This is a genomic window from Gracilibacillus phocaeensis, assembly GCF_900626275.1.
Lineage (GTDB): Bacteria > Bacillota > Bacilli > Bacillales > Amphibacillaceae > Gracilibacillus > Gracilibacillus timonensis.
In genome coordinates this window covers 56,879-495,337 of the sequence record NZ_LR131142.1, presented here as the reverse complement: position 1 = coordinate 495,337, position 438,459 = coordinate 56,879, and the positions used below count along the sequence as shown (strand labels likewise).

The window sequence follows — 438,459 nt, the reverse complement described above, 5'->3', positions numbered from 1 at the left end:
CGTTCGTCCTGAGCCAAGATCAAACTCTCAATATAGTTTGTACTTGTGCTCGCTTTTGACAAGCTAGCTTTTTGCTTTTCTTCTTACACATACTGGTTGTTTTGTTCAGTTTTCAATGATCAATGTTACGTTGTCGTTTTTACAACGAAATATAATATATCATGTTGAAATTAAGAAGTCAATACCTTATTTTCAGCTTTTTAATATGTTTGTAATATTTCGCCGCTCAAATGACGACAAGAAATAATATACCATAATCACAACAACTGAGCAATAGTTTTTTTAAAGTTTTTTCAAAAAGTAACATTACTTTTTGAAATGTGGATTCTCTTCGTTTCTATATCAAGCATCTTAAAAAAATAGCAAAATTATCTGCCACACAATACGCAACAGGTTCAAACTCATTGGATTTTTCATGAAACCATATACAAACAGGTGGATCGAATAATCTGTTATAAAATCTAAGCAAACAAAGTCACCAGTAAATACACTAGCTACCTGCAATACCTCCACCCCTAGCAGATCTTCATTATCAGTTGACCTTTCATCTATATAAGTTGAATGAAATAATGCTGCTTGTCACACGTTTTTGTTACATTTATAAGTTCAATAGTAAAAAAATAACGGTAATAATCGTCCAAATAACAATAGCTGCTAATAAAAAACCAATCCCATTCTTCGCTTTGATGGATGTTTCCTTCCTTACTTCATTCAGTTTCAATAAGAACGCCCCTACTTCTTTGTATGTACACAAAGACAAACAAAGCATTTTTCTATTTTCTCTTCATCGAAACAAAATAAAAACTATATCCCATCAGATATAGTGTCAAAATGGCGTTTATTCAATTTTCATTTTTTGAGGAATATATTTCTGAATTTCCTCTTTATTTGCTACACGTGTATACAGCTGAAAAATCGCCTTATATCGTTCCCGCATCGATTGCTTCACGATGTTATCAATACGCGAATCACCTAAATCCAACAGCAACTCTTCCAGCTCGCGCTTAATAATATATTGCAACTCTTGTTGTTCCTTTTCATTAATCAATAAACCTAACATAGGCTTCACTCCTACTATTTACTTTATGTAATAAACTACCCAACGTTTTATCTCTTATTCCTTTTTTTCAACCATTTCAAACATAATTAGACAACATATCAGCGTGTCTCCATGCATAGGATAGGACAAGCCAGCACGTCAAAGGAGGAAAAGTGAATTGAGACGTTTATATATTATTAGTATAAGGAAGACATTATTATTAATCCTGCCTATTTCCTTTTTCATTGCATTGTTTTTATTTCTGGAATCTAATTATACATCCATGGTCTTCTCAAGCAAAGAAGAGCCTAGGGCATTACAAACTGGTAGTGAAGAAAATAACGCCATCGCTTTGACATTTAACATCAGTCATGGGGATGAACAAGCACTCCCTATTTTAGAAAGATTGAAAAAAGAGGACGTGACGGCTACTTTTTTTCTTAGTGGTGAATGGGCAGAGCGACATCCTGACATCGTAGAGAAAATCACAGAAGGCCAACATGAAATCGGCATGTTAGGCTACGAATATGCGTCTTATACCGAAATGGAGACAGCAGACGTGCAAAAAGATATCCTCAAGGCAAAAGATGTTTTTCAAAAATTGGGGTTGGACGATACTTATCTACTTCGTGCACCTAACGGACACCTCAATGAAGAAATCATTTCCTTAGCAGAGCAGCAAGGCCTCAAAGTCGTGCATTGGAGCTTGAACCCTAATGATTGGACCAATCCCGGCACGAAAAAAATTGCCGAAGATATTCTGGAGAATGTTGCGAATGGCGATATTATTCTGTTACACGCCTCTGATAGCGTCAAACAAACCGAACAAGCACTGGAACTTGTTCTGCCTGAAATCAAGAGCAATCAATCGCTTGTCACTATTTCTGAATTAATCAGTCAGGCAGAAACCAAACAGGAAATATTAGAGTAAAAAGTTGCTTCGCTTCAAGAAATTGCTTTCGTTTAACTTTTATTTCATTGTATAGAAAAGGAATAGACGCGATGGTCTATTCCTTTTCCGTTAAACGATGTAATATTAATAATTGATAGGTATTGCACAACACCAAAGGTACAATCATGAGCCACGCGTAATCGCCATTACTGGTTCTTAACCCTGGTACCCACTCAATCGAAGTAATCACAATCATAAAAAACAGAGCTGGTATAAATGCCCGGCGCTGTGTTTCTTTCGCCTTGATCCAGGCGATTATCAAACCGTAGATAAGCAGTGCAATGGCCGTCAGTACAAACATCCACAAGCTGCCATTTTCAACACTTCGATAACGGAAGTAAACCAGATCAAACAAAGCAAAAGCAATCAATCCTATTTGAACAATCGGCCAATAGCTGCGGAACAGACCTAATGCAAACTGGTTTACTGTCAAATAAGCAAAAAAACCCATCTGACTGATCAGACTAAATACAAAACCAAGCGCCGCAAAAAAGATAAACAAACCCAATACCTCAAACCAATCAAATGGACTTATGTATTCTGCATATACTGCAGATTTCACGAAAAAACTAACAATTAGTGTGGAAACGCCACCTAATAACAAGGTAGTAAAAAATAATCTCACCACATTACGACTTTTCAAAACAATATCCCCCTACATTGATCACTCTATGCATAGTTTAACACGTCTTTTAGTTTTTTTCTCTTGCCATACATAATTCATTATAAATGACTCCATATTATAAATACAGATTATTTTTAAGAAAGGTAGCGGTAATCCATGTACCGATTCATTTATATATTACTCATTCTTACCATATTAGCAGGCTGCGGGGGCTCCGATACAGAAGCGCAGGAGAGAAATGATTATGAAGGCGTCAAGCGAATGGTGACAGATATCCTAAAAACAGAGGAAGGCAAGCAGGCCATCAATGAGGTATTGGCCGCCGATGATATGCAGCAATCCTATGTTATTGAAACAAAAGTCGTCAAAGAAGCCGTCACCGAAGCCTTATCCTCTGAAGAAGGAAAACAGTTTTGGACCAAACTGTTTCAAGATCCGACGTTTATTGAATCATTTGCCACAACCTTACAAGAAAAACAAACGGAAGTAACCCAAAATTTAATGAGTGACTCAAATTACCAGAAGAAAATGATGGAAATTTTGAGTGATCCTGAAATGGAAAAGCAAACACTCACCTTATTAACCAGTCAGCAATTTCGGGAACACCTTGAAAAAGTAGTAGACGAAACCCTGCAGTCACCCGCCTTCCAAGCACGAATGGCAGAACTCATAGCTCAATCTTCTCAAAACTCGCAATCGGGCGGGGGCGGTGGAGGAGAAAATGATGAGGGAGTAGCTGGAAAATCGGAGGAAGAAGAAGGACACAACGAACAGGATAAAGAAGAAATCGAGAACAGCGCCGGAGGATAAAGTACACAACCTAAGGCAAACACCTTAGGTTGCGTATAACAACTCGCTATTCAAAACTGTTTTATTATCTGTTTGGCTACTTCAATATATTCTTTCCCATTTGGATGATCTTCCTGATAAATCGAAGGGGCAAAGACATCCTTTTCCTGATAAGGCTGCTGCAAGGACAGACGGCCGATCACTTTAGTTTCTAGTGTTTCCGCCAGCTTATCGCCTCCTCCTTTACCAAAGACATACTCCTTCTCTCCGGTGACCTGGCTTTGGAAATAGGCCATATTTTCCAAAATACCGAGAATCTCGTGATCGGTATTAATCGCCATTTGCCCAGCACGTGCCGCTACAAATGCCGCGGTTGGATGAGGAGTGGTCACGATCAGTTCCTTAGAAGATGGAATCATATTGTGCACGTCAAGCGCCACATCTCCTGTACCCGGGGGCAAGTCTAATAAAAGAAAATCAAGTTCTCCCCACTCCACTTCTTTAAAAAAGCTTGTCAGCATTTTCCCTAAACGTGGACCACGCCATATAACTGGAGAATTATCCTCAACAAAAAAGCCCATCGACATTACCTTGACACCAAAGCGCTCTACCGGGATAATTTTATTTCCATTCAATTTCGGGCGTTCCTCGACACCCATCATATCCGGAACACTAAAACCATAAATATCCGCATCAATAATACCTACCTTCTTGCCTAAGCGTGCCAATGCTACTGCGATATTGACCGTAACGGTGGATTTACCCACACCACCTTTACCACTGGCAATGGCCAGGAAGTTTGTCTTTGAATTTTTGCCAAGAATAGATGTATCTTTTTCCTCTGCTGGCTGATACTTTTCAATTACTTCATCCGGGAGCTGAGTGAACCTAAGTCCTACTGTCGCCGCCCCTAATTGCTTAATCTTCCCTACCAATTCCTGCTGAAGCTGCATTTGCTCCGCTGTGTTGGTCTTAGCGATTGCCAATTTCACACTGACATGATTTTTGTCGGTTTTAACGGAAACGTCTTCAATTCCTTCCGTTTCTTTGAATGTCTTATGTAAAAATGGATCCTTCATTGTTTCCAGAAGTTCCATGACACTTTGTTCTGTTATCACTATCCGTCACCTCATTTATAAGCTGTAACATTCTATTTGATAGTATAACATAAAGCAGCGCTTCCTTCAGCAAAGAGGCTTGTTATTTAGCGGCGGCAAATTGCAGAATACCTTGGTAAATACTTGCTGCCATTTTTTGTTGATAGTCAGGAGAAGTAAGCAATGCCCGTTCCTCTTCATTGGATAAGAAGCCAATCTCTACTAGTGCTCCGATTGCCTCGGCATGTTGTAGCAAATAGATATGCTCAATCGCTAATGCCTCCCGTGTTGTATTTTCTAAATGGTGACGAATCGTTGATTGAATTGACTTCGCCAGTACTTCATTCTGTTCCTTTCCGGGATAAAAGAAGACCTGTGCCCCTCGCCATTGTTTAGCTGGTAATGCATTCAAATGGATACTAAGAAAGAGATCCGCTTCCTTCTCCTTAATAAAAGCCACCCGTTGATGAATATCCTCTGTTTTCCGGCGAGATAAGCCCGTCGTACCTTCTTCCGCCAAATCATAATCCCCTTCCCTTGTTAAATAGACGATCGCCCCTGCTTGTTGTAGATAATCTTGCAATTGATGACTGACAGCTAAAGCAATCTCTTTCTCTTGTGTTCCATCCGATCCTTCTGCCCCGCCATCTGCTCCACCGTGACCAGGATCTAACACAATCGTTTGACCAGCAAGCGGAAGTGACCACGTCTGCCATGAGTCCGTCGCCTGCTGTATCGGATATTGGACAAGAATAATTAACAGAAAGAGACCCATCAGCCAAAACATTACCTTCAAGGTTTTTGACATTCGCTTTTCCCCTTTCGCAGCGCTTCATGGTTTGCTATATACTATATGGGACAAGCGAGAGATTTATGCTTGGCGATTATGTCCTCCCCTGTCCGTAGAGCAAAATCGAAACATTTCGATAGCATTCAGCATTTTTTCGAGACGTAATTTCCCTTTTTAAAACCACACAACACCTTGATATTACAACTTAATCACCAAAAATACTTTGACAAGACGAAACGCATCGTTTATACTAAAAGCGAAACGTTTCGATATACTACTATCAAATGTAAGCGATTAAAAAGGGAGGGCTTTTCATGTTAAAACACAGAATTATTTGGTTTGCACTAACCATCATCACCGTTCTATTTGTAAGCGCTTGCGGTTCAGATGATGGAGACACCTCAACAAGCGGAGAAGATGGACCTTTAAAAGTATGGGGTATGGGGGAAGAAGGTAAGAAGTTAGCAGTTATCGCCGAAGACTTTGAAGAAGAAACCGGTATCCAGGTAGATGTACAAGCCTTGCCATGGGATAATGCTAAAGATAAGCTACTCACTGCTGTCGCTTCAAAAAAAGGCCCGGATATCTTGCAAGAGCCGTCCACCTGGGTACCGCAGTTTGCAGAGTCTAATACCTATCTGGATTTATCTGACTACTTTGGAAACGAGGACTACCCTAACCTCAAAAAAGAAAATTTTAACGAATCAGCAATGAAATCGGTAGAGCTTGACGGAAAAATACAAGCAATGCCCTGGTTCGTCGCCGTAAATGCCTTATTTTATCGTACGGACATCTTAGAAGAAGAGGGATCTCCAAATGGTCCGGAAACACAGGAAGAAATGTTAACACTGGCCCAATCATTAAGTGAAAGAGGCGATGATCAATTCGGTCTTGGCATCCCGCCTGAAGATTTTAATTTAATGTTTACGTTTGCCATCCGCCAAGGTTGGACTTACGAAAATGATAAAGGAGCAGAAAACTTCAAAAAACCAGAATTCAGAAAGATGATAGAACTTTATCAAGAAATCTTTCAAAACGGCTTAAGCTCGGTGCAAGATCAAGGAAAAGAACCAATGCAGGCATTAGCAGATGGCTCCAATCCTATGTTTTTTTCTGGCCCATATATGGTCAGTCTGCTTCAAGAACAAGCACCCGACATTGATGGTCAATGGAATGTACGGGTAGTACCTACAGCGGAAAATGGAGATAATTTTATCGGCGGAACCCAATTAGCGATTTTTCATAATACGAATAAAGCAGATAAAGCCGCACAGTTCCTGAATTATATGGCCGATCCAGAAACGCAAGTCAAATGGTACGAAGCGTCTAATTCGCTTCCCGCAGTTAATGAAGCATGGGAAGATCCAATTCTTGCCGAAGACGAGATGTTAACGGTTTTTCAAGAACAAATGGAGCATACCCAATTACCCCCAAACATTCCGGAATACGAACAACTCGGTGAGCAACTGGTCAACTCGATGGAGAAACTTATTCGTGGTACAGCAGACGTAGATACGGTAATGGAGGAATATTACCAATCAGCGTCCGATATCTTATCTGATTAAGGCAAAGGCTCATCAACAAGAAACCCCTGAACTCTCGGAGAATTCGGGGGTTTTTCATTATTGCTCATCAAACCAAGGTGAATTGCTGGATGTGCCGTATTGGCTTACATCCTCCCAGCTATTTTCTCCATCATCACCAACTGTTTTGGTGATTCGTGTGGGTGTATCTGTGGCAGGCGGCCTTTCTTTGGCATGCTCCACACAACAATCGGCTGTCGGAAGGGCCTCTAACCTTTCACTAGCAATAGGTTCCCCACAGACCTTACAAATGCCATAAGTACCTTCTTCCATTGCGTGAAGAGCCTCATTAATATCGGATAGTTCTTGCTCAATATGTCGTTGCAGCGCACTATCCTTTTCCTTGTCAAACAGTTCACTTCCTGTATCAGCTGGATGGTTGTCGTAATCGGATAGTTCCTGGCTGAATTCGTACGTACTTTCCATGCCACGTCTTTTCCTTTCAATTAATTGTTCTTGCCGGTCTATAAGCTGTTGTTGTAGTTTCGCTATATCCAACTCGCTCTCTCCTTATTTCCATTAATACTTATATTGTATACAGCTTCGACCGAATCATTCTCTGTTATTATAAGGAAAACTGATTTGTTGAACCAGCCAGCCAAAACTAGATCTTCTTTCAACGTGTCATATTATGACGGCCATCTCCCGTTAATTTTACTCTTTTTTGGCCGTCATTTCGACAAATAGGATGACCACTCCCCTCGAATCCCACTCCATTCCGCCCGTCATCACGACTCTACTCATCCCTCAAAAAAAGAGACACCGCCCAGCCAGACGAATGTCCCTTTTAATCATTATAATTTTGCTAGTTCAGCTGCATATTTCTCCTCCAGCTTTCTTGCACCTTCTTCTCTTCCTGTTTTTCTTAAGTGTTTTAAATACCTTTGTAGATTCTCTGGTTTTGCGTGATACGGGCCACCTTCCTTGATAACCGTCCACATCGGGTCTACATCATACTTCATCGTGGTCATCATCTCATCATGCCACTCGTTCAAGAGATAGACCGCTTCTTTACAGATATCCCGTTTCTCTTCAGCAAGGTTAACTTGCTCGTAAGGATCGTCCGCTAAGTTAAAGAGCATTTCCTTATCAAATAAGTGAAAGCCATCATGATACGTACGGATATATAACCAATCGTCGAAACGAACACTTCGCTGGCAAACATGAGCATTCTGGGAGAACACGAGGTAATCCCTGCCAGCTCGCTCCCCGTTCTTTAACACCGTCGCATAACTTTGACCATCCCATGAGGCACGAGGTTTTTGTTGGAACAGTTCAGCCAAGGTAGGACCAAGGTCTAAATGATAATGCAAGTCTTCATCTACATGACCCGCTTGCATACCCGGCCACCGAATAATCATCGGCAAACGACAAGTCATTTGATCGGCTGTACCATGCTCCGCATAGATACCAAGCTCCCCAAGATTCTCACCATGATCGGCCGTGATAATAATGATGGTTTCTTCTAATAAACCTTGTTCTTCCAGTTTGGCAAATAACTGACCAATGTGTTGATCGAGAAAATGAAGACCTGTGTCATAACCATCTATCACACGTCGCAAGCCTTGTCTATCCGTTATTTCACCTGGCTGACGCGGAAAGCTCGGCCGTTCACTATTATCATACATATTAATCTCACGGGCCGAGTGCGGGCCAATACTTTCTAAATGCTCTGCCAGCACCTCATCTGTAATCCATTCAGGCAGTGGTTCCTCTTTAAAAGGATCGCCAAATGATTCAGGCGCACGATACGGGGTATGCGGATCCCAATAATTCACATACAAAAACCAATCATCTTGATCTTCGTGACGATCTAACCAATCCAGCACGGTCGGCGTCACTTCTTCTGCCGACTCATCGCCCGTCTTTCCAGTGTTGTACATTTCGTTAAAACCAGCATAAAACTGCCAAGAGGAATGTCTTTCAGCAAAAGGACTGACCAAAGCCGTCTTCATTCCTTCTTGACGAAAGACGGTTGGCAAGCTATCCGTTTTCAGAAGATCATGAAATTCACGGTTTTCTCCTTCCAATCGCATATCACCTGCTGTCCCACCATGACCAATGTTACCAGTATGTATCCCAAACCGTCCGGTCATCAACGCATTACGCGAAGGAGCACAAGGCGCATCGGTCGTATAATAATTGGTAAAGCGAACCCCTTCTTCTGCTATTTTGTCAATATTCGGAGTCGTGTTACGGTGATAACCGTAACACCCCATATGATCTGGCCTAGTGGAATCTAAATCCAACAACAATACTCTCATTATCTTCCTTCCTTTCGTCTTTTTATAGTGATCATGTGTTACACATGGATGATCCTTTACTATGTATGCTGCCTGAATAACCACGTATACAGGCGTTTCTCTTGGAAGGCCGGAACCCACGAGTCATGCCCTACCCCCGGGTAGACCGTTAACTGTACCTGGTTATTAAAACGCTTTAAATAATCTATCATCGTCGTTGTTTCTTCTACAGGAACGACATCATCTTCTTCACCGTGAAAGGCCCAAATTGGTAAATCTTGCAGTTTTTCCAACTGTTGCGGTATATCTTTTTTAGAAAATGTTTGCGGAAACTCTTCCGCACGATGTTCTGGTAACCGAAGCGCACCACAGACGGGCACCATTGCCGCAAAACGCTCTGGTTGCTGCAAAGCAAGATTCCAAGCTCCGATCGCTCCCATACTTAAGCCTGTTAAATAGATACGTTGCTCATCCACCGGATAATGCGCTATCATTTCATCTAATAAGCCGCTGAGGACTGATAATTCTTCTGTCCAGTAAGCATCCTCCCCACATTGTGGAGCTACAAAAATAAACGGAGCGTCTTGATTCTCGGGCTCAGTCATTTTACTCGCAAAACCATGATAAGTTACCATTTCTAAATTATCACCACGCTCGCCTGCGCCATGTAAAAATAAGACAAGCGGCCATTCCCCCTGCTCTCCCTGTAAAACCTGTTCCGGCGCGTGAAATAAATAAGGCAATTTCTTATCTTCCTGAATGAATACTTTCTCCGCAAGCATTTACATCACCTACTTCCTATAGATTGTCTTTCTTGGGCAAGTACGACGGATTCCCTAACCACTAACTCAGTGGGTAGCTTATACTGTTCATTAATCTGTTTCCCTTCCAACAATTGAAAGATAAGATGAACAGACAAGGCACCTACCTCATATTTTGGCTGTTTGATGGTGGTTAAAGACGGTGTAACAAATTCCGCTAATTGAATATCATCAAAACCAATGATCGAAATATCCTCAGGCACTCGAATTTGATTTTCTTTAAATGCCTGCATTCCTCCAATTGCCATCTCATCATTACCATAGAAAATAGCCGATGGCAATTCCCCTTGAGCAATCAGAAGCTTGGTAGCACGATAACCGCCTTCCCTCGTAAAATCTCCTTGCAAATTCCATTTGGAATGCTCGAACAGATTATTTTTCCTAAGCGCTTTTTGATAACCGATTAATCGTTTCTTGTTATCGTAAGAATCGACAGGACCGCCAATATAAGAGATTTGTCGGTGTCCCTTATTAATCAAAAACTCCGTCGCCTTAAAACCACCGTCTTCGTTGTCTACTTCCACATGATAGACATGCTCTCCTTGCACATTTCGATCCAGCACAACTAACGGCAGACCACCTTGTGAAGCTTGTAAAGTTATCTTGTCACTAATGTTATTAGCAAGAATAATCGCACCATCCACCCGTTTCTCCATCAAAAATTTTACGGCAGTGGACTGTTTTCCTCCAATGGAACTACAAGCGATCAGGTCATAACCATTTGCTGTGGTAATATCCTGAACTCCTTTAATCAACTCCGAATAAAACGGCCCAGATAGGTCACTCAGAATAAGCGCGATGGTATTCGTCTTCGTGCGCTTTAGATCGGACGCGATACCATTCTTTCTATAATTCAATTGTTTGGCCGCTTCTTCTACCTTTTGCTTGGTCTTCTGACTTACCCGGCCATTATTATTGAGGGCATAGGAGGCAGTGGATACTGCTACTCCTGCCACTCTTGCTACATCTTTGATTGTCGCCATAATATTTCCCCCAACCATGTTATATATCGAAAAAGATCACCATCAACATTCTTCAGTAAATATGTATACGTCACACCAAGCAGCCCTCACCTATAGAGAACATCCTTCTATCGATTGCACCGGACTATTTTTAAGATTCAAACCGTTTGTTGAAACGTTTTGATAAATATCCTCTATTTGATTTTCAGAAATAGTTAACTAGCTTCTTATCCAACAACAGTTACTCTATTTTCCATTATAACACTACCTTGAAAATTATGCATTATATAAAGTAAATGAAAGTATTTCACATCCTCTTATTTTTGACAGGAAACAACTTATGTTATAGGATGAAACTGTGTCGAAACGTTTCTTATTTTTCTTTTTGTAAGCGATGTATTTATCACCTATTTTATCAAAGGAGGCATACGAAATCATGTATAAATTAAAAAACCTGAAAAGCAGAGCAGCAACGGCTGAAAATAAAAATGCAGAGGCTGGTGCGGGTGGAAAAGCTGGAGGTGGACGAAAGGGCTCTCCTTGTATCAGCCCATTGAAACAAGGAGAAACCTATACCTTATTAGATACAGACGGCCCTGGAATGGTACGTCATATCTGGTGCACCCTCCCACCCGGGTCGATCGATCATATGCGAAATGTGATTATCCGTATGTATTGGGATCACCAAGATCAGGCAAGTGTAGAAGTGCCACTAGGGGATTTCTTTGGAATTGCTCACGGCCGCCAACGAAATATATTATCCAGCTGTGTCACGATGCAGGATGGAAAAGGCTTTAATTGCTGGATACCCATGCCATTCCAAAAGCACGCTCGCATAACGATAGAGAATGATGCCACGCGCGATGTTGACCTATTTTTTTATCAAGTTGATTTTACGCTAGGCGACCAAGTGGAAGAGGATGACGGTTATTTCCACGCCCAATTCCGTCGAGCCAATCCTAACCCACTCCACGAAGACTATACCATTATCGACGGAGTACAAGGAAAAGGAGTTTACTTAGGAACAGTACTGGGCGTCCGCTCCTTATACCGCGATGCTTGGTGGGGCGAAGGCGAATTGAAATTTTTCCTCGATGGAGATGGAAAATACCCAACCATCTGTGGGACAGGGACAGAAGATTACATCGGATCAGCATGGGGACTTGAAGAAATTATCACTCCTTATCAAGGCGTCCCTCTTGCCGATGAAAACACGGGATTATATTCGATTTATCGTTTTCATGTAACGGACCCTATTTATTTCCAAGAAGATTTGAAGGTGACCGTGCAGCAGATCGCCTATGGATCCAGCGGCAAGGCCAAAGAACATTTCGGCGAGGAATATCGTGGTTATCGTGCAGCTGGCCCACCGAGCGATAATGACTTCGCCTATTTCGACTTGAGCGATGACTATTGCAGTACTGCTTATTGGTACCAATCACTCCCAACAGCACCTTTCCCAGCCTTACCAAGCAAAACGGAACGTTCGGCTGACTTGCTAGAAGAACAAGAAGGGACAGATCTTAAACGCTCTGATATCTAAGGAGGTTACACTAATGCGCATACTATACATCGATATCGATTCAATGCGCCCCAATCATATGGGAGCATACGGTTACCACCGAAATACCACGCCAAACATGGATCAAATCGCAAGACAAGGAACGCGCTTTTCCAAGGCATACTGTGCCAGCTCCCCTTGCGTACCATCACGAGCTTCTTTTGCCAGCGGGCTATTCGGCATCCATTCTGGCGTCATGACACATTGGGGACCAGGCTGCGACTTCCGCTACACAAGCGATCCTGACAGACCTATGTTTATGCGTCTTTTACGGCAAAATGGATATAAATTAACCACTTTTTCCTCCTTTGCCGATCGCCATGACGCTTTTTGGTATATGGCAGGATGGAATGAGGTCCATACTCACTCTTTGAAAAAAGGGGATGAAAATGCAGACGAAGTACTCGACGCCGTTTTCCCATGGCTAGACCAACGTGGCCAGGAAGAGGATTACTTTTTGCATATTCAATTCTGGGATCCACATCGCCAATACACGATGCCCGAATCCTATGCAACGATGTTTGAAAAAGAGGCTGCACCTGCTTGGCCAGATGAAGCCGAAATAACTAAACAACAGGATAGCTATGCCCCATATGGTGCGAGAATGTTGTTCCCAGGCAGTAATAAAAGCCCTTTTTCTTATTTACCAGACCGCATTCAAGACAGGCAAGACTTTATCCAGTTTGTGAATACTTACGATGGCGCAGTTCGTTATCTGGACGATCAGCTCGGATTATTGTTTGATAAACTGGAACAATTAGGAATCATGGAAGATACCGCCATTATCATTAGCGCAGACCACGGGGAAGCCATGGGTGAACATAGCGTATACGGCGACCACACCTGTGCCGATGAGGCGGTTCATCATATCCCGATGATTATCAAATGGCCTGGTCAGACTTCCGTAAACCAAGAATATCATGACTTGGTTTACAACGTTGACCTTATCGCAACCATTTGTGACTTATTAGGAATTAGCGTCCCCAAAAAGTGGGATGGGTGCTCTTTCGCTGGATTGATTTCTGATAGCGAAGCATATACACCAAGGGAATTTCTCGTCTGGGATCATGCTTTATACAGTGTCGGCCGTTCGGTCAGGACAGATAAATGGCTGTTGATGCGCACCTATCACCCCGGCGTCGTACCACTCGAACCAGTCGAGTTATACGACATGAAGAACGATCCTTATATGACTAACAATTTAGCGCCATCACAACCAGATATAGTAAAAGATTTGGATCATTTATTAATGGAGTGGTGGCATGAACAAGTCGGTCAGCCTGGTTCAGCCCCAGACCCGCTGCCTCTCATCGTAGAGAGCGGTCCATACAAATATATCCAAGAGCAGCAATGGGCCGATAATCTCCGAGAAGTAGGCCGTGAAGATTTACGTCAAAAGTACTTAGAGGCAACCAATCAAAACAATCATTGATTAATCTCTTGTTAAAACGGGTATGGAAAACTAGCCGATACAGTAAGACTGTTATTCATCAACAGGAATATTCTTTCTCCCTCGATGGATAGCAAGACTTACCAAGATGTTTAGCACTTCTTGCCCCCACTCAGTTTCAAGCCTGCCACTTCTAACGGCTTGAAGTTAGAGCTCGCGGGTAGTTAACGATTGGATAAGTCGACATTCGCGAAACCTTTTTTTCATCATTTTGGAGTCGCGAATGTCTACACCCAAACAATCAAGATCGGAGGGATTTCCGATGTAATGTAAAGCTTCAGCTTACCAAGATAACTGTAAACTGAATGGCAAAATCCAGCATGTGTTAAATCCATTTTGTAACGCTTTAATCGAAACGTTTCGCAACCAAAGCACTCATTTTCTACTAAAAGGAAATGGCTTATTCTCATTATTTAACACTAAAAATAAAAGAATTAACCCTTTATAATCACTGTTTTACCGATATCTATCATCATTAGAATGAAAAAAAACCAAAAATATTTTTTGACAATTTACGAGATTTTGTTTACACTTTAACTGAAACGTTTCGATATTTATTTTTTCAGCTTGTTAAACGATTTCATTAATAAAAGGAGTGGAAGCACCATGTTTAAAAAGAAATGGATGTTATTTGCACTATTTATAGGAAGCGTGCTTATGGTATTAAGCGCTTGCTCGTCTAATGATTCGGACACATCATCCGGAGATTCTGATGGTCCATTAAAAGTATGGGGAATGGGCGGAGAAGGTGAAAAGCTAGCCGTTATTGCAGAGGATTTTGAAGAAGAAACAGGTATTGAAGTAGATGTGCAATCCCTCCCGTGGGACAACGCCAAAAACAAACTATTGACCGCTGTTGCATCGGGTGACGGACCGGACGTATTACAAGAACCAGCTGGCTGGATTCCAGAGTTTGCAGAATCCAACACATATATGGACTTATCTGAATTCTTTGGCAATGAAGATTATCCAAATTTGCAAGAGGAAAACTTTAATGAGTCAGCGATGGAATCCGTAAAAATTGATGATAAGATTCAAGCTATGCCTTGGTTTGTCGCAGTGAACGGGCTATATTACCGCAGTGACTTATTAGATGAGGTTGGCTATCCAAACGGACCGGAAACACAAGAAGACTTGATTGATGCCGCAAAACAATTAAGCGAACGTGGTGACGATCAATTTGGAATGGGTATCCCTGAAAAAGACTTTAATATGATGTTCGCAGCCGCTGCTCGTCAAGGTTGGACATTCGAGGAATCCGACGGAGCAGAAAACTTTAAAAAGCCTGAATTCAAGGCCATGTTCGAATTATATCAAGAAATGTTTGAAAACGGTTATGCACCCGTCCAAGACCAAGGAAAAGAGCCAATGGTCGGCTTACAAGATGGTTCCCTGCCAATGTTCATTTCAGGTCCTTATATGGTAGATCTCATCAATGAACAAGTACCAGAGTTAGAAGGTCAGTGGAATGTGAAAGTACTACCCGTCGCAGAAAATGGAGACACTTATATTGGAGGAACGCAATTAGCTATCTTCCATAATTCCAATAAGGCAGACAAAGCAGCGCAATTCCTTGATTATATGGCTCGACCAGAAACACAAGTTCAATGGTTTGAAGCCTCTTACTCCCTCCCAGCTGTAAATGAAGCTTGGGAAGACCCTGCTCTAGCAGATGATGAGATGTTGAGTGTATTCGAAGAACAGATGGAGAAGACACAATTAGCTCCAAGTATCCCTGAATACGAACAGCTTGGTGCAGAATTAGGAAACACGATGGAGAAGATCGCCCGTGGTGCGATAGATGTAGACGGCGCGGTTGAAGAATTTTACCAAGAAGCGGCAAGTATCTTGGAAGACTAACTCGTATGCAACGCATTAAAAGTAAGGTCTAACCGTAAACTTATTTAGCCTGTTAGACCTTACTTGATACTAAGAGAGGAGGACCGTTATGAACATGAAAAAAATAGCTCCTTATATTTTCATTGGTCCTGCGGTACTGTTATTGTTTGTCTTTACTTTTCTGCCGATCCTGCTGGCATTGGTCATCAGCTTTACCGACCTTAACCTGACTGGTTTAGCGGATTGGTCACAGATTGAGTTTATCGGGTTTGATAATTTCATGCAGTTATTTCAGGATGGTGTATTTAGACAAGCCATTGTTAACACATTGGTCTATGTAATTATTGGCGTCCCTTTGGCCGTAGGAAGCTCTTTTGTTATCGCGTTACTGCTTAATTTTATAAGCACTGGGCTTTCTTCCTTTTTCCGGGTGATTTTTTACATGCCTTCTGTAACCAATATTGTCGCTATTGCGGTTATATGGAGCTTCTTATATAACCAGAACTATGGCTTGTTTAATTACTTACTTTCGGTAATCAATGTCGATGCCATTCCCTGGTTGGAAGAGCCTACTATTGCAAAATTATCACTTATCTTAATGGCCGTGTGGAAAAGTAATGGCATTAGTATGTTGATATTCCTAGCTGCGTTACAATCCATTCCAAAAATGTATTATGAAGCAGCTGATATTGATGGCGCCAACAGATGGCAGAAATTAACGAAGATCACACTGCCTTCGATGCGTTTTGCTACCTTTTTCGTCGTCGTTACAACCTTAATCGGCTGGTTCCAATTTTTCGAGGAGCCTTTCGTCATGACCGAGGGTGGTCCATTGAATGGTACCAATTCTATTGCCCTCTTTATTTATCAGGAAGGTTTCCAATACAATGAGTTCGCTTATGGATCGGCGGCATCGTTTGTACTGTTTGCCATTATCATTATTGCAACAATGATCCAATTCAAACTTCGTAAGAAAGAAGACACTCTATGAGGTGGGAACTATGGAATTAAAAAATAATTTTGAAAAAACGATGGTCATTTTGATTTTAGTCCTTGGAAGTATTCTTGTTTCTGTTCCTTTTATTTGGATGATTCTAAGTTCCTTTAAGCAGGAAATCGAAGTGGTGTCGATTCCACCTACCTTCTTTCCAGAAACAACGATATTTTCACATTACATTGAGTTATTTGAATCACTAAATTTTGGAGTCTACTTAGTAAACACACTCATTATCGTCTTGTTCTCCTTTCTAGGTTTACTCCTTAATACGATGGCTGGCTATGGCTTTGGTAAATTTGATTTTAAAGGTAAAGAGATATGGTTTGGGATTGTGCTTGTTACCATGATGATTCCTGGTCAGGTAACGATGATTCCAACCTATTTAATCTTAAATTTCATGAACTTAACCAATACGATGTCTGGTATTATCCTGCCTGGATTGATCGCCGCCTTTAATATTTTCCTCATACGGCAATTCATGGTGACGATTCCCGATGGATTAATTGAGGCAGCGAGATTAGATGGCGCAGGAGAGTTTCGAATCTTTTTCAGGCTAATTATTCCATTGGCAAAACCAATCATTGCCGTACAAGCGATTTTAACCTTTATCGCTTCTTGGAATAGCTTTATTTGGCCATTAATTATCGCTAATGACGAATCACTCTACACCTTATCGGTTGGACTTTCCTTGCTCAAAGATGCCAATACGACAAGTTATGCCTTACAAATGGCTGGTTCATCCATCATGGTTATTCCAATCTTGATTGTGTTTGCCATTTTCCAGAAATACATTATCGAAGGATTCAATGTATCTGGAATTAAGTAACATCCTTGGGCATGCAGACTATATCCCTGCATGCCCTATCATTCGAAGAAACCCATAGATTTGATCGTAAAATGGAGGATTGTTATATGTCGAAACGCGACTTATATGAGCTTTTAAATCAAATGACACTACCTGAAAAGGTTGCCCAGCTTACACAGTTGGCTACTCCTTTCTTTAAGGGCAGCAGTAAACAAGGAGAAATAACCGGCCCGATGGCAGCAATGCAAATAACCGATGAGGATATTCCCAATATCGGTTCGGTACTCGGCGCTTCAGGTGCGGAAGAAATTCGCTCGATTCAAAAACAGCACTTAGCCGAAAGTCGTTTGGGCATTCCTTTGCTTTTCATGTCGGATGTTGTTCACGGCTTTAAAACCATCTTTCCTATTCCACTGGCCATTGGCTGTTCCTGGAACCCTGCCCTTGCCGAGGAAAGCGCCCGTGTAGCCGCAAAGGAATCGGCAGTATCTGGTATCCACGTAACTTTTGCACCGATGGTCGACCTTGTCAGAGATCCGAGATGGGGTCGCGTAATGGAGACAACCGGTGAAGATCCTTATTTAAATGGCGTATTCGCCAAGGCGCAAGTTCGCGGTTTCCAAGGTGATCATCTGAAAGAAAGCAAGGAACATGTAGCCGCTTGTGTTAAACACTTCGCCGCATACGGAGCAGCAGAAGGCGGACGTGATTATAATACGGTCAATATGTCTGACCGCCAGCTCCAAGAAATGTATTTGCCAGCTTATAAGGCAGCCCTGGATGAAGACTGTAAGATGGTGATGTCTTCCTTTAATATTGTAGACGGTATTCCCGCTACAGCCAATCAAACTTTAATGAACGGTCTGCTCCGTGGAGACTGGGATTTTGATGGTGTTATGATATCGGATTGGGGCGCAGTAAAAGAATTAATCCCCCACGGAGTCGCTGCTGATAAAAAAGATGCCGCTAGAAAGGCATTAAGCGCAGGAACCGATATTGAAATGATGACCGACTGCTATGCCAGCCATTTGGAAGAATTGGTAGCAGAAGGAGTTATCGATGAACAGACCATCGATCAATCCGTTTTGCGTATCTTGCAGTTTAAAGAAGAGTTGGGACTATTTGAAAATCCATACCGTGGCGCTGATCCCGTACAAGAAGAACAGATTATCATGTCTGCCCCTCATCGAGAAGCAGCCAAGCAGCTGGCCATCGAGAGTAGCGTCTTGTTAAAAAACGATCAAACCTTACCATTACAGAAATCACAAAAGGTCGCACTGATTGGCCCTTTTGCCGACAATGGGGATATTCTGGGACAATGGTCATGGCAAGGTTCTAAAGAAGACGCCATTACGCTAAGACAGGGGTTGGTCAATAAATTACAAGAAGAGCCGCTACTCGCTGTCGGCAGTGATATTTCAGAGATAAACGCCACTTCTTTAGAACAAGCATTAACCGTTGCTCAACAAGCGGACGTTTTAATCGTAGCACTTGGTGAACATTCAACAATGAGTGGTGAAGCCGGATCCTTAACCAATATTCAACTTCCGCAGGCACAACTCGACTTATTACAGTCCTTAGCAGAGCTAGATAAACCCATTGTCAGCATTTTATTCAACGGGCGACCTCTTGATTTACATGGAGTTATCGAGCATTCCCATGCAATCATTGAGGCGTGGTTCCCAGGTACAGAGGGCGGCAATGCTTTAGCTGATTTATTATATGGAGACGAGAATTTCTCTGGCAAACTAACCATGTCCTTCCCTAACAGCGTTGGGCAAATACCTGTGTACTACAACCACTACAATACCGGCAGACCGAAAGGGGCACCAGATGCCCAGGTTAGATATGTATCTCAATATCTGGACAGCCCGAATGGACCATTATTCCCATTTGGTTTCGGCTTAAGCTATACTACTTTTGCTTACCAAGAACCTGTATTATCCACGGATCAATTGACGTCTGATCGTACACTTAACCTTACTGTTAAAGTCAAAAATACGGGCAATTGGACAGGAACGGAGACAGTGCAGCTTTACCTACGTGACTTAGTGGGTGAAGTAGTCCGACCGGTCAAAGAATTAAAAGACTTTAAACAAGTGAAGCTCCTCCCTGGGGAAGAACAGGAGATTCACTTTACCTTAACGGAAGAGCAACTCCGCTATTACCATTCCGACATGAGTTACAGTAGTGACCCTGGTGATTTCGAGGTGTTAGTAGGGCCAAACAGCCAAGAAACCGTTAATACATTTTTTACGCTTATTTAATATAGAAAGGACGGGACCATCATGACCACACAGCCTATCGCAACTTTTAGATCCGACCTACTAGACTTCTCTTTCTTAAACAGTGGAGATATCTATGGCATTCAACATGAAAATATATTAATCAACCAAGTATTATCCAATAGCCTGGATGGATCGTTACAGAATATCTACTTACGTGTCGTGCAAACAGATGGCCATCTTGCTTCGGCTCCACTATTAGGTGTTCATTCCGACAGTCGTTTCTCGCTAGGGGAAAACAAAGCGAAGTGGACGGGAAAGTTTGCCGGGGTAAATTATGAAGTGATTTTCCATCTGCACCAGTCTACTTGGTTCTGGGAAGTTAATCTATCTGGTAAGGACAAACAAGTAGACTTGATCTACGGACAAGATCTTGGTTTAGCAGGCAAAGGAGCCGTTCAAGCAAACGAATCCTATGTATCTCAATACATCGATTATCACGTATTCGAGAATGCCCAGCAAGGTTACGTCGTTACTGCTCGTCAGAACCAACCACAAGATGGGCAACACCCCTATTTACAACAAGGAGCATTAGACAAAACGGTTGGTTATTCTACCGATGGCTTTCAGTTTTTTGGCTTATCCTATAAAACGACGAATCAGCCAGAGGCATTAAATCAGGAGCACTTAGCAAACGAGGTTTATCAGTATGAATTTGCGTACACCGGTCTCCAATCTGAACAATTAACGCTAAAAGGTGAAGAACAATTTGTCTTTTATGGGCATTTCCAGCCGAACCATGCTCAAGCCATTACTGAATTGACTTTTACCGAAGAGATTCAACAAGCGTGGCAGGAAGTAAAACAACAAGCTTCGGCATACAAGGATCAAGCAGGGATAAGCTGGTCCAACGATTTTGCCGAGCCACTTCAGACCGAGACACTTACGACAGAAGAGATTGCCACTTATTTTCCTAAACGCAAGGTAGAAGAATACCAAGAGGATCAACTGTTATCCTTTTTTACAGATACGTATGAGCATGTTGTGCTAAAAAAGAAAGAACAATGCATAGAGCGACCGCATGGTCATATCCTATTAAGTGGAAATAACGATCATGTACGCGAGGATGTCTTTACCTCCACTGCTTATATGTACGGCATCTTTAACTCACAGGTATCAGCCGGAAACGTAGAGCTCAATAAATGGATGACGAATTCTCGCAATCCATTGAATCGTTTCAAAACAGCAGGACAACGTCTTTATGTCAAATTAAACGATAAGTACCAGCAACTAACCATGCCATCTTTGTTTGAGATTGGTTTTAACTATACACGCTGGTACTATAAAACAGCGGAAGACATGATCATGGTTACTAGCTTTACCATGGTTGATCAACAACAAGCACAGCTTCAAGTAGAATCAGCGTCCGGAAAGGCTTATTCCTATATCCTGACACAGCAATTGACCGAAGAATTTCTATCGGCAATGCAAACAACAGACGATTCCTTTTATTTCGAAAAGGAACAAGCAGACGCCGTTTATCCAGGATTGCACTATCAAATGCAGATGACAGGAACAGAAGTCACTCTTTACGATGAGCGCCGATTAGCTGCCAATGCCCAACCAGGAGAAGCCACTTTACTTGTCATGGAGCTCTCCGCTGCCAATCAATTTACCGTCATCCTGCAAGGTGATGTCAAAAAAACATTTCCAACGTTGGTATCCCACGATTTTGCCCAAGAAACGGAACGATATCGCGATTTTTACCAACAATTACTGGGTGGCTTCCATTTAGACATAGACGGAAAACAGCAATCCGCTGTGGAAAGATTAAATATTCTGGCATGGTGGTATACCCATAATATGCTGGTTCATTTCTCCAATCCACACGGTCTTGAACAATATGGCGGAGCCGCTTGGGGCACGAGGGATGTCAATCAAGGACCACTGGAATACTTTATGGCGACAGGCAATTACCAAACCGTGAAAGATATTATTCAAAGGGTATACGCCCATCAATACGCCGATCAAGGTGATTGGCCGCAATGGTTTATGTTTGACCGCTATACTTCCATCCAGCAAGAAGAAAGTCACGGGGATATTATCGTCTGGCCATTGAAGGTAGTTGGTGACTATCTTGAAGCCACTGGGGACACCTCCATCTTAGAGGAAGAACTGGCTTACATGGATCGCGAAGAAAAACAGTTCACCGACAAGAAATATACGCTGTGGCATCATATCGAGAAACAGATGACCTATATAAAGCAGCATTTTTTACATGGAACTCATTTGCCCGCCTATGACGACGGGGATTGGGATGATACATTACAGCCTGCTAACCCAGCCTTTAAAACGAATATGGTCAGCTCCTGGACAACAGCTCTGCTCTATCAATCCTTGACCAAATTAGCCAAGATAGGTGAACAACAAGGCTATCCGCAAGCTGACGAGTGGAAAGAACTAGCTCAGGCGATCAAGCAAGATGTCACCACCTATATGTTAGATGATCAGGTCATGCCAGGATTTATCTATATGGAAGATACGCAGCATCCAGAGAAAATCTTGCATCCAACAGACCAGCGCACCGGGATTCAATATCGCTTACTGCCTATGCAACGTTCGATTATTAGTGAACTGTTCACCAAGGAACAGGCAGAGGATCATTATCAATTAATCCGAAATAAATTGTATTTCCCAGATGGTGTACGCCTAATGAGTCAGCCTGCTCCATATAATGGCGGCGTCAGTACTCATTTTAAACGGGCAGAGCAAGCCAGTAATTTCGGTCGTGAAATCGGCTTACAGTATGTACATGCCCATATCCGTTTCATCGAAGCCATGGCCAAACTCGGCAAACCAGAAGAAGTATGGCAAGGTTTAGCGGTAATCAACCCAGTTGGTATCAAGGATGTAGTAACCAACGCAGAGCTGCGCCAAAGCAATACCTACTTCAGCAGTTCAGATGGTAAGTTCGCCACTCGCTATCAAGCAGCGAAAGACTTTGACAAGCTACGAACCGGCGAAGTTGCTGTCAAAGGCGGCTGGCGGATATACTCCAGCGGCCCGGGAATCTATATCAATCAGCTAATTACCAATGCCTTAGGTATACGCGAAGTACAAGACGGTGTGATTATCGATCCCGTTCTTACCGATGAATTAGACGGACTGCAATTCGATTTCCATTGTTGCAGCAAACCTGTCACCTTCATTTACCACACATCAGCAGCGGAGCACAAGGTGATAGTGAACGGACACAGCATCGAAACGAAAACATTAGTAAACCCATACCGTACCGGCGGGTTTCAACTAGATAAACAGGAGATCCAAGCATTATTAAGCGATGATCAACCAAATCGTGTAGAGATTTATCTGTAAATAACACAACGACCTGTTCTCCTTTTCTAGGGAAAACAGGTCGTTGTTTGTTATATGAATGAAAAAGAGAGCGTTCCCGCGAGGATTCCACATTCTCCTACTACATCTTTCTCATTATTCATTCTGTTTCTCATTGTTGCTCTATTTCTTCGACAAGCTGCCTAGCTGCTTCCGGACTCAAGGTGATCTTGCCTCCCCCAAGCACTAAGTTGTCTGAATTGACTTCACCAGTTACAATACAGGCATGTCCCGGTGTATATTTCTGTAGAATAATTTTCTCTTCATCGACAAAAATCTCCATCGGATCCTTGATATCGATCTCTAGTGTTCTACGCAATTCTTTTGGAATCACAATTCTCCCCAGTTCATCTACTTTTCTGACAATACCTGTGCTTTTCATCCTATCCCTCCTTCGTTATGTTCTCTCTATCCTACCACAAAATTCTATTTTTGTTAAATAAATCGGAGGGAACTGCAGTGACACTGTGTTCAGAAAAAATCGAGAGCTTTGTTAGATTGATAGCGGATTCATTTTATTCTGTTATTAAAAATACTTCAGATTCATTTGCATTTGTCGTATTTTCGATTGGAAGAAAGATTGCAGCTACTTCTTATTCAAATATTCGATTTAGTTCTAAGTTTAATCCCGTTAACGTTTCAACAGAAACCGTGTCCTCTTTTGTAAAAACTCCTTGAAATTTGTACTTCTGCCCCGCCAGCCAATGTATTTCTACTGATTCGTTAATCGGATCAACAATCCAATATTCCTTTACCTTCGCCTGTTCATACAACTGATATTTCTCCCATCGATCTAACTTCACAGAGGAAGGTGAAAGAACTTCGATAATCATATCTGGTGATCCATTACAACCTTTGTCATCTAGTTTATCTTGCTCACACACAACCGACAAATCCGGTTGAACGACATTATTTACATCACTATCCTGTTTATCCTCAGCTAAAAGGCGAACATCAAACGGTGCAAAAAATACTTCACAATCCTTATCTCGCAAAAACACTGAAAAAGCAGTAGATAACTCTCTTAGAATCTGCTGATGTCTACGTGAAGGAGCTGGAGACATATTACATATTTTCCCATCTATTAACTCCAACCTTTCCCCTTCCTCCCAGGTTAGATAATCAGCGTATGAATATTTCCTTTTTTCGTTGGGAATGGCCATTAAAAATCATTCCTTTCCGCTTTTACTTTACAACTATCATATCATATTCAAACACGTTAATCATGTTCTGGCGAAGGGATTAAGGAACGTTTATCTTTTTCTCATCAAACCATTACTCCAGTATATCAAGAAAAAGAGAGCAGTCATCACTGCCCTCTTCCTCCTTTAAGATGCCAATACGTTTAACGATTCACGTTTGAATGCTGGTAAATCATCCGGTGTACGGCTAGTTACTAGTTGATTTTGGCAAACAAACACTTCTTCATCTTTGAATTTCGCGCCGGCATTTTCCATATCGACCTGGATTGACTTAAATCCTGTAGCACCACGACCGTCTAACGTCCTTGCTGTAATCAACAACTGAGGACCATGACAAATCGCAAAAACCGGCTTCATCTCATCCATGAAATGCTTGGCAAACGCCACAAAGCGGTCATCCGCCCGCAGTATATCCGGAGAAAAACCACCAGGAATAAATAGGGCATCGAAATCACCCGGTGATACGCCGTCTATCCCTTTATCAATGGTAACTGTCGCCTCGCCTTGTTTTCCTTCTACTTGCTTACCAGCTTCTTTCTCAATCGTTACGACTTCATGACCTGCATCCTGAAACGCCTGTGCAGGATCTGTATATTCCACATCTTCAAACATATCGGTAATTACGGTTGCAATTTTAGCCATTATCATACACTCCTTTTTGTAATCTAAGGTTAGTATGCCCTACATTGTCCATAATACCACGAGTAGGAAAGGACTAAACATAACAACGATTAAACTCATCTATACGGATCATCCAATCGACAATGGGTTATTTAATCGCTCCATCCACCACGCCTTTAATAATCTGCTTCTGTAAAATGAGGTAGAAGATAACAATTGGAATAATCGCCAACACTAGTGCAGCCATGGCTGCTCCATAATCAGCAGTATAACGTCCAAAGAAATAGTAAGTGGATAATGGTATGGTACGATTTTCCGCTGATGTTAATACCAATGATGGTAATAAGAAGTCATTCCAAACCCATAATACATCTAAAATGGCGATAGTCGCCGTAATGGGTTTTAGCATTGGGAAAATAACCCTTAAAAACACCTGAAGACGACTTGCCCCATCGATAAATGCGGCTTCTTCTAATTCTTTCGGGATACCTTTGATAAAACCATGGTACATAAATGTCGCTAAACTGACTCCGAAACCTAAGTAAAAGAATATAAGAACAAACGGGCTGTTAAGCATATTCAAATCACCAAAGAAAGAGACAAACGGAATCATAATCGCTTGAAACGGAATAATCATGGAAGCGATTAGTAGAGAAAAAATAAAAGTGTTTAATCTGGATTTCCATCTTACTAAGTAATAAGCAAGCATCGCAGAAAATATGATCACAACGATGACAGATACAATGGTCACCAACAAAGAATTCCATAAAGCAGAAGCAAAATTCATCGTTTCATAAGCCTGAATGTAGTTGTCAAAGCTTAATTCCCCCATGAAGCTTAATGGGTTTTGAATAATATTGGTTCGATCCTTCAAGGAATTAATAACAACCAAGAAAAATGGAAACACAAACAATACAAAGAGAATGGTAGAAACAATAAATAAAAGTATAGTATTGAACCTTCTTTTATTACGCATTAGGATTCCACCTCCCGTTTTTTCAATACGCTAACCTGAACAAGAGCTATGATAGCTACGATAATAAACAACACAATCGCCTTAGCCTGACCCGGCCCATAATTCTGATAGAGAAAAGCTTCATTATAAATATGCATTGATATTAGCTCTGTCGATCGATAAGGACCACCTTCTGTTAAAGAAAGGTTCGTGTCATAAACCATAAAACTTCTCTGTAATGTTAGGAAAAGACTAATCGTAAAAGCAGGAACCATTAATGGAATTTTGATTTTGATTAATTGCTTCCATTTACTTGCTCCATCTAGCGTGGCAGCTTCAATGAGCGATTGTTGGATACCCATTAAACCAGCTACATAGATAAGCATCATATACCCTGCGCTTTGCCACACCCCAACAATGACAAGTGTCCAAAAGGCTTTGTCAGGCTCCGCTAACCAAGATGAAGAGAATATTTCCAAATTAAGAGATGTTCCAACACTGACTGCAACACGTGAAAAGATAAACTGCCAAACAAAACCTAAAATAACGCCCCCTATTAAATTTGGCAGAAAGAAACCTAATCTGAAAAAGTTCTGTCCTTTCATCCCACTGGTTACTATTAAAGCTAGGCCAAAAGCAATCACGTTCGTTATAATCAGAGTATAAAATACATATCTAAAGGTAATACCCAACGAGCCCCAAAACTCTGCATCACTAAAAGCCTCGACATAGTTTGCAATCCCAAGAAAATTGACGGAACCAGATAGCCCATCCCAATCCGTAAACGTCATGAAAATCCCTAAAAGAAAAGGAATAACAATAACAGCAAAAAAAGCAAAAAGTGGGATAAAGGCAAACGTAAAAAACACTTTAAGCTTCTCTGCTTTTTTTTCGTTGTACATGTCTTTTCTACCTCCTTACACCTCAATTAGAAAGTGAAGGGATAAGTCATTCACTTATCCCTCTATTTCTGCTATTCTTGGCTTTCCCAATAGGTTTGGAATTCTTCCGTTAGTTCTTCACGACTGATCTCATCAGCAAGATATTTCTGCATAGATTCACCCATAGTAGGGTAAGCATCCGATGGATAGTATAGATTCATCCACTCTAATGTTTCTTCATTCTCCATGTATTCAAGCACTTGCTTGGATATGGTATCTTCCGGCTCAATGTCCATGTGGTTATAAATAGGAAGAAATTTAAATTCGTTAACATAGTAGTCTTGCCCTTCTTCACTAGACACCATCCAATTTAGAAACTCCTTGGCAGCTTCTTGCTCTGCATCCGTGGATTGTTCTGCATCTACTACCCAATAAGATGGTACACCTACAGAAATTTTACTGTTCCCAAAATCGTCTGGATTATTGCTAACCGGCACTGGCATAATTCCGTAATTCACCTCTGGATCTAATTCATTAAGCGGTGGATATGCCCAGTTACCCATAAACCATAGACCTGCACTACCTGAGCTTAACTGGATGGTAGATTCATCAAAAAGAGCAGACAATGGAGAATTTTTTGCACCATTAAACTCTTTTGCCATATCAAAGGTATCTAGCCAACCGTTGAATACTTCATTATCGGCTAAACTTACTTCCCCAGCTTTCAAATCTTCCATGAATTGATGCCTTTCTTCCGTCTCTTCTGACTGGTTAGTAAAAGGAAGGTTGGTCCAGTGTGCACCTAAAGTCCAATCTTCACTAGTAATATACGTGCCTTCTGTATCTTCAAGAGCTGAAATATCTTCTAGCAATCCACGCAAGGCATCTTGTGTATTGATGGAAGCTGGATCAAACTCGCCACCGACAGCTTCATTAACTACATCTTCGTTATAAATAAATCCAAAAGCTTCCACTGTTACTGGCATTCCTAAATATTGTTCATCATATTCTGCAAATTCCAGTGTCCCTTCATAGGCTTCTTCGACCCAAGGCTGATCAGATAAATCTAGCAATCGGTCATGAAAGGAAGAAATCTCATCATCATAATAGTAGGAGCGCTTCCAGAAGAATAAAGGGTTGTCATTCGTTCATACGCGTTCTGTCCACCAAGAGGCATTGTTTCTACATCAATATCATCATGTGATGCGTTAAAATCCTCTACCATTGTTTCAAATTGAGTGGCGATTTCATTTTTTCCAATTAATACGGTTATATTGGTCGCGTCGCCACTCGAACCATCATCACTACCACAAGCAACTAATACGGCAACAAACGCAAATATCGCTAATCTTTTCATCCATTTCATTGTTATCTCCTCTTTCTTTATGAATGTGTTTTCATTTATCATCTTACTATGTGATTTTTTTATATGTCAATCGTTTTCATACAATAAATACAATAACAAAACTGCATTTATTGCTAAAATAACCAATAATATGTGGTAACGTATGACATAAAAAGCCTTATGATAATCTTTATTTTATCCGTTATAATTATATAAGAGTCCATCATTTTTTATTAAAATAATATAAAGGGAGTGTCTTATACATGGCAGGAATTAAAGATGTTGCAAAAAAAGCTGGTGTATCTGTTACTACTGTATCAAGAGTAATTAATAACAGAGGGTATATTAGTAAGGAAACACGCACCAAGGTTGATCAAGCAATGATAGAATTGGACTATTTCCCTAATCAAATAGCAAGAGCATTACAACAGAACCAATCTTATGTAATCGGTGTCCTCGTACCTGATTCCAGTCATCCCTTTTTTGCCGAACTGGTGAAAATAATAGAGACTTCCGCTCATCAAGCAAACTACAAAATACTGCTGTGCAACTCTGGTGGAGATGCCAACAAGGAAGCGAAATACATCAGCTTACTAAGAGAAAACCGAGTAGATGGCATTGTCATGTGCAGTCATTCTCTTGAGATTGAAGAGTATCAAAAGGTGAATCTACCCATTGTATCTTTTGATCGTATTATCTCAAACAACATCCCTTATATTGGATCTGATAATTTTCGCGGTGGTGAGATGGCAACGCAGCATTTAATAGACAAAGGATGTCAGCAGCTACTTCACATTTCCGGAACGCTTGATGAAGGATTTTTAACCAATCGACGCACCGATGCCTTCAAGCTTACGTGTATGAAACATGAGATACCATTTCATATTGTGGAAGGTGAGCGAAATCAGATGTCCTTCGATTACTACATGGATTTTATCGAAAAAGAAATTTCTCAACATCTATCTTCTGTAGATGGTGTTTTTTGCAGTAGTGATTTAGCTGCTTATGCGTTATATACTTATGCGGTCAATTCGGACATAAAAGTACCAGATGACTTAAAGATTATCGGGTATGATTACCACGCTTTTACACGGATACTGCAAGATCCAAAAATAACAACCATTGCACAGCCTATTCAGCGCATGGCGAAAGTGATTTGTGCAACCATCATTCGTATGATAGAGGATGAGGACATGGAATTCATCAATAACACGACCATGGATGTCCACCTTATGGAAGGCACTACCACCTAAGAGCAACTCAAAACTTCTCTCAGCGTCTAAGCACGGAGAGAAGTTTTGAATGTGAATGGAAGAACAGAAAAGGAGTGCTTTATTCCGCGAGAGTACTTCGATCTACTATAATGGCTTGATAAGGCTGCATTGTAACGGCATCTCCAGTAACAAGTAATGTTCCATAGTTATTACTTACTACTTCCCCCGTTACTTCGCTGTAATCAAATGCCACTTCTTTATTTTGAAAATTAGCTAGAATCAACATGTTTTTATCATCCGTTACTCTTTCATAAGAAATAATATTGTCTAAATGAGTGAATTTGGGAATAGTCATGCCATAAACCAATACTTCTTTATAGGCTTCATTATTTCTAAGCGCAAGCAAATGTTTATAATGATAATAAACAGAATCCGGATTATTTAGAGCATTTTCTACATTGATTTCTTGGTAATTTGGATTGACAGGGAACCATGGTTCACCCTCTGTAAATCCAGCATGCTTGGAACGATTCCACTGCATTGGCGTACGGGAATTATCTCTGCTTCTATATGATGTCAATTCCAACACTTTGTCCAGGTCTAATCCCGCAGCTATCCCTGCATGATATTGATGGTGTGTGGCTACATCCTCATATTGATCGATCGAATCGAGCTGAATGTTCTCCATTCCGATCTCTTCCCCTTCATAAATGACAGGAGTACCCCTAAAACCAAGTAAAATGGTTGCTAACAGTTTTTTGGTTACATCCGACATCTCTTCTTTGTTTCTAGCAAAGTATTTATTAATCGAACGATTTTGATCATGATTTTCAAAGTAAACAGCGCCCCAACCGATTTTTTGCACTGCAGTTTGTACTTCCAATAAAATGTCACGCAATTCATTTACCGTCCAATCCGTCGGGTAATACCATGCGCCAGAATCGGGTATATCCATATCGGCAGCACGGAAATCAAAACACATGTCGAAGTAGCCATCAGGACCAATAAAATCTTCCAGCTCCTCATCTGGTACACCGGCTTCGGCAATCGTCATGATATCATGTTTGGCGAAAGTATTTTGCTTCAACTCTGATAAAAGATCGCCCACACCTGGCTGATTAATAATATATTTATCAATGGCAACTAAGCCATCGTCACCATCCGGCTCGACATTACCTTCTACCATCGCCTTTTTAATGTTGAGAATAGCATCGATTCGAAAACCTCCAATCCCCTTATCCAACCACCAATTAATCATGTCATATAATGCTTGTCTCATATCTGGATTTTCCCAGTTTAAATCTGGCATTTTTTCTGTAAACGCATGTAGATAATACATATTCTCTTCATTTGGTACTGGTTCCCAAGCCGATCCGCCGAAATAGGATCGCCAATTATTGGGTGGTTGACCGTTGTTTCCCTCTTTAAAGTAATAGTAATCTCGATATTTACTATTGGGGTCTTTTAATGCCTCCTGAAACCAGGCATGTTCATCCGATGTATGATTGATCACTAAATCTAATAAAATCTTGATTCCTTTGTCCTTTGCTTTAGCAATTAAATGATATAAATCTTCATTCGTACCAAACACTTCAGATACCGTGTAATAATCAGCAATATCATAACCATAGTCAGACCAAGGCGACTTATAAAGGGGACAGATCCAGATCGTGTCAGCCCCTAAATCCTTAATATAGTCCAATTTTTCGGTAATACCATTGATATCACCTGTTCCATCACCATTCGAGTCTTTGAAACCTCTAGGATATATCTGATATACAATTGATTCTTTCCACCATTTTTTTCTTTCCATTCCTTTCATCCCCCCGAACATTATCATTATTTCTTTATATTTAATTCAAGACGAATTATATGTCAATCGTTTTCATATGTCAAACGTTTCCCTAGTAATAAAACATTGAATTTAAAGCATTTTCAGATATAATATAGATTATAGATTTCATAAACTTTTGGTTAGGAGAAAAATCATGGCAAGTATAGAAGATGTAGCAAAAAAGGCGAAGGTATCCATTACTACAGTATCTCGATCCATCAATAATCACCCGTACGTTTCCGAGAAAACCAAGAAAAAAATAGCGAAAGCAATGAAAGAATTAAATTATCATCCCAATAGTATTGCTCAGCAGTTAAGAGGTCAGAAAACCAAAATGATTGGTGTGATTATTCCATACATCACCAACCCTTTCTTTGCTCATTTAGTAGATGTCATCGAAAAAAAGGCTTTAGAGCTCGGCTATCATCTCGTTGTTTTACAAACTCAAAGCGACGAGAGCTTAGAATCTTTTTACCTTGAACTGATTTCGAAAAAACAATTAGATGGTATGATTCTTACCAACCTTGAATCTGTTTCGCCCACCGTATTACAATTAATTGATGACGGCAAAATTGTTTTGTGTAATCGATATATCGGGGACAGAAAACTTCCCGTGATATATATTGATGAATTTCAAGCAAGTTATGAAGGCACGCAATATTTAATTAATCAAGGACATGAACGAATTGCGTTCTGTACGGGGCACATTCTTAACCCTAATGACCTTCGTTTTAAAGGTTTTTTGGCTGCTCTTGAAGAACATAACCTCGAATTCAATTATTTAGATTTCTTTGATTACGCTTTAGGCATAGAGGGCGGTAGAAATATACTACGAAAATTAGCAAATAAACCCTTGAATCGACCAACTGCTATCTTTTCAAACGGAGACGAAATAGCAGCGGGGATTATTAGTGAAGCGAGACATTTTAACATAGAGATACCAAAAGATATGGCTGTTTTGGGATTTGATGACCAGCAGCTCGCAGCCATTACATACCCCGAAATCACAACCATTAAGCAGCCGATTGAAACAATGGGGGTATATGCAACGGAATATTTGATTGCCCAACTTGAACAAAAACAGCTCCCTGACATTCCAAAACTCCAAACAGACATTATTGTTAGAGATTCTGTTTGATTCGACCTTAATAATGAATGGTTGGATATCATGCATGGAAGAATATAATTAGTGTTGCATAAAAACAACTGATATGCAGCGCTCAGGTGGACAGAGGTGATCACATGCCGCAGCTTGTCTATTCCGTTAATGAGGAGGACACGCTTTACGCCATCCAAGGCTATTTATCGGAAGAAGAAACCATCACCATCGGCAAACTAGGAACATTTGATTTCGACAAAGGATGGTATGTATATGTCGGCAGTGCCAAACGCCATATCACATCCAGAATTCAGCGACATCTGCAACTCCAAAAAAAACAACGCTGGCATATCGATTATTTACGACCCTTTTTGCAGATGGAAGCGGTGCAAACCTATCCCGGAGCGGAAGGGGAATGTGGCCTTTTTCAGCGTTTACGAACAAAACACGAGGGGGACTTGCCTGTTAAAGGGTTTGGCTCGTCGGATTGTAAATGTTATACGCATTTGTTTTATGTTAAGGAAGCCAAAGCCGATTTATCTACTCCCCTATGATCTCGAAGCAGAGCCAGCTGCTGCAAAAATACTGGCATGAATGGAATCTATCGTTGCTTTAACCGCCTGAGGAACTGGTAGATTCTTACTTCGTTTTTTTATTTGTTTTTCAGCTTGCTTTGCTTCTTTTCGATCGGAGAAGACGATGCGAATGAGGTTGCTGACATGGACGAATGACATCAGCACCACGATGCGTTCTTCTTCTTTTGCTAATGCTTCGTGCTTGTTGATTTTTTCTAGAACCACCTGGAAGCTTTTCTTTGTGGTTTGGATAAAATTCGCTCGATCAAACGTGTAGGTATACGATGAAAAAACACCCAAAACTCGTTTTTCCTCCATACTGCCTACCCCAGCATGGTCTAATTTTATCGCCATTTCTCGTGGGAGATTTTTATGTGTTCTTTTTAAGGCGGAAACCCAGTATTTTGGTGTTTTCTTCTTTTTATGTTGCATCACCGTTAGGCTTTCTTGCAACAACGGATCAGCTACTTCTGAATCAATGACTCCTAATTTAGAACGCTGCATTTCTATTTGCCCTTCCAGCACAAGCTCTGCCAGCAATGCACCGCTTAGACTATAGGGCAATGTGGCAGAAGCACGTCCGTATGGTCGCTTGGTTTTGGGATCTATCGATAATAAGAAAAGTTGTTCAGCTAACAAAGTCATGCCATCTCTCCTCTATCATTACTTTTGCTTCTTTAACTTTATACCATAGAACGGAAATAACAAAACATGGGCCAAAGCAAACAATAAAACCACGTTAAAGAATGGTGTATCATAAAAATGAAACCAGTCCGTAAACAGTTTTGTCTGCAGCATTTTATCACCAAAACTACCAAATGCAATATCCTGCACAAGGGGTGTACCATCCACAATCAGCAATAGAACATTAAGAGCTAGAAAAAACCCAATTTGAATCAACCAATTTCTCATGCACCTACCACCTTTTTCATTTAATAGGAGAGACGTTGTTTATCAAAATGCTTTTCGCTGATAAATAAATTGACTAACCAACCAGGAAATCAGATAAATCCCAATTGTGATGACCGCACCACTAAGATAAAGCGTAGCAGTAGATATGCTTGTGAAAAAATTGATAATCCCCTGCAAATCAATCTCTAACAATTGGATAATTGGACCTGAAATAAACACGAATACAATGAAACTAATAACCACTACCGTACTTATGTAACCACGTTTCAATATATAAAATAACGGAAAAGTCAATGCGCCAAACAGCAAAAACAAACCTGCGCCTAATGCTATATCAGTGATGGTATAAGATTTATTGAATAAAGAAAAGAGAATACAGGCTACCCCCATCGCTACCACCATATACACAACCGCTCCCATATATTTTGCAGCAATGATTTCTTTTCTTGTATATGGTAAAGAATTCAGAAGAATATTCGTTTCTGCGGATTCGTCATACGTATAACCGTTCATCGGAATGAACATGCCAACGATAAAGAAAAGCAGAAATGCAGGAAGATGATCGCCGAAAAAGATAAAAAACAAAATAAATGGTAAAAAGATAAGCAATTGGATTTTCTGTATAATCAAATCCTTTTTTATTAAATTAAACATAGGAATGATCCGCTCCTTTCACATAAAACATAATATCCTCTAGCGTCGCTCTTTCCATTTCGACGCGATTACCAAATAATATTTCTATTTTGTTCACATCATCTGTCAGAGCCTGAAAACCACTGGTAGATCGCTCCACTTTTATAAAGCTTTTTTCTGTATCCGGATCGAGTAAATCTACACTTCCTTTGACTAGCGCGTAACGCTCTTGCACATCCTTCAGCGAATCATGAAAAAGAATATTCCCCTTTTGAATAAAGGTAATATCATCCGCAATTTGTTCTAAATCACTGGTAATATGGGTGGAGAAAAACAATGTTCGACCGCCATCTTTCATCATAGCTTGCAGGATATCGAGCAATTCTCTACGAAAAACGGGATCTAAGCCTGCTGTCGGTTCATCCATCATAATAAACTCTGCTTCATGTGACAAGGCCAGCGCCAAAGATGCCTTCATCTGCATTCCCTTGGAAAAGGTCTTGATCGCTTTATTTAATGGCAGCTCGAACTTTTTTGTGTAATCAGCAAATTGTTTGTCGCTCCAGCACTTGTAAGAAGGGGCTACGATTTTCTTGATATCCGCTAAGTTTAAATGGGGGTAAAACACATTGCTATCATAAACAAAGCCCAATCGTTCCTTTATTTCTTTTTCATGGTGGGCATAATCCAGTCCAAATACACGTATTTCTCCCGCATCTGGTTGTAAGAGATGCATCATCAGCTTCATGGTTGTGGATTTGCCCGATCCGTTTGCCCCAATAAATCCGGTTACGCTGCTTTCTTTTATTTGCAGGTTGATATTTTCTAAGGCAAATTCCTTAAAGCGCTTGGTGACGCCTTTAAACTCAACTATATTTTCCATCGGTATCACTCCTCGTTATGTACACTTACACATGTGTATATATGATATATAAACAGTATACACTATATAAACAATATGCACAATGTTAACTATTCACTTTTCTATAAAAAAGAGACCTTAACCAATGTAAGATCTCTTCCTTCTTTACCGATGTCCATTTTTTACATAAAACATAATGTCCTCCAGCGAGGCTCTTTCGATAACCACTTGATCACCAAAAACGTCTTTGACTCCTGCAATATCATTGGTTAAAGCCTGAAAACCGCTAGAAGAACGATCGATGTTGACAAAATTCTTCTCCGTATCCCGATCCAGTAAGTCCATGCTTCCTTTCACGAGGGTATACTGATCGCGCAAGTCATTAATCGATTGATGAAAAAGGATCTCCCCTTTATCAACCAACGCAATATAATCTGCCAGTCGTTCTAAGTCACTGGTAATATGGGTGGAAAAGAATATACTTTTTCGTTCATCCATCATCACTTCTTGAAAAATATCATGCAGCTGCCTGCGAAAAGTAGGATCTAATCCCGTTGTCGGTTCATCCATCACAATAAGTTCGGCATCATGTGATAAGGCCATCGCTATGGAGGCCTTCATCTGCATCCCCTTGGACAACTTTTTAATCGGTTGATGGAAAGGCAGTTCAAACTGATCGACATATTTCGCAAATTGCTGCTTGTCCCAATGCTGGTAAGCCGGGGCAACGATTTTGCTAATGTCTTTAAGTGATAACGATGGATAGTAGATATTCTGGTCATAAACAAAGCCAATACGACCCTTAATCTCCTTGGCATGCCGCGTATAATCCAATCCGAATACACGCACTTCTCCTTCATCTGGCTCCAAGAGATTCATGATCAATTTTATCATCGTAGACTTGCCCGCTCCGTTTTCTCCAATAAATCCAGTTATGTAGCCTTGCTTGATCTGTAAATCTACATCTTCTATGGAAAATCCATTAAATGCTTTAGAAACACCGCGCAACTCGATCACGTTATCCATCCCCATCACTCCTCGTACAACAACTTCAATAATTCTTGCAGTTCTTCATAAGGTAATCCAATTTCTCGACTATTAGAGATCACCGCATGTAATTGCTCTTCAATAACTCGCAGCTTTTTTTCACGGATTACATCTAAATTCTGTTCTGCTACAAAAGAGCCTTTGCCAACAATCGAATAGATAAATCCTGACCTTTCCAATTCTTCATATGCCCTTTTAGTCGTGATCACGCTGATTTTTAAATCCTTGGCCAGGCCTCTAATCGAAGGTAGAGCCGTTCCTTCTGGCAATTCTCCAGACAATATTTTTGTCTGGATTTGTTTTAGTATTTGCTCATAAATGGGTTCTTTTGAGCTGTTTGATATCATAATTTGCATGTCGATACCTCTTTTTATACGTCGTTATCTATCCCTATACGTCTTATTATTGTATGTATATCACATAATCACTATATACACTAGTTAACCATCATTGTTTATCTATTTCAAGTTTAAAAATGAAAATAACGTTTAACTTGAAGCAACGAGCTAATCTCACTTTCGTTTGCTTGGTGTGACTAGTACGCTGTATATTAGAACAATTAGCAAGTGATCAAACCAATCAGAACACCTTAGATTATTTTCAATGGGGGTATAGGTATTCTTTGGATGGATAGTAAGCGTTCTTTATCGTTGATTTTAAGGGATAAGTGAGTAAAGTACCTGTTCCATTTTATCTAATCTGAATAATTTACATTTACACTTATAAAATAATCTAAAAAAATTAACTTTTCGACATAAAATAACAACATTTGCAATTTCAACGTGTTACACTGGCATAGAAATCGATTAAGGAGGGCTCACTTCAAAGCTGAACCAAACGGATCTGTGGATAGACAAATTATTTTAAGATACGGTGATGATACACATGGTGCATTGGGTAGTGCTGCTTATAGTATTAGCATAGGACCATTTAGTGTTAGCTTTCCAAGTTCGGATTCAAACTTCAGACAAACGGCAGAAACACTATCTTGGTAACCAAGGAGTGCATGGATCATTTTAATACCAATAATTGTTATTTGTATTGTAATAACTATACTAAATTTCATTGTATTACCACATCTATTAGACACATTAACGTTCATAGGTAGTCTCTTTTTTTGTATAACGGTTAGTCTTATTATTTGCACCATTATTACCCTTCTTTACTTGATCTTATTAGAACTAAGAAAGCAAAAGACATAATGACTGTACCGTGCGTTCTATGAAGAAAACCGGGGAACCCGCCCCGGTTTTTCTCATAAGCATAAAATTCACTGGAAATATTCCGTTAATACGAGATACATATGCATCAACCTAGCGAGCCAAAATCAATCCCCGTCAACAGATAACTAACCACGATTAAAAACAATAAATAACCAGTCATCGTCCAATAGAGATCGTATTTCGGCTGTTTCATATTCACGACAAACAAGTAAATATGCAATAAACCATACAGCATTAAAGCAAACACATAGGTAATCACAAACAGGTCCACCATCAAAAAGCCAAAGAAAAGAATAACAAGACAAAATACCAAAGCAAATGGGACATTCACAATCGCATATTGGGTGAGCAATTGCTTATGATCCATCATGCGATCGCCGAAATAGCGTAGCAGCAGATAGACGGAAAGATAACCAATCACAAAGGTAATCACCCATGAAAAGAAGGTGGTTAAGACAAAGACAAACCCTACATCTTCAAAAAAGCTTAATAAACCGTCAAAACCAAATCTATAAAAAAGAAAACTGCAAATACTAATTAACAGGGCTAACACCAATAAGATCAAGCCACTTGTTTCCAGCCGAACCGATTGACCGGAGCTCACCACCTTGTGCGGTCGAATAATAGCGTCTAAGGCAATCCCTTTTGTCTCTTTCATACTCGCTGCAAAATCAAAGTTTAGCGAGTTGCTTTCCTTGGAGGCTTGCTTTTGCTCCTCGCCACCTTCTTGTTCCGCTTGCGTCTCATGAACTGGTTCCTGCTCACTTGTTTCTTCCAGCTCTTCTTGCTGTTTGTTCTCCTGTTCCATTTTATCACTCCATTTTCAGTTATTTGTACGACTCTCTCTTTATCATGCCTATGTATCCCCATATAGTTCTTATACCTAGTATTTACGAGCGATAAACCAAAAAGTTTCAACATCTTGACAAATTAGCCCCTAGTTACTTTATTTGGTACAGGTTTAGCTTGAAGTTGATAAAGGTAATGGAGTTAAGTTAGACTGCCTCCGGTATGTCCCAGTAGCTATCATGACACCCTTGTTTAAAAAAGCATAGTCATGTTTTTCAACTAACTACTAAATAGGATATAATAATTACAGATAGAACATATACTAAAAAAAGCGCTCTTTGCTGCAACACCAAATGCTAGTAGTGCATAGCCTTTCAAGGAGGCAGCTACACAATCCTGTAGTTATAAAATAACCACCATTTTGCTCGCTAGGCTCATCAGTAGTTTTTTGTTCAAATGACAATATCGCTATAATCAAACTTCCAAAAGATGAACCTATTGCAGCTTCCATCTCGTCTTCTACAAAAAAAGAACCCGCCCCTCTCAAATTGGAAGGAACAGATTCTTTGTTTGAAACCTATTGATTTGCTTGCTCGGCCATCTCTTCATCCACGGCTTCCTTATAGCCCATTACCGACGTCACATAATGAATATCGCCATAGCACGCCTCCAGCTCCTCTGCCTCAGCACGCAAACAGGTATAGATGGATTCATCCTTGCCGGATTCCTCATACATATGCTGTGAAAAGGCAATTGCTGCCTCTTCCGAATAGGCTCCTTCTTGATCCTCTTGAACATAATTAATAAAACCATGTCCAAAATTATAGGACTGCACGGCTAATTTGACATCACCATCTGCCTTTTCCAATGCACTTGAAAAGTAAGCTACACCCTTTTCAATCGATTCTTCGACATCCTCAATACAGCCTCGCTCTCCGCAAAAGCTTTCCGAAGATTGCATTGGATCCGTCCCTCTTCCGCCAGACTCCTGCATCATCATGGCCAAGATCGTATCGACATGCTCTTCGACACCCTCTTGTTCGGCATACTTTTCGACTAACGGCCGATGCTCCCACAATGATTCACTTAATCTTGGCAAATGTTCTTCCTGATCTGCTTGTTCGGATGATAGATTGTTTATCAAAAGGGAAACAAACACAAGCACCGCAACGGTGATCAAGCTAGTCCACACGAGGTACTTGATGGCCTCTCCCCATCTTTTCCTTTGGTTCCGATTCATCTGCCTTGCTCCTTTACCGACTTACTTATCCGTAATCATAACACCTATTGAACAAAAGCGCACTTTTCATGGCTTGTTGGGCAGATGAAGCAAGACCTAGTTAAGGGCTTAGCCATCAGGATCGGGATTCTCACGGTTTGTACTGGTCAACCTAGTCTCCCAGTACCTCATCGAGGATTTTATCGGCATCACTGTTTAATAAGTTACGAGGGATGGTTTTATCAATGGTTTTATTAAAATAATCCTTCAACGGTTCTACTTCATTCTTTTCACCAACGAGATATATTTGTTCCCAATTTCGTTGGCCAGCCCTTTTTTCCATCTTGGCAACCAACGCTTTAAACCACCGTTGTTGATGTTCTTTCACGCGTGCTTTGAATTCATCTTTTTTGGCTCCGCCTTGTGTGATATCATCACCCTGTGGGCCTTGGTGTTGGCGCCAATCATTCGTGTTCAGATCCAAGGTATAGTGCGAGTGATCCACCAACGTCCCCAACTCTGTTTCAAGAACGGCAACTTCGTCTTGTTGAATGACGATGATACCTGTGTAAGGATACGCCTGCTCCAGTTTTTTCAATTGGTCGAGGGCAGGTTCATTCTCCCAATGAAAGGCTGTTTCGACGGGAATATGCAAAGCTTGTGTAAACCATAAATCTTCATCTGCCGTCCCGAAAAGAACGAAACCTCTAAATAATTCTTTTCTCGCTTCTCGATCATAAACCTCTTGCTCCACCTTTTGCCGAATCGTCTTGGATTGATTTTTTTCCTCATGGGAGCTGCTTTCCTTTGTTGCATCTGCCAGGTCTTTCAATCCGTTTTTTAATTCGATTTTCCAGGCCCCTCCTTGTTGTTCAGGGTCTCTATGGTCGGTATTCAGATACACAGAAAGTACCTTTTGCGGTTCCTCGTAACTGATTTGTTTGAGTTGCTTGATTTTATCTTGTAAAAGCATGAACTGACTCTCCTTTATATTTTTTTATATCTTCTACATGGTAAGAAGACTTGTCCAATCGTTGTTCCCTCTGTTAATGAACCCTAAACATCTGCAAAACTTATCGTTTTTCTGCTTTTTCGTTTCATTTTATACAAAAAGGGAAAGGATGATAAGGCGAGAGGAAACTTTATGAGAAAAGAGGGATAACGTGAAAAACACCACATTCTGGACAACCGCTCGCGACAGTTTCTGGTTTTTGCCTGTCGTATATGGGGTATGTTCTATCATTGCAGCAGGAGTAATCACGACACTGGATGTTTGGCTCGTCCCTAAAGCGTCCGACAGTATACCGAATATCTTACTAACCGGCCAAAGTATAGCAAAACAGCTTTATGCTGCCTTAATTACAGCGATGCTGACAATGACAACGATCAGCTTCTCAACGATTATGGTGATGCTGACAACCTATTCATCCCAATTTTCCCCTCGTGCCTTACAGGACTTTATGCAGAGCAAGATCACCCAGCATGTGTTGGGTGTTTACACATTTGGTTTTCTTTTTGTGCTCATTAACTTATGGTTATTGACAGAAACAAACCAACAAGATTTGCTTAGTCCTTTTTTCACGGTTATCATTACGATGATTTCACTTGGTTTTTTTATTTTGTTTATCCATTTTTCTGCACGATGGGCCCAAGTAAACTTCTTAATTGGCGTCATTCGTAACAAGACGTCCGCATTAATCAGCGAAACATTTGTAGAACGAACGTATGGAGAACATCAGCACTGGGAGCCTTCACAAATAGATACGATCAAGGAAAAGGATAGACAGACCATTTATGCTAGGCAATCCGGTTATATTCAGCAAGTCTATTATAATTACCTGATTAACTGGGCTAGTGTGAATAATATGGTGTTAGAATCCACTTTTCAGGTAGGTGATTATGTCCCGAAAGGTATGCCCGTTTTTCACCTTTGGACTTTAGGCGACAAAAACGACAACTTACCCGAACACGACGATTTTTTAGTAATCGGTGATGAACGGACTGATCTGCAGGATATTGGCTTTTCGATTGGAAAATTGGTGGAGATTGCGGTAAAGGCACTATCACCCAGTATGAATGATCCGAATACGGCGATTAATTGTATTCATCGCATTGGTGGTTTGCTTTCCGAGTTAGCGGATCATTATTATCCCGTGACCTATTTTTCAGATAAAAACGGCGACTTGCGCTTCATCATGGAACAAGAAAACTTTCGTGATTACTTATTTCTTAGTTTTTATCAAATCAAACATTATGGAAAAGACGATATCTCCGTTATATATAGCATGGTCGACACATTGTACAAGGTGGCTATCGTCAGTGAGGCGGCGATTCAAAAAGAAGTATGGAATTTCACGCAATACATTCTGGAAGCCGTCGATAGTAGGAATCTCTCGGCAATGGAGTATCAGCATCTAAAAGATATCACCGAAAAATTCGCGCATTTCTGCGGGGAAGAATGGGATTGGGAAGTTGCAGAAGGATGATCACTCGAGTTCTTCCTTCTGTGGGTTGTTTAGGGTGGTGTATTTTGAATTTAAAAAAGCCTACTATTCCATGAGCGCCATAGTCCTACTCTACATTAATATCAAATACAAAAGTAGCTTCGCCATCAGGCCAGATTGCTTCCATAAATATAAACACCTGTCTTTGATGGCGTGGTAATGGTATCATCTTCTATACTCACTTCGGTCGATTGTTCATCCTCTGACCATTCCAAAACGGTAAGAGATGGTTGATCTTCTACTGCAATTTTTATCTCCGTATTCTTTGGCAGTGTCCTATTTTCAAAATCGTCAGCTACTTCCTGTGCAGATTTCTCTCCACCGGAATGGATGCCTACTTCCTCTCCATCTGAGGAATAATTCGCTGTTATCATTTCATATTCCTCTTGTTCCACGATAATCTTTCCTGAAACCGGAACTTGATCACTTTCTGAGGTACAACCTAACAATGCTGTACAGCTGATGACACTTAACACACTGATCACAAACGTTCGTAAATTCAATGGATTCACCTTCTTAAAGAACATGATAAAATATTCGATCAATCATACCAGCTTGTATCTACAGCGGTAGTCGGATAAGTTAACTTTGATAAATGTAATTCAGCTTTGTTGTTGTTTCCATCTGGTAAACTACTTACATCAAACTCAATAGAATATACTCCTTTTGCATTAGGCAATTGAAAACTTGAAACGGCGGAATGCCAGACAGGATCTTCTTCATATAATTTAAATAGCCATCTTGCTCCACCAGAAAAAGGAATCGCTATTGCAATCATTAAATCTCCACCACCAGAATAAAACATTTTGGATTCTAACCTAAAGTACGAATGACCTATAAAATCCCACTCACCCGCTCCATACGGAAGAACATTTAAATAATTAGGATCTTCGGAAATCTTTGTTATTTCAGGTACAATTAGTTCAGACTCTGGTAATTCTTTAACCGGTTTTCCCTCATAATGATTGCTCGATTCTGCGAGAGTTGGGACGGTAAACAACATATATAAAATAAAAACAAGTAAAAAATACAATTCTTTTCACAACTAACCCCTCCTTATTTTTTGTCCCAAAAACTGTACATATTTGTTTTCGGATTGATCTTACTCGGTATTACGATGGACGACAACACGCTGATTGGGAAACCAAAGGACCAAAAAGCTGATAAAAATCACCCGTTGTTGGAGCGAAAAGCCCATGATCTAAACCTTCGATTGATTTATTCTCTGCTTATTATATTTATTGTCATTCATTATTTCTTTATCCAACTGGAAGCGGGGTTTGTTTTAGCGCTATTGCTGCTTATGATATATAGCTCATCCATGATCGGAACATTCTATTTACGCATGACCTCTTCTGCTTGAAGTTTGCCATTATTTTATCCTGACAAAAGAAATGGAGTTGCTTACATGAAAGCGAAAGTATATGTTGTTTTAGTCATTATTTTGGTTTTAAATGGGCTTCGTTATTTAGAGGAATACATCACAGATACAACTAATTGGTATTATGGCGTTATGCTGGCTTTAAATCTGCTGGCGATTTGCTTGGTGGTATTCAGCAGGAAAAATCAAAACCCTTGAACCAGTGTTGCAAGAGCATTACATATGGTTGACTGTAGCGCTGAAGGAGATTAACACATGGGTAAAAACAAGGTAGCGCTTATTTGGCTTATTATTGCTATTATATTGCTAAGTATCGGCTTTTTGACCAAGTGATATTTGAACATGCAGCCTGTCGTTTCTATTTTAGTTTAACAGAGCCAAAAAAAGGGTATACTAATGTTAGAAATTGAATAAATTAAAAAAGAGCAAAGGCGTTTGCGCACCTTAAGTCCTACAATAGCCTTGTTCCCTACAAGGGGGCTGGCACAATTTCAGAGTATTTCCACCCTATTAATGAGCCGAGAACTCAAGGGTGGATTTTATTTTTTTTATGGTTTTTAAGCTATTGTCCTATGATTATACCATTTTCTAAGCTGTTAAATCGACCTAGAACGAAATTACTTTTGATTTACAGGTAACTACTTAATTGCAGAATTAGCCAAGGCTTTGAAGGCCCAGATTTGATGGATGAATTTCGGAGGGCAAAAGCTAAGGTCAGACCAGTAGTAGAACAATTAATGGAAGAAGCAGTTCTGGCAGTGGAAAACCTAAATAACGATGACGATGATCAGACAGAAACTCTATTCGGTGATGTAAAAGAATGACTATCCTTGTTACTCATTAAAGGTCTCAAAAACAGGAGAAGATGAAAATGAACACCTTATTTAAAGAATTTTTATCCATTGCCAAGCATTTAAATAATGAATTCGGAATAAGTCCGCTATTATACGGTTCACTCGGCTTAGGAATGATAACTAATATCGATTTTAAGTCAAAGGATATTGATATATTAATTCCTCATAACTATTTAAATGAAGATTGGAATAAACTAAAACAAGCAATCGAAAATTTGGGATATTACTTAGAAGACGTGAACGAGCATGAATTCTGCAATGGGAAACATAAAATTGGTTTTTCCTATATAGAAGATTTAACAGAATTTGCACAAATCAATATAGATGAAATAGAAGAAAAACGACAGGAAAACATAACATATAAAGTATTGAATCTCGAGCAATATGACAGGGTTTATCAAAGATCTGCGCAAGATGGTTATCGAGTACATTATCGAAATAAAAAAGATGGCGAAAAGCTGAAAATAATCAAACAGTTAAGGGAATCCAGGTCCTAATCTTCACCCTTAGGAAAGACCCAATGTTTTCTGAGGATTTTCCGCCACTGTTGCGGTTTTCCACAATCTCCTATTTAGGGGACACGAATGTATATTTTTGTGTTACACTTTTCATAAGATTTTGTTATATAAAAAGCGATCCATATGATGAGAATTTGCTTTCTATCATGACTAAAGGTGGTGCATACATGCCTCGGGAGAAGAAGTTTAAAATCATCTCATGGTCTTGTTTCTTAGCTTGTGTTTTGTTATGGGTACCCAATCTGGTTTTTCAAATAGGTGCAGGGTTTTGGATGCTAACGTATGTGATAGGTCCTATTGGTATTACCTTTGGGATACTCAATAAAAGTGCCTTATTAATTGTTTTAAATGCGATAATGAGCATCAGCTTTTTTCTCGTGATGTTTATTGGTAGTCTTGTGGAGGCTTACTTATAATCTATGGTGAGACAAATCCGGCTTGGTTATAAAAATGCCTAGCCGGATTTTATGGTTTACCTGAGAGCATTTGTGAGGTTATCCTAAGCAGCTCAAAATAAAAAAATGGGTGTAAAAAACACAATAAGTACCACGATTAATGGCATAACGGTAAGACGTGTGATGGAATCCCCCTTGATCCTACATAGTTCTACGGGATTCTGTGCCGGGGCATAAATCCAATTCGCTAGTCGTCCCCACTTATCTTTTTGTGTAATGTCTGGTACTTCTACGTGAAATTCATCTAACTTGTCTCGAAGTTCATGAGGAATCTCTCTTTTACTCATTCGCTTACCTCCAATACTATTTTTAATTTCCCTAGCGACGTATGCAGCCTGGACTTCACGGTACCTATTGGAATAGCAAGAATTTCTGAAATATCCTTTTGAGTCATATCGTGATAGTAGGTTAATATAATGACAGCCCTTTGCTCGTCGGGAAGTTGTCGTATAGCTGCCTGGACAGTTAGCTTATCCTCATGTGAGAAAGTGTGTCTTTGTGATTCTGCGTATAGAAAAGGCAATATTTTTTCTAATCGCTGGCGCCTTTTGAGCCGATTGATCATAAGCTGATAAGCCATACGAAATAAGTAGGTCTTGATACTGGATTTCTCCTCGTCAAATTGTTTCTGATATTTTTCAAACCGAATAAAGGTATCCTGCACCAGATCTAAGCAAAGCTGTTCATCCTGACAGTAGCGGTAAACAAAGTGATAAATAGGCGTTTTGTATGTCATAAACAATTTTTCCATGTCCATCTCGTTAGTTGAATTCATCAGACCACCGCTCTTTGATGCCTTTAAATACATAAGCAATCCGGGTTGTGAACCAAACAAAAGTGATTAGGGAAAACACAAACGTTTGATGGATAAAGAATTGTATCCAAGGACTGTCAATATTGTCACCACGAAGCAGAAAGATAAAAAGGCCTAATATGCATAAAAAGGTATACACCGCTGCTGCGACAATAACATAATCCCATCTCGTCCATTGAAAGTAAATGTCCGATTTGTGAAAGTCGATATCCCCCCTCTTATCCCGCACCACTTTCTTATTCATCGTTAGGATCAAGGTTGCAAATGTCGTTCCCAGAATAACTGCTACGATCGTACTGATTAGCCAGCCTAAAGCCATATCTCACCATCTCCTTTTTTTCTTTTCACTAACTTATACAGCTGGATAGAAGAAATGGTTCATTTTATTTTATGGAATTTTTTTAAAAGGGTGGATAAGAAGCTGCTCATGAATACATGTCGATTTTCCGAAAAAAAGCGCCAACATTTTGTGGAACATACTATTCCAAATTATGTTATGATGAAGCTAACTATGTTACATTTCCGTTTCGCAAAAGTTAACACTATTCTATTTTATTATAGTGCAGTTTATCGTAAAACTTAAAGAGAAAGGAGAAATCCTGTGTTTAAGAAAATATATGTTTAGTAATCAGTACTATCGCCATTTTCCTTTTAACTGGATATTACTTGATCCATTTCAGAAGAACAACAAAACACATAGTTATTTATTTTCAACATTGCTTGTCTTGATTTTTATCTCATATAGAACATCCATAAAGAATGGAGGTGATTGCGATGGATTATACCGTGGTTAGCACATTAGCAAGCCTGGTGATGGTGTTCAGTTTAGTTTATCTCATCGTCTACCTTCGAAAAAAGAAACACGGCAGGCAAAAAGAGCGAAAATACAGGATTATTTTTTCATCCGTTCTTATTATCTTATGTATTGCGGTACAGGTTTTTGTGTGGCAAATAGCGTAAGGAATATGGCGTCATTCAGTTAAGGTTCTTTTGAAAGCGGTTGAAACATTCGATTATATTGCGGAAGAAAACGGACTACTGTTCGCAAGGTGTAGGTTAGGCATATGCGTGGTTATACTCATAAAAGAGAATGGATCAAGCAGATTTTAAACCTATTTCTGAAATTTTTTTAATTTTTTTGAGAATCGATATACTCTCTTGATCATCCTACACACCTCATATATAATAAGTGTGTAGGAGGTGCGATTCCATGAAAAGAAAACAATTTCATATGACAAATGAAGATGAAAAGCTCTTAAAGGAATTGGCTCAAACGAAAGGATTGTCCGAAGCGGAAATTGTGAGAGAATCTGTTCGGGAGTATGCTGTAAACAATCTGCAGAAAAAAAATCCGTTATTGGAAATGGCAGAGGAAGCGGAGCGATATACGGTCAACTCCAAAGGGGATTTGTCAGTGAATCACGATTTCTATTTACAGGAGATAGATGAAAATGAAAAAAAATAGATGCTTTATGGATACCAGTGCATTCCTTGCATTAAATGATAGCACTGATCAATATCATGCAGCGTCGCGTAAAATGGCAGCAATCTTACAAGACCATGAGCTCGTTATCTCGGATGCTGTTTTGACAGAGACCTATAACCTTTTAAGATATCGTTCAGGCTTCCACATGGCGCGTTACTTCCTTGAAACAGTGTTAGCCGGATCTCCGTTTGTATTTGCGGACATCACCATGGCTACCAGAAAGACCACCTTACAAATTCTCGAAAAATATAGCGACCAGAAAATTTCCTATTGTGATGCGTTAAGTGTTGCGATTATGCAAGAACAGCAAATCCAACATATTTTTGCTTTTGATCATCATTTTGAAATAATGGGAGCTCAACTTATTCGGGTATAAAAGGTTGTTTCTAATAAAAGAGACACAACCAAGCGGATTTTAAACCTATTTCTAAAAAAAAAACGAAAAAAGATGTAAGAGAAGTTGGATCGATACTTATCTGTGGCTATACTAATAAAAGAGAATGGATCAAGCAAATTTTAAACTTCTTTCTGAAATTTTTTTAATTTTTTTGAGATCGGGTGAGTAGACATCATCCTAACCTCATTACCCACTAAAAAAACCTAACCATAACGCCGTAGCCATCGCAAGTACAAGCAATTGTTTCTCATTTTTGGTGAGCTCCTCGATATCGTCTATATCCGTTTGTTGAACGATTCGGATAGCATACAACAGGATCAGGACCGCTCCGATTGCTGCAATAGGGCGCGTAAAAGCAATCCAGACACAGAGCGATCCAACTATCAGAAAATAAAGAATCGCAGGGAAGATCGCCCATTTGGAACCAAAACGATCGATCGCCCAGACGACAGATGTTCGCTTCATCGGTTTTGCCTGACGATCTGCTTCTCGATCAGGGATATGATGAAACATAACCCACGCCATACACCAAACCGCATTGACGAGCGCGTTTTGCCAAGCCCATACCGGAAGATGGTCTAAAATCACCCACGGCATAGCGATACCCAGCAGCAACATCGCCGGGAATAAGCTGAGCCATTCACCGGCAAAAGGGAGATAAGAAAGCTGCAATGGACGCATCGAGTAAAAGACGGCTCCCCATACTCCAACCAATGTTAAAATAGCAAATTCACGATAATCGAACACAGCAAAAAGAAAGGCTGCCAGTAGCAAAACCAGACTCAACCAAAGCCCTAACTGCTTTAACATAGTGATCGGCAACGTATTGGTTTGAATCACACGGCTTCCTCCCGATAATATACCGGGACTAACCTGATCGGTTCCCGATTGATGATCGGCAATATCATTAAGCGCATGGGTTAAGCCACCGTGAATGACAATGGCACCGATAAGCAGTAGCATAAAGGTACTCCCGACAGAAAACCATGACAAGGAGTAATGCATCATCAATGGCAAGGTAGCAGACAACAGTGCTGCTACACTGGAAAAGATGACGGCTACCAAGCGTAAAAGCATACCGATTCCTTTGAAACTGCGTATCGCTTGAACGGGAGTCATGACAAACCTCCTTTTTGCTTAGATAATATCCAAGGGCTGCTTACTTGTTGGTTCTGGAAAAGCCTTATCCAGCAGTTTTAATTCCTCATCACTGAGTTGAATCGCTGCTGCGTCGATATTTGCTTGCATATGTTTGACATCACTGGATTGGGGAATGGCTAATACCTGATTATGCCGAATCACCCAAGCCAGCATCACTTGAAACACGGTGACGCCATGCTGTTTCGCGATTTGTTGCAGTACCTCTTTTTTATGAACCGGCACCCCGCGCTTATCACCTTGTGCGATTGGCGAATAAGCAATCATTGGGAGCGATTGCTTGGCTTGTAACGGCAGCAAATCATACTCCATTCCTCGGCTTCCTACATGGTAGAGGACTTGATTGGCCGCACAATGCCGTCCTCCCTCTATACGCCACATGTCCTCGATATCCTCTGCGTCAAAATTAGACACGCCCCAAGAACGAATCTTGCCTTGCTGCACATAGTTCTCCAAGTCTTGAATCGTTTGTTCCAATGGCGTACTACTCTTCCAATGCAAGAGATACATATCTAGGTGATCGGTTCCCAGACGTTGCAAGGAATGCTCAAGTGCGCGTCCAAGACTTGGATCCTTGGCGTGGTGAGGATAGAACTTCGAGATTAAGAAAATCTGCTCCCGGTCCAAATCTTGAATCGCCTCACCAACTAAGCGCTCAGCATTCCCATCTCCGTACATTTCTGCAGTATCGATGACTTCCATGCCATTTGCCAAACCATAACGAATGGCTTCTATTTCCTGCTTCCGATGGGCAGGATGGTCCCCCATATGCCACGTTCCCATACCAATAGGGAAGCGATCTTTATGTAGTAATTGCACCATGCTGACACATCCCTTCCGCCTTGTCTGATTATTCTTTCGTATACCCTTAGCCGAGCAACATTAAACGAAGGAAGAGCCCTCTAAAACAACCATTTCACTACAAGGAAAATAAAAACGGTAACAAATACATGAATCATAATAAATACAGCATATCCTTGATTAAACTTTTTATCTGGATTCATACGGTAATATTTCAGCACTAAGTACTCGCTGGAAAAACAAGACATATTAACGATAAATAGAAAAAGCAACGTTACCAATACCGGGTTTTCAGCAGATAAAAAACTGGTCGAAAAAAGCATCATGGTTAGGATAAGGTGTGTGTAAGAAAAACGGTAATCCTTAAATGTAATAGGCCTTTGCTCCGTTTGACGATTTATACTTATGCTTTCCTCTACCGATTTTTCTAGAGTAATGATTTCTTGCACATCACAGGAAAACATGTCTGCCAATTTGAGCAGGTTATTGGTGGATGGTTCTGACTGCCCCATTTCCCATTTGGATACTGCTTGCCGACTAACCTCTAGCTGTTCGGCTACATATTCTTGGGACAGCTTTAAGGATTTTCTTTTCTTTCTTATATTGGATCCAAGTGACATTCTTTATTCCCCTTTCCCTTTTGTCACTCTTATCATAATCATTTCGCCGGTTGCAGACCACCAACTAATCCGCAACTATTGGTTGCATCAGGGATTTGTTTCTGTTTGTATCTCTTTATAAAAGGATAGGATATCAACATACTGCTCATCTTTTTGTCGAAATCCACCAGGGATGACACCTAACTCGGCAAACCCTAATTTCTGGTATAAATGAATGGCCCCCTGATTCGAAGCGACCACGGCATTGAATTGCAAAATCCGGAAACCAAACGCGCCAGCAACCTGTAGCGAATCAACGACTAGCTTTTCACCGATATGCTTCCCTCTCTGTCCGGATTTGACACCATACGAGGCATTGGCAATATGGTCGCAGCGTCCGACATTATTGGGGTGTAGAATATAAAGTCCCAATATCTCCCCTTTTTCTTCGGCAACGCCTGTATAGGATTGTTCTGCAAAAAAAGACGCAGCGGCCTCCATCGTCAATAGATCCTCTTGTGGAAAGGCAATTCCCTCTTCAACAATATCATTCCATATCGTGCTCATTTCCAATAAATCATGTCTAGTATACTCCCTTATATGTATCGTCATTTCCATCAGGCCTCCTCCTTTTATTTTAACAAGCTAAACGACGAAAAACCAGACTACTGTAATAGCCTGGCTGTATCATTATACGCGTTCATATCAATAATCCGCTGATTGCGACTGCCGCGAAAGGCCAAGGTTAGATCCCGTTCCTCCATACGAAAAGGACCATCCACCAACACGTCCACATATTGCAGTAATGCTAATTGATCTGGATTTTTATTTTCCAATAATTGTTCGATCGTCCAGCCGGTATATGCCCAAATATGTTTGCCGTGTGCCTTTAGCTGTTTGGCGATCCTGGCGGCTACCTTTGCTTGAAAAAAAGGATCACCGCCGCTCAGAGTAATGTCAGTTAAAGGATTAAGCGCCTCGCCAACCACCTGCTCCACCGACATCTCTTTCCCATTTCGAATATTCCATGACCTCGGATTATGACAGCCCGGGCAAAAATGGGGACACCCTGCGAAAAAAATGACCGTGCGCATTCCCTTGCCATCGACTACAGAATCATGATAAATAGATAAAATCCGAGCAGTATCCATTAGCGATGTTTCACCCGATCCTGCTCCTCAGACGCCTTGGCCGTATTCCATTTGTCCATGGTTCCAACTAGATAGCCAGTAATTCGACGAATCCGATCAAATTGCCTTTCATCGGTAGTGTGGCAGCTTGGGCATTCATTATCAATCATCCCAGTATAGCCGCAATCCTTGCAACGATCAACTGGGTGATTAATACTGCCATAGCCAATCCCGCTTTCAGCCATTGTTTTGACCAAGGTATCCATCGCTTGCAGATTTTTGCTCATATCGCCATCCGCTTCAATATACGTGATATGACCGGCATTGGTATACGCATGATAAACGGCTTCACGCCGGATTTTTTCGATAGCTCGGATCGGATAATAGACCGGAATATGGAATGAATTGGTATAATAATCTCTATCCGTCACCCCTGAAATATTGCCAAATGTCTCGCGATCCTGTCTGGTAAAACGTCCGCTTAGTCCTTCAGCAGGAGTTGCAATCAACGAATAATTTAAATCATACGCTTCCGCCGCTTGATCACATTTTTGGCGTAAAAAGGCGACAATTTTTTCACCCAATGCCTGTGCCTGATTCGATTCACCGTGATGCTTACCGATAAGAGCTACGAGACATTCGGCCAAACCAATAAATCCAACACTGAGACTGCCCTGCTTCAGCACTTCAGCTAAATTATCCTCTGGCTTTAGCTTGGCACTCCCTGTCCAAACCCCTTGACCATGTAAAAAAGTGAAATTATTCACATATTTAGCTGCTTGGAATCGATAACGATCATATAACTGACGAATCACCAGATCCGTATAGTGATCTAAACTATCGATAAAATCGGCATAGGTTTGCGTAGTGAGGGCTATTTTTACCAGATTGATGCTCGTAAACGATAAATTCCCGCGGCCAACGCTATTTTCTTCACCATGACGATTGCCCATAATTCGAGTCCGGCAGCCCATATATGCTACCTCTGTAGCCGGATTCCCTGCTTCGTAGTATGGTAAGTTAAAAGGGGCATCCATAAAACTAAAATTAGGAAAAAGTCGCTTGGCCGTCGTTTCCAATCCTAGCTGATACAAGTCATAGTTCGGATCATTCGAGTAAAAGTTAATCCCTTTTTTCATTTTAAAAATCTGAATTGGAAAAATCGGTGTTTCCCCTTTGCCCAGCCCCGCTTGGGTAGCCAATAATAGGTTCTTAATAATCATGCGTCCTTCTTTGCTTGTATCTGTCCCATAATTGATCGAGGTAAAAGGTACTTGACCACCGCTACGAGAATGGAGACTGTTCAAATTATGAATAAACGCTTCACAAGCTTGATAGCATTCCGTATCCGTCTCCTGCCAAGCCAGCTCTTCCAAGGCCGATTCGGTTAGCGGGAGCTGATAGTGCTGTAATCGAGTTAATCGCTTTTGATACGATTTTTGGACAAATGGGGCCAAATCATAATCAAAGGCTTGAAAACTCTGCCCGCCATGCTGCTGGTTCTGATTGCTTTGAAAGACGATCGCTGCTAGCGCCATCGCACTCATAATGGTTTGCGGTGAGCGCATATAGCCGTGCCCTGTATTAAATCCTTGAGATAATAATTGACCTAGTGGTATCTGGCAGCAGGTGACTGTTCCCGTCGGCATGTAATCCAAATCGTGAATATGAATATAGTTGTCTGCCATCGCTTGATGAGCTTCGTCGCTCAGCAAGTGTTGTTTGGCATAATACTTGGCACTTTCGTTGGCGAATTTATTCATCTGCCCACATGGAGATCGCCCGTCTACATTAGCATTTTCCTGCAGCAAATCCTGATTGGCACTTGCTACAATCTCTTGAAACGTCTGCATTAACTTTTCACTGTCATGGGTAGGTGCTACTTGTGATTCCATCATTCTTCCTCCTCGATTTTCGCGTTCACGTAACTATATGTAGTGTTTTTTATTAAAATATCACTATATATAGTTTAATCGTAAATCACTGGGATAAGAAATTCAAATGGACATTTTATGACTTTTTGGAGTTATGAACAGATCATAATCCTTTAACTCTTGGTTAGATCGGGTCTTATGGACAAAGCGGGGCGGTTTTATCTGTTTGATCGATTCATTCTTACGGACAGTATTTCGTGATTTAGTGATTTTTTGTCTGTTAGATTCATTCTTACGGACTGTATTTCGAGATTTGGCGTTTTTTGTCTGTTAGATTCATTCTTACGGACAGTATTTCGTGATTCGGCGGTTTTTTGTCCGTTAGATTCATTCTTACGGACAACATTTTGTGATTCGGCGGTTTTTTGTCTGTTAGATTCGTTCTTACGGACAAAGTTCAGCGATTCATCAATTTTTTGTCTGTTAGATTCATTCTTACGGACAAAACTTCGTGAGTCGGCCGTTTTTTGTCCGTTAGATTCATTCTTATGGACTGTAGAACAGGATTTGCTCTCTTTCAGTCCGCGACATTTATTCTTATGGACTGTAGAACGGGATTTGCTTTCTACAGTCCGCGAGATTCTTATGGACCTAGGAACGCGATCCTTTCTCCTCACTTCACGAGATTCATCCTTGCAGGCTATGAAATATGGCTTCCACCTCTCACGAGCAAAAGGCCTGCACTCTTTCTGCGCAGGCCTTTCTTTTATTATCCTTCTGTTCTTTTTCTAAATTTTTTCATCGCCAACAATACAACACTCACTAACAAGAGCCCCCCACCTGCTGCCAGCCAATTAAACATATTTGTTGCGGTATTTGGCAGCTGTTCTTGTGAAGCTCCCGTCTGTGTTTCGTTTTGGTCTGATTCTCTGACGTCACCTGATTTTTCGTTATCTGTGTTGCTTATCTCTTCTGGATTCGTTTCTTTCGGTTGATCTGCTGAATTTTCGTCAGAATCTACAGGGAGCTCCCCACCTTCATCATCAATCGGTGGTTGATTTTCTTCCTCATTCGATGTCTCTTCTTCATCCGAATCTTCCTCCTGAACCTCGGCTAATACACCATAGATAGAGAAATGACTGACTTCTTGGGAAATCTGTTGGTCGTTTCTCTCGCCACCTAGTTTCTCCCACTCGTTACTCTCTTCATTGAAATGGTAGATAGCCGCTTGCTCTACTCCATCATTCACACCCATCGTTAAGATAAAGTTTCCTTGATAATCTTCCTCACCTTCTGGATAAGTGAAAATAAAATCATAGACTTCACCTGCAAGTTCCAACCCTGCCATCTCTAAATCTTTCACTTTTTTGACTTGTAAGGTTGTCCCTTCTGGTAAATCTTGCGGTAATTGAATGGAAGTGTTAGTACCTTTTATCGCAATCATATCCCCTGGCACCACTGGTTCGGCCTCTTTGTCTAGTTCCACTTCTGGAGATTCTCGCTTAGTAGTGTCTGTCGTGACTTCTACCGGCTCACTGGATGCTTGATTTTCAGAAGGGTCTACTGCTACTAGTTGATAAGAATAAGCAATGCCTGACTCGACTTCTGTATCGATATACGTTGATTCTTCCCCATCCACAACAGCAATCTCTTCGCCATCACGAGATAGAATATATTGTTTAATGCCAGCCAAGTCTTCCGCACTAAAAGTCAGTGTAATCGCATCTTCACTAGCATCTATCACCTCTAGATGAACATTGGCAGGGGCGGTCGTATCTTTGACATGAACCGTACGTGTGACAGAGGTACTATTACCAGAGCTATCTTGTACCGTATAGTTAAGCTGATAGATGCCTGCTTTCATTGGATCTACTGCTCCACTAATCGTAATAGCTTCTGATACATCACCTTCTATTGCGTCTACTGCGGTTGCACCAGCTTCCTGATATTCCTCACCGAGTTCCACTGTGACGGTCTCTTCACCATCTAGCGTTAACTCAGGCGCTTGGGTATCGACCACTTCCACATAACGAGTGACTGTCGTTGTCAAACCTGCACGATTCGTTACTTGATAAACAAGCGCATAACTGCCCGGTGTAGACTCGTCCACCTCGCCCGTTATTTCGATTTGATCCGTAAGGTCACCATCTTCTTCGTCTTCTGCAGTAGCTCCAGGTTCTTCATAGCTTGTGCCAGCTTCTATCGTCAATGGATTATCACCTTGCAAGATAATCGATGGTTGTGTTGCTTCATATACCACCACTTCACGAGTAACAGAAGTTTGATTACCAGCTGTGTCTTTGGCCGTATAAACTAATTCCTGCTGGTCAATTTCCTCTGTATCGATAGCACCTTCTACCGTGACTTCTGGCTCTTTTGTAAAATTATCTGTCGCCTCATATCCCGGATCTTCGAAGTCTGTACCTTGCAGAACATATAATGGATTATCTCCATGCAAACTCAATTCTGGCTTCGTCCGGTCTATCTTCACGACTGCCTCTGCCACTTCACTTACATTTCCTGCTTGGTCAACGGCCCGTGCATAAACAGTGGTTTCTCCTTCCTCTGTTATAGCAATCGGCTCCGCATAACTTAACCATTCACCTTCTGTATCACTTAATTGATATTCTACCACACTTTTATCTGACTCCCCTGTGATGGAAACAGAAACACTAGCTGCATTGCTCCAATCACTTGTTTCTGGTTCAATCATTGGTGCAGATGGAGCGGTACGCTTAATTTGAGCCGTTGCCTCTGTCACCCCACTCTGATTTCCGGCATTATCTATTGTACGTGCCTCGATCACCGTCTCTCCTTCTGTTGTAATCGCAAAAGCATCTTCATATGGCTGCCATTCACCTTCTTTACCCATCCGATATTCGGTATAGGCAACACCACTTAGTGGGTCATCCGCACTCTCTATATTCACTTCCACACGATCCGAAGATGTCCAGCCATCTTCTGACAATTCGACAACCGGATTTTCAGGCATCGTGCGATCTAACTTCACAACCGCTTCTGCCACATCACTTGTATTACCCGAAGCATCAACAGCACGTGCATAAACAGTGGTTTCGCCTTCTTCCGTAATCTGCAGATCGCCATCATATGATAGCCACTCGCCTTCGGTACCATTCAATTGGTACTCAGCTGTGACATCATCTCCTGTTACCTCTATAGAAACACCGACAGATTCGGCATTGCTCCAAGCCTCGTTATCTACAGTCACCTCGGGTTCGCTTAATTCGATCTCTTCTACAGTATGTTGCAAGGCACCTATTGTCGGATTGTCTGAATCAATAGGGTTACCCAGCATATCCTCTGACCCCATGCCATCAATAGCCGTTCCTGCACCAATGGCTGGTGAATCATCCTGTAATTGAAATGCTGCGATGTTTTGATTCCATATCTCTTCATCCCAAGTATCCACCTCTGTATAATCCGGTCCATTGCTCACAAATTTCGGATCTTCATGAATCAGCCCTGAATATGGATTCGGGCTTCCATTCAGTTCTAACAACTCGGCTGGATAGATCAGGTTATGCGACATATTCGGTGCCTCAAACGATCCTGGCTGCTGTGAGTATGCTTCGATCTCTCCCTCAACAAAAAGGATATTGTTCTTAAAAAACATGTAATCGATCGGATTATCTTTGACAACATACTCGGTGGCCACTTCTTCTCCGACATAAATGGTATTATTATAAATCTGCGTACGGTTATTCATCACATAAAATAGTTCCGTGCCTTGACCGTCATTATAGCTGATATTATGACGGAAAACATTATTTTGGCCAGCACTGCTCATCGTTAATAGCAAGCCGCCTCGGTTGTTGCGGGTATAATTATACTGGAAGACACTATCTGTCGTTCCAATATCAAAATCAAAGGCTTCACCATCATTATAACCGTACACACCATCCGTTACTTCGTTATACTGGATGACCGCATCATGTGATTGGTATAACCAAACACCGGCATAGTTGCGATTATTGTTATTACTGCTGTGGCGACGCACAATGTTCTTTTCGACCAAGCCACCTGAACCTACCTCGGCCATTACAATGGCATCACCAAACGTATCCTTAATCACGTTCTTGCGAATAACCACATCACTGCTGTGAATCGAACCTGTATCACTGCCATTGCGACGTGTTTTGGTTCTAACACCTTCAATCGCTACATCATGAATGTGCGAATTCTCTACTGAAATATTATGAAAACTTGATTCGATATCGGTCACATTTCCCTGCTCATCACGGGTATCTGAAGAAAAGATAATCCCACCAGAAAGCTTCTCCGCATCGACGCCAGAATTGACATCATGAACATGGACATTGTCGATATGAACATTCTCTACATCCCCTTGACCACCTGCGATTACGATAATACCAGCTCGTGCTGCTTCCGCTATTTCTTCCCCATTATTGGTTACTTCGATATTCTGAATACGCCAATGGGACAGGTCATATAGATGAATCGCTCCTTCTGAGTAAATACTTCCTGTATCTGCATTAGAGATACCATTTCCTTCGATTTTCGGCATGGCCTCTCCTTCTCCATAGGCGTCGATTGTAATTGGCTGATCTGCCGTGCCGGAGCCATAGGGTCGGAACTGCCCTTGCCAACTACCACCACGTTTGAATAAAATACTCGAGCCTGGCTGAAATTGAACATGATTTAATCTTTCAAGGGATTGCCATGGAGTATCTTCTGTCAATCCATCATTTGCATCATCCCCCGCTTCACTATCGATATAGTAAACCGTCGATTCTCCCTGTTCTAATCTAGTAACCTTCAAGGTCTTTTCCGTTTGATTCCCCTCTTGATCAGTTGCTGTTATCTCAATCAAATTCTCCCCTAATTGCAAAGGAAGATCATAGAGATGATCCGCTTTCTCTGCAACTGCTTCTCCATTAACCAACACTTCCGTTTGAATGTCAATCGACTCATTTACACTCGTCGTCTCGATTTTGACATCGGTGAGCGTATCGGCTGTATAGGTCTTTCCATCTTCTATACCTTCTATGTTCACCTCTGGAGCTGGCAGACCTTCCACCAATTGAATCCGGGCTGCCTTGTCCTGATCCTGCTCTTTACTATTGATGAAAACCCCTTTTTGATCGTGACCGTTATCAATCGCTAACACCACATGTAAGGTCCCTACCCCCTCTGTTTGCTGCAACTCTTCATTGATAAAAGCAGAGATATCCAATTCACCATATGTGTTATTCTCCGTTCGTTCATAAGAGGCTTCTGCTACCAATTGCCCTCGCTCAGGCGCATTATTCCATGTTACGTTTTCTTCCTCAAAGCCCTCCACTTGATAAATCGAGACAAGCTCTGAGGTACGATCATTTCCCATCAATTCATTGATATAAAATTGAATTGTGGCTTCTTTGACATAAGGCGCGTCATAATCCGACAAGTCAAACGATAAATAGGTTTCCCGTTGATTACTGTCGTCACTTGCCGCCTTTTTCAAATCTAGATTACCACCATTATGGTTTTGATCCGGACTACGGTAATCAGTATACGTATCTGCTATAACAGGAAACGCCGTCACTGCTTCCCATACCGCTTCCACTGTCTGCGTAACAGACGTGTTACCTGCCGCATCTTCTGCATAAACCTCGATCGTGTTCTTCCCTTCCTTTAATTGGATCACGTTGACTCCCTGCTGTGCACCTTCCACTTTGTCACCATTTACGGTCAGATGAATGGTCGGCTCTTCATCGTGATTATCTGTCGCCTGTATATTCACATCTACTTCCGAATCCGTTACAGTAGCGCCATCTTCCACACCAGTTACCTGCACACGAGGAGGCAAGGTATCTTGATATTCATCCTGGAAAATATGCAAATATGGCGTGTAAACTCCATTATCTTGATAGGCCGAATAGAAACGGATTCCGCCTTGATCATTCTCCTCTTCCACGCGAAGCACAATGCCAAAATCTTTATCTGGATTGGCCTGTAAATGTTCCTTGATAGCCGTCACATCTATCTCTACCCATGTATCAGCATCCTCTTCCGTAAAAGTCTGTTCTCCGATCATCTCGGCATTGTTTAACAAATCATCGGTATTATTCCATGTCCAATTCTCTTCACTTAAATCCGCTTTATCTGTTAGTAAGACTTGGACGGTATCTTCTTTACCATCCCCTGTATGTTCATGTAAATATAAAGACAACATCACAGCAGCTGTCTCTTCCCAATTGGTATCGCTAGGGATATCGAATTCTAAGTGACTACGTCTGCTATAACTTTCATTTCCCGCCGTCTTCGCCTCTAATATCTCTCTAGGAATCGAATTAGAGCCTGTTTCAGCTGATTGATCGGCATAGCTGCCACCTCTCACGGTAGCTCCATATAGGGCCTCGGCCTTGATCACGGTATCATCTGCGGGCGCTGCTGCTACTTCTTGATAGCCGATCGCAAACAAAAACAGTATACATATCATACTCAAAACCAGTAATTGCTTTCCTCTTTTCACAGTAAAAAATCCCCTTTCTTATGACTTCACAATCTAATTCCCTTAAAATTGAAACCGCATACATACAAATATATCCCCCTTCCTTACAGCGGCTTTTGATTAACGCTTCGATTATAACACCGCTGCAAAGAAAATAAGGGAAATCAGTCGCTCTTAGTCAAAACCCTACATAACTCGGTCAAAAACACACACGCATTAGCCTATCTTTCCTCGATCAAAGGATCTACCTTACTGGAAATAGCAAACATAACTGTTGTGCCACCCCACTCATTAGGAAGGATATCGATATCTGTCTGCTTATACGTTAATTTCAAACGTTGATAAATATTCCTCATCCCAATATGGTCAGATGTATAGTCCTCTGTTTGAATATGCTGTAATATCTGGTGACGGCTTGCCTGATCCATCCCTACACCATTGTCACTTACCTCGATCACGACATCGTTTAACTGTTTCGTCACCTGAACTTCGATCACTGGTGCCTCCGGCATGTCAAAGAATCCATGAATAATCGCATTTTCAATAATTGGCTGCAACAGCAATCTCGGCACCTTAAAAGACTCCAACTCCTCACTAATCGTTGTTCGTAATTCAATCGGTAAGTCACTGCGCAATTTCATAATTTCGATATAATCATATAATAGATTGCATTCTTCCCTGATCGTCGTTAGCTCTTCCGCACGCATATTCGCGCGCAACAACCGGGTTAAGGACTCAATTTTTTTACTATGGACCGCATCATCCTCTAACAACAAACTGCACTTAATCGAATTTAATGTGTTGATCAGAAAGTGTGGTCGAATTTGGGCAAATAAGGCACGCAATTCCAACTGTCGCTTCTCCGCTTCTTCCTGTTTCACCTTCTCTAGCAGGTGATTAATTTGATCTAACATATTATTAAAGGCGCCCCCTAATAAACCAATCTCATCCTTCGTCTCCACCGGATAACGAACTTGTAAATCACCCTCACCAAACGCTTCTACCGTATTTTTCAACCTATGCATCGGACGATAAATATTTCCCGCGATAAAGAAAGACATTCCTAAGAACAACAATATACAAACCGCAATGATAACCGCGTAAAAAGAGAAAGTCGAGGTGATCTCGTTCATGATATCGCCCGATGGCACATAATAGACCAGTTCCCAATCCGTTGATGGTATAGCCGCCTTGGTAATGAGCAGGTCATCCTCTGCTTCCAATGCCTGATAACCCGCGGAACGAACCAACGACTGCCCCTCCTGATCCAACAGTTGAAAAGCACCGCTCTCCACATCACGAAATAACTGAGCAAAATAATCCGCCGAGATTCCCAAATAGAGAATGCCCATGACTTCATTAGCTACAAAATCCTTGTAAGCCCTTACTGCATAAAGCCTAGGAGACGTCTCGCCAACCCCTGCCAGATTCAGGTCTTCTGCCGGCAAAAAATAGGTTTGATTCGGATTAATCTCCGCCATCTCCTCTTGAGTCAACCGTGGATCGAGCCTGTTATGTAATTCCTCATGCGTCAGTCCATTGTTATTTCCCATCATCAGCAGTTGCTCTTTGTTCATATAAAAGGTTTCTGGATTCAAACTGGAAACACTGGAAAAGGCGATGCTTAAATAGTCCGAAATCTCTTGGTAATTCTGATAGATCTCATAAGAAGAAATCGTCTCACTGTCCGCAATATTCTTCATATGATCTAATATATTCGTTTGCGGCTTGCCATACAAATTGGTCGTATCAATCACTTCATCCACCATATCATTAATATCGGAGGCCATCATATTGACGACATTTTTGTGTGTATTTTCTACCTTTTCAATCACCAAGTCCTCAATCAGAAAAAATGACAGGACCGAGGCAATGATTAAAGGGATAATAATAAATATAATCATCGTCGATTGAATTTTTTTATAAAAAGAGGAATGCAATAATGTCTTCATGATGTATCATCTCCCCAGCCATATTTCATCCCACCATTATAACAGATAGAGGCAGCCCGTGAGGCTACCTCCATCCCTTTTCATTTATTGATTTCGTTCAATAATCTGATTGGCTTGATCGACCATTTCTTCTTGTGCTTCACTAGCACTGATTCCATCCAGGATATATCGGCTAAAGCCATCCTCTAACACGCTCTTGAGTTCATTAGAATAGGCAGTAGAGTAGGCCGGATCATATGGTATAATGACATTATCATCATAAACCGTTGTTTGTAATGTCTCTTGATCAATCAAGTCGGATTGATCTTCTACCATCGTTTCCAATACTTGATCCTGATCGACGTTTCTGGAACCAGGGAAGTCCGAAATAACTTCTACTTGTTCCGCCATATACTTAGCGAACTTATATGATTCTTCTTTATGTTCCGAAGATTCACCAATACCTAGATAGTGGCCGCCCATATAAGTCGAACCAACTTCTACATCCTCAGAAGATCTAGGAAGTGGCGCAAATACGGTTTGGAAATCGTGTGGATAGTTTTCCTTGTCTTTAATCATATCAATAATGAAGGAGCCAATCGGCAGCATGGCCGCGTCACCATTAAAGAATTCACTAGCATAATGGGTCTCTGACGCCACTACATCCTGAAACTTACGCACAGATCCCTCTTCTTCCATTTCACGACGTAATTCAAAGAAATCAGCAAACGTTGCATCATCAAAGACCGGTTCTTCATTTTCCGTCAAATAAGGGTGTGGTAATTCCGAATATGCCGGAAAACCTGCGAATTCACCCCATGTATGGAAGTAAGCACCATACTGATCTTCATTCGTTAATTCAGCTGCATACGTTTGGAAATCATCCCAAGTCCAGCCCCACTCCGGCATATCTAAGCCAGCTGCATCTAAAGCGTCTTTATTAATGGCCACAAACCAAGGCTGGGATAAATCCTGAATACCAAATGTTTCACCCTCATACTGTGGTGCGACATAGTATTCTTCCGTCGGATCAATCGAATCCGCTTCCATAAACTCATCTAACGGTGCCAATACCCCGCGAGAGGCACGCTCCAACAGAAAGTCCACATGAGAGAAAGCCACGACATCGATCGCCTCACCAGTCCCCACTTTAATATCTAATTGTTGATAAAACTCTAAAGAATCATTACTCGTTACAAGTGGTTCATAGTTTACCTCAATGTCTGGATTTTCTGCCTCAAAATTTTCAATAATCTGCTCGACTATATTTTCTTTCTCGCCTGTTTCCCAAGAATAGTAGTTGATCGAAACCTTGCCATCGTCTCCCTCGTCGGCATCGCCACCACTTGTACTATCATCATTTCCGCCACAAGCCACTAACACGAATAAGAAACTGGCTAATAGTAGGCTAAATATACCTTTTTTCCAACTCATATGAAACCCCTCCAATTTTTTATTTATCCTGGTGCCACCAGACAGCAGCACCTCGATATGTCTTGTTTATTATAAAAAAGTACGTATAAGAAAACTGTGTCTTATTTTGGGCATTGTGTGAACAATTTACACTACCCCTTCACGCCGCCAATCGTAATACCATCGATAACATGACGCTGCAAAATAAGAAAAACAATAATTAATGGTAAAATAGCTGATACAGCCGCCATCATCGTAGTCGCATAACTCGTACCAAACTCACTGGAGAGTAGTTGCATCCCCAAGGTAATCGTGTATAAATGATCACTAGACAAGAAAATCAACGGATTCTGATAGTCATTCCATGTCCAGATAAACTTCAGGATACCAGCCGTTGCGATAATCGGTTTAACCATTGGCAACATGATCTTCCAATAAATACGAAAGAATCCGGCACCATCCATTTTAGCAGCTTCAATGTATTCATCACTAATCCCCGCCATAAATTGCCGCATCAGAAACGTCAATGGAATCGAGAAGGCCATCATCATGATCAATGCCGTATGGGTATCATAAAGCCCCAGCCAATTCATTAGGATAAAACGAGGCACCAATGTTGATTCCGTCGGCACTAGGAAAAAGGCCAGCAACACAATAAACAAGGCATTTCTAAACGGAAAATGTAATTTAGAAAAAGAGTACGCCGCCATCGAACTAATGATAATCGTTAACAAGGTTGTAATCACGGCAATCTTGATTGAATTCCAATAGAATAAATCAAACGGAATATCTTCTAGCCATACGGCAGAAAAGTTATTAAAAAAATTCCATTCACGCGGAATCCATTCAATCGGATAGGTCATCACATCTTGTTCTACCTTTGCAGAAGAGGAAAGCATCCATAACAAAGGAGAGATAAACAAGAAGGCAAACATCCCCATCACAATGGTTCCTATTACTTTTGACATTTTTAATCGCTTCATCATTCACCCTCCTTCTAGACTTGCTGCTTCTGCGATTTAGCAGTCACAATGGTAATCGCCGCTATGATCAGGAATAATACCCAAGATAAGGCGGAAGCATAACCCATTCTGAAATTTTGGAAACCTTCTTCATAGATATAATACACTAACACGTTTGTTGCGTTGTTCGGTCCACCTTGCGTCAAGAAGGCAATCACATCAAACACCTTAAACGAGTTAACAATTGACGTAATCAATAAGAAAAAGGTCGTTGGCGCCAGTTGAGGAATGGTAATATACCAAAACTGTTTCAGTTTACCTGCCCCATCAATCTGCGCCGATTCATATAATTCTTTAGAAATACCCGTAATACCAGCAATGTAGATCACCACATTGTAACCCACCACCTGCCAGACCGAGATAATAATAATTCCCCATAACGCCGTATCCGTACTACCGAACCAGCCCGGAGGATTCTCCACCCCAATGGAGGTCAAGAAGTTGTTCACCACTCCTAAAGAAGGATGAAATAACACAGAGAACACAGAAGCAATCGCCACCATCGTCGAAATATAAGGGATAAAAAAGGCAATCTTAAAGAAATCCCTAAAATAGACGACAGAAGAAATGGCAATCGCAATCAACAATGCCAAAAAGATACTGGCTGGCACATAAACTGCAGAAAAGATCAGGTTATTCTTTAAGGTTAAGAAGAACTGCGGATCTTCAAAGAGGAAACGATAATTTTCCAATCCGATTAAGTGGATCGAACCTAAACCACTTACTAAATCCCAATCGGTAAAACTTAAGTATAATGAAAAGAATAAAGGAAAAATCCCTAAAATAAAAACCCCAATAAATTCAGGAACTAAAAACAAATAACCACTTACCGATTCTTTGAGCTTATTATTCCAAAGGCTAGTCCCTTTTCGTCCACGATTATGCACTGCCGCTTTTTCACTCAAGCTCTATCACCTCACATTTGTTTTGATATATTCTAATGTAATCGATATAAACCCAGATACCCATTAAGAATTTATACATCTGCGTGCACTATTTTGACTTGATGTATTCGCTCTCTGATATAACTCTTCGGATGGTCAGAATCCAACACACCTTGGTCAAAATCACACACAAAGAAAGTAGGATGATTGATTTATACTGAAGAAAAAGGGGGAATGGCACGATGGTAGCAAGTGGACCATTTAAACTAATATATGTATGCTGTGAATGGGTGATGCGGCTCGTGTATATCAATGTGCTTTGGGTACTATTTACTTTGGTAGGCGGCATTATCCTCGGTATCTACCCAGCTACCGCCGCCACCTTCACCGTTGTAAAACAATGGTTACGAGAAGAAGATGTATCCATTTTTCGCACGTTTTTTCAGTCTTATAAGTCACAATTTCTCCGTGCCAATCTAGCTGGTTTGATATTAACGGTGACAGGCGCCTTAATCGTTATTAATTTTCAGCTGGTGCATCTCGAGAATCAAACGGCTCACTTCCTATTTTTGATGATAATGTTTGTGATTGCATGCTTCTTTGTTGTCACCTTGATCTACATCTTTCCATTGATGGCTGATTATTCGTTAAGCCTTAAAGATTATTTTACGCAAGCGATTCTGATCGGGATTGCTACCCCTTTCCGCACGCTGATGATCGTCGCCTTTCTATTCGGCACAACCTATATATTCCTATTGCTGTCTACCTTGCTCGTCCTGTTTGGTGTCAGCTCGGTCTGTCTGACGATTGCTTACTTTACGAGTCGATCCGTTCGAAAAATTGAGGGGAAGGCTGCTAAATATCGAAAAGCGCAATGTGTGTGACATTGCGCTTTTCTTATACGAATACTTCCTTCGCCTTAAACTCACCAGGACTGTATCCGGTATGCTTTTTGAATATCTTAGAGAAATACGTTCGATCGGAAAATCCTAACTCACTTGCCACCGCCTCAATTGTCTTGCCTTCCAACAGCATATTTTTGGCGATACCGATCTTATACTTTTGAATATACTCCGTAAAGTTTTCACCGGCTAATTTTTTAAAATAACGAGAAAAATAGCTAGGATTCAAATAAAGATAGCCGGCCATATCCGCTGAAGTGATATTACTTGATAAGTGCTGTGTGATATAGCGGTCAATCTCTTGCAACTGTAACTGACCAGTAGAAACCTGCCGTTTATTCTGTTCATAATAGACAGCACTTGCTTCCAAAAGATTCAGCACATCCTTGATCCGCAAAGCAGTAGTGATATAAAACTTAAAATCCGCTAACTTTCCTGCTTTGTGCTGATTTACTTCCATACTGGCCAGACAATGTTCACCCAACTCTTTGACCAAGCTCGGATCTACCTTATGTTCCGTCGATAGATGATCTAATTCTCCCAATAGTTGTTGGAATTTTGATATATCCAACATTTGAAGCGCTTGCAACATCTGCATTTCAAGCGACTTCAACAATCGCCGTGAATCCACACTCCACTCCTCTGTCATCAGTGCCTCCATCTTATCGTTTGTATAAAAAGAATAATTATCATCATTTCGTAAAGCTAAGGCACCCTTCCTGATTTCTTCCTTATTCAGGCGTTTCGGATGATAGATGGCAAATACAGATATTCTCAAAATTTCTTTCACCTTTTCAGCTAAAGTCATCACATAATCCTGCAGTTGCTGCAGATGATTGGATGATAAAGAGTAGCGAAAGTTCAAAAACAAGTAGATATTTCGATCATTATCCATTAGTGGCGTTACACCTTGAAAATCCTTCGCTATCTCCTCGGCAATATTATACATGCCGTACTTAATAAGCGGGATATCCTGTTTGTCATAATACGCAGCAATCTCAGCATAATGAAGCAATACCCTGCCGATATAAAAATGTGGGAACTCCCACTTAATCCCTAGCTTTAATCCATCTTGAATGGTCTGTTCGATAGGATTACTATCCAGCAACTGTTCCAAGAAATTCTGACGCAGCACATATTTATGCTTATGCAAGGTTTCTTTAAAGGATATCAAGTCATGTTGCGATTGTGACTGCTGGATATGCTGCTGTGATTTCTTAATGCTAGCCGTCAGCTGCGCCTTATCCAACTCATCTTTCAATAAATAATCATCTACGTTTAATTCCATCGCTTTTCTAGCATAATCAAAGCTCTCATGGCAGGTTAAGAAGATAATGCGCACATCCGGTTTTATTTTTTTCAACTTTTCAGACAGCGCCAGCCCATCCACTTGAGGCAGACCAATATCAGACAAAACAATATCCGGCAATGTCTGCTTAAATCGATCAAACGCTTTCACAGAAGAGTACTCAGAAGCACACACCTCTACCTCGATATCCGTTTCCTTAATTAATTTCTCTAAATACCGAAGCATAGGCACATCATCATCGATTAACATGATTCGATACAAGCTACCCCCTCCTTTTGGCTTAGCAATTATCCTATTTATATAGATCTATGCCTATTGTAAACCTTTTGAGCGGGAAAATTAAGTGATCTTTTTTACCTTTTGTGTATTATTTTTACCTTGAAGGGATATGGGAAGATTGATGTTTTCAACATGAAGATTATTCCGCTACCATCATTGCTGCCAAATCAATCTCAAAAAAAGAGAACGAAACAAGCGATCCACTTGTTTCGTTCGTATATTAATGTTCCAATGATCTCCGAAGCTTCGTTACTTCACCCAGTTCAAGACTCGTTAATTGCACTATCTCTTCATCCGAATAATCCCTAGCTAAAAGCTTCTTAGCAAAATTCCGTCCTGCTTCTTCTATGCCTTTTTCTCTTCCCTTACTCATACCTTGCTCGATACCTTGTTCGATACCTTGTTTCATGCCACGCTCCATACCTTTTTCTGTTGCTTCTTTCTCAATGTCGCTAATCAGTCTGCCAAATGTCGGGGTATTTCTGAGATCTTCCATTCCCATGATTCTTTTCTCCTCCTTCTTATTTTGTGTGAGTGTGATGGACAACGACTCGTAAAATTGTTTCTGTAATGCTGCTGGGAGTTTCATGATATAATCGATAAAATACAATAATGCGGAAAGATACTTGGGACGGTGTGCGTATTTGTCAAATACCAGATTGGTCAGCTTCTGTTTATAACGTAACCTGGCTTCCTCTCTTTCCTTCTGTTTCTGCCTCTCGCTCTTCTTTTTCTTATCTGTCACGGTGATTTTTTCACTTGCGTAGATGCCTGCAAGCACCACTAAAGCAAAGGGGTTTGACGATTTTTTTAGTTCTTCCACATTTTGTTCATGAAATCGATAGGTGTTGTATTCATAAGTTAAGGTGGTACCATAAAAAGAATACTTAAATCGATCTCTGTGGTCTTCTCTGCTCGCATCCGTTAATAAAGCAATAGAGTATATATCGTGTTGATTGTTTTCGTAAATGCGGTAAAAATATTCAAACATGCGATCCGTAAATTCTTTATCCCCAACGGCCTGCACTTCAATATGGACATGGACATATTGATTTTTCCCGTTCTTTAATTTCACTTTGGCTAACTTATCAGTATATCTTTTCCCCATTGCGGTATCCAAAATGAAGGGAAGAAGTTCCGTGCCTGCAAAGTCGATCCCTGCTTCAAAATCAATTTCCGGGTATAAATCAGGTGCGAAAAAGTCCATGAATTCTTGAAAGAGTTCTTCAATTATCTTTTTCCATAAGCCATCATAATCCGGATGCGTCGTGCGATATTGATTGGTATCTTCTTTTACTGCGGTTAACATTAGTATACCATATCCTTCCTTCATCATAAATTTGTTACCATCATGACTTCCGATTACTTAACGGCAAATTATTAGAATACTACGGATTTACAGATGAATTAAAAAACAACTTTGTCATTTCCCCACCGTTTTGGATTTAGAAGAAGTGAAAGGTGCAGATGTTGAAAAATTCCTTCCGGTTGTACTAGGTGATATGGAATACGATAAGAACGTCATAATTGAACAACTTCATGTATTTACATTTAATCAGATCATTGGTTATGTAGAGACATCTGTCAAGTTGGGATTACACAAAATGAAAGCGATGCTTATAAAATAGTGTTAAGCTAATCGGCGGCCATGGGTTTTACAGTGGCAAAGCGCGAGAAGAAATGACTCATTATGAACTCCTATGAAGACAGGAAAGAACAGAGCTAGAAGACGACACCCTTCGAATCATATTATTCCCTAAGAAGCCATCGAAAGCTACTTTACCACGGTGAAAAATAAATATAATATAGTGACAATAATAGACATAAAGGACTATAGTAAAGATATGTTTCAAAAGATCCATTTTTAGAGCAGACTTGTCAAAATCTAACGTATTTAGATGAAAAATACGTTAGGGTTTTTGTTATATACTTTCTAAAAAACCTTCAATCTTATGTAATACATAAGATCCATCATGCTTTTTGTTAAAGCATAAAAATTTATTATTTTAATTTGATTTTATTTGAATCTCATGTTAAAGTTTCAATTTATAAACAGTCGCCACAATGTCTCCAATCATATTAGATAGGATCTCATTTCCAAAAGTAATTTCAATGAAACACGATTCATGTGGATGATCATGCAAAATACTAGCGTGATATTCTCAGCAATATAGAGAGTTTAAAGCTGATTTATGACAAAATATTGACTGGAATAATAGAAATTCACGCGAACAAATAAAGAAAGAAGGAGATTGGTATATGGGAACAAGCAGCTTTATGAGAGGAATTTTTAATCTTTCTGTATGGATTACTAAATTTGTCGTAACAAACATACTATGGTTATTGTTTAGTTTACCAGTAGTATACTTATCGCTAAATGTTTTAGCCGTTGAAACAACGGACCAACTGATGGTTAATGTTATCACTATTGCTCTTTTGGCCCCTTTTACATTATTTCCAGCATCAACGGCATTGTTTGGGGTTGTTAGGCAATGGATTATTGGTAACTCTGAAATCCCAATGTTACGTTCCTTTTGGAAATATTACAAAGAAAACTACCTAAGAAGCTTAGTTGGCGGTTTGATCATTGTTCCTCTTGTATCCATTTTGATTATAGATTATTTTTACTTTATAAATGCTAACTCACCATTATTGTATGCATTTCTATTTATTGGAATGTTTCTATTTGTTTTCATTATGCACTATTTCTCAAATACTGTTCATTTTGATTTAAAATTCTTTACTTCATTAAAAAATTCATTTTTACTTTCCATTGGCAATCCCGTTTATACAATTGGCATTGCTGCAAGTAGTGTAGTTATTATATATATAAGCTTTCAAGTCTATATTGTTCTTATCTTTTTGGGCACCGGTACGCTTATCGCATTTTGTTCTTTTTATTTGTATTACAAAAGTCAAACAAAAATAACCGAGCAAGAAACATAAATGGCCTTCTCAAATTATGTATTGACATCTAATAAGAATGATGGTAAATTTTAAACATTAATAAAAACGTTTTTATTTTAAGTGGGTGATCATCATTAAGAAGGTAACAATAAAGGATGTCGCTAGAAAAGCTAATGTTTCCATCTCTACCGTATCTAATGCATTAAATGGTGTAGACGTCCTAAAACCCAATACCAAACAGCACATATTAAAAGTTGCCGAAGAATTAAATTATATCCCGAACTTTCATGGCAAATATTTAAAGTCTAACGCAACAAAAATATTAGGGTTATTTATCCGAAGTACAAAAGGCCCCTACTACGGAATGCTTATTGATGCAATTGCTAATGAATGTGAAAAAAATGGGTATGATTTAAATGTTTTTATTACAAAAAATGAAAAGGCAACCATTAACAGTGTTTTAGGTAGAAGTTTCGATGGTGCCATTATTTTTAACGAATGGCTTTCTGCTGAAAGTCTACAGTTACTAGAAAAATCAAATATTCCGATTATTTTTTTGGATAGGGAAAAAACGGGCAAACATATATCAAGTGTTATCTTTGCCTCATACGAAGGCGGACAAATGGTAACACAATACTTAGCTGATCAAGGTCATAAAAAAATCGGATTTATTCATGGCGTGATAGAACTATATGATGATAAAGAGCGATTTAGAGGATATAGAGATGCATTAAATGAAAAAAGCCTTGTATATGATGAGAACATTTCTCTCTTTGGAGATTTTGAGGAAGATACAGCTTATCATGCGGTTAGAAAATTCATTCATAGTGGTTATGAGCTACCTGATGCATTTATAGCGGCAAATGACCTGAGTGCAATAGGATGTATTAAGGCCTTTGCTGCAGAAGGTTACTCAATACCAGATGATATCTCCGTAATCGGTTTTGATGATATTGAGATCAGCTCCTATTTCCAGCCTAAAATTACAACCGTTAGAAACCCTATTATAAAACAAGGTGTATTAGCAGTAGATCGATTGTTAGACATTATCTTCAACAATGAAGGTGGTAACTTAGATAAGCTCAAAGGTGAAATGATCATCAGAGACTCATGTATAGCTAATAATAAGAAAAACAGGTGAATTAATGCAAAGCAATGCGCACAATAAACACCTTTAGCGACCATTTTAAGAAAGTTAAGAGCTCTATAAAGATAAAGCTAAGCCTCCCTACAAACCTTATTTCTTAAATATGCTATCTCGTACTTTAGAAACAACGTTAACATTAAAAATGGAAACCTTAACAAAACATCTCTTTTTTGTACGAATATTCTGTCCTTAACCCATTACAAAACCAAAATCTTAATACAAAACTTATGAACCTTGCAAAATTTTATCTCATTGAGCGTCAACTAACCAAATAGAACTTTTTATGTAAACCCTTTCAAAAAATAATCAACACGCGTTTGTACGCGTGATTACATATAAATTAAAATAAAAACGTTTTTATTTTTACAAGGAGGTCTATTATGAACAATAAATCATTTGCTTCAAGACTAAGAAGTCAACTCCCGCTACAGTTGATGATATTACCAGGTGTCATTTTTATGATCATTTTTGGATACATACCAATATATGGATTGATTATAGCATTTAAAAGTTTTTCTGTAACGGACACCATATCTTCTGCAGCTTGGGTAGGATTAGAAAACTTCAGAATAGCATTTACCGATCAATTTTTTTGGGAAGCTGTTGTTAATACATTAGCTATTAGCTTTTTAAAATTACTATTTGGATTTGTATCACCCATTATATTAGCCATTATGATTTTCGAAGTAAAAAACGGGAAATTCAAGAAATTAGTTCAAACTATTTCATATTTGCCACACTTCTTATCATGGGTTGTGCTTGGTGGAATGCTTATTAGTTGGTTGTCAACAACGGGAATGCTAAGTACGCTTTTAGTGAACATAGGGTTCATCGATCAACCACGTAATTTCTTAGTAAATGCTGATAATTATTGGATGATTGCTTCACTCTCTGAAGTATGGAAAAGCGTCGGTTGGGGTACTATCCTTTATTTAGCTACCATGGCTGGTATCGATCCAACTTATTATGAAGCAGCAAAAATGGATGGTGCTTCCAAACTACAACAAATTTGGCATATTACCTTACCATTAATGAGATTTATGATCGTTTTATTATTTATATTAGCTGTTGGTGGGATCTTAGGTGCAAACTTGGACCAAACGTTAGTATTAATTAATCCGTTAAACGCATCTAAAGCTGAGGTAATCGATTCCTACGTGTTTAAAATTGGTTTAGCACAAGGGGATTTTTCATACGCAACTGCAGTTGGATTTGCTACTTCCATAGTAGCATTAATTCTAGTGATTATAACACATAAAGTGACTAAGAAGCTTAATGATAATAAATCTGTATTTTAATTAAGAGGGGGTGTTGTTGTGGCTAAAAGCAAGAAGAAAGAAATTGTAGAAGATAAAATTTTCAATATCGTAAATGTAACATTTTTATCGATATTCACTATTATTATATTTTATCCCATTTGGAACATTGTTGTGCAGTCATTCAGTAGCGTGGATTCACTCGCAAATTTCGGATTAAGACTTTGGCCAAAGGAATTTACGCTGGACAGTTACAAACTCGTCTTCAATGACGCAACCATTTGGAATGCTTTTATCATATCCGTTCTGAAAACCGTGATCGGTGTTGTGACTCACGTATTTTTCACAGCAATGGTGGCGTATGGAATGAGTAAAAGTCATATTTTTGGAAGAAATATATATACGGCACTGGGTATAGGAACCCTTTTCTTCAGTGGCGGAATCATTCCCACCTACCTATTAATGAGGGGATTAGGTTTATTAGATAGCTTTTGGGTTTACATTTTACCTTCGTTGTTTAGTTACTACGATATGATTATCATGATGAACTTTTTTCGTGAGATACCTAAATCTTTAGAAGAATCAGCAAAAATTGATGGCGCGGGCATATTTAAAATATTTATGCGAATTATTCTTCCATTGTCTACACCAGTTCTTGCTACTATTGCTTTATTTAATGGCGTATTTCAATGGAATGATTATATGACTGCGAATCTCTATATAAATAACGAAGCCTTGTATCCTATTCAAATGAAACTATATGAAATCATCGTTCAACAAGAAGCTGCCAATATGCAAGATATCACTACTTCTGTGGTTGTACCAACGACTTCACAATCAGTTCAATTAGCTACCATTGTTATTGCAACTGTACCAATTGTTTTAGTATATCCATTCCTCCAAAAGTACTTTATGTCAGGCATTATGGTTGGTGCTGTGAAGGAGTAAAAATAGACTGCATTTTGTTCGGAGGTGATAAAACAAGTTCTGAAATAGTAGGTATAAACTTGTTGCGGCAAATGACTTTTAAAACAAAAAATAGGGAGGCAATATCGTGGGAAAAAAGTTAAATTGGATGCTATCAAAACCTGTATTCACTATTCTTATTCTATTTATTATTGTACTAACAGGGTGTTCAAATGACGCAAATTCAAGTGAAAACACAGAGCTTGAAGAGGCAAGATATGAGATTGATGAGAATACACCTGCATGGGAACTGGACACCGAAGAAAGTACAGAATTAACTTGGTATGTAAACGCAGACTGGTTTAATACCGATTATGGAAATGATCCGATTACTCGGACATTACAGGAAGATCTAAATGTAGATATAGAATTTATGAAAGGTGACGATGAAAAATTAAACACCCACTTTTCCAGTGGAAATATTCCAGATATTATTACATTATTTGATGGACAATCAGATACCGCAAAAAAAGCTGAATCCTGGGCATTACCATTACAAGAATTAGCAGATAAATATGATCCTTACTTTTACCAAGTGGCACAGGAACAAACATTGGATTGGTATCAGTTAAGTGAAGGTAAGTCATATGGTTATCCAAGTTTTTCAAATACCGAAGAACACTATGAAAAAGGACTTGTTCATGGCAACGACGGATTTCTGATTAGACAAGACATATATGAAGCAATTGGCGAACCAGATATGTCCACACCTGATGGATTGTTGTCTGCATTAGAAGATATTAAAGAACAATTTCCAGAAGTAACTCCTTTTGCATTCAAAGGTTTTGCGAACGATGAAGATGCAGGTTCTTTAGGAGTAACACTACAAAACTATTTAGGCATTCCAGTTAGAACAGAGAATGGAGAATGGTACCAACGTAATTTAAATGAAGACTATTTAGGATGGATCAAAACTTTCAATGAAGCATTTAAATTAGGTTATATTAGTGAAGACAATTTTTCTGATGATAATACGATATTCGAGGAAAATATTGCAAGCGGAAATTACGCTACTGTTTTAACAGGGGGTATTGCGCAGTTATCTGGATTTTTACAACGGAATCTGGAAGCAAATCCAGATCAAAAATACATTGCAGTGGATGGACCAAGTATAGGAAGAGACCCAATGTTTGAGCAAGCTGGACCTTCTGGCTGGACGGTGACTTACATTTCTAAAGATGTCAAAGATCCAGCGAAGGCAATTCAACTATTTACTTATTTACTAAGTGAAAGAGGTCAATATTTAACCACATTTGGAGTCGAAGGCGAAACTTATGAGTTTAATGAAAACGGGAATGCCGTCTTACTTTCTGAAGTCGAAGCTATGAGAAATGACAATCCAGAACAATTTAAGGAAGAATATCGTTTGGGTGAATTTTGGTTCTTTGGACATGATAGCTTTGAACTTGAACACGGGGAGAACGATCCACCAGAATCTGTTGTACAAATCAGGGAATGGGCTCAAGATTATTTATCACCAGAATTTTTTCTGATTTCCAATATTGACCCTGACCAAGGAACAGGTGAAGCTCGTAGTCTAGTAAATATTAATTCAACATGGGCTACGACCCTTGCAAAATTGCTAACCGCTAAAAATGAAGATGAATTTGACCAAACAATTGAGAGTTATGAACAATTCTTAGATCAAAATAACTTTGAATCTATTGTAGAAATTAGAAATGAAAAAATGAAAGAGAATATGGAGAAATTAAATTTAAAATAGTTCTTCACATGGAATCAAGGAATATGGTGTTATTCCTTGATTCCTACAAACCCATTTACATCATAAACTACAAGTCGGGGTGAATTCATGTGCAACAAGTGAAAACAAGTACGTTAAAATCTTCATTCACACTTAATAAACTTAATAATCAATCCATTCCATTTCAAAATGGGATACCTTATCCGTCATTTGAACCACAGGAACGATTTATCCAATCCCTTTCAGGACCATGGAAAAAGCAACGTTTTGAGGCAGATCATAACTGGACGATGATGAATCGAGATATCGATTGGATTGAAAAAACAGAAAAAGAAGCAAAGAGTATAATAAAGCATGAATTTGATGATAGCCATTGGGAAACCCATTCTATTCCATTACCAGAGAATAAGTTAACAGGTGAAGAAGAAGTAAACGGTGCAGAAACTTATGAAGATGGTGTTTGGTATCGAAAGAAATTTGTACTGGATCAGAAATGGGAAAAGAAGGTTGTTACACTTAAATGTTTAGGTTTATCTTACATAGGGGACTTCTGGATCAATGGAGAGTATATTGGTTATCATGAAGGTGGATACACCCCTTTTGCTTTTGATGTTACTCCATTCATCAAAAGTGGTGACAATCTAATAGCTATTAGGATTGACAATCCACCTTGGACTTCGCGTGATGATATTGTTCCAGCTGTCAATAACGATTTCTTTAATTACACAGGAATCATCCAGGACATTTTTTTAGAACGAACAGATAGTGTACAAATTGCCAGGGTTGATATTGTACCCATAAATAATTCAGGGGATATCAATATTTCCATGGTATTAGAAAACAGAACAAATACAGCTAAAGCTGTGACAATAGCAAGCGCTATTCATAATACGGATTTCACTAACGAAAATTGGCTTGTACATCCTAATGCCAAAAGTATATGCCAACAACAAATGGATGTAAAAGGATTAAAAGACCAATCTATTTCACTTGCCGCGCAAGAGTCCCAAGTTTTAACGTATAAAGTAAAAATACAGAATCCAATGTTTTGGAGTATTAGAGAACCGCATTTATACGTATTCAAAGCTTTACTTTATGATAATAATAAAGTAATAGATTCTTTTTATACACAATTTGGATTGCGATCCGTTACTACTAATCAATCTACTATATGCCTAAATGAAGAGCCGATCTTTCTTGCAGGTGTTGCTAGACATGAGGAATGGCCGAGCTATGGTCGTACAGCCTCTTGGGATAGAATTAAAAGTGATTTTTTAAAGATCCATGAATTATCTGTTAATATGGTGAGAACCGCACATTATCCTAACCATATTTATACGTTCATTATGTTAGATCGACTTGGTTTAACATCTATGAGTGAAATACCGCTATGGCAATTTGAAACACATCACTATCAGATTCAAGAAGAAAGAAAAATTACTTATCAAATGTGGCGTGAGATGGTATTTTCTAATTTTAATCGCCCATCTATTATCATGTGGAGTACGCAAAATGAATCAACAGACGTTACATTACGAAAAAAATACAATGAAAATTTGGTCCGCGAACTTAGAAATTCTTATAATGATCAGCGTTTAATTACACAAAGTGCTGCTGCTGATCAACCAGGATACTATGACGAATCAATGGAGCCATTAGATGTGGCAGGATGGACCATGTACTTTGGTATTTTCCATGGTAGTACACCATATGAAGGCACTAGAGATTTTATCGAACAAGCCCACCAACAATGGCCAGACAAACCAATTATTAACACGGAATATGGAATATGGAGTAATGCAGATAAGAGTTTTCTAGAAAAGCAAGTAAAGATATATGAAGATGTTCAAGCTGCCTTAATAGAAAAAGCAACCGTTACTCCAGAAGGCTTTATAAATAAAAACGGCTTTATTTCCGGTATTGATTATTGGACTGCTTTTGACTGGTACGTAAATCATAATCAGTTCTATCAAACAATGGGTATGTATCATATGGACAGAGAAACTAAAAAGCCATTATATTATGAGTTTGTAAAGGATCATAAGCGATTCATGGAACAGACAAATGGAATCGGAAAATATGAATCCGATCAATTTGAAATACCGTTAACAACACAAACTCAAAATCTATCGCCGGGAAATACAGAAATTTTATTTGAAAATGAGATAGATCTTACTAAGTACAATTATCTCGTCATAAAAGTGTATGATCCCATTACAACAGATGGTTTTACTGTAGAATTTATAAATGGAAAAAATGAATCTGCTTCTTATCACACGTATGACCTTCTATACGATAAGACGAGCGATGTGTTCATTCCTTTATGGAAATTAAATGAATCAGTGATTGCTGATATTCACTCTGTACAGCTTAGATACGATCAAGAACGCCAATTGGAAATTCTGGATATTACAAGTGCTATGGGAGGTAAATGAGGTTTCAGAATCTATAAAAAAACAGATATTGTTGTGGAAAACAAGTAACTTATCCAAGAGAAACTTTGTTAATAGTTCATAGTTGATATTAGTAAATAAACACGTTCTATAGGTGAAATATTTTCATTGTAACCCTTTCGGCGAACCGTAGCTTCTTTAGAAATATTGTTTTACGAATCTATCATTCGCTAGAAAGGGTTATTTTTTTGGATGAAACTTTTGCTTGGCCGGTAATAAATAGTAAACAGCAGTATATAAATCAATACAGTGAATTTTGCATTTTTCTTAACATCGACTCATCTAAACCATAAATACAAGCCCTTTATCTACCACTACCATTCACTCTAACAATCTCCTATTCCGATACGCTGTGGGGCTGATCTGATATTTCGTTTTAAACTTCCGACTAAAATGAGACGGGCTTTCAAACCCCGATTCCATTGAAATATCCATCATCGGCTTATCTGGATATATTTCTAGCAGATACTTCGCTCGCGTTAATCTTCTATTCATTAAATATTGCATAATCGTTTGGCCAGTAATATCTTTAAAGATTCTAGACACATAATATTTACTTAAATGCAAGGTATCTGCTATCTCATTTAAGGTGATCGTACGCTGAAAATTCTGATCCACCCAAGCAATTAAACGGTTGACATGGCGAGTCTTTTCATCATCTGCAATCGGGGTATGTTGAAGCTTCTGATAGCTAAGTTCATAAATAATAAACAATAGCCCAATAAAGCGATGGATCATTTGCCCTTTCAACAAATTCCGCTCCGTCTCAGATAAAGTGGAACCATTCAAATATCTCTTTTGGACATCCAATTCTTTCATTATCGACACTATTTTATCAAGAGTGGCCTGATCCACACCTCGCAACAAAAAATGATGTAGTTTTTCAAAAGGTTCTAAAAGCATCGGTACATGCAATTGCTGAAGGATCGGATCTATCCATTCGGCAGAAAATTCGATCACACTTCGCACATAGGAGATACCCTGTTTTGGGTATGGACCATGCAAAGTCGAACCATTCATAATAATGATGTCATTCTTCTCTAATTCCATCACATCATCATTAATCACATATTTACAATCTCCTTCATGAAAATAGTAAATTTCATACCGGAGATGGGAGTGTTGGAATACTTTATCTGTATAAAGAGCCAAAGAAGTGTTTCTATATGTAATTTGGATGGGTTCTGTTGTATTGTCCATGCGTTTATCTCCTTGCAGAAAGATTCTGTTACCACAATTATGACATGCTTTACGCATATTATATCAATATAGTAGCATGAAATATACTCTAGGATATCTGCTTAATAGTGCGTTTTCCCGAGTCTATTTCATCGATTACGATAAATCTTCTTCTATCAACACCTTATACTCTTTCATCACTCACCCTAATCCCCCACCCTTCTTTTCATTATACAAATTTCGATACATACCAGGCGTTATCCCTTCTGTTTTCTTAAATAGGCGTGTAAAACTATTTGCATTACTATAACCTACTTGCCTTGCGATTACCTGAATGGCTTGTTCACTTTCTCTTAATAATCGTTTTGCTTCTGTCATCCTAATATTTTCTATATATGATACAAAACTTTTCCCTACTTGCTTTTTGAAAAAACGGCTCAAATTAGAATAAGACATATTAAATTCATCAGCTAATAACTGTAATGAGATGGTTTCATCCATATAATGCGTATCAATAAATTGTAAAATTAGAGCAATTTCCACTTTGGTAGTCTTTGAACCTTCCTTCATAATGTATTCTATAACCTGTTCCCCTTTTTCCAAAAGCCGATCTTCTAATTCTTTGATATTCAAGTCTTTTTCCGGCACTACATAGCAATACTCTTCCTTACTGCCAAATTTATTTAAAGCCTTTACTAAGACATTGTACGTATTTGTAAAAATAATATTTAAAATGAATATCCTGCTTATATCGTTTTTCATCAGACTTATTAGGTTATTCAACTGTAAACGCAGTTGAGCATCATCTTTTCTTGTGATAGATAATTCAATGAGATTAATAATCTCAAATAATTTACTAATTTCATTGGCATTTTTTACATCTATGTCATAATAACTCATAATGTGTATATCGTGGTGCAGAGTAGCCACTTCTAATGCTGCTAAGCTATGCGTATAACTGTAACTTAACAACCTCATCTCTTCAACTGTACCAATTCCAATATTTACATCCTTTTTCATTTCGTGTATTCGATAAATAAATGGTTTGATTTGGTCTTCTTGTGTAAAGGATAGAACAAGAATAAAATCCTCGTGTCGAACTCCCTTCACCCGATAGGAAAAGATAAGCTGATCATCATGACTTTGTGCCATAATTTCTTCTAACAAGGAAAGTAACTCAATAATATTGCGATTCATAGAAAAAAAAGTGATACAACATACCTTATCCCCTAATTGAATACCTTGCTCAGCAGCATGTTGAATGATACTTTCATTACTTTCTACCGTTTTATTTAGATGCTGAATAAAAAAGTACTCCTGGGATATATTTTTATTTAACATTTCCTTACTTACTAGCTCCTTATTCCGTTTCTGTAAGTTATCAAATGCATACGATACAACCTCATATTCGGTTAAATCGCTAAACAGCTCCTCTTCAACAGAATGAAGAGCACTTTGTCTCAACTTCTTAATAGGATGGTAGTTGACACGTATCAATAGGATGATTAGACCCACTTCAATGAGAAAAATGAGCCCTACAAGTAGTAATGTTTTAACCTTAAGCTGCGTAATTTCCGAGAGAATCTCATCGATTGGTGTTAAATTAACGAACTTTAATCCATACGTGTTAGATTGCTCTAAATTGATCATATAAGTCTGGTCATCTATTGTAATCTGACTAGAGGAGGGGCTATCTTCTGTGAAATTCTCCATCAATACATCGCCATCCAGTTCCAACTGATTATTAGGTTGTGCTATGATCCTATTTTGCTGATCTATGACAACGAGATTATGATTTAGTTCATTGGTTCGATTACTATAAGTGTAAACTACCACATTAATTCAGACATCCTTTTCCATTTTATATCAGGGAGAAATCTGGAGTAATGTGCTCGTTTATTCATTTAATTTCCGATTTGAAAAAACTTTGTAAAATTATTTCAGATACTATTCCAGAAAAAATGCCCCTTTTAAGAGGCATTTCCTGATGTGATATCTATGTATTCTATACGAACTTTGTAAACCTCGAATACACGTAAATTAAATGCTACATCTTCATCTAATATCACATACCACTCTTGATCTTCTTTTCCTAAATATGCTTTGAAATAATGCTTTTGAATACGTAATTCAAAAGCCATTCCTTCAAATGTTTCATAGTCTTGCTGGCCAATCCAGATCTTCCATCCCTGTAAATCAAATATCATGATTCCTTGCCGCATCATAGGCCACTTTCCTCTGTTGCCATACGAACAATCTCTTCATCAATTTGTTGTTTTTTTAACTGCGCTCCATACAGAAGACAATTTGAAGCTAATGTGTTAATGATGCGTGGCCATCCTTGCGAACGTAAAGCGATAGCTTCTAAACCTGTCTCTGTAAAAATCGGCATCTTTGCCCCTGCCAGTTTTAACTGATGCTCCATATAAGCAGTAACGTCTTCTTTATTCAATGGCTGGAATTGGTATCTCATAATAATTCGTTGAGCCAACGGGCGATGGTGATTCAAATGGAGCCGCGTTTTCAAATGCGGCAGACCAGCTAGTATCAGAATAAATGGATTCGACGAATCCATTTGGAAATTGAAAAGAATAGCTAAGTCCTGTAAAAAAGCATCTTTTGCCATATGCATTTCATCTAAAATAAATATGGGCGTTATTTTACGCTCCTGCTCCATCCGTTCAATTCCTTGTTGAATCTGACGAAATAAATCTACTTTACGAAACTTAGGTTCTTCTCCTAGTCCGTATGCTAGCCCCCGGTAGAAATCCATCACCCCTCCGGTGGACAACGGAAAATAGACGACATGGTATAAGGCTGGGTTAAGTGAATTCTTAAAGGCTCGTAAGGTGTACGTCTTCCCAGCACCAGGGTCACCTATCAACAACCCAATTCCTTTAGACTTTTGTAAATACCCAAGACCATTCATTGCCTCTTGATAACTCGTCGATTGGAAGGCATTTGTTGCTGTTGCTTCCTTGGTAAAGGCTTCCTTTGCTAAGGAATAGTATGTTTTATACATGATCCTTTCCCTCCTCCTGCCTTGCTTCAGAGAGAGAAAACGGCGATGGTCCACGTTTGATATGGGCGTTATCGTGGATGGTGACCGCTCTGGCTTCAGCTGCCTTTTTTCCGTCCTCAAATACATAAACATGTTGTTCATCCATACGAACTTCAATTCGCTGACCAATATATTCCGAAGGAACTTCATATAACTGCTTGTCCAATGTAATCGTTCCATCTTGCTTTACTTTTCTCTCTACCCGTCTTAAAAAGATGGTTTCTAAAATAGAGAGGTCCTCTAAAAAGCTGATTCGATCTAGCTGCGATTGGAATACTTCATGTGGCGTTTTTCCTTCTAAGGAAGCGTGTACTCTCCGATGATAATCCTCTTCGAGCCAACACCAGAATCTCTCATTTAATTCCTCCAAAGAGGTAGCTGGATTGGTTTGAAGTAGTGGATAAAAACGCGTTTGTATCGTCTTAAATAACCTTTCTATTTTCCCTTTGCTTTTAGGATCGTAGGGTTGCGTATGAGCTAAGGTAATTCCTAATTGGGCACATGCATACTGTAGCGTTTCTGACCGATAGATCTTTCCATTATCTGCATAAATGATGTTTGGCTTTCCTCTGCGTATGAATGCCTCTTTGGTCACTTCTCTTAAACCATCAAATTTCTCAGAAGAGAAAAATTGTCCATACGGTACCAATCTCGAACAATCATCAATATAAGCAATAAGAAACGTTTTCTTCATTTTTCCATTAACCGGGACATAAGGGCCGTGTGATAAATCTGCCTGCCATAGTACATTGACTTTATCATGCGCAAAGCGTTTTCGTTCTTTCTCTGGATGATAATGAATATAATTCCTTCCTGCCATCTTGTGTTTTTTTAGTAATCGGTTTATAGTAGAGTAAGAGATTTGATTTTTGTTGATTTCTCCATTTCCTATTAGTTGTTCGTAGAAAACACTAACAGGCATATGGAGAAATTTTTTTCGTGTTTCTAGTATATGATCTTTGTCATCCGGAGATAATCTTCTGGCGCCCCCTCGATCAGAACGCCTTTTAGGCTTTAATGCATCAAATCCATTCCTTCGGTAATGCAGATGCCATTCTTGCATTGTCTTGGCTGCAACCTTTCGTTCCCCATAATAAGGAATCGTATGCATTTTCCCTTCCATTTCTTTCAAATAATCCTTTGGCTTTACTTGTCCATTCAAAAGTGGGGCAATCAATCCATAACGAAATAAAGCAATTTCTTCCCGTGTTTTTTCATTCATGAACTTTTCCTCCTTTTTATAGAAGGATAACCGGTTATCCATTGCTTTTATTCTACTTTGTCCTTCCCATCAGTGCTAGGAAAAGTCTATGTGGGATGAATAGTATTCTTTTTTGGTGGTAAATATGGTAGAATTAATTTGCCCATAAAATAGGATGATAAATGACCCCAGCTCCTTCGGAAGAAGGAGGTTGATTCGCCAAAATCTTGGATCATTGTCACGTATTTTTGGGCTTCTTTTTTTATATCCTTCGTGAAACCCAATTGATATCCTGCGTCTGTAAAAAAGCTATGGGTCCAATGGATGCTTTCATAAAAACGTTTCAGATGTTGTTCTAATTGCTGGCGACTTCCTTTTACTTTCTCTCCCTTAAGCACACTGCTTAATCTTTCCATCATGGTATCCAATGTATGTTGAAAATAGGGAATTAAGAAACTCGGTAAAATAGAGATCGTTACTTGACAAACCAAACACCTGAAACGACATATAGGAATGTGTAGTTCCTCTTCCTGGTTTATTCCGTATCTCCAATAATAACCATGTCTGTGCAAGTTTCCATAAGCAATTGCTTGGCAATTTGGGCACCATTTAAATAACGGAAAGTTATTCTTTTTTCCTTTCTTCTCATATTCTTCTATCCCAATTCCAAAGTCGTGTAAAAAAATCATTAAAAAACTCCCCCTTATAATATGCAAAAAATTTAGCATATTACTTCAGGAAAGTACAGTAATTATCCTGGAGGAGTTTGAACAAGATAACCCTATTTGAGAGGAAATAAAGTGATGCTTTACACTATAAGGAGAAAAATTTCTCTCTGCAACCACTAAGATTAAAACACCGTAAGAAAACGCACCCTGACTAGGAACCGGCATCATAATGGTAACACCTTTAAAAGGATGTGTGCCTCGGTTGCGATCAACGATACTACTAGCCGGACGTACGGTTACCTCCTCTAACCCTTCTATTTCTTTCATCATCTCTTCCTGATCCCAATCCAAATAATAGAACGTCTTTTGATAATTATTGAAATCCTGCAACACAAAGCTCCCAGGAAAGGAATAAAACATCTTTGTCCTAGTATTAAATAACACTGCCTTCTCAATAAAAGAATTGTAACCGAACATATTTTGCATTTCTTGTGCAATCTTGTACGTATTAAAATAATTGATTTCTTCGAATACTTGAAGCTGAAGATGGCGGTTATTACGAATTGCTTCTGGATAATACCAAACATTCATTAATTGCATGTTCACATGATTTGCCGTTTGTCTTAGAATAGAGTCTGCTTTTTCTTCGGCATTGTCATATATGATATCTGTACTTCTAGGATAAAAGAAAAAAACAAGAAATAAAACGGGTAGTAGGAAAACCACTATATAAGAAATGAGAAAATTGAATAATACCCTTTTTCCTCCCATTTTAGCCATTTAATATGCCCCCTTAATATGAATGCGCTTTCAAAAATTATATCACACGCTTCTAAAATAAAAAGACTCTGCAACTATGCAAAAAATGCCACTATTCTTTTTTTGCTATTGACGAAAAAGGAATACCACGCAAAATGTTAGCGTTTACATTTTGCTGACTATCTTATACATTGGTTTCAGTGCTTCACTTGCGCAAACGCACTATATAAAGAGAGAGGAGGAATAAATTTGGAGCAACGAGCAATCACGAACAAGGACGGGGTTATACCCAAACTGAGCACACATATTAAAACTTATTATCAACTCTATCTTATGGTACTTCCAGCCTTTGTGATCGTCTTATTATTTAACTATTTACCAATGTATGGACTCCAATTGGCATTTCGAGATTTCGATCCAGCAAGAGGACTTACAGGTGGAGAATTTGTTGGGTTAGAATATTTTCAACGTTTCTTTCAATCTCATCAATTCTGGGATCTGATTAGAAACACATTTCTTATCAGCTTATATTCTTTATTAGTAGGCTTTCCAGTCCCTATCCTTATTGCTCTTATTTTTAATCAAATAAGAAATGCAAGAAGAAAAAACTTGATGCAAACTGTTGTTTATATTCCACATTTCATCTCTGTAATTGCGATTGTGGGAATGTTAATTGTATTCTTATCCCCTTCCATTGGAATTGTCGGCAATTTATTATCCCTGTTTGGTATCGAACCGATTAATTTTATGGGAGAAACCGAATATTTTCGTTCTATTTTTGTGATGTCAGAGGTTTGGCAACATGCGGGATGGAATAGCATTATTTATATTGCTGCACTATCGGGAATCAATCCACAGTTATATGAGGCTGCTAAAGTGGACGGTGCCAGTCGCTTACAACAGGTGATTCATATCGATATACCATATCTTATACCGACGATGATTATTCTTCTCATATTAAATGCAGGATCTTTGCTTGGAGTTGGCTTTGAAAAAATCTTTCTTATGCAAAACAATATGAATCTACCCGTCTCAGAAGTGATTGAAACGTATGTCTATAAAATCGGGATCTTATCGAATCAAATCAGTTATTCTACAGCCATTGGTTTTTTTAATACGATGATCAATTTTCTGATTTTACTCATCGTCAATCAAATAGCTAAGAAAACGAGTGAAAATAGTCTATGGTAAAGGAGGATTGCCAATGAATAATACCATTAAGGATTCTTCAGGTGATGTGTACTTCAAAATATTTTTAGCATTCATCTGTACAGTGATGCTGATTTTGATCCTTTATCCCTTGTATTTCGTTATTATTGCTTCCATAAGTAACCCCTCTTCCGTAGCCAATGGAGAGGTGTGGTTTTTCCCTAAAGATATAACGATGATTGGCTATCAAGAAATTTTTCAAGACCAAAGGATTTGGAGAGGTATTTCCAATACATTGATTTACACGATTGGTGGTACAGTAGCAAGTTTACTTTTCACCATCCCTGCAGGTTATGCGCTTTCTAGAAATGATTTTGCAGCAAGAAAATTTCTTACTTTTTTCTTCGTATTCACAATGTTCTTTAACGGTGGATTAATTCCGACTTATTTAACAGTGAAGGAATTCGGACTAACGAACACCATATGGGTAATGATTATACCATTCTCTGTAAACGTTTTTAATTTGATTATCACTAGAGTGTTTTTCCAAACTACCATTCCAAAGGAGCTGCTCGAATCTTCCAAATTAGATGGTTGTTCCGATTTTCAATTTTTCCTTAAGATTGTACTTCCACTCTCTAAAGCCATCATCGCTGTCATGATGTTGTATTACAGTGTGCAGTATTGGAATGAGTATATGAAGGCACTTATTTATTTAAATAATGATCAATTGTTTCCTCTGCAACTTATCTTAAGAGAAATTTTAGTTATGAATGAAGCCTTCAGCAGTGGAGGACAAGGGGTGAGCTTAGGGGACATAAATATGCAACAAAAAGCGGATTTAATTAAATATGGCGTCATCATTGTATCATCCTTACCTATGCTTATCTTCTTCCCTTTTATCCAAAAATATTTTGAAAAAGGGGTGATGATTGGTTCATTGAAAGGTTAGTATATAAATTGAAGGAGACGATTATGATGAAAAATACAGTTAAAAAAATGAACATGTTCGTTATAGTGCTATTGTGTGGCATAGTAATGATAGCTTGCAGTAACTCTTCTGATGATACTTCAGACTCTTCAGAAGGGAATTCCAGTGATAGTTCCGATATCGAGGTAACCGCTGTTATTAACGCACAAACACTAGATATGGAAGAAATACCGTATATCAATGATATTACGGAAGAAGCTGGAGTAAATGTTGATTGGACATTAGTAAGAAGTGGCTGGGAAGAGCAAAAGAACCCGATTCTTTCCAGTGGAGATATACCGGATGTTTTTATATCAGCTATTGCTGATGAAGACATTGCAACTTATGAGAGTTTATTTCTGCCATTAAATGATTTAATTGAGGACCATGCGCCAAATATTCAAAGAATGTTTGATGAAATGCCTGAAATTAAAGAATTGGCTACTAGTTATGACGGTCAAATCTATGGTCTACCTGCTGTTATTCCACACCGACCTGAAAGTATTAGTGTACCAATGATTAACCGGGAATGGTTAGATAACTTAGGACTAGAGGCTCCAACAACCTTAGATGAACTTTACGACGTGTTAAAAGCGTTCAAAGAAGATGATCCTAATCAAAATGGACAAGCAGATGAAGTACCATTTGATTTCAACACTAATATTGGTCAATGGGGATTACTTGAAATGATCGGTGCCTTTGGAAACTATACTTATTCCTTTTCCGATAATCTGCTAACTGTAAAAGACGGAGAATTTATTTTCCTACCAAAAACTGAGGATTATAAACAATTAATTGAATTCATGAACAAATTGTACGAAGAAGAATTATTAAATCAAGAAGTAATTACGCAAGACTGGTCTCAATTTAATTCACGATCAAAAGACACGAATGCGGCTACAGTGGGCTTTACGTTCGGTTGGTCGATTGAACAACGGGTGGGACAGTGGAAAGATCAATATGAGATCCTTACACCTGTTGCCGTAGATAACTCTACCACTCCATTATGGATGGCAGATCCAGTCGCTCTAAAAACACAAGTGAATCGAGCAGTTGTTTCTAGCAATACAGAAAACCCAGAGAAAGTAATAGAATGGCTGGATGGTTTTTATAGTGAAGAAGCCTCCGCTCAAGGATACTATGGTTCATTTGATATCGGAATTGAAGAACAAGACGGTGAATACGTTGTACTTACTCCTCCTGAAGGCGTAACAGAAGATTCCTGGAAATGGACTAACTCTCTTGTTGATAATGGCTTAATGTATATCTCAAGTGAATTGGATCAAAAAATTGTGCCACCTCCATCCATTTCAGAGCGATTAGAACATGATCAAATGTTGTCAGAATACTATCCAGAGGAACAAAACATTTTGCCAAAATTGAATTTTTCTCCTGAAGAAAGAAATGAATTATCAATTATTAGAAATGATTTAGCCAATTTAGTAGACATTAAATGGGCAGAATGGCTTTCTGAAGGCGGAATTGAACAAGAGTGGGATAGCTATCTGGAAGAATTGAATAATATGGGATTAGAAAGGTTCAAAGAAATTTATCAAACTGCTTACGATAATTATCAAGAATAAGAATTTCTATCAGCGGGATTCTTTGATTTTCCGCTGATAGACTATTACATCATATATGTAGGAGGAGAAATGATGACACACCATGCTGACATTCCTTTTCTAGGTGATGCGCCAGATATGAGTAAACCCTTTTCCAAACTAGAAAATACGTATTTTTTACCAGAGACCATCCATGAATTTGACAGCCAAACCGCCTCCGGATCGATAAAATGGAATCGCTTTGAACGAAAACCAAGGCTATCATTTAATAAATATACATTTCCATTAGAGACTTCGAAATCATGGGAATTTCCTGAATATGTAGAATCACCTGACTTACCTTTCTCCATCACCTTTGTAGATGAAAGAACCATCCGTATTCGGATATCTGCAAAAGAGAACACCCTTCAGACAAGAGACAGCCTCATGTTAACTCAACCTATTAAGGAGAAGGGCGGTTGGCAAGTAACAAAACAGGACACCAATAAAATAGTATATGAAAGCTCAGCTGGAACGATTATGATTCACTACTATCCATGGAAACTAGAGTTTCGCGATCATTCTGGACAACTGTTAACACAGACTCATCATCTAAGTGAAGGGATGGCATTGCAAAACTCTAATCCTATTCCATTCGGATATACCCGTTCCATCGAAGATATGTCAAGAACACTAGCAGCTAGTTTTTCACTATCCCCTTATGAAAAAATATATGGAACAGGGGAATCCTTTATGAAGTTAGACAAACGAGGCCAAAAGATCAATTTATTCACACGTGATGCCTTAAGTGGACAAACCGAAGATATGTATAAACCTATTCCATTTTTCTTAAGTAATATGGGATACGGAATGTTTTATCATCATAGTTGTCCTATTACTTGTGATATTGGCCATTCCAATGATGGGATGAATACTACTTATATTGGTGAAGACGAATTGGATATGTTCTTCTTCTTTGGGAAACCAAAAGAAGTGTTAGCGGCATATACCGTTCTTACCGGTAAAAGTGAAGTGCCACCATTATGGTCATTTGGTTTATGGATGAGCCGCATTACTTATAAATCAGAAGAAGAGGTTAGAGAAGTAGCTGGTAGACTACGTGAATATCAGATTCCTTGTGATGTCATCCATTTAGATACTGGTTGGTTTGAGAAAGACTGGCGTTGTAATTATATTTTTTCTCCTTCTCGATTCGACAATGCCGAGAAGATGATTAGTGATTTAAATCAAGATGGTTATCACATTAGTTTGTGGCAGATACCTTACTTTACACCTTCTAATGATTTATATGATGAAATTATCCGTGAAGGTTTAGCTATCACCAAACCGAATGGCGGACTTCCTACTGAAGATGCCATCCTTGATTTTTCCAATCCTAAAACCATTCATTGGTATCAGGATCACATTAAAAATCTCTTAGACATGGGAGTCAGTGCCATTAAAGCTGATTTTGGAGAGGCTGCACCAATTGGTGGGCAATATGCCTCAGGAAAGAACGGGTGGATAGAACACAATCTATATCCATTACGATATAACCAAGCCGTTGCTGATATCACTAAAGTAGTTACTGGTGATTCCATCCTCTGGGGCAGGAGTGCTTGGGCCGGCAGTCAGCGTTACCCCGTACACTGGGGTGGTGATGTGGAAAATACCGATAATGGAATGCTTGCTTCACTTCGGGCAGGTCTATCTTTGGGAATGACCGGATTCTCTTTTTGGAGTCATGATATTGGAGGATTTGTCAGGAAGAGTCCTCAAGAATTATACCGTAGATGGATGCCTTTTGGTATGTTAACTTCCCATAGCCACTGTCACGGTGCTCCACCGAAAGAACCCTGGTTATTTGATCGGGACTTTCTAGATGACTTCCGTATGGCGGTAGAATTAAAATATAAACTTATGCCCTACATTTTCACACAAGCTGTCTTAAGTGCGGAAAATGGTCTACCCTTATTAAGACCTTTGTTTTTAGACTTTCCAGAAGATCCTGGTAGCTGGAATATTGAAGATCAGTATTTATTTGGATCAGATTTATTAGTTGCTCCCTTGTTTAAAGCATATGAGACAGGCAGGCAAGTCTATGCCCCTAATGGAAATTGGATCGACTATCAAACCAATGAATGTATAGAAGGTGGAAAGTGGCATTATATAGAATCAGGAGATATGCCGATCATTATTTTAGTCAAAGAACATGCGGCAATCCCACATATTCCTGTAGCTCAAAGTACTAGTCATTTAGATTGGAATCAAGTTTATTTCGTAACTTTTGGCGATAGTGATAATAGTGACAAATGGGTCGTAGCCCTGCCTGTGAATAATTCTTATCAATTATTAAAAGGATTTATCCAAAATAAATTGGTGAGTGTAGAAAATTCTGATATTGTAGATGTTAATGTAACCAAGTGGAAAGTAGTAGAAGCAATCAACGATCATTAAATGAGGAGTAACCCATTATCTCACCACATTTGTTTTAGCTGTATTTATGTAAGGTGAGATGATGGGGTTTTGTTTGAGTAAATTTAGTTCTTATTTATTTTTTGTTTGGTTCAAGTTAATGGAATCAAAAAATATTAATTAGAACAAATTCAAGTACTCTATATTTCTTCACAAACAAAAAACCATTGACAAACAAACAAAATTATTTTATTATTTATGTAACGGGTTACATAAACCCTATTATTTTCACTCAACATGTAACGGGTTACACATCGTTTTACAAGGAGGAATGTTATGGCAACAATTCGAGAGGTTGCGAAATTTGCAGGAGTTTCCGTTGCTACAGTGTCTCGTGCATTAAACCAAAACGGATATGTTAATGAGCACACAATGAAGAAGGTTCAAGCGGCTATTCAAGAATTAGATTACCGACCAAATGACGTGGCGAGAACACTCTTTAAAGGGACATCGAACATGATTGCCCTATTTGTTCCCGATATTATGAACCCTTTCTTCCCAGAACTAGCTCGTGCCGTTGAGGATACTGCTAATAAGGCAGGCTATACATTTATTCTTTGTAATACGGATAATAATCAAGAAAAAGAAACTCAATATTTGCACACCTTGTTACAAAAAACAGTTGGTGGCGTTGTAATGGTATCCAGTTCTATTGCTTCCGAAACACTAAATAAAATCCAAGTACCAATGGTAGCACTAGATAGAAAGATACCTAATTTAACGTCCATTACAGCCAATAACTACGACGGGGCAATCGAAGCTGTTCGTTATTTGCAAAAAATAGGCTGTAAACGAATTGCTCATATCAGTGGACCGAAAGATACAACAAGCGCGGTTGAGCGTACAACGGGATATTTAGAAGCGATAAAAAATGAGGAATGGTTTTCCAATGATTTCATTGTAGAAGGAAATTATACCTTTGAAGGTGCTTATCAAGCAACTAAACGCATACTACAAGAACGTCCAGAAATTGATGGTGTTTTTGCTGCCAACGATTTGATGGGAGTAGGTGTGTTAAAAGCTGCAGAAGAATTAAATTTGCGTGTCCCTAAAGATTTATCTGTGATTGGATTTGATGGAATTGAACTAGGAAAATTCGCAAATCCAACACTCACCACGATGGGACAACCAATTTATGAGATCGGAAAGCGAGCTGCGGAAATAATTATTGAACAAATAGAGAATAAAGATAGCAATATGGACTCCGAGCAATATACTGCTCAACTAATCCGCAGACAATCAACAATGTAAAGGAATGAATCGTATGGGAAAAACGCCACGCGTCTGTGTTATTGGAAGTATAAATATGGATATGGTGACCTCAACCAATAAAGTTCCAGGACAAGGTGAAACCGTCCTAGGTGAATCATTCACAACCTATCCTGGCGGTAAAGGTGCCAATCAAGCGATTGCAGCAGCTAGATCAGGGGCGGAAGTGACGATGATAGGAGCTGTCGGAAAGGATGATTTTGGTCAAAGCTTAATCAATCGATTCCAACAAGAAGGTATTAATAAAGAAGCAATAGAATTGATTTCCCATGAATCTACAGGGGTAGCAACTATTCTGCTTTCCGATGGAGATAACCGGATTATCGTGGCACCAGGAGCCAATCACCATGTAACTCCAGAACTAATTGAAAAAAAGAAAGATATGATCTGTGCTAATGATATTATCCTGATGCAATTTGAAATACCTATGGAAACGATTGAATATACGACACAACTTGCAGCCCAACATAACATACCAGTTGTGATTAATCCTGCCCCCTTTCAGGAAATCCCAGGAAGGGTATCCGAAGCAGCAACATTTTTCACACCCAATGAGCTGGAATTGCATGCGATGAAGGAAACCGTAAACATTGAAACAATGAAAGAGAAAATAATGGTGACAAAAGGAAAAAATGGTGTGGATTTTACGTTATCCACTGGAGAGAAAAAAACAGTACATGCTTATAGTGCAAATGTGAAAGACACTACCGGAGCGGGTGATACCTTTAACGGTGCATTTGTCACAGAATTCGCAAAAGAACAAGATGTTGAAAAGGCCATAGCATTTGCTAATGCAGCTGCTTCGTTAGCCGTTGAAAAAATAGGGGCACAGGAAGGCATTCCGATGAGAGAGGCTGTACTAGAGCGAATGAAAGAAAGAAATGGGTCATAAACAAAACTTTTGTACCACAATTCATGGTGGGAAGGTCACACTTCCCTATCACCATAGTAAATAAGTGAAAAGTAATTGAAAACGCTTATTTCAGCTTATTTATCCGTTAAGTTTAGCATTATAAACATAAACACCCAAGGAGGAATTTTCAATGAATAAAAGACCAATTATTATTGATACTGATCCAGGAATTGACGATGCCGTTGCACTGGGGATTGCATTATATAGTGAGGACCTTGATGTTCGTCTAATTACCACGGTGAATGGAAACGTCAATTTAGAAAAAGTCACTTATAATATGCTCCGATTAATGAAATTCTTTAATAAACAAACACCCGTAGCTAAAGGAGCTGGAACACCACTAATAGTTGAACCAGTTGATGCAAGCGATATACATGGCGAAACAGGCATGGACGGATATGAATTTGAAGAACCAGATAACAGCTTACTTTTGGACGAGCATGCCGTGACAGCTATGCGTCGAGAAATTATAGAAAGTAAGGAACCAGTGACACTTGTACCAATTGGACCTTTAACCAATATTGCATTACTACTCAGAACTTACCCTGAAGTAACGAAAAATATTGAAGAAATTGTACTAATGGGAGGCTCCACAAGTAGAGGAAATTCTTCTGTGATGGCTGAGTTTAATATTTATGCTGACCCAGAGGCAGCAAAAATTGTGTTCTCAAGTGGAATCCCTCTTGTAATGGCAGGATTAGACGTTGGATGGAAGGCGCTTGTTTATCCAGAAGATAGTGAAATTTTAAGAGATATGAATAAAACAGGTAATATGATTTACCACTTATTTAAAAAATATCGTGGAGGAAGTTTTAATCACGGCCTGAAAATGTACGATAGTTGTGCTATTGCTTATCTTCTTAAACCGGACCTATTTGAAACAGCTCATACCTTTGTCGATGTAGAATTAACAGGAGAATTAACCAAAGGAACAACGGTTGTCGACTTGAAAGGTAAGATGAATAAAGAGCCAAATGTAAACGTATGTATCGACATTGACCCTGTAGCATTTAAAAAATGGTTTATAGAAAGCATTCGAAAGTGTAATTAATTTGTCATCGGAGGGGAAACATCATGATGGAAAATATTATAATGTACGGCTCAGCCTTATTGGCTGTTGTCGTCATTGTCTATATGCTGATAAAAAAATTAGATATTAAAATCGCCCTGTTTTTAATGGGAATCATCTTACTGATCATTAGTCTGCTTATGGGGAAAGATATCGTATTTGAAGACTTTCAATCAACTGGTACAGCTCTACTCGATCCCTTACAAGTCATTGTAGAACAATTTAAATCCACTCTTAGTTCAGCTGGATTAATTATTCTTATCCTTGGAGGATATACTGCATATATGTCTTCCATTGGCGCTAATGATTTAACCGTGCAAGTCTTGACAAAACCGATAAAAAACGTAAAATCTGTATATTTTTTAGTACCCTTAACCTTTTTATTAGGGAACTTTCTTTCTTTAGTTATTCCAAGCGCATCGACGCTTGCAATACTTTTATTAGCTACATTATATCCTGTGTTAAAGCAAGCAGGCATGTCCACATTAAGTATTGCTGCCGTACTTGCAACTTCGGCAACGATTGTGCCAACACCACTTGGCAGTGATAATGTTGCTATTGCACAAGAGCTTGCTAGTTACGCTGCATTTGATGGTTTAACAGTGTCACAGTATGTTTTCAGTTACCATGCGCTAGTTTCCATTCCAACCATTCTCTTCATAGCGCTAGTGCATTATTTCTGGCAAAAGCATAGGGATAAGCAAGGCGACACAGGTGACTCAGACGAAGAAGTAGAATTGAAAGACATTGAAAATATTGAAGGTGGAAAATTATTTAAAACCATTTATTCCATTTTACCAATATTCCCAATTATCATTCTATTGATTTCTTTCCTTTTAGAAATGACAACATCTGTCTCTGTCACGATCAGCGTTGAAATAGCTGTATTAATTTCCTTTATCATTGCGATTGTCAGTGAATTAATACGCAACCGAAATACAAAGGAAGTTCTTGGAAACACCGAGAAATTCTTTTCAGGTATGGGTAATATGTTACCAGTAGTGGCTTTGCTTGTTGCCGCTTCTGTGTTTGTTGCAGGACTACAGTCTATTGGTCTAATTGACACGCTACAACAAGCTATGGAAAGCACTGGTGGAAATGGAAGTGGTATTATTCTTCCACTCATTCTTGTAGGTGTTACTGCACTTATTGTCTTACTTAGCGGTAGTGGCATTGCACTATTTTTCGCCATGGTTCCACTGGTTGTACCACTTGCCCAAGCAGCAGGAATCGATCCAATAGCTATCAGTGTGCCAATGGGATTAGCAGGAAACTTATTCCGTGCTGTATCTCCAGTAGCAGCAGTTGTTTTAATTATAGCAGGAACTTTGAAAGTAAATCCCATCCAAATTATTAAGCGTACTGCTGTGCCAATGGTGTCAGGTGTCATATTTATGTTCGTCTTATCGATGATTCTATTTCTGTAAATGGATAGAATGATACGCAATTAATTGATAAAAGCTGCTTTCTGTTGAAGGCAGCTTTTATCTGGTTTAGTTATCTTTACTAAAAAGCCTTATCCCTTCACCGCACCTTCCGCAATCCCAGCCAATATATATCGCTGAAAAAATGCATAAAAGATGACGATTGGCAATGTGGTCATAATTAATGATGCTAGTATTTTCGGCCAGTCATTGACATACTCTCCAAATAGCATATTTACTGAGAGAATCAACGTATAATCATTCACATCGGTTAACATCAACAACGGTAATAAGAAATCGTTCCATATCCATAAGATATCTAAGATAGCGACTGTCATTAGAATGGGTAACAGTAAAGGAAAAATAATTTTAATAAAGGTTTGAAATTCCCCCGCTCCATCAATTTTTGCTGATTCCTCTAATTCTTTTGGGATCGTCTTGACGAATCCATGACAGAGAAATATTGCCATATTAACGCCCACACCAATATAGATCAACCCTAAACCACCAGTAGAACCTTGTAAACCCAATGCCTTTGCCGATTGCGTCAATGTAATCATAATAGAATGAAAAGGAATAAGCATCGAAGACATAAACAACAAGAAGAAGATATTACTCATCCTTCCAGGTGTCCTTGCTAGCTTATAGCCTGCCAACGCCCCTGCCAGCACAATACCAACCAGCCCGACAACTGTAACTACCACGGAGTTCATAGTTACCTGCAATAAGTTCACTTGGGAAAAAGCCTGCGTATAATTTTCAAAATGTAACTTCGATGGCAGTGCCAGCACATTACTAAATATTTCTTCTTGAGACTTAAAGGAATTGACCACTACCATATAGATAGGGAAAAATGAAATCATCGCAAAAATAATCAATAGCACTGTACTAACCACGGATAAGGTTCGTTCCTGTCTCACGATTCCACCTCTCTCTTTTTCATCACTCTTACTTGGAAAAATGTAATAATCATTACGATGCCAAACAGAACCATTGCCTTCGCATTAGCATAACCATATCTGAAATTACCAGAGAAAGCCTCTTCATAAACGTTTAGCGCAATCACCTGTGTACTTCTTCCAGGACCTCCATTTGTCATACCATATACTAAGTCAAATATTTTAAAGGCTTCATTTAATGTTAAAAAGACACAAATTGTAATAGCGTGCATAATCATTGGAATCGTCACATGAAGCAAGTTTTGCAATGGTGAAGCACCATCGATTACTGCTGCTTCCTTTAGGTGCTGTGGTACGCCTTGCAATGCTGCAATATAAATAATCATCATATAACCAATTCCACGCCATAAAGACACAATCACAATGGAATAAAAGGCTACATCGGCATCCCCCAGCCATCCTTGATCCAACATCGATAACCCATACTTAGATAATTCGGGTAAAACAATCGTAAAGATAAACACCCACATAAATGCACTAATAATTAAGCTGACCATGTTCGGCATAAAAAATACCGTCCGGAAAAATCCCTTCATGCGCGAACGTGATTCAATCATAACTGCTAATAACAATGCGATAATATTTTGAAACACTAACACCACTACGGTATACTTCAAGGTAAACCAAATCGAATGCCGGAAATCTGGATCTTGTGTAAAAGCTTCTACATAATTATCTAATCCAACAAAACTAGTGGTCCTTGCCAGACCATTCCAGTCAGTCAAACTATAATAAAAGGCACCAAATGCCGGAATAAACATAAAAGCCAGATAAAACAGCAGAGCCGGCCCAATAAAGATTGTCCATGAGAACAGCTTTGATTTGTTAAATTTTCTTTTTGTTTTTTGCCTAGGTAAATTGCTAGCATCTGTTGCAGAACCCATTTGTCTTCCTCCTTTACGATATATTGTCCTCACGTATATGGGAAAGAGTGGTGATAAAGGAAGTACCCCTCTATCACCCACTCCTTGATCAATTATTCAGCTTATTCGCTTCTCTCCATGCTTGATCTAATGCCTCAATGACACCTTCTTGATCCAAGTTGCCCCCCCAAGTAAGACTGGAAAACTTTTTCAGATTCTGATTTTACGGCATTTGGAATCGATGGATCTAGATAATTTTTCCCTTGTTCCACTTGCTCTAGTGCTTCTGTTAACCATGGATAAGGTTCAAAATCATGAAAATCGGTTACTGGATTGAATTTTAAATCTTCAAATAATTGACTGGAATCCTCTTCATCCAACATGTAATTAACTAGTGCAGTTGCCACTTCTTTGTGTTCACTTTGACTGGATACAGCCAGGGAAGTAGAGACACCCGTATTAATCATGGTAGACTCCGGATTATCGTTTATTGGCAATGGCGCTACTCCAAAGCTAAAGTCTTCATTTGCTGCTAAGATCGTTTCCGCATACCATGGCCCCATCACCCACATGGCTGCTTCACCATTGGCAAATTTATTACTACCTTGGTCAGGATCTGTTTCAAATGGCCGCTCCGTACCATTTGCATTCTGCAGATCCATGATGTCAAAGACACCTTCTAAATCTGCAAAGGAACCTTCATCATTATTCATGTTCTCAATAAAATCAGGCGCATTGGTGTTCACTTGTCCCCCCACTTCCACTGGCAGATAAAGTTGTGGTACTTCTGGATCTTGATAAGCGGAGATAAAAGGTGTAATCCCTTCCGCATTAAAGGTATCCACTACATCCTCCATTTCAGATAACGTTTGAGGCAATCCAACACCGTGCTCCTCAAACATATCCTTATTGTATAAGAACCCCCAATGTAAACTTTCCATTGGAGCTGCTACTACTTGACCATCATAGGTGACAGCATTTCTTGGTGTTTCCAACAAATGATCTACAAAAGTTTGATCAGATAAATCCTCTAAGTATCCGGCTTCTGCATATCGAGGAATTTCATTGATGGCGTGCAAGGAAAACACATCAGGACTGTCATCTGAAGCTAAACGTGTCTGCAATATCTGCGAAGCCTCATTTGAACCAGGCATCTCTAATTGAAAGGTAACTTTTACACCATTCTCTTTTTCATACTTTTCAGCAAATTGATCAAAATAGTTCTCATAGATTTCCTTAAACCTTGGTTGAGGTAAGAATACCTTCAACTGTACTTCATCACCAGCTAAGGCTTGTTCCCCGCCAGAACTACTAGACTCTCCATCTCCACATGCTGCTAACAAACCTAGAAACAACAACACCACGATGCTTATTAGTCTCTTTTTCAACTTGAACCCCTCCATTTTCTATTAATTATGAATTCGTTTCCATTATAATAAGAAAGCGTTTTTATTTTTATTGATAGAATTAATTTCCGTTTTTGGACTTTTTTAATTCTCCCGGCGGAAAACCAAATACCTTCTTCCAAACTCGATAAAAGTAAGATACATCATCGTAGCCAACATAGGCAGCTGCGTGTTTAATTTTCATATTGTCTTTAGCCATTAACTGCTTTGCTTTATTCATTCTTTGTTTTAGAATGTATTCCGTTACATTTACTGCAAATTTATCTTTATATGCTTTACTGAGATACTCCTTGCTAACATGAAATTCTTCTGCAATATGCCTCAATGTCATAGCTGGGTTGCGATAATTTCGGTCAATATATTCTTTCACATCTGTTATTTGTAAAAAAGAGTTTTCTTGTTTAAAATCCATTAAATACCGCAACAACACAACAAACACTTCTTCCATTTGAGATAATGTGTCCGTGATACGGTTGTCTAGGTTTAATTCTACTGAATGATGAGAAAGCTCTAGAAATTGCAGGGATAGATTGTGTTGATATAACTGTTCTTCCACATAAATTATTAATTCATAATGCAGTTTTCCATGCACAGACTCTGTCACATCCTGATATTTTTTTAGTGCTTGATCTAATTCATCAAATGCTTGAGATAAACCAGTTTGATCACGTGCTTCAATAGCGGTAAACAATCGCCATTTGAATTCTTGCAATAAAGGAATAATCGATTCACCATAGTCAGAAAAGGATAAAGGTTTTTTGAATAGACTTTTCTTTCGCTCCAGAACGGCCTTTTCTAATGCCTTATTCAGTTCTAAAGGATTTACAGGCTTTAGTAAGTAATCTACAGATTGAGAACGAATCGCATGTTGCACATATTTGAAATCATCATAGCCGCTAATCACAATCGTTTGTATATCTTTATACTGCGCCGTTAGGCTTTCCAATAATCTAGTCCCATCCATCGTAGGCATATTCATATCAGTAATTAACACATCAACCGGATGGTCACGCAAATAATCCAATGCCTCTTGTCCATTGAAAAAATGTGCAACAACCTCCATATTATATTTTTCCCAATCTGCTAATTTTTCGATAATATCCCAAGTAGCTTTTTCATCATCTACGATTACTACCTTCCATCTCATTGTGCATCCTCCTCTAAAATAAGTGGTATTCGAATAAGAACTGAAGTCCCTCCCCCTTGCTTACTGTACATATGAATGCCATAGTCATCCCCATAGATTATTTTCAGGCGATTATTAACATTTTGCAGTCCAATACTTTGCTTGACATAGGATAAGTCTTTATGGTGTCCTTGTAATGATGCTAGAACTTTTTGCAATGTCGCTGGCTCCATCCCTTTTCCATTATCTTCAATCAAAATCTCTACTTCCTCTAATACAATTTCTACTGTAATGGAAAGCCGCCATTTCTGATCATCCGAGGCGAAGGCATGCGAAAATGCATTTTCGACGATCGGCTGTAAGGTTAAAATCGGTATAGTACTGCAGCTTACTTCCTCATCCACATATAAATCCAAGACAAGACGATCTTGAAACCGCTGCTTTTGAATATACAGATATTGCTGTAAATGTTTGATTTCATCATCAATGGTGACGACATCTTTGTTGGCCCGCAGTGTATAACGGAACATCTCGCCTAATGCTTGAATCATGCGATATACCTGCTTCCCTTCATTGGACAAAGCTCCATTACCAATCAGTTGTAAGGAATTATGTAGAAAATGCGGATTTATTTTATGCTGAAGCGCTTGATACTGAGCTTGTTGTTTTTCTAGCGCGTGTTTATATTCAATCTCAATTAAATGCTTCAATTGGTGAATCATATCGACAAAATTCCGTTGCAGGATAGCAATTTCATCCGATCGATTTTGGTCAATCTCCATAGTAGTTTGAAAATTATCGTGAACCACTTTATCCATTTCACTCGCTAATACACTGATTGGTCTGGTTACTTTCCAGTAGAAAAACACGGAAAAGCCAATGATCATAAAAATAGCAATTACTCCAATGAGTATACCGAACTGAATAATAGACTCCCCACTTGCCAGCACAGATTGTTTTGGGATCAACTTTAAAATGTGAATATTATCATGAACAGCCTGCTGAAAGGCATAAAACGATTCTAATTCTAAAAATGTTTCTTGATACAATTGGTCATTCTGTGCTAAATCCGTCAGTTGGGATTCCTTCGACTGATCGGCAAATGGTTGATGGACAATCTCTCCATCCCCATTTACTACTAAAATAATGTCTTCTTCTTTTCCTTGTAACATTTGGAAGGCGCTGGCCATCACGCCCCATTTCACGGATAACGATATCGCTGCAATCCGTTCTCTCGTATAAAAATCATTGACGTTCCGCTTGATGGCAAAAGCCTCTTGATTCATATCGACTAGAAAACGACCCTCATAGTCAAGATTTTGCCATTCTGGTTCATGATAATGATAAGCAGTTTGATAATCGGTTAAGGACACCAATCGCTCATCCCATATGGTGTAAGTCTGCACTTGTTTGATATTATTTGGATTACTATTAAACAGATTAATCATGCGTCTTTCCATGTATTGTCTCGCTGCAAAGATCTCACTATCATCCGTAGTAAGTTTTAAACTATTCACAAAGTTCTCATCAAATAATAAGGAATAAAGCAGTTCGTCATAATCGGTGATTTTTTCTTGCATATAGGTCTGTGCCATCTCCATAGCTGCTTGATTGGATCGTCTCATTTCTTTATATGACTCATTTGTGGCGAAATAAAAGGCCATACTGATAACAATAACTAACAAGGTAATCAGCGCTATTACAACGGTCCAAAATAATTTATAATGAATATGATGACGTGTATGCGTAAATAAATGTTTCCATTTGTAGTTCAATAAAACTGCCTCCTTCTAATGAGCATTTCTTATTATTCACCGGAAATGAAGAAAAAAGCAGGACACCACGTTGAGCATCCTACTTCCTCCATCATGTATGTTGCATATCCTAAAGAAACCCTTTAACTAATCAATATTAAATAAGTTCGTTATTAACCCATTATCACGAAAGGAACTATTTATCAGTTTAAAAAAGCGAGGGTGGTATCTCTTTGATTGATTGGAAAGAAGCTGCGATTAACTGTCAACTAATTCTTGCATAGCCGAATAGATACACTGAGAAAAATAGCTTCTGTATGTAAGATTACGTATGTTCGTTTACTGATTTTAGACATCATATTTTGATTCTTCCCATTAGCTTGAGACAATCTTCGATAATTTAATTGCACATGTGAAAACTTCCTATCATTGCTCATCACCTTCCCTCATTGCAATATTTGGTTCATCCCATAGACCAACTTCTTAAAAGGTACAGCAATCACTATTATAAGCATACCTATTAATACTATATCATCCTAGTACACAACCATTTATCATCAAACCCTCATTTACGACGCGAAAAGACAGCGTTTACATTATTGTCCACAGTTCTAGTTTATCTAATTTTCTTTGGTAATCTTATGCACCATTTTAAGCTTAAATATTGGATTATTTTAATTACGATAAACCTCACTGATTTTTCAAATAAAAACAAACCCTACTATATAAGTTGAACTTATAAATGTAACAAAAATGTGTGACAAGCAAGTCCTTACCCGCAATATTTCCTAATAATACCTCGGAATGGTCATTCACACGTCTTACAGCTCTGCTGGAAGGTAGCACCTATCCGATCCATGAGACATTATTTCATTCAACTTATATAGTGATGCAGTCGGTCGTTAACTACCTATTTTTTAGAGAATACACTACTGTTTAAAACTATAGATGATAGAATAAAATGAAAACATAGACGTGTTCCCCATCGTTTCTTACGATAACATTGTATGAATACGTTATTAACCGCATAAGTATTTATACAAGGAGCTGCGCTGAATATGATTACAATTATGTGCTAAACTTATCTATCAAAAAAGGGAGTAGGGGATTTGAATGAAAGATTTTTTCTTTAATCTTAGATACCGAAGGCTCTTATTGAATATTTCGTTTAGTTTATGTGCCCTTGTAGTGATACCTATTGTTTTTGTTGGGTTATTTGGGAATTGGCATAGTCAGCGTGTGTTACAACAGGAGATAGATAAGTCAAGTTTACAAGTACTGGAACAAACTAGAAGGCTAATGGATTATCAATTAAGCAATATTGATTCTATGTCGATTCAGTTAGCTAATAGTGATACCTTAGCCAAAGTAATGGAGATGAGGGATCTAGATCAGATGAAGCCACTGATCTATCAAATACAATATCACCTTAGAGATTTTTATATAAACTCCCCTTATATTGACTCCCTCTATGTTTATTACAAAAATATTAATATGTTGCAATCCGCTATCACTGGTTTAGAACCAATAGCTCATTTTGAACAAAAGAATATATTATCTGCATTTAATAAAATGAATAACGAAAAGCAATGGTTCTTTTCAGACGGAATAAATCCAAATAAATCAAAAAATCCACTTACGGTCACATTGATTCGCCCCCTGCCATTGGCAAGCGAACATAATACTGGTGCTATCATTGTAAATCTAAACCAACAGGTATTGTTTAAAAGTCCTTCAGCAGAATTAATGCGTGAAGGAGAACAAATCTGGATGCTTCACCCTAAAGGGGAATATGGATTTGACATTAAAAGAGGGGAACCACTTACTGCCCAAGAATTAAAAACGGTTCACCCACAGTTAGGCAAAGAAATGAATAATTTCGATGATCATTACCGAGGAAAGAATTATCGATTTTCTATCATTACTTCTCCTCACACTGGCTGGAAGTACATTTATCTGGTCCCGACAAAGGTGTTATACGCCCATACAAAAGTGAATAATTGGTTTATACTAATGCTGTTAGGAATTTCCATTATCATCTCTTTATTCTTTGCTGTAATAATTGGAAAGCGCATATACAAACCAATTCAGTCTTTAGTACAAATGATTGGCGCAAAACAAAATCTATCCGAAAAAAATTTAAGAATGTCTAGTAAAAGAGAATTTCCATTTATTCAATCAGCCATTGAAGAGTTTTCCGAAAGAAAAGATGAATTGGAACAAGAAGTACAAAAGAATTTACCAGTAATGAAGCAAAATTTTTTAACTAACATGTTGCAGACAAAAACGGATAACCACATCGAACAAATACGTAAGTTGAGAAATTATGGAATCGATTTCTCATCTGAGGGGAAGTATTTTGTAAGTATTATAAGTATTGATAAATACGTGGATTTCGTAGAAAACTATACCGAGATTGACCAAGACCTTTATCGTTATTTTATCGAAAAAATTTCCGAGGAAATATTAACAGAAAAATTTCGAGTAATCTGTATTAATAATGACAACTCGGATATAGTGCTTATAAGTAATCATTATAAAAAATCCAATCAAAAGCTCTCACATGAATCTTTGCTACAGCCATTTGAAACGATTAGCAAACAAATTGCAACTCATTTAGATATTACTGTTTCTATTGGTATAGGAGAAGAAGTCGGATATATTGGTCACATTATACATTCATATCAAGAGGCATGTCGGTCATTGGAATTAAGAGCCTACAAAGGAAATGGCTCCATTATTGGTTCATGGCAGTTAGCCTCTGATAAAAATAGGAATGATAGCATCTTTAGAAAAAGACGAGAGCTGGAATACTCCATGATAAATGCCTTAAAGAGTGCAAATTTCACTATCATATTACAATCGTTAGATGAATTGTTTACATTTATTAAAACCTTTGATAATTATCCTTTCTCTTTCGCTCAACATATGATTTTAGAATTAGTTACTTCCATCACACATAAAAGCTCGGAGCTAGGATTAAAAGATAAATCAGATGAAGAAGATTTAGATTTATATCATACAATCACACAGTTTGATACATTAGTCCAATTAGAAAATTGGGTAACAAAGTATATGGAAGACCTTATTGATGTACTAAAAGCACAACTAACGAAAGAAGATCTCGACATTTCCACTCAAATTATGGAGTACGTTAAGAAGAATTATCATAACGAAATATCATTAAATGGCATTGCGAATGAGCTCAGCCTAGACTATGCATATATTAGTCGCTTATTCAAACAGAAAACTGGAATGAAATTTATGGAGTACGTAATATCCTTACGTTTAGCTAAAGCAAAGGATTTATTAATTCATAGTTCACTAAGTGTAAAGGATATCGGAAAGTCTGTTGGCTATGTAAATGCACACAGTTTCATCAGGATATTCAAAAAAAATGAAGGGACGACTCCTGGGAAATATCGTGAAAAAAACAATCCAAAGATGTTAGATCCAAAAGATATTTATTAGTACTATAAAAATCAGGGCAGGTCCATCAGTAAATGGATTTTCCCTGATTGTTTTTCTGACATGTTGTCTAGGGAGATCCACGATGTCAATTTTAGTACATACTGTATACAAAACATATGTGGACGAACATGCATGATGTCAAAAAAAGCTCATTTACTTTAAATATTGATTGATCTACTATATGTGATAACAAAATACGAAGGGAGGATGACATTCGAACCACCAAAAAGTAAGCGGATTCAATGAAAAAGGGAGGGAATTAGTAACATGGCAAAAGGTAAAAAAATAAGCATGATTGCGTTTTTATTTATTATCTTGTTAACTCTGGTGATTGGATGTTCCAATCATGACGCTCCTTCATCAAATACCGATAACGCAAGCGGAAATTCAAGTGGAAACGTTCAATTCCATCTAGGAGAAACCATTAATCCAGAACAAGTATCTAATTTTAATCCTTTTTTAGTCAATGGTAACTGGCAGACACTATTTGAATATATCTATGAACCATTATTTTACTTTAATCCTGTCAAAGGCGAATTAATGCCTATTTTAGCAGAGGATCTTGGTACGTGGTCTGAAGATCAAAAAGCGTACTCTGTTACCTTGCGTGAAGGCGTGGTCTGGCATGACGGAGAAGAATTTTCTGCGGAAGATGTCTTATATACTTTTAATGCTATCAAAGAACATAAGGTATTGGATCAATATCAGATATGGAATGATAAGAGATTAAAGGAGATTAACGTTGATGGGAACACGATCACCTTTCATCTAACAGAAAAGTTTCCCTCACTGCCCTTTTATCTTTCAACGGTAGAAATTGTTGGGGAGCATAGTTTTGGAGATGAAGACCCTTCCACCAATCTGAACAAGGAACCCACCGGAACAGGTCCATTTACCTTTAAAAGTGTAAATGAAAGTGCCATTATACTTGAAAAAAATGCAAAACATCACAGCAATGTTCCAAAGATTGATGAATTAGTGATAAATCGCTTCAATAATGCTTCAACACTTACCTTGTCCTTAGAAGATGGCTCTGTTGAAGCTTCTACTGGCACAATCGCCATGCCAAGCATTCCGAAATTATTAGAGAATCCAGCTGCAGAAATGCAGGTATATCCTGGTTTAAGTGTGTTCAGTGTCATCATGAATAATGAACGACCCGGTTTAGAAGATCAAGCGGTTCGAAAAGCAATCCAATTGGCCATTGATCGTACAGCATTAATCGAAAAAGCAGAGATGAATGCCGTCTTCCCAGCAAACCCAGGATTCTTGCCAAAAGCTTTTAATGAAATGGTGGATGAGACTATATTTGATAGCCCTGAGTATCAATACAATATCGATCAAGCGGTTCAAGAACTTGAAGATGCAGGATATAGTAAAAATGCAAATGGAGTATTTGAAAAAGATGGAGAAGAGCTATCTTTTACTTATAATATGGCCTCGAATGCACCCGCTCAAAATAAAGAAGGAACCATGATTACACAATGGCTGCAGGAGGTTGGTATCCAAACGACGGTAAAATTAGTAACTTGGCCGGAATTAACAAAACTGGCTATGTCTGGCGATTTTGACTTACTACAAAATAGCATTGCATTTCCACCTGATCCTCAGGCTGCTTTAGAAGTTTTTCATAGCCGGATGACCGCTCCTGAAGGGGAAAATACACCAGGATTAAATTATATGAGATTTAGAGATGATGAGGTTGATGGTTGGTTAGACGAAGCCTCTGTTGCTGACCCTGAAACACGTCAAGAATTGTACAAAAAGATACAAAAACGCATAGCCGATCAAGCACCTGTAGCAGTTATGTACAACGTAGGTGGTCATATTCCGTACCGTGTTGATAATTTTACAAACTATAACGAAGAAGTTCCTGTCTATTCAGCACTGTCGTTGAGTCAAATTGAGCCAAAGTAATGGCATTTGGGGCGGTAAATATACTGCCCCAAAAAGGAGGTAGTTATTTTGGGATTGAATGCAGGTTATATCTTAAAAAGAGTCGGCTTTGCAATGATGACATTATGTGTAGCAATAACGGTGAATTTTCTACTCCCTCGACTAATGGGAGGAGACATTGCAGATACAATTGCTTCTGAAATGTCTTTAGGTTCACCAGAAGTTGCGGCAGCACTTAGGGAGCAGTTCGGTTTGGATAATTCCAGTTTATTTTATCAGTATAAACAGTATATTATACAACTATTTCAAGGGAATATGGGCGTTTCTTACGTCAACTATCCAGCACCAGTCACAGAAGTAATGATCAACGCCTTACCTTGGACATTAGGGACCGTTTTAATTGCTACCATATTTAGTTATGGAATAGGTTGGATGATTGGCATAAAAGGAGCGTGGAAATCTGGTTCTTTATTTGATAATGGTTCCTTATTTGTCTCCTTTTTTCTTAACTCTGTACCCTATTTTTGGATTGGCATTATTATGATTATGATATTTTCTTTCCATTTGGATTGGTTTCCGCTTGGTAAAGCAATACCACATGACTTTGATAGCTTAACGTTCATGGGGAAGGTAACATCGATTATTCACCATGCTGCCCTACCCGTGGTTTCTATGATTATTGCCTCTCTCGCTGGTCATATTCTAGTGCTTAGAAATAATTTAATGAGCGTCCTATCTGAAGATTATATGCTTCTTGCAAAGGCGAAGGGATTGTCTAATAGAAGGAGAAAATATGTTTATGGAGCAAGAAACGCTTTATTACCATCCTTTACGGGATTAATGATTACGTTAGGACATGTGATTGGCGGTGCGCTTACCATGGAAATTGTATTTTCATATCCAGGTGTAGGATTAGTGACCTTTAATGCGATCTTAAACCATGATTTCCCGCTAATCCAAGGCGCATTTTTATTTATCGCAATCTCCGTAATCATCGCTAATTTAATTGCTGACATTATGTATCCCATTATTGATCCAAGAGTAGCTTTGAAATAGGAGGGCTTATATTGGAAAATTTTAAAAAGACCTTAACATATATTTGGACACTAATACCAGGTGTGAAAGGCATGTTAGGGTTAGTCATTATCTTTCTCTTTATAATGATTGCCCTATTTGGTTCCTATATTGCACCATATGAAAAAAATGATATTGCATTTGAGGCATGGCTTTCTCCTTCTTTTACACATTGGCTTGGGACAGATAGCTATGGACAGGATATTTTATCTCAAATGATTTATGGGACGCAAACATCACTGCTAGTAGCCATAATAGCGGGGTCAATTACAACCATAATCGGGGTTCTAGTTGGTGTCATCGCTGGTTATAAAGGTGGTTGGATTGGCGAGGGACTAATGAGGATAGTCGATCTGTTTTTAATTATCCCAACATTAGCATTAATGATTATTTTAGCTTCTTTTTTGCCATCCATGGGAGTTACCAATACGATTTTAATTATCGGTTTGCTTAGTTGGCTATATATGGCTAGAAGTATTAGAAGTCAAACGATGTCTGAAAGGGAGAGTGGTTATGTAGAAGCTGCAAGAATGGCAGGAATGAAAGATTTTGAAATCATGTTCCGTGAAATCATGCCTAATATCATCCCTGTGATTCTAGCAAACTTGGTATTAGTGATCACACAGGCAGTATTAGCTGAAGCAGGGTTGAGTTTTTTAGGTTTAGGAGATCCAACAGCTGTGAGTTGGGGAACCATTTTGTCCCTTGCTCATGCAAATAATGCCGTACTGTTTAACGCTTGGTGGTGGATTTTGCCTCCCGGATTGGCAATCGCCTGCTTGTGCTTCGGTTTTATATTAATTGGGAATGGTATTTTAGATCGCTTTCAGGCTAATAGAGGTAATGCCGCTTTATAGGATAGGGTTATGATAAAGGAGGAGAAACATTGGGAGATATACTGGAAGTTCGTGATTTATGTGTAGATTACGATTCACCCAGAGGCAAGGTCAGGGCTGTTAATAAGGTCAGTTTTGCCATTGGTAAAGGTGAAATTTTCGGTTTAGTAGGGGAATCTGGCTGCGGAAAATCTACGACTGCCTTTGCAATAAGTCGACTATTACGCCCGCCAGCACAGGTTTCAAGCGGTAGCATTCAATTAAAAGGGCAAGAACTGACCCATTTACCAGAAAAGGAATTTGACCATTTAAGATGGTCTAATATATCCATTATATTACAAAGCGCTATGAACAATCTAAACCCAGTGATTAAGATACAAGACCAACTAATAGACGCTATACTTGCCCATAAAGACATATCTACAGAAGAAGCTGTGAAACAAGCAGAATATTTATTAGGATTAGTAGATATAAGTGCCAATCGTTTGAACAACTATCCACATGAATTATCTGGTGGTATGCGTCAGCGAGTAGTCATTGCCATGGCATTAGCACTTCGCCCTGACTTAATTATTATGGATGAACCTACTACCGCGCTTGATGTTGTCGTTCAAAACGGAATCATCAAAAAGGTGTTGGAGTTGCAGAAAGAATTTGACTTTTCCATTTTATTCATCACCCATGATTTACCTCTAATGTTGGAAATATGTGATAGAGTCGGAGTAATGTATGCTGGAAAATTGGTCGAGGTAACTAAACGTGAGACTTTATTGAGAGAGGCACGACACCCGTATACTCAAGGGTTATTAGAATCATTTCCACCGCTTAAAGGAAAGAAAAAACGTTTGAAGGGAATTACTGGGCATACACCGGATTTAGTTACGCCACCTAGCGGCTGTAGTTTTCACCCTCGATGTCCTTTTGCTATGTCTACATGCAAACAAGAAGAACCGCAAATATTAGCTGATAACAAAGGGATCGTTGCCTGTCATCTTTACGGAAAGGAAGGCGATGGCTTTGAACAACTACAAGCTGCAAGTGAAGGAAATCAATAAAACCTTCTCATCAGGTGTCGTTTTTAAAAAAAATTCATTTCAAGCAGTAAATAAGGTTAGCTTTAATCTTAAAAAAGGAGAAATATTAGCAATTGTAGGAGAATCAGGGAGCGGAAAAAGCACAACTGCCAGAATGATAACCAATTTAATTAAACCTAGTTCTGGAGAAATTTTATATGATGGAACGAATATTAATGAAAAGAGTCTAAGAAAACAGCTTCCAGAAAAAATTCAAATGATCTTTCAAGATCCATTTGCTGCACTTAATCCTAACCATACAATTGGATATGCGATTGGCAGACCATTAGAATTAAAACGTAAAGTACGTGGTTCCTTACGGGAAAAGGTTTTAGAGTTACTAACTCAGGTAGGATTGACCCCTGCTGAGGATTTTATTGATAAGTATCCATTTCAAATTTCAGGCGGTCAAAAACAACGAGTAGTTATAGCAAGAGTTTTAGGCTTAGAGCCTGAAGTAATTGTTGCAGATGAACCAACCTCGATGCTTGATGTATCTATTGGTATTGACATTATGAATTTACTACTGGATTTGTGTAAAGAAAGAGATCTTTCTTATATATTAATTACACATAATTTAGGAAGTGCACGTTATATGGCTGATCGTATTATGGTTATATTTGCAGGAGAAGTAGTTGAGTTAGGGGATACCGAGGAAGTAATCCATAACCCTAAACACCCTTACACACAGCTGTTATTACATTCTTCTCCTGACCCATGGAAATCCACCAAAGAAGACATCGAAATCGTCGAGTCAGCTGATACATCTTTACCGGAACACGGCTGCCAATTTCAATATCGCTGCCCCTTTGTGACCGAAGCATGCAGAACTACTTCCATCCCGTTATATGAGAACGGTAACGATCGCCAAGTTAGATGTAATCTTTATGCGGAGGAAGACTGATATGAGCAAACCAAATTTCATTATTATTTATGCCGATGATTTAGGATATGGGGATCTAGGATGTTATGGATCAAAGGAGATTCAAACACCTTATCTAGACAAGCTAGCAGACTCAGGGGTTCGCTTCACAGATTGGTATTCTAATGCTCCTGTTTGTTCTCCATCAAGAGCTTCATTATTAACTGGACGTTATCCTGGTAATACTGGGGTCAATCAAATACTTGGTGGTAAAAGGGGAACGCATGGCTTATCCACCAATCAGTTAACATTAGCAAGCGTATTAAAAGAACATGGTTATAACACAGGAATCATCGGCAAATGGCACTTAGGTGTCACAAAAGAGCATGGACCGAACGCCCATGGTTTTGATCAGTTTTTTGGATTTTTAGCAGGTTGTGTTGATTATTACTCGCATATATACTATTGGGGAAAACAAAGTGAGGAGAATCCTGTACATGATTTATGGGAAAATGAGGAGGAAGTATGGTGCAATGGTCGATATTTAACAGAAGTTATTACAGAAAAATCCGTGCAATTTATTAAAGAATCCAATGAGGATCCTTTCTTTCTCTATATCCCATACAACGCTCCTCACTATCCCATGCATGCGCCACAGAAATACATGGATAGGTATACTCATTTATCCACTGATAAGCAGGTAATGGCTGCAATGATTTCGGCAATGGATGATGGGATTGGGGAGATAGTTAATACCTTAAAAAAGACGAATAAATATAAAAATACGGTGATTTTTTTCTCGAGTGACAATGGCCCGTCCACTGAATCTAGAAACTTCTTAGATGGAACAGAAGATTTATATTATGGCGGTTCGGCTGGGCTTTTTCGTGGACATAAGGGGAGTTTATTTGAAGGAGGCATCCGTGAACCAGCTATACTTAGCGGTCCTTCTCTCATACCTCAAGGTCAGGTTTGTCATAAGGTGGGGATGATGATGGATGTATTCCCCACATTCTTAGAACTTGCTGAACTAACCGTTCCAGAAGGCCATGAAATGGATGGTTCGAGTATTTACAAGATGATTCATGAAAAGAAGGCTCAAGCGCATGAACAGGTTTTTTGGAAATATAATAACCAACTAGCTATTCGTCAGGGTAAATGGAAGCTTGTGATAAATGGTATGTTAGATTTCAGCAGAGAACAAGTCGATAGTATTCATCTATCCAATTTAGCTGAAGACCCTAGCGAACGACATAATCTTGCAGACCACTATCCGGAAATAGTTCAAGCGTTAACAATAAAGATGAAGAATAAGCAAACAAATAATACATGAAGGGTGATCAAGTTTTGAAAGCCATTATACTGATGTTTGATTCGTTAAACCGCCATATGCTACCACCTTATGGGTGTGATTGGGTGAAAGCGCCTAATTTTGAAAGGCTTGCGGAACGAACGGTTAAATTCACCAATTGTTATGCTGGCAGCTTGCCCTGCATGCCTGCTAGACGTGAAATGCACACAGGAAGGTACAATTTTTTACACAGAAGCTGGGGACCATTAGAACCATTTGACGATTCTATGCCGGAATTACTAAAGAAAAATAATGTACGCTCCCATTTAATAACAGATCATTATCACTATTGGGAAGAAAATGCCTCGACGTATCATACAAAATTCTCAACATGGGAAGGCGTACGCGGTCAAGAGGGTGATACATGGAAAGGAGATGTGGGGAATCCTACTGTACCAGAAACGCTGAATGATCGTGATCCAGAAAGGTGTCGTCAAGATTGGGTGAATCGGAAGTACATGGCTGTCGAGGAAGATCATCCTCTTACACGTACTATTGAACTGGGACTGGACTATCTAAACAAGAATTTCCAAGAAGATAACTGGTTCTTACAACTGGAATGCTTTAGTCCACATGAACCTTTCTTTAGCCCAGAAAAATATAAAGCATTGTATCCTCATGAATATCATGGACCGCATTGTGACTGGCCCAATTATAAGCAAGTGGATGAGCCACCAGAATTAGTAGAACACATACGGTATCAATATACATCCGTCGTTAGTATGTGTGATCATTATTTAGGTAAAATCATCGATAGGATGGACGAATTAGATTTGTGGAAAGATACCATGTTAATTGTCAATACAGACCACGGTTTTCTTCTTGGGGAACATGGTTGGTGGGCAAAAAACATCATGCCGCATTATAATGAAATTGCAAACATTCCTTTATTTATTTGGGACCCTCGCAGTGAAAGAGCAGGAATGGATAATGAACAACTAGTCCAAACCATTGATATTGCACCGACAATTTTGGATTATTTTGGAGTAAATATCCCAGATGATATGACAGGAAGTCCTTTAAAAGACGTTATTAAGGTGGGAAAAAAGATACGTAACGCCGCCTTGTTCGGAATTCATGGTGGTCATGTAAATTGCACGGATGGAAATTATGTATATATGAGGTCACCGGTCAATGATGAACATCCATTATACCAGTATACGCTCTTACCTTTATTTCATTTTAAGCAAACACCAGTTGAAATTCTTCAAAATTTAGAGTTGATAGAGCCGTTTACTTTTACGAAAGGATGCAAATTATTGAAAATTAAAAGTAACTCTCCCTTTACGAAAGGGGGCCATTTATTATTTGATATTCAACATGATCCCAAACAACAAACGCCCATTAATGATATAAAAATTGAATCCCAAATGAAGCAGTATATTGTGGATTTAATGAACCTACATGAAGCACCAAATGAGCAGTATGAACGATTCGGCTTAAAAAAACAGTCTGAGGAAGTGTAAAGACAGCTGTTGACTTTGTATCAACCCCCTAAAAGTTAAATATCTCATTCTAATTTTTAGGGGGATTTATGGATGATAATACGGAAAGTAACATCATCTTATACTAATTGGCTCGAAAATGCTTTTTTAATCGATTTTTCACTCTAATCGACTATGCCCTACCCCTTAACCTGCGGCGATTCCGGATGCAATTCCATAAACTCAATCCGATTCCCGTCCGGGTCCTTCACCCAGCATTGATAGTTTTTATCCAGACCTTGTTGTGGTTCTACATCCAAGGTTACACCCTTTGCTTTTAGGTCAGTGACAAGCTTGTTCATATCATCTACTTCTAGGCATAAATGTTGATAGCCGATCGTACTTTCATCTGTTGGATTACGTTTTTCCCCACCATAAAATAATTCAATAAATTGTCCCTCGCATACTTTCACATAAACAATCCATGGCTCTCCCTCTGGATTATTTAATTCAAATAATTTTTCGAAGCCCAAGTAATCACAATAAAAAGCTAACGATTCCTCCATATTCGCCACTGTATATGCCGTGTGTCCAATTCTTTTGATCATTGTTTATTCCTCCCATTTGTGAAATTTCTATCATTCTCTGAGCGAAGTAGGCGTCATTCCCCCTTTACATACTCCACCATCCATTGTTTTGTCGTACTGCCCTCTACCATTTTTGCAGGTATACGAATATCATTAATCCCGAAGTCGCCCTGATACATTTCCAGCAATCGGTTTAATGCCTGTTGACCAATCTCTTCTTCCTGCTGTTGTAAATGGGTAAAATTCCATTCGATGATGTTTCTTGGCGGGCTATCGAAACTAACAATCGATAGATCATCGGGAACCTGCAAATTTAGTTGTTCCGCGGCTTGTTTTGCTAATAAAGCAATATTATACTCTAATGCAAATAATGCGGTAATCTGAGGGTGTTGTTGTAAATGCGCTTTAATCGTTTCGATGTCTGTTTGCATCTCTTCTACATGGGTCGGATACGGACTTTTGATATCGGTACACCACAATTCACGGTTTACCACCATCTTCTTTTCTACGATGGCCTCTACCACACCTTTAATCCGATCCTCAATAGCCGTTGTCGTATTATCTTTCGGTATTAACACACCTATACTTTCATGACCAAGGTTCATTAAATAATTGATTCCTTCTTTCGCTGCTTTTTCATTGTCTGTTGAGATCGAGGTTACTGCCAAGCTTTTATAGGCCCTATCAATTAATACTAACGGGAATTGATCGACAATCATTTTAAGAATTTCACGGCTATAATGTTCTGCATTTGCAGGAGAAATAATCAGACCATCGACGCCATAATCAAGCAATTCCCGGATTGCCTTGTCTTCTCTCTCTGGTTTGCTCAGCGACCGTTTTAAAATAATATGACATTTATCCTGAGCAGCATCCTCCAGCCCTCCGATTAGCCGATTGCCAAAGCTATCGTCAAAATCGGTTACAATCAAACCAATTAAGGGTGTTTTTTTGTTACCATTATTTCTTGGCATGGTGTTACCACTCGTATGATTAGAAACAAACGTCCCTTTCCCTCTCGTTCTCGATACTAATCCTTCATCTGTTAACTTTTCCAATGCCTTTTTAATCGTAATGATACTAACATCAAAATATTTTGATAGTTCTTTTTCGGAGGGGATCTGATCTCCCACCTGATATTTTGCTGTAATAATATCTTCTTTTAACGATTTATATATTTGCTCGTATAAAGGTTTCATATGCCACCACCTATTCATCAAACTCCATATTCCGTCTCAAAAATTATAAAACATATATATCTTTTAGTATAAGCCTAGTTTCCATGTCTAATCAATGAAAAGACTACCTCTTCCCCCTCTATTTTTGCGATAATCATGTTTATTAGAAAAGCTTACTCTATCCCCTTCACATTTCATGGCGTATGCCAAAGAAGATAGATTTATTCACCCTAATCTATTCCTCATATACAAAAATTATAACATATTATTATTTTTAATATAATATAATGTATTGACATATGACATTATATTTAATATAATTCACTTGAAAACGCATACATTTTAAAACTAGAAAGGAAGTGAGGCAGGAATGCATGCAGAAGCGGAAAAAGGTGTGTATCGAGACCAGGATAGTAAACCGCGCAAAAAAAGTCTTTGGTTAAGAATATGGCAGCACCGCTTATATTATTTATTTATGTTGCCTGGGATTATCTGGTTTGTCATTTTTTCTTATATACCGATGTATGGTTTAACCGTCGCTTTTAAGGATTTTAATTTTGTCGAAGGAATCACCGGTAGTGATTGGAGCGGTCTAAAATATTTCAAAGAATTCTTTAATTTCTACCAATCCTGGGATATTATCCGTAACACGCTAACAATCAGCTTGATGAAATTATTGATAGGATTTCCCATGCCTATTTTGTTAGCTTTGTTTCTTAACGAGGTAAAAGTCTTAAAATTTAAAAAGACTGTCCAAACGATATCTTATCTACCTCACTTTATTTCGTGGGTTGTAGTCGTTACTATATTACAGCGAATGCTCACACCATATGGTGGTCCAATCAATGAGATGATCGCTTCCCTAGGATTCGATAAAATTCAATTTTTAGGAAACCTTCATTATTTTTATCAAATCATTATCCTTTCTGATATTTGGAAAGCAGTCGGCTTCGGAGCGATTATTTATCTAGCAGCTATCTCGGGGGTTGATCAGCAATTATATGAGTCGGCCAAGATGGACGGCGCTAATCGCTTCCGGCAAATGTGGCATATTACCTTACCCTCGATACGACCGGTAATGGTGATTATGTTCCTGCTAGCCTGTGGAGGCATTATGACTGTAGGTTATGAACAATTGCTACTGCTTAACACACCAGCTACTGCTTCGATTGGCACAGTTTTAGATGTGCATGTTATTCAATCAGGTTTGGAGCAGGGCAGACTAAGCTATGCTACAGCCGTGGGGTTATTCCAAGGAGCGATAGGTGTAATTTTAATTATCATTGCCAATAGCATTAGTAAAAAAGTCAATGACACATCATTATGGTAAGGAGGTATCGTGCAAAATGAAGAGAAATTGGTCGGTGTTTTCCATTGTTAACTATACATTATTAGCTGTTTTCGCCTTCTGCACCCTCTATCCATTCATCTATATCCTAGCCTATTCATTCAGTGATGGTGCCGAGGCAATGAAACATCCTATTTATTTTCTTCCACGCGGATTCACTCTTGAAAACTATATTCAAATCTTTCAAGATAGCACATTTTTAAATGCTTATGTCATCACCGTGTTACGAACCGTTATTGGTACTAGTTTACATGTATTTCTGTCTGCATTATTTGCCTATGCCCTTACCAAAAAGGGGTTACCTGGAAGAACATTCTTTACTTTCTTTATTTTTATACCTTCGATCTTTAGTGGAGGAATGATTCCCAACTTTATTTTATTTCGAGAGCTGGGATTAATTAATAACTTTTGGGTCTATGTGTTTCCGTTTTTGTTCAGCTTTTTCCACATCATTATTATTCGTACTTTCTTTGAACAGCTGCCAAAATCACTGGAGGAATCGGCACAAATCGACGGCGCAAGTAATTTTCGCATTTTTATGACGATCATCCTACCGCTTTCTAGACCAGTGTTGGCAACGATCGCTTTATTCCAAGGCGTTTTTCATTGGAATGATTGGTTTACCGGTGCTTACTTTGTTACTGATGAGGCATTGCGACCCGTGCAGACATTACTTAATGAATTATTAACGGAATCCGAAGCATTGGCCAATGCCGCTCAAAGATCCTCACAGTCCGGCACTACCGTAGCATCCGGTATTATTAATGTCACTCCAGAGTCACTGAGAATGGCAACATTAATCGTAGCAACCTTACCGATTATCTGTATATATCCATTTCTACAAAAATACTTTGTCAAGGGGGTTATGGTAGGTTCAATTAAAGGATAATTTATTTCGTTTTCCAAAAAACCTAAAATGGGGGAAAGAAAAATGAGAACAAAAGTAATTGTGTGGTTGATGGTGATGCTCAGTTTTACGCTTTTGGCGGCTTGTAGTAACGAAGATAGTTCTGGGGAAGGTGATGGTGAAGTAACGTTAAAGGTATTGCACAACTGGAATGGCTCCGGTGGTAATGCACCAGAGGATCCCATGAATAATCCTGTTGCAGAAAAAATCAGGGAAGAAACAGGAGTCAGCTTGGAGTTTGAATATACCAATGGCAGCGAGGTAGATAAGCTGACACAGGTATTAGCAACCGGAGAATTTCCGGATGTCTATATCGGTCCAGCCTGGGGTAAAGAATCAGAGTTATTGTTAGAAGCAGCGAACGATGGCCTCTTGCATGATTTAACACCATATATTGAAGAACATGAGAGATTAGCTGAAGTAGTGAAAGAAGAGAACATGTCTGTTTCTTTGTACAATGATATCATCAGTCAGCAGCAAGGCGGACAATTCATTCTTCATTCTATGTATCCATCAACAGAAGAAGATATTGGGGATTGGTTGTATGGCTTATATGTCAATCAGGATATTGCTAATGAGGTGGGGATTGACCCAGATTCGGTGCAAACACCTGATGACTTATATGATTTTCTGAAGGCAGTGAAAGAAGGTGGATTTGAAGAAAGTGGCAATGAAGTTTTCCCTTTAGGAGCTTATGATAACGGCTGGCCATTAGATATTACCTCTGAAATGTTTGTACCCGTAGCAGGTGCAGGCAGTTGGTTTATCGATGAAGAAGGTAATGCTAGATACAACTTTATGACCGAAGAGTACGAGGAATGGGTATTATTTATGCGAAAATTAATGGCAGAAGGATTAGTGGATCCAGAGGTATTCTCACATACAGGAACAATTGCTCGCGAAAAAATATCTCAAGGAAGATATGCCGTCATGCCGAATCAATTTAATGGTATGTGGAATGACGCAAAACAAGGTGACTTAGAAGAAAAATATGTACCTTTAGGACCGATGGAAGACTTTAGCGGTGATCGTTATCGTACCGAATTTAATGTGCAGGGCAGTCAGCTTATTGCTGTCTTTGGTGACGCTTCCGAGGAAAAACTAGAGGCATTTGTCCGCTTATTTGATTATTTATCCAGTGATGAAGGTTATATGCTTTCCAAGTTTGGTATTGAAGGCGAACACTATGATTTAGAAGATGGCGAAGTAGTAGCTAAAGAAGAAGTTATCGAAAAGATAAATGATGGTACTTTGAAGGATGAGGGAATAGACAACGCTTATTTAACACTTTCCGGTATGGATCGCGTAACGACATTAGGCGGTGGACCTTTGGGGCATCAAGCGAATAAACAATATCAAGTACAACAGGAGTATGCTGAGATCGTCAGACAAGACGGGGTTCAACCTGTGACTGGAATAGATCCTTATTCTGTCTTAAGGGATCACCCTAATTTTGAACAAATTGAACCGGTGACAATTGTGATGGGAGATGTTGTGCAACAGGCAATTCATGCAGGTTCAGATGAAGAGGCGCTTAGCATTATTAACGAAACACGTGACGCCCTCCGCAATGCCGGAATTGAAGAGGTTGCTGCAGAGATCACGGAACAAGCACAAAGTGGAACAGAATTTATGCGTTATCGTACTTCCAATTAATACCTTGCTTAAAGAAGCCCTTTCCAATATAGAAGGGGCTTCCTATTCCAAATAGAAGGACGTGAAAACATGACGACTGCATTTAGACCCCCTGCCGTTCCTTTGTTAACGGTAGATCCTTATTTCAATGTTTGGAGCGGTAATGACCACCTCTATGATAATCATACCCACCATTGGACATATAACGAAAACGGAACAACTGGCATTCACGGTATGACGGGCATGATACGTGTCGATGGTAAGGTGTATCACTTTATGGGCAAGAAAATTCATGACGACATCGATCACTTAGAGCAAACACAGCTTACGGTTGATCCATTAACTACTAGTTATACATTGGAAGGAGCCGGAATCCAGCTTCAAGTAGAATTCATGACGCCCCTTCTGCTTGATAAACTGGATCTGCTGTCTCGTCCGGCTTCCTATGTCGCATTTGAAGTATCATCTAATGATCATCAAACACATGATGTGCAGATTTATTTTGATGTAACTGGGGAATGGTGTGTGCATGACACCGAACAAAAGGTCACTTGGTCGAGATATTCGTTAGCAAATCAAACCGAAGTCATGAAAATGGGCACTCAAGATCAACCGATATTAAAACGAACAGGAGATGATACCCGGATTGACTGGGGCTACCTCCATTTAGCACTGCCTGATGCACAGCATAGCCATTCGGTGATTGATTCGAGTGATGTGCGCAGGAAATGGGCGATCAATGGGCGCTTAACTGAAAAGGATCATTCCTATACGCCAAGAAGCGTGGATGAGGATTGTCCTGTCATGGCAACTACGATAAATTATGACACTGTTAGTCAAGACAAAAAATCCAACTTTATCGTGCTTGCTTATGATGATATTTTTTCGATCGAATATTTTCATCAACACCTTCCCGGCTACTGGAAACGAAACGGACAGGAAATATCTGACGTTATCCAATCAGCCATCACGGAATATCACGATATCAGACGAGAATGTCAAGCATTTGACCAGCAATTAAACCAAGCCACGACTGCAGCCGGTGGAGAGGACTATCGCGATATCACTGCCCTCGCCTATCGACAAGCAATTGCAGCACATAAGCTGGTCTTAGATGATAATGGGGAGTTATTATTTCTGTCTAAGGAGAACAACAGCAATGGTTGCATTGGGACGGTCGATATCAGTTACCCATCTACTCCGCTGTTTCTCCTTTACAATCCTGACTTGGTTAAAGGAATGATGCGAGCTATCTTTCATTTTGCGCGATCACCTGAGTGGCCGTTTGATTTTGCTCCACATGACGTGGGCTGCTATCCAGTTGCCAACGGACAGGTCTATGGTGACAACAAATTAGAAAACCAAATGCCAATTGAAGAGTCCGGCAATCTATTAATCATGATGGCCGCCGTCTGTTTGGCTGACGATCAGACCGATTTCGCCGAGGAAAACTGGGATTTACTCTCTCAATGGGCCCAGCACCTAAAAAATAATGGCCTTGATCCACAGCATCAACTTTGCACCGATGATTTTGCCGGACATCTTGCTCATAATGCCAACCTCTCCATCAAAGCAATCATGGGAATCGCCAGTTATGGTCTGTTATGTGGGTGGATTGGTAAACAGGAAGAGAAGAAGCAATGGTTAGCATTAGCTCAGGACATGGCCAATGAATGGGAACGCATGGCAGATGACAAAGATCACTACCGCTTGACCTTTAATCAGCCAAACACATGGAGCCTAAAGTACAACCTAATTTGGGATGATATCTTCTCATTGAATCTATTTTCTAAAGAGGTAAAAGAACAAGAGGTTAGCTACTACCTAGCGCAAAGAAATCGCTACGGCACACCATTAGATAGTCGAGAAACCTATACGAAAGCGGATTGGCTGGTATGGGCAGCGTCCTTAGCGAAACAACGCGAGGATAAAAGGGCTCTAATCAAGCCGCTCTGGCGCTTTTTACATGAAACATCAGACAGGGTACCTTTTTCGGATTGGTATGACACCAAAACAGCCAAGCGAATGAACTTTAAAAACCGATCCGTCGTAGGTGGTGTCTATATCCTCTTACTTTTACAAGCAGACTGGAAGAACAATAAAAAAGTTAATCTGGAGGGACAGGATGTATAGTATAAACAGATCGGAAGAACGTACAGGCTTTCAGGAAAGGGTGCCTTATCACCCAGCGATTGATTTACAAACAGATTTTGTCATGGTTTACGGCATTGACGATTCGATGCCCCAACGAATTCAGGAATGGCAGCAAAAAGGCTATATCACCCATCTAATGACTGGCGTTGCTTGGGGAGAATATCAAGATTATTTATATGGAAAAGTAGACGGGAAAAATCACTGGGAGGAGGCACAAAAGAACCGCCTTGGCGATATAATCAGCCACGGTAAGGACGTACCCTACATGGTACCAACGATTGCTTACACCGATTTCCTTACGCAAAGAATTAAAAAGGCCGTAGATGCCGGAGTAGAAGCTATTCATTTGGAAGAGCCAGAGTTTTGGGTAGAAGGCGGGTATTCAGAAGCCTTTAAAAGAGAGTGGCAAATTTATTATAAAGAACCCTGGAAAGCCCCTCATGAATCGGCAGACGCTCAATACCGAGCTTCCAAACTAAAGGCTTATCTATACAAACGTTGCCTAGATCGGCTTTGTGGAGAATTGAAAGAATACGCACTGGTCACCTATGGTCGGGAGCTTCGTTTCTATGTGCCTACACATAGCTTAATTAACTATACACAATGGCGGATTGTCAGTCCTCAATCACAATTACTTGATTTACCTACCATCGATGGTTATATTGCTCAAGTTTGGACAGGGACATCACGCACACCGAATGTCTACAAAGGAGTTACCAAGGAGCGTACCTTTGAGACAGCTTATTTAGAGTATGGCATGATGCAAGAACTTGCCCGCGGCACCGATCGGAAAATCTGGTTTTTACATGACCCGATTGAGGATAACCCAAGTTATGACTGGGAGGATTACAAACAAAATTATATCAAGACATTAACGGCATCACTGTTTCATCCTAATGTCTGGCACTATGAGATTTCGCCATGGCCGGATCGTATTTTTACTAAATCCTATCCCAAAAAAGACGGCACAGGCAAAGAGAAGATTCCTGCAAGCTATGCCGCAACCTTGCTGATTCTGATGAACACCCTACGAGATTTAAAGCAGGATTTCATCGAATGGGATGGAAACCAAGATACCATCGGCGTTTTCCTTTCTGATTCCGCCATGTTTCAACGTAGTCCGTTGGATAGCTCCAACGAAGAGGTATCACAACGCTATGATGGAACAAAAGTGGATATGCTGCAGACCGATACAGCCAAGGAGTTATTACACTGGTCCGATTTTTATGGATTAACCTTACCATTTTTAAAGGCTGGGGTACCGATAAGACCTGTGCAATTAGATAATATTAGACGATTCCCATCGTATCTCGATCCTTATCGCACCTTAATTTTAAGCTATGAGTATATGAAACCGGAATCACCAGATATCCATCTTGCCTTAAGTCAGTGGGTGCAGGAAGGCGGCTGTCTCATTTATGTTGGGGATGACAGTGATCCTTATCATCAAGCAAAAGAATGGTGGAACCAAGGGGAGAAAACCTTCACTAATCCGGCAGCACATCTATTGGAAGTCTTAGGGATAGATCAGCAATCAGAGCAAGATATGCACGCAGTCGGAAAAGGCGTCGTCCATCTTCTGCGTAAACATCCAAAGCAATTTGCGCAAAGTGCAGAAATGGCAGAGCAATTACTAACAGCAGTAAAAAGAACCAAAGAAGCCGGCAAGCAAAACGATATCTGGGAAGAACAAAACTATTTATTGATTAGAAGAGGACCTTATATTATCAGTGCCGTTTTGGATGAGTCGGTTTCTGAACAAGTATTACAGCTAGACGGTTTGTTTGTCGATTTATTAGATGATCAGTTAACCGTCCATAAGACCATCAACGTTTCTCCAGGTAAGCAATCATTTGTGTATGATTTACAGCATCAACAAGATAGCCAACGCTTCGAGGTCATTGCCGCTTCCTCTCGAATAGAGGAAGCAGAAGTAGAGCAAGGGCAGTTCACCTTTTTAGCAAAAGGACCACTGCATGTACCCGGCGTCAACAGAATAAAGTGTCCTGAAGAACCGAAGAAAGTATCTATTGCCACACAACCGGGCAAATATCAGGAGGCAGATACGGAATGGGAGCCAGACAGCCACACGCTACTGCTTACTTATGATAACCACCCGGATGGAGTAACGATTCAAATTACTCTCTAAATATCCACTCAACTTTAGAAGGTCGGAGGGTCAATCATGCCATACGAACAAATAAGATTAGAAAAATTACATCGAATGAAAGATTTTATTGAAGCGAACATTTACAAAGAAATTGCTCCCTTGCGAACAGAAGCATGGGTAACCAAAGAGCCTGTCTCTTTTACTGAAAAAGAGACAGGCCACTACCTCACCCTGGCTGCTGGCGACAAATGGGGAGAGCTTTGGGATTGTGCCTGGTTCCATTTTACCGGGGAGGTTCCTTCAAGTGCTCACGGAGATAAAATTGTACTGTTAATAGATGTCAATGGGGAATTGTGTATCGTCGATCATGCAGGTACTCCAACTCAGGGCTTAACCAATGTCAATTCAGAATTCGAACTCGCACTAGGCAAGCCAGGAAAAAGAGTGGTAGAAGTAACAGATCAAGCCTTAGGGACAGAACAAATCAACATATGGGCGGACGCTGGTTGTAATGATCTGTTTGGTCATTACAGATCCGGTACTTTAAAAGAGGCGACGATTGCTAGCTGTGATGAAGAGGCACTGGCCTTATACTATGATGTTGAAGTATTGTTGGAGCTGGCAGAACAGCTGGAGGATGACGCTGTCCGCAAGGCGAGGATCTTACAGGCTTTATATGATGTTTCCCTTTTGCTAGTCGATTGGTCACCTGATCTCATCAAGCAGGCTCGCCATATATTGGCCGTACCACTTGGCAAACAAAATGGAGATGTCGAATTGACCATCAGCGCCATTGGCCATGCCCATATCGACTTAGCGTGGCTCTGGCCAATCAGGGAAACGATTCGTAAAGGAGCGAGATCCTTCGCCACTGTACTTCGGAACTTGGAAAAGTATCCTGACTATATCTTTGGCGCTAGTCAACCCCAGTTATATCAGTGGATGAAGGTATACTACCCTAAGCTGTACGAACAAATCAAACAACGAATTGCCGAAGGGCGTTGGGAAGTACAAGGTGGTATGTGGGTTGAACCTGATTCGAATATCCCTAGCGGAGAATCTCTCGTTCGCCAGGTCATACATGGAAAAAGGTTCTTTGCGGACGAATTCGGTAAGGATGTGCGCACATTGTGGGTGCCTGATATATTCGGTTACTCCCCTACTTTGCCACAAATCCTGCAGCAAGCAAATATTGACTATGTCATGACGCAAAAGCTCTCTTGGAGTGAATATAATGATCATCCGCACCACACCTTTTATTGGCAAGGGATAGATGGCAGTAAGATCTTGACTCATCTACCGCCAGAGGATACGTATAACAGCCCTGCCGCTCCCAGATCGATTAAGAAAATAGAGCGTGAATATTACGACAAGAATATTTCGGAACACAGCCTTATGTTATTCGGTATTGGCGATGGCGGCGGCGGGCCTGGTCAAGAACACTTAGAACGCCTGGAACGCGAGAAAAATTTGTTGGGGCTATCGCCAGTAGTGCAAGAAACATCGATCGAATTTTTTGATAAGCTAGCAGTCTCCGCTGATCAATATAAAACTTGGGTGGGAGAGCTTTATTTAGAGAAACACCAGGGAACACTCACGTCTCAAGCACGTAATAAGCGATTCAATCGTTTGCTGGAAATCGCCTTACGCGAGCTAGAATTTGCCGCTACGCTCACGATGATCAAAGGAATCAAGCCATATCCCGCCAACGAGCTGGATACCATCTGGAAAGAAGTGATGCTTTACCAATTTCATGATATTCTGCCCGGCTCCTCGATTGGACGTGTCTATGAAGAATCATTAGAGCGATACCACAAGATGTTGAATCAAGTAGAGAGATGGATAGAAGAACATTATCAAGCACTAAGCCGGCATTTAGGACTATCTGGGGTTACCTTTTTCAACTCATTGCCTTGGTCCAGAGAGAAGTGGGTATCCAATCATGACAACTGGAAGAAAATCACCCTTCCACCGATGGGATACCACTCGCTAGGAGAAGCAGCAAACATGGATGATCTAGCAAAATCCCCATTGCGAGCAGAGCCTGAGTTGTTGGAAAATGATATTCTAAGTGTCTCTTTTCAACCAGATGGTACGATTCGTTCTATTTATGATAAAGAAAATCAACGAGAGACGATCGCAGCAGGCAGCTCTGCTAATCAGCTAACTATTTATCACGACCACGGCGATGGCTGGGACTTCCCATCCGATTATCGATCAACCATCCATATGCAACCTGAGTTACTAACGGTTCAATGCCATACCGAGGGGCCAACGGCGAGTATTAATCACATCTATCAATATGGGAACTCGACCATCGAGCAATCCATCTGTTTAACACTAAACAGCCGCCGTCTTGATTTTAAGACAAAAACAAACTGGCAGGAGTCTAATAAGATGTTGAGAACTTCTTTTCCACTCCACATAAGAAGTACTCATGTGCATTGCGATATTCAATTTGGCTATATGGAGCGCCCGACACATCGTAATACTTCCTGGGACTTTGCTAAGGACGAAATCAGCGCCCATCAATGGATCGATATGTCTGAGCCAAACTATGGTGTTGCCTTATTGAATGATTGTAAATACGGACATCGCGCCGAAGGAAATGAGCTGGATATAAATCTATTACGAAGTTCAGGCAGCCCTGATCCAGAGGCCGATCGAGCCGAGCATGCATTTACTTATAGCTTCTATCCGCATCAAGGAGACTTTATTGCTGGAGATGTGTACAAAGAGGGATATGAATTAAATGTTCCTGTTCGTTCTACAGAGCTTGAGGGCGCACAACAAAATAACAACACCTCTTCTTTTGTACAAATAGAAGGAAATCATGTGATGCTGGCGACATTGAAAAAGGCAGAAAACGATAATGATATTATTATTCGATTGTATGAAACATCAGGCAGTCATTCACAAGTGCAGTTGCTTTTAAATATCGATGTAGAAGAAATCATCGAGACGAATTTGTTAGAAGAACCTAAGCAGGCCATTGATTTGGGTCAACCTATTCGTTTTCAGCCGTTTGAGATTAAGACGTTTAAGGTGAAGTGGGAATAGTGTGAAATGAATAGTCATTTTTAAAACACTTGCACATTATTTCTCATTTATACTTCTATACTTCTTAACCGTCTAACAGCAACAGTATAATATTTAACAATGACCATCCTGACTATAAGATTTGCCAGGATGGTTTTCATTCATTAAAACAAATTAGCAAATAGCACTTGTTTGTTGCTTTTTTCATTAACCACTTATCAACTGTCTTATATGGAGCAGTACTACTGTTTTAATAGAATCAAGTAATTGTTCACTAGTAGCCATCGTTTCCTCTCTAACCCCAAAATAAAACTTAATCTTTGGTTCCGTACCAGATGGCCTTAGACAGAACCATGAGTCATCTTCCAAATAAAACTTTAATACATTAGATTTCGGAAGATGAATGGTCTCTTGTCTCTTCGTAGCACTGTCTGTCCTTATCCTAGACTGATAATCCTCTATAAGAACTACCTCCTTACCAGCAACACTAAGAAGGGGTTTGCTACGAAATGCGTCCATTATTTTCTTTATTTGTTCGTTCCCATTTTTTCCTTTCAGTGTTAAAGATTTCATCGTTTCCAGATAGTAACCATACTCCTCAAAAATATCGATTAACCCTTGATAAAGTGTTCTTCCTTTTGATTTATAAAAAGCTGCTACTTCTGCAATCATTAAACATGATTGAACAGCATCTTTATCACGAACAAAGTCACCAATCAGATATCCGCAACTTTCTTCATAGCCAAATAAAAATTGCCTGTCCTCATCTTCTTCCAATTCTTTTATTTTCTCACCTATAAATTTGAAGCCTGTTAGGGTATCAAGAGTCTTTATACCATAAGCATCCCCAATTTTTCGTCCAATTTCTGAGGTCACAATCGTTTTTAGCACGATACTATTATCCTTTAACGTGTGACTCGCTTTCTTTTGTGTGATTAAATAGTGAAGTAGGATTGCTCCAATTTGATTTCCCGTCAATACTTGATATATCCCTTGATTATTTTTTACTGCTACACCTACACGATCAGCATCTGGATCCGTTCCCAGCAATATGTCTGCGTCTAATTTTTCACCATATTGAATTGCTAATTTAAAGGCTGCATGCTCTTCTGGATTGGGCGCTTCCACGGTTGAAAAGTTTGGATCTGGCAGTTCTTGCTCTGGGACTATTTTTATATGCTGAAATCCAATAGCTTTTAAACATTCCCTCACGGGTATATTACCTGACCCATGTAATGGAGTATAGACAATCTTCAAAGCTGAGGCAGTTTCATGGATAATGTCTTGACTGATTACAATCGTTTGCAATTGCTTCTGATACGCTTTATCTATTTTATCACCTATTATCTTCAATAAACCAGCTGCTTTTAACTTTTCTTCTTGCGCTACTTCAACATCCAATTCATTTCCTACTTGATTTATTTTTACCATTATTTCTTCAGCAACAGACGGCGGAATCTGTCCTCCATCCGCACCATATACTTTAAATCCATTATATTCAGGCGGATTATGACTCGCTGTAATCACAATACCGCTGTATGCATTTAAATAACGAACAGCAAAAGATAGCTCTGGTGTTGGACGTAAAGATTGAAACACATAAGTTAAAATACCATGTTTTCCTAATGTTTTTGCTGCTTCCATAGCAAATTCCGACGATTTAAAACGGGAATCATAGGCTAGCACAACTCCTCGCTTTTTAGCTTGATCACCACTTTCTGTAATGTAACTTGCCAAGCCTTCTGCTGCTTTACGAATCGTGTACATATTAATGCGGTTTGTACCAGGACCTATCTCCCCCCGCATTCCTCCAGTACCAAATGCTAATGCTTTATAGAAGCTATCTTCTAATATCATAGAATTACTTTCTAGCTCAATAAGTCTTACCCTTAATTCTTCATCTAATCGTTCACAATGTTTCCATTTATTATATTGTCTCTGCCACTCCATCACTAGTCCCCTTACTTCGTTGGATCAACCCTTAATTCTTTCTTTACATCTTCTTGTCTATGATTTTTCACACTAATGAGTCTAGTATTTCTTGAAGGCTTAATTCTGCGCAAGCCATGGATGTATCTGCCACACCATAGTACATCCTTACTACATCACCTTCTACTAACGCACCACAAGAAAAAACCACATCTCCAAAGAAGCCTTTGGTTTCATAATCTGTTTCTGGCTCTAAGAATGGCTGTCGCGAGCGAGCAATTACCTTAGTCGGATCCTGCAAATCAAGCAAGACAGCTCCCATGCAATATCGATTATCTTTTGAAGCACCATGATAAAGTTCAAGCCATCCTTTATCTGTTTTAATCGGAACGGCTCCACCACCGATTCGACCGTCATCCCATTGCCCTTCACGCAAACCTAGTAGAGGCTTATGATTTCCCCAGTATAATAGATTTCCAGATTCTGCTATCCAAATCTCTGGTGCACCAAACGACTTAGGCACCGGGCGATGAAGAGCGTAATATTTCCCATTGATTCTTTCTGGAAAAATAAGTACATCTTTGTTTTCAGGAGCAAAAATCATTCCATGACGTTCAATCTGAATCCAATCCTTTGTAGAAACTAATGATTCACCAACTCCCATAGAAGAAACGGCACTAAAATAGATATAATACGTATCACCAATTTTAGTTATACGAGGATCCTCCACACCAAACATATCCAATTCATTCGATGGATATAGGAATGGATCATTGTCCACTGTAAAATTACGACCATCCTTACTTCTTGCAATACGAAGATAAGAAATGGATGTTAAATACTTATATTTATTATGCTTTAAAATAGATCTTGGATCAGTAAAATCATAATCTTTGTCATCAGCATTCAACTCCATAATTTCTAGACTGTCTTGTTGTATATTATAAATTGGTACTTTTACTAAATTTGGATTTTTATTAATAGGACGTTCCGCTACTCGTAGTAACATAATTATTTCTCCATCGTACTCCGTTATACCAGCATTAAACGCCCCTATAACTTCAAAATCTTCACGGTGCGGTCTCACATCCTTTGGGGTAATAACTGGATTTTCTTCGTATCGATATATTTTCATCACTTATTCTCCTCATTCTCATATTGTATAAAGGGATCTTGTATAGTAACTGTTTGTGCCTCAACATCACTAATTCCCGCATATAAAACTGCTGTTCCGTTTGATTTTCGAACCAGCCCGCCACTAAAAACCACATCCACTAAATCAGTTCTTTTCGCCGGTCCATTGATAAAATTGGAACGAAGTGCAATAATTTGTAAATCAGAGTATTCTAAAGTTTCAGGATTCAGTACAAAAACCATAGGGAAATATTTACGCTTTCCCACTTTATCAAAGGAAGCTATATGTCCTAATATTCCTAATAATCCGTTAGACAAGACATGCATTTCATTTCCTCCACCCCATTCTTCATCTTTGAACTGGCCCGTCAAAAGTGGTGCTACTTCGATCACCTCTAGAGTTAACTGATCTAGAGAAGAAATTTTCGAAAAACCAATTTTACCCTTTCCTCCTTTCTTACCTTGAGGACGAGTAAGAACACCAATGGAACCATTTTGTAACTCTACAAGGCGCAAATCTTTCATTCCATCTGGACCTTGTGCAAAACGCTTCAAAGATGCGAGAGATTTTCCTTTATAAAAAATCGTACGCCATCCTAATGCTCCTTCAATGGTTGGTGAAGGAAAGGTTTCCACACCACCTAGAACAAGCTCACCATCTATTCTAGTAACAAAAGGATCTTGCAAATCAAAGATTGGCGCTCCTTCCCGTGGTATCCACCTTCCATTATGTTCTACAAAAAAGTACACTTGAGAATCTTCACTATCTCTTTCCTCTACTCGACCGGCAATAATGAAATCTCCTTCATCCAAAAAAGGAGCAGTGATATTATAAACATCACGGCCGTTCACTCCAGAAAATAATAATTTTTCCGGATTTGTTGGCTGGATAGTTTGTTTAAATTCATCTACTAACACATCGCACGTTTTTAAATCGTTCTTTATTAGTTTTATCATTTATTTCTCATCCTTTTCACAATGAATATCTTATAAAAAACTCAACAGAAGCTCACTTTATCATGTACACCTCCCTCTATATACTAACGTTTTCTCTTGTTTTCTTTGTTTTTCTTAGAATTTCATTTTTATTTGAATGGATTATGAACATCTTTACTAGCTATAACCAAACAATTCATGCAGTTTTTGAGGAAAAGGGTGTACTTAATAAGCCATCCTTTTCTTTTGAAAAAAATGGTAATATATGGTGTTATGATCGCACAATAAATCCCACAATACTCATGGTGACAAACCCTCCCACATCTCACAGCGTCATTGCGCACACATTCCCTCGTTCGGTCTATCCATGAAGTGGGGGCCGGCGATGCTTTCCTACAGGGTCATTGCCCGATTGTATAAAAATTTGCCGACTGCTCCGTGCTTCAGATGTTATTGTAAAACCAACTAAAATCAACATTCTAAAAATGGCTCTCGTTAAAACAGAGTAAAACCGTTCGTCTAATTAAGCTGCATCTTGTAAACGAAAATGCGGAATATCACGTAACATCCTTTCTGGACTAAATGCTACTTGCTTCTTACCTACAGTAAACAACACTCGAATCAACTTACAACACAAGGCAATTAAGGATTGCTTTTTCTTTAATGGATTTTCTTTTCTTGTTGTAAAATACTCATGTAATGCTTTAAATGCAGGGTTATGATTGACTAAGGGCAAAATGACTTTAAAAAGTAGGGCACGTAGTTTAGGGCGCCCCCTCTTGGTAATGACCGTTTTTCCTTTCCATTTTCCTGACGTTTCCAGTTTTAAGTTCAACCCTGCTAACTTAATGATCTGTTCTGGATGAACATACTTGTTTAAATCTCCTACTTCTGCTAAGAAGGCAGCTATCGTAATATCTCCTATCCCTTTAATATCCGTCATTTCCTTTACACCTGGAATGGTGCCCATTAATTCTTCTATCATTTTCCACACTTCATTCATTTTTTCATGAAGGAGAGTATATTGATCCATCAGTGTGATGATTTTCATCCTCGCCATGGTTCTACCTTCCTGAAGACCTATAGAATGACGCGCAGTTTCTTTTAATTGTCGGACCTTTTTCAATCCAACTCCTCTTTTGACCTCTTTACGGATTTCTGAAAGTATTGTCATTTCATCTGTTTCCACGATTTCATCCGGAAACAAACCCATTTTTAATACTTGTATCGATGATTGTCCTTCCCATTTCGCAAAGACTGCTGTATATTCCGGGAAGTACCTGTCGATCCATTGATGAACGCGGCCTTGTACTGCTTGAAGGTCCTTCATTAATTGATCGTACATATTCATACCTTCTCGAAGTTCTGCATAGATTCCTTCTGGTAAGTGCGGTTCAGAATAGCGGCCATCTTGGATTAAGCGTGAAATAACCCTAGCATCTTTCACATCATTCTTCGTCGGTGAGTTGTCATCTAGCTCTTTTGACTTTTTCACATGGGCTGGATTAACGACAACGACTTTTTGGTGTTTCTCCATTAGCCAATAAGCTAATGGCAGCCAATAATGCCCAGTAGGTTCCATACCTATCATTCTATGATGTTTATTGTTTTCCAAGGCTAATTCATTCATCCAACACATAAAGTGCTGAAAACCTTCCAAACTATTGTCAAAGTACAATGCTTTTCCGAACTGAATCCCTCGAAAGTCTTGGGCACGGGCAACATGCCTTTCTTTGGCAATGTCTACCCCTACAATTAGAGTTTCATCCGTGAGTTGTAATATCTTTTCATTTTGTTTATAATTCATGATAGTCCTCCTTGGTTTTATTTAAGGGTCCATTTTTGCTGATCAGCTGTGGACACCTCGTATCATACCAAGGGGGCTTTTTTGGTTCAATCCTCATTTTGCTTTATTACAGGAATGCTTTCTTAAACTAAAAAACCATAAGAAAACCATTATCTTATAATCTATTTCAACGTAAATTGCATACCCTCTTTAAATCGTTTGGCAAAGAAAAGGAACAAAATAACAATAGGTAACGTCAATAAAACGGAGGCAGCATACATTGGGCCTGGATACCCTCCATAAGGACCGAACATTTGAGAAATTAAAACGTTGAGCGTCAACATTTGGTCACTTCGAACAACAATCATATCCCATAGTAATTCCGTCCATCTTTCCATAAATAGAAATAAGAAAATAACTGTCGTAATAGATTTAGACATAGGAACGGCAATCTTGAACATAATTTGTAAAGTAGATGCCCCATCTAATTTAGCCGATTCAATAAATGTATCTGGAATTGAACGAAAAAAGTTTGTATACATAAAAACAGCCCATAAACTCAACGCTTTAGGAACAATCATCGCCCAATACGTATCAAATAAACCAACATTTTGTACAAGTAAAAACAGGGGCACAAGCAAGATCACAGCCGGAAAGAACATTTGAAATAAGATCACATTATTGAGAAATATACCACCCTTGAATTTTATTTTCGCTAAGGTATATGCGACAACGATACCCGTTATCATCATAAGAAAAGTCGATGCACCAGAAACAATGACCGTATTAAAAAAGGAACGCAGCCAAGGCCTAGGAACGACAGCTTCTTGAGGATTAAACAACCACTCATAAGAACGCAGTGTGAATTCTGTAGGTATTAGCACTCTATCAATCTGATCCCATGTTGCAAACGACATTAATACCATATAAATATAGGGAAAAATCATTAACGTTAGTAAAGCTAATGCAAACACATACTTAAAAGTCTGCCATTTATTTTTTTTAGACCATACCATTTCGTTTCCCCCACAGTTCTAGTAATTTTTTAAATACATAAATAGAGGCAAATGTCACAATTGAAGCAATTAACGCAACGGCAGAGGCATAACCTGCATCCATGTTAGAAAAAGCTTGGTTATAAATTTCCATCTGCCACGTATTCGTTGCATAATTAGGACCTCCACCGGTTAACTGGTATACCTCTGTAAAAATCCCAAAAGTAACTCCTACAGCTAAAATAATGACTGTATAAAGCGATGGATACAATAAAGGCAAAGTAATTTTCCAAAACTTTTGCCATCCTGATACACCATCAATTGCAGCAGCCTCATAGACTTCACCATTAATACTTTCCAAACCTGCAGTTAAAATCAATGCATAATAACCAGAAAATTTCCAGGCGATCATAAACGCTACAATTACAAGGGCCGAAAATGGGGTTCCTAACCAATCAATATCCAAACCTATTCCTCTTAAAAACTCATTTAACGGACTATTATAGGATAAAATCCCTTTAACGATAAACGCCGAAACAACTCCAGAGGCTAAGTATGGTAAGAAGAAACCTACCAAAAATATTCCTTTTAACCTTGGCAACCCTTGGACTGTTAGAGCTACCACTAGCGATAGAAAAATAACCATTGGTACGTAAACAGCAAGAAACCTAAACGTTACAAAAAAAGCTGATTGAACTCCCGGATGCTTTAACGCTTGGATAAAATTATTTAACCCTATAAAGTCATATGTTGGAGAAATAAGATCCCAATTTGTAAATGCTAAATAGACAGACCAGACTAACGGAATTAAGAAAAAAATAAATGTGTATAATAGGTAAGGGCTAGCAAATAGCCAGCCCAACCTGTTGTCACTTTTGTTATTCATTTTGGAGTTCCCCCTCAATAGCTTGTTTCATATCCTTCCAAGCCTGTTCAGGGTCTTTCTCCCCTCTAACAACTGGATTAAACGCTTGCTCCCCTATTTGTGTTTGTATATCATTGTAGTTAGGATTATCAATGGGTGGTACTCCATTAGGAACTGCCTCTGCATATGGAATTAATGCTGGATTCTCTTCTAAGAAGGCATTAAATGATTCATTAGATGTCAAATCATCACGTGCTGGCGGCATATTTGTTTCCTCAAACCATTGCAGATCCCTCTCTGGATCCGAATATACCCACGTCAAAAATTCCATGGCGGCCGCTTGCTCCTCTTCTGTGGCAGACGCATAAAATACAATCCCCTTCGCATCGGCGAATGTTTTTACATTATCTGTACTCATACCATCTGGTACTGGTGGTCCTGAAAGTTCAAAGGTTTCCCCATAAACCATTTCTGGAAACTGTTCACTCCAATAAGGGAAAGACCAAGGTCCAAGGTCAGAAAAAATACCTAACCCCGTTTCAAATGGGTCACTTGCTTCACTAGTTAGTAAAGCATTTTCACCTTCTAGTTGAGACATAAATTCCAATACTGCCTTACCCGCTTCGTCATCAGCAATTAGTTCGTTTCCTTCCACGAAGTTATTACCGTCAGAAGCTCCGTTGTACAACATAAAGAAATCAAACCATCTAGTCCAACCTTCAGGTGATCCTAAATCAGGTTTAGCCCAGAGAAATTTCTCATTGTCAGAAGCCTTTAATGCTTCTACCACTTCTAAGACATCACTGTAATTTTCAGGGATATCATCAAAACCTAAATCCTGTAATATATCAGTTCTCCAGGCAAATAACATAGCATTAGAATAAATAGGCAATACATACTGGCTTCCATCTGAAAATTCCCATGATTCAATCGTTTCAGCCATATTACGACTTTCTATCAATTCATCAAACCCTTCTACCTCATTTAACGGAACAAGCGCTTGACTATTTGCTAATTGAGCAGCGAAACCACGGTTAATATTTTCCGAAAATGTCGGTGCTTCTCCACCCGCAATAGCAGACTGAACAGATGCTTCAGAAGTCGGAGATTCTTGCATTTGACTCACATTCACATGAATATCATCATTTTCTTCATTAAATTCATCCGCAACTTTTTTCCAAAACGCTTCTTGCGGTGGGTTAGTCGCTGCCCAAAAATCAATTTCTGTTACACCTGGCGTACCACTTTCCGAGTCTTGATTTCCCGTGTTATTCTGACAAGCCGCTAACGTTGACAATGCTAATATTGCAGTTAATAATAAAGATGATGCTTTTCTCATTTCTTTGACCTCCGTTTATTATTTTTTGAGAAACTTAACATGAGTTCTCTTCATTAAAATAACCGCTACCTACACAACATATATAATTTAGTAGATAAAGAAATGATGGGTTAGATATGATATTTTTTAAAACACTGGCAACATCATACCTCTTCAACTTTACAATAACTTTACAAAATTATAATAATGAAAAGAAACCGCTTAAATAACTTTACAAAATTAATTATAATGCTACCAAAATAAATAGTCAATAGATTATATAGAAATTTTTATAATGTTGAATGATTTCATTTCAAATAATGATCTTCATAGCCATTTAAATAATCAAGAATAATTTATACACAGTCTTCTCGACAAAATGGTGATAATTTGTTACAAAGAAAGTAAGAGTAGCAATTATCCTTTTTTATTTTTCTTCAGCTACATATTTCATACACATTATTTTCAGGTATTAATTGATTTTGTAAAGTTACAAATGGAGTTTGTTTTTTGTAATCTACTATTGGTTAGTATAGAATAAAGAGGGATTCTGATAATACACTTTTAAATCTTAAATATAGGAGAAACAATTATGCCAAAAAAGGTTACGATGCAAGATATAGCAGACAAATTAAATATTTCAAAAAATGCAATCTCACAAGCTCTTTCTGGTAAACCTGGTGTCAGTGATTCTACTAGAGCATTGATTAAAGAAACGGCTAACAAAATGGGGTATCAATACGTTCCTACTAAAAAATCAACAAAAATGAATGAACAAAAAGTGATTGGATTAATAGCTTCAGATTTTGCTTTCTCACAAAAAAATTTTTTTGGAGAGATTTATCTATCAATTGAACGAGAATTAAAGAAAAGGAATATGCAATTAAAGATTCAGTCCATTGATCACCATACACGAGACAATTTGCTATTACCTTCATTTTTACAAGATCAGTCTGTGTCAGGGATGTTAATCATTTCACATATCAGCTCGGAATATATTAACCGCATTATTGACACAGGAATTACAACAGTAATGGTTGATCATCACCATCCCTCAAATGCTGCAGACGCTATTCTCTTAAATAATAGATTTGCAGCCTATAAAGCCGTTCAACATCTCATAGATTTGGGGCATACCAATATCGGCTTTATTGGTAATGTAGAGTTTTCGCCAAGTTACCAAGAACGTTGGGAAGGTTATTTGTTAGCACTTCGAGAAAATGGACTGCAGGTTAAGGAAGAATTTATGGTGTTAAACGTTCATGAATCTAGAGAAGCTATTAATGACAGGTTATGCCAAATACAGCAACCAACGGCATGGTTCTGTGTAAATGATGGATACGGCTTCTTTGTATTATCAATCTTACAAATGAAGGGGTACCAAGTACCATATAACATATCTATTTGCAGCTTTGATAATGGAGAGTTGTCCCGCTTAACAACTCCCAAAACAACAACGGTGAATACCGATTTAACTTTATATGGAAAGAAGGCCGTTGAACAGTTGATATGGCGTATGGATCACCCTAAGGAAGAGCTTCAGGAAATTCTGTTAAATACCCACCTTATTGAACGGGAATCCACAGGGCCTGTGCCAACAATTAATCGAAATAATCATTACAAGTTATAAATGCATAGAAAAAATGGGATCAAAGAACAAATAAAAATATTCTTTGACCCCATTCACCTTTCCTTCAAGTCGTAATCTCATTATCCTCAAAATTCTCAATCGATTTTCCTTTTTCATAAAAGTGTTTGACATTCTCTAAAATCCCTTCACTGGTATAGAATGGGCTGGCTTCCGTTAAGGGTAACTTTACGGTACGTTGATAATTAGCCGATTCGTAAATGGCGGTAATCAACTCCAAGGTTTGGCGCCCCTGCACACCATCAACCAACACTTGACCATTATGTTGAATGGCTTCCAGCACATTTTGAATTTGACCTGCGTGGCCCTCATAAATAAGGGCAGGATCGTTTTCGTATGCCTCCGTTAAGGTCTCTTCTAACGACTTGTTATCTGTCGGAAAGCCATTCTCTTGCGCAAGCGACGCCTTGACCTGCCAAGGAACAGAAACGCGCGCCTTTTCCCCCTGGAAAATCAATTGTTGCTCCTCCCCATGGTGAACAACGGAACTAGTGATTTGAGCCAGACTACCACTTTTATAACGGCCTATAGCTATGGAAATATCCTCTACCTCCGCATTATCATGGGCTGTATTACTTGTCACTGCGGTAATCTCATCTGGCAGGCCGCGCATCCATTGAAAAATATCGATATGATGAACAGCATGGTTTAGCGTGCAGCCACCACCTTCTTTCTCCCATGTCCCACGCCACCATAAATCGTAGTAGCTATGTCCGCGCCACCAAAAAGAATCGACCTGTGTGTGTAACACATCCCCAATCAGGTCTTTTTCCAAGAGATGTTTCATCCGCATCATCGGCGTCGTAAAGCGATTCTGCGCCACAATTGATAGGATCTTATCATTTCGTTTCGCAGCTTCATTCATGGCGTCACATTCCTCTAGTGAAGAGGCCATTGGTTTTTCGACCAGCACATGTTTCCCTGCATCCAAAGCTTCAACCGCTAAGGGAGCATGGGTGTATGGCGGTGTACAAATAGACACTAAATCTACCTTCTCCTGTGCCAGTAAATCCGTCATATTGCTATACACTGTGGAAGATAAAGAAAATTCCTTTTTTACTTTCTCCGCTTTTTCCGGATAGATATCGCACAAGGCGACAATCTCGCATTGATTTGGAAACGTTAAATACCCTTGAAGATGAGAAGGGCAAATCGCCCCTGTGCCTACTACGGCTACGTTTAACATGTGAACCTCTCCTTTTGTTTGAGAACCTTCTTTCAAGAAACTTCTCAATTGTTAGATAGAATCTATGTCACTACCTTTTAACCTATTCCCCTCATGTTTGAAAACGAAAAAAACCAAAATTAAAATTCGAACCTGGCAGAAAGAGAAAAGTTACCTGCTGCACACCACTAATTTTATCAATATCAAAGGTCTTGGTTTGATAATCATCGGTTTGAATAAATTCAATTAATTGCGTGCTTGTTTCCTCCCCATCAAAAAATTGAACATGGATGGTATTTTTATCGATGGGTGAGTGTCCGTTTATCTCTAGCTTGCTAGTGCCTTGCTGGGTAAAGTCGAAGTCATCGAATACTAATGACACATTATTCCCAATTTGCTCCACCCTCTTTTCGTCCATGACAAACGTGTCGCCATAAATATGATCACAGTCGGCTGCTTGATTCTTTTGAAAGGCACGGTTTATCTTTTCAAACACAAAACCCTTGATATGTACTTTTTGCTGTAGGACAACACAAATCGACGTGATACCTGTTAGCTTTTTGGCAAGCTGGTAGGTTGCTGATTGATACACATTCCACTTCGATTCTTTTTGATATACGACATCGGCTAATAACTCACTTCCTTTCTCCCCCGGCATTCCTTCCCATATTTGTAGCTTATACGGGTCATTGGTTAACGCAAAAATAGGGATTGTTATGACATCGGCACCAGTTGCACCAAAGTCGATATCATGAAACCCTACTTGTGTCTCTCCATCACGGCTAGTTGCCACCCCGCGTTCATTGCCATTTGTTACCCCTCCTTTGCTATAATCAAAAAATCCTGCTGAAATAAATTGATATGGGTTATGATAAGCCTTACCTAAATTCTGGGCTGAACATTCCAATTCGGAAATCAATTTGACTTTGTCCGTACCATTCTTACTGGTACAACGCACACGAAATTCACCATCTCCTAGTGCGGTGACCTTTGCCGTATGACCATCTGCTTCTATCTTCGCCAGTTTCGATTCGATGCCCGTATCGGTAACGAGACTCCATTCCACGTCACGATAAAATGTATTTTTGGGAAATAAGGATACTTCAAAATAAATTTCATGCCTGTCTTGATCAAATTGTTGTCCATTTTTACTCGCTATTTCTAATTTCCGAACCGGTATCTCTTCTTTTTCTCCCATTAAAATCGGGGTAGCTTGATTCTCTTCCAATGCTTGCACACCGATTACCTCATCAGTAGCTGGTTCCGCTTGAAGTGCTAATGCGGCATTCGCCATTCCCTTCGAGCGAACTTCCAGATGAATAGGACCAGATTTTAATGTGGGAGCAATAATCGCCATGAGCTTCCCGCTAAACAATCGCCTGCTGGTACCCTTATATTGGTCATAGTCAGTACTATCACCATTATCCAGCCCCACCAACCTACCTGCTCCCGTCACAGAAACGTCTACGCGATTATTCGCATTTTCAACAGGATTCCCTTCCTGATCATCCATGCCAATTTCTACAAAAATAAGATCCGTTGCATTGGCAGTTAATGATAGTTTGTTTGGTTTTAATCGAATCTCCTGTGCGTCACCAAATGACCTTTTGACCTCTGTGGCAATAATCTGTCCAGTTTCATTATAAGCCGTTGCTTTTAGTTCGCCAGGTTCATAGGGAATCTGCCACCATCCCGTTAACTGCGATCCCTGTTGGTGATTGGTGGAAAACGTTCCAAGTGATTTTCCGTTATGTTCTAATTCAATAAGCGGGGCGTTGGAAGCCACTCGAACATCAATCAGTTGTCCTTGGTTAAAATCCCAATACGGAAAGATATGAATCATCGGCTTCTCTCGATAATCTGTCCATGCCGCTTGGTATATATAATAAGAATCTTTCGGAAATGTAGCGGTATCTATCTGTCCTAAGTAAGCATTCTTGGTATGATAAGGAGTCGGCTCTCCGATGTAATCAAAGCCGGTCCATATAAACTGTCCAAGTGAGAATGGTGCATCTCGCTCTGCCAGAATACAAGATTCCACCGAATCAGCTCCCCAGCTGGTAGCACTGTTTCCCAAGGCAGAGCATTGCTCATCATCATCTGCTAAGATACTAGCCTGAAAAGGAAAATGATAAATACCCCTGCTTTGAGCCATGGAGGCTGTTTCGCTTCCATATATCACCCAGTCCGGATGTGCTTGATGGTGTTGATGATAATATTTCTCGGAATAATTATAGCCAGCAACCTTCACTATATCGGCACATTTCTGGGCATTTTCCCACGCCATATAATTTGATCCTATCGTAACCACGCCATTTTGCTTGGGGTCAAATTGCTGGACGTACTTCATCAACTGTCTGGTTATTTTCTGTCCACGTTGATCAGCATGCGTATCATAAATTTCATTCCCTATACTCCACATCATCAGACTTGGATGATTACGATCTCTTTTCACCCAGCTTGCTACATCCTTGTAAGACCATTCTTTAAAAAAACGAGCATAATCATACGGATTTTTGGGCCTTTCCCACATATCAAAAGCCTCACTCACAATTAGAAAACCCATCTCGTCTGCTAATTTCATGAGCTCCTTTGCTGGCATATTATGTGCTGTACGAATAGCATTGACTCCCATTTCTTTTAACAGCGATAATCTTCTGGTTACTGCTTCTCTGTTAAAGGCAGACCCTAACGCACCAAGGTCATGATGTTCACATATCCCATTTAATTTTAGCTGACGGTCATTGAGGAAAAATCCCTGATCTGGATCCATGGAAAAGGATCTAAAACCAATATCCTGCGTGACTTTCTCCGCGATCTCTCCATTTACCATAAGACATGTTTCTAACTGATAAAGATGCGGGTGGGCAGGGGACCAGAGCTGTGGGTCTTTTACTCGCAATGATTGCTTACCCGTTTGATAACCCATAGACAGATTGGCTTGGTGGTAACTGATCCATTCCTCACCATCAGATAACCGGTGAGCTAACACCGCGTCTTCTTCCATTACCAGAGATGTTTCTATCTCCACCTGCCACGCTTCCTGCTGCTTACATGTAGAAATATAGATCCCATCTGTTTCAATATAGTTTCTATCTCTTTTCTTTAACCACACATTCCGATAAATCCCCGCCCCTGGATACCACCGGCTATTCGGGCTTTGAAACACGACTTTCATTTTGATTTCATTCTCTCCATCACGTAAAAACGCTGTTATATCATGCTCAAAGGCTGAATATCCGTATTTCCATTCTCCTACCCACTGGCCGTTTACAAATAAAGTAGAATCCATATAGACCCCATCAAAATAAAGCAAAAATTGGTCTGCTTCCGCTTTTGAAACGTGATACACCTTCCGATACCAGCCAATACTATTCTCATAAAGATTAGTCGTATCATAGATTTGCCAATCATGCGGTATATCAACGAGCTGATAGACCAATTCTTTATCGCTTACTACTCCCAAGTCACTTTTGGCAAAATACCATTGATCATTGAACAGCTGCTTTTGATTCATTTTGTATACTCCTTTCTTTATTTCATACGAACGCTTATGGAATCCACTCCGTCCTATACCGCTCACTTAAAATAAACACCGACCTACCTATAAGGCGAATTATGTAAAGTAGTCCATTTTTCTGAGTGGTGAGTTTGCCCTTTTTTTATGCTAAGCGAGCGCTCCGGGAATATGCTGAGCTTTCCGTGGGGCCGGCTTCAGCTAACTAAAAAGAAAAACACTTTTTAGTGGATCTTCAGCTCGTCCTGTTCCCACAGGAGTCTCCGCATATTCCCTCCGCTGGGTAGTAGTTCAACAGTGATTATCACTGCAAGGATGAAGCGTTCTAAGTACATAGTTAGTATGAGAAACCAACCGTCAGCAGTTTTTCGGCAACCACGCTACAGAATAGGTTCTTCACCGATAAGAATAATAGCGACCAAATCGTTCCCCAAAAAGGGATGTGATTTTTTTATATGCAGTATGATAGTGCCTTGAGCCCTTCATCTTAGCAATTATTTGAATGTAGTACTACTACCCAGCGGACACTGCAATTACTCACCCCACCGAAACCCATTTGTTTCAGGCGCCTGCACTTGCATATCCTATGCATCGAAGCGCAGTGTGAAGACCCCGCAGGAAGCGAGTTTGGCTGACGAGGAGGCTGAACCAAATGTCTCGCGGTATAGAAAACACGATGAGAGCGCTCTATGCTCGAATCACTTGTTGACTTATGCCCTGTGGGTAAAAGCGGAACCTATTTCCGCAGCGCCTATCAGTACTCTGATTCGTTCAGGATCCAACCATTCCCAATCTAATTTTAAGAAGAGCTACTGCTACACTTCTGAAGAAAGCGTCTTGATCCCTTTCTCTACTTCTGGTTCATCTCCATTTATGGCCTTCTTTTCCATAAAATGATTCTTTATATCCTCTAAAACAGGGGCTGAATTAATTGTCAGGAACCAGGCAACAAGACTTGCTATAAACAAGATAATAAAATCGGAAATGAAAAACATACCAACAAGCGTCAAAAAACCAATCGCCATATTTCCTGTAGTGACCTTTATCTTGGTAAACATATAATAAATAGCTAAACGATATACATCTCGAACCCTAAAATGAAAATGTGCCGTAATCATTAAGGCATACAAGGAAAAGATGGATAATAACACTAATAAGACAAGAAACAATCCATTCATTGCCTGATTAAATACCGTGTACTCCTGCTGAAAATATTGAATATCTATGATAAAAAGAAAAAATACGATTAAAATAGGAAGCCACACCTTGCTTACATCCACAAAATTTCGTCTATAGACCTTCATAAATGTTTTAATCAACGACTTATCCGTTTGATCAGGAGACAAGGAAAGGAGATAAAAGGTGGTACTGCAAGCCGCCCCAGTCGGAATCAGTGACAAAAAATAAAATAAAGCGTTTGAAATACTAGGTATGAACACCATGAAAGCAAGTACAGCTATGATATTACTAACAATAAATAGAAAATTAAGTGTTATAAGCCAAAAAGCATATCGTGAAAATGAATAAAAACCGCCGAAATGCTGTGAGTTACCGTTCATTATCTTCACTCCTCTGCTAAAAATTAGCTAGCGGAGTACAAAATAAACGTCCTCCGCTAGTAATTGTTTACTTACTGTCTTGATACACTTGATTCGCAAGATCTACATAGCCTTGCATGTTTTGGGATTCTAATTGTTCGACATAAGCATCCCACTCTTCCATGCTTCTGTCTCCCACTATAAACCTTAATGTGTTTTGTTCTACGGTATCCTTTAAAGGTGTGCTCAATAAGGACGACTGCTCCAATTGTGTTGCGTCATATGGAATCGGCGGGTCAGGAAGAACTAATTCTTTCGTGTCTACCATCTGATTTTGAAACTCCACCTCTTCTTCCGTAAACATGGAATGCAATAATTCCGTTGGACCTCCATAAGCCCAGTTTCCTTGTGAGAAACCATAGTCAATCTGGAGATCTTCCTCTCCGTCAGGGTTCATTCCTCTAAAGGTGATATGGTCAGCTAATTGGTAGTCGCCAGCATCATCCTTAGAATATGTCTCACCCTCTACACCCCACTTAGCAAATTCAGAACCTTCATCACTATATAACAGCCAATCGATAAATTGTAAAATTGCTTCAAAATTTGGATCATCCGCCATTTGAGCAGAGAACATAATACCATTCTCTAGTTTCGATCCAGCCATTAACTGGCCAGCTGGCCCACCAGGTACCATGATTTTCTTAATTGAATAATTGTCTTCTCCTAAGGTTTCATTCATAGTCGTACGGTATTGTTCCAACGTTTGTGCATTCGTATTAATGACAAAAGACTCGCCGCTCGTAAATTTTTCAATCGCTGGTTCATCCTCTTGTGTGACACTCTCCGGGTCTAATAAGTCTTGTTCTATTAATCCACTAAAGTATTCCACTAATTGACGATATTCCTCCGTCGCAGGCGCAAAAATAAACTCATCGGTATCTTCCTGATAGCTAAGCATAGAACCTAATCCCCAGCCTGCCATGGTATCAAAACCGCTAGCAGCAATATTTAAGGTACTGTTGAACTGAAAACGATCATTGAAAGGATAAATATCTGGGTAGGCTTCCTTCATCGCTACCAGCATCTCCTCCACTTCTTCCCAGGTAGTTGGTTCCTCCAAGTTCAGTTCTTCCAGTATGTCTGTTCTAACGGCTAAACTATAATCCGGCCATACATTTTCATGAACACCTGGTAACACATAATACTTCCCATCTTGTTGTCGCAAATTCTCTAAGAAAGGATCAATCTCCCATTCTGCTACTCTCTTCTGATAGTTTGGCATTAATTCCACATAGTCGCTAATCGGCAGGATCGCTCCAGAAGCCACAAATTGCGTTTCTTCACCTGGATATGTCTTGGGAATAACATACGGCGCATCCCCACTGCTGATAAGCAGGCTCCTTTTTTCCGTATAATCACTCATTGGCACACTGGTAATATCAAGTGTTACGTTTGCTTTCTCTTCTAATGCCTCAAAAAATAACCAATCGTCTTCTAAAGGATAATTCGGATGATCGCTAAACAAAGTAGATATGGTCAGTGGCTCTGTCGCTTGAAATGAATCCCCTGCTTCAAAGTCTTCCATCGCTGCTCCTTCTCCAGAAGTTACTTCATCGGCAGGATCCGCGTTCTCACCAGATGAATCCGAATCATTACAAGCTGCTAACATGATGGCAAATAAAGCGATAATTAACCAACTACCTAACCTCTTCATGCTTTTTTCCATAATTTTAACCCCTCCTGATTTTTTGTACATTGATTTCTTTGCATTTCGACAAGTGTCTTTTATTTCACCTCCTCTAGCGTCTTTAGCCCTTAACGGAACCTAACATAACACCAGAAACAAAGTATTTTTGGATATAAGGATAAACCATTAATATCGGCAAAACGGTTAATACCATGGTGACGGATTTAATATTAGACGATATTTGCACCATATTATCAGCACTGGTTGCTCCAGCCCCTACAGCCGTCTCGGCCCCTTTGATCATATTCCTCAAATAAATAGATACAGGGAATAAATCCTTTTCTGTGAAGAAAATAAAGGCAGGGAACCATGAATTCCAATGTGCTACTGCATAAAACAACATCATGGTTGCCAAGATTGGTTTGGATAGAGGCAGCACAATTCTAAATAGAATGCCAAAGGTGCTGGAACCATCCATAATAGCCGCTTCCTCTAGTTCTTCCGGTATATTTTGAAAGAAAGTACGCATAATCAACATATTAAACACACTTATCGCATTCGGAATAACAATCGCCCACATACTGTTGCCAAATCCAAGCGAGGTTACCAGGATATAATTAGGAATCAACCCTCCATTAAAAAACATGGTGAAGACAAAAAACAGGGTTAGAAATCTTCTTCCTTTTAAACGTTTTTTGGATAATGGATACGCAATCATTGTGGACAGCACTAAAGAAATGACTGTGCCGACCACCGTATATATCACTGTGTTTTTATAATTGGTCCAAAACATGTTATCCGACATAATCACCTTATATGTTTCCGTGTTAAACCCTCTTGGCCATAAACTCACTTGCCCGGAGTTAATATAAGATTCTGAACTAAATGACTGAGCCACAATGTTGAAAAATGGAAATAATGTTACAAATACGATGAATATCAAGATACTTATGTTAAAATACTTAAAAACCTTATATTGCCATGTCTCTTTCATCCCTTTTCCTCCTCACCATTGATCCCTTTATTACCACAAGCTATTGTCGGTAATTCGTTTGGAAACATAATTAGCCCCCAATACTAGTATTAATCCAATGATCGATTCAAATAACCCAATAGCCGCACCATAACTAAAGCTGCCTGATTGCAAACCTACACGATATACATAGGTCGCTATAACGTCTGCCGTTTCATAGGTCAATGGATTATAGAGTAATAAGACCTTTTCAAAGCCAATTTGAAGGAAATTACCAATATTCAGTATTAACAGTACAACAATGGTGGGTAGAATACCTGGTATGGTGATATGAATCGTTTGTTTCCAGCGATTCGCACCGTCAATTCTAGCTGCCTCATATAACTCATCATTGATGCCAGTCAAAGCTGCTAAGTAGAGAATAGCTCCCCATCCAAGCGACTGCCATAAATCTACACTGACAAAAACCGTTCGAAACCATTCGGGAAGCTGCATAAAGCTTATTCTTTCGAAACCTAGGTTAGCGATCAATGCATTTAACGGACCACTTAGTGATAATACTTCAAAGACCATACCTGCAACCACCACAACTGAGAAGAAATGAGGCAAGTAAGACGCTGTTTGCACAAAACGTTTAAACAATTGATTCTTTAATTCATTTAATAATAAGGCAAAAATAATCGGTGCTGGAAAAGTAATCACCAGTAGCAAGAATGCCAAAATAAATGTATTAGCAAAGACTTTATAAAACACAGGGTCATTTAAGAACATTTGAAAATATTGAAGTCCGACCCAATTTTCACCAATGATGCTTCCACCAGGGACAAACCTTCGAAAGGCAATAATATTACCGAACATCGGGCCATACTTAAAAATAATTAAGTAGATGATGGGTAATGTGATCAAAGAATATAATTGCCAATCCCTTTTCAAAACAGATCTAATGTTTTTGTATCTTGGCGCGGACATAGCCGCAACGCCATTTTCTGAATGGTTCACACGATTCATTCTGGTCCCTCCCGTTCAACATTTTCACACTAGTAATACTAGTATACTAATGTAATGAAAAAAATAATCTGTAGGACAAGTCTATGCTCCAAACAGCCATTCAACATCCTTACAATATTTCACTTGCTTTTCCATCTGATACAAACGCTTTCATTTTTTCTTTAGCTTAGTTTACCTAATCAACAAACTTAGTAAAATCATTTATTGATAAAAGGATAGTTGCTGCTTGCGATATTCTTTGGGCGATAACGATTCTTTCAACTTAAAATAGCGACTAAAATGGGCAGGATTCTCAAAACCACTTTCATAGGCGATCTGTTTAATCGTCTTATCCCCGTCATTCTCTAATAAATACTTGGCATGCTTTAAGCGGCAGATCATCACGTATTCCATGACGGTAAATCCCGTAATCTCCTTAAACACATGCGAAACATAGGATTTATTAAGACTCAACTTGTTAGCGAGCAAACCGATGGTTATTGGCTCATGGAAATGGGTTTGCACATAGTTTATGATTCTCTCGACATGATTTGTTTTTCCTCTGCTTTTTAACGGAGGGGAAATCTTTTCCATCAATCCATTCACGTTCACTAGCAGCTGTCCGATTAATAATTTCATTTCCCAGATCCTATTCTTAGCATCCGGTTCTTCCGATCTGTTTAATTCATGGATTTTTTTCAATATCTCTTCCACTCTATGCAATCCTATGTCATCACCAGTTCGGATTAAGTAATGGCTGCGTGAGCCAAATGCCTCTAACACTTCTTTAGCCTGAATCGTATCTAGCATGTCTTTAACCAACTCAGGTGAAAAATGCAAATGACTTCTTACATACTCACACCCAGAAGGTACATTTGCTTTATGCAGGGTTAAACCATTCATTAATAAAATATCCCCGGGAGCTAACTCATAACATTCATAATGAATGGCATACCGGCACTTACCATGATGGAACATATATATTTCAAAGGCATCATGGGAGTGCATATGTTGCTGGTCAGGTTTGGAAGAAGTTCTATACTCCACTGAAAATAATTCTTTCATCTACCTTCACCACCTAGTTTTATTATATTTTATAAGTTTGGAACTTTAAATAACTAGGACTGCTTATTTTGGTTAATTTATATTCTGAAAGTGTTTTTTTGAACAGATAACAGGGGAATCCTGTTATTTAACGAAACTTATTTGACTAAATCAAAATGAGGTTTCAGACGATGGAATCAAGAACCTTACTATTTTTACAATGGAAAACGAATAAAGTCGTTTTCCATTGTTATTTCAGATAAATCACCCCTTTACCGAACCAGCAGCGATTCCTTCGACAATACGATCACTTAAAATAAGAAAAGCAATCAAAATAGGGATAATACTAATAATCAGTGTAGCACCGATTGCACCCCAGTCGGTTAAATATTGACCAATGAAATTTTGGATGCCAACGGTTAACGTTTTATATTGATCCGAACTGATAAACGTATTAACGAAGACAAACTCGTTCCAATTATAAATCATATTAATTATGGCCGTTGTTGCCAATACAGGAGTGGTCATCGGCAAGGTAATTTGGAAAAATATTCGATGAACTGAACAGCCATCCACTACAGCCGCTTCCTCTACCTCACGCGGCAATGTATAATAAAAGCCTAGTAAAATCATAATGGTCAATGGCAGATTAAATGCCGTATACGATAATATAATAGCCAAAGGGTGATCAATGAGGTTGAGTTGTAAAAAGAAATCAAACAAAGGAATTAAGGCTGAATGGATGGGAACCATTAAACCAACCATAATTAAGCCTAACACCAGTTTGCTTAACTTCCACTTCATTCGCGTAATAGCAAAGGTTACAAAGCTTGCCAATAGAACCGTTAGGGCCACCGAAACAATAGTGATCCACACACTATTAAAAAAATATAAATCAATGTTTCCATCCGTCCACACTCTCGCATAATTATCCCAGCGCCATTCTTGGGGCAGAGCAAATGGCGAGAGGCCGAATACTTCTGCATTACTTTTCAATGAAAAGAAGAATAACCAAATTAACGGATAGATTTGAAAAATGGCAACTGTGATTAATGCGATATAAAGACTAATGATTCCGAACTTTACCCGGATCGTCCGTTTTTCTTTGCCAGCTTGCTGCTTCATGTTCTTCATCCTCTCCTGCTTAATATTGCACTTCTTCTTTGGAGGCTGTTAATTTTCTTGTCAACCATGTCACGACAAGTGTTATCAGCAATAAAAAGAAAGCTATCGCACTTCCATAACCAAATTCATAACTTCCAAAGGCTTTCTTATACATATAAGAAGCGATAACCTCACTTGCACCATTTGGTCCACCACCAGTCATCACATAAATCAGATCAAAGTATTTTAATGAACCAACGATAGCTAGGACGACAGTTACTTTAATAACTCCAGCTATTAGAGGGACTTTGATTTTATAGGCGATCTGTACAGGATTAGCTCCATCGATTTTGGCTGCTTCGATCAATGAATCTGGGATACCTTTTAAAGCTGCATAATAAATAATGATATAGAAACCGGCATATTGCCATAATATAGCCACAAAAATGGCATATAGCACATAATTGGGATCTGCCAGCCATGCGGGTGGACTCTCTATTCCTAGTCCCATTAACAAACTATTTAACATCCCATTATTAGGATCATAGATTTTAATCCACAGCTGGGCAATCGCTACAGACGATAATAGCATAGGAATTAAATATATCTTCCGAAAAAGATTGGAACCTCTGATTTTATCTGCCAACACAAGGGATACAATCAAATATCCAATCAGACTCAGCGTGGAAAACAGGGCTAATAAGAAAGAATGTCTTGCACTTTCCCAAAACTTTGGATCCTGAACGAGCTGCACATAATTATCCAAACCAAGAAACGTCATTGGTCCTACACCATTCCACTCCATCAGTCCATAATAACCGGTGAGTAACATCGGACCATAAACGATGACGAAAATAAGTATTAAAGCTGGCAATGTATATAATGAAATAATCCATTTATTGGACATGACCTTATCCATTTTGTATGTCTCCCTTTTATAATGAGTTATGTAACGAACAAAAATTTCTTACATCAACGTTGCTGTTGTTTGAAAGCTTCTGAAATAGTTTCTTTATAGCTTTAGAAATACCTTGCAAATTCCGCCCGATCCTTTCCTTTATACGATCGAAACTAGATAAGTCTATCGATAAGACGGCTTATGTAAAGTAGCCCACTTTTCTGAGTGGTGAGTTTGATCGTTTTATCTGTGCGAAGCAAGCGCTGCGGGAATATGCTGCGCTTTCCGTGGGGCCGGCTTCAGCTAACTAAAAAGAAGAGCACTTTTTAGTGGATCTTCAGCTCGACCTAGTCCCACAGGAGTCTCCGCATATTTCCTCCGCTAGAAAATGGTTCGACAATGGTTATCACTGCAAGGATGAAGGGTTCTAAGTACATAGATAGTATGGTAATAAAAAAGAAACAAACTGTCAGCCGCTTATTCCGCATCGTGATGGATCCATGCTACAAAATAGTTCTTCCATCTATAAGAATAATAACAGCTAAATCGTTCCGCAAAAGAGTCTCAGGTTTGTTTGTGCCTGGAGCTCTTCATCTTCATGTTAGCAGTCTATTCGATTGTTGTACTACTACCATCGAAGGAAATAGGTGTAGACTCCTGTAGAAAGCCTTAGAATAGCGCAATGTGAAGACCCCGCAGGAAGCGGTCTTTGCTGACGAGCAGGCTAAGATCACGACGACAATCGCCACGCCTGCACTTGCATGTCCTATGCATCGAAGCGCAACCTATTTCCGCAGCGTCTATTAGCACGGACAAACACTCTACTTTACTATATGGAATAGTTGCGCTACTTTACATCATCCCTCTTATCGACACCTCGGTTCGATCAAGGTCAAAATCGTTCCACTTCCTATAATATTAAGAATGTGATTTCTTATCTTATTAGAAAAGGACATATTCGATGGCATGAAAATATGCCCTTTTTCTATTGAATCTATGCTTTATTCTTCCGCAGCCAAGGCTTCTTCTTGCTGCTGGGTAAACTCTTCTGGTGTCACCACCCCACCAAACAGCGCTTGAATCATATCCAAATGTACTTCAGCCACACCAGGACTCATTTGCACATCAGCATAAAGCGTTAAATTGGAGGCTTCATTTAAGTCATTTAAGATATCAATATACATTTGTGGTAATTCAATTCCATCGGTATCTACTTTGGTAGCAGGTATTACACCAGCGTCTGTAACAGATTTTTCGCCCCATTTTTCAACAAAAAAGGCTACAAAATCTTTTGCTTCATCTTTCACATCCGAATTTTCTGCTACAAACAGACCGACACCAGGACCACCAACATAACTGTTTGTGTCTCCTTCTCCACCTTCTACGGTTGGAAACTTCATATATTCTACGGCGTCTCTAAGCTCCTGTGGGTTATCCTCATTCGTTGTCCATTCCGGTAAATCCCACGTTGCCATTAGATACATTGCTGCTTGTTCATTAATAAAATATCCCTTCGCTTCATCATTACCTAATCCATTAAAACCATTAATAAAAGCGCCCATGTCTACCAATTCTTTCACTTCTTCTGCTGCTTGAACCAACGCTTCGTCTCCAAAACTGCCACTACGATCAATCGCACTATTTAACACCTCTGGACCACCAATTCGATCTGCTAGGTACATATACCACATCGAACCTGTCCAGCGATCTTTATTCCCTAATGCAATCGGTGTAATACCCTGATCAATTAACGTTTGAATAGCTCCCTTTAGTTCCTCAAACGTAGTGGGAACTTCAATGCCATTCTCATCAAAAATTCGTTGATTATAATAGATAGGTGTGATGTTCAACTCAAGTGGTAAGCTGTAAGTGGCCCCATCTATCTCATACGCTTCTGCCGTCCCAGCAACAAAGGAATCATTCAAAGGCCCATCTAACAAATCGTCTAACTCAGCAAATTTATCACCGCTTACATAAGGCTCCAGAAATCCAGCTGGCCATGCCATACCTACATCTGGTAATTCATTGGAAGTAGATAATACCTTTAATTTCTCTTTATATTGCTCATTTCCTAATATTTCTACATCTACGGTCACATCTGGATTCTCACTCTCAAATTCATCAATAATACCATTTACAATTTCATAATGCTGCTTGGAACTTCCTTCCGGCCACAAATGCATAAACTCAATCGTCTTCTGTTCTGAATCGCTTTCATTACTGCCATTAGCTGCGTTGTCCGAATCAATATTCCCTCCACAAGCAGCGAGTACAAATAAACATATAACGGATAATAAATACAAAGCCTTTCTTTTTATTCCTTTCATGGTAAACCCCCTAAATGGTTAGTAGTATGTTCACTCATAAGTCTAGCACCATAGGCTTTTCTACGTAAGGTAACAATGATTGGGTAAAATACCACACATTTTAGGAATCGCTTTCATTCTGTTTGCGATAAACATGAGGAGTTACATTTTCGTATTGTTTAAACAGCTTAATAAAGTATTTCGACGTCTGATACCCTATCTGCTCCGCGATTTCTGTATTCGTTAAATCGGTCAATAACAATAATTTTTTGGCCTCCTGTATCCTTCTCCGCGTGACATACTCGCTAAATGTCATATTGATCTCTTCTTTAAACAATCCACTTAAATAACTGGCATTTAAATGTACCTCTTGCGCCACTTTTTTCAATGTTAGTTCCTCGCTGTAATGCACTTCAATATAATCCAGTGCCTCTTTCACAGCTCGATTATATTGATTATCTTTTCTTGTTTCCATCCATTTTTTGTCGACAATTCGTTCTGTTACCCCTGATTGTTCCCTTTCTTCTTCTATAAAGGCTGCCTTATGGATGGCTTCCATAAGCTTGTCTTTCGATATCGGTTTGAGCAAGTAGTTAACCACCCCAAACTGTAACGCTTGATGAGCATAATCAAATTCAGAATAAGCCGATATAATAATGACGACGGGTTCCTGCGTTTTCTCTCTTAATTGTTGCAATAGCTCTAATCCAGAGATTTCCGGCATTCTGATATCGGTAATCAAAATGTGTACCTTCTGCTCGCTCATGAGATTGATTGCTTCTTGTGCATTGGCTGCGGTTATTACCTCAAACGAATCAATGGCTGCTTTTTCCACCGTTTTCTTGATGCCATTTCTACTTCTGGGCTCGTCATCAACCACTAGAATTACTTTTCGTGCCATGTATCATTCGCTCCTTTTCGTGGAATGTCAAAGCTTACTATGGTACCTTTGTTTTCTTGACTGTGTATATGAAGCTTATTTTCCTTTTCTCCATAAAATAACTCCAGACGCTTTTGTACATTCTGAAGTGCCATGCCTAATCCTTTCTGCTTGTTAACATCCCCGTCTATCAGTCGTCGAACATATGCCAGCTGCTGATCATCCATTCCTGGGCCATTATCGATCACTTTGATCCGAAGGCTATCGCGTTGTTCCACTTCCTCTATCCAAATCGTCACGTTACAATCACTCACCATGTTACCAGCGCCATGCAGAATCGCATTTTCAACCATCGGCTGTAGCATTAGTTTCGGGATTCTCACCTGTAAAGAAGCGGCATCCACCTTTTTCTCCCATCTCAAACGCTCGCCAAACCGCATTTTCATAATTTGCATATATTGATCAATATGATCTAATTCCACTTTAATCGTCACCCATTCATCTTGATTCTCTCTTGTAATCGTATAACGGAATAAGTGTGACATCGCTAATACAACATCGGCCAAATCTTCTTCCTCTCGCTCATCCAGCGACCAATATAAAGCATCTAATGTATTAAATAGAAAATGGGGATGAATTTGAGCTTGTAAGGCCTTCAGCTCGGTGCGATTCTTCATGATCTCTTTTTCGTAAACCATTTGCACCAAATAATTGGTTTCGGCAGCTAATTGATTGTAGGTTTGATTCAATTCATTAATTTCATTGGTGGAAGGTGTTTCTGGATTCGGTGCCATTACTCCTTTTCCTGCCTCACGCATGGTTTGTGTCAGCCTCGTAATCGGACGTGTGATGAACGTAGACAAGAAGAAAGAAGCAATAAAGAAAATGATGAGTCCTATAATTCCAGCAAAAATAATACCAGCTTGAACACTAGACATCCCATCCGTTAATTGACCAACTGGTGTTAAAAGATAAACGGTCCATCCTGTATCTTGCGAAGTATGCTGAACCAGCATAAATTCCTCACCAGCAAAAGATAGTGATTCCGACTCCGCTCCCAATACTCGATCTACTGAATATGGAAAATCCGAGGTGACTATCTGATTATGCTCATCTACGATGATGGCATAATCACCAGATGCTTTTTCATTATGCGTCTCATTTAATTGAAAATAATTACGATTAACCCTTGCGATACTATAGCCAGCATGCTTGAAATTATCATCCATTAAATTGATTCTTTTGCCTACCAAAAAATAATTGGCATCTAAAGGATCTTCTCCCATCCAGACAAGTTGTCCCATCGCTTCATCAGCTTTATCAATCCATTGCGGCTCTACTCTCTCCATTAAATGAGTCGAATCAATTGGAATCACACGTCGATAATCCTCCCCATAAATTTCAACAGAGTATATGCCATCTGCATTTGCCTGAATAAAATTAATCGTACTCATCAATGATTGTCTTTCATTAAAGGTAGCCTGGATGCCATTCGATTCACGATATAAAATAGACTGGAGTTCTTCATTGGTGATGACTTGTCTGGTCACCGTGTTTACCTGCTCCATTAATGAATCATATCTTCCGCTGGACTCGATCGCTGTCTGTCTAATCTGCTCTTCGGCATTGTCCTGCAACAAATCAGCGACTAGCACGTAAGTGATAGCGCTTACGACAATAAGAATAATAAACATAACCATTAGATATACAACCAGCAATTGATTGCGTAATGTATTCCATTTTTTTAATAGATTCAATATATATCACCTCTATTACCCTCTTTGTTTAATCAATAACTTAAGTTATGGTCCTATTATACTATGAAAAAAACCAAAAATAATATAAACTAACTAAAAAAGATAGTGGAATAATCGTCAATCCTATTTTTAAAAACTTAGTTTGTTGATTACACAATCTAAGTTTTTTATGCTATACTAGTATGTAAGTTTAACAAATACATTAGAAAATGAAAAGGAGTGGAAAAAATGGCAACGATTACAAATCCTATTTTAACAGGATTTAACCCCGATCCAAGCATTTGCAGAGTAGGTGAAGACTATTATATTGCAGTATCCACCTTCGAATGGTTTCCAGGTGTAGGCATTTATCATTCGAAAGACTTAAAAAATTGGCGACTGGTCTCTCGTCCCTTAAACAGACGCAGTCAGCTTGATATGAAAGGTAATCCAAATTCTGGGGGTGTCTGGGCGCCGCAATTATCCTATACCGATGGACAGTTTTATTTAATTTATTCCGATGTAAAAGTAGTGAACGGCAACTGGAAAGATGGACATAATTATTTGGTGACAGCTACTGAAATAGATGGTGAATGGTCGGAACCGATTTATTTAAATAGCTCTGGTTTTGATCCCTCTTTATTTCATGATGAAGATGGTAAGAAATATTTGGTGAATATGAAATGGGATCACCGTGTAAACCACCATAACTTTTATGGTATCGTATTACAAGAATACGATCACACGCAACGTAAGCTAATTGGCCAGCCGCACATTATTTTTAAAGGAACGAATGTGATGTTAACGGAGGCTCCACATCTCTACAAATGGAATGGCTATTATTATTTATTAACAGCAGAGGGCGGCACCAAATTTGAGCATTGTTCCACGTTGGCTCGGTCGAAAAATCTTCATGGACCATATGAGGTACACCCAGATAATCCATTAATCACCTCTTGGCCTTATCCAAACAATCCGTTACAAAAGGCCGGACATTCCTCCATTGTGGAGACGCAGACTGGGGAATGGTTTCTAGTCCATTTAACGGGAAGGATATTGCCAAAGGATGGGCAGCCGATTCTAGATCCGCGCGGCTTTTGTCCATTAGGCCGGGAAACAGCCATCCAACGTTTAGAATGGAAAAAGGATTGGCCTTATGTCGTTGGCGGGAATCAACCCAGCTTGGAAATTGAAGGGCCAGATCTGCCAGAAGTAAAATGGGACGCTGACTATCCGATAAAGGATAATTTTGATTCTCCAACATTGAATTTACATTTTCAAAGCTTGCGCATTCCGTTACTTGATGCGTCTGCTTCGTTGACAGACAGGCCAGGACATTTACGATTATATGGCAAAGAGTCGCTTACTTCACGATTTACTCAGTCGTTTATCGCTCGTCGCTGGCAACATTTTCAGTTTCGTGCTGAAACCAAAGTGGCTTTTCGTCCTACCGATTTCCAACAATCTGCAGGTTTAGTCAATTATTATAATACAGAGCATTGGACCTCGCTGCAAATTACCTGGCACGAGGAAAAAGGAAGAATACTAGAGATCATGTGTTGTGATGACTTTCAATTTTCTCAGCCGCTGCAAGGTCAAGAAGTGATCATCCTAGAAGAAGTGGAATATGTTTATTTGCGTGCCGATATTACAACAAACACCTATCGATATTCTTATTCCCTTGATGGCGATCACTGGCATGAACTTCCAGAAAAGTTTGCATCCTATAAGCTGTCCGATGATTATATCAAAGGCGGCGGATTCTTCACTGGTGCCTTTATCGGTATGCAATGTCAGGATACATCTGGTCAGAACCAAGCTGCCGATTTTGATTATTTTATGTATCAGCCGAAATAAGAAAAAAACAGAAGGAAGCTTGGTTCTTAATCAGAAACGTTTCATAATCTCAAAAGCTTTGTTGTTCGACGTGACGTTTATTTCAGGTCAAAGCCTTTTAAGGGGTCGACATTATATCGTTTTGCTTACAAAAGAACCGAGCATGATGGCTCGGTTCTTCTCATACATCATCCTCATTTACAAAAAGTCTCTTCTCAGTTCCTCACCAGAACGTGGCGAAAGGTGACCTAATGTCACATCGTACACCGTTTTCGCACCGAATTGCTTTTCTTGACTTAACCGATAAGCTGCTCTAGCATAGGCAACAACTACACTGGCCGTAAATTCAGGATTACTATCTAATTGAAGGGAAAATTCATAGATTTGTTTGTTACCTTCCCCTGTATTACCACCACGGATGACAAACCCACCATGTGGTGCCTTGGAGTGATTTTGCTTTAATTCTTCTTCTGTAATAAAGTGAACCTCTGTTTCATAATCGGCAAAATAATGTGGCATCGTTTTGATTTCTTTTTCAATTGCTGCTGGATCTGCTTGTTCCTCTGCAACCACATAACAGACACGACGGTGTTTTTCAGAAGTAGCTAGTTCCGGATTGTTGCCGTCGCGCACTTTTTCAATCGCTGGTTCGGAAGGAATGGTATACTGAACACCATTTTTCACCCCATCTACTCTTCTGACAGCGTCCGAGTGGCCTTGACTTAAACCTTTACCCCAAAATGTGTAGTTCTCTCCGTTTGGTAGAATCGCATCCGCCATCACCCGGTTAATCGAGAATAAACCTGGATCCCAGCCTACCGAGATAATCGCCGTTTTGTCATGTTTTGTGGCAGCTTCATTGACAGATTGATAGAATTCAGGGATCTTGGCATGGGTATCATAACTATCTACAGTATGGAACATGCTTGCAAAGTGCGGCGTTTGCTCCGGCAAGTCTGTAGCTGATCCGCCGCAAAGCAACATCACATCAATCTCATTTTGATAATCGCTTGCCGCTGATATATGTAATGCCTTCACTCCAGTTTGATCAAGCACAAGGCTTGCTGGATCCCTTCTGGTGAACACTGCCACTAATTCCATATCAGGAGTTTGCCTGATCGCTTTCTCCGCACCTTTACCTAGATTACCATAGCCTACTATTCCTAGTCTTATCTTATTACTCATATTGTTTTCCTCCTCGTTTGTCAGATAATCTACGTTCTTTTTCTATTTTACTTTAAATCGCTTATAATGAAAAATCATAAAACGCTTTCTACTATGGAAATTACCATTTCTAATGTTACGAACCGACTCTTTTTGCCATACTTATAAGTAACAAATGGTGGGAGGAATTAGCCAATGAATACCGAACTGCAGCAACAGGTTCAGGATTTCTTAGTTCCAACATTGCATCCTGCCTTTATTTTATTATTTGGCTCCTATGCAAAAGGGAACCAGCGCTCCGATAGCGATCTTGATATGGCCTTTCTCTGTAAAAAAAGATACCCCTTTCGCCTATCCGACATTTTTAATTGCTCAAGAACTGGCAGATTTGTTGAAAACAGATGTGGATATAATTAATCTAAACGAAGCATCAACAGTGTTTAAGACTCAAATATTTTCATCAGGCATACTCATTTATTCTGAAGATGATACCTTTTTTATGAACAGCGCATGCTGGCATTGAGCATGTATGTCAGACTGAATGAAGACCGCAAAGTTGTTTTGGATAAAATCGATGAGAGCGGGACGATATATAAATTAGATGATGATTGTGATGGTCAAACTTTTTTCAGCATATAACAAATGTTATAAAATCATTTATAATAGGAAACCCTAACACTCCATTAGAAAAATAAGTTTTTCACTTGGATGGATAGAAATGATTCATTCTAATGGTATAATGGGGTTAGTAAACAATGAGGTGGTGTTTCTTATGCCAGAACAGCAAAACAAGGAATTTAAACGCAAATACGGTTGGATTGACAAATGGGTAAAGATGACTGGCGAACGGGCAAGAATCGATGCTAAAGCAAATAAAACATATATTATCTATGAGAAAGAGGGGAAACTTGTAAAAGAATTCCCTGACGGTACCATTATTCCTTTTCACAAAAAGGCTGACGTTTAATGTACTCGCAACGACCAATGTTTGTTGTATTTGCTGGTAATAACGGTAGTGGTAAAAGCACTTTTCGTAATCTAATTATCGATAAAATTGCTCTTGATATTAATATTGATCCTGAGGCGATTGCAAGGAGAATAGAACCAGAAAATCCGGAGGCAAGGAGAGTAACGACAGGAAAAGAAGTCATTAAATCGGTTAATGAATATAAAAGATTTTTCAATTGAAACAACACTTGCTGGCAAAAATGCACTTGGACAAATATGCAAAGCAAAAGAAAAAGGGTATGAAGTAACCATGTTTTACATTGCACTTAGTAACGTTAAACAAAACATCGAACGAGTTGCAATGAGAGTAAAAAATGGCGGGCATCATATTCAAACTGCAGATATTCTCCGAAGAAATGAAGCTTCATTTAAACACCTTTATGAGTATGCTCCTATTATCGATAATCTTATTCTAATTGACAACAGTAAAGAAAATGGAGAAACTGTGTTAGAAATTAATAGTGGTAAAATTACCTTTGAGACCGATCATCTACCTAATTGGGCAGTTCCTTTAAAAGAACAATTTAAATATGATTCGTAATCTTACTGATGAAAAAGAAGTTGGACTAATCTCCAACTTCTTTCTTTATACAAAAACCCTCTATTTTAGTTATCCACAATGACGAATTGGAGGTAAATATGACACATTACCTAAACCCCCGCATATGCCATAAACCCGCCATCCACCGGAATACACGCTCCTGTCACAAACCCGCTCGCTTCATCATCCGCTAGCCATAACAAGGTCCCAAGTAAATCATCTGGTGAGCCCAGCTTTTGCATCGGTGTATGATCGAGTATTTTTTGCATTCTTGCGGTTGGGGTGCCATCCTCGTTCGTTAGCAATCCGCGATTCTGATCGGTTAGGAAAAAACCAGGGGCAATCGCATTGACACGTATATTCGCTTCTGCCATATATACCGCCAACCATTGGGTGAAATTATTGATTGCCGCTTTGGCAGCACTATAAGCAGGCACCTTGGTCATCGGACTGACCGAACTCATCGACGAAATATTAATAATCGTCGTAGTCCTTTCCACCATCCGTTTGGCAAAAATTTGCGTCGGAATCAAAGAACCGATGAAATTCAAATTGAATACCGAAGAAAATCCTTCTGTTGTCATATCAAAAAAGGAACGAATCACTTCATCTCCCTGAGCATTTTTTTGAAAAACTTCATGGCTGGTCGTGCCATTGGGATGATTGCCACCAGCACCATTAATCAACACATCACACGGTCCGTACAGCTGGAATACCTTTTCTTCTGCCGCGATTACCTGATCGCGTTCTAATACATCACAAGCAATCGCAACAGCCTCTCCACCGTTATCCTTAATCTCAGCCACTACTCGCTCTGCTTTCTCAAGCGTGCGATTCAATACAGCCACTTTCATTCCCTGTCGAGCTAGTTCTTTGGCCATGGCGCCACAAAGCACCCCGCCTCCGCCCGTTACGACGGCTACTTGATCGGTTAAATTCGAATGTGTTGGCAACATTGCTTATCTGCTCCTTTCGCTATTTAATTGATTGGCATCCCATAATCCTTGTAAGTACATCACACCAAGCGCTCGATCATAAAGGCCATAACCTGGGCGGCATTCCTCCTCCCAGATATGCCTGCCATGATCCGGTCTGACATATCCCTGATAATCGACATCATACAAGGCCCTAACGATCTGATCAATGGGCAGGGACCCATCTTTGGTCAGATGAGAGGTTTCAATAAAATCCCCATTGTCAAATAACCTGACGTTACGTATATGAGCAAAGTGGATGCGATCCTGCAGTTCATGAATAATCTCAACCAGATGATTACTTGGATTCACCCCTAGTGCCCCACTACACAACGTAATACCGTGATAACGGCTATCAACTAAATCGACGATTTGCAGCAAATCTTCTTTTGACGTAACTATCCGTGGTAAACCAAAGACTTCCCATGGCGGATCATCCGGATGGATCGCCAATTTCACATCATGCTCTTCACAAACAGGAATCACTCGCTCTAAAAAGTAACGGAGATTGCCCCTTAAATCATCTGCCGATACCGTTTGATAAGCGGCAAATAATTCTTTTAGAATGCCTAAACGCTCCGGCTCCCAACCTGGCATCGTATAATCTGGATTACCCGCGATCATGTCCACCAATTCCATCGGATCAATGTTATCGACCTTGGTCTTCTCATAAAATAAGGCGGTGGAACCATCAGGCAGTCTGCCATGTAAATTGGTTCTTATCCAATCAAATACTGGCATAAAATTATAACAAATTACCTTTACTCCGACCATCGCCAAATGCCGGATCGTTTGAATATAGTTATCGATATAGACATCCCGATTGGCACTTCCCAGTTTAATGGATTCATGAATATTTACACTTTCCACCACTTCTAAATGAAACCCAGCCCTCGCGCCTGCCTGTTTTATTTCTTGCATGCGTTCCAACGGCCAAACATCGCCCGCCGGAATATCATGCAAGGCCCATACTAAACCTTCCACACCAGGAATTTGTTTTATTTGGGGTATTGTCACACTATCATTGTCTTCCCCAAACCACCTAAACACCATCTTCATCTTGTAATCTCCTTCATCTCAGTAAATGGTCCTTCCCTTCTCATCAGGCACTCCTGATTTACGATAAAAATACGTATTTACTTGATCGCACCACTCTCTTGCATTCCTTCTCTGCCATTCAAAACGTTCATGTACCTTGGCATGCCGTGTGTCATCTATTACACTATGGAGTGACTCCCACTTCATGATTAACTGCTCTACCTGTTCTACACCTGCAAAATGGGTATCATAAATATGCTGAATAACCGTTTTGCCACTTTTTAATGTATACTTGTATGGTACATGATGAAAAAATAATAAGACCTCCTCTGGACAAGACGTTAGCTGATTAAATATCGACTGATTGGGTTCCTGATATTGGGCTGTATAACCCGTTCCTGTCTCTCTCGTTCTATCCACTCCCACCCCATCACGATCAGCAAAATGGTAGGTGCCCCACCTGGAATATTCATAACCATCGACATTTGGCCCATAATGGTGTCCTGGATTGACCATCCAGCCTACGCCTAGCGGTGCCGTATAATTTTCATAAATCCTCCACGAATCCAGAAGTATGCTGGCTAACGTCTCTATAAGTAGCGTTTGACTGCCAAAGGTTTGTACGATCCATTCTTCCGCAATCGCCCCCGCAGATAATTCCGGATTCCAAGCCAACCGGCCATACCCATACAGATTCACTTGAGCCAGTGTATGTCCCGTCCAGTTCTCATCATCACCGATATTAGCTACTGCAGCCAATCCGCTATATTTGTATGGCTGTATCTTCCCAGCCATCATTTCTGTGATAGTGGACCCCTTCCCCCTGATATAGGTATCAAACTGCAATACCTCCTTCCATTGAGGAATCAAATAACAAAGGTCTCGCTGCTGTCCTGTATACTCTTGGGCAATCTGAAATTCCACTAGTTGATTCGTCCGTTCCATCGCCCCAATCAAAGGAGAAACCGGCTCCCGAACTTGAAAATCCATCGGTCCGTTCTTAATTTGTAAGATCACATTTTCTCGAAACCTGCCATCCAACGGCTTAAAATGATCATATGCTGCTCTTGCCCGATCAGTACTGCGGTCACGCCAGTCCTGCACACAGTTATACACAAAACAACGCCAAATCACCTTCCCTTGAAAAGGTGCCAGCGCTTCTGCCAGCATGTTTGCCCCATCCGCATGATCTCGATCATATGTAAATGGCCCCGGTCGATGCTCCGAGTCTGCCTTCACCACAAAGCCACCAAAACCAGGAATATAATCATAGATTTCCTTTACCTTCTGTTGCCACCACTGCTGCACTTGCTTCGCCATAGGGTCCGCTGTTGCTAAACCATCGATAGCCATCGGACTGGCAAAGTTTATACTCAAATATAGCGAGAGACCATACGCCTCAAAGATATCCGTGATTTCTTTTATTTCTGATAAATATTTATCGGTAATAAAATAGGTTTCCTCTTCCCACACATTTACATTATTGATAGCGATTGCATTAATCCCTACAGAAGCTAAATATCGTGCATAATCTCTTATTCTCGTTTTATCTTTGACAATCATGCCATTTTGATAAAAAATAGATTTCCCTGCATATCCCCTTTCGACACTGCCATCCAAGTTATCCCACTGGTTGAGCATTCGCAAGCTATTTTTAGGATTTTCTAGATTATTTAATCGCGATACATCATAACCCAATTGGAGTTGACGTAATAGATAAAAGATACCGTATAATAAAGCTTTATCCGTCTCCCCCGTAATAATCAGCTGTTCATTACGGAAAACGATCAGAAACCCCTCGTCAGAAGCTTGTTGAATGGTTTCTATTTGTTGATCATCTAATAATACTGCTATCCGATCAATGGTACCGACTACCATACTCTCTTCCATATTATTCGTGAACCTTGGTTGTATGCCAAACATACCTTTCAGCCCACGTATCAGCTCTGCGGAAATAGAGGAAGCAATGGGCGATGTATTCCAAATAGCTATTTGCTGGAACTTGGGCAGATTCTTTCCTTCTATTGGCCGATACTGCAGCCACATACGATAATCAAGTTTGGTTCGCATAACACCTTCACTCTCCTTTTCAAATTAAGCAAAAAAGTCTGGGTTGGCTTCTTTTAATGCCCCTTTTTCTACATCGACTAATCGGAGATGTTCGATCGTTGTTTCTTCTGCCAAATCGACATCCTTGTTTGATATCGCTTCGAAAATACGGCGGTGCTGGGACACAACAATCTTCCAGTCATGATTAACGGCCAGGCGTAGTAACCGGAGCCGGTCAAACTGAATATTCATCCGCTTCACCATATCCCATGTGCGAAGTTTACCACACCCCTTATATAGCAATCGGTGAAATTCATCATCCAACTCAAATAAACGTTGAAAAGAACCCTTCTCTAAGGAAAACTCCTGTAGCGTCAAATTCGTCTCCACTTGCAGCAGCGCCTCTTCACCCATGTTCCTTGCCGCCTCCGCCACAATCGCCTTTTCAATATTTTCACGCACAAATCGACCTTCTTCTACGGAGTTCAAATCAATTTTGGCTACAATGGTCCCAATCTGTGGCAATATTTCCAGCAGACCTTCTTGATTTAGTTGTAAAAAAGCCTCACGAACCGGCGTACGACTCACCTCTAATTTATCGGCGATTTCTTTTTCAGACAGCTTCATTCCTGGGGCAATCTCCCCAATCATAATCTGTTCTTTGGTTGACCGATAGACATAATCCCGTGATGAACCCTTTTCTCTCTGTCTTGGATAAGCCATGCTTATACCTCCTACTTCATACTAGTATGGTAGTATCATTATACGTTTTTTTTCTGATAAATTCAACATCGGAATACATCATTGGGAAAGACAATCGCCTGCCTTTCCCTAAATAAGCGTGCTTTCATATAGCCGAGTTAATCATAATACCAAGTACCAGACAGGATAAGACGGAAAACAGCACCTTCCTTTCACCACGCAAAACAAAAGCAAGACAAACCGACAACAGCACTGCCCCTGTTACAAGCGAAGGCACAGCAAAAACCGTCAATAGATCCAACAAGAAAAAGCAAACCAATAAACCAACTGCTACCCTTTTTGTCCAAAACAACAGGTTCCATGGCAAAGGCTCTTGGACTGCCCAGGTACCTAATAACTCCTTCGCCTTCACCGGCTTCTCTCTGTTCTCATTAAATCGCACATAAGCTGGCTGTAAATATGGCGCATTTCCATTCAGCGAATCAATTCCCCAATGAAAATCCCTGCCACACAACGGAAAACTGCTGATAATAGCTTTTGCCGCCGTCTCCTGTTCAAATGGCGGTTCCAATTTAATATCGCCATCATAGGAAAAGTTGATCTTCTGTCCTTCTGCCGCTCCAAAATAATCCTTCCAATGATAGGTTCGTAGACTAGAAAAAAGAAACTGCCATTTACTATATTTTTGCAGGCGAGCCATACTAGAATCCACCTCGACCCAACCGTCTCCTTCTATATATACTTCATTCCAAGCATGTCCATTCATTTTTCCCAGTGCCCAGCACCCATAAATAACTCTGCATGGGATGCCGATCGAGCGGCAGAGAGCTGCATATAGTTGCGAGAATTCACCACAATCCCCTTTTCCCAATTCGCAAAAGCTCTGCACTCCTCGTGCCTTGGGTGGATAAACATATTTAAAATGATCAACCACATATACAAAAATGGCTTCCGCTTGCGCACGTGGGTCTGTCTGATTCGCAATGATCGACTGCGCTAACGCCCTTGTCTCCTCATCCCAATAACATAAATAGGATGACCTGACATAAAATTGCTTTTCATCTGAGCTTAGACTTACTTTTTTTGCTGAACTCGGATTTATTTGATACGTCATCGTGAGCTCAGACTGTGGCTGAATCACAAAGTAATGCAACTCGTTATAACAGCTAGATGTTTGCTGAGATGGCGAAAGGTTGGTTTCCAATAACTCTGCCTGTTCCGGAATCGATAACCACAGTTCTGTTGCATGTTCGTCTTCGTTTCTATAGCGATAAGTTACCTGATGTTGCTTCCTCATGACATCACCTCTTTTTCATTCAGCGGATACACGCTTTATCACCGCGTTAAGGATTCGTAAGTTTTCCGACTATAGGAGTGGTATCCCGTAGTGGTTTTGGAAAACAACGATCCCTAAACATCCTGATAAGTCTCGCTATTGTTTAAGGGAAAAAGACATTCCCTCTAAACAAAGTCTCACTTTATTATAACGAAAGTTCCGCTACATCTCAGTAAAAAAATCTCCACTCATTTTGCTTGAATCAATTGTTAACATCCACTACTTCCTTTATAGTAAATAAGTAGAACAAATCAGAAAGGTGATCCATATGAATGTAGAGACTTTTGTCGAGAATTATTATGTAGAGAGAAAAAATACAGACTCCTTAAAATGGGACTTACTTGAAGAACGCTTTGGTGACGCCGATCTCCTACCCATGTGGGTGGCAGATATGGAATTCAAGGCACCAGATGGTGTGTTTGAGGCGCTGACCGAACGTATCCAGCATGGTGCTTACGGTTATTCCTTTGTACCTGACTCTTACTATCAAGCCTTTTCCGATTGGATGGAGAAGTATTTCGGCTACAAGGTGGACAAAGAATGGTGCAGACCAGCTACTGGTGTGGTATCGGCATTGTACTGGTTTATGAACTGCTTTACGGCGGAAAAGGATGCCGTGCTGATTACACCGCCTGTCTACTATCCTTTTTTCAGCGTGGTCAATGACCTGAACCGTACACTCGTCACCGTTGATATGACGGATAATGATGGTCGTTTTGAGTTGGATTTCGATCAGTTGGAACAAGCCATTGCCGACAATAATGTTAAACTCTTCCTGCTCTGCTCACCGCACAACCCGGCAGGAAGAGTCTGGACCGAAGACGAGCTGGAGAAGATGCTAGCCATCTGTGACAAACACGATGTCCTCGTGATCGCGGATGAGATTCACCAAGATTTTGCCTTGCATCATCACAAGCATATCCCGGCACCACTCATAGCAGATGGTAAATACAGAGACCGTATCCTGCTCGTGAATGCCGCTTCTAAAACGTTCAATCTGCCAGGGCTGGTCCATGCCAATATTGTGATAGAAAACCCGGCACTGCGGCAAAAGTTTGATGACTATGCCAATCAACATATCATGAGCGAGAAAAACCTGCTCGGCCATATTGCTACAGAAGCAGCCTACCGAACGGGCGAAGAATGGCTCGATGGACTTCGCCATGTGATTGAAGCGAACTACGATTATGTTAAAAAAGAACTAACTACTCATATACCGGAAATTAGAGTATGTGATTTGGAAGGCACTTATCTGCCGCTGATTGATTTGAAAGGATTTCTAGATCCTAACGATGTAAAGAAATTCGTCCAGGACAAATGCAGGCTTGCTGTTGATTATGGGGAGTGGTTTGGTGCCGCTTATAAGGGGTATATTCGCTTGAATTTGGCTACTCATCCTAAGTTAGTCAAAGAAGCGGTGGAGAGAATCGTGAGGGAATACGAGAAGTTGTAGGTTATACCAGATGAACTAAATGATGAAAAAAATTGAAATATGCATCCATTTCAATTCTGATGTATAATAAAGTTAAATCAGTATATAATAAAACTCTCGGTGGTGGTGCACCGAACGTTAGTGTAATAGCCCTTCAAGGGGGCGGCTACACAAACCCATAAGAAATAACCACTGTTTGCTTTGCCAGGCTTAGGTGGTTATTTTTCAAATGACAGGATGATCATCAGTGTAGCAAATGCAACAGCAAACATTTTATCAATAGTTTTTATAAAAAAGTGTAAATTTAACAATGTTATTTCACTGCATACATGTATTTAAAGAATAAATGTATACCTGTTCCACCAAATTATTAAAGGGCAATTGTGACTTCGTTATGTCATGATTGCCCAATTATATGGAATAGGCACCTTTGTTGGATTTCTATACCCTATCTTTAATAGTCGCTAAAGTTTAAATTCATAATATCTACCTAATTCGAATCAAATACTTCTCGATAAAATTCCCTTAATTCAGCTCCATTATCTGGCCATTCAGGCGACTGTTCGTTAACCATCATCCCCAATGCATCAAGACAGCGATGCCATCCTGCAGCTGTTGCGGCTGCCCAAGACCGGTCATCAAACGTATGTTCAAATGTCATTCGGCATCCCTCGGGAGTGTTTTGCAATTCGATTCGCAGTAAATCATCAACCTCACGAAAAGCAAAAACTTCAGGCGGCTCGAATGAAGTAATCACTCCTTCATACTTCGTTCCTTCTCCATCATCAAAGTTAATTTTACCACCTTCATTGAGATCCATCTCTCCTGTTGCAAACGGATACCACTTGGTAAAGTAATCAGGATCCGTTATACAGCGGAAAACACGCTTAGGTTTATGTGCAAAAAAACGCTTAAATTGCAAAACACAACGACCATCTCTTTCATTTAAAATTCCATATTCATTCATTTTTTCTTCCTCCATTTTATTCTTAATTTCAATATTAACATAAGCAAAAAATTTTATCTTAAACACCCTTATGAACAAGACGAGCCCCATTATTATTCGATTAATACGCCTGTTTAAGAAATAACAAAAGAGGTTCTATTGGTCTATTGGCACTCTGGAATAAAATATTATACTAAAGCCACTTATTTTATTCAAAATTAACCAAGAGATGTTTTTTGCTCAATCCGTTTGCCGCCATCCTTTGTTTCTACAAATTTCACTGCACCATTATCAAAAACCTCATATTTTCAATAGCTAACTACTTGAACCTTGCTAACTTTAACATTCCAATCTTTTATTAGTGTAAATTGGGCCTTTACTGTTACTTCAAGTTCTTTACTGCCTTTAAAATTCCTTAAGTTCAATTTCTTTTCAAATCATTTCTCCTGATTTTATTGCGCTATTCAATGAGAAAAAACAGGTAATCTATTTTTCATCATATATCGTTCCAATTGAACCTGAACCTTAAATTTCTCTTTAATATACAGCTGGTATCTCAATTACCATTCATATAAGACTATCTTTATTAGCTTATTTCAATCACACTTTTAATAAAATCATCTGGTTTCGTAACAATATGCTCATAGGCTTGATCCACTTCATCTAACGAATGGACATGGGTAATCATATCCTTCATATGAAATCGCCCATTGTCCATCAAAGTCATCATTGCTTTCATTGCTTCAACATGTACTTGGTTTCTGCGTTCATGCGCATTAATCACGGTAAGTGCCTTCCAATTCCAAAGCTGCATGTTCACATTTCTTATCCCTTGATGACTTTGATGATAACCGACAATGGATAACACACCATGAACCGCTGCCAATTCCCCAGCCAATGCTAACCCTTGCGGTGAGCCGGTGGTATCCACACTTACATCTATTCCTTGGCCGATTTCATCCCAGTCTGTCACTTTGTATGTATCTGGAACTTCATGAGCAAGATATACCTCATCCGCCCCAAAGCGTTTGGCATGATCTAAGCTTTCTTGCCGGATATCAATAGCAATTATTTTACCAGCTCCCTTATGCTTCATAAGCTGCATAAAGCCTAAACCCATAAAACCTAAACCAACAACAGCTACTGTATCACCCAAATTCACTGGCGTACGATTGGCACCACTCCATAAACAAGAAAGTGGTTCACCGATAGCGACCATGCCTTCTAATTCATCAGGAATTTTTATCACATCCTGATATTCGGCTACTGCGTATTCTGCAAAGGCTTGATTAAACAGCCCTGTCACCCGATCTCCTTTACAGAAACCTTCTACATTACTTCCTACCTCTTCAATGATTCCCATTCCTTCATGACCAAGAATTGTTTGTTCCTGCTCGATTGCCCCTTGTTGCCAGGGATGTAGTTCAGAAGCACAGACACCACAGTATTTCACCTTGATTAGCACCTGATTATTCGTGATTTCCGGGCGAGGTACTTCCATTATTTTATTCGTTTTTGCGCTGGTTAAAATGGAGGCCTTCATGTTCATCCGCTCCCTTTCCTACATGGTCGATTGTTTTCTTCTGTTAACATAACATATTTAGGCGTGACTTTTCACCCTGCCCTATCTATTTTCAAAAAAACGTTCATCCAATTCATTTCTTATACATTTTTTTCACGTAGCGTTACAATATAAAGTAAGGAGGAATAAAAATGACGACATTTAGTGGAAAAACAGCCATTATTACTGGCGGGGCAAGTGGTATTGGATTAGCCATATCAAAAGAATTAATGGAAAATGGTATTCAAGTCGTTGTAGCAGACATTAATAAAGAGGCGATTGATACCAATACGAAGGAAAATGAATTATATGAAGGCGAAGTGGTCGATGTTACCAATGAAGAACAAGTGGAAACCTTTGTGAACCATGTAGCTGATAAATATGGCAGCATCGACTATTCTTTTCACGTTGCCGGTGCCAATAAATCAGATCTTATTATTGATCAAACATTAGAAGATTGGAACTTTACCGTCAACCTAGTGCTCAACGGTGTTTTCTTATTTACCAAACATGTGGGTAGAAAAATGAAGGAGCAAAAACATGGTAAAATGGTAAACGTCTCTTCTTTAAATGCACATGTACCGATGTTTTATGGAGCTGCCTATTCGTCTGCCAAAGCAGCCGTTGAAAATTTAACAAGGAATGCAGCTTTGGAATTAAGCGACTATCACATTAATGTGAATGCTATCCTACCTGGATTGGTAGCCACACCTTTAACCAAAGATATGACAGATAATGAAGAAATCAACCGAAGGTTCATGGAAAGAATTCCTGCAAAAAGGGCAGGTGAACCTAGTGAAATAGCGAAGCCAGCCGTATTTCTAGTGTCGGATGACGCTAGTTACATTAACGGAACTTCTCTTGTAATAGACGGTGGCTGGGAAGTAACTGGTTATCCTGACATGAGAGTATAATAAAGCTACAGATAATAGCGGATAACGTCATCAAGCAATGACGTTATCCGCTATTTTTTATGATAGTGAAATCATCCTATCACGCCATATTCCGATATAATGCTTCGGTAATCTCATACTGAAGCTCTTCACCAGATGTATATCGCTTGATCTCTTCCAGCATAAATGCACCTAACCGAGCTCTTTCGTTACCTGCACTCCCTGCAATATGAGGAGTCAACACCACATTCGGCAGAGAATATAATGGAGATTCTTCAACTGGCGGCTCTGGATACGTCACATCTAAAACAGCTGTTATATCTGGACGCTTTTGCAATACCTCTATCAATTCCTCTTCTCTCACAATCGCTCCCCTGGCTGTATTAATAAAGGTTGCCTGTTGTTTCATCGATTGGAAATGTTCTCTCTTGATCATTCCCTTTGTATCAGGCAACAGTGGGCTATGCAATGAGACAACATCTGACCTTTTAAACATATCCTCCACGGAACATAATTCGACATCTAACCGCTCGGCTTCCTCCGCACTGACAAATGGATCATAAGCCAATACTTTTAAGTCAAAATGCTGCAGCAACTCGATGACTTTCCTGCCAATTTGGCTCAAAGAAATAATGCCAACTGTCGATTGATAAGCGCCAACAAGAGACTGATACATGCCATTTACATAATTCTTTTCTTTCAATTGTCTGGATAGCTCCCAACCATTTTTTAAGGAAAATAGTATCTCGCTTAACGTGAATTCTGCGACTGGAATCGCATTGGCTTGATTAGCTGTCGTAATCTTGATTCTTCTCGACCAAACCTCTTCAGACAATAACTTCTTCATCGTTCCCGCCGCATAAAAAATGGCTTCCAACGATGGGGTTTTGTCTAAAAAAGCTTGATCAAATACCGGGGCTCCCCATCCTGAGAAAATGACGTCGACCTCTTGTAATAACTCAACATGTTCTTGGCAGTTACGTTTGGTTAATGGGGGCCCGATGATATCCACATATTGCGCAATCTCCTTTTGTACAGCAGGAGAATACACCGTTTCAAATAACTGATCATCCATGATAAACAAAGCTTTTTTCATGTTTTCACCCATTTCTCTTCATTATTTGTTGCTTTTGACATATTTTAATCAATGGACCAATCATCAAAGCAGAAATGATCGTTCCTTCCCGAATACCTTGGACAGTTCCGAAGGCTAGTATTGAAATAACCACTGCCATAACCACTAAACCAACATCAAAATAAAGCTTAACCTCACCAAACTCCTTGGTAACTTTACTGGAAATGGCTTTTACAATGCCTTCAGCCGGGTTATTTATTACCTGTGCCTTGATCTGCAAAATCGTACTGTGTGTGATAATGACACAGCCAACGATCACCATGCTTAGCTGCAGCCAATAGTCGGTCTGCGGAAAAAAGCGAATCAGATAAGACCAAAAGTCAATTGCTAGCCCCAACACTGGGCCTACGATGAATTGCAAATACTGCTTTTTGGGAAAGTCTTTGCCTAATAATAGGATTTCCACAAAGACAAACAGTAAATTAAATAACATGGTCAGCATGCCAAAACTTATGGGCAGATATAGACTGAGCACATAAGGAGGACTCGTAATCGGCGTCGTTCCCAAGTGTGCCAATGTAACCAAGCTAATACCCAGCCCCATATTGAAAAGGCTTAGTAAAAACAAACCGTAAGACTGGATCAGATGAACATGCGTCTTCCCAAAAATTTTTAGATGACTAAAATGAATCATGGTTGTTTTTCGTGATGTTTGATATTTTTCCATACGTTTAGCATACGCTGCTTTCTATTTAATGTCTTATTGCTAAGAGAATAAATTCTCAATTTCGGAAATACAATCTTTGCGCGATGGATTAGCAGGTATGTAAAAAAGGAAACGTCGTCAACGAATTAAAACTGTTTGGACGTTTCCTGTACGGTGTTGCTCTGTTATTCCATATTTTTTGTAAGTAATGGCACCTTTTCTTCGTATGTGGCAAGCAGTTTTTTATTATGTTGATCAGAACCTGCAATATTTCCACTTAAAAACACAGGAGGAGTTTCTCCAGTTTCAAGAAGTAGAGACACGACCTCTGCCAGTATAGCCTGCAAAATGGAGATACCAATTACAGACGATGATGGAGCAAATGTAACCCCTGAAGCGGAATCATATAATGTCGCATCGCCCACTGGCACATGGTTATTAATCACATAATCACAGGCATCTTTCAAATACCAGCCATCTTCATGTCTGGAAGATTGCGACTGCGTATAGGCCGTACTCGTTAATGCTACCGTTGTGGCTCCCTGTTCTTTCCCGTAAAGGGCCACATCCACTGGAACCGGATTGATACCTGACGTGGAAATCACAATCAACACATCGTTTGCTGTGATAGGATATTCCTCTAAGAAAGGACGAACATAATGATTCTTCCGCTCTTTTTGTGAGGAAGCAGCGCCTCCTTGATGAAGCATCAATTCTTCAATCAAAATAGGAGCTATCGGAGCTAACCCGCCTGCACGGTAAAAAACTTCTTCCGTTAAAATATGAGAGTGTCCGCATCCAAATAGATAGACGACGCCACCTTTATTTATTTTGTCCGCAATCACTTCACTAACTTGCTGCATGGTATTTGTTTCTTTATCAAAGACATTGGCTAACTGCGTTTGTATGTTTTGATAATAATTAGTTATCATGGAAAGCCTCCTTGAATAATGAATTTAGCGATCAGACATGTTCTGTAAATATAATCACCTAAGGCTTATTATAATACGTGTTCAAAAAGCTCGACGAAAAGGACCAAGAAGTTCAAGGCGGTGCAGTTTTGAGTACCGGAACGTATGCTTTTAATACGTGAGGAACGGAAAAGCAAGCCAACGCAGAAATTCGATGCGTCATTTTTGTTGGGCTTTTTGAACATCCTTATTATACTCGATTCAGCCGGTCATTATATTTTTCAAGTAACGATTCATTGTACTCTCTACCGCCTTCGATATTAGCGCTTTTCATAATAGGTGGTTCTATTCCCTTATTCACCAAATTCTCAATTGCCTGTAACACCACGCTATCCAATAAATACGCTGCTGCGATAGAGGAAGTAGCACCGGTCTTCATGCCATACTCTGGTACGTCTATCGCACAATCTCCCGGATCGCCGCAATTATCTAACGTCACATCAGCAAATTCATATAGCTTCTTACCGCTTGAGTGAAGGCTTTTAGCATTTTGAGAATCCGTTAAGTTGGTCACCACAATAAGCTTATTGCCTTGTTCTTTGATATATTTGGCCATATCTATATGCAAGGGATTTTTTCCAGAGTTGGATATAAAGATAAAGCAGTCCTCTTTTCGTTGGTCTACTAATCGAATAAACGTATCACCAACCCCTTCAATTACCTCAAACCAGCCATTCGTACCATAAAATTCTTTAATCGCTTTGGAATTAACGAATCCTCCTGCGCGGCCAGCGACTTCAATGGCCGCTGCGAAAGAATGACCTGAACCGAAAGCTTGAATGATTCCCCCTTGCTCTACTGTTTCTGTAAGAATGTCGGCAGCTTTTTCTATATTCTCTCGTTGTTCATCCCTTATTTGTTGTAAAATCCGATCAATTTTTGCGTAGAATTGGTCGACATAACTCACTATATACACCCCTCATTTATCGCTTTGCTTTTTTCAAAAATACTTCAATGCTCGTTTCTGGATCTTCGGGCACCATTTGAGCCGTTACGGTTATGCCGGAATCCATTAGTGTTTGAATGGCCTGCTCTTCCTCTTTTGTCAGGCTGACCGACTTCTTAATTTGTATCGTATCGAACCGGTTGGAAAGGTTCCCTACATTAACTTGAGGCAGCTCCAATCCCTCTTCCTGCAGTCGAACCAAGATCTCCGGTGATTTTACAACTAGCAATACCCGCTGTCCTTTGTAATTGCCTGCCTTAATATTGGCAACTGCTTTTTCGAAAGGCAGAATCGATGTATTGACACCAGCTGGTGCTGCCATTCGTAATACGGCTTTTTCATCATCATTTACGGCAATAATATCATCTATGATCATAATTCGATTTACGCGAAGTCCAGTAGCCCAACGAGTAGCTACCTGTCCGTGAATTAAACGGTCATCCACCCTTACATGTACAATTCCTTCCATATCTATCTCTCCTCGTATAATATATTGGTCATGGGAGCCCCTTTTGATGGACTCCCAACCCTGTTAAACGTTGAAACATCAAGCTTAGTTGGTGAATATGTGTAAGTTATAAGCAATGATCCCCAATGCCATAAGAATAAATACCACTCGTGTAGAGTTTAATTTTTTTCTGCCAAGCATCCAGTATGTTACCCCAACCACTAGCACTGGTCCTAATGAAGGTAAAATTTGATCTGCCAGTTCCTGTATGGATAGCGTTACTTCTCCTTGCTGAAACTCATATCCAAATGTTGCTGTAACAACGGTCGGTATCAATGCACCAACAACGGTAATCCCTAATATATTAGCAGCTTGCGTTAAGTTTTTTAACCTGCCGCCAATCTCTGTGACCAATCTGACACCTTCTTGATAACCTGACCAAACGAAGAAACGCATCGCACCAAGACGGATTAGACCAAACACAATCCAAAGAACAAGACCGATTGGATTCCCTTCCAATGCTAAATAAGAAGCAATGGAGCCGACAATCGTCGTTGGAATAACAAAGAATAGCGTATCACCAATTCCAGCCAATGGCCCCATCATACCAGTCTTTAATGAAGCCACGGCTTCCATCGACTGAATCCTTTTCTCTCTTTCCAGCGCCGTATTCACACCTAATATCAACGGCGCCATCGTATTATTGGTGTTGAAAAATTGCATGTGCGTCATGGCCACGGTCTTGCGCTCTTCCGGATCTTTATACAAGCTTTTTAACAACGGCAAAATACTAAAATAGTAACCTAAACCTTGAAATTTTTGATAGTTCCAGCTGGCTTGTCCAAAGAAAAACCATCTCCAGAATACACTTCTTAATTCACGATCCAGTTTTCGATTTTTACTCATCGCCCATCCCTCCATTCGCTACTGCTGCGTTATTGGGATCATTGGAATCATCATTGTTTTTCGTCAATCGTTGATAACCTAGAATGGCCAAGGCTAACCCAATCAGTGCAGCTCCTAATACGGTTATATCTAAGTAAGCTGCTACTACAAATCCAATGATTAAATAAGGAATATTCTCATTTACCGGTAAGTATCGTAACAATATAGCTATACCTAATGCAGGCAGCATCCCGCCGGCAACTTCTAAACCACTCATCAACCAATCCGGCATATAACCAACGATACTTTCCACAAACTGCGAACCGAAAATAAGCGCCAATGCTACAGGTATCATTCTGGACAGGGAGGTTGGCATTATGCCCCAAAGCCCCATCCTCGAGGCCCTGTCGATATCACCCTGCTTGATAAACCGCTCTGCTCTATTTTGAAAATACGTATTGGTAAAACGGGCTAGTACATCCAGTTGCACCATCAATAAACCAATCGGAATAGCCAACGATATCCCAAACTGAGCGCCTTCACCTGAAAAAATGGCAAATGCGGTACCAATTAAGGCCCCTGTCATATAATCAGGAATCGATGCCCCACCGAAATTTCCAACTCCTAATACCAGTAAGTTTAATGTACCTCCGACAATTAAACCGGTCTCAATATCTCCAAGAATCAATCCTGCAAAGAAACCTGCCATGGTCGGTTTTACAAATCCCATGGTTGTGTTATTTCCATCGTAAATTGCAAACGCTGAGTACAACGTTAACAAAAGTACTTGCCACCAAGCGATATCCATCTTTATTGCCCCCTATTCATCTAAATCATTATTATTCTGTTCTAATGGACCGGCCTTAAAAATAGCTTCCTTAGAAGACGTAATGACCCGCTCAAGGTCAGAGATTGTAAAGCTGCTGTCGTCCATAAAAAGCGTTTCAAGAATTAACGGTAAGTTGACTCCGCTTACAACATGAACAAATTGCTCCAAATCTAATTTATGAACTAGTGCAACGGCTTGATTGTAAGGCGTTCCACCCTTTAAGTCCGCCAAAACAAGTAAGGCTTGATCTGTATGTTTTCTTTCTTCTAAATAAGATGTCAACGCAGTGGAAAATTCGCCAACGCCCGTTTCCGTCAATTCGATCGTATGGAGATTTTTCTGCTCTCCTGTAATCATATGAACTGCTTCTTTCATACCACTTGCTACCCCTTGATGGGATACTAATAAAACATTCATGGTCTCACTCCTATAAAGGCTCTATTTTATTGCTGAAATACTCCCAACGCTTGTAAGTCTCGATATATTCAACCACTCTATTACCCGGTAGATAGGTATGTCTGCGGATAAAAGCAGTAGGCTCATCCTTTTTAATCTCAAGTAAATCACTTTCTCCTGACGGGGTTGGGAAACAAATCTCGGTTACTTCGGTCGAATCCGCCTGGAACAAATTAATTTGAAAATCTTCTTTGATCTTTTCATAGATAGAGGAAAAGGCTTCCAAATTCTCTACATCCTCTTCTCTAATGAATTCAGCCAAAACATACGAATACTGTACAAGTAATGGTATGTTGTCAATCATACGTACACGTTTAATTAAATAAAACGGCTCTTCTTCACTAATATTTAATTCTTTGGCGATCGATGGATCCGTCATTCGTTCCACCGTTAATACACGAGTAGACTCCTGCATTCCTTGATACTTTTCCTGATCTGAAAATCGCACAACCTTCGCCTTTTTCCCTTTCGAAACGTAAGTCCCTTTACCTTGATAGCGCACTAAATAGCCTTCCTGCTTCAATTCCTGTATGGCCTTAATGACAGTGATGCCGCTTACGTTATATTCCTTTTTTAGTTCTGCTTCGCTATAAAATTTGTCACCTGGGAGAAATTGTCCGCTATTAATCTTGTAAAGAAGACTTTGCTTTATTTGCTGATACTTTGGGATAGAAATAAGATAACCTCCTAACCAGTTAACCAGTTAATATATTAAGTTGCTGTAAAAATAATGATATCATAGTTTTATGATTTATGATACCTTTTTTTAATGCCATGTTTTTCTATAATGAACCTAGTTATCTTAACTTCCATTCAGAGCACGCAGCGCTTGTACATCTTCCTGTAATTGACTTATACTATCCCCTTTTACAAATTCCATCATAAGGTATCGTATACCATACTTATCTTCCAACTGCTTTAGATATTGTTTCCAATCAGAAATACCTTCTGAAAAAGGATGTACGATCACCTTATCTTTGTTGAATTCCCAATGAAATACATGTACATGGCTGAGCCATTTTCTTATTTTGTTAATACTGTCAACTTTTTCAGCAACTGTTTCATACAATGATGGCTGCCAATACAACGAAACATTCGCGTGATCAATGGCTTTCATCAATTGTACAGCACTATCTGGCGTATCTGTTAGCGTACGGTTGTGATACTCTAAATTAATATGAATTCCATGCGTTGCCGCTAAGTCAGCAATGCGCCTAGCATCATCCACAACCTTGTCCCAGTGACTGTCTATTGCTTTCGCCGAGCCTATATTGCCTGCCCAGACACGAATTGCAGGCACTGTTAGCTTCACAGCGGTTTGCAATACACCTTCGAAGGACACGTCCTGTTCTTCCACTCCTAAACGGTAATAGGATCCGTAAGAAATCACTTCTATCCCTGCATTTCTTGTTAATTGAGCAACTTTTTCAGCATTGTCCCAGTTACCAGGCGGAACATGGATATCACCGCCCCATTCTATCCCTTGAATACCTGTTTGTAGAGCCGTTTCGATCACTTCTTCTACAGATAAATTTCTAAAAGTAACAGAACATAATCCTATTTTGAAAATGATTCTTCCCTCCTTTTTGCATCATGGTCATTTCTTGATTTCCTTACTCACCTTCACTAGGCTTGCAGGATTAACCTACATCACTAGAAGAGTTGTACGATATCCTATGGACACATGCAGCTTTTCAACTACTTAAGATATCAGTTGATACCTTTGGGCATCATTCCTCCTCTTTTTATAATTACCATCATCATACTAACTTTTCTTGTGGTTGTCTTATTAATTGTAGAATTGGGTTCTCAGTTTCGGAAGTGGAGTGGAGGTGGATTAAAAGATAACTTCAATTTATGAAGGGTTTGGGGCCGTGTGAATGGTTTGGGAGCTATTAGAATGATTCAAATAGCTCCCTGCCCTTTCTAAGTCTTAAGATTGTGAAATATCAACACAAATGTGTATAGTTTCATTATTCGTATTAAATACAGTTTTCTGTTTCCTTCCATTGAAATAAATATCCATATGTTCCTCTATCCCATGAATCAACAAAGTAGTTTTTTTCCAATCAGGCCAATAGCCATCCTGTTTGGTATCCATAGTTATATTCAATTTGTCCTTTTTCAGCTGGCATTGTATTTCGTTCGTGAAAAACTCGCCTGTCTCATATCCAAAGGTATTACCATCATCATCATAGTATGTAAAGAAGGAGTGATTCTTTTTAGATGGATAGATGTGAATCAGCAATTCCTCTTCCTTTTCTTTAGTGGACCTTCTTACCCTACCCTGTGGAATAACAGCACCCTCTTTCACAAAAATAGGTAGAATATCTATCGGGGCATGAATTAGATGATGTTTCTCTCCTGCTAACCTTTCATCTGTCCAGTAATTAAACCATTCTCCTTTAGGTAAATAAACCACTCGATGTCGTGCTCCTGGATGAAGTACTGGGGCAATAATCAAATCAGAGCCAATCATAAATTGATCAGACAGATTAAACGTATTCTCATCATTAGGGTACTCTAAAACAAGCGGACGCATAACCGGTAAACCAGTTGCACTAGCTTGTTGAAATAAAGTATACAGATATGGCAGCCAAATGTAGCGCTGTTCGATATATTGTTTGATGATATGTTCATATGTTTCTCCAAAAGACCAAGGCTCTTGATGAATGGAATTCAACTCACTATGGTTTCGAAAATACGGGGTAAAAATACCAAACTGCGTCCAACGTACAAGTAGTTCTCCATTAGAATCGTGAGCAAATCCCCCAACATCTGGACCACAGAAAGGTACACCGGATATCCCTAAATTCAAGCACATTGGTATCGCCATCTGTAAATGTTCCCAAAAGCTGCGATTATCGCCAGTCCAAACAGCTGCATAACGCTGGATTCCAGCATAACCAGCACGTGTTAACAAAAATGGACGTTGATTCTCTAAATTTTCTTTCATTCCTTCATAAGTCGATTTCTCCATAAGTAAAGCATACTCATTATGTACCTCGCGATGAACACGAGGCGTACCATCGTAATCATGACAAACCTTTGTGTCCATCGTCTTTGTTTCATTGAACACAGCTGGTTCGTTCATATCATTCCATATTCCTTCAATTCCTAAATCGGTATAAAACTGATGACTTTTTCCCCACCATTTCCGAACTTCTTCTCTGGTGAAGTCAGGGAAAGCACTACTACCAGGCCACACGTCTCCATGATATATCGTACCATCTATATATTTACAAAATCGATCCCCACGCATTCCATCTTGATACATATAATATTCTGGGTCTTCTTTCACACCTGGGTCTACGATTGGAACAACATGAACACCTTGACTTTTTAATTCTTTTATGAACTTCTCAGGGTTAGGAAAACAATCTTCATCAAATGTAAAAACACGATAGCCATCCATATAATGAATATCTAGATAAATAGCATCTAAAGGAATATTCTTTGTTTTAAAATTTTCTACTAAATTCCGTACCTCTTGTTCTGACTTATAACTATATCTCGATTGATGGTACCCCAATGACCACTTAGGTGGTAAAGGCATTTTACCAGTAATACTTGTATATTGTTCAATTACTGCTTTTGGTGTTGGACCACAAAATAAATAATAATCCAGTTGTCCAACCTCTGCTTTTATGGAATACGTTGTATTAGATGACTTCATATCAAAAATGGTTTTAGATGTATTATCTAATAACATACCATGTGCACTTCCATTTCTTATCACCATAAAATAAGGAATGGACTGATATAAAGCATCAATTTCAGGATTATGCGGAGCAAATACATCGGTATTCCACATTGTCATTCTTTCTCCTCGTTTATCTAGAAAACTAGTTTTTTCCCCAAAACCATAGAAATGGTCATCATCTGTCATTTTTTTCAGACTTATTATTTCTTTATTTTTATTAAAAGCCATTCCATACTGAGCATCATCTTCCATTATAGTAGATCCGTTTTGATCGGCTACTCTTAATTGCATGGATGTTTTACAAATAGTGATAGTAATGTTGGCACTCGTAATCACTAAGTCATTTTCTCGATTATCAACGAATAATTCGACTTTTTCTGGTTGTCTGATTACTGCCATACTGGTTTTCGTTATAGGCTTTTGTTTTGGATTCATAATCATTCTAACAATTTTTTCTTGATAAAATATGATAGTAACATGTCCATTTTCCCCAGTTAGCTCTACTTGATTTTGATTATTAACGGAATAAGCAAGCAACGATCCTATTCGTTTATATTCAACAGGTTTACTATCTTTTTCATTTTCAGGTAAAATTGCAAAACTTGAATCTTTCATATTGTTTGTCCCCTTTTCAACTTCTATATTAGTCTGTCATCCTTTTGTAGCACCTGATGTCAATCCGCTAATTAAATATCGTTGTAACATCAGAAATACAATTGCTATTGGTACTGCGATTAATATAGCTCCTGCTGCAAATCGAGTGAAATTATTATCAAATTGAGCATTCACAAAATTATACAACCCTAAGGCTAATGTATAATTTTCTGGACTTCTCAATATAATTCTGGGCAATATAAAATCCATAAATGGCGTCATAAAATTAAACAGGGCTACAACAGCCAAAATCGGCTTAGCGAGTGGCAGCATAATCGTGAAGAGTACTCTAAAATGTCCTGCTCCATCCATACGCGCGGATTCGTCTAATTCGCGAGGGATCGTATCAAAATAGCCTTTTACCAAGAAAGCATTCATTGGGATAGCGCCACCTAAGTAAATTAAAATCAAGCCCCACAACGAATCTAGCAAACCGACAAGATTCAATAATATATAGATAGCCACCATTGCCATTAACACAGGGAACATTTGCAGAAGCAAGAAAGCATAAATTCCGTATTTCTTACCAACAAATTGGTACCTGGAAAAGGCATATGCAACTAACGAGACAAAAATCGTTGAACCTAAAGAGGTTACAAATGCGACGATCAATGTATTCTTATACCATAATAAATAATCACTATCTGGATCGGTAAATAACCATTCGTAATGCTTAAATGACCAGTTATCAGGTATCATTGAGGCACCATATAAACTTGATCCTGGGTTCAACGATAACCCAAACGTCCATAAGAGAGGATATAATATGACAACAAACATGATTAAAATACTTCCATATATAACAACAAGCTCCAGCACATTCTTTGTTTTTTTGTTCATTACATTTTTCCTCCCTCTTTGAATGATGATGTTCGTCTAAATTGGAAAAAAGCGAAAATCGCTACAATAAATCCTAATATCAGTGAAATTGCAGCCGCTATACTAAATTGACTCGATTCAAATGTTAAATCATACACCCATGAGATTAAAATATCGGATCCGCCAGCATTTTGATTTTTTACTGCTGGACCTCCCTCATTAAACAAGTAAATAATATTAAAATTGTTGAAGTTCCCAGCATATTGCATAATTAGTAATGGAGCAGTCGCAAACATTAAATGTGGAAAGGTTATAAATCGAAACATCTGAATTCTACTGGCCCCATCCATATCTGCTGCCTCATACCATTCCTTAGAGATACTTTGGAGCACACCAGTAAACAACGCAAACACAAATGGAAATCCTAACCAAGTTTGAATCCCTATTAAAGCAAAGCGAGTCCAAAATGGATCACTTAACCACGGAATCCCTGAATCAAATAAAGGCATTAATATATCCCTATTTATCGCTCCAAAGTTGTCATTAAAAAGCGCTGTAAAAATAAGAATAGTAACAAAACCAGGAACTGCCCATGGCAAAATTAATACAGTTCTAATTAATTTTTTCATTTTCACTCGTGAGTCATTTACGATAACTGCCAAATACATAGCTAAAGCAATTTGTAAAGACGTTGCCACAAAAGTCCAAATTAAAGTCCATGCCAACACAGAGAAAAATGTATTTCTCCAAATTGGAATGGTTAATAATGATTTAAAATTATCTAAACCTACCCAATTTAATAAGTTCTTTGGTGGTGAATTCATTAAGGTGTAGTCCGTAAAAGCAAGGAATGCCATAAATAATAGTGGAAAAATAACCACAAATACTAGCAAAAATAACCCTGGCCCCGTTAATAAATAAGGGAATGCTGTGTCCCATGCATTAATAAATGCTTCCTTAATATTAGATATGTGGCGTCCTTCTTTTATTTTTTTCGCATCTCTATTTGCGTCTATCAAATTTGCAATATAAAAAGTTATAGCGAACGAGGTAATTATTAATGCAATAATACCTTGACTTAGCAATACTCTGGAATCATCAATTGCTGGAATCTCACCTAAAGTAAACAATCCCCAATAGCCCATATTTAAAATATCATAGAATACAATAAAAAAAGATATCGTTAACACAATAAATACAGACCCTTTAATGTATCTTTTATTATATAGTTGCCCTACACCTGGGATGATAGATAAAAGGGTGGCTAGTTTTACATTATGTGTACTTTCTGTTCTTGCCATTAGGAGTCTCCCCTTTTTTCAAAATGCTTTTTGCTTATTACAAGTGCAGATGCTATATTTCGTTTAAAATTAAATATAGCATCTGCTGTATCACTATTATTTATAATTCATCTCAATATCCTGTTGAATTTCCTCAACAGCTCCCTCTAGTGTTGCACCTACATCTTCGCCTTCCGTAATAAAAGTTAGAGCGTCTGCCATTGGATCCCATACAGCAGATAACGCTGGCACTGGAGGAAATGGCTTTGCTCTTTCAAGCTGTGTACCAAATCCAGTAAGTAGTGGATCGTCTTGAACTTGAGGACTACTAAGGATTGATGATTTAGCGGGCATCTCGCCTGTTGCATCAAAATATTGTTGTAATGAACTCTCATTCGTTAAATAGATTGCTAGTTCAGTTGCCTCATCAGGATATTCTGTATACGCCGAAAGCATCCATCCTTTTGTCCCTAAAAATGTTTGTGGGTACTGTCCATTTTCTAATTGTGGTAAAGGAGCAGTGCCAAGGTCTTCTCCCAAAGCTTCTCTCATTTCTGTTAATGCCCAAGGACCATTTATTATTGCTCCAACATTTCCATCACTAAATAACCCTCCAACCACATCTTGTGTGATACCTGTTGGAATATAATTATTAGTAAACCACCCTTGAATAAGTTCGCCACCTTGCACAGCTTCCTCACTTGCCAAACCTATTTCATCGATATTATATACATCATTTTCTTCTGCAAAAATATTTGCGCCATACCCGGCCATAAATGGGAATGAGTAATAGAAATCAGTTGCAGGGTATAAAAATCCATATTCATCATTTGCTGCATTCGTTAATTCTTCAGCAATATTTGCTAAGTCTTCAACTGTTTCGGGCGCTTCTGGAACTAAATTTTTGTTATAATAAAGCGCTAGTGTTTCAACTACTGCAGGCAGCCCATAAATTTCTCCTTCATAACTTAATGCTTCCACAGAGCCTTCAGAATAAGTATCCAAAACTTCCTGATCTACTTCCATTGGCTGAACTAACCCTTTAATGGAAAGGCTTCCAATACCAGGTTGAAAAAATAAATCAGGACCGTTACCCGATGGCCCATCTAATGATATGGCCTCTTCTTGTTCATCCATAGCAAACGGAACTACTTCAACTTCAATACCGGTTTCTTCTGTATATCCAGCTACAATATTTTCTATATCACTTGATTGATCATTAGGCGCCCATATTTTTAACTGATTAGGCCCATCTGACTCTGTCGTTTCCGTTGCGTCTGTATCTGATTCACCATTGTCGTTAGTTTCTTCATCTCTGTCAGGACCACAAGCGGCAAGTAACATCAATAGCAACAGTAACATTAGTGTACTTATTTTTTTCATTTAAAACTCCCCTTTTATTAATTATAATTGGTGCTGTAGCTACTTTTTAAGTCACCTCCTTTCATTTAGTTAATCGGTTAACCTGAAATGCTAAAGGAAGTGCTGCTTTCATATTGAAAGAGCACATATTTTAACAAGCGACTATCTCAATGATTGAGTCGAATGCCTAATAATCAAACTTACAGGAAGTTCAATGGTATTAGACTCTAACTGTATGTCGCCCACATTATTTAATAATATTTCTGCTGCTTTTTTTCCTTTTTCTAAAATATCTTGTCTAACCGTTGTTAAACCCGGAAACACATATTGACTGATACTTAAATCATCAAATCCGACAATAGAGTAATCTTCCGGAACCTTTCTACCATTCTGCTGCAAAGCTTTCATAATACCGATTGCTAGAATATCAGAAACGGTAACAATTCCGGTTAAATCATTGATATTATTTAATATTGCTTCTCCAATTCTCACGCCATGATCAAAAGTTATATCTTTTGACTCATAAATTAGATTCTTATTCATCTGGACACCGGCTTCTTTATGTGCATGTACATAACCCTGATATCTTTTTACGTCAACCGGACTTAAAGATAGGCTTGTGGCAACAAAAGCAATGTCCTTATGTCCTGAATCCAGTAAATGCTTTGTCGCTAAATACCCTCCGTAGGAATCCTTCACTTTTACATTTCTATAAATATCGCCAAAATTTTCATATGTATCTATTAATACGATAGGGATATCTAGATTCTTCATCTCGTGATGTAACTCATCAGGGAACTCCCCTAAAAAGATCACGCCATGTAGGTTTCTTCGTTTTATCCATTTTCTACATTCTTCAGGGCTGCCAACTCCTGTTATTAGCGTATCAAATTTATGATTGCGAGCAATATACTCTACACCGCTAACAAATTCATTGTAATATAAATTATCTTTAAATACAGATAACGGAGAATCTTCTGTCAAAGGAAGCATTACTCCTATTAACTTAGAGGTGTTTTTTGATAAGCTCACTGCAGTGTAATCAGGATAGTAATTTAATTCTTCCATAGCTTGCAAAACTCTATTTCTCGTTTTATCTGATACTTTTTTTACATCATTCAGTACATATGATACAGTAGCTGAAGATACTTGAGCATGTTTAGCAACATCTTTGATTGTCGTTTTTTTATTCATTGTTACCTCCAGTTAACCGGTTAACTTAATTTATATAATATAGGTTTAGCTTTTAGATGTCAACACTATTTTTTATAGAATATTAAAAACAACAGGATTTGAAATTAAAATCCTGTTGTTTTATATTTATCTCACTAAAAACCATCGCCAAACTAAACCTATCTAGGCCACCTCTCCTGCACACTTGGAAGTGGCGGGAACGGCTGATGTGGTATTGTTTGATACCAATACGCTACTGAGCATAGATCATCTTGTCTTTCAAATAATCCATTTTTATAAACACCAATCTGTTGGATGGTCACCTTCAATTCTTCTTCAAACCTGATTGGGTCAGGGATATGCCAACGATAGAACCCCCTCATCGGCGGTACATCATCATTATGGAATGGAAAATGAACAGCATCATCGGACTTAGAATAATATGGGTAACCCATATAAGGAGTACAATACGTATTTTCAACAGTTTTTCCATATTCTTGTGTAGCAAAGCTCCATGCTCCACCGAAATAATCTTCCATTCCCGTACCACAAATAGTTGGATAGTCTTTATCACCATCCATGTAGAATTTCACTTCTCCCTCTCCCCACCAGTATCTCTCCAGTGTAGCAAGTCCAATATACGTTCCCACGTATTGACCTTTACCCTTAATTTCATCAATAATGACATAGTCTTCCGCAATATTAGTTATCTTCTGACGATTCCATTTAGCATGAAAATAAGCCGTATTCTCTGGCAAGGAATCGTATAGACAGTAATCAATCTGATAGAATAAAGCCGGAATAGGAGCTTCATGCTGATTTTCTACCGTTATCACAGCTTTTTCAAGGAATGGCATCGGAAAATAGCTATTAAAACCTCTTGTTGGATTCACGGCTATAGGAATGGAATTAACTGTACACCCTCGCCCAAAACCATTGCAAAAGAAATCGCCCAATGGGGTCTCCACTGATGGGTGTTCTTGGTCATCCCAATACATGCGTAGTACAAGATCACGTAAAACAAAATAGTTACCTTCCGTTTGCTCTGTGACTGTCATCCAGATATGTTGGATAACACCAGGCCCTTTGATTTCACATAGAGTAACTGTTTCACCCGGGTTTATATCTTTAAGGCAAGGAGATCCTTTACGAGATGAACCTAAGTGATTGGATGCTTTCCCCCCTTGGCCAGGCTCTCCAGTTGGATTTTCTGCTGTAATTGCTCTTGATTTTCCATTGTTGGTTAGTGCTAATGAAGCTAAATTGTTAGTAAATATATCTTGAAACATATACACACCTCTTTAAATAATTATTGTTTTACTCCGCCTTGAGTAATACCTTCCATAATATTTTTTTCGAAAAATAGTACGAATAGAATGATTGGTAATATGATAAACCACCCCATCGAACTAATAAGATCCCAAGGAACTTCGAAATTACTTTCTCTAGGAACAGTTGTAATTCCAACACTTAACAATTTAATATGGTAAGTAAAAAATAGTGGTGTAAAGAATTCATTCATACTTAAAATAAAGTTAATAATGGAAACTGTTGCAATTGCTGGCTTCATTAATGGAAAATAAATTTTGAATAAAATAGTTCCAAAATTTGCTCCATCGATTTGAGCTGCTTCTTCTAGGGTTACTGGTATTTGTTTGACGAAATTATACAATATCAATACAGAAAATGGCATCAGCAAGCTAGTGTACAAAATAATGAGCCCAACATAAGTATCGACCAAATTAAATGAATTCATGAAATCATACAATGGTCTTGCCGTAATAACGGGTGGAATCAATGCTGAGAATAATAATAAGCGGAAAGACCAGCTTATACTTTGAAATGCTTCAAAGCGGGCAAAAGAATAGGCAGCTATTGTGCCTAGCAATATGGTTAACAATAATGCAAATACCGTGATAATTAATGTATTCCAAGCCATTGTTGCCACATTTAATTCAATAAATAAATCCACATAATTTTGAAAAGTGAAATTATCTGGAAAATAATCGATTGGAGTCGAGAATAATTCTCCCCTAGGTGTAATGGACGATATGAATATCCAATAGAGAGGAATTAATATAATTAGTGCTACTCCAAGTGTCAGTCCCCACCGAAAAAGAAAAGAAAAGATACGTTTTTGTTTGGCAGGCATATTCATTCCTCCTAGTATTGTGCCTTTTTAATGAACAATAGATTAATACTGCTGAAAACAATCATGATTAAAAACAACATGATCGCCAATGCAGAAGCATAACCAATATTTAAATTCGTAAATGCCTCAACCGCAATTCGATAGGCTAATAGACTAGTAGAATCACCTGGACCACCTGAAGTCATAGCATACACTAAGTCATACATTGTAATCCGCCACATGGTAAAAAAGATACAAAGCGTTAACAAAGTCGGGATTACCATTGGTAATGTAATCTTAAAAAAAGATTTTATATGGCCGGCCCCGTCTATTTTTGCAGATTCATATATTTCTTCGGGAATAAATTGCAAGCCGGCTAACAATAGAATTGCAAAGAAAGGAATGTCCTTCCATAGATCAACTAGAATAACCGCAAATTGAGCAGACCATGGATGAATCAGCCAATCAAATTGAAACTCAGGTGCTATCCTCCTAATTAAGTCATTTACTAAACCATAACTGTCATTAAATGCCCATTTTGCCGCAATCCCAGTTACTACCATCGGCATCGCCCAAGGAATTAAAGTAATTGTTCGAAGAAATTTTTTTCCTTTAAATTTCATATTTAACATTAAGGCCAGTACTAGACCTAATACGACATGGAAAATCATTGAAATCACCGTAAAAATTATTGTAAAGTTAATGGATGAAATAACTTTCGGATCAGAAAATATATTGACGAAGTTTTGTAAACCTATAAAGGTAGATACACCACCTTGAAACATGTTTATTTCAAAGAAACTGTTAATAAATGTAACAACCAATGGATAGATAATTGTAAATCCTCTGATTAACAAAACAGGTAAAATTAACAGCATAGCCAACTTCCACTTGGTTGACTTTTTCATAGAGCCTTGCATTTGAATCACTCTTTTCTGTATAGAAGATTTACCACTGTATTAACTATTCGACAGTCAAACATCCTTTATCATAGGAAGAAGGCAAGACTGCGAATAGTCAATGTTATGATAAGTTGCACAGTCACTACAGGGGAAATCTTTTTTCAACGTATATTTTTTATGAAGCAGCAACTACTCAAAAGCCTAGTTATTCAGCTAATCGATCAATTTCAGCTTGAGCCTGCTCAACTGTTTGATCCAATGTTAATTCATCAGATATATATTGTTGAAAAATACTTCCTATTCCGCTTACAAATTCCATTGATTGTGGAACCAAGGGTCTCCCGCGTAGTGTACTATTCTCAATATATTCTTCAATACTTTCTAACCCAGGAGCGGTGAAATCAGGATCTTCCAACACATCTAATCGCGCTGGCAGTCGACCAGACATTTCATAATAAGCAATCTGCCCCTCTGGACTAGCAAGATATTCTAAAACTCGCTTTGAGGCTGCTTTTTTTTCCGAAGAACCATTGATAACATGATGCCATGAAGCCATGTAAGCATCATTAGTTTCAAATGTTGGCATTGGCACGATATCTAATTGATCTGGTCCATATCTATCTGCCTCATCAAAAGTCGGAATTGCTCCTGTATACATAAACAACATACCATAATTACCATCAATAAATTTTTGAATCATCGGATCATAAATATCAGCTAATTGACTAGCAGGTGTTACTTCCTCTTCATGAACTAAATCATATAAGAACTTTAAAGCTTCCTGAGTCTTAGGATTCTCCCAATCAAAATAGTCACCACCGAATAAGTTAATAAAGGTACCTATTTCATTAAAAACATAGCTTCTTTCCCATGCACCACCATAACCATACACACTTCCATCGGTTACTGTACGTGCATATTCTAAAAATTCCTCTTGGTTTGTAGGAGCTTCCACCCCTGCTTCGTTTAATAACTCGTGGTTCACCCATAATGTCAAGATTTCAAGATAGCTAGGTACAGAGTACACACTGCTTTCATAAGTTGGGATATCCTCCATATATTGTTCTGAGAAATTGCTAAGCACATCATCAGTCATAACATCATTTTCTAATGGTTCTAAATATCCTGCCCTTGAAAATGCTGTGATCAGTTCATCATTTACATGCATGATATCTATTTCCGCATCACCTGAGGAAAGAATGGTTGTCATTCTTGCCACCATATCATCTGGGTTAGTAGGTGTTACCACTACATTAATGTCTACGCCAGTCTCATCAAGGATTTGTTGTTCTAAATCTTCCCATCCAGGTCTGGTAGAATCATTAGTCATCCATGTGATAGTCTCTCCTTCAACATTTGCTCCTTCTTCATTTGCTTCATCTTCTGTTTCATCATTATTCGAATTGTTAACACCGACACAACCAGTTAATACAAATGTAAACAATAAAAACATTATAAAAATAAATCCTAATCTTTTCATCACAACTATTACCTCCTGTTATCATAAGCGCTTACATTTTTAAGGATCCTATATATTGCATTATAAAGAGCCTATTGACATAAGAAAATGCAATTTTTGTAGTATTAAGATATAAAATTTCTAGATACTCTTAAATTCATCAAATTTGTTTAGTATATTTAATATGAAGAAAAATACAACAGTTGGTGATAAATATGAAACATTTATTTACAAAATACAAGTCTTTTTTTGCAAAATTCCGCAATAAATTGTTTGCAAATTTTATTATGATTGCCGTTATCCCGATCTTAATCGTCGGTGGACTTTCCTATGCTTTAGCATATAATATCGCTAAGGAGCGGATTATTGATTCTGTTTCTTATACGAGCAGACAATTAAATACAACACTCGGAGAGCGGTTTAGCCAAATGGAGAATGCTGCTAATGTGATGGAATATTACATGTATACTTTAATTTTGCAACCGGATACATCACTATCTCATCAATTAACTACTTATAGCAATGTGCGAAACAGCTTATTTAATTTAAGTAGCACCTTCAATTTCGGAAATGTGAGTATATACACCAATGATCAATTTATTTTCAGTGATGAAGGGATTACCTTCTTTTCCATGGATGACTTAAAAATGCGGGGGATCGCCTTGGAAAAGATGGAACAACAAGTGAATCAATTAAACTGGAATGTATTTCATGATATAGAAGAACCGTTTATCAAATACAATTCTAATGAGTACAAAGATTATATATCAGTGTCTAAGGCTTTTCAATTAGCTGATAAAGATAGGCCAGAATATGTTTTTTTCATTGATATCCCAGTAACTGAAATAAACAAACTATTAGAAGAAAGAGATGTTGAAGATTCGATTAATTCTTATCTTTTGGATAATAACGAGCAACTTATCATTGGAGAAAGTCAATTTGTCGATCTTAACATTCTTCAAGATCAAATTAATTTCAATAGCCTTAACGAAAGTACCTCCTTTATGGCTGATGACGCAACTGTCATTATTCAGAAAAACCCGGTAACTAATTGGTTATTAGTTACTGAAGTTCCAAATCAATATATAAGAAACAACACGAATGTGCTACTCAATATCTTATGGATTACATTAGTACTGACTGTTGTAGTAGCAATTATAAGCAGCCTCTTTATTTCACATAATTTAAGCAGAAGAGTGAACAAAATCGCTAAAGTTATTGATGCTTTTAAGGGTATCAATCATTATGATCACTCTGCCAAAATGATGCTCCCCGTCTCAAATAAATCAGAATACCATGATGAATTTGATCGCTTATCTATAGTTTTTAATGATATGACAAATAAATTAAGCGAAGACTTTGAGCAAATGTTAGAGATGAGAAAATTAGAAGAAAAAATGCAGATTGAACTGCAGCAATCTAAAATCAATCCCCATTTTTTATATAATGTATTAGATTCTATTAAAAATTGCCAAAGCTCTGGTAACATAGAAGAAGCTAATCTAATGATAGCGAAATTGGCAAAATTTTATCGGATGTTATTAAAAAAACAGCATGAATTAATTCCAATTCAAGAGGAATTAGAAATTACCAAATTATTTATGGAAATTGAAACAATTAATAAAACTAACACTTTTACTTGGGAAATTCATGTAGAGGATATGATAGATGAATTTCTAATATCTAAGTTTGTATTACAACCAATTGTGGAGAATTGTTTAAAACACGCTCTATATCACCATAGAGATCTACTTCAAATTTCGATTTCGCTGGAATATGAAGAAGACTATGTTTTGATAAAGGTTGAAGATAATGGTAAAGGTATCCAACAAGAAAAACTAGAAAATATCCAACAAGTACTAGCCTCGAAAGAAATTAATGTTGATAAGTTCTTTGGATTAAGTAATGTCAACTTTCGTGTCGCTAGTATTTCAAAATGTGACCTCCCTATAAAAATTACCAGTATTCCAAATAAGGGGACACTAATCGAGATAAGAATTAATCAAATTTTCCCAGAAGAGGAGCATGGGGGTATGCTAACATGAAAAAGTTAATTATCGTTGATGACAATATAAAAACTAGCGAGGGCATTCGCCACCATATTAATTGGGGATATTTAGAAACCGAAGTCGTTGGAATCTTCACCAGTGCTTATGATGCATTAGCATTTTTAAAGGATCATGACATTGATATAATTATCACAGATCTCAATATGCCCACGATGAATGGTATTGAATTAACACGGGAAGTGATTAAACAACAGCCTCTGGTTAAAATCATGTTTATTAGTGCCCATGATGATTTCATGTACGCACGGGAAGCAATTAGGTTGGATGTTTTTGATTATATAGAAAAACCAATTGATTTCAACTATTTAACAGAAAAACTAAAACAGATGGTGAAAATGATTGAAGAAGAACAAATGATTCTCTATCAATTAAAAGAGAGCAAACCATTATTAATGGAAAAATTTTTTATGGATTTAATTGATTCAAATCCACAGTACGCTTCCTATAACCTACTAGAACAAGCGGAATTTCTTGAGATTGATACAAATAAAAAGTTCTATTTCTCTATCGTAATCGATATCAAAAATTTCAAAACATTAATGAGCACACATAATGTCGAACAATGTCATATTGCTTTGATTCAATTACGAAATTCATTTATTAATAATTTTTTCTCTCATCATATGATTTATTATTGTAACCAAGCAGATGAGTTAATATTTGTCATAGGATCTAACCACATTGATATGAAACAATGCACACAGTTGATAACTAGGTTTGGCGAATCATTCTCATCTATACTAGAATATAAAGTTGGAATCGGGAGTATTGTATCACAAATTTGGAACATATCGATGTCGTATCAACGTGCTAAACAAGCCTTGGAACATCAATTTATTTTCCCTGAATCAACTATTTTTGATGCCAATCAGCTAAAAAGCCAAACCAGCAACCCTATTTTGTTCACCTATGAGGATGAAGAAAAACTTGTTAAATTGATTTCAACCAATGATATAAGTGGCATGAAACAATTTATCAAACAACTAGAACAAACTTGGATACACGAATCACTTCCACGCAGCCTGATTAGTGTCCATATTTATCGATTGGTATCAAGATTAATTAAGTTCACACATGATATTAATTTAAATGATCAAGATTGGCATTACGATGCTTCTTCATTTTTTGCTGAATCAAATAATGTGATAAATATTACTCAATTCTCCCAGAATTTCTTTTTCTTATGTAAAAAATTAAGCGATGTATTTCAGGCATCTATTAGCGATAGAACTGAAGTTATTGCGGAAGAAACGAAGCGATATATACACAATCATTACATGGATCCTAATCTAAATTTAGATTCGATAGCAGAACAAGTTAATTTAAATGCCTCTTATTTAGGCTCCTTGTTTAAACGAGCAACGAATACAAATATTTTAAAATATATTACCAAAGTAAGAATGGAAAAAGCAGAAGAATTATTAAAGAATAAACAATTAAAAATTAAGGATATTAGTGAAATGTTAGGTTATGCTAATCAATATTATTTCAGCTCAAGCTTTAAAAAATATTATGGAAAGACACCCACTGAACTGCGCGAAGATATAGATTAGAGCAACTCAATAATATAATTCTTCTGATTTTTTAGCAAAACATATTAATTAATCCTTTATAACACACCCTCCACTTTATTAGAAAATCACAACGAACATATCCTAATAAAGTGGAAGACCCTTAGCTTAGTACTTAGCTATTTTTCATATGTTTTATTCACATGCACAAAAAACAATTACTACAAGATATTTATCATTTCACTTAATTTCATATCTTACACTCGATTCTCGTACAATCAACCGATCTTCAATGATAAAATGTCTCTGTTCAGGGATACTTCCTTCCATTTTCTCAACCAGGACTTCCATAGCAGTCGTACCAATTTGATAGGCTGGCTGTGCAATAGTGGTTAATGCAGGTTTAAAAATACTTGCCATCTTAATATTATCAAAACCTACTACTCCAATATCCTCTGGCACTGAAAGATTTTTTGATTGAATCGCTTTGATAGCACCCAAAGCCATCTCATCGTTTCCTGCAAAAATCGCATCTGGAGGATTAGCCAGCATAAGAAATTGTGTCATTAATTGATAACCCGATTCAAATGAAAAATCCCCCTCTCGAATGTACCATTCCGATAGCAACAAGTTATGTTCAGCTAGCGCCTCCTTGTACCCTCTCAATCGATCAATACCTAAAACAGTATTTAATGGGCCAGTTATATGAGCAATCCTTCGATAACCAGCCTCAATTAAATGATGAATCACCTTTCTTGCACTATTCCTGTTGTCAATGAGCACTGTAGAAAAGTCTTCCCCATCGAGATATTCACAAGCCATTACAATGGGATGACTCTTTTCCACTTTTCGTAACGTTTCATGTGTAACCTGAGCAGTACATAAAATTAATCCATCCACTTGTTTCTGTTCCAACATTTCTAAGAATTTTGCTTCTCTGCTAAAATCATGATCCGTATCAAACAAGAGAACATGGTATCCCTGTTGTAATGCCGTTTTTTGAATACCTGTTAAAACCTCTGAGAAAAAAGGGTTATTAATATTAGGAACAGCAACCAAGACCATCTTTGTCTTAGCTGTACGTAAATTCCGAGCAACGGCATTGGGTTTGTAGTTCAATATCTCAATTGCTTGCAAAACTTGTTTCTTTTTTTTACTGGAAACCTTACCTGATCCACTAATAACCCTTGATACAGTAGCCACTGAAACTCCAGCTTCTCCTGCCACCTCCTTAATAGTAACCAAAATCCTCTCCCCCCTATCATTCACATGTTAGTTTCACACAAGTTCTATAAAATGCTGAAAAAGTAATAAACGCAAGCAATGAACCGCTAAAAAATGGAACAAGGAAAAATAGACCACCGACACTGACACCGATGATTAATAAACTTGTTCCTAAAATGGTTATGCTTAAACGCCAATTACCCATCGTTAAGAAGAAAGCTCTACGCAGAATCCACGATACCTTCATCTCATAATGAGCAAGATTGGAAAAAACGTTTATCGTATATATCAACAACAAACTAGCAAAAGCAATAAAAATATATGTTAACATTGTATGTGTTGAACTAAAATAATAAATATCACCAATTACTATGATCCACAAGCTGAACAGAACAAAACCTGCCTTTACACTTTTTTTGTAATTATTTATATAAAATCGCCAATATTTTTTCACCAAATCATAACCTTCTCTCTCGATAATCCACTCCCTTACAGAAGCAAACATGGCTACCGTTGCCGGGAAGAAAATCCAAGGTACCAGGATCATTAAAATTATTATCGAAAGCACTGATACCTCTACCTGTTTTACCATTATCATATTGATCACAACCAGCACAATCGGTGCATTAAACAATATCCACAAAACATTCGTCACAGCAAATCTGCTAGTCCATTCTACAGCCTGAAATAGCCCGGTCATCTGCACCACATCTTTTTCCTATTTAACAGCACCTTCAGCAACTCCTTTCACAATTTGCTTTTGAGCGATGAAATAAAAAACAATAACAGGAATAATGGCAATTGTTAAACCAGCTAATGCCAAATGCCATTGCCTTGTATATTGACCGAAGAATTGAAACATACTGAGTGGGATTGTTGCCTCTGCATCACTCAGTACTAATGAAGGAAGTAAGAAATCATTCCAAATCCAGATCATGTTCAAGATCGCTACCGTAACGGATATCGGTTTTAGTAAGGGAAAAATAATATGATAGAAAATCTGGAATTTGTTTGCTCCATCAATAGTCGCTGATTCATCCAACGATTTGGAGATCCCTGTCATTGCACCATGGTAAAGGAAGATAGCTAAACTACAGCCAAATCCTAAATACATAAAGATAAGTCCGAATCGATCTAAAAAATCAAATTGTCCGAACAAAGAAACTAAGGTAATCATCACTGATTGAAAGGGAATCAACATAGCAGCAACAAATAATAGTAATATTACACCGCTCAGTCTGCTTTTATTGCGAGCTAGTGCATAACCAGCCATCGAAGAAAAAATAACAATCAATAAAATACTTATAATGGTAATCAATAATGAATTAAACAACGAATTCATGAAATTTAAATCAATAAAAGCTTGTATAAAATTATCTATTGTAGGGTCTGAAGGAATGCTCATGACGTTGGCGAATATTTCCTTGTTTGTTTTAAAAGCATTCGTCACCATTAAATAAAAAGGGAACAGCCAAAGTAAAGCAAGCAGGATACCTAATACCTCTAAAATACGTAGGTTTCGTTTTTTACTTTGCATTACAAATCAACCTCCCGTTTCTTTGTATAATATACTTGTGTAATAGCTATTATCGCGACAAATAGAAAGAAAATTACTGCTTTGGCTTGCCCTAAAGCCAACTCATTACTGGTGAATGCAGTAAAGACTATATTCAAAGATACCATTTCTGTCGAATTAAACGGACCTCCATTAGTAAGTGCCAAGTTTTGATCATAAATTTTGAATGATGTAGATAAAGTTAGGAACATGCTTACTGTAAATGCTGGAGCAACCATTGGAAATATAATATTCTTAAATTCCTGAAAAGCATTAGCTCCGTCTACTTGCGAAGCTTCAATCAACTCACTCGGTATATTCTGAAGATATGCGATATAAATAATCATAATATAACCCGCCATTTGCCAACTTGTTAATATCACAAGCCCCCAAAATCCAGTCCCCGGCGTAGATAGCCAACCTTGTAAACCTTCTGTTCCTAACCAATCTCCAATACTGGAAAACACATTAACAAAAATAAATTGCCATAAAAAACCCAGGATTAAACCACCAATCAGATTGGGCATGAAAAAGATAGTCCGTAATAAATTACTGGATTTTAAACCTTTTGTTACAAGTAATGCTAAAGCTAAGCCAAGTATATTCAAAACAATAACCGTAACAATGGCAAATTTAATCGTAAACCATAATGAGTTTAGGAAACGTTCTTCCTGCAATACATTCAAATAATGATCAAAGCCTACAAATTCATTAAATCCAAGCCCATTCCAATCAGTAAAGGAATAGAAAACACCAAATAAGAGCGGAATGATAACTACCAACCCTAGACTTATAAACACTGGTGTTAAAAAAAGCCAAAAAGATATATTTTTGTTTCTCACCTGCTCTCTCCTCCATTTCATTGATAGATCTGCAACAAAAAGAGTGTTCCCCATCGAAAAACACCCTTTTGTTGTCATTAGCTTCAACTACAACTCTATTCTCGCATTTCTTCCCATTCCGCTTTTGCATTTTCAATGACTTCATCCCATGACTCTTGATCACCGAGATACCCTTGCATACCAGAAGCTAAATTTTCTGACCATCCCACTGGAAACCCTGGAAAGACAAATCCTACTGTATTTTCTTCTAACTTATACTCAAAAACCTCCTTTGAAATCGATGTTGCTTTTTCTGGGTCAAAGCCTCTATAAGCTGGAACATAATTCAAATGTTCTTGAAAGGCAGCAATACCTTCTTCTGATGTATACATCCAATCAAAGAAGTCCTTAGCCGCCTGAACTACTTCGTCGTCAAAGTTATTATTAATCAGCCAATAATGCGGTACTCCAACAGGAATACTGCCTTCATACCCTTCGATAGGGATTGGAAGCATACCAATATTATTATTAGCAAACTCTTCATCCATTTGTTGGAGGGTTGGATAAATCCAGTTCCCTTGTTGAATCATAGCTACTTCTTCCATAGCAAAATACTGCTCAACTTGCTGAGAATAATCCATATTTAATGTTGGCTGAATAGAATACTCATTCTGTAAGTCCAATACTTTCTTTAACTCATTCGATTTTTCAAATGCAATTGAATCACTTTGATACATTTCTGACACACTATTATTAACATCTGGAGACATGAATGCACTCGCTAAATGTTGACTAAGAACCCACCATTCAGCACCAGGAAGTGCAATTGGCGCTTGTATACCTAGATCTTCTTTCTGAGAATCTAGAGTCTGGAGAGCTTCTTCTAAATCATCAAATGTTAAAATATCATCAGGATTAATTCCAGCTTCCTCAAAAATTCTTTTATTATATATAAAGCCATATCCTTCTTGATTTAATGGCAGCCCAAAAACACCGTCTTCATTACTAACACCATCCAATGTGCCATCCAGCGCTTGCGATACCGCTTCCATATCAGATAAATCAGTTAAATTCTCTTGATAATCCTCCGCTCTTCCTAAATTATCTACGGTAAACACTACTGGCTCATCACCAGATGTAAACCTAGAACGTAATGCCGTCTGATAATCTGATCCGGCACCCACTCCAGAAAAATCAATATTCACATCTGGATTTTGTTCTTCATATAACTCACCTAATGCCTTAAATTCATTAATAAATTCTACTTGTCCTTGAAATATCTCTACCGTGATTTGATCCTCTGCTTCGGCTTCCTCTCCACTATCATCACTTTCAGATGAACAAGCAACCAAACCACTTAACATCACAAACATAAAAACCGTTACTATCCATATTTTTTTCACATTCTCACTTCCAATCTAATTTAATTGCTTACTTTAATGACACTCTTAATGAAGCCATTTGGTTTTGTAGATATATTTTTAAATCCTTGGTCTACTTCTTCTAATGAATACACATCTGTAATCATATCTTTCATATTAAAACGTCCATTTTCTATTAAAGTCATAATAGATTTCATTGCCTCCACATGGACTCGATTCCTTCGTTCATGGGCATTAATAACCGTTAGAGCTTTCCAATTCCATAGCTGCATGTTAATCTCTCTAATCCCCTGATTACTTTGATGATAGCCAACAATAGACAAAACTCCATGAGCAGCAGCCATATTACCTGCCAGCTCTAATCCATGAGGAGATCCGGTGGTGTCTACACTAACATCAACACCTTGTCCTATTTCTGACCATTTCTTTACTTTATATTTTTCTGGCACTTCATTAGCGAGATACACCTCATCTGCCCCAAAGCGCTTAGCGTTCTCCAAACTTTCCCTCCTAACATCAATCGCTATGATCCTGCCAGCACCTTTATTTTTCATTAATTGCATAAAACCCAACCCCACAAAACCAAGTCCAATAATCGCTACGGTATCTCCAAAGTTCACAATAGTTCGCGAGGCACCACTGACCAAACATGAAAGTGGTTCTCCAATAGAGTCTATATTTTCTAACCCATCAGGCACCTTTAAAATATCCCGATAATCAGCTACGGTGAATTCTGCAAATGCCTGATGGAATATGCCTGTCACTCGATCTCCTTTGCTAAAACCTTTGACATTATTACCTACTTCTTCTATCACACCCATCCCCTCATGCCCCAGAATTCTTTGCTCTTTCTTTACTGCACCCTGTCGCCAGGGGGATAATTCTGAGGCACATACCCCACAATACTTAACTTTTATCAACACTTGATCACTATTTACCTTTGGCTTTGGTATTTCCATCACTTGGTTTTGTTCAGGTCCCGTTAATATTGACGCTTTCATTGTTACCAACTCCTACTATATAGTAACCGGTTGACATTGAACTTGACCGACATTGCTTATGGTTCTATTCTATTTCTTTCATGTTAACTCTATTGTTTTCCCAATCTGTGCTGATTGATAGATGGCTTCTAGTACCTGTGTTACCTTGAAAGCTTGTTCTGGTAAAACAATTGGTTTTTTATCTTCTAATATCGCTGTAATCCACTGTCCTATTTCACGATCTGCCTCCGTTTCCTCCACTGGTGAAATATAATCAATAGCTGTGTCATCCTGCATTTTCATTTCCATCAAGCTGCCATACTTTTCACCATTAAAGATCAGTTCACGTGCATGGGTTATAGGATTTTTTCTCATCTCAGCCCCACCTTGTGTTCCAGAAAGGGATGTCATTGCTTCACGTTCATCCAATGTATTTAATGCCCAAGCAGCCTCCAAATATATCGTTGCTCCATTCTTCATTTGAATGAAACCGATGGAAGCATCTTCTACTTCAAAAGAATCAGGATCCCATGAGCCAAATGGATTTGCTTTATTTTGATGACGAAGCCGATGGTGAGTCACACCAGTAACAGAAGCTACATTATAATTATCCATACACCATAAGGTTAAATCTAAAGCATGTGTACCGATATCAATCAGAGGGCCACCACCTTGCAACTCCTTATTCATGAATACTCCCCAAGTTGGCACACCTCGTCTTCGCACTGCATGCGCCTTGGCTAAATAGATCTCACCTAAATCACCATACTGACATGCTTCTTTTAAAATAATCGCATCCTTTCGAAAGCGATTTTGATAACCAATAGTCAGTTTTTTACCTGAGTGACGCGTTGCTTCCATCATCTTTTCTGCGTCTTTTGTATTAATAGCCATTGGTTTTTCACACATCACGTGTTTCCCCTGTCGTAATGCTTCAATAGCAATTGGGGCATGCAGTTTATTAGGCGTACAAATATGAACCACATCTATGCCTGGATCTCTAATTAATTCTTCATAATTATTGTATACTTTTGCTTTTTTGTTAACGTGATTCGCTATCTGACGGGCTTTAATTTTACTACCATCACAGAAAGCTGCTAATTCGACTTTGTCACTTATTTTCTTTAATGCTGGTATATGTTTTTGTTGTGCAATTGCACCACAACCCACTATACCAATTTGAAGTTTGTTCAAATATTTGCCTCCCTTTTTTGTAATCGATTACAAATTAATGATAAAAATTATTATTTGTTAGAGCATTTTAAAGATTAATATGCGCTATTCGAAAGTACATAATGCATTCCCATCTCACCTAAACATCTTGAACACAGCTATAAATTATTATCTAATCTTTAAAAAACTCACCCTGAGTGTTTCTCACCCCCTTCTGTTGATTAATTTCATTATACACAACAAAATGTTAAATGTAAATAATTAATTCGCCATTTTGTTGAATTTAAAGTTTTGATCTGCTGCTACTTGTATAATCTGTTGTATAAGATAAAGAAGGGGTCTGACTATGTCCACATTTAGTGAACGACTGAGAGATACTCGTGAGGAAGCTGGATATGAAAAACAAGAAGATTTAGCTAAATTGCTCAATATGTCTACAGCCGGGTATAGTTATTATGAGACCGGCGACAGAGAGCCACCATTAAAAACCTTGCGGAAAATAGCAGACATATTAGATGTATCCATCGACTATCTATTAGATAAAATCGATACACCACAACATCCTGTTAACTATTCTATTACAAATGAAGTCTCATTAAGTGAAGTAGAATTATTAATTGTGAAAGAAATGAAGAAATCCTTGTTCGATAAGGTTAGTGATCAGCCTGAGGAAAATGTGAAGCGACTAGAGAGGTGCTGGGATTTTATTAAGAGTGAAAATGGTTAAAGGGAAAAATAACAAAATTTTAGACAAAGAAAAATCCGAACTTATTAGCAATGATGACATTTCAAATATTAGATCGGATTTTTTTGAGCATATTGAATTTGAGTGAAACTATTTATATCCTTTGGCAGATCATCTTTATCCTTAGGGCCAGAAAGGTCTTTCACAATAGCAACATTTCTGTTTATAACCATTCATCTTAAAATTGTTCAAGGGAGTGTATAACCACCATCCGCTACAAATACCCCTCCCGTTGCATATGATGAGGTATCAGAGGCTAGATACAAGGCAAGACCTTGTAGCTCATCCGGTGTACCGGGTCTTCCCATCGGTGTCATTTCTAACCATGTTCTAACCATGTCACTTTCTTTATTTTCATTAAAATCACTAGCAGTCATTTCTGTTTTAATGTACCCTGGTGCAATTGTATTGACCCTTATGTTGTGTTTCGCCCATTCCAATGCAAGACTTTTCGTTAACATAATAACACCAGCTTTTGATGTATTATACGCTGCCTGACATTGCGGAACATTGACTACTAAACCAGAAATAGAAGAGATATTAATAATAGATCCTTTCTGCTGTTTTATCATTGCCTGCCCCACAGCTTTTGAGACTATAAATACACTATCTAAATTGACATCCATCACGTGTTGCCAATCTTGATAGGTCATTTTTTCTATTTCAATTCTTGCCCCAATCCCAGCATTATTAATTAGAACATCTATATTTCCAAATTCTTCTAATACTTTTTGAACCATGGAATTTACTTGTTCTTCATTTGTTATATCAACTTCCAAAGCTCTAACATGAAAACCAGCTTCTAGAAATTCATTTTCAACTCTTTTGGCTGCAGTAATATTAATATCCGCAATTACAATGTTAGATCCAGCCTCAGCTAGGCCTCTGGCAATGATTTTGCCGATTCCAGAAGCCGCTCCAGTAATAATAGATGTTTTATCGTAGATTTTAAATTTATCTAAAATCATTTTTCAACCACCTCACTTTATTCGATACTAATCTAGTAGCGATTACAGCATTTCACCCAATAATTATCTTGGTAAATGATACAGCCTAACCTTCATTTTTTCGTTTATTTTAATTAACCTTTTACTGCACTGCCTGTTAATGCCTTTACAAAATACTTTTGCATGATAAGACCAAACACTAATGGAGGCAAAATGGCTATAGTAGAGATAGCTGATAATGACGCCCAGAAATATCCTTGTTGTGTCATAAATGTTGCCATGTATACTGGCAAGGTATTCGCATCCATGAAGGTTAATGCAACTGCAAAGAAAAACTCATTCCATGTTAAAACAAACACCAGCAGCCCAGAGGAAATAACACCTAATTTTACTAGAGGTAATACAATTTTAAGAAATATAGAAATATCAGAACATCCATCTATTTTTGCCGCTTCAATAATTTCATAAGGAATCTCTTTTAAGAATGACCTTACCATCCAAACAACTAGAGGTATTCCAATTCCTGTATACAATATGATCAAACCAATCTGGGTATCTACAATTCCTAAAGTTCTAAAGATAATATACACTGGAATTAGAACGGCAACTGGCGGTAATATAATGGTAGAAAGAAACCAAAAATAGATATTATTAGCTTTTTTTTGACTCATGCCTCCAAATGCAATCACATATGCAGCTAGCACCCCAAGAATAAGAGAAAACACTACAGTTAACACAGTAATATAAGTAGAATTCCAAAAATGATGAAAAAAATTACCGCCTAATACTTGTTGATAATTTTCTAAAGTGGGAGTGAAAAAAAGAGAAGGCGGTGTAACATCTTGTTCTTTTTTGAAACTTGTTAAAAACATATACAATAATGGAAATGCGTACAAAACGCCCAGTATTATTGTCAGTGTATTTAGCGAATAAGATTTCAATTTTGCCATTTTAATTCTCCCCCATTCGGCTTTGTAATAGTTTAAATATACTTAACAAAAGCATCAGACTAACAATAACGGAAGCTACAGCCACAACAGAAGCTAATCCCACATCCCATTGAAAAAACGTAATTCGATAGGAATAAAAGGGAAGGTTAGTTGAAGCAATTCCAGGACCACCGTTTGTTGTCACATAAATTAGACCAAATACCTTTAGTATAAAGACTAAACCAAGCATCACTGCTACTTGAATATGATATTGCATTAAGGGTATATCTATTAAAAAGAATTTTTTTACACCAAACGCTCCATCCACTTTGGCGCTATCCTCTATTTCATTCGGGATGCTCTGAACTCCAGCTAAAAAAACTAACACAAAGAATGGTGTCCATTGCCAAACAATTAGCATAATAATAGTTTGTAGTGGATATTTACTAAAAAACTCTACAGCTCCCGTTCCTATAAAGTCTCCTATTACCGCATTCAATCCAAACGATGAATTTAACATTAGAGTTCGCCAAATCACACCAATGACAGCGTCCATAACAAATAATGGCATGATTACCAATGTTCTTATTATATTTACACCTATAAATTTTCGATTTAACAATAAGGCGAACATCATACCTAGAATCGCACAAATCACGACAGATGCCAATGTCATCACTAATAGATTCAGTAACGCAGAGTAAAAGCTAGGATTTTGAAATACACTAATAAAATTACTGATCCCCGCAAACCCATTTTGACTAGGATTCTGTATGTTATATCGAAAAAGGGAAAAAATAATGGTAATTAAAAAAGGCAATTGAGTAACTACAGCCACTACAATAACTCCTGGTAATAAAAAAATCCTCATCATTGACTTGTTATTCGACGGCTTGTCTATTTTTGATATCGAGTTATTTACTGTAACTTGGGTCGGTTTCAAAGTTAGTCCTCCTTATTAAATAATTTGTAATAATATTGGCAGTACTTATTGTACTGCCAATATTACCCTTATTATTTATAGCCAGCATTCACTGCCAATTCTTCTGCTATTCTTTGACAAGCTGCCAATGTCTCATCAATATCCTTCTGTCCAGCTAAGTAAGCAGCTAATTCTTGAGAAATCTGGGTTCCCAAATCAGCATACTCTGGCATTTGCAAGTAAAGAGCTCCTCGGTATGGTACCGGATCTACTGCGGGCTCATTGTAAGTTGCATTTCTCATTGAATCAATCGTTGCTTCTGCAAAAGGAGCTGCCTCCAAATATTCTTCATTTTGGTATGTTGACTCTCTTGTTCCAGGTAAAACCTGTTCCCAACCATGTTCTTCCGCAATTAAATCGATATACGCTTTACTAGTAACCCAAGTTAAAAATTGAAATGCATTTTCCTTGTTTTCAGATGAAGAGGTTAATGCCAATGCCCAGCCTCCAATACCACCAGTGTTGCCTCTTTCGTCCGATGGCGCTTTGGCATAACCAATCTTGTCTTGCACATTAGAATCCTCTGATTCAAAGGTAGCGCCTGAGACGCTTGCGTCCATCCACATCGCTGCTTCTTCACCTGACATCAATGCGAGCGCTTCCGTATAACCTGTAGTTACAGGTTCAGGCTGACCTGCTTCTGATAAAATATCTTTATAAAATTCAAACGCAGCTTTCATTTCAGGAGTTTCAAATTGGGCATTCCAATCCTCATCATACCAACGTGCTCCAAAGGCATTTAAAATCGGATTCATAATAACCATATTCTGTCCCCAACCAGTTAATCCTCTTAATACAATTCCATTCATATTGTTGGACGGGTCATGTAGCTCTACAGCAAACTCCCTCACTTCGTCCCAAGTAGGTTCATCTGGCATTTCTAATCCAGCATCATCAAATAAATCTTTCCTGTAAAACAGCATCATCGACTCGCTATAAAATGGGAGTCCATATAATTCTTCGTTATATGTTACGGAATCTAGCACTGGTTCTATGAGGTCCCCTCTATCATATTCTGCTTGCTCATCTTCTGTCATACTATCGAAATATGTTTCTAAGGATTCCACATGTCCTTGCTCAGCCCAAGTCGGGATATTAAAATTACTTGCTGTGACAACATCATAAACATCCGTCCCTAAATTAATATCTTGCGTGACTTTTTGTCTGAGTTCTTCTTCAGGTAATACAGTAAATTCTACTTCAATACCTGTCTCTTCTGTAAATTGGGATGATAATTCTTCCATTATTACCATATCAGGATTGTTTACTGTAGCTACCTTAACTGCTTCCCCATTGTTTTCTTCCCCACCATTCCCATTGTCTGAAGACGAATTACATGCAACCATAAAAATAGATAAAGCCAATAACATTACAACAATTAACATCCTGTTGTTACTAATCATATTTCCCACTCCTTGGTTAATTTAGGTTAAACATGCCACACAATTAACATTTATTTTTGAATTCTTAAACTACCCCTTGACAATCCTTTTATTCTTGAGCTTTTTCTTTTTATACTACTCTTAACTAAACCACCTCCTCACCTTCAAAATTTCATTTACACGAGGTTTTGAAATTCACACTAATTATGATGGTGACACTAACACCTTTATATCCTGTTTAGGTTTTCGATCAGTCATATAGAAGGTAAATTCCTCTAAAGTTAATTTCTTAGTTATTAATTTGCTAACGTCTATCTTGCTATGCTGTATAAGCATCAAAGCTTGTTCACACGTAAAACTTGCAGCCATCGTACCAATATAAGACCAATCATTATGATATAAATCAAATGGATTAATCTCTATTTTTTCATGGACAGAAGGTACACCAAATTGTAGTATTCGCGCCCCTGAACCAGCATAATGGAACATTTCTTGCATTACATCTTTTACGCCGGTCGCGTCCACTACAATATCAAATAGATTAGGAAAATATTTCTCACTTAACTTATGATTAAGATCATGATCATTAGTACATACCTTACTTGCACCTATCTTGTTAGCAAAAGCTAATTTTTCCGTTTCTACATCAACTACTACTATTTCCGACACACCGCTTATCTTTAATGCCTGCAATACTAGTAACCCCATCGGTCCTGCTCCGAAAATTAAAGCTTTATCACCCAATTTAGGTTGAACTCTTTCTACAGCATATATAACACACGCCAAAGGCTCCATTAGGCTCGCTGCTTCAAAAGTTACTTGCTCCGGAATTCGATACAAATTAATAGCTGGGACCTTAACATACTCCGCAAATGCGCCATCCATCGCCACCCCAATACCTTTAACATTCTTACATTGATTAAACTTCTTATTTCTACAGTAGTAACATTTTCTACAATAAATAGCTGGGTCAACTGTTACTCTGTCTCCAACATTCCAGTTTTTCACATCTTCACCTATCTCATAAACCCTACCTGAGAACTCATGACCCCCAATGATTGGATAATTGGATATATAATCCCCAGTAAATATATGATAGTCTGTCCCACAGATACCACAACACTCCACCTTAATAGTGACCTCTTCTTTTTCTGGGCTTGGATATGGAGTTTCTATTACAGATATACTTTGAGGCTCTTGAAAAGAAACTGCTTTCATCTACTGATACCCCCTCTTATTTTCACTGAGTTAGTACTTTGCTATTAAAATTCTATAAATCAGCTGCATAGTTACGATTGATGAAATCTACTATATTCAAACTTTCAATATAATTATTTATGACTACCAAGGCAGCACCTCTCAGAATACCATCTTCCTTATATTTGGAAAATTTCAAATCTACTGAATCAATCACATCTGCGGGCAAACTCTGATATAAATTAGCTTTAAGCTGACTTAGAAATTTTTCCGACCTAATCACTTCATCACCTAAAACGATTACATTTGGATTAATTAAATAAAGTAAATTTCTAATCCCATAAGAAAGGTACCAACACATTTTATTAACTGCCCATACAGCTAACGGATCATCTTCATCATACAATTGATAAATTTCTTGTAAATCACTGTTCTCTGTAATCTTACTCTCAGGAAATTCATACAATCGCTCTTCAATAGATTCCAAAATCTCTCTAGGAGAAGCATAACTCTCGAAAATACCTTGACTTTTATTTTTGACTTTTTTGGAATTGAAATTAATACCCATATGTCCTATCTCTCCAGCTAAACCTATACTACCTCGTAGCAATGCTCCATCAATCACAATTCCCCCGCCAATCCCTACTTCAAAGTTTATATTCAACATAACTCCTTTACTTTGTTTTGTTTCCTTAACATAATCATTCCATTCATTAATAGCAGAAACATTCGTATCGTGTTCGATATAAACTTTCACATCTGGAAATTGACTTTGTAATTCTTCTCGAAAATCAACTTTTGCAAACTCAGGCATGTCATATACATTTGCGATTGTACGATTTTCCTTTATTATTAAAGGACCAATCATAGAAATAGATATCCCCAATATTTTGTTAAATTCACATTTATTCATCATTTTTTTAACGCCATTAAAAATGATATCTAGTAATTCAGCTATAGTAGTACTTTCATTAATTTTTGCTTTTTCTAATTCGACTATATCTGCATGCACATCACAAATAGCAAATAATATTTCTTCTCTATTGATCCTAATTGTTATAATGCTTGCATCTTTTAAATCTAAAGAAAGACCATTTATTTTTCTTCCGTTATTTCCTTTAAAAGATTCGTGTTCTTGAATAACACCCATTCCTTTAAATTCACTCACAATATTAGTAATAGTAGCTTTGTTTAATCCACTTTCCTCCACTAGATTAGTTCTTGAAATCACTTTATGTTTTAATAATAAATTCAAGATAAGACTTCTATTCACTTTTTTAACACCATCAATATTTTGCGCACGTCTCATAAATTTAGTGCCTCCATTTTGTTTATATGATAAATTTTGATAGTTATTTTACCACAAAAATGTTTATGCGATAAATTTATTCCCTTGTATGTAGACCAATATATATTAAAAAGTAAACGCTGTCAATTAAAAATTTAAATAAAAAGGGTAAAAATTAATGGTGAATACATAATTTGAAGTTGCTTATTGGTAAATTCTTATCTATTAATGTTGACATGATAAACTTTTTTTCTTAATATATATTTATATTAGTTTGAAATATTCAACTTTATAATCAATATTAAAGGAGTGATACTATGCAAAAGACGATGAAAACCGCTGTCATGAATACTATAAGTAAATTTGATTTTGAAGAAAAACCTATCCCTGAAGTTAAAGATCATGAAGTCCTTGTAAGATTGGACTATGTTGGCATATGTGGATCAGATGCTCATTTGTTTGAAAACGGTGCCATAGGGGATAAGAAAGTTACCGAACCTATAGTACTAGGGCATGAACCCGGAGGAGTTGTAGAGGATGTGGGTAAGTATGTAGATAATCTAAAAATAGGAGATCGTGTTGCTATTGAACCTGGCATTCCATGTTATCATTGTGAATTCTGTAAACAAGGAAAATACAATCTTTGCCCAAATGTTTATTTCTATGCCTCATTACCTGTTGTAGAAGGATGTTTTGCTGAATTTATCTCGCACCCTGCCAATCTTTGTTATAAACTTCCCGATAATGTAAGTACTTTGGAAGGTGCATTAATGGAACCGTTAGCAGTAGGAATGCACGCTGTTCTGCAATCAGACGCAAAAATAGGCACTTCTGCAGTTATTATCGGGGCAGGAGCCATCGGTCTAGTGACGATGTTATCTCTTAAAAGTATCGGTATTAATGATATTACCATTATAGATTTAGCTTCAAATCGATTAGATAAAGCTTTGGAACTTGGCGCAGCAAATGTTATCAATGCTGCTGAACAACATCCGATTCAAAGAGTTTTAGAGTTAACTAATGGGATTGGAGCTGACTATGTATTTGAGACAGCTGGTTCTGAAATAGCAATTCAACAAGCCAGCAAAATGACAAAGCGGGGAGGCACACTAACATTAGTTGGTTACACATCTAGTGGAGAAGCCAAAATGCATGTTAATTGGATTATCGATAACGAAATAACTATCAAAACTGTATTCAGATATCGTAATATTTATCCCAAAGTGATTGATGCAGTATCCAAAGGGATCATTCCATTAAAATCAATTGCTTCACATATCTATGATTTTAAAGATATTCAAATTGGGATGGAACATGCAATTAATAGGAAAGATGAAGTAACAAAATGTGTCATAAAAATAAATGAAACAACAGAATAAGTATCTATTAAAGCTTTCGCCAAAGGAGGGATTATTATTAGCCACTCATTAAAAGCAATAGTAGCAGGTGTAGATTTTGGAAGCGATTCTGTCAGAGTAATTATGGCAAATCCCTATTCCGGAGATACAATAAGTAGTGCGTCACAATATTACAAACGTTGGGCTAAGGGAGAGTATTGCTCTCCTATTCACAGCCAATTTAGGCAACACCCTTTAGATTATATAGAATCCTTTATCTCAGCCTTTCGAGAAGCACTTACTGAGGTTGGAGAAAATGCGGGAGTTTTACTAAAAGGAATCGGCATTGATACTACCGGCTCCACTCCATGTCCAGTAGATGAGTATGGCACACCACTAGCTCTTTTAGATTCTTTTTCCGAAAATCCAAATGCTATGTTCCACTTATGGAAAGACCATACAGCAATTGAGGAAGCAAAAGAACTTAATGACATACTATCTAAACAAACGATTGATTATACAAAATTCCAGGGCACCTACTCTTCTGAATGGTTTTGGGCCAAGATACTACGTACAATCCGCGTGGATAAAGAAATTAAATCTGCTGCCTACACATGGGTAGAGCATGCTGATTGGTTCCCTAATTTGTTAACCGGAAATACTTACCCTAACTCCATGTACCGCTCTTCTTGCGCAGCAGGGCACAAAGCATTATGGCATAGTGAATTTAATGGACTTCCTGCTAAAGAATGTTTATCTACTTTAGATAGCTATTTAGGTTTAATAGTTGATCGCTATGAGCAGAGACCAAAAAATGCTGACACAGCTATTGGAACTATCTCCGAAGAGTGGTCCAATATATTAGGGATAAATAAACAAACCATTATCTCAGGAAGCTCCTTTGATGCCCACGCTGGTGCAGTAGGAGCTGGAATTACTCCCAATACACTGGTTAAAGTTGCAGGGACTTCTACTGTAGACATGTTAATCGCAAAACCTGAAGAAGTAAGAGGAAAAGATTTAAGGCATATTTGTGGACAGGCTGAAGATTCAATTATACCCGGTTACACTGGTATTGAAGCTGGGCAAGCAGCATTTGGTGATATTTACGCATGGTATAAAGAATTACTCATTTGGCCAATAAGAAACTATTTAGAATCCTCAACAATACTGACTAAACAACAAAAAAATAGAATGTTAAAAGAATATTCTGATAATTTATTGTTTGATCTAGAGAAAGCTATTAGAACTGACATAGGTAAGCAAGAGCAAATTGTTAGCCTTGATTGGTTTAATGGAAGAAGGTACCCAGTCCTAAACGAAAATGTGAAAGGCTCTATTTCAGGACTCAGTTTAGGCACGACCGCACCAGATATTTATCAATCACTTATTTTAGCTACTATATTTGGTTCTAAAAAAATATTTAACAGCTGGATTAATAATGGATTTAAAATCGATAAACTAATATTAATTGGTGGAATTTCACAAAAATCTCCTTATATTATGCAGTTAATGGCAGATATATTAAATCGTCCGATCATGGTATGCCAAGAGGAGCAAGTTTGTGCTAAAGGGGCATCTATTTATGCCAGTGTAGCATCGGGAATTTATGAGGATATCCCTACAGCTCAACAAGCATTTTGCCCTCCATATCAGGCTGATTATATACCAGACACAAAAAATAGAAACGACTATGAAGCTGCCTATCATAAATATTTAGAGTTGGGAGAATCTATTGAATCAATAAGTTAACTGAGAAGGGATGTTTTTTTATGTATAATTATCTAGATCAATTAGCAATAAATTCAATACGTTCATTATCTATTGACATGACTGAAAAAGCCAATTCAGGGCATCCAGGAATGCCTTTAGGAAGCGCTCCAATGGCATATGTACTTTGGACAAGGTTTATGAACCATGATCCGCAAACCCCTGATTGGTTTAATCGTGATCGCTTTGTCCTTTCTGCAGGACATGGATCTGCGCTATTATATAGCTTATTACATCTATCTGGTTACAATTTATCGTTGAATGACCTAAAAGACTTCCGACAATGGGAAAGTAATACACCGGGACACCCTGAATTTGGTCACACCCCCGGAGTAGATGCCACAACTGGACCACTTGGTCAAGGTCTCGGAATGGCAGTTGGAATGGCAATGACTGAAAGCCATACTGCAAATACGTATAATCAATCAGGCTTTGACCTCATCAATCATTTCACCTATTCTATCTGTGGAGATGGAGATTTAATGGAAGGGGTTTCTTCTGAAGCAGCCTCTTTAGCAGGACATCTAAAGCTGGGAAAGCTAATCGTATTATATGATTCCAATGACATTTCTTTAGATGGTGATCTAAGTCAATCATTCTCTGAAAATATAAAGGATCGCTTTGAAGCTTACGGATGGCAATATATTTCAGTAAAAGATGGTAATGACCTGGGCGAGATTACTACTGCCTTAACCAAGGCTCAAACAGACCTAACAAGACCTAGCTTAATAGAAGTAAAAACTATTATTGGATATGGTTCCCCAAATAAAGCAGGGAAATCCATCGCTCACGGGTCTCCCCTAGGATATGCTGAAGCTCAACTAACTAAACAAACTTACCATTGGCCATACGATGAAGCATTTTTCATACCAGAAGAGGTTTATGAATACTTCCAAAAACATGTAAAGATACCAGGAAGCGAACATAAACAGAATTGGGAGAAGCGGCGTAGAGACTATCAAACTGCTTTTCCTGAATTAGCAGAACAACTTAAGTTAGCTATTACAGGGGAATTGCCAACAGCTTGGGATAATCAAGCTCCGCTTTACCAAGCACCATCAAGCTTAGCTACTAGAGCAGCCTCTAGCGAAACAATCAATGCTGTGGCTCCTCATTTGCCTTTTCTAATTGGAGGATCTGCTGATCTGGCTTCTTCTAATAAAACGATGATGGATAATAGTGAGGATTTTACATCCACCTCTTACCATGGACGAAATATTTGGTTTGGTGTGCGTGAATTTGCAATGGGTGCTGCCATAAACGGTATGGCCTTACACGGAGGTGTGAAAGTATTTGGAGGAACATTCTTGGTATTTTCTGATTACTTACGACCGGCAATTCGTTTAGCAGCATTAATGAGACTTCCTGTTACCTACGTTTTCACACATGATAGTATCGCAGTAGGTGAGGATGGACCTACCCACGAACCAATTGAACATTTGGCTGCACTACGAGCAATACCTAACCTTTCTGTGATTCGTCCAGCAGATGGTAACGAAACAGTCGCCGCTTGGAAACTTGCATTACAATCTCAACATACACCTACAGCTCTTATCTTAGGAAGACAAGCTGTTCCAACCATCACCAATACTGCCCAATCTACCTATGAAGGGGTATCTAAAGGAGCCTATATTATTTCAGCAGCTACTTCATATAAGCCTGAAGCATTACTACTTGCCTCTGGCTCAGAAGTAAGTTTGGCTATTAAGGCTCAAACTCTACTGTCACAAGAAGGTATTGAGACGGCTGTTATCAGCATGCCGTCATGGGATCGGTTTGAACAACAACCGCAAGAATATAAAGATGTCATATTTCCGAAGCAAGTAAATAAACGATTGGCTATTGAGATGGGATCATCGATGGGATGGGATCGTTATACAGGTGATCATGGACAAATATTATCAATCAATCGATTTGGCGCTTCTGCTCCTGGTGACACGGTTATCGAAAAATATGGTTTTACAGTTGAGAATATCGTACAACATGTGAAAGGGCTCATTTAATGTACTCTAAAGATATTACCTTGTTATAGACCTTTATTTTATACAAGTAGGTTGGTATTCCTACCTATCATTTTCGCTGTTATAGTTATTTAATAGAAGAATCAATCTACTGTTGACTATTCTATTACAAATGAAATCTCATTAAGTGAAGCAGAGTCATTAGTTGTGAAGGAAATGAAGAAATCCCTGTTCGATAAGGTTAGTGGTCAGCCTGAGGAAAATGTGAAGCGGCTAGAGAGATGCTGGGATTTTATTGAGAGTGAGAATGGTTAAGGGAAAAAACAACAAAATTTTAACTAAAGAAAAATCCGATCTAATCTTTGCAATTCTTGCATTGCGAATTAGTTCGGATTTTTAATGATAGAATAGCCATGCTTTCGTTGATATAACTACGATTTTGTTTTTATTCATTTATTTACGACTGTCTTTGATTTTGACAACAACACGAAATTGCCGCTCCGGGTGTGTCTCTTTATTGGCATATTGAATGCGCGTTTCTAAGATATTTTCGTGACCAAAATAAAGCAATGTGCTTAGCAAGGCATTTTTATCCTTGGGAACATAACCAATCTTTCGTTCTTGATAGTAAATCGCAACAGCTTCTGGATCATACGGGTTATCCGCTTCGGAAACTAAATCAACCGTTCTGCCCAGCGTTAATTCTTCAATTACATCCAGACCGTCATAATAGGTGAAACCAGCAACATGAAAGTCCATTAAGTGTCTACTTTTTTCATATGTATATTCTTTGATGGATTGGATCATTTCTTCTTTGCTTTTGCCTTCCATTATGTAGCCTCCCTCGTTATGTTTTAAATGCTTTTCTCACAGTCTTTGATGATGATGATGAACTTATTATTGATTCTCCTACCCAGACTAACACCTTATTCCCTTCTGACGATTCCCAATAAAATGGGGTTTGCTTTTGATTCAGCGGAAATAAGCCATGGTGTGGATGGATGCATGAAAATAAATATTCCACTCCATTTTGATACAATGATTCTGCATAGCCCCAGACATACCCATTAATATCTGCTGTCATGGCGCTAGTAGGTCTGTATCGTCAACAACCCATGACGGAAATCACAGGCTTGTAAGGTCTTGCAACCTTTGGAATTTACAGCGGACAACAAGATCAGTGTCTTGCCCTTTACATCACGCGAGAGATACTGTTTGGGCTCCAAGCAACCCGTTTGTATGATTTAAACCACAATGGTTGGTGGTACAATTTCTTCTTTTGTATATTTTTCTCCGTATTGTTTCAGGTTGCATGCGGCATTGATATCTCGGTCATGATGATGACCACAAGAAGGGCAGTCCCATTCTCTTATAGTTACATTACCTTTTAGTGCCCTATTCTGATGGCCACAGGTGGAACATAACTGGGTAGACGCAAAGTTTTTTGGTGCTTGGACAACATATTTTCCTTGTTGTTCCAATTTGTAGGTTAGATACAGACGGAAATGACCAAAACCATTATCCTGCTGATTGTTAGCATAATATTTATTTTGTCCTACAGCACGTAAGTCTAGATGTTCTACCACCACCATGTCATACCGTTTCGCAAGCGCATAAGCTTTCTTGTGTAGCCAATCTTTTCGTTGGTTGACTACTTTCCTTTGTAACCTGGAAACCACAAGACGTTGTTTCTCCCAACGTTTTGATTCCTTTTTTCTGCGTGATAATATGCGTTGTTCTTTCGCTAGACGTTCTTTCATTTTCCGATAGTAGTGAGGATAATTGGCTTTCTTACCCTCATTGTCTACGAAAAAGTGAGATTGAGAATAGTCTAGTCCTAGAATACGGGCAGGTGTCCCAATGCTTTCTATTTCCAATGGGAATGCCACCCCAATAGACACGTCAAATTGTCCTTTCGCGTTCATCGTCACCGTGACATTTTTTATTTTACTGTTTTTTGGTAAGTCTCTATGCTTGTTTAGCTTGAATCCCACTACTTTTACAGAAGATTTTTGTGCTGATGGAAGATATAATATGTCATCTTTTATATAGATAGTTCCGTTTTGATTACATGTCGTATAACTGGATTTGCTGCCTTTACGGGAATGAAACGTTGGCATGCCTTTCAAATCACGGAAGGTTGGTTCTATCCCTAAGGTTTTTTGTCGTTTTAAAGCAGACCTCTTATATTGTTTCTTATACGCTACTTTATTAAACGCCATTATCGCCTTTTTGAAATGTTGTTTGGCCTCATTGGAAGCATAGGCATCGACAAGATACAAATAAGCTACATGATCCTTATTAACACATTGTTTTTTGAACATAGAAACAGTAGGCATACCCATCTTCTTTAAAGAAGGGAGTTTGTCTCCTATTTGATAATGATTCTTTTCCAAATAATCGTATAAATGAGCTACATGTAGATTATATATTTTGCGGTCGGCACCGAAGCATTGACGTACATACCTTTCCACTTCTGGAGAAATAGGAGCAGCACGATAGACATAACCACGGTTTACTATGTGAAGCATTGGTTGCACCTCCTGGCCTTTTTGTTTTCAGGAAAGCGTTTACGCTGTTTTCTAGCTAAATGCCCCTTTAAGGTCGTCACAATCGTTGGGATATAATGCGGGGGTTAATATGAATAGGCTATTTATCAGTTTCTATTTCCTTAATCCTGTGTCTATTATACTATGTATCATGTGATATGTATAAAGATAAACATTGATTTATCCATGATTTTATTCTTTTTCAAATATTAACTGTGATTTTAGCCAAGAAAGACAGAGAAGGTCGGACAATGAAGGTCGCAGAAGCTAACCTTTGTCCGAAGCCGATTCATCTCACGACTAAAGACTCCGTTCGTTCTAAACCTTCTTCCAATTTTTGATTCAACACTGCTTGATCAACGAGTTCTGTCATATTTAAATAATTTCCAGATACATCGATTTCTCCACTCTGCACATATTTTTTAAAATTGTTTATATAGACTTGATTGGCCGAATTCATAAAATATTCGACTTGCCACGTATTCTCACACGTCCAGCGGAACCCTTCCCACTCTGGAGCACGTCCTTGATGAATCATATCAATCGCTTGCTTGATAAAATCCAAATGGTAGCGTTCAATCTTTTCCTGACGTTCTGTATAGCCTATATCGGTATGAGAATGATGAACAACATAGATTTTCATTTTCTTTGGCACTATTATCCCTGCCCTTTCTTATTTTATTTCGATAAGAATCTATTAGTATCAAAATGTCACTGCAAGTAACAGTACAGGCACGAACTGCGGTAATGGTAATAAGTTGGATTTCAATAGTAAATAAGCTGTGAGCTGTTCTGTTGAAGAGGTTTAATAGGTTTGTTAGAACTGGCATTTGTAAACATTGGCCACTTTTAGTGCACAATCATTACTGTCCCAATATGCCACATTCTAACAAAACCTGCGAGCTTGAACTTTTGATTTCAAAGAGGTGAACGAACCAAACTATCGCCTATTCTTTACTGAGCAAACGGTTTATTCCTTGTGTCAAACAATGCTTACTTAGAGGTATCAAATAGTGTATCATCTAATCAGCCAGTAGGAAACGTTCAAATGATTTGCTAATCCAGATATCAAGGCTAATGAAGATAAGGATACTTATATTTTTTATAACGAGGTTCTAATGCTGATTTATTTATATGACAGATCTATGGAATCATTATACCTATAAGTATTAACATTATTGGTTAAAATTGATTTAAGCTGGTAAAATGGACAAGAGGTTGCTGAACTTCTTTATCCGAGTTCGCCCTATCCTCAGCAAGAAAACCTCCCCCTTGTTTACGTCTGCACCGAACTCTCATTTGGCGTCTTTCAGTTGGAAACAATGTTTCATAATTCCAATCGCTTTCCATCCAAAAATCATTTGTCTTTTCCTCTGCATGAATATGAAGCAAAACTTCCTTTCCAATATTTTGAACCAAATATGTACGCTCCACCGTTTGGTTATTCCCTACCGTAAGAGGATCTTGCACTACTTCCCATTCTGTGAGTGGTAATACCTCCAGATCTCCTTCTTGAAGTTGCAACGCAGAGCTGTAAATCTGTTGCCTCTTTGTGGAAAAGATGTACATATTCTCCCCCTGTACACCACTCGCTGAGGTCACATCAACTCGTATAAAAAAAAGATTCTTCGGATAATCCGAAACAGAGAAATTGATGCGCCCAACAGCATTTGTCTGTTCCATTCCCATTTGCTCTGTAAGAATATGTTCTACATATATTTCTCCATAGATATCAAGCACCACAGCCTTTACTTGCACTTCTTCATTCATGCTATCACTATGAACATATATTTCACCATTAAAGGATTCACCAATCTTATAATCTAGCTTTTGGTAGTTCATAGAAACATGTACAGGCGCAAATGCTTTTCTTATCCAGTAATAACTCATCTTTATCTCACCGTAATAGTCAACAAGCGATGTGCTAGATACATTCGGAAATGGTTCATTCAACTGCCAAATAATACTTCCGCTATTTCTAAATTGTCGTCTGCGATTTGCTTCAACAATGTAACGCAATCCTTCTGCTTGAATCCACTGACTCGTCTTAATAAAAGTATTTATTATATATATATCCCCAAACATTTTCTGGTCACGCTCTAACGTATCCCACCACTCCCCGTGATGACGCCATATAAGGTCATCACTCATTGAGCGAGGAGTTAGTATATCCTCTGATAGAAATTTCTTTATACTTTTTAATGAACTCATACCATCAACACCGAATTCACTATGAAACAAATGATCTACATTTCCATATAATTCATAGTGATCTGGATTGCCCAAGTACTTCCAATTCCCGTGTACATCATGTGACACACCTTTTGTCAAAGTTACAAATTCAACAGGACCGGAAGCTGAAGTTGGGAGAAATAACCGAGAAGGGTCATAATGTTCAACTAAATGTTTGAGTAAAGCAATATTGTCATCCTTATAGGAAGCTGGATTTCCCTTTTCATCGGTTAGTTCATTTCCACCACTCCATACTGTGAGTGAAACATGATTTCGTCGTTCTTTTAAAGCTGATACTGCAGACTTTTCTAATAACTCGAGGAACTCTACACTCTTTGATGGAACCGAATCAACACCTGAACTTGATTGAATAAATTCTTGCCAAATCATAATGCCATGACGATCACACAGTTCGTAAAATAAAGGTTTTTCAATAATCCCACCACCCCAGACCCGAACCAAATTTATATTTGCTTTTTTCATTAAATAAACAAACCATTCATATTGTTCATTGGTCACATTTCCGTAAAGCAAATCTAAAGGTGTGATGTTCACGCCTTTGATGTAAATCTTCTTTCCATTAATCACAAAAGTATAGGGCAAAGCATCTTTAGGACTATCTAAATTGGTCACATAGTCCAGACTTCGTATTCCCATCATCTGTGTTTGTTCATCGTACACGACACCATGTTGATCAATGAGCAGTAATTCAACAAAGTAAAGTGGCTGCCTACCATGACCGTTTGGATACCATAAAAGCGGTTCATCTATATAAATTTCAAAATTATATTTTAACTGCCCAGATACAACGTTCTGCTCTTCAGTACTGACTAATTGCCCCTCTGGGTCCGTAATCCTGGAAATCCATCTCATCGTAGGCAGTATCGCTTCATCTAAACCGAGATTTTTTACAGAGGCAGAAACACGAATAACTCCTTTCGCTTGCTGAAAATCACTCGTCATATAAAGATTATCAATACGTAGGCCTTTGCTTGTTCTAATAAAGATATCATCCCATATTCCAATATTGACTAACCTAGCAGAAAAATCCCACTTATAGTTGAAGCGACTCTTCTGTGTATGCGTCATCGACGTTTTTCCAATCTGCCCCATTTCATCAGGTGCATGTTCAAATAGGATATGCACCTTCAATGATTCAGCCACTTTCACCATTTCAGTAACATTAAATACAGCAGGATGAAACATCCCTTCATGAATACCTAGTAATTCATCATTAATAAATATTCGAGCGCGATAATCCAATCCTTTACAAACAAGTTCAACTGTTTCACCTTGTATTTCCGAACAGGGAATTTGAGTTTCATAAAGCCACCAGCGATTCTCAACCCATTCGGAGGTCAAACTGTTTACATTATTATGCGGATGATTTATTACTCCTGCACGATATAAGTCATAATGAACACCACCAGGCATTGTCGCAGGAAGCCAGTTCGTCACCCCTTTTAATGATAAACCTGTTTCCAAACTATTGCTTAAAATCGGAACCCATGGATAAAACCCTTTCAATTTCCAGTCATATTCCTTTAACGTAATTTCCATCGTAAAACCCCCATCAAAGTATTAACTAATTTAACCCTTTACGGCCCCACTTGTAATTCCACTAATGATATACCTTTGGAGAAATAAATATATTAAAACAAGCGGAGCAGCTACTACAATAATTCCAGCCGCAAGCACCGGCCAGTTAGTACTATACTGTCCAAAAAACATATATAATCCTGCTGTTAACGGTCTCATTTCCTTTTCAGTAATAAAGAGATACGGATTGATGAAATCATTCCAAATCCCAATTGCCGCAAGCATTGTAACCGTAAAAAAAGCTGGCTTAATCAAAGGAAACACAATCAACATAATATACTTTAGATACCCACAACCATCCATTGTCGCTGCTTCATCCAATTCTTTAGGCAAGCCTTTTAGAAAACCCGTTAAAATGAATATAGAAACAGGGAGTCCCATCGCTATTTTGAGTAAGATAAATCCATGATAAGTATCCATAAAATTGAGGACATTCATAATAAATAACAACGGCACAAGCCCCCCAGGCAAGAACAAAGCTGCTAGAAATAATAAATATACTAAATTGGCACCTTTAAAATGCTGTCTTGCGATTGGAAAAGCAGCTAGTGTGGCAATTACAGCTGTACCTAACGATCCAAAAAATGTATAAATGAAACTATTGATAAAATATATGTTCATCTCAGCCTGAACCCAAGCCTCTTTAAAATTACTCCATTTAAAAGATTCGACAATGCTTATGGGGTGAGTAAGAAACTCCTGGCTAGTCTTCAATGCTACATTCAATATAAGCAATAGAGGGATAAATATGAGTAAACTAACCAAAATAAGAACCAGATTTGCTACCGTTCGTTTCCCTATATCCTTCACAATTCTTCCTCCTTACGGCGCAAATAATATTGAGTAATGAAAACGACTACAAAGACAATTGTAAAGTGAATAATAGAAAGTGCTGCGGTGTATCCCTGTGAGTATTCAGACAAGCTTTGCAGAATATAAAGACCAATCGTTGTCGTTGCTATACCAGGGCCACCATTCGTCAAAACAAGAATAATATCATACATTCCTAAAGTGCCAATAATAGAAATTAGTATATTAATTGTGATCGCTGGACGTAATAAAGGTAAGGTAATATATCGAAATGCATCCCAACTCGACGCACCGTCAATTCGCCCAGCTTCATATAATTGTGTTGGAATACCTTGCAAACCAGCTAAGTATATGATCATTCCGTATCCCATATTTGCCCAGATTGTTACAAAAACAACTAAATAAAGCGCAGCATTTGGGTCGCCTAACAATGCTGACTCAACCCCTATCGATTCCAGAACTTTATACACAGGCCCCGAATACGGATCGAAAATCAATACCCACACAATTCCAACAACGATAATCCCAAGTATATTGGGCATAAAAATAATCGAGCGATATACATTGCGCATAAGAAGTTTCATATTCACTAATACCGCTAAAAATACTGCAACCATATTTTGAACAATTGTCACCAATAAAGCAAAAATAATCGTATTTTGAATGATTCGGCTCAGATTATCAAAATCTGAACCGAATGCCTTTTCATAATTTCTTAAGCCAACAAAGTTTAATGGTCTTCTAATATCCCCCGTAAAATCAGTAAATGAGAAGAAGACATTTCCAAGAGCAGGAAACAATAAAAATAAAATGTATAACACCATTGCCGGCATAAGAACGAGGATCGGTAAAAAACGTGATAAACGACTGTTAAATACCATGACAAATCTCCTTTACTGAAAAATCTAAACAAACTCTGAAGAGAAGGTTTTTATATATTATTTCCATTCCGGTTTAGAATCTATAAATGTCTCTTGATTCAGTTCTGTTACTTCTTCTGGTGTCAATTCACCGAGAAACATTTGCATAGCAAACTGTTGAAACTTATAATCCGCTCCCGGAGTTAACAAACTTTCGAAAATAGGCATCTGATTATCAAGAGTAGCTGACACTTCGTTAATAATTGGTGAATCACTGGATACTCCTTCGATTGTAGGTAACATCCTTACCATGTCATTATACTTTTGATAATTTTCTTTCGTCGTTAGAAAATCCAAATAAGCAATCGCTGCTTCTTTATTTGGTGAATTTTTGTTTACCATCCATCCAAACCCATACTTTGTTGTAGCTGTTTGATTGTCAGCAGGATCATTACTACCCGGCAACAGAAATGCTCCCGTCTCAAAATTAGGATTTGTATCTTCTATTTGCGCTAAACTCCAAGACCCATCAATCATCATCGCAGATCTCCCTTGAGCAAACAGACCGGGCGCCTGACTATAGTCCAATCCAGTATAGTTCTTTTGGAAATATTTACTTAATACATTCAATTTTTCAAACAGCTCCACCCATTTTTCATCCGTGTATTTAACTTCTTCCGTCTCCATTTTTTCATAATAATCAGAGTTTGTTCCGGAAGGGCGAATGAGACTTGCTTCTAATTGAGCAATGATCATATTTACTGGCCATTGATCCTTTCCGCCAAACATAATAGGGTCGATGTCTTTTTCAACAAGACGCTCATTCAATTTAATAAATTCATCCCATGTCTTTGGTACACTTAAATCGTTCTCTTCAAAAATCGTCTTGTTATAGAAAACTACATTGGAGGTTGCACTAATTGGGATAAAATATTGCTTTCCACCAACTTGTCCCGCTTTTAACGCATCCTCATTAAGTCGATTCAGAAATTCACTCCCACTTACATCAGCCAATTGATCTCTTACTTCAGGATTAAGGATTTCTGATTCCGTTGAACTTGCAATTAAGTCGACATCACCTGTTGTCATACGTCCTGTTTTCAATTGTGGATAATCTTCTGTTGGAACTGCATCATATTTCAGTGTAATGTTTGGATGTTCCTCCTCGAAAGCTGCATTAATTTCATCAAAATAAGCCTTATCCTCTACGCGAAAATTTAATATTCTCAGTTCAACTTGCTCTTCAGCAGATTGATCCTCCCCTCCACTTCTCTCTTCATTTTCTGAACACCCCACCAATATCAAAACAAATACAACCAACAGTAAGTATCCTTTCCAACTATTCATCATCATTATCAACCCCTCCTTTTTTAAAACGCTTACATATATTATTATATAGAAACCCTAATACTTCGTCAATAAAATGTTTATTTTTGTTTAAATTAAATCATAAACATTTTATTAATTATTTTCGATTAATCCACATAAACACTATGAAATAGGGGTATTTTTGTTTAATTTTTGTTTATATTTTGTGAAAATCTATTTGATAATCCAAATGAATTATATTAAGGGTATTGATTTTTTATTTTTAATTGTAAACAATAATATATTTTTGTTTACCTTCTCATTGAAATAAATTAATTGAAAGGGTATACTTCTATATATTGAATAAACTTTAGGGAGTATACATGATGAAAAAAAAGGTTACAATGCAAACAATTGCTGATGAACTCGGGTTATCAAAATCACTTATTTCCAAAGCTTTATCAAATCAAACTGGGGTAAGTGAAGACACGAAAGAATTAATTAGATTAACAGCAGCGCGTTTAGGTTATCGTACCAATTCTTCTTTACAAGTGGTCCCCTCATCTAAAACAGGAAATATCGTTGTCGTTTTACCGAGGGAGGACCTTAGTGATTTTGAATACTGGGGGAAAATCATTAGCGGGATTGAAGAAAAAATCAGTAAACATCAATACAGTATGATCCTTTCAGGCATCAATACTTCTCAGCCGACATCTGAAGGGATGCCAAGTTGTATCTCTGATCACAAGGTGGATGGAGCACTTATATTAGGGCGCGTCCCATTAAGTTATGTATTAGCAATCCAATCTATTGGTATTCCGATCGTACTTGTTGATACATACCATACTCAACTCAAACTTGATCATGTGTATGCCGAAAATCTATCCGGAAGCTATGATGCAACACTTTATTTACTCAACAAAAACCATCGAAAAATAGGTTTTGTAGGTGACATCACTTACGCCAATAGTTTTTCTCAAAGATTTCATGGCTTTAACGCCGCCATCCAAGATTTTAATACTACTGCTAGAAATCGTGCTGAAGCCTTTCATTATATCGATCACACTCAAGATGAAAGATCGCTTCCTTACTCTTCAAAACAACTTGAAGAAGCACTATTGAAACATAATCGACCTACTGCACTCGTTTGTGGAAATGACCCGATTGCAATCAGTGTACTAGAACTTCTAGATAAGTTATCACTTCACTGCCCTGAAGATATTTCCATCGTTGGCTTTGATAATTTACAGAAATGTAATTGGGTTAATCCACCTCTAACTTCAATTGATGCCAGTAAAGATTTAATGGGCATCAGAGCTGTTGAAATGTTTTTGCGTAGAATTGCAACCCCTGACTTACGACCTGAGCATACGATGATTACAACTGAAATCATTGAGCGCAAGTCGGTAATACCCATAAGTGCTTTACAACTCACAAAGAGCAAAAAATAAACTATATTTTTTGCTCTTTTTAACTATTCATTTCAACTTGTTTATTTTTTTATTTACACAAAATCGCACATCCTTATTGATTAATTTGTTTACAAGCAGTATGATAAAGTTGCTGCTAGTTTTTCTGACAAAATATTAATTAAAAGGAGTGTTTCCATGTCTAAACGTCTATCGATTGTTTATGCTGTTCTCGTCTTCTGTTTTGTTTTAGCGATACAAAGTGTGTTCCTTACAAATGTTAGCTCAGCAAATGGAAAGAAAGATTTAACGAATAACGATTTAAATTCCAAAGAGAATGTATCTTCATTGACCGTCCCTTCTCCACGAGTGATGAATACAACACTCGATTCAAATGACATACCTATCGCCAGTTTAGATGTAACTGATTTCCAAGCAATAGCAAACGATAATAATGATGATACTGTTGCGTTCCAGCAAGCATTAGATACGATGGCAGCAGCAGGTGGTGGCGTCGTTTTTGCGCCGGAGGGACAATACAAATTTACTGGAAACTTAACAATTCCCGAAGGTGTCACTCTACGAGGCGAATGGAATAATCCTGACGACGGAGGGTTAGGTAAAGGCACTATATTGATGGCCTACGATGGCAGAAACGACGTAAATGGCACCCCCTTTATCTCTACCAAACATGAGGCTACGTTAAGGGATGTGACAATATGGTATCCAGAGCAAGATAATATTCAAGATATTCATCCTTATCCTTGGACTGTTGCCAATGATTCAACGGATGGATATTATGGTCCTAACTTAGTCAATATTACGTTCATCAATGCTTATCAAGGAATAGACATAAACAATGGCAGTGCTGCTCATTTTATTAAGAACGTATATGGAACTTTTTTAAAAAAAGGGATGGCAATTGATGAAATCTATGATATTGGCAGACTGCAGACAATTTCTATGAAGCCTTCTTATTGGGCTGATAGTCCATTAGGTACTCCTCCCGATGAAACTTCCATTCGGTCTTATACTCGAACGCATGCTACAGGCGTTGTTCTTTACCGCTCTGACTGGGAATACATTTATGATGTTTACATGGATGGTTACGAAATCGGGATGCACTTCACCAACAGTAGCGAAGGTAGTTTTAATGGTCAGATATGGGGAGTGCACACAGAAAACGGAAAAATTGGGATGCAGTTTAACAAAGTGAATGATAACGGTGTCGCAATTAGTGCAAGTACGCTCAATACAACTGGCACTGATGGCATTTCCGTCCTTGGTACGACAGATTTTCAATCATCTGTTTCCTTCAATTCGAGTACATTCGGCTCTCCGGATGGTCAGCCTATTTTGTTAGAGTCCGATGGATTGTTTACCTTCAGTCAAAATACATTTACAGATTGGGATTCAGGAAAACATGCCATTCGTGCAACTACAGGCAGTATCGTGGCGACAGGAAACACATTTGAAGTCAATAAACCAGATATGCATTTCGAGAATGCTGTCCGTTCAGCTTCTGTCCTAGGAAATACATTCGACGGAAACACCCCTGCCATTACGAATATAAGTTCAAATGGTGACATTAGAATTGATACGACGACACATGTTACACTACCTAAGATGACAAACCTTGGACCTGACCGGGAAGAAATACGAAAACCTTCTCAAACAAACTTATATAATGTGAAAGATTATGGTGCAGTTGGAGATGGAACCACAGATGACTCGACATCGTTCCAAAATGCATTGGACCAAGCAGACACAGCAGGAGGAGGTACCGTTTACGTACCAGCAGGACGCTATAAAATTGATTCTCATTTAACAGTGGGAACCAACGTAGAACTACGTGGCACTTGGGACGGTCCGCATCATTACGGTGTAAACAAAGGATCGATATTGGTCGCTTCTGAAAATGAAGGTAATCCAAATGGAGACTCTTTTATCTCATTAAGCGATGACGCTGGAGTAAGGGGACTATCTGTATTTTATCCGAATCAACATTATGATGCGATAAAGAGCTACCCTCCTACAATTGCAACGAATGGCGAAGGAGCGTATGTCATCGATGTAACTCTTCCAAATTCGTATACAGGTATAGAACTGACAGAGGGGGATTACCATATTAGCTACGTCCGTGGACTAGGCTTAAATAAATTTATCGAGATTTCCGACGTAAACACTGATGGTTATATTGAAAATATCATGAATACTGTAGGAGACTGGCAAGATGGTCATCGTGAATCTAATGCTCCTCCAACCGATTGGTGGCTAACAACACCATCCACCCTAGCAACAGGCGTTGAAATCAATGACAGTTCAAACATTCACTTGTTCAACAACTTTACGTTCGGCGTCGGGTATGGACTCATCGTCAATGGGACATCTAGCTCCATTAAAAGTTACGGGTGGGGAAGCGACAATGCCGAGAAAGCTCTTCAACTTAATGGTTCTGGGACAGAGATAGAATTTGTCAATACGCAGCTTGTTGCCATTGGCGGCAATGATAAAAGGTATATTTATACACCACCTGAATTTGTTGGAAACGCTTCATTTTTTAACACCCTGACTTGGGCCGGAACAGAAGGCACTGAAATCAACGGGAGTGGTTACGTTGTTTTTCAACAATACCAAGACCTTACTGGTGTCTTCATTCAAAATGGAGGTACAATGCTAATGGATAGTTCATTTTTTCACCACGCACCGGATCAGATTACATTGGGTGCTAATATTGATAATAGTGCGATATATGCAAATGTAGGGTTTAACGGACTGGGGGTAAACAACATAAAAGGCGACCCTGATGTCTGGATGAATATTCGTAGATGAACATGAGTGAGAAGTAGACTACTTGATGATGCGTTTTATAACTAATTACAACATTTACTACGCATTTGATGAACTCTCTGTTATAGGGTCTCGGATGAACTCAGCCTATCTTTATACAATCCCTCTACTTTTTTGTAGAAGGGATTGTATATGGTTAAAAAATGAATCGATCCCTTCATCATTGGGGCGAAGGTATTTTTATGCTCAATAAACAGGATTATCCCATCATACATGGGGATTTATTCTTTTAAAGCCATATGCAGAATGTCAGTTAATAGTGTCTCACCGTCATCTTTCCAGATTATTTACACAACATATCGACGTTACATTTACACAATATGTACGTTCCGAAAAAATAAATAAAGCGGCTATATTATTAGCTACGACTGATTTACCCATTAAAATAGTGGCGCAACAAGTTGGCTTTGATACCGTTCATTATTTCTCCAGTGTCTTTAAGAAAGTAATGGATATTCCTCCGGGAGAATTCCGATCGAGATTACAAGCAGATTAAATAACCATAAAATTCAGCAGAGAGGTGAATAACTTATGTCAGACCGCTTAATGCTTGCTTTGGATGTAGGTGGTACATTTACGAAAGGATGTATCATTGAACATCACCAAATTCTCACTTCAACTATAAAAAAATACAATACCTATTCCTATTTAGATGCGGAGGCCATTCTTAATAATTTTAAGCGAATCATCGAAGACCTTGTTTATCCATATATAAGAGCTCACAACAACCAATATATCAGCCAATTAAATATTGGATTCACCTTTCCCGGACCATTCGATTATAGAAATGGGATTAGCTATGTAAAAGGCGTCGGAAAGTTCGATGCACTATACGGTATAAATATTCATGAAGAAATACGGAAGAGACTACTAGCTGCACAACTTCCAGTAAATGATCAGATTAATATTCGTTTTGAGAATGACTGTCATCTATTTGGGATTGGCGTCAATGAAGAATTTCCAGCGGAAAAACTAATCTGTTTAACCATTGGCACAGGTTTGGGCTCTGTTTTTTTAGATCAAGGGAAAATATTAACAAGCGGAGAAGACATTCCACCAGAAGGCTATTTATATCAAATTCCATATAAAGATTCCATCGTGGATGATTATTTTTCAATACGAGGCATCCTCCAATTAGCCTCGTCTAATGGAATTGATACAATTCAGTACAATACGGTGAAAGATATCGCACTTCTAGCAAAGGAAAAGAATGAAGCAGCTATTCAAACCTTCGATACTTTTGGAAATAACCTTGCGGAGATGCTAGAGCCTTATATTCAGTCTTTTCAACCAGATAAAGTCGTAATTGGAGGGCAGATTTCTAAGAGTTTTCATTTGTTTGGCAATGCTTTACAAAAAGCAGCCCAACAACATAAAATAGAAGTGATAGCTTTAAAAGACGCGCTTTATTACACTTTTAAAGGGATTGATGTGATGTTTAGCGGGGATGATTAAAAAGGGAAGGTGGCGAGTATGAATTTAGAAGATTTAGAATCATTCATTACAGTTATTAGAGATAAAAGTATTTCTAACGCAGCTCGTTCTTTATTCATTAGCCAGCCTACTTTAAGTGCAAGGATTCATAGGTTGGAAAACGAACTGCAATTTAAATTGATCGAGCGCAGTAATAGAGGAATTCAACTCACGAAAGAAGGAATGTATTTTCTTCCATATGCCACGAGATTCTTAGCTAGTATTAATAATGTCAACACTGTTTTAGAACAGGATGAACAACAAGGAAGAAAGCAAACGTTCCAGCAGGTTGTTGATAGGGATAATAAATTAATTATTGGGATCGATAGTTGGCTCGCACCTACTCTTGGCAAGCTAATCCTTCAACAATTAAAGCAGTATAATGTAAATAATTATCGCATATATTCACACCCAAGCTCGATTATCAAATATTTATTTGACCTGAACCAATTTGACATCATGATTATATACAATGACGAACACAAGGAATATGAATTCTCCACTCCAGCTATTGAGGATCAAGAAGTGCTGTTGTACAGTTCTGAACGCTCCGATATGCAGAGTGACTTCTATCGTAATCTGGACCAACTAAAGAAATTGCCATGTATCATATTTGATAATCCTGTCTTAGTGGAACACAGTAAGTTCACCGATGAATTCATGGAAGTCTTAGATATTTCCGAATTTCAACTCGTAGATAATTTTGATGTGTTTATACAAATGGTTGAACTGGATTTAGGTTATACCATTATGCCTATTTCAAGTATACTCCACCTGTTACCAATGTTTGATAACCACGTTATGAAGGTGAGCTATCAATTTTCGGACGTAGAATTAAGCAGCCATTTTGTTCAAATGGTGCATAATAAAAACAAACTAGACCTATTTCCATCCGAACACCTTGTACAAAATATCTATCAGTCCTATCTGGATATTCAACGAAAAAGATAGCACCATCTCTCTAAAAACAGATAAAGACTGCGGATGGTGTCACCATCAACCGCAGCCTCTATCATGATACATTATCCATTCATGTTTACTCAGGTTTAATTGCTACACAGCTTTCTTCACTGTATCCAACTCCTCTTGACCAGCCTTAACCTGCTTAGCGGATTTGACTTTTTCTAAAACAAGGTAAACAATACTTGCTGTTATGATTCCAATGAGCGGCGATATAAAGAAATTAAATGTTAAACTGAGGTAACTAACAAGGCCCCCGACAATCCAAGCTATAATAGCCGTACGATTGACAACAATATTTTCCTTCGATGATTTAATAAAAAATCCTTCAATTAAGACAACCCCTACAACAGGTGGTATTAACACAGATAAGAATTGAATAATTGGTAACAAGAAATTGAATACACCAGAAGCAGCTAAAACAGCGGTTAGTACCACGAAGATTAACGATGTATGTTTATGCGTTAAACGACCGGATAATTTCGTATCTTTAATCATATTTTGAATAGCCAAGCTGCCTGCATAGATATCTTTATCCTGCGTAGTCCACAGACAGAAGACTGCTACAAAAAAAGCAAGTATTCCTAATCCCAAGGCAATCATCGCTGCAATAAAATCGGACTCTCCTGTACTAATAGCTACCGTTGTTCCTACAAGTTGAAAACCCATGCCTCCAACAATGAAAGAGGTAATTCCGCCAATGACAACGTGGGTAGGTTTTTGGGCAAATCGTGAAAAATCTGATGTAATCGTAGCCCCAACAACCCAACCACCAACAATAGAGGCTGTTGCCGCCGTAAATGTCATCTGATTATCTGGAATAAAATTGAACACACTACCATAACCACCATCCGTGTTACCCACTGAGATAAAACCTACTACAGCACAAATCAAAGCAGCCGGAACACCGAACGAGGCCATGATAGCCAATCCTTTTGCACCTTTCATGGCTGATATCAACCATAAAAACACAACAATAACCGCGGTAACACTAGCAGGAAGCGGCCACCAAGAAAACAAGTTGACCATTAAATTACCGAATATATCACCATTGACAGCCATCCAAGTCAAACAGGATAAGAAAATCAACATAGAAAATATCAGGGAACCCTTTTGTCCAAATGCACGTCTAGCCAAAAAAGAACTCGCAATACCATATTTACATGCTAGAATTCCCATCAATATTACAATAGCAATCAGCATACTATTACCAATCAGAATGGCAGTGATTGCATCTATATAAGTGGAATTAATACCAATTAGTCCACCGATAACAAAGTTTGATAATGCAATCGGATATCCTGCTAATACAAGTATCAATGCAGGTAATTTCATTCGTTTATCTTTAGGTACTGGTTCATATGCATATTCTAGTGAATTTGTATTCGACATACTTGATCTACTCCTTATTTATGATTTTACGAACATACCTTGTAATTGATCGATTAGTTGATCAGAGCTAATGACCCTGCCAAATGCTTCGGCAAACAAATTAAGCTCCGCTTCACGCCACTCTTCTCCAGTTAATCCGCCATGAGTATAGCCGCTGACCGCATCGGAGACGATTGTGATGTCATAATGTTTATGGTAAGCAGATCGAATCGTACTATCCACACACCAGTTGATTACTGTACCGGTAATCACTAAATTTGTGATCCCTTTTTCTTGTAAGATTTGGTCAAGCTGTGTTTCTGCAAAACAATCATACCCACACTTCTCAATAACGAGTTCGTCCGCTAACGGGGTAATTTGTCGATGTATCCGTGTCTCATCATTTCCTGAGGCAAAATCGAAATCAGGGCTTGATAGATTTAATCCACGCTGAGGACTTAGATCTTTATAAAATTGAAAATTTTCACTTACATCTGAACAAAACGAAGTATAAATAATGGGGATGTTTTGTTCTCGGAAATAAGAAGTTAGCTTTTCAAAGACAGGAAGCTGTCTTCGAGCCATGGGAACTTCTAGTTTTGCCCCTTCTTCGATAAAACCATTTTGCATATCAATAACCAATAGAGCACTTTTCTCTGGGTCCATTATGAAGGTTGGTTCCCATTCCCAATAGTGTTTCATAGATGATTCTCCTCTCTTTTCTTCTATGGTGATTACGTCTTGCTATTAAATGTAATACAAAAGGAATAAATCTTATAGCGTAGTGTTAGAATTTCTGCCATAGGCAAAACCTATGGCGTTTTATAAGCTGCGATATGTAACATAACTTTCATAGAGAAGAGTTAAATGAATTTGGCAGATTATTTTCTGGAGATACAAATAAAAGACCCTGTGATTTAATCACTAGAGTCTTGCAGCTAAATATAAGGGGAGTAGGATAGACTTGATTTCATTTTTTGTGAGGTTAAAGTTGAACATACCTCTTACCTGATGCGTTTATGGATAAGAGACCCTATACTTATACTTATTCTCTAATTAAAATGGGAAATAAACAGAGCAAACGGATTATTTCGACCAAGTATTAGAGCTTAGAAAGAATTTTATTGAAACAAGAATGGTATGGCCTCATTAATCTTCCTCCCAAAGACTTAATCTTCCGAAAACAAATCTGGTCGCAAATGCTTCATTTCTTGCGCCAATAGCTCTGTTCTAAGTATTGGGTTCGGTAAATGAATGGCATACGTTTCTCTTGAATTCATTAATAAATATGTTCCTGGTTCATTCAATGCGTCTTCTTCCTCTTTTGTTGGACGAAATGGCTTTGTATAAACATAAGCGTTATGGGGGTATAAACTGGTTCCAGGTGTTTTACCGAATACACTTTGCTTGGTGTGAAAATAAAGTGCAGTGTACCCACCAGAATCAACATGAGCAAGTCCACGAGGTAGAATAACAAGATCACCAGCCTTAAACTCATATGTTTCCACTTCGCATGTTTCATCTCCTACACCGATTGTTACCGTGCCAGCCCCACTCAGAATATATTTATACTCTTCAATATCTGGATGTGCATGGGAATCAAACGGACGATCCGCATCTGATGATGCATTTTTTTCTGCGAGATTACAAATGGCGATATCATCATTCCAAGTTAGTGGTAAACACCTCTGTTTTAGACCGGCATTTGCGTTATACTGTGATGGTACATCTGAGTATTTTATAACACGTGCACCAAGTACAGAGGCATTCTTCTTAGCTTCCAAAAGATTTTTGTCATCCTTAGTTTGTTTGTCTATTGGCGTTACTGCTTCATATAGATCATTAGCATTTGTACTCTGGTCTACTTTAGTTGATTCGTTGTTATCACGCGCAGAATCAGTTAGTGTAACACATTCTTCAAAAGGATGCTTTCCTTTCACTCCTGATGTATATAGAGGATCTGTGCATATATAAGTGCCTGGTTCGTATAATGCAGCCGCTTCTTCTTTATTAGGTCGAGATGGTTTTTCTATCGTAATAATCGGATGTGGAAAACGATTCGTTCCAGCTACTGTACCATATACAGAGGTTCGTGCATGGAACCAAACACCATTCCATTCTCCTGTTATTTTATATGATATCCCCCTTGGAATGATGACCAATTCCTGCTCTGCAAAGCGGTAACTTTCTTGCTCAAACGAGTTGTCACCAACACCAAAAATAACGGTTCCCGAACCTTTTAAGATATAAATATACTGATTGACATCAGGGGTTACTTGGACTGCCCAAGGACGGTCTACATCTGTACTTGCCTTTTTTTCGATATAAGTAAATATAGCTAGATCATTAATTTCACTTAGGGGGTAAAACCATTGTGTGGAAGCTGTTTGATGAACATAACATCTTCTTGAATTTTCACCTCGGATAATTCTTGCACCAGGAACAATAGGATTTTTTTCAGACTCCAGCCTATCTTCATTTACATTCATCGCGCCTCTTTTTCTATTCATTTCCATTCTCCTTTCTTATTTTAGACGGAAGTTTCTTCGGTTTTGGTTTTACAAAAGTGGGCCCATCATCCTTTGACGGCTCCTTTCACCAAGCCTTCAATAATAGATTTCTGAAAGAAAATAAATAAGATAACCACGGGTATTACTGCAAGGATAAGGGCAGCTAAGATGATATCCCATTCATTCACAAACTCGCCAAACAATACGTTGGTAGCCAGCACAATGGTATAATTACTTTGATCAGGCAACATGATTAAAGCTAATAAGAAATCATTCCATATCCATAAAAACTGAATAATACCGATTGTAAAAATGATAGGAAGCAGTAAAGGGAACACAATCCTGAAAAAGGTTTGAAATTCACCGCATCCATCGATATTTGCTGCCTCTTCTATTTCTCTTGGAATCGACTTTACAAAACCATGACACAAGAAAATAGCTAGATTGACACCTAATCCAATATAGATAAGTCCTAACCCCCAAATGCTCCCTTGCACCGATAGATTGAGAGCAACCTTGTTTAATGGGATCATTATTGCGTGAAAAGGAACCAACATGGAGGCAATGAACAAAAAATAAATAATATTACTCAATTTCCCCCGATACCTAGATAATTTATATCCTGCTAACGAACCAGCAAATATAATCCCTATCACACCTATCATAGAAACAATGAATGTATTAAGTGTACTTCTTGGCCAATTGATTCTATTATAAGCTTGAATGTAGTTATCAATATTCAATTCAGTAGGAAATGAGAGTACAGAATTAAAGATTTCACCAATCGTCTTAAATGAATTTGTGATAGCCATATAAATAGGAAAAAACGAAATAGCAAAGGCAATGAACAAGAAAAAGGTTATGGTATAGGAGGTTAGTTTTCTTCTGCTCATGCTTCCACCTCTCTTTTTTTCATAATCCCAATTTGAATAATAGAAATAACTAGTACAAACAAAAATAATAGCATGGCTTTTGCACTAGCATAGCCGTATAGAAAATTGCTAGAAAATGCTTCATTATAGATATTTAATGTCATTACTTCTGTACTTTTTCCGGGACCGCCATCTGTTAAAGCATAGACTATTTCAAATGTTTTAAAAGCTTCCTTTAGCGTCAGAAATACACAAATAGTGAGTGCAGGCATAATCATTGGTAAAATGATGTTCTTTAATATTTGAAAACCATTAGCTCCATCAATTAATGCAGACTCCTTCAAATGATTTGGAACACCTGAAAGTCCTGCCAAATAAATAATCATCATTAACGGCACCCCATTCCACAAATGAACGATAACCAATGACCAAAAAGCAAAATCAGGATCGCCAAGCCATGGTTGATCTAAGAAGGAAAGAAGTGGAATAGTTTCAGAGAATTCCAGTAGCACGTTAGAAAAAATAAACGAAAATATAAAGGTGGCAATAATGGTACTTATCATATGAGGCATAAAGAAGGTAGTCCTAAAAAAACCTTGTAACTTCCTCCCACTTGCATGGATCAACAAAGCCAGTCCCAATGCAAGTACATTCTGTATGATAACCAACACGATGACTAACTTAAAAGTGAAAAAAATGGAACTAATGAAAGCTTGGTCATCCTGAAAGATGGTAATAAAATTGGAGAATCCAATAAATTCATAATCTGGCACCATAAATCGCCAATTGGTTAAGCTATAATACATTCCTTGTAATATTGGAGAAACTAAAAACGTTATATAAAATAATAGTGCTGGTGTCAGAAACAAAAAGAAAGATCCATAACGCCGCAGGTATTTTAGATGCATCAATGAAACCTCCATTCCGAAGCTGGTTAATCATCTCATCTATTACGGTGTCGCCTCCCCCCTCATTCCCTTAGCGGGAAGAGGAGGAGGAACTAACACCGTATACTGTTTTGTTTTATAGCTTGTATAGTCATCACTCTATCTTGCTTGATTATATGAATCCCACTGGCTGTCGAGTTCTTCGATAACTTCCTCTTGTGTAACCTCACCAAGGAAATATCTTTGAAGAGTATGTCCACTTTCATCGAGAACTGCCCTTGGTATAAAAGCCTCTGGGGCACGTTCATACTCTAACGATTCCGTTACCCAAGGAGCAACATCAAATGTATGGATATCTGCAATTGGATTCATATTCATCCCTTGATAAAACTCGCTTGAATGTTCTTCATCTAAAATAAAGTTTATAAAATCCATCGCCACTTCTTTATTTGGACTGTTTTTAGAAACCCCTAAGGAAAGAGATACACTCATAATAACGCGAGTTGCTTCTGGATTATCATTAATAGGCAGAGGAGCTATACCAAACTCAAAATCTTCATCCAATGATTGTAATAAATCGGCATACCAAACACCATTTTGCCACATTGCTGCCTCTCCTTCGACAAACGCAGAGGCGGCATCGTCCGAACCTACTTCCAATGCTCTATCTGTACCATGATGATTAATAAGATCGATGATATTAAAAATTTCTGTTTGCATTTCCTCGTAGGAACCTTCTCCCGCGTCCATCCTTTCAACAAAATCAGGATTGTTTACTTGAATTAAAGAGCTTTGCACAATCTGAAGTGGTAGTCTGGCATCGGCAGGTGTGTTATAAGCTAACATGAATGGGGTAATATCATTCTCTTCTAATACCTGAATAGCATTTTCCATTTCCGTTATGGTAGTAGGTGGATCTATTCCTAAATCAGCAAACATCTGTTTATTATATAGATATCCCCATGTTGGTGTTTGAATAGGAACTGCGATAACGGCATCATCAACTGTAACGGACTCTTTTACATCGTCAGCCATTTTCTCTGCTAATGGCTCGTCTGACAAATCTTCCAAATAACCTGCGTTATAGTACGTTGGACCATCATTAAGTGCATGGACCGTAAATACATCTGGTGCATCATCTGAAGCTAAGCGCACCCTTACCAAATCACGATAACTTTCATTGTCTGTCATCTCTAAGTTCACTTGTACATCTCGGTTTTTTTCTTCTTTTTGTTGTTCTACAAAAGCAGAAATGATTTTGTCATAATGTTCTCTGTCACGCTGAGGTGCAATCAATAAATTTAGTTCTGAAGCCTCTTCCTCTCCATTGTCTGCTTCGCCACTTGATCCTGTGCCATTGTTTTGTGTACTACACCCTAATGTTAAGAATGTAAGGAGTAGACACATTGAAATAACGGATAACATTTTCACTGTTTTCATTTTGTAACCTCCCCTAAATTTATAGTGATGGTCGAAAAAGAAATAATGCTTAACAGCCAAATTAATTCCATTCCCCACAATGCTAAAAACGGGATTCAGCTATTAATGTAACCCTTTCATCAATAATTGTAACCGCTTGCTCAAAGGAATGATATACAGTATATTTAAGAAAACTTCGTCATTTTTATGGAGTTTTAAAATAATGAAATCTAAAGTACAGACAACCTACACCATTGTGTTAAAGTAGATTTATAGAATAGTACTGAGTAGAGGAGTTAACACGAAGAAAAAACAGTCCTCATCAAGCGAACGGACGCAGAGGAAAATTACTATAGTAAATTCCAAATAATCACTATACCAATTTCGCTAACCTTTTGAATAAATAACCCAAGTTTACTTAAACATATTATACGAGGGAGGATGACAATGAATTGGTATTTTAACCTCTCCATAAGCAGAAAATTAATACTCTGGTTTGCACCCATTTTCCTCATTGCAGTTTGTATAATAGGTATGCACTCTTACTATACAGCTAAAGGACAAGTTCTTCAAAATATTCAGCTGACCCAAAGTGATCTGACTACGCAGGTCATCCATCAAACTGACTATATAGCTGAAAATGCCATTGATTTCACCAACTATTTATTTCTCTTGAATGATATACAAAGTTTTCTTAATCCCCCAGAATTAGATTCTTGGTCTCGCCGTCAACAAGTAAATGAGATAGCATCTAAGATGATGATTATTAATCAAAATTCCATGCATTCATTGTTACTATACAGTTTAGATGAGCGTGTATCCCCTTTAGCTATTAACCAGACTTACCGGCTCAATAACGTCATACCATTTCAAGAATTTAAACAGACTAGTCACTATCAAAAAGCGGCTCAAATGAACGGAGCTCCATCATGGACTTTCATTAACGAAACAGATGAATTATTTTTAAAAGAACAAACCAATACGATTATTCTAACAAGAATGTTGAAGAGTTTTTATACAATGGAAGATATCGGCTTAGTATCTATGGGAGTCGATGTTGGAAATATTTTTACAGACCAACTTATGAACAACGGGCAATTATTTCTTTTTAATGAAGACCATCAAATAATGGCTGCTTCCGATGAAAAATGGATTGGTTCAGAGATAAATGAAATCCCTTACTTCTACTATACTAACGGACAAGGTATTGAACTTTCATCTGAAGAGTGGATAATGTCACAATCCTCTTCTGGCTTAACTGGCTGGCATGCTGTAATCATTCAACCTCAAGATCTACTATTAGAAGATCTGAGCCATATTAAATGGATGATTTTATTAGTAGTTTCTCTTAGTTTCATTGTATTCTTTATAAGCTCTTGGTACGTGACGTCTGTCATCACTTCCCCTTTGTTGAAATTAAAACGATCGATGCTGAAGAGTCAGGAGGGAGATTTTTCTCAGAGCGTGCAGGTAAAAGGAAATGATGAAATAGGCATCGTTGGAAAGGTGTACAATGATATGCTGAAAACAACAAAAAAATTAATTAACGATGTATACCGCTCTCGTTTAAAACAAAAAGAAGCCGAATTGAACTTTTTGCAATCCCAAATCAGCCCACATTTTTTGTATAATACGTTAGATACCATCTTTTGGTCGGCATTAAAAAAGGGGCAAAAGGATCTTGCCGATATGATCTATGCTTTATCAAATATTTTCAGAAGCAATTTGAATGATGGGAAGGAATATAATCTATTAGAAAAAGAAATGACATTTATTGAAAACTATCTTATCCTGCAAAAGTTATCTAAATCGTTCGACTATGAAATTCACTTGGATGACACACTCAGGCAAATGCGAATTCCCAAACTGATCCTTCAACCTATTGTAGAAAATGCCATCGTGCATGGTCTTAAGACACTTAAAGATCAGGGCTTATTGCAAGTGAAGGCATTCCGTGAGAATAATAAGATCACGATACAAATAACAGATAATGGTGTAGGTATTCCCTCTTTGAAATTAAAGAAAATGCAGCAGCGTATCGATGAAATAAGCAGAGATGAAGAAACTCTGTTTGAGAATGATGTTGGTTATGCCTTGAGCAATATAGCAGCTCGATTAAAATTGAAATACGGTTCTGGTATTGCTTCCATAACCATTGACAGCACGGAGGGGGTAGGCACTAGAGTAATCATACAAATCCCTAAAGAAACGGAGGATATCCCAGTTGAGTAAACTATTTATAGTTGAAGATGAAAAAGAGACATTAGAAGGTATTAAATCAATCATTGATTGGAATTCTTACGGAATAGATATTTGCGGTCAAGCTGCCAATGGCTTAGAAGCCTATTCATTAATGAGTCAATTCCAACCTGATATTATTCTTAGCGATATTAGAATGCCTGACATGGATGGTCTGCAATTCATACAACAATTGAGAAAAGATGGCCTAACTGTGGAGGCCATACTATTAACAGGGTATGATGACTTTAAGTATGCACAAAAGGCTTTACAACTTGATGTCCTTGATTATATTTTAAAGCCTGCTCAACCATCTTGCATTTTGAAAGCGGTATTACATGCCAAAGAGACCATTGAGCAAAAACAAAAACAAGATATCTATGTACATCAACTAGAAACGAACTTTAGGAAAAGCATATCAACAATAAAAAAAGAAACATTAAGCCAATGGATAAAGGAAACACCAACTAATTCGATAGAACATCGAAATCAAGTGTTACAAGATTTAGATGTAGATTGGAACATCCATTCTAAACATGTGCATGTTGGAATCATACGATTATTTACAACCGAACAACAACCGTCACCAATAGTAAAGCATTCTAAACTTCTATATGATGCACTCTTCAATATTACACTAGAGACTGTATCTTCTGTTCTTCAAAATCAAATAGAAATTTTTCAAGAAAATGAAGATATTATCTGGGTGGCTAACATTCCAAGCGCTTTAAATAGAGAGCGTATCAAACAAGTCCTGCTGCATTTAAAAAATAATTTGGAACAATATTTGAATATTTCCATTGGAATTGGGGTGGGCACAAACCAAGACACTATAAATAAACTTGAAACATCCTATGCTGAATCATGTCACGCTCTTCAAAGACGTTATTATAAAAAAGATAACGACATTATTTTTTTCGATGAGTTATCATTTAAGCAAGAAATCCCAACGATCATAACTAATACACAACTATTACAGTTGGAATCAGAGATTCTCACTTACATGGAACACCGTATGTTTGAAGTCGCATTTGAGAAATTAGAGCAATGGATTGATTATATTAACCTTCACCCTTTATTTGATAATCAGGAAGTTAATACAAAAGGCTTTTCATTGGTAGGTCAAATGCAACGCTTGCTTCATGAAATGGAAGGTATCTCCATAGAAGGAAAAGAGGATGTCATTTGTTTAATGGAACAAATACAATATATTGAAAATTTCACTGATTTATCATCTGTCATTAAAAGAATATTTCAAGAAATGGTTAGCATTATGAATGCAGATAAAACCGTTCATCGCACAATACGTCTCGTACAAAATGTTATACACAAAAATTATCATCAAAATTTAACATTAGAAGGAATGGCGAAAGAGGTTTATGTTTCCCCCACCTATTTAAGCGCTTTATTTAAAAAAGAGTTAGGTATTAATTATTTAGATTATTTACATCAGTATAGAATAGAGCAATCTAAATCCTTATTAAAAGAAAATCTAAAAATATACCATGTTGCTAAGAGGGTCGGCTATAAAGATGAAAAAAATTTTAGTCATACTTTCAAAAAATGGACAGGGATAACTCCTTCTCAATTTCAAAAAGGTAAATAACCTGTTTATTCCCAAGTTCAGTGAGCACGCTCGGTTCAAAAAATGCTGGTATAATCATCACCGTTTCTATTGAATAACAATGCAACTGGGCTATTTTTTGCTAACTATCTTGTGATGCAAAAAATAGCCCTATATAGCTATCCATTCTATATAGGGCTATTTGAATCAACTTAGGTTATGCATACAATCGGTAATAGAAGATCGTGGATGTCGCTTTTTCGTCATACAATTACTTTCTCCAAGTACCTATACCATCCAAAACCTCTTTATTAACAAGATTAGCAGGCAGCCTATCTTCAAAAACAGCGAGCAGATTCTCAGCTGCCATCATCCCCATTTTCGTTCGCGTATCAATCGTGGCACTTCCTAAATGAGGGGCAAGGACGGTATTTTTTAATTCATATAATTCCGGTTCCAATTGTGGTTCCTGTTCAAACACATCCATGCCTGCCCCAGCAATTTGATTGTTCTTTAATGCTTGCACCAGCGCTTTTTCATTAATAATAGGGCCGCGTGCCGTGTTAATAAGATAAGCACTTGCCTTCATTAATGCCAATTCTTGCTTATCGATTAAATGATGTGTTTCCTTGTTATAGGCAACGTGAAGGGAAATAAAATCCGCTTCTGCCAGCACATCTTCAAGTGGAGCGTACGTAATATGAAGTTCTTGCTCTGCTTTTGCACTGAGCCGGGTACGATTCCAATAGATGACCTTCATATGAAATCCTTGTGCCCTTTTGATCATTGCTTTCCCTATGCTGCCCAATCCCACCAAACCTAAGGTGGCACCATACACATCCATCCCTAGCATTTGTAAAGGCGCCCATCCTTCCCAACGCTTTGTACGAACAAATTGGTCACCTTCAGCGATTCTCCGGCTAAGTGTGATTAACAAACCAAACGCCATATCCGCCGTTGTCTCTGTAAGTACACCCGGCGTATTCGTAACAACGATTTTTCGTTGTGTGGCAACCTTGATGTCAATATTGTTAAATCCCACCGCATAATTAGAGATGACTTTTAAATCAGGATTGACATCCATGATCTCCGCATCAATCTGGTCTGTTAAGAGACATAGCAGGGCATCTTTCCCTTTCACTCCTGCCATAATCTCTTGCTTGGTTAATACCCGATCCTCGTGATTCTTTTCTAATTCTGTATGTGCCTGTAAATATTCCATCGCTTTTGGCGGTAATTCACGAGTTAGAAACACCTTTGGTTTCATCAGCTCACCACCTTGTTTGCCTTAACTTTCAACTGCTGCCATGCTTGATTTAGTTTTCGTTTGGCATTGGCAATAACTAATTCGGGATTCTCGCCTCCTAATGGCTGGATTTCAAAGGAAATATCCTTCCTTGCCGAGCCATCTGCCTTTAAGTAACCAACATGGAATAGCTCCTCCAAAAAGGCAACAATCTCTTCCACATCATTTTCTCCCCCGACATAGCCAAATCTCGGATGAAGATCGCCAAATGCTGGGTCGTTATCTTCCTTCATATAGCAATTCCCGATATGAACATGAACTAAGTGTTCAGCAACTGGCCTCAGTGCTTCAGCTGGTGTTTCGCCCAATAATGGGATATGACTTAAGTCCACAATGAGACCAAAGTTATTACATTGCGATGACACTCGATCGGCTATTTCTTTTGCATCTTCTGCTTGACCGATTAAACACTTTTTATCTATCTTCTGATCAAATACTTCCAGTGCAATAGCAGTACCCTTTGTTTCTGCATACAAACAAATTTCCACAAGTGATTGCTTCAATAAATCCATTGCTAAAGCCTTTTGTTCAGCTCCAGGATAGCTCCCACTTAATAAAGCCACATCCGTTATTCCTAATTCAACCGCTTCATCAATGCCCGATTTCACTTCGTTTACTGCACGCTCTCTCTCCGATTCAACAAATGAATTTAAGTCCAGCTTTTGTGTCAGTAATCTAGGTTGTGTACCATATTTTAAGCTAACTCCGCTGGCTTCTAACATTTGTTTCGCTTGTTGACGAATGTGCGGATCTTTTATCCAAGAAATTTCAATGGTTTCAAAATAATCATCTTGTATAATTCTTTTTAAGGTTTCTAAGATTGGCCCTTCGCCTTGAATAACTGGATAAATCATAAAATGTACAATGCCAACCTTGACGTAATCTTGTAACGAACCTTTCATGGTAAAACCTCCCTTTACATCTATGCATGTTGGTTGCTCAACAATTACCCGGGACCTTCATAAAAGAAGGTCTCACGGGTATCAGTTTCCTTTCAAAATTAAGGATTCACAAGCTCCTCTGAAGGGGTCTGTATCTCGATCTCTCCTTCTTCCATGCCTTGTTTTATAGCTTTAAGGCGTCCGAATGTTGCCTCATCGTAGTGTCCTAAAGAGATTCCATCAATACCGTAATCCGTTAATGCCCGTGTACTTTCTTTAACAATATCTTCATTTGATCCACCCTGACGATTTGGTCTCACATCAATAGACGCAATCAAATCCTTCTCATATCCAATTCCTTTTCTAATTTTCATACACTTTTCTTCTTTTGCTTTTAAGGCATCTAAGGTACCAATCGTTTCACAGTAATCAGATTCTCTAATGGAATCAACATAATTACGAACCTCCGAAAAACTTAACCCCGCCGTTTCAGGATATTTTAAGTAAGTATTATATCTAAATTCAACTTTATCATTGGCTGATTTAATTGCCTCATAAATATCTTTGAACAGTGATGTGATGCTTTCCTGTCTGAATTTCAACCATTGGTGTAAGGATGGATTCTCAAGAAGAAAACCTGTCGCTGTCAGATTCCCTTTCTCCAACAATTTCTTCTCCATCATATTGGTAAAGTCATCTTCCGTTTGTAAATCATAAAGCTTATCTAAATCATGAACAATGGTGTCCCAGTCATATCCTTTTTGAATGGCTTTCTCTTTACAATGATCACAGAAACACCCTCCTGTAGCGGTGCCTAATAATATGGATAATTCCGATTCATTACTAGTGTTATGGTTATCGAGATGCTTTCCTTCTTTAAACAACACCATACAGCTTTGAATAAAATCAATATCATGGTTTTTACACGTATCGTAGAACAGATTTTTGATATATTCTCTAACATCATCACTGTTTGGACATGGAAGTTGACCTTTAGGCCCAATACCTCCTACTAATTCCCCTTTCACGTTTCTTTGTAAAAGATGCGGGAATTTTTCCAACATTACTTTGGAATCGAAGGTAGTATGGGAGATTTCTGAACCAACCTTTAAGCCATGCTTTCTCGCACCTTGTGTCAGCTTATCCAGCCAATCCGTGTCCTTTAACCATTCCACGTTGGAGAACATAGGCTTCAGCGGTGTGTTCTTGAAATTCTCTAAATCCATGTTGTAATAGACACGGCTATCCTCTGGTATATAAAATTTACGATTGGGGTTATGCGGATAATATAATTCACGAAGCGGTCGTTTTTCATTATGCATAATGCCTACTAAATAAACACTATTGACATTTGCATGTGTTTGTAAGTTCTCCATAATATTGTCTACGCCTTCATCATGTAAATCCCATGGGTACAGACTTGCGGCAACTTCTTTAATATACATACATTATTCTCCCCTTATGTTTCATTTATTTTTCCTTGAACGTTAACTTGGCTGACAACAGATTACAGCTATAAACTCATACCTTGCTTAAGATACATAGCATGCTCCTCTCCGATAATAATAGACTTCAAGGATCCCTCTATTTAAATGTTAAGCGTATTAACCCTTAACAGACCCCAGCATGACCCCTTTAGCAAAGTGTTTTTGCATAAATGGGTAAACCACTAATATCGGAAGCATAGAAAGAATGATTGCCGATAATTGTAATGTTTCGGATGGAGGAGCAGCGTCACCGATAGACATCTCCGCACCCGCAGAGGAAGCGTTATTACCCACAACGAGCGACTTTAACCAAACCTGTAATGTCCATTTCTCTGAATCGGTCAAGAACAATAAGGCATTGAAAAATGTATTCCAATGAACCACAGCGAAAATAATAACAAAAGCGGCAATCGCTGGTTTGCTAAGTGGGATGATGATCCTGATAAACACACCAATGTCCGTGCAACCATCAATTTTTGCACTTTCAATTAATTCTTTGGGCAAAGAGTCCATAAAGCTCTTCACCACAATTAAAGAAAAGGCATTGGTGAGCGTAGGGATAATCAGTGCCCAATGAGAATTCATCAAACCCAATTCATTAACCACCAAATAGGTTGGGATAATGCCCGCATTAAATACCAAAGAAAAGATAACCAGTCCATATATCAAACCACGGAATGGCATTTTTTTGTCCGTCAACCCATAAGCCATGGTAAATGTGAATATAAGATTTAGAATCGTTCCTACAACTGTTATAAACACTGTGTTGAGCAATGACTTGATAAACGCATTGGAAGACAATAAATAGGAATAAGATGCTAACGACCATTTTTCCGGTATTAGGTTTAATTGATAAGGGACATACACGGATGGATCCGTAAACGAAATGGATAATACATAGATAAATGGGAAAATACACAAACCAGAAATCAGTGTTAACAGAAGATAATTGATCGTATCAAATACCGTTATCTTTTTCTTACTTTGAACAAAACTCAATCTTATCTCCCCCAATCAGTGCTAATGCGAGTTCAAAAAAAATCGATAAAAAGGACCATTTACTAATAGATCCCTTCATCCCCCATTCGTTTCACCACATAATTCGCTCCCATAATTAACACTAAACCGACCAGTCCTTTAAAAAATCCAACGGCTACCCCTAAACTGTGCTGTCCTCGCATAATGCCATGATAATAGACATAGGTATCGAAGACTTCAGCGACATCCCGAACTAATGGCTTATACATTAAAATGACTTGTTCCAAATTCACATCCGCTATTTTACCTAGCTGAAGAATTAATAAAATAACGATTGTCGGGCGAATAGCCGGTAAGGTTACATGCCAAATTTGTTGTAATCGATTGGCTCCATCGATAACTGCTGCTTCATATTTCTCTGGATTGACCCCTGCAATGGCTGCTAAGAAGAGAATCGTGCCCCAACCAACATCCTTCCATATCGTTTGTAACGTCAATATTCCCCAATATAAATTGCTATCATTTAAAAAGGAATAATGTTCAAATCCTAACTCTCTAATGACTTTATTGATCACACCTACATCTACTGATAAGAGGATGAAAGTAAGAGAAACGATCACTACCCAGGATAAAAAATGCGGCAAATATACAATCGTTTGATTAACTCGTTTAAATACTTCATTTCGAACCTCATTTAGCATAATCGCTAACACAATAGGAAGAGGGAAAAAGAAAACAAGTGCTAAGATGTTAATAATCATTGTATTTCTTAGCATGATATAAAACTCCGAACTAGCAAATAAGTCCTGAAAATGTTTCAGCCCCACCCATTCGCTATTAAAAAATCCTAATGTCGGATTATAATCTTGAAAGGCTAGTATCAGTCCCAATGTCGGAATACCTTTAAAAACTACAAAATATATAACACCAGGTAAAACTAATAAATACATATATCTATATCTCCATACGGTTTGCCCGAATTGCTGCATCCTAGATTTTGTAGCGAATTTGGAGCGATCTATCCCTTCTGTTTGCATCACCATGCTCCTTTCACCTTTAGATTTCTGCATCAAATAAAAAGAAAGGCCAACGAATAGAAGCGCATTCCGTATTCAGTTGGCCAAATCCTTTACTAATTTATTCAAATAATTCCTGATAGCTCTCGGCAAATTCAAGAAAGGCTTGCTTGATTTCTGGTTTGTTTTTCAGATCTTCAATATAATCTCTATACTCATCCATTGAGATAGACCCCATAATAGCCTCTGTCCGCATCACTTCAAATTCGTCAATATAGGTCGGCCATTCGGTGGACCATGTTTCGGAATAAAGGGAAGCAAACTTATCAATCTCTAATTCATCTAAAGCCTGTTGCGCAATGTCACGATTTTTCTCATTTACTTCAGGAGGAGCAAGCGGACTATCCACTTTACTATACTCATCTCTTTTATAAGAGAATGGATCACCGGTAAAACTTTGGATTTCTTTCAAACCAATATCAGTCATCGCATATTGGCCATTTTCTTTGTTGTGATGTATTCCTTCATAACCATAGTAAAGGGCCTCGGAATTCTCTTCACTTGCCGCTTGATCAAACACCTCTAAAATTTTCTCCACCTTATCTTCTGGTACCGTTTTGGGAATAAGTAGTCCGCCAACAAACCCTGAATCAAGGTAAGGAGCACTTCCATTCGGTCCATCCAATACGGAAATCAGTGCCACTTCAGCGTCTGGTTCATGGTTTTGGATTTGTTCTTGCATCCCATACTGATGCCACATATTTTTTTGTATAAAGATGGTTTTTCCTGAGGTAAAGAAATTATCTATTTCCGCATTATTGGTAATAACCGAAAATTCAGGACTCATTAGATCATCTTCGTATATTTTCTGGTACCATTCCACCATATCCGTATACGAATCGGAAAGCATATCGGCAATCAGCCCACCATCGCTATCGTATTGAGGCGTATTGGTTCCAAAAGCAAATGACAATGTATCACTGAAGAGCATGCCAATTTTGTCAGGGTACTCTTCTTTCACTGCTTTCATGGCAGCATGTAATTCATCCAAGTTTTCTGGAACTTCCACGCCTACTTCATCTAATAAATCTTTACGCATTAAATATCCTACATTTAGTTCTGATCGAGCCCTTGGAATATAATAATGAGTTCCTTTAATTTTAGAAAGCTCCCAAGCTATTTCTGGAATATGATTTTTTAAATTAGGATAGTCGCTTAAGTCTCCTAAAAATGGACCCAAATCCCAATACACACCATTTTCTATCGCATTTCTTTGATTGATATCATCTGGCAGCGGCACTGATACGACATCTGGTAAATCACCTGACGAATACCTCAGGTTCAACTGTTGTTGGAATTCTCCATTGGGGACCCATTGTACATCCATGTCTAAATTATTATCTTCCTGAAATTTTGTCCAAAACTGATTATTCATATCTGGAACCTCAGCAAAAGTAGACACCATCGTACTGTATTTGAATGGTTCTATACTATCTGTATTGTCTCCCTCTTGTTCCGAAGTCGAATCCGCTTCGTTACATGCTGTCAGACTAGCGATCAACAGCAGCATTAATAGAAATACTGTTAGTTTCATTCTCATTCCAATCATTCCTCTCCCAATTGATCTCTCATACGCTAATATTACTTTATGACTTCCCTAACCCTTGAGTGGGATTGTTCGTTCAGAAAGCGAGTCGGTGAACATCCCGTAACCTTTTTAAAAACCCGATAAAAGTAGGCTTGATCACAAAAACCTAATCTTTCCGATACCTCAGTGATAGACATTCCGTGCAAAAGCATTAAGTCGGTTGCCGCGGAAATACGTACTTCCTGAATATATTCAACAGGTGAATAACCAGTAACCTCTTTAAATATATAGGAAATATAATTGGGTGTTTTTCCACACAAGTCTGATAAATCTTGAAGTTTGATAGGTTCTTGATAATGTTCACCAATGTATTTCTTTATGTCGGAAACCATATCCTTTTTTTTACTTCTTTTGTTCATACATTCTAGGTCATAATTTGCGATACTTAACATCTCAAGCAAGATAGCAGAACATAATGTCTTCCGATACGGTTCTTTTGACATCCAATGATGACGGAGCAAGGCGAATCTTCTCTTAAAATATTCGGTATTTTGAATTTTTATTTTATAAATTTGCTGGTTAGCTAAGATTGGAAGTTGTTTTGTCTCCTTATCCAAGACCCCAAATTCCAATGTGTATTTTTGATGATATGTCCTTGCTGGTACTTGAATTGTCTTTCCCCTTGGAATAAACAAAATGTCCCCTTCCTGCAGCGTATGAACTTGATTCTCTATTCTAAAATGAAAATCCCCTTTTGTAAGAAATAACAAGAAGTCACTAGAAGCCTCTTTACGTTTCACCGTCAAATAGTGGCCACGCTCCCGTATACGACAAGAGTAAAAATGAAACAAGAACTCCCCCCCTCTACTTTTTATTGTCTTTCCTTATTCACAACCTCATTGTATCCGCTTTCAAATAATTAAACTAGGTAGTCAATTCGGATGTTTTGGTGCTGGATTCGGAATGGATGGGGGAATTATTTTCAACCATATTGCTGTGCCTTTATAAATTTTTTTATTTCCATAGAATTGTACATACATACATGTTTCGTTAATGGCAATTTGAACAGAAAATTTTTAAGCTTATATAGAGATGATTATTTTATAGGAAAAGGAGTTGTTCAAAGAATGCGTATTGAAAAGATTGAGACATTCCACACCGATCAGTTATGCGTAGTTCGCATTACTACAGAGGACGGGATGGTAGGTTACGGACAGACAGCTCACTTGTTTACCAATGTTACCTCCAAAATTGTTCATAGGCAGTTAGCCCCCATTGTACTTGGACAAAATTCTGATGATATCGAAAGGATCTCGGATCAATGTATTGACACTACTTATAAATTCTATGGATCGTATATTTGCAGGGCTTTGGCCGGAATTGACACCGCATTGTGGGACATTCGGGCAAAACGAGCTGGGAAAAGTGTCGCTCAGCTGTTAGGTAGCAATAAGACACATGTGGATATCTATGGTTCAAGCATGACAAAGGAGATTACCCCAGCCCAAGAGGCCGAGCGAATGAAAGCCTTGCAGGAGAAATACGGTTTCCGTGCTTTTAAACTGCACGTTGGAAAAGGAGTTGGAAAGGATCTCGATATCTACCCCGGTAGAACCGAAGAAGTCTGTGAATTGGTCAGAGAAACTCTGGACGATTCGACCGAGCTTTTTGTAGATCCGAATGGGGCTTATAATGTGGATAGAGCCATTGAATTAGGCCATTTATTTGAGGAGCTGGGATATGGTTATTTTGAAGAACCTTGCCCTTTTTGGGAAATGGAAAAAAGTGCAGCGGTAAATAAGGCATTAAAGATCCCTGTTGCAGGAGGCGAACAGGATTATTGTCTCGCCCAATGGAAGCGGATCATTGAGCAGGAAGCAGTTGCTATAGCACAACCGGATATACTTTATATCGGAGGCCTCACTCGTGCATTAAGAGTCGCCGATATGACCAATGAGGCTGGTCTTCTTTGCACGCCGCATAATGGTACATTTAATATGCTGCAGATATTTAGTATTCATTTTAATGCAGCGATTCCAAACCCTCATCCTTTTATGGAATTTTCAATTGATCAAGATCATCTTGATCCCTGGACAAAAGGCTTCTTCCCACCTATCGAAGTCCAGGATGGCAAAGTGGCCGTACCACAGGAACCAGGATGGGGGGTGGAAATCAATAGTGAGTGGATGGCCAAAACAAATTACACCGTAAGTGAGGTATAAAATAGGGTTGATATCCGAGCTATACTAGAAAGGGTTAAAACTACTTGTATAGCAATATAAAATAAGAACAACCTCCCCATTCCCATCAAATAAAGGCATGGGGAGGTACATGCTGTGTGTAAAAGAGATAGCGGGGCATCAAGCGGCATTTATCCAAAAATTTTGTCGAATCATTCAAATTTTTGCTGCATCTTCTAACCTATAAACTTGAATATTAAGAGATCCATGCCATATACTATGTAATACAGTATGTCTACTAAACCATGATTCTATCGGTGTTAAAAAGCTTATGTTTGTATGAATGGATAGCTTGCGATTTCATCTTGGTTGCAGTCATTTTGTTGTTAAATAGCACATTTTGTAAGCGCTTTATCTAATGGGCAAGTACAATGGATTGGAGTGGTACCATGTATAAGGTAATAATTGTAGATGATGAACCTTGGGTATTAAAAGGCATCCTCAATACATTTAATTGGGAGCACTACGGATTTCAAGTCATAGCTGAAACCACTGAACCGCAAATTGCTTTTGACACCATTGTAAAAGAGGAGCCCGATGTTGTGATGACAGATATTAGAATGCCAGAAATATCAGGGATTGATTTGATGAAAATGAGTAGAAAACAAGGATGCTCTGCAGAATTTATCATTATTAGCGGTGTCGCTGATTTTCATTATGCTCAAGAAGGCATTCGAGTGGGCTGCTTCGATTATATGTTAAAGCCACTGAAATTTAGTGATGCCGATGCACTACTGGAACGCCTTGCACTGCATCTCTTGAACAAAACCAGACAAAGCAATGAGAGGTTTCTCGAAGCGGTACACCAAAATGATACCTTGCTAATCCAGGAGCTGCTGAAGCCCTTGGGATTTCACATGAAACATCATTACCTTCAAGCCATTTATATGAACAGAACTGATCAAGAGATACCCGACTCTTTCCAATGGTTAACAGATACCGATCATCTTTTCATAAAAGGAGGTCCTGATAAAACCATCCTACTGCTTAATACCAATGAAGACTATTTTCCAGTCCTTAAGGAACAATATAGCACTGTCTCATATAACGATCCTTTGGTGTTTGGCGTAAGTTCATTAACATCAGCTATACAGAACATCCCAACCATCATCGAAGAAGCCTATACATCGATGCATTCCATTTTTTTATATCCAAATGGTGGTGTTTTTATCCATAAGCCTATGGACAATTCTCCAAATGTAAGAAAAGAAGTACATCATTTATGTGAAATAATACAAGATCATTCTGCTGAACAACAATTACGACAAAAATTAGAGGAGATACCAGATATCTTCAGAAGCAAAGAAGCAGGAATCAGGGAAGTCAGTTACTTTTGGAATCAGCTGATCGCTTCTATAAATAGTAAGTGGAGAACGGCCGCCTACAAAGAAGCATTAGATTTTATGGATCATACGGCCCTCGTTCATACATTTTCGGATATAGATGATCTATGTATACACTTAAAACAGCTCTTAACGACCGACCTAGCCGTTACATGTACGGATTCACACGTCATGATGAATGAAAATTTCAAGGAATTACTAGAATATGTGGATCATCATTTTGCAGATGAACTACGCTTAAACGAACTTGCACGGAAATTCTATATTAACTATACCTACTGTTGCGACTTATTTCAGAAAATAACGCAGTCCACCTTTACCGAATATTTAACGCAGTTACGAATGAAGAAGACCATTCAACTTTTAAAAACAGAAAACCTGACCATTTCCGACATTTGTCAACAGGCAGGATATAACGACTACAGCTACTTTATCAAAGTGTTTAAGAAATGGTATGGAATGACACCATCTCGTTATCGTAAACAACTGATAACCCAATGATGAATGAAGAAGGTGTTTACACTGAATATATTATCTAAGCTAAGCTTAAAAAGAAAACTATTCCTCTTAATCTTAATTTCAACGGTTATGATTTTTTTATTGCAAATTTATTATTATACTAGATTCCAGGTACTGTCCGAAGACAAAGAAGAATTGCACACATCCGAGATAATGAAGCAGGTAGAGGAGCGAATGGTATCTTTTATGACAGATGTTAAAGATGCAGCAATTGCGGTTTCTTATAATACAACCATACAAAACTATCTGGAATCGGATGACGTTATTTATAAACTCACCAATCATAACAATGTAACAGAGATAACATCTGGCGTTATGTCATCCAATAAAAATATCAGCTCGATTTTTTTATGGGACAAGAAAAAAATAGGGATCGGTTCTTTAACCAAAAAGAGTTTCCGAGTACGTGAAGACCTTGAAGAAGGTTATGAACAAGACCTCTACAAACGCAACGCTGCCTTCTTTGGCAAGGTTCATAACCGAGAAGGTACAACTAATCCTATTTATTATTATGTTCATCCTATATTACCTCAAAATGTAGCGGACTATCGCGAGGAATCGGATCATTACGATTACTCCATTGTTCTTTATGATCTCGATTATGTCGATGATATGTTATCTAATATTCATGCTACCTCCAATTCTCTTTTAATGCTGATTGACAATAGTGGATTTATCGTTTCGGCAAATAAGAATAGACTAAAGAATCAACACCTGGATGATTCCACGCTGGAACGGGTAGCAGATATAACAGATACGAAAACCCTGGAGTTTGATCAAGAAATGTATACCGTTCAGTTAAAAAGCATAAACAACTTCGGTTTGAAGATTGTCAGCTTAATTCCTGTTCACGAGGCTACCAATGAAATACGAAATATTAGAAATGTTGGTTCTATCGTTGGTCTCATCATGACTTTGCTTATTTTTACGATGGGATATGCTTTTTTTCGAAGTGTTACCTCTCCCTTCGATAAGATCATTCGTTTTATGAATAATATTGGAAATAAGCAAGGAAAACAAAGAATGGAAATCCATTCAAAAAATGAAATAGGCTTCTTAATGAAGGAAATCAATGTCATGTTGGATAAAATCGATGCCGCAAATGAACACGTTATCCAAACTAATTCCTTGTTATATGAAACAGAAATCACCAAAAAACAGGCTGAATTATTAAATCTTCAAAGTCAAATAAATCCGCATTTTCTATACAACACATTGGAAACGATTAGAAGTATTGCCTTAGCCAGAAATGTAATGGAGGTTGTAGAAATTACAACAGCCATCTCCGATATATTCAGATACAGTATTAAGGGGAAAGATTATGTGACGATTGAAAATGAAATGACCTGTATCCAAAATTATTTACAGATCATGTCGATCAGATATATGGATAAATTCTCTTTTCATATACAGGTCGATGATGCCATTCATCAATCGAGGATTCCCAAAATGATCCTGCAACCTATCGTTGAAAATGCCATTTATCATGGATTAGAGCAAAAGAGTGGAAAGGGAATCCTAACCATCCAAGGTGGGAAGACGGAAGATAACCGTATTCAATTTGAAATTACTGATAACGGAATAGGTATAGAAGATGAAAAATTAAAAATGATTCAAGCGTCTCTAAGTGAGGTTCAACCCGAAACACTAAATTTAGAAGTTAATAGTGGGTTGGGGCTGCTCAATACTCACAAAAGAATACAATTGGCATACGGAAATGGCTATGGAATCGAGATAGATAGTAAATATAATGAGGGTACTACTATTTTAGTACGTATGCCTTGGGAGGATCTGAGCTGACAAGATTGAGACATTTACCATTGTATCAATTGATGAAGTATCGTGGAGTGACAAAAATCAACTTACTACTAGTATAAAAGACTTGTGAATCTTGACGGCAGTTTGTATCGAGTGAAGAACTAAAAAATTAATGTAACACTAGTTTAAAAATAGAATCCTCCACAAGTAATCAATCACCCTCACAAAGGATTCTATTTTATTTCTTTCCTAATTATTACTGATTATACTCTTCGATAACTTGCGTTCCTCCAGCTTCTTTCCATTTTTCAATTGCTTGATCGAAACCGTCATTATCTATTTGACCAAGAAAATATTGATACGTTGCATCTGTCATAATTTGCGTTAATGTTTCTGATTGAGCAGCCCAGGTTTCTGATTCTAGTGAGGCAGTTGGATCATGAACCAAATAATCATTATTATCCATGTATAATTCATCTGCCTTTGTTCGTGGTTCATAATCAAAGAAACCTGTGTAGCGGCCATTTGTGTCAGGCTCGCCAATTTCTAATGAAGTATATGGTAGTATCTCACGGTTAAAAGCTTCTCTATTTTCTTCGATTACCTTTCCTTTTCCATCTATCACTTCATAATGTTCACCTTCCACCCCCCATAATAGGAGATTCGCTCCTTCCGGTGTCATCAAATAATCGAAAAACGATAAAATACCTTGTAGCTTTTCCTCTGTGTCAACAGCTGCTTTTGGAAAAATCAGCATACTTCCATAACCAGGGATTGCTCTTGTACGATACTCACCATCTGGTCCTTCGATATAATGGTGTACGTCAAATACAACATCTGGATTGATTGCCAGTGCATCTTGATACATAGCTTCTACATCGCCCATTGTTCCAATATATACTCCAGCTGTACCATTTTTAAGTAATTCCTGTTGATCTACTTTGCTTGTTACAGGCGCATCTTTATTGATATAGCCATTATCAAATAATTGCTTAAAATAATCCATGGCTTCTCGATATTCAGGAAACATGAATTGTGGTAGTAGCTGACCGTCCTTTTCACCCCAATTATTAGGAGCTCCATGCCATGTAGCAAAGTTTTCGAAGGTCCCTAAAATTTCTCGATCAGTTAATCCAATTGTATCGTCTTTGCCATTGCCATCTGGGTCATCTTCGGTAAAGGCTCTCATCATTTCATATAACTCATCCAAATTTCCAGGTGCGTCAAGACCTAAATTATCTGCCCAATCCTTTCGATAAATGAGCCCTTGTCGGGACAATGGTCTACCAGCATATAAGGTATATATTTTGCCATCCACCGCCGTGTTTTTCAAAATATCCTTGTTGAGTCTCGATAAGTTTGGATAATCATCTAAATAAGGACCGATTTCCCAATATTGATCATCTCGAATGGCATCCTTTTGTTGATCTAAAGTGACATCTTTTAACAGAAAGACATCTGGAAGATTATTTGTGGCAATAGCGGTATTTAAACTTTCTGCATAATTGTTATCTGGCACCCACTTAATATCTAATTCGGTGTTCGTTTCTTCCTCGATTAATTCTTCTAAACGTTCGTTTGGAACTTCCGGAACATGTAAGTTCAACATAATCGAAATTCCCTGTGGTTCCGAGTCACTAGCTGCTTGCTTATTTTCTGAATTGCTTTCCTGTTCGGCGCAGCCCAAAAGCAATCCCCCGGTTAAGATAATGCAGCAGAAAAGAAATACTATTGACCGTTTTTTCATTATCATTTCGCCCCTTTTATCAGAAATGTGATCTCTCACCCGTCCTGAAACAGTGAACATGTAATTTATTCCAGATTAAGATTCCCGATACATCCGCTCTAGATAACGCCTTCCCTCATCAATATAAGGCTCTTTCGTATTTTCCATGCATACCTCCATAAACGGTTTATTTTTTTTGATCCATGCAAACAGAAGATCATAGCGCAACTTCCCCTGTCCGACCGGAACCATCTTAACCTTATGATCTTCTATGATAAAGTCTTTGGCATGCACTGCTACGATTCGATCGCCAAACAAAGCAAACGACTCTTGAAAAACGCCCTCCTGATCGTGACAGTTATCAGGAGTCATATAATTGGCAGGGTCAAATATTACTTGCAGCTGAGAGGAGTCAATCTCATCGAGTAGTCTTTTCATTTTCGCAGGTGTGTGAATGGGGTGGTTCACACCACCCTCGATTCCTACGGTCACTCCCCATTTCCCTGCTTCATCGGTTAATATACGAACACTTTCAACGACTTGTTGAAAGGCCTCCTCGGTAAAATTGCCCTCGGTATAGCCCATTTTTTCATGCACATTCCCTGTCTCTGAAGCTACGATACTGCAGCCAAAATCCCGTGCCAAACGAAGATGCTCCTTAAATCGATCAAGCAACTTATCCCGCTGCTTTTCATCTGGATGTATCATATTAATATAGCAGCCTAAAATCGCAATATTCACTTCATGTTGATTAAAAACATGTTTGATATGCTTAGCGTAACCTGGGCTAAGCGATCCTGTAACTGTAGAAACATTCTTTATCGACTTAGCCAGCGCTAATTGCACAGCGTGAAATCCCTTTACGGAAACTGCTGTCGCTATTTGATCTAGTTGATCATAAGCCAAATCATGTGCCCTTATACCTAATGGAAGCTGCATTTCTATCCACCTCTTTCCTATCGTTTATCTTGCCAGCCATCCACCATCAACAACCAGTACATGACCATTCATATAATCAGAGGCTTTACTTGCCAAATACACCACTGTACCCATCAGCTCACTTGGATCTCCCCATTCTCCAGCAGGAATACGTGCCAATATTTCAGCATTACGCTGCTCGTTTTCACGGATAGGTGCTGTATTTTTTGTAGCAAAATAACCTGGTGCAATGGCATTGACTTGAATGCCATTGCCTGCTAGTTCATTAGCAAAGGATTTCGTCAAACCAGCTACCGCATGCTTACTTGCGGTATATGGTGGAATAAACTTGCCGCCCTGAAAGGATAACATCGATGCAATATTAATGATTTTGCCACTTTGTTGTTTTACCATCTCCACTGCTGCTGCTTGACTAAGTAGATACAACGCATCCAGGTTTAGTGCCAACACATCATCCCAATCCTTTTCCTGGTATTCCAGCAGTGGATTACGGCGAATGGTTCCCGCATTATTAATCAGTATATCCACTGCACCGAAGGCTTCGTGACAAGCCGGAATAACCTGCTTCACTTGATGTCTGTCGGAAAGATCTGCTTGGTAAAAAATCGCCTTGCTTACTTTGTCCGCTAATGCTTCTTTCGTTTCCTCCCAATTGGTACCATGTGTCACAATGAAGACATTGGCACCAGCCGCGGCGAGGGCTACGGTATAAGCCCTACCTAAACCCGTATTTCCTCCTGTAATGACGGCGGTTTTTCCTGCTATTGAAAAGTAATCTAATGAAAAATCTTGCAGTTCTTTTCCCATGTCATCACCTCCTAGCGTAATGCATCCATGCTAATATGATCCATATCGGTATACGTGATGTTTTCGCCACACATTCCCCAAATAAACGTATAATTACTCGTAGCCGTACCACAATGGATCGACCAGCTTGGCGAGATCACGGCTTGTTCATTCTTCAAAATGAGATGTCTTGTTTCTTGAGGCTCCCCCATAAAATGAAAAGCTCTCGTATTTTCTTCCATATCAAAATAAAGATATACTTCACTTCTACGATCATGAGTATGTGCTGGCATCGTGTTCCAGACACTTCCCGGCTGCAACATCGTTAGTCCCATTTGCAATTGACAGCTTTCACAGACATTTGGATGAATATACTGATGAATCTTTCGTTCATTTAATGTTCCTTTTTCGCCTAATTCCAAAGGCTTGATATCCTTCTTGGCAATTTTTACGGTTGGATAGGTGTAATGTGCTGGTGACGATAATAGATAAAATTTGGCTGGTGCTGCGTCATCATCTGATCCGAACCAAATCTCTTTTGTGCCACGACTCACATAAAGACCATCATGCTGATTCATTTCATAACGTTCGCCATCTAAGGTGACATATCCCTTGGCACCAATATTAATAATGCCTAATTCTCTTCGCTCGAGGAAATAATCAACTCCTAACTGTTTATCCAAGGCAACCGTTAGCTCTTTGACAGTAGGTGTCACCCCGCCAAAAATCATCCGATCCACATGCGCATAAGTTAGTTGTACACTTCCTGATTCAAACAATTTTTCCACTAAGAATTTCTCTCTTAATTCTTCGGTAGTATACCTCTTAATCTCTTCTGGATGATTCGCGTAACGTAACTGCATCATCAATTCCTCCCTTTTATATCATTTGCACTTGTTATAGACAGCCAATGGATGGCCGATCTGATCTAATGCTTCCACGCATAATTTACAATGGGCCTCTGCCCCTGCCTCGGTTAAATGGGTATCATCCATCTCACCCTCAGGATAATTTGGGTAGAGCCCTGGCGGCAACTGCATAAACAAAGATTTAGACTGTTCTGCACCTAGCTCGTTTAATAACTGACTCGACCATTGCAGCATGTCGATACAGTCAACCCTTTCTTGTGCCGCCAGCTGTCTAACTGCTAATGGATAATAACCATGGGTATGTTCTAATATACCATGTTCATTGAATTGTCTTCGTGCGATGGGTGTCAATAATATCGGTGTTACTTGGGCAGACTTGGCGCGCTGGATAAAAAAGTGTAAATTGGCCTGATAGCTAGAAAATGGCTTGGTAGCTCGTTCTGGGTCAGATTTTTGGTCATTGTGGCCAAATTGAATAAAGACATAATCACCTGGCTGCCATTCTGACTCCATCTCCTGCCATCTCCCCTCCGTTCGAAAGAATTTAGAACTCCTTCCAGACATAGCATGATTTCGTATACTTACCAGCGGCTCTAAATAATGAGTTAACGTCTGTCCCCACCCCATCCGCGGATATCGATCGCTTCCATAAGCAGACATCGTAGAATCACCCGCTAAAAAAAGCCGAATAATGGTCATCCTAACACCTCTCTCTTAGCCCGGCTCAACTGCACACTTGCTAAGATAAAAGCGCCTACTCCGTGTAAATCATTGGTACTTGTCTCACGCTCTACATAGTAATCATAAGTACCAATAGAGGTTCCGATACAAATATCATGCAATTGGAATCGACCTTGTTGTTCCAATTCCACTTTCTCTTCCAACAAACCTTGATAGGCCTTTTCTGCTTGTTGTAAAAAGGATATGTCTACATAACCTTGTTGAACTGCTTTAGCAATGGCATAGATAAATAAACAAGAACAAGAGCTTTCTAAATAATTGCCAGCGCCACCTGGCTTATCGACGACTTGATACCATAATCCTGTCGCTTCATCTTGAAATGAAATCAATGCCTTGATTAATTGCTGTACCACCTCTGTCAATTCGAATCTCTTTGGATGATCAGCCGGGAACATTTCTATCACGTTTGTCGTCACCATTGCATACCAGCCTAATGCCCTCCCCCATACCTCCGGTGCATGACCTTTTTCCGTTGACCATGGGGCTTGTTTACTTTCATCATAGCCATGGTAATAAAGGCCATTTTCTTTCTTCGTATGTTTTCGCATTAAGGCTTCCTGTTTCATCACTACATTCGTTAGTTCCGGCTCATTAAAGAGCTGACCATATTGTACAGTGAAAGGACCTGCCATATATAAACCATCTAACCACATTTGATAAGGGTACTTATCTTTATGCCAGAATCCACCTTCTTTGGTTACATTTAACGTATTTAATAAATGTCTGAGTTTGCTAGCAGCGATTTGATATTTGCGCTGATTCGTCTTTTGATACAATGACAACAATAATAATCCTGGCTGAATCGCATCTAATTCACTTCTGGCAAAATAGAAATTCCCTTCCTCATCAATCAATTCATCTACATACTCCTTACAGTACGCATAATAGTGCAACTCATCTGTTCGATGAAAGATATCCAACACACCGCAAAGAAATACACCTTGATGGTAATGCCAGCGATTAGCTGGTGGTAGTTCCATTGGCTGGTATTGTGCCATCAATGTATCTGCTGCCTTTTTCGCCCAGTCAAGTGCTGTTAATTGTTGGACGACCATATACTCAGTCCCTCCCTTGATATTCAAACCAATCAAAATCGGCATAGCCAGCACTTTGTTTGCCATTCCCAGAACAGTACATTCCAATATAAGCACCTACGAAGCCACTAGCCAGGTCTGTACTCAACACTCTCCCATCAACATCTCTCGCAAGCAAATGTCGCTCTGCAGGATCTATCGCATAGCTAAAGGTATAATCCTGCCCATTGCCTTCTACGGATAAGTACACACACCAATCTTCTAATGCTTGTGTGGCAATCAATTGGTCGCTGCCAGCTTCTCTTCTCACTAGCTTTAACGTCGGCTGTTCATTTTCCGTTACCATTTCCACACGAATTTGATAACCATGATTCTGTAATAACACCAGGCCAGCACTATCTGTCGACTGAGCTGGTTTAAATTCCATTGCCAACTCAGCATAAAAATCAATATGCTGCTGCCGCCTTCCTACAAAGGATGGATTCTCTTCTTCCATAATGGTTTCTTGTTTTGCCTTTAGACGTAAATAACCTTTTCGCTCGGTTAAGGACCAAAAGGATTCTCGAGGCGTACGAATAAAATTCCACTGATCACCCAGCCTTTCCGATTCAAAGGAGTCATGTAACGGTTGCGCAGGCCATTTATGTTCCGGCAAGTTGGGAAAAGCCATCTCTGGTTCAACCAGCCCACTGCCCGGATTCACAATCGGCCAGCCTTCTTCCCAAATAAATGGAACGAGAAATGTTTCCCGACCCAGATTTCGATAATAACCGCCGAAGGGTCTGGAAGCTAAGCAAACCATCCACCAGTCACCTGCCTGTGTCTCTATGATATCGGCATGCCCAACATTTACAATCGGATAATGTCTACCTAAATGTCGATGCGTCAAAATCGGATTGGTTTCCGTCATTTCATATGGACCTTTTACCTGCTTACTGCGTGCGATCGTTACTGCATGCGTATGTCCTGTACCGCCCTCTGCAATCATTAAATAATACCAATTCCCTATTTTATATAAATGCGGAGCCTCCTGTGCGTGAGCATTCTTTAACGCACCATCCCACAAACTATATTTCTCACCAATTAGTTTACCAGTCTCCAGATCTAACTCCTGCAACCATATCTCGTTATGCTTCTTATATCGCTGGCCTGAAGGTGGTTTACGATTCCCGGTATAATACACCTTACCATCATCATCAAATAGCAGTGATGGGTCAATTCCAGGCGCATCCTCAAGCCAAACCGGATTAGACCAAGGACCGGCCGGATCACTCGCTGTTACATAAAAATTCCGTCTCGCACCCGTTGGACTAACCACAAAGGTAGTAATCATATAAAAGGTGCCATTATGGTAGCGAATCGTTGGGGCATATATACCTCGCGAAAAAGGGGTCTGATCCAAATTCAATTGTTCTGGTCGATCCAACACATGACCTAACTGGCGCCAATTCACCAGATCTTTACTATGAAAAATCGGCACACCAGGAAAATACTCAAAACTGGAAGTGACTAAATAATAATCCTCTTCTACTCGACAAACCGATGGATCAGGGTAAAACCCTGGTATAATTGGATTTTTAAACGTTTTCATTAAATTTCTTCTCCTTTTTTGCAAGATTTAAAATATCATATGGTGATTCGTTCATTTCCACGTACATTAGAAATCCTCTTAATCTCCGCTCACTAAATCCTCCCTGATTGGAGTAAACACATCTAACAGCTTACTTTTGGTTAATGCCGTTACACCATGAATGGCATTAGATGGAATCTGTAATGATTCTCCTTCCTCCATCACTGTTTCTTGCTGGCCAACCGTAAATAGCAGCCTGCCTTCTAAACAATACGTTAATTGTTCATGCGGATGACTGTGACTGGCACCTTGTGCCCCTTCCTCAAAAATCACTTCCATCATCATTAAGTCTTTTCCTGGCTGATGGACTTTACGCTTTACGCCAGGTTCTGCTTGTTCCCACTGATTTAGCGTCATGCCACTACCTCCCTTCTATTAATGAGTACAGGCAATATGCTCTGCAGCGCCATCACTCCTAAAATGATAAAGCCAGCGGTGTGAGCATCTATTTCTTGTGAAAATAGCATAAATATTAATATCCCCAAAGCTCTCCCAACATTAATGATCGTTTCACGCAACACGATGGACTCCACCCGAAATTCGGCGCCTAATGGAAGTCGATCAAGCCATTGGAAGTAATAAGCCGCAAAAGCATTGGCCTGTAGGGGCTTAAACATATTTTGTGTAACCATAAACAGTACCACACTCCAGACCGCGATCTCCCATGTTAAAAAAGTTCCTGAAATAAAGAAGCCAATAGCAGCAATCCACAGATATTTAATCGTTTGATCAATATTCGCAAAACGAGAAATAAGGTAACTCATCGCAATAGATATCGTTAAGAAACCGGCATTTAAATAGCCTACCATTCCTTCATCTTCAAAGATGCTGTAGATAAGAATCGGTGGAAGATACATCATGATCCCTTGTGGAAATCCAATAATAAACCAACCGATTAACGCCGAACGAAAAGCTTGCTGACGTTTAAGTATTTGAGGAAGAAATTTCATGTAGTAGCTGCGATGCTTAATACGTTCCTTTTTTAATCGAAAACTCCTCATCGTAGCTAAAAGAAATAATAGAAACGCCAGCGAAAATACCAATAAATAGCCCATTAATCCTTCAAATAAACTAATGATAAAACCAGCTAAGACAGGTGCTAGTAAATTAGAGGAACCCATGACCATCTGATTCCATCCCAAATACCGATGACGATTTTGGTTAGAAGAAACCTCATGTACAATCGTAAAGTAAGCCACCCAATACAAACCTTGTGCAATACCACGCCATAAAGCGAACCAATAGAAATGATTCACAATCCCCTCTTGAACCAAGATAATCAATAAATAGAACAGGGCCGTCATCCAGATACCATAACGATAAAGCGAGACTGCCTATTCGTAGGACTTCATTATCTTCCACGAATGGCTAGCGAGACTTATCAGGATGTTTAGCGTCCGTTGCCCTGAATTAGCCTCTTTTATTTTTCCAGTATCCTGAAGTGGGGCTTACGGACGGTTAACGCTGTGATAAATTATCGTACGCCCTTTCTTCTTTGACACCTTGCCAATTACAAAAGTAGTGACAGCTTGTGATAGAATAGCTATAAAATTGTACGCTCCGTTCACCCATAAACTGTTCGTTAAACGCCATAAATATAGATTTACAAAAATAATGGATAAAGCACCGCCAAATTGAAAGATGGCATGGTTCATCAAGACGTTGACCGCATCCAGTGATAATCTCTTTTCTTTATCCAGTTTCCATACCTTATCCAAGCTATACACTTCTTTCTATTCACTTATTGAGACGCCCTTCTTTATCCCATATATGATGTAGTCGCTGGTGAATCAATGTCGCCTGAGTCGTTGCATTCATATCACCTTCCGCTAACCCCAGCCCTAATTCCACAGGTGCTGGCATACCAGGATAAGATTCATCCGCTTTTACCTGTGCTACATTGGGGGCTTTTACAGAGTGGCCAATTTCTCTAGAGAAAGCACCATCTGCTTGCTTTAACTGCTCCATGTTATCTATTGTCATCTTGACTACTTCCTCTAGCGTTTGCTCTGACACGTGCACGTTTAGATAAGATAACAAATCAATCGGATTTCGGATATAACACATATCAATCGCGATCTCGTTATGTAGACAGTCCCATATCGATTGATAAATTTTCCCTTGATTGGGTAACGCAATCTGATATTTCCGGTAAAAAGTGTGGAGTTTAAAAGTTCCTGAGATCCTTACATACATGGACCCTTCTCCCCATAGTCCTGTCACCTTATCTTGTTTTTCTGCTAGATAGTCCGCAAAAGCCTGCACATAAATCGATTGTATTTCAGCATCCATCTCCGCTACATACACCATCGATGAAGCCAATAAGTCACAACCTCTCCAGCTGTTAACCAGTGAAATCTGCTCCCACTTCGCCCGATAGTCTTCCAATGAAAAAGCATAGGAAGGTGCTTGCCTTTGCTGAACTGGCAGTGGATATAAAGGGCTTCCTCCCAGTCGTCTCAAACTATTGACGGCATAATTCAATGCGCGGTGTACCATCACTTCATCCTGCTTCATCAATGGATGCGGATCATAGAAATAACCCGTGTCTGGCTGCTGTCGTTCTTGAAAAAAACGAATCAACGCTTGCCTAGGGAGCATATCCAATGCTTTTGATCTACTTAAAATATTAATTGCCTGTGCCGTCGATTCAATATCAGGAGGATACGAACGCTTCCTAGCAGCACTCTGAGCAAAGTAAAATCCTCCTGATTCAGGATCATACCGCTGTAATACCCATGGCACTACATCTTTCAGTAAATGATCTAAGCGCTGACCTGCTTCTTCACGCCAGTTTTTCATCGCTATGTTTCTCTCCTTTTTTGATTAACCTTTAACAGAACCGAGAAGGGCCCCTTTAGCAAAATACTTCTGTAAAAATGGATAAACTAATAGTACGGGAACCGTTGCAACGACAATCGTCGCCATCTTCACCGTCACTTCTGGAGGCGGGGCATCTGTGTATGCTTCTGCGTCATAATTCATCCCACTTGCCAATACAACAATTTGTCTTAATAGCACTTGCACAGGCCATTTGTCTGCATCTGCTAAGTATAGAATGGCATGCATATAGGTGTTCCAATAAGTGACTGCATAGAATAATGATATCGTTGCTATTGCAGGTAACGATATCGGAATAACAATCCGAAACAAAATGCTAAAGTCATTGGCTCCATCAATTTTAGCTGATTCTTCCAGACCTGATGGCAAATTCATAAAGAAACTTCTTAGAATAATCATATTAAAGGCATTGATCGTAACCGGCACTACTAATGCCCATAACGAATCTAACAGTCCTGTTTGTTGTACTACTAAGAAAGTCGGAATCATACCACCATTAAATAATAAAGTGAATACAATTAAAAAATTCAACGTTCGTCTGCCAACTAGATCCCTTCGTGACAGGCCATAAGCAGTAAGAACCGAGAAGAACATACTCCAGATCGTTCCTCCAACCGTTACCATTACGGAAACTCCTAATGCTTTAAAGATTGTATCTGTAGAAAAAATATACTTATACGCCTGCAAACTGAATTCTGTCGGAAACAATAAAAATTTTGTCCTTGCAATCTCCGCGCTTGTTGCAAACGAGCTCCCTACCACATGAATAAAAGGCAAAATCGTAATAATCGCAAGCAAACCTAATAGAAAATAATTAAAGAAATCAAACACACGGCTCCCCGCAGAAATCTGTTGTTTAGCCACTCCTCTTCACCTCGTTTCCTGTTATCTTTTTTAATAGATACCTTCTTCGTTAAATCTCTTCGCTAACCAGTTTGCAAATACTACCATAGCTAAGCCTACGCCTCCTTTAAAGAATCCGACCGCTGTACTGTAACTGAATTGACCTTGCTGTAAACCTGCCACATAAACATAGGTATCAAAAATCTCCGCAACATTTCTATTAGAAGAGTTTAACAATAAGTAGACATGCTCAAAACCTAGTTCCAATACGTCACCAATTTTCAGTATTAATAAGACAATGATGACATTACGGATTGCTGGCACGGTAATATGCCACATTTGGCGAAAACGATTCGCTCCATCCATTCTAGCCGCTTCATACAATTGCGGATCAACTGCTGTGATAGCAGCTAAAAAAATAATCGTCCCCCAACCTGCTTCTCGCCAAATAACCTGCAGGATATACATAGGTCTAAACCAATCTTCATTTAAAAGGAAATTGACTTTCTGTAAACCTAATGATTCTAAGATAGCGTTTACAATTCCGCCATCCAGTGTTAACAATACATAACTGATAGACACAATAACTACCCATGACATAAAGTGCGGAATATAGACCAAGGTCTGTACACTACGTTTGAAAAATTGGTGTCTCACTTCATTTAGCATAAGGGAAATAATGATAGGAATCGGAAAAAAGATAAAAATCTGCAGTCCAAAAAGGACCAAAGTATTCTTGAAAATCATCCAAAATTCTGAACTTGCAAATAATCGTTGAAAGTGCTCTAACCCTACCCAGTCACTCCCCAAAATTCCTCTATATGGTTTATAATCTTGAAATGAAATGACTAATCCATACATAGGGAGATATTTGTAGATAAAAAAATAGAGAAAACCAGGTAAAATCATTAAGTAGATTAATTTGTTTTTCTTAATATTACGCCATGTTTCCGAACGTTTCATGTTTCTAATCTGTTTCCGTTCTTTTACGGTTAGTGTAGAATGCTCCATAAGCCAAACCCTTTCTTTATCAATTTCTGTTGTAAAAAAGAACGCTAGGTTTTACAAGTTATCAACTAGACCTACAATAAAGTGTTATCCATCACCATAGACTCTATTATCCGTATAGGAGGATCACATCAAGAGAAAATACGAACAGATCACTTGGTTTCTATAAACCATTACACCGGATAGAAGGACCCTGCCTTGCAATGTAATGTTCACGCCATCTGTTGATACTTCCCTCTGCCCTAACAAAAGCGTAATGGAAAGGATACATGACGTAAATAATCATTATCTTACTAATCCCAAATAACCTTGATATCAAGCCTTATCGCAAATTTTTTGTTCAAATATCCTTACGTTACAGATCATGATTATCCATTCTGTTGTGAGGATAGGGAGGGCTCTCAAAATGTTCATTTTAAGAGCCCGCTTTTTTCTTATTGTGCCGCGTTATACTCTGCGATAATATCCTCTCCACCATCTGCTTCCCATTTATCAACAGCGGCATCGAAACCTGCTTCATCAATCTGACCGATTATATAGTTATACGTAGCATCTGTAATGATTTCTTGCAATCTTGCACCGTCATTCACATAGGTTTCTGAATATAAAGCAACGGTTGGATCTTCGATTAAATATTCTTCGTTCTCAACGGTTAATTCTTCAGCCTTTGCTTTGATGTCATAGTCATGATACCCTTCGTAACGTCCATTCGTTTCAGGCTCGCCTATCTCAATTGCTTGATATGGTTTGACTTCTCGATCCGTCAAAGCTTGATCGTCTGAGGGTGAAGCTGCACCATCCACCACTTCGTAATGTTCTCCTTCAATACCCCAATAGGCATAGTTCATTACTTCAGGTTCCATCAATTGATCAAAAAAACCTAGAATTTTCTTTAGATCTTCTTCTGTCTCTACAGAGCTTTTCGGAAACATAAGCAAACTTCCGTATCCCGGAATCGACCAAGTGCCGAACTCGCCATGCGGTCCTTCCACAGCATTTTGAACATCAAATTTGGCATCTGGATTGATCGCTACTGCGTCATAGTTGATACTCGCTACATCGCCCATTGAACCAACGTAGATACCTGCTGTTCCATTCTTAAAAAATTCCTGTTGATCTGTTTTACTTGTTACAGGAAAATCCTGATTAATATAGCCATTTTCATGCATTTCTTTGAAAAAATCCATCGTTTGTTTGTACTCATCAAACATAAACTCTGGTCTTAATTCGCCATCTTGCTCGCCCCAGTTATTCGGTGTTCCAAACCACGAACTAACCGTTTTGAAGGCACCATAGATCAAGTCACTTCGGTCCGTAACTCCAAATGTATCATCTTCTCCGTTTCCATCTGGATCATCCTCTGTAAACGCACGCGCCATTTCCATAAATTCATCGGTCGTAGTTGGTGCCTCTAAACCTAAATTATTTGCCCAATCTTTACGATAAATCATACCTTGACGCGATAATGGTCGCCCTTGATACAAGGTATATAAATTACCATTTACTCGCGTATTATCTACTACATTCTCCTTCAATTTAGATAGATTATCGAATTCATCAATAAATTGACCTATTTCCCAAAACTGCTCATCTTCTATTGCCTCTCTAAACTGAATAAAAGAAGCCTGGTTTTTCAAAAACACAGCCTCTGGCAAAGAATTGGTTGCGAAGGCCGTGTTCAAACGATCATCATAGTTATTATCAGGTACCCATTGAATTTCGATGTCTGTATTGGTTTCTTCTTCAATCTTTTCTAATATCTTCTCATCAGGTACTTCTGGTGTATGCAAGTTGGCCATTACAGTAAAAGCAAATGGTCCTCCACTGTCATCGGCCGAATCATCCGAGGAACTGCTTCCTCCTTCACTTGAGCTGTCACTGCTATTACATGCTGCTAAAACAAAGATGAATGTCAACAATAAGACCGTTCCAAATAGCTTTCTCCAATTACTCAAATTAACCACCCTCCAAAATATTTATCATTTTGTACCGCATTGATTGATTTTGGGTACATTTCCTATAGTAATGAAAACGCTTCACTTTGTATATAATCACTTTCTCATAGCTCACTGCATCCGTGATGATAGCTCATGTTTCATTAGAGGTTTTTTGTAGAATAATCATCTTTCTATTAGCCCACAAAAAGAGATGACATAATGATTATTCTTTTGCTACTTATCATCACGAACCCTTTTGTAGCAACGATTACAACTTGCTTAGATGATGATTACACCATTGAAAACGCTTTAATTGATTGTTTACGAAATCAACATTACAAGGTATTCTCTTATTATATAACTTTTAAGATTGGAGGACGTGCTATAATGCAACTAACTGGAATATGGGGAGGATTCTACCGTATCAGTGTCTGGGTTACTCGATTTGCTTGGCTGAATTTATTATGGGTTGCCTTTACTTTAGCAGGATTGATTTTATTAGGACTGCTTCCCGCTACTTTTGCCATGTTTGCCGTTGTTCGTAAATGGGTGGTTCAGGAGTATGATATTTCTATTGTTAAAACTTTTTTCGCTGAGTACAAAAGCACATTTGTTACATCCAACCTGTTGGGACTTGTGTTATACGCTATCGGTTACATTTTATCAGTCTTTCTAAACTACACTGGATTAATGGCAGACTCCAGTGTATATCCGATTTTATTTGGTCTATTTGTGATTGCTGCTTTCTTTTATACCGTGTTACTTCTTTATATTGCCCCGGTATATGTCCATTACCAATTAACTTTCTGGCAGTATATCCGTTATGCCGTTTCTATCGGTGTGGTAAACTTACATTATTCTATTTGTGCATTAACCATCTTAACAGGAATCTATTTTCTATCTTTTTATTTACCTGGAATTACCCTGTTTTTTAGCTTCAGCGTCAGTGCTTATACCAGCATGTTCATTATCCATATCGGTTTTAATCAGTTATTAAAAAAACAACAAGAACAAACAAAAGAGATTAACGTGTCTCCATTGTAGCTGTTATGCAAAAACCAGCTATAATGACCACTAGACCTGAGACACATGATGAATAAACCTTTTTTTAAACAGGGAAACGGACTCGAAAAATCAAACTTCATGCAATATGCAGTTGGACGAACAGAGCTGACATTGTCCATCCAGCTTAGCTACTGTAATTAAGTACACAGTTGATGATAACTCCAGACAAAGGAAGTTCACTATGAAAAAATTATCTACTCGGCATTATTTTAAACTTATTGCCTTTTTATTTATTTTAAGTACCGTACCTGTTATTATCACTGGCGGTCTGTCTTACTGGCAATCTTCTAAGGCCATCGTGGACTTCTCTAATGACGAGAAAAAACAAAATATCTATCAAATTCAAACCAATGTGGAGCAAGTTCTGCGATATATTGATCTATCTACTACTTATTTTGTCCGTTCTGGCCAAACACAAGCCTATCTAAGAGAAGATATGCGCGCCAATGTATTTAGTGATTTTCATCAGTTACGGAAAGATTTAAACCATTTACAGACGATTGAAACTGGAATCGAAGATATTATTTTGGTTAGCTTAGACAATCGTTGGCTGCTAAATAACGACGGACTCGTGCGATTAGATAATCAAACGTATCAAACGATCTATCAAGATTACCTGCAGATTCCTAATACATCAGCATGGCTAGTCGAAGAGGCAGACAGAATCGGTCTTCCCAACGCAACGAAAAAAAGTTGCTCTCAATATATTAATCTTGTTAAAAAACTGCCACTTTTATCATCGAATAATACAGGTTTGATTTCTGTGATTATTCCCAGTTGTGAACTCCGGGAAATTATGGCACAAAGTAATGATAACGAGTCTTTCTTGATCTTAGATGAGGAGAACCGTACGATCGCACAGAGCAATACCGAATATACAGGGGAAACAAGCCAGATACCTCAAGATCTATTTGAACACATTGATAACAATGCACTCGAAGGAGAATTTGAATACCGTCTAAATAATGTTGATTATAAGATCTCTTATCAAACATCAGACTATAATAACTGGACTTACTTATCCTTCGTCAAACTAAGTGACTTACACATGAAATCCAGTTCCATTGGCTGGCTCACATTCTGGATTGTGATTGTTCTCTTAACTACTTCTTTATGCTTTGCTTTTGTCGGCAGCAAAGTTCTATATCGCCCAGTCAAAAAACTACAGCAAATTATCGATGCCAACCACCATGAAAAAACAGATACAACCGCACCTGTTAACGAATTCGACATGATCGAATCCCACATTGAACGTCTATTAAATCAGAATCATCTGTTAGAAAAACGAGTGCAAAGCCAAGTTTCACAGTTGAAACAATTATTTATGATGCGTTTATTACAAGGTAAAGTATCAAAAGGAGAAATACCGCTTAAAGTGAAAGCATTTCAGTATGAACAAGACTGGACTTCTTTCTCGATCTTTTCTCTAAAAATAGATGAAATCGATCAACAGAAGTTCAATTCCAACGATCACGATTTGGTCCTATTTGCGATTAATAACTTAATGGAGGACTTGCTTTCAGAGAAAGAGCGCTTAACACCTGTTGTCATCAATGACACGCAGATAACCATAATTATGATGAAATCAAACAATGCAACGGAATATTCCCGGTTACTAAACCAAAAGGCGGAGTTGATTCAATCCAAAGTCAAAGAACTACTTCATTTATCAGTCAGCATTGGTATAAGCAAGACCCATCAAAAACTGGAATATGCCCATATTGCCTTCAAGGAAAGTAAAGAATCGCTTAAGTATCGGTTGAAGATGGGTGAAGGTTCTATCATTTTTTATGATAATTTGAATAGACGTTATTCCAATGTAGCACCTTACCCTGTTGCGATCAAAAACAAGATCTTGGATGCGATTAAATTATGTGAGAAGGAAATTGCTTTACAAGAATTAACCAAGTTCTTTGATTATCTAGACCGACATGACATTCATCATCAACAGTTAGAAATTATTCTCTCTCGTTTCCTGTACGAGTTATACGAATTGAAAGAATCACTGGGAGCATCCGTCGAACAGTTTCAAACAACAGAAATGATTACACATTTTCAAAACCTTCGATCGATGGAGTCTATTCATGATTGGGTAAGCTCAGAAATTATTCTCCCACTCATTCAGAATATTGAAGAAAAAGATGATTCCAAGAATCGCAAAATTTCGGATAGAATAATCACTATGATTCATAATAACTTTGATAAAGATCTTTCACTTGATATTATAGCTGCTGAGCTGCATTATAACCCTAATTATTTGAGCAGCATTTTCCAAAAAGAAGCCGGTTATTCGTTTAGCGAATACTTGCTCCGTTATCGCCTAAATAAAGCGAAAGAATGGTTAGTCTCCACCAAGATGTCTGTAAAGGAAATTGCACAAAGGCTGAAGTATAATAATTCACAAAACTTTATCCGCTCCTTTCGCAAAATGGAAGGCACAACACCTGGGAAGTATAGGGAGCAGTATCGAGGGAGGGATTGAGTATGAGGTAAAACAGCAAAAACTAAAAGAGGAAGTTTACATCATCATAGAGCTTCCTCTTGTTTTAAAATTGTTTGTACAGTTGTAAGTGATAGCTTGGACGGCTTTTTTTTATAAAACAATTTAAATTCTTTATTTAATGAAGAGAACAAAGATTGCTTCCTGAAAAATTCATTCATACTGTAAATTTTATTTTGCAAGAGTTTTATCCTTGTACATATAAAAGCTAATTTATTTACAAACATCATTTTATATTCGTATAATCTATCAAGTGTCTCACTATTATAAGCTTTCTATTTACATGTAATTCACTCCAAGTCGGCAGGCCAATGAATTTCAACTCCATTGTTTATGAGTAACTGCTGATAAGCAGACAAATGGTTCTTCTCTACACGAACCTGATGAGGAGAAATATCATTATCAATAGCATAGGCTATTAAATAACCAACTGATTCGCCAATGTTCCATTCTGTTGGGTGGAGACGGTAACAGCTGTTAGTAATTTGGGTGGTTCCAATATTTTTACAAGCTGGCAGTAAATTTTTTAATCTTACTGGTAATAGTGCGCCTAAGGGGATTTCATATGGTTTACTAGGGATATAGAATGTCCTGTTTGTAACGGTGGTATGATGCATATCCAAGTGATAACTTCCCACACCGACACTATCCTCAAATGTACATCTCTCATTTTCTGTTATAAAGTCCTTACTGACATCTCTTTCTGTTATAGTGTAAACGGCTTTTATTCTTCTTGATTCACGAATATAAGGATATTTCGCTAGCCCATCCTCTGTACCTAACGCTGTAGTTGCTAAACGGAGTTCTGGATATCCGCGCCCGCCACCATAACGAGGAGCCTCTGTCTGGAGCCAGTATAGTAGAGAAAGGCTGAGTTGTTTTGCATTTCCCAAGTGTCTTTGACGTTCTTTTTCGGAAACATCTATAATCGAGCCTAAAAAGTAATCATTTTGTGGCCAATTAATTAGCGATATATCCCCTTCATATAAATTTTTAGCTAAATGTCTCGTATCGATCGCTCGACGATAGGTAAATAAGTCAGCTATTTTTTTACTGTTTGGTAAAAGGGTAAATTCCTTTAAGCTAGTTATGTCTGCAGAGTTTACTGCATACCAGCTTAGTAACGGTTTATCTGAATAAGTCGGTATGAATGTTTTCCAAAAATCGTACTGTGCTGGTTTTGGAATGACGAAGTCACCGTTTTCCACATATTCTACGGCAAGCACATAGGTAATCGCTTGTATATCTGATGGGTTAGGTTGATCTAAGGCATGTGGTTCTCCTGTCTCTTGCTTAGCCTCTGCTCCAGTTACATATTCTGTATTAGTTAAAGGAAGAAGCTCTCCACACTCCGTCGCATCAACAAAATAAGGAGCGGTGAGTTTTATTATCTCCTGAGACAATGATTGTTGTTGTATATTTATCGAGGCAACCTTATCATTACTCATTTCTGCTTCCATCAGTTTACTATTCAAATGTATCATGACTTGGTTGCTGTTAATATAAGGTGCTAACATATCTTGCAACACACACAATGCAACTTTTGGTTCATGGGACAGTCGGCTGACCCATCCATTTCCTGGATTGAGAAATGGATCTTTTTTTGCCTGATCTGTTAGAGGGTAATTGTTTTTATAATATGCGCGAATTCGATTTCGAAATTCTCTATATGTTTTTGTACAGCCAAACTTTTCAATCCATTGGTGTTCATCTGGAGGAACCGCTTGACTGGTTAGTTGACCACCTATCCAGTCTGTTTCTTCTGTCATAATTACCCTTAATCCCATTTTGGCAACCGCTAGGGCAGCGGCACATCCCCCTAATCCTCCGCCTACAACGATAACATCAGCTTGTTCTTGTTTCATCAACTCACCTCTCCTCCGTTTTTAATGCGGAGACAAATGTTTTTGTAATGAGCTGTGGTCTAGTGATTGCTCCGCCCACTACTACTGACCAAGCTCCCAGCGCCAACATTTTTTGAGCCTGTTCTGGTGTATGAATCTTTCCCTCCGCAATCACCGGAATATCATAGACAGTGACGAGTTGTTTAACAAGATTAAAGTCTGGTCCCGTTTTATGTGCTGTTTCTTCTGTATAACCTGATAGCGTAGAAGAGAGGATATCCACGTTACACGTAGCAGCATACTCAGCATCTCGTTCCGTTGCAATATCCCCCATAACCAGCGCACTACTATGATCATGGATGTAATCCACCAGATCTTTTAATGATTCTTGACTAGGTCGTGGACGATTGGTCGCATCTAATGCAATCACCTCTGGATTAACAGGGAGAAGCTCTTGTATTTCTTTAACGGTTGGCGTAATAAAAACTTCACTATCGGAATACTCACATTTCACAATAGAAATAAGGGGAAGTCCTGTCTGATCCTTGATTGCATGAGCATCCGCAGGTGTATTACACCTTATTGCTTTGGCACCACCTTCCTTTGCAGCTTGTGCCATTTTTGCCATCATATTAGACCCATGAAGCGGCTCATACTCAAGTGCCTGACAAGAAACAATAAGGTTCTGATGGATGGTATCTAAAAATTGTTGTTGATCCATATAATTATCCTCCATTATCGTGTTAATAATGTTGTACCTCTAGTTCTATACCACACTCAAACATTCTGTTCCAAGGGGCATAGGTATGAATTTGTATCGACGTCTGGTTAAAACTATTTGTAATTGTTTCTCTGAATCGTTTCAATAATAATTTATCTCTGATCCGATCAATCATCTCAGCCTGATCCTTCAAATCAAAATAGGTTAATTGATAAGCAGGTAGGATTTCCTCTGCTAGTTTCATCCTCAGCTCTGCCTGATAAAAATAATCGTCCAATAAATGGTAAATAATATTTTCTTTAATCTTCAATGTATTGGTGTGCGATAGCCCGAGTACCCCTTGGGAAATCGTAGTACCCAGTGTATTTCCATTCGTATTCCATCCTTTATATGACAGCATTTTATCTAGTATACCCGCTTGATCTAACCGGATAATTAATTCATGGTCCCCACCGTTAGCATATGCTGAATCAGCAATGATCAGCTGCTTCCCTTGGCAAACGAATCCTTTCATATTCTCTACAAACATAGATAGATTTCGAAAGCTATCATAGGTTATATCTTTCTGATACTGTTCCCATGATTCTTGCATTATTTTCCCTGGCGTGTTATATGCAAGGATTAAATCGGCTTCATCCGGATCATCCGTCAGTCTACAGCCAGCTGCCATCGTATGTGCCTTCAAACTCTCATAAAAAGGACGATCCTCATATAGTGGAATAAGCTGAGCACCCAGCGTGCTGCTCCAAATAGGATAAATGGAAGGAGTACTATGATAATAGTCATTATAAGCTCTAGCCAGCAGAGTAGCACCAACTTCATCGGCACCTGGATATATATGCACCTGATTGTATAACTGCAATTCTCCACGCCTTTTTAAAACGGCATGTTGATCTTTGGCAGTATAACCAAATTCAGCACTGTCATCCTGAGGAATCGCTAAGAAGGTCACGACACCATCCTTCACAAGTTCTAAGACACACTGATTCATTCGGGAATTAAACCTTCTTCGTCGTTCATAATTCTCGATGTATGTGTTTGGCAGAGAATGACTGATTTCCTGTAACTGTCTGCTTTCTTCTTCTGAAATAAGGTGTTTTTCTTCCTTATCCGTTAAGTATGCGCGCAAAAATAATTCCCGCCCCCAATCAGCATAATAATCAGGCTCCTCATCATTTGAGCTATACTTTGGTGTACGCATAATCATATTAGACGCATAAATTGATATATTGGGAAATTGACGTTGAAAATCTCGTAACCGTTTTAACCACTTATCCCCTGTTTTTTTCTCCATTTCGTGCAGTCGTGATGGTATCAAGCCGCCATAAATCAGCATATCTAAGCTCAATATTAAGGAATCAACTTCACTTGCATTATCTATTATCCAACTCCATAAACGCTCAACAGCTGCAGGTGTTTTTTTATTACTTAAGAGATGTATTGGCGGCATGACCAATTCCAGATCCCGTGATGAGTTTGCTATTCTTTTGACAACCAGTGTATTACATGGCCTTTCATCAATAGGAATATATATTATTCTCATCTCTACTCTCCTTTACACGTTAGACTCATGTTGATCCACTATCATATCCAACTCTTGAAAAAGCGTGTCAATCAAGTATAAAATGGAAATCTCTCGTATGGAATGAGTACCTATTCCACTATCATCCGGAATATATAGGGATAAATTGGTGTTCTCTAGTACTGGCGATCCTTGCTGGCTGGTTATGCCAATTGTTGTGGCACCTTCAATTTTTGCCGTTTTTAAGAACTCTATAATTTCTTTATCATGACCAGAGATGCTCAATCCGATAACTACTGACTGTTTCCTATCTAAATTCGAGGAAATATTTAACTGATAGGTACTTGAAAAAACATCAACGGGAATACCTAATGTCATAATACGATATTTGATTTGATTCATGATCAGGGCCAGTTCCTCATTCCCAAGTAGGAAAATATATTTCGCTGACATTATGGCTTGCATGATTTGTAACATCTCTTTATTTTGGTTTAACGTTTCAATTTTATCTAATATATTAAAGTAATCCTGCTTTATTTTTATCAAGCTATTTGCTTCCGACTTGTCGTGAATTCTATTTCCTACTAACGCTTCTTTTGCCATAAGACGAAGCTGACTATAAGAACCGATATTCAATTTCTTACAAAATCGGGTAATCATGGATTCAGACACATTAATTTTGTTTGCCATTTGTGAGATGGTATGATTTGGTACATCTGTTAGATTCATCGTGATATACTTGGCTATTGTTTTTTCCCCATTTGTTAGCTTATGTTTATTGGATTCCATCATGGTAGTGATTTTATTGAATGGCTGAAGCGATTCTTGCAACAAAAAATGACGTAAAGCACCAATCATTCCTGCATCATTAAGGTTTCCGGCAATTTCAATCTTGGTTTTCTGCAAAATCGCAGGGATAACGTCTTTCTCTAATTGTTTCATAATCAGTGGGTGCAAAAATTCCTTTTGATTGGTAATTCCACCACCTATAACAAGCATTTCTGGATTCATAATATAAATAATGGTGGCAATACCTTTTGATAAATAATAGATTAACCTGTTGATTTCCTCGATACAGATTTGATCGTCATGCTGTGCCATTTCAAATATTTTTTTACCATCTAGCTCAGACGTGGTACAATTCTTCCGTTTCGCCACATTTTCAATAAGTGTCTTTGTAGCGGCCAACTCCTGGAATTCCTCTCCTTCAATGGGGATATATCCAATTTCTCCACCGCTGAAATGATGGCCCGTATGTAATTGATTATCAACCACATAGCTACCACCTATACCTGTACCTATCGTTAAACAAAACATACTTTTGGCGTCTTTACCTTTCCCAATCCAAGACTCAGCTAAACCGACACAATTCACGTCATTCTCTACCCCTACCGGCAAACCAAAAAAATCCTCTAGTTCTTGCTTTACATGTATACCGGTATATTCAGGAATAATTTCTGAAGCATATAAGATAACTCCCTTCTTAGAATCAACTTGGCCAGCTGTACTAATGCAAATTCCACTTATTGTGTGGTCATTCATTAGCTCTTTTCCAAGCATCTTCACCTTATTTAACACTTCTTTACCACCTAAGTAGGCATCGGTTAAGTGTTCATTTTTTGTGACAAATTGCCCTGTTTCGGTAAGTACACCATATTTAATGAGTGTTCCCCCTATATCAAACGTTAAAAAATTCCTCATAATTATTCTCCTTACCATCGGTAGTTCATCTACTTATCATGTTGTTAGCTTTATTGATCATCGCAAACCTCTTATCTAAACGCTAATTCCTGTTTCGAGTATATCAAAAAATGGAATAGAGGATGCAGATGATGAGCTGAAAATGTAAGATTTACTATAACTGACTTATCCCTTTACAGCACCATCTGTTTGCCCAGATATGAAATATTTCTGCAGCCATAAAAAGATGATTAAACTAGGAATAGTCGTTAAAATAGAAGCAGCACTTATTAATTTTAGGTTTCCACCATCAAAATTCTGAGACATTTGTGCCAATCCAATGGATAAGGTGTACATACTGCTTTCAGTTGTATTAATTAGTGGCCATAAATAATCTCCCCATGTAAACGTAAAGGTATAGATTGCCAATGCAATTAATGTTGGTTTAACTAAGGGTAATGCGATTTTCCACCATACCTGAAATCTATTTGCACCGTCTAAATAAGCAGACTCCTCTAAATCCTTTGGGACAACTAGGAAGGCCTGTCGCATAAAAAACACACCAAAAGCTGTTGATATTTGCAGCACGGTTAATCCGATATGTGTATTTCGGAGACCCAGTTCACCGGCAATTTGAAATAATGGTGCCATAAACAACTGAAAAGGTACCGTCATCGTAGAAATAATTAAGATGAGCACCAAGCCTCTTCCTTTAAAATCAATGCGAGCTAAGGCATAGCCGGATAAACTACTGAATAATAAATTAAATACTACAGCAATAGCTGTTACGATAACCGTATTCCAAAAATATAGAATAAAATCTGTTTGTTGAAATGCATTAATATAATTATCTAAAGTTGGGTTACTAGGTAAGACACCGTCATAAATACCTTGTGAGGCCGGCTTTAAGGATATAATCAATGTATATATAAATGGACCGACAGTAATAGCAGTAATGATCAACATTACAATGTAAATCCAGATCCTTTTACTGATAGAATTTGATTTCATTCTTTTTCACCCCTTTAACTTTTTAGGTCTTTTTCACGACCGCTAGTGAGTTTCATTTGTAACAATGACCCAATAATAGCCATCGCTAATAATACCAGACCAGCTGCAGAAGCAATGCTAACATCAAATTCCATAAATTTATCGTAGATATACATAACTAGAGTGGTTGTGGCTCCAGCAGGCCCACCATTTGTTGTAAGAGCAATTTCTTCAAAAACTTTTAAACCATTAACAAGGGTTAAAATAGACACCAACGTAATCGATGGTACTAACATCGGAATGGTAATTTTAGTGAATTGCTGAATAGAATTAGCCCCGTCAATACTAGCCGATTCATATAATTGCTTAGGAATAGACTGCAAATTTGCTAGATAAATGATCATATAGTAGCCTAATCCCCTCCAAACAGTGATAAATGCCACAGCTACAAGCGCCGTTGATGAATTAGTCAAAAAGTTCATTGAAGAGTCAATAATTCCAATGGAAAGCAGAATGTTAGACAGAGTACCATTTTGAGCGTAAAGCATTTTCCACATAAGTGCTCCAACAACGATTGGTGTAATAACAGGAATATAATACAAGACTCTAAACATTCCGACGGCTTTTATTTTTTGATTGACTAAAACAGCCAATATCATCGGTAAAAATATATTTAAGGGCAATACAATAACGATATACAGAATAGTATTACCAAAGGCTTCCCAAAACAATTCATCAGTAAAAATCTCTCTAAAGTTCTCTAATCCTACAAATGTACTTGTTTCAGCAATTAATTGATAATCTAAAAAACTCCATCTGAATGCTTCAATAATCGGTATAAATAGAAACGTAACCAATATAGCAATAGACGGTAACAGAAATAACCAAGGAGCTACATTGTTCATAACATCTTTGTTGTTAAGGATTTTTTTCATTTGATCCCCTCTCTTGAATGAGAGAGACTAGCAACCATAAGAAGCTAGTCTCAAAATTTTTCATCAAAATGTTGGGGTTATGCCTGCTTCCTCAAATGAGGCATCCCATTCTTCTGCAATTTTAGCCAGTGCTTCTTCAGGAGTTAAATCTCCTTGTAAATTTTCGACGTAAACTCTTTTTATAATATCTCGTAATTCTGCATTGTTCTCGATTTGCGGAATTAATACCTCAGAACGTTCCAGTGATTTTGAAGCTTCAAGCATACCTTGAGCTTTCGGTGAATCTCCAGGATCGGTAAAAAATTCATCTTCTAAAGATTCGGTAGTGGATGGCAGTACCGTTCCAGCAATTTTTGCAAATTCAAGCTGATTCTCAGCGTTGGTAACAAACTCCGCTAAAGCAACAGCAGCCTCAGGGTTATCTGTCTTTGCAGGTATGGAGAAATTCATAACAGCTACATTAACCGGGGCCTCTGGATCATTCAATGGCTGATCAGCTCGAGCATTCTCATAAACATTTGGCGCGCCTGATTCTATTGGCCCTAAGAAAGTTACGCCTGTTTCTGTTAAAGAGATATTTTCAGCCATAAATAATTCCTGCGCTGTACCAAAAGATCCTTCGGCATTTTCTTGCGGCATAATCCCTTCCTCATACATCTTCTGGGTTAAGTTAAAAAATTCAATTAAGGATTCATTGTCCTCAATCACTGTTACACCATCTTCTACGATAGGTTCACCATTTGCCAGCGTTATCATTTTTTCCATAATGGTTTCGCCTGTATTAATGATTTGAAAATAAGAAGGATTCCCGGTTTCCTCAGTGATTACTTTAGCAGTATCATATATTTCCTGTGTACTTTGTGGCACTTCATCTATCCCAGCTTGTTCAAAGTGGTCGTTGTTATACCAACTGACGGTGGTTGTCAGATACCAAGGAAGAGCATACAAACCATCAGCAAAGTACCCAGCGTTAAATGGTCCTTCTAAATAAGAGTTTTGTGTTTCTTCATCAACATGATCTGATAACTCCAACAGCCCACCTTGATCTGCAATGTTGACCATAAAACGTGGTGCTAAGTTAACAACATCTGGCACATCATCGCCCGTTAACGAAGTGAGTACATTTTGTTCAATTTCATTTTGTGGAATATCTTCTATAACAACATCTACATCTGGGTGCATTTCTTCAAATGCTTCTTCAATATCAGTAAAATAGCTGTCAAACGGTTCTCCTGACAGCGAGGCAGTCCACATCACCACTTCACCTGACAAACCATTGGACGATCCCGATTCATTTGATGACCCGGAATTATCCTCCTCACCACAAGCTATCAGACCAACCATCAGCAAAAAAAGCATGGAAAAACAACTAATTTTTTTCATGAATATACCCCCTTGGATAAAATTAAGCATTTCCAATAAAGAAGAAATCGCTTCCTTAATTGCAATTGTACTAACATCGATGACAAAAAGCAATAGATTTTAAAAATAATTTTTAATTTGTATTTAATTAATAAAAATAATTTTTAATTAGTTATTTTTGTAAGCAGCGCTATTCACACACTTTCAATATATGTAAATAACCCTTACTACCACACCGGTAGCAAGGGTTACTTTAACAATTTATTTACTAAAAAAGAGGCAGTTCTGCATTATCCAAGTATATAATCAATTTACTACTAAACATGATCTAGCCACTTTCATTCCACAGTGTGCTGCTTTTATCAATTATAAATAGGACGTGTGTGGATGATTTAGTTGGCTAATTCAAGTCTTCCTCCCACTCTTTGATATCATTAATAAGTTCCTCTACAATTGAAGGATAGCTTTCTTTTAAATTAATTCGTTCGCCAGGATCATCTTTGATATTGGATAAATGCACGGGATCTGGCGATTCTTTAGTATTGTATAACCTTCCATTCAGTACGAGCTTCCAGTCTCCTTTTCGAACAGCATATTGATCACTCTCGGCCCAAAATATTTTTTCATGTGGAGTAGCTGATCTATTTACTGCCATATCAAATACACTCTCACCATCTATTGTTCGATCTTCAGGGATTTCCTCATCAGCTATGTCAATAAAAGTAGGGAAAATATCCATCATTACTCCCAATTCATCACTGATTTGTCCGGATGGAATTTTTTTTGGGTAACTCAAAATAGCAGGTTCACGTATTCCCCCATCAAATAAACTGTCTTTATGCCCTCGAAACTTACCTGCGCTTCCACCATAATAGACATCTTCTGTCCCGTCTAAGTAATTTCGGGATTCTGTTGAAGGACCATTATCACTGGAAAAGAAGATAACGGTGTCATCTAATAATCCATTTTCCTCCAATGTATTCATAATCTCACCAACACCATCATCCATAGCTGAAATCATTGCTGCCATAATGCGTTTATCTGCTGGTAAATCAGGAAACCTGTCCAAATATTTCTGTGGAGCATGCATTGGATAATGAGGAGCATTGTATGGTACGTACATCAAAAATGGTTCTTCCACATGACTTTCAACAAATTGAACAGCCTTCTGTGTAATTATTTCAGTCATATACTGTCCGTTTCTCCAGACTTCATCTTGATTATGCCAAAGGTCATGGACCGGATTGGTGCCATTAGGTCCATCCCCTTGTTCCCAGTAAAAGATATGTGAGTAGTAATCTACACAACCTGCCAAGAAGCCGAAGAACTCATCAAATCCATGAGCATTTGGGGCATTGTCTTCAGCGACTCCTAAATGCCATTTCCCAAATATCCCTGTTTTGTATCCCCTATTTTTAAAGTAACTAGCTAGTGTGATTTCATCACTAGGAAGCCCTGATGTACCTCTTTTCCCTCGAAGAATTTCACTCACTCCTGTACGTCCTGGATATCGTCCGGTCATTAACGAAGCACGTGAAGGTGAGCAAACTGAAGAATTTGAATACCAATTGGTAAACCTAACACCTTGCTCTGAAAGTCGATCTAAATTCGGGGTTTTTACATCATTAGATCCATAACAGCTAAGATCTCCATAACCTAAATCATCTGCATATATTATAATAAAATTGGGCTTTCCCATCTTTATCCCCTTTCCATAATTTTTCTTCGTGATATTCATATAGATTTCTATACTAAAGGGCAGAAATCACCTAGCTTCATTGTAGAATCAACATTTAGCAAGGTTATTCCTGCCGATGTACTACTTATGGGTGTATAAACTATGCATGATCAAGCACAAATATAATAATTATTCATTTGCTTTTTTATTTATTATAAGATTTTCTTATAACATTATCTTCTCCTACTGTTCTTTCAACATTTATGGCAAATTCCTTCATAACTTCTTCAGCACTTTGACCTTGTACTGTAATTTTTTCCATTGCCTCTTGGATTTCCATTGCCACCGTTGGATAATTCGGATCAGAAGGTGGGTATATTGCAGACTCCAATAGATTCAAAGCGATATCAGCATTTGGAGTGTTTTCTTTAAATTCACTGGATTCCAGAGCATCCTCTCTGACTGGAACTTGATCTAAAATACCAGCGATTTCAATAGAATTTTCTTTTGTTAATGCATGTTTAATAAATTCTTTGGCCAATTCAGGCGACTCAGCAGTAGATGAGACTGCAAGTGATGATGTATTTGTTATACCTGCATTACCATTACCATTCTGCTTAGGCATAGGAGCTAATTTATAAATATCTTGACACTCTTCACATTCTCCTGGTGATCCTTCCACCCATGAATTGGTAATCCAAGCGCCTTCTAAAACCATTCCGACTTCTTCATTTGGCATCCATTCATATTGAACCGTTTGCCATCCATTTGGATTTGTTAAAACTTTTGGAGTACCATTATATTCTCTTGTATCCTCAATCCACTTAAAAGAATCATATAACCCTTGGCTTTCAACAATCCATTTACTATCTTCAAAAATCCAATCATCTGTTCCACTTAAAAACATTAAGAAAGATTGTAGCACAGCTCCCTCTCCGCTTGCTTTTGCAGACGCATAATAGATTGGGTACTTTTCCTCAAAGTTTTCATCTATTTGTTGCATAGCATCCTTTATGTCATCCCATGATTCAGGATCCCATGTTTCACTATTTTCAGTTATTCCAGCTTCATCAAACATATTACTGTTATAAAACATTCCCCTCACAGTGGCCGATATAGGAAGTCCATATAACTGATCATCTGCAATGTATGGTTCTGTTAATGAATCAACGATTTGATCATACCCTGACCAATCTTCCCTTAAGCTATCTATACTTTGAAGATAACCAGCGTCTATATCATTTTTCAAAGAACTAAAAACTTGAAAAACAACATCGAATTTTTCTTGAGATTGTCTCATTAAAGCTATTTTTGTACGCTGATCCTCTTCGTTATTCCCAGAAATAGGGACCAATTCAACTTCCACTTCTTCATTTTCCGATTCGAATGATTCCTTTAAATATTCAAATACCGAATCCCAAGTATTGTTAGACACATAAACTACTTTTAATTGGTTCTCACTTTGACTAGAATCGCTATTGTCACTCGAATTACTACAACCCATTAATATAAGAAATAAACCTACTGTTATTGTTATAGATAACATTTTTATTTTTTGCATTCCATAAACCCCTTTACTGTAATGTTGTAAATATAACACTTCATTTAGAAACTACTTTTAAACATATATCTCTTTATCATTTTAATTATTAACCTTTCGTTGCCCCTCCCATCGTGAAACCTCCTGATAAATATTTTTGCCCCACAAAGTACAAAATTACGGGAGGTAAGGAATAAAGCACGCTATAAGCTGCTAATGCACCATAGTCCACTCTTCCGTACAATCCAAAGAATTGAAAAATATGTACAGCAATTGGTAATTTCTCTTCCGATGTCAAAAGAATGAAAGGTATAAAGAAATTCCCCCATTGATTCACAAAATTAAAAATAAAAACTACAAAAAAACCAGGAACAATCACCGGAACCACAATTTTACGAATTGCTTGTAAAGCTGTAGCCCCATCTATCCACGCTGATTCCTCTAATTCAATCGGAACAGAATCGATAAAATTTTTCATTAACCATATGGAATAGGGTAAGGATCCTGCTATCATAAACATAATAACTCCTGTTAAAGTGTTAACTAGTCCCATATTTATAAACAAAATATAAACTGGCACCATAATGGCTACAATAGGTAATCCTGTTAAAAACAAAATAGTTAAAAGAAATGTATTTTTAAACTTTAATTGGTATCTTGACAGCGGATATGCAGCCAAAACCGATATAATAACCGTGAAAACAGATACTGTAACACTAATATACAATCCATTGAAATAGGCTAATTGATTGGCAGCATCGGTTATTGTTTGAATGTAGTTCCCTAATGTTAATTTAGGAAATTTAAATTCTAGTGTTGCCCCCGAATCGAAAGAGGCAACGATCACCCAAAGTGCAGGAAGCAAAAATAATATGGCGATACCTATTAAAAAAATGTACGAAATATATTTTGAGTTTAATACTTTATTCATCTTTTTGTTCCTCCTATAGTTGGGACTTCGTTACTTTCAAGTATCCTAGGCTCATAAAAATACCTATCAGCAGTATAACTAAGGCTATCGCAGAACCATATGCTAGATCACTTCCAGTAAATGCTTGTTCATACATAAAAATTGATAAAGTAGTCGTTTCTAAACCTGGACCTCCCCCGGTTAGAGCATATATAAGCCCAAATACTCCCATAGTCGTTAGTGTATTTAATATGGTTAATGTGACAATTTGATTCTTAAGCATAGGAATGATGATTGATACTAGCACTTTAGCTTTATTAGCTCCATCAATCGAAGCAGCTTCCTCTATGTCATGAGGTATACCGTCAAAACCTGCCTGGAAATTCATCATGGAGAAAGCTGTACCTCTCCATACATTTGCAATAATAATACTAAGCATTGGATAACTAAACAGCCAAGTTACTTCAGGTAAACCTACTGATGATAGAATGGTATTGAACATGCCTTGCTCATCTAAAAATGCCATCATCGCATAAGCGGCAACAATTTCAGGCGCTACCCAACCGAGTAAAACACTTGTCCCTACAAAACGCCTAATATGAATATTCTTACCTCGAATTAAATAGGCTATAAAAAATCCTAACCCTTGAGCGGCTATCAGTGACCCAAATAAAAAGAGCAAGGTATTGATGGCCGCGGTATAAAACCTTGGATCGGTGAACATTCTTATGAAATTTTCAAAACCTACAAAGTTATAGTTTAAGGAAGTAGGACCCGTCAATTTAAAATCTGTAAAGGCATAAAAAATAGACACAAAAATAGGACCAACAAAAAAAATCAAAATAATAATGATGGAAGGTGACAAAAATAATAATGATTTAAAATTATTACTTGTATACAATTTCTTATGTTTAAATGAATTAAATCTTTTAGTAACAGCATTCATTATAGTAACCTCCTGAAATAAACCGGTTTTATTCGAACTAACTATCGCTAGGTGTAAGAAATCGCTTAATTTTCATTCCTCCTTTGACCAAACACAGGATAACGATTTGTTTCTATTATCGCTACAATCAAAATTTACAGATCCGATGATTCACATAGCTCACTCTTCTTAGATACAGTTTGTCCATCATACAGTGCAATATAAAATATAAATTCACAATATAAATCTATCACTATTGTAGTTATACTATTTAAACTCAATAGTGAGTTGCAACAACATCAATTAAAGCGGTTTAACCTTTCATTAAACCGGTTTAATGAAAGCGATTATTTTACATAGTACATGATATAAAATTTCTTGTCAATAAAATATTTTTTTAGATTTGCCGATTTTTCCCCTTAGAATATGGAAAACACCCTGGGTTTCGAATTCATTATCAGCTTTCTTCTCATCGAGCTTCTATCATCCCTGAACATTTAGAAGGCTGACTGAATTAGATTATTGTGTAGGAGATGTATTAGGTAACGTAATTGTGATAGTTAATACATATAAAATCTCTTTAGAAGTATTTCATTCTCATAGGTAGGGAGAAGCTCTCAAAACGTTACTCTGATGAATAACCATTACTTTTGGGGATGTATTTAACAGTAAATTCCAAAGTTCTCTTCCTGATAAATAGGAATGAATAAACTTTCTATTATCATTTTACTCTTCAAAACTAAATTAATAATTAACGCTTTTGACAATTAGTTTGGGGTAATGTATTATATTATCTAACCATTTCGTTAAACCGGTTTAACAACAAAAGAATTATTTTTATTAAGCTCCGTTAAAGTTTAATGTTGATTTATAAATATGAGATAAAATCTTATACGAAAGATTTGTGTGTTATTGCTATAGTAAATTCCTAACATTCTCAGTTTAGTATACTAGATTCTGAACCAAATTCTACGTCGTAATTTATTTTTGATTATAAAGAAATTAATATTTAGTCTATAAAGGTGGTTAACGATATGTCTAAAATAGATGATGTTGCTAAAAAAGCCAACGTTTCTAAAGGAACCGTCTCAAACGTATTTAGTGGAAAAAGGCCTATAAGCGAAAAAGTAAAAAATCAAGTATTGGAAGCAGCTAAAGAATTAAATTATACACCTAGTCATATTGCAAGGAGTTTAGTCACTAAAAAAACCATGACCATATCCTTGAATATTCCATATTCAAAAAATTTACCTTTAAGTAATTTTCATATCAACCTAATAAACGGAGTTATCATGGAAGCCTCATCACATAATTATCGAATTCTTATTGATACTTTATCAAGAGAAAACCTAGAACTTCAATACATGTCAAGAGAAGCCGTTGATGGTGTAATTTTATTAGACCCACGTGAAAATGATTCTCGAATGAAATATTTGCTTGATTTTAATATTCCTTTTGTCATTATTGGACAGCCTTCTGAGGAATATATTGCCCAATCCATTTATGTCGATAATAACAATAAAGAATTAGCAAAAAATATTACTTCCTTTTTAATTAATAAAGGACATAGAAATATACTTTATTTAAATGCTCCATTAAGTATGACCGTGTCAACAATACGTCAAAATGGTTTTTTTAAAGCTTTTAACGATGCACAGGTTAATCCAAACAATTCGAAGGTGGTTTTCAAAGATTCACTGGACATAGATCCTAGTTTATATGGCTACAACAAAGTAAAGGAGTTTTTTAGTAAAAATAGAGATGGTTATACAGCAATCATTGCCGACACCGATAAAGTTGGTTTAGGCGCTTCTAGAGCATTAAAAGAGTTAGATTTGGCGGTACCAGAAGATGTTTCGCTTTTGGCATTAAGTGATGATTTGGTATTATCTCATGAACTAGCCCCTCCCTTATCTACCGTGGATCTAAAAGGAAGTGAACTAGGAAGCGAGGCAGTTAGATTATTATTCGCTCAATTAGGCATAGGTAATTATAAAAAAATTCAAACTAAAATTGTAGAAGGTAAATTTAACATTAGAGGATCCATTCATACAGCAAAAGAATAATAAGTCTTATTTAATAAACGTCTCTAGTTTAAATGAGCCTAATTATAACATGAAAGCAAGAGAGGAGAGAGAACATGATACGGAAAGTACATGTGGTATTTAAAACACACTTAGACATAGGCTTTACAGACCTTGCCAAGAATGTAATAGATCAATATATGAATCAGTACATACCCAAAGCTATTACCCTTGCAGAAGAATTGCACTCCAAAGGAAGAAAAGAAAACTTTCTATGGACCACAGGATCTTGGCTTATTCATTATTACTTAAAAAATGCCACCGTTTCTGATCAAGATAGAATGAAACAAGCGATCAGAAATGGCTATATCACATGGCATGGATTACCATTCACCACACATACGGAACTTCTAAATGCTGACTTATTAGAATATGGGTTATCTATAAGCGATAAACTAGATGACCAATTCAATAAAACTACAATCTCGGCTAAGATGACCGATGTACCGGGACATACGATTTCAATGGTTCCTTATCTCGCTCAACATGGTATTAAGTATCTACACATCGGTGTTAATCCAGCCTCACATGTCCCAGAAATACCAAAGCTTTTTAGATGGAGAGCAGGATGTGGGTCAGAAATAATTGTAAACTATGCCAGCAGTTATGGTGAATTTGTTGAAATAGATGGTTTGGAAGATGTCATGGTATTTGCACATACTGGTGATAATTGTGGACCTTCATCACCAGCAGAAATTCAGGATTGTTTTCACGAATTGGAAAAACAATTCCCAAATGCAGAGATTCAAGCCTCAACAATGGATGAGTTTGCGCATAAGGTTCTAGAAATAAAAGATAAATTACCAGTCGTTACAGAAGAAATTGGAGATACATGGATTCATGGTACAGGTACTGACCCATATAAGCTAGCCTATTATCGCGGATTTAATCGTTTAAGATCGAAATGGTTAAAGAACGGAACACTAACTAAAAACTCTGATGAATATGAAATGATAAGCGAGAATCTTGCTCTTGTAGCTGAGCATACTTGGGGGATGGATCTGAAAAAATATTTACCTGATTTCACCAATTATTCAAAAAATGACTTCCGAAAAGCTAGGAAAGAGAATTATTTTGACGAACAAATGATGACTTCCAAGTATCAGTATATTGGCTCTTTCGCCCTTGACGAAATGGATGAAAATTCAAAGGTACTTTTTAATAAAGAAAATCCCACTTACAGCTATGAATTGTTTGAAAGCTCATGGAAAGAGCAAAGAGCTTATTTAGATAAAGCTTTGCAATCATTAGACTATAGTAAAAAAGAAGAAGTAGAGAAAATGTTAACGGAATTAACAAGTCAACCAAAGCTGTTCAAGAATGGGAAAGGGTTACACCTGCAAAAGATGTATAAGCTTGGAAAGTTTCAAGTTGCATTTGATATTAACGGTGCAATATCTTACCTACAAGATGATAAAAGAAAAATTTGGGCAGATGAACATCATCAATTAGGATTGTTTAATTATGAAACGTTTGGTCCGGAAGATTATAATTACTGGTTTAAGCATTATATGAGGAACCTAAAAAGTACCCATGTATGGGCTGATGCAGATTATGGAAAGCCAGGATTTGAATATGCTGAACCAAAGCCCAAACATAAGCTATTTAATCCTTCCGTGATGTCTATTCAAGTTGAAAAAAAGAACGACGTTGATTCTGTTTGCGTTACTTTGAATTTACCAGACACAGCAGTTGAATTTTCTGGTGCCCCCAAAGAATTGATATTAAAGTATCAATTCCATAAAGAACAGAGTAGCATTGATATTTCCTTATTCTGGTCCCAAAAGGAGGCAGTCCGACTCCCTGAAGCTAGCTGGTTTTCATTTATACCGATTGTTGATAATCCCAATTTATGGATGTTAAATAAGCTTGGTTCTAATATTTCACCATTACAAGTTGTTAAAGGCGGAAACCGGAATCTACATGCAGTTGACCAAGGTATGTTATATGAAGGAGCTGACGGGAGAATTAAAATAGAAACACTTGATGCGGCACTTGTTAGCCCGGGAGAAAAGAAACTTCTTCAGTTCGATAACGAGATTGCTAATTTAAATGGTGGCATGCATGTTAATTTGCATAATAATATTTGGGGAACTAATTTTCCGATGTGGTATGAAGATAACGCAAAATTCCGTTTTCGTCTAATGTTCGAAGCGAATACAATTTAAAGATAAATAGAGGAGCAGCCATTGAAACTGAGACAGATGGCTGAACCCCTAACAGTATTACCTTCAGATTATGAATCAAATTATGCTTGGCAAATCTTATTGCAGAATCATATGTATGACATTTTGTGCGACTGTAGTATTAATGACACACATAATGAAATGATGATCCGATTTAATAAGAGTAAACAAACGATTGAATCTATTATAGTCAAATCATTACAACCAATAGTAGAATGAAACACATCTCAACTGTCAGACAAAGTAATGAATCAATAAAGTTTCACTTCATTTGTTTTCCTTTCATAGACACAGTTAACTTTTGTTACATTTTAACCATAAGGAAAAAATAGTGAAGTTGTTTGTTAAGCGTAGATTATTTTTGGTGAATTGTCGATATTTGATTTTACAAGCACAATAGGCTTTTTATGAACACAATCAAAACCATCAGTATGAACAACTGGTGGTTTGTTCTGTGGCTTGAAGCTCTTATTATTCTTTAAATACAACTTTCAAACAAATTCACTTTTTATAAATCACTCTTCTTCATCCATACCTCACCTAATGAAGCAGAGGCTGCGCCATTTCCCCAATCAAAAATAGTAAACTCGCCAACTTTATTTTTTGAACCGCTGTTGGCGTGATTAAAATTCTCCATATGAAAGCCATAGTCCATTTGATTAAAGTGTGGGTGGGTTGCTTTATATAACTTCATGACTTCTTCATTTTCTGGACAATACATCATATAAAAAGAAGCTTTCATAGCTAATAAGCCACGATATTTATATCTATTTTCACCTGTTATTTGATAATAATCCAAGTAAGTTAATGCAAATAAGCTTTGTCTGGCGTCATTCCATTCATCATCACTTGTCATGACACCGAATCCTCCAATAGTCGGGATTTTAAAAAATGGAGGCTGCCAAATTTGCTGAAATAAAGACATCTCTGCCAAAACTTGTTCTCCACAGTCTAAGTAAGCATCTTTGTTTGTAGCTTTATATAAGTCTTTTAAGGCCTCAGCTGTCCAATACATGCCCAAATTACATTGATTGTATAAACCGCTCCTCGCATCTATTTCTTTATACTGTTTGCCGCTCCACTCCCCTGAGCAAGACCAATAGGTTTCAAAGTCTTCCCATTTTCCTTCAGAAACAACGTTCTCGCTCACATATATACCTGCCCTTTCTGCTGCATCTATATAAATGGGGTTAGGATCTATCTCATAAAGCAAACACAATAACATCACATGTACCGAAGTCTCTGGACTTTCTACTAGATATTCAGATTTATCAAGGTCTGTGGGTCTAACCCAGGCTGGAAAATTGCCTTCAGGGTACTGTAACGATAACAAACGTTCTACATATATCTTTACATAGGTTAGGATAATTTCTTCTCCCTCAATATCCCGATACCATTTTAACAGCCAATAGCACGTCCATGAAGCATCTAATAAATGGACATAATCCTTAAGACTTGAGTTAGGCTGTCTATCAGAAGACATCCGCCACCTACCACTTTCCCATTGATTATCTGTCCCCGCCTCATAGCAACCTGGAAACAAACCATTAAATTGTGGTGCGCTTAGGGTGAAACGTAAACTTTTATTGGCCTTGTCTTTTAAATTCTCATTCTGCCAATATCTTCCCCATAGTGCATAACCATACGTACTTCTTATGCTAGAAAACCATGCTTGATTGCAGATGCTTTTCCTTTCACGCCATATTTCTTCTGCACCTTCTTCTGGCTTCTGATTTGCCGTAACAATAAATACGTGGGAACCTATCTTGCTGCCATCTTGATCAAATTCTTGCCAACAAACTGAATCCCAATTACAAAAAGACCAGTTATAAGTATGTTTCACATAAGGTTTTAAGGCATGTAAGCTATCTAGGGGATTCTTTTTAACATCCTTTACCTCCCTCTCTGTACAAGCAAATGTTTCCCATAAATATTTTTCTAAAGGGCGATAGTCTCGTTTCCTGTTCGATTTTACTTTCTTCCACTGTGCAAGATAAAACTGAAACGTTACTTCATTTTCGATATCATTTTCTTTCGGGTGTAACTGGTAATACACATGACCAGTTGCTTTATAATGGCTAAGGCCGTACATAAAATAGTGCCCATGCTGTACATAATCCATTACATGTGGAATCACCCTATTTTCTTTGATATCATGAATATCTGGAATCAGGGCACACATTCTTGCTTTATCTTCCACTACCATGCTTGGGGAACGAAACACTCTATCTCCAATCACCATATTAGGTTCTGGGGATAAGTGTGTTTTCCATGTGCACTCATAAGCATCTTCTATTGGCATGACCAATTGTATACCGCTCATACTATGATGGCGTGTCTCTACTTTCACTTTTATTTTCTCTAATACATCCACATCTTGAGCATGTACTTGGGTTATTTCAACCTTGACCTTGGCATGGTCTGTTGTATCAGCATATAATTCGTTGGTGTGACCCAATGTCATTAGTTCGTATAGCTTCCACTCTTTATCTTCACACCATTTTATTTTGATATCTTTATATTTTAATAAATCCATTCCTTCACGTATCCCCCTTTCCTAAAAACATATTCATGTGCGTAACAGCTTGCTTGTATCCTAGACGAATCAATGAGCAACAGAAATCCCCTCAAAATATTAATAGACGATTAGTGAACATTGGTACTTCTCTCATTATTTAATACCAGTCAATGCCATCCCTTCAATAAAGTAACGTTGTGCTATAAAGAATATAAGAATAATCGGTAAAGTAGCTATAGTTGCTGCGGCCATGACCAATGGCCAGCTCTGAACATATAATCCCGAAGATAAAGATGAAATTAATAATGGTAATGTCTTATAGCTTTCATCTGTAATGATTACTAAAGGAAGGAAATAGTTATTCCATGAAAACATAAATGTAAAAATACCTAAAGCTGCTAATGGCGCCTTCATAATAGGCAAGACAATTTGTAAAAATATTCTAATCTCACTAGCTCCGTCAATTCGAGCTGCCGCCATTAATTCGCTAGGGATACCCTTCATAAACTGCCTCATTAAGAAAATACCAAAAGCCGTTGCTATATTAGGTGCAATCAGCCCTGTATAAGAATTCAAAAGTTCAAACTCTCTGAATAACATATATATAGGAATCATCGTAATTTGAAATGGGATCATCATCGTCGCCAGCAATAAAATGAAAATAACATCTCTGCCCCAAAAATCAAATTTAGCAAAAGCATAGCCTGCCATACTGTTTAATAGTAGTCCCAATATGGTTGTTACAATTGCCACGTAAAAGCTATTGAAGAAAATACGGCCAAAATTGGCTACATTAAAGGCCTTATCATAATTTGCCCATTGCAATATATCTGGTATCCAGGTTGGCGGGAAGGTAAATACTTCACTATCTGCTTTTAATGAAGTAGAAATCATCCAAATAAAAGGCACTAGCATCGTCAAGGCACCGATCAGCACGATAACGATTAAACATATCCGACCAATCCATTCTGCATTCTTCACCATTGTAGTACACATCCTTTCTAAAATTAGCGTTCAAGTCTTGCGTTTATACGATGATAAGCAAGCGTCAGTACCAATATCACAATAAACAGCATAACTGCAAGTACAGAGGCATAACCGAAGTTAGTTTCACTAAAGCCTTTCTGATAAATATAGAAAACAATGGCATAAGTAGAACGAGCAGGTCCGCCGCCTGTCATAATATTAATTTGATCAAATACTTGAAAGCCGTTAATGATTAACATAGCTACAACAAAAAAAGTAACAGGGGTGAGCATTGGCCAAGTAATAAATCGAAAAGATTGTAGAGGAGAAGCACCATCAATACGGGCAGCTTCATATAAGCTATTATCAATTCCCTGCAATCCAGCCAAATAAATAACCAGGTTAAAACCAATACTCTTCCATATATTAATTAAGATTAGTATGGCCAATGCTTGACTGGAATCTCCTAAGAATTGTTGTGCTGGAATTCCTAACCCTGATAGCAAAGGATTAATCGGACCGAGTTGTGGATTAAATAACCACAGCCAAACAAAAGAAACAGCAACCATAGATACTACTGTTGGTAAAAAGTAAATAGCTCTAAACAGATTAACAAACGGAAACCATTTTTGATTTAGTAACACTGCTAACACTAGGGAAATAAACACAGTAGGGATTAATGAACCGAACGCAAACAGAAAAGTGATCCATAGCGATTTATAAAATAACTCATCTTGAAGCACTAATTTATAGTTTTGCAATCCGATAAATTCAACTGGACTGATCGCATCATACCTTAGAAAACTAATGACTACCCCCGCTATCGTTGGCAAAATTACAAAAATCAAAATAATCACTAAAGCAGGGGAAAGAAACATCCATGGGGTCAATGTTGCTTTGGACCACTTTTTTCTTTTAGGTACAGACATTACTTTTGCATGTTGCATATCGCCAACTCCTTTATTTAAAATCCGGGGTACACGATAGAAGAAACCCCGGATTTACATTTTTCTAGTTCTGATTAATGGAAGCATTGATGTTTTCTGCCGCTTCTACTAAAGCCTCTTCGGGATCAGCACCTTCTGTTAAGACAGATTGAATGGCATTGTCGATATGATCTGCATAATAATTTTGATAAGGACTAATCCATGTTTGATCTAACCACTGATTATCGAATAGATCCTTTAGATACCCTAATTTTTCATCAAATTCCTCTTCCGAATCGATGCCAGGCACATCCGCCTCAGGCACTCCCGTTACATTTCTAAATGATTCTTCATCTTCTAATGAGCTTAATGCGGCTGGAGCTGCTACCCAAAGAGACTGCCAGTACACATCCAATTGTTCTTTTTCTGTCAAAAATTGAATCAGTTTCCATGCTTCATCTGGATGGTCGGAGTCTTTTGAAATTCCGAAAGAGGAAGACATCGACCTAGATACTTTCTCTTTTCCCTCCGGAAAGCTAGTAGCCTTGTAATTAAAATCTGGTGCAGCATTCTTTATGGATGGCGCCATCCATGTTCCATCAATATACATAGCCGCCTGTCTAGCTTGAAAATAGGCATCTGGGCCCATCTGCGCTTGATCACTAGTAGATGTCGTAAGTTGAAAATCAACCACTAGGTCACGCCAATATTCCAAAGCTTCAATGGATTCTGAACTATCCACTGTCGACACAGTTCCGTCTTCATTCCATATATTTCCGCCATTTGCTAATACAAAGTTCGCAAAATTATCTGCATTCCACCCCATAACAAAGCCGTAACGTTCTATATTACCGTTATTTCCTTTAATCGTTAGTTTTTCCGCATCTTCTAGCATTTGCTCCATCGTGTAATCATGATTCGGCTCCTCTAATCCCGCTTCGGCAAAGGCTTCCGGATCATAGTACAATACGGTTGAATTGGCATCTTGAGGGATCGCAAATGTTTGGTCATCTTTCTGCATGGACACCCACGAAGCTTCAGGGTAATTGTCCATATCCAAATTCTCGCTCTCGATGTAGTCATCTAACGGGATAAACATACCTCTGTTAATAAATTCTGGCACATTGACCCCCGGCGACCTCATGACATCAGGCAGATCATTGGCAGCCCCTAATGTAAGGTATCGGTCTCTTAACTCGTCATAGTGTAAAAATTCTACTTCTATATCTGGATTTTGCTCCTCAAATTCTGGTATATAAATATCTGTATATAACGCATTCTCAAAAGGCATTCCCCATACAGACAGACTTATCTGTACCTTGTCTCCACTTCCACCGCTTTCTTCTGAACTGCAAGCATAAAGAAAAGTCATTAAACACAAAATAACAGACAGGAAAATCATTTTTGTATAACTCTTTAACCCTCTATCCATTTTGAATCTCCTCTTTTCATTTTTTAATTGATCTACTATTTACTATTTTTTACATTATTTTTACCTTTTTCAACGTTTTGCTCTAACATAGGTAATCGTTTACACACCTCACGATAACTACCACACTCATAGTGATAGTTATCGATAGGTGCCAGTGCCTAAATAATCTCCAATCCATCCTTATCAGGCAGTGCAGGAAATGGCTGATGTGGATCACTTTGATACCAATAAGCCACCGAGGCAATATCATCTTGCAATGGTAAATACCTGCCTCCTGAACGCCAACCGAGGGCTTGGATGGTTACTTTTAACTCCTCTTCAAAACGAATCGGATCCATGATATGCCATCTGTACATGCCAAACCGTTGATTCGCTTGGTAGAGACCATCTGGTTTAATGACTTGCGGCATACCTAAATACGCGGTTGAAAAAGTGCCATATTCTCCTTTCGGCTGCTCAAAATTCCAAGCACCACCAAAATAATCTTCTGTGCCCGTCCCACAAATCGTAGGGTAATCCATGTCTCCATCCATGTAGAATTTTATTTCACCTTCACCCCACCAGCCGTTATTATTTACTTGCCATGCCATATACGTACCCACATAGTGCCCTTTTCCTTTGATACCATCTACAATCGTATGCACGTCCTTATAAGGCAATGGGTTGCTTCTGCGCCACTGTGCATGAAAATAGGCAACATCGTTTGGAATGGTCGTTAAACTGTAATCAATCTGATAATAGAGCGGGAATGTATCCTCACTTATGTTCTCCACAGTAATCTTAGCTGACTTCCTAAAAGGCATCTCCCAGTATGCATTCATGCCACCTGCTGGATTCACGGCAACAGGGATGGAATTTACATTACATCGTTCATTCCACCCATTGCAAAAGAAATCTCCGAATGGTACTTCTACGGATGGATGCTCTGCCCCATCCCAATACATCCTTATAATCAAAGACCTCCAGTGCGCAGGGAAGCATGTCATCCAAATATGCTGAATAACACCTGGACCTTCTATTTCGGCAATTACATACGTTTTGTTTGCGTCGATATCAATCGATGGTGACACTTTCCAACCCTGCCCTAAATCACGAGCACAGTTCGCACCGGTTCCTTCTGTAGCCATTCCGCCTTTTCCTTTGGCGCCATCCATATTTTCGGCACTGATGGATCTCGTTTTAGCATTTGATAATCGAGACAGATTGCCTAAACCCATTCCTAATCCGTTAAATTCACTCATATTACCATTCCTTTCTATTATTTATTGCATCGAAGCCTAAAAGTAAACCCTTACATTTCTCTTAATGATCATTTATTACCATTATTAATAATCAAAACATTTCTTCATATCTTCTGGATTAAATGGTAAGGTATCAGGCAGCGGCAAACGATTCTTTACTGGTAAAATAGGGGCAAAATCACAACCTGGTTTGGTTTGATACCAATAGGCCGTACTGGCATAATCATCACTTCTGTTGTTATTGTGTCCATGTTCAATCGTTACTTTAATCGATTGATCAAACATAATCGGATCTTGTATATGATATCGATAAGCCGAAATCTTGCCAGACCAGTTAGGCCCTCCACCTAAAATAATACCGTGATAAGGCGTGTTTTGTTCCTGCTGAGGACACCATGCCGTATTAAAATAGTCTTCCATGCCTGTTCCGTGCAAAGATGGCGGCCATGGCTCTCCATCTATAAAAATCATATCATCTCCTTCCCCATACCAGTTCCATTCTTGTGTAAAACGCAGGTTATGAATATTTAAGTTACAGCCAACATAGTGCCCTTTTCCTATAGTATCTAATAATACATAATTCTGTTCTCCAGTGGTGTTTTTACCACCAAAACTGTACAAGGCATTCGATATGTTTTCATCAACTCCCTGCGTTCGTTCCCGACGCCAAAGGGCATGGAATCTTAAGTCACTATCTATTTCCTGGTACTGTTCATAATCTACATAGAAATAAAACTTGATCGGTGCATCTGCATTGCTTTCGATTTCTATTCTCGCATTATTAGCAAATGGCATGGAAAAAAAGCAATTTAACGAACGTCCATCTTCCGGACTCATTTGTAAAGGGGCCGACCAAAAGTTTTTTGTAATACCATGCCCCATGCCAAAGAAATCACCAATTGGCGCCTGCACACTCGGACTTGTTTCCCCATCCCAATACATTCTAATTACCACTTTTCGATGTAAAAATGCTTCGATGTCATCATGTAAAGGCGCCATCGTCATCCAGATGTGCGTGATACATCCAGCACCTGTTAATTCACAGATATCTACTTTTTCACCAGGGTGAATCGCAAAGTAATCACGATTGCCACCGGTTGTATCATAGCTTGATGCCCTCTTTCGTTTCGCATCACGTTCGCGATATAAATCCCTCATCGACGTTCCCAAGAATGTCATTCGTTAACCTCCTTCATGATTGTGATAATTGTTTGCCTAGACTACCACCCGGATGATATAAATGAAAATCCTCTTTGGTAAACCTTCTCATCTCACAGAGTGCTACCGCAAGGGCGTCACCGATTACTAATACAATAGTAGAGCTGGTGGTAGGTGCTACCCCAATATGATCCGCTTCTTGCTCATATTGATAAGTAAGTGCATATTCGCAGGCCATTGCTAATGTCGATGCTGCGTTAGAAGTAATGGCTATTTTTTCTGCTCCTATTTTCTCTAAAGATGGTAATAGGCTTAACACTTCCGAAGTCTCTCCACTATTGGAAATCAAGAGCACCACATCATCCTCTTCAATCATTCCCAAATCGCCATGCACCCCTTCTGTACTGTGCACAAAAAATGCCGGAGTTCCTGTACTTGCAAAGGAAGCAGCCATCTTTTTACCAATATGTCCTGACTTACCTACCCCTGTGATTACCACCTTTCCTTTACAGTTCTTTAATACATCGATAACAGGTTCATAATCCTGCCCCACCTGTTCCAACAAGATTTCGATGGCACGAGCTTCTATAGCAATTGCCTTTCGGATAAAATCTAAATTAGACATACAATCCCCCTTTCCAATTGACGTTATTTTTCCAGCTTCGGATTAAATACTTCCTGCGTAGGACCGTTGACATGCAGCACTAACCGGTCCAATATAATGTTTCCAACTTCTATGCCCATCTCGTAGGGGGACTGTTTCACACTAATTTTCCCTTCTGGATTGATCAACTGTGCTACTTCTGTTTCGCCATATGAAGCTAAAAACATATCTTCAGGTATTTTTAAATGTAACTTATCCAATTGAAGAATCACGCCGGTAGACATGGTGTTATTAAAAGACAAGATAGCGGTTGGCCTTTGCTGCAAGTTCATAAAGTAATCTACCGCACTTCTACCGTCTTCCACACTAAAGTCTCCATTAAAAATTAATTCATCATGTTGTGTCATCGCATAGTCTTCCATTGCTTTCTTATACCCTGAAAAACGTTCCGCACCAGTACTTACATTCAACGAACCATTTACCACCCCAATCCGTTTATGCTTTTGCTGTATCAGATAGCTGGTTAATTGATAAGCTCCTTCGAAGTTATTCTCTACAACAAAATCCATCTTTTCATTACCGGTTTCTAGTCTTCTATCTATCAAAATAACGGGTACATTGTTTTCATGGATACTGCTGATTAACTGCTCATTCCTGCCAGAGGTAGCTATAACAATCGTGTCTACACGATGTTCTAATAACAGCTTTAACTGTTTTTCTTCTTTATGGGGATTTTCATCACCACTCATAAATAAAAGATTATAGCCTTTTTCTTGTACGACATCCTCCATCCCTTTCGATATTTTCATAAAATAAGGGTTGGAGATATCTGGTATAATCACACCAATAAGATTTGTTTTATGCATCTTGAGGCTTTTGGCTATACTGTTTTGACGATAGTTCAGTTGCTTGGCTACTTTTAGAACCTTTTTTCGGTTATCATCACTTGCATAACCCCTGTTGCTTAATACTCTGGACACCGTTGCAGTGGATACTCCTGCTTCCTTTGCAATGTCTTTGATTGTTATATTTTTTTTCATGATAAACCGCCTTTTTCTGTAATCGATTACAGCTATAATAATATAAAATGCGGTTTTTTTCAATGTTCAATGTTCGTTGATCGATTATTTCCTAGTTTTAATCTCTAACCATTTATTAACTTTTAAAAATCATTGTTTTTTTGATAGCACCTCCTTTCATCAAACGCTTTCCTTTTGAGTTATAAATGCTTCTACCATATGGTTATATGGCAACGAAGGTATAGCTCCTGATTTTGTAACAGTCAATGCCCCTACCGCATTCGCATATCTAACGACCTCCTCTAATGGTTTTTTTCTAGCCAAGCCTACTGCTAATGCCCCGTTAAAAGCGTCACCAGCAGCCACAGAGTCTAAAGATTCTACATAAAAAGCAGGAATATGAGCGACTCCATTTTTATTGACGACTACAGCACCCTTATCTGCTAGTGTGATAATCACATTGGCTACTCCTTTATTCAATAGAAAACGCCCTGCTTGTTCGGCATCCTTTAAATTTTTTACAGATATGCCAGTTAGGATCTCCGCCTCTGATTCATTAGGGGTAAGATATGTGATTTTCCTTAACAAGGCATCACTCAGCTTTGCAGCTGGAGCAGGATTTAAAATAACAGGCGTTTGATATAAATATGCCCAATTAACAGCTTTTTCGATGAGGTCCATGTTCATTTCTAATTGCAAAATGATCATATCCGCCTCCTGGATTAAATCAGTAACTTCGTCCAATTCATCAGGACGGTATGTCGTATTAGCGCCAGGGACAACAATGATACGATTATCACCATGTTGATCTACTGTGACAGAACCAACCCCTGTAGGATGGATAGGGTCTCTTAGCATATAATCCGTATTGACACCTTCTTCTTGTAGCGTTCTAATTGCCTCATGGCCAAATTCATCTACACCTAGTTTGCCAATCATCGTGACTTTTTCGCCTAGACGCGAAACAGTTACAGCCTGATTTGCCCCTTTTCCACCCGGATATCTTGCAAAGCTATCACCGATGACCGTTTCCCCGTTTTCTGGTGCTCTCGGCGCCCTGACCACTAGATCCATCATAAAACTTCCGATCACTAAAATACTCAATGATATCTACTTCCTTTACATTGGAATAAAAAACTAACTTAAATGTGTAATCGTTCTCACATTTTTATTAAAAAAACTCTATTTATTATAGGTAATACCTATTCAACAGATAATAAATAGACAATATCTTCATGGCAGGAATCAAATAAAGAATCAGTAAACGATTACAGATATCATACTATATAATTTTTGTAATAGCAAGAGTTTTTTTTACAATTATATTTATTTGTTTTTGGGTGTAGCGTGCTTTCTGCGATTAATGCTGTTCAGTGACAGTGAACTCAATCACTTTCTCATTTTTTGTTCATGTGAACATGCAGTGTTACTGTATATCAGATTTTATTTTTACCCTATGCAATTTATCTTTTATGGTCTAACTGTGTTATATCGTCTTGTCGATCTTTACCGTATTTATAACCTATATGCATGCCTTTCAATTGATAAAATTGTGAAGTAAGTATTTTTAAACAATTAATAGAGTTAATCAATATTTCCCCTTCTAATCCTCAACATGTATTCATAACTTAAAATAATAATACATTTTCTTGTTTAATTCTTTAATTATATTTTTTCTGGAGTTTTTCAATAAGCGCATTCTTAAAGGGAGGTGAAGGTGGTCATTATATATTTCAACTTGCATTTATTAAGTTCAAAGGGGAGGGAAAATAAGTGAGGAAAACTGGCTTAGTTGGTATGTTTTTATTGTTATCTTTATTTTTGACAGCATGTTTTAATAACTCTCCAGGAGAAGTAACCAGCGAAAACAACGTTGGTAATTCTGCAGAAGAAAATATAGACAGTAATATTCTTGAACTTAACTCGATAACAGTTGAGGAAATACAAGATTTTGCAGAAGCTCCGGAGTTGTCTGAACTTGTGGAATCAGGTGAATTACCTAAGGTTGAAGAGAGGCTGCCAAAAAAAGGGGATATCATGATAGAGCCTATTGAAGAAAGTATTGGACAATATGGAGGAGACCTTATCACATCGTGGGAGGGAGCCGATTCTAAATGGACAGTTGGTAAACCTACTGAGGAAGCGCTTTTTCGCTTTAATGAAGAAGGTGATGACATTGAACCAAATGTAGCAAAAGGTTACGACGTTAATGACGATGCCACCGAGTACACCATTTATTTACGTGAAGGAATGAAGTGGTCAGATGGAGAACCTTTCACTACAGATGATGTCATATTTTATTGGGAGCACATGCTAAAAAAAGAAACTTTCGGTAAATCAGTGTACGATGCCTACTACACAGTTGATCCTGAATCAGGTGAAAGACACATAGCTGAGGTGACTAAAGAGGATGATTATACATTTAAGGTTACACACTCGTTTCCAAGTCCAAATTTTCTAAAACGTCTGGCAATCGATAACAAGTGGTTTTTTGCGCCAGAACATTTCCACAAGACTATTCTACCGGAATTTGTTGGGGAAGAGGAAGCAGAAACGATTGCAAAAAACTGGGGATACTCTGATGTGAAATCATTATTATCAGAAACAGGGTATTATTATTGGATGAATGAGGAAATACCTACCCTGCGCCCTTGGGTGGCAAGTAACGATCCTCATAGTGAAGAGTTTATCATGAAGCGAAATCCTTATTATTGGAAAATAGATCCGGAAGGAAAACAATTACCATATGTTGATAACTTCATTGCATCAAAGATACAAGATCCTAGTCAAGCTGTACTTGGAGTATTAGGTGGAGACATCAACATTGGCACCTTTGAAATAGGAAATTTCACCGTATTAAAAGAAAATGAGCAACAGGGAGACTACCGTGTTTTGACATGGCCTACTGTTGGTTTATCTAGCACTACTATTCAACTAAATCAAACAACACAAGATGACAACCTCAGAGAATTAGTGCAAGACATAAAATTTAGAGAAGCTTTATCCTTCGCAGTGGATAGAGGACAAATCTCAGAAATTGCAACAAATGGAATTGCAGAACCTAATCAAGCAGCAGTACCAGAGGGTGTGGTAGGTTACCAAGAAGGTTGGGAACAACAATGGGCTGAATACGACACGGAAAAAGCAGAACAACTTTTAGACGAGATTGGAATTACAGAACGAAATAACAACGGATTCAGACTTTATGACGATGGATCTGTGGTCACGATAACCATCATGGAACCAAATCAAGATAATTCTGAATTTCTTGAATTAATTAAAGATGCCTATGAAAATATTGGAATTAAAGTGAACCTGAATTATGTAGATGAAGGCACTTTCCAAGATAGAAAATATAGCAACCAAGTAGATGCGACTACTGAAAATCCAATGGTAGTTAATGTAGCCTTACGTCCAGAAGTGCTAATTCCCCTACGTGTGCTTGTTCCCTGGCAAGGCGATTATGGTTTATATCGAGAGAGTGACGGAGAAAAAGGGACAAAACCAGAAGGTGATGTTGCTAAATTACTAGAATATTGGGATAACATAATAGCCTCTACTAGCGAGGAAGAAGCAAGTGAATGGGCAGATGAAATATACAAGTTGCATATGAAAAACCAGTGGATTCTTGGCTATTCGGGTCCTACACCGCATTTAATAGTGGCAACAAATAAGTTACACAATGTACCTGAACAAAGAATGTTTGCTGATGAATTTAGAGATCTGGGGCACGGTCATCCAGCACAATTTTATTTCTCAGAATGATACTTCCAAATAGATAAGTGAGGAAGTCACTCTTCACTTATCTAAAATCACTTATAAAAGGATAGGTTGCATTATGTTTCAATATATTATTAGAAGAGTACTTTTAGTAATACCAGTGTTGATTTGTGTATCCATGATCGTTTTCTTTGTTATTCAATTACCACCTGGTGATTATGTAACACATTATGCAGCGCAAATGTCTGCTCAGGGAGAAAATATGACACAGGCTGAAATAGAAACAATGAGAGCAGACTTAGGTCTAGATAAACATTGGGTAGTTCAATACTTTTTGTGGATGAAAGATATTCTTCTTCATTTTGATTTTGGACATTCATTTAATTATAACGAACCAGTTACTAGTGTAATTGATAGATACATGGCTCTCACATTAATCGTATCGCTTACAACGATGGCTTTTACTTACCTAGTAGCCATTCCTATTGGTATTTATACAGCGGTAAAACAATATTCTTTGTCTGATTATTTATTCTCTGCGATTAGTTTTATTGGTATGGCTACGCCTAACTTTTTATTTGCAATAATATTGATGTATTATTCATATGTCAATTTCGGCGACCCTCTACTAGGTCTTTTTTCCAGCGAATATGAGAATGCCCCTTGGACTTGGGAAAAAATCCAAGATTTAATGAAACATATGATCATACCAATAATCGTTATCGGTACTGCCAGCACTGCGGAATTGACCAGAGTAATGAGAGGGCAAATGTTAGATGAGTTAAACAAACCTAATGTGGTAACAGCAAGATCAAAAGGAGTTTCAGAAAGAAAAATATTATTGAAATATCCCACAAGAGCTGCCTTAAATCCTGTAGTAAGTACGTTTGGATGGACTTTATCAAATATATTTACTGGATCCACGATTACAGCTATTGTATTAAATTTACCTATTCAAGGACCAGTAATGTACAATGCTTTACTCGGTCAGGATATGTACTTAGCTGGTACGTGGTTATTATTCATGGCAGTACTGACAGTACTTGGCACGTTAATATCGGACATCCTATTAGCTTGGTTAGATCCTAAGATTCGAACTGAAATTAAAGGACTGTGATCTATGAGAAAATCCAATTTTTTTAATAAATTAAGAAAAAGGATAAACCAACACAAAAACAATGAGGCCCATGAATTTGTTGTAGAAAAGAAGAAGAATAAAGAATATTATAGCTCTCAATGGAATCTAATTTGGAAAAAATTAAGAAAACATAAACTCGCTAGAATTAGTCTCCTTTTATTAGCTTTATTTTATGTAGGGGCTATATTCGCGGGTTTTCTTGCACCTCAAGGTACACAGCAATATGATAGTGATTATTCAAACGCTCCACCAATGTCTATTCATTTCTTTGATGAGGAAGGTAATTTTCATTTAAGGCCATTTGTATATGGTTTAACCTCAGAACGCGATCCAGAAACATTAAGAAAGAACTTTATCCAAGATAAAAGCACTAAATATCCCATTCATTTTTTTGTTGAAGGCCCTGAGTATAAACTATTTGGTCTGATTAAAAGTGATATTCATTTATTTGGTGTAGAAGAACCTGGGCAAATCTTCATACTAGGGACAGACGGTATGGGAAGGGATCTGTTTTCTCGTTTAATATTAGGCAGCCAAGTATCCTTAAGTATTCCTTTAGTAGGGGTGGCTATAAGTCTCATTCTAGGCTTCATCATAGGTGGTATTTCAGGTTACTTTGGAAAATGGGTGGATGTGATTATTCAAAGAGTTATAGAAATCTTTCGATCATTCCCCACATTACCATTATGGATGGCACTGTCAGCAGCTATTCCACCTGATATTCCAGTGGTTCAAATGTATCTATATATTGTTATTATCATAGCTTTTATTGAATGGACAGGTTTAGCCAGAGTTGTTCGAGGTCAATTCATGTCGTTAAAAAATGAAGAATATGTGTTGGCAGCAAAAATTGCAGGTGTGAAAAATTCAAAAATAATTATAAAACACTTACTTCCTGGAATATTTAGTTACCTAATAGTAGCTATTACCTTAGCCATTCCCGCCATGATTTTAGCAGAAACAGCTATGAGCTTTTTAGGATTAGGCATTCGCTCACCAGCAACCAGTTGGGGAGTTTTACTACAAGAAGCGCAAGAAATTAATAACGTAGCATTGTACCCATGGAAACTAATCCCATTGTTTTTTGTTATCTTATCCGTTCTATGCTTTAATTTTTTTGGTGACGGATTACGAGATGCAGCAGACCCTTATAAAAAGTAATGTTAAGTTGAAACAAATAATGATTAAGCGAGGGATAGTATGGATGTAAAAGAAAAAGTGGTCAAAGAAGACAACCATTCTCCACTGCTGTCTGTAGAGGATCTGAAAATAACCATTCAACAAGATGATTATGAATTAAACGCAGTAGATGGGGTAGATTTTCAATTGAAAAAAGGGAAAACTTTAGGACTAGTTGGAGAATCAGGTTGTGGAAAAAGTTTAACAAGCCGATCTATTATGCAATTAAACCCGAAAGTATGTGAAACTACTGGGAAAATTTTATATAAATCAAAAAAAGATAAATCTTTAAATAATATTGACATCTTAAGTTTAAAATCAACCGGAAAAAAAATACGAAATATAAGAGGAAAGCGAGTTTCGATGATTTTTCAAGAACCTATGACAGCTTTATCACCATTATATACTATTGGTAATCAAATAATGGAAAATATTTTAATACATCGAACAAAGAATAAAAAGAAGGCTAAAGAAATAGCGTTGGATATGCTACGAAAAGTGGGTATATCCAATGAAGAAAAAAGATTCAATCAATATCCACATGAATTTTCTGGAGGTATGAGACAACGAGTAATGATTGCTATGGCGTTAGCTTGTAATCCGGAATTATTAATAGCCGATGAACCCACTACTGCTCTAGATGTGACCATTCAAGCCCAAGTAATGGAATTAATGAAAGAGTTACAAAAAGAATTTGAGATGGCGATTCTCCTCGTAACGCATGATTTGGGCGTCATCGCAGAAATGTGTGATGAAGTTGCGGTAATGTATTTAGGTAAAATCGTGGAAAAGGCACCAGTAAAAGAAATATTCAACAATCCCAAACATCCCTACACCATTGGATTAATTAAATCAATGCCTCGACTGGGAGGAAATAAAAATCAAAGGTTAACATCTATTGAAGGAACTGTCCCACTAGCCATTAACATGAGAAATAAGTGTGGCTTCTATGACCGATGTATTCATCGTATTGAAGGGCTGTGTGATGCGCAAAGCGTTCCTAATTATCAAGTTAGTTCCGACCACGAAGCAAGATGTTTTCTTTATAAACCTGAAACAAAGGAGGATCACGATGGCTAAAGAGATCCTTAATGTGAAAAATATAGATAAAGAATTTAAAGCAAAATCCACAAAATTATTCAGCAGACCTAAGCCAATAAAAGTCTTAAAAGATATATCCTTTGATTTATACGAGGGAGAAACATTAAGTATTGTTGGAGAATCGGGTTGTGGTAAAACTACCTTAGGTAGATGTATAGTCAAAGGTATAGATGCAACTTCAGGAGTGGTAAACTACCATGCAGAAAAGAATGAAAAAGTGGATTATTTGAATATGAATCGGGAAGAGTATAAAAAATATAGAAAAGATATTCAAATGATTTTTCAAGACCCTTACTCGTCACTCAGCCCTAGAATGAGTGTATACGATATTATTGCTGAACCGCTCATTACAAATTTTAATTTAACTAAGAATGAAGCAAATGAAAAAGTGGCAAACATCGCAGAGAAAGTTGGATTGAATGTTAATTATTTAAAACGTTATCCCCATGCTTTTTCTGGTGGACAAAGACAACGGATTGCAATTGCAAGGGCACTGATCACACAACCTAAAGTCATTGTTTGTGATGAAGCAGTCTCAGCATTAGATGTATCGATTCAAGCTCAAATTATTAATTTGTTAATTGATTTGCAAAAAGAATTTGGAATCACCTATATTTTTATCTCTCATGACCTATCAGTAGTTCAAACGATTTCGGATAAAGTTGTGGTAATGCATTTAGGAAAAATAGTAGAAATGGCGTCCGTAGAGGAAATTTTTAATCATCCAAAACATCCTTATACAGAGGCATTGTTGTCGGCAGTACCAATCCCAGATCCTAACGTTGAGAAGGAAAGAATAATTCTTGAAGGAGAAGTACCAAATCCTGCAAATCCTCCATCAGGCTGTGAATTTCATCCAAGGTGTCCATATAAGACAGATAAATGCACTATAGATATTCCAAATTTAGCGCAAATAGGTGAAGATCAAGAACATTTTTCAGCTTGTCATTATGCAAATGAATTAAAACTCAAAGGGGCGAGAATAGAAGATGCCACAAATGAATAACCAAAAAAAGAAACTAATTATTTTTTTAGATTGTGGAGATACTCTTATTGACGAAGGTACAGAAATTCGTAATAATGATGGTATTGTCATAAAAGCTGAATTAATACCTGGTGCTGGCGACACGGTAAAGAAGTTAGCTGAGGAAGGCTTTACATTATGTATGGTAGCTGATGGTAATGCCCAATCTTTTAAAAACATGATGTTAGACCATAAGTTATACGATTATTTTACGTCTATGATTTATTCCGAAAACGTAAAAGCATTAAAGCCGAGCGCTAGAATGTTTAAAGCCGCGATAGGAGCGTTAGATTTAATGGAAAAAGATATCCCGAGAATTATTATGGTAGGGAATAATTTAAAGAGAGATATAGCAGGAGCTAATAGACTAGGAATAACATCTGTACATTTAACCTGGACGACACGTTATGATAAACAGCCGCAGGAGAAGGACGAGGTACCAGATTATACAATTAGCAAGCCGACAGAGCTCATCGATCTAGCGACAAAATTAAATAAAGAGTTAAGTTAGTCGAATTTTTCAATTTGTCATTTGGGTCTGGAATAAATCAAAACTAAACCTACACCGACGTATAAGTAAAATCGATGTAGGTTCTTTTAATTCTTATTTACTTTTCTGAGGCTATCTACCAAGCCACCTTCCCCATCACCACCCCATGTGCTGCACCAGTAGCTGTTGGGATCGTATTACATCTTTTATGTAAACATTGATAACCTAAGATAGCAAAAGCGACGGCTTCCTTAGAGTCGGCACTGACTTGTTCATCCTTAACAGCGTGCACCTGTATCGGGTCGGCAAGGTTGGCTAGTTGTTTCATTAACGTTTGATTATGGACGCCTCCTCCACTTACAATAACCTCATCTACTTCGTCATGTTTCTTGACTGCCTCCATGATTGTGACAGCGGTTAGTTCAGTAATCGTAGCTAAACGATCGATTTCACGAATCCCTCGTTGTTGTCCTTTTTCCCATAGTTTATCTGCGTACGCTTCGCCAAAGTCTTCACGCCCTGTTGTCTTTGGTATTGATTGCTGATAATAATCATGTTCCAATAATGTTGCTAACCAAGATGGCTCGACCTTACCAGTAGCCGCAAGCTTGCCGCCTTTATCATAGGTTTGTACATGGTTGGTGACTCGTTTGGCAAAGGCGTCTATCAGCATATTTCCAGGACCGGTATCATAGGCCAATACTTGTTCTTGCGTCGCACCTTTTGGCAGGAAGGTGATGTTGGCAATGCCGCCTATATTTAAGAGTACTCTGGTTACTGTCGAACTAGCATAAAGCATATAATCCACATAAGGGACTAATGGCGCCCCTTGCCCGCCAGCTGCGATATCTCTGGTTCTAAAATCACCGACCGTGGTAATCCCTGTCTTTTCCGCTACCACACCAATATCTCCAATTTGTAAAGTGGAAGGCACATGATAAGGCACCTTGTCTGTTACATTCGGTTCATGATAAATCGTTTGACCGTGTGAACCTATCAAGCTTACCTCTTTCTTGTTCAAACCCTCTGATTGGATCAAGCTAATAGCCGCATCAGCAAATAATTCGCCAAGATACATATTCATGCTGGAGATGCGTTCTATTGTAGCACTATCCGGATGACAAAGCTGTAAAAGTTCGCCCTTCACATCCTCCCTGTAGTTGGTCGACTGATATCCGACTTGTTCCACTCGCAGGGATCCGTCCATCTCTGTTATTTTTACCAAAGCTGCGTCTATTCCGTCTAACGATGTTCCAGACATTAAACCAATAGCATAATGAGAAACTACCATATACATGTCCCACCCTTTATCATGTTTCCCTACTCGTTAACCTTTTTATAAGAAACATATTTCTTCCATGGCTGATATCCTAACTTTTGATAAAAAGAAACCAGCCCTGTCCAATCAATAACAATATGATCAATGCCTCGATTTCGTAAAGCTTGAATACCTGCTTCGACAATGGCCAGTCCGAAGCCTTGACCTCTTTCCTTTGCGTCCACACCTAAGGGACCAACGCCTCCTAGTTCTTGGTCAAACAATGGGTCCCAGTAGACATTTTGTGCAATATACGGAGATTGCGCATCATTTACACGGCAAAAACCGATGATCTGATTTGCTTTTTTTAGAATGACAAACTCTCTTCCAGTACCACCCTTTTCAAAATAATGCATCGCCTCATATTCCCAGCGTCCTGGGAAGCATCGATGTAAAAAGTCGAGAAAGGCCTGCTTATCTGATCGTTCTAATAATTGAAACGACATCTCTTCTCGTGACTTGTCAAAAGCCTGCACTTTCCAGTCATCCGAATAGGATTGAAGCAAATCATATTCCTCACCTTGACCGATATAACCTGCTTTCTCGAACCACTTGATCGTTTGCTGATCTTCAGCAGGAATGCCCGGAAAATAATGATAGGGATCTCTTCCTAACAATATCTGCTGTATACCGGTTGCCTGCAAACGCTCTTCTGCATGCGCTAACAATTTGCCACCTATACCTTGTTGACGGTACTCCTGATCCACCAATAATACTTGAATCCAGCCGGTATCTTTTAGCATCGCGACATCCAGCTTTTCCTGCCAATACTTTGCGATCACCATTCCGATCACACAATTTTCTTCATTGACTGCCAACCTGGAAGCTTGAAAACTAATATTCTGATCATCCAAACTATTTTGTTGAAATAAGGATTGTCTCATTGGAAAAGCAGGTAGGTTATCATTCCATAGTGTGAGCATATCGGTCATCCGCTCTTGATCTATCGCTATCAATCGCACGATGTATCCCCCTCTCGATTATTTAATGCTGCCATAACGGCCCCGTAGACAGGCGCTGCTTCTAGTATTGTCAGTTCCAGCATTGGCTTATGTCCATCTATTACCTGTCTTATGGCATCTTCCAACAAATCGAAGCGCTTAAATATACTGCCGGCCAGCACAACTGGGATCGCTTGATTTTTGGGATGATTGGCAAATAATTGTTGTGCTAGTTGAAGTACGCTCTGGCCTATGTAAGCTCCATTTCGGTCGATGATTGCTTGTGCAATGGGATCTGCCTCTTCTGCAGCGCGAAAAACGGTTTTGGCAAGCGTTGCAATTCCTTCTTTCGGATTGGTTGCCTGATAAATAAGTGGAATCATATCTGGTATATGACTTATTTGAAATTGTTGACGGACTATATCGTAAAGCAAGGTTGGTGGACCAACTTGATCATGCACAGCAAAAACAGCCTTCAATGCCTCATGTCCCAAACGATAACCACTGCCCCTTTCCCCGATAAAATGCCCCCAACCACCTACTCTCTGGCGTTTTCCTGTTTCATTAATTGCATAGGTAATCGAGCCAGTGCCTGATATTTGTACGATTCCGGGATTGCCCTCTGTACCTGCATATAAAGCGATCAACGCATCATGATCTACTGTCACCTGCATAGAAGCCGGCACAAGTGATATCAATACGGTTCTTATCTGTTGTTGCGCATCTGGATGACCAGCACCAGATACTCCTGCATATAGAGCAGTCACCTGCTGATAAGCATCTAGGTGCGATTGTTTTAGGTCACTTAGTACGATCTGCAGCGTCTGCTTTAACTGAGCAGGTGTGACAATATTGGGATTAGAAGCACCCGCAACAGCTCTAGCTACCTCTGTTCCTTCCTTATCGGCCAGCACAGCTATTGTTTTTGTACCGCCACCATCGATTCCTATCACATATTTCATAGCCTTCCCTCACTTATTCTTTCGTTTTTGATAGGCTTGCGTCTTTTCTTGCTGCTGTTTCAGTTCACCAACGGCATCTCTTGTGGCATCTAAATATTGAACGGTAGGCTCATATTGTGAGGAAGCTACACACATAAAGATAATATCAATTACTACCACCCGTTTTTAATTTTTAGGTATCGTTATCAGAGGTCGCGCGAGTAATGGCATATCGCACAAATCCATCTGCTTGATGAAGTAATTTTTTCGCCTCTTCATAATTAACATTTGCTTTTATCATGACAATAGCAGGCTTCACCTCTAATTGTGCTTTTTCCAATGTTGCTGCAGCTTCTTCCAGCGACACTTCTGTTACGGCAGCAATAATATGCTTTGCGCGTTCCTTTAGCTTATAGTTACTCACCTTGACATCGACCATCAAATTTTGATAAATCTTACCGGCTTGGATCATCGTGGTGGTGGTCAGCATGTTTAACACCATCTTGTGTGCGGTTGCTGCCTTTAATCTTGTAGAGCCTGTTAACACTTCAGGTCCTGTCACCACATCTATTTTGATATCAGCGTATTGACTTATCTTGGCGTTTTTATTACTGCTCAAACTGATCGTTTTTGCACCGAGTTCCTGCGCATGCTTTAGCGCCCCTGCCACATACGGCGTTCTTCCGCTAGCGGCAATACCTACTACTACATCCAGTTCTGTTAACCCTCGCTCCTCCAAATCAGCCGCTCCTAAGGCAGGATTATCCTCTGCCCCCTCAACTGCTTTCATGATGGCCTGATCTCCTCCAGCAATCATCCCTTGTACTAGATCGGGTGGTGTACCAAACGTAGGCGGACATTCTACCGCATCCAGGATACCGATACGTCCGCTTGTACCTGCCCCTACATAGAGCAGTCTTCCTCCCTTGGTAAATGCTGCACTAACTATTTCCACCGCTTCTGCAATCTCAGGCAGTACCCTTTCCACACTTTTAGCAACACTTTGGTCCTCCTGATTAAATATTTTCAATATGTCATATGTGCTCATATGATCGATTTCCATTGTGCTCTCATTACGCTGTTCTGTCGTTAACGTTGTCAATATTTCCATGGTATCATCACCTACTTATATAGAAGATAGTTTTTTCTCGCGCATGTCAAAATAGGTTAATCCTTCAAAATACAAAGATAATCCTATTATTTAAATTTCTCCTACAATTAATCACTTTATTAACTACCATCATTTCATCTTATAGAGGATTTCAAGAAATACTTTTATATTAAAAATCTACTGATCTCAAAAACAATATTTTTATTCTAATTGTTTTATATAATAATATGTTAATTTATTATACAAACATTATTAATCTACTACGAAAATAAATTAAGTGTATTCTTACATATTATCCATTGAATCTTTAAGTAAGTCATTTTCCAACTAGTTTATTGACTTCTTTCTTACTTAAAACACATCTACTGGAAGTTCCCCTGCTGTTTCTATCTCTCCAATAATCGCTCTTAGCGCCATTGTTACTGCTGGATAGGTTGATTCGTATGTGCAAATAACAGCGTCCGCCTTGGAAAAATATTTAAGATCATATGGAGACTTCATTGCCAAACCTACGATTTTCACAAAATTAGTTTGACATGCCTGAATAAGCTCTTGCCACTTAATATCCAGTGTAAGCCCCACCGTTCCAAAAATAATATAATCAACATTCACAGATTTCTTAATCACTGCTTGCATTTGGTCTGAAGATGGCTGTGCTGACAATACCATTGTTTCTGCGTTTGGTAGATATTCTTTTATAATGGGTGATAGTATAGTATCAACCAATTGATCTTCTGCCTTAGATTTTGTTAAGCTAGCTACTTCTACAACAAGCACTTGTTTATTTTCAACGTCTAAAGGTAATACCTGCTCATTTTTTTCAACGGTGACACTGCGCTGGTAAACTTGACTGGCTAATTGTTCATGGTCGAAGCCTCCAATTAGTTGAGGATCATATTCCTGCTCTTTATCTAGTTTATAGTTATCAATCAATTCATTAATACGCATAATGGATTGATTGATCCTACCTTTCTTTATATCACCCGTCTCAACTGCTTGTTGAATCGCTTGGATTGCTTCTACTTGTTTAGAGTAGGTGTGCGAAATAATGACTAGATCTGCTCCTGCTTGAATAGCTTGAACAGCTCCTCTAGCCGTACCTATTGTATGTGATATCGCTTCCATCTCTAAGCAATCTGTTGTTACCACACCACGAAAGTTGAGTTGATGCCGTAATACATTTGTTAATATGTGTTTAGATAAGGTAGCCGGCAGATCGTGTTGTGATTCCAGAGCTGGAAAGTGGATATGAGCTGACATCACCACATCTGCGCCCGCATTGATACAATCTTGAAATGGTTGTAACTCCTCCATCCTTAGTCTTTCTATATCATGAGTTACAACAGGCATTTCAAGATGAGAATCAACCTCTGTATCTCCATGACCCGGAAAATGTTTAAGGGTTGTAATGATCCCCGCTTCTTGCAACCCCTTCATAGCTTGCTTACCAAAACTAGAAACTTGATCAACTGATTCACCAAAAGATCGAACACCTATTACTGGGTTATATGGATTACTGTTAATATCCAATACCGGGGCAAGATTCCAATTGATTCCTAACGCTCGTAACTCCTCTCCTGTAGCATAGCTAATGCGAAAGGCGTAATCTGGTTGCCGTGTGGCTGAAATTGCCATCGATCCAGGAAAAATGGTAGCTTCCTCCCCCAATCTTCGAACAATGCCATTCTCTTGGTCTAAACAAATTAATAATGGTTTTTGATATCCCGCTACTCGAGCTTCTTCTTGCAATGCGCTTGTTAATTTTTTTAGCTGTTGGGTATTATCTATATTACGGCTAAACAATATAACACCTGCTACATGATAATAATAAATAAGGTTTTTGATATCTGCAGAAACCTCCTTACCATGAAATCCAGCAATGATAAGCCTGCCAATTTTTTTCTCCATACTAGACATATAATCACCTTTTCCGTGATTCATCACATTTTATTCTAATATCATGTTATCATATTACACACGAAATTAAAATAATAATTCAATATATTTTATATTTTAACGAATTATTATTTTAAAAAATAGAAAAATAGCCTGTTATGAGGTGAGCTACTCATAACAGGCTATTACATCAACTATTATTTCATTTAGTTTTCAAGCCCTTATAAGACCTCATTGATCAAAATCTATATAACATACTCCCCGCAAAAAAATAGAACAGTCCGGTAATATACTCCTTGAAAATTCAAAAAACATACTATTTCTCATTCATCTATACAGGAGCGAATGATATTATGCACTGCAGCTCTCAAATTTAATATATGCTCCGGTATTCTACCAAAATGTACTCTGTTAGTTAATAAAATAACATGTAAGGAAATGCTCGGGTCAAACCATATGCTAGTTCCAGTAAAACCAGTATGACCATAGGATGATTCAGAAAATAAATCTCCACAAGAAGACACGGAATTATTATTAAGCAACCATCCTAAGCCTCGGAATTCATCACTAAAAGAGGTGAAATTTGTTTTCGAGAGCTTTAAAATAGCAGGAGATAAGATTTGAATTCCTTTAAACGTTCCTTCCTGTTCAACCATTGCTGCGTAATTTTGCAAATCACGAACGGTCGAAAATAGTCCAGCATGCCCACTAATTCCACCCATTGATTCAGTGTTTTCATCATGAACAATTCCTAGCTTATAGGAACCAGCTTTCTCATCATATTCAGTTGCCGCTAACCTATTGGAATCCTGTGTGGGCTTAAAGCTTGTTTCGTACATTTTTAAGGGTTCAAAAAAATTAGTTCTTACAAACTCTTCAAAACTTTGATTTGTTACTGTTTCTATCACTTGATATAAAGTAATCATTCCTAAATCACTGTATATCACCTTTGTACCAGTTTTATACTCTAATTCTTGGTTATAAATATTTTTGATAATCTTGTCTTTAGTTAATAAATGATTTAGATAATATTTTTTATGAGACGGTAAACCTGATGTATGTGTTAGTAAATCCATTATCGTTATATCTTGCTTACCCTGTTGCGCAAACATTGGTAAAATACTAGCAACTTTTTGATTTAAATATATCTCTCCTATCTCTATCAACTTTAAAATAGCAGGCAGAGTTGCTGTCACTTTCGTTAACGACGCTATATCAAAAATCGTATCTAATTGCATTGGCCTCTGCTTTGGATAAACCATCCTATATCCTACCGCTTCTTCCATCAGCATTTTACCTTGAAACGAAACACTAATCACTGCACCAGGGATATGCCTCAAATTTACTTCTCTTTTTATCAGGTTCACTACCTTTTCCCTCATCTGCCACATCCTTTCGGTTATTATGCGGTTCCGCTATTCACATTCTATTTATAGATTATAGTATTACTTTACAACAGCTATTTATCAGTTCTCATTCATTTAATTTAAATAAGATATAATTACAAATTCTTTCGTGAACTTTTCCCTTTTTCTGTTAACAAACTTATCGCTTTTCTTGTTGCCTCTAGATGTTTTACCGTATCATCATATTGTAAGGACGCAACACACATAAATAAAATATCTATCACTTGTAATTGTGCTAAACGTGAAGATGTTGCTGCACTGCGAAAAGTTGGCTCCGTTGTAGCTGAGGTATACAGATTAATATCAGCTATTGCCGTGACTTGGTTATTACCATATTTCGTAAGGCTAATAGTAGTTGAATTGTTTTTTTTCGCTAATTGAAGGAGTTTAGCTACCTCCATTGTGTTTCCTGAAAAGGAAATGCCCACAACAACATCTTCTTTTCCCGCATTTGCTACTTGAGTAGCAGCCATATGCAAATCTGTATATGCAGTACTTATTTTGTTTATTCTAAGAAATTTTTGATGAGCATCTTGAGCTATAATGCTTGAAGCACCAACACCAAAGAAATGGATCTTTTCAGCTTTTTGCATTGCTGAAACAGTTTTATCAATGTCTATCTCGCTTAGTAACTCTGCAGTTTCTTTCATCGTTTCAATACTATTACTCGTCATTTTATTTATAATAGACTTCGTTTCTTCTTTAGGTTCTATATCACTATACCCATCTACATTCCCTTTTTGTAGATCACCTGCTATACGTATTTTTAAATCTTGAAATCCGTTTAAGTTCAAGGACTTACATAGACGAATTACTGCAGCTCCGCTAGTAGAACTTCTCTTACCGAGTTCCATCGCTGTTAGCTGAATAGCCTCATCTGGATGATTAATAATATAAGTAGCTATTCTTTTCTCAGAAGGCGGGAGTGCAGCTAACATTTCTTTTAAAATCACAAGTCCTCCGTTGACAGACATAAATATCAACTCATTTCTATTAATTAAATATCTTTTTTCATCACACTAAAGGTACGACTTATTTCAAAACCTGTTTTTTTATATAAATATCCAGCTGTAGTTTTTTCGCCAGTCCATAAAAACCATGCACCATGGAGGCCCTCAGCTTTCATCTGATATAAACAAAGATTCAGCAAAATCTTTCCTAATTTTTTACCTTGTTCATCTGGGTCAATGCCGAATGGGCCAAAGCGTTCAGGTATACCTTCGTAGCCTCCATATAAGCAAAAACCGACTACTTTATCCTTATTTTTAACTATCAAAATTCGATTTAACGGAAGACCACGGAGAATTCCCTCACGTATAGCTCTCCCCCAGTCAGGATTAAATTTATTATTAGCAAATTGTATCACTTCATATAAATCTTTATCTTCTGCAAATTTAAAGCTATAACCTTCCTCTTCTCTTTTACTTAGTAACTCCTGTATCTCATTTGATAATTTAAAATCAATTAATTGTTTATCCATTGCAATAGGTGAATACATTTTTTTAAAGCCTTTAGATTCCAAAAATTTATATGCTGCAGGATAAGCTCCCTCGTCTATACCTGGCATAATATAATTAGGAGCATATGAAGCAAAAAACACGTTCTTTCTGCCATTTTTCCGCAGAAAATCTATAGCTTCATTAAGCAGTGTGGTACCTATGTCTTGATTCCTGTATACTTTTTCAACAAAAAAGAAAGGTATCCAGCCATTATCAGGTTCCAATTCTGTACCTGCCATGGGGGTGAGTCTTCTAACGGCATATACTACCCCTTTTAAATTGGTATCATCAAAAGCTAAGCGCAGACCTTTAGGATCAAAATTAACATCAAGTAAAACGAGATTCCGAAATCTTTCTGAAGTGATTGGATCTCTCCAAAGAGTTTTATTCCATAGCTTTACAATCTCTTTCTCATCTCCAGGTTTGTAATATCTATATTTGATCATTATAATTCCTCCCTTAAATGACAGCAATGCGTATTGCTTCAAACTATCTACGGATTAAAATTTTATTTTACTACATTTATCCTTTTTGCTACACTCTTAGAAATATTTATCTCGATCTTATGTTTCCCGTTTACTTTTTTAAATCATAAATTAATTTATTTATATAATAAGTACGGCTCTTTTAGTTTTTGAAATTTTTGCAGTATTCCATTGCAAGATCTTAAAAAAACCTCTGTTTCACCTTTCAGAATTAACGCTCTTAATTGTTTAGTACCAGCTAACAGATCAAAAAAATATTTACCTTGGTCATTTCTCTTAAAATAAAAGTGGTTTGGATATATCTCCGCCACAGTCTCAATTAGACTTAGTCCCACTTGTACAGAGTTAAGAACCTTTCGATCCTTAATATGTAAATGTATACCTTCACATTTTTCATTTTCATATTTTTGATAAAAAGGTGCAAATGTAGTAGGTCGTGCTAATATACCCGGATTCTTCTTTTCATTAAACTTTTTCGCTAATAACTGACCATTTATAAAAGGTGCACCTACTATTTCAAATGGTCGAGTTGTTCCTCTTCCTTCTGATAAATTAGTACCTTCGATTAAACAAGTTCCCGCATAAAGAGTACACATATCAATATTAGTAGTATTAGGAGATGGTGAGACCCAAATCAAGTTCAATTCATCAAAATATTTTTCTCTATCCCATCCTTGCATAGGTACTACTGTAAGTAAACAATTATATCCGAATTCACATTTAAACAATTGGGCAAGTTCACCTACTGTCATACCGTGTCGATTTGGAATAGGGAGTAACCCTACAAAAGATCTTACATCTGTTTCCACGATATTACCTTCTATCTTACCTGAAATCGGATTAGGCCGATCTAACACTACAAAATGTTTATTGAATTTTTCACAGGCTTTCATCATATATGCCATGGTATAAATAAATGTATAATAACGAGAACCAATATCCTGCAAATCGAATACTACCACATCAACAGGATCCATCATTTCTTTTGTCGGTTCTTTTTTTTCGCCATACAAACTATATACCGGTAGGCCTGTATAAGGATCAGTACTTGAACTTACTTGTTCACCTTCCTTTGCCTCCCCACGTATACCATGTTCCGGTGAGTATAATGTTGTTAGGTTTATTGAAGGATGTTTATACAATAAATCAATGGCTGGAATCAACTGTTGATTAACACCTGTAATATTAGTTAATAATCCTATACGTTGCCCCTTAAATTCTTTAAATTGTTCCTCAATAAAAAAATCTAAACCTATTTTCAAACCACATCACTCGCTTTTACTCGATTTTTAATAAATACTTTCATTGATAACCAAGGTATTTCTCTGCTTAGCAAATTGTATAAAACTTTCTTGAAATTCTATAAAATCTCACCTAGCAGCACCTTGACACAACATAATTGTAAATATTGACTTAGGATAGTTAGGCTAGATAACGAGAAAGCTAACCTCATTTCCAACTTCAACAAAAGAAAAAAGACTCTAATACACTTTGGCTACCTTGCTGAGCAAGCTTGTTATTACAGTCTTTTCTGATAAATCAAGGTAGCCCGCAATGTTTTTATTTTAGGATCAATCTTTTGTGATAATTCTGATCACTGATAAGTAGTTTTTTGATATTCTTTTAGTTTACCTACCAATCATTGCACTTCAGCCCAACGATCATAGGCAGCTTGATGTATTTCAACCAGTTCCTCTATACCAAGACTATTAAGCGTCTCCACGTACTGATCCCATGCTCCCTCAATTGACTCTGAACCTGTAATGAATTTTGCCTCCATTTGCTCTACGTAACTATCAATTTCTGTTTTTAATGCATTAACTCTCTGCTGTTCATCAATAGTTAAATATACTTGTGGATAAGGAGTTTCTGCATAAGGGACTAATTCTTCGTTTGCCCAATCATAAATTTCTAAAATGGCTGGGTTACCTCCTTCTTTTTCATAAAATTCTTCAGTTAAGTTCATCGGTACTAACGTTCCTACTCCTGGAGCATGTTTAGCGTTGGTTTCCGTTGTACTTAAACCGCTTTCAGATAATAATACCCATTGGTCATCATCGTTCCATTCATAAGTCTCTCCTTCTATTCCTAGTCTAGATAAATATGTTCCATCTTCAGAATACAGGTAATCTATCCAACGCATGGTTGCTTCAGGATATTCATTTTCCGAGGTTATGGCGACTCTTCCTCGATATATTTCACTATTACTAATAGTTAATTTTTCATCATTGGTAGAACTAGTCATTGGTGGTAAGATCGGATAGTTTAATGCTTCTTGCGGATCTTCAAAGCCTACCATAACAATTGGCCAAGTTGTAAAAATACCGGTACGCTCCCCTTTAGCAACAAATTGTTCCCATGTATGAGATACTATTTCATTATCTAGTAATTGCTCTTCATATAGTTTGTTAACAAATTGCAAATATTCTTTGTATTCATCTTGTACCCAAGCATAATCTACTGTTTCATTCTCTTCGAAAATTCCCTCTTCTTGGACAATTCCAAAATTAGCAAAAAGACCTTGTCTTAACTCTTCTAAATCAGTTGCAGTTATTGGTATTACCTCACCTACGTTACCCGGATCTTCTTCTTTAAAAGCTTTTAACATTTCATAAAAATCTTCCATAGTAGCTGGTTTATCCATTTCTAGCGTTTCTAACCAAGGTCCATTCATCCATAAAATTGGTGTTTTTGAGGTCGGGGATTGGTCAATTCCAGGTAAAGCATATATATGGCCATCCGGTGTCGTGATAGAAGCACGTAAATCAGGGTTTTCATCTAATAATTTCTTTAAATTTGGTGCATAATCTTCAATCAATCCCTCTAAAGGAATCAATAATCCTTGTGAGCCATAATCTACTTCTTCACCAGCTGTCAATTCCGCTCCATAATATACATCTGGTAAATCCAAACTAGCGAAAGAAAGTTGTTTATTTTGTTCAAAGTCATCTCCCGTGGATGTTTTATACTCAAAACTTATATTCATTAAATCCTCTATTTCATGAAAGAATCCCATCTCACTCCATTCCGGCTGTATTGCAGAACGTTTACCCATAATTTCTAAAGTAATTGGTTCATCTACAACAGGGAACCCTTCGGTATTAAAATTATCAGCTGGCTCATTTGACTCATCTCCTGCCTCTTCATCATTTGAACAACCAACCATTAAAATGAATAATATAAATAACGAAAAGATTAATAATTTATTTTTCATTTTATTATAATCCCCTTTTTAAAGTTTTAATTATAAACAGTTGAGCACCTATCTTTCTATTCCTTCAAGGATCCAATCATTACTCCTTTCAAAAAGAATCTTTGTAAAAATGGATAAACAATTAGTAACGGAGCTGCTGAGACAATCATTACTGCATATTTAACAATATCAGCTATTCTTGAATGCTCACTCAAAGCTTCAGCAGAACCTGATTGTTGCATTAATTCCGTAGTTAACTGCTGTTGTACTAATATTTCTCTTAAAAAGAGTTGTAATGGAAACAAACTTTTATCCTGTAAATAGATCATTGCATTGAAATATTGATTCCAATGACTCACACCATAAAACAATGCCATAACCGCTATAATAGGAGCTGATAAAGGTATTACTATTTGGAAAAATGTTCTTATTTGAGAGGCACCATCCATCTCAGCAGCTTCCTCTAAACCTCTAGGTATGGTCGCTTTAAAGAAAGTCATGGTAACAATTATATTCCACATAACTGCAGCATTAGGAAGTACCATTGCCCAAATAGTATCAACAAACCCTAAATCACGTACCAATAAATAAGTTGGAATTAACCCCCCTTCAAAAAACATTGTGAATACTAATAAAGCCATGATTATCTTCTTTCCAATTAATTCTTGTCTAGAAAGCGCATATGCCATTGGCAGTGTTATCGCTAAATTAATAAAAGTACCAAAAAGCGTATAAAATATTGTATTACGATAACCTAACCATATTTCACTATTTTGAAACACCCTTCCAAACCCTTCGAATGTAATACCCCTAGGGAAAAGCCACATTTGTCCCGAATTTACAAACTGGGGGTCACTAATGGAAGCGCTGATAATATAAATCAACGGATAAGAAATTAATAGTATAAAAAACCAAACTAAAAATTTATTACAGACATCAAATACTTTGTCTGTTTTTGATTGTTTTATTGCCATTGTGAATTCCCCCTGCTTACCATAAGCTTGTTCCTGTTCTTCTAGCCATCTTATTAAAGAAAATAAGAATCATAAAATTAATAATGGCATTAAATAATCCCACTGCAGTAGAATAACTATATTGCGCATGTAACAATCCGGTTTCATAAACATAAGTTTGAATTATCTGGGAAGATTCTAAATTCAACGCATTTTGCAAAAGCAACACTTTTTCAAAACCAATAGACATCATATTCCCCATATTTAGTATTAAAAGTATGATAATAGTGGGCATTATGCTAGGTATGTTAATATGCCAAATACGTTGCAATCTTGAAGCTCCATCTACTTTAGCAGCTTCATGTAATTGAGGGTCTACCCCTGCTAAAGCCGCCAAATATATAATTGCCCCCCAACCAAGGTTTTGCCATTCATTAGACCAAACAAAAATGGATTTAAACCAACTAGGTTCTGTCATGAAACTTATAGGTTCAAAACCTAGTAATTGAATAAAATTATTTATCACGCCTGTAGAAGGATCTAAAAAAGCTATAATCATACCTGCGAAAACTACTACTGATATGAAGTGAGGAGCATATGTAATAGTTTGAGCCGTCTTCTTGAATTTTCCATCTCGTAACTCATTCAAAGATAAAGCAACAATTATTGAAATTGGAAATAAAGCTAGTGCATATAAGTTTATTCCTAGTGTATTTTTGATTAAATCCCAAAATTGGAACGAGTTAAAGAACCGCACAAAGTGTTCAAACCCTATCCATTCACTTCCCAAGATTCCATCAATAGCTCTAAAGTTTTTAAAAGCTATTTGTAAACCATACATGGGATAGTACTTAAATATTAAAAAATAAATTAGCCCGGGAGTGAGCAGTAAATAAAGTTGCCAATTTATTTTCATTTTACGCCAATTAAATCTTTTTTTCTCTCGAGCTTTACTGCTTACACTCTGTTCCACCAATCAGTTCAACCCCTTTCCTTACACATGTGAACTCTACATTAATTTTCAGAATGTGAGTAACTTTAATGAACTTTATCAAAATACAAAAATGTGATTTAAAGAAAGTTACCAATAAAGTAATATCATTTAATAAAAATACAATGATTAAACAAGAAACCATATATATAAGCACATTACATAAATTATATTGGAAATCCCATACTTTTTTGTAATACGACAAGTATTTACAAAAAGGTAATTATAAGTCATACCCAGGTATTCCATTACCTTTATGTACATTCGTTCCTGTGGGTGTTTTTAAAGTCTGAGCATATTTAACTCGAGCCACGCAACCCCTAACGGTACCCAGCGCACTATAATAATCATAATATCTAAAAGAACTGGAGTTCATGATAAACCAATATTGGGACAAAGCTTTTAAATATGTTTCAAATTCATCTGACACATCTACAAAAATATCTGGTACATAACCTTCCATGTCTTCCCAATTTTCGCTATGTAAATATGGATAGTAATGTGGTTTTAATCCAGATAGATCAAACCCTGCTAACCCAGCTTTTAATTGGGCCGCTTGTATTAACCTCGGACATAGTGCATGATCTGAATGTATACTATTTTCCCAATGTGTAATGACAATTGTAGGTCTTAATTCACGCATTAAGGTTGCAATATGACTTATTAGTTCCTCACTGAATGATAATTCTGCGTCTTTATAATCTAAAGTAATACTTTTACCACCTAAAATTTCAGCTACTTTTTCTGCTTCCCTGATTTTTTGTTCACGATAATCTTCTACAGAAATATGTGGAGGATTACCCTTTTCACCTGCTGTTAAATGTAAAAAAGTTACTTCCCATCCTGCCTTTGCATATTTATTTGCAATCGCACCTGCCTGAATTTCCCCATCACCACAATGAGCTCCTACAACTACCAAGTGTTTTTTATTGTCCACTTCTCACCATCTCCTTTGTAATTTGTATAAAAGAACAGCTCGCTATTACATGATTATTTTTCTATTCATAATCAATTGATCACAATGCTGTCTTTTAAAATTTAGTTTATGGTTATCTAAACTAACGTTCGAGACTATGTTTACTCCTTGATCATTGTTAGCGCTTACTCATAAACTTAGCTATATCCTAACACATTTTTTTAATTAATGAAACATTAAATTAAATTTTTTTTATTTTTTTAAAATTAAATTTCAATAACTGCATTTGACTCCTATTGAAGATAAAGAAACTAAAACTGTAGAAGATTTTATTTTATGAAAATAATAAAGTAATTCTGCAGATCCAGTGTAAATTTTCTATCTTTAAATATTTGAATAAAAAATGCGAGATAAATAGTAATATTCTGGTTGTAATTTGATCTTCATTTCTTGAGCAAACAGTTCAAATTCGTTTTTCATATGATGATAGTCTAATAATTGGATATACAAAATAGTTTTTTTATACAAAATATAATAATCTCTAGGATTGTCTAAAATGACAAAATGATATGATAAAGAATTTAAAGTATATGCAGGGAAATTGGTAGTGGAAGTTGACAGGAAAGCAGCCGAAGTAGCAAGAGAATTAGATTTAGTCCCACAGACACTGCAAAAATGGGTAGCGAAGTGAATGTCATATTCAATGGGAATCTGATATCAAATATAAAGATATAGAAAATAGAGAGCGCTTTCTTTCCTTTTTTCAATTATCGATGTGTACGACAGGATCATTATCGCTTATCACTTAGACTTAACATGGCACGCAAAAGAGGCTGTTCATACACTTAACCGATCACTATTTATACGAAAATTATTAGATGAAAAAGTAAAACTTGACCTGAATTATTCACATAAATTCTTTGATACGATGAAAACACCTAAATATTAAGCGATGTAGATCCATCCTGTATATCATCCAATAAAAAAAGAATCCATTTCTGATAAGGTTAAAGTACCACCAAATAACCAACAGAAAGGATTCTTCTAATGGCTACTTTACCGAAAAAACACTAAATTTCAATCATCGAATCAAATTATCGAACAATGGAGATGCTCTTTCATCGAATACAAGGCAACTTTTATTTCGCGAATTCAATGAAAAGGTAGGGTTCTTCTCTAGCGCACATGTTGCAACGTTCAGTAAACTTCCTTGATTGAACGGCTTCTCTGGGTGTCCCTCTTGTTGGGAAGTAGACGTTTCATCCGTTATCTTTCCCCTGGGAAACGGGGCAGCGTTAACATAATGATCATCCTCTAGCGTGGTTTGGGTCTCTTCTCGTTCCTGCATTTGTACTTCTATGATCCATTTATTCACTTGGTTGATGATAGAAGCATCTAGCCGTTTGCGGAAATGTGTCATCAAGGAGGCAGCAATAGCGCTTTCTCTTGAAAGGTATTCTCTTTTATCATCTTATTTTAGTTTTATTATATTTTAGATTTTTAAGGTGCTTCATGACATCATTTTCACCTCTGCCAAAATAATTATAAATTATTAGATATTCTTGGTATAACTTTTCATATACTCGAACATGTTGAGGGTTTGGTGTATAAACTTCTTCCTTCAATTTTGCAACTTTATCTGCTACTTCTTCAATTGAAGTTATTCCACCTCTAGCTACCCCAGCTGCTACTGCACCAAACATAGCTGCACCTACTGCTGAGGTTTGAGTAGAATCAGCAACTCTAATTATTCTGTTCGTCACATCAGCATATATTTGCATTAATAAAGGATTTTTCTGAGCTAAACCACCACAAGCATATAATTCCTTAACTGGAATCCCCTTATCTTGAAATGCTTCTATTATTTTTTTTGTGCCAAATGCTGCAGATTCTAATAAGGCTCGATAAATTTCTTCAGGCTTCGTTTGTAGTGTCATACCTATTAATAACCCACTTAGTTCACTATCAATTAAAAGAGAACGATTACCATTCCACCAATCTAAAGCTAGTAATCCCGTTTCACCTGGTTGAAAATTGCTAGCCTTATCAATAAACCATTGATGAATATTGATTCCTTCTTTAGCAGCAGCTTCTTTTGTATCAGTCGGTGCAACATGATTAACATACCAAGAAAACATATCACCTACTGCAGGTTGGCCTGCCTCATAACCATAGTAACCAGGAATAATTCCATCTTTCACTACTCCGGATATCCCTTCTATGCTCTCGTTTTTCGGACTAATAAGCATATGACATAACGAAGTACCCATAACCATCACTAATTTGCCTGGTTCTACAACACCCATACCAACAACTGCAGCATGTGCATCAATATTGCCGACCGCTACTGCAGTACCTTTTTGTAATCCTGTCTTATTAGCAATAGATTCATCAATTTCTCCAACCTTTTGACCAAGAGATACTATATCTCCTCGAAGTTTTGTTTCAATTACATCCTGTAAATCAGGAGACAATTCTCTCAAATATTCTTTTGTCGGAAAACCATCTCGACTATTCCAAATTGCCTTATAACCCATTGCACTAATACTTCTTGCCCAGTTACCTGTCATCTTAAAAATTATCCAATCCATTGCTTCTACGAACTTATCTGTCGCTTTATATAAGTTAGGAGATTCATCCATGACTTGCCATATTTTTGGAAGCATCCATTCAGAAGAGATTTTCCCACCATAACGATATAGAAATTTCTCATTTCTTTGTTCTGCTACTTTGTTCATTATATTCGCTTTATTCTGAGCTGCATGATGTTTCCATAATTTCACCCAAGCATGAGGATCATCATACCATTCTTTTTTATACATTAATGGATTACCATCATTGTCTACTGGTAAAATTGTACATGAAGTAAAATCGATGCCAATACCTATAATATCTTTAGAATCAATTTGAGATTGATTTAAAATAGCAGGAATGGACCTTTCTAATACTTCCAAATAATCATTTGGATGCTCCAGTGCCCAATCTTGTCCTAACATCGTGTTTGAATTAGGTAATTTATCATCAAGCACTCCATGTGAATAAGTCATTTCATGTTGTGCGATTTTTACTCCTTCCTCTAATGAAACCAGAACAGCGCGCGCTGATTCCGTACCGTAATCTATACCGATTACATATTTTGTCACAAAATCACTCCTTCATCCCTTCCACCTATTACCATTAAGAAACGAACTAAACTTGTTAATAAAAAAATCTTTCGTTTTCTCTAGAACCGTAACAATGGATTATTAATAATATATAGCAGGTATCATATACTAAGTAAAATTAAAAGTTCAAAACAAAGTTTAATGGTATTATTTTTTAATAACTTCTTTTTTTTCAGCGAAATGGCATGCACTTAAATGATGATTTTCAAAACTTTCTAAATCAGGCTCTTTTAACTCACAGACCTCTGCAGCCATCCAACATCTTGTTCGAAAACGACAACCACTCGGAGGATTAGCCGGAGAAGGGATATCGCCTTTTAAAATAATCTCTTGTCTATCTATTAATTCCCATGGATTCGTAACAGGAATAGCAGATAATAAAGCCTGTGTATATGGATGCGTTGGCTGGTCAAATAATTCTTCTGAAGTACCTTGCTCAATAATCTTACCTAAGTACATAACAGATATACGATCACATAAATGTTTAACAACGGATAAGTCATGTGAAATAAATAAGTAAGCTAATCCTAATTCTTTCTGCAAATCTTGCAGTAAATTTAAAATTTGTGCTTGTATGGATACATCCAATGCAGACACGGCTTCGTCACATATTAGCAATTTTGGTTTCAAAGCTAACGCACGAGCAATACAAATCCTTTGTTTTTGCCCGCCGGAAAATTGATGTGGATAACGATCAGCAGAATGAGGATTTAAACCAACGAGTTTCATTAATTCAAATAATTCTTTTTCCCGATCTTTTTTTTGCACAAGTTCTGTATGAATTTTCCATGGTTCCTGAATCAATTCTTTAACGGTCATTCTAGGATTCAATGAGGCATCAGGATCCTGAAAAATCAATTGAATATCCTTTCTAAGTATTCGCATTTCTTTAGAAGAAAGCGTGGTCAAATCCTGGCCATTGAAATAAATATGTCCTTTTGCAGCTTTTTCTAATCCTAGAATAGTCCTTGCAACTGTTGATTTACCACAGCCCGATTCCCCTACTAGTCCAAGTGTCTCCCCCGGATAAACAGAAAAGCTCACACCTGCTACCGCTTGTATTTCCTTTATCGTTTTTCTTAATAATGGACTCTTGACAGGAAAAGAGGTGACTAAATTGGACACTTCTAATACTGGTTTAGGTTGTACATTCCTCATTTATTCATAACCTCCTCCGCAAAATGACAAGCGCTTTTTCTATCCTTCATTACTTCTCTTAATACAGGTGTTTCTTGCTTGCATTTTTCTTTAGCAAAACGACATCTATCATAAAAAGAGCAACCTTTCGATAACTTGTAAAAATTGGGTGGTGAGCCTTTGATCGGGGTTAGCCGCTCATTTTTATTATTAATCTTTGGGATGGATTTCATTAATCCGATTGTGTAAGGATGTGTTGGCTTTGTAAATACTTCATTGACTTGACCTTGTTCCACAATACGACCTGCATACATAACAGCAACTTGATTGGCGTATTCGGCAACTACTCCTAAGTCGTGTGAAATAAGAATTAGCCCCATTTTATATTTTTGTTGTAGTTCTTTTAATAAATTCATTATTTGAGCTTGTACTGTAACGTCCAATGCTGTTGTCGGTTCATCTGCAATTAGTACATCTGGATTTAAAGCTAATGCCATCGCAATCATCACTCGTTGTTGCATTCCACCAGAAAATTGGTGCGGATAGTTATTAATGCGGTTTGCTGCATCTGGAATTTTCACTTGTTCCATTAATTCAATGACTTTTTTCTTTACATCTTTTTTCTTTAATTTCTGGTGAAATCGTAAAGCTTCTCCAATTTGATATCCGATAGTTAATACTGGATTAAGCGCACTTAAAGGATCTTGAAAAATAATAGATAATTGGGTACCATATAATTTTCTTTTCTTTGCTTCGGGAAGTTGTAAAAGATCCTGATTCTTATATATTATCTTTCCGTTCGAAATCTTAGCAATAGATTTTGGCAACAGACCTAAAATAGCTAGAGCAGCAGTACTTTTTCCACTACCAGATTCACCAAGTATTGCTAGTGTTTCAGATTGTTTTAATGAAAAAGAAATATTATTAACTGCTTTAATATTTCGATTTCCCGTTCGGAATTCTACAGATAAATCGGATACTTCAATAATAGAATTTGATTCATTCTGAACGATCTCCATCTGTTTTCCCCTTTCTTTGTTATAGAGAGAGAACACAGAAGTCTTCTCTCTCTTATTTATTTGATGATTATTCAATGGATACTTGATGCAATCTTGGAGCACTTGCTGGATCTGGTTCAAACCCTTTTACATTGCTTCTGACAGCATGAATTTGTTTTAATTCTACAGGAAAAATACCTACTGCTTCATCCCAAATAATTTGATTAACTTGATCATATAGGGAAGCTCTTTCCTCTTGATCCGTAGTTTGTTTGGCATCCAACAAGAGCTGATCCAATTCTTCATTATGATAACCATTGCGGTTTGCTTCTGATATATACAAACGACCTAATGTATAATCAGCATCACCCGTAATTACAGAATTGGTTTGTAAATCCATATCCCAATCTAATGCATTTAACTTTTCAATCCACTCTGCACGTTCTAAACGATCAGGTTCGATTTCAACACCTATTTCAGACCAATAAGAAGCCATTATATTTTGAAGTTCTAAAATCTGTGGCCCCCCGCCTTCATTCCACATCATAGTAGTAGTAAACCCATCCGGGTATCCTGCTTCTGCTAATAATTCTTTAGCTAGTTCGGGGTCATATTCATACGGTGACTGTTCAGAGTGCCCATATACTGCATTTGGAATAGGAGAAGTCATTACCTCACCTGTAGCCCCAAACAAATCATTCACTATTGTTTCAATATCCAAGGCATGCCACAATGCTCTTCTTACTTTAGGATTGTCAAAAGGTTCTCTACTACTATTAAACCAATTAAAATAGTATAAATAGCTTTCACTTTCTACCAAATTAATATCTTCATTACCTTCTAATTCTGTAACTTGGTCATTTGGAATTGTCCAAGATAAATCAATTTCCCCTGTTTCAATTGCTGTCATCCTAGAAGATGTTTCTGGAATATTTACTAACTCTAATGTGTCTAAGTTTGGTGCTCCATCCCAATACTCATCATAACCAGATAAAATTAGTTCTTGTTCAGGTGTAAATGATTCTACTGAAAACGGTCCACTCCCAATAGGATTCATAAAGAAGTCTTCTTGTTCCATATGATCAGCCGGAACAATGAATAATAAACTTAAATTAGATAACATCGTTCCTAATGGTTCTGTTGTTTTAATAGTTACTGTCTTGTCGTCTTCGGCTTCGACAGAATCAAATACTTCCCACAATACAGTTAAAGGTGATTCTCCACGCGTAATCAATTGTTCTAAGGAAACTTTTACATCTTCAGCAGTCACCTCAGAACCATCATGAAATGTGATATCATCTTTTAACGTAAATGTCCATGTAAGATCATCTTCTTGTTCCCAGTCTTCTGCTAAACCACCAATGAATTCGCTTCCATCATTGACTACTAAAGTATCATAAATCTGTCTTGATGCTAATATAGTAGCTGGCTCACCATGATTAGAACTAAAAGGATCCAGTGAAATAATACCTGTATCATAAGCGGCTCTTAATTCTTGGTTACTCTCACCTTCCTCCCCAGAGTTACCTTCTTCTGATAACCCGGCACAACCTGCCATAATCCATACTAATGATACTCCCATAAACCATACAAAAAGCTTGTTACTTAACTTCATATTTCTCTCCACTCCCTTTTATATTTTTAGAATTGTACAACTTTTAGTGATTTAAAAATCATTCATATGTGGATCATATTTATCACGCAACATATCTCCTAGAAAGCCTACACAAATTACCAAAATAGCTAATGCAATACCTGGCATAACTGCTATCCACCAAGCTGAACTTATATAATCACGTCCAAGAGAGATTAAAAGCCCCCATGAAGCATTTTCTTGCGGTGTTCCTAAACCTAAAAAGCTTAATGACGCTTCTGAGATAATTACTAATCCTAATTGGACAGTCACTACAACTAACAATGGTGATAAACACATCGGAAAAACATATTTGGCTAAAACCCTAATATTAGGTGCCCCAATTACTCTTGCTGAATCAACAAAATCTTTCTTTTTTGTTTCTAAGGTTGCTCCTCTTACAACACGTGCAAAAGTAACCCACCTTGTAATCGCTAACGTTATAATGACATTCATTACACTTGGCCCTAAAACACCCGCAATCAAAATTGCTAATAAAATAGCCGGAAATGCTAATTGAACATCAGCAATTCGCATAATAACACTATCAACAACGCCTCCATAGTAACCTGAAATTAACCCTAATAGCACTCCGATAAGAACACCTATCACTACAGTAGCTAAAGAAACGATAATAGATATTCTCGTTCCATAAATAATTTGCAAAAGCACATCTCTACCAACTTGGTCTGTTCCTAACCAGGCAATTTGACTTCCATCTCTAATAGTCGATCCAGGTGGCAACAAACGATCCTGAGTAAACGTTTTTGTCGGGTTATAGTCAATAATCCAAGGGCCGAATATTGCAATTAACACAAACAAAACAATAGGAATACTTATTAAAATAAACTTCCAATTACTTTTACTAATGGTGAACTTTTTCATCACTTTATTTTCTTCTGAAATTATTTCTGCATTAAGATTGGACATCATGATTCCTCCACTCGAATACGCGGATCAATGTATCCGTATAATATATCTACAAATAAATTTAAAACAACATAAAATACTGCAATTAGTGCTATTGAAGCTTGTACAATCGTAAAATCACGATAGAGAATAGAATCTACTAATAATCGACCTATACCTGGCCACGAGAATACGACTTCAATAATGATAGCGTTTCCGATAAATTCCCCTAACAACAAACCTGCCACTGTAATAACCGGAATTAATACATTTCTTAAGACATGAATATAAAAAACAAAACTTTCTGTTAGACCTTTCGACCTTGCGGTTTGTACATACCCTTGTCCTAACTGTTCTAAAATTCCACTTCTAATTAGTCTTACAAACATCCCAATAAAAGGTAAACAAAGTGTAAAAGCTGGTAATATTAGGTGTGCTAATGAACCAGTCCCTCCACTTGGTAATAAACCAAATAATCTCGAAAAAATTAAGATTAATACAATTCCTACCCAGAAAGTAGGTAAAGACTGCCCTAATAATGAGAAAAAGGATATAATTTTATCAGCCATTCCTCTAGGCTTTTTAGTAGCCAGAATGCCTAACGGAAAACTAATTAATAATGCTAATATAATAGATGAAAAAGCTAACGTCATCGTAAATGGAAGCCTTTCCAAAACATAATTTAGTGCTGGCCCTCCCAACCGGAAGGAATCTCCAAAATCAAACTGAAATGCCTCTAACAAATACCGTGAATATTGAATCATTATTGGTTCATTTAGTCCTAACTGCACATTCAAATTATCAATTTGTTCTTGGGTGGCTGAACTGCCTAGCATAACAGAGGCTGGATCACCAGGTACCACTCGTACTACTAAAAATATAATCGTGAGTGCTCCCCAGACAACAAACAATGAATATATTAAACGTCTGATCAAATAGCCTGCCATGGACGATACCTCTTTTCTTTTTTAAGTCAATTACATTCATTATATAGCCGTTCATAATGAAATCTAGGCTCCAAGCTTTATAATTCAGTTACTATTTAAAGAGATTACACACATATAATGACCTGATACTTCGAATCACTCCCATTTAAAGGTAAGTATTGTTTTTTTCCAGCCTTTATTTTCAACTACCTTATCCATTACATTCTTTAAATCCATTGAATTTTTGATTATTACATTCTGATCGGGCAGTATTTTCCTTAAAGTATTTTGATAATCAGGATCTTTAAAGTACTTCATAAGTTCTTTGAATTCCTTTATTGTACTTCTTGAACTGCCATAAATAGTCAAGCCTTTTTCCAGCACATCACGAGTATTGATCGGTACCTTATTCTCAGTTACACCAAGTAAGACAATTTCTCCTTTTGGTTGTATAAATTCAATTGCTTGATCAATGGCACTTTCACTGAAATTGCCACCTGTACATTCTAGGATGATTTCTACATCGCTCGGCTTTTTAAAATCATATTCTTGTACCATGTAAGTGGTTGCAAAATCAAATTGTACTAACTTTTCTTGATCCGCACCAAAAACAATTAAGTGTGACCTCGGAATTTTATATATGTGTCGTAGAATGGCAGCTGTTAAGAAACCAACTGGTCCATCACCAAAAACCGCTATTTTCTTCTTTGAGAGATCTCCATTTATATGACTAATCGCATGTAATGAAACCGAATTCAGTTCTGCTAATACAGCAATTTCATCTGGTATATCTTTAGGGATGGGTACCACATTTTCTTTGGGTAATACTAAATGGGATTGCCCAATTCCATCTACTCCACTGCCTAAAAATAAGCTTTCAGGAGAATAGTTATCCTCTTTCTTTATTTTCTTTTGATCTTGAGTATTTTTATTTTCTATTTCTTGAAATCCTTTAGCTATATTCGGTACTATAATTACATTTTCTTTCATTCGTAACCCTCGATCTCCATCTAGTACTAGTTCTCCTAGACCTTCATGAAAAAGAGCCATAGGAAGTTTTTTATCAAGCACTTCTTTTTTGCGCGAACCTGTATAATAACGAAGGTCTGCATGACAAATACTAGCTAAAATTGGCTGTACAACCACGTCACCGGGATTAAATTGATGATTTAATTCAACTGTTTCAAATTTTCCCGGAGCTGTTAATCGATGTGCTTTAGACTTAATTTTACTCATTTACTAATAAACCTCCTGAAGTGTTCATTTTTGATTGATTACGCACTATATTATTATCTTTGAAATCAATTGTCAATATAAATAAACATATAATTATAAAAATAAACATATAAAAGCACTCATTTATGCTTATTTGATTATTTGTGCTCATTCATGTATGATAATAATGTTATTAAAAATAAACAAGGAGGGAGAATATGCTTCCTTTAGAACGTCAAACTAAAATAGTTCAACTACTTGAAGAAAAAAATGCTATAACAATCACTGACTTAGCACATCACTTTCATGTGCATGAAGCAACAATAAGAAGAGATTTAACACTATTAGAAAAAGAAGGAAATATTAAGCGAACTCATGGAGGAGTGGTTTTCGAAAAAGAAGTACATTCTGAGCCTGCTTTTCACGAAAGAGAAAGCGTCCGTTTAAATGAAAAGAAACGTATCGGAGAATACGCTGCTTCTTTTATAGAAAATGGGGATAATATAATCTTAGATTCTGGAACAACAACACTTCATATTGCTGAAGCTATAAAGAAGAAAAAAGATATTACTGTTATTACGAACGATATTAACATAGCGGCCCAACTTAGGTTTTCAGAGGCTATTAAAGTAATAGTGACAGGTGGCGTATTATTTCCCAATAGCTATATGTTGAATGGCAGAGGAACAGATAGTACCTTAGAAAATCTCAACGTCCAAAAAGCATTTATTGGAACACCTGCTTTCCATCAAGTGAAAGGTTTAACCCATTTTGATGATTATTTAATTTCAGCTAAAAAAGCAATGATTCAATCTTCTAAACATATCATTGTGGTAGCAGATCATACAAAAATCAATCGTATATCATTACATTCCGTAGCAAGTATTCCTATGATTCATGACTTGATTACTGGTAAAGAAGCTAATTACACAGATTTAGAAAGTTGTATAAAAAAAGGAATAAATGTACACTTCATTTAAAAATTGTTGGCTAGCAAGGCTGGTCAGACTGAACATGTCAAACGCAATAGATCGTCTTATAAGTGTTGAGTGAACTCTTGTCCCATAGATGTCGTTCATACTTATTTGACGTTTCTCACTATTGCGCAAAAATACTAGAACTGTGGTCTCTATCTTGTTTCGCTGCCCACGTATCCTAACCCTTTTTCCACATTACACCACCTTGATCTTTCCTCTGACAACTATTTAAACGAGCATTATAAATAATTTTCTTCGCGATATTTTGATGGGGTAATGTTCATAAAATTAGTAAATACGCGACTAAGATAAAAGCCATTGTCATACCCACATTTTTCAGAAATTTGTTCCAATGTCAGATTTGTATCAAGTAGCAATTTTGCAGCTCTATGCATTCGCAGTCTTTTAATAAGTTCAGTTGGCGTCATACGAAATGCCTGCTGAAAACGTCGTGTCAACTGAACGGGACTAAGTCCTATTTTTTCAGCAAGTTCTTTTAAATGAATTGGCTCATATGCATGCTTTAGTATCCAGTCAGCTGCCCTATTCATTAGGTCATCTTGCGAATCCAGAGATGGGAAAGCATTATGTTGAATGGGATCAGCCTCAAGTTCATCACAAATTAGCTGCCAAATATCATTGATTATCCATTGTTTGCGGGAGGTGCTTCTTTTATCTAAAGATAGATGGAGCCTGCGTAAATATGAGAAATTAGAAGAAAGTCGCTTTCGATCTTTAGGTGTAACCTTTACTTGGGGAAGCAGTAATTCATCCTTAGAATGAGTTTGTATATTATATCCAATAAAATGGAGTGCCAAAGGAGTAATTATTTTACGTTTGAATGCTTGACCAGGGGGACAGAGAATAATGTCATCATCAGAAGCGATACCTTTTTCACGACCTATCTCGTAATGAAAACTACCTGATTCAACCGCAAACATTACCCAATTTTGATAAGTATCTATACTTCGATCAAATTGTTCTTTTGTTTTCCAGTAGGTATGCCAAAGAAGCTGTAAGGTATAATCTGTTAAATTATCAAATTGCATTTGCATAGCACCTCATTTATTGAAATAAAGTATATATTATATGATATAAAACTGTATGTAAAAAAGCAAATACAACTATTATAATGAAATAAATTATATTAAAAGATAGGAGTGCAGTGAAAAATGAATCATAGACAAACAATCAAAACCCAAGTTCTTGTACTTGGTGGCGGATCAGGCGGAGTAGGCGCAGCACTTTCTGCTGCTCGTGAAGGGGCAGAAACAATTATAGTGGATCGACAAGGATTTTTAGGCGGGAACATGACTATAGGCCTGCCATTACTAGGTTTTTTAGATGCTCAAGGGCGTACCACCACACAGGGATTAGCCCAAGAAATTGTAGATCGTTTAATCGAGTTAGGGGGATCATTTGGTCATAGGGAATGTCCATTGCATAATTCAACAACTGTTATTGATCCGAATTTAATGAGAATCGTCATTTTTGAAAAAGTAAAGCAATATGGTGTGCACCCATTGCTTCATTGCGAACTGATTAATACCAATACAGAAGGTGGTGAATTGAAATCTGTCATTGTAAAGGGAAAGGGACAAGAAATAGAGATTTTTGCAGATGTGTTTATTGATTCAACGGGTGATGGTGACGTTGGTTATTTATCAGGAGCAGAATATGAAAAGGGTCAATATTCAAAAGGAGAAATCAAGCGAGAAATTCAACCTGGAACTTTAATGTTTACTGTAGGCGGCTTTAAACTAGATAAATTTATGGATTATTTGGAAGATCATCCCGAAGAACTTAAACACGGTGAATCTATGAAAATACGTCCCGGCTATACAGCAGAATTTCTGCGTGCTAGTGAGAACCATGTTTTTGTTGGCTTAAGAAATACGATTTCAAGATTGAGAAAAGAAGGAAAATGTCCTATTGAACGGGATACTATTATTTATATCAACTTGCCTAAAGAAGGACACATTGCTATTAATAGTCTTCGCATTCTCAATTTTGATGGTTCAAAGATAGAAGATTTAAGTAAAGGAGAAATAGATGCTCATTTGAATATTCTTCCTTTGATTGATATGTTAAAGAAAAATGTGCCAGGCTTTGAAGATATTTATTTATCCTCGATTGCCCCATTTATGGGTGTTCGTGAATCACGCAGAATTATAGGAAAAAAAATGATTAAAGAAGAAGCAGCCTTAAATGGAGAAATACCTGAAGATACGATAGCTTTAGGATCATATATTATAGATATTCATAGTGGATCAAGCGATTCAACTATAATTAAATCACTGAAAGATCCATATGGAATTACATATGGAGCGACGATTTCAAAAGATGTAAAAAGACTCATGCTGAGTGGAAGATGTATTAGCGTTGATCCCGTTGTATTTGGCTCATCTCGTGTTATGGCAACTTGTATGGCTGTAGGTGAAGGAGTTGGAATCGGAGCAGCATTAGCAGTGCAGGAAAATATTTTACCAGAGGAAGTTGGTGTTCAAATGATAAGAGAAAAATTGCGTAAATATGGAGCATTACTTTCACTATAATTACAAGATAGTAGTACTGTTTCAAACTAAATGGGTAATCTTAGATAGTTTGCGAATAGAGCCTTTTTGATAATGCCTCCCCGCTATTTAGTATGGGAGTAGAAGGTAGTTTAGAAGGTCTTATACGGAGAGGCGGGCAATGATAGCATTTTATGTGTAAGCCAATATTCTTTGATACTGGGGGCTTGGCTCGTGAATCATACCCGCAGAGGCTCCGTATCAAACCGACTACGATTCTATCTTTTGATTATGTTTCCAACATCAAATAACGAGGAGTCCCTTTTTATCTCTATTGCAGCAATATATTTATTAACACTTTCTCTTAATTTTTAAAAAATCAATATAATTGAAGATATTCTATCTAACCTTACACTAGGATTAATAAGAAGTTAAGAGCTCTCGTATATATCTAAAGGTTCAGATTCTAATATCCAATTTGTAGGGTAAAATGACTTTTATTATTTCTTTATATCCCTATTTAAAGCTGCATAGGGCATAGCTATGTTTAGCTCTACTCCTACAACTTTTACATCATCAGCTTCTAATGCTTTCATCAAATGTTATACCTACTTATGGTTCATACCTGTTAATTATTTTATTTCTTTATTACTCAACTTTCGGACATGACTATTCCACTTACCATTCGATGTAGAAGGGATTAATATCATATTGTATCCGAAGAAAGAAGAAGCTTTCTTAAAAACTCTGGTAAATTATTAAGAATCGATCCAAAAAGTTGAATTTGATCATCAGTAAGAATAGATGGATTCTTCCTCTAGCATTGCAACCAAACATTCAAGGATGACCAAAACTGCTTTAGGAAAGCGCATGTCTTCCATTTCATCTCAACAAATGTAAAACAGTTGCTCAACTTTTGAAAGATCTTGTTCTTCCAGAAGACTTATTACTAATATCATATAGCGAAGATAAACGATGGATGTATGGGCGTCCAGCGCATTATAATGGCGACATTGAAACTACTTGGCTAACTTCAAATGGGTATCATACCTTGAAAAAGGATTCAATTGTCCTTATCCAAACATTGGATTATCCCTCACAGAGAGAATAAAGGTCGTTGATTTCTTTCATGCTTCTTTTCGCCTTATTGCACACGATTGAGATTTTGTTTCCCTCGCTATCCTTACCTTCTTTTAATTGTAACTATTTACGGCCACTTGTATTTTACCACCCTTGCCATTTAAAAAGGAGACTGAGATGCTTTATTTAATGCAGTGAACCAACAATTAGAAATACAGATTACCCTTGTTTATTGCCTTATGCATGTTTGATTAAGTATTTGAAAGTTGAGTAATAGATTAATATTTCATTTTAACCCCTGTTAAAACTAAACCTAATGGCTCCTCTGGATAACCAGGCTCTGCCAATGTGATGTTTAAAGGGACAATTTCATGCGCATTCACGGAAAATAATCCGATGTCACCTTCTACCAGTTGTTTGCCTGTCACCACTTTAGTCTCATTACCAAGTTCGATCTGGTAGGTTGTTTCCTTCTTTTGCACTTCACCTTGTACCTCTAACCATACACATCCCGCCTTTTCTGTAACGATAAACGCCGTATGACGTATCGTTGTTTCTCGGAGTGTATTATAATTTCCACGATCCGCAAAGCCGTATCCCATATAGATATCTGTTAATGCAATGGACCAGACACCATTTTCATCTGCCTCCACCGTTTTTTCTGGTATCATTCGCAATTCCTCTGCCAATTCAACCTTGATAACGGTTTGTATATCATCGATCGGTTGATCTGGACACTGAATAGTAAGATTATTGTCTTCTAAGCTCCATTCCAACGGATTAGAAGAGCCATCTTCTACTACTTGTATGATATCCGTTGCCAATCCAGGTAGTGTGATGACACCATCCTTTGGTCTATTTATCACATGGAGAAATAAATCAGTTCCATTCACGGTCACTTCTCCCCAAGCTTGTCCTCCAAATTTAGTAGCTGATGCCCCTAAGATTGCTTGAGGGTGTCGATTGATCCATTCGCCAATGGTCAGCAGTACATCTTGTTCGAACGATACAACCGCCCCATCGCCACGCGGGCCGATATTTAATAAATAATTGCCCCCACGAGCTCGAACACTAGTTAATCCAGCAATCAAATCACGCACTTTTCCGGAAAAATCATGACGTTCCTGCCATTTGCGATAACCCCATGTTTCATGATAGATCGAGGCTGGCGTTTGCCACGGGGCATCTAATGTATTAAATGGAACTTGATTATCAGCCAATGTACGAAAATCACCTTTGTTATTCCAAATCCTACTATTAACAGCCGCTTCTGGCTGAAGTTCATGAACCATACTAGAAAATTTTATACTCTGCTCTAATGTCGGGCTGGACATATCAAACCACACTTCTGCAATCGGTCCATAATTAGTCATTAATTCACGTAATTGCTGTTCAATCACCTGCTCCATGGATACCGGAATCGGGTTATTGTTATTATCATCAAATGCATGCCCTTGGTGCCAATCCACAAGAGAGAAATAAACACCGAATTTCAAATCTTGCTTGTGGCATTCTTCAGCTAATTGTTTAAGCGGATCTTGACCATATGGTGTCTGCTTTACAATATTATAATCTGTGGTATCGGTATCAAACATGGCAAAACCATCATGATGTTTACTAGTAATCACGATGTAATGCATACCCGTGTCTTTTGCCAATTGACAGATTGCCTTTGGATCGAATTGATCTGCTGTAAATTGTTTTGCCACTTCCACATACTCTGTTTCAGGAATTTGATCCCACATTTGGATTTGTTCACTGTATCCAATCTTGACAGGTTTTCCATTTCGTTCCCCTCCAAATGCCGAATAAAGCCCCCAATGAATAAACATCCCAAATTGCAGGCGCTGCCATGCTGCAAGTGTTTCATTCATGTTCACGTCTATTTTTCCTGAAATACCTTTCATTGTTTTTGTCATATTGATCATCCTTTCTTTTGTACTATTCTACCGTAAAGAGGCTCGCTATTGTTATTTTTTATGAGAATAGTTGTAGATTTATATTTTTGTGCTACGTGCATTTCTTCAAAATCATCACTTTTATACATCTAACTTCACATCATCCTATATCGTTTGAAAAATTAGATGTTTGTTTCTTTATACATTAGCAGTTCTTCTTTTCTATATTTCCTTGAAGTCCCTATTTTGCCCCTATTTGTCCCTATTTTTGTCCCATTAGTCTTCTTGGCCTTTAGGGTGAAATTCTAATTATGTCCCTATTTGTCCCTATTCCCTTGGTCATAGGTATATTTAGTTCCCGCTCCTCTTCCTACCACTTTCACACCATCATGTTCTAATTCTTTGATCAAGCGTTGTACTTGTTTACGGTTCATACCTGTTAATTGTCTTATTTCTTTGTTAGTTAAACTTCGATCTGTTTTTAGTATTGACAGTACACGTTGTTTCCGTGTCTAACCTTTGCTAGTAGGGTAAAATGCTAAATTCTGGATGTAAATACCCGATCCCATTCTTATCAATGGATTATTACCTGCAATGTATCGTTCTAATTCATACAGCGCAACTGATATAGCATAAGTTTCAGCATCCTTGTGAGAATAATCCGTATTACTTGTAAGAATCATTTTAAATCATTATTCTCAACAAATACATCAAAATCATTAAATCTATCTTCCTCTACACGCCGCTGATTATACTTTTCGTATTCTGCACTTGCCAATTGATCGGCCACCTCTTTTGCTATTTTCCCCGCATTTTGAAGTATCTCTTGTTCATCAAACTCCAAAAAAGCGTCCAGTCTTGTTTTCCAATCTACCATATACATTGGTTTTTTTCTTTCTGCTTGATCTTCTGCATAGTCTAAATATCTAGTAACCATTCGATTTAATGCTTTCAGTTCCTTTTCATTCAAATAATTTTTGGCTGTCGTTACATCATTCTTGCGTACCCCGTCGCCTTTCCATGATGTTAAACCCATATTTTTATTTTTTGCATTTGCTCTACTCGCAATCAGCTCTGCTACTGTTTGACCATGTATAGCAAAGTGGAGTTTATTCTGTACAGTTGCAAAAAACTCTTGTGTGATTTTAGCTTTACTATCATAATCTATAGAGGTAGCATAAATGTCCGCAATTTTTTGATAAAATCTTTTTTCTGAAGCTCGAATATCGCGAATTCGTTCAAGCAGTTCATCGAAGTAGTCTTCTCCCAAATTCCGTATTTCTTTCAATCGTTCATCATCCATTGTAAAACCTTTAACAAGATACTCATTCAAGCGCTCCGTAGCCCATTGGCGAAATTGGGTACCACGGTGTGAACGAACTCGATAGCCGATTGCAATAACCATTTCTAAATTGTAATGTTTTGTCTGTCTCTGGACTTGTCTTGAGGCTTCATTTTGAACTTGTAAGTAATACTTACAAGTTGCTGTTTCCTGTAATTCTGCTTCTTTATAAATGTTTTTTATATGAAGTGTAATATTCTGTGGAGAGGTTTGATATAATTCTGCTATAGCCTTTTGCGTCATCCAAACTGTTTCATTTTCTAATCTAACATCTATTTTTGTGTTCCCTGCTTCTGTTTGATAGATTAAAATGTTGGTTTCATTTTGCATCTTATTCACCCCTGTATGTCATTTTTGTAGTGCTTTTTTCGTTAACTTTTATTCAAAATTTGTCACGTATTTTAAGCCTTATCTGAGTACTATTATTATACCATTTATCAGCCATTAATTAAATAAAAATAAGAATGTTTGTTCCCGACAATGCTTCTTCTGATTTTAGTACTCACGAGTGTTATATAATTGATCGTGGCAATACATACCGCATAACCGTGTTATAATGGCTCAAAGAAAAAAGTAGCCTGAATCATTTTGAAAAAGCTTATTTCATCGTATACCGAGCGAAAGGAATGTTTGGATCAATGAAAGTCAATGAATTAAGAGAAACACTGAAATGCCGGAAGAAAGATGAACTTAAGAAGTTGATTGTAGAAATGTATAAGACCATTCCGAAGAAAGTAAGGACATCGATCGATTAATCGATGATCCAGAGACGTTTAAGAAGGAAAGAAAAAATACAAAGCAGACGCCAAAACAGGTGGCTTTTCCTATTCTTGAGCAGGAGGTACAACAATTTATAAAAGATACTCATGCCCAAAACTATGTCGCTCCGAATCGAATAATTCCGAAAAAGGAATCTCTTTTACCAGCGACCCAAAATATGAAGAAGGCAAGTGGTAATTGCTCCAGATAAATGGATTTCTGATTCCTTGGAACTTGCCATCAATAACGACACTGATATGTATACATCAACGGATATGCTGCTGGAAGAATTGGCGGATACGATCAAAAATTGGAAAGATGAGAGAATCAGCAAAATACAAAGTAATCAACGATATAAATAGCCTAGTAAGGATTATTTTTATGACCCAGAGTGTGCTTGGCAAATATTGAACCAAGAGATACGTTGAAGAAGACTTATGATTATATAAGGCGGGAAAAGGTGTTTCCTGAGAGGATGGGTTATTGATGATGGAATGCCCTAGTAATCAGTTTCATTCCGCTTTTGGATAAAATAGTAATGCTAGTACACTCTCGATGGCATACTTTCTCATAAGGACACCTCTTCTGTAGTTTAGTTGCGCGCTAACTCCATTCTACAAACAAGGTGTCCTTTTTTGAGATTATTCGTTAATCAACACTCGTGTTAATTCCCTAATTTACGTTCCGATACTCCTTCAAATGTCATTTCTACCGGTTGAATAGTCCCGTCATCATTAAAGTAAAGACGATCAATACATACTTCTCTATGGTTAATATCCGTTTCTGACAATGGTCTTCTATGATAGATAATATACCATTCATCTTGACCAGGTATTTGAATCATCCCATGATGACCCGCTCCTGTTGCAACATTTGAATTTTGCTTGAGAATTTTTCCTACCCTTTTGAATGGGCCGAGTGGGGACTTTGCAATAGCATATGCCACCGAATAATCTGGACCGCCCCACCCTCCTTCCGACCACATGAAGTAATATCGGTTTTGCCGTTTTATCATACAAGGCCCTTCCACGAACAAATCAGGAGTAATCTCTTTGTAAACCAATCCATCATCAAAAACGTCAAGACTGATCATATCTTTGTTTAATTTAACTACATTACAATGGCCCCATCCTCCATAATATAAATAAGCAACACCGTCATTATCTATAAAAATGTGTGGATCAATAGGCTGTGCTCCATGATGAATTTCGCCAATCAATGGTTGACCAAGTGCATCTTTAAATGGTCCTTGAGGGTGATCAGCAACCGCTACACCTATCCCTCCAGCCTCATTATTACTTTGTATATCGTTAGCTGCAAAATAATAATAATATTTTCCATCTTTTTCTATAGGTGACGGTGCCCACATTGCTTTTTCTGCCCAAGGGATATCTTTCATTTCCAGTATTCTTTCTGCTTTGTTCCAATCCATTAAATTTTCCGAATAAAAAGCGTCAAAAAAAGTTTGTTCTTCATACGGCGCCGAATAGGTTGGATAAATCCAATAGAGATTATCAAAAATTCGTGCCTCAGGATCTGCATACCATCCAGGTATAACCGGATTCCCTGATGTTGGTTTACTATTATTCATTGTGAATTCCCTCCCATTGTTGATTAAAAAACTTATTAATTTTGTTTACGTAATATGACTAGTATAATAAATTCTTATGGTTATCACACACTTAACGTATATCTTCAAACTATGACACGCTATTATAAAGATAGTAAGGTTATAGTATTTGCAGTCATTGGCTATAATTCTAGTGAACACTATAGAACTAACTGCTCGCCCTTAAGCATGGCACCGCAACAGTACAAAAATACTTCCAATTAGCCAGATAATATCTGGGCTTTTTCGTTAACTTTTGTGCCCTTGAATGATAGGTGCTTAGACATAGCCTATTTGAGTACTTCTTTCTATATAAAATTAAAAGAGACTAGACGAATCTAGTCTCCTTAGGTGTAGTCCGAAGACATCCACCGCTATTCCCTGTTTATAATATACAACTGGTGCGCAAAACATGCAATTAGTAGTTTTGTCCGCCAATAGTTATGTAATTATACACTCACCCTTTCACAGATCCACTTATCAACCCATCTTCAATCTTACTTTGGAAGAAGATATAAAGAATAATCACAGGGATTGTTGTTAGACTGATTCCTGCCAGTGCCGCTCCATAATCATTACTTCGTTCACCAAAGAATTGCAATAATCCTGTAGCTATGGTTCCTAAATTCCTTTCTGAAATAAAAATTAAAGGAAATAGTAAATTATTCCACACCTGAATAAAATTAAAAATAGACACGCTGAATATAGCTGGCTTTGCTAAAGGTAAAATCAACTTAAGGAATATCTGAAAAATAGAAGCACCATCTATAAATGCTGACTCTTCAATTTCTGTTGGAATACTTGAAATATATCCCGTCAGTATTAGGATAGTTATAGGGATACTAAATGCTGTAAACAGCATGATAAGCATGGGATAATTGTTCATGATTCCTAACTTTCCAAAGATATACGCTAACGGGATGATAACAGCCTGAATGGGAATCATCATACCCGCTACGAAGAATAAATACATCATTCCTTTTAATTTAAATTGAAATTTGGATAACACATAACTTGCCAGCGCACCTACGAAAGCCGTTATGATTAATGTAAACGCAGCTAGAATAATAGTATTGAAAAAATACCTGCCAATATTCCCTTCATTCCATGCTGTTACATAGTTTTCCCATTTTAACGTTTCTGGCAGACTCATAAATGAACTAAATAATTCTAGCGACCCTTTAAATGAGCTTAATAATGAGAAAACAAATGGATAGATATTGATTAATGCTAATATAATAAATACTACTATTCCTGCTTTTTTAGCTACTTTTAACATTCCTGCTCCTCCTAGATAGATCTTTTTAAACGAAATTCAATTCTGAAAAATCGTGAAACCATAAGCTAAATTAATACTCTACTGTTTGCTGTCTGTTTAAGAGTTTCAAACTAATAACAGATACAGTAATACTAAGCACTAATATAACTGTAGCGATAGCACTTCCCATGCCATAATTGTCGTATCTAAATGCCTCATTATACATTAATAAAGCTGGAACCATTGTTGAACCCTCTGCCCCACCTGATGGTGTCAAAATATATATATGGTCAAATATTTTTAGAACACCCGTTATCACCATAATGACGGATATTTTTACCGAACTTGATAAGAGCGGTAAAGTAATATATCTGATTTTCTTGAGTCCAACGGCACCATCAAGTTCAGCAGCTTCCAAAATACTGCCGGGAATAGCCGTTAATCCAGTCAGACAAATCAGCATATAATACCCTACACTAGTCCATGCGGTAACTATAATGACGGAGGCTAAAGCAGTATTTGTATCGACAAGCCAATTATGGGCAGAATCTAATACCCCTATATTCATCAGCAGGTTGTTTAATACTCCTTGATCCGTTGGAAAATAAATAAAATACCATAGTAAAGATACAGCTGTAAGTGACATAATCATTGGAACAAAAAAAGCTGCTTTAAAGAATTTTTTCCCTTTTGTAAAATTGAAAATAGTAAATCCTAAGGCAAATCCAATAGGAATCTGCAATAAGAGGCTTGCTATGACATAGATGGTTATATTCCCTAAGCTTTTTAAAAACATGGGATCCCGAAACATGTCAATATAATTATCCAGCCCAACAAACTCTAATGGAACAGACTGAATTCCCGGCCACTGATTAAAGGAAAAATAGATAGACATAACGGAGGGTATGAACTCAAAAATGCCATAAATCAATAAGGCAGGTAATAAGAACAAAAATATCACTTTTCGATTTTTTCTAATGTTCATCATCTTCATCATCCTTTATTGCAAAATATTAACTGACTGCATTATCATAAATAGAGTCTCACCTGCATAAAGCAGGTGGACTCAGATAAATCTATTTCATGACCTTCATTTATTCGCTATCCAATGAATCCTGAATTCTCTGGGCTGTTTCTTCAGGAGAAGCACTCAGCATCATATCTAATATTGCATTTCTAGATGTATTGACTAAGGAAGCTGACGGACTGTAATCAAAGTATTCTCCCCCTGTTTCTGACAATGTATTGGTGAAATCAATCATATCCTTAAAAATTTGTGGTGCTTCAGAAGATGGCTCAATGTCCTTGTATGGAGAAACTCGCATAACATCCATTCGTTCTTGAATGGCTTCGTTGGTTGTTAAATACTTAACGAATTTAATAGCTGCTTCTTCCTCCGCTTCATCCATCGTTCCACTTAATAATAAATTGGAAGTATACACGACATGCGTATCCTCATATTCTGATTTATCCGAAAAGTACGGAAAAGGGAAGAAACTAAAATCTTCTTTAAACTCTGATTCAGAAGAGTGGATGCTTTCTGAAATAACTGGACTGGAATGAGAGATCATCGCCGCCTCTCCCGTTAAAAACTGGTTCATCTGCGTATTGAAATCCATACCTTCAAAACCTTCTGCAAAAGCTTCTTTGTCTTTTAATTCTTTAGTTATTCTTAATGCCTCCACTACATCAGGATCTGTCCATTTCTTTTCACCGATTCCTAGCTGTGTTACACCATCGATTCCAATTTGCTTGTACAATATATTATTAAATATGTGTCCCATTACCCATGTCGCTTTCCCTCCAACGCCTATTGGAGTAATGTCGGCACTATTTAATTTATCCATTGCCTCATAGAATTCGTCCATGGTTTTAGGTTCTTCTGTAATCCCAGCTTGCTCAAATAATTTCTTATTATAGAAAATAGCATCTACATTTAACTCATTAGGGATGCCATAAATTCCTTCTACACCATAATCATCTAATCGGTAGGTCTCCAATGCTCCATCGATAAAGCGGGATGACCATTCCTCATCATTCGCTAATATATCTTCCACATTCAAGATTACGTCATTCTCTGCCCATTCTTTTAATCCAGCAATGCCAGGATAGTAAAAAACACTAGGTGTATCGCCAGTAGATATGGAGACTTTTAGCTTGTTATTGTATGCCGATTCTTCAAATACAGAGTCATTCTGCACCTCTATATCTGGATTTTTCTTCATAAATTCATCTATTTGCTTTTCATATACTTCTGCCATCGGATCTGCGCCGCTGTTACGACTCATAAATACAACTGTTGTTTTTTCGTCTGCTGAATCACCTGAATTGGAACCATCTCCATTTGAATTATCATTGGAACCGCATGCAGCAATGGTTAGTAATATAACTGTACTAAGTAACAATCGTAATAACATTTTCATTTTGATCAGTAACCCCCTGATATAATTTGTATTAAACGTTTTATTCCTTATCCTTTGAAATTTATATCGCTTTCAAATTACAAAAAGCTATGCTGAATAGCTGATCTCAATCAATTGATGTCCTAAAATCTTAGGCACGGTGAAGCTTATTTTATTTTCGTTTATTGTGAAATCTAAATCTATATTCTCTGGCTGGCATTTAATAGATGTTACCTCGTTGGACACAGATAATTGAATCTTTGTATCGTATAAAGGGATAACCGTATCAACAATTTCCAGTGTCTCACTTTTCTTCTCAGGAATATAATGTAATAAGTGCAGTACGTCTCTATTATTATCTTGTTGCTGCATTATATTGGTAGTTAACGTCGTTGGACCATTATGTGATACTAGTTGGTTAGGCAACAGTAGTTCCAAAGCATTCTTCACAAATGTTCGAACCCATGGGGTTGCATTATACCGGTATTGCGAGAACAAAGGATGAATAAAATAGATCGTTTGATCAGTAGCTACAATTGCTGGATAACCTTCCTCGCCAGACGATGGAGAGTGTAAATGCGAACTGAAATGTTCCCATGTTCTATTAAACACTGGTTTTATCGTCTTTTCTAAAACCTTTGCTTCCGGTTTCGCTTCCACCAGCGAACCTTGCATATACATCACGTGTTCACTCGGATATAATCCCTTGCCTATTTCACCAGTTGGAATAATAAAGTCAGGACTGTATGGTGCATGTCCTTGATAGTTAACACCTAATTTGTCCAGCATGAACATTGATTTTTCTTTGTTAAGTCCTGCTTCATAGGTAGCTAGCAGCTTTCCCCCATTCGCTAGAAATCGTTCTATTTTTTCCTTTAATTTATCATCTATGGGGATTACATCAGGTAATACCAGAACTTTATATTTTGCAAAATCGGCGGCACTGTCAATGAAATCGTACTGATAAGACAACTCCTGTAGTATACGAGCAACGCCCTCTGTTGCTTTAGGTATATCTCCAATTTCTACATCAACAAATTCTTCTTCTAAAAACACACCGATTTCCACGTTAGGTGTAACATTTACACACCAAGGTTCTTTCTCTTCTATTTCGTTGAATACTTCCCCTATTTGCTGGTACATATAAGGATTCAATTTCCCGCCTGGCTCTAATTGATCACCGATAATACAGCTTGCACCATTAGAAATCATGGAAAAACATTCAAATGCTAATGCTTCTTTATTACGAAAGGAATGATAATCTCCCCATTCTGTATGGAATCTCCCTGTCATACCAAAACAAGGATTGCAAAAATTGCGATTATATTTCACTGAGATCGGGAAGTCCATGTATCCCCATTCACCGCCTGGCAAAGATTCTATGGCATAGTAGGTATAATAATCCTTCACTTCTTTTTCAGTAATACCTACGTGTCCTTTATTAAAGGTGACATTCAACTTAGGATCGATAGACCAAATGAAGTCAGATAGATCTTTTACCCAGTCGTGATATGTCATTACAGCGAATTTTTGTCTATCATTTTTATTGCTTGGATTAAGTTTTTGCTGTTTCATTTTTTTGATGCAGCATGGGCAGCAGCACTCTACAATAAAGGCGGCATCAAACCATACACCCTCAGCAGGTATACCACGAATAGCTTCTCCAAATTGTTTCTTCACATAATCTCGGTACGCCGTATTCATACATAAATTTTTATAAAAACCTGCTTCAAAATATTTTTTTCCTTTAAAATCATCTAACTCACCATTTTCGTTGATACATACCCATTCTGGATGCTCATCGGCAATTAATTTATCCCAACAAATGGTTGTATACAAGTTCACATCAATACCTTTTCTATGACAGGATGCTACTTGCTGCTCCAAGAAGTTCCTATCCTTTAAATGTGGATGAACATGTTCAGGAAATAACTTTGAATCATAATAAAGTCTTCCATGATGACACCTAGTAAATAACGTTATGGAATTGACTTTACTCTTTTCTAAAGTGTCTGCAAATTCATCAGGATCAAATTGGACACCCATATCCTCTATCCATTCGCTAGTATGAAAATCTAGATGAATATGTCTTGATTTTAATTTATTGCGTTCCATTTTCTTATGATCATCTCCTCATAATTATTTAATTTCAATGAATCCGATTACAAATGAAATTTCACACACACTATAAAGTAATCCCTCTCTATGTACCCATGTTTGCGGTGATCCTCCTTTCGATAGATCAAGCGATTTTCTAGCAGCCCATTTTGCAAACTTAAAATTGCACGAAAATTAATCACCCCACTTTTTGTTGTATTAAAATCATTATAGTTTATATTTTGTAAACTGTAAATAAATAAGTTTATGATTTGTAAATTTATGAGTTTTAAAGACTAGCTGCTTGTATAATTTGTTGTAGTAAGAAGAGAAGGAGCTAGATTATGTTCAAATTCAACGAACGATTGCGATATATTCGAGAGGAAACTGGGTTCGAACAAAAAGAAGTAGGAAAACGATTAAATATGACAAAGAGTGGCTACAATCATTATGAATCTGGCAGAAATCAACCTTCTATAGAAACTATTATTAAAATAGCGGATATACTAGAAATCTCCACTGATTATTTACTTGGCAGGATTGATACACCATACCTTCCCGGAAATTATACTATTAACGATGATTTATCATTAAATGAGGCAGAAATGTTAGTCGTAAAGGAAATGAAAAAATCATTGATGGATAAGATTAGTGATCAGCCCGTAGATAAAGTGAAGCGTTTGGAGGAATATTGGGATTTTATTGAGAGTAAGCATGAGTAAGGCCCTAGTGAGGATTTCACTAGGGTTTTGTTTGGATCGTTTATGATTCAAAATTATATAAAACATCCCTCTACCAATACTCAAACAACAACAAATGATAATTTTAACTATTCTTATCGGAATCAAGTTAACAACGCTAACACATTATTAATCAATATTTATTTATTGTTATTCGATAAATAATGTGCTAAAGTGATTATATCATTAAATTAGCGGGGTGCTTTACATGAATGTAAAACTAGGTTCCACTTTTTTCTTAAAGGTCATTGCTATTCTTATTGGAATTGCGGTGCTTATGTTATGTGTATATTGGTTTCCTGCAGCAGCCAGAAGTGATGCGATAGAGCGCCCAGGTGATTATTCGCTGTATCCACTTTTGGCATGTGGATATGGAATCTGTATAGCGTTTTCTGTAGTTTTATATCAAGTATTTAAACTTTTAACCTATATCGAAAAGAACAATATTTTTTCTGAGTTATCTCTTCAATCTTTAAAGCTAATAAAAAAATGTGCTTTCGCTGTCATTTTCTTCATTTTGTTAGCAATAGTTTATTTAAGGGTGCTTGCTCAATTCACAGGTGATGACTCGGCAGGTCCGATATCACTAGGTCTAATGGGAATTTTAGCAACAAGCGTCTTCATAGCTCTTGTGAACGTTCTTCAAAAACCTTTAAAAAGTATCTTAGAAGAGCAGCCAAAAAACGATTAACATTTTGAAAAAAGAATGAGGGATGGCATTTGCCTTACAATCTTTTTTACCACCAAATGTGGAGAGTTTTACCACCTTTTGCGGTAGGCTTTACCAATTCAACACATCCTGTATACTTAATGTGCATGCCAAGCAGCATGATATTGGTAATAAGCACGCATATTAAGTATACAAAGATATTAAATTAAATCAAAGTGGTAAACAACTTGTCGTTTGCTAGTATGATTATGCCATTCAATTGATCCAGTTCTGCCATCTTTTTGACCCACAGGTGACCAAAAACTGATCCACATATGACAATAGTGATCCATCCAACTGAAGAATAAGCACTTATCAACCACAGTGTTAACTGCCTTTGCCCTTTACCGCCGTGCCAATTCTTAGTGAATGCTGGAAGAGGACGGGGCCCCGCCGGTAAAGGTCCGTGGTACGCTATTGAGGCGGATAAAGCCATAAAAGGATTGTTTTTTGCTATCCCCTAATAGTTGCGAATCAAAGATCAAAGAACTTGTAGTTGAAGAAGTTTTCTAAACGGTTTTACTCCCATCCTCTATAGCGATAACCTCCCTTACTACTTCTATGAAAGATGATATGATTGGTGAAAGCCACTTTTCTTTATGCCAAGCCATATGAGTATATACTTGTAAATCTGAAAGTTGCCATGGAAGAGCAACAAGATCACCGCGTTCAACTTCTGCTTCCACTGTGATTTCAGGAAGAAAGGCAATGCCGATTCCCGAAATGGCACATTGTTTAATGGCTTCGGCATTTTGAAACTCCAAATAAGTAATACTATCAATGCCCTTTTTCTCAAATGATCGATCAAACATGGTTCGATAGGGACAGCCTTTTTCATTCACCAGTAATACTTCTTCGTGAAAATCTTCCTGATGCAATACAGATTTTTTCGCAAGCGGATGGTCAGGTGCAACAAACAAGCGGAAAGTTTCTTCCAGTAATGGTTCTACAGCAAGTCTTGTTGAAAGGATGGTTTCATCCAGCATAAAGACGACATCCGCGGTACCATCAAAGAGTGTTTGTTTGAGTTTCTGATTTGGAACGGAACGAAAAATAAGTCGAACCCCTGGATAGCGGGAACGAAATAGCTTAAAGACAACAGGAAGGCGATAGGCACAAAGAACCTCGTTGGCACTTATTGTAAGGGTGCCACTAATATCTTCGTTGTCATGAACGGCATGGCGAGCTTCATCTAATTTGTTTATAACACTTTGGATATGAGTTAAAAAGCGTTTACCCGCGGTGGTGAGAGCGAGCTGCTTGCCTAAGCGGTCAAAAAGAGGAACACCAAGCTCCTCCTCCAATGCTTTGATTTGCATCGTAACGTTGGAAGGGACGTAGTTCAGCGCGTCCGCAGCCCGACTAAAATTTAAAGTGGAAGCAACAGTGCGAAACGTTTCCAGTTGGCGCAATTCCATTATCTTTTCCTCCCTTTTTATTTTCAATATTATTGAATGCTACTTTTAATTTTGTTCACTTTTATTGATAGTATCATGGGTTTATACTTAGTACAAGAAATGCATTTTAGATGTGTTTCATTTTTAAAGGAGGCGACCATACAATGGATTATGATATTTTTGATTTGGGTGACGTAACCTTACAATCAGGAGTAACGTTACCGAATGCATTTCTTGCATATAAGACTTATGGAGAATTGAATGAAAAGAAGGATAATGTGATCGTCTATCCAACTGCTTTTGGTGATCAACACGTTCAAAATGAATGGCTGATTGGAAACGGGATGGCACTAGATCCGAGAGAATATTTCATTATCGTTCCAAATTTGCTGGGAAACGGGCTATCTTCGTCTCCTAGTAATACTCCTGCTCCATTCGACAAGGCTAATTTCCCTCAAGTAACCATCTATGATAACGTCAAATTACAGCATCGACTGGTGACCGAAAAATTCGGTATTCAAAAGATCGCTCTGGTAGTTGGATGGTCAATGGGAGGTGTTCAATCATTCCAATGGGGGGCAAGCTATCCCGACATGGTGGAACGAATTGCTCCTTTCTGCGGAGGCGCAAAGACTTGGCCACAAACGTATATAGTTCTAGGTGGAATGAAAGCTGCGCTAATGGCTGCAATTGGTTTCGATTCAAGTAAATTAAACCAGTTGACATCTGCAGACATGCGCGCTGTTGGTCATGTCTATGCAGGATGGGGCTTATCTCAAACTTTTTACAAAGAGGAGCTTTATCGTGAGATGGGCTATGATTCATTGGAAAAATTTGTGGCTGGAGTTTGGGAAGATAGCTTTATGAGGATGGATCCACACAATGTCCTAGCCATGTTATGGACTGGACAAAATGGAGATATTAGTGCAAATCCCGTCTATAACGGAGATTTCGATAAGGCGCTTAGAAGCATTAAAGCAATTGCCAACGTCATGCCAGGAAACACGGATCTTTTCTGCACTGCGGATGATAACGAATACGAGGCTAAACATATCCCTCATGCTGTTTTTAATCCTATCGATTCAATCTGGGGCCATTTTGCCGGCCGCGGAATCAACAGTGCTGATAATAAATTTATTGATGACAACTTGAAGCGCTTATTGGAAAGTTGAATTTGCTTTAGAAGAAACCATTTTGATTAAAAGATCAGCATTAAACAAAGGAAAATGGTTTTTTGAACATAGCAAACTAAGTATTAGAAAACAGTTGAGTATGGCATTCAATATGTACCAGCCTTGCAATCTTTTTTGCCACTAAATGCGGAGAGTTTTACCACCTGTTGCTGAAGTCTTTACCACTGAAGAATAAGCACTTACCAACCACAGTGTTAACTGCTTGCCTTTGACCGTCGTGCCACTTCTTAGTGATCGCTGAAAGGGGACGGGGCCCCGTCAGCGGAACTTAGAAGTGATTGTCCGTGGTACGCTATTTGAGCGGATGAAGCCCTAAAGGCTGCTTTTTTTCGATCCGCCATTAAACCACTACCACAGACACAAACAAGGTCAAGGGTGGTGGAATCGTTGCTATATTATGAATGAACAGCTAGTTCCACTGTATTGCCTTGTCTCTTTATGTGTGGTGGTAAAGAATTCCGCAAAAGGTGGTAAAAAAGATTGCACAAGTGGTAAAATTCGTCCGCCGTACTCAGGAAAGGACTTTTGAGATATTCCACTAGATTCCTTAACTAATTGGATACGAACAATATCTACTCTTTTAGCTGGGTGCTTTTGTTTCCTATTGCTCTGTCGATTTTTCTTCGGTTCATACATTTTCCTCCTTAAAATATAAAAACCTCTATTTCATATTTACTACAAATCTAGTTCCATTTGCTCTGTTACTCTTCTCTTACTTTTAATACCTTTATATTCTGATTCTATGACACGATTCTCATTCATTCCATTTACTCTAACCGCTGCAAGAACCTCAGACCAAGAATTAAAATACAGATTATAAAAATCCTCAGGTATTTCTGGATATCTTAGTAATGCTTCTTCTTCATGATGAACTGAAAGATAGAGTGTTAAAGTACCTTGAGTGAATGGGAACTTACACACTTTATTTGACAAACCCGTTTTTTCTTGCAAATTCATCTCTAAGTTCTATGTTTCTAACTTTATAGTGAATCGCTTTGCTTCTCTATCAAATAGCTTATATATTTCATCATACACAACTCTTTTAACTTTAACTTCTGAGCCAATCATATAAGGGACTCGATAACTTCCCGTATCAATATCATCAAAACAAACTTCCCATTTAGAATACTTCACCACTACCTCACCAGTTCTATCTATGCCAACTATTCCCTCACCATTATCTGTAATCTTAATTCCGAGAACATCCAGAATATCTCCCCTAATACTTAGATAATCATATGGTCTGAATGTTAAATAAATATCCTCATGAATCTTAAGGTCAGAAGCAATTAATAGTGGAACTCTTTTCAGATCATCAATTTTCCCAAGTGCATAGTTTTCATCATATAGCTTGTATTCTGCTTTGAGTTTCAGTAAAGGAACAACTTCCTCTTCACTTGTGAATCCTACACCAGAAATGATGATTGTTGAATCTGTATTCTCTCCAAAATTATTCTTATGTCTTTCTCTTTTACTATACCAACGTTCATAGTACGCTAATGAAATCCACTCTTGGGAATATACATCATTTATCGAATCATTAATTTCTTCAGGCATAGCAATATCCGATGGACGAGGAATAATTGAATTACAATTGGAAATTATATACTCTATATCATCAATCAATATTTCATTCATTTCTTCTTCAACCATACTAAAGAATGGGTGTCCTAAGAATCCATTGATAAATGCTTCTACTTCACGACTCATATGTTTCATTAATATATCGTAAAAATAAACATTTGCTACAAGAACGCTATATGACCTGTTGTATATGAAATCTTGAAGATTTTTTCGTGTATCCTTATCGGTTATTTCAAGAAAATAATTCTTAGCAATATTACCAATATCAACGCCTCTATCCTTTAGCAAAGCAAATCTGTTATCCGACTCAATTAATATTCCTATGAAATAATTAATATTGTCATCTCCACCATCATATGAGTGAACATACTCTTTATAATTTCTTTCACTTTTATGACCAGTAATGTTCCTAATCAAGTAGTCTACAGTACCATAACCAGTGGGGTAAACACTTAGTATGTCATTTATTAAAGTGTTTTCATGCAACTCTTCTTTAGTAAACCATCTTCTAATAAGCCATAATAAAACAATTAATGAGTAGTCAATAAACAGATCCATCTTTTCAATATAACGCTTGAAAGGCTTTATGAAACATTTACGATACTCTGGCTGCTCTAACATTTTGTCCAATGAAGAAATAATCCACCTATAACGATTTGCTTCACCATACTTTAGACGGGTAAGTAATAGAAACATTGCTTTTTCTATAGAAGAGAGTTCTTTGGACTTTTCAACTATTTCCTCAGAGTTGTAATCATATTGTCCTGAAAGTCTAAAATTAATTATCTCAAACAACGATTCCCAATACCGGATTATCAATTCACCATCATATCCAACTGCTGTTAAGGCATTTATTATTTCATCGCCTACTGCCAGATTATAGTCAACCGAATAAAGATTATTATAGAAATACTCAAAAAAATGCTCCTCAGCAACCTCTCTATTATATTCTACTGCTTTTATATAATACGCTGTTTCAGTTAACCTATGATACCAACCATCTTTGTGATTCAGAAATATCGATACATAAATATAAGCCATAACTCCTGAATCTAAAGATAAAGCATCAACAACTCTAAGTATTCTTTCTCTATTTTTATCATCGCTTCTTCTGTCATATGTGTGCTTTATTAAATTACTAATAAACATTTTTGAGTCATTGTTCAACTCATCAATTGACTGCAAGTATATATATAGTCCTTGAATCTCACTTTCCTTTATTCCAAAGTTCACAATATACTCAAGTATTTTCTCAAAAGACATTACATCAAAACTTGAATGCCTAACATGTTTATCATCACTAATTTTGTTTGCTCTATCACTATCATAATTTCTATTTGAATTACGATCTAATTTAATTTTAGAATTAAATTCTACGTTCAATTCCTTACATAGTCCTTTTATCTCCTCATAATCATCTTCATAGATTCCATTTGGATATCTATTCAGTAATTCTCTCATGGAGAGTCTAGCCAATTTTATTTGAGAGTTGGTAATTAGAACTCGTATGTTGTTTAAGTAACTACGAATACTACTAGAACTCACTTGATTAGGTCTCGTCTTGAAAAGAGCATTTTCTATCAGTGGGTCTACTTCACTATTCATAATTTCTAAAAGACTATCTAAACTTTCTTCCATAGTCCAATAGTTCGGGGAGTCCAATAGTTCATAACTCAGATGTGTTAGAGCAATGTCTTTGTCAGTTCTAGCCAAAACTTCGAACCATTCTTTTTGGTAAGTATTGGTGCTCCTACCGTCAGTATGATATACAACAGCATCAGCCAGTGGCTTAAGCCTTAAGATATTCTTAATGCCAGTTTCCTCATCAATTTTATAAATGCTTTCAACACTATCAATCAGCCGACTTAGTGTACGATCCTTTCTAAATGAATAAGACAATAGATACTCTACACCTCTTCGGAATTCATCTTTTGCTCTGTCTAACCGTCCACTCTTTGCAAGGATAATCGCGTGTTTCAAACTATAATCAGCCAAATAAGAATAAAATCTACGTTTATCCTCATCGCCTATTTTGTCTTCAAATATTTCCGTTAAAACTGCACAGTTTGTATCATTTGCTATTTCTAAGAACAGGTCGAAGAGTTTGTACGTTGGTAATGGGCCACCTGTAGAACCACTTAGCGTAGTCATAGTTTCACTTGACATCTCAGCAATCAAACCAAGTATTGTGCGCCATGTAGTTTCATTTGAAACAAATTCAAGCGGGAATAATATTGACCCAAATATAATTGTCTCATAATTGTACAAATCGCAAGTACGAGGCTTGCCCTTGAAACATTCCATATCCTTGGTCAACAATGAATATGCTTCTATTAGTCTAGAATCTTCAATCGACTCAGTTTTCCTTGCTTCAACAATTACCTTATTCACTTCATTCACATATATGAGCCAATTATAATACCAGTTTTTATTTTCAATAGATTTAACAAACTCATTTAATTTATCTGAATGGTTTGTAATAATCCATTCAATGTTACTAAAATAGTAATCTAGCGCAATTAAAGTATCATCAGAGTATGAATCAGAGTGTAATAATTTTTCAAGTGCAGTATCAAGATATTGTTCATCAATTTCATATTCATCCAAAAATATATCTATACTTATTATCCAATGTTCTTGTTCTTGAAGCTGATTTACCAGTTCTTTTAATTCTTCAAATAGTCCCCTTCTTGAATATTCAGTTATTATTACCTCTCTTTGATCAAATGCACCTTCAACTGCAACTTTTTCAATCTTATCGAGCATGTTTCGGCCAGTATCTAAACATGCACAAATAAAGTATTTATACTCTTCTAATCGATCATCATGACTCTTTCGTTCTACTTGATTAGATTTATTTGATTCTATGAGTAACTTGATATACTCGTCCCATTCAGGAATGACGTTGTTTTCAGAACAGAGATAACAGACTTTTAACCCTTCAGTGCGACTTAGTGCGTTTCGTCCTTCGTAGACTAAAATGTTTTTAAGTTTTTCAAATCCATTAATAAGACCTAATCCAAGATAATAAGCTTGCGAATTTTCATCAAATGAATATTCTAGACCGTAAATCATATTGCTCAATTCAGTACATATAATTAGGGCACCATAATCTTTAACCATACAAGAAGTCTTCATTAAAATCTCAAAATTGCTTTTAAGCGAATTAATGTTATTGCCATTAAAAACACTGTCAACAACAAATTCCTTGTTGCAGTATTCTAGAATTTCATCATATCGTTTTGACTCAAAGAGAAGTACAAATAAATTAAGATACGACTTTCTATCTTCATAGAAGCCTCTATTTTTCAACCAGTCTATCAAGTATGAATAAATGGCTTTATCTATACTAACTTCATTTTTTTCTAGTAATTCAAGAACATATCTCCTAAAACTCTCATGATAAATTATATAACCACCAGAACAACTATTGTAAGATAATATACTTCTAATAACCTCTAAACTTTCAGAAACATATGCACCTAAATAAGTAATCTCTTTAAGTTCAGATTCTGTTAATGGAAATGGAGAACCAGCCAAGATTTGTGGCACTCTTTGACTTTCAGAGAGTTTTGTCATTAAGAATGAATAGTAATTTTCCAAATTGTTATTATAAGTTGGGAATCCTTCAATCAATTCTCTTGTTATCATAACATGACTGTAATTAGATAATTCGTTCACCAAATAAGTTAAATACAGTGGATTCCCTGAACTTTTTTCAATCAATAAATCTGATAACATGCACTGAAAATCCAGTTCAACATCTGTTAGTCCATTATTAGTAATAAACTCTTTTACATCACCAATGTCCCAAGGCTTTACTGAAAATTCCTTAAAATCATGATCGCATAAGTTAATAACCTCAGTAACTGGCTGTGATGCTAAAACAACTTTTACGTTGTCAGGAAACACCAAACGTGAGATTACTTTCACAATTTCAGTGTCAATTTGTTTCATTGTTTCTTTATGAAAACTATATATTCTACCAATGTGATCTAAGCCATCGACAATTAATACTACTTCTTCTTGTATATGATTAATTAAAACCTGTAATTCATCAAAATCCACACCATATTTGGAAGACTTACATGACTCAAGATATGGAAATGAATCAATAATGTCATTAATTAAATTCGCTAAAAAGACATTTATAGTTATTCTTTCTTTTTCATATAGGTCATCTATTCCTGTATAACAATAATGCTGAACAACTTTAATATCTTGATCATCAAGAAAGTCTATAAAGTTTTGAATGAACCAAGACTTTCCTGATCCTGGTTCTCCAAGTAGACCTACTTTATTGTTTATAAATACAAACTCTTTGAATTCATAATATTTTGTTGAATTCAGTACATTAATACCTCTATCAATTTTAAAACTCTGCTCAATGTTTCCGTAACTTTTCATCAGACCGAGGTCAAAAATCACTTTAGTTAGCTCAATGACTTCTCCTCTCGCACGCAGGCCTTTAATGATATGCATCAAATGCATGGCGACGTCAACTACTGATTTCTTATCATTTGGAAATTTCCCAACACCAAAGAGCCTTAAGCTCTTTATAACCAAATTCTCTAAGTCGCCGGGATTAGCAAAATCTGTGCTTGATTTCGGAAGATTCACTTCAATAGTTAAATCATTAATAAAGTTCTCAAATTCACATCTATTAATCTCCGTGGATTTCCCTCTTAATCGTCGCCATGACAAAATAGGAATTCCATCTGAAGGCCATATATTCTCAAGGTCAATCTTTAGCACCTTAACATTATCACTTTGATAAAGATTAGTTGTATCTTGTTCTACCAAAAAATCAAAGTCTTGGGAATCCTTGAGTAGTTCCCATGCCAAACAAAGCCTAATGTCAATATTCTTGTCTTGAGGCAGCTCTTGCCATGATCTAAATAATGTATCTAGGGCTAAATCATAATTTCCAGAAGACAAATCTGCTTTCTCAAATATTTTACTATCACTATACTTAATCTGTCTCTTCATTATTGAATCATTTGTAATAATTGTCAGATCATCAAACTTATCAATTTCTGATTCCTTCTGATCAATCTTAAAGGTGGCACTTTCATCAGTTAATAACATATTTATAATATGATATGCCGTAAATAAATCTTGATATTCATATCCTTTATGCGCATCTAATAAACTCACAACTCCACCCTCCATCAAAATTCTACACTTCTGCCTATATAGTAAAACCTCATTCACTTATGATAAGGCTCCCCCTTCAATATCCGAAACCCCCGATAAACCTGCTCCACCAACACCAATCTCATCAACTGATGCGGAAACGTCATCTTCGAAAAGGACAACGCATAATCACTCCGCTCCTGCACTTCCTCGCTCAATCCTAGAGATCCGCCAATCACAAAGGCGATCTTGCTCTTCCCGTGGACCATCAGATTTTCTAGTTTTTTGGCGAATGTTTCGGAGCTGATCATGTCGCCCTTTATTTCCAGGGAAATAACGTATGTATCTAGTGGGATTTTGGATAGTATTCGTTCGCCTTCTTTGCGTTTGATGGCTTCTTGTTCGGCTTCGCTCATGTTTTCTGGTGCTTTTTCGTCGGGTAATTCGATAATGTCCACCTTGGCGTAGGCAGTTAAGCGCTTCATATATTCTTCTATGCCTTGCTTTAGGTATTTCTCTTTTAGTTTGCCGACTGCGATGATAGATATTTTCACGCTGGTGTCATCCTTCCTGCAAGTCTCTTATACCTATTATACCAGATAAATCCCATTATTAGTAAGAGTTTTATAAATTGATTTTGCTGGCTGAATCCAGTAATCTAGTAATTGAGAACACTTCTATATTGGAGGCGAGAATATGGAGAAGATCATTTTCATCGAAACAGGTACGGGGATTGATGTACACGGACAGAATATCACCAAGGCATGTATTCGCGCGGTTGAGAATGCGCTTCACTATAACTCTATGCCTGGCATCAAGGAATACTTACCCGGTCAGGATTTACACAACATGAGGGTTAACGTCAAACTGGCGGTGCCTGCTGATAAGGAATTGGTGGATACCGATCAGGTGACGCAGGAGATTCCTTATGGGATGGTAACGGTTGAAGTGATCGATGGCGGGATGGCTACGACATCGGGTATTATTCTGGAGGATCAAGCGGATAAGAATGACTTGATGTATATGGTCAACGCTGCCGTAGAAGTAGGTTACTAATCGATTTAGAGGAGGACGAGGATGAATTATCAAGCAGATCCAAAGCGTTATGAAAGCGCGGTATTTAACCGCTGTGGCAATTCTGGTATTCAGTTACCGGCGATTTCCTTTGGTCTTTGGAACAATTTCGGGGACGAGGATACCTTGAATAATCAGCGCAGAATGTTAATGAGAGCGTTTGATTTGGGAATTACGCATTTTGACTTGGCCAATAATTATGGTCCGCCTCCCGGGGCTGCGGAAGAGAATTTCGGGCGTATCATGACGGAAAGCCTGGCTCCTTATCGGGATGAGCTGATTATCTCCACGAAGGCAGGATTTCGGATGTGGGACGGGCCTTACGGGGATTGGGGCTCTCGTAAGTATTTGATCTCCAGCCTTGATCAGAGTTTAAAGCGAATGAAGCTGGATTATGTTGATATCTTCTATCATCATCGTCCGGATCCAGATACACCGCTAGAAGAAACGATGGGGGCGCTGGATCAAGTGGTGCGTCAAGGTAAAGCGCTGTATGTTGGTATTTCCAACTATGGCGCGGAGCAGACGCAGCAGGCGGCAGAGATCTTGCAAAAGCAAGGAACGCCTTTTATCATCCATCAAGCGGCTTACTCTATGCTTGATCGTAAACTGGAAGAAGGGCTGTCCGATGTCTTAACCGAGCACGGAGTTGGTTGTATTGCCTATGTCCCATTAGCGCAAGGGCTGTTAACGAGCAAGTATCTTAATGGTATTCCTAAGGATTCCCGGGCGGCGAAGGAGTTTATTCCGTTTTTAAATGAACGTGATATTACTTCTGACAAGCTGCAAAAACTGAAGGCGCTTAATGAATTGGCGTTGGAACGGGGACAAACCTTGGCGCAAATGGCATTGGTGTGGGTGTTACAGGAGAAATCAGTGGTTTCTGCTTTAATTGGTGCCAGCCGTGTCAGCCAGATTGAAGAGAATATGCAAGCATTGGAAAACACGGACTTTAGCGAGGAAGAACTGGAAGCGATTAATAATATTTTGGCGTAAATATTAGCAACAAGACAGGCTGCTGGGTGTCAGCACCTGCCTTGTTTTTCATTACATTACACCCGCTCCACCTTCACCCACGCCCGCTCCTTTGCTGATTGCTCAATCGCCTCCAGCAGTAGTTGGTTTCTCAGACCATCTTCAAAATCTGGCTTAGGTTGATAATCCTCGGCAATGCCCTGGAGAAATTCATGCATCAGGTTGATAAAGGTATGCTCGTAACCGATAATATGTCCCGCTGGCCAGTAGGCACCGGCATAAGGGTGGACCTCTTCGGTACAGTTGATCAAGCGGAAGCCTTGCTCGCCTGCTTCGTCATCATGGAGATAGAGCTCCAGGTTATTCATATCCTCCATATCCCAGCGGATCGAGCCTTTGTCCCCATTGATTTCAAATTTGTTCTTGTTGCGGTTGCCGTTGGCGAAACGAGTCGCTTCAAATGTACCTAGGGCGCCATTCTCAAACCGGGCAATCACGGCTACGGCGTCATCAACGGTTACCTCGCCCATTTGATCGGAGCTTCCCTTGGCACTTAAGCCGCCGGTCATGTCGCCGAGTGGGCGTTCTTTAATAAAGGTCTCCATGGTACTGGTCAGTTCGCTGATTTCGCCGTTCAAAAAGCGAGCCAGGTCTAGGCTGTGAGCGCCGAGATCCCCGAGTGCTCCGGAGCCGGCGATATCCTTTTTTAATCGCCAGACTAACGGGAAATCGGGATCAATAATAAAATCCTGCAGATAGTTGGCACGGTAATGGAAGACACGGCCGATCTTGCCTTGATCGATTAACTGCTTGGCGAATTGGATTGCCGGAGCGAAACGGTAATTGTGGCAGATCATATGCTTCACTCCACTCTTCTTCGTGGCTTGATACATACGCTTGGCGTCCGCTGCATTCATGGACAGTGGTTTTTCGATGATAAGGTGCTTGCCTGCTTCGATGGCGGCCAAGGCAATTTCTAAATGGGTATGGTTCGGCGTGACGATATCAATAACATCGACATCCTCACGCTCGATCAACTTACGCCAGTCGGTTTCATAAGATTCAAAGCCGTAGCGTGCTTGCGCTTCTTTTACTGCTGCTTCATTACGGCCGGCGATAACCTTAAGTTCTGGTTTTAATGGCGTATCAAAGTAAAAAGGCAGATCCCGATAGGCATGGCTGTGAGCCTTCCCCATAAATTGATAACCGATCATGCCGATACGAATCGGTTGCTGCACTAGGCCCACCATACCTCACCTACCTTTTCCTTAATTAAGGCCTCTTGTAATAAAGCGACGGCCTTCTGGAAGCCTTCTTCCACGGACATCAGGCTGTCTTCATGTTCAATGCTGACGGCACCTTCATAGCCGGCTAATTGCAGGGCGCTGATGATGCGTTTCCATTCTTCGATGCCATGGCCAAAGCCGACGGTGCGAAAGATCCAGGAACGATTTAGCTCATCGGTATAAGGTTTGGTGTCCAGCACACCGTTTGCTTCGGTATTCTGCTTATCGATTGCCGTATCCTTCGCATGAAAATGGAAGAGTGCTTGTTCTCGGCCTAATTCCTTAATGCTGACGACGGGATCCATCTGCTGCCAGTACAGGTGGCTTGGATCAAAGTTGACACCTATCTGATCCCCGCATTCCCGTCTTAGTTTTAATGCCGTTTCATTGTTGTAGACGACAAAGCCTGGATGGGGCTCAATTGCCACGCGTACACCGTGCTTGGCAAGAAAGTTATTCTGTTCCTTCCAATAGGGTAAGACCCGCTCGCGCCATTGCCATGCCAATATCTCTGGATGGTCCTCTGGCCAGGCTGCGGTGACCCAGACGGGATATTTGGAATACGCTGACTCTCCAGGACAGCCGGAAAAGGTAACGACCGTATCTACCCCGAGTTTCTCTGCCAGCTGTACGGTTTGTTCAAATTGCTGATGGTGCTTATTTGCGATGTCCCGATTGGGGTGCAGCGGGTTGCCGTGACAGCTCAGTGCGCTAATTGTTAAACCGCGGGAGTCGATGGCCTGTTGAAAGGCTTCCAGCTTGGCTTGATCTGCTAATAATTCCGCGGGATTACAATGGGCATTGCCCGGATAACCGCCTGTTCCGATTTCTACTGTTTCCAGCCCGGCCTGCTGTACGGTGTCTAGTGCCTCTTCCAGGGGCTTGTCTCCAAATAATACAAGAAATGTTCCTAATTTCATCTTACTCCTCCACCTTTCTTTGTTTTAAAAACGTTTCATCAAATCCGATTGGCAGTGACGCTGGCCGTGGACAACGGCTTTCTGTTTGATAGTGCCTGCTAGTTTCGGACGATTCCAGAATGCCATGCATGATATCTAAAACATGATAAGCCAGCTCGCCATCGATCCGCGATCTCCGTTTGGTTATAATCGCATCGGCCATCTCCGCTACACCTAAGCCGCGACTGTTGTCGGCAAAGCCGTGAAGTAAGGGGATCTCACTCCATTCCTGACTGTTCTTGCGCCGGACACAGACCGGTCCGCCAAATGTATTGGGATCTGGTACCATGATACTGCCCTCCGTACCATAGATTTCGAGATTCGGCAGATGGTGATGCCAAGTGTCAAAGCTGGTAACCAATGAGCAGACCGCTCCTGATTCAAAGTCCAGCACACTATTAATCTGTGTTGGGGTTTCGACGGTGATCGTCTCACCAAACTTTGGCTCACTAGTAATCGTGCGCTCCGGATAGGTGATCTGTGCCGATCCGGTAACCCTTTTGATCGGTCCCATTAGGGCAACTAAGGCCGTTATATAATAAGGACCCATATCAAATAAAGGGCCACCTCCGCGTTGATAATAGAAGGCAGGGTCTGGATGCCATCGCTCATGCCCTGGCACCATCATAAAACCCGTCGCAGAAATGGGTGTACCAATCCAGCCATCCTCGATCAGCTTTTTACAAGTCTGCAGCCCCGCTCCCAAAAAGGTATCCGGTGCATTGCCGACATAGAGACCCTTTTGCTGGGCGAGTTCTAGTATCTCCTTGCCATCTTCTCTTTCCACAGCCAGTGGCTTCTCGCCATAGACATGCTTGCCATGTTCCAAGGCCTGCTTGGCAATATTGGCGTGAACGGCAGGGATCGTTAAATTAACCACCAAATCAATCGCTGGATCGGCTAACAATTCCTCTGTCGTATAGGCCTTGGCGATACCAAACTCCTCGGCCCGCTCCTGAGCGCGCTCAATAAGCAGATCAGCGATGGCTACTACCTTATAGTTTGCAAAGCGCTGCTGATTTTCTAAATAAATCCGGCTGATATTACCACAGCCAATGATTCCATTACACTACCCCTCTTCTTTTCTTTATCACACACTTACCGGCTGGCCCAGGCCATGCCCTTTTTCATTAAATCGAGTACCTCTGGCAGCCGCACAATCTCTGCGACATGCCCTAAGGAGCAGTAGTACACCTTACCCTTGCCCCATCTCTTCGTCCATACCACCGGCATATCGACTTCGCCATTGGTTTGATAAGGGCCCTCTGCTACTGGAAAACGGGTGGTCGCATGGACATGAACGGCTGGATCGACATGCATATAATATTGCTCAGAGACCACGGTAAAGTCGGTCATCCCTTCTGTTAACGGATGATCGGAATCGAGGATATGCACCTGATATTCAACCCCGTCATTCCCTGGATGGGCGACCCATTGACCGCCCACCATAAATTGATAGTCTACCTCCATCCGGAACGAGTCACCCATCCCGCCATGCAAACCTGCCAGTCCTGTGCCAGCTTCGATCGCTTCCATTAATGGTTTTAGCTGTTCCGGTTCGATCGTGCCTTGCGTCCAGTTCGGCACAATCAAATCATAGACCGTTACATCCTCTTGACGCAGCGTATCGAGTGTATCGGTAATCTTGACATCAAACGCTTCCTCCTCCAGCAACCTTGCTAGAATGTCGGCTGATGCTTCCGGCTCATGGCCTTGCCATCCCCCTTGAAATATAAGTGCTTTTTTCAATGTGTTCACCTTCCCTTTTTTCTATATATAGTGATGGCCTGTTATGCCTTCTGCTGTGCGTATTCGATATTCTTAAAGGAGCGATACCCAAACCACATCAGATTCAGGCAGAATAGGCTGACACAGAGCAATGGTATCAGTCCAGAAACGAACCAATACAGGCTAAATACAGCGATACTGCCAATGATCATCATGATGGTGATCGGAAGCTGTGAAAGTCCGATAAGTAAGGCATACTTAAACGATTGCCATAAGGAAATATCAAAATGGACGTATACCGGAAAGAAATACAACAGCATAACGGCATACAAGGCCCCCAAACCAAATGTAATACCTAACAGCAACTGAAACGTCCATTGCGGAAACTCTTTTAACAAGATCATATCCATACGCAAAATATATGCGATCGCTAGAAAAATCAGTCCACAAAGGTTGGCTTTCCAGAACTCTTGGCGGAAATACCGCCAAAAGGCTGGAAATATAGCCATATCTTCATTCCCATGTATCCATTGCCGCAAAACCGCAAATAAGCTGACGGTTGCCGGCATAAAGCCAAATACGACCAGACCTAAGATCGTAAAACCTACCCATAATAGATTGAGATAGACAAGTCGAATCACCCAAACTCCTGCTTGATAAAATACCTTCATCAAACCATGTAACTGCACCTCCTCCACCCCTTTCCCCTCAGAATAAATGTCCTAACCTTTTACCGCGCCAATAGCAACACTGCCAATAATCCGCTTCGAGAAGATCGCAAACACAATAATAATTGGCAGGACGGATAAGGCAACACCTAGGTATTGAACGCCGTAATTCGTGCCATAATAGCCCTGCAGCAATTGCACTAAGAGTGGCAGTGGATACTTTTCATTGGAAAAAAGGAGCACTAATGGCCCGATAAAATTGTTCCAAGATCCGATAAAGGCGAATATCCCTAATGCCGCTAACGCTGGGGCTAACATGGGCAGAATAATGCGATTAAAGGTTCTGAATTCACTAGCGCCATCCACCCTTGCCGACTCAATCACCTCATCGGGAATGGTCCCATCAATAAACTGTTTAACAAAGAAGACGGCAAAGGCATTGGCAGCTGCTGGTAAGATTAACGCCAAGTGTGTATCCAACAGGTTCAACATATACATAATTCGAAACGTCCCCACCAGCCCTAATTGCTGGGGTACCATCATGGTCGCCAATACAAACCAAAATAAGATTTTGTTACCACGAAACTTATATTTGGCAAAGCCATAGGCATTTAAGGCGCCAAAATAAAGGGTGAGCGCCGTGGAACAACCGGCAATAATCATGCTGTTTAGAAACCCCCGCCAGATATCAATGTTCTCGACCATGTACTGATAGTTGTCCAGCAATGCTTCCCCCGGCCAAAAAATAAATGACGAGGCAATATCGGCGTTAGTATGTGTCCCGTAAACAATCATGATATAGAAAGGAACAATACAAATGATCGCCAGTAAAATAAGACAAATATGAATCATCACATGACTAGGTTTTATTTTTTTCATCCTGGCTGTCTTCTTCTCGATAACTTCCGCATTGAGCTGTGCCATAATCCTATCCCCTCCTTAATTTTGTTGATTTTTCGTTCGGATATTCATCGTGGTAAACGATATAATCGAGAAGACAACAATAACCAGGAATAACCCGAAGGCAACCGCTGAACCGTAACCGTATTGATAACGGGTAAATGCCGTCTCGTATAAGTACATCACACTGGTTAATGTCGCATTATCCGGCTGTCCCGATCCATCCGTTAAGGTATATGGTTGATCAAAAATCTGCATCCCGCCAATAATAGAAGTCACCACTTGGAAAAGGATAATCGGTCTTAATAGCGGCAAAGTAATCCGAAAGAAAACCTTTATCTTGGAAGCGCCATCCATTTCAGCCGCTTCTAGTAGGTCCCTTGAAATACCCTGCAGACCAGCGATATAAATAATCATCGAGTAACCGAAATACTGCCAAAACAGAATGGAGGATACGAGCCCTCTCATAAAATAAGGCTTGTCTGTCCATTGGATCGGATCACTGATAATCCCCATAGCCATCAAGAACTGATTAAAGCTCCCCGTCTGCCAGCTGAAGATTAAGGCCACCAGTAAGCCCAATGACGCCGCCGTAACAATGTTTGGAAAGAAGAAGACCGCTCGGAAGAAGCTCTTCCCTTTGACAAACTTTTCATGCAGAATCACCGCCAGCACTAAGCTGATCGTTAGCTGTGGGATAACCGAAACAATCCAGATCGCTAATGTATTGAACAAGGTTTTATAGAAAAAGAAGTCGCCTAACAGCCGCTGATAATTTTCAAATCCTACGATAACCGGACTGGTAAAACCGTCCCAATCGGTAAAGCTTAAATAAAAGGAATACAGGATCGGATATAAGCCAAATACAATAAAGATAACAAAGAACGGGGCGATAAACAGATAGCCATAATTATCTTTGCGCAATGTCTTTGAAAACATATTTTTCCTCCTCCGCAACACCAAATGGCTGCTATTCTACTTCTATTTCCGGAAAATGGTGACCGACTTCTGTCTTAAATGATTGAATCATATCTTCTTTGGACTCTAACCTGCCGTTCAAATAATCATTTACCTTCTCATCCCATAAAGCGCCGATATCATTGTCGTACGGTGTCTGTGGAGAAGACGGCACTTCCTGTCCTGCCTCATTAAAGAATTCAAAGTAATGCTGTCCTCCCAGAAAATCAGAGGTTAATTCCGGAGCTAACTCTTCATTGATCTCTTGATTACTCAAGAAGTACTGTTCTGTCTCCGCCAATTCTTTCAAAAATTCTCTATCCGTCGTATAAAATTTCATAAACTCCCAGGCGATATCTTTATTCTCACTCTGGTTATACATCGCCAGAAAGGTACCACCACCGCTAAAGGCCTTCGGTCCATGGGTCAACCCCCATTGACCGGATGTCTCCGGTGCATTGCTTTCAAAGATATAAGGCAAACCCCAAGTAGGCTGCGGGTAAAACATAACCGTCCCCTGCTGCATAGAAGCCGTCCATGCTGGTCCCCATGCCTCATAATTGGCAATAACATTCTCTTCTCTAGCTTCTTTGGCAAGCTCTACGACATTCTCTCTCACTGGGTCAATTACTAGTTCCTCATCTACCACCCATGGCTCTGTGATATCATCATTTTCAACTGTGCCGATATCATTCCAGTTAGACAGGGCATGGACTTCTCCATCACTTTCATCGACAACCTTTTTGCCAATCTCCATAATCTTATCCCAGCTGGAGATCCGTTCACTCACCTCATCCGGATCATCCGTGCCTAAATACTCCTGCGCGAGATCACGGCGATAGAAGAAACCTCCCGGCGTTCCTTGATAGCCCAATCCTCGAATAATACCTTCTTCATCCCTCTCGAAATCTTGAATATAAGGATATTGCTGTTCTAGTATTTCTTCTGCGTTATACGGTGCTTGGGACAAATCTTCCAGTCTCGGAATTTGTCTGATCTGAGCCCAGTAACTTTTTTCTACAAAAAACACATCAGGTACATTCTTTTCCACCTGTAAAACGGAAATCAGCTTTTGTACATAGTTATCATTGGTGATAAATAGCAAGTCTACATCAATCTCTGGGTGTCTTTCCTGAAATTTCTCTACCGCAAAATTGGCCTCATCTGTGAAGGTCCAGATTCTTAATTGTTTCTTTTCTTCAGCAGATGAGAAAGTACAACCAGCAAGTACAGTGATGCCTATTATCAACATCAGAAAAACAAATAATGAGCCGTTCTTTCTCATTTTCACCCCACCCTTATGATTATTTCATTGCAAAAGATGCCCATTCCACTCCTTTCCATGTTTATTTCCCACCCAAAGTAACCGCTTTCAAATATTTGCACCAATAAAAGGATTATATTTGTTTTGAATAAAATAACTTACTTTGTTCATTCGATAAACTTAATTTTGGAGTTTATCCTAATTAATGAAATTTGTCAAGTGTACATTATATTTCGTATGTGTCAAGTTTTTCTCGACAAGCTTTTCCCACCAATAGTTCAGACTCTATCTTTTTGTACACTTGCCTAGACTAACGCGCTATCGCTTGTTCCCCTCGGTGGTGTGTGAAGGTTCCACCGTTCAAGAACCTTCACGCACCACCGAGGCTATGATTTAAAAACTTTTAACTAGATACCCCATAGCTGATGAATGAGCCTCATACAGAGGTATTCTGCCTTGTTTGGCACCAATAGAAGCTCTAGTCGGCTGACGCAGTAAGGCAGCCACTCGGATTCCCTTTTTCACGTCTCTTTGCTTTCTTGTACTTCGTTGCTGGTTCGCTAAATAAGCTGGTCGCAAGGTTTGATTTTGTATGCCTTGTTTGATCTTGACCATGGCTTCTCCACCTGCGGCACTCCAATGCATCCCTCGTTTTTTCATACGGAAGGACACCTGTCGTTGATGAGATTCCATCGCCCCTAGTTTTCTGGCATCTTTTGGACAATCGGAGACTACCTCCCGCCAATCATAGATGCGAGACCAGTTATGAAGAATATACTGGCGGAATCGCTGCACTTTCTCGATCTGTTTTGGGTCTTCTAACGTGCTCTCATATGTGTCTACTTGTAGCTTAAAGGCATCCAAATCATGTACTTTTAATGCCTGTCGGACGGCTTTTTTATACCCCTTCTCTTCCTTGGGAAAAGCACGATTGACCCCTTGAGCCACATGATAGGCATCCAACTGATTCAGTACCTGATGTTTCGATTGGGAAAAAGCGGTTTGAAATCGTTCGGCCGTATAACCGTTGCCTCCATCACTATTTGTCACTACTTGCGTCTCTTCTAAGCTGTATCGACTGGCTGCCATTGTCTGTACCTCCTCCCAAAAGGCATCCACTGGTTGGGTGGTCATAATAACAGTTGGTTCCTGAAGGGAGATTCGTTTCCCATTCTTCTCCCAGCCTTCATACAGGATGGCATGCCGCACTTCTATATGTTGTTTCTTTTGACATCCTCGAATAAAGACGCCATCCGCCTCTGCATAGAAGTATTCCACTTTTTCCCCATTGGGTAAGGAAGTAGCTTCCTCCATCTCTGCCACTCGGTCTTGATCGGCTTGGGCCTGCGCTTTCCCTACCACTTTTACCATATGTCCTACCGTTTGATGACTCAGGTGGACAGGCGTCCATGCTTCTAATGTATGAGCCACTTCCCGATATGTGCTTTCACTGGCCATCTCGGCTACTTTAACCTCCACCAAAGGACTGTAGCGCTGTCTTTTACGCAAACCAATCCATTCATCTAAAGGATACATCGCTTGACCATTTGGATTCTTCATCAACGTACGATCGAACGTGACCATCCCAAATATAAACTGGATACTTCGGCTATCGGTACGTTCTCGTTTCCACCCTTCTGCCAAGCGTTGAGATACCAGTACACGATCTAGTTCTCGAAAGACTTGCCCTACTAAGCTTGTGAAACAACCATACATCAAACGATGGGCTTCTTCCTCCATTTCAATCACATTCGTTGTATCCTTTATTAATTCATATAGTTTTGATATAATAAGTTCCATGAGAAGGCCTCTTTCGTAAATGTATTATGCCCTGCAAAGCATACATTTTATGATAGAGTACCTTCTCTTTTTTGGCTATGGGGATTTTTTATCACTTTCGAGTATTATTTTACACATACTTATATTTCTTTGTTAGTCTATTCTATTTTTCATATGCTGAAGTATGTCATTTTTTTATGGGTAAGATTCTTAGTAATAGTTTGATAATACTGCCTGCATAAAAATCCTTTATCCTGGTTGGAGGTTATACACCATCCACATCAGAGTAAAGGACTGTGACATCATACAGTTATATACACTATCATTTATATTATTTGTTTATTTTTCACCGATCCATTATTTCTATTTGTAAAATAATCTTGGAAAAAACTGAATCTCTATTATCCCTTTTCATATATCTCACAAGCAACTACGACATATTTCCACACTGTCTAGGGGATCTCTCTTCTTTCTTTCTTGACCTACCATTTCTCCCATAGTAACACCACCTGTTCTCAATTTTATGTTAATACAAATAGAAAATTAGTAATAAAGTTACCTTCATTTTATACTTTAAAGTTCTAAAAGTAAATATTTTAACGATTATTAATTCTAAAACACCATTATTTCTGAGATTTTCCGCTAACCACGTTACACTAGATTTATATGATCGTTAAAGGAGTATTGCATGATGGATAATAATAGAATTGGTGTGCAATTACGGGCTTTGAGGAAGGCTCAACATATGACAACACAAGAAGTGGCAGACAAGGTAAATGTGTCGCAGTCTTATATCAGCCGTTTTGAAAATGGTAAGGCGTTACCCGATATTGGGATGCTGGAGAATATTCTAACGGTACTTGGCTCCAACCTTTCTACTTTTTTCTCCTCGGAACTAGAAGAAATGCCTGAAGACCTTATTCAACTAATGCATACCGTTAAAACATTAAGCCCGGACGCGCGAAGAAAGCTTAACGAATTTTTACAGCTGGTCAAATAGTCATGTTAATAAAAGACAGACAGGAACCCTAATCTTGCCGGATTCCTGCCTGTCTTTTGTTTGTGAATATCACGTATGCGATACAATGAACGCTGCATTGCCCTCCAGCTTATACTGATCAATCGTCGCTGGAATAATAAAATGATCGCCTTTTTTAAGCTGATTTTCTTTTCCATTTGTCGTAATCGTTGCATTGCCTTCGATCACGCTCACTTGCAGAAAATCGGCTTTCCGTTCTAGCTCTGCTTCGCCAGCTAACTTCCAGTGATAGACGGTGAAATATTGTTCTTCGACTAATTTTCTTTCCGTAAGGTCTTGCTTGTGGATAACCTGTTGATTCAACTGCGGTGTTTCATGTGGAACAGTGGTTACCGCAATCGCATCTTCCAGATGTAACTCCCTCGGATTACCTTCATCGTCCGTGCGATCATAATCATATACCCGATAGGTAATATCGGAGCTTTGCTGCGTTTCCAGAATGACAATGCCCTTGCCAATCGCATGGATCGTGCCGCTTGGTACATAGACAAAATCACCGGCTTGTACCTTCACTTTGCGCAGCAGTTGATCCCAAGCACCCTCATGGATCCACTGCTCTAACTGTTCTCGTGTTTCGGCATGGTGGCCGATAATTAATTCGGCGTCCTCTTCCGCGCTTAATACATACCAGCATTCTGTTTTGCCATAAGCTTCACCGGCTTGCTCTCTTGCATAGTGATCATCCGGGTGAACCTGCACTGACAGATTATCATTAGCGTCTAGAATTTTTATTAACAGTGGATAAGCTTCATTGTTATCCACAGATTTCTTGAATAATTCTCCATGCTTTTCCCAAGCTGTTAATAAGGACTCATCTTGTAAATCTCCATTAATGATTTGACTTGGTCCATTTTCATGCGCAGAAATCGCCCATGCCTCTCCCGTATGTTTGTAAGGAATGGTATAATGAAACTCACTATGAAGCTTCTCACCGCCCCATATCCTCTCTTTGAAAATGGGCTGCAGAAAAATTGGCTCTGTATACATAAAAAAAGCTCTCCCTTAATTTATTGTCTTTTCTATTTAAACGATACTATGTTGCTCGCGGAAAATCAATCAATATTATCAACATGTGGACGGCTTTTTGCATGTATCACTTATCCACATTTTTGTACACAACGGCTGTGGTTTTTATGCTTTTTACCCACATATACACATAAATCCAGGAGATTTAAACAAGTTATCCACAAAGTTATGAACATACTCACAAAAGTCGTATGTATATCGTATCGGAATTAATGTTCTCCACCATATATAGCTAGTTATCCCTAGTATTATCCACACTTTGTGCATAACTTATAAAAACTGTGGACAAACATTGGTTTGGGTTTGTCCACAGCTGATTTAGTAGGCAATAGTTGTTAATTGTACTGTTGTTTCTGCCTGTTCACCGTCACGGTAATAGCTAATCGTTAAGTCATCGCCTACCTCTTTATCAGAATAGAGATGCTTGCGCAGATCAACGACATTGTTGATGGGATTGCCATCTAGGGCAACGATCACATCATAGGCCTTTATACCACCTTGAGCAGCTGGCGAGGCTGGCTCCACACTTCGGACATAAATACCTGCATCTACCTCGCTCGGTAGATGTAAGGTGCGCTCCCATTCCGCTTGGGCAATATCCTCTAGAGAGTATGCCTCTACTCCTAAATAGGCTCTGGTTACTTCACCATCTTGCTCTAGTTCCTCTATCACAGGGATAGCATCATCAATCGGAATAGCAAAACCAATTCCTTCGACAGCAGACTGGGCAATTTTCATCGAATTGATTCCGATTAGCTGGCCCTTCATATTTAATAATGCCCCACCACTATTACCTGGGTTAATGGCGGCATCGGTTTGAATAACTTCTGACTGCCAATCGGCGCGGCCGTCCATATCAAAATCCTGTGGAATTGCCCGCTGTTTTCCGCTAATGATCCCTTGTGTGACGGAACCAGATAAATGCATACCTAAAGGGTTGCCAATCGCAATCGCTGGTTCCCCTACATGCACATCACTGGACTGACCCATTTCTATCGCCCGAGTTGCATATTCAGCGTCCATTTCAATCACAGCTAAATCGGTGTACATATCACTGCCAATTAAGCTTGCTTCCACTCTTGTTTCATCTGAAAGCACAATCTCTACCTGATCGGCACCTTGAATAACATGATGATTGGTCACAATATAAGCAGTATCTCCGTCTATCTTGTATATCACTCCTGAACCGGTGCCTTCTTCTCCATTTCCTTCTTGTTCCCATAAATTAAATTGATTCTGGATGTTAATCACACCTACGACGGCAGGGGCAATGTCACTGACAATGTCAGAAACGGCAGAGGAAATATCTACCTCTATCTGCTCCCGAGTTGTGGGAGGGGAGGTATTTTCTGATGGTGTTTCCGCAATGTGATTATCTTGATTGCCAACGATAACGGTGTAGGGAAGGAGGTTATGATTCACTAAGGCTGGTAAAAGCACCGCAAACAAAAAAGCACCAAGGACGATACCAATCACAAACGGCATCAACCAGCTTTTTTTCTTTGATTTCTTTCGGGTTGGAGATTGATAATGATCATCGTAATAGCCCATTACATCACCTTCTACCTTGTTTTATTAGAGGAACAAAGGCAGGGAGGCGGCTGCTTGTCCGCCTTCATCTGCTCTTAAGAGGGATACCGATTAAATAACCTGATAAAGCGGTGTCGGCACCTTGGGATCAGTGTCGTGCAGCATAAGTTTATTACCAATATCAAAACCATACTCGGTTAAGCTGTTGGTTACCGACATTCTTGCTAAATCCTTCATGTTATTATCTTTGCTTAAATGAGCCAAATAAATACGCTTGGTTTGATTATCAATAATATCCTGTAGGGCAAAGGCACAATCTTCATTGGAAACATGCCCACTATCACCTAGAATACGGCGTTTGACGCTCCAGGGATAATGTCCCATCCGCAGCATTTCCACATCATGGTTCGCCTCAAATATCAGGGCATCGGCAGCCTCTACGGTTTTCTTGATACGTTCCGATACATAGCCTAGATCCGTAACAAGTGCTACCTTCTTACCATGATGATGAAAAGTGTAAAACATTGGATCTGCTGCGTCATGGGAAACCGCAAAGGACTCTACATCCATATCACCGAACGTCTGGACCGTTTCCATATCAAACAGGAATTTCTGGTCCAGTGCAATCTTGCCTATCGAAGACTCCATTGCCTTCCATGTCTTTTCATTGGCATAAATCGGCAGGTTATATTTTCTAGCAAAAATGCCTAACCCTTTAATATGGTCACTGTGCTCATGTGTGACCAGAATCCTCGATAGGCTGCTGGGATCGACATGGATCTCAGAAAATAACCGCGTCATTTCTTTTCCACTTAAACCAGCGTCTACTAAGATCCTCTCTTTTTCTGTTCCTATATAAAAAGCATTCCCCGTACTGCCTGAAGCTAGTACACTAAATTGCATCGTCATCTTACTCCACTCCATCTATTTCTTGAAATTGATTGATTAACTCTTCGAGAAATTCATCCACCTGTTCTTCGTCCCATGAATCATCAACCGCCTGCATATCTACATTGCTGCTCCCGCTAAAGTATTGGTTCATCTGTGTACGCATTTCGTCAATGAATTCACTGGTATTACGCGCCGTGATATGTCTTTCAAAGGCATTCACATAAAAATATTCATCCTCATTCACTTCAAACTCCCAAGTAGGAGCAAGTACCTGCACACCATTTGGCAGGGGTAGCAGGTTGTGATAACCTAAGGTCACTTCACTGGTAATCTCATCACCAGAGTTAATATAACCTCCTCGAGAATACAGCACATCCAAGGCGGCAAAAGGATGATTGATTTCCTCCTCTTCTTGTGGCTCAGGAGTTTGCGCCAAACCAGTCTGTAAGTAGTTCACAGGCTGTCCTTGTTCATTTTCCTGGACAAGGATAACGGCACTGTGGTTGAAATAAATCGGCCGCTCTAAGTTTTGAAAGTAAATATGGGTATTGGTTTCTTCATCCTTGCCAAAATAACTATACTCTTCAAAATGCCAAATATAGTTGCCTACGGCTTCCGGATTTTCATCTATATCTACATCTAAGGGCTCATTAAATCGTGAAATAATCAAATGATTATCCAATATCACACTGGATTGTTCAGGCAACGCATTGATGGCCTCGACATCTTCTCCGCTTAATTCTTTTTGCTCTGCATACAGCATCGCTTCTTCCACGGGCGGATCGGATGGCAGATTATCCAACCCATTGACATTATTACGCAGGTTCTCTTCCTGTGGGACATCTTCGGTCAACTCAATATTCGATCTTGGGTTGTTGATAAAGTGGTGTAAGAGGAAAATATCCAAAACAAGAAAACAAAGGATAAATAATGTCTTAATTTGTCCCCATTGCATCTGGTTTCCCCCCTTGGTTCGCTGGCGCTACATCACTAGAAATGTACTCCCAGCCACTATACGTTTCTACACACCACGTGGGAATCAAGGCGAAATATTGACCACCTGGCTGCTGTTCCAGCTTATAGCCTAGTTGAATATCTAATATTTGACTCCAATCAAAGCGCTCCGACTCATCCAGATAATCTTTCAATTCTCCACCTGTCATCAAATCCGTTGCCGATCGTTCATAGGATCGCGTCAAATTCATTAATGGACGACTGTAGCGGTAAACACTCTGGTTCTGATACATAATGTTAATACTAGCTAATCCCTGTGTAGAAAAAACTGGATAATTGTCATGTGTCAGGCGAAATTCCACCGTTTGACTAACATCACTTAAACCGGCCAAACGATAATAAGTGCCCTGTCCCATAAACCAGCCATTATGCGAGTTAATATGGCTAATCGCACTGCTCAATAGATAATCGGACGGATTCATCGGTTCTTCTAAATCGGCATCCTGTGCATCAGAAATCGAGAAGTTCGTGTATTCCATAGCATAATCACGAACAGCCAGTTCCCGTTGACCATCACTATATACCGTACCACCCTGTATATCCGGTGAGCTAGCAACCGTTGATGGCTTACGGAAGAAAATATTCAAAAAGTTAGTTGAATCGGCATTGATCGTTTCAAAACGTACCATCCGGCCGTTAATTTCTGGTTTTTTTGGTATATAGACGGTTCTGTCATTATTAATCGTCACCTCTATCAATTCGGTAAGATCGTTCTCTTCCCGCTGATTCATAAAGTATTCGATGACTTGATTAATATTCTGAACACTTGCCGTGATATCAACGCCACCGTCATTTTCATTATCAAAAATAATCTGGTTGTTCGACAGATTTTCATCTAAAATAATATAGATTCGTTTAAATTTGCCATCAAAACGCATCGTGTCATCCACAGCTGGAAAGATATCTCTAATCGAAGAAAAAGGAATATCCGTTGGAAAAACGATTTCTGCTACCTGGCTGTAATTACTACGTTCGAATGCATTCTCTTCTGTCATTATCTCAAAATCATAGATCGTCCAACTAGCAATATCATCAAATATATCCCTTTCCACCGTTTTATCTTGGAGAGCGAAAGGTGCGTCACCATCATGAAGTAATAATTGGTTAGGCCAAACAAGGTTCTGCTTGTCATCTGTGGTGCCATTCATCTGCGCGTCCGCTGCCATATCACTATTGGACGTCTCATAATCTCCTTGGAAAGTCCATAGTCCTAGGGTTAACAGCAAGCTTAGCGCAACTAAGAAAACGAGTAAGACGGTCTTGAGAAATTCCACATTCAATTTCATTGCTGATTACCTCGCTTTCGATTCGGCAACGGAAGCGTGAAGTAAACCGTTGTTCCTTTTCCTTCTTCACTGGTGGCCCAGATTTTCCCGTGATGGGCATCGACGATTTCCTTGGAAATAGCCAAGCCTAAGCCCGTACCGCCCAATTCACGTGAACGTGCCTTATCCGCTCGATAAAACCGGTCGAATATCTTATCTACCTTCTCTGAGGCAATCCCTACCCCTTGATCACGAATGCTTACCCTTACGCGGTGTGCTTCTTTGACCACGTGAAAGGTGATCTTGCCTCCCTCTGGGGAGTATTTAATCGCATTGGAAATCACATTATCCATTACCTGGGTAATCTTATCCTGATCCACCCACACATAAATGGATTCTTTCGGGATATTCCGTTCAATACGGATTCGTCCTTTCTCATTCATTTCAAACCGGTCCAGGATAAGGTGAAATACCGGTGTCATATCGATGATTTTTTTGTACATCACCTTTTCTTTATGATCCATTTTCGATAGCTGCAACAGATCATTTACCAAGCGAATCATCCGTTCCGTCTCGGTCTGTGTCACACTCAAGAATTTTGGCGCTAGTTCCTTATTCTCTAAGGCCCCGCCATCTGTAAGCGCCTCTAAGTAACTACGCATCGTCGTTAACGGAGTGCGCAATTCATGCGAGACATTGGAAACAAACTCTTTTCGTTCTCGTTCTACTTTCTCTTGTTCCGTTACGTCACTAATCACCGTAATTAATCCACTGAATTTGCCATCTTCATCTTCTACGATCGAGAAGTTCGCCTTAATCAAAAAGAGCTCATTGTCATCACTAAAGTCAATCGTTAAAGAGCCCGTATCTTCTAATTCTTCTAGTTCGATGGCTTTATCCTCGATCTGCAGCACATCCATGATGGGTTTTCCTTTGACTTCATATAAGGACATGCCAATTAATTGTGTTGCCGGGGCATTCATTAAGGTTACCAGCCCACTCTCATCGGTGGCAATCACCCCGTCGGACATATTGGAAAGCACAGAGCTCAACTTACGTCGTTCTTCTTCAGTCGTCTGATTGGCCAGCTTCAGCCTGTCATTCATATCATTAAAAGTCGAAGCAAGCTGCCCGATTTCGTCCTGTCCATAGACGTTTACCTTTCGAGAAAAATCACCACGAGCCATGCCCATCGCCTGTTTACGCATTTCTGTAATCGGTTTGGTGATCGACCTAGCTACCAGAATACCGATGATAATCGAGACTACTACGGCCAAAATTGTACCATTTAAAAAAATCTGGTTAATTTCCCGCAGCTGGTCATAGACCTCCTCAACAGAGGCCTCGACATAGATGGCCCCGACTGATACATCACCATCCGTAATCGGCAAAGCCCGCACAAAAACCCGATCGTTAGTTTGCTTATTTCGCCGGATGGCTTCATCTGCATTGCGATATTGAAGGGCATCGCGGATACTGCTGTTGCCTGATATCTTCTTGCCAATCATATCTACTTGATTGGACCCAAGCACGCGGAACTGTGAATCAACCACCTGTAAATCGGAGAACATCTCACTGGAGTAGCGCGAGGTAATATCCCTTACTTCCTCTGTCAAACTCGGTCCTTCCGAATCTTCCGTCCGTTCTTTACGAAAAGGCTCTTCCAAGTTAGATACCAATACTTGCAAGCGGTCCTCTACGTTCTGTTTATGATTCTCTAACAAACTCTCTTCTAGCTTCTGACCAAAATAGGCGCCAATCACCTGGATGGCCAATAATAAGAACAAGGTTAAGACAATGATAATCTTGACACGAATCGACTGAAAAAAACTAACCTTATTCATCGAATTTACTCCTGTTCAGGATTCCGCAGATAATAACCTACACCTCTTCTAGTCACAATCCATAATGGATTACTAGGATTATCCTCTATTTTTTCCCGAAGACGTCTAACGGTTACGTCCACCGTGCGGACATCGCCATAGTAATCATAGCCCCAGACGGTTTCCAATAAATGCTCACGTGTCATGACCTGACCAATATGGCGCGCTAAATAATGTAATAACTCAAACTCACGGTGAGTCAATTCGATGTATTCGCCCTCACGCGTCACCGTATAGGCATCGGGATGAATCACCAAGGAACCGATAGAAATATCACTGTTATCCCGTTTTTGATTCGTCGGTTCTACCTGTAAACGACGCAGATTAGCCTTTACCCGCGCAATTAATTCCCGATTGCTGAACGGTTTGGTTACATAGTCATCTGCCCCCATCTCCAATCCAAGTACCTTATCAATCTCAGCGTCCTTGGCTGTCAACATAATAATCGGCATGCTGTGGGTTTTACGAATTTCACGGCATACTTCATTGCCATCTTTATTAGGCAGCATAATATCTAACAAGACAAGATCCGGATCTTCCGAAGTCGCCTGTGAAATGGCTTCATCACCATCGTAAGCCAGTACCACCTCATAGCCCTCTTTCTCCAGATTGAATTTCAATATATCAGCGATTGGCTTTTCGTCGTCTACTACTAAGATTTTCTGACTCATAAAAGCACGTCCTTTTTTCTATAATTTTATCGCAGTGTAACTGGCTGTATGACTCCCTTTTCTAGAACGAAGAAAACTTGGAGATGCCAACCGCCATTAACTGCCCAATTGGTTCAACTAACATTCATGATAGGTTTGGTAACAGACTAAAATCGCAGCGTCTTGCCCTTTGAATGAAGTTTCACTTTTTCCTATACTACTATTCTAACCGAAATGAACGGAAATGTCTTATTCCTTCTATTGTCTAGTGTGTTTATTTTTTCATAGGGTTATATTTCCATTTCACCCTAAAAAACATCGATATGTACGGCATGCTTGATCTGGTAAAAAACCCTTGCTACGATAATGGTAACAAGGGTCTTAGGTGTCTGTCTATCTAGTTTAAAGGATATCGACTGTATTTACCAATAATCCACCTTTATTTTGATTGGGAAAAGCGCACAGGAAGCGATCTTGCTGATGAGGAGGCTAAAGCCTTGTCTCGAAGGTTCGCAGGCTAAGATCACGACCTCCTGTCGTAACGCCTGCACTTGCACGTCCTGTGCATCGAAGCGAAACCTATCTCCGCAGCGCTGCCTAGCACCGACAAACGATCAACTTTACGATATAACATAGACGGACTCGTTACGTTCCATCATCCAACTGATCGGTTTCGCGATTCGTTCCAGGTCAACACCATTCCAAGTCCTGTTATACCAAGAATTAGTACTTTCTTTGGAATGAAATCTCACTTTATTTAAATTTTTTTGCAAAAGTTGAAACTTTTTTAGTAAGTGATACGTCTATTATAGTAGATTCCCCTTTTGATAATGGCTCGGTTTCGACTGAGCTATTGTCGATTTTTTTATGATTCGTTAACTAGAGCGGAAATCCGTTATTTTAAATCTTTAATTTTCATTTTTTCATCAGCATTGTTTCGATATTTAAATTTATTAAAGTGGTCATTAATGTAAAAAATAAGAACGATGACAAGTAGCATTAAAGATGGGAAAGCTCCTAATGTGGCACTTACGGTTAAGGCAAGACCTGCGGAGATTATCCAGGTAATTATAGGTAATACCCATAAGTTCACCCCGAATTTTTTTACTAAAATCATTTCCAACGCTCCTAATAGAAATCCAATGAGTATTATCATCACTCGAAGATCTGGACCCAAGATTAATTCATCCATTCTCTTTCACCCTTTCTTTATATTTTTCAATTAGATGTTTCGCCGTTTCATAAGTAAATTGATCATCCAAAGCGAGCTTTTTAATATAATGTACATAGGGGTCTTCTTGTTTTTCATCGACTAGCTTTATTCGTTCCATTAAATGATCTAATCGATTACGTACGGTTGGATAAGAAACGGTATATATTTTTGACAATTCTTTAAGCGAGCCAGAACTTAATATAAAATTCTTTATAAATCGAATCTCTTCATCTTCTAATTGAAATATCCAATTACTTTCTTTTGGCATGTATGTTTCACCACCTGTTTAAACTTATTTAATTATAAAACTAAATAATATTAAAGTCAAATCGATTATTTTCAATATTGTTTATTTAATTGAATAAATAATTAATATTTTGCACCTTATAAAATAACTTCACATCAACGAGACAAAAGATTACTTAACCAAAAAGTAATCACTATAATGCAGAGCTTGATTATCTTAGAATGGCAATATATACACCCCTATTTTCAGGTGCAAAAGTTGAGTGAATAAGAAAAACACAAAAAGCGCGTAAAAATATAGGAAAACCGCTTCGTAATGGATACGAAGCGGTTTGTTATGTTAATTACTATAGACACTGCGAACGACGTTGGTTTGAGAACGGTCTGGTCCAACAGAAAAGATTGATAAAGGAATACCAGTAAGTTGGGAAATCCGCTCTACATAATGACGAGCATTTGCTGGCAGTTCATGCAAGCTCTTCACACCCGTGATATCCTCGGTCCAGCCCGGCATTTCTTCATATACTGGTTCACATTCTGCCAAGGCCTTTAAGCTGGCAGGAAATTCCTCGATGATTTCCCCACGATATTTATATGACGTACAAATCTTCAATGTCTCAATACCTGTTAGTACATCAATCGAATTCAATGACAAATCAGTGATCCCGCTGACACGACGAGCATGGCGGACAACTACACTGTCAAACCAACCAACACGGCGCGGACGTCCAGTGGTTGTTCCGTATTCACGGCCAACTTCACGAATCTGATGGCCTATTTCATCATCCAGTTCTGTCGGGAACGGACCATCACCGACACGAGTTGTATAGGCCTTGGATACGCCAACCACATGATCAATCTTGGATGGCCCCACACCTGAACCAATCGTTACCCCGCCGGCGATCGGGTTCGATGATGTAACAAACGGGTAAGTACCCTGGTCAATATCCAGCATAACCCCTTGTGCCCCTTCAAAAAGCACTCGTCGACCTGCGTCAAGGGCATCATTTAAGACAACCGATGTATCGACCACATATTTCTTTAATTGCTGACCATAGGCATAATACTCGTCAATGATGTCTTCAACTTCCATGCGCTCGATCTCGTATACCTTTTCAAATAAACGGTTCTTCTCTTCCAAATTGCTTTCCAGTTTCTCACGGAAGGCATCCTTATCCAATAAATCGGCAACACGGATACCAACGCGCGCTGCTTTATCCATATAGGCAGGGCCGATCCCCTTGCCTGTCGTACCAATTTTATTAACGCCCTTCGCCTCTTCTTGTAACATATCTAATTTGATATGATACGGCAAAAGCACGTGCGCCCGATTACTGATTCGTAAATTATCGGTGTTTACCCCTTTATCATCTAAGTATTTTAATTCCTCGACCATCGCCTTTGGATCAATTACCATACCATTTCCTAGTACACACACCTTCTCTTGGAAAAATATTCCTGAAGGTATTAAGTGTAGTTTATATGTAACACCATCAAACTTAATCGTATGACCTGCATTGTTACCACCTTGATAACGTGCGACTACTTCTGCATTTTGTGAAAGAAAGTCGGTGATCTTTCCTTTCCCTTCGTCTCCCCATTGTGTTCCAACAACGACTACTGAAGACATAAACGGCACCTCCGCCTTATTAATTTATTCACTCCGAACTAATTTTACCAAGCTTATCCGGCAATGTCAATTAAATGACGAACAATATGAAGTGCATTATCAAAAATGTTCGTGAATATATACTTTTTTATGTATCTTAAGAACTGGTTTATCAATGAAGATAGCAAAAGCCAATGACAGAACGATTTTGTCCTGTCATTGGCTTGGTAGGTTACTGCGTTTACTTGTTTAATCTGTCATCCGTTTCCTAAACGTGATAACAGTCAAGGTGATGGATACGACAACCCAGGCACCGATAATGGCAAACGGTTTCGTTAATTCAGACAAGCCAGCTCCCGAATCCTCTAATCCTGCGATTTCCTCCAACTGAATTCCTGGTGTATATGCTAATATCTCTAAAAAGCTGTACTGATCTGCAAATGCCATGAACATGTTTCCCATGCCAAAGATAAACATGACTGGAAGGATATAGACAGAGGCCTCAATAACACTTTTGGTGATCAATCCCATCCATGTTCCCAATCCAATAAAGAAAATAAGCGTCAGCACAACCCCTGCTATTAGGGCGCCTCTTCCTGCCAATGAAAAATCCATAAGAAACATACTAATTCCCACAACAACAACAGTCATCAGAATACTGACAGCACTTTTCCCTGCCAATATTTCTGTTAGCGTAGCCGGAGATAACATCAGTCCTCGCAAAGTGTTTTTCTCTTTCTCTTCTGCTATCATCGCGCACTGCAGAAAAGCAGCCACCAAGGCAAGTGAAATACTAATGACAAACAAATGCATCTCGATGGTTACCTGATCCATTCGTCCATATATCACTGCGAAAATAAGTGGCATGATTGCTGTAGAGGACACATACATATTTCGATATAAATCCTTAAAATCCTTTTGAAAAATGGCTGTAAATCGTTTGACGGAAAACATCATACCAGTTCCCTCCCTGTCACTTCTACAAAGATATCTCCTAATGTTGGTTCTTTTGTATAAATACGCTCCACCATTTCCCGGGAAATATATTGTTGAATTTCCTCAGCACTTGATGCTTTTAATGGCAGTTCTAATGTAGTGCCGTCTTTTAATTCTATCTCAATCAGATCTTCCCGATATTGTTTCTTCAACTGTTTTGGTTCATCTAACAGCTGAACAACTCCTTTATTTAAAAAGGCAACCTGGTTACAAATATGGTCAGCCTCTTCCATATTGTGAGTAGTCAAAAAGATCGTTGTTCCTTGTCTATTTAATTCCTTCAGACCACGATGGATATGCTTGGAGTTAGCCGGATCCAATGCGGAAGTCGGTTCATCCAAAAATAATAACTCCGGCTGATGCAACAGAGTTCTGGCTAGTAATACACGCTGGATCATTCCCTTAGAAAGCTTGGAAACCAATGTCTTCTGCTCCTCTTTCAAATTAACGGCTTCCAATCCCTCTGTAATTCGTTGAAGCGGTACGTCATATAAATCGGCGTAAAGTTTTAAGTTGTCATAAATCGATAATCTCGTATACAAACCACTATTATCCGTAACTACTCCAAATCTTTTACGATATTCTGGTGTATTTAATTTAGCGGCCGGCATGCCAAACACGTTTGCTGTACCGGATGTTTGCTTCATTTGCCCTGTTAATATTTTGATGGTCGTTGTTTTTCCGGAACCACTAGGTCCTAAAAAACCGAATGTTTCTCCTTTCTTCACTTGAAAGGAAACGTCTTGTAATGCTTGCTTTTTACCAAAAACCTTCTCTAAGGATGTCACTTCTATTATATTCTCCACTTCCAAAACCTCCTGCATGGGATGACTTGCTTGTGGTTATAGCATAGCTTCTTTTAGACCAATATGCAGTGGTTTTTAGATAAATGGAGGGAATTTGAGGGTGAGTAGCGATTATTTCCGAGTCAATAAACCTTCATTCGTAGTGAATTTATCTTTTTTACAAAATGCCATCAATAAACAACGTCTATCTGGTCTGATACGGCATTCAAAGTAAAATTGTTCCACATCCTATAACATCAAGAATATTTTCTTATCGCACAAAAAACCGCCAACATAAGGGGATTTACTCCTTATCCTGGCGGGATATCACCTTCTTGATAGCGGTGGTCAAGATCCACGAATTTATTAAATTCTTTGACAAAGGCTAAGTCTACGGTGCCAACTGGACCGTTACGCTGCTTGGCAATAATGATTTCAATGATATTCTGTTTCTCTGACTCTTGATCATAATAATCATCTCGGTATAAGAAACCAACGATATCGGCATCCTGCTCGATACTTCCCGACTCACGCAAGTCCGACATCATCGGACGCTTGTCCTGTCTCGATTCTACCCCACGAGACAGCTGTGATAAAGCAATTAATGGTACATTAAGTTCCCTTGCCAACCCTTTTAAGGAACGGGAAATCTCTGAAACTTCCTGTTGGCGATTATCCGTGGAACCCATACTTCCCTGGATTAATTGCAAATAATCGATCAAGATCATCCCCAAGCCATGTTCTTGCTTTAACCGTCGACATTTCGAACGAATTTCACTGACGCGGATGCCTGGGGTATCGTCAATATAAATACCAGCATTTGATAGACTCCCCATCGCCATGGAAAGCCTGCTCCAGTCTTCCTCTTCCAACGCCCCCGTCCGCAGACGCTGTGCATCGATATTTCCTTCGGCACAGAGCATACGGGAGACAAGCTGATCTGCCCCCATCTCCAAACTAAAAATCGCGACGTTTTCCGATGTTTTAATCGCTACATTTTGAGCAATATTCAAGGCAAAGGCCGTCTTCCCTACCGACGGACGTGCAGCAACAATAATTAAATCATTACGCTGAAATCCAGAGGTAATTCGATCTAAATCACGGAATCCTGAAGCAATCCCGGTTACCTCGCCGCTATTCTTATGAAGTTGATCGATATTATCATAGACCTCGATTAACACGTCTTTGATATTCTTGAACGAAGAGGCATTTTTTCGATTCGAAACCTCTAAAATCCGTTTTTCTGACTCATTTAGAACCTCGGCTACTTCGTCTTCCTTGCTGTAACTGTCGGTGACAATATCAGTAGCCGTCCGTATCAACCGGCGCAGGATGGATTTCTCCTCTACGATACGGCAATAATACGAAATGTTTGCAGCCGTCGGTACAGCATTTGCTACATCACTTAGGTAAGAAACGCCACCAACGTCATCCAGCTGCTGCTTATTTGCCAATATTGTTGTAGTTGTTACAATATCGATTGGCTCTGATTTATCGGCTAATTCCATCATCACACGAAAGATAATTTGATGGCTAGCGCGATAGAAATCCTCTGGCATCAATATTTCCGAAGCACTAGAAATCGCCTCTGGTTCTAAGAATATAGCCCCCAGTACCGCTTGCTCGGCTTCCATATTATGTGGCGGCTGTCTCCCAACATCTGACATTACTTGTACACTCCTTCACCAGGCACAGGTACAAAAGGCGTTTTGCAATACCTTTTGCCCACAGGACTTCACCGTGTCTTTGCTGCCTTTTTAACGAAGCCCGTCACTTGTGCTGTGACAAGACTTCGATTCTTTCATTCGTTATGCTTCTACCACATGTACACGGATCGTTCCTGTTACATCGTGATGAAGCTTTACCGGCACGTTGGTATAACCAAGCGCACGGATAGGCTGATCAAGCTCAATTTTACGTTTATCCAGCTTGATATCATGTCCTTTCTTCAGTGCCTCGGCGATTTGTTTACTAGTTATTGAACCGAATAAACGACCATTATCTCCTGATTTAGCGGTAACCTTCACTTCGATGTCAGCTAAGTCTTTTTTTAATTGTTCTGCTTCTTCGACCTCTTGCTGTTCTTCTTTCTTTGCTTTATTTTTCTTTGCCTCAAGTGCTTTTAGATTAGCGGTATTTGCTTCGACGGCTTTGTTATATTTTAATAAAAAGTTACGAGCATAACCATCTGATACGTTTTTTACTTCGCCTTTTTTCCCTTTTCCTTTAACGTCTTCTGTGAATATGACTTTCATTCTTCATTTCCTCCCTCATAAAATTCATCTATGATTTCTTTTAACCATTCATAAGCATCGATTACGGCCATTTCATCTAATTGAGTGGCAGCATTCGTTAAGTGCCCGCCGCCATTCATTTTCTCCATAATCACCTGTACATTCACATTACCCAAGGAACGGGCACTAATACCGATTCTGCCATCTTCACGCTCTGAAATGACAAAGGAGGCCTCAATACCGCTCATGGTAAGCAGGATATCTGCCGCTTGTGCAATCACAACAGGACCATACGTTTCTCGTGAATTTCCTACCGATATCGCAATATTATCACGATAAATATTTGTATTTTCAATTAATCTGCTTCGCTTCACATAAATATCCAGATCTTCCTTCAAGAACTTCTGCACCAGTACAGTGTCCGCTCCTCTGGATCGTAAATAGGAAGCAGCATCAAAGGTCCGAGAACCTGTTCTTAAGGTGAAACTTTTCGTATCGACAATAATTCCCGCTAATAAGGCTGTGGATTCCAGCATATTGAGCGCTAGTTTATTCGGTTGATATTCCAATAATTCCGTTACTAGTTCACTGGCTGATGAGGCGTATGGTTCCATATAGACTAATGTCGGGTGATCAATAAACTCTTCTCCACGCCGGTGATGATCAATCACCACGACATGATCTGTCTTGGCAATTAACTTCTCTTCCTGCACCAAAGCTGGTTTGTGTGTATCCACAATGACAAGCAAGGTATCCTTAGTAATCATCTCCATCGCAGAAACGGGATCAATAAAACGAGACCACAGCTCTTCGTCTTCCCTAATTCCTTCCACTAAACGCTGCACCCCTGTGTTCACATCATCCTCGTCTAATACGATAAATCCTTCTGTATCATTTGCCTCCACAATTTTCAATACCCCGATGGATGAACCAATCGAATCCATGTCTGGCGCTTTGTGGCCCATGATCATGACACGACTGCTTTCTTTCACTAGCTCCTTCAAGGCATGGGAGATGACTCTTGCCCTTACCCTTGTACGTTTCTCAATTGGATTTGTTTTCCCTCCATAGAAACGTGTCTTGCCCGTCTCTCCGTCTTTAATGACCACTTGATCGCCGCCGCGTCCCAAGGCCAAGTCCAGACTCGATTGGGTCAGCTCGCCAAGATCCGGTAACCGCTCGTTGCCTAGTCCTACACCAATACTCAAGGTTAAGGGGATATTATTATTAGAAACCTGTTCACGTACCTGATCTAAAATTTCAAATTTTGTTTTTTCCAAATTTGCCAGTATCTTCTGATTCAGCACCGCCATAAATCGTTCTTGGGATGTCCGCTTCAAATAAATACCGTTTTCGTTCGCCCATTTATTAAGGGCAGATGTCACTTGTGAATTGATATAACTCTTCGGTGTATCATCCATATTTTGCGTGATCTCTTCATAGTTATCGAGAAAAATCGTTGCTAATACCGTTTTTTCATTTTGATAACGCCAGTAGATTTCCATCTGTTCGGTACGATCAAAGAAATATAACAAGCGTTCTTCTTTCTTGTGGTATACATAAAAATCATATTGGTCTATCTTCAGCCAAAAATGCTCTTTATCCTCTTTCAGATAAGACAGAATATCCGCTGATAATTTCTCCAAATCCATACCGACCAACGATTTCGTTTGAGAAAATTGCCACATATAAGGGTTCGTCCATTGGATTTGATCATTTTCATTATATAAAACAATTCCCAGTGGCATCTCTAACAAGGCTTCCTCGCCCACTTTTTTGACCCGATAAGAAAGCATCGATATATACTTTTCTGTCTGATTCACTAATTGTTTCTCTCGTTCGACGCTGTAATATAACGAAACAGCATAAAGAACCGTCATCACAATGCCAATTATCCAATGATTGTAAAAGAGAAAAATCAATAGGATAAAAGCCAGGATATAAATCCCAATAATATGCCATCCCATGATAGCCATCCTGTCTTTCCATTTTGACATGGTCGTCAACTCCTAACAAAGATACCCGTACTTCTATTTTTGCATTCTATCTCGTAATGCAAAGCCTAAATCAATTATACCTAAGATTCGCAGCAAATAAAGACCCATCATCGGAAATAATATCGTTGTAATAATTGCAATCACTGGTAAAGCCCTTGACTGCCCCTTTACATGGGTATAAAAGAAAATAAGCGATAAACCCTGCAACGCAATCAAAATACCAAGTAAATGGTAAAGATTCAATATTGCAGCACCAACTAAAGGTCCCATCCCATTTCCTACAAACAGCGTAAACAGCAACAAAATGAAGTAAGCCCACACGATCGCTTTTGGAAATCTAAAATGACGAAACATAGGGAAGGTATATTGATTCTCGATCCGATTGCCTCGGTTCAGCCATTTGAAGGTAAACCATTCTGTGATAAATGCATAAATCATGGATAGGAGAACTAATGCAACGGGGAATAGCTGTATTAAATTATTTAATTGTTGTTGGATCAGTTCAAAGTTCTGTTCTTCTGCTCCTAATGCCCCCAATAAATTCTCCGTCATCTCCATCGACTCATCTACTGAATCCATAAATGTATCCAAAAGTGAAATATTTAATACCAATTCAATAAAGAGATAGATAGCAAGAAACCCCAATACAAATCCAACCGTTCCATTTGCCCAAATCTCATAAGGATGGCGTTCTTTTTTCAACGCCCAGCCGATCGTCCCTCCACTCAATAAGGCAAGCATGGTAAGCGGGATTGATAATGCCGGCTGAACCAGAAAGGAAACAGCAAGCAGCGCTAACATGGCTATCATAAAATGAGGAATCGGATAGTTCTTAACAAGAAGAACTACTGGAATCGGTAAAAGAAATACCATAATAACCTGCAACGGTAAAAAAATAGACACCAGCAGCAGGACAAGAAATATACCGAGATACATAAAGAAATCTTTCTTTATCGGCTGTCGCTCCATTTTGAAACACCTCTATCACTTCAATTTATGCGAGAAAATCACCAATCACTTTCTCTACTTGGAAAAAGCACAGCGATAAAGCGCTGTGCTTCTCATCGAACACTTTTACTATCCTTATTATATATGAACTAGCTTGCTGCGACAAATAAAGTGGCATATCAATCCCCCCGACAAATATATGCACAATCTCCGATTATTCAGTATAATGTAGGCAGGAATCAAAAGAGGAGGCAATCAAGATGACAAAGACCATTATATTTGACTTAGATGACACCCTGCTATGGGATAAAAAAAGCGTCAAAACCGCATTTGAAAAAACCTGCCAGTTAGCCGCGGAAAAGTACGATATGGATCCCGAACAATTAGAGAAGGCCGTTCGTGAACAGGCACGCACCTTATACCAAGGCTATGAAACCTACGAATTTACACAGATGATCGGGGTTAATCCCTTTGAGGCCTTATGGGGAAATTTTCTAGATGACCATACCTATTTTAAGGAAATGGCGGCCATTGTACCGGACTACCGTAAACAAGCTTGGACAAATGGCTTGAAGCAAATTGGTATTGATGACGAAACACTTGGTACCTATTTAGCGGAACAATTCCCGGAAAAACGTAAGGAAAGCCCATTTGTTTATGAAGAAACCTATGCCGTGCTTAAAAAATTACAGCCTGATTATCAATTAATCATGCTTACCAACGGATCACCAGATCTGCAAAATACCAAACTAACGATCACTCCGGAATTGCGACCTTATTTTGACCACATTATTATCTCGGGTGATTTTGGCAGGGGTAAACCGGACCCAGCCATCTTTAAGCATGTATTGGAGGTCGCCGGCGTTACCAATGAAGAGGCCTTGATGGTAGGAGACAATCTGATGACTGATATCCTCGGCGCCAACCGAACAGGTATTAAGAGTGTCTGGATTAATCATGAGGGCAAAACAGCGGAAGACGTAAAGCCTACATATGAAATTTCGCGTTTGGAGGAGTTATTAGAAGTTCTCTAGATATTCAAATGATAAGCGGGAAGCCTGTTTCCAGATTTCCCGCTTTATTCGTTTGCTGATAGCAAGGAAGATTGTTCCACATGAAACATCACTTTTTATGTAATGCTTTATGGCACAACAAAAGAAAATCCAACACGTAATCCCTTGATTGCCCCAGAGTTCTGTAAAAATAACTACGAACAAGAACCAACTTTTTACGCTCTCCTCGATTTTTAACCCATTACATCTACTTTACCTGTCAACGGTAAAAGAAAACAACGTCCCTTCATTTACTACACTGTTGATGGTCAATCCCTTTCCATAATGCTTTCTTAATCGCTGTTCCACATTCAGAATACCTACACCAGTATGGCTTGTTGATGATTGTGTCAGCACCTGTTGGACCTTCGTTTGGCTCATCCCTACGCCATTGTCTTCCACTTCAATGACAGCCTGAGACTGATTTTGTATCTTATAACATCGAATAATAACCGTACCACTGCCTGGCTTTTTCCTAATTCCGTGTTGTACCGCATTTTCCACTAACGGCTGGATAGAAAGAAACGGAACAGTAACATCTGCTGTATCTCCAATTTCCCATTTCACCTGCAGTAAATCACGAAACCGGACCTGTTCAATATATAAATAAGACTGGACAATACTTAACTCTTCCTCTATAGGAATAAAACGATCCATTTGCTGAAACTGAAATTTACTTCTTAAAAAATGACTAAATTCGTTTAGTAACTGTCTCATTTCCTCCACATTGGATTCACTCAAGGCAATGACAGCATTCAGCGTATTAAATAAGAAATGCGGCTGTATCTGTGCTTGCAGCCAAGATGTTTCTAACTGCAATTGTTCCTGTGCTACCCGTTTTAAGGCAATCAACGAATCCGCTCGTGCCCGAAGTTCAACGGCTTCCACCGGTTTGGATACATAATCATTGGCACCTGCAGCAAAACCTGTTTCCATATCAACCGTTCCGCCAGTCAACAATAATACCGGTAATTCGGTCAATGAATAGCGTTCTCTAATCTTTTGCGTCAATGTATATCCTGATATTTCGGGCATCATAATATCTGAAATTACCAGATCCCACTCCTGCTTTGTTAATTCATCTAATGCCTGATAACCGTTTGAAACAAGCTGTATCCGATAGGCATCTTCTGAAAAAACACTGTTCATCGCCAGTAAGTTAGCAGGGGTATCATCAATCACCATGATAGATGGTAACGTCCCCGTCTGAGGATTGGAATGTATTGGTTCTTCATGTTCTTTCGGGCTTATCGTTGTTAGTACTTCTTCTCTGGATAGGGAAATGGATTCCTGTGCAGAGGCTAGCTTTAACGTGAAACGGAAGGTTGTACCTACTCCTTCTTTAGAATCCACCTCTATGCTGCCGTCATGGAGTTCTATTAGTTGTTTTGTAATACTTAATCCCAAACCAAAGCCGCCTTCTTGCAAGCCATGCGGTGTATGTCCTTGTTCATAGGGTTGGAATAATCGTTTTAGTGTGTCTGGACCGATACCAACTCCCGTATCTGTCACACTAATGACTGCCTCTTGTCCCTTCACATTGGCCGAAATAACGATACTTCCCTCTTTTGTATACTTGATAGCATTATCGATTAGATTAAATAAAATCTGTGTTACTCGATTTTCATCTGCATATATCGGCGGAAACTCCTTGCTGATGTCATTAACTATTCGTAAATGTTTGACATCCAACGAGAATTGGAGTAGATCCAAAACTCCAGTCACGATCGGTTCTAATACGATGGGTTGCTTATTTAGCCTTGGTTTACCATGCTGGAGATGTCTCGCCTCCAGTAAATCAGTCAACAGAAGCCGTAGTTGTCTTCCCACCTTTAGGACCGATTGTAATTCTTCTTTACTCCGTGACGATAAAGTTTTTTCGTCCCTGTTTAACACGGCCTTCGATAGCAATAACATACTATTTAACGGATTACGAAACTCATGAGATGTATTGGCTAAGAATTGATCTTTCTCCTCATTCATTCGTTTTAAACTGTTTGCTAAGCTTTTGGTTTCTTCATACATTTGAAAATAACCCTTAAACCAAACAAACAGATAACAAGCTGCTGCAATAATGAAATCAAATGGATAATAAAGCAAGTGGATTCCCAAAGCTCTCCAAGCTATCACCCAAATAAAATGATGGATGACGGCAACAAAGCTTAAAACTAAAAACAAATTAGTGCTTGGATGTTGCTTATAGGCACTTACAATAGCAAAAAAGGTCACTCCAACCGTAAAAAAAGAAAGGAAATAGTAGACCGGAAAAAGCATAAGGATTTGTGGTATGGATAAAAACATGGTAACAACGGCCGTTCCTAGAATAGCCATTGTATAGTATGGGATCATTTTCCGCCAGTAGGGTAATTCCTGATGATTGGTACAGTTGAGCAAGGCATAACACCCCAATAGATTCAAGGCATTTGCCAGCCGAAAATCCCATTCATAGGAAATATAAAACAACTGATGAAACAATTTATCTCCCGTACTCAAAAGCATGGTCATTACTAAGCAAAAGGTCACCAATGAAAAGAACAGCAAACGTTTGTCCCGATTCCCGGTTAGATACAAAATCAAGGTATAAGTAGCATGCGTCAAAAGAATAACAAGCATGAGAATTTGAAGATAGTGAGAAAGCTGCACTTCATTTGAAATAGATGGCTCCATACCAAATTTAATCGAGCGAGCAATCCCGCCATTTCTCGTATCTTTAAAGTTGGCGGCTTGAATTACAATATCAATAAGACCCTCTTCATCCGCGGTAAAAACAAGGTGTTGCGGTATATTCTTTGCCGTATATCCTTCTTCGCTTGTATTAATCACACCTGCAGATGCCAGCCTCCGACCATTAACATAGATTTCTGTTGCACTTCGAATACTTGGAATGTATAAACTATAATTGACAACTTGCTCGGGATCAGTCCTAATTTTCAGGCGGTACGAACCATAACCAAAAGTAGTATGTAATTGTTCTTTCCAGCCCCCAGGTACCTCGATGGGCGCCGGGTTAATATTTGATAGTATGTTTTCCTCCATAATAAATTGAGAGGGGTAGAAATCCCACTCTCCATCTAATAACCATATCTCTTCTTTATCCCTATCCCATGTCCGTAAATCTAATTCACCTTCTTGAATATTTGACTGCGTTTCATACACGAAATTATTCATCCAAATAAATCTCAAGCTCACCAGACAGGCAATAAAAATAAACAAAATAAGTGTCAGGCGTACATAACTTTTCATCTATCTCATCACTTCCAACGTTCTTTGTTTCACTATATTATAGCATATGGTTAGGGAAGTGAAGGAAGTTAAAATGATGTAAACCTATCGTCCGTTATGATCTTAAAAAGCGTTTATGTACTTAGAAATATATAGAATTGGATATATTTTTTATGGATGAAGAAAAACAGGTAAAACCTGCCCGCTCCTTTACCGATCACTCCAAGTTGTTACTGAACTGCTGATAAGATGGATGATGTTAAGTAACGAGTCCATCTTATCGGTACTCCGGTTCGTTCCAGATCAAATCGCTTCAAATCCTATTATATCAATGATTTTAAACTTTCTTACCTTACTAGAAAAGACCTCCTCGAACAGATTAAACAGTTCGAGAAGGTCTTCTCCTTTACAATTGCATAGCTGTTAATTTTTCAACCTCTTCCATTGCTTGCAGGGCGGCAATCTCTTCTTCTTCTAGGAATTTATCAATCGTTAAGATCATAATCGCTTCCCCGCCAACATCTGAACGACCTACCTGCATAGCTGCAATATTGATGCCTCGCTCAGCAAACATATTACCTACCTTACCGATGACACCCGGCTGATCATTGTGCTTAATAACAACTAAGTCACCCTCCGGTACCACATCGACACTATAAGCATCGACACGAACAAGACGAGGACCTAAACCATTCAGCAATGTCCCAGAAACCGAACGGGTTACATTCTTAGTCTTTACTTCTACGGTTAATAAGTTGGTAAAACCTTTCGTAGTAGAAGACTTATTTTCATTCACTTGAATACCACGCTTTTCGGCGAGATAAGAAGCATTGACATCATTGACATGATCACCTAAGTGACGTTTCAATAAGCCTTTGATGGTATTACGGGTTAATGGTGCCACTTCCAATTCCGTTAAATCACCTGAATACGAAATATTAATCTCTTCAATAACGCCATTGGTTAGATAGGTTAAAAAAGTACCCATTTTTTCTGATAGATAGAAGTATGGCTCAATCTTATTCATGACCTCTTTCGGTACGGCTGGTAAGTTAACCGGGTTCTTCGCTACACCGTCGGTTAAATAACGAACCACATCATGACTGACATCAATCGCCACCGATTCCTGTGCCTCAATCGTACTTGCTCCCAGATGTGGTGTCGCAATTACTTCCGGAAGTTCCAACAAGCGATGATCCGTTGCTGGTTCTTCTTCAAACACATCCAAAGCAGCACCGGCTACCTTGCCTGATTTAATCGCTTCATACAAGGCATCTTCATCAATAATACCACCGCGGGCACAGTTGACAATACGCACGCCATCCTTCATTTTAGCAAAGGCATCTTTATTAATCAGATGTTTGGTATCTTTAATAAGTGGTGTATGAACCGTGATAAAATCTGCGGCCTCAATCACATCTTCTACCGAACCATAGTCTATTCCTAATTTATCGGCACGATCCTTGGTTAGGAATGGATCATAGGCAATCACACTCATACGCTGGCCTTTGGCACGGGCTGCTACCTCTGCCCCAATACGCCCCATTCCGATAACACCTAACGTTTTCCCTTTTAACTCTACCCCAACGTATGTCTTACGATCCCATTTCCCATTTTTCAATGCATGGTAAGCCTGAGGTATCTTACGGGCTAAGGATGTTAACATCGCAATCGTATGCTCGGCAGCAGAGTTGGTATTTCCATCCGGTGCATTAACGACAATAATACCTCGCTCCGTCGCCGCACTCAAATCAATGTTATCAACCCCAACACCAGCACGACCAATAATCTGCAGTTTGGAAGCTTTACTGATAATATCACGTGTTACCTTGGTTTGACTTCTTACTAAAAGGGCATCATAGTCGCCAATCTTGTCCATCAACTCATCTGCAGATAACCCTGTATCTACATCTACCTGGATGTTATCCGCTTCTCTTAGTGGCTGAATACCGTCTTCACTTAATGGATCACTGATTAATACCTTAAATGTCACGCTTGTCCCCTCCAACATATATATTTTGAAAATTTAGATAACTAGTTCGTGAAGTTTTTCACTTATAAATCGACTTTCTTAACAACTAACTTTTATTATAGCACTTTTTCTCGTTGATAAATAGCAGGAAATCATTTGATTGTTTCTATCATAGCAAACCAGCACACTTTGTCAATATATAATATAATATTTTCACATTAATGTTCGTGTTTTTTAGGATTTTAATTAGATTTATGTGATCCATCTTTGTTCATTTTGGTTAATTCACGAACATTAAAGGGATCTAATCAAGTATTACTCTTTCTCAAAATAAAAAATCTATCTATTTTTAACATAAAATTCCCCACTAATTATACCGAATCACATACGCATCAAGAAATATCCTGGCCAGCACCTGTAACGGAAGCCTTGAACGCACTTCATAATCAGGGAAATAACTCTTTTTTGATTTATACCCCAACAGATTAATATCACATAACTGAAATAAGCTACTTTCTTTATTAGTTGTTAAGGCGATTGTCTTTACATTATTCTGTTTACAAAACGTAGCCGCCTCTACTAGCTCATCTGTTTCTCCGTTTAAAGATACAAAAATCACCAAGTCATCGCGGGTGAATTTTCTCGCCTTAATACGAATTATATTGGGATCATTATGTTCCTCACAATGCTTTTCTAGTAATTGTAGTTTAAGAGCCATCTCTTTCGAAATGTGTTCGGAAAATCCGCGTCCAAATATCGTGATTTTTTTACTGTATCGAACGGCATTCAGGGCATCCTCTATAATCGACGAATCTAAATAATTCAAAGTATTCGTTACTTCTTCCTGGTTTTTGAAGATGGCCGTTTGGATTTGTGAGTCTATATCCTTTATTTGCTTCAAGACTTCCGGAAATTGCTGGGATTTCTCTGAGACAAAATGAAATTTAAAATCGGTAAATCCTTGATAATGTAGCTTCTTCATGCACCGAACAATGGTAGAAGTGGATACATTGGTGGCTTCACTCAATCTTGTAATTGACATGTCCCCCATTGAGGCATCATGTTCTTCGATATATCGTAATAAATGTTTATCACTACTACTTAACTCATGGTAATAATGCTGCATGCGTTGTTGGAAATTCATCATAAAACACCTCTCATGAAATGATTTTCACTCCAACTTTACTATACCACATATCTTGCAAACATTTTCATTATCTTATGTGTCATAATACGAATAAGAAAGGGTGATTGTTATGATTTATACTTGCACGTTAAATACGGCTATCGATATGTTCATTGAAATGGAGGACTTTCTTCCCGATAAGGTCAATCGAAGTATCTATGATGAATTTCAGCCGAATGGAAAAGGAGTGAATATCTCCATTATCTTGAAAAAACTTGGATTTTCATCCACGGCCATGGGATATATAGCCGGATTTAGCGGTCATTTTATTCAAAAAGAATTAACAAACTTGGGAATTCATACGCATTTCACAGAGGTGGAAGGGTTTACTAGGATTAATGCGTTTGTGAAATCCAATCAAGGGGAGTATAAAATTGTCAATAGAGGCCCCACTATCACGGACACAGCTATCCAGCAGTTATTAAATAACATCCAAAAGTTAACCGAGGAGGATGTCTTATTTGTATCCGGTAGTCTGCCACAAGGATTGGGACCCTCGATTTTGGTTGATATCGCTAAATTGGCAGCAGATATCGGCTTTTCGCTTATTTGGGATGTGAGTCACCCTATATTAAGTCAGTTACTCCCTTATCAGCCCTACTTAATCAAGCCAAATGAGGAGGAACTACAAACCTTGTTTCCGGAGCGTACACTCGATTCCGAACCAGCACTGATCGAAGCAGCGCAGCAACTACTGGCACAAGGCTGCCAAAATATCCTGCTCTCCATGGGAAATAAGGGGGCCTATTTTATTAACGAATCAATGGTGCTTCATTGCCCTGCACCAAGTGGTGAGGTGATGAATACCGCCTGTTCTGGAGATACGATGCTGGCTACTTTTTACAGTACCTTACAGGATACCGGCAATACTGCTTATGCCTTACAGAAAAGTGTCGCTGCTGGTTCCTCAACTGCTTTCCAAACAGGGTTAACCAACTTTGAAGATGTTGATCAATTAATGGAGCAAATTGAAGTAAAAGAAATTAATTAAAAATAAGAGGTGAAAAAAATGACGTATCGCTTTTTAGGAGTTACTGGCTGTCCAACAGGTATAGCACATACTTTTATGGCCGCTGAAGCGTTAGAAAATGCGGCCAAGGAAAAAGGGATTTCTATCAAAGTAGAAACCCATGGCCAACGTGGAACAGAAAATCAGTTCACAGCACAAGAAATTCAAGAAGCAGAAGTAATCATCATTGCCGCTGATAAAAATGTAGACATTGATCGTTTTCACGGAAAAAAAGTAATCAATGTGTCTGTATCCAAAGGGATTAAAAATCCAGAAGAATTAATCGAACGAGCTCTATCCGGCGATGTGCCTGTCTATAAGGGAACAGGCGAATCCACGGCATCAACCGAGAACAACAGACCGGACTCCGTCAATTTGTGGCACAAGATCTACGTCCACTTGATGAACGGAGTATCACACATGCTTCCTTTTGTCGTTGCAGGTGGTGTAATGGTGGCTATTTCCTTTATGTTTGGAATTTATTCTGCCGATCCAGAATCTTCTCAGTATAATGAAATAGCGGCCATCATGAATACGGTAGGCGGTCTAGCAATGGGACTGATGGTACCAGTATTAAGTGCTTATATTGCACAGTCTATCGGAAACCGACCTGGCTTAGTGATCGGATTTATTGTCGGGATGATCGCCGATACGAATGGTACTGGTTTTTTGGGCGGTATCGTGGGCGGTTTCTTAGCAGGTGGCATTATTTTATTATTAAATTATTTGCTCAAACGTTTACCAAAATCACTTGATGGGTTAAAGGCCATATTCCTCTTACCTGTATTCGGTATTTTTCTTGGCGGATTTTCCATGTGGTATCTATCCGTCCCAATGGAAGCTATTAATCAAGGAATGATGGACTTTTTAGCAGGTTTCCAAGATTCCAACCCACTCTTATTGGGATTAATTGTTGGTATTATGAGTGCATTTGATATGGGTGGTCCCGTGAATAAAGCTGCCTATGTCACAGGCACTGCCTTGTTAGCACAAGGAAATCACTTCTTTATGGCTGGAGTATCCGCCGCATGCATTGTCCCGCCGTTGGCAACCGGTTTTGCCGTACTATTTGCTCGTCGTTTTTACAGCCAATCAGAGACAAGCGCAGGATATGTGAATTTCTTATTAGGATCTACCCATATTACCGAAGGAGCTATTCCTTTTGCTGCCAAACGACCTTTAACGATTATTCCTATTTTAATGGTCGGTTCATCGATTGGGGCCATTTTAACCTATTTATTTCAGGTAGAAGTACCAGCTCCTCACGGTGGATTTATCGTCTTACCTGTCGTCACACACGCCTTATACTGGGTGCTTGCTATTCTCATTGGTGCAGTTGTGGCAGGTCTTTTAATGGCATTTGAACAAAAACGCCACCAAGAAAAGAATAAGCAAGAGCAAACATCGGCACAAACCAGCAAGCAAGTCGGACAACTTTTAGAAAGTAAGCAAATCTTCTTGCAAGAAAAACTGAATTCAAAAGATGACGTACTACACTTTATTGCTGACAAAGCAGTGGCATTAAACATCGCTGACAATGCTAATGAAGTATACACAGGGCTGCAGAAGCGGGAACAGGAAGGCAGTACTGGCATGGAAAACGGGATTGCCATTCCTCATGTTGCCAGCTCCTCCGTTCGAGAAGCCAAATTAATCGTAGTCCGTTTGGAGCAAGGAATGGATTGGCCAGCACTAGATGAACAGCCAACAACCTTTGTTATAAGTATCTTAGTTCCTGAAGGCAATAGCAATGAACACCTAGATATTTTATCAAATTTATCGAGAAGATTAGTTAATCAAGACTTTGTTGACACACTTAAACAGTCACAATCAGAACAGAAAATCAAAGAATTATTAATTGGAGGCATAGAACAATGAAAAACTTATCAGCATTAATAAATGACAAGGGCATCATTTCTGCACTGGCAATTGACCAGCGGGGTGCATTAAAACGAATGATGGGAGAAGCTATATCTGGAAAGCAAATATCTGCTTTTAAACAATTAGTTTCCGAGCAACTGACTCCGTATGCTTCTTCTATCCTACTTGATCCTGAATATGGATTAGAAGCAGCTGGTAAACGAGCTCCAGACTGCGGATTGATTTTGGCTTATGAACAAACTGGTTATGATAAGCAAGAAGCCGGGAGATTTCCCGATTTGATCACTAATTGCTCTGTGAAAAACCTGAAAGCCCGTGGCGCCGATGCGATTAAGTTATTAATCTATGTTGATGTAGATGAAAGCAAGGAAATTAATGAGGTAAAAGAAGCTTTCGTGGAACGGGTTGGCAGTGAGTGCATTGCCGAGGATATTCCATTATTTTTAGAGATTCTGACGTATGATGATCGCATCGGTAATGAAAAGGGATTGGAATTTGCCAAAGTTAAACCGAGAAAAGTCATTGAAGCCATGCGATTATACAGTCAAGCAAGATTTAATATAGATGTATTAAAAGTAGAAGTTCCTGTTAATATGAACTTTGTCGAAGGTTTTGCAGAGGGTGCGACAGCCTATACACAGGTAGAAGCCCAAGCCTTTTTCAAACAACAGACAGAAGCAACCGAATTGCCTTTTATTTTCTTGAGTGCAGGTGTGACACCAGCATTATTCCAAGAAACATTGCACTTTGCAAAAGGTGCTGGCTCAACCTTTAATGGGGTTCTATGTGGAAGAGCAACATGGAGCGGTGCAACAGAAGCATTTACCAAAGACGGAGAAGTTGCCTCTACCGAATGGCTAAAAACAGAGGGAGTTCGTAATATTCAAGCTTTGGATGAAGTCGTACAAGAAACAGCAACAGCTATTTCTTAAGTTATGTAAAAGGCTGGGAATTCATCATCCCAGCTTTTTTATCGTTATTTGTATTGTAGCTGGAAACCACTCCAAATTCTTCACTCTCGCCATCTCGAAAATGAACTTTATACCTTTATGTAGGCTAAACAACATGAAATTCATGGAAAATCGATACTACAAAGCTATACCAAATAATCCACACAAACACGATCTTGCACACATTCCTTAACAAAAGCAGCTACCCGCACATGTTCCGGATGCACTTGATAGTTTTGCAGTGCTTCCTCTGTTTCAAAGACACTGTCCAAGATAATATCGCGGTCACTTGTTGCCAGTGGTTCAATGATGACATCGATCGAAATAACCCCTTCGATTTGATCCTTTAAGCCTTCCAGTTGTTGTTTGATCTTTTGCGCATTCTCTTTTCGTTCTTCTTCACTAACATGATCACGATGGTTCCATTGTACAATATGTTTAATCATAAGCTTTTCTCTCCTTTATTCTACTGCATTTATTTTACCACAAGCCCAGTCTTGCTGTACCTAGATATCCCTTCTGTACCGCAAAGACTTCACTTGGTCAGTTAATTTACTTTCAAACGAACTAACCTCTTGTTGGAATTCAAATCCTCTTACTTCGTAAAAAGGAATGGCCTTCTGATTCCCTTTTTGCACAGACACCCATTGTTCATGGGCACCAAAATCCTTCTGTTGACTGGTTATCGCTTGCAATAATTTACTTCCAATCCCTAGATTACGCCTTATTGGGTCCAGATACAGGACGAAGACTTCAGCAGATTTCTCACTTATCAATCCGCCTCCTCCTGCTCCGATCACCTGATGGTTCTCTAAGGCAACAAAGTAGCCACCCCAAGCTTGAGTGACTTGCTGCACCTCTTTAGTTACCCGTTCTGTATGATAAAATTCTTCACACCTGCGTTTTACATAGGCGTCAGGCAATATATCCTTCGAGGCAAATCGATAACCAGCTGTACAAACATCGATAATGCCAGCTACATGCTGCTCATCTGCTAATTGGATCTTGGTCATCGGGTTGATCACTTCCTTTCCTTATTTTGATGTAAGAAAAACTGGCCAAACTCCGATCGTTCCTTTATTACATATAAGTTGAACTTATAAATGTAACAAAAACATGTGACAAGCAAATCATTGCTCGCATTATTTCCTAATAATACCTCGTTTGATCCATTCGTGTGAATGAGGAGATAACCAAGGAATAAATGAATGTATTATCTGGTTATCTTCTCATACCGCATAAATGGATCAAAAGCGCCATTCGGTCCATGATACATTATTTCATTCAACTTATATAATCAAAAGAAAATGCTGACTACCGAAAAGGTGGATTATGTGAAATAGATCACCTTTTTTAGTGCGTGCCAAGGTATAGGAAACACGATGAGAACGTTCTTTGCTTGAATAGCTTGTTGACTTATGCCTCGCGGGTAAAAGTGGAACCTATTTCTGGAGCGTTTCCTAGCGCAGACAAGCAATCAACTTTACCACATGGAACAGATGGATAGGCTATTTTACAATCCATCTTATCAGCACTATTGTTCGTTCAATGTTAACATCTTTCTACATCTTATTACCAAAGACTATATGTTTTTTCTTGCAATCAAAACCACCAGTGTGAACTGGTGGTTTGCTCTGCGGCTGAAAGCCTATGTTACCGGCCTCGGCCTAAAAGGCCCACTGAATGGTTTCCCTTTTGCACCACACTCACTCACTGATTCTAAAAGAATCTCTTATTTCTTCTTATTTTTCTCTCCAGTGAACGGATCAAATTCTTCAAATAATGTTAACTGATCACTCATGTAATCCTCTTTAAGCTGATTTCTAATATATTCTTGAATTTGATTTTTACTTCTGCCCACTGTATCTACAAAGTAGCCTCGACACCAAAATTTACGATTACCATATCTGTACTTTAAATTAGCGTGTCGATCGAATATCATTAAACTACTTTTGCCCTTTAGGTAGCCCATGAATTGAGATACACTTAGTTTTGGTGGAATACTTACTAACATATGAATGTGATCTTTACATGCATTTGCCTCGTGTATCTCAACCCCTTTCCTTTCACAAAGCTCTCTTACTATTTCTCCGATGCTTTTTTTATATTTCCCATAAATAATTTGTCTTCTATATTTTGGAGCAAAAACGATATGGAACTTACATCTCCACTGCGTATGTGCTAAACTATTCTTGTCCTGCATTGGACATGCCTCCTTCTTTGATGAGATTTGGTGGTCGGGAAACCAACCTTATCTTATCATGAAGAGAGGCTTTTTTGCCCCCACGCTTGAAGCTCTATGGAACCCCCGGCATAGCCAGGGGTTTTCAAAGACCATAAAAAAAAAGCTTGGGCATTAGTCTCCCAAGCTTTTCTTATTATTCACTTGCATAAGGCAATAGTGCCATTTGACGAGCACGTTTGATTGCTCTTGTCAATTTACGTTGATATTTTGCAGAAGTTCCTGTTACACGACGAGGAAGAATTTTTCCACGTTCGGACACGAAACGTCTTAGCAAATCAACGTCTTTGTAATCAATGTGTGTAATCCCGTTCGCTGTAAAGTAACACACCTTACGACGCTTTGCACGTCCACGACGAGCTGCCATAAGTATAACCTCCTTCTAGATTAGAATGGTAAATCATCATCAGAAATATCTACAGGCTCTCCACTGTCTTGGAATGGATTTTCATTATTGCTATTTCCCTGATTGTTATTTCCTTGATTATTATTGTTGTTATATTGATTTTGGTTTTGATTAAATGGAGCTTGCTGCTGGTTCTGATTATAACCTTGTGATCTTTGAGAGGGTTGTCCACCACCAGCATTATTTTTTGGTTCTAAAAACTGGATAGACTCAGCCATCACTTCTGTAATAAATACTCTCTTGCCCTCTTGATCATCAAAGCTGCGGGTTTGAATACGCCCGTCTACACCGATAAGACTTCCCTTACTCATATAATTAGCAAAGCTTTCTGCTTGCTTTCTCCATACCACACAGTTAACGAAGTCTGCTTCGCGTTCTCCTTGCTGATTTGAAAAAGGTCGATTACAAGCAACCGTAAAGTTTGCGACGGCTACGCCATTTGGTGTGTAACGTAAATCTGGGTCTCTCGTTAACCTGCCGACAAGTACGACACGATTTAACATCAGAACCACTCCTTATTATTGATCATCTTCACGAATTGCCATGTAACGAATAATATCATCAGAGAAATTAGCCTGACGGTTGAATTCGTTAATAGCTGCCTGATCACCTGCGAAGTTGATAATTACATAGTATCCATCACGGTAATCTTCAATTTCATAAGCAAGACGCTTCTTGCCTACTTCTTCTACTTTTTCGATCTCCGCACCATTGTTAGAGAGAATGCCGTTAAAACGCTCAATAAGAGCTGTTTGCGCCTCCTCTTCGATATCTGGGCGGATGATGTACATAATTTCGTATTTCGTCATCCGTTTGCACCTCCTTTTGGTCTTAGCGGCCCCTTGATTTTTCAAAGAGCAAGGAGTAATAGTTTTTTATTACTCACAATACAATATTATACCAATATTCTATTTGTATTGCAAACCTTTTTTCACAAATCGGAGACCCTTCTTCGTTACACGTTAAAGCGGAAATGCATGACATCTCCATCTTTCACCAAATAGTCCTTACCTTCTAATCTCATGTTCCCTTTTTCTTTGGCTGCTTGTTCGGAACCAGCTTCCATTAAATCATCATAAGATACGGTCTCTGCCCGAATAAACCCTTTTTCAAAGTCACTATGAATAATACCCGCTGCTTGCGGTGCCTTAATCCCCTTCTTAAAGGTCCATGCGCGCACTTCCTGTTCTCCTGCTGTAAAGTAAGTTGCCAATCCTAATAGTTGATAGGTCGCTTTGATCAATTGGTCTAGTCCGGACTCAGCAATTCCCAGCTCTTCTAAAAACATTTCTTTCTCTTCTCCGTCTAATTCAGCGATCTCAGATTCTACTTTGGCACTGATAACAACCACTTCTGCTTGATCTGCCTCAGCAAAATCCCTTACTCGCTGTACATATGGATTATTATCCACTTCTAATAACTCATCTTCTCCCACATTCGCTACATATAATACCGATTTGCTAGTGAGCAAGTGGAGTCCTTTGACAAGTTTTTGTTGTTCTTCCGTAAATGATACGGCTCGTGCTGGCGTTTCTTCTTCGAAAGCATCGCGAAGTTTTTCTAATACGTCAAACTCTGCCATTGCTTCCTTATCTTTTTGTTTTGCCATTTTCTCGACACGTTGTAATCGTTTGGTCACTGTTTCTAAGTCCGCCAAAATCAATTCGAGGTTAATCGTTTCTATATCAGAGATCGGATCCACTTGCCCTGACACATGGGTAATATTCTCATCCTCGAAACAACGAACGACATGACAAATAGCGTCAACTTGACGAATATGAGATAGAAATTGGTTCCCTAACCCCTCCCCTTTACTAGCACCTTTAACAATTCCAGCGATATCAGTGAATTCAAATGCTGTCGGGATCGTCTTTTTTGGTTTCACAATTTCTGTTAACCTTTGTAGACGATGATCGGGAACCTCTACAATTCCTACATTTGGATCTATAGTACAGAATGGATAATTTGCTGATTCTGCACCTGCTTGCGTTATTGCGTTAAATAAAGTCGATTTACCCACGTTAGGTAAGCCAACAATTCCTGCTGTTAATGCCATCTTTAACCTTCACTCCTTAAGGATTGCGTCCATATGAACGGATCAGTCATACCAATTATAGTGATACTTCTAACGATTGACAAGTTATTAAAAATAAAAAATCAAGGTTCTACACCCCTTGATTTCCGTGTTTTCTCTAGAAAGAAATCTTTTTTTCTAATCATTTAATACCGTCAAAATATGAGTTTGTTTCACGTGGAACATTTTTTATTTTTCTGCTGACTCAATAACTCTCTTCATTTTTTGTTCAAACTGTTTACGTGGAAGCATCACGCTATGCCCGCAACCTTCACACTTAATTCGAATATCCATCCCCATCCGAATAATCTTCCATCTATTCTCTCCACATGGATGAGCTTTTTTCATTTCAACAATATCATGTAATTGAAATGCTTTACGTTGCATGCTTATCACCTCAGTCTTACCCTAATTTCTCCTACTATTATATTAGATTTTTTTATAAAAAGGAAATAGTAACACTGCACAAAGCAAATATAAATTAACAATACCATATAATGGGTATAGAAAGGCAATTAAAGTAGAAAAACCAAAATTGGTTAATGGTAATAATCCCACTAATATCAATAAAGCTAGTACCCACATTCTGGGTTGAAATATGGATTTCAGTCTGGTAACCAATGCCAACACCCCAGAAATCGCAGTCGTAAAAATAGCAAACCACAGCAAAATGGACATAATAATATACGTATACGGCGGATAATGCTTTAAGATCGCAAATAATGGGATCTCATACAAAACAATAATATCCGATAATTGAATCAAACTATTATTATATAAAAAAGACGTTACACCAAGGATCAAGCCACTGCCCACACTCGCAATCCAAATCTCGCCATTTGATTGGATTTGATCGCCAATTGCCCCTAAAACAGCGATAACAGATAGAATATTTAGTGCAGTAAACGTAAAAGCAGCGGTCCAATTCGATTGCTGATCCAAGGATAATGGCAGAGACAATTGTTGATCCAGCGAAAAGAAAACTAATAAAGACAGCAAGCCCAACATTAATAATGGCATCACAAACACATTAAATTGCAACACACCGGATAAGCCTTTGACAAATAATAGCACGGTTAATATCACTAAGAAGAGTATTCCCAACCATTTTGATAACTGAAAGGCTTCAAAGGTTGCCCCACTCCCCGCAATCATAATAACCGTTGTTGATAATAAGTAAAAAAAGATAAGCACATCATAAAAGCGTGCTACGGGTTTTCCTAAAATTAGCTCTAGAATAGTAAAGTAATTTGTGGTCTGATGCTGATAACTAAGCTTCATAACAATCAAAATGCTGCAAGTAAACAAAATGGTAAACAATAGAATAGCTAGTCCACTTTCATGACCAAAAAATTGCCAAAGCTCCCTGCCAGATGCATACCCAGCCCCTATCATGACTCCTAGGATTAAAAATAACCACTTTAAACCTGCTTTCCACATATCTTATCCTCCACTACATTGAAATCTGTTTAGGAATTTTCCTATAAAAAATTGCTATAGAATAAGATATGCGACAGCTAGTCAAGCTATGCTGAAAATGTTACACGACAAAGACATAACCAAAGTATAAAAAGATAAAAATAATGATAGCAGGTAAGAAATCACCTATTTTAAAGCTGGTAATCCGCAGAATATTTAAACCAATGGCCAAAATAAGTAGCCCGCCAATCGCGGTAACCTCCATAATAAAACCATTTAGCAATTCTTGTGGCAGCCATTGATTGATCTGAACCGCCAGTAAAGCAATACTTCCTTGATAAATGACCACTGGAATAACAGAGAACCCGACGCCGTAACCTAACGTAGTCGTTAACACCATCGCCATAAAACCATCCAAAAATGCTTTGGTGAACAATACTTCATGATCCCCACGCAACCCCCCATCTAACGCGCCGACAATGGACATCGCACCAATGACAAAGATTAAACTGGCCGTAATAAATCCTTCCGTAATCGATTGTTTATCGTTCGTGCTAAACTTCTGCTCTATTTTCTGCCCAAGATAATTCAATTTATCCTCGAGATGAATCGCTGTACCAAATACTCCTCCTGTTAGCAAACTGATAAGAATCAAGATAATATTTTCAGCTTGAATTGCCATTTGTAAGCCTATCAAAACAACGACTAATCCTATTCCTTGCAAGGCAGCCGTCTTTATTCGATCAGGAATATTGGAAAAGATCAATCCTAGTAATGTGCCTATGATAATGCATAACCCATTTACTAATGTACCGAGTAAAGCCATGATTTTTCTCCTTTTTACAGATTACTGTTTCTTACTGGACGTATCGAAATCTATCCTTTCTCCCCTATCACAGAAAAACGGCCTGATTGTTCCACGTGAAACAACCAGACCGTTTATTTATTCCATCTTATCTAGGATTCGATTCAAGTCATCATCAGAAAAAAATTCGATTTCGATCTTTCCTTTTTTCTTACCTTTATTGATGGTCACATTGGTACCAAAGTACTCTTTTAAATGATTCTCTCTTTCGGCAATGAAAATATCCTTTTTTACTTTTTTCTTTGGCTTTGGTTGTTGATGGTTTAATTCATTAATCAATGTCTCTACCTGACGGACATTTAGCTTTTCTTTAACAATACGATTAACGATTGGCTTAAGTTTTTGCTTATCCTTTAAACCTAATAATGCCCTGCCATGCCCCATTGAAATCGAGTGATTATTAATCAGTACAATAATATCATCAGGTAAACTCAGTAAACGAACCAGGTTAGCAATATGGGAACGGCTTTTACCTAATCGTTTTGCCAATTGATCCTGTGTCGTTCCTAGTTCATTGATTAAACGCTCATAGGCTGTTGCTTCTTCAATAGGAGTCAAATCTTCCCGTTGAATGTTTTCTAACAGAGCTAACTCCATCATCTGTTCATCCGTTAATTCCTTAATAATAACAGGAATCGTCTCCAGATTCGCCTCTTTAGCTGCCCGATAGCGGCGCTCCCCTACTACGATCTCATACCCTCTTATGCTATTACGCACAATTAATGGCTGCAGAATGCCATGCTCTTGAATCGATTCCTTTAATTCTTCAATCGCATCGGCTTCAAAGACTTTACGTGGTTGATATGGATTGGGACGACATTTCACTAATTCTACTTCTTCAATCTTTTCCCCATTTTGGTCTTCTATTTCTGTAAAAAAGGCATCCAGTCCTTTTCCTAATCCTCTAGCCACCAGCAATCACTTCCTTTGCTAAATCGATATAGACTTCTGCCCCTCTCGATTTAGAATCATATGATATTATCGGTTTTCCATGACTTGGTGCCTCACTTAAACGAATATTTCTTGGAATGACCGTATGGTATACCTTGTCCTGAAAATATTTCTTCACTTCATCAATTACCTGAATACCGAGGTTCGTTCTCGCATCCAACATCGTTAATAAAACACCTTCGATCATCAAGTGTTTATTCAAATGCTTTTGTACCAATCTAATTGTATTTAGCAGCTGACTTAATCCTTCTAAGGCATAATATTCACATTGAACGGGAATAAGTACGGTATCAGAAGCAGTTAAAGCATTGATGGTTAGTAACCCCAAAGATGGTGGACAATCAATAATGATATAGTCATAGCTATCTTTGACATTGTCTAATGCTTTTTTTAAGCGAACTTCTCTTGATATCGTTGAGACCAATTCAATTTCTGCTCCTGCTAATTGAATCGTGGCTGGTATGACCTGGAGATTACTAACATCTGTATCCACGCATACCTCATTTACCTCTGCATCATCCACTAATACATCATATATGCATTTATTTACATCCGCCTTATTGATACCGAAACCGCTTGTAGCATTTCCTTGTGGATCTATATCTACCACTAATACTTTTTTGTGTAAATCTGCCAAACAAGCACTTAAGTTAACGGAAGATGTTGTTTTGCCGACGCCACCTTTTTGGTTGGCAACGGCTATTATTTTCCCCATGGTGTCACCTACCTCTTGCAATTCTCTCTTTTATTTTACCACTAATTCTGTTTATTTCAGAAATAAATGTTGTTTTTAAACCATAAATGATTCAAATGATTCAATTTGCTGGTGGATTTCCAACAGTCCTCGAAGTCCTATCTGATCCCTTTTCATGTTGTTCTCTCCTTTTCCCTTGCAAAAAACGACCCATCTTTCTAACTGATAAAGATGGGCAGCATGTACTTATTTTTTCTTAGGAATTTTGATGGTGATTTGGTAATAGTCCTCATGGTCTTGCTCATTGGTTTCCAAATCAATTCCTGTGTCGGAAACCATGTTTAACGACTGCCTTATAGTATTCATTGCGATACGCATGTCTTTATTAACCCCTTTCAAGCGGGGTTTTTTCTTCGGTTCTTTCTTATCTGCTGTCATCAGTTTTTCGATCTGATCTTCGGTTTGTTTCACGTTTAAATCTTTTTCGATAATCTGCTGTAACACCTTACGTTGCAGTTCTTCGTCTTTTAAAACGATCAAGGCTCTGGCATGTCGTTCCGTAATTGTTTTTTGTAAAATGGCTTGCTGGACTTCTTGAGGAAGCTTGAGCAGTCTCATTTTATTGGCAATGGTAGATTGGCTCTTGCCTAATCTCTGTGCTAATGCTTCTTGCGTTAATTCATGCATTTCAATCAATTTCTCATACGCAGTTGCTTCTTCGATCACGGTCAGTTCTTCTCGTTGTAAATTTTCAATTAGTGCTACCGAGGCAGTTTCCTTATCAGTCATTTCGCGGATAATGGCGGGAACAGTCTCCCAGCCAAGACTATTGGCAGCACGCCAACGCCTCTCCCCAGCTATGATCTCATAAGACTCTTCCTCTTCATCCAGCTTACGTACCACAATCGGCTGTATTAAACCATGTGTATGTAATGTTTGAGCAAGTTCTTTGATCTTCTCCTCATCAAAAATAGATCTTGGCTGAAAACGATTGGCTTCTATTTTAGCAACATCAATATAGACAACCTCGTCTTGCAGTTTATCTAACTCTTCGGTTTCGATTTCTTCGGTTTTATCACCAATTCCAAAAATCCGACCAAATGGGTGTAACACAACAAACACCACCTTTTTCTACTTCACATCATTCCATTATAGCTAAGTTTGCTCTCCTATCTATGAAAGCAGACCCCCGATAATAAACCCATTCTCCCCTCTTTGTCTTCAAAAACAAAAGGGAAAACTTGCTTAATTACCGTTAAGCAAGTCAAAGAAGCCGTTAGATATTCCTTAATGTTTCACGTGGAACATCTCTAATCATCTGTTATATCCATTTTATCATAAAAATACGAAAAGCGATAAAAAATATCAATAATTTTTCAAGAAATATATATGGCTTCTGAAAAATCAATATTTCCCCATTTATTGGTGTATTCATTCTATAAGTGCAAATTTATCTTTATAACGGATGTTTATTGGGAACGCCAGGTTTTCTTGGATATTTCTTCGGTGTTTTGCGTTTTTTATCAATAAAAACAATATTTCGTTCGCCATTATTCGCTGGTAAAGAGAATGTCTCTACCCTATTCACGACTCCACCTAGTAGTTCAATGGCATCTTGCGCTTGTGCTAATTCTTCTGAAGCATTGGCTCCCTTCATGGCAATAAAGGTTCCACCAGTGCGTAACAAAGGAAGACATAGTTCCGATAATACGGATGTTTTGGCTACTGCCCTTGCCATCACCACATCGAATCGATGCCTAAATTTATCATTTATACCAAATAACTCCGCTCGGTCATGGTAAAAACTTACCCCCTCCAGACCTAGTTGAGCGGCCAAATGATTCAAAAAGGTAATTCTTTTTTGCAGGGAGTCAACAATGGTCACCTTTACATGTGGGTATAAAATCTTAAGGGGAAGGCTAGGAAAACCTGCCCCTGCCCCCACATCACAAAGGTGCAAATCATTGGTGAAATCAAAATAAAAGGCGGCCGTCACCGAATCGTAGAAATGCTTAGCATACACCTCTTCTTTTTCGGTGATGGCGGTTAGATTCATTTTCTCATTCCATTCTACCAAAATTTGATAATATTGTTCAAATTGCTGGATTTGTTTTTCTGTAATGGTTATCCCTTTTGTTTGTAAATGATCTTGAAAAGCTTGCAAATCCACGGCGCCACTCCCCTATTTATTCATTAGATACTTTGGCTACATTTCCTTGTTCAATATATACTAGTAAAATGGAAACATCGGCAGGATTGACCCCGGAAATTCTCGAGGCTTGTCCTACAGACAATGGACGTACCGTTTTTAATTTTTCCCTTGCTTCGGTGGCAATTCCACTTATATCATCGTAATCAATATGGTCTGGAATAAGTTTGTTCTCCATTTTCTTCATACGATCTACTTGTTGGTTAGATTTGGAAATGTATCCTTTGTATTTAATCTGGATTTCCACTTGTTCTTTCACTTCTGCTGGCAGCTCTTCTTCCGGTGTGGCAAAGCGTTCCATCAACTCATAAGTGACCTCTGGCCGTTTCAGTAAATCATAAGCCAAAATGCCATCTTTTAATCGAGTGCCGCCGATTTCCTCCATTGCTTGCTGTAGCTCTTCTGTTGGTTTCAAACGAACCTCACTCAAACGCTCCATTTCTTCTGCAATTAATCGTTTTTTCTCTTCAAAACGGGCAAACCGCTCTTTTGGTATCAGCCCTAAACGATAACCGATTTCTGTAAGACGAAGGTCGGCATTATCATGACGTAATAAGAGACGATACTCCGCTCTGGACGTCAATAAACGATAAGGTTCATTGGTTCCTTTGGTCACTAAGTCATCGATTAGCACACCAATATAGGCCTGAGAGCGATCTAGTATACACGTTTCCTTATCTAATACTTTGGCAGCAGCATTAATTCCTGCCATTAAGCCTTGAGCCGCCGCTTCTTCATATCCAGAGGTTCCATTGATTTGACCTGCTGTAAACAAGGAATCAATATTCTTCACTTCGAGTGTCGGCCATAATTGTGTTGGCACTACGGCGTCATATTCAATCGCATAGCCTGCCCGCATAATTTCTGCCTCTTCTAGCCCCGGCACTGTTTTGAGGATTTCGCGCTGGACATACTCTGGTAAGGAAGTGGATAACCCTTGTACATATACCTCTTCTGTATTTCGTCCTTCTGGTTCCAAGAATACCTGGTGTCGCGGTTTATCATGGAAACGGACAATTTTATCCTCAATCGAAGGGCAATACCTTGGCCCCGTTCCTCTTACGGCACCTGAATACATTGCTGATAACCCTAAATTTTCATTAATGATTTCGTGGGTTTTTTCATTGGTATACGTTAACCAGCATGGAATCTGATCCAATATCTCTCCCGTCGTTTCATAGGAAAAGTGTTGTGGATGCTCATCACCAGGCTGTATTTCTGTTTTTTCATAATTAACGGTCCGATTATTGACTCTTGGTGGTGTTCCCGTTTTGAAGCGGACAATATCAAATCCTAGTTCTTCCAAGTTTTCTGCAAGTTTGATACTAGCGCGTTGATTATTTGGACCACTTTCATAAGAAATATCACCAAGCAATACACGTCCTCGCATAAAGGTACCTGTCGTAATAATCACCGATTTTGCTCGATAGAATGCTTTGGTTTCGGTAATAACACCTTGTACCTGACCCTCTTCTACCACCAATTCCTCTACCATTCCTTGTCTGACGGTCAAATTCGGTGTTTCCTCTAACAATCGTTTCATTTCCTGTATATATAAAGGCTTATCTGCTTGCGCACGTAAAGCACGAACGGCAGGACCTTTTCCTGTATTCAACATCCGCATTTGGATATAGGTTTTATCAATGACTTTACCCATTAAGCCACCCATTGCATCGACTTCTCTAACGACAATCCCTTTGGCAGGTCCACCAATCGATGGATTACATGGCATAAAGGCAATCAAGTCTAAGTTTAATGTTAATATTAATGTTTTTGCCCCTCTTTTGGCAGCGGCATAGGCGGCTTCCACACCTGCATGTCCCGCTCCGATGACAATCACATCATATTGACCAGCTTCATAGTTGGACATAGCTGATCCTCCTTTTATCTCCGTTTGGTTATTTTCCTAAGCAGAATTGAGAAAATAATTGATCAATTAAACTATCCTGCACGGTATCTCCGACAATTTCCCCAAGTAATTCCCAGGCTCTCGTCACATCTATTTGTACTAAGTCAATCGGCATACCAGCTTCCATCGCTTGATCTGCCTCTTCCAGTGCCGCTAGTGTCTGTTGTAATAATTGGATATGACGAACATTCGATACATACGTAAGATCACCTGACTCAATCTCCCCTGCAAAAAAGGTATCGGCAATGGCTGTTTCGAGTGCATCCATCCCTTTATCTTCAATTAAGGCGGTTGTGATCACCTTTTGTGTACCAGCTAATTGGTTTACTTCGTCAATATCTAATTCCGGTTCTAGATCGGTTTTATTGACAATGACAATATACTCTAATCCTTCTACTGCTTTAAACAGGTTACGATCTTCTTCTGTTAATGCTTCGCCATAATTAAGAACAAGCAGAATCAAATCGGACTCTTTTAAGGCCTTGCGGGAACGTTCGACACCCATTCGTTCAACAATATCTTCTGTTTCACGAATACCGGCCGTGTCTACCAGCCGTAGTGGCACGCCTCTTACATTGACATACTCTTCAATTACATCCCTTGTCGTTCCCGGAATATCAGTGACAATCGCCTTTGACTCCTGAACAAAGGCGTTCAATAAGGAAGATTTACCGACATTTGGTCTGCCGATAATCGCAGTGGATATACCTTCACGTAAAATTTTTCCTTGCTTAGCCATGCTTAATAGTTGTTCTACCTCTTGATAGACTACCCTTGTTTGTTCCTGAAGCATTTGATGGGACATTTCTTCTACATCATCGTATTCCGGATAATCAATGTTAACCTCTACATGGGCGACGGTTTCAATCAGCTTCTGCCGCAGTTCTTGCACAAGTTTCGATAGTTTTCCATCTAGCTGTGTTAAGGCTATATTCATTGCTTTATCAGTTTTGGCGCGAATCAAATCCATCACTGCTTCCGCTTGCGATAAATCAATCCTGCCATTCAAAAAGGCTCGCTTGGTAAATTCACCAGGCTCCGCTAAACGTGCACCCTGATGTAATACTTGTTCCAACAATCGATTCACCGAAGCCAGACCGCCGTGACAATTGATTTCAACGATGTCTTCTTTGGTAAACGTCTTAGGCGCGCGCATAACGCTCACCATTACTTCTTCAATCATTTCTTTACTGTTCGGGTCCACCATTTTACCATAATGGATCGTATGGGAATCCACTTGCTTAAGGTCTTTTCCTGCAAATAATTGATTGCTAATCGTGACAGCTTCATCCCCGCTTAAACGAACAATCGCTATCGCGCCTTCCCCAATCGGCGTCGAAATCGCTGCTATTGTATCCTGCTCCACTTCTTCACCTCCATCTGACACCTATTATCTATATCTTATCTATTCAGATTAGTTTTTGTATCACTAACTTATTAGAATAGCACATAACTATGCCCTTTGAAAAGATATCCACACCTGTTTTTTGGAATTTTAGCAAAAATATTTATCCACATGTGTATAAATTTTCTTGGATTTAGTTATCCACAAGGGATTTTCTATTCATTAGCCGAAGATACGTATGCGTGTTTGTGGATAATTTTTATAAATAGCACTTAGTGCAAACGGAGTTATAAAAAGTATTAATATTCTAATTTGAAGGCTCGCTCTTTCTCAAAAATCACAAAATAAGGAGGGGGTATTCCGATTATACTGCTCTTTCACTTTATGAAAATCCTCATTTACCGTTTTGCCTTTCTCGCAAAGAAACGGTAGAATGAAGGGAAAAATATCGAAGTGCAATCCAGCGTTGCTCGGACGAATCCATTTGTTTTCGTGGTTCTTGCTGCTATCTACGCAAGTGAAAAGATGAATGAACGATAAGCTATCTTTTCACACACATTCATCAATGGTCAAAATCATTCCAAATCCTATAATACCAAGGATTAATAGCACTTTAATCTTATCAAAATAGATGATTTCACGTACTAAACAAACATCCCAATGTTTTCTTTCCTAAAAAAAACACGTAATCCTTAGAATTACATGTTCTTCTCTCAGCATTTGCTTTATTTTGGCTGAATAATGATATACCGTTTTAGCTCATTTCCTTGTGGATCTGTCTCTATGTCCAACCGTTTGTGAAATAGGGGTTCCTTACTCTTCTTAGCTGCTTACATACTGTACCCTTGTGTTGAATCACTTTCTTTTCAACAAATTAGTTTTTGCTGCGTTAAAGAAAACAACCTGGATTGGGTCTTTTTACTTTTGTTAGAAACCATTTCTTGCGATTTTATTTTCCTCTTCATATTATTTTAAAGCGGGTTCCTAATTTTATTTATACCTGAGCAGCCTTCCTTTTTTCCGAACGGTCTATAACTGCGGCTCCAACAATATCTCCCGTAACATTAGAAGCTGTTCCACCCATTCCAAGGATGGCATCTACCCCTCCTATTAATGCAACGATTTCCAATGGCAGCCCAAACATTGTTAGTACTGCCGATAGGGTTACAAGTCCTGCGGCAGGAACTCCCGCCGTACCTATCGATAAGAGCGTTCCTATTAACACGATGATCAATAAATCAGTTGGTGACAGATTCAAATCGGTCACATTTGCTGCAAAAACAATAGAAATACCCATACGAAGGGCACCGCCATCCGAATTGAACACGGCTCCTAAAGGTAATGCGAAATTCGCTGTTTTTTTAGAAATACCTGCTTTCTTGGCCGCTTCAATGGCCACGGGGAGAGAAGCAATACTGCTTGAGGTGAAAAACGCCGTCGTATAAGCTTCCTTCGTATTTCTGAAAAATTGAAAAATCGATGTTCCCGATAACTTCAATAAACCCGAATAGATAAAAACCCAAAGCAATATAAGTCCAAGATAGAAAACCCCTGTCAGTTTCAGTAAGGATTGCACCGTCTCCCACCCATGGCTACCGAACGCAGAAGCACTGATGGCAAATATGCCGATAGGAGCGTATAAAAGAATACCTCTTAGAATCTTAAAGAACATTTCATTCAATGCACTGAAAAAAGTATCCAGAACCTCACCATATTTCTGTGACTTTTCTTCTTTGGAAAATTTCATCAGAGATATCGACATACCTATAATAACAGCAAGAAATAGAATGGACATCAGATCACCAGAAGTGAAGGCCTCAAACATATTTTCAGGTACAATTTGCAAAAGCACATCGGAAACATGTGGTGTATCTGGCTTCTCGACATTTGCATCAGGCAAGGTCATATTAACCCCCGGTTCGAAAAAAAGAGCCAATCCTAAACCAATCAAAACAGCAGCGGCCGTTGTAACAGCATAATAAAAAATCAGTTTGCCCCCAATTCTCCCCAGCTGTTTTACATTCATTTGATTGACAGCCAACACCACAGCCAAAAAAATGATCGGGATGGCTATAAGGCTAAATAAATGAAGCAGAAGTGTTCCGAAAGGTTGTAAAACCTCAGCCTGTTTACCGAAAATGACTCCTACGATAATGCCAAGTATAAAACCAATTGACATTTTAAGTATGAAAGATGAATTTTTATATTTATTCCAAATGTTAATCATTGATATTCACGCCTTAAGGTTAAATTTCTAAATATGTATTGATAAAATCAACTACGATCTATATGTACTATTACCGGTTGACTTTTCAAGGAATTGTTTCATTATACCACAACAGAGTGTGATAAACTTTTCTATCTAATAAAAAAAGAACACGTAATCCAAAGAATTACATGTTCAACACTTACCATTTTGCTTTATTTTGGATGAATAACGACATACCGTTTTGGTTCATTTCCTTGTGAATCTGTCTCTATATCCGACCGTTTTTGCAATACCGTATGAATAATTTTCCTTTCATACGATGGCATTGGATCCAGTTTAACCGTTCTGCCTGTCTTCACTGCTCGATCGGCATTCTTTTCAGCTAGTGCTACCAACGTTTCTTTTCTTCTATCACGGTACCCCTCTGCATCGACTACCACCGTGTAATACTTCTCAGCATACTGGTGCATTGCCAATTGAGCTAAGTATTGAATGGCGTTTAGAGTCTGTCCCCGTTTCCCAATCAATACGGCAATTTTCTCACCTGATAATTCAAAAGTAATATGGTTTTGGTCGATATGCATGGATACATCTATCTTTTCATCAAATGCGTTCACCATATTTTGTACGTATTTCTCCAGCTTTTCCGTTGGATCATCATGCTTGGTCACCTTGACTATCGCCCGTTTGGAACCAAACAAGCCCAATAATCCTTTTTTCGGTTCTTCAATTACCTCTACTTCGGCCTGATCCTCTGTGATGTTTAACTGCTTTAGTGCTGATTGGATCGCTTCTTCAACCGTTTGTCCCGTAGCAGTTATTTGTCTCACTATTTTTTGCCTCCTGTACTTGCCTCTTGATTTTTCATCATTGGGTTTCTAACAAGTAAGGTTTGCCCTACCATAAAGAGGTTACCTACTACCCAATAAAGCGCCAATGCAGATGGTAAGAAAAGAGCAAATATCCCGATCATTACTGGCATAATATAAAGCATCATGGTCATCTGAGGCATCATAGAATTTTGTTGTGCCGTTGTTCCAGCCATCATCAGCTTCTGTTGTAAAAAGGTGAAGAATGCTGCTACAACTGGCAAAATATAATATGGGTCTGATTGTCCTAGTTCAAACCATAGGAACGGATGATCTCTTAGTGCTTCCGTTCTCATTATCGCATGATAAAAGGCGATTAAAATCGGCATTTGTACGATAATAGGCAAACAACCAGCAAGTGGGTTGACACCATTCTTTTGAAATAGTTCCATCGTCTCTTGTTGTAACTTCTGTTGTGTTTGCTGATCTTTGGAGCTATATTTCTCACGAATTTCCTGTAACTGCGGCTGAATGGCCTGCATTGCTTTAGAACTTCTTAATTGCTTAATGTTTAAGGGTAACAAAATTAAACGAATGAGAATCGTTACAACTATAATTGCCAGTCCATATCCATATTCTCCATGAAAGAAACTTGCTACCTTTAATAGGAACCACGATAAAGGATAAACAAAATAACTATTCCAAAATCCTTCACTTTCTGAGGTGATGTCCTGATCAATCTGAGTACATCCTGCTAATAGAGCTACTAATACAACTAAGCCCAATACGATAACGAGCTTTTTACGCATCCTGATCCTCCTTAATTCTTTCCCAATCACTGTTCATCGCTTTCCATTCTACCACTATATCCTAACATTTAGCTAGTCATAATCAAGAGGAAATCAGAGGCAGGTCATGGAACATGCTGCAAAACAAATAAAAGTTGCACGAATTTATCCATCCCAATGCTTGATAACATATTTCTGTACTACGCTAGATGGTGCTATCGCTTCCTCAATAAACCTGTTTTATAAAGCAAATGATTGACACTTTTTTTTATTTGATGAAAATCTATATCTTTCACGGGTTGTCTCGCAATGATAATAATATCATACTCATTCTTCACTTTGGTGTCTAACTCGACAAAGACCTGTCTGATATAGCGCTTCACTTGATTACGCACTACTGCATTACCAATTTTTTTACTCACCGATAATCCTATTCGATAATGTGCTTGTTGATCCTTATGTAAGTAATAAATAACCAGTTGCCGGTTCGCAAACGAAGCACCTTGCTTAAACACTTCTTGGAACTCTCTATTCTTTTTTATTCTCCATGCTTTCTTCATTTGCGTGCTCCTCCAATAAAGGCTTTCCATGATCTACCTTACATGGAAAAAAGACCACTGAGCTGATCAGTGGCCTATGCGGATAATACCTTTCTACCTTTCTTACGACGACGAGCAAGAACCTTGCGTCCATTTGCTGTGCTCATACGCGCACGGAATCCATGAACTTTCTTACGTTTACGATTATTTGGTTGAAATGTACGTTTCATTATATATGCACCTCCCTGAGGAATTTCAAAATTTCAGTCCATTTAGACAGTCTTACTTATTATATGTATAAACTATCATCTCTGTCAATGATTAGTTTTGAAAAATGGGCTGATTCTTTATGTTAACAAGGAAGAATATAGCTTAGAATGGCTAGATCAAATGAAGTGGTCTTACATTTTCTGCCCCGCAAAGCCGATTTACACTATGTTAAACCTTATCACCATTTATCAGAAAAAAACCTGTGACAAGCAAGTCTTTGCTCGCATTATTTCCTGTTGTGCAACAGTATTCCTCGATCATTGTTATAGTACAGAGAATTGTGGATAACTCCCCCAGCAAAAAAAGAGTTTCCTCACTGTTTATCGACAAAATATGCACAAAATCAGAGGTTGTGTACAAAAAACGTGCACAACTTGTCGAACTTGTGGATAACTCTGGATAATCCATTGCATTTTCCGCTTTTTTTTGATATTATATGAGTGCTCTGTTTTGTTAATAAGTATGAAGGCTAGGTGATTTTATCCACAACTTGTGGATATTGTGTGGACAATTATACACATCATGTTTATTAGTTTATACACAACGTTGTGGAAAACTTAATTTTTAGGTTTTCCTCTTTTTTGTCAATGTATAACGATCCACAAGATATAAACTAATTAAAAAATGAAAGGAGGAATAAACACGTGGAAAATATCGAAGAATTATGGAACAGTACCTTAAGCTTAATTAAGGATAAAGTGAGTAAACCAAGCTTCGATACATGGTTAAAGAACACATCTGTTGCAGAATTACAAGATGATACAATTATTATTTCAGCCCCTAATGAATTCACGAGAGACTGGTTGGATTCAAAGTATACCGCTATTATCGGTGAGGCGCTCTATCAGGTTACTGGAGCAGAATTAGCTGTTAAATTCATCATTCCGGAAACAATGGACGATGCAGCTAAAGAAATGACACAGATGAAGAAGCAGCCTCCGGTTGCAGCCCAGCAATATGACAGCTCTGCTAAGTCGATGCTGAATGATAAATATACCTTTGAAACGTTTGTCATTGGTTCAGGTAATCGTTTTGCTCATGCTGCCTCTTTAGCAGTTGCCGAAGCTCCTGCCAAGGCTTATAACCCTTTATTTATCTATGGGGGCGTTGGATTAGGTAAGACCCACTTAATGCATGCCATTGGTCACTACGTCTTGGAACATAATCCGAATGCAAAAGTTGTCTATCTATCATCAGAGAAATTCACCAATGAATTCATCAATTCTATTCGCGATAATAAAACCGTGAATTTTCGCAATAAATATCGGAGTGTAGATGTCCTATTAATTGATGATATTCAATTTCTAGCGGGAAAAGAACAAACACAAGAAGAATTTTTTCATACCTTTAATACGTTACATGAAGAAAATAAACAGATTATTATCTCAAGTGACCGTCCTCCGAAAGAGATCCCAACCTTAGAAGACAGGCTGCGTTCTCGTTTTGAATGGGGACTGATCACCGATATTACGCCACCTGATTTGGAAACAAGAATTGCGATCTTAAGAAAGAAGGCAAAAGCAGAAGGACTGGATATCCCAAACGAGGTCATGCTTTATATCTCCAATCAGATTGATACTAATATTCGTGAATTAGAAGGGGCCTTGATTCGTGTAGTTGCTTATTCTTCCTTAATTAATCAGGATATTGACGCACCTTTAGCAGCGGAGGCGTTAAAGGATATTATTCCGACATCACGTCCAAGGGTGATCACGATTCCGCATATTCAAGAAGAGGTAGGCAAACGTTATAACGTCAAGCTGGAAGAGTTCTCTGCAAAAAAACGGACGAAATCCATTGCCTTTCCACGCCAAATTGCGATGTATCTCTCTAGGGAATTAACGGATTTCTCCTTGCCTAAAATCGGGGAAGAATTTGGGGGAAGAGACCATACAACCGTTATTCATGCCCATGAAAAGATCTCAAAACTAATGACAACAGATGAGCTGCTTAATAAAGAAATTGAAGAGATTAAAGAGCAATTAAAGGCATTGTAAAAAACATGTTCTACTGCCCTGTGCATAATGTGGATAAGAAGGACAAGTTTGCGAACAAGTTGTACACATCTGGATAACTTTTTAGAATCCCTATCCACTGAGGTTATCCACATATTCACAGGCCCTAGTACTATGATTACTATATTTTATTAATAATAAATAAATATATTCCTCAAGGAGGAGAAGCATGAAAATTATCATAAATAGAAATAAACTAATGGAAAGTATTCAGCACGTAACGAAGGCGATCTCTTCCAAAACAGCGATCCCCATTTTGGCTGGTTTAAAAATACAAGCAAATCAAAATGGAGTCACTTTAACAGGAAGTGACTCAGATATTACGATTGAATCTTTTATTCCTAAAGAAGAAGAAGGGATTCAATTTATTGATGAATTAGAGGCTGGAGAAATCATCGTTCATGCCAAATACTTTCCCGAAATCATTCGCAAACTGCCATCAGAAACAGTACACATAGAAGTGAATGAACAGTTGCAGATCACGATTCAATCCGGTCATGCCGAGTTCCATTTAAATGGTCAAGATGCTGAAGAATATCCATTGGTTTCTCAGATCAATTCGGAAGCGAACTTTGAATTATCAATCCCTTTATTAAAAACGATGATTAAACAGACTGTATTTGCTGTATCGACTTCAGAAACACGCCCGATTTTGACAGGGGTTAATATAAAAGTAGAAAATGAACACTTACACTTTGTAGCAACAGATAGTCACCGTTTGGCAGCAAGTATGCTACCATTAACAGAAGATATTGCTCCATTTCCATTTGAACAAGTAGTAATACCTGGGAAAAGTCTAAGTGAATTAAGTAAAATTCTTGGAGATACCGATGAGAAAATTCAAGTGAGTATTAGCTCCAATCAAATTGCTTTTCAGACAAAACAATTGTATTTCTTATCACGTTTATTAGACGGTAAATACCCTGAAACTTCCCGCTTGATCCCAGATGAAACCCAAACCGTCATTCAAGCAGATACCAAGGCATTGTTACAAGCGGTGGACCGGGCATCTTTACTGGCAAAAGACAATCATAATAATGTGATTCGTTTGCAAACCATGGATGACCATACTATTGAAATCTCGGGTAATTCACCTGAAATTGGAAAAGTAGAAGAAGAAATCACTGTTGCGAGTATTGATGGTGATGCTTTGAAAATTTCTTTTAGTTCTAAATATATGATTGATGCACTAAAAATCATGGAAACAGAGCGAGTAAATATCGGGTTTACCGGGGCCATGCGTCCATTTATTTTAAAACCAACTGATCATGATCAAATTTTACAGCTTATCTTACCAGTAAGAACCTTTTAAACCATACATCAGAAGCATAAGGTGGCGATTGATGACCCGAATCGTTATCTTATGCTTTTTCAATACGAAAACAATGCTCCCTCTTCTCTACTGCTCTCTCCTTTTACAGAACGATATAATTCGTTATATGCGTTATTGTTCGGCTTTTCTAGAGAAATTACCGAGCTTTCCTTTTCTATTTCACAAATGTTTAGTAGAATAGGAAGAAGGGCTATACTTATATCAATACCAACAAACGACTATCTTCACTCGAGAGGGTTTCTGGAAAGCCTATTAGCCAAAAACAGAAACAAAGCTAACAATAGACGGACATCGCAAAGGATTAAGTGCATGTCTTGTTTTCTAATAGAAAAGAAGGTGAATGTGTATGAAAGAGACGATCGGTATTACAACAGACTATATTCCACTTGGTCAATTCCTCAAATTAGCCAACATCTTGGAATCTGGCGGGATGATTAAAGTCTTTTTACAAGAAAATGGGGTTTATGTTAACGATGAACTAGAAACACGTCGCGGTAGAAAGCTTTATCCAGGCGATGCCGTCTATGTCGAAGATGTTGGTACGTTTGTAGTAGAAAAAGAAGCATAAATTCGAAAGGGAATTCGAATGTATATAGAACAATTACGTTTATTAAATTACCGGAATTACCATGATTTAACGGTTACCTTCGATGATAAAATTAATGTCATTATTGGTGAAAATGCCCAAGGGAAGACGAACTTAATGGAATCTATCTATGCCTTGGCCTTCTCTAAATCACACCGTACGACAAAAGATAAAGAATTAATCCAATGGGAGCAAAACTATGCTAAAATAGAAGGTAGTATTGTAAAACGGAAACAACGCTTCCCGTTAGAAATACAAATTACAAATAAAGGTAAGAAAGCAAAATTAAATCACCTGGAGCAGAAACGTCTTAGCGATTATATAGGTGCCCTAAACATTGTCATGTTTGCGCCTGAGGACTTGAACCTTGTAAAAGGGAGCCCGCAGATTAGAAGGCGTTTTATTGATATGGAGATTGGTCAGGTTCAGCCTGTCTATATTTATCACCTTGGTCAATATATGAAAATTCTGAAGCAGCGGAATCACTTACTAAAACAAATCCGTCAAAGGAAGACAGAAGACCTTACTATGCTTCGGGTATTGACAGAGCAAATGATGGAACATGCCGTCGTTATACTAGAGAAACGGCTTTTGTTTATGACACGATTAAGGAAATGGGCGAAGCAGATACACAAAGGAATTAGCAGAGATTTAGAAGATTTAGACCTGCAGTATGCTGCCACCATTGACATTTCTGAAGAGAGTCAGAAGGAAAAAATAGCTGTCACCTTACGTGAGGCTTTTGAAAATATAGAGCAGAAAGAAACGGAACGTGGAACGACCTTAATTGGACCTCATCGAGATGACTTGGTGTTTTTTGTGAATGGAAAAAATGTACAGTCGTTTGGTTCACAAGGACAGCAACGAACAACGGCATTATCGCTGAAATTAGCGGAAATCGAGCTAATCCATCAAGAAATTAATGATTACCCCGTATTACTTCTGGACGATGTCTTAAGTGAATTGGATGACTACCGCCAATCACACTTGTTGGATACCATTGAGGGGAAAGTCCAAACCTTTATTTCAACGACTAGTATCGATGGTATCCATCATAAGCAGTTAGAAAAGGCTGAGATATTCAGAGTCAACAAAGGACAAATAATAGAGTGAAAAAGTAGGGATACTATGTTTATTCATATTGGAGACGATCAGGTGATTCAATCAAAAGATGTTATTGGCATTATTGATTACAACCTCGTATCTTCTTCAACGATTAATGAGGAGATGCTGGAGCAGCTAAAACAAAAGAAACAAGTCGTCGTTTCGGATGAACCTTTGACAAAGGCGGTTGTTATCACTTCGGACAAGGTATATTACAGTCCTTTATCTGTACTGACGTTGAGAAAACGGACAAGTATGATCTCCACCATCAGCCGGCTCGAAGATTATTCGGAATGGAACGAAGAAGAGGAAGAATAAAGATTATTAATGAGAGAGAATGTAGGTGATTTGATTGACAATGGAAGAGAATACGCCAGTAGAACAATCATATGGTGCGGAACAGATTCAAGTTTTAGAAGGCTTGGAAGCTGTACGTAAACGGCCTGGTATGTACATTGGCTCTACTAATGAGCGAGGGTTGCACCACTTAGTATGGGAAATAGTAGATAATAGTATTGATGAGGCCCTAGCTGGTTATTGCGATCATATTGAAGTATTTATCGAAAAGGATAATAGTATCACAGTGATTGATAATGGTCGGGGTATTCCAGTAACCACACATGAGAAGACAGGACGCCCGACAGTAGAAACGATTATGACGGTACTGCATGCCGGAGGTAAATTCGGTGGTGGCGGTTATAAAGTATCTGGCGGTCTGCATGGTGTAGGTGCCTCTGTTGTTAATGCATTATCCAGTGAGCTGGAAGTATTCGTGCACAGAGATGGAAAGATATATCATCTAAGCTTTGAACGAGGCAAACCTAATAATGACCTGCAAGTGATTGGAGAGACCGAAATTTCTGGTACCAAGACTCATTTTAAACCAGACGAGGAGATCTTCACAGAGACAACAGTTTTTCATTACGATATTTTAGCCACGCGTTTGCGCGAATTGGCCTTTCTAAATAAAGGATTAACGATTTCCATTCAAGATAATCGAGAAGAAGAGAGTAAGCGAGAAACATTCTACTATGAGGGCGGTATTCGTTCTTATGTAGAGCATTTGAATCGATCCAAAGAGGTATTGCATGAACCTTTTTATGCGGAAAAAGAAGAAGCTGGTATTCAAGTAGAGGTATCCTTGCAATATAACGAAGGGTTTGCCAGCAATATCTATTCTTTTGCGAATAATATTAATACGCATGAAGGCGGGACACATGAGGCCGGCTTTAAGACGGGATTAACCCGTGTAATCAACGATTATGCCAGAAAAAATAATCTGTTTAAGGAAACAGATCCTAACTTATCCGGTGACGACGTGCGAGAAGGACTCACGGCAATTATCTCTATTAAACACCCTGATCCGCAGTTTGAGGGGCAAACGAAGACCAAACTAGGAAATAGTGAGGCGAGAACAATCACGGATTCGGCTTTTAGTGACTTATTTTCTACCTTCTTGTTTGAGAATCCGAATACTGCGCGGATTATTGTGGAAAAAGGGCTGATGGCTTCGCGTGCCCGTATGGCAGCGAAAAAAGCCCGTGAATTAACGCGACGTAAGGGAGCATTAGAAGTCTCTAACCTGCCCGGTAAATTAGCTGACTGTTCCTCTCGTGATGCTACGTTAAGTGAGCTGTACATCGTAGAGGGTGACTCGGCAGGTGGCTCTGCCAAACAAGGACGTGACCGTCATTTTCAAGCGATCCTGCCTTTAAGGGGTAAAGTGCTGAATGTGGAAAAGGCACGGTTGGATAAAATTTTGTCTAATAATGAAATTCGTTCGATCATAACCGCACTTGGTACAGGGATTGGCGAAGAATTTGATATATCGAAGGCTCGCTATCATAAAGTCGTGATCATGACAGATGCGGATGTTGATGGAGCCCATATTCGAACCTTACTGTTGACGTTCTTCTATCGTTTCATGAAGCCGTTAATTGATTATGGTTATATCTACATCGCTCAGCCCCCTCTTTATCAGGTTAAGCAAGGGAAAGTGGTACATTATACCTATTCTGATAAAGAACTGGATAAATTATTAGCCGAATTACCGAAACAGCCGAAACCAGGTCTGCAACGATACAAAGGTCTGGGAGAAATGAATGCGACCCAGTTGTGGGAAACGACAATGGATCCTTCAGGCAGGACGTTATTACAAGTAAATCTGGAGGATGCCATGGAGGCAGATATGATTTTTGATATGCTAATGGGGGATAAGGTAGAGCCGAGACGGAATTTTATACAGGATAATGCCGTCTATGTGAAAAATTTAGATATTTAGATGATGTTCACTTCTTCCTGCAGTGAAATAGGAGGTAATTAAATTATGGTGGAGCATAATCGTCCACAAGTGCAAGAAATTAATATAGGGCAAGAAATGCGTACATCCTTTTTGGATTATGCCATGAGTGTTATTGTCTCTCGTGCGTTACCGGATGTGCGTGATGGCATGAAGCCTGTGCATCGCCGAATTCTATATGCATTAAACGATCAGGGAATGCACGCGGATAAGGCATATAAGAAATCGGCTCGGATTGTGGGGGATGTCATTGGTAAGTATCACCCACACGGGGATTCTGCTGTCTATGACGCGATGGTCCGGATGGCACAAGATTTTAGTTATCGTTATATGCTGGTAGATGGGCATGGAAACTTCGGATCTGTCGATGGTGATCCTCCAGCAGCTATGCGTTATACAGAGGCAAGAATGTCTAAGATTTCCATGGAAATGCTGCGGGATATTCAGAAAGATACGATTGACTATATGGACAACTATGATGGTTCGGAAAGAGAACCTAAGGTACTGCCGGCGAAGTTTCCTAATTTGCTCGTTAACGGGGCTTCTGGGATTGCAGTAGGTATGGCCACAAATATCCCTCCACATCATTTAGGAGAAACGATTGATGCCATCTTAGCGATTAGTCATCAACCAGATATTACAATCGCTGAATTAATGGATGAATATATTCAAGGTCCTGACTTCCCAACAGCAGCGCAAATTTTAGGGAGAAGTGGTATTCGCAAGGCATTTGAAACAGGTAAAGGTTCGATTACGATTCGTGCCAAAACTGAGATTGAAGAGAAAGCTAATGGAAAAGCAACGATCCTTGTTTCTGAGCTTCCTTATCAAGTGAACAAGGCCAAACTAATTGAGAAGATTGCTGAATTGGCTCGTGATAAACGGATTGAAGGTATTACTGATTTGCGTGATGAATCCGATCGAAATGGTATGCGGATGGTTATTGAGTTACGTCGTGATGCCAATCCAAATGTTGTATTAAATAATCTTTATAAACATACATCATTGCAGACAACATTCGGTATCAATATGCTGGCATTAGTGGATGGACAGCCAAAAGTATTAAACTTGAAGCAATGTCTTGAGTATTATTTAGAGCACCAGAAGGAAATCATTATTCGCAGGACTCAGTATGACTTAAATAAGGCAGAGGCACGTGCACATATCTTAGAAGGTTTACGTGTTGCCTTGGATCATATTGATGCGATTATTACGCTAATTCGTCAGTCTCAAACGACTGATATTGCCAGAGAAGGGTTAATGACCCAGTATGAATTATCAGAAAAGCAAGCACAGGCTATTTTAGATATGCGTCTGCAACGCTTGACTGGTTTGGAACGAGAGAAGATTGAGGAAGAGTACAATCAAATCATGGCCTTAATCGATGAATTAAAGGCGATCTTAGCCAATGAAGAAAAGATCCTTGAAATTATTCGGGAAGAATTACTTGAAATCAAAGAAAAATATAGTGATGACCGCAGAACCGAAATCGTAACAAGCGGTATTGATCTGATCGAGAATGAAGATCTTATCCCGGAAGAGAATATTGTCGTAACTGTTACCCATCGCGGCTATATTAAACGCCTGCCTGCTTCTACTTACCGTGCACAACGCCGTGGCGGCCGAGGAGTACAAGGAATGGGGACGAATGATAATGACTTTGTGGAGCATTTGGTTTCCTGTTCTACCCATGATACGGTACTTTTCTTTTCCAACAAAGGAAAGGTGTACCGTTCGAAGGGATATGAAATCCCCGAATTCAATCGAACGGCAAAAGGGCTTCCGATTATCAATTTACTTGAGGTAGAGCAAGGGGAATGGATTAATGCTGTCATCTCCGTTAGTGAATTTCATGAGGACTGGTACCTTTTCTTTACCACAAAGCATGGTATTTCTAAGCGTACTTCGTTAACCCAGTTTGCTAATATTCGCAAAGGCGGCCTTATCGCGTTAAACTTACGTGATCAGGACGAATTAATTTCTGTACGTATGACAGATGGTACAAAGGATATCCTGATTGGAACAAGAAATGGCTATGTGATTCGTTTTGAAGAGCAGCAAATTCGTGCAATGGGACGTACTGCCGCGGGTGTAAAAGGTATTTCTTTACGTGGTGAAGACGAGGTCGTATCGATGGAAATTATGGAAGAATCGCAATATGTCTTAAATGTGACCGAGAATGGCTATGGTAAACGTACGATTGAGGAAGATTACCGACGAACGAATCGTGGTGGTAAAGGGATTTTCACGTGTAACATAACCGAAAAAACCGGACAAGTGGTTGCGGTGAAAGTGGTAACTGACGAGGAAGATATTATGATCATGACCGTGTCTGGTGTGCTGATACGTATGCAGGTTGAAGGAATCTCTATTACCGGAAGAAACACTCAAGGGGTCCGTTTGATTCGTTTACAAGATGATCAGAAGGTGGCTACTGTTGCCAAAGTGGATCGGGAAGAATTAGACGAATTGGAGGAAGAAGAGTCAGAGTAAAGCGAAGGGCGGCGATTCTGTTGCAGGTGCATCCCGGTCAATTGCAGGATGGGTGTGTGATTACCAAGGATGTTGTAGGTTTAAGTAAACATCCGATTATGAAGCGTAACACCATTGTTTCTGAAAAACATATACAAGCATTACAGCATTTTAATATAGCTGTTGTAGAGGTATCAGAAAGCCTGGCTTCCGGTAAACCCTTTGTTCCAAGCAAAAAGGTGAAACCTGCACGTCAGGAACCACAGCTTCCCACTAAGCCTGTCTTTCATACGGTATATGAGGGCACCGTAGCGGCATATAAAAAAATGTTCCAGGGCTGGCAAGGTGGAATAGGCATCGATCTTCCACAAGTGCGTCAGCTTCTGAGTCCTTTATTAGCGTATGTCAGGCAAGGTGATTTTTCAATTTTGTCATTATCTAACCAGGCAACAGCAAAGGACTACTTTTTCCATCACGGGGTGAGTGTTTCCTTGTTGGCTGCTGATCTTGCGAAACGTTTAGGCTATAAGCAGGAATGGTTTCAAGTTGGCATGGCCGCCTTTCTAATGGACAGCGGCATGGCCAAACTACATAACAATTTCCTGGAGAAGTCAGCGGCATTAACGGAAGCAGAATGGAATGAAATAAAGCAGCATCCTGTATGGTCCTATCGTATGGTAGAGCATGTTTCTTTGATGGCATCAGAAATGAAATTGGCAGTTTTGCAGCATCATGAGCGTATGGATGGGAGTGGTTATCCACTTGGTGTAGAGGGAGCTATGGTGCATCCCTTTGCCCAAATTCTTGCCGTTTCCGATGTCTATCATGCAATGACAACGGGCCGAGTCTATCAAAAGCCACAGACGCCTTTTCAGGTTGTGGAGGAGATCCAGAAACAAAAACATCATCAATTGGATTTTGCCACTGTAGAAGCATTTATGGATGTGTGGGAGCGGCAAATAGCAGGTGCGCAGGTATTGCTTTCCAATGGCGAAGCAGCCACGATTGTCTATCTGGATAGGCAAAATCCTTCCCGACCGATCGTGCGCCTATTACATAATGACCAAATTGTGCAATTGACAAAAGATCAACACCTAGCAGTTGAGGAGATACTCTAAACTTTTACGGGGCCTTAAACAGCGAGTATCATGTATCCATTATAATAGGATAATGAATGATGAACCGATAGAATACGCACTTATCAGATAAAAACTCGGAGGAAGCGGCTATATGCCACTCCCTCCGGTTTTTCTTATCTCCTAGCTTCTAGTGAGAATACTGATCTTGCAGTTGGTCCTCTTTCTCCTTCTGCTCTTTTGTCTTCCATAACTGAGAAATTTGTTCTAATGACTTGTTTTTGGTCTCTGGAACAATCGTCATAACGAAAGTAAAACAGATAATATTAATCACAGTAAACATCCAGAACGTAAACGCACTACCCATATTGTTAATTAATACAGGAGTAAATTGTCCGATCGCCCAGTTGGCGCCCCACAAGAACATTGTTGCGATGCCTACTGCCTTGGCACGCAAATGATTTGGAAAGATTTCCGGAATCATAATCCAAGGAATTGGTCCCATGGATACACAGAATGCCGCCGTGAAACCAGCAATCATCACGATTAATAAGACACCGGCATTAGCAGGGTCGAAATAGAAGACACTGCCAATCAGGAACATAAAGATAGCCATCAAGCTGGAACCAATCGCCATCAATTTCTTACGCCCCAGCCTGTCAATGAGAAGAATACCTACAATCGTAAATACCACTTGCACACTACCAATGATACTGGTAGCCAGAAACTCGGTATTATTTTCAAATCCAACACTTCGGAAAATATCAGGACCATAGTAGTTGACGGCATTCATACCGATCACTTGATTAAATAAAGCAAGAAAAATACCTACCCCCATTGCTTTCTTTAAGCCTGGTTTCCATAACTCCTTAATCGAACTACTTTCTTCTATCTCGATGGAGGCCTTAATTTCTGCTATTTCTTTTTCGGCAATTTCTTTACCATTGATTCGTTGCAAAATAGAAAAGGCTTGATCATTGTCTTTTTTCTGAACTAAATAACGTGGGCTTTCTGGGATAAAGAACAGAATAAAGAGAAAGATGATCCCTGGTACTGCTCCATAACCGAGCATCCACCGCCAGCCGATTTCTAACCCCCATTCATGGGTACCACTATTGGCCACCCCATAGTTAATATAAAATGTAGCTGAGATACCAAGAATCGTAAATAATTGATACATCGAACCTAAGCGGCCGCGAATGGCTGGCGGGGCGCACTCACTAATATAAGTGACAGATAATGCAGAGGCAAAACCAATACTTAAGCCCCCGATGATTCGGGCGAAGACTAACATGGTTACACCCGTGGCCAATGCCGATCCTAAGGCAGAGATAATAAATAAGACCCCGGCTACCATGAGGATCTTCTTACGTCCCCAACGGTCGGCTAAAAATCCGGATAAGGCGACACCGATCACACCACCAATCATGACACAGGAAATAACCCAGCCTTCCATGGCGGGACTTAATCCGTAGACTTCCTGCAAGTAACCAATCGCTCCTGAGATAACAGCTGTATCGAAACCATACAGTAAACCTGCCAACCCAGCTGCTGAAGCGATTAAGATAACATACCAAAGTGAATGTTTCTTTTCCATTCTGAATCCTCCTCTGATGATAAAACTAATCTGTTTATTCGATTAAAACGCTGTCAATCAAATAAATAATTTCTTTGTTAGTTCCTAATTTATCACGTTTATATTGGATTCAGCGGGTAACTATCTTCACTTTTTTGTTACATACTAGATTTTTTTGTTATTTGATCTCATTTAGCCGCTAAAGTATTGTTTGCGATAATCACTAGGGCTGTATTGTGTAGTCTTTTTGAACACACGGCTAAAATAGTTTGGATCCTTGTATCCAACTGTTAAGGCAATCTCCTTCAAAGAATAACGAGGATCTAATAACCATTCCTTCGCTTTCTCCATTCTTAGGCTGGTTAGATATTCGATAAAAGAAATCCCTGCTTGCTCCTTAAATAGTCTGCTAAAATAATAAGAACTTAAGCCAATTTCATCCGCCACTTCTTCCAAGGTGAGCTGCTTGTTGTAGTGTAGCTGGATATATTCTTTTGCTTGATGCAGTACGCCTTCTATACTGAAAGAACGCCATTCACTCAGATTCTCCATCACCTGCGCCAGCTGCTGTCTGGCTGCTTCTTTGATTAAGATGATATTATCCAATGTGGCTAAATCTATCACGCTAGGAATAGAGATACCTATTTTTTGGAATGTTTGTTGTAATACCTTGAAAAAATCTTGAATCGTTCTGCTGATCAAGTCGATTCGATAATTCGCTTGTTTTTGGACCAGCTCTACATATTGATCGAACCATTCATTCGCTTGTCGTTCATCCCCTATCCTAATGGCGTGGAGTAATTTCTTTTCCAAATCGATATCCGACTGTTGAGGGACGGCTGTGGCCATCTTTTCCTCAAATATAGTGTAGGACGAACTTGGATTGTCTTTAGCGTATTGCAATGCCAAGATCGCCTCTTCATAGGAACTGGAGAATTTAGATAAATCATCTTTGTGTCTTCCTACCCCAATCTGCAGTTGTTCTTTCTCAAAAGACGAGGACAAATGATGAACGGCCTCTACAATGAAGGATCGATTGTTAACCTGTTCTCCATTCACTAGCACAGGGACTTGGTAACCAAGCAGTGGTCCGATAACATGCGGATAGGGTAACTCCACTAATACGTTCTTCAACAGTTGATACCAATGTTTTTTTTGTTCTCTGGTAAGAGATGTATCAACGGAATGGAAAGAGAATACAACCACAAACATCGATGTATCATCAATCTCTAACCATTCTCCCAAGGAAGCCGAATCCAAAGCATGTACGTGATCCATCATCAACGTTAAAATGAATTCCGTTTCTATAATGGCGTTTGCTTGCTCTAAACGTTGATTCCAATATTTTTGATCGGTTAATTCCTCCACCATGCGGTCAAATGCTTCTAATACTTCTGATGGTTTATTTGGTTTCAATAAATATTCTTTGATGCCAAACTGCATCGCCCTTTTTGCATACTGAAAGGTGTCATAGGCAGAAACCATGATACACTTCACATCGGGAAGCTTTGCCAAAATTTGCTCCACTGCTTGCAAACCATCGACTTCCGGCATTTTGATATCCATAAAAATAATGTCCGGTTCTTGTTCGATCGCCTGCTCGACCGCCTCTTTACCGTTTTTTGCTTCTGCTGCAATCTTTATTCCTGTTCGATTCCGCTCTAATATTAATTGAATCGCTTCTCTTTCAATTGGTTCATCGTCTACCAGCATTATCTTTATCATGTAGTTCGCCCCTTATCTAGCGTGATTCTCACCGTTGTTCCTTTACCTACTTCAGAGACAATGGCTACATCACTGGATTTATCAAAAATCTTTAATCGTTCCATTACATTGCGCAAGCCGATCCCAGTGGAATGCCCTTTTTGTTCCCTATCTGTCTCTTGATGGTTCAAGATTGCTGCTATTTTCGCTTGGGACATCCCTTTGCCATTATCTGAAACCTCAATCACTACTTGCCGAGCAGTTGAAAAAATAGCGAGTGTAATAACGGCGTCTTCTGCCATTTCCTCGATGCCGTGGACAAAGGCATTCTCAATCAGTGGTTGTAAAGTCAAACAAGGAATGGCAACATGCAAGCAGTCTTCTTCGATATTCTGTTCAAAGGTAATCCTGTCTCCAAATCGACTTTGCTGGAGGAAGAAATACTCATTGACAACCGCTACCTCATCCTTCAAGGATGTTTCTCTATCAAGATTGCCGAGATTATAGCGCAATAATGCAGAGATGGAATGGATTAAATCACTAGTTTTATCGGCTCCTTCGATATAAGAGGTTTTCGAGATAACGTTCAAGGTATTAAATAAAAAGTGTGGATTCACCTGATTTTGTAAACTTTTCAGCTCCATTTCTTTTAGCAGCTGAGACATTTTCGCCTTCTCTTTCATTTCGCTGATGGCCTCGACAATATTGTATTTCATGCGGTTAAATGTATCGGTTAGGACACGTAATTCATCACGCTGAGATACTTGTACATCCGGGATATTATAGTGGCCTTGCGAAATTTCTTTGGAGGCGCTGGTTAGTTTTTCAATCACCTTGGTCGCTCCATTGGAGAACCATAAAGCAAATAAAATACTTAACAAGATAATCGTTAGAAAGACGAAAGAACCTGTTTTTTTAGCCTCTTCTATACGCTGGTTCTCTAGTTCAATGATATGTTGATACTCTGTCAATTGTTGATTAATGAATTCCAGTGTTTTTTCATGAATGTAATCGGCGGTTCTGTCTGTTTCATTTAACGACGAGGCGTATTGCTCAATATGATCCTGCTCCACTAACGTTATCGTCTCATCTGCATATTCTTGAAAACTAGTTAAGAGGGACAAATAATTCTGCTTGTCCATACTGTCACGAATCTTTTGCTCGAAATCCGTTGTGAGTGTCTGCAGCTGCTGCTTTTCCTGTTGATAGGCTTCTTTATTATTTTCCGTTGGTTCATGCACGAATATTTGTAATGACTGCAAAGTAAGATCCGTGCTATTGGTTAACTCGTTTAAGAGAAAATAATGCTCGGAATTTTCTTCGTGTAAGCTAACGATACGCTGTGTATGCCACTCACGGATGAGAAAAAGGGCAACCATCGATACCAAGATAACAAGAAAGTAAAGGAGTAATTTCGTCCGCAGTTTAATCATACGCATCACCGAGATCTTCTTTCTTTAAAAAATCAATTGGAGTATAATAAGTATCTTGAACGTCTTTCCCTTCCATTACATCCAGCATGAGCTCGACACTGGTGTAACCAATGTTATAAAATTGTTGTTGAACTAAGACGTCAATCTTCTCCTGCGCTAGTAATTGAAGATTTTCTTCCAAGGTATCAAAGGCCATCACGTATAAGTCATCTTGGATGTCTAATGATTCGATGGCCGCTACCATACCGATACCATCTAAAGCGCTGGTACCATACAGTGCCGTGATTTCAGGGTGATCTCGCAACATGCTGTATGCCTTCCCTTCAGCGGTGGTTCTGCTTATATTGGATTCTTCGATGGCGACGATATCTACCCCTTCTTCTTCCACAACATCTCTAAACCCCTCGACACGTAGTTTGTGATGGTCATTGGTGAAACTGCCGGTAATAATCCCCACCTTTTCATCTGGACTTAAATCATTTAGGAGCTGTTCCCCTGCCTGCCGACCAGCTTGGTAATTATCTGTTCCAATATATGCCGATCGACGACTCTCAGGGGCGTCTGTATCAATCGTTATCACTGGTATCCCTTGTTCGACCGCTTTGTCGATGACCGGGAGAAAATCGTCATTTAAGGCTTGTACAATAATGCCATCGACTTTGGATTTGATTGCCATATCCAACAGTTTTAATTGTTCATCCGGATTGGAGCGTCTGGGACCATTATATTCAATGGCTACATCATATTTTTCTTCTGTGTCTTGTGCACCTTCTCCGACTAGTTTCCAATAATCATGATCCATTTCCTCGCCAATTAAGACAAAATGATAGGCTGGCATCTGCTCTGTAGTGGCTGATTTTTCTGTTATTTC

At 38.5% G+C, this 438,459-nt stretch carries 369 protein-coding genes and 1 pseudogene (1 of these 370 running past the window's edge); 109 read left to right on the top strand and 261 right to left on the bottom strand.

Translation table 11 applies throughout. The annotated features are described in order from the left end of the window. Window positions 1–598: 598 nt before the first annotated feature. Window positions 599–754 carry a DUF7010 family protein gene (locus E0E32_RS22055; protein WP_165444957.1) on the bottom strand — a complete coding sequence of 52 codons (156 nt, stop codon included), beginning with the start codon at window positions 752–754 and terminating at the stop codon, window positions 599–601. Between the two features lie 84 nt (window positions 755–838). Then, entirely contained in the window at window positions 839–1,060 is a 222-nt protein-coding gene (locus tag E0E32_RS04410; protein WP_066196277.1) for a hypothetical protein, read from the bottom strand. A 157-nt stretch (window positions 1,061–1,217) separates the two neighbouring features. Here E0E32_RS04410 and E0E32_RS04405 point away from each other — a divergent pair, with 157 nt between their 5' ends. After that, the gene (locus tag E0E32_RS04405; protein WP_066196274.1) at window positions 1,218–1,970 is read left to right on the top strand and encodes a polysaccharide deacetylase family protein; all 753 of its coding nucleotides are present in this window, start codon (window positions 1,218–1,220) and stop codon (window positions 1,968–1,970) included. A 76-nt stretch (window positions 1,971–2,046) separates the two neighbouring features. Here the strand turns inward: E0E32_RS04405 and E0E32_RS04400 are convergent, their stop codons facing one another. Further along, window positions 2,047–2,634 (bottom strand): KinB-signaling pathway activation protein, encoded by a 588-nt coding sequence (locus E0E32_RS04400; protein ID WP_066196269.1) that lies wholly within the window; start codon window positions 2,632–2,634, stop codon window positions 2,047–2,049. Window positions 2,635–2,772: 138 nt separating this feature from the next. Between E0E32_RS04400 and gerD the strand changes: the two genes are divergently transcribed. Beyond that, window positions 2,773–3,426, top strand: a complete 654-nt coding sequence (gerD, locus tag E0E32_RS04395; RefSeq protein ID WP_066196266.1) for a spore germination lipoprotein GerD — start codon at window positions 2,773–2,775, stop codon at window positions 3,424–3,426. Window positions 3,427–3,476: 50 nt separating this feature from the next. Here the strand turns inward: gerD and E0E32_RS04390 are convergent, their stop codons facing one another. Together E0E32_RS04390 and cwlD are read right to left on the bottom strand one after the other, a co-directional pair. Next, window positions 3,477–4,523 (bottom strand): Mrp/NBP35 family ATP-binding protein, encoded by a 1,047-nt coding sequence (locus tag E0E32_RS04390; RefSeq protein ID WP_066196264.1) that lies wholly within the window; start codon window positions 4,521–4,523, stop codon window positions 3,477–3,479. 82 nt (window positions 4,524–4,605) lie between these two features. Next, the gene (cwlD, locus tag E0E32_RS04385; RefSeq protein ID WP_130859084.1) at window positions 4,606–5,310 is read right to left on the bottom strand and encodes an N-acetylmuramoyl-L-alanine amidase CwlD; all 705 of its coding nucleotides are present in this window, start codon (window positions 5,308–5,310) and stop codon (window positions 4,606–4,608) included. A gap of 296 nt (window positions 5,311–5,606) precedes the next feature. On the opposite strand from cwlD, the gene E0E32_RS04380 reads away from it, so the two are divergent. Next, window positions 5,607–6,857, top strand: coding sequence for an extracellular solute-binding protein (locus E0E32_RS04380; RefSeq protein ID WP_066196256.1), 1,251 nt, complete (start codon window positions 5,607–5,609; stop codon window positions 6,855–6,857). 57 nt (window positions 6,858–6,914) lie between these two features. On the opposite strand, the gene E0E32_RS04375 is transcribed toward E0E32_RS04380, so the two are convergent. The 4 genes from E0E32_RS04375 to E0E32_RS04360 all read right to left on the bottom strand — a co-directional run bounded on the left by E0E32_RS04375 (window position 6,915) and on the right by E0E32_RS04360 (window position 10,922). After that, entirely contained in the window at window positions 6,915–7,373 is a 459-nt protein-coding gene (locus E0E32_RS04375; protein ID WP_066196252.1) for a TraR/DksA C4-type zinc finger protein, read from the bottom strand. Window positions 7,374–7,669: 296 nt separating this feature from the next. After that, window positions 7,670–9,139 carry a sulfatase family protein gene (locus tag E0E32_RS04370; RefSeq protein ID WP_066196250.1) on the bottom strand — a complete coding sequence of 490 codons (1,470 nt, stop codon included), beginning with the start codon at window positions 9,137–9,139 and terminating at the stop codon, window positions 7,670–7,672. Between the two features lie 59 nt (window positions 9,140–9,198). Beyond that, window positions 9,199–9,900: a carboxylesterase family protein gene (locus E0E32_RS04365; RefSeq protein ID WP_066196247.1), complete on the bottom strand. Its 702-nt coding sequence runs from the start codon at window positions 9,898–9,900 to the stop codon at window positions 9,199–9,201. A 5-nt stretch (window positions 9,901–9,905) separates the two neighbouring features. Continuing rightward, the gene (locus E0E32_RS04360) at window positions 9,906–10,922 is read right to left on the bottom strand and encodes a LacI family DNA-binding transcriptional regulator (protein WP_066196244.1); all 1,017 of its coding nucleotides are present in this window, start codon (window positions 10,920–10,922) and stop codon (window positions 9,906–9,908) included. A gap of 415 nt (window positions 10,923–11,337) precedes the next feature. Between E0E32_RS04360 and E0E32_RS04355 the strand changes: the two genes are divergently transcribed. From E0E32_RS04355 to E0E32_RS04325, 7 genes are all read left to right on the top strand, one after another. Continuing rightward, window positions 11,338–12,444 (top strand): glycoside hydrolase family 172 protein, encoded by a 1,107-nt coding sequence (locus tag E0E32_RS04355; protein ID WP_066196241.1) that lies wholly within the window; start codon window positions 11,338–11,340, stop codon window positions 12,442–12,444. A gap of 13 nt (window positions 12,445–12,457) precedes the next feature. Next, window positions 12,458–13,894, top strand: coding sequence for a sulfatase family protein (locus tag E0E32_RS04350; RefSeq protein WP_130859083.1), 1,437 nt, complete (start codon window positions 12,458–12,460; stop codon window positions 13,892–13,894). A gap of 624 nt (window positions 13,895–14,518) precedes the next feature. After that, window positions 14,519–15,772 (top strand): extracellular solute-binding protein, encoded by a 1,254-nt coding sequence (locus tag E0E32_RS04345; RefSeq protein ID WP_066196236.1) that lies wholly within the window; start codon window positions 14,519–14,521, stop codon window positions 15,770–15,772. Between the two features lie 88 nt (window positions 15,773–15,860). Beyond that, the gene (locus tag E0E32_RS04340; protein ID WP_130859082.1) at window positions 15,861–16,742 is read left to right on the top strand and encodes a carbohydrate ABC transporter permease; all 882 of its coding nucleotides are present in this window, start codon (window positions 15,861–15,863) and stop codon (window positions 16,740–16,742) included. Between the two features lie 10 nt (window positions 16,743–16,752). Further along, on the top strand, window positions 16,753–17,574 hold the full coding sequence (locus E0E32_RS04335) for a carbohydrate ABC transporter permease (RefSeq protein ID WP_066196234.1): 822 nt from the start codon (window positions 16,753–16,755) through the stop codon (window positions 17,572–17,574). An 86-nt stretch (window positions 17,575–17,660) separates the two neighbouring features. Next, window positions 17,661–19,820 (top strand): beta-glucosidase BglX, encoded by a 2,160-nt coding sequence (gene bglX, locus E0E32_RS04330; protein ID WP_130859081.1) that lies wholly within the window; start codon window positions 17,661–17,663, stop codon window positions 19,818–19,820. A gap of 21 nt (window positions 19,821–19,841) precedes the next feature. Further along, window positions 19,842–23,153 carry a cellobiose phosphorylase gene (locus E0E32_RS04325; RefSeq protein WP_130859080.1) on the top strand — a complete coding sequence of 1,104 codons (3,312 nt, stop codon included), beginning with the start codon at window positions 19,842–19,844 and terminating at the stop codon, window positions 23,151–23,153. Window positions 23,154–23,283: 130 nt separating this feature from the next. Here the strand turns inward: E0E32_RS04325 and E0E32_RS04320 are convergent, their stop codons facing one another. The 7 genes from E0E32_RS04320 to E0E32_RS22575 all read right to left on the bottom strand — a co-directional run bounded on the left by E0E32_RS04320 (window position 23,284) and on the right by E0E32_RS22575 (window position 28,187). Beyond that, window positions 23,284–23,553, bottom strand: a complete 270-nt coding sequence (locus E0E32_RS04320) for an AbrB/MazE/SpoVT family DNA-binding domain-containing protein (RefSeq protein WP_066196225.1) — start codon at window positions 23,551–23,553, stop codon at window positions 23,284–23,286. A gap of 211 nt (window positions 23,554–23,764) precedes the next feature. Beyond that, on the bottom strand, window positions 23,765–24,334 hold the full coding sequence (locus tag E0E32_RS04315) for a Uma2 family endonuclease (protein WP_066196222.1): 570 nt from the start codon (window positions 24,332–24,334) through the stop codon (window positions 23,765–23,767). A gap of 165 nt (window positions 24,335–24,499) precedes the next feature. Further along, window positions 24,500–25,018: a type 1 glutamine amidotransferase domain-containing protein gene (locus E0E32_RS04310; RefSeq protein ID WP_130859105.1), complete on the bottom strand. Its 519-nt coding sequence runs from the start codon at window positions 25,016–25,018 to the stop codon at window positions 24,500–24,502. Window positions 25,019–25,142: 124 nt separating this feature from the next. Continuing rightward, a complete protein-coding gene (locus E0E32_RS04305) occupies window positions 25,143–25,970 on the bottom strand; it encodes a carbohydrate ABC transporter permease (protein WP_130859079.1) in 828 nt (275 codons plus the stop codon). Continuing rightward, complete coding sequence (locus E0E32_RS04300; RefSeq protein WP_130859078.1) at window positions 25,970–26,851, bottom strand: carbohydrate ABC transporter permease; 882 nt, start codon at window positions 26,849–26,851, stop codon at window positions 25,970–25,972. Before E0E32_RS04300 ends, E0E32_RS04305 begins: the two co-directional genes overlap by 1 nt. Before the next feature lie 71 nt (window positions 26,852–26,922). Next, window positions 26,923–27,903: an ABC transporter substrate-binding protein gene (locus tag E0E32_RS04295; protein ID WP_286171715.1), complete on the bottom strand. Its 981-nt coding sequence runs from the start codon at window positions 27,901–27,903 to the stop codon at window positions 26,923–26,925. Continuing rightward, window positions 27,897–28,187, bottom strand: a complete 291-nt coding sequence (locus E0E32_RS22575) for a hypothetical protein (protein WP_286171714.1) — start codon at window positions 28,185–28,187, stop codon at window positions 27,897–27,899. The genes E0E32_RS04295 and E0E32_RS22575 overlap by 7 nt, the downstream gene beginning before the upstream one ends. 251 nt (window positions 28,188–28,438) lie before the next feature. On the opposite strand from E0E32_RS22575, the gene E0E32_RS04290 reads away from it, so the two are divergent. Further along, the gene (locus E0E32_RS04290; protein ID WP_130859077.1) at window positions 28,439–29,428 is read left to right on the top strand and encodes a LacI family DNA-binding transcriptional regulator; all 990 of its coding nucleotides are present in this window, start codon (window positions 28,439–28,441) and stop codon (window positions 29,426–29,428) included. A 79-nt stretch (window positions 29,429–29,507) separates the two neighbouring features. Here E0E32_RS04290 and E0E32_RS04285 read toward each other — a convergent pair whose 3' ends face one another. After that, complete coding sequence (locus E0E32_RS04285; RefSeq protein ID WP_434059201.1) at window positions 29,508–31,211, bottom strand: glycoside hydrolase family 13 protein; 1,704 nt, start codon at window positions 31,209–31,211, stop codon at window positions 29,508–29,510. A 166-nt stretch (window positions 31,212–31,377) separates the two neighbouring features. On the opposite strand from E0E32_RS04285, the gene E0E32_RS04280 reads away from it, so the two are divergent. Both E0E32_RS04280 and E0E32_RS04275 read left to right on the top strand, forming a co-directional pair. Next, complete coding sequence (locus E0E32_RS04280; RefSeq protein ID WP_130859075.1) at window positions 31,378–32,361, top strand: LacI family DNA-binding transcriptional regulator; 984 nt, start codon at window positions 31,378–31,380, stop codon at window positions 32,359–32,361. Window positions 32,362–32,447: 86 nt separating this feature from the next. Continuing rightward, window positions 32,448–32,876, top strand: coding sequence for a GIY-YIG nuclease family protein (locus tag E0E32_RS04275; protein WP_286171713.1), 429 nt, complete (start codon window positions 32,448–32,450; stop codon window positions 32,874–32,876). On the opposite strand, the gene E0E32_RS04270 is transcribed toward E0E32_RS04275, so the two are convergent. The 9 genes from E0E32_RS04270 to E0E32_RS04230 form a co-directional block, all read right to left on the bottom strand. Continuing rightward, window positions 32,871–33,542: a GOLPH3/VPS74 family protein gene (locus E0E32_RS04270; protein ID WP_130859073.1), complete on the bottom strand. Its 672-nt coding sequence runs from the start codon at window positions 33,540–33,542 to the stop codon at window positions 32,871–32,873. The two genes, E0E32_RS04275 and E0E32_RS04270, sit on opposite strands and share 6 nt — an antisense overlap. 18 nt (window positions 33,543–33,560) lie before the next feature. Then, on the bottom strand, window positions 33,561–33,809 hold the full coding sequence (locus tag E0E32_RS04265) for a YfzA family protein (RefSeq protein WP_066196195.1): 249 nt from the start codon (window positions 33,807–33,809) through the stop codon (window positions 33,561–33,563). 42 nt (window positions 33,810–33,851) lie between these two features. Then, the gene (locus E0E32_RS04260) at window positions 33,852–34,463 is read right to left on the bottom strand and encodes an ABC-2 transporter permease (protein WP_130859072.1); all 612 of its coding nucleotides are present in this window, start codon (window positions 34,461–34,463) and stop codon (window positions 33,852–33,854) included. Further along, window positions 34,456–35,325, bottom strand: a complete 870-nt coding sequence (locus E0E32_RS04255) for an ABC transporter ATP-binding protein (RefSeq protein ID WP_130859071.1) — start codon at window positions 35,323–35,325, stop codon at window positions 34,456–34,458. Before E0E32_RS04255 ends, E0E32_RS04260 begins: the two co-directional genes overlap by 8 nt. 144 nt (window positions 35,326–35,469) lie before the next feature. After that, window positions 35,470–36,330 (bottom strand): ABC transporter ATP-binding protein, encoded by an 861-nt coding sequence (locus tag E0E32_RS04250; RefSeq protein WP_130859070.1) that lies wholly within the window; start codon window positions 36,328–36,330, stop codon window positions 35,470–35,472. A gap of 5 nt (window positions 36,331–36,335) precedes the next feature. Further along, on the bottom strand, window positions 36,336–36,707 hold the full coding sequence (locus E0E32_RS04245) for a GntR family transcriptional regulator (protein WP_066196181.1): 372 nt from the start codon (window positions 36,705–36,707) through the stop codon (window positions 36,336–36,338). 952 nt (window positions 36,708–37,659) lie between these two features. Next, window positions 37,660–38,382: a hypothetical protein gene (locus tag E0E32_RS04240; protein ID WP_130859069.1), complete on the bottom strand. Its 723-nt coding sequence runs from the start codon at window positions 38,380–38,382 to the stop codon at window positions 37,660–37,662. 558 nt (window positions 38,383–38,940) lie between these two features. After that, the gene (locus E0E32_RS04235) at window positions 38,941–39,603 is read right to left on the bottom strand and encodes a lysozyme family protein (protein WP_066196173.1); all 663 of its coding nucleotides are present in this window, start codon (window positions 39,601–39,603) and stop codon (window positions 38,941–38,943) included. A 151-nt stretch (window positions 39,604–39,754) separates the two neighbouring features. Continuing rightward, on the bottom strand, window positions 39,755–40,555 hold the full coding sequence (locus tag E0E32_RS04230; RefSeq protein WP_066196170.1) for a VLRF1 family aeRF1-type release factor: 801 nt from the start codon (window positions 40,553–40,555) through the stop codon (window positions 39,755–39,757). Window positions 40,556–40,745: 190 nt separating this feature from the next. Here E0E32_RS04230 and E0E32_RS04225 point away from each other — a divergent pair, with 190 nt between their 5' ends. Beyond that, window positions 40,746–42,068, top strand: a complete 1,323-nt coding sequence (locus E0E32_RS04225; RefSeq protein ID WP_130859068.1) for a DUF2254 domain-containing protein — start codon at window positions 40,746–40,748, stop codon at window positions 42,066–42,068. A 125-nt stretch (window positions 42,069–42,193) separates the two neighbouring features. Here E0E32_RS04225 and E0E32_RS04220 read toward each other — a convergent pair whose 3' ends face one another. Both E0E32_RS04220 and E0E32_RS04215 read right to left on the bottom strand, forming a co-directional pair. Further along, window positions 42,194–42,589: a hypothetical protein gene (locus tag E0E32_RS04220; RefSeq protein WP_130859067.1), complete on the bottom strand. Its 396-nt coding sequence runs from the start codon at window positions 42,587–42,589 to the stop codon at window positions 42,194–42,196. Between the two features lie 38 nt (window positions 42,590–42,627). Beyond that, window positions 42,628–43,089 (bottom strand): YndA family protein, encoded by a 462-nt coding sequence (locus E0E32_RS04215; RefSeq protein WP_165444956.1) that lies wholly within the window; start codon window positions 43,087–43,089, stop codon window positions 42,628–42,630. Window positions 43,090–43,149: 60 nt separating this feature from the next. Between E0E32_RS04215 and E0E32_RS22050 the strand changes: the two genes are divergently transcribed. The 5 genes from E0E32_RS22050 (at window position 43,150) to E0E32_RS04205 (ending at window position 45,255) form a co-directional block, all read left to right on the top strand. Further along, complete coding sequence (locus E0E32_RS22050) at window positions 43,150–43,449, top strand: hypothetical protein (protein ID WP_165444955.1); 300 nt, start codon at window positions 43,150–43,152, stop codon at window positions 43,447–43,449. Window positions 43,450–43,494: 45 nt separating this feature from the next. Next, window positions 43,495–43,665, top strand: coding sequence for a hypothetical protein (locus E0E32_RS22045; RefSeq protein ID WP_165444954.1), 171 nt, complete (start codon window positions 43,495–43,497; stop codon window positions 43,663–43,665). A gap of 485 nt (window positions 43,666–44,150) precedes the next feature. Next, window positions 44,151–44,291, top strand: a complete 141-nt coding sequence (locus E0E32_RS22040; protein ID WP_165444953.1) for a hypothetical protein — start codon at window positions 44,151–44,153, stop codon at window positions 44,289–44,291. Window positions 44,292–44,338: 47 nt separating this feature from the next. After that, the gene (locus E0E32_RS04210) at window positions 44,339–44,818 is read left to right on the top strand and encodes a nucleotidyltransferase family protein (RefSeq protein WP_066196131.1); all 480 of its coding nucleotides are present in this window, start codon (window positions 44,339–44,341) and stop codon (window positions 44,816–44,818) included. A gap of 188 nt (window positions 44,819–45,006) precedes the next feature. After that, window positions 45,007–45,255: a hypothetical protein gene (locus E0E32_RS04205; protein ID WP_130859065.1), complete on the top strand. Its 249-nt coding sequence runs from the start codon at window positions 45,007–45,009 to the stop codon at window positions 45,253–45,255. 92 nt (window positions 45,256–45,347) lie between these two features. Here E0E32_RS04205 and E0E32_RS04200 read toward each other — a convergent pair whose 3' ends face one another. The 3 genes from E0E32_RS04200 to E0E32_RS04190 are packed head-to-tail and all read right to left on the bottom strand — an operon-like array spanning window position 45,348 to window position 46,427. Then, window positions 45,348–45,581: a hypothetical protein gene (locus E0E32_RS04200; protein WP_130859064.1), complete on the bottom strand. Its 234-nt coding sequence runs from the start codon at window positions 45,579–45,581 to the stop codon at window positions 45,348–45,350. Further along, the gene (locus tag E0E32_RS04195; protein ID WP_392388606.1) at window positions 45,578–46,108 is read right to left on the bottom strand and encodes an RNA polymerase sigma factor; all 531 of its coding nucleotides are present in this window, start codon (window positions 46,106–46,108) and stop codon (window positions 45,578–45,580) included. Before E0E32_RS04195 ends, E0E32_RS04200 begins: the two co-directional genes overlap by 4 nt. Beyond that, entirely contained in the window at window positions 46,056–46,427 is a 372-nt protein-coding gene (locus E0E32_RS04190; protein WP_066196119.1) for a hypothetical protein, read from the bottom strand. Before E0E32_RS04190 ends, E0E32_RS04195 begins: the two co-directional genes overlap by 53 nt. A 455-nt stretch (window positions 46,428–46,882) precedes the next feature. Here E0E32_RS04190 and E0E32_RS04185 point away from each other — a divergent pair, with 455 nt between their 5' ends. The 3 genes from E0E32_RS04185 to E0E32_RS04175 all read left to right on the top strand — a co-directional run bounded on the left by E0E32_RS04185 (window position 46,883) and on the right by E0E32_RS04175 (window position 47,970). After that, the gene (locus E0E32_RS04185) at window positions 46,883–47,068 is read left to right on the top strand and encodes a DUF7649 domain-containing protein (protein WP_130859063.1); all 186 of its coding nucleotides are present in this window, start codon (window positions 46,883–46,885) and stop codon (window positions 47,066–47,068) included. Between the two features lie 250 nt (window positions 47,069–47,318). Then, window positions 47,319–47,573: a ribbon-helix-helix domain-containing protein gene (locus E0E32_RS22485; RefSeq protein ID WP_066196107.1), complete on the top strand. Its 255-nt coding sequence runs from the start codon at window positions 47,319–47,321 to the stop codon at window positions 47,571–47,573. Next, a complete protein-coding gene (locus tag E0E32_RS04175; RefSeq protein ID WP_066196105.1) occupies window positions 47,560–47,970 on the top strand; it encodes a type II toxin-antitoxin system VapC family toxin in 411 nt (136 codons plus the stop codon). Before E0E32_RS22485 ends, E0E32_RS04175 begins: the two co-directional genes overlap by 14 nt. Window positions 47,971–48,177: 207 nt before the next feature. Here E0E32_RS04175 and E0E32_RS04170 read toward each other — a convergent pair whose 3' ends face one another. The 12 genes from E0E32_RS04170 to E0E32_RS04120 form a co-directional block, all read right to left on the bottom strand. Further along, window positions 48,178–49,110 (bottom strand): prenyltransferase, encoded by a 933-nt coding sequence (locus E0E32_RS04170; RefSeq protein ID WP_130859062.1) that lies wholly within the window; start codon window positions 49,108–49,110, stop codon window positions 48,178–48,180. Between the two features lie 18 nt (window positions 49,111–49,128). Beyond that, window positions 49,129–49,971 (bottom strand): aldo/keto reductase, encoded by an 843-nt coding sequence (locus E0E32_RS04165; RefSeq protein WP_130859061.1) that lies wholly within the window; start codon window positions 49,969–49,971, stop codon window positions 49,129–49,131. Window positions 49,972–50,051: 80 nt separating this feature from the next. Continuing rightward, the gene (locus E0E32_RS04160) at window positions 50,052–50,570 is read right to left on the bottom strand and encodes a helix-turn-helix domain-containing protein (RefSeq protein WP_078060212.1); all 519 of its coding nucleotides are present in this window, start codon (window positions 50,568–50,570) and stop codon (window positions 50,052–50,054) included. A gap of 87 nt (window positions 50,571–50,657) precedes the next feature. Beyond that, window positions 50,658–51,167, bottom strand: coding sequence for a GNAT family N-acetyltransferase (locus tag E0E32_RS04155; protein WP_286171708.1), 510 nt, complete (start codon window positions 51,165–51,167; stop codon window positions 50,658–50,660). A 47-nt stretch (window positions 51,168–51,214) separates the two neighbouring features. Beyond that, window positions 51,215–51,700, bottom strand: coding sequence for an anaerobic ribonucleoside-triphosphate reductase activating protein (nrdG, locus tag E0E32_RS04150; protein ID WP_066196097.1), 486 nt, complete (start codon window positions 51,698–51,700; stop codon window positions 51,215–51,217). Continuing rightward, window positions 51,700–53,574 (bottom strand): anaerobic ribonucleoside triphosphate reductase, encoded by a 1,875-nt coding sequence (locus tag E0E32_RS04145; protein WP_066196092.1) that lies wholly within the window; start codon window positions 53,572–53,574, stop codon window positions 51,700–51,702. Before E0E32_RS04145 ends, nrdG begins: the two co-directional genes overlap by 1 nt. Window positions 53,575–53,845: 271 nt before the next feature. Further along, entirely contained in the window at window positions 53,846–54,007 is a 162-nt protein-coding gene (locus E0E32_RS22030; protein ID WP_165444952.1) for a hypothetical protein, read from the bottom strand. A gap of 315 nt (window positions 54,008–54,322) precedes the next feature. Beyond that, complete coding sequence (locus E0E32_RS04140) at window positions 54,323–60,049, bottom strand: immunoglobulin-like domain-containing protein (RefSeq protein ID WP_130859060.1); 5,727 nt, start codon at window positions 60,047–60,049, stop codon at window positions 54,323–54,325. A 200-nt stretch (window positions 60,050–60,249) separates the two neighbouring features. After that, window positions 60,250–61,980 (bottom strand): sensor histidine kinase, encoded by a 1,731-nt coding sequence (locus E0E32_RS04135; RefSeq protein ID WP_066196084.1) that lies wholly within the window; start codon window positions 61,978–61,980, stop codon window positions 60,250–60,252. 84 nt (window positions 61,981–62,064) lie between these two features. Further along, complete coding sequence (locus E0E32_RS04130) at window positions 62,065–63,393, bottom strand: ABC transporter substrate-binding protein (RefSeq protein WP_066196081.1); 1,329 nt, start codon at window positions 63,391–63,393, stop codon at window positions 62,065–62,067. Window positions 63,394–63,524: 131 nt separating this feature from the next. Continuing rightward, window positions 63,525–64,355: a carbohydrate ABC transporter permease gene (locus E0E32_RS04125; RefSeq protein WP_130859059.1), complete on the bottom strand. Its 831-nt coding sequence runs from the start codon at window positions 64,353–64,355 to the stop codon at window positions 63,525–63,527. A 14-nt stretch (window positions 64,356–64,369) separates the two neighbouring features. Beyond that, entirely contained in the window at window positions 64,370–65,299 is a 930-nt protein-coding gene (locus tag E0E32_RS04120) for a carbohydrate ABC transporter permease (RefSeq protein ID WP_066196075.1), read from the bottom strand. Between the two features lie 221 nt (window positions 65,300–65,520). Between E0E32_RS04120 and E0E32_RS04115 the strand changes: the two genes are divergently transcribed. Further along, window positions 65,521–66,162 carry a YesL family protein gene (locus tag E0E32_RS04115; protein ID WP_130859058.1) on the top strand — a complete coding sequence of 214 codons (642 nt, stop codon included), beginning with the start codon at window positions 65,521–65,523 and terminating at the stop codon, window positions 66,160–66,162. Window positions 66,163–66,175: 13 nt separating this feature from the next. On the opposite strand, the gene E0E32_RS04110 is transcribed toward E0E32_RS04115, so the two are convergent. After that, a complete protein-coding gene (locus E0E32_RS04110) occupies window positions 66,176–67,750 on the bottom strand; it encodes a response regulator transcription factor (RefSeq protein ID WP_130859057.1) in 1,575 nt (524 codons plus the stop codon). A 238-nt stretch (window positions 67,751–67,988) separates the two neighbouring features. Continuing rightward, window positions 67,989–69,104, bottom strand: a complete 1,116-nt coding sequence (locus tag E0E32_RS04105; RefSeq protein ID WP_130859056.1) for an Rpn family recombination-promoting nuclease/putative transposase — start codon at window positions 69,102–69,104, stop codon at window positions 67,989–67,991. 103 nt (window positions 69,105–69,207) lie between these two features. On the opposite strand from E0E32_RS04105, the gene E0E32_RS22025 reads away from it, so the two are divergent. The 7 genes from E0E32_RS22025 (at window position 69,208) to E0E32_RS04075 (ending at window position 78,181) form a co-directional block, all read left to right on the top strand. Then, the gene (locus E0E32_RS22025) at window positions 69,208–69,396 is read left to right on the top strand and encodes a hypothetical protein (protein ID WP_165444951.1); all 189 of its coding nucleotides are present in this window, start codon (window positions 69,208–69,210) and stop codon (window positions 69,394–69,396) included. 631 nt (window positions 69,397–70,027) lie between these two features. Further along, window positions 70,028–70,714 (top strand): YesL family protein, encoded by a 687-nt coding sequence (locus E0E32_RS04100; RefSeq protein WP_130859055.1) that lies wholly within the window; start codon window positions 70,028–70,030, stop codon window positions 70,712–70,714. Window positions 70,715–70,799: 85 nt separating this feature from the next. Further along, window positions 70,800–71,816 carry a LacI family DNA-binding transcriptional regulator gene (locus E0E32_RS04095; protein WP_286171707.1) on the top strand — a complete coding sequence of 339 codons (1,017 nt, stop codon included), beginning with the start codon at window positions 70,800–70,802 and terminating at the stop codon, window positions 71,814–71,816. A 386-nt stretch (window positions 71,817–72,202) separates the two neighbouring features. Further along, a complete protein-coding gene (locus E0E32_RS04090; protein ID WP_130859054.1) occupies window positions 72,203–73,120 on the top strand; it encodes an ABC transporter permease in 918 nt (305 codons plus the stop codon). A gap of 18 nt (window positions 73,121–73,138) precedes the next feature. Further along, on the top strand, window positions 73,139–74,026 hold the full coding sequence (locus E0E32_RS04085; RefSeq protein ID WP_130859053.1) for a carbohydrate ABC transporter permease: 888 nt from the start codon (window positions 73,139–73,141) through the stop codon (window positions 74,024–74,026). A gap of 106 nt (window positions 74,027–74,132) precedes the next feature. Further along, window positions 74,133–75,767, top strand: coding sequence for an extracellular solute-binding protein (locus E0E32_RS04080; RefSeq protein ID WP_207302265.1), 1,635 nt, complete (start codon window positions 74,133–74,135; stop codon window positions 75,765–75,767). Window positions 75,768–75,856: 89 nt separating this feature from the next. Beyond that, window positions 75,857–78,181, top strand: a complete 2,325-nt coding sequence (locus tag E0E32_RS04075; protein ID WP_286171706.1) for a glycoside hydrolase family 2 protein — start codon at window positions 75,857–75,859, stop codon at window positions 78,179–78,181. Between the two features lie 339 nt (window positions 78,182–78,520). Here the strand turns inward: E0E32_RS04075 and E0E32_RS04070 are convergent, their stop codons facing one another. The 7 genes from E0E32_RS04070 to E0E32_RS04040 all read right to left on the bottom strand — a co-directional run bounded on the left by E0E32_RS04070 (window position 78,521) and on the right by E0E32_RS04040 (window position 85,088). Further along, window positions 78,521–79,399 carry an AraC family transcriptional regulator gene (locus E0E32_RS04070; protein WP_066196040.1) on the bottom strand — a complete coding sequence of 293 codons (879 nt, stop codon included), beginning with the start codon at window positions 79,397–79,399 and terminating at the stop codon, window positions 78,521–78,523. 180 nt (window positions 79,400–79,579) lie between these two features. Next, window positions 79,580–81,214: a helix-turn-helix transcriptional regulator gene (locus tag E0E32_RS04065; protein ID WP_130859051.1), complete on the bottom strand. Its 1,635-nt coding sequence runs from the start codon at window positions 81,212–81,214 to the stop codon at window positions 79,580–79,582. Between the two features lie 134 nt (window positions 81,215–81,348). After that, window positions 81,349–81,603 carry a DUF5348 domain-containing protein gene (locus E0E32_RS04060; protein WP_066189527.1) on the bottom strand — a complete coding sequence of 85 codons (255 nt, stop codon included), beginning with the start codon at window positions 81,601–81,603 and terminating at the stop codon, window positions 81,349–81,351. Then, window positions 81,600–82,400, bottom strand: coding sequence for an ExeA family protein (locus E0E32_RS04055; protein WP_066189525.1), 801 nt, complete (start codon window positions 82,398–82,400; stop codon window positions 81,600–81,602). The genes E0E32_RS04060 and E0E32_RS04055 overlap by 4 nt, the downstream gene beginning before the upstream one ends. After that, complete coding sequence (locus E0E32_RS04050; RefSeq protein WP_066189521.1) at window positions 82,393–83,661, bottom strand: TnsB C-terminal domain-containing protein; 1,269 nt, start codon at window positions 83,659–83,661, stop codon at window positions 82,393–82,395. Before E0E32_RS04050 ends, E0E32_RS04055 begins: the two co-directional genes overlap by 8 nt. An 86-nt stretch (window positions 83,662–83,747) precedes the next feature. Then, on the bottom strand, window positions 83,748–84,329 hold the full coding sequence (locus tag E0E32_RS04045; protein WP_066189519.1) for a DUF6431 domain-containing protein: 582 nt from the start codon (window positions 84,327–84,329) through the stop codon (window positions 83,748–83,750). Between the two features lie 45 nt (window positions 84,330–84,374). Next, on the bottom strand, window positions 84,375–85,088 hold the full coding sequence (locus E0E32_RS04040) for a hypothetical protein (protein ID WP_130859050.1): 714 nt from the start codon (window positions 85,086–85,088) through the stop codon (window positions 84,375–84,377). Between the two features lie 312 nt (window positions 85,089–85,400). On the opposite strand from E0E32_RS04040, the gene E0E32_RS04035 reads away from it, so the two are divergent. The 8 genes from E0E32_RS04035 (at window position 85,401) to dcuC (ending at window position 95,880) form a co-directional block, all read left to right on the top strand. Continuing rightward, a complete protein-coding gene (locus E0E32_RS04035; RefSeq protein ID WP_130859101.1) occupies window positions 85,401–86,258 on the top strand; it encodes an ABC transporter permease in 858 nt (285 codons plus the stop codon). Between the two features lie 13 nt (window positions 86,259–86,271). Next, window positions 86,272–87,168 (top strand): carbohydrate ABC transporter permease, encoded by an 897-nt coding sequence (locus E0E32_RS04030; protein ID WP_130859049.1) that lies wholly within the window; start codon window positions 86,272–86,274, stop codon window positions 87,166–87,168. Between the two features lie 26 nt (window positions 87,169–87,194). Next, window positions 87,195–88,769: a type 2 periplasmic-binding domain-containing protein gene (locus E0E32_RS04025; protein ID WP_165444950.1), complete on the top strand. Its 1,575-nt coding sequence runs from the start codon at window positions 87,195–87,197 to the stop codon at window positions 88,767–88,769. Between the two features lie 72 nt (window positions 88,770–88,841). Further along, on the top strand, window positions 88,842–91,184 hold the full coding sequence (locus E0E32_RS04020; protein ID WP_130859100.1) for a glycoside hydrolase family 31 protein: 2,343 nt from the start codon (window positions 88,842–88,844) through the stop codon (window positions 91,182–91,184). A 294-nt stretch (window positions 91,185–91,478) separates the two neighbouring features. Next, window positions 91,479–92,453, top strand: a complete 975-nt coding sequence (locus E0E32_RS04015; protein WP_130859047.1) for a LacI family DNA-binding transcriptional regulator — start codon at window positions 91,479–91,481, stop codon at window positions 92,451–92,453. Between the two features lie 13 nt (window positions 92,454–92,466). Further along, entirely contained in the window at window positions 92,467–93,363 is an 897-nt protein-coding gene (rbsK, locus tag E0E32_RS04010) for a ribokinase (RefSeq protein WP_130859046.1), read from the top strand. Between the two features lie 151 nt (window positions 93,364–93,514). After that, the gene (gene rihC, locus E0E32_RS04005) at window positions 93,515–94,435 is read left to right on the top strand and encodes a ribonucleoside hydrolase RihC (RefSeq protein ID WP_066196016.1); all 921 of its coding nucleotides are present in this window, start codon (window positions 93,515–93,517) and stop codon (window positions 94,433–94,435) included. 26 nt (window positions 94,436–94,461) lie between these two features. Continuing rightward, on the top strand, window positions 94,462–95,880 hold the full coding sequence (gene dcuC, locus E0E32_RS04000; protein WP_130859099.1) for a C4-dicarboxylate transporter DcuC: 1,419 nt from the start codon (window positions 94,462–94,464) through the stop codon (window positions 95,878–95,880). Window positions 95,881–95,969: 89 nt separating this feature from the next. On the opposite strand, the gene E0E32_RS03995 is transcribed toward dcuC, so the two are convergent. The 5 genes from E0E32_RS03995 to E0E32_RS03975 form a co-directional block, all read right to left on the bottom strand. After that, window positions 95,970–96,797 carry a carbohydrate ABC transporter permease gene (locus tag E0E32_RS03995; protein ID WP_066196014.1) on the bottom strand — a complete coding sequence of 276 codons (828 nt, stop codon included), beginning with the start codon at window positions 96,795–96,797 and terminating at the stop codon, window positions 95,970–95,972. Further along, window positions 96,794–97,720, bottom strand: coding sequence for a carbohydrate ABC transporter permease (locus E0E32_RS03990; protein ID WP_130859045.1), 927 nt, complete (start codon window positions 97,718–97,720; stop codon window positions 96,794–96,796). Before E0E32_RS03990 ends, E0E32_RS03995 begins: the two co-directional genes overlap by 4 nt. 134 nt (window positions 97,721–97,854) lie before the next feature. Continuing rightward, on the bottom strand, window positions 97,855–99,087 hold the full coding sequence (locus tag E0E32_RS03985) for an ABC transporter substrate-binding protein (RefSeq protein WP_350308617.1): 1,233 nt from the start codon (window positions 99,085–99,087) through the stop codon (window positions 97,855–97,857). A 79-nt stretch (window positions 99,088–99,166) separates the two neighbouring features. Beyond that, window positions 99,167–100,252, bottom strand: coding sequence for a response regulator transcription factor (locus E0E32_RS03980; protein ID WP_066196009.1), 1,086 nt, complete (start codon window positions 100,250–100,252; stop codon window positions 99,167–99,169). Then, on the bottom strand, window positions 100,249–102,006 hold the full coding sequence (locus tag E0E32_RS03975; protein WP_066196002.1) for a sensor histidine kinase: 1,758 nt from the start codon (window positions 102,004–102,006) through the stop codon (window positions 100,249–100,251). Before E0E32_RS03975 ends, E0E32_RS03980 begins: the two co-directional genes overlap by 4 nt. A 1,218-nt stretch (window positions 102,007–103,224) precedes the next feature. Here E0E32_RS03975 and E0E32_RS03970 point away from each other — a divergent pair. From E0E32_RS03970 to E0E32_RS03935, 8 genes are all read left to right on the top strand, one after another. Beyond that, entirely contained in the window at window positions 103,225–105,456 is a 2,232-nt protein-coding gene (locus E0E32_RS03970; RefSeq protein ID WP_165444949.1) for a helix-turn-helix domain-containing protein, read from the top strand. 267 nt (window positions 105,457–105,723) lie between these two features. Further along, window positions 105,724–107,373 (top strand): ABC transporter substrate-binding protein, encoded by a 1,650-nt coding sequence (locus tag E0E32_RS03965; protein ID WP_130859044.1) that lies wholly within the window; start codon window positions 105,724–105,726, stop codon window positions 107,371–107,373. A gap of 48 nt (window positions 107,374–107,421) precedes the next feature. Further along, window positions 107,422–108,408 carry an ABC transporter permease gene (locus tag E0E32_RS03960; RefSeq protein WP_078060207.1) on the top strand — a complete coding sequence of 329 codons (987 nt, stop codon included), beginning with the start codon at window positions 107,422–107,424 and terminating at the stop codon, window positions 108,406–108,408. Between the two features lie 11 nt (window positions 108,409–108,419). Next, a complete protein-coding gene (locus E0E32_RS03955) occupies window positions 108,420–109,283 on the top strand; it encodes an ABC transporter permease (RefSeq protein WP_066195990.1) in 864 nt (287 codons plus the stop codon). A gap of 29 nt (window positions 109,284–109,312) precedes the next feature. Further along, complete coding sequence (locus tag E0E32_RS03950) at window positions 109,313–110,317, top strand: ABC transporter ATP-binding protein (RefSeq protein WP_066195987.1); 1,005 nt, start codon at window positions 109,313–109,315, stop codon at window positions 110,315–110,317. After that, window positions 110,280–111,239 carry an ABC transporter ATP-binding protein gene (locus E0E32_RS03945; protein WP_078060206.1) on the top strand — a complete coding sequence of 320 codons (960 nt, stop codon included), beginning with the start codon at window positions 110,280–110,282 and terminating at the stop codon, window positions 111,237–111,239. Before E0E32_RS03950 ends, E0E32_RS03945 begins: the two co-directional genes overlap by 38 nt. A 1-nt stretch (window position 111,240) precedes the next feature. After that, entirely contained in the window at window positions 111,241–112,530 is a 1,290-nt protein-coding gene (locus E0E32_RS03940; protein ID WP_130859043.1) for a sulfatase-like hydrolase/transferase, read from the top strand. Window positions 112,531–112,544: 14 nt separating this feature from the next. Continuing rightward, window positions 112,545–114,014, top strand: coding sequence for a sulfatase (locus tag E0E32_RS03935; protein WP_066196709.1), 1,470 nt, complete (start codon window positions 112,545–112,547; stop codon window positions 114,012–114,014). A 158-nt stretch (window positions 114,015–114,172) separates the two neighbouring features. Here the strand turns inward: E0E32_RS03935 and E0E32_RS03930 are convergent, their stop codons facing one another. Beyond that, window positions 114,173–114,580: a VOC family protein gene (locus E0E32_RS03930; RefSeq protein ID WP_130859042.1), complete on the bottom strand. Its 408-nt coding sequence runs from the start codon at window positions 114,578–114,580 to the stop codon at window positions 114,173–114,175. 53 nt (window positions 114,581–114,633) lie between these two features. Continuing rightward, window positions 114,634–115,758: a GntR family transcriptional regulator gene (locus tag E0E32_RS03925; RefSeq protein ID WP_161485733.1), complete on the bottom strand. Its 1,125-nt coding sequence runs from the start codon at window positions 115,756–115,758 to the stop codon at window positions 114,634–114,636. Between the two features lie 349 nt (window positions 115,759–116,107). Here E0E32_RS03925 and E0E32_RS03920 point away from each other — a divergent pair, with 349 nt between their 5' ends. From E0E32_RS03920 to E0E32_RS03895, 6 genes are all read left to right on the top strand, one after another. Next, a complete protein-coding gene (locus E0E32_RS03920; RefSeq protein ID WP_130859041.1) occupies window positions 116,108–117,067 on the top strand; it encodes an ABC transporter permease in 960 nt (319 codons plus the stop codon). A gap of 16 nt (window positions 117,068–117,083) precedes the next feature. After that, window positions 117,084–117,974, top strand: a complete 891-nt coding sequence (locus tag E0E32_RS03915) for a carbohydrate ABC transporter permease (RefSeq protein ID WP_130859040.1) — start codon at window positions 117,084–117,086, stop codon at window positions 117,972–117,974. Between the two features lie 42 nt (window positions 117,975–118,016). Further along, a complete protein-coding gene (locus E0E32_RS03910; RefSeq protein WP_066195963.1) occupies window positions 118,017–119,648 on the top strand; it encodes an extracellular solute-binding protein in 1,632 nt (543 codons plus the stop codon). 69 nt (window positions 119,649–119,717) lie between these two features. Then, on the top strand, window positions 119,718–121,760 hold the full coding sequence (locus tag E0E32_RS03905; protein WP_130859039.1) for a glutaminase family protein: 2,043 nt from the start codon (window positions 119,718–119,720) through the stop codon (window positions 121,758–121,760). Continuing rightward, complete coding sequence (locus E0E32_RS03900; protein ID WP_130859038.1) at window positions 121,753–123,930, top strand: hypothetical protein; 2,178 nt, start codon at window positions 121,753–121,755, stop codon at window positions 123,928–123,930. Before E0E32_RS03905 ends, E0E32_RS03900 begins: the two co-directional genes overlap by 8 nt. A 36-nt stretch (window positions 123,931–123,966) precedes the next feature. After that, the gene (locus E0E32_RS03895) at window positions 123,967–126,951 is read left to right on the top strand and encodes an alpha-mannosidase (RefSeq protein WP_130859037.1); all 2,985 of its coding nucleotides are present in this window, start codon (window positions 123,967–123,969) and stop codon (window positions 126,949–126,951) included. A 186-nt stretch (window positions 126,952–127,137) separates the two neighbouring features. On the opposite strand, the gene E0E32_RS03890 is transcribed toward E0E32_RS03895, so the two are convergent. The 7 genes from E0E32_RS03890 to E0E32_RS03860 form a co-directional block, all read right to left on the bottom strand. Further along, on the bottom strand, window positions 127,138–128,880 hold the full coding sequence (locus E0E32_RS03890; RefSeq protein WP_130859036.1) for a phospho-sugar mutase: 1,743 nt from the start codon (window positions 128,878–128,880) through the stop codon (window positions 127,138–127,140). Between the two features lie 67 nt (window positions 128,881–128,947). Then, window positions 128,948–129,994 (bottom strand): BtaManbiosPhlase, encoded by a 1,047-nt coding sequence (locus tag E0E32_RS03885; protein WP_130859035.1) that lies wholly within the window; start codon window positions 129,992–129,994, stop codon window positions 128,948–128,950. Next, window positions 129,994–130,950 carry a DUF1861 family protein gene (locus E0E32_RS03880; RefSeq protein ID WP_130859034.1) on the bottom strand — a complete coding sequence of 319 codons (957 nt, stop codon included), beginning with the start codon at window positions 130,948–130,950 and terminating at the stop codon, window positions 129,994–129,996. The genes E0E32_RS03885 and E0E32_RS03880 overlap by 1 nt, the downstream gene beginning before the upstream one ends. Window positions 130,951–131,452: 502 nt before the next feature. Next, window positions 131,453–132,736 (bottom strand): IS110 family RNA-guided transposase, encoded by a 1,284-nt coding sequence (locus tag E0E32_RS03875; protein ID WP_130859033.1) that lies wholly within the window; start codon window positions 132,734–132,736, stop codon window positions 131,453–131,455. 161 nt (window positions 132,737–132,897) lie between these two features. Beyond that, window positions 132,898–133,731: a carbohydrate ABC transporter permease gene (locus tag E0E32_RS03870; RefSeq protein ID WP_130859032.1), complete on the bottom strand. Its 834-nt coding sequence runs from the start codon at window positions 133,729–133,731 to the stop codon at window positions 132,898–132,900. Next, window positions 133,718–134,596 (bottom strand): carbohydrate ABC transporter permease, encoded by an 879-nt coding sequence (locus E0E32_RS03865; RefSeq protein WP_066195939.1) that lies wholly within the window; start codon window positions 134,594–134,596, stop codon window positions 133,718–133,720. The genes E0E32_RS03870 and E0E32_RS03865 overlap by 14 nt, the downstream gene beginning before the upstream one ends. Further along, window positions 134,589–135,914 (bottom strand): extracellular solute-binding protein, encoded by a 1,326-nt coding sequence (locus E0E32_RS03860; RefSeq protein ID WP_130859031.1) that lies wholly within the window; start codon window positions 135,912–135,914, stop codon window positions 134,589–134,591. The genes E0E32_RS03865 and E0E32_RS03860 overlap by 8 nt, the downstream gene beginning before the upstream one ends. A 571-nt stretch (window positions 135,915–136,485) precedes the next feature. On the opposite strand from E0E32_RS03860, the gene E0E32_RS03855 reads away from it, so the two are divergent. Then, window positions 136,486–137,523, top strand: a complete 1,038-nt coding sequence (locus tag E0E32_RS03855) for a LacI family DNA-binding transcriptional regulator (protein WP_130859030.1) — start codon at window positions 136,486–136,488, stop codon at window positions 137,521–137,523. A gap of 64 nt (window positions 137,524–137,587) precedes the next feature. On the opposite strand, the gene E0E32_RS03850 is transcribed toward E0E32_RS03855, so the two are convergent. From E0E32_RS03850 to E0E32_RS03795, 12 genes are all read right to left on the bottom strand, one after another. Further along, entirely contained in the window at window positions 137,588–138,727 is a 1,140-nt protein-coding gene (locus tag E0E32_RS03850; protein WP_130859029.1) for a Gfo/Idh/MocA family protein, read from the bottom strand. A gap of 91 nt (window positions 138,728–138,818) precedes the next feature. Continuing rightward, entirely contained in the window at window positions 138,819–142,223 is a 3,405-nt protein-coding gene (locus E0E32_RS03845; RefSeq protein ID WP_130859028.1) for a glycoside hydrolase family 2 TIM barrel-domain containing protein, read from the bottom strand. Window positions 142,224–143,038: 815 nt separating this feature from the next. Next, on the bottom strand, window positions 143,039–143,782 hold the full coding sequence (locus tag E0E32_RS03840; RefSeq protein WP_130859027.1) for a YesL family protein: 744 nt from the start codon (window positions 143,780–143,782) through the stop codon (window positions 143,039–143,041). A gap of 67 nt (window positions 143,783–143,849) precedes the next feature. Further along, window positions 143,850–145,487 (bottom strand): ABC transporter substrate-binding protein, encoded by a 1,638-nt coding sequence (locus tag E0E32_RS03835; RefSeq protein WP_130859026.1) that lies wholly within the window; start codon window positions 145,485–145,487, stop codon window positions 143,850–143,852. 82 nt (window positions 145,488–145,569) lie between these two features. After that, window positions 145,570–146,442, bottom strand: a complete 873-nt coding sequence (locus E0E32_RS03830) for a carbohydrate ABC transporter permease (RefSeq protein ID WP_066195920.1) — start codon at window positions 146,440–146,442, stop codon at window positions 145,570–145,572. A gap of 30 nt (window positions 146,443–146,472) precedes the next feature. After that, window positions 146,473–147,429: an ABC transporter permease gene (locus E0E32_RS03825; RefSeq protein WP_130859025.1), complete on the bottom strand. Its 957-nt coding sequence runs from the start codon at window positions 147,427–147,429 to the stop codon at window positions 146,473–146,475. 201 nt (window positions 147,430–147,630) lie between these two features. Then, on the bottom strand, window positions 147,631–148,473 hold the full coding sequence (locus E0E32_RS03820) for an AraC family transcriptional regulator (protein ID WP_066195914.1): 843 nt from the start codon (window positions 148,471–148,473) through the stop codon (window positions 147,631–147,633). A gap of 243 nt (window positions 148,474–148,716) precedes the next feature. Then, window positions 148,717–149,586: a carbohydrate ABC transporter permease gene (locus E0E32_RS03815; RefSeq protein ID WP_066195912.1), complete on the bottom strand. Its 870-nt coding sequence runs from the start codon at window positions 149,584–149,586 to the stop codon at window positions 148,717–148,719. Between the two features lie 10 nt (window positions 149,587–149,596). Then, complete coding sequence (locus E0E32_RS03810; protein ID WP_130859024.1) at window positions 149,597–150,475, bottom strand: carbohydrate ABC transporter permease; 879 nt, start codon at window positions 150,473–150,475, stop codon at window positions 149,597–149,599. Between the two features lie 980 nt (window positions 150,476–151,455). After that, window positions 151,456–152,781, bottom strand: a complete 1,326-nt coding sequence (locus E0E32_RS03805) for an extracellular solute-binding protein (RefSeq protein WP_130859023.1) — start codon at window positions 152,779–152,781, stop codon at window positions 151,456–151,458. A 100-nt stretch (window positions 152,782–152,881) separates the two neighbouring features. Further along, entirely contained in the window at window positions 152,882–153,661 is a 780-nt protein-coding gene (locus E0E32_RS03800; protein WP_130859022.1) for a response regulator transcription factor, read from the bottom strand. Then, complete coding sequence (locus E0E32_RS03795; protein WP_286171697.1) at window positions 153,646–155,397, bottom strand: sensor histidine kinase; 1,752 nt, start codon at window positions 155,395–155,397, stop codon at window positions 153,646–153,648. Before E0E32_RS03795 ends, E0E32_RS03800 begins: the two co-directional genes overlap by 16 nt. A 228-nt stretch (window positions 155,398–155,625) precedes the next feature. Here E0E32_RS03795 and E0E32_RS03790 point away from each other — a divergent pair, with 228 nt between their 5' ends. Beyond that, window positions 155,626–157,233 carry a glycoside hydrolase family 43 protein gene (locus E0E32_RS03790; protein WP_130859020.1) on the top strand — a complete coding sequence of 536 codons (1,608 nt, stop codon included), beginning with the start codon at window positions 155,626–155,628 and terminating at the stop codon, window positions 157,231–157,233. Between the two features lie 177 nt (window positions 157,234–157,410). Here the strand turns inward: E0E32_RS03790 and E0E32_RS03785 are convergent, their stop codons facing one another. Further along, complete coding sequence (locus E0E32_RS03785) at window positions 157,411–158,397, bottom strand: diaminopimelate dehydrogenase (protein WP_130859019.1); 987 nt, start codon at window positions 158,395–158,397, stop codon at window positions 157,411–157,413. Window positions 158,398–158,571: 174 nt separating this feature from the next. On the opposite strand from E0E32_RS03785, the gene E0E32_RS22570 reads away from it, so the two are divergent. The 5 genes from E0E32_RS22570 to E0E32_RS03770 all read left to right on the top strand — a co-directional run bounded on the left by E0E32_RS22570 (window position 158,572) and on the right by E0E32_RS03770 (window position 159,925). Next, window positions 158,572–158,793 carry a nucleotidyltransferase domain-containing protein gene (locus E0E32_RS22570; protein WP_286171696.1) on the top strand — a complete coding sequence of 74 codons (222 nt, stop codon included), beginning with the start codon at window positions 158,572–158,574 and terminating at the stop codon, window positions 158,791–158,793. Continuing rightward, window positions 158,780–158,899 (top strand): nucleotidyltransferase domain-containing protein, encoded by a 120-nt coding sequence (locus tag E0E32_RS22865; protein ID WP_286171719.1) that lies wholly within the window; start codon window positions 158,780–158,782, stop codon window positions 158,897–158,899. Before E0E32_RS22570 ends, E0E32_RS22865 begins: the two co-directional genes overlap by 14 nt. Window positions 158,900–159,148: 249 nt before the next feature. After that, complete coding sequence (locus E0E32_RS03775; protein ID WP_066196706.1) at window positions 159,149–159,343, top strand: hypothetical protein; 195 nt, start codon at window positions 159,149–159,151, stop codon at window positions 159,341–159,343. Further along, a complete protein-coding gene (locus tag E0E32_RS22560; protein WP_286171695.1) occupies window positions 159,343–159,564 on the top strand; it encodes a hypothetical protein in 222 nt (73 codons plus the stop codon). The genes E0E32_RS03775 and E0E32_RS22560 overlap by 1 nt, the downstream gene beginning before the upstream one ends. Continuing rightward, a complete protein-coding gene (locus tag E0E32_RS03770; RefSeq protein WP_286171694.1) occupies window positions 159,539–159,925 on the top strand; it encodes an ATPase in 387 nt (128 codons plus the stop codon). Before E0E32_RS22560 ends, E0E32_RS03770 begins: the two co-directional genes overlap by 26 nt. A gap of 110 nt (window positions 159,926–160,035) precedes the next feature. Here E0E32_RS03770 and E0E32_RS03765 read toward each other — a convergent pair whose 3' ends face one another. The 5 genes from E0E32_RS03765 to E0E32_RS03745 all read right to left on the bottom strand — a co-directional run bounded on the left by E0E32_RS03765 (window position 160,036) and on the right by E0E32_RS03745 (window position 165,985). Beyond that, entirely contained in the window at window positions 160,036–160,881 is an 846-nt protein-coding gene (locus E0E32_RS03765; RefSeq protein WP_130859018.1) for an SDR family oxidoreductase, read from the bottom strand. Between the two features lie 3 nt (window positions 160,882–160,884). Further along, the gene (uxuA, locus tag E0E32_RS03760; protein WP_130859017.1) at window positions 160,885–161,958 is read right to left on the bottom strand and encodes a mannonate dehydratase; all 1,074 of its coding nucleotides are present in this window, start codon (window positions 161,956–161,958) and stop codon (window positions 160,885–160,887) included. Window positions 161,959–161,976: 18 nt separating this feature from the next. Then, complete coding sequence (locus E0E32_RS03755) at window positions 161,977–164,007, bottom strand: alpha-glucuronidase family glycosyl hydrolase (RefSeq protein ID WP_130859016.1); 2,031 nt, start codon at window positions 164,005–164,007, stop codon at window positions 161,977–161,979. Between the two features lie 24 nt (window positions 164,008–164,031). Continuing rightward, a complete protein-coding gene (locus E0E32_RS03750) occupies window positions 164,032–164,709 on the bottom strand; it encodes a GntR family transcriptional regulator (protein WP_066195883.1) in 678 nt (225 codons plus the stop codon). Window positions 164,710–164,833: 124 nt separating this feature from the next. Then, window positions 164,834–165,985: a transglutaminase-like domain-containing protein gene (locus tag E0E32_RS03745; RefSeq protein ID WP_130859015.1), complete on the bottom strand. Its 1,152-nt coding sequence runs from the start codon at window positions 165,983–165,985 to the stop codon at window positions 164,834–164,836. 307 nt (window positions 165,986–166,292) lie between these two features. On the opposite strand from E0E32_RS03745, the gene E0E32_RS03740 reads away from it, so the two are divergent. After that, entirely contained in the window at window positions 166,293–167,477 is a 1,185-nt protein-coding gene (locus E0E32_RS03740; RefSeq protein ID WP_130859014.1) for a MalY/PatB family protein, read from the top strand. 469 nt (window positions 167,478–167,946) lie between these two features. Here E0E32_RS03740 and E0E32_RS03735 read toward each other — a convergent pair whose 3' ends face one another. Together E0E32_RS03735 and E0E32_RS03730 are read right to left on the bottom strand one after the other, a co-directional pair. After that, window positions 167,947–168,423, bottom strand: coding sequence for an SRPBCC family protein (locus E0E32_RS03735; RefSeq protein WP_130859013.1), 477 nt, complete (start codon window positions 168,421–168,423; stop codon window positions 167,947–167,949). A 565-nt stretch (window positions 168,424–168,988) separates the two neighbouring features. Further along, a complete protein-coding gene (locus tag E0E32_RS03730; protein WP_165444948.1) occupies window positions 168,989–169,945 on the bottom strand; it encodes an alcohol dehydrogenase catalytic domain-containing protein in 957 nt (318 codons plus the stop codon). Window positions 169,946–170,115: 170 nt separating this feature from the next. On the opposite strand from E0E32_RS03730, the gene E0E32_RS03725 reads away from it, so the two are divergent. After that, window positions 170,116–170,877, top strand: coding sequence for an SDR family NAD(P)-dependent oxidoreductase (locus tag E0E32_RS03725; protein WP_130859011.1), 762 nt, complete (start codon window positions 170,116–170,118; stop codon window positions 170,875–170,877). Window positions 170,878–170,956: 79 nt separating this feature from the next. Here the strand turns inward: E0E32_RS03725 and E0E32_RS03720 are convergent, their stop codons facing one another. The 19 genes from E0E32_RS03720 to E0E32_RS03630 all read right to left on the bottom strand — a co-directional run bounded on the left by E0E32_RS03720 (window position 170,957) and on the right by E0E32_RS03630 (window position 190,676). Then, window positions 170,957–171,931: a hydroxyacid dehydrogenase gene (locus tag E0E32_RS03720; RefSeq protein WP_286171691.1), complete on the bottom strand. Its 975-nt coding sequence runs from the start codon at window positions 171,929–171,931 to the stop codon at window positions 170,957–170,959. Between the two features lie 25 nt (window positions 171,932–171,956). Beyond that, on the bottom strand, window positions 171,957–172,658 hold the full coding sequence (locus E0E32_RS03715; RefSeq protein WP_286171690.1) for a YczE/YyaS/YitT family protein: 702 nt from the start codon (window positions 172,656–172,658) through the stop codon (window positions 171,957–171,959). Window positions 172,659–172,822: 164 nt separating this feature from the next. Then, complete coding sequence (locus E0E32_RS03710; RefSeq protein ID WP_130859009.1) at window positions 172,823–173,569, bottom strand: SIS domain-containing protein; 747 nt, start codon at window positions 173,567–173,569, stop codon at window positions 172,823–172,825. 229 nt (window positions 173,570–173,798) lie between these two features. Next, on the bottom strand, window positions 173,799–174,515 hold the full coding sequence (locus E0E32_RS03705) for an SIS domain-containing protein (protein WP_165444947.1): 717 nt from the start codon (window positions 174,513–174,515) through the stop codon (window positions 173,799–173,801). 16 nt (window positions 174,516–174,531) lie between these two features. Beyond that, on the bottom strand, window positions 174,532–175,029 hold the full coding sequence (locus E0E32_RS03700) for a PTS sugar transporter subunit IIB (protein WP_316245348.1): 498 nt from the start codon (window positions 175,027–175,029) through the stop codon (window positions 174,532–174,534). Window positions 175,030–175,107: 78 nt separating this feature from the next. Beyond that, window positions 175,108–175,908, bottom strand: a complete 801-nt coding sequence (locus E0E32_RS03695; protein WP_066195856.1) for a PTS system mannose/fructose/sorbose family transporter subunit IID — start codon at window positions 175,906–175,908, stop codon at window positions 175,108–175,110. After that, window positions 175,901–176,695 (bottom strand): PTS mannose/fructose/sorbose/N-acetylgalactosamine transporter subunit IIC, encoded by a 795-nt coding sequence (locus E0E32_RS03690; protein ID WP_066195854.1) that lies wholly within the window; start codon window positions 176,693–176,695, stop codon window positions 175,901–175,903. Before E0E32_RS03690 ends, E0E32_RS03695 begins: the two co-directional genes overlap by 8 nt. Before the next feature lie 12 nt (window positions 176,696–176,707). Continuing rightward, a complete protein-coding gene (locus E0E32_RS03685) occupies window positions 176,708–177,133 on the bottom strand; it encodes a PTS sugar transporter subunit IIA (RefSeq protein ID WP_066195851.1) in 426 nt (141 codons plus the stop codon). Window positions 177,134–177,143: 10 nt separating this feature from the next. Continuing rightward, complete coding sequence (locus tag E0E32_RS03680; RefSeq protein WP_286171718.1) at window positions 177,144–177,824, bottom strand: GntR family transcriptional regulator; 681 nt, start codon at window positions 177,822–177,824, stop codon at window positions 177,144–177,146. Between the two features lie 150 nt (window positions 177,825–177,974). After that, entirely contained in the window at window positions 177,975–178,688 is a 714-nt protein-coding gene (locus tag E0E32_RS03675) for a sugar phosphate isomerase/epimerase family protein (RefSeq protein ID WP_286171689.1), read from the bottom strand. Between the two features lie 417 nt (window positions 178,689–179,105). Continuing rightward, window positions 179,106–181,490 carry a glycoside hydrolase family 31 protein gene (locus E0E32_RS03670; protein ID WP_130859005.1) on the bottom strand — a complete coding sequence of 795 codons (2,385 nt, stop codon included), beginning with the start codon at window positions 181,488–181,490 and terminating at the stop codon, window positions 179,106–179,108. Between the two features lie 36 nt (window positions 181,491–181,526). After that, window positions 181,527–182,369, bottom strand: coding sequence for a sugar ABC transporter permease (locus E0E32_RS03665; RefSeq protein WP_130859004.1), 843 nt, complete (start codon window positions 182,367–182,369; stop codon window positions 181,527–181,529). Further along, window positions 182,369–183,649 carry a sugar ABC transporter permease gene (locus tag E0E32_RS03660; RefSeq protein WP_130859003.1) on the bottom strand — a complete coding sequence of 427 codons (1,281 nt, stop codon included), beginning with the start codon at window positions 183,647–183,649 and terminating at the stop codon, window positions 182,369–182,371. The genes E0E32_RS03665 and E0E32_RS03660 overlap by 1 nt, the downstream gene beginning before the upstream one ends. A gap of 96 nt (window positions 183,650–183,745) precedes the next feature. Then, entirely contained in the window at window positions 183,746–185,011 is a 1,266-nt protein-coding gene (locus E0E32_RS03655) for an extracellular solute-binding protein (protein WP_130859002.1), read from the bottom strand. A gap of 141 nt (window positions 185,012–185,152) precedes the next feature. Continuing rightward, window positions 185,153–186,184, bottom strand: coding sequence for a LacI family DNA-binding transcriptional regulator (locus E0E32_RS03650; protein ID WP_130859001.1), 1,032 nt, complete (start codon window positions 186,182–186,184; stop codon window positions 185,153–185,155). Window positions 186,185–186,342: 158 nt separating this feature from the next. After that, the gene (locus tag E0E32_RS03645; protein WP_130859000.1) at window positions 186,343–187,452 is read right to left on the bottom strand and encodes a glycoside hydrolase family 172 protein; all 1,110 of its coding nucleotides are present in this window, start codon (window positions 187,450–187,452) and stop codon (window positions 186,343–186,345) included. Between the two features lie 20 nt (window positions 187,453–187,472). Then, window positions 187,473–188,315 (bottom strand): carbohydrate ABC transporter permease, encoded by an 843-nt coding sequence (locus E0E32_RS03640; RefSeq protein WP_130858999.1) that lies wholly within the window; start codon window positions 188,313–188,315, stop codon window positions 187,473–187,475. A gap of 11 nt (window positions 188,316–188,326) precedes the next feature. After that, window positions 188,327–189,214: a carbohydrate ABC transporter permease gene (locus tag E0E32_RS03635; RefSeq protein ID WP_207302263.1), complete on the bottom strand. Its 888-nt coding sequence runs from the start codon at window positions 189,212–189,214 to the stop codon at window positions 188,327–188,329. A 187-nt stretch (window positions 189,215–189,401) separates the two neighbouring features. Further along, window positions 189,402–190,676 carry a sugar ABC transporter substrate-binding protein gene (locus E0E32_RS03630; protein ID WP_286171717.1) on the bottom strand — a complete coding sequence of 425 codons (1,275 nt, stop codon included), beginning with the start codon at window positions 190,674–190,676 and terminating at the stop codon, window positions 189,402–189,404. Window positions 190,677–190,870: 194 nt separating this feature from the next. Here E0E32_RS03630 and E0E32_RS03625 point away from each other — a divergent pair, with 194 nt between their 5' ends. After that, entirely contained in the window at window positions 190,871–192,700 is a 1,830-nt protein-coding gene (locus E0E32_RS03625; RefSeq protein WP_130858997.1) for a sensor histidine kinase, read from the top strand. Continuing rightward, window positions 192,697–194,277, top strand: coding sequence for a response regulator (locus E0E32_RS03620; protein WP_130858996.1), 1,581 nt, complete (start codon window positions 192,697–192,699; stop codon window positions 194,275–194,277). The genes E0E32_RS03625 and E0E32_RS03620 overlap by 4 nt, the downstream gene beginning before the upstream one ends. Window positions 194,278–194,475: 198 nt before the next feature. Here E0E32_RS03620 and E0E32_RS03615 read toward each other — a convergent pair whose 3' ends face one another. The 7 genes from E0E32_RS03615 to E0E32_RS03585 all read right to left on the bottom strand — a co-directional run bounded on the left by E0E32_RS03615 (window position 194,476) and on the right by E0E32_RS03585 (window position 201,391). Beyond that, window positions 194,476–195,480 carry a LacI family DNA-binding transcriptional regulator gene (locus E0E32_RS03615; protein ID WP_130858995.1) on the bottom strand — a complete coding sequence of 335 codons (1,005 nt, stop codon included), beginning with the start codon at window positions 195,478–195,480 and terminating at the stop codon, window positions 194,476–194,478. A gap of 16 nt (window positions 195,481–195,496) precedes the next feature. After that, window positions 195,497–196,159, bottom strand: coding sequence for a YesL family protein (locus tag E0E32_RS03610; protein WP_130858994.1), 663 nt, complete (start codon window positions 196,157–196,159; stop codon window positions 195,497–195,499). Window positions 196,160–196,177: 18 nt separating this feature from the next. Further along, window positions 196,178–196,996 carry a carbohydrate ABC transporter permease gene (locus E0E32_RS03605; RefSeq protein ID WP_130858993.1) on the bottom strand — a complete coding sequence of 273 codons (819 nt, stop codon included), beginning with the start codon at window positions 196,994–196,996 and terminating at the stop codon, window positions 196,178–196,180. Further along, the gene (locus E0E32_RS03600) at window positions 196,996–197,856 is read right to left on the bottom strand and encodes a carbohydrate ABC transporter permease (RefSeq protein WP_130858992.1); all 861 of its coding nucleotides are present in this window, start codon (window positions 197,854–197,856) and stop codon (window positions 196,996–196,998) included. Before E0E32_RS03600 ends, E0E32_RS03605 begins: the two co-directional genes overlap by 1 nt. A gap of 95 nt (window positions 197,857–197,951) precedes the next feature. Further along, window positions 197,952–199,238: an ABC transporter substrate-binding protein gene (locus E0E32_RS03595; protein WP_286171688.1), complete on the bottom strand. Its 1,287-nt coding sequence runs from the start codon at window positions 199,236–199,238 to the stop codon at window positions 197,952–197,954. Between the two features lie 20 nt (window positions 199,239–199,258). Next, the gene (locus E0E32_RS03590; RefSeq protein WP_130858991.1) at window positions 199,259–200,218 is read right to left on the bottom strand and encodes a zinc-binding dehydrogenase; all 960 of its coding nucleotides are present in this window, start codon (window positions 200,216–200,218) and stop codon (window positions 199,259–199,261) included. Window positions 200,219–200,296: 78 nt separating this feature from the next. Beyond that, complete coding sequence (locus E0E32_RS03585) at window positions 200,297–201,391, bottom strand: Gfo/Idh/MocA family protein (protein WP_130858990.1); 1,095 nt, start codon at window positions 201,389–201,391, stop codon at window positions 200,297–200,299. Window positions 201,392–201,716: 325 nt separating this feature from the next. Here E0E32_RS03585 and E0E32_RS03580 point away from each other — a divergent pair, with 325 nt between their 5' ends. Continuing rightward, window positions 201,717–202,097 carry a helix-turn-helix domain-containing protein gene (locus E0E32_RS03580; protein ID WP_130858989.1) on the top strand — a complete coding sequence of 127 codons (381 nt, stop codon included), beginning with the start codon at window positions 201,717–201,719 and terminating at the stop codon, window positions 202,095–202,097. A 206-nt stretch (window positions 202,098–202,303) separates the two neighbouring features. Here the strand turns inward: E0E32_RS03580 and E0E32_RS03575 are convergent, their stop codons facing one another. The 6 genes from E0E32_RS03575 to E0E32_RS03550 all read right to left on the bottom strand — a co-directional run bounded on the left by E0E32_RS03575 (window position 202,304) and on the right by E0E32_RS03550 (window position 208,861). After that, a complete protein-coding gene (locus tag E0E32_RS03575; protein WP_130858988.1) occupies window positions 202,304–203,083 on the bottom strand; it encodes an SDR family NAD(P)-dependent oxidoreductase in 780 nt (259 codons plus the stop codon). Between the two features lie 113 nt (window positions 203,084–203,196). Beyond that, a complete protein-coding gene (locus tag E0E32_RS03570) occupies window positions 203,197–204,012 on the bottom strand; it encodes a carbohydrate ABC transporter permease (RefSeq protein WP_130858987.1) in 816 nt (271 codons plus the stop codon). A 1-nt stretch (window position 204,013) separates the two neighbouring features. Further along, window positions 204,014–204,934, bottom strand: coding sequence for a carbohydrate ABC transporter permease (locus E0E32_RS03565; protein WP_130858986.1), 921 nt, complete (start codon window positions 204,932–204,934; stop codon window positions 204,014–204,016). A gap of 71 nt (window positions 204,935–205,005) precedes the next feature. Continuing rightward, window positions 205,006–206,376 carry an ABC transporter substrate-binding protein gene (locus tag E0E32_RS03560; protein WP_130858985.1) on the bottom strand — a complete coding sequence of 457 codons (1,371 nt, stop codon included), beginning with the start codon at window positions 206,374–206,376 and terminating at the stop codon, window positions 205,006–205,008. Between the two features lie 183 nt (window positions 206,377–206,559). Beyond that, window positions 206,560–207,573: a zinc-dependent alcohol dehydrogenase family protein gene (locus E0E32_RS03555; protein ID WP_130858984.1), complete on the bottom strand. Its 1,014-nt coding sequence runs from the start codon at window positions 207,571–207,573 to the stop codon at window positions 206,560–206,562. A gap of 52 nt (window positions 207,574–207,625) precedes the next feature. Beyond that, window positions 207,626–208,861 carry an ROK family protein gene (locus E0E32_RS03550; RefSeq protein WP_130858983.1) on the bottom strand — a complete coding sequence of 412 codons (1,236 nt, stop codon included), beginning with the start codon at window positions 208,859–208,861 and terminating at the stop codon, window positions 207,626–207,628. 296 nt (window positions 208,862–209,157) lie between these two features. On the opposite strand from E0E32_RS03550, the gene E0E32_RS03545 reads away from it, so the two are divergent. Genes E0E32_RS03545 through tkt form a run of 3 tightly spaced genes read left to right on the top strand, consistent with a single transcriptional unit; the run spans window position 209,158 to window position 213,950 of the window. Continuing rightward, window positions 209,158–210,219 carry an NAD(P)-dependent alcohol dehydrogenase gene (locus tag E0E32_RS03545; protein ID WP_130858982.1) on the top strand — a complete coding sequence of 354 codons (1,062 nt, stop codon included), beginning with the start codon at window positions 209,158–209,160 and terminating at the stop codon, window positions 210,217–210,219. 6 nt (window positions 210,220–210,225) lie between these two features. Beyond that, the gene (locus E0E32_RS03540) at window positions 210,226–211,929 is read left to right on the top strand and encodes a ribulokinase (RefSeq protein ID WP_207302266.1); all 1,704 of its coding nucleotides are present in this window, start codon (window positions 210,226–210,228) and stop codon (window positions 211,927–211,929) included. 20 nt (window positions 211,930–211,949) lie between these two features. Beyond that, window positions 211,950–213,950 (top strand): transketolase, encoded by a 2,001-nt coding sequence (gene tkt, locus E0E32_RS03535; protein ID WP_130858980.1) that lies wholly within the window; start codon window positions 211,950–211,952, stop codon window positions 213,948–213,950. A 411-nt stretch (window positions 213,951–214,361) separates the two neighbouring features. On the opposite strand, the gene E0E32_RS03530 is transcribed toward tkt, so the two are convergent. The 8 genes from E0E32_RS03530 to E0E32_RS03495 form a co-directional block, all read right to left on the bottom strand. Beyond that, window positions 214,362–214,739, bottom strand: coding sequence for an HIRAN domain-containing protein (locus tag E0E32_RS03530; RefSeq protein ID WP_130858979.1), 378 nt, complete (start codon window positions 214,737–214,739; stop codon window positions 214,362–214,364). Window positions 214,740–214,755: 16 nt separating this feature from the next. Beyond that, the gene (locus tag E0E32_RS03525) at window positions 214,756–214,992 is read right to left on the bottom strand and encodes a polysaccharide deacetylase family protein (protein WP_286171686.1); all 237 of its coding nucleotides are present in this window, start codon (window positions 214,990–214,992) and stop codon (window positions 214,756–214,758) included. A gap of 160 nt (window positions 214,993–215,152) precedes the next feature. After that, window positions 215,153–216,439 (bottom strand): RNA-guided endonuclease InsQ/TnpB family protein, encoded by a 1,287-nt coding sequence (locus E0E32_RS03520; RefSeq protein WP_130858978.1) that lies wholly within the window; start codon window positions 216,437–216,439, stop codon window positions 215,153–215,155. A 307-nt stretch (window positions 216,440–216,746) separates the two neighbouring features. Next, entirely contained in the window at window positions 216,747–217,112 is a 366-nt protein-coding gene (locus tag E0E32_RS03515) for a glycoside hydrolase family 38 N-terminal domain-containing protein (RefSeq protein WP_286171685.1), read from the bottom strand. 527 nt (window positions 217,113–217,639) lie between these two features. Next, window positions 217,640–220,249 (bottom strand): glycoside hydrolase family 2 protein, encoded by a 2,610-nt coding sequence (locus tag E0E32_RS03510; RefSeq protein ID WP_130858976.1) that lies wholly within the window; start codon window positions 220,247–220,249, stop codon window positions 217,640–217,642. A gap of 30 nt (window positions 220,250–220,279) precedes the next feature. Next, window positions 220,280–221,098 (bottom strand): carbohydrate ABC transporter permease, encoded by an 819-nt coding sequence (locus E0E32_RS03505; protein ID WP_130858975.1) that lies wholly within the window; start codon window positions 221,096–221,098, stop codon window positions 220,280–220,282. Next, the gene (locus tag E0E32_RS03500; protein WP_130858974.1) at window positions 221,095–221,979 is read right to left on the bottom strand and encodes a carbohydrate ABC transporter permease; all 885 of its coding nucleotides are present in this window, start codon (window positions 221,977–221,979) and stop codon (window positions 221,095–221,097) included. Before E0E32_RS03500 ends, E0E32_RS03505 begins: the two co-directional genes overlap by 4 nt. A 57-nt stretch (window positions 221,980–222,036) precedes the next feature. Beyond that, window positions 222,037–223,311, bottom strand: a complete 1,275-nt coding sequence (locus E0E32_RS03495) for an ABC transporter substrate-binding protein (protein WP_130858973.1) — start codon at window positions 223,309–223,311, stop codon at window positions 222,037–222,039. Window positions 223,312–223,652: 341 nt separating this feature from the next. Between E0E32_RS03495 and E0E32_RS03490 the strand changes: the two genes are divergently transcribed. The 5 genes from E0E32_RS03490 to E0E32_RS03470 all read left to right on the top strand — a co-directional run bounded on the left by E0E32_RS03490 (window position 223,653) and on the right by E0E32_RS03470 (window position 229,949). After that, window positions 223,653–224,717 carry a LacI family DNA-binding transcriptional regulator gene (locus tag E0E32_RS03490; RefSeq protein ID WP_165444946.1) on the top strand — a complete coding sequence of 355 codons (1,065 nt, stop codon included), beginning with the start codon at window positions 223,653–223,655 and terminating at the stop codon, window positions 224,715–224,717. A gap of 156 nt (window positions 224,718–224,873) precedes the next feature. Then, the gene (locus E0E32_RS03485; protein ID WP_130858971.1) at window positions 224,874–227,507 is read left to right on the top strand and encodes a glycosyl hydrolase family 28-related protein; all 2,634 of its coding nucleotides are present in this window, start codon (window positions 224,874–224,876) and stop codon (window positions 227,505–227,507) included. 277 nt (window positions 227,508–227,784) lie between these two features. Further along, entirely contained in the window at window positions 227,785–228,021 is a 237-nt protein-coding gene (locus E0E32_RS03480) for a helix-turn-helix transcriptional regulator (protein ID WP_165444945.1), read from the top strand. Window positions 228,022–228,056: 35 nt separating this feature from the next. After that, window positions 228,057–228,980: an ROK family protein gene (locus tag E0E32_RS03475; RefSeq protein WP_130858969.1), complete on the top strand. Its 924-nt coding sequence runs from the start codon at window positions 228,057–228,059 to the stop codon at window positions 228,978–228,980. A gap of 18 nt (window positions 228,981–228,998) precedes the next feature. Continuing rightward, a complete protein-coding gene (locus E0E32_RS03470; RefSeq protein ID WP_130858968.1) occupies window positions 228,999–229,949 on the top strand; it encodes a LysR family transcriptional regulator in 951 nt (316 codons plus the stop codon). 102 nt (window positions 229,950–230,051) lie between these two features. Here the strand turns inward: E0E32_RS03470 and E0E32_RS03465 are convergent, their stop codons facing one another. From E0E32_RS03465 to E0E32_RS03440, 6 genes are all read right to left on the bottom strand, one after another. Then, on the bottom strand, window positions 230,052–231,350 hold the full coding sequence (locus E0E32_RS03465) for a purine-cytosine permease family protein (RefSeq protein ID WP_130858967.1): 1,299 nt from the start codon (window positions 231,348–231,350) through the stop codon (window positions 230,052–230,054). Window positions 231,351–231,368: 18 nt separating this feature from the next. Continuing rightward, a complete protein-coding gene (locus E0E32_RS03460) occupies window positions 231,369–232,031 on the bottom strand; it encodes a cysteine hydrolase family protein (protein WP_130858966.1) in 663 nt (220 codons plus the stop codon). 467 nt (window positions 232,032–232,498) lie between these two features. After that, window positions 232,499–233,839: a cupin domain-containing protein gene (locus tag E0E32_RS03455; protein WP_165444944.1), complete on the bottom strand. Its 1,341-nt coding sequence runs from the start codon at window positions 233,837–233,839 to the stop codon at window positions 232,499–232,501. Window positions 233,840–233,904: 65 nt separating this feature from the next. Further along, window positions 233,905–234,732: a carbohydrate ABC transporter permease gene (locus tag E0E32_RS03450; RefSeq protein WP_130858964.1), complete on the bottom strand. Its 828-nt coding sequence runs from the start codon at window positions 234,730–234,732 to the stop codon at window positions 233,905–233,907. Further along, a complete protein-coding gene (locus E0E32_RS03445) occupies window positions 234,729–235,619 on the bottom strand; it encodes a carbohydrate ABC transporter permease (RefSeq protein ID WP_130858963.1) in 891 nt (296 codons plus the stop codon). The genes E0E32_RS03450 and E0E32_RS03445 overlap by 4 nt, the downstream gene beginning before the upstream one ends. Before the next feature lie 138 nt (window positions 235,620–235,757). Then, complete coding sequence (locus tag E0E32_RS03440; protein ID WP_130858962.1) at window positions 235,758–237,038, bottom strand: ABC transporter substrate-binding protein; 1,281 nt, start codon at window positions 237,036–237,038, stop codon at window positions 235,758–235,760. Between the two features lie 426 nt (window positions 237,039–237,464). On the opposite strand from E0E32_RS03440, the gene E0E32_RS03435 reads away from it, so the two are divergent. Both E0E32_RS03435 and E0E32_RS03430 read left to right on the top strand, forming a co-directional pair. Continuing rightward, complete coding sequence (locus E0E32_RS03435; protein WP_165444943.1) at window positions 237,465–239,249, top strand: sensor histidine kinase; 1,785 nt, start codon at window positions 237,465–237,467, stop codon at window positions 239,247–239,249. Next, window positions 239,242–240,861: a response regulator gene (locus tag E0E32_RS03430; protein ID WP_130858960.1), complete on the top strand. Its 1,620-nt coding sequence runs from the start codon at window positions 239,242–239,244 to the stop codon at window positions 240,859–240,861. Before E0E32_RS03435 ends, E0E32_RS03430 begins: the two co-directional genes overlap by 8 nt. Window positions 240,862–241,090: 229 nt before the next feature. Here the strand turns inward: E0E32_RS03430 and E0E32_RS03425 are convergent, their stop codons facing one another. The 7 genes from E0E32_RS03425 to E0E32_RS03395 form a co-directional block, all read right to left on the bottom strand. Beyond that, a complete protein-coding gene (locus tag E0E32_RS03425) occupies window positions 241,091–242,086 on the bottom strand; it encodes a 2-hydroxyacid dehydrogenase (protein WP_130858959.1) in 996 nt (331 codons plus the stop codon). Next, window positions 242,086–243,027 (bottom strand): sugar phosphate isomerase/epimerase family protein, encoded by a 942-nt coding sequence (locus E0E32_RS03420; RefSeq protein WP_130858958.1) that lies wholly within the window; start codon window positions 243,025–243,027, stop codon window positions 242,086–242,088. The genes E0E32_RS03425 and E0E32_RS03420 overlap by 1 nt, the downstream gene beginning before the upstream one ends. A 98-nt stretch (window positions 243,028–243,125) precedes the next feature. Next, on the bottom strand, window positions 243,126–244,451 hold the full coding sequence (locus E0E32_RS03415; protein WP_130858957.1) for an alpha-amylase family protein: 1,326 nt from the start codon (window positions 244,449–244,451) through the stop codon (window positions 243,126–243,128). A 159-nt stretch (window positions 244,452–244,610) separates the two neighbouring features. Next, on the bottom strand, window positions 244,611–245,492 hold the full coding sequence (locus tag E0E32_RS03410; RefSeq protein WP_130858956.1) for a carbohydrate ABC transporter permease: 882 nt from the start codon (window positions 245,490–245,492) through the stop codon (window positions 244,611–244,613). A 62-nt stretch (window positions 245,493–245,554) separates the two neighbouring features. Further along, the gene (locus tag E0E32_RS03405) at window positions 245,555–246,541 is read right to left on the bottom strand and encodes an ABC transporter permease (protein WP_350308616.1); all 987 of its coding nucleotides are present in this window, start codon (window positions 246,539–246,541) and stop codon (window positions 245,555–245,557) included. A gap of 67 nt (window positions 246,542–246,608) precedes the next feature. Then, window positions 246,609–248,087, bottom strand: coding sequence for an extracellular solute-binding protein (locus tag E0E32_RS03400; RefSeq protein ID WP_165444942.1), 1,479 nt, complete (start codon window positions 248,085–248,087; stop codon window positions 246,609–246,611). 41 nt (window positions 248,088–248,128) lie between these two features. Next, window positions 248,129–248,926 carry an AraC family transcriptional regulator gene (locus E0E32_RS03395; protein ID WP_130858954.1) on the bottom strand — a complete coding sequence of 266 codons (798 nt, stop codon included), beginning with the start codon at window positions 248,924–248,926 and terminating at the stop codon, window positions 248,129–248,131. A 276-nt stretch (window positions 248,927–249,202) separates the two neighbouring features. Here E0E32_RS03395 and E0E32_RS03390 point away from each other — a divergent pair, with 276 nt between their 5' ends. From E0E32_RS03390 to E0E32_RS03380, 3 genes are all read left to right on the top strand, one after another. Then, on the top strand, window positions 249,203–250,297 hold the full coding sequence (locus E0E32_RS03390; RefSeq protein ID WP_165444941.1) for a mandelate racemase/muconate lactonizing enzyme family protein: 1,095 nt from the start codon (window positions 249,203–249,205) through the stop codon (window positions 250,295–250,297). Window positions 250,298–250,704: 407 nt separating this feature from the next. Next, window positions 250,705–252,159, top strand: coding sequence for a response regulator transcription factor (locus tag E0E32_RS03385; protein ID WP_165444940.1), 1,455 nt, complete (start codon window positions 250,705–250,707; stop codon window positions 252,157–252,159). 87 nt (window positions 252,160–252,246) lie between these two features. Next, window positions 252,247–253,977: a sensor histidine kinase gene (locus tag E0E32_RS03380; RefSeq protein WP_207302262.1), complete on the top strand. Its 1,731-nt coding sequence runs from the start codon at window positions 252,247–252,249 to the stop codon at window positions 253,975–253,977. Between the two features lie 214 nt (window positions 253,978–254,191). Here the strand turns inward: E0E32_RS03380 and E0E32_RS03375 are convergent, their stop codons facing one another. The 14 genes from E0E32_RS03375 to E0E32_RS03310 form a co-directional block, all read right to left on the bottom strand. Beyond that, window positions 254,192–255,682 carry an extracellular solute-binding protein gene (locus E0E32_RS03375; RefSeq protein WP_434059200.1) on the bottom strand — a complete coding sequence of 497 codons (1,491 nt, stop codon included), beginning with the start codon at window positions 255,680–255,682 and terminating at the stop codon, window positions 254,192–254,194. Between the two features lie 75 nt (window positions 255,683–255,757). Next, window positions 255,758–256,600 (bottom strand): sugar phosphate isomerase/epimerase family protein, encoded by an 843-nt coding sequence (locus tag E0E32_RS03370; RefSeq protein ID WP_130858950.1) that lies wholly within the window; start codon window positions 256,598–256,600, stop codon window positions 255,758–255,760. Window positions 256,601–256,624: 24 nt separating this feature from the next. After that, complete coding sequence (kduD, locus tag E0E32_RS03365) at window positions 256,625–257,407, bottom strand: 2-dehydro-3-deoxy-D-gluconate 5-dehydrogenase KduD (protein ID WP_066195773.1); 783 nt, start codon at window positions 257,405–257,407, stop codon at window positions 256,625–256,627. An 11-nt stretch (window positions 257,408–257,418) separates the two neighbouring features. Beyond that, entirely contained in the window at window positions 257,419–258,249 is an 831-nt protein-coding gene (kduI, locus tag E0E32_RS03360) for a 5-dehydro-4-deoxy-D-glucuronate isomerase (protein WP_130859093.1), read from the bottom strand. A gap of 21 nt (window positions 258,250–258,270) precedes the next feature. Then, window positions 258,271–258,954: a rhamnogalacturonan acetylesterase gene (locus tag E0E32_RS03355; protein ID WP_130858949.1), complete on the bottom strand. Its 684-nt coding sequence runs from the start codon at window positions 258,952–258,954 to the stop codon at window positions 258,271–258,273. Beyond that, window positions 258,951–260,051 carry a glycoside hydrolase family 88/105 protein gene (locus tag E0E32_RS03350; protein WP_130858948.1) on the bottom strand — a complete coding sequence of 367 codons (1,101 nt, stop codon included), beginning with the start codon at window positions 260,049–260,051 and terminating at the stop codon, window positions 258,951–258,953. The genes E0E32_RS03355 and E0E32_RS03350 overlap by 4 nt, the downstream gene beginning before the upstream one ends. Window positions 260,052–260,055: 4 nt before the next feature. Beyond that, the gene (locus E0E32_RS03345) at window positions 260,056–261,621 is read right to left on the bottom strand and encodes a glycoside hydrolase family 43 protein (RefSeq protein ID WP_066195761.1); all 1,566 of its coding nucleotides are present in this window, start codon (window positions 261,619–261,621) and stop codon (window positions 260,056–260,058) included. 78 nt (window positions 261,622–261,699) lie between these two features. Next, on the bottom strand, window positions 261,700–262,017 hold the full coding sequence (locus tag E0E32_RS03340; protein ID WP_066195758.1) for a cupin domain-containing protein: 318 nt from the start codon (window positions 262,015–262,017) through the stop codon (window positions 261,700–261,702). Next, window positions 262,014–262,964 (bottom strand): MFS transporter, encoded by a 951-nt coding sequence (locus E0E32_RS03335; protein WP_130858947.1) that lies wholly within the window; start codon window positions 262,962–262,964, stop codon window positions 262,014–262,016. The genes E0E32_RS03340 and E0E32_RS03335 overlap by 4 nt, the downstream gene beginning before the upstream one ends. Before the next feature lie 144 nt (window positions 262,965–263,108). After that, window positions 263,109–263,378, bottom strand: a complete 270-nt coding sequence (locus E0E32_RS03330) for a hypothetical protein (RefSeq protein WP_066195753.1) — start codon at window positions 263,376–263,378, stop codon at window positions 263,109–263,111. Window positions 263,379–263,397: 19 nt separating this feature from the next. Then, a complete protein-coding gene (locus E0E32_RS03325) occupies window positions 263,398–264,462 on the bottom strand; it encodes a prenyltransferase/squalene oxidase repeat-containing protein (protein ID WP_286171679.1) in 1,065 nt (354 codons plus the stop codon). Between the two features lie 24 nt (window positions 264,463–264,486). Beyond that, a complete protein-coding gene (locus tag E0E32_RS03320; protein ID WP_130858946.1) occupies window positions 264,487–265,365 on the bottom strand; it encodes a carbohydrate ABC transporter permease in 879 nt (292 codons plus the stop codon). 30 nt (window positions 265,366–265,395) lie between these two features. Continuing rightward, on the bottom strand, window positions 265,396–266,355 hold the full coding sequence (locus E0E32_RS03315; RefSeq protein WP_066195747.1) for an ABC transporter permease: 960 nt from the start codon (window positions 266,353–266,355) through the stop codon (window positions 265,396–265,398). Between the two features lie 431 nt (window positions 266,356–266,786). Beyond that, the gene (locus E0E32_RS03310) at window positions 266,787–268,307 is read right to left on the bottom strand and encodes an extracellular solute-binding protein (RefSeq protein WP_066195743.1); all 1,521 of its coding nucleotides are present in this window, start codon (window positions 268,305–268,307) and stop codon (window positions 266,787–266,789) included. Between the two features lie 201 nt (window positions 268,308–268,508). On the opposite strand from E0E32_RS03310, the gene E0E32_RS03305 reads away from it, so the two are divergent. Both E0E32_RS03305 and E0E32_RS03300 read left to right on the top strand, forming a co-directional pair. Continuing rightward, window positions 268,509–269,333: a YesL family protein gene (locus E0E32_RS03305; RefSeq protein WP_235817560.1), complete on the top strand. Its 825-nt coding sequence runs from the start codon at window positions 268,509–268,511 to the stop codon at window positions 269,331–269,333. Between the two features lie 202 nt (window positions 269,334–269,535). Further along, window positions 269,536–271,836, top strand: coding sequence for a helix-turn-helix domain-containing protein (locus tag E0E32_RS03300; protein WP_130858945.1), 2,301 nt, complete (start codon window positions 269,536–269,538; stop codon window positions 271,834–271,836). 308 nt (window positions 271,837–272,144) lie between these two features. Here E0E32_RS03300 and E0E32_RS03295 read toward each other — a convergent pair whose 3' ends face one another. The 11 genes from E0E32_RS03295 to E0E32_RS03245 form a co-directional block, all read right to left on the bottom strand. Next, complete coding sequence (locus E0E32_RS03295; RefSeq protein WP_130858944.1) at window positions 272,145–273,719, bottom strand: FAD-dependent oxidoreductase; 1,575 nt, start codon at window positions 273,717–273,719, stop codon at window positions 272,145–272,147. Window positions 273,720–273,723: 4 nt separating this feature from the next. Beyond that, window positions 273,724–274,419 (bottom strand): N-acetylmannosamine-6-phosphate 2-epimerase, encoded by a 696-nt coding sequence (locus tag E0E32_RS03290; RefSeq protein ID WP_130858943.1) that lies wholly within the window; start codon window positions 274,417–274,419, stop codon window positions 273,724–273,726. A gap of 22 nt (window positions 274,420–274,441) precedes the next feature. After that, window positions 274,442–275,962, bottom strand: coding sequence for a DUF4127 family protein (locus E0E32_RS03285; protein WP_130858942.1), 1,521 nt, complete (start codon window positions 275,960–275,962; stop codon window positions 274,442–274,444). A gap of 12 nt (window positions 275,963–275,974) precedes the next feature. Next, entirely contained in the window at window positions 275,975–277,642 is a 1,668-nt protein-coding gene (locus E0E32_RS03280; RefSeq protein WP_165444939.1) for an ROK family protein, read from the bottom strand. A gap of 165 nt (window positions 277,643–277,807) precedes the next feature. Beyond that, on the bottom strand, window positions 277,808–278,632 hold the full coding sequence (locus tag E0E32_RS03275) for a carbohydrate ABC transporter permease (protein ID WP_066195726.1): 825 nt from the start codon (window positions 278,630–278,632) through the stop codon (window positions 277,808–277,810). A 14-nt stretch (window positions 278,633–278,646) separates the two neighbouring features. Continuing rightward, window positions 278,647–279,546 carry a carbohydrate ABC transporter permease gene (locus E0E32_RS03270; protein ID WP_066195724.1) on the bottom strand — a complete coding sequence of 300 codons (900 nt, stop codon included), beginning with the start codon at window positions 279,544–279,546 and terminating at the stop codon, window positions 278,647–278,649. A gap of 63 nt (window positions 279,547–279,609) precedes the next feature. Beyond that, complete coding sequence (locus E0E32_RS03265) at window positions 279,610–280,929, bottom strand: ABC transporter substrate-binding protein (protein ID WP_165444938.1); 1,320 nt, start codon at window positions 280,927–280,929, stop codon at window positions 279,610–279,612. A 379-nt stretch (window positions 280,930–281,308) separates the two neighbouring features. Then, window positions 281,309–282,607 (bottom strand): sulfatase-like hydrolase/transferase, encoded by a 1,299-nt coding sequence (locus E0E32_RS03260; RefSeq protein ID WP_066195720.1) that lies wholly within the window; start codon window positions 282,605–282,607, stop codon window positions 281,309–281,311. A 184-nt stretch (window positions 282,608–282,791) separates the two neighbouring features. Beyond that, window positions 282,792–284,147: an extracellular solute-binding protein gene (locus E0E32_RS03255; RefSeq protein ID WP_130858939.1), complete on the bottom strand. Its 1,356-nt coding sequence runs from the start codon at window positions 284,145–284,147 to the stop codon at window positions 282,792–282,794. Window positions 284,148–284,235: 88 nt separating this feature from the next. Beyond that, window positions 284,236–285,057, bottom strand: coding sequence for a carbohydrate ABC transporter permease (locus tag E0E32_RS03250; protein ID WP_130858938.1), 822 nt, complete (start codon window positions 285,055–285,057; stop codon window positions 284,236–284,238). A 13-nt stretch (window positions 285,058–285,070) separates the two neighbouring features. Next, the gene (locus E0E32_RS03245; RefSeq protein ID WP_066195710.1) at window positions 285,071–285,982 is read right to left on the bottom strand and encodes a carbohydrate ABC transporter permease; all 912 of its coding nucleotides are present in this window, start codon (window positions 285,980–285,982) and stop codon (window positions 285,071–285,073) included. 1,013 nt (window positions 285,983–286,995) lie between these two features. Here E0E32_RS03245 and E0E32_RS03240 point away from each other — a divergent pair. Continuing rightward, a complete protein-coding gene (locus E0E32_RS03240; protein WP_066195707.1) occupies window positions 286,996–288,027 on the top strand; it encodes a LacI family DNA-binding transcriptional regulator in 1,032 nt (343 codons plus the stop codon). A gap of 74 nt (window positions 288,028–288,101) precedes the next feature. Further along, window positions 288,102–290,213, top strand: coding sequence for a DUF5054 domain-containing protein (locus E0E32_RS03235; protein WP_066195705.1), 2,112 nt, complete (start codon window positions 288,102–288,104; stop codon window positions 290,211–290,213). 526 nt (window positions 290,214–290,739) lie between these two features. On the opposite strand, the gene E0E32_RS03230 is transcribed toward E0E32_RS03235, so the two are convergent. The 9 genes from E0E32_RS03230 to rbsK (E0E32_RS03190) form a co-directional block, all read right to left on the bottom strand. Continuing rightward, on the bottom strand, window positions 290,740–292,767 hold the full coding sequence (locus E0E32_RS03230; protein WP_130858937.1) for a hypothetical protein: 2,028 nt from the start codon (window positions 292,765–292,767) through the stop codon (window positions 290,740–290,742). A gap of 135 nt (window positions 292,768–292,902) precedes the next feature. Then, complete coding sequence (locus E0E32_RS03225; protein ID WP_066195696.1) at window positions 292,903–293,733, bottom strand: carbohydrate ABC transporter permease; 831 nt, start codon at window positions 293,731–293,733, stop codon at window positions 292,903–292,905. A 23-nt stretch (window positions 293,734–293,756) separates the two neighbouring features. Further along, window positions 293,757–294,662: a carbohydrate ABC transporter permease gene (locus tag E0E32_RS03220; RefSeq protein ID WP_078060193.1), complete on the bottom strand. Its 906-nt coding sequence runs from the start codon at window positions 294,660–294,662 to the stop codon at window positions 293,757–293,759. A 64-nt stretch (window positions 294,663–294,726) separates the two neighbouring features. After that, window positions 294,727–296,073 carry an ABC transporter substrate-binding protein gene (locus E0E32_RS03215; protein ID WP_066195693.1) on the bottom strand — a complete coding sequence of 449 codons (1,347 nt, stop codon included), beginning with the start codon at window positions 296,071–296,073 and terminating at the stop codon, window positions 294,727–294,729. A gap of 158 nt (window positions 296,074–296,231) precedes the next feature. Then, window positions 296,232–297,314 (bottom strand): glycoside hydrolase family 172 protein, encoded by a 1,083-nt coding sequence (locus E0E32_RS03210; protein ID WP_066195691.1) that lies wholly within the window; start codon window positions 297,312–297,314, stop codon window positions 296,232–296,234. A gap of 84 nt (window positions 297,315–297,398) precedes the next feature. Beyond that, on the bottom strand, window positions 297,399–298,493 hold the full coding sequence (locus E0E32_RS03205) for a glycoside hydrolase family 172 protein (RefSeq protein ID WP_066195688.1): 1,095 nt from the start codon (window positions 298,491–298,493) through the stop codon (window positions 297,399–297,401). A gap of 13 nt (window positions 298,494–298,506) precedes the next feature. Then, window positions 298,507–299,097 (bottom strand): KpsF/GutQ family sugar-phosphate isomerase, encoded by a 591-nt coding sequence (locus E0E32_RS03200; protein ID WP_130858936.1) that lies wholly within the window; start codon window positions 299,095–299,097, stop codon window positions 298,507–298,509. A 23-nt stretch (window positions 299,098–299,120) separates the two neighbouring features. Beyond that, window positions 299,121–300,116 (bottom strand): LacI family DNA-binding transcriptional regulator, encoded by a 996-nt coding sequence (locus tag E0E32_RS03195; protein WP_066195680.1) that lies wholly within the window; start codon window positions 300,114–300,116, stop codon window positions 299,121–299,123. Window positions 300,117–300,275: 159 nt separating this feature from the next. After that, complete coding sequence (gene rbsK / locus E0E32_RS03190) at window positions 300,276–301,199, bottom strand: ribokinase (RefSeq protein WP_078060192.1); 924 nt, start codon at window positions 301,197–301,199, stop codon at window positions 300,276–300,278. 669 nt (window positions 301,200–301,868) lie between these two features. Here rbsK (E0E32_RS03190) and E0E32_RS03185 point away from each other — a divergent pair. The 6 genes from E0E32_RS03185 to E0E32_RS03160 all read left to right on the top strand — a co-directional run bounded on the left by E0E32_RS03185 (window position 301,869) and on the right by E0E32_RS03160 (window position 308,768). Beyond that, window positions 301,869–303,860 carry an ABC transporter substrate-binding protein gene (locus E0E32_RS03185; protein WP_286171677.1) on the top strand — a complete coding sequence of 664 codons (1,992 nt, stop codon included), beginning with the start codon at window positions 301,869–301,871 and terminating at the stop codon, window positions 303,858–303,860. Between the two features lie 73 nt (window positions 303,861–303,933). Further along, window positions 303,934–304,932, top strand: coding sequence for an ABC transporter permease (locus E0E32_RS03180; RefSeq protein ID WP_066195675.1), 999 nt, complete (start codon window positions 303,934–303,936; stop codon window positions 304,930–304,932). Between the two features lie 3 nt (window positions 304,933–304,935). Next, on the top strand, window positions 304,936–306,114 hold the full coding sequence (locus tag E0E32_RS03175; RefSeq protein WP_078060191.1) for an ABC transporter permease: 1,179 nt from the start codon (window positions 304,936–304,938) through the stop codon (window positions 306,112–306,114). A 39-nt stretch (window positions 306,115–306,153) separates the two neighbouring features. Continuing rightward, window positions 306,154–307,212 carry an ABC transporter ATP-binding protein gene (locus E0E32_RS03170; protein ID WP_130858935.1) on the top strand — a complete coding sequence of 353 codons (1,059 nt, stop codon included), beginning with the start codon at window positions 306,154–306,156 and terminating at the stop codon, window positions 307,210–307,212. Then, window positions 307,205–308,239, top strand: coding sequence for an ABC transporter ATP-binding protein (locus E0E32_RS03165; RefSeq protein WP_066195670.1), 1,035 nt, complete (start codon window positions 307,205–307,207; stop codon window positions 308,237–308,239). Before E0E32_RS03170 ends, E0E32_RS03165 begins: the two co-directional genes overlap by 8 nt. After that, complete coding sequence (locus E0E32_RS03160; protein WP_066195668.1) at window positions 308,232–308,768, top strand: HAD family hydrolase; 537 nt, start codon at window positions 308,232–308,234, stop codon at window positions 308,766–308,768. The genes E0E32_RS03165 and E0E32_RS03160 overlap by 8 nt, the downstream gene beginning before the upstream one ends. A 115-nt stretch (window positions 308,769–308,883) precedes the next feature. Here E0E32_RS03160 and E0E32_RS03155 read toward each other — a convergent pair whose 3' ends face one another. The 14 genes from E0E32_RS03155 to E0E32_RS03095 all read right to left on the bottom strand — a co-directional run bounded on the left by E0E32_RS03155 (window position 308,884) and on the right by E0E32_RS03095 (window position 324,418). After that, on the bottom strand, window positions 308,884–310,038 hold the full coding sequence (locus tag E0E32_RS03155) for an anhydro-N-acetylmuramic acid kinase (protein WP_130858934.1): 1,155 nt from the start codon (window positions 310,036–310,038) through the stop codon (window positions 308,884–308,886). Window positions 310,039–310,067: 29 nt separating this feature from the next. Next, window positions 310,068–311,027 (bottom strand): GNAT family N-acetyltransferase, encoded by a 960-nt coding sequence (locus E0E32_RS03150; RefSeq protein ID WP_286171676.1) that lies wholly within the window; start codon window positions 311,025–311,027, stop codon window positions 310,068–310,070. Further along, on the bottom strand, window positions 311,018–311,968 hold the full coding sequence (locus E0E32_RS03145; protein WP_130858933.1) for an N-acetylglucosamine kinase: 951 nt from the start codon (window positions 311,966–311,968) through the stop codon (window positions 311,018–311,020). Before E0E32_RS03145 ends, E0E32_RS03150 begins: the two co-directional genes overlap by 10 nt. A gap of 9 nt (window positions 311,969–311,977) precedes the next feature. Then, on the bottom strand, window positions 311,978–312,127 hold the full coding sequence (locus E0E32_RS22020; protein WP_161485731.1) for a hypothetical protein: 150 nt from the start codon (window positions 312,125–312,127) through the stop codon (window positions 311,978–311,980). Between the two features lie 13 nt (window positions 312,128–312,140). Continuing rightward, window positions 312,141–313,058 carry an N-acetylmuramic acid 6-phosphate etherase gene (gene murQ / locus E0E32_RS03140; protein ID WP_130858932.1) on the bottom strand — a complete coding sequence of 306 codons (918 nt, stop codon included), beginning with the start codon at window positions 313,056–313,058 and terminating at the stop codon, window positions 312,141–312,143. Window positions 313,059–313,409: 351 nt separating this feature from the next. Then, entirely contained in the window at window positions 313,410–314,999 is a 1,590-nt protein-coding gene (gene nagZ / locus E0E32_RS03135) for a beta-N-acetylhexosaminidase (RefSeq protein ID WP_078060189.1), read from the bottom strand. A gap of 278 nt (window positions 315,000–315,277) precedes the next feature. Continuing rightward, window positions 315,278–316,336, bottom strand: a complete 1,059-nt coding sequence (locus E0E32_RS03130) for a serine hydrolase domain-containing protein (protein WP_066195654.1) — start codon at window positions 316,334–316,336, stop codon at window positions 315,278–315,280. Window positions 316,337–316,455: 119 nt separating this feature from the next. Beyond that, on the bottom strand, window positions 316,456–317,334 hold the full coding sequence (locus tag E0E32_RS03125) for a MurR/RpiR family transcriptional regulator (RefSeq protein ID WP_066195651.1): 879 nt from the start codon (window positions 317,332–317,334) through the stop codon (window positions 316,456–316,458). A gap of 23 nt (window positions 317,335–317,357) precedes the next feature. After that, window positions 317,358–318,305: a GNAT family N-acetyltransferase gene (locus E0E32_RS03120; RefSeq protein ID WP_066195649.1), complete on the bottom strand. Its 948-nt coding sequence runs from the start codon at window positions 318,303–318,305 to the stop codon at window positions 317,358–317,360. 155 nt (window positions 318,306–318,460) lie between these two features. After that, window positions 318,461–319,606, bottom strand: a complete 1,146-nt coding sequence (locus E0E32_RS03115; RefSeq protein ID WP_066195646.1) for an exo-beta-N-acetylmuramidase NamZ family protein — start codon at window positions 319,604–319,606, stop codon at window positions 318,461–318,463. A 377-nt stretch (window positions 319,607–319,983) separates the two neighbouring features. Further along, window positions 319,984–321,558 (bottom strand): extracellular solute-binding protein, encoded by a 1,575-nt coding sequence (locus E0E32_RS03110; protein ID WP_066195641.1) that lies wholly within the window; start codon window positions 321,556–321,558, stop codon window positions 319,984–319,986. A 56-nt stretch (window positions 321,559–321,614) separates the two neighbouring features. Further along, the gene (locus E0E32_RS03105; RefSeq protein WP_066195638.1) at window positions 321,615–322,511 is read right to left on the bottom strand and encodes a carbohydrate ABC transporter permease; all 897 of its coding nucleotides are present in this window, start codon (window positions 322,509–322,511) and stop codon (window positions 321,615–321,617) included. 16 nt (window positions 322,512–322,527) lie between these two features. Further along, the gene (locus tag E0E32_RS03100; RefSeq protein ID WP_078060243.1) at window positions 322,528–323,406 is read right to left on the bottom strand and encodes an ABC transporter permease; all 879 of its coding nucleotides are present in this window, start codon (window positions 323,404–323,406) and stop codon (window positions 322,528–322,530) included. Between the two features lie 298 nt (window positions 323,407–323,704). After that, window positions 323,705–324,418, bottom strand: coding sequence for a PIG-L deacetylase family protein (locus E0E32_RS03095; protein ID WP_066195634.1), 714 nt, complete (start codon window positions 324,416–324,418; stop codon window positions 323,705–323,707). A 547-nt stretch (window positions 324,419–324,965) separates the two neighbouring features. On the opposite strand from E0E32_RS03095, the pseudogene E0E32_RS22790 reads away from it, so the two are divergent. Continuing rightward, window positions 324,966–325,085: pseudogene (locus tag E0E32_RS22790) on the top strand (transposase); the annotation flags it as partial. 393 nt (window positions 325,086–325,478) lie between these two features. Here E0E32_RS22790 and E0E32_RS03085 read toward each other — a convergent pair. From E0E32_RS03085 to E0E32_RS03050, 8 genes are all read right to left on the bottom strand, one after another. Beyond that, on the bottom strand, window positions 325,479–325,820 hold the full coding sequence (locus tag E0E32_RS03085; RefSeq protein ID WP_165444937.1) for a hypothetical protein: 342 nt from the start codon (window positions 325,818–325,820) through the stop codon (window positions 325,479–325,481). A gap of 43 nt (window positions 325,821–325,863) precedes the next feature. Further along, window positions 325,864–327,540 carry a ribulokinase gene (locus E0E32_RS03080; RefSeq protein ID WP_130858929.1) on the bottom strand — a complete coding sequence of 559 codons (1,677 nt, stop codon included), beginning with the start codon at window positions 327,538–327,540 and terminating at the stop codon, window positions 325,864–325,866. A 168-nt stretch (window positions 327,541–327,708) separates the two neighbouring features. Then, on the bottom strand, window positions 327,709–328,719 hold the full coding sequence (locus E0E32_RS03075; RefSeq protein WP_130858928.1) for an ABC transporter ATP-binding protein: 1,011 nt from the start codon (window positions 328,717–328,719) through the stop codon (window positions 327,709–327,711). Further along, a complete protein-coding gene (locus E0E32_RS03070; protein ID WP_130858927.1) occupies window positions 328,716–329,717 on the bottom strand; it encodes an ABC transporter ATP-binding protein in 1,002 nt (333 codons plus the stop codon). Before E0E32_RS03070 ends, E0E32_RS03075 begins: the two co-directional genes overlap by 4 nt. A 67-nt stretch (window positions 329,718–329,784) precedes the next feature. Next, window positions 329,785–331,311 (bottom strand): ABC transporter substrate-binding protein, encoded by a 1,527-nt coding sequence (locus E0E32_RS03065; RefSeq protein ID WP_130858926.1) that lies wholly within the window; start codon window positions 331,309–331,311, stop codon window positions 329,785–329,787. Window positions 331,312–331,362: 51 nt separating this feature from the next. Continuing rightward, the gene (locus E0E32_RS03060; protein WP_207302260.1) at window positions 331,363–332,259 is read right to left on the bottom strand and encodes an ABC transporter permease; all 897 of its coding nucleotides are present in this window, start codon (window positions 332,257–332,259) and stop codon (window positions 331,363–331,365) included. After that, on the bottom strand, window positions 332,259–333,185 hold the full coding sequence (locus E0E32_RS03055) for an ABC transporter permease (protein WP_130858925.1): 927 nt from the start codon (window positions 333,183–333,185) through the stop codon (window positions 332,259–332,261). The genes E0E32_RS03060 and E0E32_RS03055 overlap by 1 nt, the downstream gene beginning before the upstream one ends. A gap of 135 nt (window positions 333,186–333,320) precedes the next feature. Then, on the bottom strand, window positions 333,321–334,400 hold the full coding sequence (locus E0E32_RS03050; RefSeq protein ID WP_130858924.1) for a zinc-binding dehydrogenase: 1,080 nt from the start codon (window positions 334,398–334,400) through the stop codon (window positions 333,321–333,323). 197 nt (window positions 334,401–334,597) lie between these two features. Here E0E32_RS03050 and E0E32_RS03045 point away from each other — a divergent pair, with 197 nt between their 5' ends. Beyond that, the gene (locus tag E0E32_RS03045) at window positions 334,598–335,359 is read left to right on the top strand and encodes a DeoR/GlpR family DNA-binding transcription regulator (RefSeq protein WP_130858923.1); all 762 of its coding nucleotides are present in this window, start codon (window positions 334,598–334,600) and stop codon (window positions 335,357–335,359) included. 236 nt (window positions 335,360–335,595) lie between these two features. Here E0E32_RS03045 and E0E32_RS03040 read toward each other — a convergent pair whose 3' ends face one another. After that, the gene (locus E0E32_RS03040; protein WP_165444936.1) at window positions 335,596–336,405 is read right to left on the bottom strand and encodes a helix-turn-helix domain-containing protein; all 810 of its coding nucleotides are present in this window, start codon (window positions 336,403–336,405) and stop codon (window positions 335,596–335,598) included. 123 nt (window positions 336,406–336,528) lie between these two features. Here E0E32_RS03040 and E0E32_RS03035 point away from each other — a divergent pair, with 123 nt between their 5' ends. After that, window positions 336,529–337,911 carry an FAD-dependent oxidoreductase gene (locus tag E0E32_RS03035; RefSeq protein WP_130858921.1) on the top strand — a complete coding sequence of 461 codons (1,383 nt, stop codon included), beginning with the start codon at window positions 336,529–336,531 and terminating at the stop codon, window positions 337,909–337,911. 1,316 nt (window positions 337,912–339,227) lie between these two features. Here E0E32_RS03035 and E0E32_RS03030 read toward each other — a convergent pair. The 3 genes from E0E32_RS03030 to E0E32_RS03020 all read right to left on the bottom strand — a co-directional run bounded on the left by E0E32_RS03030 (window position 339,228) and on the right by E0E32_RS03020 (window position 342,519). Beyond that, window positions 339,228–340,868: an alpha-L-fucosidase gene (locus tag E0E32_RS03030; RefSeq protein WP_165444935.1), complete on the bottom strand. Its 1,641-nt coding sequence runs from the start codon at window positions 340,866–340,868 to the stop codon at window positions 339,228–339,230. A 296-nt stretch (window positions 340,869–341,164) separates the two neighbouring features. Next, a complete protein-coding gene (locus tag E0E32_RS03025) occupies window positions 341,165–341,341 on the bottom strand; it encodes a winged helix-turn-helix transcriptional regulator (protein ID WP_078060181.1) in 177 nt (58 codons plus the stop codon). A gap of 185 nt (window positions 341,342–341,526) precedes the next feature. Then, window positions 341,527–342,519: a virulence RhuM family protein gene (locus E0E32_RS03020; RefSeq protein WP_066195584.1), complete on the bottom strand. Its 993-nt coding sequence runs from the start codon at window positions 342,517–342,519 to the stop codon at window positions 341,527–341,529. Window positions 342,520–343,139: 620 nt separating this feature from the next. Between E0E32_RS03020 and E0E32_RS22015 the strand changes: the two genes are divergently transcribed. Next, window positions 343,140–343,310, top strand: coding sequence for a hypothetical protein (locus tag E0E32_RS22015; protein WP_161485730.1), 171 nt, complete (start codon window positions 343,140–343,142; stop codon window positions 343,308–343,310). A 302-nt stretch (window positions 343,311–343,612) separates the two neighbouring features. Here the strand turns inward: E0E32_RS22015 and E0E32_RS03015 are convergent, their stop codons facing one another. The 5 genes from E0E32_RS03015 to E0E32_RS02995 all read right to left on the bottom strand — a co-directional run bounded on the left by E0E32_RS03015 (window position 343,613) and on the right by E0E32_RS02995 (window position 350,332). Continuing rightward, window positions 343,613–344,539: a glycoside hydrolase family 43 protein gene (locus E0E32_RS03015; RefSeq protein ID WP_130858919.1), complete on the bottom strand. Its 927-nt coding sequence runs from the start codon at window positions 344,537–344,539 to the stop codon at window positions 343,613–343,615. 475 nt (window positions 344,540–345,014) lie between these two features. Continuing rightward, a complete protein-coding gene (locus E0E32_RS03010) occupies window positions 345,015–345,836 on the bottom strand; it encodes a carbohydrate ABC transporter permease (protein WP_130858918.1) in 822 nt (273 codons plus the stop codon). Between the two features lie 70 nt (window positions 345,837–345,906). After that, a complete protein-coding gene (locus E0E32_RS03005; RefSeq protein WP_165444934.1) occupies window positions 345,907–346,800 on the bottom strand; it encodes a carbohydrate ABC transporter permease in 894 nt (297 codons plus the stop codon). A gap of 109 nt (window positions 346,801–346,909) precedes the next feature. After that, entirely contained in the window at window positions 346,910–348,238 is a 1,329-nt protein-coding gene (locus tag E0E32_RS03000; RefSeq protein WP_130858916.1) for an ABC transporter substrate-binding protein, read from the bottom strand. A gap of 87 nt (window positions 348,239–348,325) precedes the next feature. Next, window positions 348,326–350,332 (bottom strand): alpha-amylase family protein, encoded by a 2,007-nt coding sequence (locus tag E0E32_RS02995; RefSeq protein WP_130858915.1) that lies wholly within the window; start codon window positions 350,330–350,332, stop codon window positions 348,326–348,328. A 326-nt stretch (window positions 350,333–350,658) separates the two neighbouring features. Here E0E32_RS02995 and E0E32_RS02990 point away from each other — a divergent pair, with 326 nt between their 5' ends. Continuing rightward, window positions 350,659–351,036, top strand: coding sequence for a helix-turn-helix domain-containing protein (locus E0E32_RS02990; protein WP_130858914.1), 378 nt, complete (start codon window positions 350,659–350,661; stop codon window positions 351,034–351,036). A gap of 226 nt (window positions 351,037–351,262) precedes the next feature. After that, window positions 351,263–351,745 (top strand): DUF2975 domain-containing protein, encoded by a 483-nt coding sequence (locus E0E32_RS02985; RefSeq protein WP_130858913.1) that lies wholly within the window; start codon window positions 351,263–351,265, stop codon window positions 351,743–351,745. 527 nt (window positions 351,746–352,272) lie between these two features. Here E0E32_RS02985 and E0E32_RS02980 read toward each other — a convergent pair. After that, a complete protein-coding gene (locus E0E32_RS02980; protein ID WP_130858912.1) occupies window positions 352,273–353,181 on the bottom strand; it encodes a LysR family transcriptional regulator in 909 nt (302 codons plus the stop codon). 143 nt (window positions 353,182–353,324) lie between these two features. On the opposite strand from E0E32_RS02980, the gene E0E32_RS02975 reads away from it, so the two are divergent. Next, window positions 353,325–354,332, top strand: coding sequence for an alpha/beta fold hydrolase (locus tag E0E32_RS02975; RefSeq protein WP_130858911.1), 1,008 nt, complete (start codon window positions 353,325–353,327; stop codon window positions 354,330–354,332). A gap of 696 nt (window positions 354,333–355,028) precedes the next feature. On the opposite strand, the gene E0E32_RS02970 is transcribed toward E0E32_RS02975, so the two are convergent. Genes E0E32_RS02970 through rlmH form a run of 3 tightly spaced genes read right to left on the bottom strand, consistent with a single transcriptional unit; the run spans window position 355,029 to window position 361,627 of the window. Next, window positions 355,029–355,310 (bottom strand): hypothetical protein, encoded by a 282-nt coding sequence (locus E0E32_RS02970; RefSeq protein ID WP_130858910.1) that lies wholly within the window; start codon window positions 355,308–355,310, stop codon window positions 355,029–355,031. A gap of 9 nt (window positions 355,311–355,319) precedes the next feature. Continuing rightward, a complete protein-coding gene (locus tag E0E32_RS02965) occupies window positions 355,320–361,094 on the bottom strand; it encodes an NACHT domain-containing protein (RefSeq protein WP_165444933.1) in 5,775 nt (1,924 codons plus the stop codon). A gap of 53 nt (window positions 361,095–361,147) precedes the next feature. After that, the gene (gene rlmH / locus E0E32_RS02960) at window positions 361,148–361,627 is read right to left on the bottom strand and encodes a 23S rRNA (pseudouridine(1915)-N(3))-methyltransferase RlmH (RefSeq protein ID WP_130858908.1); all 480 of its coding nucleotides are present in this window, start codon (window positions 361,625–361,627) and stop codon (window positions 361,148–361,150) included. 142 nt (window positions 361,628–361,769) lie between these two features. On the opposite strand from rlmH, the gene E0E32_RS02955 reads away from it, so the two are divergent. Together E0E32_RS02955 and mgrA are read left to right on the top strand one after the other, a co-directional pair. Next, window positions 361,770–362,129, top strand: coding sequence for a Lin0512 family protein (locus E0E32_RS02955; RefSeq protein ID WP_130858907.1), 360 nt, complete (start codon window positions 361,770–361,772; stop codon window positions 362,127–362,129). A gap of 21 nt (window positions 362,130–362,150) precedes the next feature. Further along, window positions 362,151–363,143 (top strand): L-glyceraldehyde 3-phosphate reductase, encoded by a 993-nt coding sequence (gene mgrA / locus E0E32_RS02950; protein WP_130858906.1) that lies wholly within the window; start codon window positions 362,151–362,153, stop codon window positions 363,141–363,143. A 56-nt stretch (window positions 363,144–363,199) separates the two neighbouring features. Here the strand turns inward: mgrA and E0E32_RS02945 are convergent, their stop codons facing one another. The 9 genes from E0E32_RS02945 to E0E32_RS02905 all read right to left on the bottom strand — a co-directional run bounded on the left by E0E32_RS02945 (window position 363,200) and on the right by E0E32_RS02905 (window position 372,684). Continuing rightward, window positions 363,200–364,372: a Gfo/Idh/MocA family protein gene (locus tag E0E32_RS02945; protein ID WP_286171673.1), complete on the bottom strand. Its 1,173-nt coding sequence runs from the start codon at window positions 364,370–364,372 to the stop codon at window positions 363,200–363,202. Further along, entirely contained in the window at window positions 364,360–365,328 is a 969-nt protein-coding gene (locus E0E32_RS02940) for a sugar phosphate isomerase/epimerase family protein (RefSeq protein ID WP_130858905.1), read from the bottom strand. The genes E0E32_RS02945 and E0E32_RS02940 overlap by 13 nt, the downstream gene beginning before the upstream one ends. A 1-nt stretch (window position 365,329) precedes the next feature. Beyond that, window positions 365,330–366,427: a Gfo/Idh/MocA family protein gene (locus E0E32_RS02935; protein ID WP_130858904.1), complete on the bottom strand. Its 1,098-nt coding sequence runs from the start codon at window positions 366,425–366,427 to the stop codon at window positions 365,330–365,332. 38 nt (window positions 366,428–366,465) lie between these two features. Next, window positions 366,466–367,116 (bottom strand): ThuA domain-containing protein, encoded by a 651-nt coding sequence (locus tag E0E32_RS02930; protein ID WP_130858903.1) that lies wholly within the window; start codon window positions 367,114–367,116, stop codon window positions 366,466–366,468. Window positions 367,117–367,157: 41 nt separating this feature from the next. Next, window positions 367,158–367,784 carry a YesL family protein gene (locus E0E32_RS02925; protein WP_165444932.1) on the bottom strand — a complete coding sequence of 209 codons (627 nt, stop codon included), beginning with the start codon at window positions 367,782–367,784 and terminating at the stop codon, window positions 367,158–367,160. A 33-nt stretch (window positions 367,785–367,817) separates the two neighbouring features. Next, window positions 367,818–368,687 (bottom strand): carbohydrate ABC transporter permease, encoded by an 870-nt coding sequence (locus E0E32_RS02920; RefSeq protein WP_078060177.1) that lies wholly within the window; start codon window positions 368,685–368,687, stop codon window positions 367,818–367,820. 15 nt (window positions 368,688–368,702) lie between these two features. After that, window positions 368,703–369,602, bottom strand: a complete 900-nt coding sequence (locus tag E0E32_RS02915; RefSeq protein ID WP_066195493.1) for a carbohydrate ABC transporter permease — start codon at window positions 369,600–369,602, stop codon at window positions 368,703–368,705. Between the two features lie 31 nt (window positions 369,603–369,633). Further along, window positions 369,634–370,905 (bottom strand): ABC transporter substrate-binding protein, encoded by a 1,272-nt coding sequence (locus E0E32_RS02910; RefSeq protein ID WP_130858901.1) that lies wholly within the window; start codon window positions 370,903–370,905, stop codon window positions 369,634–369,636. A gap of 372 nt (window positions 370,906–371,277) precedes the next feature. Beyond that, complete coding sequence (locus tag E0E32_RS02905) at window positions 371,278–372,684, bottom strand: ISLre2 family transposase (RefSeq protein ID WP_130858900.1); 1,407 nt, start codon at window positions 372,682–372,684, stop codon at window positions 371,278–371,280. Window positions 372,685–373,354: 670 nt separating this feature from the next. Here E0E32_RS02905 and E0E32_RS02900 point away from each other — a divergent pair. After that, window positions 373,355–373,663 carry a helix-turn-helix domain-containing protein gene (locus E0E32_RS02900; protein ID WP_066195486.1) on the top strand — a complete coding sequence of 103 codons (309 nt, stop codon included), beginning with the start codon at window positions 373,355–373,357 and terminating at the stop codon, window positions 373,661–373,663. 69 nt (window positions 373,664–373,732) lie between these two features. Here the strand turns inward: E0E32_RS02900 and manA are convergent, their stop codons facing one another. The 16 genes from manA to E0E32_RS02820 all read right to left on the bottom strand — a co-directional run bounded on the left by manA (window position 373,733) and on the right by E0E32_RS02820 (window position 392,010). Further along, window positions 373,733–374,689 (bottom strand): mannose-6-phosphate isomerase, class I, encoded by a 957-nt coding sequence (manA, locus tag E0E32_RS02895; protein ID WP_066195485.1) that lies wholly within the window; start codon window positions 374,687–374,689, stop codon window positions 373,733–373,735. 357 nt (window positions 374,690–375,046) lie between these two features. Beyond that, window positions 375,047–376,279: a S1C family serine protease gene (locus E0E32_RS02890; protein ID WP_066195482.1), complete on the bottom strand. Its 1,233-nt coding sequence runs from the start codon at window positions 376,277–376,279 to the stop codon at window positions 375,047–375,049. 90 nt (window positions 376,280–376,369) lie between these two features. After that, window positions 376,370–377,167: an MBL fold metallo-hydrolase gene (locus E0E32_RS02885; protein WP_066195479.1), complete on the bottom strand. Its 798-nt coding sequence runs from the start codon at window positions 377,165–377,167 to the stop codon at window positions 376,370–376,372. A gap of 1 nt (window position 377,168) precedes the next feature. Next, window positions 377,169–378,104, bottom strand: coding sequence for a two-component system regulatory protein YycI (locus tag E0E32_RS02880; protein ID WP_130858899.1), 936 nt, complete (start codon window positions 378,102–378,104; stop codon window positions 377,169–377,171). Further along, window positions 378,085–379,449 carry a YycH family regulatory protein gene (locus tag E0E32_RS02875; protein WP_130858898.1) on the bottom strand — a complete coding sequence of 455 codons (1,365 nt, stop codon included), beginning with the start codon at window positions 379,447–379,449 and terminating at the stop codon, window positions 378,085–378,087. Before E0E32_RS02875 ends, E0E32_RS02880 begins: the two co-directional genes overlap by 20 nt. After that, window positions 379,446–381,272: a cell wall metabolism sensor histidine kinase WalK gene (gene walK / locus E0E32_RS02870; protein WP_066195470.1), complete on the bottom strand. Its 1,827-nt coding sequence runs from the start codon at window positions 381,270–381,272 to the stop codon at window positions 379,446–379,448. The genes E0E32_RS02875 and walK overlap by 4 nt, the downstream gene beginning before the upstream one ends. A gap of 5 nt (window positions 381,273–381,277) precedes the next feature. After that, window positions 381,278–381,982 (bottom strand): response regulator YycF, encoded by a 705-nt coding sequence (gene yycF, locus E0E32_RS02865; protein ID WP_066195467.1) that lies wholly within the window; start codon window positions 381,980–381,982, stop codon window positions 381,278–381,280. Between the two features lie 874 nt (window positions 381,983–382,856). Next, the gene (locus tag E0E32_RS02860) at window positions 382,857–383,153 is read right to left on the bottom strand and encodes a hypothetical protein (protein ID WP_066195465.1); all 297 of its coding nucleotides are present in this window, start codon (window positions 383,151–383,153) and stop codon (window positions 382,857–382,859) included. Then, window positions 383,146–383,442: a DUF2089 family protein gene (locus tag E0E32_RS02855; protein WP_066195462.1), complete on the bottom strand. Its 297-nt coding sequence runs from the start codon at window positions 383,440–383,442 to the stop codon at window positions 383,146–383,148. Before E0E32_RS02855 ends, E0E32_RS02860 begins: the two co-directional genes overlap by 8 nt. Window positions 383,443–383,760: 318 nt before the next feature. Continuing rightward, window positions 383,761–385,050, bottom strand: a complete 1,290-nt coding sequence (locus E0E32_RS02850) for an adenylosuccinate synthase (protein WP_066195459.1) — start codon at window positions 385,048–385,050, stop codon at window positions 383,761–383,763. Between the two features lie 228 nt (window positions 385,051–385,278). Then, window positions 385,279–385,986, bottom strand: coding sequence for an ABC transporter permease (locus tag E0E32_RS02845; protein ID WP_130858897.1), 708 nt, complete (start codon window positions 385,984–385,986; stop codon window positions 385,279–385,281). Further along, a complete protein-coding gene (locus E0E32_RS02840) occupies window positions 385,983–386,831 on the bottom strand; it encodes an ABC transporter ATP-binding protein (RefSeq protein WP_066195452.1) in 849 nt (282 codons plus the stop codon). Before E0E32_RS02840 ends, E0E32_RS02845 begins: the two co-directional genes overlap by 4 nt. A 290-nt stretch (window positions 386,832–387,121) precedes the next feature. Beyond that, window positions 387,122–388,477, bottom strand: a complete 1,356-nt coding sequence (gene dnaB, locus E0E32_RS02835) for a replicative DNA helicase (RefSeq protein WP_066195449.1) — start codon at window positions 388,475–388,477, stop codon at window positions 387,122–387,124. A 141-nt stretch (window positions 388,478–388,618) separates the two neighbouring features. Continuing rightward, window positions 388,619–389,065 carry a 50S ribosomal protein L9 gene (rplI, locus tag E0E32_RS02830; protein ID WP_066195444.1) on the bottom strand — a complete coding sequence of 149 codons (447 nt, stop codon included), beginning with the start codon at window positions 389,063–389,065 and terminating at the stop codon, window positions 388,619–388,621. Continuing rightward, the gene (locus tag E0E32_RS02825) at window positions 389,062–391,041 is read right to left on the bottom strand and encodes a DHH family phosphoesterase (protein ID WP_066195441.1); all 1,980 of its coding nucleotides are present in this window, start codon (window positions 391,039–391,041) and stop codon (window positions 389,062–389,064) included. Before E0E32_RS02825 ends, rplI begins: the two co-directional genes overlap by 4 nt. Before the next feature lie 33 nt (window positions 391,042–391,074). Next, on the bottom strand, window positions 391,075–392,010 hold the full coding sequence (locus tag E0E32_RS02820; RefSeq protein ID WP_066195439.1) for a YybS family protein: 936 nt from the start codon (window positions 392,008–392,010) through the stop codon (window positions 391,075–391,077). Window positions 392,011–392,249: 239 nt separating this feature from the next. Between E0E32_RS02820 and E0E32_RS02815 the strand changes: the two genes are divergently transcribed. Then, complete coding sequence (locus E0E32_RS02815) at window positions 392,250–393,023, top strand: HAD family hydrolase (RefSeq protein ID WP_066195435.1); 774 nt, start codon at window positions 392,250–392,252, stop codon at window positions 393,021–393,023. Between the two features lie 231 nt (window positions 393,024–393,254). On the opposite strand, the gene E0E32_RS02810 is transcribed toward E0E32_RS02815, so the two are convergent. From E0E32_RS02810 to E0E32_RS02800, 3 genes are all read right to left on the bottom strand, one after another. Next, entirely contained in the window at window positions 393,255–396,209 is a 2,955-nt protein-coding gene (locus tag E0E32_RS02810) for a hybrid sensor histidine kinase/response regulator (RefSeq protein WP_350308615.1), read from the bottom strand. A 460-nt stretch (window positions 396,210–396,669) separates the two neighbouring features. Next, complete coding sequence (gene serA / locus E0E32_RS02805; protein WP_130858895.1) at window positions 396,670–398,256, bottom strand: phosphoglycerate dehydrogenase; 1,587 nt, start codon at window positions 398,254–398,256, stop codon at window positions 396,670–396,672. A gap of 346 nt (window positions 398,257–398,602) precedes the next feature. Next, window positions 398,603–399,379 (bottom strand): MurR/RpiR family transcriptional regulator, encoded by a 777-nt coding sequence (locus E0E32_RS02800; RefSeq protein ID WP_066195426.1) that lies wholly within the window; start codon window positions 399,377–399,379, stop codon window positions 398,603–398,605. A 112-nt stretch (window positions 399,380–399,491) separates the two neighbouring features. Here E0E32_RS02800 and pfkB point away from each other — a divergent pair, with 112 nt between their 5' ends. The 3 genes from pfkB to lacD are packed head-to-tail and all read left to right on the top strand — an operon-like array spanning window position 399,492 to window position 403,243. Next, window positions 399,492–400,412: a 1-phosphofructokinase gene (gene pfkB, locus E0E32_RS02795; protein WP_207302259.1), complete on the top strand. Its 921-nt coding sequence runs from the start codon at window positions 399,492–399,494 to the stop codon at window positions 400,410–400,412. A gap of 18 nt (window positions 400,413–400,430) precedes the next feature. Beyond that, window positions 400,431–402,308 (top strand): fructose-specific PTS transporter subunit EIIC, encoded by a 1,878-nt coding sequence (locus E0E32_RS02790; protein WP_130858894.1) that lies wholly within the window; start codon window positions 400,431–400,433, stop codon window positions 402,306–402,308. Then, window positions 402,284–403,243, top strand: coding sequence for a tagatose-bisphosphate aldolase (gene lacD / locus E0E32_RS02785; protein ID WP_434059202.1), 960 nt, complete (start codon window positions 402,284–402,286; stop codon window positions 403,241–403,243). Before E0E32_RS02790 ends, lacD begins: the two co-directional genes overlap by 25 nt. Window positions 403,244–403,407: 164 nt before the next feature. On the opposite strand, the gene E0E32_RS02780 is transcribed toward lacD, so the two are convergent. The 21 genes from E0E32_RS02780 to rpmH all read right to left on the bottom strand — a co-directional run bounded on the left by E0E32_RS02780 (window position 403,408) and on the right by rpmH (window position 421,950). Next, window positions 403,408–403,707 (bottom strand): Dabb family protein, encoded by a 300-nt coding sequence (locus E0E32_RS02780; RefSeq protein WP_066195413.1) that lies wholly within the window; start codon window positions 403,705–403,707, stop codon window positions 403,408–403,410. Between the two features lie 60 nt (window positions 403,708–403,767). Continuing rightward, complete coding sequence (locus E0E32_RS02775; RefSeq protein WP_130858892.1) at window positions 403,768–404,274, bottom strand: GNAT family N-acetyltransferase; 507 nt, start codon at window positions 404,272–404,274, stop codon at window positions 403,768–403,770. A 719-nt stretch (window positions 404,275–404,993) separates the two neighbouring features. Continuing rightward, a complete protein-coding gene (tnpA, locus tag E0E32_RS02770) occupies window positions 404,994–405,464 on the bottom strand; it encodes an IS200/IS605 family transposase (RefSeq protein ID WP_130858891.1) in 471 nt (156 codons plus the stop codon). Between the two features lie 175 nt (window positions 405,465–405,639). Continuing rightward, window positions 405,640–405,870, bottom strand: coding sequence for a 30S ribosomal protein S18 (rpsR, locus tag E0E32_RS02765; RefSeq protein ID WP_066195405.1), 231 nt, complete (start codon window positions 405,868–405,870; stop codon window positions 405,640–405,642). 20 nt (window positions 405,871–405,890) lie between these two features. Then, complete coding sequence (gene ssb / locus E0E32_RS02760) at window positions 405,891–406,412, bottom strand: single-stranded DNA-binding protein (protein WP_066195402.1); 522 nt, start codon at window positions 406,410–406,412, stop codon at window positions 405,891–405,893. A gap of 15 nt (window positions 406,413–406,427) precedes the next feature. After that, window positions 406,428–406,718, bottom strand: coding sequence for a 30S ribosomal protein S6 (gene rpsF, locus E0E32_RS02755; RefSeq protein WP_066195398.1), 291 nt, complete (start codon window positions 406,716–406,718; stop codon window positions 406,428–406,430). A gap of 146 nt (window positions 406,719–406,864) precedes the next feature. Then, window positions 406,865–407,965: a redox-regulated ATPase YchF gene (gene ychF, locus E0E32_RS02750; RefSeq protein ID WP_066195395.1), complete on the bottom strand. Its 1,101-nt coding sequence runs from the start codon at window positions 407,963–407,965 to the stop codon at window positions 406,865–406,867. Between the two features lie 207 nt (window positions 407,966–408,172). Beyond that, entirely contained in the window at window positions 408,173–408,370 is a 198-nt protein-coding gene (locus tag E0E32_RS02745) for a DUF951 domain-containing protein (protein ID WP_066195392.1), read from the bottom strand. A gap of 42 nt (window positions 408,371–408,412) precedes the next feature. Then, window positions 408,413–409,423, bottom strand: coding sequence for a YkvI family membrane protein (locus E0E32_RS02740; RefSeq protein WP_066195389.1), 1,011 nt, complete (start codon window positions 409,421–409,423; stop codon window positions 408,413–408,415). Between the two features lie 100 nt (window positions 409,424–409,523). Further along, window positions 409,524–410,228, bottom strand: coding sequence for a DUF554 domain-containing protein (locus E0E32_RS02735; protein ID WP_066195386.1), 705 nt, complete (start codon window positions 410,226–410,228; stop codon window positions 409,524–409,526). A 117-nt stretch (window positions 410,229–410,345) separates the two neighbouring features. Further along, window positions 410,346–411,179 (bottom strand): ParB/RepB/Spo0J family partition protein, encoded by an 834-nt coding sequence (locus E0E32_RS02730; protein WP_066195382.1) that lies wholly within the window; start codon window positions 411,177–411,179, stop codon window positions 410,346–410,348. Continuing rightward, window positions 411,172–411,933: a ParA family protein gene (locus tag E0E32_RS02725; RefSeq protein WP_066195377.1), complete on the bottom strand. Its 762-nt coding sequence runs from the start codon at window positions 411,931–411,933 to the stop codon at window positions 411,172–411,174. The genes E0E32_RS02730 and E0E32_RS02725 overlap by 8 nt, the downstream gene beginning before the upstream one ends. A 225-nt stretch (window positions 411,934–412,158) precedes the next feature. After that, on the bottom strand, window positions 412,159–413,025 hold the full coding sequence (gene noc, locus E0E32_RS02720; RefSeq protein ID WP_066195373.1) for a nucleoid occlusion protein: 867 nt from the start codon (window positions 413,023–413,025) through the stop codon (window positions 412,159–412,161). A gap of 343 nt (window positions 413,026–413,368) precedes the next feature. Continuing rightward, a complete protein-coding gene (gene rsmG, locus E0E32_RS02715) occupies window positions 413,369–414,082 on the bottom strand; it encodes a 16S rRNA (guanine(527)-N(7))-methyltransferase RsmG (RefSeq protein WP_130858890.1) in 714 nt (237 codons plus the stop codon). Window positions 414,083–414,098: 16 nt separating this feature from the next. Next, window positions 414,099–415,991, bottom strand: a complete 1,893-nt coding sequence (gene mnmG, locus E0E32_RS02710; protein WP_066195366.1) for a tRNA uridine-5-carboxymethylaminomethyl(34) synthesis enzyme MnmG — start codon at window positions 415,989–415,991, stop codon at window positions 414,099–414,101. A gap of 28 nt (window positions 415,992–416,019) precedes the next feature. Then, entirely contained in the window at window positions 416,020–417,396 is a 1,377-nt protein-coding gene (mnmE, locus tag E0E32_RS02705; RefSeq protein ID WP_066195364.1) for a tRNA uridine-5-carboxymethylaminomethyl(34) synthesis GTPase MnmE, read from the bottom strand. Window positions 417,397–418,369: 973 nt separating this feature from the next. Next, window positions 418,370–419,554 carry a dicarboxylate/amino acid:cation symporter gene (locus E0E32_RS02700; protein WP_286171667.1) on the bottom strand — a complete coding sequence of 395 codons (1,185 nt, stop codon included), beginning with the start codon at window positions 419,552–419,554 and terminating at the stop codon, window positions 418,370–418,372. Between the two features lie 242 nt (window positions 419,555–419,796). Further along, on the bottom strand, window positions 419,797–420,414 hold the full coding sequence (jag, locus tag E0E32_RS02695) for an RNA-binding cell elongation regulator Jag/EloR (protein WP_066195358.1): 618 nt from the start codon (window positions 420,412–420,414) through the stop codon (window positions 419,797–419,799). Then, complete coding sequence (spoIIIJ, locus tag E0E32_RS02690) at window positions 420,414–421,202, bottom strand: YidC family membrane integrase SpoIIIJ (RefSeq protein WP_066195355.1); 789 nt, start codon at window positions 421,200–421,202, stop codon at window positions 420,414–420,416. Before spoIIIJ ends, jag begins: the two co-directional genes overlap by 1 nt. A 194-nt stretch (window positions 421,203–421,396) precedes the next feature. Continuing rightward, window positions 421,397–421,741 carry a ribonuclease P protein component gene (gene rnpA / locus E0E32_RS02685; protein WP_066195352.1) on the bottom strand — a complete coding sequence of 115 codons (345 nt, stop codon included), beginning with the start codon at window positions 421,739–421,741 and terminating at the stop codon, window positions 421,397–421,399. A gap of 74 nt (window positions 421,742–421,815) precedes the next feature. After that, on the bottom strand, window positions 421,816–421,950 hold the full coding sequence (gene rpmH, locus E0E32_RS02680) for a 50S ribosomal protein L34 (protein WP_066195349.1): 135 nt from the start codon (window positions 421,948–421,950) through the stop codon (window positions 421,816–421,818). A gap of 684 nt (window positions 421,951–422,634) precedes the next feature. Between rpmH and dnaA the strand changes: the two genes are divergently transcribed. The 8 genes from dnaA to E0E32_RS02640 all read left to right on the top strand — a co-directional run bounded on the left by dnaA (window position 422,635) and on the right by E0E32_RS02640 (window position 432,917). Beyond that, a complete protein-coding gene (gene dnaA, locus E0E32_RS02675; protein WP_066195346.1) occupies window positions 422,635–423,987 on the top strand; it encodes a chromosomal replication initiator protein DnaA in 1,353 nt (450 codons plus the stop codon). 187 nt (window positions 423,988–424,174) lie between these two features. Next, a complete protein-coding gene (gene dnaN / locus E0E32_RS02670; RefSeq protein ID WP_066195343.1) occupies window positions 424,175–425,317 on the top strand; it encodes a DNA polymerase III subunit beta in 1,143 nt (380 codons plus the stop codon). Between the two features lie 367 nt (window positions 425,318–425,684). Next, window positions 425,685–425,906 (top strand): S4 domain-containing protein YaaA, encoded by a 222-nt coding sequence (yaaA, locus tag E0E32_RS02665; protein ID WP_130858889.1) that lies wholly within the window; start codon window positions 425,685–425,687, stop codon window positions 425,904–425,906. Window positions 425,907–425,924: 18 nt separating this feature from the next. Further along, window positions 425,925–427,037 (top strand): DNA replication/repair protein RecF, encoded by a 1,113-nt coding sequence (recF, locus tag E0E32_RS02660; RefSeq protein ID WP_130858888.1) that lies wholly within the window; start codon window positions 425,925–425,927, stop codon window positions 427,035–427,037. Between the two features lie 15 nt (window positions 427,038–427,052). Beyond that, entirely contained in the window at window positions 427,053–427,346 is a 294-nt protein-coding gene (remB, locus tag E0E32_RS02655; protein ID WP_066195334.1) for an extracellular matrix regulator RemB, read from the top strand. A gap of 40 nt (window positions 427,347–427,386) precedes the next feature. Continuing rightward, window positions 427,387–429,309, top strand: coding sequence for a DNA topoisomerase (ATP-hydrolyzing) subunit B (gyrB, locus tag E0E32_RS02650; RefSeq protein WP_187374485.1), 1,923 nt, complete (start codon window positions 427,387–427,389; stop codon window positions 429,307–429,309). 45 nt (window positions 429,310–429,354) lie between these two features. Continuing rightward, window positions 429,355–431,820 (top strand): DNA gyrase subunit A, encoded by a 2,466-nt coding sequence (gene gyrA, locus E0E32_RS02645; protein WP_066195326.1) that lies wholly within the window; start codon window positions 429,355–429,357, stop codon window positions 431,818–431,820. A 26-nt stretch (window positions 431,821–431,846) separates the two neighbouring features. Next, entirely contained in the window at window positions 431,847–432,917 is a 1,071-nt protein-coding gene (locus tag E0E32_RS02640) for an HD-GYP domain-containing protein (RefSeq protein ID WP_165444931.1), read from the top strand. Window positions 432,918–433,065: 148 nt separating this feature from the next. Here E0E32_RS02640 and E0E32_RS02635 read toward each other — a convergent pair whose 3' ends face one another. From E0E32_RS02635 to E0E32_RS02620, 4 genes are all read right to left on the bottom strand, one after another. After that, window positions 433,066–434,472 carry a sugar porter family MFS transporter gene (locus E0E32_RS02635; RefSeq protein WP_130858886.1) on the bottom strand — a complete coding sequence of 469 codons (1,407 nt, stop codon included), beginning with the start codon at window positions 434,470–434,472 and terminating at the stop codon, window positions 433,066–433,068. Window positions 434,473–434,643: 171 nt separating this feature from the next. Further along, window positions 434,644–436,176: a response regulator transcription factor gene (locus tag E0E32_RS02630; RefSeq protein ID WP_066195316.1), complete on the bottom strand. Its 1,533-nt coding sequence runs from the start codon at window positions 436,174–436,176 to the stop codon at window positions 434,644–434,646. Continuing rightward, window positions 436,173–437,594, bottom strand: a complete 1,422-nt coding sequence (locus E0E32_RS02625) for a sensor histidine kinase (protein WP_235817556.1) — start codon at window positions 437,592–437,594, stop codon at window positions 436,173–436,175. The genes E0E32_RS02630 and E0E32_RS02625 overlap by 4 nt, the downstream gene beginning before the upstream one ends. Next, window positions 437,581–438,459: the 3' portion of a sugar-binding protein gene (locus E0E32_RS02620; protein WP_130858885.1), read on the bottom strand. The gene runs 93 nt beyond the window's last position; only the last 879 of its 972 coding nucleotides appear in the window; the start codon falls outside the window, past its right edge; the stop codon is at window positions 437,581–437,583. The genes E0E32_RS02625 and E0E32_RS02620 overlap by 14 nt, the downstream gene beginning before the upstream one ends.

Coding starts and splice junctions, on each gene's coding strand:
- E0E32_RS04280 (WP_130859075.1), top strand. CDS start 31,378: ATGGCAAGTATAGAAGATGTAGCAAAAAAGGCGAAGGTATCCATTACT.
- E0E32_RS03740 (WP_130859014.1), top strand. CDS start 166,293: ATGAATGTAGAGACTTTTGTCGAGAATTATTATGTAGAGAGAAAAAAT.
- E0E32_RS03530 (WP_130858979.1), bottom strand. CDS start 214,739: ATGGAAGGCAAAAGCAAAGAAGAAATGATCCAATCCATCAAAGAATAT.
- E0E32_RS03930 (WP_130859042.1), bottom strand. CDS start 114,580: ATGATCAAAAGAATTGGACACACGGCATATACAGTGGCGAATATGGAG.
- E0E32_RS03785 (WP_130859019.1), bottom strand. CDS start 158,397: ATGAGTAATAAGATAAGACTAGGAATAGTAGGCTATGGTAATCTAGGT.
- E0E32_RS03445 (WP_130858963.1), bottom strand. CDS start 235,619: ATGCATCTAAAATACCTGCGGCGTTATGGATCTTTCTTTTTGTTTCTG.
- gerD (WP_066196266.1), top strand. CDS start 2,773: ATGTACCGATTCATTTATATATTACTCATTCTTACCATATTAGCAGGC.
- E0E32_RS03695 (WP_066195856.1), bottom strand. CDS start 175,908: ATGAGTAAAAATCGAAAACTGGATCGTGAATTAAGAAGTGTATTCTGG.
- E0E32_RS03065 (WP_130858926.1), bottom strand. CDS start 331,311: ATGAAGTTAAGTAACAAGCTTTTTGTATGGTTTATGGGAGTATCATTA.
- E0E32_RS04305 (WP_130859079.1), bottom strand. CDS start 25,970: ATGCGTAATAAAAGAAGGTTCAATACTATACTTTTATTTATTGTTTCT.
- E0E32_RS03285 (WP_130858942.1), bottom strand. CDS start 275,962: ATGAGAATAATATATATTCCTATTGATGAAAGGCCATGTAATACACTG.
- nagZ (WP_078060189.1), bottom strand. CDS start 314,999: ATGAATCACGGAAAAGGTGATTATATGTCTAGTATGGAGAAAAAAATT.
- E0E32_RS04235 (WP_066196173.1), bottom strand. CDS start 39,603: ATGAATCGGAACCAAAGGAAAAGATGGGGAGAGGCCATCAAGTACCTC.
- pfkB (WP_207302259.1), top strand. CDS start 399,492: ATGATTTATACTTGCACGTTAAATACGGCTATCGATATGTTCATTGAA.
- E0E32_RS03650 (WP_130859001.1), bottom strand. CDS start 186,184: ATGAATAAAAAAACGACAATCAAAGATGTTGCTAAACATGCTCAAGTA.
- E0E32_RS03075 (WP_130858928.1), bottom strand. CDS start 328,719: ATGAGGAATGTACAACCTAAACCAGTATTAGAAGTGTCCAATTTAGTC.
- E0E32_RS03210 (WP_066195691.1), bottom strand. CDS start 297,314: ATGAGTGAATTTAACGGATTAGGAATGGGTTTAGGCAATCTGTCTCGA.
- E0E32_RS02940 (WP_130858905.1), bottom strand. CDS start 365,328: ATGAAATTAGGAACATTTCTTGTATTATTTGGAGACAAGCCCCTGGAA.
- E0E32_RS03100 (WP_078060243.1), bottom strand. CDS start 323,406: ATGAAAATAAATTGGCAACTTTATTTACTGCTCACTCCCGGGCTAATT.
- yaaA (WP_130858889.1), top strand. CDS start 425,685: ATGAAAGAGACGATCGGTATTACAACAGACTATATTCCACTTGGTCAA.
- E0E32_RS03470 (WP_130858968.1), top strand. CDS start 228,999: ATGAATTTAGAAGATTTAGAATCATTCATTACAGTTATTAGAGATAAA.
- manA (WP_066195485.1), bottom strand. CDS start 374,689: ATGTATACAGAGCCAATTTTTCTGCAGCCCATTTTCAAAGAGAGGATA.
- E0E32_RS03235 (WP_066195705.1), top strand. CDS start 288,102: ATGATACGGAAAGTACATGTGGTATTTAAAACACACTTAGACATAGGC.
- E0E32_RS03485 (WP_130858971.1), top strand. CDS start 224,874: ATGTCTAAACGTCTATCGATTGTTTATGCTGTTCTCGTCTTCTGTTTT.
- E0E32_RS03640 (WP_130858999.1), bottom strand. CDS start 188,315: ATGCCTGCCAAACAAAAACGTATCTTTTCTTTTCTTTTTCGGTGGGGA.
- E0E32_RS02945 (WP_286171673.1), bottom strand. CDS start 364,372: ATGGTGGGCCTAGTGCAGCAACCGATTCGTATCGGCATGATCGGTTAT.
- walK (WP_066195470.1), bottom strand. CDS start 381,272: ATGAATAAGGTTAGTTTTTTTCAGTCGATTCGTGTCAAGATTATCATT.
- E0E32_RS04360 (WP_066196244.1), bottom strand. CDS start 10,922: ATGGCGACAATCAAAGATGTAGCAAGAGTGGCAGGAGTAGCAGTATCC.
- E0E32_RS03245 (WP_066195710.1), bottom strand. CDS start 285,982: ATGAATGCTGTTACTAAAAGATTTAATTCATTTAAACATAAGAAATTG.
- E0E32_RS04035 (WP_130859101.1), top strand. CDS start 85,401: ATGGTACTTCCAGCCTTTGTGATCGTCTTATTATTTAACTATTTACCA.
- murQ (WP_130858932.1), bottom strand. CDS start 313,058: ATGGAAATATTGACAACGTTAACGACAGAACAGCGTAATGAGAGCACA.
- E0E32_RS03050 (WP_130858924.1), bottom strand. CDS start 334,400: ATGAGTAAAATTAAGTCTAAAGCACATCGATTAACAGCTCCGGGAAAA.
- E0E32_RS04135 (WP_066196084.1), bottom strand. CDS start 61,980: ATGAAGACATTATTGCATTCCTCTTTTTATAAAAAAATTCAATCGACG.
- E0E32_RS03020 (WP_066195584.1), bottom strand. CDS start 342,519: ATGCAAAATGAAACCAACATTTTAATCTATCAAACAGAAGCAGGGAAC.
- E0E32_RS02825 (WP_066195441.1), bottom strand. CDS start 391,041: ATGTCAAAATGGAAAGACAGGATGGCTATCATGGGATGGCATATTATT.
- E0E32_RS03875 (WP_130859033.1), bottom strand. CDS start 132,736: ATGAATTATAAACAAAATGAAAAGATATTACAACTCACGGATGAAACT.
- E0E32_RS03965 (WP_130859044.1), top strand. CDS start 105,724: ATGGCAAAAGGTAAAAAAATAAGCATGATTGCGTTTTTATTTATTATC.
- E0E32_RS02915 (WP_066195493.1), bottom strand. CDS start 369,602: ATGTTTTCAAAGACATTGCGCAAAGATAATTATGGCTATCTGTTTATC.
- E0E32_RS02735 (WP_066195386.1), bottom strand. CDS start 410,228: ATGGCTTTACTCGGTACATTAGTAAATGGGTTATGCATTATCATAGGC.
- E0E32_RS02740 (WP_066195389.1), bottom strand. CDS start 409,423: ATGTGGAAAGCAGGTTTAAAGTGGTTATTTTTAATCCTAGGAGTCATG.
- E0E32_RS04130 (WP_066196081.1), bottom strand. CDS start 63,393: ATGAGTTGGAAAAAAGGTATATTTAGCCTACTATTAGCCAGTTTCTTA.
- E0E32_RS02970 (WP_130858910.1), bottom strand. CDS start 355,310: ATGAATTTGCAAGAAAAAACGGGTTTGTCAAATAAAGTGTGTAAGTTC.
- E0E32_RS03570 (WP_130858987.1), bottom strand. CDS start 204,012: ATGGCAAAATTGAAATCTTATTCGCTAAATACACTGACAATAATACTG.
- E0E32_RS03290 (WP_130858943.1), bottom strand. CDS start 274,419: ATGGATCAACAACAATTTTTAGATACCATCCATCAGAACCTTATTGTT.
- recF (WP_130858888.1), top strand. CDS start 425,925: ATGTATATAGAACAATTACGTTTATTAAATTACCGGAATTACCATGAT.
- E0E32_RS03295 (WP_130858944.1), bottom strand. CDS start 273,719: ATGAAACAAGAACAAGCTGATGTTATCGTTGTAGGCGGAGGATTAGGG.
- E0E32_RS22040 (WP_165444953.1), top strand. CDS start 44,151: ATGGATGAATTTCGGAGGGCAAAAGCTAAGGTCAGACCAGTAGTAGAA.
- E0E32_RS04090 (WP_130859054.1), top strand. CDS start 72,203: ATGAACAATAAATCATTTGCTTCAAGACTAAGAAGTCAACTCCCGCTA.
- rplI (WP_066195444.1), bottom strand. CDS start 389,065: ATGAAAGTCATATTCACAGAAGACGTTAAAGGAAAAGGGAAAAAAGGC.
- E0E32_RS03850 (WP_130859029.1), bottom strand. CDS start 138,727: ATGTTAAACGTAGCCGTAGTAGGCACAGGGGCGATTTGCCCTTCTCAT.
- E0E32_RS03735 (WP_130859013.1), bottom strand. CDS start 168,423: ATGAATGAATATGGAATTTTAAATGAAAGAGATGGTCGTTGTGTTTTG.
- dnaB (WP_066195449.1), bottom strand. CDS start 388,477: ATGTCAGATGTTGGGAGACAGCCGCCACATAATATGGAAGCCGAGCAA.
- E0E32_RS02985 (WP_130858913.1), top strand. CDS start 351,263: ATGAATGTAAAACTAGGTTCCACTTTTTTCTTAAAGGTCATTGCTATT.
- E0E32_RS03005 (WP_165444934.1), bottom strand. CDS start 346,800: ATGAACATTAGAAAAAATCGAAAAGTGATATTTTTGTTCTTATTACCT.
- E0E32_RS03630 (WP_286171717.1), bottom strand. CDS start 190,676: ATGAAAAGATTAGGATTTATTTTTATAATGTTTTTATTGTTTACATTT.
- E0E32_RS03475 (WP_130858969.1), top strand. CDS start 228,057: ATGTCAGACCGCTTAATGCTTGCTTTGGATGTAGGTGGTACATTTACG.
- E0E32_RS04335 (WP_066196234.1), top strand. CDS start 16,753: ATGGAATTAAAAAATAATTTTGAAAAAACGATGGTCATTTTGATTTTA.
- E0E32_RS03590 (WP_130858991.1), bottom strand. CDS start 200,218: ATGAAAGCGTCAATATTAACGGGACCTGAACAAAACCAAGTGATGGAA.
- E0E32_RS04055 (WP_066189525.1), bottom strand. CDS start 82,400: ATGTATAAAACATACTATTCCTTAGCAAAGGAAGCCTTTACCAAGGAA.
- E0E32_RS03720 (WP_286171691.1), bottom strand. CDS start 171,931: ATGGATGATCAGTTATTTGAAACGGTGTATTCTCCTGCTGTACAAAAG.
- cwlD (WP_130859084.1), bottom strand. CDS start 5,310: ATGTCAAAAACCTTGAAGGTAATGTTTTGGCTGATGGGTCTCTTTCTG.
- rpsF (WP_066195398.1), bottom strand. CDS start 406,718: ATGACGAAATACGAAATTATGTACATCATCCGCCCAGATATCGAAGAG.
- E0E32_RS03370 (WP_130858950.1), bottom strand. CDS start 256,600: ATGCAGCTTCCATTAGGTATAAGGGCACATGATTTGGCTTATGATCAA.
- E0E32_RS03810 (WP_130859024.1), bottom strand. CDS start 150,475: ATGGATAAGGTCATGTCCAATAAATGGATTATTTCATTATATACATTG.
- E0E32_RS03815 (WP_066195912.1), bottom strand. CDS start 149,586: ATGAAGAACATGAAGCAGCAAGCTGGCAAAGAAAAACGGACGATCCGG.
- E0E32_RS04240 (WP_130859069.1), bottom strand. CDS start 38,382: ATGGAACAGGAGAACAAACAGCAAGAAGAGCTGGAAGAAACAAGTGAG.
- E0E32_RS03625 (WP_130858997.1), top strand. CDS start 190,871: ATGAAACATTTATTTACAAAATACAAGTCTTTTTTTGCAAAATTCCGC.
- E0E32_RS03345 (WP_066195761.1), bottom strand. CDS start 261,621: ATGAAAACGTTTAAAAATCCAATTATACCAGGGTTTTACCCTGATCCA.
- mgrA (WP_130858906.1), top strand. CDS start 362,151: ATGAATTATCAAGCAGATCCAAAGCGTTATGAAAGCGCGGTATTTAAC.
- E0E32_RS03435 (WP_165444943.1), top strand. CDS start 237,465: ATGAATTGGTATTTTAACCTCTCCATAAGCAGAAAATTAATACTCTGG.
- E0E32_RS04270 (WP_130859073.1), bottom strand. CDS start 33,542: ATGACTTTGTTAGCTGAACAACTTTTCTTATTATCGATAGATCCCAAA.
- gyrB (WP_187374485.1), top strand. CDS start 427,387: ATGGAAGAGAATACGCCAGTAGAACAATCATATGGTGCGGAACAGATT.
- E0E32_RS03745 (WP_130859015.1), bottom strand. CDS start 165,985: ATGAGGAAGCAACATCAGGTAACTTATCGCTATAGAAACGAAGACGAA.
- dcuC (WP_130859099.1), top strand. CDS start 94,462: ATGGAAAATATTATAATGTACGGCTCAGCCTTATTGGCTGTTGTCGTC.
- E0E32_RS02900 (WP_066195486.1), top strand. CDS start 373,355: ATGGATAATAATAGAATTGGTGTGCAATTACGGGCTTTGAGGAAGGCT.
- E0E32_RS02890 (WP_066195482.1), bottom strand. CDS start 376,279: ATGGGCTATTACGATGATCATTATCAATCTCCAACCCGAAAGAAATCA.
- E0E32_RS04040 (WP_130859050.1), bottom strand. CDS start 85,088: ATGGCTAAAATGGGAGGAAAAAGGGTATTATTCAATTTTCTCATTTCT.
- E0E32_RS03275 (WP_066195726.1), bottom strand. CDS start 278,632: ATGAAATCAAATTCTATCAGTAAAAGGATCTGGATTTACATTGTAATG.
- E0E32_RS02820 (WP_066195439.1), bottom strand. CDS start 392,010: ATGGAGCGACAGCCGATAAAGAAAGATTTCTTTATGTATCTCGGTATA.
- E0E32_RS03375 (WP_434059200.1), bottom strand. CDS start 255,682: ATGAAAAAACGGTCAATAGTATTTCTTTTCTGCTGCATTATCTTAACC.
- E0E32_RS02855 (WP_066195462.1), bottom strand. CDS start 383,442: ATGCCAAAAGAAAGTAATTGGATATTTCAATTAGAAGATGAAGAGATT.
- E0E32_RS02635 (WP_130858886.1), bottom strand. CDS start 434,472: ATGGAAAAGAAACATTCACTTTGGTATGTTATCTTAATCGCTTCAGCA.
- E0E32_RS04260 (WP_130859072.1), bottom strand. CDS start 34,463: ATGTTTAATTTAATAAAAAAGGATTTGATTATACAGAAAATCCAATTG.
- E0E32_RS02980 (WP_130858912.1), bottom strand. CDS start 353,181: ATGGAATTGCGCCAACTGGAAACGTTTCGCACTGTTGCTTCCACTTTA.
- E0E32_RS03900 (WP_130859038.1), top strand. CDS start 121,753: ATGTATAGTATAAACAGATCGGAAGAACGTACAGGCTTTCAGGAAAGG.
- E0E32_RS03765 (WP_130859018.1), bottom strand. CDS start 160,881: ATGTTGCCAACACATTCGAATTTAACCGATCAAGTAGCCGTCGTAACG.
- E0E32_RS04340 (WP_130859082.1), top strand. CDS start 15,861: ATGAACATGAAAAAAATAGCTCCTTATATTTTCATTGGTCCTGCGGTA.
- E0E32_RS02790 (WP_130858894.1), top strand. CDS start 400,431: ATGACGTATCGCTTTTTAGGAGTTACTGGCTGTCCAACAGGTATAGCA.
- E0E32_RS02920 (WP_078060177.1), bottom strand. CDS start 368,687: ATGGCACAGCTCAATGCGGAAGTTATCGAGAAGAAGACAGCCAGGATG.
- E0E32_RS03730 (WP_165444948.1), bottom strand. CDS start 169,945: ATGAAGGCCTCCATTTTAACCAGCGCAAAAACGAATAAAATAATGGAA.
- E0E32_RS03040 (WP_165444936.1), bottom strand. CDS start 336,405: ATGCAATTTGATAATTTAACAGATTATACCTTACAGCTTCTTTGGCAT.
- E0E32_RS03145 (WP_130858933.1), bottom strand. CDS start 311,968: ATGAAATATGTGATAGGAATCGATGGTGGCGGTACAAAAACAATAGCT.
- E0E32_RS04320 (WP_066196225.1), bottom strand. CDS start 23,553: ATGAAAAGCACAGGTATTGTCAGAAAAGTAGATGAACTGGGGAGAATT.
- E0E32_RS03195 (WP_066195680.1), bottom strand. CDS start 300,116: ATGAAAAAAAATATAACAATCAAAGACATTGCAAAGGAAGCAGGAGTA.
- E0E32_RS03710 (WP_130859009.1), bottom strand. CDS start 173,569: ATGATAACTAATTATTATCAAAACATACAAACGCAGTTAGCCAATGTC.
- E0E32_RS04205 (WP_130859065.1), top strand. CDS start 45,007: ATGCCTCGGGAGAAGAAGTTTAAAATCATCTCATGGTCTTGTTTCTTA.
- mnmG (WP_066195366.1), bottom strand. CDS start 415,991: ATGTCCAACTATGAAGCTGGTCAATATGATGTGATTGTCATCGGAGCG.
- E0E32_RS04350 (WP_130859083.1), top strand. CDS start 12,458: ATGCGCATACTATACATCGATATCGATTCAATGCGCCCCAATCATATG.
- E0E32_RS02975 (WP_130858911.1), top strand. CDS start 353,325: ATGGATTATGATATTTTTGATTTGGGTGACGTAACCTTACAATCAGGA.
- E0E32_RS03525 (WP_286171686.1), bottom strand. CDS start 214,992: ATGACAGCAGATATTAATGGGTATGTCTGGGGCTATGCAGAATCATTG.
- E0E32_RS03415 (WP_130858957.1), bottom strand. CDS start 244,451: ATGTATATTAAAGAAGTTGCCGCAAGTCTGTACCCATGGGATTTACAT.
- E0E32_RS03550 (WP_130858983.1), bottom strand. CDS start 208,861: ATGAGACGTGCGCAAAATATTGATGGTGTTAAAAAAGTGAATAGAAGT.
- E0E32_RS02990 (WP_130858914.1), top strand. CDS start 350,659: ATGTTCAAATTCAACGAACGATTGCGATATATTCGAGAGGAAACTGGG.
- E0E32_RS03560 (WP_130858985.1), bottom strand. CDS start 206,376: ATGATTAGTAACAACAGGATGTTAATTGTTGTAATGTTATTGGCTTTA.
- E0E32_RS04230 (WP_066196170.1), bottom strand. CDS start 40,555: ATGCTTTTACAAGATAAAATCAAGCAACTCAAACAAATCAGTTACGAG.
- E0E32_RS04215 (WP_165444956.1), bottom strand. CDS start 43,089: ATGTTGTTTACCGTCCCAACTCTCGCAGAATCGAGCAATCATTATGAG.
- E0E32_RS03495 (WP_130858973.1), bottom strand. CDS start 223,311: ATGATGATGAATAGTTGGAAAGGATACTTACTGTTGGTTGTATTTGTT.
- E0E32_RS03770 (WP_286171694.1), top strand. CDS start 159,539: ATGAATATAAAAGATTTTTCAATTGAAACAACACTTGCTGGCAAAAAT.
- E0E32_RS04125 (WP_130859059.1), bottom strand. CDS start 64,355: ATGAAGCGATTAAAAATGTCAAAAGTAATAGGAACCATTGTGATGGGG.
- E0E32_RS03440 (WP_130858962.1), bottom strand. CDS start 237,038: ATGAAAACAGTGAAAATGTTATCCGTTATTTCAATGTGTCTACTCCTT.
- E0E32_RS03335 (WP_130858947.1), bottom strand. CDS start 262,964: ATGACGGCCCTGTTCTATTTATTGATTATCTTGGTTCAAGAGGGGATT.
- E0E32_RS02860 (WP_066195465.1), bottom strand. CDS start 383,153: ATGGATGAATTAATCTTGGGTCCAGATCTTCGAGTGATGATAATACTC.
- E0E32_RS03685 (WP_066195851.1), bottom strand. CDS start 177,133: ATGAATGTTTTATTAGTATCCCATCAAGGGGTAGCAAGTGGTATGAAA.
- E0E32_RS02880 (WP_130858899.1), bottom strand. CDS start 378,104: ATGCAATGGGGACAAATTAAGACATTATTTATCCTTTGTTTTCTTGTT.
- E0E32_RS03425 (WP_130858959.1), bottom strand. CDS start 242,086: ATGAAACCAAAGGTGTTTCTAACTCGTGAATTACCGCCAAAAGCGATG.
- E0E32_RS03500 (WP_130858974.1), bottom strand. CDS start 221,979: ATGGTATTTAACAGTCGTTTATCACGTTTTTTACCGATCCTCGTTCTT.
- E0E32_RS22560 (WP_286171695.1), top strand. CDS start 159,343: ATGTACTCGCAACGACCAATGTTTGTTGTATTTGCTGGTAATAACGGT.
- uxuA (WP_130859017.1), bottom strand. CDS start 161,958: ATGAAGATGGTGTTTAGGTGGTTTGGGGAAGACAATGATAGTGTGACA.
- E0E32_RS03390 (WP_165444941.1), top strand. CDS start 249,203: ATGCGTATTGAAAAGATTGAGACATTCCACACCGATCAGTTATGCGTA.
- rbsK (WP_130859046.1), top strand. CDS start 92,467: ATGGGAAAAACGCCACGCGTCTGTGTTATTGGAAGTATAAATATGGAT.
- E0E32_RS03110 (WP_066195641.1), bottom strand. CDS start 321,558: ATGAAAAATAAATTATTAATCTTTTCGTTATTTATATTATTCATTTTA.
- E0E32_RS03250 (WP_130858938.1), bottom strand. CDS start 285,057: ATGAATAAAGTATTAAACTCAAAATATATTTCGTACATTTTTTTAATA.
- E0E32_RS03660 (WP_130859003.1), bottom strand. CDS start 183,649: ATGGCAAGAACAGAAAGTACACATAATGTAAAACTAGCCACCCTTTTA.
- E0E32_RS03270 (WP_066195724.1), bottom strand. CDS start 279,546: ATGAAAAAAATCCTTAACAACAAAGATGTTATGAACAATGTAGCTCCT.
- E0E32_RS02745 (WP_066195392.1), bottom strand. CDS start 408,370: ATGCAACGTAAAGCATTTCAATTACATGATATTGTTGAAATGAAAAAA.
- E0E32_RS03030 (WP_165444935.1), bottom strand. CDS start 340,868: ATGACAAAAACAATGAAAGGTATTTCAGGAAAAATAGACGTGAACATG.
- E0E32_RS04250 (WP_130859070.1), bottom strand. CDS start 36,330: ATGGATAACGTGATCGAGTTGCGCGGTGTTTCTAAAGCATTTAATGGA.
- E0E32_RS03805 (WP_130859023.1), bottom strand. CDS start 152,781: ATGAAAGGAATAAAAAGAAAGGCTTTGTATTTATTATCCGTTATATGT.
- E0E32_RS03015 (WP_130858919.1), bottom strand. CDS start 344,539: ATGAATAATAGTAAACCAACATCAGGGAATCCGGTTATACCTGGATGG.
- E0E32_RS03645 (WP_130859000.1), bottom strand. CDS start 187,452: ATGTTTCAAGATATATTTACTAACAATTTAGCTTCATTAGCACTAACC.
- kduI (WP_130859093.1), bottom strand. CDS start 258,249: ATGCAGTTACGTTACGCGAATCATCCAGAAGAGATTAAGAGGTATACT.
- ychF (WP_066195395.1), bottom strand. CDS start 407,965: ATGGCATTAACAGCAGGAATTGTTGGCTTACCTAACGTGGGTAAATCG.
- E0E32_RS03340 (WP_066195758.1), bottom strand. CDS start 262,017: ATGACGCTAAATCAGTGGGAACAAGCAGAACCTGGCGTAAAGCGTAAA.
- E0E32_RS04255 (WP_130859071.1), bottom strand. CDS start 35,325: ATGGAAAATATAGTTGAGTTTAAAGGCGTCACCAAGCGCTTTAAGGAA.
- E0E32_RS03880 (WP_130859034.1), bottom strand. CDS start 130,950: ATGATAAAACTAATAAAGAACGATTTAAAAACGTGCGATGTGTTAGTA.
- E0E32_RS02810 (WP_350308615.1), bottom strand. CDS start 396,209: ATGAATAATTTCGTGTATGAAACGCAGTCAAATATTCAAGAAGGTGAA.
- E0E32_RS04105 (WP_130859056.1), bottom strand. CDS start 69,104: ATGATGAAGGAAGGATATGGTATACTAATGTTAACCGCAGTAAAAGAA.
- E0E32_RS03000 (WP_130858916.1), bottom strand. CDS start 348,238: ATGAAAATGTTATTACGATTGTTACTTAGTACAGTTATATTACTAACC.
- E0E32_RS03925 (WP_161485733.1), bottom strand. CDS start 115,758: ATGAAACCTTTATACGAGCAAATATATAAATCGTTAAAAGAAGATATT.
- rnpA (WP_066195352.1), bottom strand. CDS start 421,741: ATGAAGAAAGCATGGAGAATAAAAAAGAATAGAGAGTTCCAAGAAGTG.
- E0E32_RS04290 (WP_130859077.1), top strand. CDS start 28,439: ATGGCAGGAATTAAAGATGTTGCAAAAAAAGCTGGTGTATCTGTTACT.
- E0E32_RS02815 (WP_066195435.1), top strand. CDS start 392,250: ATGACAAAGACCATTATATTTGACTTAGATGACACCCTGCTATGGGAT.
- E0E32_RS03385 (WP_165444940.1), top strand. CDS start 250,705: ATGTATAAGGTAATAATTGTAGATGATGAACCTTGGGTATTAAAAGGC.
- E0E32_RS03125 (WP_066195651.1), bottom strand. CDS start 317,334: ATGTCTGTCAACGGAGGACTTGTGATTTTAAAAGAAATGTTAGCTGCA.
- E0E32_RS03155 (WP_130858934.1), bottom strand. CDS start 310,038: ATGGTAGTTTCTCATTATGCTATTGGTTTAATGTCTGGAACATCGTTA.
- E0E32_RS02700 (WP_286171667.1), bottom strand. CDS start 419,554: ATGTCAATTGGTTTTATACTTGGCATTATCGTAGGAGTCATTTTCGGT.
- E0E32_RS03280 (WP_165444939.1), bottom strand. CDS start 277,642: ATGAGGAATTTTTTAACGTTTGATATAGGGGGAACACTCATTAAATAT.
- E0E32_RS03045 (WP_130858923.1), top strand. CDS start 334,598: ATGCTTCCTTTAGAACGTCAAACTAAAATAGTTCAACTACTTGAAGAA.
- E0E32_RS04370 (WP_066196250.1), bottom strand. CDS start 9,139: ATGAGAGTATTGTTGTTGGATTTAGATTCCACTAGGCCAGATCATATG.
- E0E32_RS03510 (WP_130858976.1), bottom strand. CDS start 220,249: ATGGAAATTACGTTAAAGGAATATGACTGGAAATTGAAAGGGTTTTAT.
- E0E32_RS03460 (WP_130858966.1), bottom strand. CDS start 232,031: ATGAAACACTATTGGGAATGGGAACCAACCTTCATAATGGACCCAGAG.
- E0E32_RS03260 (WP_066195720.1), bottom strand. CDS start 282,607: ATGGGAAAGCCCAATTTTATTATAATATATGCAGATGATTTAGGTTAT.
- E0E32_RS03305 (WP_235817560.1), top strand. CDS start 268,509: ATGATTATTCTTTTGCTACTTATCATCACGAACCCTTTTGTAGCAACG.
- E0E32_RS22045 (WP_165444954.1), top strand. CDS start 43,495: ATGAAAGCGAAAGTATATGTTGTTTTAGTCATTATTTTGGTTTTAAAT.
- E0E32_RS03420 (WP_130858958.1), bottom strand. CDS start 243,027: ATGAAAGGTTCGTTACAAGATTACGTCAAGGTTGGCATTGTACATTTT.
- E0E32_RS03130 (WP_066195654.1), bottom strand. CDS start 316,336: ATGAGGGAAAAGGTAGTGAACCTGATAAAAAGAGAAGTAAATTTGAGG.
- E0E32_RS04015 (WP_130859047.1), top strand. CDS start 91,479: ATGGCAACAATTCGAGAGGTTGCGAAATTTGCAGGAGTTTCCGTTGCT.
- E0E32_RS03160 (WP_066195668.1), top strand. CDS start 308,232: ATGAATAACCAAAAAAAGAAACTAATTATTTTTTTAGATTGTGGAGAT.
- E0E32_RS03300 (WP_130858945.1), top strand. CDS start 269,536: ATGAAAAAATTATCTACTCGGCATTATTTTAAACTTATTGCCTTTTTA.
- E0E32_RS03845 (WP_130859028.1), bottom strand. CDS start 142,223: ATGAATCAAAAGCAGCTGTTCAATGATCAATGGTATTTTGCCAAAAGT.
- E0E32_RS03910 (WP_066195963.1), top strand. CDS start 118,017: ATGAGAACAAAAGTAATTGTGTGGTTGATGGTGATGCTCAGTTTTACG.
- E0E32_RS03840 (WP_130859027.1), bottom strand. CDS start 143,782: ATGAACGGTAACTCACAGCATTTCGGCGGTTTTTATTCATTTTCACGA.
- E0E32_RS03890 (WP_130859036.1), bottom strand. CDS start 128,880: ATGGAGTGGCAGAGACAATATAATAAATGGAAACATTGTGAACGATTA.
- E0E32_RS03490 (WP_165444946.1), top strand. CDS start 223,653: ATGAAAAAAAAGGTTACAATGCAAACAATTGCTGATGAACTCGGGTTA.
- E0E32_RS02625 (WP_235817556.1), bottom strand. CDS start 437,594: ATGCGTATGATTAAACTGCGGACGAAATTACTCCTTTACTTTCTTGTT.
- E0E32_RS03575 (WP_130858988.1), bottom strand. CDS start 203,083: ATGATTTTAGATAAATTTAAAATCTACGATAAAACATCTATTATTACT.
- E0E32_RS03670 (WP_130859005.1), bottom strand. CDS start 181,490: ATGAAAGATTCAAGTTTTGCAATTTTACCTGAAAATGAAAAAGATAGT.
- E0E32_RS03265 (WP_165444938.1), bottom strand. CDS start 280,929: ATGAAAAAAATTAGTTGTTTTTCCATGCTTTTTTTGCTGATGGTTGGT.
- E0E32_RS03120 (WP_066195649.1), bottom strand. CDS start 318,305: ATGATCAAATATAGATATTACAAACCTGGAGATGAGAAAGAGATTGTA.
- spoIIIJ (WP_066195355.1), bottom strand. CDS start 421,202: ATGCGTAAAAAGCTCGTTATCGTATTGGGCTTAGTTGTATTAGTAGCT.
- E0E32_RS03170 (WP_130858935.1), top strand. CDS start 306,154: ATGGATGTAAAAGAAAAAGTGGTCAAAGAAGACAACCATTCTCCACTG.
- E0E32_RS02800 (WP_066195426.1), bottom strand. CDS start 399,379: ATGAATTTCCAACAACGCATGCAGCATTATTACCATGAGTTAAGTAGT.
- E0E32_RS03325 (WP_286171679.1), bottom strand. CDS start 264,462: ATGAAAAACTGGCGTGAAGAAGCAGGTCAGCGCTTAGATCATTTACTG.
- rpsR (WP_066195405.1), bottom strand. CDS start 405,870: ATGGCAGCTCGTCGTGGACGTGCAAAGCGTCGTAAGGTGTGTTACTTT.
- E0E32_RS04060 (WP_066189527.1), bottom strand. CDS start 81,603: ATGATGCGGCAAGGAATCATGATATTTGATTTACAGGGATGGAAGATC.
- E0E32_RS03915 (WP_130859040.1), top strand. CDS start 117,084: ATGAAGAGAAATTGGTCGGTGTTTTCCATTGTTAACTATACATTATTA.
- E0E32_RS03605 (WP_130858993.1), bottom strand. CDS start 196,996: ATGCAAAGTAAAAAACGAAACCTACGTATTTTAGAGGTATTAGGTATC.
- E0E32_RS03920 (WP_130859041.1), top strand. CDS start 116,108: ATGCATGCAGAAGCGGAAAAAGGTGTGTATCGAGACCAGGATAGTAAA.
- yycF (WP_066195467.1), bottom strand. CDS start 381,982: ATGAGTCAGAAAATCTTAGTAGTAGACGACGAAAAGCCAATCGCTGAT.
- E0E32_RS03865 (WP_066195939.1), bottom strand. CDS start 134,596: ATGAATAACAAAAGTGACAACAGGTTGGGCTGGCTATTTGCTAGCCCT.
- E0E32_RS03825 (WP_130859025.1), bottom strand. CDS start 147,429: ATGAATCGTGTGAACCATTCAGAAAATGGCGTTGCGGCTATGTCCGCG.
- kduD (WP_066195773.1), bottom strand. CDS start 257,407: ATGGGAAAAGAACTGCAAGATTTTTCATTAGATTACTTTTCAATAGCA.
- E0E32_RS03165 (WP_066195670.1), top strand. CDS start 307,205: ATGGCTAAAGAGATCCTTAATGTGAAAAATATAGATAAAGAATTTAAA.
- E0E32_RS02995 (WP_130858915.1), bottom strand. CDS start 350,332: ATGGAACGCAATAAATTAAAATCAAGACATATTCATCTAGATTTTCAT.
- E0E32_RS02875 (WP_130858898.1), bottom strand. CDS start 379,449: ATGAAATTGAATGTGGAATTTCTCAAGACCGTCTTACTCGTTTTCTTA.
- E0E32_RS03635 (WP_207302263.1), bottom strand. CDS start 189,214: ATGCAAGGCTCTATGAAAAAGTCAACCAAGTGGAAGTTGGCTATGCTG.
- E0E32_RS03380 (WP_207302262.1), top strand. CDS start 252,247: ATGATTTTTTTATTGCAAATTTATTATTATACTAGATTCCAGGTACTG.
- E0E32_RS04115 (WP_130859058.1), top strand. CDS start 65,521: ATGGTAGCAAGTGGACCATTTAAACTAATATATGTATGCTGTGAATGG.
- bglX (WP_130859081.1), top strand. CDS start 17,661: ATGTCGAAACGCGACTTATATGAGCTTTTAAATCAAATGACACTACCT.
- E0E32_RS03105 (WP_066195638.1), bottom strand. CDS start 322,511: ATGGCAATAAAACAATCAAAAACAGACAAAGTATTTGATGTCTGTAAT.
- E0E32_RS03990 (WP_130859045.1), bottom strand. CDS start 97,720: ATGGGTTCTGCAACAGATGCTAGCAATTTACCTAGGCAAAAAACAAAA.
- E0E32_RS04165 (WP_130859061.1), bottom strand. CDS start 49,971: ATGGTGCAATTACTACATAAAGATCGCTTCCCTATTGGTATGGGAACG.
- E0E32_RS04170 (WP_130859062.1), bottom strand. CDS start 49,110: ATGACTCCCGTTCAAGCGATACGCAGTTTCAAAGGAATCGGTATGCTT.
- E0E32_RS02725 (WP_066195377.1), bottom strand. CDS start 411,933: ATGGGGAAAATAATAGCCGTTGCCAACCAAAAAGGTGGCGTCGGCAAA.
- E0E32_RS03035 (WP_130858921.1), top strand. CDS start 336,529: ATGAATCATAGACAAACAATCAAAACCCAAGTTCTTGTACTTGGTGGC.
- E0E32_RS04155 (WP_286171708.1), bottom strand. CDS start 51,167: ATGGAAATGACGATACATATAAGGGAGTATACTAGACATGATTTATTG.
- rihC (WP_066196016.1), top strand. CDS start 93,515: ATGAATAAAAGACCAATTATTATTGATACTGATCCAGGAATTGACGAT.
- E0E32_RS03520 (WP_130858978.1), bottom strand. CDS start 216,439: ATGCTTCACATAGTAAACCGTGGTTATGTCTATCGTGCTGCTCCTATT.
- E0E32_RS04380 (WP_066196256.1), top strand. CDS start 5,607: ATGTTAAAACACAGAATTATTTGGTTTGCACTAACCATCATCACCGTT.
- E0E32_RS03905 (WP_130859039.1), top strand. CDS start 119,718: ATGACGACTGCATTTAGACCCCCTGCCGTTCCTTTGTTAACGGTAGAT.
- E0E32_RS03205 (WP_066195688.1), bottom strand. CDS start 298,493: ATGACATTCTTGGGAACGTCGATGAGGGATTTATATCGCGAACGTGAT.
- E0E32_RS03940 (WP_130859043.1), top strand. CDS start 111,241: ATGAGCAAACCAAATTTCATTATTATTTATGCCGATGATTTAGGATAT.
- gyrA (WP_066195326.1), top strand. CDS start 429,355: ATGGTGGAGCATAATCGTCCACAAGTGCAAGAAATTAATATAGGGCAA.
- E0E32_RS03180 (WP_066195675.1), top strand. CDS start 303,934: ATGTTTCAATATATTATTAGAAGAGTACTTTTAGTAATACCAGTGTTG.
- E0E32_RS04285 (WP_434059201.1), bottom strand. CDS start 31,211: ATGAAAGGAATGGAAAGAAAAAAATGGTGGAAAGAATCAATTGTATAT.
- tkt (WP_130858980.1), top strand. CDS start 211,950: ATGTATAATTATCTAGATCAATTAGCAATAAATTCAATACGTTCATTA.
- E0E32_RS04020 (WP_130859100.1), top strand. CDS start 88,842: ATGACACACCATGCTGACATTCCTTTTCTAGGTGATGCGCCAGATATG.
- E0E32_RS04190 (WP_066196119.1), bottom strand. CDS start 46,427: ATGGCTTTAGGCTGGCTAATCAGTACGATCGTAGCAGTTATTCTGGGA.
- E0E32_RS03610 (WP_130858994.1), bottom strand. CDS start 196,159: ATGACCGGGCTATTTCAGGCTGTAGAATGGACTAGCAGATTTGCTGTG.
- E0E32_RS03315 (WP_066195747.1), bottom strand. CDS start 266,355: ATGGAGCATTCTACACTAACCGTAAAAGAACGGAAACAGATTAGAAAC.
- E0E32_RS04175 (WP_066196105.1), top strand. CDS start 47,560: ATGAAAAAAAATAGATGCTTTATGGATACCAGTGCATTCCTTGCATTA.
- E0E32_RS03230 (WP_130858937.1), bottom strand. CDS start 292,767: ATGGATTTATTAAAATATAAAGATATCAAAATAAAATGGTGTGAAGAT.
- E0E32_RS03455 (WP_165444944.1), bottom strand. CDS start 233,839: ATGAATAGAAAAAGAGGCGCGATGAATGTAAATGAAGATAGGCTGGAG.
- E0E32_RS02885 (WP_066195479.1), bottom strand. CDS start 377,167: ATGACGATGCAATTTAGTGTACTAGCTTCAGGCAGTACGGGGAATGCT.
- E0E32_RS04265 (WP_066196195.1), bottom strand. CDS start 33,809: ATGAGAAATTGGTTGATTCAAATTGGGTTTTTTCTAGCTCTTAATGTT.
- E0E32_RS04355 (WP_066196241.1), top strand. CDS start 11,338: ATGTATAAATTAAAAAACCTGAAAAGCAGAGCAGCAACGGCTGAAAAT.
- E0E32_RS03725 (WP_130859011.1), top strand. CDS start 170,116: ATGACGACATTTAGTGGAAAAACAGCCATTATTACTGGCGGGGCAAGT.
- E0E32_RS03060 (WP_207302260.1), bottom strand. CDS start 332,259: ATGTCCAATCTTAATGCAGAAATAATTTCAGAAGAAAATAAAGTGATG.
- E0E32_RS03405 (WP_350308616.1), bottom strand. CDS start 246,541: ATGCAGAAATCTAAAGGTGAAAGGAGCATGGTGATGCAAACAGAAGGG.
- E0E32_RS04160 (WP_078060212.1), bottom strand. CDS start 50,570: ATGTCACTTGGATCCAATATAAGAAAGAAAAGAAAATCCTTAAAGCTG.
- tnpA (WP_130858891.1), bottom strand. CDS start 405,464: ATGCAGGACAAGAATAGTTTAGCACATACGCAGTGGAGATGTAAGTTC.
- E0E32_RS04025 (WP_165444950.1), top strand. CDS start 87,195: ATGAAAAATACAGTTAAAAAAATGAACATGTTCGTTATAGTGCTATTG.
- E0E32_RS03835 (WP_130859026.1), bottom strand. CDS start 145,487: ATGGAAAAAAGCATGAAGAGGTTAGGTAGTTGGTTAATTATCGCTTTA.
- E0E32_RS03655 (WP_130859002.1), bottom strand. CDS start 185,011: ATGAAAAAAATAAGTACACTAATGTTACTGTTGCTATTGATGTTACTT.
- E0E32_RS04410 (WP_066196277.1), bottom strand. CDS start 1,060: ATGTTAGGTTTATTGATTAATGAAAAGGAACAACAAGAGTTGCAATAT.
- E0E32_RS04210 (WP_066196131.1), top strand. CDS start 44,339: ATGAACACCTTATTTAAAGAATTTTTATCCATTGCCAAGCATTTAAAT.
- E0E32_RS02910 (WP_130858901.1), bottom strand. CDS start 370,905: ATGAGAAAGAACGGCTCATTATTTGTTTTTCTGATGTTGATAATAGGC.
- E0E32_RS03225 (WP_066195696.1), bottom strand. CDS start 293,733: ATGGTGAAGAATGCAGAATGGATTGGTCGGATATGTTTAATCGTTATC.
- nrdG (WP_066196097.1), bottom strand. CDS start 51,700: ATGGATACTGCTCGGATTTTATCTATTTATCATGATTCTGTAGTCGAT.
- E0E32_RS03860 (WP_130859031.1), bottom strand. CDS start 135,914: ATGAGAAAAGCATCATCTTTATTATTAACTGCAATATTAGCATTGTCA.
- E0E32_RS03755 (WP_130859016.1), bottom strand. CDS start 164,007: ATGCGAACCAAACTTGATTATCGTATGTGGCTGCAGTATCGGCCAATA.
- E0E32_RS02630 (WP_066195316.1), bottom strand. CDS start 436,176: ATGATAAAGATAATGCTGGTAGACGATGAACCAATTGAAAGAGAAGCG.
- E0E32_RS22575 (WP_286171714.1), bottom strand. CDS start 28,187: ATGAAAAGATTAGCGATATTTGCGTTTGTTGCCGTATTAGTTGCTTGT.
- E0E32_RS04030 (WP_130859049.1), top strand. CDS start 86,272: ATGAATAATACCATTAAGGATTCTTCAGGTGATGTGTACTTCAAAATA.
- E0E32_RS03355 (WP_130858949.1), bottom strand. CDS start 258,954: ATGACCATTATTCGGCTTTTTTTAGCGGGTGATTCTACGATGTCTGCT.
- E0E32_RS03855 (WP_130859030.1), top strand. CDS start 136,486: ATGCCAAAAAAGGTTACGATGCAAGATATAGCAGACAAATTAAATATT.
- remB (WP_066195334.1), top strand. CDS start 427,053: ATGTTTATTCATATTGGAGACGATCAGGTGATTCAATCAAAAGATGTT.
- E0E32_RS03350 (WP_130858948.1), bottom strand. CDS start 260,051: ATGGTCGTCCAACAATTAACAGCACTTGACTGGGCGAAAAAGGCAGCA.
- E0E32_RS03545 (WP_130858982.1), top strand. CDS start 209,158: ATGCAAAAGACGATGAAAACCGCTGTCATGAATACTATAAGTAAATTT.
- E0E32_RS03465 (WP_130858967.1), bottom strand. CDS start 231,350: ATGTCGAATACAAATTCACTAGAATATGCATATGAACCAGTACCTAAA.
- E0E32_RS03450 (WP_130858964.1), bottom strand. CDS start 234,732: ATGAGCAGAAGAAAACTAACCTCCTATACCATAACCTTTTTCTTGTTC.
- E0E32_RS04185 (WP_130859063.1), top strand. CDS start 46,883: ATGGATTATACCGTGGTTAGCACATTAGCAAGCCTGGTGATGGTGTTC.
- E0E32_RS04245 (WP_066196181.1), bottom strand. CDS start 36,707: ATGCAAATTATGATATCAAACAGCTCAAAAGAACCCATTTATGAGCAA.
- E0E32_RS03690 (WP_066195854.1), bottom strand. CDS start 176,695: ATGGATATCGCTTGGTGGCAAGTACTTTTGTTAACGTTGTACTCAGCG.
- E0E32_RS03220 (WP_078060193.1), bottom strand. CDS start 294,662: ATGCAACATGCAAAAGTAATGTCTGTACCTAAAAGAAAAAAGTGGTCC.
- E0E32_RS03895 (WP_130859037.1), top strand. CDS start 123,967: ATGCCATACGAACAAATAAGATTAGAAAAATTACATCGAATGAAAGAT.
- E0E32_RS03255 (WP_130858939.1), bottom strand. CDS start 284,147: ATGCAAAAAATAAAAATGTTATCTATAACAATAACAGTAGGTTTATTT.
- E0E32_RS03980 (WP_066196009.1), bottom strand. CDS start 100,252: ATGAGATGGAAGGTAGTAATCGTAGATGATGAAAAAGCTACTTGGGAT.
- E0E32_RS02775 (WP_130858892.1), bottom strand. CDS start 404,274: ATGACCAAGATCCAATTAGCAGATGAGCAGCATGTAGCTGGCATTATC.
- E0E32_RS03750 (WP_066195883.1), bottom strand. CDS start 164,709: ATGGCTTATCCAAGACAGAGAGAAAAGGGTTCATCACGGGATTATGTC.
- E0E32_RS22485 (WP_066196107.1), top strand. CDS start 47,319: ATGAAAAGAAAACAATTTCATATGACAAATGAAGATGAAAAGCTCTTA.
- E0E32_RS03800 (WP_130859022.1), bottom strand. CDS start 153,661: ATGGCACGAAAAGTAATTCTAGTGGTTGATGACGAGCCCAGAAGTAGA.
- E0E32_RS03400 (WP_165444942.1), bottom strand. CDS start 248,087: ATGAGAATGAAACTAACAGTATTTCTATTAATGCTGCTGTTGATCGCT.
- E0E32_RS03240 (WP_066195707.1), top strand. CDS start 286,996: ATGTCTAAAATAGATGATGTTGCTAAAAAAGCCAACGTTTCTAAAGGA.
- E0E32_RS03555 (WP_130858984.1), bottom strand. CDS start 207,573: ATGAAAGCAGTTTCTTTTCAAGAGCCTCAAAGTATATCTGTAATAGAA.
- E0E32_RS03580 (WP_130858989.1), top strand. CDS start 201,717: ATGTCCACATTTAGTGAACGACTGAGAGATACTCGTGAGGAAGCTGGA.
- E0E32_RS03200 (WP_130858936.1), bottom strand. CDS start 299,097: ATGTCTAATTTAGATTTTATCCGAAAGGCAATTGCTATAGAAGCTCGT.
- E0E32_RS22570 (WP_286171696.1), top strand. CDS start 158,572: ATGAATACCGAACTGCAGCAACAGGTTCAGGATTTCTTAGTTCCAACA.
- E0E32_RS03870 (WP_130859032.1), bottom strand. CDS start 133,731: ATGGTATGGTCTAAAAAAAATAAATGGCAGACTTTTAAGTATGTGTTT.
- E0E32_RS03665 (WP_130859004.1), bottom strand. CDS start 182,369: ATGAACAAAAAAACAAAGAATGTGCTGGAGCTTGTTGTTATATATGGA.
- E0E32_RS02955 (WP_130858907.1), top strand. CDS start 361,770: ATGGAGAAGATCATTTTCATCGAAACAGGTACGGGGATTGATGTACAC.
- E0E32_RS04045 (WP_066189519.1), bottom strand. CDS start 84,329: ATGATTTTTTTACACGACTTTGGAATTGGGATAGAAGAATATGAGAAG.
- E0E32_RS03885 (WP_130859035.1), bottom strand. CDS start 129,994: ATGAAAATATATCGATACGAAGAAAATCCAGTTATTACCCCAAAGGAT.
- E0E32_RS03820 (WP_066195914.1), bottom strand. CDS start 148,473: ATGAAAGAATTATTTTCAGTGGAGTATAGAACTTCTTCCAAACCTGAC.
- E0E32_RS03010 (WP_130858918.1), bottom strand. CDS start 345,836: ATGTTAAAAGTAGCTAAAAAAGCAGGAATAGTAGTATTTATTATATTA.
- E0E32_RS04300 (WP_130859078.1), bottom strand. CDS start 26,851: ATGTACAACGAAAAAAAAGCAGAGAAGCTTAAAGTGTTTTTTACGTTT.
- E0E32_RS03830 (WP_066195920.1), bottom strand. CDS start 146,442: ATGAAAGAGACATGGCAATATAAGGTTTTTAAGTATTTTAACATAAGT.
- rpmH (WP_066195349.1), bottom strand. CDS start 421,950: ATGAAACGTACATTTCAACCAAATAATCGTAAACGTAAGAAAGTTCAT.
- E0E32_RS02845 (WP_130858897.1), bottom strand. CDS start 385,986: ATGATGTTTTCCGTCAAACGATTTACAGCCATTTTTCAAAAGGATTTT.
- ssb (WP_066195402.1), bottom strand. CDS start 406,412: ATGTTAAATCGTGTCGTACTTGTCGGCAGGTTAACGAGAGACCCAGAT.
- E0E32_RS04070 (WP_066196040.1), bottom strand. CDS start 79,399: ATGGACAATACAACAGAACCCATCCAAATTACATATAGAAACACTTCT.
- E0E32_RS03215 (WP_066195693.1), bottom strand. CDS start 296,073: ATGGATAGAGGGTTAAAGAGTTATACAAAAATGATTTTCCTGTCTGTT.
- E0E32_RS03620 (WP_130858996.1), top strand. CDS start 192,697: ATGAAAAAGTTAATTATCGTTGATGACAATATAAAAACTAGCGAGGGC.
- E0E32_RS03790 (WP_130859020.1), top strand. CDS start 155,626: ATGGCAACGATTACAAATCCTATTTTAACAGGATTTAACCCCGATCCA.
- E0E32_RS04365 (WP_066196247.1), bottom strand. CDS start 9,900: ATGCTTGCGGAGAAAGTATTCATTCAGGAAGATAAGAAATTGCCTTAT.
- E0E32_RS03715 (WP_286171690.1), bottom strand. CDS start 172,658: ATGGAAAAATATCAAACATCACGAAAAACAACCATGATTCATTTTAGT.
- E0E32_RS04145 (WP_066196092.1), bottom strand. CDS start 53,574: ATGGAATCACAAGTAGCACCTACCCATGACAGTGAAAAGTTAATGCAG.
- E0E32_RS02905 (WP_130858900.1), bottom strand. CDS start 372,684: ATGGAACTTATTATATCAAAACTATATGAATTAATAAAGGATACAACG.
- E0E32_RS03775 (WP_066196706.1), top strand. CDS start 159,149: ATGCCAGAACAGCAAAACAAGGAATTTAAACGCAAATACGGTTGGATT.
- E0E32_RS04100 (WP_130859055.1), top strand. CDS start 70,028: ATGGGAACAAGCAGCTTTATGAGAGGAATTTTTAATCTTTCTGTATGG.
- E0E32_RS04315 (WP_066196222.1), bottom strand. CDS start 24,334: ATGGCCATTCCCAACGAAAAAAGGAAATATTCATACGCTGATTATCTA.
- E0E32_RS04325 (WP_130859080.1), top strand. CDS start 19,842: ATGACCACACAGCCTATCGCAACTTTTAGATCCGACCTACTAGACTTC.
- E0E32_RS04345 (WP_066196236.1), top strand. CDS start 14,519: ATGTTTAAAAAGAAATGGATGTTATTTGCACTATTTATAGGAAGCGTG.
- E0E32_RS03055 (WP_130858925.1), bottom strand. CDS start 333,185: ATGGCAGGCTATTTGATCAGACGTTTAATATATTCATTGTTTGTTGTC.
- E0E32_RS03175 (WP_078060191.1), top strand. CDS start 304,936: ATGAGAAAATCCAATTTTTTTAATAAATTAAGAAAAAGGATAAACCAA.
- E0E32_RS04200 (WP_130859064.1), bottom strand. CDS start 45,581: ATGAGTAAAAGAGAGATTCCTCATGAACTTCGAGACAAGTTAGATGAA.
- E0E32_RS02850 (WP_066195459.1), bottom strand. CDS start 385,050: ATGTCTTCAGTAGTCGTTGTTGGAACACAATGGGGAGACGAAGGGAAA.
- E0E32_RS02780 (WP_066195413.1), bottom strand. CDS start 403,707: ATGATTAAACATATTGTACAATGGAACCATCGTGATCATGTTAGTGAA.
- dnaN (WP_066195343.1), top strand. CDS start 424,175: ATGAAAATTATCATAAATAGAAATAAACTAATGGAAAGTATTCAGCAC.
- E0E32_RS03070 (WP_130858927.1), bottom strand. CDS start 329,717: ATGGAGATCGTTCAGAATGAATCAAATTCTATTATTGAAGTATCCGAT.
- E0E32_RS04050 (WP_066189521.1), bottom strand. CDS start 83,661: ATGAATGAAAAAACACGGGAAGAAATTGCTTTATTTCGTTATGGATTG.